The organism is Microbacterium terrae, from assembly GCF_017831975.1.
GTDB classification, from domain to species: Bacteria; Actinomycetota; Actinomycetes; order Actinomycetales; family Microbacteriaceae; genus Microbacterium; species Microbacterium terrae.
The window spans coordinates 1,645,524-2,103,603 of the sequence record NZ_JAFDSS010000001.1; the positions used below are offsets into that span (position 1 = coordinate 1,645,524).

The 458,080-nt window shown below is 70.4% G+C and carries 419 protein-coding genes, 2 tRNA genes, 3 rRNA genes and 1 riboswitch (2 of these 425 only partly in view); of the genes, 134 read left to right on the top strand and 290 right to left on the bottom strand.

What is annotated here, in order from left to right; translation table 11 throughout:
* The 5 genes from rapZ to JOD63_RS07660 all read right to left on the bottom strand — a co-directional run.
* Positions 1–259: the beginning of an RNase adapter RapZ gene (rapZ, locus tag JOD63_RS07640; RefSeq protein WP_045277066.1), read on the bottom strand. The gene continues 623 nt to the left of window position 1, outside the view; only the first 259 of its 882 coding nucleotides appear in the window; its start codon is at positions 257–259; its stop codon lies off the left edge, out of view.
* A 22-nt stretch (positions 260–281) separates the two neighbouring features.
* Positions 282–2,207, bottom strand: coding sequence for an excinuclease ABC subunit UvrC (gene uvrC / locus JOD63_RS07645; RefSeq protein WP_045277004.1), 1,926 nt, complete (start codon positions 2,205–2,207; stop codon positions 282–284).
* 11 nt (positions 2,208–2,218) lie between these two features.
* Entirely contained in the window at positions 2,219–5,131 is a 2,913-nt protein-coding gene (uvrA, locus tag JOD63_RS07650; RefSeq protein ID WP_045277005.1) for an excinuclease ABC subunit UvrA, read from the bottom strand.
* Between the two features lie 116 nt (positions 5,132–5,247).
* On the bottom strand, positions 5,248–7,491 hold the full coding sequence (locus JOD63_RS07655) for a bifunctional metallophosphatase/5'-nucleotidase (RefSeq protein ID WP_052682613.1): 2,244 nt from the start codon (positions 7,489–7,491) through the stop codon (positions 5,248–5,250).
* 125 nt (positions 7,492–7,616) lie between these two features.
* Complete coding sequence (locus JOD63_RS07660; protein WP_045277006.1) at positions 7,617–8,075, bottom strand: MarR family winged helix-turn-helix transcriptional regulator; 459 nt, start codon at positions 8,073–8,075, stop codon at positions 7,617–7,619.
* 42 nt (positions 8,076–8,117) lie between these two features.
* On the opposite strand from JOD63_RS07660, the gene JOD63_RS07665 reads away from it, so the two are divergent.
* A complete protein-coding gene (locus JOD63_RS07665) occupies positions 8,118–8,360 on the top strand; it encodes a hypothetical protein (RefSeq protein WP_211088075.1) in 243 nt (80 codons plus the stop codon).
* Between the two features lie 69 nt (positions 8,361–8,429).
* Here JOD63_RS07665 and uvrB read toward each other — a convergent pair whose 3' ends face one another.
* From uvrB to coaE, 3 genes are all read right to left on the bottom strand, one after another.
* Positions 8,430–10,511 (bottom strand): excinuclease ABC subunit UvrB, encoded by a 2,082-nt coding sequence (gene uvrB / locus JOD63_RS07670; RefSeq protein WP_045277008.1) that lies wholly within the window; start codon positions 10,509–10,511, stop codon positions 8,430–8,432.
* A 44-nt stretch (positions 10,512–10,555) separates the two neighbouring features.
* Complete coding sequence (locus JOD63_RS07675) at positions 10,556–11,194, bottom strand: hypothetical protein (RefSeq protein ID WP_045277009.1); 639 nt, start codon at positions 11,192–11,194, stop codon at positions 10,556–10,558.
* Between the two features lie 91 nt (positions 11,195–11,285).
* Positions 11,286–11,915, bottom strand: coding sequence for a dephospho-CoA kinase (gene coaE / locus JOD63_RS07680; protein ID WP_045277010.1), 630 nt, complete (start codon positions 11,913–11,915; stop codon positions 11,286–11,288).
* 564 nt (positions 11,916–12,479) lie between these two features.
* On the opposite strand from coaE, the gene JOD63_RS07685 reads away from it, so the two are divergent.
* On the top strand, positions 12,480–13,244 hold the full coding sequence (locus tag JOD63_RS07685) for a response regulator transcription factor (RefSeq protein ID WP_045277068.1): 765 nt from the start codon (positions 12,480–12,482) through the stop codon (positions 13,242–13,244).
* A gap of 67 nt (positions 13,245–13,311) precedes the next feature.
* Here JOD63_RS07685 and JOD63_RS07690 read toward each other — a convergent pair whose 3' ends face one another.
* The 6 genes from JOD63_RS07690 to JOD63_RS07715 form a co-directional block, all read right to left on the bottom strand.
* Positions 13,312–14,478 (bottom strand): hypothetical protein, encoded by a 1,167-nt coding sequence (locus JOD63_RS07690; RefSeq protein ID WP_045277011.1) that lies wholly within the window; start codon positions 14,476–14,478, stop codon positions 13,312–13,314.
* Entirely contained in the window at positions 14,475–16,160 is a 1,686-nt protein-coding gene (locus JOD63_RS07695; RefSeq protein WP_245243884.1) for a sensor histidine kinase, read from the bottom strand. The genes JOD63_RS07690 and JOD63_RS07695 overlap by 4 nt, the downstream gene beginning before the upstream one ends.
* A 151-nt stretch (positions 16,161–16,311) precedes the next feature.
* Positions 16,312–17,760 (bottom strand): 30S ribosomal protein S1, encoded by a 1,449-nt coding sequence (rpsA, locus tag JOD63_RS07700; protein ID WP_045277012.1) that lies wholly within the window; start codon positions 17,758–17,760, stop codon positions 16,312–16,314.
* Positions 17,761–18,072: 312 nt separating this feature from the next.
* Positions 18,073–18,828, bottom strand: coding sequence for a PH domain-containing protein (locus JOD63_RS07705; RefSeq protein WP_211088076.1), 756 nt, complete (start codon positions 18,826–18,828; stop codon positions 18,073–18,075).
* Positions 18,829–18,830: 2 nt separating this feature from the next.
* The gene (locus JOD63_RS07710) at positions 18,831–18,998 is read right to left on the bottom strand and encodes a hypothetical protein (RefSeq protein ID WP_157004052.1); all 168 of its coding nucleotides are present in this window, start codon (positions 18,996–18,998) and stop codon (positions 18,831–18,833) included.
* 111 nt (positions 18,999–19,109) lie between these two features.
* Entirely contained in the window at positions 19,110–20,159 is a 1,050-nt protein-coding gene (locus JOD63_RS07715) for a zinc-dependent alcohol dehydrogenase family protein (RefSeq protein ID WP_045277013.1), read from the bottom strand.
* Between the two features lie 57 nt (positions 20,160–20,216).
* Here JOD63_RS07715 and JOD63_RS07720 point away from each other — a divergent pair, with 57 nt between their 5' ends.
* Complete coding sequence (locus JOD63_RS07720; RefSeq protein WP_045277014.1) at positions 20,217–20,426, top strand: DUF1653 domain-containing protein; 210 nt, start codon at positions 20,217–20,219, stop codon at positions 20,424–20,426.
* Here JOD63_RS07720 and JOD63_RS07725 read toward each other — a convergent pair.
* On the bottom strand, positions 20,393–21,844 hold the full coding sequence (locus tag JOD63_RS07725; RefSeq protein ID WP_045277015.1) for an APC family permease: 1,452 nt from the start codon (positions 21,842–21,844) through the stop codon (positions 20,393–20,395). The genes JOD63_RS07720 and JOD63_RS07725 overlap by 34 nt on opposite strands.
* Before the next feature lie 167 nt (positions 21,845–22,011).
* Between JOD63_RS07725 and JOD63_RS07730 the strand changes: the two genes are divergently transcribed.
* Positions 22,012–23,613, top strand: coding sequence for a sodium-dependent transporter (locus JOD63_RS07730; protein WP_045277016.1), 1,602 nt, complete (start codon positions 22,012–22,014; stop codon positions 23,611–23,613).
* Positions 23,610–23,777: a MetS family NSS transporter small subunit gene (locus JOD63_RS07735; RefSeq protein WP_157004053.1), complete on the top strand. Its 168-nt coding sequence runs from the start codon at positions 23,610–23,612 to the stop codon at positions 23,775–23,777. Before JOD63_RS07730 ends, JOD63_RS07735 begins: the two co-directional genes overlap by 4 nt.
* Positions 23,778–23,805: 28 nt before the next feature.
* Here the strand turns inward: JOD63_RS07735 and JOD63_RS07740 are convergent, their stop codons facing one another.
* Positions 23,806–24,585: an isocitrate lyase/PEP mutase family protein gene (locus JOD63_RS07740; protein ID WP_045277017.1), complete on the bottom strand. Its 780-nt coding sequence runs from the start codon at positions 24,583–24,585 to the stop codon at positions 23,806–23,808.
* Positions 24,586–24,943: 358 nt separating this feature from the next.
* Here JOD63_RS07740 and JOD63_RS07745 point away from each other — a divergent pair, with 358 nt between their 5' ends.
* Positions 24,944–25,669, top strand: a complete 726-nt coding sequence (locus tag JOD63_RS07745; protein ID WP_052682614.1) for a Pr6Pr family membrane protein — start codon at positions 24,944–24,946, stop codon at positions 25,667–25,669.
* A gap of 22 nt (positions 25,670–25,691) precedes the next feature.
* Here the strand turns inward: JOD63_RS07745 and JOD63_RS07750 are convergent, their stop codons facing one another.
* The gene (locus tag JOD63_RS07750; RefSeq protein WP_045277018.1) at positions 25,692–26,114 is read right to left on the bottom strand and encodes a YchJ family protein; all 423 of its coding nucleotides are present in this window, start codon (positions 26,112–26,114) and stop codon (positions 25,692–25,694) included.
* A gap of 84 nt (positions 26,115–26,198) precedes the next feature.
* Between JOD63_RS07750 and JOD63_RS07755 the strand changes: the two genes are divergently transcribed.
* Together JOD63_RS07755 and JOD63_RS07760 are read left to right on the top strand one after the other, a co-directional pair.
* Positions 26,199–26,732, top strand: a complete 534-nt coding sequence (locus JOD63_RS07755; protein WP_157004054.1) for a hypothetical protein — start codon at positions 26,199–26,201, stop codon at positions 26,730–26,732.
* The gene (locus JOD63_RS07760; protein WP_157004055.1) at positions 26,729–27,502 is read left to right on the top strand and encodes a hypothetical protein; all 774 of its coding nucleotides are present in this window, start codon (positions 26,729–26,731) and stop codon (positions 27,500–27,502) included. The genes JOD63_RS07755 and JOD63_RS07760 overlap by 4 nt, the downstream gene beginning before the upstream one ends.
* Here JOD63_RS07760 and JOD63_RS07765 read toward each other — a convergent pair.
* From JOD63_RS07765 to JOD63_RS07780, 4 genes are read right to left on the bottom strand one after another with little or no spacing between them, the layout of a single operon-like run.
* Positions 27,421–28,776 (bottom strand): DUF6716 putative glycosyltransferase, encoded by a 1,356-nt coding sequence (locus tag JOD63_RS07765; protein ID WP_052682617.1) that lies wholly within the window; start codon positions 28,774–28,776, stop codon positions 27,421–27,423. The two genes, JOD63_RS07760 and JOD63_RS07765, sit on opposite strands and share 82 nt — an antisense overlap.
* On the bottom strand, positions 28,773–29,645 hold the full coding sequence (locus JOD63_RS07770; protein WP_045277020.1) for an N-acetylneuraminate synthase family protein: 873 nt from the start codon (positions 29,643–29,645) through the stop codon (positions 28,773–28,775). Before JOD63_RS07770 ends, JOD63_RS07765 begins: the two co-directional genes overlap by 4 nt.
* The gene (locus JOD63_RS07775; RefSeq protein WP_045277021.1) at positions 29,642–30,838 is read right to left on the bottom strand and encodes an acylneuraminate cytidylyltransferase; all 1,197 of its coding nucleotides are present in this window, start codon (positions 30,836–30,838) and stop codon (positions 29,642–29,644) included. The genes JOD63_RS07770 and JOD63_RS07775 overlap by 4 nt, the downstream gene beginning before the upstream one ends.
* On the bottom strand, positions 30,835–31,746 hold the full coding sequence (locus tag JOD63_RS07780) for a hypothetical protein (RefSeq protein WP_045277022.1): 912 nt from the start codon (positions 31,744–31,746) through the stop codon (positions 30,835–30,837). Before JOD63_RS07780 ends, JOD63_RS07775 begins: the two co-directional genes overlap by 4 nt.
* A 155-nt stretch (positions 31,747–31,901) precedes the next feature.
* Here JOD63_RS07780 and JOD63_RS07785 point away from each other — a divergent pair, with 155 nt between their 5' ends.
* A complete protein-coding gene (locus JOD63_RS07785) occupies positions 31,902–32,831 on the top strand; it encodes a 5'-3' exonuclease (protein ID WP_045277023.1) in 930 nt (309 codons plus the stop codon).
* A gap of 68 nt (positions 32,832–32,899) precedes the next feature.
* Here the strand turns inward: JOD63_RS07785 and JOD63_RS07790 are convergent, their stop codons facing one another.
* The 3 genes from JOD63_RS07790 to trpD form a co-directional block, all read right to left on the bottom strand.
* Positions 32,900–33,895, bottom strand: coding sequence for a PHP domain-containing protein (locus JOD63_RS07790; RefSeq protein ID WP_045277024.1), 996 nt, complete (start codon positions 33,893–33,895; stop codon positions 32,900–32,902).
* Positions 33,896–33,911: 16 nt separating this feature from the next.
* On the bottom strand, positions 33,912–34,409 hold the full coding sequence (locus JOD63_RS07795) for a hypothetical protein (protein WP_045277025.1): 498 nt from the start codon (positions 34,407–34,409) through the stop codon (positions 33,912–33,914).
* Between the two features lie 183 nt (positions 34,410–34,592).
* Complete coding sequence (trpD, locus tag JOD63_RS07800) at positions 34,593–35,654, bottom strand: anthranilate phosphoribosyltransferase (protein WP_045277026.1); 1,062 nt, start codon at positions 35,652–35,654, stop codon at positions 34,593–34,595.
* 176 nt (positions 35,655–35,830) lie between these two features.
* Between trpD and ctaE the strand changes: the two genes are divergently transcribed.
* The 5 genes from ctaE to JOD63_RS07825 all read left to right on the top strand — a co-directional run bounded on the left by ctaE (position 35,831) and on the right by JOD63_RS07825 (position 40,931).
* A complete protein-coding gene (ctaE, locus tag JOD63_RS07805) occupies positions 35,831–36,475 on the top strand; it encodes an aa3-type cytochrome oxidase subunit III (RefSeq protein WP_045277027.1) in 645 nt (214 codons plus the stop codon).
* A gap of 21 nt (positions 36,476–36,496) precedes the next feature.
* Positions 36,497–37,300 (top strand): cytochrome bc1 complex diheme cytochrome c subunit, encoded by an 804-nt coding sequence (gene qcrC, locus JOD63_RS07810; protein WP_045277028.1) that lies wholly within the window; start codon positions 36,497–36,499, stop codon positions 37,298–37,300.
* 40 nt (positions 37,301–37,340) lie between these two features.
* Positions 37,341–38,420 carry a cytochrome bc1 complex Rieske iron-sulfur subunit gene (gene qcrA, locus JOD63_RS07815; protein ID WP_045277029.1) on the top strand — a complete coding sequence of 360 codons (1,080 nt, stop codon included), beginning with the start codon at positions 37,341–37,343 and terminating at the stop codon, positions 38,418–38,420.
* A complete protein-coding gene (qcrB, locus tag JOD63_RS07820) occupies positions 38,417–40,252 on the top strand; it encodes a cytochrome bc1 complex cytochrome b subunit (RefSeq protein ID WP_045277030.1) in 1,836 nt (611 codons plus the stop codon). Before qcrA ends, qcrB begins: the two co-directional genes overlap by 4 nt.
* A 196-nt stretch (positions 40,253–40,448) precedes the next feature.
* Complete coding sequence (locus JOD63_RS07825; protein WP_084613735.1) at positions 40,449–40,931, top strand: rhodanese-like domain-containing protein; 483 nt, start codon at positions 40,449–40,451, stop codon at positions 40,929–40,931.
* On the opposite strand, the gene JOD63_RS07830 is transcribed toward JOD63_RS07825, so the two are convergent.
* From JOD63_RS07830 to JOD63_RS07855, 6 genes are all read right to left on the bottom strand, one after another.
* Positions 40,906–41,649: a PP2C family protein-serine/threonine phosphatase gene (locus tag JOD63_RS07830; RefSeq protein WP_271180729.1), complete on the bottom strand. Its 744-nt coding sequence runs from the start codon at positions 41,647–41,649 to the stop codon at positions 40,906–40,908. The two genes, JOD63_RS07825 and JOD63_RS07830, sit on opposite strands and share 26 nt — an antisense overlap.
* A gap of 57 nt (positions 41,650–41,706) precedes the next feature.
* Complete coding sequence (locus JOD63_RS07835; RefSeq protein ID WP_045277032.1) at positions 41,707–42,177, bottom strand: cytochrome c oxidase subunit 4; 471 nt, start codon at positions 42,175–42,177, stop codon at positions 41,707–41,709.
* Positions 42,178–43,932 carry an aa3-type cytochrome oxidase subunit I gene (gene ctaD, locus JOD63_RS07840; RefSeq protein WP_045277033.1) on the bottom strand — a complete coding sequence of 585 codons (1,755 nt, stop codon included), beginning with the start codon at positions 43,930–43,932 and terminating at the stop codon, positions 42,178–42,180.
* A 2-nt stretch (positions 43,933–43,934) separates the two neighbouring features.
* Positions 43,935–44,834, bottom strand: a complete 900-nt coding sequence (ctaC, locus tag JOD63_RS07845; protein ID WP_084613737.1) for an aa3-type cytochrome oxidase subunit II — start codon at positions 44,832–44,834, stop codon at positions 43,935–43,937.
* Positions 44,835–44,994: 160 nt separating this feature from the next.
* Entirely contained in the window at positions 44,995–45,360 is a 366-nt protein-coding gene (gene erpA, locus JOD63_RS07850; protein ID WP_045277035.1) for an iron-sulfur cluster insertion protein ErpA, read from the bottom strand.
* 145 nt (positions 45,361–45,505) lie between these two features.
* Positions 45,506–46,897, bottom strand: a complete 1,392-nt coding sequence (locus JOD63_RS07855; RefSeq protein ID WP_045277036.1) for a dipeptidase — start codon at positions 46,895–46,897, stop codon at positions 45,506–45,508.
* Between the two features lie 47 nt (positions 46,898–46,944).
* On the opposite strand from JOD63_RS07855, the gene JOD63_RS07860 reads away from it, so the two are divergent.
* Positions 46,945–47,526, top strand: coding sequence for a DUF3043 domain-containing protein (locus JOD63_RS07860; protein ID WP_045277037.1), 582 nt, complete (start codon positions 46,945–46,947; stop codon positions 47,524–47,526).
* Positions 47,527–47,634: 108 nt separating this feature from the next.
* On the opposite strand, the gene JOD63_RS07865 is transcribed toward JOD63_RS07860, so the two are convergent.
* The 7 genes from JOD63_RS07865 to JOD63_RS07895 form a co-directional block, all read right to left on the bottom strand.
* Positions 47,635–48,660, bottom strand: a complete 1,026-nt coding sequence (locus JOD63_RS07865) for a quinone-dependent dihydroorotate dehydrogenase (RefSeq protein ID WP_045277075.1) — start codon at positions 48,658–48,660, stop codon at positions 47,635–47,637.
* Between the two features lie 79 nt (positions 48,661–48,739).
* Positions 48,740–49,234: a transcriptional regulator NrdR gene (gene nrdR / locus JOD63_RS07870; protein WP_045277038.1), complete on the bottom strand. Its 495-nt coding sequence runs from the start codon at positions 49,232–49,234 to the stop codon at positions 48,740–48,742.
* A gap of 12 nt (positions 49,235–49,246) precedes the next feature.
* Positions 49,247–50,566, bottom strand: a complete 1,320-nt coding sequence (gene hisD / locus JOD63_RS07875; RefSeq protein ID WP_045277039.1) for a histidinol dehydrogenase — start codon at positions 50,564–50,566, stop codon at positions 49,247–49,249.
* 29 nt (positions 50,567–50,595) lie between these two features.
* Positions 50,596–51,771 carry a hypothetical protein gene (locus JOD63_RS07880; protein ID WP_245618056.1) on the bottom strand — a complete coding sequence of 392 codons (1,176 nt, stop codon included), beginning with the start codon at positions 51,769–51,771 and terminating at the stop codon, positions 50,596–50,598.
* A 79-nt stretch (positions 51,772–51,850) separates the two neighbouring features.
* Positions 51,851–55,321, bottom strand: a complete 3,471-nt coding sequence (gene dnaE, locus JOD63_RS07885; protein WP_245244376.1) for a DNA polymerase III subunit alpha — start codon at positions 55,319–55,321, stop codon at positions 51,851–51,853.
* Positions 55,322–55,632: 311 nt separating this feature from the next.
* On the bottom strand, positions 55,633–56,082 hold the full coding sequence (locus tag JOD63_RS07890; protein ID WP_045277041.1) for a hypothetical protein: 450 nt from the start codon (positions 56,080–56,082) through the stop codon (positions 55,633–55,635).
* Positions 56,083–56,099: 17 nt separating this feature from the next.
* Positions 56,100–56,672: a GNAT family N-acetyltransferase gene (locus JOD63_RS07895; protein ID WP_045277042.1), complete on the bottom strand. Its 573-nt coding sequence runs from the start codon at positions 56,670–56,672 to the stop codon at positions 56,100–56,102.
* A gap of 334 nt (positions 56,673–57,006) precedes the next feature.
* Here JOD63_RS07895 and JOD63_RS07900 point away from each other — a divergent pair, with 334 nt between their 5' ends.
* On the top strand, positions 57,007–57,480 hold the full coding sequence (locus JOD63_RS07900) for an NUDIX hydrolase (protein ID WP_045274047.1): 474 nt from the start codon (positions 57,007–57,009) through the stop codon (positions 57,478–57,480).
* A 17-nt stretch (positions 57,481–57,497) separates the two neighbouring features.
* On the opposite strand, the gene JOD63_RS07905 is transcribed toward JOD63_RS07900, so the two are convergent.
* From JOD63_RS07905 to murC, 9 genes are all read right to left on the bottom strand, one after another.
* Positions 57,498–58,418 (bottom strand): RluA family pseudouridine synthase, encoded by a 921-nt coding sequence (locus JOD63_RS07905; protein ID WP_045274046.1) that lies wholly within the window; start codon positions 58,416–58,418, stop codon positions 57,498–57,500.
* A gap of 1 nt (position 58,419) precedes the next feature.
* The gene (gene lspA, locus JOD63_RS07910; protein WP_045274045.1) at positions 58,420–59,094 is read right to left on the bottom strand and encodes a signal peptidase II; all 675 of its coding nucleotides are present in this window, start codon (positions 59,092–59,094) and stop codon (positions 58,420–58,422) included.
* 3 nt (positions 59,095–59,097) lie between these two features.
* A complete protein-coding gene (locus tag JOD63_RS07915; protein ID WP_045274044.1) occupies positions 59,098–59,706 on the bottom strand; it encodes a DivIVA domain-containing protein in 609 nt (202 codons plus the stop codon).
* A gap of 132 nt (positions 59,707–59,838) precedes the next feature.
* Complete coding sequence (locus JOD63_RS07920; protein WP_045274043.1) at positions 59,839–60,138, bottom strand: YggT family protein; 300 nt, start codon at positions 60,136–60,138, stop codon at positions 59,839–59,841.
* 9 nt (positions 60,139–60,147) lie between these two features.
* Positions 60,148–60,609 (bottom strand): cell division protein SepF, encoded by a 462-nt coding sequence (locus tag JOD63_RS07925; RefSeq protein ID WP_045274042.1) that lies wholly within the window; start codon positions 60,607–60,609, stop codon positions 60,148–60,150.
* 32 nt (positions 60,610–60,641) lie between these two features.
* Positions 60,642–61,322 (bottom strand): YggS family pyridoxal phosphate-dependent enzyme, encoded by a 681-nt coding sequence (locus tag JOD63_RS07930; protein ID WP_045274041.1) that lies wholly within the window; start codon positions 61,320–61,322, stop codon positions 60,642–60,644.
* The gene (ftsZ, locus tag JOD63_RS07935; protein ID WP_045274040.1) at positions 61,323–62,474 is read right to left on the bottom strand and encodes a cell division protein FtsZ; all 1,152 of its coding nucleotides are present in this window, start codon (positions 62,472–62,474) and stop codon (positions 61,323–61,325) included.
* A 164-nt stretch (positions 62,475–62,638) separates the two neighbouring features.
* A complete protein-coding gene (locus JOD63_RS07940; protein ID WP_245617916.1) occupies positions 62,639–63,580 on the bottom strand; it encodes an FtsQ-type POTRA domain-containing protein in 942 nt (313 codons plus the stop codon).
* 196 nt (positions 63,581–63,776) lie between these two features.
* Positions 63,777–65,189, bottom strand: a complete 1,413-nt coding sequence (gene murC / locus JOD63_RS07945; protein WP_045274038.1) for a UDP-N-acetylmuramate--L-alanine ligase — start codon at positions 65,187–65,189, stop codon at positions 63,777–63,779.
* A gap of 162 nt (positions 65,190–65,351) precedes the next feature.
* Here murC and JOD63_RS07950 point away from each other — a divergent pair, with 162 nt between their 5' ends.
* Both JOD63_RS07950 and JOD63_RS07955 read left to right on the top strand, forming a co-directional pair.
* Positions 65,352–66,272, top strand: coding sequence for a hypothetical protein (locus tag JOD63_RS07950; RefSeq protein WP_045275384.1), 921 nt, complete (start codon positions 65,352–65,354; stop codon positions 66,270–66,272).
* Complete coding sequence (locus JOD63_RS07955; RefSeq protein WP_045275383.1) at positions 66,269–66,640, top strand: GntR family transcriptional regulator; 372 nt, start codon at positions 66,269–66,271, stop codon at positions 66,638–66,640. The genes JOD63_RS07950 and JOD63_RS07955 overlap by 4 nt, the downstream gene beginning before the upstream one ends.
* Before the next feature lie 225 nt (positions 66,641–66,865).
* On the opposite strand, the gene JOD63_RS07960 is transcribed toward JOD63_RS07955, so the two are convergent.
* The 10 genes from JOD63_RS07960 to JOD63_RS08005 form a co-directional block, all read right to left on the bottom strand.
* Positions 66,866–67,951 carry a UDP-N-acetylglucosamine--N-acetylmuramyl-(pentapeptide) pyrophosphoryl-undecaprenol N-acetylglucosamine transferase gene (locus JOD63_RS07960; protein WP_045275382.1) on the bottom strand — a complete coding sequence of 362 codons (1,086 nt, stop codon included), beginning with the start codon at positions 67,949–67,951 and terminating at the stop codon, positions 66,866–66,868.
* Positions 67,952–68,029: 78 nt separating this feature from the next.
* Positions 68,030–69,295, bottom strand: coding sequence for a putative lipid II flippase FtsW (gene ftsW / locus JOD63_RS07965; RefSeq protein ID WP_084613476.1), 1,266 nt, complete (start codon positions 69,293–69,295; stop codon positions 68,030–68,032).
* Positions 69,246–70,793, bottom strand: a complete 1,548-nt coding sequence (gene murD, locus JOD63_RS07970; protein ID WP_045275398.1) for a UDP-N-acetylmuramoyl-L-alanine--D-glutamate ligase — start codon at positions 70,791–70,793, stop codon at positions 69,246–69,248. Before murD ends, ftsW begins: the two co-directional genes overlap by 50 nt.
* A complete protein-coding gene (gene mraY, locus JOD63_RS07975) occupies positions 70,790–71,902 on the bottom strand; it encodes a phospho-N-acetylmuramoyl-pentapeptide-transferase (RefSeq protein ID WP_045275381.1) in 1,113 nt (370 codons plus the stop codon). Before mraY ends, murD begins: the two co-directional genes overlap by 4 nt.
* A complete protein-coding gene (locus tag JOD63_RS07980; protein ID WP_045275380.1) occupies positions 71,899–73,323 on the bottom strand; it encodes a UDP-N-acetylmuramoyl-tripeptide--D-alanyl-D-alanine ligase in 1,425 nt (474 codons plus the stop codon). The genes mraY and JOD63_RS07980 overlap by 4 nt, the downstream gene beginning before the upstream one ends.
* 23 nt (positions 73,324–73,346) lie before the next feature.
* The gene (locus JOD63_RS07985) at positions 73,347–75,131 is read right to left on the bottom strand and encodes a peptidoglycan D,D-transpeptidase FtsI family protein (protein WP_045275379.1); all 1,785 of its coding nucleotides are present in this window, start codon (positions 75,129–75,131) and stop codon (positions 73,347–73,349) included.
* Between the two features lie 3 nt (positions 75,132–75,134).
* Positions 75,135–75,716, bottom strand: coding sequence for a hypothetical protein (locus JOD63_RS07990; protein ID WP_045275378.1), 582 nt, complete (start codon positions 75,714–75,716; stop codon positions 75,135–75,137).
* A complete protein-coding gene (rsmH, locus tag JOD63_RS07995) occupies positions 75,713–76,669 on the bottom strand; it encodes a 16S rRNA (cytosine(1402)-N(4))-methyltransferase RsmH (RefSeq protein WP_045275377.1) in 957 nt (318 codons plus the stop codon). The genes JOD63_RS07990 and rsmH overlap by 4 nt, the downstream gene beginning before the upstream one ends.
* 104 nt (positions 76,670–76,773) lie before the next feature.
* Positions 76,774–77,205: a division/cell wall cluster transcriptional repressor MraZ gene (mraZ, locus tag JOD63_RS08000; RefSeq protein ID WP_045275376.1), complete on the bottom strand. Its 432-nt coding sequence runs from the start codon at positions 77,203–77,205 to the stop codon at positions 76,774–76,776.
* A 254-nt stretch (positions 77,206–77,459) separates the two neighbouring features.
* Complete coding sequence (locus JOD63_RS08005; protein WP_045275375.1) at positions 77,460–77,828, bottom strand: DUF3040 domain-containing protein; 369 nt, start codon at positions 77,826–77,828, stop codon at positions 77,460–77,462.
* Between the two features lie 66 nt (positions 77,829–77,894).
* On the opposite strand from JOD63_RS08005, the gene JOD63_RS08010 reads away from it, so the two are divergent.
* The gene (locus tag JOD63_RS08010) at positions 77,895–78,986 is read left to right on the top strand and encodes a polyprenyl synthetase family protein (RefSeq protein WP_045275374.1); all 1,092 of its coding nucleotides are present in this window, start codon (positions 77,895–77,897) and stop codon (positions 78,984–78,986) included.
* A gap of 138 nt (positions 78,987–79,124) precedes the next feature.
* Here JOD63_RS08010 and JOD63_RS08015 read toward each other — a convergent pair whose 3' ends face one another.
* Complete coding sequence (locus JOD63_RS08015; protein ID WP_045275373.1) at positions 79,125–79,475, bottom strand: Rv2175c family DNA-binding protein; 351 nt, start codon at positions 79,473–79,475, stop codon at positions 79,125–79,127.
* 211 nt (positions 79,476–79,686) lie between these two features.
* Between JOD63_RS08015 and JOD63_RS08020 the strand changes: the two genes are divergently transcribed.
* Entirely contained in the window at positions 79,687–80,913 is a 1,227-nt protein-coding gene (locus tag JOD63_RS08020) for a LysM peptidoglycan-binding domain-containing protein (protein ID WP_425411920.1), read from the top strand.
* Positions 80,914–81,014: 101 nt separating this feature from the next.
* Positions 81,015–82,961: a Stk1 family PASTA domain-containing Ser/Thr kinase gene (gene pknB, locus JOD63_RS08025; protein WP_045275372.1), complete on the top strand. Its 1,947-nt coding sequence runs from the start codon at positions 81,015–81,017 to the stop codon at positions 82,959–82,961.
* A gap of 249 nt (positions 82,962–83,210) precedes the next feature.
* Here pknB and JOD63_RS08030 read toward each other — a convergent pair whose 3' ends face one another.
* Genes JOD63_RS08030 through JOD63_RS08040 form a run of 3 tightly spaced genes read right to left on the bottom strand, consistent with a single transcriptional unit; the run spans position 83,211 to position 86,226 of the window.
* Entirely contained in the window at positions 83,211–84,548 is a 1,338-nt protein-coding gene (locus tag JOD63_RS08030; RefSeq protein WP_045275371.1) for a class II 3-deoxy-7-phosphoheptulonate synthase, read from the bottom strand.
* A 51-nt stretch (positions 84,549–84,599) separates the two neighbouring features.
* Positions 84,600–85,286, bottom strand: a complete 687-nt coding sequence (locus JOD63_RS08035; protein WP_045275370.1) for a lysophospholipid acyltransferase family protein — start codon at positions 85,284–85,286, stop codon at positions 84,600–84,602.
* Between the two features lie 4 nt (positions 85,287–85,290).
* Complete coding sequence (locus JOD63_RS08040) at positions 85,291–86,226, bottom strand: ROK family glucokinase (protein WP_045275369.1); 936 nt, start codon at positions 86,224–86,226, stop codon at positions 85,291–85,293.
* 148 nt (positions 86,227–86,374) lie between these two features.
* Between JOD63_RS08040 and JOD63_RS08045 the strand changes: the two genes are divergently transcribed.
* Entirely contained in the window at positions 86,375–88,201 is a 1,827-nt protein-coding gene (locus JOD63_RS08045; RefSeq protein WP_045275368.1) for an AMP-dependent synthetase/ligase, read from the top strand.
* A gap of 67 nt (positions 88,202–88,268) precedes the next feature.
* Here the strand turns inward: JOD63_RS08045 and JOD63_RS08050 are convergent, their stop codons facing one another.
* From JOD63_RS08050 to JOD63_RS08060, 3 genes are all read right to left on the bottom strand, one after another.
* The gene (locus JOD63_RS08050) at positions 88,269–88,757 is read right to left on the bottom strand and encodes a peptide deformylase (RefSeq protein WP_045275367.1); all 489 of its coding nucleotides are present in this window, start codon (positions 88,755–88,757) and stop codon (positions 88,269–88,271) included.
* Entirely contained in the window at positions 88,757–90,460 is a 1,704-nt protein-coding gene (locus JOD63_RS18205; protein ID WP_245617964.1) for a MinD/ParA family ATP-binding protein, read from the bottom strand. The genes JOD63_RS08050 and JOD63_RS18205 overlap by 1 nt, the downstream gene beginning before the upstream one ends.
* Before the next feature lie 95 nt (positions 90,461–90,555).
* On the bottom strand, positions 90,556–93,963 hold the full coding sequence (locus JOD63_RS08060) for a pyruvate carboxylase (RefSeq protein ID WP_045275365.1): 3,408 nt from the start codon (positions 93,961–93,963) through the stop codon (positions 90,556–90,558).
* A 72-nt stretch (positions 93,964–94,035) separates the two neighbouring features.
* On the opposite strand from JOD63_RS08060, the gene JOD63_RS08065 reads away from it, so the two are divergent.
* Positions 94,036–94,845, top strand: coding sequence for a ParA family protein (locus tag JOD63_RS08065; RefSeq protein WP_045275364.1), 810 nt, complete (start codon positions 94,036–94,038; stop codon positions 94,843–94,845).
* A 109-nt stretch (positions 94,846–94,954) separates the two neighbouring features.
* Positions 94,955–96,163 carry a trans-sulfuration enzyme family protein gene (locus JOD63_RS08070; RefSeq protein ID WP_045275363.1) on the top strand — a complete coding sequence of 403 codons (1,209 nt, stop codon included), beginning with the start codon at positions 94,955–94,957 and terminating at the stop codon, positions 96,161–96,163.
* Positions 96,164–96,167: 4 nt separating this feature from the next.
* Here the strand turns inward: JOD63_RS08070 and JOD63_RS08075 are convergent, their stop codons facing one another.
* From JOD63_RS08075 to JOD63_RS08085, 3 genes are all read right to left on the bottom strand, one after another.
* The gene (locus tag JOD63_RS08075; protein ID WP_407664986.1) at positions 96,168–96,719 is read right to left on the bottom strand and encodes a MerR family transcriptional regulator; all 552 of its coding nucleotides are present in this window, start codon (positions 96,717–96,719) and stop codon (positions 96,168–96,170) included.
* A gap of 105 nt (positions 96,720–96,824) precedes the next feature.
* Positions 96,825–97,517 (bottom strand): transcriptional regulator FtsR, encoded by a 693-nt coding sequence (ftsR, locus tag JOD63_RS08080; protein WP_045275362.1) that lies wholly within the window; start codon positions 97,515–97,517, stop codon positions 96,825–96,827.
* Complete coding sequence (locus JOD63_RS08085) at positions 97,517–98,020, bottom strand: FHA domain-containing protein (RefSeq protein ID WP_045275361.1); 504 nt, start codon at positions 98,018–98,020, stop codon at positions 97,517–97,519. Before JOD63_RS08085 ends, ftsR begins: the two co-directional genes overlap by 1 nt.
* Before the next feature lie 168 nt (positions 98,021–98,188).
* On the opposite strand from JOD63_RS08085, the gene JOD63_RS08090 reads away from it, so the two are divergent.
* The gene (locus JOD63_RS08090) at positions 98,189–98,536 is read left to right on the top strand and encodes a hypothetical protein (protein WP_045275360.1); all 348 of its coding nucleotides are present in this window, start codon (positions 98,189–98,191) and stop codon (positions 98,534–98,536) included.
* A 95-nt stretch (positions 98,537–98,631) separates the two neighbouring features.
* On the opposite strand, the gene JOD63_RS08095 is transcribed toward JOD63_RS08090, so the two are convergent.
* Positions 98,632–99,033 carry a hypothetical protein gene (locus JOD63_RS08095; protein ID WP_045275359.1) on the bottom strand — a complete coding sequence of 134 codons (402 nt, stop codon included), beginning with the start codon at positions 99,031–99,033 and terminating at the stop codon, positions 98,632–98,634.
* A gap of 103 nt (positions 99,034–99,136) precedes the next feature.
* On the opposite strand from JOD63_RS08095, the gene JOD63_RS08100 reads away from it, so the two are divergent.
* Both JOD63_RS08100 and lpdA read left to right on the top strand, forming a co-directional pair.
* A complete protein-coding gene (locus JOD63_RS08100) occupies positions 99,137–99,808 on the top strand; it encodes a copper resistance CopC family protein (protein ID WP_045275395.1) in 672 nt (223 codons plus the stop codon).
* A gap of 10 nt (positions 99,809–99,818) precedes the next feature.
* Entirely contained in the window at positions 99,819–101,219 is a 1,401-nt protein-coding gene (lpdA, locus tag JOD63_RS08105; RefSeq protein ID WP_045275358.1) for a dihydrolipoyl dehydrogenase, read from the top strand.
* Positions 101,220–101,392: 173 nt separating this feature from the next.
* On the opposite strand, the gene JOD63_RS08110 is transcribed toward lpdA, so the two are convergent.
* The 4 genes from JOD63_RS08110 to JOD63_RS08125 all read right to left on the bottom strand — a co-directional run bounded on the left by JOD63_RS08110 (position 101,393) and on the right by JOD63_RS08125 (position 105,373).
* On the bottom strand, positions 101,393–101,683 hold the full coding sequence (locus JOD63_RS08110) for a GIY-YIG nuclease family protein (RefSeq protein ID WP_045275357.1): 291 nt from the start codon (positions 101,681–101,683) through the stop codon (positions 101,393–101,395).
* Positions 101,684–101,978: 295 nt separating this feature from the next.
* Complete coding sequence (locus JOD63_RS08115) at positions 101,979–102,662, bottom strand: CYTH domain-containing protein (protein ID WP_045275356.1); 684 nt, start codon at positions 102,660–102,662, stop codon at positions 101,979–101,981.
* A gap of 3 nt (positions 102,663–102,665) precedes the next feature.
* Positions 102,666–102,893: a hypothetical protein gene (locus JOD63_RS08120; RefSeq protein WP_045275394.1), complete on the bottom strand. Its 228-nt coding sequence runs from the start codon at positions 102,891–102,893 to the stop codon at positions 102,666–102,668.
* A 35-nt stretch (positions 102,894–102,928) separates the two neighbouring features.
* Positions 102,929–105,373, bottom strand: coding sequence for a glycogen/starch/alpha-glucan phosphorylase (locus JOD63_RS08125; RefSeq protein ID WP_407665033.1), 2,445 nt, complete (start codon positions 105,371–105,373; stop codon positions 102,929–102,931).
* Positions 105,374–105,698: 325 nt separating this feature from the next.
* On the opposite strand from JOD63_RS08125, the gene JOD63_RS08130 reads away from it, so the two are divergent.
* Both JOD63_RS08130 and JOD63_RS08135 read left to right on the top strand, forming a co-directional pair.
* Positions 105,699–108,239: a rhamnogalacturonan lyase gene (locus JOD63_RS08130; protein ID WP_407664987.1), complete on the top strand. Its 2,541-nt coding sequence runs from the start codon at positions 105,699–105,701 to the stop codon at positions 108,237–108,239.
* A 78-nt stretch (positions 108,240–108,317) separates the two neighbouring features.
* Complete coding sequence (locus JOD63_RS08135) at positions 108,318–109,049, top strand: glutamine amidotransferase (RefSeq protein ID WP_045275354.1); 732 nt, start codon at positions 108,318–108,320, stop codon at positions 109,047–109,049.
* Positions 109,050–109,082: 33 nt separating this feature from the next.
* On the opposite strand, the gene JOD63_RS08140 is transcribed toward JOD63_RS08135, so the two are convergent.
* The 4 genes from JOD63_RS08140 to JOD63_RS08155 form a co-directional block, all read right to left on the bottom strand.
* Positions 109,083–110,081 (bottom strand): YihY/virulence factor BrkB family protein, encoded by a 999-nt coding sequence (locus JOD63_RS08140; protein WP_045275353.1) that lies wholly within the window; start codon positions 110,079–110,081, stop codon positions 109,083–109,085.
* A 113-nt stretch (positions 110,082–110,194) separates the two neighbouring features.
* Positions 110,195–110,821, bottom strand: coding sequence for a prepilin peptidase (locus JOD63_RS17755; protein WP_245617962.1), 627 nt, complete (start codon positions 110,819–110,821; stop codon positions 110,195–110,197).
* Positions 110,822–111,122: 301 nt separating this feature from the next.
* Positions 111,123–111,422, bottom strand: a complete 300-nt coding sequence (locus JOD63_RS08150; RefSeq protein ID WP_045275352.1) for a DUF1905 domain-containing protein — start codon at positions 111,420–111,422, stop codon at positions 111,123–111,125.
* Positions 111,419–111,829: an SRPBCC family protein gene (locus JOD63_RS08155; protein ID WP_045275351.1), complete on the bottom strand. Its 411-nt coding sequence runs from the start codon at positions 111,827–111,829 to the stop codon at positions 111,419–111,421. Before JOD63_RS08155 ends, JOD63_RS08150 begins: the two co-directional genes overlap by 4 nt.
* 261 nt (positions 111,830–112,090) lie before the next feature.
* On the opposite strand from JOD63_RS08155, the gene JOD63_RS08160 reads away from it, so the two are divergent.
* The 3 genes from JOD63_RS08160 (at position 112,091) to JOD63_RS08170 (ending at position 116,282) form a co-directional block, all read left to right on the top strand.
* On the top strand, positions 112,091–113,563 hold the full coding sequence (locus JOD63_RS08160) for an HNH endonuclease (RefSeq protein WP_045275350.1): 1,473 nt from the start codon (positions 112,091–112,093) through the stop codon (positions 113,561–113,563).
* A 115-nt stretch (positions 113,564–113,678) separates the two neighbouring features.
* A complete protein-coding gene (locus JOD63_RS17760) occupies positions 113,679–114,122 on the top strand; it encodes a DUF1294 domain-containing protein (RefSeq protein ID WP_084613473.1) in 444 nt (147 codons plus the stop codon).
* 267 nt (positions 114,123–114,389) lie between these two features.
* Positions 114,390–116,282, top strand: coding sequence for a hypothetical protein (locus JOD63_RS08170; protein WP_045275349.1), 1,893 nt, complete (start codon positions 114,390–114,392; stop codon positions 116,280–116,282).
* 114 nt (positions 116,283–116,396) lie between these two features.
* Here the strand turns inward: JOD63_RS08170 and JOD63_RS08175 are convergent, their stop codons facing one another.
* Both JOD63_RS08175 and JOD63_RS08180 read right to left on the bottom strand, forming a co-directional pair.
* Positions 116,397–117,389: an aldo/keto reductase gene (locus tag JOD63_RS08175; protein ID WP_045275348.1), complete on the bottom strand. Its 993-nt coding sequence runs from the start codon at positions 117,387–117,389 to the stop codon at positions 116,397–116,399.
* Positions 117,390–117,558: 169 nt separating this feature from the next.
* Positions 117,559–118,488, bottom strand: a complete 930-nt coding sequence (locus JOD63_RS08180) for a L,D-transpeptidase (RefSeq protein WP_045275347.1) — start codon at positions 118,486–118,488, stop codon at positions 117,559–117,561.
* Between the two features lie 159 nt (positions 118,489–118,647).
* On the opposite strand from JOD63_RS08180, the gene JOD63_RS08185 reads away from it, so the two are divergent.
* Positions 118,648–119,124, top strand: coding sequence for a GyrI-like domain-containing protein (locus JOD63_RS08185; protein ID WP_052682483.1), 477 nt, complete (start codon positions 118,648–118,650; stop codon positions 119,122–119,124).
* 40 nt (positions 119,125–119,164) lie between these two features.
* Here JOD63_RS08185 and JOD63_RS08190 read toward each other — a convergent pair whose 3' ends face one another.
* From JOD63_RS08190 to JOD63_RS08245, 12 genes are all read right to left on the bottom strand, one after another.
* Positions 119,165–119,599 carry a DUF2809 domain-containing protein gene (locus JOD63_RS08190; protein WP_045275346.1) on the bottom strand — a complete coding sequence of 145 codons (435 nt, stop codon included), beginning with the start codon at positions 119,597–119,599 and terminating at the stop codon, positions 119,165–119,167.
* Between the two features lie 23 nt (positions 119,600–119,622).
* Complete coding sequence (locus JOD63_RS08195; protein ID WP_045275345.1) at positions 119,623–120,549, bottom strand: hypothetical protein; 927 nt, start codon at positions 120,547–120,549, stop codon at positions 119,623–119,625.
* A gap of 77 nt (positions 120,550–120,626) precedes the next feature.
* Positions 120,627–121,067 carry an alternative ribosome rescue aminoacyl-tRNA hydrolase ArfB gene (arfB, locus tag JOD63_RS08200; protein ID WP_045275344.1) on the bottom strand — a complete coding sequence of 147 codons (441 nt, stop codon included), beginning with the start codon at positions 121,065–121,067 and terminating at the stop codon, positions 120,627–120,629.
* 89 nt (positions 121,068–121,156) lie between these two features.
* Positions 121,157–121,960: an ABC transporter permease gene (locus JOD63_RS08205; RefSeq protein ID WP_045275343.1), complete on the bottom strand. Its 804-nt coding sequence runs from the start codon at positions 121,958–121,960 to the stop codon at positions 121,157–121,159.
* Positions 121,957–122,874 carry an ABC transporter ATP-binding protein gene (locus JOD63_RS08210; RefSeq protein ID WP_045275389.1) on the bottom strand — a complete coding sequence of 306 codons (918 nt, stop codon included), beginning with the start codon at positions 122,872–122,874 and terminating at the stop codon, positions 121,957–121,959. The genes JOD63_RS08205 and JOD63_RS08210 overlap by 4 nt, the downstream gene beginning before the upstream one ends.
* A 133-nt stretch (positions 122,875–123,007) precedes the next feature.
* Positions 123,008–123,823 (bottom strand): M23 family metallopeptidase, encoded by an 816-nt coding sequence (locus tag JOD63_RS08215; protein WP_045275342.1) that lies wholly within the window; start codon positions 123,821–123,823, stop codon positions 123,008–123,010.
* 95 nt (positions 123,824–123,918) lie between these two features.
* Positions 123,919–124,926, bottom strand: a complete 1,008-nt coding sequence (locus JOD63_RS08220; protein ID WP_045275341.1) for an SDR family NAD(P)-dependent oxidoreductase — start codon at positions 124,924–124,926, stop codon at positions 123,919–123,921.
* A 91-nt stretch (positions 124,927–125,017) separates the two neighbouring features.
* A complete protein-coding gene (locus tag JOD63_RS08225; protein WP_052682482.1) occupies positions 125,018–127,438 on the bottom strand; it encodes a hypothetical protein in 2,421 nt (806 codons plus the stop codon).
* On the bottom strand, positions 127,435–129,660 hold the full coding sequence (locus JOD63_RS08230; RefSeq protein ID WP_045275340.1) for a glycoside hydrolase family 3 C-terminal domain-containing protein: 2,226 nt from the start codon (positions 129,658–129,660) through the stop codon (positions 127,435–127,437). Before JOD63_RS08230 ends, JOD63_RS08225 begins: the two co-directional genes overlap by 4 nt.
* Positions 129,661–129,677: 17 nt before the next feature.
* Positions 129,678–132,110 (bottom strand): glycoside hydrolase family 2 TIM barrel-domain containing protein, encoded by a 2,433-nt coding sequence (locus JOD63_RS08235; RefSeq protein WP_045275339.1) that lies wholly within the window; start codon positions 132,108–132,110, stop codon positions 129,678–129,680.
* 3 nt (positions 132,111–132,113) lie between these two features.
* Positions 132,114–133,355, bottom strand: a complete 1,242-nt coding sequence (locus JOD63_RS08240; RefSeq protein WP_045275338.1) for a glycoside hydrolase family 1 protein — start codon at positions 133,353–133,355, stop codon at positions 132,114–132,116.
* A gap of 68 nt (positions 133,356–133,423) precedes the next feature.
* A complete protein-coding gene (locus JOD63_RS08245) occupies positions 133,424–134,869 on the bottom strand; it encodes an MFS transporter (RefSeq protein WP_045275337.1) in 1,446 nt (481 codons plus the stop codon).
* A gap of 134 nt (positions 134,870–135,003) precedes the next feature.
* On the opposite strand from JOD63_RS08245, the gene JOD63_RS08250 reads away from it, so the two are divergent.
* Positions 135,004–135,960 (top strand): LacI family DNA-binding transcriptional regulator, encoded by a 957-nt coding sequence (locus JOD63_RS08250; protein ID WP_052682481.1) that lies wholly within the window; start codon positions 135,004–135,006, stop codon positions 135,958–135,960.
* Positions 135,961–136,127: 167 nt separating this feature from the next.
* On the opposite strand, the gene JOD63_RS08255 is transcribed toward JOD63_RS08250, so the two are convergent.
* Both JOD63_RS08255 and JOD63_RS08260 read right to left on the bottom strand, forming a co-directional pair.
* A complete protein-coding gene (locus JOD63_RS08255) occupies positions 136,128–137,171 on the bottom strand; it encodes an alcohol dehydrogenase catalytic domain-containing protein (RefSeq protein ID WP_211088077.1) in 1,044 nt (347 codons plus the stop codon).
* Between the two features lie 49 nt (positions 137,172–137,220).
* Positions 137,221–138,141, bottom strand: coding sequence for a helix-turn-helix transcriptional regulator (locus JOD63_RS08260; protein WP_045275336.1), 921 nt, complete (start codon positions 138,139–138,141; stop codon positions 137,221–137,223).
* Between the two features lie 158 nt (positions 138,142–138,299).
* Between JOD63_RS08260 and JOD63_RS08265 the strand changes: the two genes are divergently transcribed.
* Both JOD63_RS08265 and JOD63_RS08270 read left to right on the top strand, forming a co-directional pair.
* Positions 138,300–139,547, top strand: a complete 1,248-nt coding sequence (locus tag JOD63_RS08265) for a multidrug effflux MFS transporter (protein WP_045275335.1) — start codon at positions 138,300–138,302, stop codon at positions 139,545–139,547.
* 170 nt (positions 139,548–139,717) lie between these two features.
* A complete protein-coding gene (locus tag JOD63_RS08270) occupies positions 139,718–140,080 on the top strand; it encodes a cyclophilin-like fold protein (RefSeq protein WP_045275334.1) in 363 nt (120 codons plus the stop codon).
* A gap of 220 nt (positions 140,081–140,300) precedes the next feature.
* Here the strand turns inward: JOD63_RS08270 and JOD63_RS08275 are convergent.
* Positions 140,301–140,374 (bottom strand) — tRNA-Pro (locus JOD63_RS08275).
* Positions 140,375–140,482: 108 nt separating this feature from the next.
* On the opposite strand from JOD63_RS08275, the gene JOD63_RS08280 reads away from it, so the two are divergent.
* From JOD63_RS08280 to JOD63_RS08290, 3 genes are all read left to right on the top strand, one after another.
* A complete protein-coding gene (locus JOD63_RS08280; protein WP_045275333.1) occupies positions 140,483–141,061 on the top strand; it encodes a GNAT family N-acetyltransferase in 579 nt (192 codons plus the stop codon).
* Between the two features lie 64 nt (positions 141,062–141,125).
* On the top strand, positions 141,126–141,878 hold the full coding sequence (locus JOD63_RS08285; protein WP_045275332.1) for a lysoplasmalogenase family protein: 753 nt from the start codon (positions 141,126–141,128) through the stop codon (positions 141,876–141,878).
* On the top strand, positions 141,875–142,246 hold the full coding sequence (locus JOD63_RS08290) for an RNA-binding S4 domain-containing protein (RefSeq protein WP_045275331.1): 372 nt from the start codon (positions 141,875–141,877) through the stop codon (positions 142,244–142,246). The genes JOD63_RS08285 and JOD63_RS08290 overlap by 4 nt, the downstream gene beginning before the upstream one ends.
* Before the next feature lie 57 nt (positions 142,247–142,303).
* Here the strand turns inward: JOD63_RS08290 and JOD63_RS08295 are convergent, their stop codons facing one another.
* Positions 142,304–143,206 (bottom strand): NUDIX hydrolase, encoded by a 903-nt coding sequence (locus JOD63_RS08295; RefSeq protein ID WP_045275330.1) that lies wholly within the window; start codon positions 143,204–143,206, stop codon positions 142,304–142,306.
* An 82-nt stretch (positions 143,207–143,288) separates the two neighbouring features.
* Positions 143,289–143,501, bottom strand: a complete 213-nt coding sequence (locus tag JOD63_RS08300; protein ID WP_045275329.1) for a hypothetical protein — start codon at positions 143,499–143,501, stop codon at positions 143,289–143,291.
* A gap of 132 nt (positions 143,502–143,633) precedes the next feature.
* Between JOD63_RS08300 and JOD63_RS08305 the strand changes: the two genes are divergently transcribed.
* Entirely contained in the window at positions 143,634–144,050 is a 417-nt protein-coding gene (locus JOD63_RS08305; RefSeq protein ID WP_045275328.1) for a GNAT family N-acetyltransferase, read from the top strand.
* 114 nt (positions 144,051–144,164) lie between these two features.
* On the opposite strand, the gene der is transcribed toward JOD63_RS08305, so the two are convergent.
* From der to JOD63_RS08415, 22 genes are all read right to left on the bottom strand, one after another.
* Complete coding sequence (der, locus tag JOD63_RS08310; RefSeq protein WP_045275327.1) at positions 144,165–145,697, bottom strand: ribosome biogenesis GTPase Der; 1,533 nt, start codon at positions 145,695–145,697, stop codon at positions 144,165–144,167.
* Positions 145,687–146,418, bottom strand: a complete 732-nt coding sequence (gene cmk / locus JOD63_RS08315; RefSeq protein ID WP_045275326.1) for a (d)CMP kinase — start codon at positions 146,416–146,418, stop codon at positions 145,687–145,689. Before cmk ends, der begins: the two co-directional genes overlap by 11 nt.
* On the bottom strand, positions 146,411–147,571 hold the full coding sequence (locus JOD63_RS08320) for a prephenate dehydrogenase (RefSeq protein WP_045275325.1): 1,161 nt from the start codon (positions 147,569–147,571) through the stop codon (positions 146,411–146,413). Before JOD63_RS08320 ends, cmk begins: the two co-directional genes overlap by 8 nt.
* Positions 147,572–148,381 (bottom strand): pseudouridine synthase, encoded by an 810-nt coding sequence (locus tag JOD63_RS08325; protein ID WP_045275324.1) that lies wholly within the window; start codon positions 148,379–148,381, stop codon positions 147,572–147,574.
* Positions 148,378–149,004 carry an SMC-Scp complex subunit ScpB gene (gene scpB / locus JOD63_RS08330; protein ID WP_045275323.1) on the bottom strand — a complete coding sequence of 209 codons (627 nt, stop codon included), beginning with the start codon at positions 149,002–149,004 and terminating at the stop codon, positions 148,378–148,380. The genes JOD63_RS08325 and scpB overlap by 4 nt, the downstream gene beginning before the upstream one ends.
* Positions 148,994–149,881 (bottom strand): segregation and condensation protein A, encoded by an 888-nt coding sequence (locus JOD63_RS08335; RefSeq protein WP_045275322.1) that lies wholly within the window; start codon positions 149,879–149,881, stop codon positions 148,994–148,996. Before JOD63_RS08335 ends, scpB begins: the two co-directional genes overlap by 11 nt.
* A complete protein-coding gene (locus JOD63_RS08340; protein WP_045275321.1) occupies positions 149,865–150,749 on the bottom strand; it encodes a ParA family protein in 885 nt (294 codons plus the stop codon). Before JOD63_RS08340 ends, JOD63_RS08335 begins: the two co-directional genes overlap by 17 nt.
* Before the next feature lie 81 nt (positions 150,750–150,830).
* Positions 150,831–151,754, bottom strand: coding sequence for a site-specific tyrosine recombinase XerD (gene xerD / locus JOD63_RS08345; RefSeq protein ID WP_045275320.1), 924 nt, complete (start codon positions 151,752–151,754; stop codon positions 150,831–150,833).
* Between the two features lies 1 nt (position 151,755).
* The gene (locus tag JOD63_RS08350) at positions 151,756–152,334 is read right to left on the bottom strand and encodes an NUDIX domain-containing protein (protein ID WP_045275319.1); all 579 of its coding nucleotides are present in this window, start codon (positions 152,332–152,334) and stop codon (positions 151,756–151,758) included.
* Positions 152,335–152,338: 4 nt separating this feature from the next.
* Positions 152,339–154,039, bottom strand: coding sequence for a CTP synthase (locus tag JOD63_RS08355; protein ID WP_045275318.1), 1,701 nt, complete (start codon positions 154,037–154,039; stop codon positions 152,339–152,341).
* Between the two features lie 17 nt (positions 154,040–154,056).
* Positions 154,057–155,748: a DNA repair protein RecN gene (gene recN, locus JOD63_RS08360; protein ID WP_045275317.1), complete on the bottom strand. Its 1,692-nt coding sequence runs from the start codon at positions 155,746–155,748 to the stop codon at positions 154,057–154,059.
* The gene (locus tag JOD63_RS08365) at positions 155,745–156,695 is read right to left on the bottom strand and encodes an NAD kinase (RefSeq protein ID WP_045275316.1); all 951 of its coding nucleotides are present in this window, start codon (positions 156,693–156,695) and stop codon (positions 155,745–155,747) included. Before JOD63_RS08365 ends, recN begins: the two co-directional genes overlap by 4 nt.
* Positions 156,692–157,492 (bottom strand): TlyA family RNA methyltransferase, encoded by an 801-nt coding sequence (locus JOD63_RS08370; RefSeq protein ID WP_045275315.1) that lies wholly within the window; start codon positions 157,490–157,492, stop codon positions 156,692–156,694. The genes JOD63_RS08365 and JOD63_RS08370 overlap by 4 nt, the downstream gene beginning before the upstream one ends.
* A complete protein-coding gene (locus JOD63_RS08375) occupies positions 157,489–157,650 on the bottom strand; it encodes a hypothetical protein (protein ID WP_169748398.1) in 162 nt (53 codons plus the stop codon). Before JOD63_RS08375 ends, JOD63_RS08370 begins: the two co-directional genes overlap by 4 nt.
* 69 nt (positions 157,651–157,719) lie before the next feature.
* Positions 157,720–158,757 carry an HAD-IIA family hydrolase gene (locus JOD63_RS08380; protein WP_045275314.1) on the bottom strand — a complete coding sequence of 346 codons (1,038 nt, stop codon included), beginning with the start codon at positions 158,755–158,757 and terminating at the stop codon, positions 157,720–157,722.
* Entirely contained in the window at positions 158,757–160,523 is a 1,767-nt protein-coding gene (locus JOD63_RS17765) for a primosomal protein (protein WP_245243886.1), read from the bottom strand. The genes JOD63_RS08380 and JOD63_RS17765 overlap by 1 nt, the downstream gene beginning before the upstream one ends.
* A 95-nt stretch (positions 160,524–160,618) precedes the next feature.
* Positions 160,619–160,735: ribosomal RNA gene (rrf, locus tag JOD63_RS08390) — 5S ribosomal RNA — on the bottom strand.
* 104 nt (positions 160,736–160,839) lie between these two features.
* A 23S ribosomal RNA gene (locus tag JOD63_RS08395) occupies positions 160,840–163,948 on the bottom strand.
* 430 nt (positions 163,949–164,378) lie between these two features.
* Positions 164,379–165,901 (bottom strand): 16S ribosomal RNA (locus JOD63_RS08400).
* The 16S, 23S and 5S rRNA genes sit together here, the layout of an rRNA operon.
* Positions 165,902–166,452: 551 nt before the next feature.
* The gene (locus JOD63_RS08405; RefSeq protein ID WP_045276182.1) at positions 166,453–167,256 is read right to left on the bottom strand and encodes a DUF4184 family protein; all 804 of its coding nucleotides are present in this window, start codon (positions 167,254–167,256) and stop codon (positions 166,453–166,455) included.
* A gap of 20 nt (positions 167,257–167,276) precedes the next feature.
* A complete protein-coding gene (gene tyrS, locus JOD63_RS08410) occupies positions 167,277–168,587 on the bottom strand; it encodes a tyrosine--tRNA ligase (protein ID WP_084613574.1) in 1,311 nt (436 codons plus the stop codon).
* A 42-nt stretch (positions 168,588–168,629) separates the two neighbouring features.
* Entirely contained in the window at positions 168,630–169,583 is a 954-nt protein-coding gene (locus JOD63_RS08415; RefSeq protein ID WP_045276180.1) for an aldo/keto reductase, read from the bottom strand.
* Between the two features lie 54 nt (positions 169,584–169,637).
* On the opposite strand from JOD63_RS08415, the gene JOD63_RS08420 reads away from it, so the two are divergent.
* From JOD63_RS08420 to JOD63_RS08430, 3 genes are all read left to right on the top strand, one after another.
* Positions 169,638–170,009 carry a MerR family transcriptional regulator gene (locus JOD63_RS08420; protein WP_045276179.1) on the top strand — a complete coding sequence of 124 codons (372 nt, stop codon included), beginning with the start codon at positions 169,638–169,640 and terminating at the stop codon, positions 170,007–170,009.
* A 98-nt stretch (positions 170,010–170,107) separates the two neighbouring features.
* Positions 170,108–170,698: a hypothetical protein gene (locus JOD63_RS08425; protein ID WP_045276178.1), complete on the top strand. Its 591-nt coding sequence runs from the start codon at positions 170,108–170,110 to the stop codon at positions 170,696–170,698.
* A 31-nt stretch (positions 170,699–170,729) separates the two neighbouring features.
* The gene (locus tag JOD63_RS08430) at positions 170,730–171,335 is read left to right on the top strand and encodes a hypothetical protein (protein ID WP_052682532.1); all 606 of its coding nucleotides are present in this window, start codon (positions 170,730–170,732) and stop codon (positions 171,333–171,335) included.
* A 63-nt stretch (positions 171,336–171,398) separates the two neighbouring features.
* On the opposite strand, the gene argH is transcribed toward JOD63_RS08430, so the two are convergent.
* The 7 genes from argH to argC form a co-directional block, all read right to left on the bottom strand.
* Entirely contained in the window at positions 171,399–172,829 is a 1,431-nt protein-coding gene (gene argH, locus JOD63_RS08435) for an argininosuccinate lyase (RefSeq protein WP_045276177.1), read from the bottom strand.
* A gap of 80 nt (positions 172,830–172,909) precedes the next feature.
* On the bottom strand, positions 172,910–174,067 hold the full coding sequence (locus tag JOD63_RS08440) for a heparan-alpha-glucosaminide N-acetyltransferase domain-containing protein (RefSeq protein WP_084613573.1): 1,158 nt from the start codon (positions 174,065–174,067) through the stop codon (positions 172,910–172,912).
* A gap of 113 nt (positions 174,068–174,180) precedes the next feature.
* Positions 174,181–175,104: an ornithine carbamoyltransferase gene (gene argF, locus JOD63_RS08445; protein WP_045276176.1), complete on the bottom strand. Its 924-nt coding sequence runs from the start codon at positions 175,102–175,104 to the stop codon at positions 174,181–174,183.
* A complete protein-coding gene (locus JOD63_RS08450; RefSeq protein ID WP_045276175.1) occupies positions 175,101–176,336 on the bottom strand; it encodes an acetylornithine transaminase in 1,236 nt (411 codons plus the stop codon). Before JOD63_RS08450 ends, argF begins: the two co-directional genes overlap by 4 nt.
* The gene (gene argB / locus JOD63_RS08455) at positions 176,333–177,232 is read right to left on the bottom strand and encodes an acetylglutamate kinase (RefSeq protein WP_045276174.1); all 900 of its coding nucleotides are present in this window, start codon (positions 177,230–177,232) and stop codon (positions 176,333–176,335) included. Before argB ends, JOD63_RS08450 begins: the two co-directional genes overlap by 4 nt.
* On the bottom strand, positions 177,229–178,386 hold the full coding sequence (gene argJ, locus JOD63_RS08460; RefSeq protein WP_045276173.1) for a bifunctional glutamate N-acetyltransferase/amino-acid acetyltransferase ArgJ: 1,158 nt from the start codon (positions 178,384–178,386) through the stop codon (positions 177,229–177,231). The genes argB and argJ overlap by 4 nt, the downstream gene beginning before the upstream one ends.
* The gene (gene argC / locus JOD63_RS08465; RefSeq protein WP_045276172.1) at positions 178,383–179,453 is read right to left on the bottom strand and encodes an N-acetyl-gamma-glutamyl-phosphate reductase; all 1,071 of its coding nucleotides are present in this window, start codon (positions 179,451–179,453) and stop codon (positions 178,383–178,385) included. Before argC ends, argJ begins: the two co-directional genes overlap by 4 nt.
* A 303-nt stretch (positions 179,454–179,756) precedes the next feature.
* Between argC and JOD63_RS08470 the strand changes: the two genes are divergently transcribed.
* The 4 genes from JOD63_RS08470 to JOD63_RS08485 are packed head-to-tail and all read left to right on the top strand — an operon-like array spanning position 179,757 to position 182,354.
* A complete protein-coding gene (locus tag JOD63_RS08470; RefSeq protein WP_052682531.1) occupies positions 179,757–180,419 on the top strand; it encodes a hypothetical protein in 663 nt (220 codons plus the stop codon).
* Complete coding sequence (locus tag JOD63_RS08475) at positions 180,416–180,715, top strand: transcriptional regulator (RefSeq protein ID WP_045276171.1); 300 nt, start codon at positions 180,416–180,418, stop codon at positions 180,713–180,715. Before JOD63_RS08470 ends, JOD63_RS08475 begins: the two co-directional genes overlap by 4 nt.
* Entirely contained in the window at positions 180,712–181,602 is an 891-nt protein-coding gene (locus JOD63_RS08480) for an ABC transporter ATP-binding protein (RefSeq protein WP_045276170.1), read from the top strand. The genes JOD63_RS08475 and JOD63_RS08480 overlap by 4 nt, the downstream gene beginning before the upstream one ends.
* Positions 181,602–182,354 carry an ABC transporter permease gene (locus JOD63_RS08485; protein WP_045276169.1) on the top strand — a complete coding sequence of 251 codons (753 nt, stop codon included), beginning with the start codon at positions 181,602–181,604 and terminating at the stop codon, positions 182,352–182,354. Before JOD63_RS08480 ends, JOD63_RS08485 begins: the two co-directional genes overlap by 1 nt.
* A 7-nt stretch (positions 182,355–182,361) precedes the next feature.
* On the opposite strand, the gene JOD63_RS08490 is transcribed toward JOD63_RS08485, so the two are convergent.
* The 11 genes from JOD63_RS08490 to infC form a co-directional block, all read right to left on the bottom strand.
* Positions 182,362–183,339, bottom strand: a complete 978-nt coding sequence (locus JOD63_RS08490; RefSeq protein ID WP_045276168.1) for an NAD-dependent epimerase/dehydratase family protein — start codon at positions 183,337–183,339, stop codon at positions 182,362–182,364.
* 193 nt (positions 183,340–183,532) lie between these two features.
* Positions 183,533–186,064, bottom strand: a complete 2,532-nt coding sequence (gene pheT / locus JOD63_RS08495) for a phenylalanine--tRNA ligase subunit beta (RefSeq protein ID WP_045276167.1) — start codon at positions 186,062–186,064, stop codon at positions 183,533–183,535.
* Positions 186,064–187,119, bottom strand: coding sequence for a phenylalanine--tRNA ligase subunit alpha (gene pheS / locus JOD63_RS08500; RefSeq protein ID WP_045276166.1), 1,056 nt, complete (start codon positions 187,117–187,119; stop codon positions 186,064–186,066). Before pheS ends, pheT begins: the two co-directional genes overlap by 1 nt.
* A gap of 69 nt (positions 187,120–187,188) precedes the next feature.
* A complete protein-coding gene (locus JOD63_RS08505; protein ID WP_045276165.1) occupies positions 187,189–188,118 on the bottom strand; it encodes an amino acid ABC transporter permease in 930 nt (309 codons plus the stop codon).
* On the bottom strand, positions 188,115–188,762 hold the full coding sequence (locus JOD63_RS08510) for an amino acid ABC transporter permease (RefSeq protein ID WP_407664990.1): 648 nt from the start codon (positions 188,760–188,762) through the stop codon (positions 188,115–188,117). The genes JOD63_RS08505 and JOD63_RS08510 overlap by 4 nt, the downstream gene beginning before the upstream one ends.
* A 71-nt stretch (positions 188,763–188,833) precedes the next feature.
* Positions 188,834–189,703, bottom strand: coding sequence for a glutamate ABC transporter substrate-binding protein (locus JOD63_RS08515; protein ID WP_045276164.1), 870 nt, complete (start codon positions 189,701–189,703; stop codon positions 188,834–188,836).
* 79 nt (positions 189,704–189,782) lie between these two features.
* Complete coding sequence (locus JOD63_RS08520) at positions 189,783–190,580, bottom strand: amino acid ABC transporter ATP-binding protein (protein ID WP_045276163.1); 798 nt, start codon at positions 190,578–190,580, stop codon at positions 189,783–189,785.
* A gap of 84 nt (positions 190,581–190,664) precedes the next feature.
* Positions 190,665–191,465 (bottom strand): TrmH family RNA methyltransferase, encoded by an 801-nt coding sequence (locus tag JOD63_RS08525; RefSeq protein WP_045276162.1) that lies wholly within the window; start codon positions 191,463–191,465, stop codon positions 190,665–190,667.
* A gap of 122 nt (positions 191,466–191,587) precedes the next feature.
* The gene (rplT, locus tag JOD63_RS08530) at positions 191,588–191,971 is read right to left on the bottom strand and encodes a 50S ribosomal protein L20 (protein WP_045276161.1); all 384 of its coding nucleotides are present in this window, start codon (positions 191,969–191,971) and stop codon (positions 191,588–191,590) included.
* A gap of 31 nt (positions 191,972–192,002) precedes the next feature.
* Entirely contained in the window at positions 192,003–192,197 is a 195-nt protein-coding gene (gene rpmI, locus JOD63_RS08535) for a 50S ribosomal protein L35 (protein ID WP_045276160.1), read from the bottom strand.
* 70 nt (positions 192,198–192,267) lie between these two features.
* Positions 192,268–192,885, bottom strand: coding sequence for a translation initiation factor IF-3 (infC, locus tag JOD63_RS08540; protein ID WP_084613570.1), 618 nt, complete (start codon positions 192,883–192,885; stop codon positions 192,268–192,270).
* A gap of 280 nt (positions 192,886–193,165) precedes the next feature.
* Between infC and JOD63_RS08545 the strand changes: the two genes are divergently transcribed.
* Positions 193,166–193,552, top strand: coding sequence for a DUF1844 domain-containing protein (locus JOD63_RS08545; RefSeq protein ID WP_045276159.1), 387 nt, complete (start codon positions 193,166–193,168; stop codon positions 193,550–193,552).
* A 35-nt stretch (positions 193,553–193,587) separates the two neighbouring features.
* Here JOD63_RS08545 and JOD63_RS08550 read toward each other — a convergent pair whose 3' ends face one another.
* The 7 genes from JOD63_RS08550 to JOD63_RS08580 form a co-directional block, all read right to left on the bottom strand.
* Positions 193,588–195,042, bottom strand: a complete 1,455-nt coding sequence (locus JOD63_RS08550) for a pyridoxal phosphate-dependent decarboxylase family protein (protein ID WP_211088078.1) — start codon at positions 195,040–195,042, stop codon at positions 193,588–193,590.
* A 130-nt stretch (positions 195,043–195,172) separates the two neighbouring features.
* Positions 195,173–195,970, bottom strand: a complete 798-nt coding sequence (locus tag JOD63_RS08555) for an SseB family protein (protein WP_045276158.1) — start codon at positions 195,968–195,970, stop codon at positions 195,173–195,175.
* Positions 195,954–196,700, bottom strand: a complete 747-nt coding sequence (gene priA / locus JOD63_RS08560; protein WP_045276157.1) for a bifunctional 1-(5-phosphoribosyl)-5-((5-phosphoribosylamino)methylideneamino)imidazole-4-carboxamide isomerase/phosphoribosylanthranilate isomerase PriA — start codon at positions 196,698–196,700, stop codon at positions 195,954–195,956. The genes JOD63_RS08555 and priA overlap by 17 nt, the downstream gene beginning before the upstream one ends.
* Before the next feature lie 54 nt (positions 196,701–196,754).
* Positions 196,755–197,414, bottom strand: coding sequence for an imidazole glycerol phosphate synthase subunit HisH (hisH, locus tag JOD63_RS08565; RefSeq protein WP_045276156.1), 660 nt, complete (start codon positions 197,412–197,414; stop codon positions 196,755–196,757).
* Positions 197,411–198,019 carry an imidazoleglycerol-phosphate dehydratase HisB gene (gene hisB, locus JOD63_RS08570; protein WP_045276155.1) on the bottom strand — a complete coding sequence of 203 codons (609 nt, stop codon included), beginning with the start codon at positions 198,017–198,019 and terminating at the stop codon, positions 197,411–197,413. Before hisB ends, hisH begins: the two co-directional genes overlap by 4 nt.
* On the bottom strand, positions 198,016–199,110 hold the full coding sequence (locus tag JOD63_RS08575; RefSeq protein WP_211088079.1) for a histidinol-phosphate transaminase: 1,095 nt from the start codon (positions 199,108–199,110) through the stop codon (positions 198,016–198,018). The genes hisB and JOD63_RS08575 overlap by 4 nt, the downstream gene beginning before the upstream one ends.
* A 51-nt stretch (positions 199,111–199,161) precedes the next feature.
* The gene (locus tag JOD63_RS08580) at positions 199,162–199,554 is read right to left on the bottom strand and encodes a LysM peptidoglycan-binding domain-containing protein (RefSeq protein WP_045276153.1); all 393 of its coding nucleotides are present in this window, start codon (positions 199,552–199,554) and stop codon (positions 199,162–199,164) included.
* Between the two features lie 267 nt (positions 199,555–199,821).
* Between JOD63_RS08580 and lexA the strand changes: the two genes are divergently transcribed.
* Both lexA and JOD63_RS08590 read left to right on the top strand, forming a co-directional pair.
* On the top strand, positions 199,822–200,502 hold the full coding sequence (gene lexA / locus JOD63_RS08585; protein WP_045276152.1) for a transcriptional repressor LexA: 681 nt from the start codon (positions 199,822–199,824) through the stop codon (positions 200,500–200,502).
* 47 nt (positions 200,503–200,549) lie between these two features.
* Positions 200,550–202,157, top strand: a complete 1,608-nt coding sequence (locus JOD63_RS08590; protein WP_052682530.1) for a hypothetical protein — start codon at positions 200,550–200,552, stop codon at positions 202,155–202,157.
* Positions 202,158–202,281: 124 nt separating this feature from the next.
* Here the strand turns inward: JOD63_RS08590 and JOD63_RS08595 are convergent, their stop codons facing one another.
* A complete protein-coding gene (locus tag JOD63_RS08595) occupies positions 202,282–203,235 on the bottom strand; it encodes a methylenetetrahydrofolate reductase (RefSeq protein ID WP_045276151.1) in 954 nt (317 codons plus the stop codon).
* Positions 203,236–203,552: 317 nt separating this feature from the next.
* Here JOD63_RS08595 and JOD63_RS08600 point away from each other — a divergent pair, with 317 nt between their 5' ends.
* Positions 203,553–205,466 (top strand): alpha/beta hydrolase family protein, encoded by a 1,914-nt coding sequence (locus tag JOD63_RS08600; RefSeq protein ID WP_045276150.1) that lies wholly within the window; start codon positions 203,553–203,555, stop codon positions 205,464–205,466.
* Positions 205,467–205,472: 6 nt separating this feature from the next.
* On the opposite strand, the gene hflX is transcribed toward JOD63_RS08600, so the two are convergent.
* Positions 205,473–206,990, bottom strand: a complete 1,518-nt coding sequence (gene hflX / locus JOD63_RS08605) for a GTPase HflX (RefSeq protein ID WP_045276149.1) — start codon at positions 206,988–206,990, stop codon at positions 205,473–205,475.
* A 150-nt stretch (positions 206,991–207,140) separates the two neighbouring features.
* Between hflX and JOD63_RS08610 the strand changes: the two genes are divergently transcribed.
* Complete coding sequence (locus tag JOD63_RS08610) at positions 207,141–207,782, top strand: class I SAM-dependent methyltransferase (protein ID WP_045276148.1); 642 nt, start codon at positions 207,141–207,143, stop codon at positions 207,780–207,782.
* Positions 207,783–207,836: 54 nt separating this feature from the next.
* On the opposite strand, the gene dapF is transcribed toward JOD63_RS08610, so the two are convergent.
* The 4 genes from dapF to miaB form a co-directional block, all read right to left on the bottom strand.
* On the bottom strand, positions 207,837–208,709 hold the full coding sequence (gene dapF, locus JOD63_RS08615) for a diaminopimelate epimerase (RefSeq protein WP_045276147.1): 873 nt from the start codon (positions 208,707–208,709) through the stop codon (positions 207,837–207,839).
* A 74-nt stretch (positions 208,710–208,783) separates the two neighbouring features.
* The gene (locus tag JOD63_RS08620) at positions 208,784–209,206 is read right to left on the bottom strand and encodes a GNAT family acetyltransferase (protein ID WP_045276192.1); all 423 of its coding nucleotides are present in this window, start codon (positions 209,204–209,206) and stop codon (positions 208,784–208,786) included.
* Positions 209,203–210,159 carry a tRNA (adenosine(37)-N6)-dimethylallyltransferase MiaA gene (miaA, locus tag JOD63_RS08625; RefSeq protein WP_245618012.1) on the bottom strand — a complete coding sequence of 319 codons (957 nt, stop codon included), beginning with the start codon at positions 210,157–210,159 and terminating at the stop codon, positions 209,203–209,205. Before miaA ends, JOD63_RS08620 begins: the two co-directional genes overlap by 4 nt.
* Positions 210,156–211,715: a tRNA (N6-isopentenyl adenosine(37)-C2)-methylthiotransferase MiaB gene (miaB, locus tag JOD63_RS08630; protein ID WP_045276191.1), complete on the bottom strand. Its 1,560-nt coding sequence runs from the start codon at positions 211,713–211,715 to the stop codon at positions 210,156–210,158. The genes miaA and miaB overlap by 4 nt, the downstream gene beginning before the upstream one ends.
* Positions 211,716–211,890: 175 nt before the next feature.
* Here miaB and JOD63_RS08635 point away from each other — a divergent pair, with 175 nt between their 5' ends.
* A complete protein-coding gene (locus tag JOD63_RS08635; RefSeq protein ID WP_245243887.1) occupies positions 211,891–212,430 on the top strand; it encodes a hypothetical protein in 540 nt (179 codons plus the stop codon).
* Here the strand turns inward: JOD63_RS08635 and JOD63_RS08640 are convergent.
* Both JOD63_RS08640 and JOD63_RS08645 read right to left on the bottom strand, forming a co-directional pair.
* The gene (locus JOD63_RS08640; protein ID WP_045276144.1) at positions 212,420–213,577 is read right to left on the bottom strand and encodes a nucleotidyl cyclase domain-containing protein; all 1,158 of its coding nucleotides are present in this window, start codon (positions 213,575–213,577) and stop codon (positions 212,420–212,422) included. The genes JOD63_RS08635 and JOD63_RS08640 overlap by 11 nt on opposite strands.
* A complete protein-coding gene (locus tag JOD63_RS08645; RefSeq protein ID WP_045276143.1) occupies positions 213,574–215,226 on the bottom strand; it encodes a sensor histidine kinase in 1,653 nt (550 codons plus the stop codon). The genes JOD63_RS08640 and JOD63_RS08645 overlap by 4 nt, the downstream gene beginning before the upstream one ends.
* Positions 215,227–215,410: 184 nt before the next feature.
* Here JOD63_RS08645 and JOD63_RS08650 point away from each other — a divergent pair, with 184 nt between their 5' ends.
* Positions 215,411–216,856, top strand: coding sequence for a glycosyltransferase family 2 protein (locus tag JOD63_RS08650; protein ID WP_045276142.1), 1,446 nt, complete (start codon positions 215,411–215,413; stop codon positions 216,854–216,856).
* 103 nt (positions 216,857–216,959) lie between these two features.
* Here the strand turns inward: JOD63_RS08650 and JOD63_RS08655 are convergent, their stop codons facing one another.
* From JOD63_RS08655 to JOD63_RS08730, 16 genes are all read right to left on the bottom strand, one after another.
* A complete protein-coding gene (locus JOD63_RS08655) occupies positions 216,960–217,826 on the bottom strand; it encodes a response regulator transcription factor (RefSeq protein ID WP_045276141.1) in 867 nt (288 codons plus the stop codon).
* Between the two features lie 169 nt (positions 217,827–217,995).
* A complete protein-coding gene (locus JOD63_RS08660) occupies positions 217,996–219,006 on the bottom strand; it encodes a glycoside hydrolase family 6 protein (protein WP_045276140.1) in 1,011 nt (336 codons plus the stop codon).
* Positions 219,003–220,013 (bottom strand): phosphotransferase family protein, encoded by a 1,011-nt coding sequence (locus tag JOD63_RS08665; RefSeq protein ID WP_052682529.1) that lies wholly within the window; start codon positions 220,011–220,013, stop codon positions 219,003–219,005. The genes JOD63_RS08660 and JOD63_RS08665 overlap by 4 nt, the downstream gene beginning before the upstream one ends.
* Positions 220,014–220,065: 52 nt before the next feature.
* Positions 220,066–220,791 (bottom strand): regulatory protein RecX, encoded by a 726-nt coding sequence (locus JOD63_RS08670; protein WP_045276139.1) that lies wholly within the window; start codon positions 220,789–220,791, stop codon positions 220,066–220,068.
* Complete coding sequence (gene recA / locus JOD63_RS08675; RefSeq protein WP_045276138.1) at positions 220,791–221,843, bottom strand: recombinase RecA; 1,053 nt, start codon at positions 221,841–221,843, stop codon at positions 220,791–220,793. The genes JOD63_RS08670 and recA overlap by 1 nt, the downstream gene beginning before the upstream one ends.
* A gap of 283 nt (positions 221,844–222,126) precedes the next feature.
* Positions 222,127–222,348, bottom strand: coding sequence for a DUF3046 domain-containing protein (locus tag JOD63_RS08680; RefSeq protein ID WP_045276137.1), 222 nt, complete (start codon positions 222,346–222,348; stop codon positions 222,127–222,129).
* A gap of 20 nt (positions 222,349–222,368) precedes the next feature.
* Positions 222,369–222,677: a helix-turn-helix domain-containing protein gene (locus JOD63_RS08685; RefSeq protein WP_045276136.1), complete on the bottom strand. Its 309-nt coding sequence runs from the start codon at positions 222,675–222,677 to the stop codon at positions 222,369–222,371.
* A 164-nt stretch (positions 222,678–222,841) separates the two neighbouring features.
* Positions 222,842–223,318 carry a CinA family protein gene (locus JOD63_RS08690; protein WP_045276135.1) on the bottom strand — a complete coding sequence of 159 codons (477 nt, stop codon included), beginning with the start codon at positions 223,316–223,318 and terminating at the stop codon, positions 222,842–222,844.
* The gene (gene pgsA / locus JOD63_RS08695) at positions 223,315–223,887 is read right to left on the bottom strand and encodes a CDP-diacylglycerol--glycerol-3-phosphate 3-phosphatidyltransferase (protein ID WP_045276134.1); all 573 of its coding nucleotides are present in this window, start codon (positions 223,885–223,887) and stop codon (positions 223,315–223,317) included. Before pgsA ends, JOD63_RS08690 begins: the two co-directional genes overlap by 4 nt.
* Positions 223,888–223,913: 26 nt before the next feature.
* A complete protein-coding gene (locus JOD63_RS08700; RefSeq protein ID WP_045276133.1) occupies positions 223,914–226,622 on the bottom strand; it encodes an FtsK/SpoIIIE family DNA translocase in 2,709 nt (902 codons plus the stop codon).
* A gap of 55 nt (positions 226,623–226,677) precedes the next feature.
* Positions 226,678–227,172: a GNAT family N-acetyltransferase gene (locus JOD63_RS08705; protein ID WP_045276132.1), complete on the bottom strand. Its 495-nt coding sequence runs from the start codon at positions 227,170–227,172 to the stop codon at positions 226,678–226,680.
* Between the two features lie 237 nt (positions 227,173–227,409).
* Positions 227,410–229,086 carry a ribonuclease J gene (locus JOD63_RS08710; protein WP_045276131.1) on the bottom strand — a complete coding sequence of 559 codons (1,677 nt, stop codon included), beginning with the start codon at positions 229,084–229,086 and terminating at the stop codon, positions 227,410–227,412.
* A gap of 75 nt (positions 229,087–229,161) precedes the next feature.
* Positions 229,162–230,139: a 4-hydroxy-tetrahydrodipicolinate synthase gene (gene dapA, locus JOD63_RS08715; protein ID WP_045276130.1), complete on the bottom strand. Its 978-nt coding sequence runs from the start codon at positions 230,137–230,139 to the stop codon at positions 229,162–229,164.
* A gap of 51 nt (positions 230,140–230,190) precedes the next feature.
* The gene (locus JOD63_RS08720; protein ID WP_045276129.1) at positions 230,191–230,952 is read right to left on the bottom strand and encodes an SDR family NAD(P)-dependent oxidoreductase; all 762 of its coding nucleotides are present in this window, start codon (positions 230,950–230,952) and stop codon (positions 230,191–230,193) included.
* Positions 230,953–230,992: 40 nt separating this feature from the next.
* Positions 230,993–231,502 (bottom strand): dihydrofolate reductase, encoded by a 510-nt coding sequence (locus JOD63_RS08725; protein WP_045276128.1) that lies wholly within the window; start codon positions 231,500–231,502, stop codon positions 230,993–230,995.
* On the bottom strand, positions 231,499–232,308 hold the full coding sequence (locus JOD63_RS08730; protein ID WP_045276189.1) for a thymidylate synthase: 810 nt from the start codon (positions 232,306–232,308) through the stop codon (positions 231,499–231,501). The genes JOD63_RS08725 and JOD63_RS08730 overlap by 4 nt, the downstream gene beginning before the upstream one ends.
* Positions 232,309–232,449: 141 nt before the next feature.
* Here JOD63_RS08730 and JOD63_RS08735 point away from each other — a divergent pair, with 141 nt between their 5' ends.
* The 4 genes from JOD63_RS08735 (at position 232,450) to JOD63_RS08750 (ending at position 234,901) form a co-directional block, all read left to right on the top strand.
* Positions 232,450–232,887: a TlpA family protein disulfide reductase gene (locus JOD63_RS08735; RefSeq protein WP_045276127.1), complete on the top strand. Its 438-nt coding sequence runs from the start codon at positions 232,450–232,452 to the stop codon at positions 232,885–232,887.
* Positions 232,880–233,464 (top strand): DUF4395 domain-containing protein, encoded by a 585-nt coding sequence (locus JOD63_RS08740; RefSeq protein WP_045276126.1) that lies wholly within the window; start codon positions 232,880–232,882, stop codon positions 233,462–233,464. Before JOD63_RS08735 ends, JOD63_RS08740 begins: the two co-directional genes overlap by 8 nt.
* A gap of 101 nt (positions 233,465–233,565) precedes the next feature.
* Entirely contained in the window at positions 233,566–233,991 is a 426-nt protein-coding gene (locus JOD63_RS08745) for an OsmC family peroxiredoxin (RefSeq protein WP_045276188.1), read from the top strand.
* On the top strand, positions 233,984–234,901 hold the full coding sequence (locus JOD63_RS08750) for a TIGR01777 family oxidoreductase (RefSeq protein ID WP_045276125.1): 918 nt from the start codon (positions 233,984–233,986) through the stop codon (positions 234,899–234,901). The genes JOD63_RS08745 and JOD63_RS08750 overlap by 8 nt, the downstream gene beginning before the upstream one ends.
* Positions 234,902–234,916: 15 nt before the next feature.
* On the opposite strand, the gene JOD63_RS08755 is transcribed toward JOD63_RS08750, so the two are convergent.
* Together JOD63_RS08755 and dapB are read right to left on the bottom strand one after the other, a co-directional pair.
* Complete coding sequence (locus tag JOD63_RS08755; RefSeq protein ID WP_045276124.1) at positions 234,917–235,363, bottom strand: tetratricopeptide repeat protein; 447 nt, start codon at positions 235,361–235,363, stop codon at positions 234,917–234,919.
* Complete coding sequence (dapB, locus tag JOD63_RS08760) at positions 235,360–236,172, bottom strand: 4-hydroxy-tetrahydrodipicolinate reductase (protein WP_045276123.1); 813 nt, start codon at positions 236,170–236,172, stop codon at positions 235,360–235,362. The genes JOD63_RS08755 and dapB overlap by 4 nt, the downstream gene beginning before the upstream one ends.
* A gap of 77 nt (positions 236,173–236,249) precedes the next feature.
* On the opposite strand from dapB, the gene JOD63_RS08765 reads away from it, so the two are divergent.
* Positions 236,250–236,723, top strand: a complete 474-nt coding sequence (locus tag JOD63_RS08765; RefSeq protein WP_045276122.1) for a GNAT family N-acetyltransferase — start codon at positions 236,250–236,252, stop codon at positions 236,721–236,723.
* Here JOD63_RS08765 and JOD63_RS08770 read toward each other — a convergent pair.
* A complete protein-coding gene (locus JOD63_RS08770) occupies positions 236,720–237,235 on the bottom strand; it encodes an ATP-dependent zinc protease family protein (RefSeq protein ID WP_045276121.1) in 516 nt (171 codons plus the stop codon). The two genes, JOD63_RS08765 and JOD63_RS08770, sit on opposite strands and share 4 nt — an antisense overlap.
* 26 nt (positions 237,236–237,261) lie before the next feature.
* Between JOD63_RS08770 and JOD63_RS08775 the strand changes: the two genes are divergently transcribed.
* On the top strand, positions 237,262–238,464 hold the full coding sequence (locus JOD63_RS08775; protein WP_045276120.1) for a RimK family alpha-L-glutamate ligase: 1,203 nt from the start codon (positions 237,262–237,264) through the stop codon (positions 238,462–238,464).
* A 38-nt stretch (positions 238,465–238,502) separates the two neighbouring features.
* Here JOD63_RS08775 and JOD63_RS08780 read toward each other — a convergent pair whose 3' ends face one another.
* From JOD63_RS08780 to JOD63_RS08790, 3 genes are all read right to left on the bottom strand, one after another.
* A complete protein-coding gene (locus JOD63_RS08780) occupies positions 238,503–239,105 on the bottom strand; it encodes a histidine phosphatase family protein (protein ID WP_045276119.1) in 603 nt (200 codons plus the stop codon).
* A gap of 67 nt (positions 239,106–239,172) precedes the next feature.
* Positions 239,173–240,225, bottom strand: a complete 1,053-nt coding sequence (locus tag JOD63_RS08785) for an aldo/keto reductase (protein ID WP_045276118.1) — start codon at positions 240,223–240,225, stop codon at positions 239,173–239,175.
* A 272-nt stretch (positions 240,226–240,497) separates the two neighbouring features.
* Positions 240,498–242,780 carry a polyribonucleotide nucleotidyltransferase gene (locus tag JOD63_RS08790; RefSeq protein ID WP_045276117.1) on the bottom strand — a complete coding sequence of 761 codons (2,283 nt, stop codon included), beginning with the start codon at positions 242,778–242,780 and terminating at the stop codon, positions 240,498–240,500.
* 330 nt (positions 242,781–243,110) lie between these two features.
* On the opposite strand from JOD63_RS08790, the gene JOD63_RS08795 reads away from it, so the two are divergent.
* A complete protein-coding gene (locus JOD63_RS08795) occupies positions 243,111–243,287 on the top strand; it encodes a DUF5302 domain-containing protein (protein ID WP_169748411.1) in 177 nt (58 codons plus the stop codon).
* An 8-nt stretch (positions 243,288–243,295) separates the two neighbouring features.
* On the opposite strand, the gene JOD63_RS08800 is transcribed toward JOD63_RS08795, so the two are convergent.
* A complete protein-coding gene (locus tag JOD63_RS08800) occupies positions 243,296–245,329 on the bottom strand; it encodes a glycosyltransferase (protein WP_045276116.1) in 2,034 nt (677 codons plus the stop codon).
* A gap of 139 nt (positions 245,330–245,468) precedes the next feature.
* Between JOD63_RS08800 and JOD63_RS08805 the strand changes: the two genes are divergently transcribed.
* Together JOD63_RS08805 and JOD63_RS08810 are read left to right on the top strand one after the other, a co-directional pair.
* Positions 245,469–246,062 (top strand): DedA family protein, encoded by a 594-nt coding sequence (locus tag JOD63_RS08805; protein ID WP_052682533.1) that lies wholly within the window; start codon positions 245,469–245,471, stop codon positions 246,060–246,062.
* A gap of 108 nt (positions 246,063–246,170) precedes the next feature.
* Positions 246,171–247,001, top strand: a complete 831-nt coding sequence (locus JOD63_RS08810) for a DNA/RNA non-specific endonuclease (RefSeq protein WP_407664991.1) — start codon at positions 246,171–246,173, stop codon at positions 246,999–247,001.
* A gap of 7 nt (positions 247,002–247,008) precedes the next feature.
* Here the strand turns inward: JOD63_RS08810 and JOD63_RS08815 are convergent, their stop codons facing one another.
* The 3 genes from JOD63_RS08815 to JOD63_RS08825 all read right to left on the bottom strand — a co-directional run bounded on the left by JOD63_RS08815 (position 247,009) and on the right by JOD63_RS08825 (position 250,475).
* Positions 247,009–247,653: an FMN reductase gene (locus tag JOD63_RS08815; protein ID WP_045276115.1), complete on the bottom strand. Its 645-nt coding sequence runs from the start codon at positions 247,651–247,653 to the stop codon at positions 247,009–247,011.
* Position 247,654: 1 nt separating this feature from the next.
* Entirely contained in the window at positions 247,655–248,854 is a 1,200-nt protein-coding gene (locus JOD63_RS08820) for an LLM class flavin-dependent oxidoreductase (RefSeq protein WP_157004018.1), read from the bottom strand.
* A gap of 169 nt (positions 248,855–249,023) precedes the next feature.
* Positions 249,024–250,475 carry a carboxylesterase/lipase family protein gene (locus JOD63_RS08825; protein WP_045276113.1) on the bottom strand — a complete coding sequence of 484 codons (1,452 nt, stop codon included), beginning with the start codon at positions 250,473–250,475 and terminating at the stop codon, positions 249,024–249,026.
* Between the two features lie 72 nt (positions 250,476–250,547).
* On the opposite strand from JOD63_RS08825, the gene JOD63_RS08830 reads away from it, so the two are divergent.
* The 3 genes from JOD63_RS08830 (at position 250,548) to JOD63_RS08840 (ending at position 254,320) form a co-directional block, all read left to right on the top strand.
* Entirely contained in the window at positions 250,548–251,747 is a 1,200-nt protein-coding gene (locus JOD63_RS08830) for an acyltransferase family protein (RefSeq protein WP_407665034.1), read from the top strand.
* A 182-nt stretch (positions 251,748–251,929) separates the two neighbouring features.
* Positions 251,930–253,141: an oxygenase MpaB family protein gene (locus tag JOD63_RS08835; RefSeq protein WP_045276112.1), complete on the top strand. Its 1,212-nt coding sequence runs from the start codon at positions 251,930–251,932 to the stop codon at positions 253,139–253,141.
* A 165-nt stretch (positions 253,142–253,306) separates the two neighbouring features.
* Positions 253,307–254,320 (top strand): isopenicillin N synthase family dioxygenase, encoded by a 1,014-nt coding sequence (locus JOD63_RS08840; RefSeq protein ID WP_045276111.1) that lies wholly within the window; start codon positions 253,307–253,309, stop codon positions 254,318–254,320.
* 186 nt (positions 254,321–254,506) lie between these two features.
* On the opposite strand, the gene rpsO is transcribed toward JOD63_RS08840, so the two are convergent.
* Positions 254,507–254,776 carry a 30S ribosomal protein S15 gene (gene rpsO / locus JOD63_RS08845; RefSeq protein ID WP_045276110.1) on the bottom strand — a complete coding sequence of 90 codons (270 nt, stop codon included), beginning with the start codon at positions 254,774–254,776 and terminating at the stop codon, positions 254,507–254,509.
* A 230-nt stretch (positions 254,777–255,006) separates the two neighbouring features.
* Here rpsO and JOD63_RS08850 point away from each other — a divergent pair, with 230 nt between their 5' ends.
* Entirely contained in the window at positions 255,007–255,963 is a 957-nt protein-coding gene (locus tag JOD63_RS08850; RefSeq protein WP_045276109.1) for a DMT family transporter, read from the top strand.
* A gap of 57 nt (positions 255,964–256,020) precedes the next feature.
* On the opposite strand, the gene JOD63_RS08855 is transcribed toward JOD63_RS08850, so the two are convergent.
* Positions 256,021–256,389 (bottom strand): FKBP-type peptidyl-prolyl cis-trans isomerase, encoded by a 369-nt coding sequence (locus JOD63_RS08855; RefSeq protein WP_045276108.1) that lies wholly within the window; start codon positions 256,387–256,389, stop codon positions 256,021–256,023.
* A gap of 218 nt (positions 256,390–256,607) precedes the next feature.
* Positions 256,608–257,843 carry a PrsW family intramembrane metalloprotease gene (locus JOD63_RS08860; protein ID WP_045276107.1) on the bottom strand — a complete coding sequence of 412 codons (1,236 nt, stop codon included), beginning with the start codon at positions 257,841–257,843 and terminating at the stop codon, positions 256,608–256,610.
* 63 nt (positions 257,844–257,906) lie between these two features.
* On the opposite strand from JOD63_RS08860, the gene JOD63_RS08865 reads away from it, so the two are divergent.
* A complete protein-coding gene (locus JOD63_RS08865; protein WP_045276106.1) occupies positions 257,907–258,773 on the top strand; it encodes a fumarylacetoacetate hydrolase family protein in 867 nt (288 codons plus the stop codon).
* 103 nt (positions 258,774–258,876) lie between these two features.
* On the opposite strand, the gene JOD63_RS08870 is transcribed toward JOD63_RS08865, so the two are convergent.
* The 5 genes from JOD63_RS08870 to JOD63_RS08890 form a co-directional block, all read right to left on the bottom strand.
* Positions 258,877–259,428, bottom strand: coding sequence for a DUF4190 domain-containing protein (locus JOD63_RS08870; protein WP_157004015.1), 552 nt, complete (start codon positions 259,426–259,428; stop codon positions 258,877–258,879).
* Between the two features lie 79 nt (positions 259,429–259,507).
* Complete coding sequence (locus JOD63_RS08875) at positions 259,508–261,010, bottom strand: aspartate ammonia-lyase (protein WP_045276104.1); 1,503 nt, start codon at positions 261,008–261,010, stop codon at positions 259,508–259,510.
* Positions 261,011–261,135: 125 nt separating this feature from the next.
* A complete protein-coding gene (locus tag JOD63_RS08880; RefSeq protein ID WP_045276103.1) occupies positions 261,136–262,050 on the bottom strand; it encodes a phosphodiesterase in 915 nt (304 codons plus the stop codon).
* Positions 262,051–262,176: 126 nt separating this feature from the next.
* Positions 262,177–262,509: a hypothetical protein gene (locus JOD63_RS08885; protein ID WP_045276102.1), complete on the bottom strand. Its 333-nt coding sequence runs from the start codon at positions 262,507–262,509 to the stop codon at positions 262,177–262,179.
* Entirely contained in the window at positions 262,506–263,756 is a 1,251-nt protein-coding gene (locus JOD63_RS08890; RefSeq protein WP_211088081.1) for an inorganic phosphate transporter, read from the bottom strand. The genes JOD63_RS08885 and JOD63_RS08890 overlap by 4 nt, the downstream gene beginning before the upstream one ends.
* A 176-nt stretch (positions 263,757–263,932) precedes the next feature.
* Between JOD63_RS08890 and JOD63_RS08895 the strand changes: the two genes are divergently transcribed.
* Positions 263,933–266,044 (top strand): S9 family peptidase, encoded by a 2,112-nt coding sequence (locus JOD63_RS08895; RefSeq protein WP_045276100.1) that lies wholly within the window; start codon positions 263,933–263,935, stop codon positions 266,042–266,044.
* Between the two features lie 27 nt (positions 266,045–266,071).
* Here JOD63_RS08895 and JOD63_RS08900 read toward each other — a convergent pair whose 3' ends face one another.
* The 5 genes from JOD63_RS08900 to coaBC all read right to left on the bottom strand — a co-directional run bounded on the left by JOD63_RS08900 (position 266,072) and on the right by coaBC (position 272,513).
* Positions 266,072–267,100 (bottom strand): ATP-dependent 6-phosphofructokinase, encoded by a 1,029-nt coding sequence (locus JOD63_RS08900; RefSeq protein ID WP_045276099.1) that lies wholly within the window; start codon positions 267,098–267,100, stop codon positions 266,072–266,074.
* Between the two features lie 104 nt (positions 267,101–267,204).
* The gene (locus tag JOD63_RS08905; RefSeq protein WP_045276098.1) at positions 267,205–269,358 is read right to left on the bottom strand and encodes a DEAD/DEAH box helicase; all 2,154 of its coding nucleotides are present in this window, start codon (positions 269,356–269,358) and stop codon (positions 267,205–267,207) included.
* A gap of 193 nt (positions 269,359–269,551) precedes the next feature.
* On the bottom strand, positions 269,552–270,196 hold the full coding sequence (locus JOD63_RS08910; protein WP_052682528.1) for a hypothetical protein: 645 nt from the start codon (positions 270,194–270,196) through the stop codon (positions 269,552–269,554).
* Positions 270,197–270,323: 127 nt separating this feature from the next.
* Positions 270,324–271,220: a glycerophosphodiester phosphodiesterase gene (locus tag JOD63_RS08915; RefSeq protein ID WP_045276096.1), complete on the bottom strand. Its 897-nt coding sequence runs from the start codon at positions 271,218–271,220 to the stop codon at positions 270,324–270,326.
* A 78-nt stretch (positions 271,221–271,298) separates the two neighbouring features.
* Entirely contained in the window at positions 271,299–272,513 is a 1,215-nt protein-coding gene (gene coaBC, locus JOD63_RS08920) for a bifunctional phosphopantothenoylcysteine decarboxylase/phosphopantothenate--cysteine ligase CoaBC (RefSeq protein WP_045276095.1), read from the bottom strand.
* A gap of 40 nt (positions 272,514–272,553) precedes the next feature.
* Between coaBC and JOD63_RS08925 the strand changes: the two genes are divergently transcribed.
* Complete coding sequence (locus JOD63_RS08925) at positions 272,554–273,267, top strand: NRDE family protein (protein ID WP_045276094.1); 714 nt, start codon at positions 272,554–272,556, stop codon at positions 273,265–273,267.
* A 10-nt stretch (positions 273,268–273,277) separates the two neighbouring features.
* Here the strand turns inward: JOD63_RS08925 and JOD63_RS08930 are convergent, their stop codons facing one another.
* The 9 genes from JOD63_RS08930 to JOD63_RS08970 form a co-directional block, all read right to left on the bottom strand.
* The gene (locus tag JOD63_RS08930) at positions 273,278–274,141 is read right to left on the bottom strand and encodes an aldehyde dehydrogenase family protein (protein WP_045276093.1); all 864 of its coding nucleotides are present in this window, start codon (positions 274,139–274,141) and stop codon (positions 273,278–273,280) included.
* Positions 274,138–275,667 carry an aldehyde dehydrogenase family protein gene (locus tag JOD63_RS08935; protein WP_045276092.1) on the bottom strand — a complete coding sequence of 510 codons (1,530 nt, stop codon included), beginning with the start codon at positions 275,665–275,667 and terminating at the stop codon, positions 274,138–274,140. The genes JOD63_RS08930 and JOD63_RS08935 overlap by 4 nt, the downstream gene beginning before the upstream one ends.
* A 58-nt stretch (positions 275,668–275,725) precedes the next feature.
* Positions 275,726–276,733, bottom strand: coding sequence for a deoxyribose-phosphate aldolase (gene deoC, locus JOD63_RS08940; RefSeq protein ID WP_045276091.1), 1,008 nt, complete (start codon positions 276,731–276,733; stop codon positions 275,726–275,728).
* Positions 276,730–277,161, bottom strand: coding sequence for a hypothetical protein (locus tag JOD63_RS08945; protein WP_045276090.1), 432 nt, complete (start codon positions 277,159–277,161; stop codon positions 276,730–276,732). The genes deoC and JOD63_RS08945 overlap by 4 nt, the downstream gene beginning before the upstream one ends.
* Before the next feature lie 67 nt (positions 277,162–277,228).
* Positions 277,229–278,194, bottom strand: a complete 966-nt coding sequence (locus JOD63_RS08950) for a bifunctional riboflavin kinase/FAD synthetase (RefSeq protein ID WP_045276089.1) — start codon at positions 278,192–278,194, stop codon at positions 277,229–277,231.
* Positions 278,191–278,637: a hypothetical protein gene (locus JOD63_RS08955; protein WP_045276088.1), complete on the bottom strand. Its 447-nt coding sequence runs from the start codon at positions 278,635–278,637 to the stop codon at positions 278,191–278,193. Before JOD63_RS08955 ends, JOD63_RS08950 begins: the two co-directional genes overlap by 4 nt.
* 47 nt (positions 278,638–278,684) lie before the next feature.
* Positions 278,685–279,053, bottom strand: coding sequence for a hypothetical protein (locus tag JOD63_RS08960; protein WP_045276087.1), 369 nt, complete (start codon positions 279,051–279,053; stop codon positions 278,685–278,687).
* On the bottom strand, positions 279,050–279,967 hold the full coding sequence (gene truB / locus JOD63_RS08965; RefSeq protein ID WP_045276086.1) for a tRNA pseudouridine(55) synthase TruB: 918 nt from the start codon (positions 279,965–279,967) through the stop codon (positions 279,050–279,052). Before truB ends, JOD63_RS08960 begins: the two co-directional genes overlap by 4 nt.
* Positions 279,964–280,647, bottom strand: a complete 684-nt coding sequence (locus JOD63_RS08970) for a nucleoside/nucleotide kinase family protein (RefSeq protein WP_045276085.1) — start codon at positions 280,645–280,647, stop codon at positions 279,964–279,966. Before JOD63_RS08970 ends, truB begins: the two co-directional genes overlap by 4 nt.
* Positions 280,648–280,911: 264 nt before the next feature.
* Between JOD63_RS08970 and JOD63_RS08975 the strand changes: the two genes are divergently transcribed.
* Positions 280,912–281,778 carry an HhH-GPD family protein gene (locus JOD63_RS08975; protein WP_045276084.1) on the top strand — a complete coding sequence of 289 codons (867 nt, stop codon included), beginning with the start codon at positions 280,912–280,914 and terminating at the stop codon, positions 281,776–281,778.
* Positions 281,779–281,781: 3 nt separating this feature from the next.
* Here JOD63_RS08975 and JOD63_RS08980 read toward each other — a convergent pair whose 3' ends face one another.
* Entirely contained in the window at positions 281,782–282,426 is a 645-nt protein-coding gene (locus JOD63_RS08980; protein ID WP_052682527.1) for a helix-turn-helix domain-containing protein, read from the bottom strand.
* Positions 282,427–282,497: 71 nt separating this feature from the next.
* On the opposite strand from JOD63_RS08980, the gene JOD63_RS08985 reads away from it, so the two are divergent.
* Entirely contained in the window at positions 282,498–283,811 is a 1,314-nt protein-coding gene (locus JOD63_RS08985) for a glycosyltransferase (RefSeq protein ID WP_045276083.1), read from the top strand.
* Positions 283,812–283,868: 57 nt separating this feature from the next.
* Here JOD63_RS08985 and rbfA read toward each other — a convergent pair whose 3' ends face one another.
* From rbfA to JOD63_RS09010, 5 genes are all read right to left on the bottom strand, one after another.
* Positions 283,869–284,303, bottom strand: coding sequence for a 30S ribosome-binding factor RbfA (gene rbfA / locus JOD63_RS08990; RefSeq protein WP_045276082.1), 435 nt, complete (start codon positions 284,301–284,303; stop codon positions 283,869–283,871).
* A gap of 57 nt (positions 284,304–284,360) precedes the next feature.
* Positions 284,361–287,147, bottom strand: coding sequence for a translation initiation factor IF-2 (infB, locus tag JOD63_RS08995; RefSeq protein WP_211088082.1), 2,787 nt, complete (start codon positions 287,145–287,147; stop codon positions 284,361–284,363).
* A gap of 92 nt (positions 287,148–287,239) precedes the next feature.
* A complete protein-coding gene (locus JOD63_RS09000) occupies positions 287,240–287,491 on the bottom strand; it encodes a YlxR family protein (protein WP_084613372.1) in 252 nt (83 codons plus the stop codon).
* 29 nt (positions 287,492–287,520) lie between these two features.
* Positions 287,521–288,510 carry a transcription termination factor NusA gene (nusA, locus tag JOD63_RS09005; protein ID WP_045274663.1) on the bottom strand — a complete coding sequence of 330 codons (990 nt, stop codon included), beginning with the start codon at positions 288,508–288,510 and terminating at the stop codon, positions 287,521–287,523.
* A 144-nt stretch (positions 288,511–288,654) separates the two neighbouring features.
* On the bottom strand, positions 288,655–290,490 hold the full coding sequence (locus tag JOD63_RS09010) for a lipase family protein (protein WP_052682386.1): 1,836 nt from the start codon (positions 290,488–290,490) through the stop codon (positions 288,655–288,657).
* Positions 290,491–290,555: 65 nt separating this feature from the next.
* On the opposite strand from JOD63_RS09010, the gene JOD63_RS09015 reads away from it, so the two are divergent.
* Together JOD63_RS09015 and JOD63_RS09020 are read left to right on the top strand one after the other, a co-directional pair.
* Positions 290,556–292,067, top strand: coding sequence for an alanine/glycine:cation symporter family protein (locus tag JOD63_RS09015; RefSeq protein ID WP_045274662.1), 1,512 nt, complete (start codon positions 290,556–290,558; stop codon positions 292,065–292,067).
* Positions 292,064–292,885 carry a DUF1206 domain-containing protein gene (locus tag JOD63_RS09020; protein ID WP_052682384.1) on the top strand — a complete coding sequence of 274 codons (822 nt, stop codon included), beginning with the start codon at positions 292,064–292,066 and terminating at the stop codon, positions 292,883–292,885. The genes JOD63_RS09015 and JOD63_RS09020 overlap by 4 nt, the downstream gene beginning before the upstream one ends.
* Before the next feature lie 43 nt (positions 292,886–292,928).
* On the opposite strand, the gene JOD63_RS09025 is transcribed toward JOD63_RS09020, so the two are convergent.
* From JOD63_RS09025 to JOD63_RS09045, 5 genes are all read right to left on the bottom strand, one after another.
* Positions 292,929–295,016, bottom strand: coding sequence for a PhoX family protein (locus JOD63_RS09025; protein WP_157003934.1), 2,088 nt, complete (start codon positions 295,014–295,016; stop codon positions 292,929–292,931).
* A 152-nt stretch (positions 295,017–295,168) separates the two neighbouring features.
* A complete protein-coding gene (locus JOD63_RS09030) occupies positions 295,169–296,227 on the bottom strand; it encodes an LOG family protein (RefSeq protein WP_045274661.1) in 1,059 nt (352 codons plus the stop codon).
* A gap of 49 nt (positions 296,228–296,276) precedes the next feature.
* The gene (locus JOD63_RS09035; protein ID WP_045274678.1) at positions 296,277–298,076 is read right to left on the bottom strand and encodes a proline--tRNA ligase; all 1,800 of its coding nucleotides are present in this window, start codon (positions 298,074–298,076) and stop codon (positions 296,277–296,279) included.
* A 51-nt stretch (positions 298,077–298,127) separates the two neighbouring features.
* Entirely contained in the window at positions 298,128–298,667 is a 540-nt protein-coding gene (locus JOD63_RS09040; protein ID WP_045274660.1) for a pyridoxamine 5'-phosphate oxidase family protein, read from the bottom strand.
* A 41-nt stretch (positions 298,668–298,708) separates the two neighbouring features.
* Complete coding sequence (locus JOD63_RS09045) at positions 298,709–298,879, bottom strand: hypothetical protein (protein ID WP_157003933.1); 171 nt, start codon at positions 298,877–298,879, stop codon at positions 298,709–298,711.
* Positions 298,880–299,295: 416 nt separating this feature from the next.
* Here JOD63_RS09045 and JOD63_RS09050 point away from each other — a divergent pair, with 416 nt between their 5' ends.
* From JOD63_RS09050 to pcp, 11 genes are read left to right on the top strand one after another with little or no spacing between them, the layout of a single operon-like run.
* On the top strand, positions 299,296–300,156 hold the full coding sequence (locus JOD63_RS09050; protein ID WP_084613371.1) for a glycosyltransferase family 2 protein: 861 nt from the start codon (positions 299,296–299,298) through the stop codon (positions 300,154–300,156).
* Between the two features lie 2 nt (positions 300,157–300,158).
* A complete protein-coding gene (locus JOD63_RS09055) occupies positions 300,159–301,100 on the top strand; it encodes a glycosyltransferase family 2 protein (RefSeq protein ID WP_045274659.1) in 942 nt (313 codons plus the stop codon).
* Positions 301,097–302,416 carry a polysaccharide biosynthesis protein gene (locus tag JOD63_RS09060; RefSeq protein WP_211088083.1) on the top strand — a complete coding sequence of 440 codons (1,320 nt, stop codon included), beginning with the start codon at positions 301,097–301,099 and terminating at the stop codon, positions 302,414–302,416. The genes JOD63_RS09055 and JOD63_RS09060 overlap by 4 nt, the downstream gene beginning before the upstream one ends.
* Positions 302,413–304,017, top strand: coding sequence for a glycosyltransferase family 2 protein (locus tag JOD63_RS09065; RefSeq protein ID WP_052682382.1), 1,605 nt, complete (start codon positions 302,413–302,415; stop codon positions 304,015–304,017). Before JOD63_RS09060 ends, JOD63_RS09065 begins: the two co-directional genes overlap by 4 nt.
* On the top strand, positions 304,014–305,798 hold the full coding sequence (locus tag JOD63_RS09070; RefSeq protein ID WP_045274657.1) for a hypothetical protein: 1,785 nt from the start codon (positions 304,014–304,016) through the stop codon (positions 305,796–305,798). The genes JOD63_RS09065 and JOD63_RS09070 overlap by 4 nt, the downstream gene beginning before the upstream one ends.
* A 1-nt stretch (position 305,799) precedes the next feature.
* Positions 305,800–307,383: an oligosaccharide flippase family protein gene (locus tag JOD63_RS09075; protein WP_052682380.1), complete on the top strand. Its 1,584-nt coding sequence runs from the start codon at positions 305,800–305,802 to the stop codon at positions 307,381–307,383.
* Entirely contained in the window at positions 307,380–308,357 is a 978-nt protein-coding gene (locus JOD63_RS09080; RefSeq protein ID WP_045274656.1) for a polysaccharide pyruvyl transferase family protein, read from the top strand. Before JOD63_RS09075 ends, JOD63_RS09080 begins: the two co-directional genes overlap by 4 nt.
* A gap of 2 nt (positions 308,358–308,359) precedes the next feature.
* Positions 308,360–309,610, top strand: a complete 1,251-nt coding sequence (locus JOD63_RS18210) for a hypothetical protein (protein ID WP_045274655.1) — start codon at positions 308,360–308,362, stop codon at positions 309,608–309,610.
* The gene (locus tag JOD63_RS18215; RefSeq protein ID WP_052682378.1) at positions 309,607–310,545 is read left to right on the top strand and encodes a glycoside hydrolase family 16 protein; all 939 of its coding nucleotides are present in this window, start codon (positions 309,607–309,609) and stop codon (positions 310,543–310,545) included. Before JOD63_RS18210 ends, JOD63_RS18215 begins: the two co-directional genes overlap by 4 nt.
* On the top strand, positions 310,542–311,132 hold the full coding sequence (locus tag JOD63_RS18035; protein ID WP_052682377.1) for an acyltransferase: 591 nt from the start codon (positions 310,542–310,544) through the stop codon (positions 311,130–311,132). The genes JOD63_RS18215 and JOD63_RS18035 overlap by 4 nt, the downstream gene beginning before the upstream one ends.
* 41 nt (positions 311,133–311,173) lie before the next feature.
* Positions 311,174–311,809, top strand: a complete 636-nt coding sequence (gene pcp, locus JOD63_RS09100; RefSeq protein ID WP_045274654.1) for a pyroglutamyl-peptidase I — start codon at positions 311,174–311,176, stop codon at positions 311,807–311,809.
* Positions 311,810–311,946: 137 nt separating this feature from the next.
* Here pcp and JOD63_RS09105 read toward each other — a convergent pair whose 3' ends face one another.
* The 4 genes from JOD63_RS09105 to ispG all read right to left on the bottom strand — a co-directional run bounded on the left by JOD63_RS09105 (position 311,947) and on the right by ispG (position 315,482).
* Entirely contained in the window at positions 311,947–313,119 is a 1,173-nt protein-coding gene (locus JOD63_RS09105; protein ID WP_052682375.1) for a benzoate/H(+) symporter BenE family transporter, read from the bottom strand.
* An 80-nt stretch (positions 313,120–313,199) separates the two neighbouring features.
* Positions 313,200–313,406 carry a three-helix bundle dimerization domain-containing protein gene (locus JOD63_RS09110; RefSeq protein ID WP_045274653.1) on the bottom strand — a complete coding sequence of 69 codons (207 nt, stop codon included), beginning with the start codon at positions 313,404–313,406 and terminating at the stop codon, positions 313,200–313,202.
* Between the two features lie 81 nt (positions 313,407–313,487).
* A complete protein-coding gene (locus JOD63_RS09115) occupies positions 313,488–314,348 on the bottom strand; it encodes an aminoglycoside phosphotransferase family protein (protein WP_045274652.1) in 861 nt (286 codons plus the stop codon).
* Positions 314,349–314,351: 3 nt separating this feature from the next.
* Positions 314,352–315,482: a flavodoxin-dependent (E)-4-hydroxy-3-methylbut-2-enyl-diphosphate synthase gene (gene ispG, locus JOD63_RS09120; protein WP_045274651.1), complete on the bottom strand. Its 1,131-nt coding sequence runs from the start codon at positions 315,480–315,482 to the stop codon at positions 314,352–314,354.
* Positions 315,483–315,586: 104 nt separating this feature from the next.
* Here ispG and JOD63_RS09125 point away from each other — a divergent pair, with 104 nt between their 5' ends.
* Positions 315,587–316,819 carry a low temperature requirement protein A gene (locus JOD63_RS09125; protein ID WP_084613374.1) on the top strand — a complete coding sequence of 411 codons (1,233 nt, stop codon included), beginning with the start codon at positions 315,587–315,589 and terminating at the stop codon, positions 316,817–316,819.
* Positions 316,820–316,831: 12 nt separating this feature from the next.
* Here JOD63_RS09125 and nhaA read toward each other — a convergent pair whose 3' ends face one another.
* Positions 316,832–318,736, bottom strand: coding sequence for a Na+/H+ antiporter NhaA (gene nhaA, locus JOD63_RS09130; RefSeq protein ID WP_052682373.1), 1,905 nt, complete (start codon positions 318,734–318,736; stop codon positions 316,832–316,834).
* Positions 318,737–319,003: 267 nt separating this feature from the next.
* Here nhaA and JOD63_RS09135 point away from each other — a divergent pair, with 267 nt between their 5' ends.
* Positions 319,004–320,920: an anthranilate synthase family protein gene (locus tag JOD63_RS09135; protein ID WP_045274649.1), complete on the top strand. Its 1,917-nt coding sequence runs from the start codon at positions 319,004–319,006 to the stop codon at positions 320,918–320,920.
* A gap of 72 nt (positions 320,921–320,992) precedes the next feature.
* Here JOD63_RS09135 and JOD63_RS09140 read toward each other — a convergent pair whose 3' ends face one another.
* The 3 genes from JOD63_RS09140 to JOD63_RS09150 all read right to left on the bottom strand — a co-directional run bounded on the left by JOD63_RS09140 (position 320,993) and on the right by JOD63_RS09150 (position 324,043).
* A complete protein-coding gene (locus JOD63_RS09140; protein ID WP_045274648.1) occupies positions 320,993–322,264 on the bottom strand; it encodes an RNA polymerase sigma factor in 1,272 nt (423 codons plus the stop codon).
* The gene (locus JOD63_RS09145; protein WP_045274647.1) at positions 322,264–322,629 is read right to left on the bottom strand and encodes a YciI family protein; all 366 of its coding nucleotides are present in this window, start codon (positions 322,627–322,629) and stop codon (positions 322,264–322,266) included. Before JOD63_RS09145 ends, JOD63_RS09140 begins: the two co-directional genes overlap by 1 nt.
* A gap of 82 nt (positions 322,630–322,711) precedes the next feature.
* Positions 322,712–324,043, bottom strand: coding sequence for a M50 family metallopeptidase (locus JOD63_RS09150; protein ID WP_045274670.1), 1,332 nt, complete (start codon positions 324,041–324,043; stop codon positions 322,712–322,714).
* Positions 324,044–324,128: 85 nt separating this feature from the next.
* Between JOD63_RS09150 and JOD63_RS09155 the strand changes: the two genes are divergently transcribed.
* From JOD63_RS09155 to JOD63_RS09165, 3 genes are all read left to right on the top strand, one after another.
* Positions 324,129–324,722, top strand: a complete 594-nt coding sequence (locus JOD63_RS09155; RefSeq protein ID WP_052682371.1) for a hypothetical protein — start codon at positions 324,129–324,131, stop codon at positions 324,720–324,722.
* Positions 324,723–324,824: 102 nt separating this feature from the next.
* A complete protein-coding gene (locus JOD63_RS09160) occupies positions 324,825–325,529 on the top strand; it encodes a YcnI family protein (protein WP_045274646.1) in 705 nt (234 codons plus the stop codon).
* Between the two features lie 168 nt (positions 325,530–325,697).
* Positions 325,698–327,359, top strand: a complete 1,662-nt coding sequence (locus JOD63_RS09165) for a Mur ligase family protein (protein WP_045274645.1) — start codon at positions 325,698–325,700, stop codon at positions 327,357–327,359.
* A 59-nt stretch (positions 327,360–327,418) separates the two neighbouring features.
* Here JOD63_RS09165 and dxr read toward each other — a convergent pair whose 3' ends face one another.
* Positions 327,419–328,504, bottom strand: a complete 1,086-nt coding sequence (gene dxr / locus JOD63_RS09170; protein WP_045274644.1) for a 1-deoxy-D-xylulose-5-phosphate reductoisomerase — start codon at positions 328,502–328,504, stop codon at positions 327,419–327,421.
* A 55-nt stretch (positions 328,505–328,559) separates the two neighbouring features.
* Positions 328,560–329,501, bottom strand: a complete 942-nt coding sequence (locus JOD63_RS18220) for an FKBP-type peptidyl-prolyl cis-trans isomerase (protein WP_045274643.1) — start codon at positions 329,499–329,501, stop codon at positions 328,560–328,562.
* Positions 329,502–329,681: 180 nt separating this feature from the next.
* Here JOD63_RS18220 and JOD63_RS09180 point away from each other — a divergent pair, with 180 nt between their 5' ends.
* Positions 329,682–330,383: a lysophospholipid acyltransferase family protein gene (locus tag JOD63_RS09180; protein ID WP_084613373.1), complete on the top strand. Its 702-nt coding sequence runs from the start codon at positions 329,682–329,684 to the stop codon at positions 330,381–330,383.
* A 79-nt stretch (positions 330,384–330,462) separates the two neighbouring features.
* Here the strand turns inward: JOD63_RS09180 and JOD63_RS09185 are convergent, their stop codons facing one another.
* Positions 330,463–330,942 carry an OsmC family protein gene (locus tag JOD63_RS09185; protein ID WP_045274642.1) on the bottom strand — a complete coding sequence of 160 codons (480 nt, stop codon included), beginning with the start codon at positions 330,940–330,942 and terminating at the stop codon, positions 330,463–330,465.
* Positions 330,943–330,995: 53 nt separating this feature from the next.
* Between JOD63_RS09185 and JOD63_RS09190 the strand changes: the two genes are divergently transcribed.
* Together JOD63_RS09190 and ald are read left to right on the top strand one after the other, a co-directional pair.
* On the top strand, positions 330,996–331,985 hold the full coding sequence (locus JOD63_RS09190; protein ID WP_245617942.1) for an asparaginase: 990 nt from the start codon (positions 330,996–330,998) through the stop codon (positions 331,983–331,985).
* A 55-nt stretch (positions 331,986–332,040) separates the two neighbouring features.
* A complete protein-coding gene (gene ald, locus JOD63_RS09195; RefSeq protein ID WP_045274640.1) occupies positions 332,041–333,156 on the top strand; it encodes an alanine dehydrogenase in 1,116 nt (371 codons plus the stop codon).
* An 82-nt stretch (positions 333,157–333,238) separates the two neighbouring features.
* On the opposite strand, the gene JOD63_RS09200 is transcribed toward ald, so the two are convergent.
* The 7 genes from JOD63_RS09200 to JOD63_RS09230 form a co-directional block, all read right to left on the bottom strand.
* Positions 333,239–334,780, bottom strand: a complete 1,542-nt coding sequence (locus JOD63_RS09200) for an APC family permease (protein ID WP_045274639.1) — start codon at positions 334,778–334,780, stop codon at positions 333,239–333,241.
* A 22-nt stretch (positions 334,781–334,802) separates the two neighbouring features.
* Positions 334,803–337,703 carry an FtsK/SpoIIIE domain-containing protein gene (locus JOD63_RS09205; RefSeq protein ID WP_052682369.1) on the bottom strand — a complete coding sequence of 967 codons (2,901 nt, stop codon included), beginning with the start codon at positions 337,701–337,703 and terminating at the stop codon, positions 334,803–334,805.
* Between the two features lie 66 nt (positions 337,704–337,769).
* Positions 337,770–338,756, bottom strand: coding sequence for a PP2C family protein-serine/threonine phosphatase (locus tag JOD63_RS09210; RefSeq protein WP_084613368.1), 987 nt, complete (start codon positions 338,754–338,756; stop codon positions 337,770–337,772).
* A gap of 74 nt (positions 338,757–338,830) precedes the next feature.
* Positions 338,831–340,885 (bottom strand): ABC transporter ATP-binding protein, encoded by a 2,055-nt coding sequence (locus JOD63_RS09215; RefSeq protein WP_084613367.1) that lies wholly within the window; start codon positions 340,883–340,885, stop codon positions 338,831–338,833.
* Complete coding sequence (locus tag JOD63_RS09220; protein WP_045274638.1) at positions 340,882–342,615, bottom strand: ABC transporter ATP-binding protein; 1,734 nt, start codon at positions 342,613–342,615, stop codon at positions 340,882–340,884. The genes JOD63_RS09215 and JOD63_RS09220 overlap by 4 nt, the downstream gene beginning before the upstream one ends.
* A 135-nt stretch (positions 342,616–342,750) precedes the next feature.
* A complete protein-coding gene (locus JOD63_RS09225) occupies positions 342,751–343,734 on the bottom strand; it encodes an aldo/keto reductase (protein ID WP_045274637.1) in 984 nt (327 codons plus the stop codon).
* Positions 343,735–343,823: 89 nt separating this feature from the next.
* Entirely contained in the window at positions 343,824–344,654 is an 831-nt protein-coding gene (locus JOD63_RS09230) for a large exoprotein (RefSeq protein WP_211088084.1), read from the bottom strand.
* 170 nt (positions 344,655–344,824) lie between these two features.
* Between JOD63_RS09230 and JOD63_RS09235 the strand changes: the two genes are divergently transcribed.
* Complete coding sequence (locus JOD63_RS09235) at positions 344,825–345,334, top strand: DUF4282 domain-containing protein (protein ID WP_045274127.1); 510 nt, start codon at positions 344,825–344,827, stop codon at positions 345,332–345,334.
* A 21-nt stretch (positions 345,335–345,355) separates the two neighbouring features.
* Here the strand turns inward: JOD63_RS09235 and JOD63_RS09240 are convergent, their stop codons facing one another.
* The 13 genes from JOD63_RS09240 to prmC form a co-directional block, all read right to left on the bottom strand.
* Positions 345,356–346,105: a YaaA family protein gene (locus tag JOD63_RS09240; RefSeq protein ID WP_045274128.1), complete on the bottom strand. Its 750-nt coding sequence runs from the start codon at positions 346,103–346,105 to the stop codon at positions 345,356–345,358.
* Between the two features lie 98 nt (positions 346,106–346,203).
* Positions 346,204–346,464 (bottom strand): F0F1 ATP synthase subunit epsilon, encoded by a 261-nt coding sequence (locus tag JOD63_RS09245; protein WP_045274129.1) that lies wholly within the window; start codon positions 346,462–346,464, stop codon positions 346,204–346,206.
* Between the two features lie 2 nt (positions 346,465–346,466).
* On the bottom strand, positions 346,467–347,915 hold the full coding sequence (gene atpD, locus JOD63_RS09250; RefSeq protein WP_045274130.1) for a F0F1 ATP synthase subunit beta: 1,449 nt from the start codon (positions 347,913–347,915) through the stop codon (positions 346,467–346,469).
* A 40-nt stretch (positions 347,916–347,955) separates the two neighbouring features.
* Positions 347,956–348,852 (bottom strand): F0F1 ATP synthase subunit gamma, encoded by an 897-nt coding sequence (locus JOD63_RS09255; protein WP_045274131.1) that lies wholly within the window; start codon positions 348,850–348,852, stop codon positions 347,956–347,958.
* Positions 348,853–348,872: 20 nt separating this feature from the next.
* Complete coding sequence (atpA, locus tag JOD63_RS09260) at positions 348,873–350,510, bottom strand: F0F1 ATP synthase subunit alpha (RefSeq protein ID WP_045274132.1); 1,638 nt, start codon at positions 350,508–350,510, stop codon at positions 348,873–348,875.
* Between the two features lie 74 nt (positions 350,511–350,584).
* Positions 350,585–351,376, bottom strand: a complete 792-nt coding sequence (locus JOD63_RS09265) for a F0F1 ATP synthase subunit delta (protein WP_045274133.1) — start codon at positions 351,374–351,376, stop codon at positions 350,585–350,587.
* Entirely contained in the window at positions 351,376–351,930 is a 555-nt protein-coding gene (locus JOD63_RS09270; protein WP_045274134.1) for a F0F1 ATP synthase subunit B, read from the bottom strand. Before JOD63_RS09270 ends, JOD63_RS09265 begins: the two co-directional genes overlap by 1 nt.
* A gap of 28 nt (positions 351,931–351,958) precedes the next feature.
* A complete protein-coding gene (gene atpE / locus JOD63_RS09275) occupies positions 351,959–352,192 on the bottom strand; it encodes an ATP synthase F0 subunit C (RefSeq protein ID WP_045274135.1) in 234 nt (77 codons plus the stop codon).
* A 46-nt stretch (positions 352,193–352,238) separates the two neighbouring features.
* Positions 352,239–353,027, bottom strand: a complete 789-nt coding sequence (atpB, locus tag JOD63_RS09280; protein WP_211088187.1) for a F0F1 ATP synthase subunit A — start codon at positions 353,025–353,027, stop codon at positions 352,239–352,241.
* A 164-nt stretch (positions 353,028–353,191) separates the two neighbouring features.
* A complete protein-coding gene (locus JOD63_RS09285; RefSeq protein WP_045274136.1) occupies positions 353,192–353,674 on the bottom strand; it encodes a hypothetical protein in 483 nt (160 codons plus the stop codon).
* The gene (locus JOD63_RS09290; RefSeq protein WP_045274137.1) at positions 353,671–354,843 is read right to left on the bottom strand and encodes an MraY family glycosyltransferase; all 1,173 of its coding nucleotides are present in this window, start codon (positions 354,841–354,843) and stop codon (positions 353,671–353,673) included. The genes JOD63_RS09285 and JOD63_RS09290 overlap by 4 nt, the downstream gene beginning before the upstream one ends.
* A complete protein-coding gene (locus JOD63_RS09295; protein ID WP_045274138.1) occupies positions 354,840–355,526 on the bottom strand; it encodes an L-threonylcarbamoyladenylate synthase in 687 nt (228 codons plus the stop codon). The genes JOD63_RS09290 and JOD63_RS09295 overlap by 4 nt, the downstream gene beginning before the upstream one ends.
* A 33-nt stretch (positions 355,527–355,559) precedes the next feature.
* Positions 355,560–356,438 carry a peptide chain release factor N(5)-glutamine methyltransferase gene (gene prmC / locus JOD63_RS09300; protein ID WP_045274139.1) on the bottom strand — a complete coding sequence of 293 codons (879 nt, stop codon included), beginning with the start codon at positions 356,436–356,438 and terminating at the stop codon, positions 355,560–355,562.
* 215 nt (positions 356,439–356,653) lie between these two features.
* Between prmC and cysK (JOD63_RS09305) the strand changes: the two genes are divergently transcribed.
* Genes cysK (JOD63_RS09305) through epsC form a run of 3 tightly spaced genes read left to right on the top strand, consistent with a single transcriptional unit; the run spans position 356,654 to position 359,151 of the window.
* Positions 356,654–357,592 (top strand): cysteine synthase A, encoded by a 939-nt coding sequence (cysK, locus tag JOD63_RS09305; protein ID WP_045274140.1) that lies wholly within the window; start codon positions 356,654–356,656, stop codon positions 357,590–357,592.
* Positions 357,593–357,619: 27 nt separating this feature from the next.
* Positions 357,620–358,573 (top strand): cysteine synthase A, encoded by a 954-nt coding sequence (gene cysK, locus JOD63_RS09310; RefSeq protein WP_045274141.1) that lies wholly within the window; start codon positions 357,620–357,622, stop codon positions 358,571–358,573.
* Positions 358,574–358,578: 5 nt separating this feature from the next.
* The gene (epsC, locus tag JOD63_RS09315) at positions 358,579–359,151 is read left to right on the top strand and encodes a serine O-acetyltransferase EpsC (RefSeq protein ID WP_084613298.1); all 573 of its coding nucleotides are present in this window, start codon (positions 358,579–358,581) and stop codon (positions 359,149–359,151) included.
* A gap of 49 nt (positions 359,152–359,200) precedes the next feature.
* On the opposite strand, the gene JOD63_RS09320 is transcribed toward epsC, so the two are convergent.
* The 10 genes from JOD63_RS09320 to JOD63_RS09365 form a co-directional block, all read right to left on the bottom strand.
* Positions 359,201–359,608, bottom strand: a complete 408-nt coding sequence (locus JOD63_RS09320; RefSeq protein ID WP_045274142.1) for a hypothetical protein — start codon at positions 359,606–359,608, stop codon at positions 359,201–359,203.
* 105 nt (positions 359,609–359,713) lie between these two features.
* Entirely contained in the window at positions 359,714–360,793 is a 1,080-nt protein-coding gene (gene prfA / locus JOD63_RS09325) for a peptide chain release factor 1 (RefSeq protein WP_045274143.1), read from the bottom strand.
* Positions 360,794–360,820: 27 nt separating this feature from the next.
* On the bottom strand, positions 360,821–362,935 hold the full coding sequence (gene rho, locus JOD63_RS09330; RefSeq protein WP_271180735.1) for a transcription termination factor Rho: 2,115 nt from the start codon (positions 362,933–362,935) through the stop codon (positions 360,821–360,823).
* A gap of 194 nt (positions 362,936–363,129) precedes the next feature.
* Positions 363,130–364,101 (bottom strand): homoserine kinase, encoded by a 972-nt coding sequence (gene thrB / locus JOD63_RS09335; protein ID WP_245617917.1) that lies wholly within the window; start codon positions 364,099–364,101, stop codon positions 363,130–363,132.
* Complete coding sequence (thrC, locus tag JOD63_RS09340) at positions 364,098–365,186, bottom strand: threonine synthase (RefSeq protein ID WP_045274121.1); 1,089 nt, start codon at positions 365,184–365,186, stop codon at positions 364,098–364,100. Before thrC ends, thrB begins: the two co-directional genes overlap by 4 nt.
* Before the next feature lies 1 nt (position 365,187).
* The gene (locus JOD63_RS09345) at positions 365,188–366,492 is read right to left on the bottom strand and encodes a homoserine dehydrogenase (protein ID WP_045274120.1); all 1,305 of its coding nucleotides are present in this window, start codon (positions 366,490–366,492) and stop codon (positions 365,188–365,190) included.
* Positions 366,489–367,907 carry a diaminopimelate decarboxylase gene (gene lysA / locus JOD63_RS09350; protein ID WP_045274119.1) on the bottom strand — a complete coding sequence of 473 codons (1,419 nt, stop codon included), beginning with the start codon at positions 367,905–367,907 and terminating at the stop codon, positions 366,489–366,491. The genes JOD63_RS09345 and lysA overlap by 4 nt, the downstream gene beginning before the upstream one ends.
* Positions 367,908–368,081: 174 nt before the next feature.
* Positions 368,082–368,915 carry an LmeA family phospholipid-binding protein gene (locus tag JOD63_RS09355; protein WP_045274118.1) on the bottom strand — a complete coding sequence of 278 codons (834 nt, stop codon included), beginning with the start codon at positions 368,913–368,915 and terminating at the stop codon, positions 368,082–368,084.
* A gap of 4 nt (positions 368,916–368,919) precedes the next feature.
* Entirely contained in the window at positions 368,920–370,584 is a 1,665-nt protein-coding gene (gene argS, locus JOD63_RS09360; RefSeq protein ID WP_045274117.1) for an arginine--tRNA ligase, read from the bottom strand.
* A 72-nt stretch (positions 370,585–370,656) separates the two neighbouring features.
* Complete coding sequence (locus tag JOD63_RS09365) at positions 370,657–371,499, bottom strand: transglutaminase-like domain-containing protein (protein WP_045274116.1); 843 nt, start codon at positions 371,497–371,499, stop codon at positions 370,657–370,659.
* A gap of 159 nt (positions 371,500–371,658) precedes the next feature.
* Between JOD63_RS09365 and JOD63_RS09370 the strand changes: the two genes are divergently transcribed.
* Both JOD63_RS09370 and JOD63_RS09375 read left to right on the top strand, forming a co-directional pair.
* Positions 371,659–372,471, top strand: a complete 813-nt coding sequence (locus JOD63_RS09370; RefSeq protein WP_045274115.1) for an SGNH/GDSL hydrolase family protein — start codon at positions 371,659–371,661, stop codon at positions 372,469–372,471.
* 54 nt (positions 372,472–372,525) lie between these two features.
* A tRNA-Arg gene (locus JOD63_RS09375) sits at positions 372,526–372,598 on the top strand.
* A 96-nt stretch (positions 372,599–372,694) separates the two neighbouring features.
* Here JOD63_RS09375 and JOD63_RS09380 read toward each other — a convergent pair.
* The 10 genes from JOD63_RS09380 to JOD63_RS09425 all read right to left on the bottom strand — a co-directional run bounded on the left by JOD63_RS09380 (position 372,695) and on the right by JOD63_RS09425 (position 382,112).
* Positions 372,695–373,465 carry a nucleotidyl transferase AbiEii/AbiGii toxin family protein gene (locus JOD63_RS09380; protein WP_245243892.1) on the bottom strand — a complete coding sequence of 257 codons (771 nt, stop codon included), beginning with the start codon at positions 373,463–373,465 and terminating at the stop codon, positions 372,695–372,697.
* Positions 373,458–374,108, bottom strand: a complete 651-nt coding sequence (locus JOD63_RS09385) for a type IV toxin-antitoxin system AbiEi family antitoxin domain-containing protein (RefSeq protein WP_052682253.1) — start codon at positions 374,106–374,108, stop codon at positions 373,458–373,460. The genes JOD63_RS09380 and JOD63_RS09385 overlap by 8 nt, the downstream gene beginning before the upstream one ends.
* A 239-nt stretch (positions 374,109–374,347) precedes the next feature.
* Positions 374,348–375,181, bottom strand: coding sequence for a mechanosensitive ion channel domain-containing protein (locus JOD63_RS09390; protein ID WP_045274113.1), 834 nt, complete (start codon positions 375,179–375,181; stop codon positions 374,348–374,350).
* A gap of 34 nt (positions 375,182–375,215) precedes the next feature.
* Positions 375,216–375,779 carry a manganese efflux pump MntP gene (locus tag JOD63_RS09395; protein WP_045274112.1) on the bottom strand — a complete coding sequence of 188 codons (564 nt, stop codon included), beginning with the start codon at positions 375,777–375,779 and terminating at the stop codon, positions 375,216–375,218.
* Between the two features lie 158 nt (positions 375,780–375,937).
* On the bottom strand, positions 375,938–377,587 hold the full coding sequence (locus JOD63_RS09400) for a M28 family metallopeptidase (RefSeq protein WP_084613296.1): 1,650 nt from the start codon (positions 377,585–377,587) through the stop codon (positions 375,938–375,940).
* A gap of 187 nt (positions 377,588–377,774) precedes the next feature.
* Complete coding sequence (locus tag JOD63_RS09405) at positions 377,775–378,095, bottom strand: DMT family transporter (RefSeq protein WP_045274111.1); 321 nt, start codon at positions 378,093–378,095, stop codon at positions 377,775–377,777.
* A 9-nt stretch (positions 378,096–378,104) separates the two neighbouring features.
* Positions 378,105–378,170, bottom strand: a riboswitch (guanidine-III (ykkC-III) riboswitch).
* Between the two features lie 53 nt (positions 378,171–378,223).
* Positions 378,224–379,117, bottom strand: coding sequence for a CPBP family intramembrane glutamic endopeptidase (locus tag JOD63_RS09410; protein ID WP_211088086.1), 894 nt, complete (start codon positions 379,115–379,117; stop codon positions 378,224–378,226).
* Positions 379,118–379,149: 32 nt separating this feature from the next.
* Positions 379,150–380,382, bottom strand: coding sequence for an MFS transporter (locus JOD63_RS09415; RefSeq protein ID WP_407664995.1), 1,233 nt, complete (start codon positions 380,380–380,382; stop codon positions 379,150–379,152).
* A 92-nt stretch (positions 380,383–380,474) separates the two neighbouring features.
* A complete protein-coding gene (gene trmB / locus JOD63_RS09420; protein ID WP_045274834.1) occupies positions 380,475–381,200 on the bottom strand; it encodes a tRNA (guanosine(46)-N7)-methyltransferase TrmB in 726 nt (241 codons plus the stop codon).
* Between the two features lie 78 nt (positions 381,201–381,278).
* Positions 381,279–382,112, bottom strand: a complete 834-nt coding sequence (locus JOD63_RS09425) for a DUF3097 domain-containing protein (RefSeq protein ID WP_045274780.1) — start codon at positions 382,110–382,112, stop codon at positions 381,279–381,281.
* Between the two features lie 156 nt (positions 382,113–382,268).
* Between JOD63_RS09425 and JOD63_RS09430 the strand changes: the two genes are divergently transcribed.
* From JOD63_RS09430 to JOD63_RS09445, 4 genes are all read left to right on the top strand, one after another.
* Positions 382,269–384,284, top strand: a complete 2,016-nt coding sequence (locus tag JOD63_RS09430) for a TPM domain-containing protein (protein WP_045274781.1) — start codon at positions 382,269–382,271, stop codon at positions 384,282–384,284.
* Between the two features lie 99 nt (positions 384,285–384,383).
* Positions 384,384–385,142, top strand: a complete 759-nt coding sequence (locus JOD63_RS09435; RefSeq protein WP_045274782.1) for a PspA/IM30 family protein — start codon at positions 384,384–384,386, stop codon at positions 385,140–385,142.
* Positions 385,143–385,230: 88 nt separating this feature from the next.
* Positions 385,231–386,052, top strand: coding sequence for an arginase family protein (locus JOD63_RS09440; protein ID WP_045274783.1), 822 nt, complete (start codon positions 385,231–385,233; stop codon positions 386,050–386,052).
* A 58-nt stretch (positions 386,053–386,110) separates the two neighbouring features.
* Complete coding sequence (locus JOD63_RS09445; protein ID WP_045274784.1) at positions 386,111–386,569, top strand: hypothetical protein; 459 nt, start codon at positions 386,111–386,113, stop codon at positions 386,567–386,569.
* A 48-nt stretch (positions 386,570–386,617) separates the two neighbouring features.
* On the opposite strand, the gene JOD63_RS09450 is transcribed toward JOD63_RS09445, so the two are convergent.
* The 3 genes from JOD63_RS09450 to JOD63_RS09460 all read right to left on the bottom strand — a co-directional run bounded on the left by JOD63_RS09450 (position 386,618) and on the right by JOD63_RS09460 (position 388,409).
* Positions 386,618–387,076, bottom strand: coding sequence for an SIP domain-containing protein (locus JOD63_RS09450; RefSeq protein WP_045274785.1), 459 nt, complete (start codon positions 387,074–387,076; stop codon positions 386,618–386,620).
* Between the two features lie 92 nt (positions 387,077–387,168).
* Entirely contained in the window at positions 387,169–387,903 is a 735-nt protein-coding gene (locus JOD63_RS09455; protein ID WP_045274786.1) for a tyrosine-protein phosphatase, read from the bottom strand.
* On the bottom strand, positions 387,900–388,409 hold the full coding sequence (locus JOD63_RS09460; protein WP_045274787.1) for a carboxymuconolactone decarboxylase family protein: 510 nt from the start codon (positions 388,407–388,409) through the stop codon (positions 387,900–387,902). Before JOD63_RS09460 ends, JOD63_RS09455 begins: the two co-directional genes overlap by 4 nt.
* A gap of 63 nt (positions 388,410–388,472) precedes the next feature.
* Here JOD63_RS09460 and JOD63_RS09465 point away from each other — a divergent pair, with 63 nt between their 5' ends.
* The 8 genes from JOD63_RS09465 to JOD63_RS09500 all read left to right on the top strand — a co-directional run bounded on the left by JOD63_RS09465 (position 388,473) and on the right by JOD63_RS09500 (position 396,078).
* On the top strand, positions 388,473–389,414 hold the full coding sequence (locus JOD63_RS09465) for an alpha/beta fold hydrolase (protein WP_045274788.1): 942 nt from the start codon (positions 388,473–388,475) through the stop codon (positions 389,412–389,414).
* 168 nt (positions 389,415–389,582) lie between these two features.
* Entirely contained in the window at positions 389,583–391,091 is a 1,509-nt protein-coding gene (locus JOD63_RS09470) for an ABC transporter substrate-binding protein (protein WP_045274789.1), read from the top strand.
* Positions 391,088–392,038, top strand: a complete 951-nt coding sequence (locus JOD63_RS09475; RefSeq protein ID WP_045274790.1) for an ABC transporter permease — start codon at positions 391,088–391,090, stop codon at positions 392,036–392,038. The genes JOD63_RS09470 and JOD63_RS09475 overlap by 4 nt, the downstream gene beginning before the upstream one ends.
* Entirely contained in the window at positions 392,035–392,931 is an 897-nt protein-coding gene (locus JOD63_RS09480) for an ABC transporter permease (protein ID WP_045274791.1), read from the top strand. Before JOD63_RS09475 ends, JOD63_RS09480 begins: the two co-directional genes overlap by 4 nt.
* The gene (locus tag JOD63_RS09485) at positions 392,928–393,716 is read left to right on the top strand and encodes an ABC transporter ATP-binding protein (protein WP_045274792.1); all 789 of its coding nucleotides are present in this window, start codon (positions 392,928–392,930) and stop codon (positions 393,714–393,716) included. Before JOD63_RS09480 ends, JOD63_RS09485 begins: the two co-directional genes overlap by 4 nt.
* A complete protein-coding gene (locus tag JOD63_RS09490) occupies positions 393,713–394,528 on the top strand; it encodes an ABC transporter ATP-binding protein (protein ID WP_045274793.1) in 816 nt (271 codons plus the stop codon). The genes JOD63_RS09485 and JOD63_RS09490 overlap by 4 nt, the downstream gene beginning before the upstream one ends.
* 91 nt (positions 394,529–394,619) lie before the next feature.
* Complete coding sequence (locus JOD63_RS09495; protein WP_211088087.1) at positions 394,620–395,681, top strand: M4 family metallopeptidase; 1,062 nt, start codon at positions 394,620–394,622, stop codon at positions 395,679–395,681.
* The gene (locus JOD63_RS09500) at positions 395,665–396,078 is read left to right on the top strand and encodes a protealysin inhibitor emfourin (RefSeq protein ID WP_052682407.1); all 414 of its coding nucleotides are present in this window, start codon (positions 395,665–395,667) and stop codon (positions 396,076–396,078) included. Before JOD63_RS09495 ends, JOD63_RS09500 begins: the two co-directional genes overlap by 17 nt.
* 39 nt (positions 396,079–396,117) lie before the next feature.
* On the opposite strand, the gene JOD63_RS09505 is transcribed toward JOD63_RS09500, so the two are convergent.
* From JOD63_RS09505 to JOD63_RS09515, 3 genes are read right to left on the bottom strand one after another with little or no spacing between them, the layout of a single operon-like run.
* A complete protein-coding gene (locus JOD63_RS09505) occupies positions 396,118–396,735 on the bottom strand; it encodes a GNAT family N-acetyltransferase (protein WP_045274794.1) in 618 nt (205 codons plus the stop codon).
* A gap of 9 nt (positions 396,736–396,744) precedes the next feature.
* On the bottom strand, positions 396,745–397,443 hold the full coding sequence (locus JOD63_RS09510) for a uracil-DNA glycosylase (protein ID WP_045274795.1): 699 nt from the start codon (positions 397,441–397,443) through the stop codon (positions 396,745–396,747).
* On the bottom strand, positions 397,440–397,949 hold the full coding sequence (locus JOD63_RS09515) for a phosphoribosyltransferase (protein ID WP_045274796.1): 510 nt from the start codon (positions 397,947–397,949) through the stop codon (positions 397,440–397,442). Before JOD63_RS09515 ends, JOD63_RS09510 begins: the two co-directional genes overlap by 4 nt.
* Before the next feature lie 64 nt (positions 397,950–398,013).
* Between JOD63_RS09515 and JOD63_RS09520 the strand changes: the two genes are divergently transcribed.
* On the top strand, positions 398,014–399,525 hold the full coding sequence (locus tag JOD63_RS09520; RefSeq protein WP_045274797.1) for an MFS transporter: 1,512 nt from the start codon (positions 398,014–398,016) through the stop codon (positions 399,523–399,525).
* Positions 399,526–399,576: 51 nt separating this feature from the next.
* Here the strand turns inward: JOD63_RS09520 and JOD63_RS09525 are convergent, their stop codons facing one another.
* On the bottom strand, positions 399,577–400,359 hold the full coding sequence (locus tag JOD63_RS09525; RefSeq protein WP_211088088.1) for an SDR family oxidoreductase: 783 nt from the start codon (positions 400,357–400,359) through the stop codon (positions 399,577–399,579).
* 135 nt (positions 400,360–400,494) lie between these two features.
* Between JOD63_RS09525 and JOD63_RS09530 the strand changes: the two genes are divergently transcribed.
* Positions 400,495–401,817, top strand: a complete 1,323-nt coding sequence (locus tag JOD63_RS09530) for a bifunctional o-acetylhomoserine/o-acetylserine sulfhydrylase (protein ID WP_045274799.1) — start codon at positions 400,495–400,497, stop codon at positions 401,815–401,817.
* Between the two features lie 78 nt (positions 401,818–401,895).
* Here the strand turns inward: JOD63_RS09530 and JOD63_RS09535 are convergent, their stop codons facing one another.
* The gene (locus JOD63_RS09535; RefSeq protein ID WP_045274800.1) at positions 401,896–402,840 is read right to left on the bottom strand and encodes a hypothetical protein; all 945 of its coding nucleotides are present in this window, start codon (positions 402,838–402,840) and stop codon (positions 401,896–401,898) included.
* A 57-nt stretch (positions 402,841–402,897) separates the two neighbouring features.
* Here JOD63_RS09535 and JOD63_RS09540 point away from each other — a divergent pair, with 57 nt between their 5' ends.
* Positions 402,898–403,929, top strand: coding sequence for a DUF2332 domain-containing protein (locus JOD63_RS09540; protein ID WP_045274801.1), 1,032 nt, complete (start codon positions 402,898–402,900; stop codon positions 403,927–403,929).
* 63 nt (positions 403,930–403,992) lie between these two features.
* Positions 403,993–405,198: a homoserine O-acetyltransferase MetX gene (gene metX, locus JOD63_RS09545; protein WP_045274802.1), complete on the top strand. Its 1,206-nt coding sequence runs from the start codon at positions 403,993–403,995 to the stop codon at positions 405,196–405,198.
* A 68-nt stretch (positions 405,199–405,266) separates the two neighbouring features.
* Here the strand turns inward: metX and JOD63_RS09550 are convergent, their stop codons facing one another.
* The 6 genes from JOD63_RS09550 to JOD63_RS09575 form a co-directional block, all read right to left on the bottom strand.
* Positions 405,267–410,981 (bottom strand): DUF11 domain-containing protein, encoded by a 5,715-nt coding sequence (locus tag JOD63_RS09550; RefSeq protein WP_045274803.1) that lies wholly within the window; start codon positions 410,979–410,981, stop codon positions 405,267–405,269.
* Positions 410,982–411,013: 32 nt separating this feature from the next.
* Complete coding sequence (locus tag JOD63_RS09555) at positions 411,014–411,814, bottom strand: NUDIX hydrolase (protein ID WP_052682409.1); 801 nt, start codon at positions 411,812–411,814, stop codon at positions 411,014–411,016.
* Between the two features lie 74 nt (positions 411,815–411,888).
* Positions 411,889–413,106, bottom strand: coding sequence for an MFS transporter (locus JOD63_RS09560; RefSeq protein WP_045274804.1), 1,218 nt, complete (start codon positions 413,104–413,106; stop codon positions 411,889–411,891).
* A gap of 90 nt (positions 413,107–413,196) precedes the next feature.
* Positions 413,197–413,505, bottom strand: a complete 309-nt coding sequence (locus tag JOD63_RS09565; RefSeq protein WP_045274805.1) for a thiamine-binding protein — start codon at positions 413,503–413,505, stop codon at positions 413,197–413,199.
* 13 nt (positions 413,506–413,518) lie between these two features.
* Entirely contained in the window at positions 413,519–414,766 is a 1,248-nt protein-coding gene (locus JOD63_RS09570) for a glycosyltransferase 87 family protein (protein WP_045274806.1), read from the bottom strand.
* A gap of 82 nt (positions 414,767–414,848) precedes the next feature.
* Entirely contained in the window at positions 414,849–415,679 is an 831-nt protein-coding gene (locus tag JOD63_RS09575; RefSeq protein WP_045274807.1) for an ADP-dependent NAD(P)H-hydrate dehydratase, read from the bottom strand.
* Between the two features lie 29 nt (positions 415,680–415,708).
* Between JOD63_RS09575 and JOD63_RS09580 the strand changes: the two genes are divergently transcribed.
* The gene (locus tag JOD63_RS09580) at positions 415,709–416,776 is read left to right on the top strand and encodes an NADH:flavin oxidoreductase/NADH oxidase (RefSeq protein WP_045274808.1); all 1,068 of its coding nucleotides are present in this window, start codon (positions 415,709–415,711) and stop codon (positions 416,774–416,776) included.
* A gap of 54 nt (positions 416,777–416,830) precedes the next feature.
* Here JOD63_RS09580 and JOD63_RS09585 read toward each other — a convergent pair whose 3' ends face one another.
* The 3 genes from JOD63_RS09585 to guaB1 form a co-directional block, all read right to left on the bottom strand.
* Entirely contained in the window at positions 416,831–417,892 is a 1,062-nt protein-coding gene (locus tag JOD63_RS09585; RefSeq protein WP_045274809.1) for a hemolysin family protein, read from the bottom strand.
* Positions 417,889–419,220, bottom strand: a complete 1,332-nt coding sequence (locus tag JOD63_RS09590) for a hemolysin family protein (RefSeq protein ID WP_045274810.1) — start codon at positions 419,218–419,220, stop codon at positions 417,889–417,891. The genes JOD63_RS09585 and JOD63_RS09590 overlap by 4 nt, the downstream gene beginning before the upstream one ends.
* Before the next feature lie 152 nt (positions 419,221–419,372).
* On the bottom strand, positions 419,373–420,830 hold the full coding sequence (gene guaB1, locus JOD63_RS09595; protein WP_045274811.1) for a GMP reductase: 1,458 nt from the start codon (positions 420,828–420,830) through the stop codon (positions 419,373–419,375).
* Positions 420,831–421,006: 176 nt separating this feature from the next.
* Here guaB1 and JOD63_RS09600 point away from each other — a divergent pair, with 176 nt between their 5' ends.
* Positions 421,007–424,732: a multifunctional oxoglutarate decarboxylase/oxoglutarate dehydrogenase thiamine pyrophosphate-binding subunit/dihydrolipoyllysine-residue succinyltransferase subunit gene (locus tag JOD63_RS09600; protein ID WP_084613392.1), complete on the top strand. Its 3,726-nt coding sequence runs from the start codon at positions 421,007–421,009 to the stop codon at positions 424,730–424,732.
* Between the two features lie 127 nt (positions 424,733–424,859).
* Here the strand turns inward: JOD63_RS09600 and JOD63_RS09605 are convergent, their stop codons facing one another.
* Positions 424,860–426,407 (bottom strand): glycerol-3-phosphate dehydrogenase/oxidase, encoded by a 1,548-nt coding sequence (locus tag JOD63_RS09605; RefSeq protein ID WP_045274812.1) that lies wholly within the window; start codon positions 426,405–426,407, stop codon positions 424,860–424,862.
* On the bottom strand, positions 426,404–426,976 hold the full coding sequence (locus JOD63_RS09610) for a TetR/AcrR family transcriptional regulator (protein WP_052682411.1): 573 nt from the start codon (positions 426,974–426,976) through the stop codon (positions 426,404–426,406). The genes JOD63_RS09605 and JOD63_RS09610 overlap by 4 nt, the downstream gene beginning before the upstream one ends.
* 34 nt (positions 426,977–427,010) lie before the next feature.
* Here JOD63_RS09610 and JOD63_RS09615 point away from each other — a divergent pair, with 34 nt between their 5' ends.
* Positions 427,011–428,648 carry an FAD-binding oxidoreductase gene (locus tag JOD63_RS09615; protein WP_211088089.1) on the top strand — a complete coding sequence of 546 codons (1,638 nt, stop codon included), beginning with the start codon at positions 427,011–427,013 and terminating at the stop codon, positions 428,646–428,648.
* The gene (locus tag JOD63_RS09620) at positions 428,645–429,547 is read left to right on the top strand and encodes a diacylglycerol kinase (RefSeq protein ID WP_045274814.1); all 903 of its coding nucleotides are present in this window, start codon (positions 428,645–428,647) and stop codon (positions 429,545–429,547) included. Before JOD63_RS09615 ends, JOD63_RS09620 begins: the two co-directional genes overlap by 4 nt.
* 39 nt (positions 429,548–429,586) lie before the next feature.
* Here the strand turns inward: JOD63_RS09620 and JOD63_RS09625 are convergent, their stop codons facing one another.
* Entirely contained in the window at positions 429,587–429,829 is a 243-nt protein-coding gene (locus JOD63_RS09625) for a zf-HC2 domain-containing protein (RefSeq protein WP_045274815.1), read from the bottom strand.
* Entirely contained in the window at positions 429,826–430,440 is a 615-nt protein-coding gene (locus JOD63_RS09630; protein ID WP_045274816.1) for a sigma-70 family RNA polymerase sigma factor, read from the bottom strand. The genes JOD63_RS09625 and JOD63_RS09630 overlap by 4 nt, the downstream gene beginning before the upstream one ends.
* A 168-nt stretch (positions 430,441–430,608) precedes the next feature.
* Here JOD63_RS09630 and aroA point away from each other — a divergent pair, with 168 nt between their 5' ends.
* From aroA to bcp, 3 genes are read left to right on the top strand one after another with little or no spacing between them, the layout of a single operon-like run.
* Complete coding sequence (gene aroA, locus JOD63_RS09635) at positions 430,609–431,982, top strand: 3-phosphoshikimate 1-carboxyvinyltransferase (protein WP_045274817.1); 1,374 nt, start codon at positions 430,609–430,611, stop codon at positions 431,980–431,982.
* The gene (gene rsgA, locus JOD63_RS09640; protein ID WP_045274818.1) at positions 431,979–433,022 is read left to right on the top strand and encodes a ribosome small subunit-dependent GTPase A; all 1,044 of its coding nucleotides are present in this window, start codon (positions 431,979–431,981) and stop codon (positions 433,020–433,022) included. The genes aroA and rsgA overlap by 4 nt, the downstream gene beginning before the upstream one ends.
* 25 nt (positions 433,023–433,047) lie before the next feature.
* Entirely contained in the window at positions 433,048–433,512 is a 465-nt protein-coding gene (gene bcp, locus JOD63_RS09645) for a thioredoxin-dependent thiol peroxidase (protein ID WP_045274819.1), read from the top strand.
* 64 nt (positions 433,513–433,576) lie between these two features.
* Here the strand turns inward: bcp and JOD63_RS09650 are convergent, their stop codons facing one another.
* Positions 433,577–433,984: a histidine kinase gene (locus JOD63_RS09650; protein WP_045274820.1), complete on the bottom strand. Its 408-nt coding sequence runs from the start codon at positions 433,982–433,984 to the stop codon at positions 433,577–433,579.
* Positions 433,985–434,232: 248 nt separating this feature from the next.
* On the opposite strand from JOD63_RS09650, the gene JOD63_RS09655 reads away from it, so the two are divergent.
* Positions 434,233–434,481: a WhiB family transcriptional regulator gene (locus JOD63_RS09655; RefSeq protein ID WP_039397845.1), complete on the top strand. Its 249-nt coding sequence runs from the start codon at positions 434,233–434,235 to the stop codon at positions 434,479–434,481.
* 151 nt (positions 434,482–434,632) lie between these two features.
* Here JOD63_RS09655 and JOD63_RS09660 read toward each other — a convergent pair whose 3' ends face one another.
* The 3 genes from JOD63_RS09660 to JOD63_RS09670 all read right to left on the bottom strand — a co-directional run bounded on the left by JOD63_RS09660 (position 434,633) and on the right by JOD63_RS09670 (position 438,086).
* Positions 434,633–436,117 (bottom strand): sensor histidine kinase, encoded by a 1,485-nt coding sequence (locus JOD63_RS09660; protein WP_045274821.1) that lies wholly within the window; start codon positions 436,115–436,117, stop codon positions 434,633–434,635.
* 92 nt (positions 436,118–436,209) lie between these two features.
* Positions 436,210–437,454, bottom strand: coding sequence for an AAA family ATPase (locus JOD63_RS17785; protein ID WP_245617946.1), 1,245 nt, complete (start codon positions 437,452–437,454; stop codon positions 436,210–436,212).
* Between the two features lie 2 nt (positions 437,455–437,456).
* Positions 437,457–438,086: an SAF domain-containing protein gene (locus JOD63_RS09670; protein WP_045274823.1), complete on the bottom strand. Its 630-nt coding sequence runs from the start codon at positions 438,084–438,086 to the stop codon at positions 437,457–437,459.
* A 98-nt stretch (positions 438,087–438,184) separates the two neighbouring features.
* Between JOD63_RS09670 and JOD63_RS09675 the strand changes: the two genes are divergently transcribed.
* Positions 438,185–438,466, top strand: a complete 282-nt coding sequence (locus JOD63_RS09675) for a helix-turn-helix domain-containing protein (protein WP_045274824.1) — start codon at positions 438,185–438,187, stop codon at positions 438,464–438,466.
* Positions 438,467–438,473: 7 nt separating this feature from the next.
* Here the strand turns inward: JOD63_RS09675 and JOD63_RS09680 are convergent, their stop codons facing one another.
* Complete coding sequence (locus JOD63_RS09680; protein WP_045274825.1) at positions 438,474–439,061, bottom strand: hypothetical protein; 588 nt, start codon at positions 439,059–439,061, stop codon at positions 438,474–438,476.
* Between the two features lie 132 nt (positions 439,062–439,193).
* On the opposite strand from JOD63_RS09680, the gene JOD63_RS09685 reads away from it, so the two are divergent.
* The gene (locus JOD63_RS09685; RefSeq protein WP_045274826.1) at positions 439,194–439,631 is read left to right on the top strand and encodes an Rv3235 family protein; all 438 of its coding nucleotides are present in this window, start codon (positions 439,194–439,196) and stop codon (positions 439,629–439,631) included.
* Between the two features lie 104 nt (positions 439,632–439,735).
* On the opposite strand, the gene JOD63_RS09690 is transcribed toward JOD63_RS09685, so the two are convergent.
* Positions 439,736–440,962: a pyridoxal phosphate-dependent aminotransferase gene (locus JOD63_RS09690; RefSeq protein ID WP_045274827.1), complete on the bottom strand. Its 1,227-nt coding sequence runs from the start codon at positions 440,960–440,962 to the stop codon at positions 439,736–439,738.
* A 64-nt stretch (positions 440,963–441,026) separates the two neighbouring features.
* On the bottom strand, positions 441,027–443,858 hold the full coding sequence (secA, locus tag JOD63_RS09695) for a preprotein translocase subunit SecA (RefSeq protein ID WP_045274828.1): 2,832 nt from the start codon (positions 443,856–443,858) through the stop codon (positions 441,027–441,029).
* Positions 443,859–444,105: 247 nt separating this feature from the next.
* Between secA and JOD63_RS09700 the strand changes: the two genes are divergently transcribed.
* The 8 genes from JOD63_RS09700 to JOD63_RS09735 all read left to right on the top strand — a co-directional run bounded on the left by JOD63_RS09700 (position 444,106) and on the right by JOD63_RS09735 (position 453,456).
* On the top strand, positions 444,106–445,035 hold the full coding sequence (locus tag JOD63_RS09700) for an efflux RND transporter periplasmic adaptor subunit (protein ID WP_045274829.1): 930 nt from the start codon (positions 444,106–444,108) through the stop codon (positions 445,033–445,035).
* Complete coding sequence (locus JOD63_RS09705) at positions 445,032–445,778, top strand: ABC transporter ATP-binding protein (protein ID WP_045274830.1); 747 nt, start codon at positions 445,032–445,034, stop codon at positions 445,776–445,778. The genes JOD63_RS09700 and JOD63_RS09705 overlap by 4 nt, the downstream gene beginning before the upstream one ends.
* Positions 445,775–446,980: an ABC transporter permease gene (locus tag JOD63_RS09710; RefSeq protein ID WP_045274831.1), complete on the top strand. Its 1,206-nt coding sequence runs from the start codon at positions 445,775–445,777 to the stop codon at positions 446,978–446,980. Before JOD63_RS09705 ends, JOD63_RS09710 begins: the two co-directional genes overlap by 4 nt.
* An 80-nt stretch (positions 446,981–447,060) precedes the next feature.
* Positions 447,061–447,774, top strand: a complete 714-nt coding sequence (locus JOD63_RS09715) for a PadR family transcriptional regulator (protein WP_084613393.1) — start codon at positions 447,061–447,063, stop codon at positions 447,772–447,774.
* A complete protein-coding gene (locus tag JOD63_RS09720; RefSeq protein WP_045274832.1) occupies positions 447,771–448,493 on the top strand; it encodes an ABC transporter ATP-binding protein in 723 nt (240 codons plus the stop codon). Before JOD63_RS09715 ends, JOD63_RS09720 begins: the two co-directional genes overlap by 4 nt.
* Positions 448,490–451,345, top strand: coding sequence for an ABC transporter permease (locus JOD63_RS09725; protein ID WP_052682415.1), 2,856 nt, complete (start codon positions 448,490–448,492; stop codon positions 451,343–451,345). The genes JOD63_RS09720 and JOD63_RS09725 overlap by 4 nt, the downstream gene beginning before the upstream one ends.
* 62 nt (positions 451,346–451,407) lie before the next feature.
* The gene (locus JOD63_RS09730) at positions 451,408–451,545 is read left to right on the top strand and encodes a hypothetical protein (protein WP_211088090.1); all 138 of its coding nucleotides are present in this window, start codon (positions 451,408–451,410) and stop codon (positions 451,543–451,545) included.
* Positions 451,546–451,689: 144 nt separating this feature from the next.
* Positions 451,690–453,456 (top strand): DEAD/DEAH box helicase, encoded by a 1,767-nt coding sequence (locus JOD63_RS09735; protein WP_211088189.1) that lies wholly within the window; start codon positions 451,690–451,692, stop codon positions 453,454–453,456.
* An 8-nt stretch (positions 453,457–453,464) separates the two neighbouring features.
* Here the strand turns inward: JOD63_RS09735 and JOD63_RS09740 are convergent, their stop codons facing one another.
* Positions 453,465–455,162, bottom strand: coding sequence for a SulP family inorganic anion transporter (locus JOD63_RS09740; RefSeq protein ID WP_045275294.1), 1,698 nt, complete (start codon positions 455,160–455,162; stop codon positions 453,465–453,467).
* A 230-nt stretch (positions 455,163–455,392) separates the two neighbouring features.
* On the opposite strand from JOD63_RS09740, the gene JOD63_RS09745 reads away from it, so the two are divergent.
* Entirely contained in the window at positions 455,393–456,751 is a 1,359-nt protein-coding gene (locus JOD63_RS09745; RefSeq protein WP_211088091.1) for a coiled-coil domain-containing protein, read from the top strand.
* Between the two features lie 68 nt (positions 456,752–456,819).
* On the opposite strand, the gene hpf is transcribed toward JOD63_RS09745, so the two are convergent.
* Both hpf and JOD63_RS09755 read right to left on the bottom strand, forming a co-directional pair.
* Positions 456,820–457,479, bottom strand: coding sequence for a ribosome hibernation-promoting factor, HPF/YfiA family (gene hpf / locus JOD63_RS09750; protein WP_045275292.1), 660 nt, complete (start codon positions 457,477–457,479; stop codon positions 456,820–456,822).
* Between the two features lie 89 nt (positions 457,480–457,568).
* A protein-coding gene (locus JOD63_RS09755; RefSeq protein ID WP_045275291.1) for a ComF family protein crosses the window boundary here: on the bottom strand, positions 457,569–458,080 show its 3' portion. Its footprint extends 181 nt past the window's final position; only the last 512 of its 693 coding nucleotides appear in the window; its start codon lies off the right edge, out of view; it ends in the stop codon at positions 457,569–457,571.

Sequence of the window (458,080 nt, forward strand, 5' to 3'; positions counted from 1 at the left end):
CGCGGAGGGCGCGCATCGCGTCGGGCAGGTCGAAGAACAGGTCGCGGCCGCGGACATCCACGACGACGGCGACCTTGGGGAGGACTCCGCCGGCGATCTCGGTCAGGTCGAGCAGTGGTCGGAGCATCTGCGGGGGCAGATTGTCGACGACGTACCAGCCGAGGTCTTCGAGGGCGTTCGCCGCGGTCGATCTGCCCGCACCCGACATGCCTGTCACGATCAGCATCTCGCCGACGTCCAGGTTCTCCTCGTCGCTCATGACCACCCCCGTCGACAGAAGCCTATCCAGAGGACAGGTGCGCGTGGACGGCCGCGGCGAGCTTGGGACCCACTCCCGGCAGCTCGGAGATCTCGTCGGGCGTCGCCCGCTTGAGTGCGGCGACCGATCCGAAGTGGCGCAGCAGCGACTTGATCCGCGCGTCGCCGAGCCCCGGCACCTCGGCGAGCACCGACTGGATGTCGCGGCGCCGGCGCCGGCGCTGATGGGTGATCGCGAAGCGGTGGGCCTCGTCGCGCAGGCGCTGCAGGAGGTACAGCGCCTCGGAGGTGCGCGGCAGGATCACCGGGTACTCCTCCCCCGGCAGCCATACCTCCTCGAGGCGCTTGGCGATCCCGCACAGGGCGATCTCCTCGTGCCCGCTCTCGCGGAGCGCACGCGCCGCAGCCTCGACCTGCGGCCGGCCGCCGTCGACGACGAGCAGCTGCGGGCGGTAGGCGAACCGCGGTCGGCGCCTGGTGGTCACGACCTGGCCGTCGGCCGTCGGGTCGGCCGCGGCATCCGTCGGCCCCTCCGGCTCGTCGTCGCGCCCGTCGAGGTAGGCGAGGCGCCGGGTGAGCACCTGGTGCAGCGAATCGGTGTCGTCGGTCGTCTCGGCGACGCCGAACGAGCGGTACCGGTCTTTGCGCGGCAGCCCGTCCTCGAACACCACCATCGACGCCACGACGTTCGTGCCGCCGAGGTGCGACACGTCGTAGCACTCGATCCGCAGCGGCGCCTCGGCGAGATCGAGAGCCTCCTGCAGGTCGGTCAGCGCCTGGGTGCGCGAGGTGTAGTCGCTCGTCCGACGCGTCTTGTGCAGCATCAGCGCCTGCTGCGCGTTCAGCGTCGCGGTGCGCATCAGGTCGGCCTTGCGCCCCCGCTGCGCGACCTGGAGCGTGACGCCCTTGCCGCGCCGTTCGCGCAGCCACTCCTCGAGCTCGTCGGCATCGTCGGGAAGCGCCGGCACCAGCACCTGGCGCGGGATCTCGGCACCCTCCGCTCCCCCGTACGCCCGCTGCAGCACCTGGTCGACGAGGTCGCCCCCGGTGATGTCGAGCTCCTTCTCGATGGTCGTGGCGACGACACCGCGCACACGGCCCCCACGCACCACGAACCGCTGCACGGTCGCGGCCAGCTCGTCCTCGGCGATGCCGAACAGGTCGGCGTCGGTGTCGGCCGCGAGCACGAGCGCGCTCTTGCTCAGCACGGCGTCGATCGCCTGCAGCCGGTCGCGGCACAGCGCGGCGGTCTCGTAGTCCATGGCGGCGGATGCCTCGCGCATGCGCCGGGTGAGCTCCTTGGTGAACCGCTGGTCGCCGCCGGCCATGAACGCGACGAAGTCCTGCGCGATGGCCCGGTGCTCCTCGATCGTCACCTTCATCGAGCACGGGCCGCCGCAGCGCCCGATCTGGCCCGGGAAGCACGGGCGTCCGGTGGCCATCGCCTTCTTGTACGACGCGTCGCTGCAGGTGCGGATCGGGAACACCCTGATCATCAGGTCGATGGTGTCGTGCACCGCCCACACCTTCGGGTACGGGCCGAAGTACTTCGCCCCCGCGATGCGGCGGTTGCGCGTGACGATCACGCGCGGCGCCTCGTCGGCGAGGGTGATCGCGAGGAACGGGTACGACTTGTCGTCCTTGTAGCGCACGTTGAACGGCGGATCGAACTCCTTGATCCACATGTACTCGAGCTGGAGCGAGTCCACATCGCTCGCGACGACCGTCCACTCGACGGATGCCGCGGTGAGCACCATGCGACGCGTGCGCTCGTGCAGCGTGTGCAGCGGCGCGAAATAGTTCGACAGCCGGGCACGCAGGTTCTTCGCCTTGCCGACGTACAGCACGCGACCGGCCGCGTCGCGGAACCGGTACACCCCCGGGTTGGTGGGGATCTCCCCCGGCTTCGGCTTGTACGCGAGCTCGGGGCGGGCGGACTTGACAGGCATCCGGATGCCGCTCAGCCGGCCTTGCGGACCTCGGCCGGCTGGATCCCGAGGACCTCGGCGAGGAACGCGCCAGTGTGACTGCCCTCGACGCGCGCCACCTGCTCGGGTGTGCCCGTCGCGACGACCTGCCCGCCGCCCGAGCCGCCCTCGGGGCCGAGGTCGATCACCCAGTCCGACGACTTGATCACGTCGAGGTTGTGCTCGATGACGATCACCGTGTTGCCCTTGTCGACCAAGCCGTTCAGCACCTCGAGGAGCTTGCGGACGTCTTCGAAGTGCAGACCGGTCGTCGGCTCGTCGAGCACGTAGATCGAGCGGCCGTTGGTGCGCCGCTGCAGCTCGGTCGCGAGCTTGACGCGCTGCGCCTCGCCGCCTGAGAGCGTCGTCGCCGACTGCCCCAGGCGCACGTAGCCGAGACCGACGTCGACGAGCGTCTTGAGGTATCGGTGGATCGCCTGGATGGGCTCGAAGAACTCCGCCGCCTCGGCGATCGGCATCTCGAGCACCTCGGCGATGTTCTTGCCCTTGTAGTGCACCGCGAGCGTGTCGCGGTTGTACCGCTTGCCGTGGCACACCTCGCAGTCCACGTATACGTCGGGCAGGAAGTTCATCTCGATCTTGATCGTGCCGTCGCCCGAGCACGCCTCGCAGCGCCCGCCCTTCACGTTGAAGCTGAAGCGCCCCGGCTGATAGCCGCGCACCTTCGCCTCGGGCGTCTCGCTGAAGAGCGTGCGGATGCGGTCGAAGACACCCGTGTACGTGGCGGGATTCGACCGCGGAGTGCGGCCGATGGGCGCCTGGTCGACGTGCACAACCTTGTCGAGGTTGTCGAGTCCGGTGACCCGCGTGTGCTTGCCGGCGACGCGACGGGCACCGTTGAGGCGGGTCGCGAGCACCTGGTACAGGATGCCGTTCACGAGCGACGACTTGCCCGAGCCGCTCACACCGGTGACCGCCGTGAGCACACCGAGCGGGAAGTCGACGGTGACGTTCCTGAGGTTGTTCTCGCGCGCGCCGACCACGCCGACCTGACGCTTCCTGTCGATCTTGCGGCGCTTGGCCGGCGTCGGGATCGACCGCCTCCCCGACAGGTAGTCGCCGGTCATCGACCCGCGATCCTCGAGGAGCTCCTCGATCGGGCCGGAGTGCACGACGGCACCGCCGTTGACGCCCGCTCCGGGGCCGATGTCGACGACCCAGTCGGCGGCGTGGATCGTCTCCTCGTCGTGCTCGACCACGATGAGCGTGTTGCCGAGATCGCGCAGCGCGACCAGGGTCTCGATCAGGCGGCGGTTGTCGCGCTGGTGCAGTCCGATCGACGGCTCGTCGAGCACGTAGAGAACGCCGGTGAGTCCGGAGCCGATCTGCGTCGCCAGACGGATGCGCTGCGCCTCACCGCCCGACAGGGTCGCCGCCGCGCGGCTGAGACTCAGGTAGTCGAGGCCCACGCGGATGAGGAAGTCGAGGCGCAGCCGGATCTCGCGCAGCACCTGCGCGGCGATGGTCGCCTCACGGTCGGTGAGGGTCAGGTGTGCGAAGTACTCGCGCGCCTCGCCGAGGCTGAGGCGCGACGCATCCGCGATCGAGTGCCCGTGCACCTGCACGGCAAGCACCTCGGGCTTGAGACGCGCGCCGTCGCACACCGGGCAGGGCACCTCGCGGAGGTACTCCGACCAGCGCTGACGCTGCGTGTCGGACTCGGCCTGCACGTACTGGCGCTCGATGTAGGGCACCACGCCCTCGAAGCCCGACGAATAGCGCATCTCGCGGCCGTAGCGGTTCTTCCACTTGACCGTGACCTTGTAGTTCTCACCGCGGAGCACCGCCTCGCGCACCTCGGCGCGGAGCTTGCGCCACGGAGTGTCGAGCGAGAAGTCGAGGTCGACGGCGAGCCCCTCGAGGAGCCGCTCGTAGTACTGGAAGAGGCCCTTGCCCTGGGTGGTCCAGGGCAGCAGCACGCCCTCGCGGATCGAGAGCTCCTCGTCGCCGAGCATGAGCTCCACGTCGACCGACATGCGCGTGCCGAGGCCCGAGCAGGCGGGGCAGGCACCGAACGGCGCGTTGAACGAGAACGTGCGCGGCTCGATCTCGGTCAGCTGCAGCGGGTGTCCGTTGGGGCACGCGAGCTTCTCGGAGAACGACTGCCAGGCGTCGTCGCCCTCTTCATCGACGAAGTTCACCTGCATGATGCCGGCTGCCAGTCCGAGTGCGGTCTCGACCGAATCGGTCACGCGGCCGAGGATGTCGGGGCTCGCCACCAGGCGGTCGACCACCACGGCGATGTCGTGCTTGTAACTCTTCTTGAGGGTCGGCGGCTCGGCGAGCTGGATCATCTCGCCGTCGACGATGGCGCGGGCGTAGCCCTTCGCTCCGAGCTCCTTGAAGAGGTCGACGAACTCGCCCTTCTTCTGGGTGACGACCGGCGCGACGATCTGGTAGCGCGTGCGCTCGGGCAGATCCATCAGCTGGTCGGCGATCTGCTGCACGGTCTGCCGCTGGATCACTTCGCCGCAGTCCGGGCAGTGAGGCACGCCGATGCGCGCCCACAGCAGACGCATGTAGTCGTGGATCTCGGTGATCGTGCCGACGGTCGAGCGCGGATTGCGGTTCGTCGACTTCTGGTCGATCGACACGGCGGGGCTGAGGCCCTCGATGAAGTCGACGTCGGGGCGGTCGACCTGCCCGAGGAACTGGCGCGCGTACGCGCTCAGGGACTCGACGTAGCGTCGCTGCCCCTCGGCGAAGATCGTGTCGAAGGCGAGGCTGGACTTGCCGGAGCCGGACAGGCCGGTGAAGACCACGAGCGCATCGCGCGGGATCTCGAGGTCGACGTTCTTGAGGTTGTGGACGCGAGCGCCTCGGACGCTCAGTCTGCCGCTGGACAGCGACGCGGTTCCGGGCGCGGAGACAGGGACGATGGGCACCCGATCAAGTGTAGGCGGGGCCTCCGACACCGGCTCCGAGATTCGCGATCGGCGAAGCCCGGATCGACGACGACGGCCCCGAGCGCTCGCCCGGGGCCGTCGTCGATCGGCGTGGATCAGGGGGTGACGGTCAGCGTGAAGGCGCTCGTCGTACCCGTCGACGGCACGGTGACGTCGAACGCGGTCTCGCCGCTCGCTGTCGCCGGGACGACGAACGTGGCCGACGCCGTGCCCACCTCGTCGGTCGTGGGCGAGTAGCCGCCGACCACCGGTGCGCTGACGAGTTCGGTGCCGCCCGTCGAGACGACCACGGTGCCGGCGGCGGGTTCGCCGCGCGTGAACTCGAGCGACGACAGATTCACGGTGACGCTCGCGCCCGCCGCGACGGTCGTGCCGCCGACGACGCTCACCCCGACCGCGCGCTGCGCGAGATCCGGCGTCGCCGTGCCGAAGGCGTCGAACCAGTCGACCATCGACTCGAGGTCGATCTTGCCGCTGTCGGCCTTGTTCACGCCCTGACCCAGGGTGGTGAAGTTGTCACCGCCCGCGGCGAGGAACGAGTTCGCACCCACCGAGTACGTCGCGGCGGGGTCGATCTCGACGCCGTCGAGCCACATCTGCGTGATGTGCGATCCCTTCGCAGCCGCCGGGTCGTACGTGTAGGTGAACCCGGCGCTGACGCCCAGCTTGAGGAACGGACGTGAGGCGCCGGCAGGCTGCCACTGCTCCTCGAGCACGGCCTTCAGCTGTGCACCCGTGAGGTCGACCGACACGAGGGTGTTCGCGAAGGGCTGCACCGCGGCGGCCTCGGCGTACGTCACCTCGCCGGCGGCGAGGTCTGCACGCAGACCGCCCGGGTTCATGAACGCGACGTCGACGGCACGCGTGCCGTCTTCATTGAGCGCCCACTTCTGCACATCGGCGACGAAGTTGCCGAGCGTCGACTCGCCCCCGCGGTTCTCCGGGAAGGAGGTCGCTCCGGTCGGGTTCGACGCCGCAGCGCGGCCGAAGCCGGTCTCGGCCTCCCCCAGCACGACGCTTCCGAGCTCGTCGGCGACGGCCTTCGCCTCGTCGACGATCGGCACGATGGCCGGGTCGGGCTCGGCGTACCAGGCCGTGACGTTTCCGCGGTCGTCGAACGCCGTCGCCATCGAGTACACGGTGTTCTCCATCGACACGATCGCCTTCTGCTTGCGGTCGTAGACGATCTCCATGTTCGAGAAGCGCTCGCCGTACTGACCGCTCGAGATCACCGGGCGCCCGTCGATCACGTGGTTGTAGGCGAGATGCGTGTGACCGGAGACGATGGCGTCGATGTCGTCGTCGGCACCGAGCACGATCTGCCCGAAGCGCGTCGCGGGATCGGTGGCCGAGGCGATGTCGGTGGTCGCGGCGCCCTCGTGCACGAGGAGGACGACGATGTCCGCCTCGCCGTTGCGCTCGTCTCCGTCGCTCAGCTCGTCGGCGACCCGGTTGGCCGCGTCGACGGGGCTGCCCACCGAGATGTCGGCGATTCCGTCGGGGCTCACCAGCGAGGGAAGCTCATCGGTGACGGCCCCGACGAAGCCCACCCGCACCGTCTGCTTGGCGTACTTGTCCGTGATCTTCTTCTTGAGATCCGCCAGCCGGGACTCGATCTTGGCGGTCGCTGCGGCCAGCGCTGCCTCGACCTTCTTCTTGAGCACCGGGAACTTGGCGAGGAGCTTTGCCTGGAGCGCCGCGACCTTCTCGACGGCCTTCAGTTCGGCTGCGGCCTTCTTGTCGGCCGCGGCGAGTTCGGCGGCTTGTGCCGCCGCGGTGGCCGGATCCGGGGCGAGCCGCGTGATCCAGTACTCGGGGAGCGCCGGATCAGTGGTGTCCTTGTGGTAGACGTTCGCGCCGAGGTACTCCCAGTCAGCGAGCGGCATGACGCGGTCGGTCAGGTCGGCGAATCCGCGGTCGAACTCGTGGTTGCCGACAGAGCTGACGTCGAGTCCGGCGGCGTTGAGGGCCTCGATCGTCGGCTCGTCGTCCTGGATGAACGACGTGAAGGTGGACGCGCCGATCATGTCGCCGGCGGCGGCGAAGATCGTGTTCGGATTCTCCTCGCGGAACGCGTTCACCGCGGTGGAGAGGCGCGCGATGCCGCCCGCCGAACCGGACTGCTCGATCCTGCCGTGGAAGTCGTTCACCGTGAAGAGATTGAGCGAGACTTCCGTTCCCTGCCCGTAGGCGTTCCCGTTCGGGGTGCTCTCCGGCGCCGCCGACGCGGGGACGGCGCCGCCGACGGCGAGGCCGACCGCGGTGACGCCTGCGACGGCGAGGATGCCGAGACGGCGGGAGTGGTTCCTGGACTGGTCGGAGTGTGACCTGCTGCGCATGTGTGCTTCCTTGCTGAGGGGACACCGGTACCGCCGCCCGGACACGCAGGTTTCGCGACGTCGGGGCGTCGTGCCCTGAGCATAGGTTCGTGCCGGGGTATCAGACCAGAAAGATGAGAAAGTGTTCACGAAGCCGGAACATGCGCACTCCCCGCGAACGGTGCGAGCGCGTCGCGCAGCGCGAGAAGCGCCTCGGCCTGCAGGCCGACCGCGCGCATGACCTGGGGCGGCACTCCCAGCGCCCGCTCGCGCAGAGCCGCTCCGTCAGCGGTCAGCGTGAGGTCGAGCCGGCGCTCGTCGACTGGGTTTCGCTCGCGCACGACCAGGCCCTGCGCTTCGAGGCGCTTCACCAGCGGCGACAGCGTCGCCGGCTCGAGCGCGAGTTCGTCCGCGAGCCCGCGCAGGGTTCGCGGAGACGACTCCCAGAGCGCGAGCATCACGAGGTACTGCGGGTGCGTGAGCCCGAGCGGCTCGAGGATCGGCCGGTAGATCGACACGACGTTGCGCGCTGCGGTGACGATCGCGAAGCACACCTGGTTGTCGAGCTTGAGCAGGTCATCGGGGGTCGGGTTCGCGTCAGCCACGAAGGTATCGTAACGGCACAAATCATTAGTACACTAATGATCATGGCCGATTCTGCTCCGAAGCCGCCCCTCCGAGTGCGCGTGCGTGCGGCCGGCGGCTGGTACGCATGGTTCAACACCAACCTCATCCGGGTCGCCGGGCCGGCCGCGGTCGGCCCGTACGAGTCGACCCCCGCACCCACCGAGCAGGAGCGCGCTGAGCGGGCGTGCCCGCTGTGCGGCGCCGCGATCACCCGACACACGTTCGACCGCAGCGGGCCCAAACCGCTTATGCACTGCCCCTGAGTCGCGGGGGGGGGCACTCCCGGCGCCAGAGGCGCTCGGCGAGGCGTGCCCGCTCGGGCGCACCGGTCGTCAGGCGTGCCCGGCCCGCTCCATGGCCCGCAGCTCCCGCTTGAGGTCCTGCACCTCGTCGCGCAGGCGCGCGGCGAGCTCGAACTTCAGCTCCTCGGCGGCCGCGAGCATCTGCGACGACAGATCCGCGATCGTCGCCTCGAGCTGTTCGGCGCCCTCGGCGGCGATGCCCTCGCGACGCAGCTGGGGCGTCGGCGACTTGCCCTTGCCCGACTTCGTGCGCGAGGCATCCTTGCGCGAGAGCATCTGGTTCGTGTCGGACGCCTCCCGTGCCAGAACCTCGGTGATGTCGGCGATCTTCTTGCGCAGCGGCTGCGGGTCGATCCCGTTCGCGGTGTTGTACGCGACCTGCTTCTCGCGTCGGCGGTCGGTCTCCTCGATCGCCTTGGCCATCGAGTCGGTCACGGTGTCGGCGTACATGTGCACCTGGCCCGACACGTTTCGCGCCGCACGACCGATGGTCTGGATGAGCGACGTGCCCGACCGCAGGAAACCCTCCTTGTCGGCGTCGAGGATCGACACCAGCGACACCTCGGGCAGGTCGAGACCCTCGCGGAGCAGGTTGATGCCGACCAGCACGTCGTAGACGCCGGCACGCAGCTCGCTCAGCAGCTCGACACGGCGGAGCGTGTCGACGTCGGAGTGCAGGTAGCGCACCCGCACGCCGTGCTCGCCGAGGAAGTCGGTGAGCTCTTCGGCCATCTTCTTGGTGAGCGTCGTCACGAGCACGCGCTCGTCGCGCTCGGCGCGCACTCGGATCTCTTCGAGCAGATCGTCGATCTGCCCCTTCGACGGCTTGACGATGATCTCGGGATCGACGAGACCGGTCGGGCGGATGATCTGCTCGACGACGCCATCGGCGATGCCCATCTCGTAGCGACCCGGGGTGGCCGAGAGGTACACGGTCTGCCCCACGCGCTCCTTGAACTCGTCGAAGCGCAGCGGGCGGTTGTCGAGGGCGCTGGGCAGCCGGAACCCGTGCTCGACGAGGGTGCGCTTGCGCGACGCATCCCCCTCGTACATCGCGCCGATCTGCGGAACCGTCACGTGCGACTCGTCGATCACCATGAGGAAGTCGTCGGGGAAGAAGTCGAGGAGGGTGTGCGGCGGCTCGCCGGGCGAGCGGCCGTCGAGGTGTCGCGAGTAGTTCTCGATTCCCGAGCAGAACCCGAGCTGCTGCAGCATCTCGAGGTCGAAGGTGGTGCGCATGCGCAGCCGCTGCGCCTCGAGCAGCTTGTTCTGCCGCTCGAGCTCCTGCAGCCGCCCGGCCAGCTCGTCCTCGATCGTGCCGATCGCGCGCTGCACCGTGTCGGTGCCCGCGACGTAGTGCGAGGCCGGGAAGATCGGCACCGAGTCCATCTTCTGCACCACGTCGCCGGTGAGCGGATGCAGCATGTACAGCGCCTCGATCTCGTCGCCGAACATCTCGATGCGGATCGCGTACTCCTCGTAGACGGGGATGATCTCGATCGTGTCGCCGCGCACGCGGAAGTTGCCGCGCGAGAAGTCCACGTCGTTGCGGTTGTACTGCATGGCGATGAACTTGCGGATGAGCGCGTCGCGGTCGTACGCCTCGCCGACCTGGAGCGCCACCATGGCCCGCATGTACTCCTCGGGGGCGCCGAGGCCGTAGATGCACGACACCGTACTGACCACGACGACGTCGCGCCTGCTCAGCAGCGAGTTTGTCGTCGAGTGGCGCAGCCGCTCGACCTCGGCGTTGATCGACGAGTCCTTCTCGATGAAGGTATCGGTCTGCGGGACGTATGCCTCGGGCTGGTAGTAGTCGTAGTAGCTGACGAAGTACTCGACCGCGTTGTTGGGCATGAGCTCGCGGAACTCGTTCGCCAGCTGCGCCGCCAGGGTCTTGTTGTGCGCGAGCACCAGCGTCGGCCGCTGCACGGCCTCGACCAGCCACGCCGTCGTCGCGGACTTGCCGGTGCCGGTCGCGCCGAGCAGCACGATGTCGGTCTCGCCCGCTGTGACGCGCGCTGCGAGGTCGGCGATCGCCTGAGGCTGATCGCCGGACGGCGCGAATTCGCTGACGACCTCGAACGGGCGGACGGAACGGGTGGGCTGCACCCGTCCAGCGTAGGCGCGCCCACCGACATCGGGGCCGGTCGGTGTCAGAAGCTCCCGCCGCCGCCGTCGAACCCGCCGCCCATGCCGCCCTCGAATCCGCCGAGCGCACCACCGTCGAACCCGCCGCCGAAGTCCGCACCCGACATGCCGCCGTCGAAGGACGTCTCGGGGGCGTAGGTGTCGCCGACCCAGGTCGGCTCGTTCGCGATGCCGACCGATCCCCCGCCGACGGTGAAGTAGGTAGCCACCGCTGACGACACGAGGAACTGCTGGGCGACGAGGGCCATGACGCCCGCCGAGAACAGGACGCTGCGCGGATCGCCCATCGCATCCGCCGCGTCGCCGGTCAGTGTCGCCGTCTGCGTCGTCGCCGGCTGCGTCGCACGCACGCCGTCCGATTCCTCGGCCCGCGCCGCGCGGCGCTCCTCCATACGACGGAGGACCCGCGCGAGCACGACGGGATCGTCGGAAGCGGAGCGCTGCTCCGCCTCGGACATGAACGGGCGCAGCTGATCGAACATCTCGCGCCGGCGCTCCGGCGGAACCTGGGCGAACGCGGTCGCGTGCGCACTCTCGATGACCGATGCCGGCAGGGTGCCGAGCAGGTAGAGGTACCGACCGACCTGCTCCTCCTCGGTCACGGCGCGGTACGGCTTGCGGCGGAATCGTGCGAGAAAAGTCATGGCATCCTCCTCGATGATCGCCAGCGTACGCGACCGTGCGACCTGCCGGAACGGCTCGGTGCGAATCGGGCGGGCACCGGACCGCGACGGGTCACTCCGCGGTGCGCCCGCGCTCCCCGACGTCGCCGGTCACGAGCCCGTTCCAGAGGTCGTCGACCTGCCGCGCGGTCTCGTCGAGGGTGCCGGTCGTGTCGATGACCACGTCTGCCAGGGCCAGCCGCTCGTCATCCGACACCTGCGCCGAGAGACGGGCCGCGGCATCCGTCTCGGTCATGCCGCGGAGCGTCACCATCCGCTGCAGCCGCGTGTCCGCCGGCGCATGCGCCACGACGACGAGGTCCCACGGGTCCGACGCCCGCGCTTCGGCCAGCAGCGGCACGTCGTACACGACGACCGCCCGGGGATCGGCCGCGTACGCCGCCGCGAACCTGCGCGCGGACTCGGCACGCACCGCCGGATGCACGATGGCATTCAGCTGCTTCACCGCATCGTCGTCGCCGAACACCCGCGCCCCGAGTGCCGCGCGATCGAGCGAGCCGTCCGACGTCAGGACGTCGGCTCCGAACTGCGCGGCGATCTCGGCGAGCACGGACGAACCGGGCCGCTGCACGTCGCGCACGATCGCGTCGGCGTCGACGATCACCGCGCCGTGCTCGGCGAGGCGACCGGCGATGGTGGACTTGCCCGACGCGATGCCGCCGGTGAGTGCGATGAGGGGCATGTCATCGAGGATGCCACGTCCCCGCGCGAACCTCAGCGACTCCTGAGTCCGTCCTGAGGTCGGCTTGAGCCGCGGCCGCTAGCCTCGGAGCAACCCGAAGGAGACGTACCCGACCCGGTGGGTGTCTGGGGAGGTGAGGAAGACCGTGACACGGGAGATCGTGCAGGCGGTCAGGCCTCATCACAACCCGCCGGTCGACCACGCGATGCGTGGACGGATGGCACGGCTCCGCCGCGGAGGATCGGCGATCGTGGGGGCGATCGCCGGTCACCTCCGTGACGCGGACACGCGAGGAGGCAGGGCACAGGGGACGTGCTCCACCACCCGCTCGGCCGCTCGTTCCGGGGAGGTGAGCGGACGGGTCGTCGTGGGGACGACCGGTCCGCGACACGCCGGAACGAGCGGCCCCTCTCCGCGGACCGCCGCCGGTCCGCCCGCTCCCTTCCGCCGCGCACGCGGGTTGACACGAGCATGACCACCGCCCACCACGGGTTCGAGGCCGCTTTCTGGGATATCCTGACGGTCCACGAGCCGGCGGACTCCCCGACGGCGGAGGGAAGGCCGGTGGACGAATCGCGGATCGCCGTCGTCATCGAGGATGAAGACGACATCCGGTCGCTGCTGAGCACGGTGCTTGCCCAGGGCGGGTTCGTCGTGCATGGCGCAGCGACCGGCGAAGAAGGGGTCGAGCTCGTACGCCTCCACGACCCGCTTGTGACCACGCTCGACGTGAACATGCCCGGCATGGACGGGTTCGAAGCGGCCAAGCGCATCCGGGCCGTCAGCACCACGTACATCGTCATGCTCAGCGCGCGGACGGAGGAGATCGACGCTCTGCAGGGGCTCGAGGCCGGCGCCGACGACTACGTCGCCAAGCCGTTCCGTCCCCGCGAGCTGCGCGCGAGGATCGACGCGATGCTTCGACGGCCGCGGCAGCACCTCGCCGCTCCCCCGGCGGGTTCCGAGGCATCCGTCACGTCTCCTGCCGACACGCCCGCCGACGGAGAGTGGCTCGAACACGCGGGTCTGCGCCTCAACCCGGCGATGCGGGTCGCGACGGTCGACGACGCCGACCTCGACCTCACCCGCAGCGAGTTCGACATCCTCGCGGATCTGCTCGCCGCCGGCCGGCGTGTGCGGGGCAAGTCCGACCTCGCGATGATGCTCCGCGGCGATATCTACGCGGGATCGGACTTCGTGAGCGACAGCGACGCGCGCGCCATCGAGGTGCACGTCGCGAACCTGCGCCGCAAGCTCGGCGAGTCTCCTGCCGCGCCGCGGTGGATCGAGACGGTCCGCGGCGTCGGCTACAGGCTCACCGCGTCCTGACACCGACCACAGCGGGTCGCGGCCCGGGTCGCGGCCGGCAGGTCACGCCTGCGTCGACCCCGGCGGATCAGTCCGCGTCGGCGACGAGGACCGAGGACTCCAGCGTCGCCGCCGCGGTCACCGCCGCGTCGCGCGCGGCCGCGGTGAGGGCTGCCCCGTCGTACCCGGTCGAGTCGCTGAGGGCCACGCCGACCCCGATCACCGGCAGTACCCCGCCGCCGACCCGGCCGAGGTCGTCGAACAGCGCACCGTAGACCGCGGCGGCCTGCCGGCGTGCGTGCTGGGGCGAGTCGACGAGCGTCCCGACGAGGAGGCCTGTCTGGCCGTCCTCCGCGACGAAGGCGTTCGAGGGCGCATGCCGGCGCACCCCGCCGCGGAAGGCGTCCTCCGTCGCGTGCGCGACCTCGCTGCCGAAGGCGGTGGAGATCTGGTCGAGGTCGTCGATGCGCACCGCCGTGACGGCGACCGTCTCGCCCCGCAGCGCGGCGCGGTGGCACAGCTCCCCGATGGCTCCCCCGAACACGTCTGCGGAGAGGATGCCGTCGCGCGCGGTGCCCAGCCCCGCGCGTCGCACCTGTCCGCGCATGGGTGCGCGTGTCGCACGGAGCACGGAGGTGACCACCACCGCCACGATCGTCAGCGTGACGGTGAGGAAGCTCATCGGCACGGTGCCGAACGCGGCCTGGAAGAGCGCGCTCTCCGGCCCCGAGGCGAGGAACACCGTCGTGCGGGCCACGAAGAACACGGCCTCGATGATCAGAACGATCCCGAGCACCAGCGCCGAGCGCGATTCGCGCAGGTCGCCGCGGAGGCACTCGACGGCGCCGAAGGCCGAGAACAGCAGCAGCGAGACGAACATCCAGACCGCACCTGCCCAGTCGCCGCCGTCGGGGCCCGCGAGCACGACGGCCACCGCCGCGCCGATAGCGGCGCCGGCGACCAGGAGCGACGACCACAGCATCGGTCGCTCGTTGAAGCGGCGGCATCCGAGCCACATCGCCCCCGTTCCGGCGACGAAGGCCGCGTTGCCGACGGCGATCGGCCACCGCGCCGCCGCGTCCTGCGACCAGATCACATACGCGAGCGTCGTCAGCATCGCGAGGAGGTACCCGATCGCCCACACCCGCCCGGCTCCCTCGTCGCGGCGCAGCAGCGTCTCACTGATGAAGAGGATGCCGCTGATGTTGACGACGAGCGCCGTCATCACCATCACGCTCATCACGTCCAGACTCATCGTGTCGTCCCTTCCCCGTCGCCCGGACCGATCGCGGGCAGCTTGACGACGAACGTCGAGCCGACGCCGACCGAGCTGTGCAGCGCGAGCTCACCGCCGTGTGCGCGCACGATGTCACGGCTGATGGCGAGCCCGAGCCCTGTTCCGGCACGCCGCGCGGCGCCGGCCTGGTAATAGCGCTGGAACAGCCGTTCCCGGTCGGCTTCGCTGATGCCGGCTCCGGTGTCGCGCACCAGGATCCAGCTCGACGTCCCGTCGGTGGTGGTCCCCATGTAGACGGTGCCGCCGTCGCGGTTGTATGTGATCGCGTTCGAGACGAGGTTGTCGACGACCTGACGGATGCGCAGGGCATCGGCCCAGATCGGGGCGGCCTCGACGCCGTGGATGTCGAGCGTGATGGCTCGGCCCTCCGCGCGCGGCCGGAGCGCCTCGGCGCTCGCCCGCACGATGTCGCCGGCCTCGATGATCTGCGGTGTGAGCGAGGCTTCGACCGACGACGACGAGGAGCTCGATGCCGCCAGGATGTCGGCGACGATCCGCAGCAGCCGCTCGGCGTTGCGCTCCGCGATGTCGAGGTTCGCCCGCACCGCGTCCGGCACGGCCGGATCCTCGATCGCGAGGTCGAGGTAGCCCAGGATCGAGGTCAACGGCGTGCGCAGCTCGTGCGACACCGACGCGACGAGGTCGTCGCGCGCTCGCAGCGCGGTGAGCTCGGCGGTGACGTCGCGAGAGATGATCACCGCGCCGTCATCCTGGCCGGCCGCGTCGACGAGCCGTCGTGCCGTGATGCTGAGCGCCTGGCGTGGTCCGTCGGGACTGCCGTACCAGACGACCTGGCCCGCGAACGCCTCACCGCGCAGCGCCCGCTCGAGGGGACCTTCGGCCGCCGGCAGGGGGCTGACGCCGTCGTCCCGGTACGCGATCGCCGCGGCGTCGCCGTCCGCCGTGGGCACGGAGCTCTGCAGGCGGCCGTGCGCGTCGTTGGTCACGGCGATGCGCCCGTCGGCGCCGATGCGGATGACACCGAAGTCGACGGCGTCGAGCACCTCGGTGAGCTCCTGCTCCTGGCGCCGGGTGACCGCGAGCACCTGGCCGAGGAGCACCGCCTGCTTTGCCAGGAGCGTGCGCTGCGCGTCGGAGCGCCGCGCGGCGAGATGGCTGGTGACGGCGACCGCGACGAGCACGAACGGCACCAGGAGCTTCGTGTACGTCACCACCTCCTGGGCACTCACGAAGAGCAGCATCGCGATCGCGACGATCGCGGCGATGACGCCGAAGAGTCCCAGCAGCCCGAACGTCGACGCGATCCAGGTGGTGGGGAAGATCCAGAGCAGCCCCATGACCGACGTCGGCTCCGCCAGCTGCATCAGCGCGATGGCGACGATGTCGACGGCGGGCACGAGAGCCACCCAGCCCGCTGAGATCCGGTTCCACGGCACCACGAACGTGGCCGCTGTCGCGAGGAAGACGACGACCACGCCGGCGAAGAACAGTGCCGTGTCGCCGGCGAAGTCGCCGATCGCGATGAGGAGCGCGAGGGCGAAGACTACCGTGCCCAGCAGCAGCTGGTTGAGCATGGCGGTGCGCTCGCGGGTGCGGTCGACGATGCCGTCGCGCAGCCACGCCGCCCTCATGCGCGCGGTGCGGACCGCGTCGCCACTCGGTGGAGGTTCGACGGCCATACCGTGACGGTAACGGATGCCGCGACCGCGCGCGCGGTCATGCGTGCGATCCACCCCGTGCTTCCCGTGCGCGGCCGTGCCGCAGCATCCCCGGGGTACGCGAAAGGGCCGCCACCCGAAGGTGACGGCCCTCTCAGACGTTCTCAGCCGATCAGCGGCCCGAGAGCTTCTCGCGGAGCGCCGCGAGAGCCTCGTCGTCGGCCAGCGTGCCCGCGGGGCCGCTGTCGGACGAGTACGAGCTCGAACCGGTCTCGACGGGCGCAGCAGCCTCGGCCTCGAGAGCCTTGGCGACGGCGGCCTTGTGAGCCTCCCAGCGACCCTGAGCAGCGGCGTACTCGGCTTCCCATGCGAGACGCTGCTCGTCGAAGCCTTCCTTCCACTGGTTGGTCTCGGGGTCGAAGCCCTCGGGGTACTTGTACTCGCCGTTCTCGTCGTACTCGGTGACCATGCCGTACAGCGCCGGGTCGAACTCGGTGCCGTTGGGGTCGACCGACTCGTTCGCCTGCTTCAGCGAGAGCGAGATGCGGCGACGCTCGAGGTCGATGTCGATGATCTTGACGAAGACCTCTTCGCCGACCGACACGACCTGCTCGGCGAGCTCGACGTGCTTGCCCGACAGCTCCGAGATGTGCACGAGGCCCTCGATGCCGTCTGCGACGCGAACGAACGCACCGAACGGAACCAGCTTGGTGACCTTGCCGGGTGCGACCTGGCCGATGGCGTGGGTGCGGGCGAAGACCTGCCACGGGTCCTCCTGCGTCGCCTTGAGCGAGAGCGACACGCGCTCACGGTCGAGGTCGACCTCGAGGATCTCGACGGTGACTTCCTGACCGACCTCGACGACCTCGGAGGCGTGCTCGATGTGCTTCCACGACAGCTCGGAGACGTGGACGAGACCGTCGACGCCGCCCAGGTCGACGAACGCACCGAAGTTGACGATCGACGAGACCGTGCCCTTGCGGACCTGGCCCTTGTGCAGGTTGTTGAGGAACGTGGTGCGCGACTCGGACTGCGTCTGCTCGAGCAGGGCGCGGCGCGACAGCACGACGTTGTTGCGGTTCTTGTCGAGCTCGAGAATCTTCGCCTCGATCTCCTGGCCGAGGTACGGCGTCAGGTCGCGGACGCGGCGCAGCTCGATGAGCGACGCCGGCAGGAAGCCGCGCAGGCCGATGTCGACGATGAGACCACCCTTGACGACCTCGATCACGGAACCGGTGACGACACCGTCGTTCTCCTTGATCTTCTCGACGTCACCCCAGGCACGCTCGTACTGCGCGCGCTTCTTGGAGAGGATGAGGCGACCTTCCTTGTCCTCCTTCTGGAGAACGAGGGCTTCGACCTCGTCGCCGACCTTGACGACCTCGTTGGGGTCGACGTCGTGCTTGATGGAGAGCTCGCGCGAGGGGATGACGCCCTCGGTCTTGAAGCCGACGTCGAGGAGGACCTCGTCGCGGTCGACCTTCACGACGGTGCCTTCGATGAGGTCTCCGTCGTTGAAGGACTTGATGGTCAGTTCGACCGCGGCCAGGAAGTCCTCGGCAGATCCGATGTCGTTGATCGCGACCTGCTTGGTGGCCGGGGCGGTCGTTACGGTAGTCATGTAGTGGGTTGTCCTTGTTGGGTTGGGGTGTCGGGCTTCGGCTTTTCGCCGGCTCCGAACGCGCGAGGGCGAACGGATGCCTCGAGCCGAGGCGAAGCGGATTTTCTGTCGTGCGATGCCACCGGGTTCCGATTCGAACCGGACCCAGGCGTGGCTGAAGAGCCACACGAGTGACAGTCAATGGTAACAGAACGCGTCTGTCGCTCGCCATGTTCCTCGCGCACCCGGACTCCGCCGTATCGGCGGCCTCGGAACCCTGTTCCGTCGCGGCTCAGGAGCTGCCGCGCGAACGGGTTCCGGGCTTCCGCCGCGTCAGCGCGGAAGGTCGATCGGTGCGGTGGATGTGGCGTCGGGATCGAACGGCGGGATCGGCGCGGTGTAGTGCTCGCCTCGCAGCTCCGCCAGCCGCTGCGCCTCGCGCTCTTCGGCGACGTCGAGCCAGCCCCGGCGCCGCGGCGCGGGCGGTTCGGCGGCGTAGGAGACCGCGGCGACGTATGCGGGAATGGCCGGCGGCGGCACGACCGGGGGCTGCGGGGCGACCGACGCCAGGTGGGGCGACTCCGGCGTCCGCGCGGCGGCGCCGCGCAGCCCCGCCTGCTGGATGACGCGCTGGATGGTGAGGCCGCGCTCGTCGGGGTGCCCGACGTAGCGGATGTCGCGCAGCCCCTGCTCCTGCGCGGCGGACTCGAAGACGAAGTGCCCGTAGCCGAAGATGCGCCCGATCATCGGCTTGTGCACCGAGATGTCGAGGATGCGCGAGAGCGGCATGGTGGCGATGCTTTGCGAGAGGATGCCGTGCACGCGGAACACCCGCATGTTCGTGATGACGAAGCGGTCCATGTGCCGGTCGAGCAGCCGCCAGAGGGCATGACAGCAGATCGCACCGCCGATCAGCGCCGGCACCCACCATGCCTGCGCCGGCACGAAGAAGGCGAAGAGGAGCACCACGGCGCCGGCCCACAGCTCGAGGGCGGCGGAGACCATCGCGGCCCAGTGCTTGCGCACCTCGTCGATCACCACCTCGCCCTGGTCGGCGATCAGGTGACGGCCGATGCGCGGGTCGAGCACGGCTAGCCGTTCGCGAGTTCGACGAAGAACTGCGTGACAGCCACGCCTGCTCCCCAGACCGCGCCGATCGCGCCCTGCACCGCATTGGCGGCATCCTCAGGACGCGTCACCAGGTAGAACACGGCGAACGCGATGACCAGTGCCAGGGCGATCCGCTTGACGATCTTCACGGTGAGGGGGTCCTTTCGGGTCGGCGACAGCGGGCAGGGTCCCCCCACTGCACTCTGCCAGTTCTACCCCGAGGAGCACCGTTCCCCCCGCAGGCGCGGCGGCGTGGCGGCTCAGGGGCGCAGGAGCACCTTGGTCGCGCGACGCTCGTCCATCGCCGCGTACGCCTCTGCGGCATCCGTCAGCGGGAGCTCGAGGTCGAACACGAGGCCGGGGCGGATCGCCCCTGAGCGCACGTCGGGCAGCAGCTCCTCGATGTACCCGCGCACCGGGGCCACTCCCCCGTTGACGCCCACGTTCCGGTTGAACATCTGGCGGACGGGCAGCTCCGGGCCGCCGTTGGGGACGCCGACGTAGCCGACCATGCCGCCCGGGCGTGTGGACCGCAGCGCCTGGTCCATCGACTCCTTGGTTCCGACGCACTCGAGCACCCGGTCGGCCCCGATGCCGCCGGTGAGGGCGCGCACCGCCTCGACGCCGGCGTCGCCCCGCTCCTCGACGATGTGCGTCGCACCGAACTCGCGGGCGAGCGCCTGGCGCTGGGGGTGCCGCGACATCGCGATGATCGTCGTCGCGCCCAGGCGCTTGGCGGCGATGATCGCGCAGAGCCCCACCGCGCCGTCGCCGACGACCGCGACCGCGTCGCCCGCGCCGACACCCGCCGACACGGCGGCGTGGTGCCCGGTGCCCATGACGTCGCTCAGCGTGAGCAGCCCCGGGACCTCGGCATCCGCCACCGGACCGGGCACGACGGCGAGGGTGCCGTCGGCCAGCGGCACGCGCACGCGCTCTCCCTGCCCGCCGTCGGCGAATCCGCCGACCCGGTCGTCGGATCCCCACCATCCGCCCGCGAGGCACGAGGTGCTCACCCCGTTGCGGCAGTTCGCGCAGGTGCCGTCGCACACGTAGAACGGCGCGATCACGAAATCTCCTGCGGCGACCGTGGTCACCTCGGGGCCGACCGCCTCGACGACGCCGACGAACTCGTGGCCGATGCGGTGCGGTCGGTCGGTCGGCGTCACGCCGCGGTACGGCCACAGGTCCGAGCCGCAGACGCAGGCGGCGACGACGCGCACGATCGCGTCGCCGCCGGTGGACAGCACGGGGTCGGCGACCTCTTCGACGCGGATGTCACGGGGGGCGTGGATGACGGTGGCGAGCATGGTCCGAGCCTACGGCCCGCGCCCGCCGTGTGCGCGGCATCCGCCTACCCTGGTCGCATGACGATCGAACCGGGCCGCTATCGGCACTTCAAAGGTGCGGAGTACGAGGTGATCGGCGTCGCCCGCCACAGCGAGACCGAAGAGGACCACGTGGTGTACCGCTCGCTTTCCGGCGGCGGCTCGCTGTGGGTGAGGCCGCTCGCGATGTGGGCGGAGCAGGTCGAGCGCGACGGCTACCGCGGACCGCGGTTCTCGCCGGTGGACTGATCGGCAGGATGCTCGGCGTGTGCCGCGCCGAGCCGGCTGTGGCGCCTGCCCCACAGCAGATAGAACGCCAGCACGACGGCGACCCACACGGCGAACCATGCATACGTCGTCCACCCGAGACCGGTGATCAGGTACAGGCACGCGAGGATCGCCAGGATCGGTGTGACCGGGTAGCCGGGCACGCGGAAGCCGCGCGGGAGGTCGGGGCGGGTGCGTCTGAGGACGATCACCCCGAGCGACACGACGATGAACGCGACCAGTGTTCCCATCGACACCAGATCCCACAGGCTCGACAGCGGCACGAGCCCCGCGAGCGCGGCGACCGCGCCAGCGACGACGACGGTCGAGAACACGGGCGTGTGGTGCCTCGGGTCCACCCGCGCGAAGGCCGACGGGATGAGGCCGTCCCGGCCGATCGCGTAGAGGATGCGCGTCTGCCCGAACAGCGTGACGAGGGTGACCGAGAAGATCGAGATCACGGCCCCCGCCGCGAGGAGCGTCGCCGGCCAGTTCGCGCCGAGCACGTCGCCGAGGATGACGGCGAGCCCGGCGCTCTGCTGCTCGGGATCGGAGAAGTCCTGCCAGGGCTGGGCCGAGACCGCCGCCACGGCCACGAAGAGGTACACGACCACCACGGTTGCGAGGGCGATCATGATCGCCCTCGGCAGCGAGCGCTGCGGGTCCTTCACCTCGTCGCCCGCGGTCGAGACGGCGTCGAGGCCGATGAAGGTGAAGAAGATGGTGCCGGCCGCCGCCGTCACCCCGCTGACCCCGTGCGGGGCGAAGTCCGCGAAGTGGTCGGCGTTGAACGCCGTGAGCGAGATCGCCGCGAACATCACGAGCACGCCGAGCTTGATGACGACCATGATCGTGTTCACGGCCGCCGACTCGCGGGTGCCGCGCACCAGGAGCAGGGCGCACAGCGCCACCAGCACGACGGCGGGGAGGTTCACGATGCCGCCCTCCAGCGGACCCGCCAGCAGCTGAGCGGGCAGCGCGATGCCGAACAGGTCGGACAGCAGCCGGTCGAGGTATCCGCTCCAGCCCGACGCGACGGCGGCGGTCGACACGCCGTATTCGAGCATCAGACAGGCCGCCACGCCCATGGCGACGACCTCGCCGAGCGTCGCGTAGGCGTACGCGTAGGTCGAGCCCGACACGGGCACCGCCGACGCCATCTCGGCGTAGCAGACCGCGGTGAGTCCGGCGACCATCGCGGCGAGGACGAACGACACGATCACCGCAGGACCCGCGAGCGGCACCGCCTCGTGCATCACGAAGAAGACCCCCGTGCCCACCGTGGCGCCGACGCCGAGCATCGCGAGCTGGAACGTGCCGAGGCCGCGTTCGAGTCCGCCCACGGCGGGCTTGGTGATGCCGATCGGCTTCCGCCGGAACAGCTCGCGGGCGAACCCCATCGCACACCTCCCACGCTCGTCGTCCCGAGTCTAGGGACGTGGATGCCTCGCACGGGGGGCGGATGCCGCGTGGCGGGGCATCCGTCGCCGATGCCCTGGTGCACCGATCCAGCCGCTGCTAGCGTGCCAGGCACCGACGCGCCTCCCGCGACCGTGAAGGGGACGAGATGACAACCGCCGACAGCACAGCCCCAGCCGGCTCACCGGCCGGGAGGCCCCGCGAGGAGTGGACAGGGCAGCTCGGGTTCATCCTGTCGGCCATCGGATCGGCCGTCGGTCTCGGCAACATCTGGCGCTTCCCGGGCGTCGCGTACGAGAACGGCGGCGGCGCGTTCCTCATCCCCTATCTCGTCGCGCTCATCACCGCCGGCATCCCGATCCTCTTCCTCGACTACGCGATCGGCCACCGGTTCCGCGGGGCGGCCCCGACGTCGTTCCGGCGGCTCGGCGGCGCCGCCGGCCGCTGGCTCGAGTCGCTCGGCTGGTTCCAGGTGACGATCGCCTTCGTCATCGGCCTGTACTACACCGCCGTCATCGCCTGGGCGATGAGCTACTTCGTGTTCTCGTTCGATCTGCGCTGGGGTGACGACCCGGCGGGCTTCTTCACCGGCGAGTACCTGCACGTCGGCGAGCCCGGCGTGAGCCTCGAGTTCGTCCCCGGGGTGCTCGTCCCCCTCGCCCTGGTCTGGATCGCGGCGATCATCGTGCTCGCGGCCGGCGTCGCCAAGGGCCTGCAGCGCGTCAACGTCATCTTCCTGCCGCTGCTCGTCGTCGCGTTCCTCGTGCTCGTGGTGCGCGCGCTGTTCCTCGACGGCGCGGCAGACGGGCTCAATGCGCTCTTCACGCCCGACTGGGCGGCGCTCGCCGACCCGAACGTGTGGATCGCCGCCTACAGCCAGATCTTCTTCTCGCTGTCGATCGCCTTCGGCATCATGATCACGTACGCCTCGTACCGTCGGCGGCGCGCCAACCTCACCGGCCCCGGCCTCGTCGTCGCGTTCGCGAACTCGTCCTTCGAGATCCTTGCGGGCATCGGCGTGTTCGCGACGCTCGGCTTCCTCGCCTTCCAGCAGGGAGTCGAGGTGGCCGAGCTCGAGGGCATCGCCGGTGTCGGGCTCTCGTTCATCACGTTCCCGGCGATCGTCTCCCAGATGCCGGGCGGCCCGATCTTCGGCATCCTCTTCTTCGGTTCGCTCGTGATGGCCGGATTCACATCGCTGGTCTCGGTGCTGCAGGTGGTGTCGGCCGCGATCCAGGAGAAGTTCTCGCTCACGCCGCGCGGCGCGGCCGTCGGCGTCGGCGGAGTGTCGGCGGTGCTGTCGATCCTGATCTTCTCGACGACGACCGGGCTGCTCGCGCTCGACGTCACCGATCAGTGGGCGAACAACATCGGCATCGTCGCCTCGGCCGTGTTCACGACGATCCTCGTGATCTGGGTGTTCCGTCGCGGTCCTGAGCTGCGCGCGCACCTCAACGCCGTCTCGACGTTCCAGGTCGGGCGCGTGTGGGTGCTGCTGGTGGGCGTCCTCGCGCCGGTGGTGCTCGGCTACATGCTGATCTCGCGCATCACCACGCTGCTCGTCGACGGCTATGAGGGCATGCCCGGGTGGTACCTGGCGCTCTTCGGCTGGGGCACGGTGCTCGTTCTCGTGGTGGGTGCGGTGATCGGCACGGTGCTGCCGTGGCGCCGCTCGCCCGACGACTTCACCGCGTGGCCGCCGTTCCCGGCCGATGCGGGCACGACGACACAGACGGAGGCGCGCCGATGACCCCGATCGCGATCACCTTCCTGCTGCTGGCGATCGCCCTGGTGTGGGGCGGGCTCATCGCGAGCACGATCTACCTGCGCTCGCGCCCCGAGCGAGACGACTACCCGCCGGGCGCCGCCGACGACCACCGCGAAGACGTCGCGCCCATCGAGCACGACACCTGAGCGCGGCGGGCGCCAGGCTTGGCGGAACTCAGTTGAGTGCTCGGGTCTCCGCCGGGATGACGCCGCCGGCGTACAGCGCGGCAGCGGCATCCTGCAGCGCCGTCAGTGCCACCCGCTGCGTCATCGGCCCGTACGACACGCGTGCGACCCCGAGCGCCTCGTACTCGCCGGCGCTCAGCGCGCCCGGAAGGCCGATGACGCTGATCTTGCGCTCGCCGATGCCGTCGACGAGCTGTCGCGTCACGGCGGCGTCGAGGATGCCCGGCACGAACACCAGGTCGGCGCCCGCCGCGAGGTACGCACGGCCGCGCTCGATCGCGTCGGCGATCGACTCCTCCACAGGGCGCCCGCCCGCACGGACGAACGCATCGGTCCGCGCGTTCAGCACGAAGGGGACGCCCTCGGCTTCGCCGGCCGCGATCGCCGCCTCGACAACTGCGACCGACTCGTCGAGCGGACGCAGCCGGTCCTCGATGTTCGCACCCACGACGCCGACGCCGATCGCGCGGCGCACGGTGTCTCCCGCGTCGCCGAAACCGGCGTCGAGGTCGGCGGACACCGGCAGGTCGCCCACCGCGTCGACGATGCGGCCGACGAGGTCGAGCATGATCTCGAGCGGGATGTTCTCTCCGTCGGCGTAGCCGAACGTCGCGGCGATCGAGTGCCCGGCGGTCGCGATCGCGCGCGTCTCGGGAAGGGCGGCGATCGTCTTCGCCGACACCGCGTCCCACACGTTCACCACCTGGAGGATCTCCGGTGCGGCGTGGAGGCGTGCGAGGGTCTGTGCCTTGTCAGCGGTAGTCGTCATGGGTTCCACGCTAACGCGCCGGCATGGCGTGCGGGTTGCCGCGATGCGGCGACTTCGCGGCCGGCATGGGGGTTCCTGTCAACGGGGGCATAAGAACCTCCCAGCCCGGGTTGAGAGGTTGGATCCGTTCGATCGGCCCGGCGCCCGACCTGAGTGCGCCGCCGGATCGACACGCGACGGAGCGAGACCGCACCCCGTGCCGCACACCCCGCGGCAGGAGGGGCGGTCTCACCCGATACCGCCCAGAGCCGGCGTGCGCATTCCCCCCGGAGCGCCCGCCGGCTCCTTCGTTCCGGCCCGTTTTGACTTCGTCGCCGTGCGGGCACTAACGTCCCCTCGATCGGACGAGGGGATCGACATGGGCGAACCGACTGTGCGGGCCGTGCTGCGCACGCCCCAGTTCTGGTGGCGCGTCGCCATCGTCTTCGCGTGTGCGCTCGGCCTCATGAGCGGTGAGCGCCGGCTCGCGTACTTCACCACGCAGAGCAACGTGATCGTCGTCGCCTACTTCGCAGTCGCCGTGTTCTGGATGCTGCGGCGGCGACGGACGGATGCTCCGGCCCCCGTGCTCCGCGGCGGGGTGACGCTGTGGATCGTCATCACCGGGCTGGTCTCGCACGTGCTCTTGAACCAGGGGGCGAGCCCGTTCCCCGGAATGGCCGATCCCGATGCCGCGGTCGCCCTGGCCAACCAGTCGCTGTTCATCCTCCACTACGCCGTGCCGGCGATGGTGCTGCTCGACTGGGTGCTGTTCCCGCCGCACGGCATGGTCCGGTGGCGCGATGCCGGGTGGTGGATGCTCTACCCCGTCGCGTACGGCGCCATCACTCTGGTACGCGCGGCGGTGTTCCCGACGGTGAGCGACCGGTTCCCCTACCCCTTCCTCGACTACGTCGACCTCGGCGCGGGCGTCGTGGTGTCGCTGCTGCGCGTCGTCGCGGTCATGGCTGTGCTCGCGGTGGGCGTCGTCGCGCTCGACAAGCTGGCGGCCGCCTTCACGCGCCGGCGCGTCGACGAGCGCCGGTACGATGCCGACGAACGTCCGCGCGACGCCGACGAGGCGCCGGACGCGGTCTCGGTGTAACCGGCAGCCGCCGGGCGGCGGCTCAGTCGGCGACGTCGCCGTCCACATACCACCAGCGGTGCCGCTGATGCACGAAGCGGCTGCGCTCGTGCAGTTCACCGCGCTCGCCGAGCCCGCTCCACCGCGCGCGGAACTCCACGATCCCGTCCGCGTCGCCGGCCGCACCTCGGACCGTGTCGACGATCCGCAGCCCGGTCCAGCGCAGCGCCGCGTCGATCGTGAGCTCGCTCGGCCGGGTGCGCGGATGCCACGTGTCGGCGAGGTAGCGCGCGTCGCCGATCGCGAACGCGCAGTACCGCGATCGCATCAGGCGCTCGGCGGTGGGAGCCGCCTCGCCCCGGTGGAGCGGACCGCAGCACCGGTCGTAGGTCTGGCCCGACCCGCACGGGCACGGAGCGCCCGCCGCAGGCCGAGCGGTGCGAGGGGTGGGCTGGCCGAACGACATGGCCTCCACGGTAGCCGCCGCAGTGCTTCGCACCGCTGTGGATAACCGGGGTCGTGCGGCCGCCCCGCGCACTACCGTGGGGGCGTGGTCTCACGGATGCTCCCGCTCGTCGCCCTCATCGCCGTCGGCGCCGCGCTCTCGGCGTGCACCGCCACAGCGCCCGAACCGACCGAGACGGCACTGTTCTCCGACGAGGACGAGGCGTTCGCGGCGGCCGAGGCGACATATCGCGCCTACGTCGACGCGCTGAACGCGGTCGACCTGAGTGATCCGGACACCTTCGAGGACGTCTACGCGTGGACCACCGGGGATCTCAACGCGTCGGATCGCAAGGGACTCTCGGCGTATCACGCCGACGGGGTCGTTGTAGCCGGTGATTCCGTCATAACGATCTTGGAACCGTTCGACATCAGCGACAGTCTCGATGCGGTCCAACTTGCGGCTTGTGTCGACATCTCCGATGTCAATGTCTTTGACTCTGAGGGCGATTCGCTCGTTGACGCTGACCGTCCCGACTTCCAACAGACAACAGTCACGCTCGAGGAGTCCACGAACTCGGAAACAGGGCTGCTGGTCGCGAGCATCTCGCCGCGAACGGATGGAACGAAATGTGGGTGACTCCGTTCGTCATTGCCGTGACACTCGGACTGTCGGGGTCGGCGGTAGCAGGCGACAGTGACGGGGATGTCGGCGGCTGGCAGAACGCGTACACGAGCGGTGAAGAGGTGATCCTTGAAGCAGGCGCACACCAGCCCGGGGAGACGCACGCGGACTCTAGTGACCAGACAGGCCAGCCCGACGACTACATCCCCTCCACCTCGCCAGCGCCAACCCCCACGGCCGAGCCCGAAGAGGACTGCGGTCCGATGAACCGCTGCATCTCGTATGAGGTGGTGGCGCTGCCCGAGGTAACGCTCGCAGACCTCGCGTCGTTCCGTCCGGCAGAACCCACACTCACCGGTCAGCCGACCGGTTTCGGCGTGGCGGGTATGCCGACCAACGTCGTGGCCGCGGCATCCGAGCAGCATCTGTCGGGCACCCTGCTCGGCTGGGACGTCACGGTGCGCTTCGTCCCTGCCGGCTTCGTGTTCGACTACGGCGACGGCACCACCGGTCGTGCGGACTCGGGCGGGGCGACGTGGGAGTCGCTCGGCCAGGCTCAGCTCACGCCGACCGGCACGAGCCACGTGTACGCCGCCCGGGGCGCGTACCAGGCCTCGGTCGAGGTGCAGTACGCCGCATCCGTCGACTTCGGCGGCGGCTACTGGCAGCCCGTCGCAGGGTTCGTCACCGCCAGTTCGGGCGGCTACGGCGTGCGCGTCGTCGAGGCGCGGACAGCGCTCGTCGACGAGACGTGCGCCGAAGACTCCTCCGGCCCAGGCTGCTGATCGGGCACCGCCGGCTCGACGGCCGGCGCCGACAGCAGGCGGCGAGCGCGCTGCGCGGCACGGACCACGGCGCGCGACGGCACGCCGACGGCGTAGGCCACCGCTCCCCCGACCGACCTGTCGTCGGGGCCGAGCACGCTCTTGCGCTCCCAGGCATCGCGCAGCGATCCGCCGCGTCTCGCGAGCGGGGCGAGGGGCGGCAGAGCTTCGGCACGTCGCGCGAGGGCGAGCTCCGCCAGCAGCACCTCGGCGTCGTCGTCGCCCGGGTCATGGAAGTAGTTCTGCTCGAGCCATTCGGGCTCGGGGTGGCGGAAGCGGCGTTCGATCACATCGCGCTCGCCTCCGAACAGCCCACTCCCCCGGAACACCTCGTTGATGAGCTCGGGCGAGACGCCGAACGTGTCGAGGGCGATCACGGGAACGCCGAGCGCCACCGCTTCGATCGCCGCGGTCGAACTGACCGTCACCATGCCGGCGGCGCCGCGCAGCGCCTCCGTCATCGGGCCGGTCTCGACCACCAGGTTCGCGGGCACCGGACCGAGGGCAGCGACCAGGTCGTCGAACGCGTCGCGCTCGATGTGGGTCTGGTGCTCGCCGCGCGCAGCGCGCAGCTTCAGCACGACGCGCCGCGCCGGGTCCGCGAGAGCTGCGGCGACCAGCATCCGCGCGAGCCGCACCCGATCGGCGCGGTCTGCCGGCACCTTGGCCTGCGCGGCGAACACCAGGTCGGTCCCGGTTGCACGATCCGCGCCGACCCCACCCACCCGCGCGTCTTCCGATGCGACGGCGAACGGCAGGCGCGACAGGGCGAAGCGGTGCCGCATCCCGCGGTCCGACGCGAGGAGGGCGAACTCCGACCGCTCGCGGTGCGAGTGCACCACGAACAGGTCGCTCTGCGTGCGGTACAGCAGCGCCTTGCGCGTCGCCGGCACCGAGATTCCGGGCAGGCCCGTCGCGATCGCCGGACGCCGCTCCAGAGCCGCCGCGTCGCGCGCCAGCACCCGCACGAGCGGCCCGCGGGCTCCGAGCACGACGACGTCGGCGTCCGCCAGGGCACGCCCCAGCTGGTCGTGGGCGATGCGCTGCACGTGCTCGCGCGCGAGACCGCTCCCCGCGACGGCTGCCTCGAGCTGCGAGTCGCTCACGACGAGCGGCGTGCGCAGCACCAGCATCCGGGAATCCCACGCATCGCTCAGCGAACCGAGCAGCGCGGCAGTCCACTTGACGTACGAATCGGTGTCGGCGATGCCGACGATGCGCAGCCTGGACGTCACGCGGGCACTCGGCGCAGCTTCGCCATCGGGGCGAGCTCGCCCGGGTAGACGCGCTTCACACCGTCGCCGAGCGCCTGCTCGATGATGCGGATGTCGCGCACGAGGTGCGCGAGACCGGTCGGCTCGAGCGACGCGGCGTGGTCGGATCCCCACATCGTGCGGTCGAGGGTGATGTGCCGCTCGACGGCGACCGCGCCGAGCGCGACGGCGGCGACCGAGATCTGCAGGCCGCGCTCGTGGCCGGAGTATCCGACGGGCACGCCGGGGTAGCGATCGCGCAGCACCGGGATCATCTTGAGGTTCGCCTCTTCGGGCTCCATCGGGTACGTCGAGGTCGCGTGCATGAGCAGCAGGTGGTCGGTGCCGACCACCTCGATCGCGGCGTCGATCTGGTCGATCGTCGACATCCCGGTCGAGAGGATGATGGTCTTGCCGGTGTCTCGCAGCGCACGGAGCAGCCCGATGTCGGTGATGCTCGCGGAAGCGACCTTGTGGGCGTGCACGCCGAGGTCCTCGAGGAAGTCGACGCTCGGTTCGTCCCACGGCGACGCGAACCACTCCAGCCCGCGCAGCATGGCGTGGTCTGAGATCTCGATGTACTTTTCGCGGTCGAACTCGACACGACGGCGGTAATCGAGGTAGCTCATCGTGCCCCACGGCGTCTCGCGCGGCATGTCGCGCATGTGCTCGGGAGTGGCGATCTCGGGGGTCCGCTTCTGGAACTTCACCGCGTCGGCGCCTGCGTCGGCGGCCACGTCGATGAGACGCTTCGCGACGTCCACGTCGCCGTTGTGGTTCAGGCCGATCTCGGCGATCACGTAGGCGGGGCGACCGCCTCCGATGACGCGCGATCCGATGCTGACGGTCATGGTGCCTCCTGGGCTGGGGTGAGAAGGGATGCGGAGCGCTGCTCGCGCGCGGCGAGCACGCGTTCGGCGAGGTCGCGGACCGCGCCGCGCCCGCCGGGGCGGTCGAGCACGACGCGCGCAGAGGCGATCACGTCGGAGTGGGCGTCGGGGACGGCGATCGGCCAGCCCACGATCTCGAGACATCCGAGGTCGTTGACGTCGTTGCCGACGTACGCGATGCGGGAGAGCGGGATGCCGCGGCTCGCGGCCCACTCCCGCAGCACCGCGGCCTTGTCGCTCGTCCCCTGCCGCACATCGACGCCGAGCTTGTGCGCTCGGGCGGTGACGACGGGGTTCTGCTCGGTCGACAGGATGAGCAGGGGGATGCCGGCGCGTCGGAGACGCGCGACACCCATGCCGTCCTCGCGGCTCACCGTGACCGACTCGGTGCCGCGCTCGTCGACCGTGGCGGTGTCGTCGGTGTGCACGCCGTCGAAGTCGGTGACGACGGCATCGACGTCCACCTGCATGGGCTGATCGAGCAGCGGCGCGAGGGCACGCGCCATCTCGAGTTCGTCGTGGGTGTCGATCTCGACGGCGGTGCGAGGAGCGACCGGCGCGATGCCGACGCTCCCGAAGAAGCGATGCTTGGCGGCGCGGAAGCCCGCGGCCCGCATGACGTAGAAGGCGCCGGTCTCGAGGTAGTGCGGTGCGCGGTCCTGGCGGCGCGGGCGCACCGCTGCGTCGTGGTTGAGCGCCTCGGCTGCGCCGCCTGCGCCCTTTGCCCAGAGGAACCCGTACGTGGACATCGCGGCGAACACGCTGTCGCGACGACGCGACCGCACCTGCTGCACCGCGGCACCGAGGGCATCGACGTCGATGAACGGCGAGGTCGGCTGGAGGAAGGCGAGGATGCCGATCTCGGCGCCGCGCAACTCGAGCACGTCGAGGGCGTGCAGCAGCGCGGCCTCGCTCGACGCGGCGTCGCCGGCGTACTCCTCCGGCCGCTCGACGATCTCGGCGCCCCACTCGGCCGCGACGGCGGCGATGTCGGCGTCGTCGGTGGTCACCACGACGCGATCGATGTCGGGGCAGCGCTGCGCGCTCGCGACCGCACGGGCCACGAGCGGGATGCCGCCCACCCGGCGCAGGTTCTTGCGGACGATCCCCTTCGAGCCGCCTCGCGCCGGGATGATGGCGACTACCTCGCTCATGCGCTCACCTGCGCGGTGCCCCTGCTCGGCCGGGGCGCCACCGTCGATCCGGTGCCGGCGAGCACGAGCGGAAGCGTGGTCAACGTGCTCGAGGGCAGCGTGACGACCTCGAGCGGGGTGCGGGCACCGGCGAGCAGAAGCTCGACCGGAACCGCAGCGCGACGGACCGTGATGCCGGCGACGGCGGCGACGGCGGCGAGCTGCTCGGCGCTCTCGCGTCGATGCGGCAGGTACACGGCGGTGCCGCCGGCGACGGCATCCGTCACCCAGCGCACGTACTCGGCGAGCCGCATGCGCCCGTCGACGACGCGTGCGCTTCCCAGCACGATGCGCCCCTCGAGTCCGGCGGCGCCCGTCGACGACGCCCGCGTCCACTCGAACCCGTGCGTGCGCACGGCGACCCCGCGCTCACCGAGCGCGTCGAGACGCGACGCACCCAGGTCGAACGCGGTGAAGAACTCGACGCGACCGGCAGCGGCGCGACGCATCACCGTCTCGTGCGCGAGCGGGGCGACCACCGTCGTGAGCCCGCGCTCGTCGATGCCGGGGCGCGCGTACTCGCGGCGCCCGAGGAGGGCGTCGGCGAACGCCACCGCGTTCGCTCCGTCGTCGAGGAAGGTCACGCGCCGCGGCCGCAGCACCGTGGCCGCGAGACGGAACTGTCCCGAGAAGCCGTCGCCGACGACCCAGTGCCCGTTCGACGCCAGCAGTTTCCAGGGGATGCCGAGGTACGGGTCCATCGGACCGAACGAGGCCCGGCGGGCGAGGAGCTCTTCGGCGGTCGACGACATCTGCGGGCCGAGTCGACCCGCGACGGGCAGCACCGTGCGGTGGGCGTGCGCCCACTCCGCTGCGCCCAGCAGCTGCAGGGGTGATTCCACCCATGCGATGACGCCGTCTCGGCTCATGGCCCGCCCTCTCTCCGGTCTCCTCACGATGGGTGGCGAGTGTGAACGAGAAGCCCACTGACGGGCGACCGGGGCTGGACCGGAAGGTGAACGAACGGTTGCGGCGACGGCGGCGATCACCGCGCCGCGTCGGCAGCCCGTGCCAGGATGAACCCGTGACCGACCGCCTCATGCTCCTCGATTCGGCATCCCTCTATTTCCGTGCGTTCTACGGAGTGCCCGACACCGTCCGCGCGCCGGACGGCACGCCGGTGAACGCCGTCCGCGGCTTCCTCGACATCATCAGCAGGCTCGTCACGACGTACCGGCCGACCCATCTCGTCGCGTGCTGGGACGACGACTGGCGGCCGCAGTGGCGGGTCGACCTCATCCCGACGTACAAGACGCATCGCGTCGCCGAGGTGGTCGCCGGCGCACCCGACGTCGAAGAGGTGCCGGACCCGCTCGAGGTGCAGGTGCCGGTGATCCGCGAGGCGCTCGGCGTGCTGGGCATCCCGATCGTCGGAGCTGCCGAGCACGAGGCCGACGACGTCATCGGCACGCTCGCCACGACAGCCACGCTGCCCGTCGACATCGTGACCGGCGACCGCGACCTGTTCCAGCTCGTCGACGACGCGCGCGACGTGCGGGTCGTGTACACCGCCCGCGGCATGAGCAACCTCGATGTGCTCACCGATGCGTCGGTCGTCGCCAAGTACGGGGTGCTGCCGTCGCAGTACGCCGACTTCGCCACGATGCGCGGCGACTCGTCCGACGGGCTCCCCGGGGTCGCTGGAATCGGCGAGAAGACCGCCGCGACGCTCCTCGCCGCCCACGGCGACCTCGCCGGCATCCTCGCCGCCGCCGACCGGGGCGAGGGCATGTCGGCCGGGGTGCGTGCCAAGCTCGACGCCGGCCGCCCCTACCTCGCGGTCGCCCCCACGGTGGTCGAGGTCGTGCGCGACCTCGACCTGCCGACGGTCGACGCGCGGCTGCACGCCCTCTCCGACGCGCAGCGGACGGATGCCGCGGCTCTGGCCGAGCGGTGGGCGCTGGGCACTGCGATGACGCGCATCATCGACACCCTCGACGCCGTCGAGTCCTGAGGCGGCGCGCCACCGCGCGATGGTGGGCGCGGGACGCTTCCTCGTGACGAAAGGGCGGGACCGAGCGGTCAGCGCGCCCGCCCGGTCCAGTCCTGCAGCCGCTCCAGCGGCCACGTCGTCACGATCCGGTCGGCAGGAACCCCGAGTCTCTCCGCCCGCACCGCGCCGTAGTCGAGGAGCGAGAGCTGCCCGGGGGCGTGCGCGTCGGAGTCGATCGAGAACAGGCATCCGATCTCGAGTGCCAGCTCGATGAGCTCGTCGGGCGGATCCTGGCGCTCGGGTCGTGAGTTGATCTCGACGGCGACGCCGTTCGCCGCACAGGCCTCGAACACCGGCCGCGGCTCGAACTCCGAGGGCGGCCGCGTTCCGCGCGCCCCCTCGACGAGCCGGCCGGTGACGTGGCCGAGCACGTCGACGTGCGGTCCGGATGCCGCGGTCACGAGCCGCCGCGTCATGGGGGCCCGCTCCATCCGCAGCTTCGAGTGAGCCGACGCGACGACGACGTCGAGCTCGTCGAGCAGATCGGCCTCCTGATCGAGTGCTCCCGCGTCGAGGATGTCGACCTCGATCCCGCTCAGCAGGGTGAACCCGCCTCCGCTCATGCCGGCGACGACGGCCAGCTGCTCCCGGAGCCGCTCGGCCGAGAGTCCGTTTGCCACGCGCAGACGCGGCGAGTGATCGGTCAGCGCGAGGTACTCGTGGCCGAGCGCGCGCGCCGCATCGACCATGAGGTCGATGGAGGTGAGACCGTCGGACCAGTCGCTGTGCGAGTGCAGGTCTCCGCGCAGCAGCGGACGGAGCGAAGACTCCTGCTCCACTCCCGCCCGCGTCCGCAGCTCGGCGAGATACGTCGGCACCTCGCCCGCGAGCGCCTGCTGGATCACCGCGAACGACGAGTCGCCGATGCCCTTGCGGCGCCGAAGCGACGCCGTGTCGCGCAGCTGCTCGTCCGTGAGCTGTGCGATCGCGTCGGCGGCCGCGCGGAACGCCTTCGACTTGTACCGCGACGACCGCTCCCGCTCGAGCAGCGTCGCGATCTCGGCGAGGGCCTCGTGCGGGGTCACCGGCGCGGCATCCCGGTCATCCCTCTGTGAGCGACGACCGCTTCACGACCACGGGCACGCTCGCCAGGCGATGAAGCGCCCAGCCGAAGAGGATGGCGAGCACGCCCATCGCCGCCGCGAACAGCGCGACGCCGTAGGCCACCACCGAGGTGAACAGCGACGCCCGCAGGAACGACGCGTCCATCACCGTCGCGCGCACCGGGTCGTCCTGGTCGAGTTCGGCGTAGGTCTTGCCGCCCGACGCCTCGAGCGCGTGGTGGTTGATGATGTCGGCCTGGATGTACGCGCTGATGGGGCCGGCGACCTGCTGGCCCTGCATCGCGACGGCGTCGTCGGGGATGGTGATGTTCTCGGCCTTGAGCTGGCCGGTGACGGCGATCCACGCGATGACGCCCACGACGATGAGCAGGATGCCGCCGATGATGCCGAGCACGCCCACGGCTTTGACCAGACCGACCTTCTTGACCGGCGGCGCGACCGCGTCGACGGTTCCGGCGTTCGACTCTTCGCTCATTGCTCGTTCCTCCAGAGGTGGCGGGTGACACGCGTCGCGCACCGTCCGGGGCGCTCGTGAGTCACGCTAGCGCCGCCTCCGCGTGCGGGGGAAGGCCCCGGGCCGGGAATATGCGACAGGATGCGCGAGAGTCGAACGAGGCGGTCCGACCCGGATCGCGCCGCCGGTCTGCGGCGACGGCGATCAGACCGCGAGCGAGCCGGTCGCGTCGACCCAACGGCCGAGAGTCGCTTCAGCTGCCCCGTCGTCGATCGCGAGCGCGGCGGCGTCGCGGGCTTCGGCGAGGCGCTCGAGGATCGGCCGCTGCACCTGCGCGGCATCCTGGAACAGCCGGTACGAGACGATGCCCGCGGCAGCGTTCAGCAGCACGATGTCGCGCACCGGACCCTGCTCGCCCGCGAGCACCCGCCGCACGATCGCCGCATTGTGCTCGGGATCGCCACCCAGGAGATCGCCGATGTCGGCGAGCGGGATGCCCAGATCACGCGGGTCGAGGTCGTGCTCGTGGATGTCGCCGCGGCTGACCTCCCACAGCCGACTGTGACCGGTCGTGGTCAGCTCGTCGAGCCCGTCGTCACCGCGGAACACGAGTGCTGTCGCGCCACGTGTGCGGAACACGCCCGTGATGAGGGGCACGCGGTCGAGCTGGGCGACACCCACCGCGTTCGCCTCGGCGCGGGCGGGGTTGCACAGCGGGCCCAGGAAGTTGAACACCGTGGGCACACCGAGCTCGGAGCGGGTGGGGCCGGCATGGCGGAACCCGGGGTGGAAGGCCGCGGCGAACGCGAACGTGATGCCCGCCCGCTGCAGGGTCTCGGCGACCGCCTCGGGCGAAAGCGTGAGGTCGACTCCGAGCGCCTTCAGCACGTCGGACGACCCCGACGACGAGGTCGCCGCGCGGTTGCCGTGCTTGACGACGGGAACGCCCGAGGCGGCGGCCACGATCGCCGACATCGTCGAGACGTTGACGGTGCCGAAGCGGTCGCCGCCCGTGCCGACGATGTCGAGCACGGCCGCGTCGACGGGAAGGGGCACGGCGGCCTCGAGGATCGCATCGCGGAAGCCGACGATCTCGTCCACGGTCTCCCCCTTGGCGCGCAGCGCCACGAGGAATCCGGCCAGCTGCGACGGCGTGGCCTCGCCGTTCATGACCTTGCGCATCGCCCAGGTCGACTCCGAGACACTGAGGTCGTCGCCTCGGAGAAGCGTGGTGAGGACGTCCGGCCAGGTGTAGAGCTCCGCCATGGATCAAAAGCCTATCGTCGCCGCAGCGATCGCAATCGATCTGTGACACGGCCGGATCGGGACGACGAATCCCGGTTCACTCGGCATTTTCCCGGGGTTCTCTTAGGTTGCCCTAAGTCGGAGCAAGGTGAATCACCGCCCTCCGATGCGAAAATCGCGACCGGAATTCGGCCATAATGGGGAGCGTGACGACCTCCACTGCGACCTACTCCCAGGCCATGCGGTCCGTCAAGCGGCCGGATCCGGTCGCCGTCGGAACCATCGTGTGGCTCGGCAGCGAGGTGATGTTCTTCGCGGGTCTCTTCGCGATCTACTTCACGCTCCGAAGCACTTCCCCCGAACTGTGGGCGGAGCGCACCGACCTGCTGAACATCCCCTACGCGACCGTCAACACGATCATCCTCGTGCTGTCCTCCGTCACGTGCCAGATGGGTGTCTTCGCGGCCGAGCGCTTCCAGCCCTACACCGAGAAGTCGCGCAAGCTCAAGGACCGCTGGGGCATGGTGCCCTGGTTCTGGCTGACGTTCGCCCTCGGCGCGATCTTCGTCTCGGGTCAGGTGTGGGAGTACGCGCAGCTCGTCGCAGAGGGCATGCCGATCTACGCGGATGCCTACGCGTCGGCCTTCTACCTGACCACCGGCTTCCACGCCCTGCACGTGACCGGCGGCCTCATCGCCTTCCTCCTGGTCATCGGCCGCGCGTACGCCGTCAAGAACTTCGGGCGCAAGGAGGTCACCACCTCGATCGTCGTGTCTTACTACTGGCACTTCGTCGACGTGGTCTGGATCGCCCTGTTCCTCGTCATCTACTTCCTCAAGTAAGAAGCGGAGCTGATTCCAGACATGGCACGCCAGAACCCGCGCCGCTCGTCCGGCCGCCGCAGCCCCTGGGCTGCCGCGGCGCTCATCGGCGTCGGCCTGCTCATCACCGGAGGCGCCTACGCGGGCGCTTCCGCCGCGATGGCCGCGACCACCGAGACCACCACCGTCAACACCGCTCTCACGGTGGAAGACGGCGAGAAGCTGTTCCAGGCCAACTGCGCCACCTGCCACGGTCTCGACGTGCAGGGCACCGAAGACGGCCCGTCGCTGTACGGCGTCGGCGAGCTCGCGGTGCACTTCCAGATGAGCACCGGTCGCATGCCGCTCCAGATGCAGGGCCCGCAGGCTCCGCAGAAGCCGGTGCAGTTCACCGACGAGCAGATCGCCGCGATCGGCGCCTACATCCAGTCGATCGCCCCGGGGCCGACCTTCCCAGACGAAGAGGTGCTCGACGGCGAGGGAGACGCTGCCGAGGGCGGCGAGCTGTTCCGCATCAACTGCGCCATGTGCCACAACGTCGCCGGCGCCGGCGGCGCGCTCACCGAGGGCAAGTACGCTCCCGCGCTGACGCACACCACCTCGCTGAACATGTACGCGGCCATGGTCACGGGCCCGCAGAACATGCCGGTCTTCAACGACATGACGCTGACGACCGAAGAGAAGCGCGACGTCATCTCATACCTGCTGTTCCTGCAGGAGAACGAATCGGCCGGTGGCTTCTCGCTCGGCTCGCTGGGCCCCGTCTCCGAGGGCCTCTTCATCTGGATCTTCGGGATCGGTTCGCTGATCGCCATCACCGTGTGGATCACGGCGAAGTCCAACTGACACCCGACTTTCACGACACGCAACACTGACGAGGAGCAGCATGGCACACGAGGACGACCCGCTCGAGCACGAGAGGGCTTCCTGGAAGCCCTCCCCCGGGCTCGCCGTCGCGGTCACCGACCCGGTGCACACCCCGGAGCTCCCTCCGCACCGCGCACGGATGACCGACAAGGACCCGGCCGCCATGAAGGCGGCCGTCCGCACGGTCTACACGCTCTTCTACATCTCGGTCGCCGCGAGCATCTGGGCCATCGCGGCCTACATGCTCTTCCCGATCGAGAGCGGCCGGATCATCGACATCCGCCACAACAACCTCTTCATCGGCCTCGGCATCGCTCTCGCCCTGCTCGCGATCGGCATCGGCGCGATCCACTGGTCGAAGGCGATCATGTCCGACAAGGAGTTCGTCGAGCCCCGCCACGCCACGCGCGGTCGCGACACGACCCGTGAGGCCGCGATCCAGGCGTTCGCCGACGCGAACGAGGAGTCCGGCTTCGGTCGCCGCACGATGATCCGCAACTCGCTGATCGCCGCCGTCGTGGCGTCGGTCGCCCCCGGCATCGTGCTGTTCCGCGGTCTCGCGCCGCACAACAGCCCCACGAACCCGATCGCCGGCGACCCGGTGGCTCTCCTCAGCCACACCATGTGGGAAGAGGGCATGAAGCTCGCCCACGACCCCTCGGGCGAGCCGATCCGCGCCGCGGACCTCACCCTCGGCTCGGCGGTGCACGTCATCCCGCAGCCGCTCTCCGAGATGTCGCACCACGACGGGTACCTCGAAGAGAAGGCCAAGGCGCTCGTCCTCCTGGTGCGTCTGCTCCCCGAGCAGATCACCGAGCCCGAGGACCGCAAGGACTGGTCGTACAACGGCATCGTCGCCTACTCGAAGGTGTGCACGCACGTCGGCTGCCCCGTCGCTCTGTACGAGCAGCAGACCCACCACCTGCTGTGCCCCTGCCACCAGTCGCAGTTCGACGTCACAGACCAGGCGAAGGTCATCTTCGGCCCGGCCGCCCGTCCCCTGCCGCAGCTGCCGATCACCGTCGACGACGAGGGCTACCTCATCGCACGCAGCGACTTCACCGAACCCGTCGGCCCGAGCTTCTGGGAGCGTCATTGAGCACCGCAACCGTCACCGAGCAGCCTGAGGCTCCGTCGTCGGGCGACCGCGACAAGCCTCTCGGCGGCCGCTTCGTCGGCTGGGCGTCGAACTACATCGATGAGCGCACCAGCCTCTCCGGGTTCGTCAAGGAGCTCGGCCGCAAGATCTTCCCCGACCACTGGTCGTTCATGCTCGGCGAGATCGCCCTGTGGAGCTTCGTCGTCGTGCTGCTGTCCGGCACGTTCCTGACGTTCTTCTTCCAGGCCTCCATGGTCGAGACCCACTACACCGGCGCCTACATCCCGATGCGCGGCATCGAGATGTCGGCGGCCATGGCCTCGACCCTCGAGATCTCGTTCGACATCCGCGGTGGTCTCCTGGTCCGTCAGATCCACCACTGGGCCGCTCTCGTCTTCGTCGCCGGCATCGGCGTGCACATGCTGCGCGTCTTCTTCACCGGCGCGTTCCGCAAGCCGCGCGAGCTCAACTGGGTGATCGGCTTCGTGCTGTTCGTCCTCGCGATGGGTGAGGGCTTCACCGGCTACTCGCTCCCCGACGACGTGCTCTCGGGCAACGGCCTCCGCATCATCGACGGCATGGTCAAGGGCATCCCGCTCATCGGCACCTGGACCTCGTTCCTCCTCTTCGGCGGCGAGTTCCCGGGCACCGACATCGTGGGCCGCCTGTACGCGCTGCACATCCTGCTGCTCCCGGCGATCCTCGTGGGTCTGCTCGTCGTGCACCTGATGCTCATGATCATCAACAAGCACACCCAGTTCGCCGGCCCCGGCCGCACGAACAGCAACGTCGTCGGCTACCCGATGATGCCGGTGTACATGTCGAAGATGGGCGGCTTCCTGTTCATCACGTTCGGCGTGATCGTGCTGATCGCCTCGCTGTTCACGATCAACCCGATCTGGAACTACGGCCCGTACGACCCGTCGCCCGTCTCCGCCGGAACCCAGCCCGACTGGTACATCGGCTTCGCCGACGGCGCGCTGCGCCTCGTGCCGCCGGGGCTCGAGTTCGTGTTCCTCGACCGCACCTGGTCGTTCAACATCATCATCCCGCTGGTCGTGCTCGGCCTGTTCATCGTGCTCGTCGCGATCTACCCCTTCATCGAGGCGTGGGTCACCGGCGACAAGCGTGAGCACCACATCGCACAGCGTCCGCGCAACGCCGCGACGCGCACCGCCATCGGTGCCGCCGGCGTCACGTTCTACGCCGTGCTGTGGGCCGCCGCATCGTCCGACATCATCGCGACGCACTTCTGGCTCACGATGGAGGGCGTCATCCACGCCCTGCAGGCGCTGCTCATCCTGGGTCCGGTCATCGCCTACTTCGTCACGAAGCGCATCTGCATCGCGCTCCAGAAGAAGGACCGCGAGATCGCTCTCCACGGCTACGAGTCGGGTCGCATCGTTCGCCTCCCCGGCGGCGAGTACATCGAGGTGCACCAGCCCGTCGACGAGTACGAGCGCTGGAAGCTGGTCGGCTTCGAGACGTACGAGCCGCTCGTGGTTCGGCCCAACGCACAGGGTCGCATCCCGTGGCACGAGAACGTGCGTGCGTCGATCTCGCGCTGGTTCTTCGAGGATCGTCTCTCCCCCGTCACGCAGACCGAGCTCGACGCGGCGGCGCACCACCAGCACCACGAGCTGGAGCACATCGCCGCCGAGGAGGACGCCGAACTGCAGGGCGCGCACGAGCGCGCGGGTGTCCCCGACGCGCCGCACACGCCCATCGACGACGGCAAGAACTCCGAGACCGCGGTTCGCCCGTCGAACGTCATCATCCCGGAGGACGGGCAGAAGAAGCCCCGCAACCGCGAGAAGGACGGCAGCCAGTAAGTCGCGATCGGATGCCCCGGCCCGCAGCTCCTCGAGCTGTGCGCCGGGGCATCCGTCGTTTCACGGCATGATGCGACGGGCGCAGTGGAAGCCACAACGGACCTCGAGCGTCGCGCCACACGCTTCGGCAGGATTCCGACGGTCTGTGACGCCCGTGCCGGCGTCCCCCGGCCCCTGACGCCGATAGCGTTGCACCATGACCGACGCGCTCACGCACTTCGCCACCAAGCTCACCCACGAGACCGACGCCTCCGACGTGTACGCCGCTCAGCAGGCCGGCGACGGCCCGGTGCTCGTCGATGTGCGCGGTGACGAAGCGTGGGCTCAGGGGCGCATCCGTGGCGCCCTCCACATGCCCTACCGCGAGATCGCGGAGCGCGCACCGCGTGAGATCCCGCTCGATGCCGATGTCGTCGTGTACTGCTGGAGCCCCGGCTGCAACGCCGGCGCGAAGGGCGGGCTCGAGTTCGCCAAGCTCGGCTATCGCGTCCGCGAGATGATCGGCGGGTACGAGTACTGGGTGCGCGAGGGGCAGCCGGTCGAGAACGACGAAGGACCGCTCCCCCGCGTCTTCGACCCTCAGGTCATGGTGGTGCACGCGCCGGCGATCGTCTCCGCGTCTGCCGAGCGACGACGCCCGCGGCCGATCACGCTCAGGCCGATTCCAGCTCTTCGTTGAATCGGGTGGCCGCGGCGCCGTAGAACGACGCGCGTTCGCGATCGTCGGCGACCTCGTCGGAGGGCACCACGTCGCACACCACGACGGTGACGTTGTCGCGCGTCCCCGCCTCGAGGGCGAGGGCGACCAGGTCCGCGGCGGCTGCGGATGGCGATCGAGGGATGCGCAGCAGTTCCTCGATGTCGTCCGCCGGCACGTAGTCCGAGAGCCCGTCGCTGCAGAGCAGCCACCGGTCGCCGTCGAACAGGTCGTACTCGGCGACGGTCGCGGCGTCGCGCTCCGCACCGCTCAGCGAGGCGGTGATGATGTTGCGCCGCGGATGGGTGGCGGCATCCTCAGGCGCCACGAGACCGCGGTCGACGAGCGCCTGCACGTACGAGTCGTCGCGCGACTGCTGTGCGTACACGCCGCCGCGCAGCAGGTAGGCCCGCGAGTCGCCGGTGTGGGCGAGGAGCAGGCTGGCGCGATCGGAGAGGAACAGACCCGTGAAGGTCGTCGCCATGCCGTGGAGCGCGGGGTCGCGTTCGACGTGGGCTCGCAGGTCCCAGTTCGCCGCGCGTACGCTCACGGCCAGCGCCTCGGCGTCGAGCGGACTCAGCCGCCCCGCCGCGAACCGGTGGATGAACGTCGCTGAAGCCAGGTCGCCCGCCGGCCCACCGCCGACGCCGTCGGCCACGGCGGTGCCCCAGGACGCCGTGAAGGCGGCATCCTGGTTCACCGCACGGTGCTCGCCCGTCTCAGAGGCGGCACCGGCCCACAACCGGAACGGCACGGATCAGCGCGCGAAGTATCCGCGGTAGTACTCGTACACCCAGCCGACGATCGCCACGACGAAGATCGCGATGCCGATCGGCATGAGCCAGGCGCCGACCGCGAGCCCGATCATCGCGATCGAGGCTGAGAACGCGAGCACGATGGGCCACCACGACCACGGGCTGAACTCGCCGAGCTCCGGGTCACCGTCATCGATGTCACTCGTGAGCAGGTCCTCGGGCAGCTCGCCGCCCTGGGCCTGGTGCACCTTGCCGACGTAGAACGCGATCAGAGCGCCCATGAGGGCGGTGAACAGCAGCGCGATGCTGCCGACCCACTCGACCGAGCCGGTGAACAGGAACCACGCGCTCGCATCGGGGTTCGCCTCGGCGACACGGGGCCAGTGCTCGAGAAGGTTCCAGCCGGTGTAGACCACCGCCATGATCAGGAAGAAGACGGTCAGCAGCCACCAGAGTCCGGTGTTGGTGCGCACTTACTTCACCTCTCCATCGGCAAGGTCGACAACCGGGGCTTCGGGTGCATCCTTCGCAGGTCCGACACCGACCGGCAGGCTCGCCTCGGGGTGGTTCAGGTCGAACGCGGGCCGCTCGCTGCGGATGCGCGGGATCGACGTGAAGTTGTGACGCGGGGGCGGGCAGCTGGTCGCCCACTCGAGCGATGCGCCGTAGCCCCACGGGTCGTTCACGGTCACCGTCGGCGCCTTGCGTGCGGTGATCCACACGTTGAACAGGAAGGGGATCATCGAGGCGCCCAGGAGCACCGCGCCGATCGTGGAGACCTGATTCTGCCACGTCCAGCCGTCGGCCGCGGAATAGTCCGCGTAGCGGCGGACCATGCCGTCGACACCGAGCCAGTGCTGGATGAGGAACGTCATGTGGAAGCCGATGAACAGCATCCAGAAGTGCACGTACCCGAGACGCTCGTTGAGCATCTTCCCGGTCCACTTGGGCCACCAGAAGTAGAACCCGGCGAACATCGCGAACACGACGGTGCCGAAGACGACGTAGTGGAAGTGGGCGACGACGAAGTACGAGTCGCTGAGCGCGAAGTCGAGCGGCGGCGACGCGAGGATCACGCCGGTGAGACCACCGAAGACGAACGACACGAGGAAGCCGAGCGCGAACACCATCGGGGTCTCGAACGTGACCGAGCCTCGCCAGAGCGTGCCGATCCAGTTGAAGATCTTCACACCCGTCGGAACGGCGATGAGCATGGTCATGATCGCGAAGAACGGCAGAAGCACCGCGCCGGTCACGTACATGTGGTGGGCCCACACCGCGACGGAGAGCGCCGCGATGGCGATCGTCGCGTAAACGAGGGTCTTGTAGCCGAAGATCGGCTTGCGGCTGAACACCGGGAAGATCTCCGACACGATGCCGAAGAACGGCAGCGCGATGATGTACACCTCAGGGTGCCCGAAGAACCAGAACAGGTGCTGCCAGAGCAGCGCTCCGCCGTTGGCCGCATCGTAGATGTGCGCACCGAGCACGCGGTCGGCGGCGGCCGCGAGGATCGCCGCGGCCAGCACCGGGAAGGCCATCAGGATCAGGATGCTCGTGATCAGCGTGTTCCACGAGAAGATCGGCATCCGCCACATGGTCATGCCGGGGGCGCGCATCGTGATGATCGTGGTGATGAAGTTGACGGCGCCGAGGATCGTGCCGAAACCGCTCATGCCGAGGCCGAGCATCCACAGGTTCCCGCCGACACCGGGCGAGAAGCTCGCGTTGGCGAGCGGCTGATACGCGAACCAGCCGAAGGCCGCTGCGCCCTGCGGGGTGAGGAAGCCGGAGACGGCGATGGTCGAGCCGAACAGGAAGAGCCAGAAGGCGAACGCGTTCAGACGCGGGAAGGCGACGTCGGGTGCACCGATCTGCAGCGGCAGGATCGCGTTCGCGAAGCCCGCAAACAGCGGCGTCGCGAACATCAGCAGCATGATCGTGCCGTGCATCGTGAAGAGCTGGTTGTACTGCTCCTTCGTCGGGATGATCTGCATCCCGGGCTCGAAGAGCTCAGCACGGATGATCAGCGCCATCACTCCACCGAGGAGGAAGAAGATGACCGACGCGATGAGGTACATGTACCCGATCGTCTTGTGATCGGTGGAGGTGATCCACTTCACGACGATGTTGCCCTTCTGCTCGACGCGCGAAGCGCTGAGCAGTGCGGCCTGGCGGGGAGGCAGCGTCGTGGGTCGCGACTCCTGGAGCGGAAGCGTCGTCGCCATGATCAGTGATCTCCCTCTTCCTCAGCGGATCCGCCCGTTCCGGGCAGGTTCTGCTGGCGGTCCAATGCGTCGTCGATGTCGCCGGTCTGGCCTTCGGCGCGCAGCTCGTCCAGATAGTCCTGGTACTCCGCGTCGCTCACGACCTCGACGTTGAACAGCATCATCGAGTGGTACTCGCCGCACAGCTCGGCGCACTTGCCGGCGTACGTGCCCTCGCGGGTCGGGGTGAACGACCAGTAGTTGTTGTCGCGCCCGGGGACCATGTCCTTCTTGTAGAGGAAGTCGATGATCCAGAACGAGTGGATGACGTCGCGGGACTGCAGGTGGATCTTCACGGTCTTGTCGACCGGCAGCACGAGCGTCGGAAGCTCGCTGATCACGTTGCCCTGCTCGTCGGTCTGAGCCTGGACGCCCATCGTCCAGACGGCGTCGGAGTTGTCCTCTTCTTCGCCGTCGTACTGGAAGTCCCACGACCACTGCTTGCCGATCGCGGTGATCGACACGTCGGGCTCCTCGTACTGCGTCTCGAGGATCGTCTGGTCGCGCGCCGTGAAGGCGAAGAATCCGACCACGAGGATCAGCGGCACGACCGTGTAGAAGATCTCGATCGGCATGTTGTAGCGCAGCTGCACCGGCAGGCCGACCTGTCCCTTGCGGCGACGGTAGGCGATGGCCGCCCAGCCCATCAGACCCCAGGTGATGACGCCCACGACGAGCAGCACGATCCAGGAGTTCACCCAGAGGCCAGCCACCATGTCGGTGTGGTTTGTCGCAGGGGTGCCGTCTTCGACGAAGCCAGGCAGAAAACCGTGGAGCTCTGTCGGGGTGCAACCGGCAAGAACAGCTGCCGTTGCGATCCCCAGGGGAAGAACGGCCCAGCGGAGACGGCGTTTCGAGGGCACGGGTGCACCTTTCCGGATCGCATGGGAGTACTCACGCCAGTCTAGGGCAAGCGTTCAGGGTTCTCAGGCCATCCATCCAGGTTGACGACCGTGTCACGGGCAGAAAAACGCAGGCCCGGGGCACTCTCCAGAGTGCCCCGGGCCTGCAGAAATCGGTGGGTCAGTGGAAGCTGTCACCGCACGCGCAGCTGCCTGCGGCGTTGGGGTTGTCGATCGTGAAACCCTGTTCCGAGATCGTGTCCTTGAAGTCGATCGTCGCGCCGTCGAGGTACGGGACGCTCATGTCGTCGACGATGACCTCGACGCCGTCGAATTCGACGGCCTTGTCGCCGTCGAGATAGCGCTCGTCGAAGTACAGCTGGTAGATCAGGCCGCTGCATCCGCCCGGCTGGACGGCGACGCGCAGTCGCAGGTCGTCACGGCCCTCCTGCTCGAGAAGGCTCTTCACCTTGAGCGCGGCGGTGTCGGTGAGCAGGACGCCGTGTTCGCGGGCGGCCTGATCGGTCGTCAGTGCGGTGTCGGTCATGGGACTCCTCCGGACGGGCCGCTTTCGCGGCGGGATGAGCCGATTCTACGCCCGGAGCCTGGATGCGGGCTCCGGGCGCGACGGATCGGTCGAGGGCGAGCCGCTCAACGCACGCCCGCGATTGCGGCCGGGCGCGGCATCCTGGTCACTCGCGCGCGTCGAGGCGCTCCAGCAGCAGCGCCTCCGACAGCACGGCGTTGCGGAAGGTGTCGAGGTGCAGCGACTCGTTCGGGCTGTGCGCGCGGGCGTGCGGGTCTTCGACGCCGGTGACGAGGATCTGCGCCGCCGGGAACTGCTCCACCAGGTCGGCGATGAACGGAATCGACCCGCCCACGCCCATGTCGACGGCCTCGACGCCGTACCCCTCGTGCAGCGCATCGCGCGCGGCCTCGACCGCCCACCCCGACGTGTCGACGAGGAACGGATTGCCGTAGTCCTGATCGCGGAAGCTCAGCTGGGCACCGAACGGAGCGTGCGCACGCAGGTGCGCCTCGACTGCCGCGTAGGCGTCGCGCGCCTCCTGACCCGGGGCGACGCGCGCGCTGATGACGACGGTGACCTCGGGGCTCAGCGTGTTCGAGGCGTTCGCCACGCTCGGCGCGTCGATGCCGGTGACGGTGATCGACGGCTTGTTCCAGATGCGGCTGAGGATCGTCCCGCGCCCGATCGGGCTCACGCCCGCGGGGAGCCCCGCCTCGTCGCGGAGCGTCTCCTCGCTGTACTCGGGGGTGTCGGCATCCCGCTCGTGGAGCCCGTCGACGGCGACCGCGCCGTCCTCGTCCCACAGCGTCGACAGCAGCTTCACCGTCGCGAGCATCGCGTCGGGCACCGCTCCCCCGAACATTCCGGAGTGCGAGGCGTGGTCGAGCGTGCGCACCGTCATCGTGAAGCGGGTGTTCCCGCGCAGCGACACCGTGAGCGCCGGGGTGCGCGCGTCCCAGTTGCCCGAGTCGGCGACCACGATCACATCGGCGCGGAGAGCCTCGGCGTTGTCGGCCAGGAACTGGGCGAACGAACGCGAGCCCGCCTCCTCCTCGCCCTCGAAGAACAGCACGACGCCCAGGTCGAAGTCGGATCCGACGGCCTCCTTCAGCGCGCGGAGCGCGGCGACGTGCGCCATGACGCCTGCCTTGTCGTCGGCGGCACCGCGGCCGTACATGCGGCCGCCGCGCACCGTTGGCTCGAACGGCGCGGACTCCCAGAGCGACTCGTCGCCCACGGGCTGCACGTCGTGGTGCGCGTACAGCAGGATCGTCGGGCGGCCGTTGCGGGCGGCGCGGGTGGCGAGCACCGCGGGCTGCCCGATCTCGTCGGTGCCGGGGATCGCGGAGCGCTTGATCTCGACCGACTCGAAGAGGTCGAGGCCGCGCACCAGGTCGGCCACGGCCTCGGCGCTGCGCTGCACTGGCGCCGCGTCGAAGCCGGGGAACGCCACCGACGGGATGCGGACGAGACCGCCCAGATCGGCGAGAGCGGAGGGGATGCCGGATGCCGCGGCTTCACGCACGGCATTCTGTCGGGAGAGCTCAGAGGTCATGCGGGTAATCTTAAGCACACCCCTGCTCGCACTCTCGAGGATCAACCGTGGCCAACAACACCGCCCCCGCGTCGAACGACGCCCCGTCGGACGGCACCGTTCTCAACGGCGCCCCCCTCGGCAAGGGGCGTCCGACCCCTTCCCGCTCCGAGCAGGAAGCCGCCCGCAAGCGACCGCTCGTCCCCGACACCAAAGAGGCGAAGGCCCGCGCCAAGGCCGACCTCGCCGCCCAGCGCGAGAAGGCCCGCGTGGGTATGGCCAACGGCGACCAGAAGTATCTGCCGGCACGCGACCAGGGTCCGCAGCGCAAGTTCGTGCGCGACTTCGTGGATTCGGGACTGCACCTCGGCGAGGCCGTGATGCCCGCGATGGTCGTCGTCATCCTGATGACCTTCGTGCCGAACGCCGCGGTCCAGTACTTCTCGTTCGTCGGCCTGTGGATCTTCATCCTCTTCGTCATCGGCGACATGGTCATCACATCGATCCGCGTGAAGCGCGCCGCGCGCGCGAAGTTCGGCGCCGACCGCCTCGAGAAGGGTCTCGGCTGGTACGCGTCGATGCGCTCGGTGCAGATGCGGTTCCTCCGCCTGCCCAAGCCGCAGGTCAAGATCGGTCAGCGCCCGGTCTGATCCGGCGTCGTTCTCGACGAGGCCCCCGCACCGATTCGGTCGCGGGGGCTTCGTGGTTCCGCGCGCGTGGTCGAGCGAGCGCGGCGAGACGCCGATGTCCCCGCGCGGTCAGCGACCGGCGGCGAGTCCGCGGTTGATCTGGCGCGCCCAGAGCGGGCCGCGGTAGAGGAACGCGGTGTAGCCCTGCACGAGGTCGGCCCCGGCGTCGAGTCGCGCGCGCACGTCGGCTGCCGTCTCCACTCCCCCGACCGAGATGACGCAGAAGTCGGCAGGAACGGCGGCGCGCACGATCCGCAGCACCGCGAGCGAGCGCTCGGCGAGCGGCGCACCCGACAGACCGCCGGCGCCCGCCGCCTCGACCACGGTGGGATCCGTCACGAGCCCCTCGCGCGAGATCGTCGTGTTCGTCGCGATGAGCCCCGCCAGCCCGAGGTCGACGGCGAGGCCGGCGATCGCGGTCACCTCGTCGTCGGGGAGGTCGGGGGCGATCTTCACCAGGAGCGGGGTGAGGCCCGCGGCATCCTTCACCGCCTGCAGCAGCGGACGGAGGGTCTCGACGGCCTGCAGGCCGCGGAGTCCCGGCGTGTTCGGTGACGACACATTGACCACGAGGTAGTCGGCGAGCGGGGCGAGGAGCGTCGCGCTGCGGACGTAGTCGGCAGTCGCGGCATCGACGTCGACGACGCGGCTCTTGCCGATGTTGACGCCGAGCACGGTGCGCTTCGCGCGGCGGCGCAGTTTGGTCAGTCGCGCCGCGGCTGCCTCGGCGCCGTGGTTGTTGAACCCCATGCGGTTGACCACCGCGCGGTCGGGGATGAGGCGGAATAGACGCGGACGCGGGTTTCCCTCCTGCGGGATCGCCGTCAGGGTTCCGACCTCGACGTGGCCGAAGCCGAGCGCGTGGAGACCCGCCGCGCCCTTCACATCTTTGTCGAAACCGGCTGCGACACCGAAGGGCGACTCGAACGTGAGGCCGAGCGCCGTGGTCGCGAGGTGGGGCGCCGGCCGTGTGACCGCCCGCGCGACCCAGGAGAAGGGCCGCACGCCGAGGACGCGGATGACGGCCATCGCAGCGTGGTGCGCGTTCTCGGGGTCCATGCGCGACAGGACGGTGCGGAAGAGGAGGGGATACATCCCGTCCAGGGTATCGGCTCGGCGGTCGCCGCCCCGACGGGTCACCGCCTCCACGCCGGCCGCGAACGCGCCCGGCGACTCAGCTCTGGTCGACGGATGCCTCGGCGTCGGAGCCGCGCCGATCGCGCGGGTGGTCTTCACGCAGCTGGGCGATGGCGCTCTCGAAATCCTCGAGGGAGTCGAACGCCTGGTACACGCTCGCGAAGCGCAGGTAGGCGACCTCGTCGAGTTCGCGCAGGGGTCCGAGGATCGCGAGCCCGATCTCGTTGGTGTCGAGCTGCGACGCGCCGGTCTGGCGCACCGACTCCTCGACGGTCTGCGCGAGGACGGCGAGGTCGGCGTCGGTCACCGGACGCCCCTGGCACGCCTTGCGTACGCCGGAGGCGACCTTCTCGCGGCTGAACGGCTCGATCACGCCGGATCGCTTGATCACCGACAGGCTCGCCGTCTCGATGGTCGTGAACCTGCCGCTGCACTGCGGGCACTGACGGCGGCGACGGATGCTGAGACCGTCGTCGCTCGTGCGCGAGTCGATCACGCGGGAGTCGGGATGGCGGCAGAACGGGCAGTGCATGGCGGTACGAGCCTACGCCTCGGCGGATGCCTCGGCCTCGAAGCGCGCGGTGACCGCTTCTCCGTGCGCGGGCAGCGCCTCGGCGTCGGCCAGCGCCACGATGCCGTCTGCGACCACGGCGAGGGCGGCGCGGTCGTACTCGATCACCTGCTGGGGGCGCAGGAACGTCGCCGCCGACAGTCCCGGCGAGTACCGGGCCTGGCCTCCGGTGGGGAGCACGTGGTTGCTCCCGGCGAGGTAGTCGCCGAGGCTCACCGGCGTGTACGGGCCGACGAAGATCGCACCGGCGTTGGTGAAGTCGTCGACGCGCGGGGCGGCGAGGATGATCTCGAGGTGCTCCGGAGCGTACGCGTTGCTGAAGCGGATCGCCGTGTCGACGTCGTCGACGAGGACGATCGCGGACTGCTGTCCCTCGAGCGCCGCGATCGCGCGCGCGCTGTTGCGGGTGGTCGCGACGCGCGCGGCGACTTCGGCACGAACGCGCTCGGCGACCGACGACGAGGTCGTGACGAGCACGGACGAGGCCTGCTCGTCGTGCTCGGCCTGACTGATGAGGTCGGCGGCGACCAGGACCGGGTCGGCCCTGTCGTCCGCGACGACGAGGATCTCGGTGGCGCCAGCCTCGGCATCCACCCCGACGAGACCGGCCACGGCGCGCTTCGCCGCGGCGACGAAGTTGTTGCCGGGGCCCGTCACCGTGTCGACCGGCGCGAGGCCGATCGACTCGACGCCGTGTGCGAGCGCGGCCACCGCGCCCGCGCCGCCGAGCGCGTACACCTCGTCGACACCGAGGAGGCGCGCGGCGGCGAGGATGTCGGGGTGCACGCGGCCGCCGAACTCGCGCTGCGGAGGCGAGGCGATCGCGACCTGCGCGACACCGGCGACCTGCGCGGGGACGACGTTCATCACGACGGACGACGGGTACACCGCCTTGCCGCCCGGCACATAGACGCCGGCGCGGGCGACCGGGCGCCAGCGCTGCTCGATTCGTGCGCCGGGGCCGATCTCGGTGACGACCGGCGCGGGCACCTGCGCGGCGCTCCCGATCCGGACGCGGCGGATCGCCTCTTCAAGCGCTGTGCGGACAGCGGGGTCGACAGCCGCGAGCGCCTCGTCGAAGTGGGACGCCGGGACGCGGATGTCGTGCCCCGTCACACCGTCGAACTGCTCGGATTGCTCGCGCAGCGCGGCCTCGCCGCGCTCCGCGACGTCGGCGACGATGCGGGATGCCGTCGCCAGCGCATCCGCCCGCGCCGCCTGGGCACGGGGAACGGCGGCGAGCAGCTCCGGATCGGTGAGGGCGCGACCGCGCAGGTCGATGGTGCGAAGCATCCGTCTACGCTAGCGCGGCCGCGGCCGACTCAGCCGCGCGTGACGCCCGAGACGTCGTGCAGGTACCCGATGCGGCCGTCTTCGTGACGCACCACGAAACTGTCGCCGCGATCTTCGAGCACGAGAGCCCACGCGGTCGGGCCGACGCGGAAGATCGGGATGCCCACCTCGTCGACGACGTCGCGCTCCTCGGGCGCGAGCGCCCAGAAGGCCTGGTGCCGCGGGGCACCGGCGTCGGCAGCGGTCGTCGCCGCCTCGACGGGCTCGAACGTGTCGCGTGCTGCCGCCGGCTCGAGGCTGTCGTCCTCGGTGATCGTGTACGCCTGGGTCGCATCCGACACGGCGGGGTCCGGCTCCGACGGCGCGACAGAGTCGTCGATGGGAGCGGCGGTCTCAGCCGGGGCAGCGTCCGTGGCGGGTGCAGCAGCGGCGGGGGCGACCCGCTCGACGACGGGGCGGGCGGTCACGGCGCGGACGGGGCGCGCGTAGCGGTGGGCGGGAACCTCGGCGCGACCGCGGAAGTCCTGGTCGAACGGGGCGATGAAGGCGCCGAAGACGGTGAGCAGCACGCCCGCGAGCATGACGAAGAACTCGACCCAGACGACCCAGGTCGCCGCGAAGAAGCGCTGGTTGGCCAGCGTGATGAAGGAGTTCCAGATGATGCCGAGCCACACGAGCGTCGAGACCGAGAACGCGACCGAGGCGAACTGGTCGATGCCGAGCGAGCCGACGCGACGGATGCCCTGCGGCGAGAGACGACGCAGACCGATGAGGAACACTGCGACCGTCGGCACGCCGATGGTCAGCACCCAGTCGATGCCGCTGCCCCAGACCGAGAGACCCGTGCCGATCTGACCGACCACCGGGAAGAACGACACGACGAACGCGACGAGCCACAGGCCGCCGAGCACGACTTCACGAAGCGAGAACGGACCGACGCCGTACTGCGGCGCGTCCTCCGCGGAAGCGGACGACGCCGGCTCCGCGCGCGGGGGCTCGGGCGCGAACGCCGCGGGCACCTCGTCGATCGGTGCGGCCTCGGCGGGAGCATCCGCCGAGACGGGATCGCCCGCCGTCGTCGCGTCGGCGGGCACCTCGTCGATGGGCGCCGATGTCGCGTCTGCCGGCGCGGCGTTCGCCGCGGCATCCTCGCCCGGAGCACCGACGGCGGTCTCGAGGTTGTCGTCCAGCTTTCGGTCGGTCACGATCGTCCCTTCTTCTGCGGCCAGATCTCGGCTCGCATGGTCCTGAATACTACTCACGGCAGATGAGATGCCGATGAGATCAGCCGAGGCACTGCGGGCCGAGCAGGCCCTTCAGTTCGCCGTACAGATCGGCGCTCATCTGCACCGGCATCGGCACTTCGAATACCTTCGCGACCTGGCCTTTGTACAGACGCAGGGTGACCTCGGTGTCGCCACGGTGGCGACGGAGCACCTCGGCGAGCTCGCCGACGAGGCGCTCGTTCGCCCGGGCCTCGGGCATCAGCAGCACGAGCGGGCCCGTCGCATCCGTCGATCCGAGATCGGGGCTGAAGGCCGACTGCGCGTGGAGGTTCATGCCGTCGTCGCGTCGCGACACGCGGCCGCGGACCACGAGGATCGAATCGGCCACCAGCATCGACTGGAACTCGGTGTAGGTCTTGCCCATGAACATCACGGTGACCTCGCCGTTGAAGTCCTCGACGGTGATCATGCCGTACGGGTTGCCGCTCTGTTTGGCCACCCGGTGCTGCACGCTCGTCACGAGGCCCGCGACGGTGACCTGATCGCCGTCGCCGAGGTCCTCAGACGCGAGCAGGTCGTGGATGCTGATCGACGCATGCTTCGCGAGCGGCATCTCGAGCCCGGCCAGCGGGTGGTCCGAGACGTAGAGGCCGAGCATCTCGCGCTCGAAGGCCAGCTTGTCCTTCTTGGTCCACTCGGGCCGCGGCGGCACCTTGGGCGGTGCGACCTCTTCGACGGCGTCGTACAGGCTGTCGAAGTCGAACCCGATCGCCCCCTGCGCCTCGTTCCGCTTGCGGTCGACGGCGGCCTCGGTCGCATCCTCGTGCACCTCGAGCAGGGCGCGGCGGGTGTCGCCGAGCGAGTCGAACGCGCCGGCCTTGATGAGCGATTCGACCGTCCGCTTGTTCGCGACGTGCATCGGAACCTTGCCGAGGAAGTCGTGGAACGACGAGAACCTCTCGTCTTTGCGCGCGGCGACGATTCCGTCGACGACGTTCGTGCCGACGTTGCGCACGGCGCCGAGACCGAAGCGGATGTCCTCGCCGACGGCGGTGAAGTACCGGCTCGACTCCCCCACATCGGGCGGAAGAACCTTGATTCCCATACGACGGCACTCGTTGAGGTACACGGCCATCTTGTCTTTGGAGTCGCCCACGCTGGTGAGCAGCGCGGCCATGTACTCGGCCGGATAGTGCGCCTTGAGGTAGGCGGTCCAGTACGAGACCAGTCCGTACGCCGCCGAGTGCGCCTTGTTGAAGGCGTAGTCCGAGAACGGGAGCAGGATGTCCCACAGCGCCTTGATCGCGCCTTCGCCGAAGCCGCGCTCCTTCATGCCGCCCGAGAAGCCCTCGTACTGCTTGTCGAGCTCGGACTTCTTCTTCTTGCCCATCGCTCGGCGCAGGATGTCTGCTTGGCCGAGCGAGAAGCCCGCCACCTTCTGCGCGATCGCCATGACCTGCTCCTGATAGATGATCAGGCCGTAGCTGATGTCGAGGATGTCTTTGAGCGACTCGGCGAGCTCGGGGTGGATGGGGGTGACATCCTGCTGGCCGTTCTTGCGCAGCGCGTAGTTGATGTGCGAGTTCGCCCCCATCGGGCCCGGACGGTACAGCGCGATGACGGCCGAGACGTCTTCGAAGTTGTCGGGCTTCATGAGGCGCAGGAGCGAGCGCATCGGTCCGCCGTCGAGCTGGAACACGCCGAGGGTGTCGCCGCGGGTGAGCAGGTCGTAGGCGCCGCGGTCATCGAGCTCGAGGTGCTCGAGGTCGAGCTCCTCGTCGCGGTTCATGCGGATGTTGTCGAGCGCGTCGGAGATGATCGTGAGGTTCCGCAGCCCCAGGAAGTCCATCTTGATGAGACCGAGCGTCTCGCACGACGGGTAGTCGAACTGCGTGACGATCTGGCCGTCCTGCTCGCGACGCATGATCGGGATGATGTCGAGCAGCGGCTCGCTCGACATGATCACGCCGGCCGCGTGCACTCCCCACTGGCGCTTGAGCCCCTCGAGCCCGAGCGCACGGTCGAACACCGTCTTCGCGTCGGGGTCGGTGTCGACGAGCGCGCGGAACTCGCTCGCCTCCTTGTAGCGGGGGTGCTGCGAGTCGAACATGCCGGTGAGGGGCATGTCCTTGCCCATCACCGCGGGCGGCATCGCCTTGGTGAGCTTCTCCCCCATGCTGAAGGGGAAGCCGAGCACGCGCCCGGCATCCTTCAGCGCCTGCTTCGACTTGATCGTGCCGTACGTCACGATCTGGGCCACGCGCTCCGAGCCGTACTTCTCGGTGACGTAGTCGATCACCTCGCCGCGGCGCCGGTCGTCGAAGTCGACGTCGAAGTCGGGCATGGAGACGCGGTCGGGGTTGAGGAAGCGCTCGAAGATGAGGCCGTGCTCGAGCGGATCGAGGTCGGTGATGCGCATCGCGTACGCGACCATCGAGCCGGCACCCGATCCGCGGCCGGGACCGACGCGGATGCCGTTGTCCTTCGCCCAGTTGATGAAGTCCGCGACCACCAGGAAGTAGCCCGGGAACCCCATCTGAAGGATGATCCCGGTCTCGTACTCGGCCTGCTTGCGCACCTTGTCGGGGATGCCGCCGGGGTACCGGTAATGCAGGCCCGCCTCGACCTCCTTGATGAGCCAGCTGTCTTCGGTCTCGCCGGCGGGGACCGGGAAGCGCGGCATGTAGTTCGCCGAGGTGTTGAACTCGACCTCGCAGCGCTCGGCGATGAGCAGGGTGTTGTCGCACGCCTCAGGGTGGTCGCGGAAGATCTGCCGCATCTCCTGCGCGGTCTTGATGTAGTAGCCGTCGCCGTCGAACTTGAAGCGGTTCGGGTCGTCGAGCGTCGAGCCCGACTGCACGCAGAGGAGGGCCTCGTGCGCGTCGGCCTCGTGCTGGTGCGTGTAGTGCGAGTCGTTCGTCGCCACCAGCGGGATCGAGAGGTCTTTCGACAGGCGGATGAGGTCGGTCATCACCCTGCGCTCGATCGAGAGCCCGTGATCCATGATCTCGGCGAAGTAGTTCTCCTTGCCGAAGATGTCCTGGAACTCGGCCGCCGCAGCACGGGCGGCGTCGTACTGGCCGAGCCGCAGGCGCGTCTGCACCTCGCCCGACGGGCAGCCGGTCGTGGCGATGAGGCCCTGACCGTAGGTCTGCAGCAGCTCGCGGTCCATGCGCGGCTTGAAGTAGTAGCCCTCCATGCTCGACAGCGAGCTGAGCCGGAAGAGGTTGTGCATGCCCTCGGTGCTGCGGCTCCACATGGTCATGTGCGTGTACGCACCCGAGCCCGACACGTCGTCGCTCTTCTGCTCGGGGCTGCCCCACTGCACACGCGACTTGTCGCTGCGGTGCGTGCCCGGGGTGACGTACGCCTCGAGGCCGATGATCGGCTTCACACCGGCGGCCTTGGCGGCGTTGTAGAACTCGAACGCCGCGAAGGTGTTGCCGTGGTCGGTGACGGCGATCGCCGGCATCCCGTACTCGGCCGCCGCCTGCGTCATCGCGCCGATCTTGGCCGCACCGTCGAGCATCGAGTACTCGCTGTGCACGTGCAGGTGAACGAAGGAGTCGGATGCCACCAGTCGAGGCTACCCGCCCCCGCCGACGTGGAGCGGGGGCGTGCCGGGTGTCGTCGCCCTCGCGTGCGACCTTCGCCTCACCTTCGAGTTGAGGTTCAGAGTCATCCGCGGCATCCCTCGGATCCGACCCGCGGACATCCACGGCGACACCCCGTATTCAGGCGCCCCGCACCGGCGCGTCGACAGCAGGATCCGCACCAGCGGATCCGATTCTGTGCTCACCGGGATACTGCGCGATGCCGCGCGGCCGGTTCACGGAATCCTCAGAAGTCCTCGTCGAGGGCGTACTGCTGCTGCCAGGACTGCGGGCGGGCGATGCCGTTGCCGTAGAGGAACCGGATCAGCTGGCCGTGGTGCTGCGTCTCGTGCTCGAGGAGGGCGAGCACGTACGAGAAGGATGCCTCGTCGCCGGCGTCGAGCCCCGCCACCCAGTCGTCGACATCGGATGCCGTCTGCTCGAACGCCGCACGCAGGGCCGCGGCATCCGTCGTCTCGGCCGCAGTCACGGGGCTCGTGAAGCCCTGCCACTCCCCCGCACGCGCGGCCTTCGGGTAACTCTCGCGGGCGCCGAGCACGCACCACAGCTGGTGCCCGAGCGTGTCGGACGGTGTTGACGCCAGATGCGAGCCGAGCTGCTCGGCGGTGAGCGCGTCGACGAGGTCGAGGTACAGGACGTTGGCGCGGGCGAGTCGTCGGCGCAGCAGGTCGTTCACGCCTCCACGGTAGGGCGTCAGCGCAGATCGAGGCGCATCAGCACGCGCGGGAAGCCGGAGAGCACCGAGGTCGTGTCGGCCGCCTTCTCGAAGCCGGCCTGCTCGAACAGCCGGCGGGTGCCGACGTACGCCATCGTCAGATCGACCTTCGCGCCGTCGTTGTCGACCGGGTAGCCCTCGATCGCGGGCGCGCCGCGCTCGCGCGCGAAGTCGACGGCGCCGTCGACGAGGGCGTGCATGACCCCCTTCTTGCGGTGCCCCGGCCGCACCCGGAAGCACCACAGCGACCACACCTCGAGGTCGTCGATGTGCGGGATCTTGCGGAAGGTGCCGAAGTGGGTGTCTGCGCGCGGATGCACGGCTGCCCACCCGACCGGCTCGTCGCCGTCGTACGCGATGACCCCGGGAGGTGGATCCTCTGCGCACAGCGCGCGCACCCGCTCGGCGCGCTCGTCGCCCCGCAGAGTCTGATTCTCCTTCGACGGGATGCGGTAGCTCAGGCAGAAGCACACGTTCGACGCCGGATTCTTCGGCCCGACGAGCGTCGCCACGTCTGCGAACACCGTCGCCGGTCGCACCTCGATCGCCATGGCCATACTCTGCCCCCGGCATCCGACATCGTCCAGCACCGTCTCGCGCAGCATCCCTCGCCCTCCCGCCGCTCTCCTCGCTCTCCCGCCGCTCTCCTCGCCCTCCTCGCTCTCCTCGCTCTCCTCGCTCTCCTCGCTCTCCTCGCTCTCCTCGCTCTCCTCGCTTCCTCCCCCCCCACGCTCGCCTGTCGCAATCTCCCACCCCACCCGCAGGTCGCGGCAGGCGAACGACCTCCCCCCTCGCTCACCTGTCGCGAAATGCATGCGCTCCTGCAGAAAGCGACAGGCGAGCGGCGGGAACGACGGATGCGGCGCCTCGCCGTACGGTGGAGGCATGCCGACGCCCGACTTCGTCCTGGACCTCCGCCGCAAGATCGGCACCGACCCGCTCCCCCTCGTGGGGGTGACCGCCGTCGTCGTACGCGGCGACCAGGTGCTGCTCGGCCGACGCAGCGACAACGGCTGGCTGACGCCGATCACCGGCATCGTCGACCCCGGCGAGGAGCCGGCTGACGCGGCCGCGCGCGAGACGCTCGAGGAGGCGGGCGTCATCTGCCGCGTGGAGCACCTCGCGTGGGTGCACCAGATCCCCCGCATCACCTACGCCAACGGCGACCAGGCCGATTACCTCGACCTGACCTTCCGGTGCAGCTGGGTGTCGGGCGAGCCGTTCCCCGCCGACGGCGAGATGACCGAGGTGGGCTGGTACGACCTCGCGACGCTGTCAGGCGTGAACTCCGACATGCGCAGCCGCCTCGACGCCGCCCTCGCGGACTCCTCGGCGGCCCGCTTCGAGGGCGGTCGCTGAGAGTCAGCCGCTGAGCGTCAGTCGCCGCGCAGCACCTCGAGCGCGTGCGCGAGATCGGCCGGATACTCCGACCGGAACGTGACCCACTCGCCCGTCGCCGGGTGCTCGAACGACAGCTCGTGCGCGTGCAGCCACTGCCGGATGAGGCCGAGCCGGGCCGAAAGCTTCGGGTCGGCGCCGTAGAGCGGATCGCCGACGCACGGATGCCGGTGGGCAGCCATGTGCACGCGGATCTGGTGGGTGCGGCCGGTCTCGAGGTGGATCTCGAGCAGCGACGCGCCCGGGAACGCCTCGAGTGTCTCGTAGTGGGTGACCGAGTCCTTGCCGTCGGGGATGACCGCGAACTTCCACGAGTGGTTCGGATGCCGCCCGATCGGCGCGTCGATCGTGCCGGTGAGCGGATCGGGGTGGCCCTGCACGACGGCGTGGTAGATCTTCTCGACCTCGCGCTCCTTGAAGGCGCGCTTCAGCGCCGTGTAGGCGCTCTCGGTCTTCGCGACGACCATCAGGCCGCTCGTGCCCACGTCGAGACGGTGCACGACGCCCTGTCGTTCGGCGGCGCCGGTCGTGGCGATGCGGAACCCGCCGGCCGCGAGAGCGCCGAGCACGGTCGGACCCTCCCAGCCGAGTGACGGATGCGCCGCCACACCCGACGGCTTGTCGACCACGACGATGTCGTCGTCGTCGTACACGATGCGGAGGTCGGGCACCTCGACCGGGATGACGCGCGGCTCCTCCTTCGGAGCCCACGACACGTCGAGCCAGGCGCCGCCGCGCAGCTTGTCGGACTTGGCGAGCGTGCGCCCGTCCATCACCACGCCGCCGGCCTCGGCGACATCGGCCGCGAAGGTGCGCGAGAACCCCAGCATCTTCGCCAGGGCGGCATCGACACGGGTGCCGTCGAGACCGTCGGGCACGGGAAGGCTGCGCGACTCCACGTCAGTCCTTCGCGGGGCCGGACGCAGCGGTGTCCGAGGGGTCCTGGTCGGACGAGCCCGAACCGGACACGCGTCCGGATGCCGAGCCGGATTCCGCGTCATCCGCGTCACCGGCCGGCGGAGCATCCGTCGCCGACTCGTCATCGACGGCGTCGCCCACCTTCTGCTCACGGGTGCCGTCGAAGCGCAGGCCGACCAGCACCAGCAGTGCCACCCCGATCATCATCGTGACGATGAACATGTCGGCGACGTTGTAGATCGCCGGCATCATCCACGGGGTGTTGATGAAGTCGATGACGTGGCCGACCGCGAAGCCGGGCTCACGCAGGATGCGGTCGGTCAGATTGCCGAGCACGCCGCCGAGGAGCAGCCCGAGGGCGACCGCCCACAGGCGCGACTTCACCCGGGTCGCTGCGAGCCAGACGATCGCGACGGCGACGGCGGCCAGCGCGATCGTGAAGATCCACGTGACCTCTTCGCCGAGCGAGAAGGCGGCTCCCGGATTCTTCGTGAGGTAGAAGATCAGGAAGTCGCCGATGATGTGCACCGGCTGCTGGTACGGCAGGTTCTCGAGCGCGAGATGCTTCGTGAACTGGTCGGCGGCCAGCACCAGCACCGCGAGGATCGCGATGATGGTGCCGGCCGCCGCCTGACGAAGAGGAGGTCGCCCAGGCAAGGCCTAGAGACCGATGGCCGAGACCGGCGTGGCGCCCGAAGACGTCGCCGTGGTCTCGAGGTCACGCAGCTTGCCCTCGATGTAGCTGCGCAGCTGTGCGCGGTAGTCACGCTCGAAGTTGCGGAGCTCGCTGATGCGGCCCTCGAGGGTCGAGCGCTCGCGGTCGAGCTTCGCCAGCTCTTCGCGGCCGCGCGTCTCGGCCTCCGACACGATCGATGCGGCCTGCGACTTGGCGTCGGCGATGAGCTGGTCGCGCTGGGCGACGCCCTCGGCGACGTGCTCGTCGTGCAGGCGCTGAGCGAGCTCGATGATGCCCGCCGATGCGGCTGCGCCGCCTGCCTCGGCCATGAGCGGGTTCGAGGCGGCCGGCGCCGGTGCGGGAGCCGCGATCGGTGCCGCGACGGGCTCGGGGGCCGGTGCCGGAGCAGCCTGCGCCGCGCCCGACTCGTACGCCGCCAGCTTCGCCTTCAGCTCTTCGTTCTCAGCGATGGTCTTGCGCCACTCCACGACGATCTCGTCGAGGAAGTCATCGACCTCATCGGGGTCGAAGCCTTCCTTGAAGCGGACGTGCTGGAACTGCTTGGTGACGACGTCATCCGGGGTCAATGCCATGGTGTTTCCTCTTTCGAGCGCTCATGTCGCTGCCGATCGGGGCACGCACCCGCGGAGGCGGGCCGTACCAGGAAAGCATAGTCGCGGCATCCGAGAACGTCGAAGGCGAACCCACCCGCGAGTCATGCTGGGTCAGGCGGCTATCGCGCGGGTGATGCTGAGCAGGATGAAGCACGCCAGCATGGTCAGCGCGAAGCCGAAGTCGATCGCGATCGCGCCGAGCCGCAGCGGAGGGATGAACCTGCGGAAGAGCTTGATCGGGGGATCGGTGATGGTGAAGACGGCCTCGGCCGCCACCAGGCCGGCGCCCTGCGGGCGCCACTCCCGGTTGAAGAAGGGGATCCACTCGAGGATCAACCGCGCGAGCAGTACGAACACGTACAGCAGGAGCGCGAAGTTGAGGATCGAGGCGATGAGTTGAACGACTGCCACGTAGCCAGACTACGGCTGCGCGAACGGAACCGCGTCGCCGTCTGCCTGCGCGACGCCGCCGTCGCCGGAGACCGCCACGTTCTCGGGCGAGAGCAGGAACACCTTGCTGGTGACGCGCTCGATGCGACCGTAGAGACCCAGCGACAGACCGCTCGCGAAGTCGATGAGGCGGCGCGCGTCGGCATCGCTCATCTGCGAGAGGTTGATGATGACCGGGATGCCGTCGCGGAAGTTCTCAGCGATGACCTGGGCGTCACGGTACTGCTTGGGGTGCACCGTCAGGATCTCGCTCACCGGGGCCGGCGTGGGCTGACGCACCACAGCAGGGCGGTGGATCGGCGTCACCGGTGCGGCCTTCTCGACGACGGCCTCGGTCTTGCGGGCGCGCGGCTGGGGCGCCGGCTCCTCGTAGACCTCTTCCTCGTCTGCGAGACCCAGGTACACCATGGTCTTCTTGAGCGGGTTCGACATCTGATCCTCCGTACTGCTCATCTGTTCCGAGGTTAACCGCGTGTGGGCCGCGGGCCCGTGATTGCCGAACCGATGCGAAGGTGTGTCGCACCTTCTGCGATCGCTTCGGCGAAGTCTGCCGTCATGCCGGCCGAGATCCAGTCGGCGCTTGCGACGACGGTGCGGAGGCGCTCCGCGCATGCCCGCAGGCGGGCGAACGCGGGCGCGGGCGGCTCATCGAGCGGCGCCACGCCCATCACGCCGCGGACGCGCAAGGACGGCAGCGCGGCGACGTGCGCGGCGAGCTGCTCGACGTCGCCCGGAGCGACGCCGCCGCGACCCGCGTCGTCGGTGAGGTTCACCTGGAGCAGCACGTCGAGCACCGGCGCACCCTCCCCCGCGGCGTGCAGAGCGTCGGCGAGCCGTGCACGATCGACGGAGTGGACGACGGATGCCGCGCCCCGCACCGCGCGCGCCTTGTTGGTCTGCGCCTGGCCGATGAAGTGCCACGTCAGCCCGTCGCGGGGGCCGATCTCGGCGATCTTCGCCGACAGCTCCTGCTGGCGGTTCTCGCCGACGTCGCGAACGCCGAGCGCGTAGAGCTCCTCGACGAGCGAGGCGGGGTGGAACTTCGTCACCACGATGCGCGTGATCTCACCCGGATCGCGGCCCGCGCTGCGCGCGGCATCCGCGATCCGGGTGTCGACCTCCGCCAGGCGGGTGGCGAGGTCCACTTACTTGAGGAAGTCGGGGATGTCGAGGTCGTCGTCGCCGAACGCCGAGTCGAACGGCGCGTCGGGCACGACGGCGCCGACACGCACCGGCTCGGCCTCGCGCTCGGCGACAGGCTCGCTGGCGGCCTCCTCGGCGGTCGTCGTCGGCAGTGCCGGCGCAGACATCACCCGCGACGCGGTCATCGGCTCGATGCGCGACTGCGGCTCGCCGCCGTCGAAGCCCGCAGCGATCACCGTGACGCGGACCTCGTCGCCGAGGGTGTCGTCGATGACCGTTCCGAAGATGATGTTCGCCTCGGGGTGGGCTGCTTCCTTGACCAGCTGCGCGGCGTCGTTGATCTCGAAGATGCCGAGGTTCGAACCACCCTGGATCGACAGCAGCACGCCGTGCGCGCCTTCGATCGAGGCTTCGAGCAGCGGCGATTCGACGGCGAGCTCGGCGGCCTTGATCGCGCGATCCGCGCCGCGCGCGGATCCGATGCCCATGAGCGCGGATCCTGCTCCCTGCATCACCGACTTCACGTCGGCGAAGTCGAGGTTGATGAGACCGGGCGTGGTGATGAGGTCGGTGATGCCCTGCACACCGGCGAGGAGCACCTGGTCGGCCGTCGCGAAGGCCTCGATCATCGAGATGCCGCGGTCGCTGATCTCGAGGAGGCGGTCGTTCGGCACCACGATGAGGGTGTCGACCTCTTCCTTCAGCTTGGCGACGCCGGTCTCGGCCTGCTGCTGACGACGACGACCCTCGAACGAGAAGGGCTTGGTGACGACACCGATGGTGAGCGCACCGATCGACTTGGCGATCTTCGCGACGACGGGAGCACCGCCGGTGCCCGTTCCGCCGCCCTCGCCCGCGGTGACGAAGACCATGTCGGCGCCGCGCAGCGCCTCCTCGATCTCCTCCGCGTGGTCTTCGGCGGCTCGCCGCCCGACCTCGGGGTCTGCGCCCGCACCGAGGCCGCGGGTCAACTCACGACCGACGTCGAGCTTGACGTCGGCGTCGCTCATGAGCAGCGCCTGCGCGTCTGTGTTGATCGCGATGAACTCGACGCCCCGCAGGCCGAGCTCGATCATGCGGTTGACGGCGTTCACGCCGCCTCCGCCGACACCGACCACCTTGATGACGGCGAGGTAGTTCTGGTTCTGGCTCATGCCGGCCTCCGTAGCCCTGGACCTTTTAACCTTCAACCTCTACTAGAGGTATAAAGAATTGCCCGGTATGCAATTCCTGATCTCGAAAGTAAGCGGATGCAGCGCGCACCGGCGGAGCGGCATGGGCGTGTCGCGACATCCCGCGCCGAGACGGCAGGTTCTGGTCAGCGCACGACGACGGCGTCGGGCGACGAGACGTCGTACGTCGCGACGGTCTCGGGCGGGCGCGCTGCCATCATCGTCTCGAGCACGAGCGCCTTCCGCGCCGACTCCTCGGCGCTTCCCCACACGACCTCGGTGTTCGTTCCGCCGAGGGTGAGGGTGACGTCGTCGGGCGAGGATGCGCCGACCGCCGTGACGCTCGCGGCGATCGACTCGGGGAGCGATCGCATCACCTGTCCGATCGCGGCGAAGGCGTCGGAGTCGGTGCCGCCGGTCACCGTGATGAGCGGCGCACCGGCCGGCGGCTCGCTCGACGTCGACAGCACCACACCGGCTCCGTCGACGAGCGAGTATCCCGCCGCGTTCTGGATGACGCCGACCGGAGTCCGCTCCACGATCCGAACCACGAGGCCGTGCGGGGGCCGCGCCTCGAGCGAGTACGTCTCGATGAGCGGGAAGGTCACCAGCGCGGCTTTCATCGCGCTCTCGTCGACGAGCGGCAGCGGTGTGCCGATCTGGCTCGACAGCGCCGTGGCCACGGCGGTCTCATCGAGCTGCGAGGTGCCCTCGACCTGGATGTCCTCGACCGCGAACAGGGGGCTGTACGCCGCGCCGAGCGTGCCGAGCACGAGCACCAGGAACGAGGCGCCGACTCCGATCCAGATCATGCGACGGCGACGCTGGCGCGCCGTGAAGCGCCGCACCTCGGCGCGCAGCGCGCGGCGACGGGCTCGGGCGGCGCGCCAGACGTCGCGGATGCCGAGCTGCCGATCGGCATCGTCCTGCGCGTCGGGCGCCGCCGAGGTGGCATCCGTCTCCGCGTCGAACGCCGCGGTGATCGGGATCACCGTCGCGGTCGCGTCGCCGACGAGAGCCGCCGGCGAGGCCGCCGGCCCGCTGACGGGAGCGATCGGGAGGCCGCCCAGGACGTCGGTGGCGTTCACGTCGGCCGGGTTCGTCGCAGCGGCCGGTTCGTCCGAGCGGGCCGGGCGACGGGGCGGTGTCCCTCCCGTGCCGTCAGTCGCCGAGCGAGAGCCGCCCGCGCCGCCACGCGCCCCACCGGCTGACGCCTGCTCCGTGGAGCCCGCGTCAGCGCGACCGGGTGTCTGCGGCAGAGGCGACGGCCGGCGCATCCGTCTCCTACTCCCCCGCGTGCTCGGCCGTGCGCGTGAGCGCCTCGAGCACCTGCGGGATGATCTGGTACACGTTGCCGCAGCCGAGGGTGATCACGTAGTCGCCCTCGCGTGCGACCGTGGCGGTGTAGTCGGCGGCCTGCTGCCAGTCGGCGACGAAGTGCACGTTCGAGGCGTCGGCGAAGGCTCCGCTGACGAGCTCGCCGGTGACGCCCTCCACGGGATCCTCGCGCGCGCCGTAGACGTCGAGCATCACCGTGTGGTCGGCATGCGACTCGAGCACCTCGGCGAACTCGCGGTACATCTCCTGCGTCCGCGAGTAGGTGTGGGGCTGCTGGATCGCGATGATGCGCCCCTCACCCACGACGGTGCGGGCGGCCGCGAGGGCCGCCGCGACCTCGGTCGGGTGGTGCGCGTAGTCGTCGAACACGCTGACGCCGCGGGCGACGCCGTGCAGCTCGAAGCGGCGCACGGTTCCTGCGAAGCCCTCGACGGCCCGGACTGCGGGTTCGAGACCGTAGCCGAGGGTGAGGAGCACGGCGACGGCGCCTGCGGCGTTGATCGCGTTGTGCGCCCCGGGAACCGGAAGGCGGCCGTCGACGGTCACGCCGTCGTGGGTGATCGAGAACGACACCGGGCCCTCGGTGACGATGTCACCCACGCGGACGACGGCGTCGGCCGCCTCGCCGAAGGTGATCACGCGCTCGTGCGTGAGGCGTTCGGTCACGAGCCGCGCCCCGGCGTCGTCGGACGAGATCACGACCGCCTCGCGCGCCGCGTCGCCGAACCGGGCGAACGCGTCGAAGAACGCCTCGCGCGTGCCCCAGTGGTCGAGGTGGTCAGGGTCGACGTTCGTGATTAGCGCGATCGACGTGTCGTACAGCAGGAAAGTGCCGTCCGACTCGTCGGCCTCGATGACGAAGACGTCGTCGGACCCAGTGCCGCTCGAGACGCCGAGCTGAGCGATGACACCGCCGTTGACGAACGTGGGGTCGGCGTCGAGATCACGCAGCGCGGTCACGATCATGCCGGTCGAGGTGGTCTTGCCGTGTGCGCCGGCGACCGAGACGAGGCGACGCCCGCCGATGAGCCAGTGCAGCGCCTGCGAGCGGTGGATGACGTGGAGACCACGCTCCTTCGCGAGCACGAACTCGGGATTCTCGGGCCAGATCGCACCGGTGTGCACGACCGTGTCGGCATCGGTCGGCAGATTCTCGGCGGCGTGCCCGACGTGCACGGTCGCGCCCGACGCGGCGAGTTCGCGCATGACCGCGCTGTCGGCGCGGTCGGATCCCGAGACGCGGATGCCGCGCGCGAGGAACATGCGCGCGAGCCCCGACATGCCGGAGCCGCCGATGCCGATGAAGTGGGCGGCCTGGATGTCGTCGGGGATGGGGAGGGTGAGGTCGGGTCTGATCATGACCCGTCAATCCTAAGTTGGCGGGCGGATGCCGCGGCCTCGGCGCGCCCGCCGGGTGAGGCCCGCGGTGGCGGGACGGTGCCCGGGGTGGGTCCGGGGGGGCCGGGCGGGTCCGGGTTGGTTTGTATTGACACAATGCTACAAAGTCGGTACAAAGGATGCATGCTGAGCCTCGACCCGACGTTCGCTCTCGCCCTCAACATCGCTCTGACGGTGGCGGTCATCGCGATCGGAGCAGGATCCCTCATCTCCCTCACACGACCGGCGACGGTGCTCGCGCGAGCCGACCGCTACTCGATGAAGGCGCGACTCCCCTACGGCACCGACGCCATCCGCGCATCGGTCGCCCGCGGCCTGCGCGCTCGGGGACTCGCCGGAGGTGCGGCGATACTCGCCGCGGGAGTGCTCGCCGTGCCGTTCCTGTTCACCGCGCTCGGCACGGACCCGCTTTTCATCTTCTACGTGCTCGTGACCGCGCTCGTCGCCGGCGGCACGATCGCGACCGTCGCGGTGAACCTCCGCGAGCGCCTCTTCCACCCGGCGCCCGATGCTCCACGGGTCGCGCGGGCGCGGCGACTGGGCGTCGGCGACTACCTCGGAGCCGCCCGGAGCCTGCTTCCGTGGATGCTGTTCGCCGCCGCCGTCCTCGCCTTCGCCGTCCTGGTCGCGGTGCACGCGGTCGGGGCGACGACGCTCGACCGGTCGGCGGCCACCGCCGCCGTGGTCTTCGCCGTGACCGCGGTCGCATCGTTCGTCGCGCTCCCGGTGCTCGACCGGCTCATCCTCGACTCTCCCCAGCCCGCGTCGGACACGCTCGAACTCGCCTGGGACGACACGCTGCGCGCCGATGCGCTCGGCGCCCTCCGACTCTCGGCCTCGATCGCCGCGTGGTTCGCCTTCGCCTTCGCCATCGGCACCCTGTGGACTGCGGCTGACGCATCGTCGGCGTACTGGGCGACGCAGATGCCCACCTGGGGCATGATCGCGCTCCAGTTCGTCTACCCGAACAACGGACGCGCGCTTCGCGCGCCGCTCTATCCGGACTGGCTCAGCCGCCCGGTGCTCGCCGGAGGTGCAGCATGATCGTCATCGACCCCGCCTCGCACGTTCCGCCGTTCGAGCAGCTTCGCGCGGGTCTCGTCGACGCGGTCTCGACCGGTGAGCTGAGCGCCGGCGCCCGATTGCCGACCGTGCGCCGGCTGGCCGAGGACCTCGGCGTCGCGCCGGGGACCGTCGCGCGCGCCTACCGCGAGCTCGAATCGGCCGGCGTCATCGAGACGCGCGGGCGCAACGGCACCTTCGTCTCGCTCGACGCGGATCCCGCCCGCGCCCAGGCGCGGCGCGCGGCGCTGGCGTTCGCCGAGCAGATCCAGGCCCTGCGGCTCGACGCCGACGAGGCGATCGAGATGGTCGCCGACGCGCTCCGCGGAGGCGCTGCCCCGGCATCCTGACCACCCCACACCACCCCCGGCCGCCGAGGACATCCCGGATCGGGAGGACGATTCGAGCCGGAGCCCCCTCCGCATCCGGGATCACCTCCGCAGCCGGAGCCCCCTCCGCATCCGGGATCTCCTCCGCACCCGAGATCACCTCCACACCCGGGATCTCCTCCGGTCGCGGCAGGCTCGCGCTCCGCGCCCGGCTCCCCTCCGAGTCCGCGAGGACAGCAGCCCAGGTCAGGCGCCCAGGGCCCCGTCGATCAGCGCGATGACGTTCTCGGTGCCGGTGCGGGTGCCCGCGGATGCAGCGGCCGCGGTCATCGCGGCGCGGCGGGTCGCATCCGCCAGCAGCGGCACGACCTCGTCGCGCACGCGGTCTCCTGTGAAACCGGCATCCGGGATCAGGATCGCGGCGCCCGCGCGCACGGCCGATGACGCGTTCAGCGCCTGCTCGCCGTTGCCGACCGCGTACGGCACGTAGACGGCGGGGATGCCGAGGGCGCTGATCTCGCTCACGGTCGCGGCACCCGCTCGCGAGACGATGAAGTCGGCCAGGGCGAAGGCGAGGTCCATCCGGTCGACGTAGCGGCGCAGCGCGTAGCCGTTCACCTCCGGATCGACGAGCTCCGACCGCTCGCCCGTCACGTGCACGAGCTGCCAGCCGGCGTCGAGCACGTCGCGCCATGCGGCGCCGTGGCCGTCGCCGAATGCTTCGTTCAGGCGCTTCGCCCCGAGCGATCCCCCGAAGACGAGCAGCACCGGACGGTCGGCGTCGAGCCCGAAGTGCTCGGCGGCCGCGGCGCGCACGGCGGGACGGTCGAGCTCGACGATCTCGCGGCGAAGGGGCATGCCGACGACGCGCGAGCCCTTCAGCGGGGTGCCCTCGAAGGCGACGCCCACGCGCGCTGCCCGGCGGGCGCCGAGCACGTTCGCGAGGCCGGGCTTGGCGTTGGCCTCGTGCACGACGAAGGGCACGTTCTCGCGGCGCGCGGCGACGTACGCGGGGGCGGATGCGTACCCGCCGAAGCCGACCACGACGTCGACCCCGCGGGTGCGGATGTGCTCGCGCACCTGCGCGATCGCCCGGGTGAAGCGTGACGGGAAGGCGACCGCTGCGCCGTTCGGCCGGCGCGGGAACGGCACCTTGTCGACGATGAGCAGCTCGTACCCGCGCTCGGGCACGAGGCGGGCCTCCAGCCCTTCGCGGGTGCCGAGAACCAGCACTTCGGCGCCCGGCTCCCGGTCGCGCAGTCCGTCGGCGACGGCCAGCAGGGGGTTCACGTGGCCCGCGGTCCCGCCGCCGGCCAGAAGGTACGTCGTCATCGCCCCCATCCTCCCATGCGCACCGGGGCACCCCTGCCGCGAGGGCGAGCGATGGCGGCCCGGGCTCACCGACCGCGGTCAGCGCCCGGCGGCCGCCCGACGTCGACGGGCGATCTCGATGCGCTCCTGCCGGCGCGCGACGGCTCCGGGGAGCGTGCGCGCGAACGACAGCAGCACGCCCGACGCCACGAGCACCGAGACGAGCGACGTCCCACCCTGCGACATGAACGGCAGCGGAACGCCCAGCACCGGGAAGACACGCAGCACGACACCGATGTTGATGAGGGCCTGGCCGAGGATCCACACGGTGATGCCGCCCGACACGATGCGCACGAACGGGTCGTCGGTCTTGCGGATGATGTGGAACGCGCCGACGGCGAACAGGGCGAACAGCACCAGCACGACGGCGCAGCCGATCAGGCCGAGCTCTTCGCCGACGATCGCGAAGATGTAGTCGTTCGCGGCGGCCGGCAGCCAGTCGTACTTCTCGCGGGAGTTGCCGAGGCCGAGGCCGAAGATGCCGCCGCCCGCCAACGCCCACATGCCGTGCAGCGGCTGGTAGCAGTTGTTGAAGTAGTCGGCGAGGCAGTTCGGGTCGAGGAAGCTCATGAACCGGCGCATGCGGTCGGGGCTGGTCACCGCGAGCACGGCGACGGCGAGGCCGGCGCCGATCGCCGGGAGGATGAAGATGCGCAGCTTGACGCCGGAGAAGAACAGCGCCCCGAGCAGGATCAGCACGAGGATCATCGCTGTGCCGAGGTCGTGACCGGCGACGACGGTGCCGACCACGAGGATGCCGACGGGCACGAGCGGGATGTAGACGTGGCGCCACAGCCCCAGCAGCGTCTGCTTGCGGTAGAGCACATACCCCACCCACAGGGCGAGGGCGAGCTTGAGGAACTCAGACGGCTGCGCCTGCACGCCCGCGATGAGGATCCAGTTGCGGTTTCCGTCGTTCTCGATGCCGATGCCCGGAACGAACACGAGGAGCTGGAAGAGCGTCGCACCGATGAGGGCGGGCCACGCGATCCGCTTCCAGAACGAGATCGGGAACCGGCTCGCGATGAACATCAGCGGGATGCCGAGCGCGGCGAACACCAGCTGCTTGAGGACGTCCTCGTACGGCGGCTCGCCCGCGGCCGTCGCGATGGCCGACGTCGCGGAGAGGATCATGACCAGCCCGAAGACGGTCAGCGCCAGTGCGGTCGCACTGATCAGCAGGAACTCGCTGGGCACCGGCGCGAACACCTTGCCGAGCGACACCCGGGCGGCGAGACCGCGCTTGGCGGACTCGTCAGCGGTCGGGATCCGACGGATCCGCGGTTCGGTCGACGTCACCCGCATCCCCCGTCCCGATCAGTTCCTGCACGGCGGCGGCGAATCGCCGACCCCGGTCCGAGTAGGACGCGAACTGATCGAAGGAGGCCGCGGCGGGGGCGAGCAGCACGACGTCCCCGTCACGGGCGATCCCGGCCGCCAGTTCGACAACCCGCGCCATGACGTCTTCAGTCTCAGCGTGGTCGACCTCGAACACGGGGACCGCCGGCGCGTGTCGCGCGAACGCGGCGGTCACCGCGTCGCGCTCGACGCCGATCACGATCGCCGCCTTGGTGCGGACGCCCCGGTCGGCGACGAGGCTCGACAGGTCGACGCCCTTGAGCAGCCCGCCGACGATCCACACCGCGCCCGGATACGCGGTGAGCGAGGAGGCGGCGGCGTGGGGATTGGTCGCCTTGGAGTCGTCGACCCAGGTGACGCCGCGGTGGCGCCCCACGACCTCGATGCGGTGAGGGTCGAGGCGGAATCCGCGCAGGGCGTCGCGGATCGATGCCGGCTCGACACCGAGCGAGCGGGCGAGGGCGGCGGCGGCAAGGATGTTGGTGGCGATGTGCGGCGCCGACAGTCCGAGCTCGGAGAGCTCGGCGACGGTGGTCAGCTCGAGCGCGGATGTGCGCCGGTCGTCGAGGAACGCCCGGTCGACGAGGATGCCGTCGACGACGCCGAGGTCGCTCGGCCCCGGAACGCCGAGGTCGAACCCGATGGCACGGGCACCCTCCACCACGTCGGCATCCTCGACCATGCTCATCGTGGCCGCGTCGGCCTTGTTGTACACGCAGGCGACGCGGGTGTTGTCGTACACGTGCGCCTTCGCATCGCGGTACGCCTCGAACGACCCGTGCCACTCGAGGTGGTCGTCGGCGAGGTTCAGGCACACCGCCGCGTGGGGCGAAAGCGGCTCGGGTCCGCGCTGCAGGCCGAGGTACCAGAGCTGATGGCTCGAGAGTTCGACGACGAGCGCGTCGAAGCCGGCCGGGTCGCGCACGGCGTCGAGCACCGGCGTGCCGATGTTGCCGACCGGCGCGGCGCGGAGGCCGCCCGCCACGAGCATGGTCGCGGTGAGGCGGGTGGTGGTGGTCTTGCCGTTGGTGCCCGTGATGAGCACCCAGTCGGCCGGCGTGCCCTCGGCGCGCACGACCTTGTCGCGCACGCGCCATGCCAGCTCGATGTCTCCCCACAGCGCGATGTCGCCCGCGAGTGCCCACTCGACGATCGGATGCTGCGGCGAGAAGCCGGGCGATGCCACGATCACCTCGGGCGCGAAATCGACGAGCTCGCTCGGAACCGCGTCGAGCGACCCGGTCCACAGTCGTGCGCCGATGACCGGGAGGAGGCGCGCGTACTCTTCGTCGGCCTTCTCGGTGACCACGAGCACGTCGGCGCCGAGCTCGGCCAGCGTGTCGGCGACCGAGAAGCCGGTGACCGAGAGTCCGAGCACGGCGACGCGCAGACCCGTCCAGTCCGCGTGCCAGCTCGTCAGGGAATCGAGGCGGGCCGCGCTCATGCCCGGCTCAGCCACTCGACGTAGAAGAAGCCGACGCCCGAGACGGCGAGGAGGCCCGCGATGATCCACATGCGCACGACGATGGTCACCTCGGACCACCCGCGCATCTCGAGATGGTGGTGGAACGGACTCATCAGGAACAGGCGTTTGCCGCGGGTGATCTTGAAGTAGAGCCGCTGCAGGATGACCGATCCGGGGCCGATGATGAAGACGCCGGCGACGAGCACGGCGAGCAGCTCGGTGCGGGTGAGGATCGCCATGGCGGCGATGACGCCGCCGATCGCCATCGACCCGGTGTCGCCCATGAAGACCTTCGCCTTGGGTGCATTCCACCAGAGGAATCCGACGAGGGCGCCCACGAACGAGGCCGACACGATCGCGAGGTCGAACGGGTCGCGCACCGCGTAGCAGGCGGGCTGCGAGATGGTGTCGAGCGCCTCGTTGCGGTAGCACGCCTGGTTGAACTGCCAGAAGGCGATGAGGCTGTAGGCGCCGGTGACGAAGATGCCGGCGCCGGCCGCCAGGCCGTCGAGCCCGTCGGTGACGTTGACCGAGTTCGAGAACGCGACGCCGATGAAGGTGATCCAGGCGAGGTACAGGATCCAGCCGATGACGAGGCCGACCGCCATGAACGACAGCCACGGCACGTCGCGGAAGATCGAGACGAACGGCGATGCCGGCGTCTGCCCGAACTGGTTCGGGAAGTTGAGCGCGAAGATCGCGAACGGCACGGTGACGAGCACCTGACCGAGGATCTTGCGCCAGCCGCTCAGACCCATGAACCGCTGCTGGCGCACCTTCATGTAGTCGTCGATGAAACCCACGGCGCCGAAGCCGACCATCATCCAGATCACGAGGATGCCGGAGAGCGTGGGCGGGTTGTTGCCGGCGTAGCAGCCGATCAGGTAGCCGACGATCGTGCCGGCCATGAAGATCGTGCCGCCCATGGTCACCGTGCCGCGCTTGGCCTGGTGGTTGGGGTTGCGGACGTCTTCGGGGGTGCGGATGACCTGGGCCCAGCCCCATTGGCGGAACAGCCGCAGGAAGACCGGCGTGAGGAACAGGGTGAACGCGAGCGAGATCGCCGCCGCCGTCAGAAGTGACCTCACGAGAACGATTCTCCCAGACGATCGCCCAGGAACCGGAGCCCGGCCGAATTGGACGACTTCACGAGCACGCGGTCGCCGTCGCGCAGCTCGCCGAGAAGGTATTCGTACGCCTCGTCCGCCGTGGCGAAGAACACCGCCTCGCCGTCCCACGACCCCTGCGCGACGGCCTCGAGGTACATGCGACGGGCGTCCGCGCCGACGACGACGATGCGCTGCACCCCGAGACGCACGGCGAGCAGGCCGACGCGGTCGTGCTCGTCCTCGGCGTACTCCCCCAGCTCGCTCATGGCGCCGAGCACGGCGACGGAGCGCTCGTCGGGGCCGACGATCTGGGCGAGGGTGCGCAGGGCCGCGGCCATCGAGTCGGGGCTGGCGTTGTAGGCGTCGTTGATGATGCGCACCCGGTCGGAGCCGAGCGGCTGCATGCGCCAGCGCTCGGCGATCTCGACCTGCTCGAGCCGCACGATCGCGTCGTCGAGCGAGACGCCGAGCGCCGTCGCAGCGGCGACCGCGGCGAGGGCGTTCATGACGTGGTGCTCGCCGAGCACGCGCAGCCGCATCGGAGCACTGACGCCGTCGACCGTGATGACGAACGAGGTTCCGGATGCCGTCACCTCGACCTCGTCGGCGCGCACGGCGGCGGCGGCGCCGCGGCCGAACCAGCGCACGGTGAGACCGCGCTCGAGCGCGATCGGCGCCATGGCGGCGACGCGGGGATCATCGGCGTTGAGCACGGCGAGTCCCCCAGGGCGTGCGGCGCGGACGAGCTCGCTCTTCGCGTGGAACGTCGCCTCGATGCCGCCGAAACCGCCGGCGTGGGCCATGCCCACCATGAGGACGACGGCGATGTCGGGCTCGACGAGGCCCGCGAGCCGGGCGATCTCGCCGGGAGCGCTCGCCCCGAACTCGCTGACGAGGAACCGGGTGGTGTCGGTGACGCGGAGCATCGTGAGCGGTGCGCCGACCTCGTTGTTGAACGAGGCCTTCGGAGACACCGTCTCGCCGGTGGCGGCGAGGATGTGGGCGAGGAGGTTCTTGGTCGTCGTCTTGCCGTTCGAGCCGGTGATCCCCACGACCCGCAGGTCGCCGGATGCCCGCACCTGCGCGACGACGGCCCGGGCGAGATCGGCGAGGGCGTCGACGGCGTCGGCCACGACCACCTGCGTGAGGCCGGCGGCGGCATCCGTGTCGACCTCGTGCTCGACGATCGCGAGGGCCGCACCGGCGGCCACAGCGGCGTCCACGAAGAGGTGCCCGTCGGTCTCCTCACCGCGCTTGGCGACGAAGACGCCGCCCTGCTCGATGAGGCGCGAGTCGGTGTCGACGGCGCCCGACACGACGGTGTCGACGCTGTCTCCGCCTCGGAGGACGATGCGGCCGCCGACGGCGTCGGCGAGCTGGGCGATGGTCAGGGCGATCATTTCTCTCCGGCCGATCGTGGAGGCTACCCGAACTTGGGAAGCAGCTCCGGCGCCGAGGTGGCGGGCATGACGCGATAGGTCTTGAGAACCTGCGTCATGGCCCGCTGGAATGCGGTCGCGTTGGCCGCTGACGATGTTACCTTCGTCGGCTCGTCGAGGTTGACGACGACCACGTACTGGGGGTCGTCGGCGGGCGCGAATCCGATCATCGTCGTGTAGTACACGCCGGCCTTGTAGCCGCCGTTGACGAGGTCGGGCTTCTCGGCCGTACCGGTCTTGCCTGCCACCCGGTAGCCGGGGATGGCGACGGTCTTGGCATAGCTCGCGTTGAGGAACACGTTCTCGAGCATCGACTGCACGTCGGCAGCGGTGCTCTCCTTGATGACGCGCGTCGGTTCGGCGAGCTCGGGCTCGACCACGGTGCCGTCGGCGAGGGTGCACGACTCGATCAGCGACAGCGGCATCATCACGCCGTCGTTCGCGATCGCACCGTACGCACGGGCGAGCTCCGGCATCGTGGCGGTGAGACCCTGTCCGTACGAGGTGTTGAGCGCCGTCTGCGCGCCCCACTCGTCGGCGGGCCAGACCAGGCCGGTGACCTCGCCCGGGTATCCGGAGTCGGTGCCGTCGCCGATGCCGAACTTCTTGAAGTAGTCGTAGCGCACCTGGTTCGACACCTTCTGGCTGAACTTCGAGATGCCGGCGTTCGACGAGTCCTGCAGCACGCCTGCGAGCGTGTACTCGTAGGCGGGGTGTTGGAAGGCGTCGCGAACGCGCGCGCCGTCGGCGAAGAACTCCTCGCTGGAGGCGACCACGGTCGACAGCGGGGTCTGGCCGCCGGCGTCGATGACGGTGGCCGCCGTCAGTGCCTTGAACGTCGAGCCCGGCTCCCACGACTCGCGGAAGAGGCGGCTGGCGCGGTCGTCGGGGTCGGTGGCGTCGACGTCGTTGGGGTCGAGCGTCGGGTACTCCGCGGCAGCGCGCACCTTGCCGGTGGCCACCTCGTAGACGAGCACCGATCCGGCCTGCGCCCCCATGTCTTCGACCTGCTCGCCGATCAGCTGCTGCAGGTACCACTGCAGATCGCGGTTGATCGTCAGCTGCAGGGTGCCGCCGTCGACCGCCGCGGTCTCGCGCTCGGTGCCGGGGATGACGACGCCGTCCTTGCCCTTCTGGAACGTGCGGGTGCCGTCGGTGGCCGCGAGGCACGAGTTCTGAGACTGCTCGTAGCCCTCCTGTGCGCCCTCGGCGCCGACGTAGCCGACGATGTTGCCCGCGACAGCACCGTCGGGGTACGCACGGGCAGGATGCTGCAGGCACGCGATGTACGACGTGTCGAGGTCGGCCAGCGCGCGGTACTGCGCGGTGGTCACCCCCTTCGCGAGGTATGCGAACCGCGATTCGGAGTCTTCGGCGAGGGCGTCTCCGACGATCGCCTGCACCTCCTCGACGGTCTGCCCGGTGATCTCGGCCACTTCGCCCGACACCTTCGACCACGGATCGGCGTCGGACTCGCCGGCGAGGATCAGCTCGTCGATCTGCGTGATCAGCAGCGGGTCGAGCTGGCAGTCGTAGAGCAGGATGCTGCCCGCGAGCACATCGCCGTTCTCGTCGACGATGTCACCCCGCGTGCCGTACAGCGTCTGGGTGGCGCCGAAGGCGATGTCCATCGAATCCGCGATGTGGTCGTCGGCGTTCACCACCTGGATGTCGACGAGCCGCACGACGAATCCTGACAGCACGGCGAGCACGACGGCCAATGCGACCACCGTGCGCCGACGGGGACTGCGGGTGCTTTCGGTGGTCATATCTCAGTGTGTGCTCGGGGTGGGCAGTCCGTCGGTGATCGGCTGCGGTGTGTTCCCGGAGCCGTCTTCCACCGTCGTGTCGACCGGCACGCCGTCGATGGTCGCATCGGGCGCCGTCACCAGCGGGGTGTCGGCGATGAGGGCGTTGGGCACGCTCCCCCGCCCGATCGCGTCGATCGACGAGCGACCGAACGACACCTGCTCCGCGCCGAGCACTGCACCGTCGCTGAGGCGCAGATAGCTGGGCGACTCGTCGATCACCATGCCGAGCGCTGCGGCGTTGGCCGCCAGGTACTGCGGCGAGCCGAGGCCGGCGACCTCGTCGAAGAGGATCTGCTTCTCGTACGTGAGGTCGCTCTGCGTCTTGGACAGCGACGACAGCTCGTACGACCCCTGCGTCGTGAGGATCGACAGCGACATCTGTGCTGCGGCGATCAGGCACGCGCCGATAACCGCCACGATGCCGTACAGGAGGCGCGGGCGACGACCCTGTGCGGGCGCCTCGACGACGCGCAGTCGGCGCGACGGGAGCGATGTGGGCCGTGGGGCCGGTGCGTAGGAACGCGCGTTCGCGGTCGTGCTCATGACACCGCCTCACGGATCCGCTCGGCGGCGCGCAGGCGCACCGGAGTCGCGCGCGGGTTGACCGCACGCTCCTCGTCTGAGGCGAGTTCGGCGCCCTTGACCAGGAGCTTGAAGCGTGGAGCGTGCTCGGGGAGCTCGACCGGCAGTCCGCGGGGAGTCGTCGAGGCCGAGGCATCCGCGAACTCGCGCTTGACGAGCCGGTCTTCCAGCGACTGGTACGACATGACCACGATGCGCCCGCCGACGGGCAGGATGCTCAGCGCCGACGGCACCGCGCGCTCGAGCACGCTGAGCTCGCGGTTGACCTCGATGCGCAGCGCCTGGAACACCCGCTTCGCGGGGTGCCCCGCGCCCTTGACCGCGGCGGGAGTCGCCGCCTGCAAAATGTCGACAAGACGGCCCGAGCGGTCGATCGGGCCGTCGGCACGGGCGGCGATGATCGCGCGGGCGTAGCGACCGGCGAGCTTCTCCTCGCCGTAGCGCTCGAAGATGCGGCGCAGATCGCCTTCGCCGTACGTGGCGAGGATCTCGGCTGCAGTCGTGCCGGCAGTCTGGTCCATGCGCATGTCGAGCGGGGCGTCCTGCGCGTAGGCGAAGCCACGGTCGGCCTCGTCGAGCTGGAGCGACGAGACGCCGAGATCGAACAGGATGCCGTCGGCGTGGGCGAAGCCCGCGCCGGTGACCGCCTCGGCGATGCCGTCGTACACCGTGTGCACGAACGTGATGCGGTCGGCGAAGCGCGCCAGGCGCTGCCCGGCGATGCGGAGCGCGTCGGTGTCGCGGTCGAGGCCGACCAGGTGCAGACCCGGGAAGCGTTCGAGGAACGCCTCGGAGTGGCCGCCCATGCCGAGCGTGGCGTCGACGAACACGGCATCGTCGCGCTCGAGCGCGGGGGCGAGCAGCTCGACGCAGCGCTCGAGCAGCACAGGGGTGTGGATATCGCGGAGGTTCATGATTCTTCGGGGCCTTCTCCCTCGGTCCTGATCCCCATCCGCTCTGACCTGCCACCGGGGAAGTGCGGCAGGGCGTGAGCGGCTGGGAGTCAGGACCGAGGGCCTCAGAACAGGCCCGGGATCACCTCCTGCTCCAACTCGGCGTAGTTCTCTTCGTTGGCTTCGGCGTAGGTGTTCCAGGCCTCGGCGTTCCAGATCTCCGCGTGGGCTCCGACGCCGGTGACGACGAGGTCCCGCTCGAGACCCGCGTATGCACGCAGGGGCGGGGGGATCGTGATGCGGTTCTGGCTGTCGGGCTTCTCAGCGCTCGCACCCGAGAGGAACATGCGCAGGAAGTCGCGCGCCTGCTTGTTGGCGAGCGGGGCTTCACGGATGCGCTCGTGAACGCGCTCGAACTCCTCGGAGCTGAACACGTAGAGGCAGCGGTCCTGCCCGCGGGTCACCACGACGCCTCCCCCGAGGTCGTCACGGAACTTGGCCGGCAGGATGACCCGGCCTTTGTCGTCCAGCTTGGGTGTGTGGGTGCCCAAAAGCATCGGTACATCACACCCCCTTCGTTCCGGCCCCCCGGGTTGTCCGCCACATTACTCCACTTTCCTCCACTTTGTCATCAGACCCGCACGTATTGCTCCACCCGCGCTCCCCCGGCGCACCGATCGGCGCTGTCGGAGGAGGCGCCGGGCGCACGAAAAAGCACCGACCCCGAAGGGTCGGTGCTCTGTATCGGCTCTTGTGCGGCCGTTCGGTCGGGGCTAGGTGGAGGCCTGCGCCCGGACCGGGCGGCCGGCGGTCAGCGCTCCTCTTGGCGGCGGTCCCATCGATCGTTCATGCGATCCATGAACGACGACGACGTCGGCTTGGGCGCCTTGTTCTCGGACTCGACGCGCGGAGTGCCGGTGACGCCCTTGGTGGGCGTCACGGCGAGCACGACGCCGCCGAGCATGACGACGAAGCCGAGGACGCCGACGACGATGAGCTGCGCCGAGACGCCCACGATGAGCCCACCGAGGCCCAGCAGCACGAGGACCGTGCCATAGACGATGTTTCGATAGCTCAGGGTGCGGCCGTCCCGAGGCGCGCTGACGACGTCCGCGTCGTTGCGCATGAGATGGCGCTCCATCTCATCCAGCAGGCGCTGCTCCTGTTCGGAGAGTGGCATGCGTCCCCCTTGTCACTGGAAGTTCCCTTTGATTCTACGCGCGGCGTAGATCACTAGGCTAGGCCCGTGTCACCCGCCGTGGACCCCGTTCGGGTCATTTCCCAGCGAGTTGATGAGTTCGTCGACGCGCAGCGCCTCCTCACCGACTCCTACGGCGCCGAAGCGGCCCTGATCGTCGAGGCTGCGGCCGCGTCGCTCGCGGGCGGCAAGCGACTGCGCGGCCAGTTCTGCATCGCCGGGTGGAGGGCAGTGGAGGAGGCATCCGTCCGCACATCCGCACCGCCCCCCGCCGTGGTAGCCGCGGCCGCCTCGCTCGAGGTGTTCCAGGCCGCGGCACTCGTACACGACGACCTGATCGACAACTCCGACACCCGTCGCGGCCGCCCGGCCGCGCACCGCGCACTCGAGGCCGCCCACCGCGACGCCGGCTGGGTCGGCGATGCCGATGCGTTCGGGCGATCGGGTGCCGTGCTCCTCGGCGACCTGCTGGTCGCGTGGAGCGACGACCTGTTCGAAGAGGCCGTCGCCGGCGCCCCCGATCGTGCCGCCGCCGCCCGAGGCGAGTACGCCACCATGCGCCGCGAGGTGACGATCGGCCAGTTCCTCGACATCGCCGAGGAGTCCGCCTTCCGCAGCGCACCCGACGACGAGCACGCCGCGCGGGCGCTGCGCGTCGCGTCGCTGAAGTCCGCGCGCTACAGCGTGCAGCAGCCGCTCGCCATCGGCGCGGCTCTGGCGGGGGCTGATGCCGCGCAGGCCGCCGCGCTGCGCGATTTCGGGCATCCGCTCGGCATGGCCTTCCAGCTGCGCGACGACGTGCTCGGCGTCTTCGGCGATCAGGCTCAGACCGGCAAGCCAGCGGGCGACGACCTGCGCGAAGGAAAGCGCACCGTGCTGGTGGCCTACACGCGCGAGGCTCTCGCTCCCCCGGCCCGGCGCCTGGTGGATGAGCTGGTCGGCGATCCCGATCTCAACGCGCAGCAGATCGCCGCTCTGCAGCAGACGATCGTCGACAGCGGCGCCCTCGACCGGGTCGAGGCGCTCATCGCGGACTACGCGCGCGACGCCGACCGCGCACTCTCGGGTGCGCGCCTCGGCAATGCGGCTGTGGGCGAGCTGCGCGATCTCGCGCACGCGGCGACCGTCCGCAGCACCTGAGCAACAGACCCACGGACCGTTTCGCGGTCGTTCATCCCGCCGCCCGATCGATCAAGGATGCGCGGCGGTTCGGCCGCACGAACTGCCCGTGCCCTCGCGGATGATCAGGCCCGTGGTGCGATCAGGCCGACGAAGCGATCAGGCCAGTGCGGCCGCGACCCGGCGCACTTCGCTCTTGCGGCCGGCGCGCAGGGCATCGATCGGCGAGATCCCGATCGACTCCTCCGGGGTGAGGAGCCAGTCGATCGCCTCGTCGTCGGAGAATCCGGCGTCGCGGAGCACGAAGACCGTGCCGCGCAGCGACGAGAGAACGTGCCCTTCGAGGATGAACACCGACGGGACGGCGAACGCGCCGCCGCGGGTCGACCCGATCAGCTGTGCGTCGTCAAGGAAGCGCCGGACGCGTCCGAGCGGCTCGTCGAGCACCTCGACGAGTTCGGGAAGGGTGAGCCATTCGGTCTCGGTGCGCGGGGCGTCTGCATCGGTCACCCCGCAAGTCTCGCATCCGGTGCACACAAGCGCACAACCCGCGTGTTCCAGCCGCGCTCCGTCACACCAGTCACACCAGCAACAAAAACCACAGGCGTTGACACTAATCACCATTCGTGACACGGTTCTTGCAGTCTGAAGAGGGGGGAAACTCTTGCGACCCATGCACCGCACCCATGCCGCAACCGGCGCCCACACCATGTCGGCGGGCCTGCCCGCCGCCGTCGCCGGAACGATCGCCCTGGCGCTCACCGCCGCACCGGCCGCCGCGAACGCGGCGCCGCCGGCACCCGTCGACACCCGGCTCGACGACGCGCGCCGCACCGCCGGCGGGGCGACCACGCGCGCCGAGCTGCGCGCGGCCTCCGCCGCAGCGCAGCCGATGACGCTCGTCGCGCAGGCAGCTCCCGCCACGGCCACGGCGACGGCCACGCTCCGCGCCGCCGCGACGGCGGTGCCGAGCACCTACACGGTGGTGCGCGGCGACACCGTCTACGGCATCGCCGCGCGGTTCGGGCTCCGCACGGCAGACGTCCTCACCCTGAACAAGCTGACCGCGCGGTCGGTCATCTACCCGGGCCAGAAGCTCACCCTCACCGGCGGGTCGGGCGGATCCACCGGCGGCGGGTCCAGCTCGGGCTCGGCGGCATCCGGAACGTACACAGTGCAAGCCGGCGACACCGTCTCGTCGATCGCGAAGAAGCACGGCGCGACGACGAACGCCGTGCTGTCGGCCAACAAGCTCGGATGGTCGTCGATCATCTATCCCGGCCAGAAGCTGACGATCCCCGGCGCGACGTCGTCGACGGGCTCGACCGCCACCAGCGGGTCGAACAGCTCGGGGGGCGCGTCGGCGGGCGCATCGACCACCTCAGCGGTCGGCGGCTCGTACACCGTCACAGCCGGCGACACCGTCTCGTCGATCGCCGGCAGGCACGGCGTCGGGGTGGCCGCGATGCTCACCGCCAACAAGCTCGGATGGTCGTCGATCATCTACCCCGGCCAGAAGCTCACGATCCCGTCGAGCACCGGCCTCAATGCGCCGCAGACCGAGAACGCGCTGCTCATCATCCAGGTGGGCCGCGAACTCGGCGTGCCAGACCGCGGCATCGCGATCGCGCTCGGCACCGCGATGCAGGAGTCGTGGATCCGCAACCTCGACTACGGCGACCGGGACTCGCTCGGCCTCTTCCAGCAGCGCCCGAGCACGGGATGGGGAACCGCCGAGCAGGTGCGCGATCGCGTGCGGTCGATCAAGGCCTTCTTCGGCGGCCCGTCGGATCCGAACGGGTCGCGCACGCGGGGCCTCCTCGACATCCCCGGATGGCAGAACATGAGCTTCGCCGACGCCGCGCAGGCCGTGCAGATCTCCGCCTACCCGGAGCGGTATGCGCAGTGGGAGAAGCCGGCCTACGCGTGGCTCGCCGCGCTCGGGTGACCCGCCGGTGCGGCATCCGGCGCCTCGACTGTCGTCACATCGTGACTTCCACGGGTGAGCCGTTGCCCGGGCTCTCAGCTATCCGTCCCTAGACTTTCAGCGTGAGCACGAGTCAGCAGACGGATCCGCTGATCGGCCGTCTCGTCGACGGCCGATACCGCGTGCGTGCCCGCATCGCCCGTGGCGGCATGGCCACGGTGTACGTCGCCACCGACCTGCGTCTCGAGCGCCGCGTCGCCATCAAGGTGATGCACTCGCATCTGAGTGACGACACGGTGTTCCAGAGCCGGTTCATCCAGGAGGCCCGCGCCGCCGCCCGGCTCGCCGACCCGAACGTCGTGAACGTGTTCGACCAGGGTCAGGACGGCGAGATGGCGTATCTCGTCATGGAGTACCTGCCCGGCATCACGCTGCGCGAGCTGCTGCGCGAACAGCGCCGGCTCACCGTGCCGCAGGCGATCTCGATCATGGATGCCGTGCTCTCGGGCCTCGCGGCAGCCCACCGCGCCGGGATCGTGCACCGCGACGTCAAGCCCGAGAACGTGCTCCTCGCGGAGGACGGCCGAATCAAGATCGGCGACTTCGGCCTGGCGCGTGCCACGACGGCGAACACGGCGACCGGCTCGCAGCTGCTCGGCACGATCGCGTACCTCGCTCCGGAACTCGTCACCCGCGGCATGGCCGACGCCCGCAGCGACATCTACTCGCTCGGCATCATGCTCTACGAGATCCTCACCGGCGAGCAGCCGTACAAGGGCGAGCAGCCGATGCAGATCGCGTTCCAGCACGCCACCGACTCGGTGCCGCGCCCGAGCGTGAAGAACCCCGGAGTGCCCGAGCCGCTCGACGAGCTGGTGCTGTGGGCGACCGAGAAGAACCCCGACGAGCGCCCCGTCGACGCTCGCGAGATGCTCGAGCGGCTGCGCGAGATCGAGCGGCAGCTCGGCGTCACCCCGGCGGTGACCCGCACCGGTCCGATCGCGACGATCGGCGACGACGCCGCCGACTCGGGCGACCTCACCGCGGTGCTGCCCACGGCGACCGGGTCCATCGCCGTGGCCGCGGCAGCCGTCGACATCGACAACGCCGCGCAGCTGCGCAAGATCACCCGGCGACGCGCCGCCCGCGGCTGGTGGCTGCTCGCGGTGGTGCTGCTGCTCGCGGGGCTCGCCGCCGGCGCCGGCTGGTGGTTCGGCTCAGGACCCGGATCGATGGTCGCAGTGGCCGATGTCACCGGGGGCACCTACGCGGAGGCCCAGGAGCGCCTCGCCGAGGACTCGCTCGTCGCAATCGAGAAGAGCGAGACCAGTCTCGACGTCGAGGCGGGCACCGTGACCCGCACCGTACCGGGATCGGGTGCGCGGCTCGACAAGGATGCGACGGTCGACGTCTACGTCTCGCTCGGTCCAGCCGAGGCGACGTTCGAGAAGCTCAACGGTCAGTCCTCCGATGATGTGATCGCCGCGCTCGACGCCGAGCACATCGAGGTCGGCGAGATCCTTTCGTACTACACCGACTGGGCTGAAGGCACCGTGGCGTACGTCGCGGTGCAGCCTGCCGCCGGCGGCGACACGGTCGAGTGCGGCGACGGATGCACCGTGCACCAGGGCGACACGGCGACGCTGGGCGTCTCGCTCGGCACCCTCCCCGACGTGGTGGGCATGCCGGCGGACCAGGCGCGCTCGACGCTGACCGACGCCGGCCTCGTCGTCGCCGACGAGGATCAGCAGCAGGCCAGCGACACGGTCGCCGCCGGTTCCGTGATCGCCATCACCGAGCGCGAGACGAGCGGCTGGTGGCGCGAGGGCGACAAGACGACCCTGATCGTCTCGACCGGACCGCCCACCTACCCGGTGCCGAGCGTGACCGGCCTCACCCGCGACGTCGCTGCGCAGACGCTGCGCGACGCCGGATTCGAGGTCAACTACTCACTGCTGTGGAATGTGTGGCCCGACGAGCTCACCTCGGTGACCGCCCAGGACCCCGGGGCCGACACCTATCACGTGCGCGGCACGACCATCACGCTGCAGATCACCGGCACCGGCTGATTCCCGCTGGAGCTCAGCGGGTCCGGGCGTCGCGTGTCACCGCGCAGAACTCCACGGATCCGAAGCAGAGCCGCGGCGCGCCCGCAGAGTTCCGCGCTCCGCGGGCACGCGGGTGGGGAGATCCGTGGAGTTCTGCACGCCGGACCCGGAGCCACACACCGCCACGCCGTGGGCCGAGCCGCGCGTCGACCGGCCCGTCGACGACGGAGGGCGCCCGCATCGGCGGACGCCCTCCCTCGAATCGAGACCTCAGCGCTTCTCGAGCTCCTCGGCCACGAGGAAGGCGAGCTCGAGCGACTGCATGTGGTTCAGGCGCGGGTCGCACAGCGACTCGTAGCGGGTCGCGAGGGTGGCCTCGTCGATCTGCTCCGAACCGCCGAGGCACTCGGTGACGTCGTCGCCGGTGAGCTCGACGTGGATGCCTCCGGGGAAGGTGCCCACCGAGCGGTGCGCCTCGAAGAAGCCGCGCACCTCGTCGACGACGTCGTCGAAGCGACGCGTCTTGTAGCCGGTGGGCGTGGTGATGCCGTTGCCGTGCATCGGGTCGGTGACCCACAGCGGGGTCGCCCCCGAGTCCTGGACGGCTTCGAGCAGCGGCGGCAGCGCGTCGCGGATCTTTCCTGCGCCCATGCGGGTGATGAACGTGAGTCGCCCGGGCTCGCGGTTCGGGTCGAGCTTGTCGATGAGCGCGAGCGCGGTCTCGGGCGACGTGGTCGGGCCGAGCTTCACGCCGATGGGGTTGCGGATCTTCGAGAAGTAGTCGACGTGCGCGCCGTCGAGGTCGCGCGTGCGCTCACCGATCCACAGGAAGTGCGCCGACGTGTTGTACGGCGTGCTGGTGCGCGAGTCGATGCGCGTCATCGGCCGCTCGTAGTCCATCAGCAGACCCTCGTGGCCGGTGAAGAACTCGACGCGCTTGAGCTCGTCGAAGTCGGCGCCGGCGGCCTCCATGAACTTGATGGCCCGGTCGATCTCGGTGGCGAGTCGCTCGTACTGCTGGTTGGCCGGGTTCTGCGCGAAGCCCTTGTTCCACGAGTGCACCTCGCGCAGATCGGCGAAGCCGCCCTGCGTGAACGCGCGGATGAGGTTGATGGTCGAGGCGGCCGTGTGGTACCCCTTCAGCAGTCGCTGGGGGTCGGCCTGACGCGAGGCCGCGGTGAAGTCGTAGCCGTTGACGATGTCGCCGCGGTAGGCGGGCAGGGTGACGTCGCCGCGGGTCTCGGTGTCGCTCGAGCGGGGCTTGGCGAACTGGCCCGCCATGCGGCCCATCTTGACCACCGGCATCGAGGCGCCGTAGGTCAGCACAACTGCCATCTGCAGCACGGTCTTGATGCGATTGCGGATCTGCTCGGCGGTGGCCCCGGCGAACGTCTCGGCGCAGTCGCCGCCCTGCAGCAGGAACGCCTGACCGGATGCCGCGCGCGCGAGTCGATCGCGGAGGTTGTCGACCTCGCCGGCGAACACCAGCGGGGGCAGGATGGCCAGCTCGTCCGAGACTGCCGCGACGGCGTCGACGTCATACCACGAGGGCTGCTGCTTGATGGGCAGGGTCCGCCAGTGGTCGAGTCCGTCGAGGTCAGGAAGCATCCCTCGAGTCTAGCCGCGCCGCGGGCGCCCGGATCCCCGTGTGACGGGTGTTCAGCTCGCGGTGTTGAGCCGGTCCTTCACCGTCGAGGCGTAGACGTCTTCGTACTCCTGCTCGCCGAGGCGCTGGAGCGCGACCATGATCTCGTCGGTGATGGAGCGGAGGATGTAGCGATCCCCCTCCATGCCCTCGAACCTCGAGAAGTCGAGGGGTTCGCCGATCACGATCCCGACGCGGACCACGTTCGGGATGCGCCGCCCGATGGGCATCATCGTGTCGGTGTCGACCATCACGAGCGGCACGACCGGCACGCGCGCCTCGAGCGCCATGCGCGCGATTCCGGTGCGACCGCGGTACAGCTTGCCGTCGGGGCTGCGCGTGCCCTCCGGGTAGATGCCGAGGAGCTCACCGCGACCGAGCACCTGCAGACCCGTGTTGAGCGACGCCTCGGATGCCTTGCCCCCGGAGCGGTCGATCGGCAGCTGGCCGGTGGCCTTGAAGAACATGCGGGTGGCCCACCCCTTGAGGCCCTTGCCGGTGAAGTAGTCGCTCTTGGCGAGGAAGGCCACCGGCCGGTCGATCATCAGCGGCAGGAAGATCGAGTCGACGAACGAGAGGTGGTTGCTGGCGAGGATCGCGCCGCCCTCGGTGGGGATGTTGCGCCGGCCGACGATCCAGGGCCGGAAGATCGCCTTCACGATCGGTCCGATCACCACGTACTTCATCAGCCAGTAGAACATCTGCTTACGCCTCGGCTCCGGCGAGGTCGGCGACGCCGATGACTCCGGCGTCGTTGACGAGCTGCGCGATGGCGAAGTCGGCGACGGGGCGGTCGCCGTAGCCGGGCAGCGACGTCTCGTAAGCGAGGCGCACGGGGGCGAGCAGGTCGTCGCCGAGCTGGGCCACTCCCCCGCCGATGACGAAGAGCTCGGGGTCGAGCACGGCCTGGAACCCGCCGCACGACTCGCCGAGAGCAGTAGCCACGCGGCGAAGCGCCTCGGTCGCGCCCGGGTCTCCGGCGAGCACCAGTCGCGACACAGACGGTCCCGAGATCGAGCCCTTCTCGGCCCGCAGGGCTGCGAGTGCCGCGCCGATGCCGCCACCGTCGGCGATGTCGTTCGCCTCGCGCTGCAGCGCTCGACCGGATGCATACTGCTCCAGGCATCCGTTCTGTCCGCAGCCGCACGGCAGACCGTCACGGGTGAAGCGGATGTGGCCGAGCTCGCCGCCGATGCCGTGGCCGCCGCGGAAGAGCGCGCCGTCGAGCACGATGGCTCCGCCGACGCCCGTGCCCATGGTGAGCATGACCATGTTGCGCACGCCGCGACCGGCGCCGAACCGATACTCGGCCCAGCCTGCGGCGTTCGCGTCGTTCTCGATGGTGACGGGAAGGTCGATGCCCGCCTCGAGCGCGGCCTTCAGCGGCTCGTTGCGCCACGCGATGTTCGGGGCGTGGATCACGACCGCGCGATCACGGTCGATGAAGCCGGCGGCAGCGACGCCGACGGCGGCGATGTCGTGCTGAGAACGGAAGTGGCGGGCCATGTCGATGACGGCCTGCGCGAGCGCCCGGGTGTCGTGCGGCGTGTCGACGCGTACTTTCTCGAGGATGCGCCCGTCGTCGGTGACCAGGCCTCCCGCGATCTTGGTTCCGCCGATGTCGATGCCGACGTTGAGCACGCTCTCCCTCTCCGGCCGGCGCGGGCGCGACGGCGGTTGAAGTCTAGTGCGCAGTGCGGAATGCACACCCCCGTGGGGCACTGCCGGCCGTCACATTAGAATCGGATGCATCACCCGAGAAGTGTCAGCCGGTACCGAAGGAGCTGCCGTGGTCCAGTTTGAAGTCCCCCCGATCGTCCCAGCCGATCCCACAGCCAATGTGACCGACCTGCTCGTCGAGCGCGTCAAGGCCACGCCCGACCTCGCCCTGTTCGCCGTCCCCGATGGCGAAGTATGGCGCGACATCACCGCCGCCACCTTTGAGAAGCAGGTCATCGCCCTCGCGAAGGGCTTCGTCGCCGCCGGCATCGAGCCCGGCGAGAAGGTCGGGTTCATCGCCCGCACCACGTACGACTGGACGCTCGTCGACTTCGCACTCTTCTACGCGGGCGCGGTCATGGTCCCGATCTACGAGACGAGCTCCCCCGCCCAGGTGTCGTGGATCCTCTCCGACTCCGGGGCGATCGCCTGCATCGCCGAGTCGGCCGACCACTCCGCGCGCATCGCCGAGATCCGCGAGGAGGTGCCGCTCGTGCGCTCGGTGTGGGAGATGCACGCCGGCGACCTCGACCGCCTCGAGACCGAAGGCGCATCCGTTCCCGACGAGGAGATCGAGCGCCGCCGCTCGATCGCGAACGGCGCCGACATCGCGACGCTGATCTACACGTCGGGTTCGACCGGGCGCCCGAAGGGATGCGTGCTCACGCACAGCAACTTCGTCGAGCTCACCCGCAACGCGACGAAGTCCAACCGCGAGGTCTTCGAGACGCCCGGCGCCTCGACACTGCTGTTCATCACGACGGCGCACGTGTTCGCCCGGTTCATCTCGATCCTCGACATCCACGCCGGTGTGAAGACGGGCCACCAGCCCGACACCAAGCAGCTGCTGCCGGCGCTCGGCTCGTTCAAGCCGACGTTCCTCCTCGCGGTTCCGCGTGTGTTCGAGAAGGTCTACAACTCCGCGGAGCAGAAGGCTGAAGCGGGCGGCAAGGGCAAGATCTTCCGGGCCGCAGCCCACACGGCCGTCGAGCACTCGACCCTCGTGCAGGAGGGCAAGAAGGTGCCCCTCATGACGAAGATCAAGTTCTCGCTCTTCGACAAGCTCGTCTACTCGAAGCTGCGCACCGCGATGGGCGGCAACGTGGAGTACGCCGTGTCGGGCTCGGCGCCGCTCGGCCCGCGCCTGGGCCACTTCTTCCACAGCCTGGGCGTGACGATCCTCGAGGGCTACGGCCTCACCGAGACCACGGCGCCCGCGACGGTGAACCAGGCGCGCAAGTCCAAGATCGGCACGGTCGGCCCGGTGATCCCCGGTGTCGGCGTGCGTCTGGCCGACGACGGCGAGATCGAGGTCAGCGGCGTCAACGTGTTCAAGGAGTACTGGCGCAACCCCGAGGCTACCGCCGCCGCGTTCGACGGCGCGTGGTTCAAGACCGGTGACATCGGCGCGTTCGACGCCGAGGGCTTCCTCACGATCACGGGCCGCAAGAAGGAGATCCTCGTCACCGCCGGCGGCAAGAACGTCGCCCCGGCCGCCCTCGAGGACCCCATCCGCGCGAACCCGATCGTCGGCCAGGTCGTCGTCGTCGGCGACCAGAAGCCGTTCATCGCTGCGCTGGTCACCCTCGACACCGAGATGCTGCCGACGTGGCTGGCGAACAACGGCCTGTCCGCTGACATGTCGCTGGCGGATGCCGCGCAGAACGACGCCGTCCGCGCCGAGGTGCAGCGCGCCATCGACCACGCGAACACGACGGTGTCGCGCGCCGAATCGATCCGCAAGTTCACGATCCTCGCGACGGAGTGGACCGAGGCGAGCGGACACCTCACGCCGAAGATGAGCATCAAGCGCAACGTCATCCTCGACGACTTCGCGGGCGACGTCGAAGCGCTCTACGCGGTTCCCGCAGACACCACGAACGTGTCATTGAAGTAAGCGGCCCGATCGCGGCGAAGCCCCGGACCTCTTCGGAGGGCCGGGGCTTCGTGCATCCGCTTCGACGTCAGAACCAGTCGGACTCGCGGACTTCCTTCATCGCGGCCCGCCGGTCCTCCGGCGTGAGCCGCGAAAGGTACAGCATGCCGTCGAGGTGGTCGGTCTCGTGCTGCAGCGCCTGGGCCAGGAGCCCCTCGCCCTCGAGCACGACTGGCTCGCCGTCGAGGTCGATGCCCGTCACGCGCGCCCACGGATGCCGCAGCGCGTCGTGCCAGAGGCCGGGCACCGAGAGGCATCCCTCCCCCGTCGGCACCGGGTCGCCCGACACCTCGAGCACGGGATTGAGCACGTACCCGATCTCACCGTCGATGTTGTAGCTGAACGCCCGCACGCCCACGCCGATCTGCGGCGCTGCCACGCCGGCGCGGCCGGGCAGGGCGACGGTGTCGACGAGGTCCTGCACGAGGGCCCGCACGCCGTCATCGATCCGGTCGACGGGCGCGCTCGGCGCACGGAGCACCGGGTCGCCGAAGACCCGGATGGCACGGACCGCCATTACGCGGCGTTCGCGAAGACGCGCAGGCCCTCGACCACGACCGCGGCGAGCTCACGCGCCGCCTGGCGCGTCTGCGGCTGCAGGTCGCGGAACGTGATCGCGCTCCCCGCCGCGATGTGCGGGTCGTACGGCATGTGCACCACCGAGCGCACGCGGGTCTTGAAGTGGGCCTCGAGCTCTTCCGGGCGAACCAGCGGGGCGCCGGGACGCGCGTTGTTCACCACGACGATCGCGCCGCGCACCTGCTCGGCGTAGCCGTTGGTCTCGAGCCAGGTGAGGGTCTCGGAGGCGAGCTTGGCCTCGTCGACGCTCAGACCCGCCACGACCACGAGCTGGTCGGCGCGCTGGAGCGTCGCCTCCATGACGGAGTGCACGATGCCGGTTCCGGTGTCGGTGAGCACGATCGAGTAGTAATGCGCAGCGAGCGACGCGACGGTGTTGTAGTCGACGTCGTTGAACGCCTCCGACACGCGCGGGTCGGTGTCGGATGCGAGCACGTCGAGGCGCGTCTCGTCGCGGGCGACGATGTTCGACAGGTCGTTGTAGCCGGCGACGTCGCCGCTCACGCGCACGAGGTCGCGCACGGTCTTGCCGCTCGTCCGGGCGATGCGCTCGGCGAGGGTGCCGCGGTCGGGGTTCGCGTCGATGGCGATCACGCGGTCGTCGCGGGCGTCGGCGAGAGCCATGCCGAGGAGCGTGGTGACGGTGGTCTTTCCCACGCCGCCCTTGCGCGAGACGACCGGCACGAACCGGGCGACGCCGTTGAGCGGCGCGGCGATGCGGCGGTCGAGCTCCTTGCGGGCACGCGCGCGCTTGCCGTCTCCCAGGTTGATGCGGTGACCCGACATCGAGTAGACGAGCTGCTGCCAGAGCCCTTCGGGCTCGGACTTGACGACATGGTGCGGGTCGAGCAGACGATCGGGCGTCAGCAGATCTGCGGTCTCACGGTCGGCTTCGAACTCGCCGAGGCGCTTGGATGTCAAGGTGACCTCCGGGCGGGGCTGAACGCGCTCGACCGCTCGGTCGGCGACGCTGGTGGGGTGGAATGCCTCGCGACGGCTGACCGGAACGGTCCCGGTCGCCGGCGGGACGGGTGCGACCGCAGGTGCTTCGACCTCGTCGCGGGCGTCGGCGTCGATCGCGGCGGGCTCTGCCACCGCAGCCTCGTCGACGGATGCCGCGGCCTCAGCCTCGACCTGTGTCTCAGCGGCGGCAGCTTCAGCCGCTGCCGTCTTCGCCGCAGCCTCTGCCGCCTCAGCAGCCGCAGCCTCGATCTCGGCAGCGTCGGCTGCGGCCTGGTCGCGTGCCGCGGCCTCGGCGAATGCGACGGCGAGAGCGATCTCCTCGGCCTCCGCGGCCTCCGCGGCGGCGGCATCCTCGTGGGACTCGTCGGGATCGTCCGCATCGGCGGATTCGAACTCCACGACGATCTCGCCGGTCTCCGCCTCGACGACGACGGCGTCCTCGACGTCGTCGTAGCGCGAGAGCACGGCCTCGACGTCGGCCGGCTCGTCCGCGTCGGCGCCCTCAGCGTCGGCGGGGATCTCCACGACGAAGGGCACGCCCTCGTCGATCACGCCGTCATCGACGACGTCGTCGTCGGTGTCGTCCGACTCGGCGGGAAGCTCGACGTTCACCTGCGCCGTGGCGCCGCTGATGAATCCGAGTCGGGCGGTGTCGAGGTTTCCGGTGTCGGAAAGCACGCCGTTCTCGGAGTCTTTGGGCGTCTGGTCAGATCGATCGGGCGTCACAGCGGAGGTCTCCTGGCAGTTCGTCGGTCGGGTTGCCGCCCTCCAGGCTACTGCGCCGGACGGATCACGACCAAAAGATCTCCCGCATCCACCTGCTGCGTAGGCCCGATCGCGAGGCGCTCGACGACGCCGTCGACGGGTGCGGTGATGGCCGCCTCCATCTTCATCGCCTCGATCGACGCGACCGGCTGGCCGGCGCTCACGGCGTCTCCGACGCCGGCCTTGAGCGTCACGACGCCCGAGAAGGGCGCGGCGACCTGACCGGGCTTGGACGTGTCGGCCTTCTCGGCCTGTCGCGCCTCGACGGTGATGCTGCGGTCGCGCACGAACACCGGACGCAGCTGTCCGTTGAGGGTGGTCATCACGGTGCGCATGCCCTTGTCGTCGGCCTCGCCGATGGCTTCGAGCCCCACGTACAGCTGCACGCCCCGCTCGATCTCGACGACGTGCTCCGTCCCGGCGGTGAGGCCGTAGAGGTAGTCGGCGGTGTCGAGCACACTCAGGTCGCCGAACACGTCGCGCACCTGCGCGAACGCCCGGGTGGGAGCGGGGAACAGCAGCCGGTTAAGGGTGCTCCGCCGCTCGTCGGCGTCGCCCTCGAGCGCGGCTGCCTCGTCGGCGGTGAGGGGGGTGACGCCCACCTTCACGTCGCGCCCCTGCAGCACCTTGGTGCGGAAGGGCTCGGGCCAGCCGCCGGGCAGGTCGCCGAGCTCACCGGCCATGAATCCGACGACCGAGTCGGGGATGTCGTAGTTCTGCGGGTTCTCGGCGAAGTCGGCCGGGTCGGCCTTGACGGCCGCCAAGTGGAGGGCGAGATCGCCGACGACCTTCGACGACGGCGTCACCTTCGGCACGCGGCCGAGGATCTCGTTCGCCGCCGCGTACATGTCTTCGATGAGCTCGAAGTCCTCGGCGAGGCCGAGCGCGATCGCCTGCTGACGCAGGTTCGAGAGCTGACCACCCGGGATCTCGTGGTGGTACACGCGTCCGGTGGGTCCGGGAAGCCCCGACTCGAACGGCGCATAGAGGTTGCGCACCGCCTCCCAGTACGGCTCGAGATCGGTCACCGCACCGAGATCGATGCCTGTGTCGCGCTCGGTGTGCGACATCGCAGCGACGAGCGCCGACAGCGAGGGCTGGCTGGTCGTGCCCGACATGGGTGCGGCGGCCACGTCGACAGCATCCGCCCCCGCGGCCGACGCGGCGAGCAGGGTCGCGAGCTGACCGCCGGCAGTGTCGTGGGTGTGCACATGCACGGGCAGGTCGAAACGGTCGCGGAGCGCCGCGACGAGCTTCGACGCGGCCGCCGGGCGCAGGAGCCCTGCCATGTCCTTGATGGCGAGCACGTGGGCGCCGGCATCCACGATCTGCTCCGCCAGACGCAGGTAGTAGTCGAGCGTGTAGAGCTGCTCGGACGGGTTCAGGATGTCGCCGGTGTAGCAGACGGCGACCTCGGCGACCGAGGTGCCGGTGGCCAGCACCGCGTCGATGGCGGGGCGCATCTGCGACACGTCGTTGAGGGCGTCGAAGATGCGGAAGATGTCGATGCCGGATGCCGCGGCCTCACGCACGAACGCGTCGGTGACCTCGGTCGGGTACGGGGTGTACCCCACGGTGTTGCGGCCGCGCAGCAGCATCTGGATCGCGACGTTCGGCAGCGCCTCGCGCAGGCTGTCGAGCCGCTCCCACGGGTCTTCGCCGAGGAACCGCAGCGCGACGTCGTACGTGGCGCCGCCCCAGGCCTCGACCGAGAGCAGCTCGGGCGTGAGCCGCGCGACGTAAGGTGCGACGGTCGCGAGGTCCTTCGTGCGCACGCGGGTGGCGAGCAGCGACTGGTGGGCGTCGCGGAACGTCGTCTCGGTGACGGCGAGGGCGGTCTGCTCGCGCAGCGCCTTCGCGAAGCCGGCGGGGCCGAGCTCGAGCAGCCGCTGACGCGAGCCGGCGACCGGCTCGGTGGTCAGGTCGAGGGCGGGGAGCTTCGCACGCGGGTCGACGCTCAGCGGGTTCTCGCCGTTGGGGCGGTTCACCGTCGTGTCGACGAGCCAGTTGAGGATCTTCGTGCCGCGGTCCTTCGACTCGCGCCCCTTGAGCAGGCCCGGCCGCTCGTCGATGAACGCGGTGCTGACGTCGCCGGCGATGAACGACTCGTCGTCGAGCACCGCCTGCAGGAAGGGGATGTTCGTCGAGACGCCTCGGATGCGGAACTCGGCGAGGGCGCGACGGGCGCGCACCACGGCGGCGCCGAAGTCGCGGCCGCGGCAGGTCAGCTTCGCGAGCATCGAGTCGAAGTGGGGGCTGATCTGCGACCCCGCCGCGGTGGTGCCGCCGTCGAGACGGATGCCGGCGCCGCCGGGCGAGCGGTACGTGGTGATCTTGCCCGTGTCGGGGCGGAAGCCCTGCGTGGGGTCTTCGGTGGTGATGCGGCACTGCAGCGCCGCGCCGCGGAGCTGGATGCGGTCCTGCGTGAGACCGAGGGTGTCGAGGGTCTGACCCGCCGCGATGCGCATCTGCGACTGCACGAGGTCGACGTCGGTGACCTCTTCGGTCACGGTGTGCTCGACCTGGATGCGCGGATTCATCTCGATGAAGACGACCTCGCCGGTGCGAGGACCCGCGGTCTCGAGCAGGAACTCGACGGTGCCGGCGTTCTCGTAGTCGATCGACCGCGCGAACGCGATGGCGTACGCGTGCAGCGAGTCGCGCACCTCGGGGTCGAGGTTCGGCGCGGGCGCGATCTCGATCACCTTCTGGTGGCGGCGCTGCACCGAGCAGTCGCGCTCGAACAGGTGCACGGTCTCGCCCGCCTTGTCGGCGAGGATCTGCACCTCGACGTGGCGGGGGCGCTGCACGGCCTGCTCGAGGAACACACGGGCGTCGCCGAAGGCGCTGCCCGCCTCGCGCATCGCCTCGGCGAGCGAGGGGGCGAGCTCTGCGGCGGTCTCGACCCGGCGCATCCCGCGGCCGCCGCCGCCGGCGACGGCCTTGACGAAGATGGGGAACCCGATGTCGTCGGCCTGCGCGAGGAGTGCGTCGACGTCGTCGGATGCCTCGGTCGACCGCAGCACCGGAACACCCGCGGCGATCGCGTGGTGCTTCGCCGTCACCTTGTTGCCGGCCATCTCGAGCACGCGCGCCGGCGGCCCGATGAACGCGATGCCGTTGGCGGCCGCCTTCTCGGCGAGCTCGGGGTTCTCGGACAGGAACCCGTAGCCCGGGTAGATCGCGTCGGCGCCCGATTCGAGCGCCACGCGGATGATCTCGTCGACGTCGAGGTAGGCACGCACGGGGTGCCCGATCTCGCCGATGCGGTAGGCCTCGTCGGCCTTCAGCCGGTGCAGCGAATTGCGGTCCTCGTATGGGAAGACGGCCACGGTGCGGGCGCCGAGTTCGAAGGCGGCTCGGAAGGCGCGGATCGCGATCTCTCCACGATTTGCGACGAGGATCTTGCGGAACATCCGACCTCCCGGGCGGCAATGCAGGCGGGGCTGAGTGTGCTCTCAGCCTAGAGGACGGTAACGTGGTGCCTTGTGCACGTCCTATCCGTCAGCTCGCTCAAGGGTGGAGTCGGTAAGACGACCGTGACTCTCGGACTCGCGTCGGCGGCTTTCGCCCGCGGTGTCCGCACGCTCGTCGTCGACCTCGACCCGCAGTCCGACGTGTCGACGGGCATGGACATCCAGGTGGCAGGCCGCCTGAATGTCGCTGATGTCCTCGCCAACCCCAAAGAGAAGACCGTCAAGCAGGCGATCACCTCCAGCGGGTGGGCGAAGGTGCATCCCGGCACCATCGACGTGATGATCGGCAGCCCGTCTGCGATCAACTTCGACGGCCCGCACCCGAGCGTGCGCGACGTCTGGAAGCTCGAAGAGGCGCTCGCCACGATCGAGGGCGACTACGACCTCGTGCTCATCGACTGCGCGCCGTCGCTGAACGCGCTGACGCGCACCGCATGGGCGGCATCCGACCGCGTCATCGTGGTCACCGAGCCTGGGCTGTTCTCGGTCGCCGCGGCCGACCGCGCCCTGCGTGCGATCGAGGAGATCCGTCGCGGCCTCTCGCCCCGCCTCCAGCCGCTGGGCATCGTCGTCAACCGGGTGCGCCCGCAGTCGATCGAGCACCAGTTCCGCATCAAGGAGCTGCGCGACATGTTCGGGCCGCTCGTGCTCGCCCCGCAGCTGCCCGAGCGCACGTCGCTGCAGCAGGCGCAGGGCGCGGCGAAGCCGCTGCACATCTGGCCCGGCGACTCGGCGCAGGAGCTCGCTGCCGACTTCGACGTGCTGCTGGACCGCATCATGCGCACCGGCCGCATCCCGGTTCCCGGCGAAGCCCGCGCATGAACATTCGGGCGCTGATCATTTTGCGCCCGGAATGAGCAGTTTGATTCGCTTCTGCGCAGTCAGCTGATCAGGACTTGGATGCCGCGTCGTGATGACGCACCATAATGCAATGGCACCGAAGACGCTGCATCCCGACAGTCTTGCTGTGCACGCCGGCCGTGACGACCTCACCGCGCTGGGTGTGCACGCACTCCCCCTCGACTTCTCGTCGACCAATCCACTCCCCGATGTGGAGATCGGCGGTCTCTCGTACGAGGTGCTCGCCACCGGCGGGCTGCCGCTCGAAGGCGGGTCGAACGTGTACGCGCGCCTGTGGAACCCCACCGTGGCGCGGTTCGAGGAGGCGCTCGCGCGCCTCGAGCACGCCGAGGAGGCCGTCGCGTTCTCGTCCGGCATGGCCGCGCTGACGGCGGTGCTGCTGTCGCTGGCCGCCGGTCGCCACGTGGTGGCGGTGCGGCCGCTCTACGGCGGCACCGATCACCTGCTCGCCTCGGGACTCCTCGGTGCCGACGTGACCTTCTGCGGTCCCGACGAGGTGGTGGCCTCGCTGCGCGACGACACTGCGCTCGTCGTGCTCGAGACGCCCGCGAACCCGTCTCTCGACCTCGTCGACGTGCAGGCAGTGGTCGCCGCAGCCGGAGTCGTGCCGGTGCTCGTCGACAACACCTTCGCGACCCCCGTGCTGCAGCGCCCGCTCGATCTCGGCGCCGCCCTGTCGCTCCACAGTGCGACGAAATACGTCGGCGGTCACGGCGACGTCGTGGGCGGTGTCGTGGCCTGCGACGCGGCGACCGCCGCAGCGCTGCGTCGCACCCGGGCGATCACCGGGGCCGTCATGCATCCGCTGTCGGCGTACCTGCTCCACCGCGGTCTCGCGACGCTGCCGGTGCGGATGCGTGCCCAGCAGGATGCCGCGTGCCGCATCGCCGACTGGCTCGCCGGTCGTGCGGAGGTCAGTGCGGTGCACTTCCCCGGCCTGCCCGGGTGCGACCCGCACGGACTCGTCGGCACCCAGCAGGACGGGCCCGGGGCGATGATCGCGATCCGACTCGCCGGCGGCTACGAGGCTGCTGCCGCACTCACCTCGCACGTGCGCCTGTTCACGCACGCCGTGTCGCTCGGCAGCGTCGACTCGCTGATCCAGCACCCCGCGTCACTCACGCACCGGCCGGTGCAGGCGCACGCGAAGCCGTCGGATGCTCTCGTACGGCTGTCGATCGGCCTCGAGCACCCCGACGACTTGATCGCCGATCTGGCGCAGGCGCTCGATGCCGTGGGCGCGGAACGGATCGACGTCGACGCGGCGGCGCTGGCCTGACGCCTCAGGCGGAGCGTGCCGCGCGGCGCACAGCGAGCTCGTCGAGCTCGTCGGGGGTGTGCGCCTCGAACTCGACGAGTTCGGATTCGACTTCGCGCAGCACCTTGCCCACCGCGATGCCGAAGACGCCCTGGCCGCGGCTCACGAGGTCGATGACCTCGTCGTTCGAGGTGCAGAGGTAGACCGAGGCGCCGTCGCTCATGAGGGTGGTGCCGGCGAGGTCGCGGATGCCGGCGGCACGCAGCTGGTCGACGGCCACGCGGATCTGCTGCAGCGAGATGCCGGTGTCGAGGAGGCGTTTGACGAGCTTCAGCACGAGGATGTCGCGGAACCCGTAGAGACGCTGGGATCCGGATCCGCTGGCGCCGCGGACGGTGGGCTCGACGAGTTCGGTGCGAGCCCAGTAGTCGAGCTGGCGGTACGTGATGCCGGCGGCGCGGGCGGCCTGCGCTCCGCGGTACCCGACTTCGTCGTCCATCGCGGGCAGACCGTCGGTGAAGAGGAGGTCGGCGACGAACGGCTGTTCGCCCTGCACTTCGCGAGCTGACATGCTCATCCCCCTTCGCCCGAACGACGCAGTCGCATCGGATAGTTCAACGCTAGATCAGCCGTGCCCCTCGGGCAACGACATCCGCTCCGAGCGCATCGGCGTGTCGCGGACTCAGCCCAGCAGCCGGTCGATCGCGGTCTTGACGTAGATCGAGCGGAGCTCTTCGAGCCGCTTCGCGAGTTCCGGCGCGATCTCGCCCGCGCGGCCGCGAGACGCCGAGTCGGTGCGGCGCAGGTGCGGCGCGACCGCCTGCTCGACGAGCGCCACGTCGCGGTCGGCGCTCTGCCGCAGGGCCCGCAGATGCCGCGGCTCGATGCCGTGGCGATCGAGCGCCACGAGCGCCCGCAGGAGCGTCACCGTCTGGTCGGTGTACGCGTCGGATGCGACGATGACGCCGGTGCTGATCGCGTCGTTCAGCAGCTGCGGCGCGGCCCCGGCTGTGGCGAGCAGCTCCTCGCGCCGGTAGCGGCGCGGAGCGGGCACGATCGACGGCGGCGGAACGGCCACGGGCGTCGCCGGGTCGCGCCCGGCGTCGATGTCGGCGAGGTACTCGCGGATCACGACGAGGGGCAGATAGTGGTCGCGCTGCAGGGTGAGCGCGAGGCGCAGGCGCTCGAGGTCGGCCTGCGAGAACTTGCGGTAGCCCGACTCGGTGCGCACCGGCGTGACGATGCCCTGCACCTCGAGGAAGCGCAGCTTGCTCGACGTGAGCGCCGGGAACTCCGGCGATAGCCGGGCGAGCACTTGACCGATGCTCAGCAGACCCGAAGACGCTGCGCGTCCTCGGGCGTTGACGGCCGGCATCAGTTCTCGGTGGCCTGGGCCAGATCGGCGGGCGAGACGAAGAAGTTGAGGCGGAACTTTCCGATGCGCACCTCGGCGCCGTTGACGAGCGTCGCGCGGTCGACGCGCTCCCCGTTCACGTACGTGCCGTTGAGCGAGCGCTGGTCGACCAGCTCGAACGAGGTGCCTGTCCGCGTGATCTCGGAGTGCCGGCGAGAGACGGTGACGTCGTCGAAGAAGATGTCGGCCTCGGGGTGGCGCCCGACGGTGGTGACGTCGGCATCGAGCAGGTAGCGCGCACCCGCGGTGGGCCCGGAACGCACCAGAAGAAGTGCGGCGCCCGACGGCAGGGCGTCGATCGCGTCGAGCTCGGCCTCACCCAGCTCGCTCCCGAACGGGACGAACGACAGGTCTGAGTCGTGCCCGAAAGTCTGAGTGGTGTCGGTGCCGCGCTCGGACTCCTGCAGGTCGCCCCCTGCACCCGTTGCCCGTCGGATCTCGTCCGGTCGGCGGTTGTCCTCCACGGTTACCTCCCTCTGCCTGCAAAGCCTAGCCGATCGACACCGTCGGAACGGTGACGATTGCGGCGCCGAACGTGGGCGGTTTGTTTCGCCAGGTGTCGGTTCGGATGCTTCGCGGCAGGTGTGTCCTTAGCCTTACTGAGGTACGAACCTAACGAGAAGGAGACCGTCGTGTCGAGTCCGCGCAGCAACACCCCGCCCCTGCTGGTGCGTGAGGCTGCTGCGTGCATGTGCGACCACGGCGGACGCTGCTCGTCTTTCGAGCCTGGACACGCGCTCCACCTGATCCAGTCGCGACTCGCGTCGGCGACGCCGTCGGACTGGGCCGATGCCTTCGTCGACGACGCGGATGCCGCGACCGGCGTGATCCGCCTCACGGCGTTCGCGACCGGCGAGCAGATCGTCGTATGGAGCGCGTCGGGTGCCGCGATCGACCTCGCTCCGGGCACCCCCGTCGCCCTCCACGCGCGCTACGACGTGCTGGCGATCGGCGGCGTGCGCTACAACGTCGCCCGCTGACTCGGCGTCGTTTTTCGTCTCGCTCCACCCGCTCAACGCCCGAGCCCGCAGTGCGGTCGTCGAGCGAGGAGCGCAGCGACGAGACGAAACGGTCGTCAGGCGGACGCCATCATCATGTCTTTGACAGCCATGCAGGCATCCATGCACGCCTGGCACGACTGCGCGCACATCTTGCAGACCGCGCTCATCTCGGCGTGCTCCATGCACTCGTCCATGCAGGTCTGACACATCGCGATGCAGGCGTCGAGCATCGCCATCATCGATGCCGGCGTCATCCCCTGCATGCGCATCATCGAGCGCATCATCGTGTTGCACATGTCGGCGCAGTTCATGCACGCGGGGGCGCACGACATCATCTGCGTGGAGCACACCGTGCATGCCTGCTCGCAGGCCGAGCAGGCGTCCATACAGGCCTGCAGGACCGACATGTCCATCATGTCCATGCCGGGCATCGACATCATGTCCTTCGACATCATGTCCATCATCATCGAGTCCATCGTGCGCCTCGCATCCAGATCGGTGCGGGCAGTCCACCCGCCTGCCGCCCATGGTAGGCGCGTGACCCGCCCGGGTGAAGGCCCGCGTAGGCTCGATCGGGTGATGTCACAAGGAATTCACAAGCCGACCCGCACCCGACTCGCGGCCGCCCTCGCCGCAGCCGCTCTGGTGGCGGCATCCGCTCTCCTGATCGCTCCGCCCGCCTCCGCGCACGACGAGCTTCTGGGCACCGACCCCGCCGCCGACTCGACCGTCGACACGCTGCCCGAGTCGATCGCGCTCACCTACAGCAACCTGATCTCCACCGATCCCGGCGCATCGATCGTCGAGGTGACGGATGCCGCGGGCACCGCCCTCAGCGACGGCGAGCCGACCACACAGGACAACGTGCTGACGCAGCCCCTCGCCGGCGAGGCATCCGGTGTCATCACCGTGCTGTGGAAGGTCGTCTCGAGCGACGGGCACCCCATCTCGGGCGAGTTCACCTTCACCGTCGCCGCAGCGGAGCCGACGCCCACCGCGACCACGGAGCCGTCGCCGACGGCGAGCGAGTCGGCGACGGCGAGCGAGACGCCCGTCGCGACTCCCACGCCCACCGCTGCTCCCGACGAGGATTCGACGTTCGGCGACGTGTGGCCGTGGGTGATCGGCGGCATCCTCGTCGCGGGCCTCGCCGGTGCTCTGCTGTACCTGCTCGTCTCGCGTCCGCGCCCCGGCGCCCCGGGCGGTTCGCCGGGGTCCACCCCCGAATCCGACGACCCTTCGGACCATTAGGCTGGGAGTCATGCCTCACTACGACGTCGTCATCCTCGGCGCGGGCCCCGGCGGGTACGTCGCGGCCGTGCGCAGCGCACAGCTCGGACTCTCGGTCGCGATCATCGAAGAGAAGTACTGGGGCGGTGTCTGCCTCAACGTCGGCTGCATCCCCTCGAAGGCTCTGCTGAAGAACGCCGACCTCGCACACCAGGTGCTCCACAAGGCCGACCTGTTCGGCATCTCGGGCGACGTGAAGTTCGACTTCGGCGTCGCATGGGACCGCAGCCGCAAGGTCGCCGACACCCACGTGGGCGGCATCCACTACCTGATGAAGAAGAACAAGGTCACCGAGTACGAGGGTCGTGGGTCGTTCGTCGACGCCAAGACCATCACGGTGACCAAGGCCGACGGCTCCACCGAGACGGTCACGTTCGACAACGTCATCATCTCGACGGGCTCGACCGTGCGCACCCTGCCGGGCGTCGAGTTCAGCAAGAACGTCGTGAACTACGAGGAGCAGATCCTCACGCGCGACCTGCCCGAGTCCATCGTCATCGTGGGCGCCGGCGCCATCGGCATGGAGTTCGCCTTCGTGCTCACCAACTACGGCGTGAAGGTCACGATCATCGAGTTCCTCGACCGTGCCCTGCCCAACGAGGACGTCGAGGTCTCGAAGGAGATCCAGCGCCAGTACAAGAAGTACGGCGTCGACATCCTCACCTCGACCAAGGTCGAGTCGGTCGTCGACTCGGGCGACAAGGTCACCGTGTCGTACAGCGCGAACGCCGACGGCGCGAAGGGCCAGATCGAGGCCGACAAGGTGCTCATGTCGATCGGCTTCGCCCCGCGGGTCGAGGGCTTCGGCCTCGAGAACACCGGCGTGAAGCTCACCGACCGCGGCGCGATCGACATCGACGACTACATGCGCACGAACGTCGAGGGCATCTACGCCATCGGCGACGTGACCGCGAAGCTGCAGCTCGCCCACGTGGCCGAGGCGCAGGCCGTCGTCGCCGCCGAGACCATCGGCAAGGCCGAGACCCAGACCCTGGGCGACTACCGGATGATGCCGCGCGCGACGTTCTGCTCGCCGCAGGTGGCCTCGTTCGGTCTCACCGAGCAGCAGGCGCGCGACGCCGGCTACGACGTGAAGGTCGCGAAGTTCCCGTTCTCGGCCAACGGCAAGGCGAACGGGCTCGGCGAGCCCGTCGGCTTCGTCAAGCTGATCGCCGACGGCGAGCACCTCGAACTGCTCGGCGGCCACCTGATCGGCCCCGACGTGTCGGAGCTGCTGCCCGAGCTGACGCTGGCCCAGAAGTGGGACCTCACCGCGCTCGAAGCGGCACGCAACGTGCACACGCACCCGACACTGTCGGAGGCGCTCCAGGAGGGCTTCCACGGCCTGGCCGGACACATGATCAACCTCTGATCCGCTTTCACCGGAGGGGTCGGGATGCTGCGGCATCCCGGCCCCTCCGTCGTTGAGCGAGCACAGTCGAGGATCCCGGTCGTTGAGCGAGCACGGCCGAGCGTCCCGGTCGTTGAGCGAGCGCAGCGAGACGAAACGCCCGCCCCGTTGGTCCGATAGCCGCGCTTCCTCGCTCAACGCCCGGATGCGCGCTCGCGGGCACTCCACCCCTTCACTCCGTCGATCCCGTCGCGAGCGAATGCCAGCCGCTTCGCGTGGCTCCACCCCTGCAGACGCTTCTCCCAGCCGAATGCCTCATCTATGCGCTCGAACTCGGCAGACCAGATCAGGCGAATCGGCAGACGCCGTCGTGTGTATGCCGCACCCTCACCGGCCGCGTGCTGAGCCAGCCGCCGATCGAGGTCTTTGGTGCTGCCGACGTAGAGCGTGCCGTCGCAGCACTCGAGCATGTACACGTGTGCCATGCACGAACGCTACGCCGAACGATCGACCATGGACGCCGCTGTCCACAGGCACGTTTCGACTCGTCGCTGCGCTCCTCGCTCAACGACCGAGCACGTCCAACACCACGCTTCGACTCGTCGCTGCGCAGCTCGCTCAACGACCGAGCACGTCCAACACCACGCTTCGACTGCCGCTGAGCACCTCGCTCAACGACCGAGCACGTCCAACACCACGCTTCGACTGTCGCCGAGCACCTCGCTCAACGACAGAGCTCCCGGTCGTTGAGCGAGCGCAGCGAGACGAAACGCCCGCGGGTCAGTGGCCGAGGGCTCGTGCCAGCTTCGAGTCGGATGCCGCGGGCCGCGCACCGGCGGCGGTGGCGGCATCCGCGATCGCGGTGAAGAACGCCGCGCGCGCGACCGCGTCGAGGGGCGCGGCGGGGCCGAGCTCGACCTCCCACTCGTGCCACTCGCGCTCGACTCCCGAGCGCTCATCGCGCGTGCGCACACGGTCGTCGGCGAACTCGGCGACGACTCCCCCGGCGGCGTCGAGCAGGTGGTAGGCCGTGCGGGTGTTGCGGATGCGGGCGAGCGGATGCAACGGAGCATCCGTCACCGCGGCCAACTCGGCCAGCGCCGCAGCCGGCACCGCATCACCGGCACCCGCTTCGCCCGAGTCGAGCGGCCAGTGCAGCTCGACTCGGCCGCCGTCGGCGCGGCGCGGACCCTTGATGTGCCACCCGGCATCGGGGCCGCCGGTGCGGCGGCGCAGCGCGAAGCCCGCGCGCGCGAGCGCGGCGTCGTCGGTGTCGAGGTACGCGGCGTCGAGTTCGCGCACCTCGCCCGCACTCGTCGCCGCGACCCCGGGCACGGCCGACCAGTCGGGAACCGCAGTGTCGGAGTCGACGTCGAACTTCAGCTCGATCTCGACCGAACGGGTCGGCTCGACGCCGCCCGGTCGAGCACCGTCAGCGGACGCAGATGAATCAGACGATCCCACGGCTCAGTCGTCGCGACCGTCGGCGTTCGGGTCGATGTCGTCCTGCGACTCGACGAACCAGAACGCGATCTCGGTCGGCCCATCCCCCTCGCCGGTGCGGGCGGGCTCGCCTCGGCGTTCGTACACCACCTGGGTCTCGCTGTAGGGGACGATCAGTCGGTCGAGGTCGGGCTGCTCGAGGGGCAGCAGCTGCCCGTCGAGGGGACCCTGGTGCAGTCGTGCGATAGCCATGGACGCGAGCATACGCCCGGCCCGGGGCGACCGACTCAGCCGAGCGGCTCGGTGTGCCAGATGCGATCGATGTAGTCGCGCATCGACCGGTCCGACGAGAAGAAGCCGCTGCGGGCGACGTTCAGCACGGCCGAGCGCTGCCATGCGGCAGTGTCGGTGTAGGCGTCGTCGACGCGGTCCTGCGCGGCGATGTACGACGTGTAGTCGGCGAGCACCATGAAGCGGTCGTCGTTCATGAGGTTCGACACGATGGGTGCGAACACCGACGCGTCGCCTCCCGAGAACGCACCCGAGCCGATCAGGTCGAGCGCTCGGCCGAGACCCGCATCCTTCTCGGCGAACTCGGCCGGGGTGTAGCCGCGCGCCCACAGCGCTTCGACCTCGGGCTCGCTCATGCCGAACAGGAAGAAGTTGTCGTCGCCGACGAGCTCGCGGATCTCGACGTTCGCGCCGTCGTCGGTGCCGACGGTGAGCGCGCCGTTGAGTGCGAACTTCATGTTGCCGGTCCCCGATGCCTCCTTGCCGGCGAGCGAGATCTGCTCCGACAGGTCTGCCGCGGGGATGATTCGCTCGGCGAGGGTCACGTTGTAGTTCGGCGGGAACAGCACCTTCAGGCGCCCCTCGACGCGCGGGTCGTCGTTGACGACCGAGCCGACGGCGTTGATGAGGTGGATGATGCGCTTGGCCATGTCGTATCCAGGCGCCGCCTTCGCCCCGAACACGAACGTGCGCCCCGGGACCGACGACGCTTCGACCTCGCCCGACACGATGCGGTCGTAGGCCGTGACGATGTGGAGCAGCTTCAGCATCTGCCGCTTGTATTCGTGCAGTCGCTTGACCATCACGTCGAGCATGTGGTCGTCGGCGATCGTCAGCCCGTCGCGTGCCTGCAGCGTCGCCGCGAGCCGCCGCTTGTTGGCGGCCTTCATCTCGCCGAAGGCGGTGCGGAAGTCGGCATCGTCGGCGAACGGCTCGAGCTCGCGCAGCCGCTCGAGGTCGGTGAGCCAGCCGTCGCCGATGGCCTCGGTGATGAGCGCCGACAGCTCGGGGTTCGCGAGCCGCACGAAGCGCCGCGGCGTGACGCCGTTGGTGACGTTCGTGAACTTGCCGGGGAAGAACTCGTCGAACGCGGGCAGCACCTTCTCGCGCAACAGCTGCGAGTGCAGCTCGGCCACGCCGTTCACCTTCGACCCGGCGACGGTGGCGAGGAACGCCATGCGCACCGCGCCGTCGGGGCTGATGATCGACATGTCGCGGATGCGCGCCTCATCGTCGCCGAATCGCTCGCGCACCGCGAGGAGGAACTCCTCGTTGATGCGGTAGATGATCTCGAGGTGGCGCGGGAGCAGGCGACCGAGCAGGTCGATCGGCCAGACTTCGAGCGCCTCGGGCAGGAGCGTGTGGCAGGTGTACGCGAAGCACTGCTGCGTGACCGCCCACGCGGCATCCCATTCCATCTTCTTCTCGTCGACGAGGATGCGCATGAGCTCGGGCACCCCGATGACGGGGTGGGTGTCGTTGAGCTGGAAGATCGCCCGCTCGGGCAGACGCGTGAGGTCGAAGTCCTCGGGCAGCACCACGTCGATGAAGTCGCGGATCGACGCGGCGACGAAGAAGTACTGCTGCTGCAGGCGCAGCTCCTTGCCCTGCGCGGTGCTGTCCTCGGGGTAGAGCACCTTCGAGATGTTCTCGGCGAAGGTCTGGGCGCGCACCGCTTCGACGTAGTCGCCGGCGTTGAACACGCTGAGGTCGAAGGCGTGGTTGGCGCGCGAGCTCCACAGCCGCAGGGTGTTCACGCGGCCGTTCTGGTAGCCGGGCACCATGTAGTTGTAGGGCACCGCCTGCACGCTCCACGCGGGCACCCAGCGCGAACGGGTGACTCCCCCGTCGTCGTACTTCTCGGTGCTGCCGCCGAACGAGATCGTCTGCGCGGCCTCGGGGTGCGGGAACTCCCACGGCGAGCCGAGCTCGAGCCACGAGTCGGGCTGCTCGACCTGCCGGCCGTCTTCGAACGTCTGGCGGAAGATGCCGTACTCGTACCGGATGCCGTAGCCGACATTCGGCACGCTCATGGTGGCGAGCGAGTCGATGAAGCACGCGGCGAGGCGGCCGAGGCCGCCGTTGCCGAGCCCCGGCTCGACCTCCTGCGCGCGCAGCTCCTCGATGTCGACGCCGCACTGCGCGAGTGCCTCAGCGGCGATGTCGGAGAGGCCCGACGCGAGCAGGTTGTTGTCGAGCTGGCGACCCAGAAGGTACTCGGCAGAGAGGTAGCAGACCGCCTTGCGGTCGGATGCACGGTATCGCCGCACGCCTTCGAGCCAGCGCGCGACCAGGTAGTCGCGCACGGTGTAGGCCAGCGCGTAGAAACGGTCGTTCGCCGTCGAGGCAGACAGCGTGACTCCGCGGTCGAAGTTGAGGTTGCGCAGATACTGCGCGACGAATCCGTCGACGGTCGCTTCGGGCGCCCCCACGGGGCCGATCGCGAGCGGATGCGTCGCGCCAGCGGGAGCGGGGACCGGAGAGGTGGAGTTGGCTTCGGGCACGAATCGAATGTATCCGGCGACCACCGCACGACGCCGCATCGAGACGCAACCGCTTACAGGCGGTTTACACACTCGTCATGTTCCGAGCGTGCCGAGCGCCTGTCGGAAAACGTTGTAATGAATCGTGTCAATCCCATTGACCCGTCGCCGGCACCCCGACTAACGTCGCCCGTGCAGGAAAGCGCATTCCACCGGACCCCACGTCCCCAACCTCCCCACACCGGACGCGCCACCCCACCTGCACGACAGAGAAGGATCGATGATGAACCTCCGACGCACATCGACGTGCGCACTGGTCACGGGTGTCGTGACCGCCGCGCTCGTCACAGCCCTGGCGCAGCCCGCGGTCGCCCATGACCGCCCCGGCTCATCGGCGCCCCAGCTCGAGGCCCTCGACCGGGGCCTGGTCGCCGTGTCGACTGCCGAGGGCGTGTTCCTCAGCTGGCGGCTGCTCGCCACCGAGGCAGGCCCCGCCACCGACACCGGCGTCAGCGGCCCGTCGTTCGCGGTCTTCCGCGACGGCGAGCGCATCGCCACCGTCGACGACAGCACGAACTTCGCCGATGCGGCCGGCACGGCGGCATCCGTCTACACCGTCGCCCCGGCCTGGAACGACGTCACCGGCCACCAGTCGGCCGGCGTCAGCGCGTGGGAGAGCGGGTACTACGACCTGCCACTGCAGAAGCCCGCCGACGCCGTCGCGCCGCCGAGCGTCCTCTTCCCCGCCGGCGAGCCGTACACGTACTCGGCCAACGATGCCTCGGTCGCCGACGTCGACGGGGACGGCGCGTACGAGTTCATCGTGAAGTGGGATCCGTCCAACGCGAAGGACGTCTCGCAGAAGGGGTACACCGGCCCCGTCTACGTCGATACGTACGAACTCGACGGCACGCTGCTCAACCGCATCGACCTCGGCGTGAACATCCGTGCAGGCGCCCACTACACGCAGTTCATGGTCTACGACTTCGACGGCGACGGCCGCTCCGAGACCATGCTGAAGACCGCTCCGGGGACGAAGTCGATCAGCTACCGCGCAGACGGCTCGGTCGCCTCCGAAGCGAACGTCACCCTTCTGCCCGAGGACGCCGCCGCCGGGGTCACGCACGCCGACGACTATCGCATGAGCGCGGCCGACTACCGCGAGCACCTCATCGAGATGTTCCAGGGCTGGTCGGAGCATCCCGAAGTCGTCGCCGGCGCCTGGCCCGCCACGCTCGAAGAGGCGTGGGGCATCCCCGTCGCCCACGAGTACCCGCTCAGCGAAGAGGCGGCGACCGAGCTCACCGACTACTTCATCACCACCTACGCCCCCGCGCGCAGCGCCCGCAACGACCTGACGACCTTCGAAGGCTTCATCGTCGACGGTCCCGAGTACCTGACGGTGTTCGACTCGGCCACCGGCAAAGAGCTCGAGACCGTGCGCTACAAGCCCGGCCGCGACGACGACGGCCTGCTGTGGGGCGACTACGCCATGGCCCGCATCGAGCCGGGCAACCGCGTCGACCGGTTCCTCGCCGGTGTCGCCTACCTCGACGGGCAGCACCCGTCTGCGGTCTTCGCCCGCGGGTACTACACCCGCTCCACGCTCGTCGCATACGACTGGGACGGCGAGCACCTCAGCGAGCGCTGGTTCGTCGACAGCGGCCATGTGCCGATGACGAACCCGTTCAATGACGGCCCGCACGGCCGCGACGGCACCGACCCCGAGTTCGGCACCCTCACCACGCAGGGCTTCCACTCGCTGAGCTCGGCCGACGTCGACGGCGACGGCAAGCACGAGATCGTCTACGGCGCGGCGACGATCGACGACGACGGATCGCTGCTGTACAGCTCGTTCGACGTGCTGCCCGCAGGCAGCGCGGCGCCGGGCGAGAACGTGCGCCTCGGCCACGGCGACGCCATGCACGTCACGGACATCGACCCGACGCGTCCGGGCCTCGAGATCTGGACCTCGCACGAGGGCGGCACCTTCGCGCCGTACGGCTCGGTGCTCCGCGACGCGGCGACCGGCGAGGTGCTGTTCGGCGCGTACTCGGGCCGAGACACCGGTCGCAGCATGGTCGGCGACGTGCGTGCCGACGTACCCGGGGTCGAAGTCTGGGCGAGCATGCCCGGCGGGACCGAGGCGTCGGGGCTGCTGAGCTCGACCGGTGAGATCCTCGGCTCGGCGATCCCCGGAACGAACATGTCCATCCGCTGGGCCGCCGACATGACGACGCAGATCGTCAACGGCTCGGGCGACCAGGACGTCACGATAGACGACTGGACGGACGGCCGTGTGCTCACGGCCACGGGCACCCGCACCAACAACGGAACGAAGGGCAACCCGTCGCTCGTCGCCGACGTGTTCGGCGATTGGCGAGAGGAGCTGCTCGTGCGCACGACCGACTCGAGCGCGCTGCGGATCTTCACGAGCACCGAGGTGACCACGCACAAGCTGCCGACGCTCATGCACGATGTGCAGTACCGCGCCGAGGTGGCCCGCCAGAACACGACGTACAACCAGCCCTCGTACACGAGCTACTACCTCGCGAGCGACATGGACTTCGCCGGGGTGCCGGTGCGCACCGAGGCGGCGACGCCGAAGGCGCCGAAGTTCGTCGATCCGAAGGGGTCGCTGCTCGACGTCGTGCTCATCACGCCCGACAGGAAGTTCGACTACTACATCGACGGCAAGAAGGTGCGCCTGCCGGTGATCAAGGTCAAGCGCGGCGCCGAGGTGACCATCACCGCGGTGCCGGCGACGGGCTACGCGTTCGCCGCCGGCGCGACCACGACGTGGACCCACACGTTCGGCAAGTGATCGACTGAACCGCAGAGGACGGATGCTCGGGCGCTGTCTGCACCCGGGCATCCGTCCTGTCGCCCGTAGGCTTGAGCTGTGAAGCCGTTCGTCCTCCTCGCCACGCGCGCCGAAGACGTCCCCGCCGACGAGGAGTACGCGCTCTTCCTGCGCTACACCGGGCTGGCTCCCGAGCACCTCATCCGCGTGCGACTCGAGGCGGGCCCGATGCCGACGCTCGACCTCGACGCGCTGTCGGGCATCTTCGTGGGCGGCGGGCCCTTCAACGCGTCGGACCCGCCCGAGAAGAAGTCCGCCGTGCAGCAGCGGGTCGAGGCCGAGTTCGACAGCCTGCTCGACGAGGTCGTCGCGCGCGACTTCCCCTTCCTCGGCGCCTGCTACGGCATCGGCACCCTCGGCGCGCACCAGGGCGCGGTGATCGACCGCACATTCCCCGAGCCGATCAGCGTGGTGACGGTGACGGCCACCGAGGCCGGAGCATCCGATCCCCTGCTCGCCGACATGCCGACTGCGTTCGACGCGTTCGTCGGCCACAAGGAGGCGATCTCGCAGCTGCCCGGCTCAGCGACGCTCCTCGCGTCGTCTGCGACCGCGCCGGTGCAGATGTTCAAGGTCGGGCAGAACGTGTACGCGACGCAGTTCCACCCCGAGCTCGACGTCGAGGGCATCACCACCCGCATCCACGCGTACGCCGACCACGGCTACTTCGCTGCCGACGAGCTCGAACTCACCCTCGCCGCCGTCCGCCGCGTGGCGGTGTCGCATCCCAGCCGCATCCTGCGCTCGTTCGTCGAGCGCTACGCCCGCTGAGCTCGTCTCTCTCTTTTCGACCCCGGGGCGTCGTCACTGCTTCCCGCCGGGAAGATCGGCGGCCTCGCGTGCTCTGTTCAGCTCGTCGGTGGCCACCCGCACCGAGTCCTCGGCCTTGCGCACGCGGCGCAGCGGCATCGTGGGTGCGCCGTGCCGTTCGCGCACGCGGTCCGATCGCTCGCGCGTGCCGAGGATGATCCACGTCGAGGCGAGCAGGATCACCTGCGCCGACAGGTTGATCCACAGCAGCAGGGCGATGAGGGCGGCGAACGAGACGAGCAGCGGATTCGAGCTCGCCCCGCCGACGAACAGCCCCGACAGCTGCTGCAGCGCCGTCAGCCCGATGCCGCCGATGATCGCGCCCGACCACAGCGGTCCCGCAGGCGGGCGCACCCCGCTCAGGGTGATGAAGGCGAGCACGATCAGCCCCGTATCGAGCGCGAACACCGCGACGGTCGACACCGAGTTCGTCAGGAACGCGCTGAAGCCGCCCGGCGCCAAGCCGAGCCAGTCGCTCACGGTATCGACGAATGCGGTGCCGACGAAGGTGGCCGCCGCAGCCACGACGAAGCCGCCGCCGATCGCGAGCGCGAGTGCGAGGTTGCGCACGTACACCCACACCACCATGACGTCGTCGAACGGGCTGTCGCTCAGGGTGCGCATCGCGTTGCGCAGCGATCCGATCGCGCCGATCGCGGCGAGCACCAGACCGACGAGCGCGGCGATGCCGGCGAACGTCAGGCCGGCGGGCGCATCGATGTCGTCGACGTCGACGATGGTTCCGATGAGACCGGGGATCGCTGCATCGACCGCGTCGATGATCGCCTCGAGCGCCACCGGGTTGTCGGCGAGCCACAGTGCGGCGAACGAGAAGCCGAGAAGCACACCGGCGAAGAGGGAGAAAAGGGTGCGGTAGGTGATGCTGTCGGCGAGCATCGGGCCGCGGCGCTCCGAGTAGTGCAGCCACGTGCGAACGAGGCGCAGTGACAGCGCCCACGCGGTGGCCTTCGCGATGGTCTCTTTCAGGGCCATGGGTTCGACCCTAGCGAGCCGTCGATCCAACCGTGCCGGGGTGGACAGGTGCGCCGTCGTGTGGCAGGCGAATCCGTTCGGAGACGCGTGCTCCCCCGGCCTGCTCGCTCCCCTCACACACCGGCGAGCAGGATCAGGTACCAGCTTCCGACGGCTTGGCCGGCGAACACACCCGTCCAGGCGCCGAGGATCATCCACGGGCCGAACGGGATGGCAGTCGTGCGCTTGGCGCGACGGGAGAGCATCAGTGCGATGCCGAAGACCCCTCCGTACACGAATGCGGCGAACGCACCGACAGCGAGGGCGCCCCAGCCGATGAAGCCGAGGTAGATGCCGATGACACCGGCGAGCTTCACGTCGCCCCCGCCCATGCCGCCCGGCCGGATGACACGGAGCACGAAGTAGAACGCGTACATGGCGACCATGCCCACCGCCGCCCGGACGAGCGCGCTCCAGTCCTGGGTCAGCAGCGCCGCCGACGCGAGCAGCGCACCCGCGACCGCGTAGGCAGGCAGGACGATGCGATCGGGAAGTCGGTGGGTTCGCAGGTCGATCACGCTCAGCACGACGCTGATCACCGCGAAGTACGCGAACCCGGAGACCACGAAGGCCGATGCCGCCCACTCCGCCGGCGTCGCCGGAACGATGAGCGCGAACGAGAGCCTCCCGGCGGATGCGGTTGCGGCTGCGGTTGCGGCTGCGACCTGCAGCACAGCTGCTGCGGCACAGTCCACCGGCACGATGACGTCTCCCTCGACGGGTCGACGATCGTTCCCGACGACGGGTAGCCTACGGCGCAGCGCCGGCGGCGGAATCCGCCTGTGGATGGGCGTGTGCGCCGTGGCCTCGTGCGGCAGGGCTGCCCCGCTCCCACGGATCTGCTCAGGGCGTCGGCACCCCCCACCCGGCGACGAGTGCGACCGTCGGGTGTGTGGGTCATCGCGCGCTGGATGCGCTGGTCGAGGCCGTCGAGTTCGCCGAGCACGTCGATCGCGGCCCACGCGCGGTCGCGGTCGACGGGGCGAAACGCCCCCCGCGCACCTACGCGTCGAGCACCTCGAGACGCACGGCGGCGAGCGCGCCTTCGTCGAGGCCCTCGGCATCCCTCACCGACTTCTTGAGTGGGAGCACGTACGCACCCTGCGACGAATCGGGGAAGATCGACGTCTGGAACCGCGACCCGCCGATGGCCGCGCTCACTCGCACGGCACCGAACCCGCGATACGGGCGCGGAATCTCGCGGATCTCTTCGCTCAACTCGGGCGGAACCGCCACGAAGTACCACGACGAGTCTTCACGGGCGGACCAGCGGAACACCGGCGCTTCGAACTCGAAGTTCATGCCGCGTACCGGTCGACGAGCCGCTGCAGGCAGTCAACCCATCCCTCGACGTGGCTGGTGCGCTCCCCCGCCGTCGCGAACCCCGACTGGCGCACGATGACGCGGGTCGAGGCATCCGCTGCGTCTTCGAACGTGATCTCGACGTCGGTGACGCCGGGCTCGCCGTCCCACCGCCAGCCGAGGCGCAGCGCGCGCGGCGGCTCGATCGCGACGATCGTGGCGTTCACACCGATGCCGGCGACGTCGGAGCGCACGCGCCACGCACCGAGCTCCTGCGGCTCGATCGTCACCGCGGACTCGAGCCGCGGCGGCCAGAACCACTCGGCGAGGCGGGCGGCATCGGTGAAATCGGCCCACACGTCGTCGGCGGTCGCCGCGACCAGAGCACCCTCGGTCAGCTCGAGCATGCGCTCACGCTAGCGCGACCTGGCGACACGCGGCATCTGTCATCTGCGCAAAGCCGGCGCGTCGAGGACGACGCAGACGAAGACCTGCAGCCGACGCATACGGCTCGCCGGGCGCTTTTCGCCGTGGAGAAGACGATCGCTTGCTGCGACCCACACATTAATAGTTATGTACTACCTGACGATTCAAAAAGGCTCAGAAAGGCTCAAAATCATGGAGCTTCGCTCTTCACAAACATCTTCGCAGTCGCTAGAATCGAACATATGAACGATCTACTCGATGATATCGGCGAGACTCTCGCCCATCTCGGTCGTTCGTGGCGCCGCACGCCCGCAGGCGATCGGCTGGCGGTCGATGACCTCGCCGATGCCGAACTCGTCGCCCTCAATGAGTCGCTCGGCGCCGCGCGTCGCCGGTTCGATGCGGTTCACTCACGAATCGCGAGCGAGATCGCCCGCCGGTCTCGCCCCGAGCACGGCGCCGAGGGGCTCGCGAAGAAGAACGGCTACCGCACGCCCGTCACGCTGATCGCCGCGACCACGGGCACCACCGTCGGCGAGGCGGCGAAGCTCGTATCCGTCGGCGAGGCGACCGCACCGCGCCGCATGTTCTCCGGAGAAGACGCTCCCGCCCGGCATCCGTTCGTCGCAGCGGCACTCGCCGCAGGCGAGATCGGCATGCCGGCATCCTCCGCGATCATCACGATGCTCGACAGAATCGCCATGCGCGTCGATCGGCCAACGCTCGACGACGCCGAGCGCACTCTCATCGCGCAGGCGCATGGGCTCGCGCTCGACCAGCTCGCCAAGGTGATCACCCGCGCCGAGGCCTACCTCGATCCCGACGGGCTCCAGCCGCACGAGAGCGAAATGCGCCAGATGCGCAGCCTGCGATTCTTCGAACGCGACGGGATGCTGTGCATCGACGGCAAGTTCGATCCGGTCTCAGGAGCCCCGATCCGCACCGCGATCGAGGCCGTGGTCACCGCCGAATTCCGCAACGAGGCCGATCAGCGGGGCGCCGGCGGCGCCTCGGCCGACACCGACGGCGTCGACAGCGGGGCGGATGCTGCGAACCTCGACGGCACCGCCGGCCCTGTCTCCGACCGTGCCCGGGGCCCGCTCGGCGACGACTCTCGCGCGCGCACCGTCGCCCAGCGTCAAGCCGACGCCCTGCTGCAGCTCGCCGAGCATCTTCTCGGATGCGACAGCACCGACAAGCCGATCGACGGCCCCACGGTGATCGTGCGCATGACCCTCGCCGACCTCGAGTCCGGCACCGGGGTGGCGACCATCGACGGCGTCGCCCAGCCGATCTCGGTCTCGGCAGCGCGGCGTATGGCAGCGTCGGGCGGAGTCATCCCCGAAGTGCTCGGCGGCGAGAGCGAGATCCTCGATTGGGGTCGGCGGAAGCGCTTGTTCACCCGAGCGCAGAAGCTCGCGCTCGCTGAACGCGACGGCGGATGCGTCGGATGCGGCCTCGCCCCCGGGATGTGCAAAGTCCACCACCTACGCTGGTGGGCCCGAGACCTCGGACCGACCGACCTCGACAACGGAGTGCTGCTCTGCGAATCGTGCCATCACCGCGTGCATGACAACGGGTGGGAGATCCGCGTCGAAGGCACGGGGGTCGCAGCACGGGTGTGGTTCATTCCACCCGCGCACATCGATCCGCGCCGCACTCCGCGACCAGGCGGCAACCGCCGCTTCAGCTACGCGCCCGCCCACGCCGCGTGACGTCGACGCGCCCGCCCACGCCGCGTGACGTCGGCGCGCCGAGTGCCCATCGAATACCCGCCGCCGCGGGCGACATGACGACGCCGCGCACGACCGCCCATCTAGGATCGAGCCCATGCCGAAAGCCGCGACCCGCAACGCTCGAGCCCGTACAGGCGTCAGGCCCCAGAGCTCGCATCACGGCGACCGCGACCTGTCCCGCCCGCTGCCCGCGAGCTTCAGCTGGAGCGTGCTCGCGGTGTTCGCCGTCGTGTTGGCGATCGCATCCGTCATCGCCCCGCTCCCCTGGTGGATCGCTGCCGTCTACGGCGCGATGAGCCTCATCACCTTCGTCGCCTACGGACTCGACAAGCGCGCCGCTCGGCGCTCAGCGCCCCGCACGCCCGAGAACACCCTGCTCATGCTCGGCCTCCTCGCCGGCTGGCCCGGCGCCCTCGCCGCCCAGCAGTCCTTCCGCCACAAGACCCGCAAGCGCACCTTCCGCCGGGCGTTCTGGGGCACCGTGGTGCTCAACGTCGCTGCCCTCGGCGTGCTCGCCTGGTTCATCGTCGAGTCCTGACGCGACTCACCCCGTGACGCCCCGGATCGTCGCGGCGCTCCTCCCTCGATCCCGCGCGGCGCGCCTCGCTCGACCCTGCGCGCCGCGCGCACCACTTCGTCGCCCGCGACCCGGAAAGCGTGTGCCCCGATCTCACCCTTGAGACCGCTCTCACATTTGGTTACTGTCCTGTAAGCAAGTGGCACCGACGCCACCCGCGACGCCGCCGGACCGGACGCCGACTGCGACCGCAGAGCAAGACCCCCTCATCGAAGAGAGGCATCTCGCATGAACCTTCCCGTCCCCCGCGCGCGAGCGCGCCGCACCGCGATGGCCATCACGGCCGCAGCGGCGCTGGCCGCCGGCGCACTTCTCGCCACACCGGCGGTCGCGGCCCCACCGCTCGCCGTCGACCCTTACAACCCCGACTTCGGTCCCAACGTCACGATCTACTCCCCCGACACACCCGTCGACCAGATCGAATCCGAACTCGACGCCCTCGCCGACCAGCAGCGCGACGCCGAGATGAGCACCGCCCGCTCGGCGGTCTACTTCCTTCCCGGCCAATACGGGACGGCTGAGAACCCCCTGCAGTTCGACGTCGGCTACTACACCGAGGTCGCCGGCCTCGGGGCATCCCCCACCGATGTCGACATCAACGGATCGATCGAGGTCTACAACCGCTGCCTCACGAGCGACAACTGCCTCGCCCTGGTCAACTTCTGGCGCACGATCTCGAACCTGTCCATCCAGGTGAACAGCCTGGGCGACGACGGATGCCGCGGCAGCGCCAACTTCTGGGCGGTGTCGCAGGCGGTCTCGATGCGCCGCCTCGACATCTCGGGCGCCAACCTGTCGCTCATGGACTACTGCACCGCCGGGCCCCAGTACGCAAGCGGCGGCTTCATCGCCGACTCCCGCCTGCCGTACGTGGTGAGCGGATCCCAGCAGCAGTGGCTCACCCGCAACAGCGAGGTGGCCGGCTGGTCGAACGGCGTGTGGAACCAGGTGTTCTCGGGAGTCGTCGGCGCACCTGCCGACGCGAACTTCCCGACCGAGCCGTACACGACGCTCGAGACGACACCGGTCACGCGTGAGAAGCCGTACCTGTACGTCGACGACGCAGGCAAGTACAACGTGCGCGTCCCCGCGATGCAGCGCGAGACGAGCGGCGTCAGCTGGGACGAAGGCCTCACCGCTGGGCGCAGCATCCCGATCACCGACTTCTACATCGCCAAGCCGGGCGACTCGGAGCTGAAGATCAACGCGGCACTCGCGGTGGGCAAGCACCTCATCTTCACGCCGGGTGTCTACGACATCGACAAGACCCTGCTGGTGTGGCGCCCCGGCACCGTGGTGCTCGGACTCGGGCACGCCACGCTCACGGCGAAGAAGGGGGCGACGCCGCTGGCGATCGCCGACGTGCCCGGAATCGTCGTGGCCGGCATCACCGTCGACGCCGGCGAGAAGCTCTCGCCGGTGCTCATGAAGGTGGGCCTGACGAAATCGCTCAACCTCTCGAGCAAGAAGTCGAAGGACAACCCGATCACGCTGAGCGATGTGTACTTCCGCGTCGGCGGTCCGCACATCGGCAAGACGACGACGGCCCTCGAGATCAACGCCGACAACGTGCTCATCGACCACACCTGGGTGTGGCGCGGCGACCACGGCATCGAAGGGTTCGATCCGACCGACGGCGTCAACGGCGACAACGAGCGCTGGGCGACCAACACCGGAACGAACGGCGTCATCGTGAACGGTGACCACGTGACGGCGACCGGCCTGTTCGTCGAGCACTTCCAGAAGTACAACACGCTGTGGAAGGGCGAGAACGGCCGCGTCGTGCTGTACCAGAACGAGCTGCCCTACGACCCGCCCACCCAGGCCGACTGGACGCAGCCCGACGGAACGCTCGGCTACCCGGGCTACGTGGTCGACGCGAAGGTGAAGAACCACCGCCTCGACGGCGCCGGCGTGTACGTGTTCAACCAGAACAACCCGGCGATCGTCACGGAGAACGGCTTCGATGTTCCGGATGCTCCCGGCGTGCAGCTGCACCACATCATGACCGTGAACCTCTCGGCGGGCACCGTCGAGCACGTCGTGAACGGTGTGGGCGGCCAGGCCGACAACACCAACACCGGCGCCCCGCAGTACGTGGCGGACTACCCGCTGCCCTAGCGGTCGCTGGGCGTTTCGTCTCGCCGCTGCGCGACTCGCTCAACGACCGGTGGACCCGAACCCCGGTCGTTGGGCGGGCGCAGGCGAGACGCGACGCTCAGGGATGCTGCGCGGTCACCAGTGCGGGTGGATGCTCTCGCGCAGGCGCTCGTCGTACACCCGGCGGATGACGGCATCGAACGCGTCGACGTCGAACCCGCCGTCGATCAGCTCGCCGGCATCCGCATTCCTGCCCGCCTGCGACACGTTGCGCGCACCCGGGATCACGCTCGTCACACCGGGAAGCGAGGCGATCCACGCCAGCGTTGCGGCAGGCAGCGGCACGCTGATGGGCAGCGACGCCGCGAGCTCGCGCGCCGCCTCGACGCCCACCTCGAAGTCGACACCCGAGAACGTCTCGCCGCGGTCGAACGCCTCGCCCTGCCGGTTGTACGTGCGGTGGTCGTTCTCGGCGAACGTGGTGTCAGCCGTGTACCGGCCCGACAGCAGGCCCGATGCGAGCGGCACGCGCGCGAAGATCGCCGTTCCGGCGGCGCGCGCCGCGGGAAGCACCGCGTCGAGCGGCTTGAGCCGGAACGGATTGAGGATGATCTGGATGTTCGCCACGTTCGGCCGGGCGATCGCCGCGAGCGCTTGCGCGCACGTCTCGACCGATACCCCGTACGCGGCGATCGCGCCCGACGCCACCAGGTCGTCGAGGGCGTCGTATGTCGCGCCGGCGGCGATCACCTCCGACGGCGGGCAGTGCAGCTGCACCAGGTCGAGTCGGTCGACGCCGAGGTTCTTGCGGGAGCGATCGGTCCACGCGCGGAAGTTCTCGGGCGTGTAGTTCTCGGGCTCCTGCGCCATGCGCCGACCCATCTTGGTCGCCACCGTGACCGTGCGCTCGTGGCGCTCGGCCAGGAAGCGCCCGATCAGCTTCTCGCTGCGTCCGTCGCCGTACACGTCGGCGGTGTCGAACAGGGTGACGCCACGGTCGACGGATGCCGCGAGCACGGCGAGCGCCTCGTCTTCCGACACCTGCCCCCAGTCGGCACCCAACTGCCAGGTGCCGAGGCCGATAGCCGAGACGGCGCGGCCGGTTCGACCGAGAGGACGCTGCTGCATGGGGAGCCTTTCATCGCCGCGGCGAGCACGGACGCCTTCCAGCTTGCCATCCGAAGCGCGCGCGGGGCGAGAACCGGGCGCGCCGCTCCCCCGCTGCGCGCTATCGCGCCGGCTCCGAGCGGGCGCCCCGATCGTGCGCGCCGACCGGCGCGGCGCCGTCCCACCGCCGCTACGGCGCGATCGTCACCGGCGTGCCCTCGGGCAGCTCGGCGAGCGCTGCGATCGGCTCGGGGCCGAGGCGGATGCATCCGTTCGAGATCGGCCCCGTCCGGTCGTCGTGATAGTGGAACGCCGTCACGGCGACGTTCGCTCCGGCGAACCCATCGAGCGTGGGCGACTGCACCGACAGATAGACGATCGGGTTGCCGCGCGTGTACCAGTACTCGGGCACCACGCGCGTCATCATGATGAACGCCCGCCCCATCGGCGTCGGCGTGTCTTCGGTGCCCCACGCGAAGTCGGTGGCGATCCTCTCGGCCACCCCACCGCGCACGATGTCGACGGTGCGGTCCGAGATGTCGACGAGCACTTCGACATCGATCGGCGCGATCTCGACGTCGGCGACGCGCAGCCAGCCCGTCACCTGCGCCGGGTCGCCCTGCGACGGCACGGCCTGGCGGCCGGTGAGGAGCACTTCGACCCAGTCGTCCTGCTTCTCGACGATGGGCAGGGTGGTGCCGCCGTACGAGTATTCGCGGGGAACGTAGGCCACCGGCTCACCCGTCGGGTCGGCGAACACCGGCGCCCCGGCGGCGCCGGCGAGCGCGGTGAGTCCGGATGCCGCGGCGAACGGATCGTCGTCGACAGGAAGCTCGGGGATCACGGAGAACACGGTCACCCGCGGCAGCGTCGTCACGTCGTACGACGTGGTGTTCGCGGGGTAGCCGGTCGGCGTCGGGGTCGGCGTGGGCGTCGGCTCGGCAGGCGTCGCCGTCGCCGCGCCCGTCTCGGTCGGCGTGGGAGCGGATGCCGCCGGCTCGCCGCGCTCCGCGTACGAGACGGCGAGCGCGACGAACACCCCGATGACCACCGCGGCGAGGGCGCCGATCGCGATCGCCCTGCGTGGTCGCGCGCGCCCTGTGCCCCCGGCATCCGCCATTCCTCCATCGTCGGCGTCGGCCGCACGTGCCGCAACCCGCGGCATCCGTCAGCGCGGCGTCGCACGGGCTTTCTGCGCCGCCCGTCGTTCGACGAGGTGTCTTGACGGCGACGCCGGGATGGAGAAACGTGAGGGTGTCGGCGTCGAGAGGACACGCGCATGAGGCAGATCTCCTACCGCCGGGTGGAGCCCGTGACCGTGTACGCGGCCCGCATCGATGCGCCCGGACCCGGTCCCGACAACGTGGGACCGGCGATCGCGACGGTGATGCCCGCCTTCAACGAGGCCCTGATCGATGCAGGCAGGCCGCTGCTCGAGCCCGGCATCTTCTGGTACGAACCGCACGACGACTCCCCCGAGCTGACGGTGCACGTCTCGTTCCGTGCCGAAGACCCGCCCGTGCCGGGCGACGGCTACGAGGTCGTCACGCTGCCCGCGGTCGACACGATGGCGGTGCTCGTGCACGCGGGCGACATGACGGGGATCGGGGACTCGTGGGGCCGGCTCATGGAGGGCGTGGCGGCCGACGGCTACCGCATCGTCGGCCCGTGCCGCGAGGTGTACCTCGAAGCGGGTGACCCCGAGCCCGGACCGGACTGGGTGACCGAGCTGCAGGCGCCCGTCGAACGGGGCTGACCGATCCAGCGGTCAGCCGTCGAGCTTCGGTGAACGCGCGTCAGCGCCGGGAGCGGATGCGCGCGAGTGCGGTGTCGATCGCCGCGCACGCCGCCACCGCGACCACGTACACGAGCAGGTCGCGCGCGTCGAAGACCGTGCCGAGCACCAGCATCGCGGGCGGGAACACCGCGCCGAGGGCGATCGGGATGCCGGTGAGCTGGAACAGTTCCACGGCCACGCACCACGCGCCCGCCACACCAGCCACGACGAACGGCGACCAATGGGGTGCGACCAGCACCACGGCGAGATACGCCGCGGCCGCGTAGAGCGCGTCGCCCGAGATATCGGTCGCCGCGGTGTCGGCGAGAAGCGCGTGCACGCCCAGACCGCAGGCGACCACCGCTGCGAGGAGCGCGAGGGCGCGGGGTCGGCGCCGGGCTGGGCGTCGCACTGCGGACGCGGATGCCTCGTGGTCGCCGGCCTCCGCAGTCATCCTGCCAGTCTGCCCGAGGGCCCTCACTGTTCGATGAACGCCACCTCGAAGTCGGCGAAGTGCAGCCCCGATTGCGCGATCGCCTGTTCGATCCCGGCGTGCGCGCCGGGAGCCACGATGTGGATGCGCGCGACCCCGTCCGTCTGATCGCCGGGTTCGCTCACCCAGATGCTCGTCGCGTCGAAGTCCTCGGCGAGCGTCGTCAGCAGGGCGACGGTGGCGGCGCTCTCGCCCGGCTGCACCTCGACGCCGACCGCGGGCGCGTTGATCTCGACGCGGCTGTCGGGACGGAGCCCCGCCGCCGCGAGCAGCTCGTCGGAGTGCGCGATGAGCGGCAGCACCGGCGCGAGGTCGCTGGTCGGCGCCTCGAGCGCGACGAGGGCGAGCATCCCGTCCTCCCAGACGCCCGGCTGCACGTCGAGCCCCGGAGCGAGCCGATCGAGTTCAGCGACCAACGGCACCGCGTCGAACCCGAACTCGGGGCATCCGTCCGTCGTGCCGTCGCCGGCGGGAGTCGCGCCGTTCAGCGAGATGGTGGCCCCGGCATCCGTCGACGCCTGGATCGACCACATCACGGCCTCGGGATGATGTGCCTTGCATGCGAGGTCGAGCAGCCCGGGGAGCCGGTCATCGTCGACGCCGACGCCGATCCACGACGACGGCGGGGCGAACAGGGGCGCCTCGACCCACCGCGAAGAATCGACCGCGCTGACACCCGGCACCGCGGCGACCTCGGCCGTGAGGGCGTCGAACTCCGCGCTCGGTCGTTCGAAGTGCGTCTCGTCGACCATCCAGGAGAATAGCAGCGAGCCCCCGATCACGAGACCCGCGATCACGATGCCCGTCGACCACAGCACCACGCGCCGCGCGATGGGGCGGCGTGGAGGCGGACCGCCGGCCTCGTCGGGTGCAGGTGCCGCGGCCGAATCCGGTGCGTGCGTCGTCGACATCCGCTCACCTCTCCACCGGACGCGCACTCGGCGCCGATCACCCACATTCTGACGGGCGGCGACTCCACAGGCCACCCCTACGGGGCATCCGGTCGCCTCCGCAGGTTCTTCACGTCGGTCCGCTGCTTCTTCGCCTTCAGCCGACGCTCCTTCGCGCCTCGGCTCGGCTTGGTCGCGCGCCGCACCGCTGCGGGCGGTCGGAGCGCGTCGGCGAGGAGCGCCGCCAGCCGGTCGCGCGCGGCATCGCGGTTGCGCAGCTGCGCCCGATGCTCGGATGCGGTGATCGTCAGCACGCCGTCGACGAGCCGGCCCGAGAGCCTCGTGAGGATGCGGTCGCGCTGCACCGGCGAGAGGGCCGCGGAGTTCGCGGCATCCCACAGCAGTTCGACGCGCGAGTCGGCGGTGTTCACGCCCTGCCCGCCCGGCCCCGATGAGCGCGAGAAACGCCACGACAGCTCGGACTCGGGGATCGTGAGCGCCGAGCCGACCGCGAGTCCGGGGCGATGGGCGGCAGGCATGCCTCCATCATCCTCTCGGCGTCGGCCTATCGGCCCCGAGGCGGCGCAGGAGATCGCGCGCCTCGGGGCCGATCCGGTCTCGACCCGCGTCAGGCGTCGCGCGTGCGGAGCACTCCCCAGCCGAGCACGAGCGGCACGACGACCCACCCGGCGAGCGCGAGCAGCGACGGGAGGAACTCCTCCGCACCGGGTGTGGTCAAGGCGGATGCCGCGTTCATCGGCAGATACGCGCCGAGGTCGACGATCCACTGCCAGGCTTCGCCCGCCATGGAGAACAGGCTGAACACGATCGGCAGCACGAACAGCACGCCCACCGTCGCCGCGATCGCGCCGGCGCCGTTGCGGATGATGAACCCGAAGCCGAGTCCGAGCAGCGTGAACACGACCATCGACAGCACGCCGTACGCGAGCGGGACGATCGACTGGGCGCTGTCGGACCAGTCGATCCCCTCGGTGAGGAAGGGCGCCGTCGCGGCGATCGCGATCGCGTAGGTCACGATGGTGGTGACCGCCATGACCAGCGCGAGAACGACAGCCTTCGCGAGCACCACCCTGCCACGGCGCGGCTCCGCGGCGAGGGTGGAGCGGATCATGCCCGTCGAGTACTCGCCGGTGATCACGATCGCCCCGAGGATGCCCGCGACGAGCATGGTGAACTGCGTCGGCGACAGGATGGCGCTGACGGCCGGGAAGCCGGGGCCGAAGCTCGACGAGGCGCTCGCGATCATCATCGAGATGCCGACCGAGAGCAGCGCCGCGACCCCGAGCGACCACCAGGTCGAGCGCACGGTCGCGATCTTGATCGCCTCGCTGCGCAGCAGGTGGCCGAAGGTCAGCCGGTACGACGAGGCCGCTCGTGTGCGTGCGGCCGGCTGTGCGGTGAGCGTGGTCATGCGATCTCCTTCGACTTGTACTCGACCGCTTCGCCGGTGAGGGCGAGGTAGGCCTCTTCGAGCGAGCCCGTGCGCGAGGTCAGTTCGTGGACGGGGATACCCAGCGACGCGGCGAGGTCGCCGAGCGACGCGGCGGTGATGCCGGTGATCTCGGCGGCGCCCGGTTCGGTGACCGTGACGGTGAACTCGGGGCCGGGAGCGGTGATGGCCGCCACCAGCTCTGTCAGTCGCGGCGAGCGCACGGCGACGGTGTTGGTGGTCCAGCTGCGCACCAGGTGCGACAGCTCGGCGTCGGCGAGCACCTGACCTCGACCGACCACGATCACATGGTCGGCGGTCTGCGCCATCTCGCTCATCAAGTGGCTCGACAGAAGCACGGTGCGCCCCTCCGACGCGAGGTGGCGCACGAACTGGCGAACCCACCGGACGCCTTCGGGGTCGAGCCCGTTGACCGGCTCGTCGAGGATGAGCGTCTGCGGGTCGCCGAGCAGTGCGGCCGCGATGCCGAGGCGCTGCCCCATGCCGAGCGAGAACTTGCCGGCGCGCTTGCCGGCTACCGAGCCGATGCCCGTCAGCTCGATCACCTCGTCGACACGCCCGCGGCCGATGCCGTGGGTGGCGGCCATCGCACGCAGGTGGTTGCGCGCGGAGCGGCCGGTGTGCACCGCCTTCGCGTCGAGCAGCACGCCCACCTCGGTGAGCGGCGCACGCAGGTCGGCGTAGGGCCGGCCGTTCACCGTCACGGTGCCGGCCGTCGGCCGGTCGAGGCCGACGATCATGCGCATCGTGGTGGACTTGCCGGCGCCGTTGGGCCCCAGGAACCCGGTGACCTTCCCCGGCTGCACCGTGAACGAGACCTGCGAGACCGCGGTCTTGTCTCCGTAGCGCTTGGTGAGCTGTTCTGCAACGATCATGCGCTCCACGCTACGGATGCCGCGTCGCCCGCCGCATCCGTCGCAAGGATGACATTCCCTCGGCCGCGAGTACGGGTGCAGCGCCGTCCGCGCGACGCCGCGGCGTCCCTTGCCGGAGGCGACTCGCGCGCGGTCAGGGCTCGAGGTGTCTGACCAGCTCCGCGACGACGGCTGCGGCGAGCTTCGATTTCAGCGCCTGGGCGATGTCGGCGGCGCTCGCCCCGTCGTCTGCGGCGTCGGTGATCGCGGAGACGAGCGTCCGGTCGCCGCGACCGAACAGGTTCTTCCACAGGTCGAACTCGGCGGTCTCGATGTACCACTTCTCGCTCGCCCGCTTCGACGCCTCGGACAGTTCGTCGGCGTTCGCGAGCGGAATCCACTTGCCGCCGACGACGATCGCCCGCCCGCGGTTGCCTTGGGTGTCCTCGACGAAGATCATGTCGTCCTCCTGGGATGTCTCGGGTTCTTCCGGGGATAATCGCGCATCGACTCCGCCGACGTACCGCTCGATGTCGAGCGTTCCGGCGTCGGCGCCGAATCTGTAGCGATGTGTCGGCCAGAGTGTGGTGTGCACGTGCGGACCACCGGTGTTCCACGGAATGGTCTCGAGCGACGCCGCACCGAAGAACTCCGACCCGTAACCGGATGCGCCGGAGTAGGCGACGACGTCGCCACGCTGCACCCGGTCGCCGCGGTTCTTGGCCCACCGTGACAGGTGGAGATACCGCACCCGAAGGCCGTCATCGAGGTCGATGGTGAGGTAGCGTCCGGTGGCGGGCTCCGTGCACCCGCCGATCTCGACCACGAAGCCGTCGGCGGCCGCGAGGATCGGAGTGCCCATCGGGCAGTAGTAGTCGACGCCCGCCTCTTTCGACGGCGGGCGGCGCCGCGTGTGCGCATCGAACGTCGACAGGCCGGTCGGCACGACCGGCCGTTGGTATTCGGACATGGCTGCTCCTCCCATCGCACGGGTGCGGTGTCACTGAGAAGAGCGCGGCGAAGGCCACGGTGATGCAAATCGAGGATGCGGACTCCGCCGCCACCTCAGTAGACGGATTCGCCTCCGTCGCTGGGGAGCACCGCGCCGTTGATGTTCACCCCATCGCGGCTGAGCAGGAAGGTGATCGACGCGGCGAGAGCCTCGGGCAGGGCGAGAGGGGCGTCGGCGATGTGCTCATCGAGGCGGGCCTGACCGAATGGGCTCACCCTGCCGGGACGCATGCCGGTGAGCGTGCCGCCGGGGGCGACCGCGTTGACCCGGATGTTGTGCTGCTCGTACATGTATGCGGTGTTCTTGGTGACGCCGACGACGGCATTCTTCGACGCGGTGTAGGCGAGCCCTGCAGACGAACCTCGCAGTGCCGCTTCGGATGCGATGTTCACGATCGATCCTTGCTTCTGGCTGATCATGAAAGGAACCACGGCGCGAGTGAGTTTGATGAGGCCGAACACGTTGACGTTGAAAACCCGCTCGAGCGTCTCGTCGGACACCTCGTGGATGGGGCTGAAGTCGTCCAACAGCCCTGCTACGTTCGCCAGGCCGTCGATGCGTGCGCCTGCCGCGGCGATGATGCGATCGATGCTCTCGGCGGCGGTGATGTCTCCGGCGACGGGGACGATGTCGGCCTCGGGCATGCCGGCCGCGAACTCAGTCAACCGGTCCTCCGACAGATCGACCGCGACGACTCGGCCGCCTTCACGTGCGATGCGCGAGGCGACGGCGCGCCCGATCCCGGACGCCGCGCCGGTCACGATGACGGTCTGGCCATCGAATCGACCCGGGGTGACGACTTCGGTCCATGACGCGTGGGATACGCCCTGAGGTGCTGCACCCCCGTTGGCCTGTGCGACGAGATTGTCGATCATCCCCTCGGGCAGCGGGCCGCCCGCGCCGAGGAATCGGCTCAGCGGAATGTTGCGCGCGAGCCGGAGCGCGCCGTCGGAGATTCCGCCCTGAGCCGCGATGCCGGCGATGACACGCGCACCCACCGGATGCCCCATCCACTCCGCGATCGTGCTCTCAGCGTCGATCGGGTTGATCTGCTCAGTCATTTCTGTCCTTTCGGGACGTGGGAGGCACCGCGGTGGGGCGACGCCGATGGTTTGTGCGGCTGGTCGTGCGAGGTCCGGTCAGAGACCGGGCTCAGGGCGAGACTTCGACCCCGGCCCCGGCGTTCGCCGCGGCGGCCAAGCCCTCGATCACCGACTCGGGAATTGCGCCGTTGCTGATCGCGACCAGTTGCGTGAGAGGAGCTCCGCGCAGCGGAACCAGGCTCGACGAGGCGGCTCCCATTCGCGACAGCAGATCTCCGAGGATCACGGCTCCGACCGGGTGATCGAGCCATTCGCCGATCGTCGACTCAGCCGACAGCGGGAGCGGCGCCTCGGGAGCGTCGGGTTCCCGCGGAGGTTCGACGCGCGTGCGACGGGCGTCGTATCCGGATCCCTGAGCGGAGGGGACGAAGCCTTCGAGTGCGGCGTGCCAGCCAGGGGCATCGAAGCAACCTGTCTCGGCCAGCACGGCTACGGCGAGGAGCAGGCCACCGTTGCCGGGGAGGTAGAGCGGAAGCATGCTCCCCATCTGCGGGTTGTGGCCCACCGCCGTGTATCGGTTCTTGCCCTCGGGCCGCAGAAGCGCGTCGAGGGCGAGCGCCGGTTCATCCAAGCGCGCGGCCGTCATCGCCATCACCGGGAAGTCCCATCCCCACGCCGTAGGCCAGTCCCACGAGCGCCAGACGTCGGTCAACGTCTCGCGCATGATGACTGGATCGATGAGCGGAGTGGAAGGGACGACACCGTACGCCATCAGCAGGGATGGGTGGTCGTCGCGACGGAGCGGTTCCCGCGTCGCGACGGCGGCATAGCGGCCCCCATCCACGAATGGTGCGTCGAGTCCCTCCTGGACGCGGCTCCAGTCCTCGTTTCGGGCGAGGCCGGTGCGTTCGCGCCACCGCTGCGCGATCTCGAGGCCCCACCACCAGTACGCCAGCTCGAACGTCGGGTCTGTCGTCGCGCGCGGATCGTAGAACTCCTGCGCCGGCATGATGGGCGACCCGAGGTGGAAGACGCCATCGCGCTCTTCCGCGTACGCGGCCATGAACGTCGCGGTCTCAGAGACCACCTCCGAGAACTCGAGGAGCAGTCGCTGCCGGTCTGCGGCCGAGGACGCGCTCCACACCGACTCGAGCATGTGGAGGATATGGGGCTGCTGCCAGGCGAGCAGCGACCCGATGTCGCTCGGCGATTCCTCGCCTTCGGGTCCGGTCTGCTTCGGCCACCGTGCGCCGGGATAGTTCTGACGCTCGGCCGTGGCCCGCGCCTGGTCGAGGATGGTCGGATACCAGGCGAGGCTGCGTTCCAGCAGGCCGGGGCGCCCCCACGACGCGAAGTGCGCACCGTGCCAGAGGTGCATCTCGAGGTGGAACTTGCCCTGCCACGAGTTGGTGACCAGGCCGGTCTCGGCGGGAGGCAGGTGGCCGGCCGAGTGGACGCGGGTGAGGTACTGCGACAAGACGACCCGACGCTCGAGTTCGTGGGCGCGCGGGTCGGTGCTGCGCGACAGATCGATCGCCGCACCGCTGAGCCAGAACTCCTCCCAGGACGCCACGCTCGTCGCGCGGAGATCGTCGAACGACGGCAGCGGCTCAGCGTCGGCGGTGGGTGAGAAGCGGACCACGACGTCGATCCGCTCTGCCGACGTCTCGATCACGAAGTGGTGAGCGGAGTCCCCGCGGACGACCGAGCCGTCAGACACGGCGATGTCACAGACGTAACGCGTCGCGTCGAGGGTTCTGCGAATGCGGGCGGTGCCGTCAGGTTCGACGGACAGATCGCTGCGGTGCGCGTCGACGGCCGACCAGTCGTCGGTCGCGAAGAAGCCGTCGCTCGCGTACGGGAACCGGAACACGATCCTCGCTCGTCCGTTCACGAGAAGGCGGGTGTCGACACGGAACGCGACGGTCGCGCCATCGGCTGCGCTGACGGTCTCGACGTGCGCCCGCTCGCCGGCGTAGGTGAACTCGCTGCTGAGCACGCCCGTCCACAGGTCGAGTTCTTGGTGCGGCTCGCCCAGCACCCGCGGGTCGGTCTCGCAGTCCGACCCCGCCTCGCTTCGAAGTTCGACGCCGATTCGGCCGAGGTCGATACGCTGCGGATTCGCGTTCAGCCAGGCACCGGGCTTGAACTCATCGGTCACCGCTCCCGTCATCGCGCCCATCATGTCGTGCTTGTCGGGGTAGCTGACCGCGCCGCGAGCCGTCTCGTACGTCGTCATCGCGTCGCCCAGAACGTAGCCCGCAGGGTTGGGCATCGAGTGCCAGCCCCACGAGCTCATCGTCGTCGTGTTGACGACGGTGCGACCCTCGCGCTGGCCGACGACGGGGTCGTGGAACGCGGGGAAGGACTGCATGCCGGTGAGGTCGGCGTTGAACGCGAAGTCACCGTTGCCCATCGAGACGACGTTCTCGGGGTCGGCGGCGCTCAGGATCAGCTTGTGCCGGGAGACGACCCCGGCACGGTCGATCGGCGTGCCGGCACCTGTCGGCCGGGTCTGTTCGGTGGTCATTCTCCGCTCCCTCCCGCGTTGGCCATCGCAAGCAGGCCGGCGATCTGCTCCGGACCGATCTGCCCACCGCTGAACGCGACCATGCGATTCAGCGGAATCTGCGCCATCATCATCGCGGTGTCACTGCCCATCGCATCGTCATTGCTCGCCCCTTGTGTGGCCTGGCGCGCGCCCATCGAGGCGATCATCGGGCCGGCGACGGGATGTTGCATCAACTCTCCGAGCGTCGATCGCTCGGTCAGCGGGCGAGGCATGTCATCGCCGACGAGCTCCGCACCACCGGTGACGCGGATGTCGCGACTCGATGCCCCGACGGATACGTCGTAGTCGCCGCCTTCGACGACCCATGCCGAGGCAGTCTCATCCCAGTAGGCGAGGTCCGCACGCGGGATGTCGAAGACGACTGTCTCGCACGCACCGGCGGCGATCGCGATGTTCGCGAAGGCCTTCAGCTCACGAGGTGCACGGGGAACGCCGGATCCTCGCTTGCCGACGTATACCTGGATGACTTCGCGTCCGTCCTGACCACCGGTGTTGTCGACGATGACTTTGACACGCAATCCTCCGTCGATCACGTCGAGAGCGAGATCACGGTAGGCGAAGGATGTGTAGGACAGGCCGTGCCCGAAGGGGAACGTGACGTCCAGGTCGCGCGCGTCGTACCACCGGTAGCCGACGAAGACTCCTTCGGTATAGCGCACCTCGGACCCGGTCCCCGCGAAGGACAGGAATGCCGGGACGTCTTCGAGACGCTGCGGAACGGTCTCACTGGTGCGGCCCGACGGGTTCACGACGCCGAAGAGCACGTCGGCGACACCGCCGCCGAACGCCTGGCCGCTCAGCGCACCGTCGACGATCGCGGGAGCCAACCGCTCGATCTCCGCCAGGCGTATGACGCCACCATGGCTGAGAACCACCACGGTGCGAGGCTGGGCAGCCACGACAGCCCGGAGGAGTTCGACCTGGTCGCCCGGGATGTCGATGTGGGTGCGGTCGAAGCCTTCGGACTCGTCGTGCTCCGCAAGACCGAGGAAGACGATCGCCGTGTCCGAGTTGCCTGCCGCGGTGACGGCCTCGTCGCGCAGAGCGGCGGACTCGCCCGACTCGCCGAAGCCTGCGGCGAACGTGAGTTCAGCTGTGGGTGCGAGCTCCCGGATCTCATCGAGCGGGATGTCGACGCGGATCGCATTCACGTGCGAGCTGCCTCCGCCCTGGAAACGGGGGGCCTGGGCGAACTCGCCGATCACGGCGATGCGTCCCTCTCGCGCCACGGGAAGAACATCACCGTCGTTCTTGAGCAGCACCATGCTGCGCGCGGCCGTCTCACGGGCCAGGGCGTGATGAGTGTCGAACTCTACGGCTGGAACACGAGTTGCCGAGGCGTCCCGTGAACGCTCGAGCAGGCGGGTCACATTCGCAGCGGCCGTCGTGACATCTGCGGCATCCAGCACCCCGGCCTCGACCGCCGCGACCACCGCGCGGTCGGATACTCGGTGACCTCCCGGCATCTCGAGATCCATGCCGGCAGCGACTGAGGAGACGCGATCGTCGACGGCGCCCCAGTCACTGAGGACCACCCCGTCGAACCCCCACTCGGTGCGCAGAACGTCCGTCAGCAGCCAACGGTTCTCGCAGGCGTACTCGCCGTTCACCCGGTTGTACGCGGCCATCACGGTCCACGGCTTCGCCTCGCGGACGACCTTCTCGAAACCGCGAAGGTAGATCTCGCGCAGCGTGCGCTGGTCGACCACCGAGTCGGACCGCATCCGGTCGGTCTCGGAGTTGTTCGCGGCGAAGTGCTTCACGGACGCACCGACACCGCCCGACTGCAGGCCCTCGACCCACGCCGCGCCGAGCGCTCCCGTCAGATGCGGGTCCTCGGAGAAGTACTCGAAGTTGCGCCCTGCGCGCGGGTCGCGCTTGATGTTGATCCCGGGCCCGAGCAGCACACCGACGCCGTAGTGCCGCGCCTCGGCTGCCAGAGCCTGACCGACACGCGAGACGAGTTCGGGGTCCCACGACTGGGATAGTCCCGCTGCCGGCGGGAAGCAGGTAGCGGGCTGACTGGGCGCGATACCGACGTGATCGACGGCGGCGTCCTGGGCACGCACACCGTGCGGACCGTCGGAGAGCACGAGTGCCGGAAGGCCGAATGCGGCCTTCGTCTTCCAGAAGGATGCCCCGCTGCCGAGCGCCGCCTGCTCCTCGAGCGTGGTGACCATCAGAACCTCCTCCGGGCTCACTGGACTGGGGCGAATGCAGGTGAGAGAACGACCGTCGCATCGCCGTGCTGCGCGCTGCGGGCGGTCACGACGATCTCACCGGCGTCGGCGGTGCGTCGGATCGCCGCCAGCGCCCGTCCGCGGAACGTCGTGTGCGTCGCGCCTGTGAAGCTCTCCTCGGTGACGGGTCGGGCGCTTCCGAAGCCGGCGAGCTCGCCCGGCCCATCGATCGACACGGTGATCACGTCGGTCGTCGCCGAGTCGACGGTGCCCTCGGCGTCGCCGAGTGCGATCTGGACGAAGGACAGCTCGTCGACGTCGGCAGACTGCTCGGCACGCAGCTGAAGCGTCACGGCAGAAGCTGTGCGCAGGGTGGACCGGCCGATCTCGGCGCCGTCGCGGAAGGCGACGGCAGTCAGCTCGCCGGCCTCGTATGGGGTTCGGAATCGAGCGACGAACGACGTCTTCGCGCCCGCGCGCTTGCGTCCCAGCGAGCGTCCGTTGAGGAGAAGCTCGACGTGATCGCCGTGCGAATAGACCTCGATCTCGGCCGTGCCGCGCAGATTGCCCCACGACCAACTCGGCACTGCGTCGGTCGACAACCAGGGGGTTCTGTTCGCGCGCCATTGCATCTTGTCCAGTGGCCGCACCGCGATACCGGGCGAGTCGGTGATGTGCCAGACGGCCTGGGCAAGGTACAGAAGGGCGCCGGGGTTGCCGGTGATGTCGAACACGCCGGCGCCGGCGAGGATGCCGGGGTAGGGCTTGCTGATGCCGCCGACCTCGTCTCCGTAGCTCCAGTAGCCGAGGCCGACCTCTCCCAGGTAGTCCCACCCGGTCCAGTTGAAGTCGCCGATGACACCGGGAACTTTCGTGACACGCTTCCAGATCGCGGGGAGGTCAGCGGGCATGGACTCGGTGCCGACGATCACCCGATCCGGGTAGCGCTTGCGGGCGCCGGGGTAGCTGGCGTAGGCGTAGTTGTATCCGGCGATGTCGACCGCGGCGAAGGCATCCCGAGTCGCCTTGTCTGCGGCGGGGAGCAGCGAGGCGCCGACCATCAGCCGACCCAGTTTGGCGGTGATCATGTTCGCAGCCGTACTCGTCGCCTCTTTTCGCTCGGGCGGGGCGCTCTCTCCGCTCTCGTCGATTCCGCCCTTGGCTGCAGCCTTCGCCTTGGCTGCTGCCGCCTTCGTCGACATCATCGCCAGGAGCGGATTGACCGCGAGCGTGGTGGGCCTGGTCGGGTCGGCGTCGTGAACGTACGCGTGGATGTCGCGGGCCAGTGCGGCGCCTTCGGCGGTGGCGGCTTCGGCGATCTCGTTGCCGATCGAATACATGATCACCGAGGGGCGGTTGCGGTCTTTGGCGATCATCGAGTCGGCATCCTCGCGCCACTCGTCACGGAAGCGGGCAGAACCGTCGCCGGCCGTCTTGCGTGCGAACCACACGTCGGTGAGCTCATCCATGACGTAGAGGCCGAGTTCGTCGCAGGCGTCGAGGAAATGCCGCGACAGCGGGTTGTGGGCGCTGCGGATCGCGTTGTACCCGGCATCCTTCAACGCGCGAGCGCGCCGGTGTTCGGCGGTGGCATAGGTGGCGGCGCCGAGGATGCCGTTGTCATGGTGCACCGCCGCGCCGCGCAGCAGCACGGTCTGGCCGTTGATGCGCAGGCCGTGCTGCGGGTCGATGTCGATCGTCCGCAGACCGATTCGCAAGGATCGCTCATCCAATGTCACGCCATCGGACACGAGCGCCACCGTGACGTCGTACAGGGTGGGCGATTCGGCGGACCACAGTCGCGCGGCCGGCACCGTGAGCCGAAGTTCTCCGTGCCCGGTCGCGAGGATCGGCGTCTCCGCCTGCACGACGACCACGCCGTCGAGCGAGAGCACCAAGGTCGCCACCGCACCACGGTCATCGATGCCATCTGCGTCGATGAACACGTCGACCTCGGCATCCTCGCCGACTGCAGTGGTGACGATCCGGAGGCCGTCGTGGGCGATCTGCGCGGCCCCCACCGCCTCGAGCCACACCGGGCGATAGATCCCGGCGCCGCTGTACCACCGGTCGGTCGGCACATCGACCATGTCGACGAGCACGTCGATCACAGCATCTGCGCCAGGTCGGGCGCCGGTGAGGGGGGCGGCGAACTCGCGGTAGCCATTGCGGCAGGCGGCGACCTCGCGACCGTCGAGCAGGACGCGGGTGTCTCCCTGAACGCCTTCGAACAGAAGCGAATATCGAGTGGAGGCGGCATCGGCAGGAACGCGCCACGTCTTGGTGTACCGGTAGCCGCCGCCGGGGAAGAAGCCACCGTGACCCTCGGTGGCAGCATCCGCCGCCCGCTCTTCTCCGATCATCGCGTCGTGCGGGAGCGCGACCGGAACGGCGTCCCCCTCCGGCGTGCGCGTGAAAGTCCATCCCTCGTGGAATCGGGTGGTGCTCATGGTTCAGACCTGCAGTTCCTCAGCGATGGTGGGGAGTTCAGCGCCGTTGCTGCGGGCGAGAGCGCCCAGCCAGGCCAGACTCGGCTTCGGTGTGCGCACGAACGTCTCACGGTCGACGGCGATGAGACCGAACGTCGGGCCCCAGTGCCCCCACTCGTAGTTGTCGAGCAGCGACCAGTGCAGGTACCCGCGGACGTCCACCCCATCGCACATGGCGGCTTCGAGGCCTGTGAGCGCCTCTGCCGTGTAGGCGACGCGTCTCGCGTCGTCGGCAGTGGCGATGCCGTTCTCGGTCACCAGGACGGGTGCTCCGGAGACGGCTGCGGCGTGACGGACCGCGATCGCGAGAGAGTCGGGGCGATACGCCGTGCCCACCATCGTGTTGTCAGGATGGTCGGGGTGGGGCACGAGCCCGTTCTGGTCGACCCGCTGCGCCGAGTATGACTGCACCCCGACGAAGTCATCTCCGCGGGATGCTTCGAGGTAGACGTCTTCGTAGGAGTAGCGCACCTCGGTGAGCTTCTGCTCGTCTTCCGGCTCGGCATAGAACGCGCCGTTCGCGATCGACCACCCGACCTTCGCCGACGTCCGCGTGCGGAGAATGTCGCGCGCTGCGTGATGTGCGGCGATCAATGGCGCGGCATGACCGACGGTCGGCACCGGCAGCGCGGCGGCGATGCGGTCCCGGTCGGAGTCAGCCTCGACCGTCGGACTCTGCCAGTCGGGGTTGGCTCCCGATCGCATGGCCTCCATGACCATGGTCATCATCGCCAGCATGTTGGGTTCGTTGATGGTGACGATCCATTCAACGCCGTCGAGGATCTCCGTGGCCTTCTCGACGTAGGCGCTGAAACGGTCGACCGCGTGGGGCGAAGCCCAGCCGCCTTCGTGCGCGAACCATGCCGGAAGGCTGAAATGGTTCAGCGTGACGACAGGCGTGACTCCGGCCGCAAGGCAGGTGTCGATCATTCGCCGGTAGTGGGCGAGTTCAGCGCGTGAGAAGCTGCCCTGGCGAGGCTCGATCCTCGCCCATTCGATGCCGAAGCGGTAGGAGTTCAGGCCTGCTTCGGCGAGGAGGGAGATGTCTTCGGAGTACCGGTGGTAGCTGTCGACGGCATCGCCGCTGAGCTCCATGCCGGGCATCATGCCTTCGCGAGCCCACCAATCGCTGTTCGTGTTGTTGCCCTCGATCTGGTGGGGTGCGGTCGAAGCACCCCAGAGGAACCCGTCGGGGAAGGAGGTCATGCGCCACTCGCTTTCACGTATGAGAGTCAGGACGGGCGGCAGGGTGCATGCCCCTGCCGCCCGGACGGTCAGATCTTGATCGTGCTGGTGTCGGAGTGAACGCCCGCCGCGAGGTCCTCCTGAATGGCCGGCAGGTGCTTCTCGACTTTGTACAGGTAGCTGAGGGCGAACATGGCGACCGTCACGATCAACGGCATCAGCGAGTACAGGCTGACGATCGCTCCGTTGGCTTCGGCGGACTGGGCATCGAGCAGTCCGTTGTAGCCGACCACACCCATGGTGATTCCCACGATCGCCGACGCGAGGCCCTGGCCGACCTTGCTGGCGAAGCCCTGGATCGAGTTGGTGACGGCGTCCACCCGCTTGCCGGACTTCCACTCTCCGTAGGTCATCGCCTGAATCATGAAGAAGCCGACGAGCATCGTCACGACCGTGGTGAAGGAACCGAGCAGCTGGCCGATCACGACCATCGGGAGGGATGTCGGCGCAACGAGCACCATGAGGTAGCCGATCGCGGCGAGGCCGAGTCCGATGCGAACGAAGTTCATCGCGCCGATCGTGCGCACAGCGAGCGGGAACAGCAGATACACCAGCGGGATGATGATGCCGCCGAGCGACACCAGCGACAACAGGCCGAGGTCGCCGAGGATGTACTTGAAGAAGTATGCCCCGACGATCGCGTTCGCTCCGATGACGATGTTGGCGAGAAGCACGATCGCCGAGAAGATGAAGACGAACCTGTTCTCGAACACGGCCTTCACCGTGCCCTTGAAGCCGAGACGTTCCTCGGTCATGTGGTCGGTCTCGTCTTCCGGGAGCTCCTTGATGGTGAAGAAACGGATGAGGCCGACGATCATGAGCGGGATGCCGTAGACCGCGGCGATCAGGGTCCAGCCTCCGGGCTGGGTGCCCCACGATGCCATCAGCTGCGGAAGCATGATGCTCGCGATCGCGGCGACGAGGATGATGAAGACTCCCTGGCGGGACAGCACCTTGGCGTACTGCACCTCGCCACGGATCGAGCGCTTGAGGTACACCGCCTCGGACGCGTTGAGGAACGTTGCGCACACGGAGTTGATGAGCGCGTAGAGCACGAACAGGTATGTCGCCTGCCAGAACGCGTCCATGTCGGGCGTCGAGAAGATGGCGATCGTCAGCAGCCACAGTGGGATGAGGAAGAGCTCGTACGGGCGTGCCTTGCCCCAGCGGGTGTTGGTTCGGTCGATGACGAAGCCTGCGACGAGGTCGGTGATCCCGTCGAAGATCTTCGCCGCGAGGAACAGTCCCCCCACCAGCGCCGGCGCAAGCCCGACGAAGTCGGTGGCGTAGAACGTGAGCTGCAGCATCACGACCACGTTCACGGCGAGCGCGAAACCTCGGGTCGAGAACCGCAGCGAGAAGAACGGCGGAAGCTTACGGCTGGTCGGCAGCGCCGTCTGCGGGTCAGCGCCGACAGCGACGTTGACGTCGCCCGGCTGGGCGGTGCCGGCGGTGCCGGTTCGGGTGTCGGACATGTGCACTCTCCGTTGAGGGGTGGATGTTGCGTGATCGCGTTATCACGTGACAATGCTCAGTAGACCACGTAGAGTTATCACGTGTCAACCCTCGCGGACGCGAGTAGGATTTCTTCGATGGAGAGGAGCACCTGGTGAATGCGACCAGCTCCGACGTGGCCAAGCACGCCGGCGTCTCGCGCGCCACGGTGAGCCAGGTCCTCAACGGGTACGCCGAGCGCTTCGCTCCGGAGACGGCGGCGAAGGTCTTCGCGTCCGCCGCCGAGCTGGGATACGAGCCGTCGGCTGCCGGGCGCGCACTCCGTCGCGGATCGAGCGACTTCGTCGTGGCGCTCCTCCCCCACACGACCTTCGGTGGCAACCTGCAGGACCTGTTCGAGCAGATGACGGTCACCCTCGCCGACCACGGCTACACCCTCGTGCTGCGGATGGCGGGATCGGCGGCCTCCACGCTCGACAAGATGATCGCCGGGATGAAGCCCGCCGCGGTGTTCTCGCTGACCCCGTTCACCGATGACGAACGAGCCGTCCTCGACCGTCGCAACGTGCTCGCGATCGATCCCCCGAGCGTCTCCCAGGTGGACTACAACCGTGCCATCGGCCGCATGCAGGGAGCTGCGCTCGTCGAAGGCGGTCACACGAGACTCGCCTATGCACACCTGCGTGACGAGCGGCACGATCCGTTCGGATTCGCCCGCGAGGAGGGACTGCGCGAGGTTGCCCGCGAGCACGGACTTCCCGACGTTCAGGTCGTGGATGTGAGCATCGATCTGGATCGTGCAAGCGCCTCATTGGGCGAGCTGGCCGTGCCGGGTGTGGCGATCGCCTGCTACAACGACGATGTCGCCATGGCCCTGCTGGCCGCCGCCCGCGTGCGGGGCCTCGAGGTTCCTCGGGACCTCGCACTCATCGGCATGGATCGCACCGACCTCTCGCGAATTGCGGTGCCTCGTCTGACCACCATCGAGTACGACATGGTGGCTGCAGCCGGTGCCGGCACCGCGAGCCTTCTGCAGGCATTGGGCGCGGGCGCGCCTCGCCCGACGGCGGCGCCGGCGGTGCTGTCTCTGATCGCCGGCGAGACCATCTGACCGTCCCACCGGTTGCGGGTCGCACTCCGGTCGCTCGCACCGTGGACCGAGACCGCGACGTACTGCATCCGGACTTCGCAGGTCGATCAGTTCATAGTCGTCCGATCCGGCAAGCGGGCGGCGCCCGCCGAGGGTACGTGACGGGCCGACAGCAGGTGTCGCCGGCGTCAGGCGCTCACGAGAGCCTTCAGGGTCGAGCGCGCGTCCATCTCCGCGTAGGCGGTGGGCACGTCGTCGAGCGTGTAGGTGCGGTCGAACACCTTGCCGGGTTCGATCGTGCCATCGAGCACGAGCGGGATGGTCTGCTCGATGTATGCGCGCACGGGCGCCGGGCCACCCGTGAGTGTGAGGTTGCGGCCGAACAGAGACCCGAACCCGACACCGGCCTTCTCGTACTGCGGCACACCGACCCGCGAGATGACGCCGCCGGTGCGGGCGACGCGATAGGACTGCTCGTAGGCGGGCATGAGGCCCACGGCCTCGAGCACGATGTGCGAGCCGAACCCGCCCGTGAGGTCGAGGACCTTCTGGATGCCCTCCTCGCCACGCTCGGCGACGACATCGGTCGCGCCCCACTCGACACCCAGGTCGGTGCGGTCCGTGTGACGGCCCATGAGGATGATCTGCTCCGCACCCAGCTGCTTGGCGGCGAGCACGGCGGACAGACCGACGGCGCCGTCGCCGACGACGGTGACGGTCTGACCGGGCCGGATGCGGGCCATGTGCGCTGCGTGGTAGCCCGTCAGGTACACGTCGGACAACGTGAGCAGAGACGGGAGGACCGCCTCATCCTTCTCGGTGACCCCGGGCACCTCCACGAGGCTGCCGTCTGCCAGCGGGATCCGTGCGAGCTCGGCCTGAAGACCCGCTGTCTGAGGGGTGGCGTAGAAGCCGCCGTGCGGGCAGGCGGTCTGGAACCCGTCCTGGCAGATCGCGCACGTGTTGTCTGCCCACGCGAACGGCGCGATGACGAGGTCGCCCTTCTTCACGGTGGTGACGGCCGAGCCGGTCTCTTCGACGACGCCGAGCAGCTCGTGCCCCATGCTCTGGCCATGCTCACGGGTGGGCATCGAGTGGTAGGGGTGCAGGTCGGAACCGCACACGCAGGTGCGGACTGTGCGCACGATGGCGTCGGTCGGCTGCTGGATGACGGGATCTGCGACGGTCTCGACGCGGACGTCTCCCGCGCCGTACATGATGGTGGCCTTCATAGGGTCTCTCTCCAGTTCGGTATGTGATCGCTCATGATTTCGGGCAGATCTATCGGCCTCCCGCAGGTCTCCGCCCCGCCGGCGATCCGCTGCCGCTCGTGTCCACAGCTTCGGAGGGGTGCTCGGCCGCCCACGACGCCAGCAGACATAGACGCTCCGCAGACGGCGACCCGGGTTCCGCCGTGTAGATCAGCAGCACGTTGCCCGGCTCCGCCGTCAGCGCGAGCTCCTCGTATGTCAGCGTGAGTTCGCCGACGACAGGATGCTGGAAACGCTTGGTGCCGGCGCCGTGCGTGCGCACGTCGTGCGCCGCCCAGAGCCGCCGGAACGTCTCACTCCGGGTGGACAGCTCCCCCACCAGCTCCTGCAGCGCGCGGTCGTGCGGGTCGCGGCCGGCCTCGGCGCGCATGACCCCGACGCACATCCCCGCGAGGAGCTCCCAGTCGGGATAGAAGTCGCGCGCCGCGGGGTCGAGGAACTGGAACCTCGCCAGGTTCGGCGCCCGCCCGCCGTCGCCGATCACGGGTGAGTAGAACGCCCGACCGAGCTCGTTCACCGCGAGAAGATTCTGGCGGGGGTCGCGCACGAATGCGACAGCGTCCGTGATCGCCTCCAGCGCCCAGGACAGGCTCGGCCGGGGCGCCCACGCCCGCGGGGCGCGTCGCCGTGAGCGACCGCTGGTCGGGATTCCGTCCGCCGCCCGGGCGAGGTCGAGCAGGTGGGCGCGCTCGGTGTCATCGAGCTGCAAGGCGTCGGACACCGCATCCAGCACCGCCGCGGACGCACCCGCGATCGCGCCGCGCTCCAGCTTGGCGTAGTACTCGACGCTCACCCCAGCGAGAGCGGCGACCTCGCTTCGGCGCAGTCCGTCGACACGCCGGTTCGACCCCGCCGTCAGCCCGGCATCCTCGGGGGTGACGCGAGCACGACGTGTCATGAGGAACTCGCGCACCTCATCCTTGTTGTCCATGCCACCGAGGCTAGGTCGCACAGACGCGGTGAGGGAGTCCCTCCGAGTACACCCCACCACAGGGCACCCAGCTGGAACGCAGCGAGCCAGGGGTGCTGTACGGGTACACCCCTCACCAGTGACTCCCCGCCGCCAGTCATTCCCGAGATGCTGTCGTCATGACCGATTCCCGGCCCGCACTCGCCATACACCGACGCGCGCTGCCCACCCTGCTGCTCCTTCTCACGGTGTTCGGGCCGATCTCGATGGACCTGTATCTGCCCGCCCTGCCGGCGCTGACCCGTGAGCTCGGCGCGGCGACCTCCGTCGCACAGCTCACGGTGACCGCCTGCCTGTTCGGCCTCGCGGCCGGCCAGCTCATCGCCGGTCCCCTCTCGGACCGCTACGGCCGTCGCGGCATCCTTGTCGTCGGAATCATCGCGTACATCGCCACCTCCGCGCTGTGCGCGGTGAGCCCGAGCATCGAGCTGCTCATCGTGGCGCGCGTCGTGCAGGGCCTTGCGGGCGGCGTCGGCATCGTCATCGCGAACGCCGCCGGACGCGACGTCTATTCGGGGGGCGAACTGATCCGTTTCTACGGCCGTCTCACCGTGGTCGGCGGGTTCGCCGCGATCGTCGGGCCGCTGCTCGGCGGGCTCCTCAACACGACCGTCGACTGGCGCGGACTGTTCGTCTTCCTCGCTGCGGCGGGTGCCGGCATCCTGATCGCCACCCTGCTCCTGTTCACCGAGACGCTCCCCGCCTCGCGACGCACCATCGGAGGATTCGCGCACACGCTCCGCGACTTCCGCACCCTGCTCGCCGACCGCGTGTTCCTCGGCGCGGTCCTCAACCAGGGCTTCCTCTACGCGGCACTGTTCGCCTATCTCGCCGGCGCGACCTTCGTCCTGCAGGACATCTACGGGCTCACCCCGCAGTGGTACGCGGCCGCGTTCGGACTGAACTCCGCCGGATTCATGGTCTTCGGCTACCTCGCCGGCCGCACCGCCGAGAGTTGGAGCATCGCCGGCACCCTCACGACCGGCCTCGTGGTCGCCGGACTCGGCGCAGTGGGACTGCTGCTCTCCGGAATCACCCCCATGCCGCTGTGGGTGATCTTCCTCTCCTTGTTCGCCCTCGCCAGCGGAGTCGCGATCACCTCACCACCCGCGACCACCCTCGCCCTCTCCGAATACCCCGACATCGCCGGTACCGCGTCTTCCCTCCTCGGCATGTTCCGCTTCGGATTCGGCGGCATCGCCGCCCCGCTCGTCGGCATCGCCGGAGCCCTCAGCATCCTTCCCCTGGGCATCGTCACCACCGGCGCCGTCGCTCTCGGCGCGCTCAGCTTCACACGTGCACGCACCCCCGGTCGCGGTGCTGCTGCGCCGACGGCCGCGACAATCGGGCATGGAGTCCGTATATGAGCACGCGGCTCACCCGCGGACTCGCCACCGTCGCAGCCGTGGCGGTGTGCGTCGCGCTCGCAGCCTGTTCCCCGCATGCCGGGGGCTCAGCATCCCCCTCATCCGCCTCCGCGTCTTCCGCGCCAGTCGCGCCGGACGCGACCACACCGTCCAAGAACACAGGAGCGCCCATGGCATCGACGCCGATCCGCATCACCATCGACGGAACACCGCTGGAAGCGACGCTCAACGACAGTCCCGCAGCCCGCGCGCTCGCCGGCCGACTCCCCCTCAGCCTCGAGTTCTCGGACTACGGCGGCCAAGAAGTCCTCGCTCCGCTTTCCCCCGCGCTTCCGATGGAGGGAATGCCCGCCGGCGAGAGTGCAGCCGCCGGGACGATCGGCTACTACGCCCCCGACGATGCCCTCGTGCTGTACTACACGGATGTCGGCCGGTTCGACGGCATCGTCCGCCTCGGCGAGATCCACGGCGATATCGCCATTCTCCGCGACTGGGACTCCGCTCGCGAGGTCAGCCTGGAGCTCGCGGGCTAGGTCTGCACCCCTGACGAATCGCGCCGACTCGGGGCCGATGGGCGCCGGTGACACCTCTGGTGCGGAGTCGCGGCGTCTGCCCGAACGGACTCACGGCGAACATCGACCGCGGGGAACCTCGGGTTGTTTCGATTCGAAGGCGCTGCCAGTGGCAGCGCGCTCCACAGACGACGAATCCCCGGTGAGATGGTTGATATCTCACCGGGGATTTCCTGAACCGTCGGGATGACAGGATTTGAACCTGCGACCCCTTGACCCCCAGTCAAGTGCGCTACCAAGCTGCGCCACATCCCGGTTCGATGCCCGCAAGCGGACAACTCGACTATCCTACCCGCTCCCGAGACCGCTCGCGAACGCACCCGGCTCCTCGCGCGTGTCGGATGCGTGGCGTAGCGTCGGCCCATGGCTGAGATCACTGTGGAACCCGCCACCGCCGACCGCTTCGACGACGTGCAGCACGCCCTGTCGGGCGGCGGCGACGGACGCGGATGCCAGTGTCAGTGGTGGACGATCACGAACGCCGAGTTCAACCGCTCCGATGTCGACGAGAGGCGAGGGATGCTCCGCACCCAGGTCGCCGACTCCCCCGCTCCGGGACTCGTGGCCTACGTCGACGGCGAGGCTGCGGGGTGGGTGCGGGTCGGGCCGCGCACCCACCAGGTGCGACTCTCGCGAACGAGGAACTACGCCGCGAGCGACGAGCCGTGGGACGACGCATCCGTCTGGGCGGTCTCGTGCTTCGCGGTTCGGCGCGAGCACCGCGGAGCAGGACTCAACGCCCGGCTGCTCGACGCCGCGGTGGCGTTCGCGCGCGAGCACGGCGCACGCGTCGTCGAGGCCTACCCGCTCGACCCTGGCGCGAGCGGCAAGAAGTCGACGAACGATCTCTACCACGGCGTGGTCTCGACCTTCCTGACGGCGGGGTTCCGCGAGGTCGCCCGGCCCCGCCCCGACGTCGCGATCGTGACGCTCGAACTCTGAGCCGGCCGCGCGGGAACGACGTGCGACGATGGAGCGTCAGCACCCGAGCTCGACGAGGAGTCCGATGCCCCGCCCTGCCGTCACAACCGCCGTGGCGTTCGCCCCCTACGCCATCGTGTCTGCGGTCCACGTGACCGCGCAGTTCGTCGGCGCGGAGCAGGTCGGCACGCCCACGAAGGCGCTTCTCATGCCGGCGCTCGCCCTCGCGGTCGTCGCAGTGGTGTTCGTCGGCACGCGAGCGACGACGGATGCCGCACCTCAGCCTGCCGCGAAGGCCCCGGCAGCGCTCGCCTACCGCGGGCCCGTCATCGCGCTGCTCCTCACAGCGATCGCGCTGTCGTGGCTCGGCGACGAGGCCGGACTGTTCTTCCCCTTCGCGCCGACCCTGCCGCTCATGCTGCTCTTCTTCGGACTCGCCCACCTCTGCTACATCTGGCTGTTCTGGCGTCATCTCGCCGTGCGACGCGTTCCGCTGTGGGCACTCGCCTATGCGGTGTGGTGGGTGGCGATGCTCGGCGTCCTCGGCGCGCACATCGGCGGGCTGCTCATCGCGGTGGCCGTCTACGGCATCGTGCTCGGCGGCACCGCTGTCGCGGCATCCCGCTGCCACCCGGTCATCGTGTGGGGCGGCGTCTTCTTCCTCGCCTCCGACACGATCCTCGCGTTCCGCCTGTTCGTGCCCGACGCGATGCCCGCCTGGACGAGCGGCGCCGTCATGCTCACGTACTGCCTCGGTCAGGGGCTCCTCGCGGCGGGCGTGCTCGTCTCGGAGCGCACCCGCGTGGCGCGCCCTGCCTCGGAGGCGATGTCACGATGACGGGTCAGGTGCGCGTGGACTCGTGGCTCTGGGCGGTGCGTGTCTACAAGACCCGGTCGGCCGCGACCACTGCATGCCGGGCCGGGCATGTGCGCGTGAACGGCGAGAAGGCGAAGGCCGCGCAGCCGGTGCGCCCGGGTGACGAACTGCGCGTGCGCATCAACGGGTTCGACCGCATCCTGGTCGTGAAGCAGCCCATCGCCAAGCGCGTCGGGGCCGTGCCCGCCGCCGAAGCGGTCGACGATCGCACCCCGCCCCGCGATCCGCTCCCGGTGCTCGCCCAGCGCGACCGCGGGGCGGGCAGGCCCACCAAGCGGGAGCGCCGCGAGATCGACCGGTTCCGCGCCCGCGACGGCGACGACCGCTGAGTCGTGCGGGCGTCGACGGCGTCGAGGGGCCCGCCCGTCGGAATCGGCCGGCCCGCGTCAGCCGAGCAGATCGAGCAGCCAGCGCGTGCCGCGCGCCATCGTCCCGGCATCCGTCACCCGCGAAACGAGCTCGCGGTCGCTGGTGACGACGGTCACCGCATGCCCCGTCGCGACGAGGTCGGCGGCCTGCTCGACGATCGCATCGTCGCCTGAACCGGAGGCGCGCACCACGCGCACCCCGCCCTCTGGGGCATCCGCGACGCGCGCCTGCCCCTCGAGCACGGCGACCCATACCGGGAACCACCTGTCCGCCGCGAGCTCGAGCGCCGCTGCCGGCACACCGTCGCCCGCGAGCGTCGACAGCCGCTGCAGCAGTCGCTCCGCCGCTCCGCCGCGATCCTTCCACCACCCATCGGGGACCGACCCCATCACGTTGGCGACATCGACGACGATCGCGGGACGCACGTCGAGGAGCGCCCGCAGGTGCCCCCACGCGTCGGCGAAGCCCGGATGCAGCGGGTAGCTCTCGACCGCATCCACAGGCACCCACGAGAGCTCCACGCTCTCGGGATCGGCGATGACGGGCTCGAACTTCTCGGCGACATCGCCGACGAGCGTGGTGTAGCTCCAGTAGCCGAGATCGAGGATGCTGGTGAACCGCCGCCGCACGGCGCCGGCCGGCACCCCGGCCTCCTCGGCGGCTTCGCGCAGCGCCCCGTCACCCGCCGACTCGCCCTCGTGACGCGCTCCGCCGGGAAGCCCCCAGGTGCCGCCGAAATGACTCCACGACACCCGGTGCTGAAGCAGTACACCGCGCCGGGCATCGAAAGCGAGCAGGCCGGCGGCGCCGAACAAGCCCCAGTACCGCTCCCCCGTCGGCGCGACCACCCAGGCATCGCCCGGATCGCGCGGGCCGTGGGGCCGGCGGGGCTCGTCGGGCGCAGGGGGCTCGATACTCACCCCGCCAGCCTCGCACATCGGCGTGCGTCGCCCGCCCGTCCCGACGCATCCGGTCATCGGAGCCGCGCGTCGGACGGTGGCGTCACTTGCCGGACTCGACCCAGCTCACCGGAAGGTAGGGGCTGTACACGTAGACGACCTTGTCGCCCTTGTGATCGAGTTCGATGAGGCCGCGTCCGGCGTTCATCGCCGTGACGATCTGGACGCGCACACGCTCCCAGGCGATCGCATCGGCGAAGCGGTACTTCGCGATGAGCGGCTGCATGCCGATGTAGAGCGTGACGTCGGTGGCCATGCCGGAACTCTACCGTCGGATGCCCGGGCCTCGGTCCGTTCATCGGGTTCAGCTCGCCCGGATGCCACGGACAGCGGATCGGCCCGTGCCTCCGGGTGACCGCCGCCTACCGACTGGTGGCACCATGGCCCGATGGACTACGACCTCGATGACGACCCGCAGCGCGTGCAGCGCGACGCGGTGTGGGAGTGGCTCTCGACGCAGGCGTACTGGGGCCGCTGGCGCTCCCGCGCCGACGTCGAGGCCCAGATCGACGCATCCTGGCGGGTGGTCGGCGCCTACCGGCGCGACACCGGCGAACAGGTGGGCTTCGCGCGCGCGGTGTCGGATGGGGTCGGCTTCGCGTACCTCGCCGACGTGTTCGTCGTCGAGGGCCACCGCGGGCACGGGCTCGGCAAGCGCCTGGTGAAGCTCATGATCGACGACGGCCCCGGAGGCGACATGCGCTGGGTGCTGTTCACCGGCGATGCGCACGGCCTCTACCGCGGATTCGGGTTCACCGAGCCGGATCGCACCGCGATGGTGCGCCCGGCGCGCGCCGGCACCTGACCGGACGCGTTTCGTCTCGCTCCGCTCGCTCAACGACCGGGAACACCTGACGGCACCCTCCGCGAGCGGAAACGGGTGCCGTCAGGTGTTCTCGGCAGAAGTCGAGACGTCGGGTCAGCGCTTGCGGCGCTCGCGCACCCGCATGTTGACCACGATCGGAGTGCCTTCGAAGCCGTACAGCTCGCGCAGTCGGCGCTGGATGAACCGGCGGTAGCCCGGGTCGAGGAACCCGCTCGTGAACAGCACGAATGTCGGCGGACGCGTCGACGCCTGCGTGCCGAACAGGATGCGGGGCTGCTTGCCGCCTCGCACCGGGTGCGGGTGCTCGGCGACGAGCTCGGTGATGAAGGCGTTGAACTTGCCGGTCGGGATGCGCTGATCCCACGACTCGAGCGCCGTCTCGAGCGCCGGCACCAGCTTGTCGAGGTGACGGCCGGTGCGCGCCGAGATGTTCACGCGCGGAGCCCACGCGACGTGCGCGAGGTCCTGCTCGATCTCGCGCTCCAGGTAGCGACGGCGGTCCTGGCCGTCCATGTCGTCGTCGTTCAGGCGATCCCACTTGTTGTAGGCGATCACGAGGGCGCGACCCGACTCGAGCACGAGGTCGATGATGTTGAGGTCCTGCACGCTGATCGGCTGGGTGACGTCGATCACGACGACCGCGACCTCGGCCTTCTCCAGCGCTGCCGAGGTGCGCAGCGACGCGTAGAAGTCGGCGCCCTGCTGCAGGTGCACACGACGACGGATACCGGCGGTGTCGACGAAGCGCCAGAGCTTGCCGCCGAGCTCGACGATCTCGTCGACCGGGTCGCGGGTGGTGCCCGCGAGCTCGTTGACGACGACGCGCTCCTCGCCGGCGGCCTTGTTCAGCAGCGACGACTTGCCGACGTTCGGCCGACCGAGGATGGCCACGCGACGCGGCCCGCCGATCTCGGCCTGGGCGACCGCCGACACCTCGGGCAGCACCTTCATGATCTCGTCGAGCAGGTCGGCGACACCGCGACCGTGGATGGCCGAGACCGGGTGCGGCTCGCCGAGGCCGAGGTTCCACAGGGCTGCGGCCTCGGGCTCGTGGCGCGCGTCGTCGATCTTGTTGGCGACGAGGAAGACCGGCTTGCCGCTCTTGCGCAGCAGCTTCACGACCTGCTCGTCGGTCGACGTCGCGCCGACCATCGCGTCGACGACGAACATCACCACGTCGCACAGGTCGATCGCGACCTCGGCCTGCAGCGCCACCGACTTGTCGATGCCGCGGGCGTCGGGCTCCCAGCCGCCGGTGTCGACGAGCGAGAACCGGCGATCCATCCACTCGGCCTTGTACGTGACGCGGTCGCGCGTGACCCCCGGGGTGTCTTCGACGACGGCCTCACGACGACCCAGGATGCGGTTGACCAGAGCCGACTTGCCGACGTTGGGGCGACCGACGATCGCGACCACCGGCAAGGCGGGCAGGTACTCGATGCCGTCCTCGCCGCGGATGAGACCCGCGAGGAGCTCGGCGTCGTCGTCGTCGAGGTCGTAGTCCTCGAGTCCGACGCGCAGGGCGGCAGCGCGCTGGTCGGCGAGCTCGTCGTCGATGGCGGCCAGGTTCTCGGCGAGGTGGTCCTCGCCGGGTTCGTACTCTTCGGCGCTGGTGTCAGAGGACATCGGACGCTCCTGTCTGTGATGTCTGCACGGGGATGCCTGCTCGGATGACGTCGAGCACGGCGTCCACCGTCTGCTCGAAGTCGAGGGCCGTCGAATCGACGACCGTGACTCCGGGGGCTGCGGTGAGGAAGTCCACGACGGTCGAGTCCGACGCGTCGCGGCGGTGCAGGGCAGCGGCGACGGCCGCGGCATCCTGCGTGGTCAGTTCTGCGCTGCGGCGGGCGGCGCGCACCTCGGGGGCTGCGGTGAGGAGGATGCGCACCGGAGCGTCGGGCGCGACGACGGTGGTGATGTCGCGGCCCTCGACGATGACGCCGGGCCGACCCGAGCCGGCCACCAGAGCGCGGAAGAGGGCGTTGGCCGACGTGCGGATGGCGGCGACGCGGGCGACGCCCGATACAGCCTCGGTCACGCGTGGCTCGCGGATCGCCTCGGTCACGTCGACCGCGCCCACCCGCACCCAGTAGGTGTCGGGGTCGAGCGAGATCGCGAAGTCGAAGTCGCCCGCCGCCTCGATCACGGCGACGGCGTCGGACGTGTCGAGACCTCGTTCGAGCGCGTTCCACGCGAGGGCGCGGTACGCGGCCCCGGTGTCGAGATAGCCGAAGCCGAGCCGGCGCGCCGCCTGCTTCGACACGCTGGACTTGCCGCTTCCCGCGGGGCCGTCGATGGCGACGAGGACGGGACCGTCGATCCCGGTGCCTGCCGAAGGGTCAGTCATTGGTGGTGCTCGCAATCTTCCAGCCACGGGCCGCGAGGCCGTCGACGGCGCGTCGGACCGCAGCGGGTACGACGCTGATCTCGGCCAGGCCGAACTGGGCGCCCGGAGAGTGCTCCAGGCGCAGGTCCTCGACGTTGACGTCGAGTTCGCCCAGGTCGCCGAAGAGGCGCCCGAGCTGGCCGGCGGTGTCGTCGACCATCACGACGATCTGCTCGAACCGGCGGTTCTGTCCATGCTTGCCGGGGAGTCGCTCGACGCCATCGTTGCCACGGCGGATGGTGTCGGCGACGGCGCGACGGGCTCCGGGCGCATCGGGGGCGCGGAGCGCGTCTGCGACGGAGGCGAGGTCGGCAGCCAGCGCGTCGAGCACATCGACGACGGGCGCGGCGTTGGCGCCGAGGATCTGCACCCACAGCTCGGGAGCGGATGCCGCGATGCGCGTCGTGTCGCGCACACCCTGGCCGGCCAGGCGCAGCGACCCGTCGGGGGCTGTGACGAAGCGACCGGCGAGGAGGCTCGCCACGAGCTGAGGCACGTGCGAGACGAGGGCGACCGCCTGGTCGTGCTCCTCGGGCGTCATCTCGAGCGGTGTGGCGCCGAGGTCGAGCGCGAGCCCCTCCACGAGGGCGAGGTCGGCGGCGGAGGTCTCCTCGTCGCGGCACACCACCCAGGGCCGGCCGATGAAGATGTCGGCGCGGGCGGCGATCGCACCGCCGCGCTCGCGCCCCGCGAGCGGGTGCGAGCCGATGTAGCGGGTGAGGTCGACGCCGCGCTCGCGCAGCTCGCGCAGCGGCTCGAGCTTCACGCTGGCGACGTCGGTGACGACGGCGGTCGGATGCGCGGCGAGCTCGCGCTCGATGACGTCGGCGGTCACGTCGGGCGGCACAGCCACGACGACGAGAGTCGGCTCGTCGTCGGATGCCGCGACGCGACCTGCACCGTAGTCGACGGCGAGGCGCAGCTGCGCCTTCGAGCTGTCTTCGAGGGCGACGTCGACGCCGAGCGCTCGCAGCGCGTGGCCGATGCTCGATCCGAGGAGACCGGCGCCGACGATCCGCACCGTGCCGTGCACGCGCGATGCGCGCGCGGGCGCGGTGGCGCGCTCGCGCGCTCCGTCGAGCGCACGCGCGGATGTCGCGGCGGAATCGGTCACTCAGATCTCCTGGTCGGTATGCGGGTCTTCGCCGCCGTCGCGCACCACGGTGTCATCCCCCGCGGCCTGGCGCGCGAGGGTCAGCAGAGCGCCCCGCTCCACTTTAGTCAACTCGCGTGCCCGCCCGGCTGGCAACGTTCCCAGGTGGAGTGGCCCGAACTGCCGCCGAACGAGCTCCACGACCGGGTGACCGACCGCAGCCATCATGCGCCGCACGATGCGGTTGCGCCCCGCGTGCAGGGTGAGCTCGATGAGCGAGCCGCCGCCCTCGGCCGACGTGCTCAGCAGCCGCGCCTTGTCGGCGGCGATCGACCCGTCGTCGAGGTCGACTCCGCGCAGCAGTCGCTGCACCGTCTGCGGGGTCACCGCACCCTCGACCTTGGCGATGTACACCTTCGTCACACCGAACGACGGGTGCGCCAGCACGTGGGCCAGTCCCCCGTCGTTGGTCAGCACGAGCAGGCCGCTGGTCTCGGCATCCAGTCGCCCCACGTTGTACAGGCGCTCGTCCCAGTCCTTCGTGAACCGGCGCAGGTCGGGTCGCCCCCGGTCGTCCTTCATCGAGCTGACGACGCCCGTCGGCTTGTTGAGCATGACGTAGCGCTTGGACTGGTCGAGCTGCACGGCGGTGCCGTCGACGTCGACGAGATCGTTCTCGGGATCGATGCGCGATCCGAGCTCGGTGACGACCACGCCGTTGACGCGGACGCGCCCCTCGACGATCAGCTGCTCCGACACGCGTCGCGAGGCGACACCCGCGTTCGCGAGCACCTTCTGCAGACGGACACCTTCGGCCTCGGCACCGGTCATCGGCGCGCCTCCTCGTCGAATCCGGCCGCCCCGTCGTCGAGCAGCGGTGAGATGTGCGGCAGCTCGTCGAGCGAGTTGATGCCCAGGTGCACCAGCAGCGCGTCGGTCGTGCCGTAGTTGATGGCCCCGGTCTCGGGGTCGGTGAACACTTCGGTGATGAGGCCACGCGCCACGAGCGTGCGCACGACCGAGTCGACGTTCACCGCGCGGATCGAGGCGACCTGGCTGCGAGAGATCGGCTGCTTGTAGGCGATCACGGCGAGGGTCTCGAGAGCCGCCTGCGACAGCCGCGACGGCGCCTGCGTGTTCACGTACTCGGTGACGAGGTCGTCGTGCTCCTCGCGCACGTAGAGGCGCCACCCGCCGCCCACCTCGCGCAGTTCGAACCCGCGCCGCGGTCCGCCGGTCTCGCCGTCGTAGTCGGCGACGAGCGTCTCGATCGCCTGGCGCACAGCCGGCACCGGCGCCGACACCGCGGTCGCGAGGCTCACCAGGCTCTGCGGCTCATCGATGATCAGCAGGATCGCCTCGAGGCGCCGGGCGACGTCGGTCGCCGTGCTCACCGGAGGCGCGGTGTCGGGCGCGGTCGCTGCGCGCGCGGCGAAGTCGGTGTCATCGGTCATAGTCGGCTCCCAGAGTCGCAAGATTCTCGTCGGACCACCGCTGCGCGCTCCAGCGCAGGGTGAGCTCGCCCAGCGGTTCGATCTGCTCGAACGACAGGGCGGCATGGCGGTACAGCTCGAGCACCGAGAGGAATCGCGCCACCACGACGCCGGGCTGCGAGACCCCTGCCACGAGCTCGCGGAAGCTGAGCGAGCCGGCATCCTTCAGCAGCGTGACGACGATCGCCGCCTGCTCACGGATGCTGATGAGCGGGGCATGCAGGTGGTCCAGGCCCACATGCGGGATCTCCTTCGGCGTCATGGCAAGCAGCGCGAGCGCCGCGAAGTCGTCGACGCTCAGCGTCCAGACGAGCTCCGGCGTGGCGCTCCGGTACTTCGCGTCGAGCTTGACGGCGCGCACATGCCGGCGCTCCTCGCGGCGCAGGCACCGCTCGAACCACGACGACACCTCTTTGAACGCCCGGTACTGCAGCAGCCGCGCGAACAGCAGGTCGCGCGCTTCGAGCAGCGCGACCGACTCTGCATCGACGAGCTCGCCCTGCGGCAGGAGCCCGGCGACCTTCATGTCGAGCAGGGTCGCGGCGACCACGAGGAACTCCGAAGCCTCGTCGAGCTCTTCGTCGGGGCCGAGCTCGCGCAGGTAGGCGATGAACTCGTTCGTCACGAGCGACAGCGACACCTCGGTGATGTCGAGCTCGTGCTTCGAGATGAGCGTGAGGAGCAGGTCGAACGGGCCGTCGAAGTTGGTCAGCGAGACCCGGAACCCGTCGATGGGCTCGGGCCCCTCGACAGGCTCGGCGGCCGGAACAGGCTCGGGGGCTGGAGCAGAGTCGGGCGCCGAACCCGCGTGGTCTTCGTGCTCAGGCGACCGCGCCACGGGCGACCAGCTCCCTGGCCAGCCGCAGGTAGGCCTGGGCGGCAGCGTGCTCGGGTGCGAACTCCGTGATCGGCATGCCCGAGACCGAGGCATCCGGGAACTTCACCGTACGACCGATCACGGTCTCGAGAACGTCGTCGCCGAACGCGTCGACGACCCGCTCGAGCACCTCGCGCGAGTGGAGCGTGCGCGCGTCGTACATCGTGGCGAGCACGCCGTCGAGCGTGATCGTCGGGTTGAGGCGGTCGCGCACCTTGTCGATGGTCTCGATGAGCATCGCGACACCGCGCAGCGCGAAGAACTCGCACTCGAGCGGGATGACCACGCCGTGGCTCGCGGTGAGCGCATTGACGGTGAGGAGGCCGAGCGAGGGCTGGCAGTCGATGAGCACGACGTCGTAGTCGCCGGTCACCTTGCGCAGCGCCCGCGCGAGGGTCTGCTCGCGCGCGACCTCGTTGACGAGGTGCACCTCGGCCGCCGACAGGTCGATGTTGGCCGGGATCACGTCGAGGTTCTCGACGCGCGAGTGCACGATCACGTCGTGCGGGTCGCGCTTGGAGTCCAGCAGCAGGTCGTAGATCGTCGGGATCTCGTGCGTGGTGATGCCGAGCCCCGCCGACAGTGCGCCCTGCGGGTCGAAGTCGACGGCGAGCACCTTGCGCCCGTAGGACGCCAGAGATGCGGCCAGGTTGATGGTGGTCGTCGTCTTGCCGACGCCGCCCTTCTGGTTGCAGAGCGCGATGATGCGTGCGGGCCCGTGGCCGTCGAGCGGGGGCGGCGTCGGGAAGCCGTGATAGGGACGACCGGTCGGACCGATGGGGGTCTCGTCCTCAGAGGCCCTCGTCGCGCCTCGCTTGCTCCCCGCCACTGATTCTCCTGACGTCACGGCCGTACCGATTGATTCTAGCCACGGTGTGCGTCCCGACTCGGAGGCACGGCGTGCAAGAGCTCAGCGGGCGCGCGGATGCGAGGTCACGTAGACGTCGCGCAGCGCGTCGACGGACACGTGCGTGTAGATCTGCGTCGTGGCGACCGACGCGTGTCCGAGCAGCTCCTGCACCACCCGCACATCGGCGCCGCCCTGCAGCAGGTGGGTCGCGAACGAGTGCCGCAGCGTGTGCGGAGACACGTGCGCCGTCAGATGCGCCCGCTCTGCGGCGGCGCGGATCACGAGCCACGCGCTCTGCCGCGACAGCGGCGCCCCCCGCGCCCCGAGGAACAGCCGGGGCGTCGCGTGCCCCCGGCGCGACAGCTCGGGTCGCGCACGGGTGAGGTACGACGCGAGAGCCGCCTGCGCGTACGAGCCGACCGGCACGATCCGCTCCTTCGAGCCCTTGCCGCGCACGCGCAGCACGTCGCCGTGCGCGACGTCGTCGACGTCGAGCTGCACGATCTCCGACACCCGCGCGCCGGTCGCGTAGAGCAGTTCGAGCAGCGCACGATCGCGGATGCCGACGAGGTCGCCGGGCTGCGCGTCGGCGGGGGCCGGGCCCGCGGCATCCAGCAGCTGCTCGACCTGGTCGATCGTGAGCGCCTTCGGCAGGCGCTGCGGCTGCTTGGGGGGCTTCAACCGCACCGACGGGTCGTCCTGCGCCACGCCCTCGCGCGCGAGGAAGCGGTGAAGCCCCCGCACCGAGGACTGCAGACGCGCGAGCGACGAGGCGGCGGGCGCCGGATCTCCCGCAGCCTTCTCGGCGGCGAAGCGGGCGACGGTGTCGGCGGTCACCGCATCGGTGTCGTCGATGCCCGCTGCGCCGAGCCATTCGACGTAACCGGCGAGGTCGTTGCGGTACGCCGCGACGGTGTGCTCCGACAGACCGCGCTCGATCGTGATGTGCCGAAGGTAGGTGTCCACCGCACGCTCGAGTCGCATGTCATCGCCCGGCGGGCGCCTCCGGCTGCCGCAGCTTCTCGGCCGCTGCGAGGACGCCGGCGATCAGGATGCCGTTGCGCAGGCGTCCGGCGAGGATGCCGTCGACCGCATCGGCGAGCGGCAGCCATTCGGTGCGGATGTCGGCCTCCTCGTCCTCGCGCGCGTGCGCCTCGGCCACTCGCGTGAGCCCGCGGGCGAGGAAGATGTGCACGACCTCGTCGTTGCCGCCCGGAGTGGTGAAGATGCTCACCAGCGGCTCCCACGAGACGGCCTCGAGGTCGACCTCCTCGGCGAGCTCGCGACGGGCGGCCTCGAGCGGCTCCTCCCCCGGGATGTCGAGGAGCCCGGCCGGCACCTCCCAGTCGCGGTGTCGGATCGGATGCCGGTACTGCTGGATCAGCAGCACCCGGAGCTCGTCGTCGAGGGCGACCACCGCGGCGGCACCGGGGTGGTCGACGTACTGGCGCACGATCTCGCCGTCGCCGTAGCGCACGGTGTCGCTGCGGACGTCCCACACCCGCCCCTCGTAGACGAGGTCGCTCGCGACGACCTCGGCCTCGGCCGGCTCATCCCGCAGCACGGGATCAGTCGTTCTCGACGTCGTCGAACAGCTCACTGGAGCGGTGACGCTCGAGGGCCGCACCGACGAGACCGCGGAAGAGCGGGTTGGCGTCGGTCGGACGCGAGCGCAGCTCGGGGTGGGCCTGCGTGGCGACGTAGTAGGGGTGCACCTCGCGCGGCAGCTCCACGTACTCGACGAGGTCGAGGTCGGGGTTCAGCCCCGAGAAGAGCATCCCCGCTTCGGCGATGCGATCGCGGTAGCGGTTGTTGACCTCGTAGCGGTGGCGGTGACGCTCGGCCGCCGTCGTCGCGCCGTAGACCTCGGCGACGATCGACCCCTCGGCGAGGTTCGCCGGGTACAGGCCCAGGCGCATGGTGCCGCCCATGTCGCCCGCCTCGAGGATGTCGACCTGCTCCTCCATGGTGGCGATGACGGGGGCCGTCGTGTCGGGGTCGAACTCGCTCGACGAGGCGTCCTCGATGCCCGCGACGTGGCGCGCGTACTCGATCACCATGCACTGCAGGCCGAGGCAGATCCCGAGGGTCGGGATGCCCTGCTCGCGCGCGAACTTGAGGGCGCCGATCTTGCCCTCGATGCCGCGGATGCCGAAGCCGCCGGGGATCACGATGCCGTCGAGCGGGCCGAGCGCCTTCGCGGCTCCCTCGGGGGTCTCGCACTCGTCCGACGGGATCCAGCGGATGTTGACGTGCGTCTCCTGCGCGAAGCCGCCGGCCTTGAGCGCCTCGGTGACCGAGAGGTAGGCGTCGGGCAGGTCGATGTACTTGCCGACGAGACCGATCGTCACCTCGTGCTTGGGGTTGTGCACCGCGCTGAGCACACGCTGCCAGCGCGACCAGTCGACATCCGCCGCCTTGCCCAGGCCGAGGGCGCGCACGATGTACGCGTCGAGACCCTGCTCGTTGAGCATCGACGGGATGTCGTAGATGCTGGGCACGTCGACCGCGTTGACGACGGCGTCTTCGTCGACGTCGCACATCAGCGCGATCTTGCGCTTGTTCGACTCGGTGACGGGACGGTCGCTGCGCAGCACCAGGGCGTCGGGCTGGATGCCGATGGAGCGGAGGGCGGCGACCGAGTGCTGGGTGGGCTTGGTCTTCTGCTCGCCCGACGCCCCCATGAAGGGCACCAGCGAGACGTGCACGAAGAACACGTTGCCGCGGCCGAGTTCGTGACGGATCTGGCGAGCCGACTCGATGAACGGCTGCGACTCGATGTCGCCCACGGTTCCGCCGATCTCGGTGATGATCACGTCGGGCTTCGGCGACTCGTCGGCCTGCAGGCGCATGCGGCGCTTGATCTCGTCGGTGATGTGCGGGATGACCTGCACGGTGTCGCCGAGGTACTCGCCGCGGCGCTCCTTGGCGATCACCTGCGAGTAGATCTGGCCGGTGGTGACGTTGGCCGCCTGGCTCAGCTCGATGTCGAGGAAGCGCTCGTAGTGGCCGATGTCGAGGTCGGTCTCGGCGCCGTCGTCGGTCACGAAGACCTCGCCGTGCTGGAACGGGTTCATCGTGCCCGGGTCGACGTTCAGGTACGGGTCGAGCTTCTGCATCACGACGCGCAGACCTCGCGCCGTGAGGAGGTTGCCGAGGCTCGCCGCCGTCAGGCCCTTGCCCAACGAGGAAACGACACCACCGGTCACGAAGATGTGCTTGGTGGTGTCGTTCGAAGTGTCGCCGCGGAAAGAATCAGAAGTCTGCATCACGGGCTTTAATCCTATCAGTCGGCTTCGGTACCCAGACCCAGCAACTCGCGGGCGTGGGTGAGGGCGGCGTCGGAATCGGGCATCCCAGACAGCAGACGAGCCATCTCGGCCTCGCGCTCGGCGCCGTCCAGACGCCGGACATCCGACGCCGTGACCGACCCGTCGTTGGCTTTCACGACGCTGAGATGATTGGTCGCGAACGCGGCGACCTGCGCGAGATGGGTGACGGCGATCACCTGGGAAGATGCCGCGAGTCGCGCGAGACGCCGCCCGACCTCGATCGCGGCCGCTCCGCCGATGCCGGCGTCGACCTCGTCGAACACGAACGTCGGAACCGGGTCGACCGCGGCGATGACGACCTCGATCGCCAGCATCACCCGGCTGAGCTCGCCGCCCGACGCGCCCTTGGAGACCGAGCGGGGCTCGGCTCCGGGGTGCGGGGCGAGGAGGATCGCCACGTCGTCCCGTCCGTGGACGGATGCCGCGCCCGCGGCCACCTCGACGACCAGACGCGCGTCGGGCATCGCGAGCGCACGCAGCTCGACCGTCACCGCCGCGCCGAGGCGCTCGGCGGCATCGATGCGCGCCGCCGTGAGCGCCGCCGCCGCGTCGTCGAGCTCGGCCGCGACTCGGACGAGGTCGGCGGTCAGGCGCTCGATGCGATCGCCGTCGTCGTCGAGTTCGGCCAGGCGCGCCGACCCGGATTGGAGCAGCGCGATCGCCGCGTCGAGGCTGCCGTGCGAGCGGACGAGGCCTGCGAGCACCGCACGACGCTCCTCGACGGCAGCGAGCTCGTGGGGGCCGGCCTCGTCGAGGTCGGCGAGGTAGCCGGCGAGTCCCGCCGCCACGTCGGCAACGCGGTAGCCGAGATCGGCGATCTGACCGGCGAGATCCGCGAGCTGCGGGTCGTCGACGCGGTCCAGCGATCGGCGGGCGTCGGACAGCAGCATCCCGGCGTCTGGTGCGTCGCCATCGCCCGACAGCGTCTCGTGGGCCGTCGCCGCGGCCAGGCGCAGCTCCTCGGCGTTCGCGAGCCGCTCCGCACGGGCGGTGAGCTCGGCATCCTCGCCGGCGACCGGCTCGGCCTGCTCGATCTCGGCGAGCTGCACCCGCAGGTCGGCCGCCTCGCGCGCACGGTAGTCGCGATCGTGGGTGAGCTCGGCGAGCTCGCGATCGAGTGCGCGCCACTGCTCGAACTGTTCGCGGTACCTCGAGCGGGCGGCCTGCACGGGCGCACCGCCGAAGCGGTCGAGAGCGTCGCGCTGTGCCGCGGCGGAACGCAGCCGCAGCTGATCGGACTGACCGTGCACCACGACGAGCTCGTCGGCGAGGTCTGCGAGCACGCCTGCCGGAGCCGCCCGCCCGCCTACGGAGGCCCGACCGCGGCCGGCGCTCGAGACCGACCGCCCGACGAACAGCTCGGCGCGCCCGTCGCCGATCGGCTCGAGGTCGCCGCCGGCCTCACGCACGCGCTCGGCCACTGGTCCGTCATCGGGCACGATCCACACGCCGTCGACCGATGCCTCGGCCGCCCCGGCCCGCACCGCACCGGAGTCGGCGCGCTGCCCGAGGAGGAGCCCGAGACCGGTGACCACCATCGTCTTGCCGGCACCCGTCTCACCGGTGATCGCGGTGAACCCCGGACCGATGGGCAGTGTCGCCTCGGCGATGACGCCGAGGTCGCGCATCCGCATCTGCTCGATCATGCGCCGCCCTCGATCGTGGGGTGCGCGGCGGTGATCGCGGCAGGGCCGCGCCAGCCCGCGACCGGCAGCCGGAACTTGCGGACGAGCCGATCGGTGAAGGCGGCGGGATGCAGTCTGGCCAGACGCACCGGACGCTCGTCACGGCGGACCACGACGCGGGCACCCGGAGGGAGCTCGTGGGAACGCCGCCCGTCTGCCCAGAGGATTCCACTGTCGTTGGTGTGCTCGAGCACCTCGATGGCGACCGCGTGCTCGGGACCGACGACGAGCGGCTTCGCGAACAGCGCGTGGGCCGACAGCGGCACCACCGCGATCGCCTGCACCGTCGGCCAGATGACGGGTCCGCCGGCGGAGAAGTTGTAGGCGGTCGAGCCCGTCGGGGTCGAGACGACCACGCCGTCGCACCCGAACGACGACAGCGGGCGACCGTCGACCTCGATGACGACCTCGAGCATGCGCTCGCGGCTGGCCTTCTCGACCGTCGCCTCGTTCAGGGCCCAGGTCTCGTAGATGACGGCGTCACCGGCATCCTTCACCCGGACGTGGAGCGCGAGCCGCTCCTCGACGTCGTAGTCGCGGGCGATCACGCGACGCACCGCGTCGTCCATGTCGTCGCGCTCGATCTCGGCCAGGAAGCCGACGTGACCCATGTTGATGCCGAGCACCGGGGCCGTGCCGTCGCGCACGAGTTCTGCGGCGCGCAGGATCGTGCCGTCGCCGCCGAGCACGATGGCGAGCTCGATCTCGCCGATCGGCACGTCGTCGTCGAGCACCGCGACGTCGGAGAAGACGTGCCGCGCAGCCGCGAGCTCGGCCCGGTCGGAGCGCGCGAGCACCGGACGGGCGCCGGCGGCGCGCAGCGCGCTGACGACACGTTCCGCCGCCACCACGGTGTCGTCGCGCTGGGCGTGCGCCACCACCAGGATGCTGCGCTCGGGCTGTGTCATGGGCTCCCCGCCAGTCGGTTCACAGTGCTCAACCATTCTGTCGGATTGCTCCCCCGCCCGAGGGCGAGATGTGCGATGTACTCGGCATTCCCGTGGGTGCCCGCGATCGGGGAGGAGACGATGCCGCAGGTGCCGAGCCCTGCGTCCCACGCCGCCCACAGCACGCCCGCCACCGCGTCGGCCCGGAGCGTCGGGTTCGTGACGAGACCGCCCTTCACGGCGGTGCGCCCCACCTCGAACTGGGGCTTGATCAGCAGCACCAGATCGGCGCCGGGAGCCGCGACGGAGCGTGCGGCCGGCAGAACGTGCGTGAGAGAGATGAACGACAGGTCGCCGGTGATGACCGCGGGAGCGGCATCCGTCCTCGCCGCCTCGGCGAGGGATGCCGGCGTCATGTACCGCACATTGAAGCCCTCGACCGCGATCACGCCCGCGTCGGCCGCGATCGACGGCGCGAGCTGGCCGTGACCGACGTCGACCGCGATCACCGGATCGGCACCGCGCTCGCGCAGCACCTGGGTGAACCCGCCGGTCGAGGCACCCATGTCGAGGGCGACGGCCCCACGCACCTCGACGCCGAACGCGTCGAGACCGGCGATCAGCTTGTGGGCCGCTCGGCTGACGTAGTGGTCCGCACCGGCGACCTCGATCAGCGCGTCGTCGTCGACCTTCGCCGAGGCCTTCACGACGGGCCTGCCGTCGACGCTCACGAGGCCGTCGGCGATGAGCGTGGCCGCATGGGTGCGCGAGCGGGCGAGCCCCCGTTCGGCGAGGGCTGCGTCGAGGCGCGCCGTCATGCGCGCGTCGGGTTCTGGGGTCCTGATTCGAGCCGCCGAGCGAGCTCGTCGTGCAGACCTTCGTAGGCCGCCGCACGCGTGCCGAGCGGCTGCGCCTCGATGACCTCGAGGCGCGGAAGGAGGTCGCCGTGAGCATCGTCGAGGTGCGGCTGATCCATCCCCTCAGGATACGGCGTCGCCCCGCCGCGGGCGCGAGCACCCGCGGGCCGCCGCGTTCTGGGCCAGGATCAGGGGCGGTGAAACGGGTCGGCGTAGAGCCGCTCGGGCACGCGGAAGCCGAAGATCGCACGCCCCGTCGCCCAGATCGCGGCCGCGCCGGCGCGCAGCAGGTCGATCTGCTCCGCACCCTCGGAGAGGATGTGGATGTCGGCGCCGTCGACGCGCACGGATGCGCCGCGGACGGTCGTGACATCGCCCGACACCTGCACCTCGGGGTAGGGCTCGTGCAGCTGCCGGAGGTCGGCCAGGATGAAGTCCGGCTGCGATCCCGCGGGAGCGGCGAGCACGTGCTTCGGCCGGTCGATGCCGGTCAGCACCAGTGCGGACGCGATGTCAGCACGGTTCGCGCCGAGGATGTCGGTGTCGAGACGGTCGCCCAGGAAGATCGGATGCTGCGCACCGAACCGCGCGACGGCCTCTTCGAAGATCGGGGTCTCGGGCTTGCCTGCAACAGTGGCGAGGCGGCCGATGGCGGTGTGGACGGCGGAGACGAGCGTGCCGTTGCCCGGCGCGACGCCGCGGGACTGCGGGATGGTCCAGTCGGTGTTGGTGGCGATCCACGGGATACCACCGTCCTCCTCAGGGACTTTGAGCGCGAACGCCGCCTCGGCGAGGTGGGTCCAGCCCACATCGGGCGAGAACCCCTGCACGACAGCGGCCGGCGCGTCGTCTGCGCTGCGCGTCACCGTGAACCCGGCCTTCTCGACCTCGACGATGAGCCCCTCGCCGCCCACGACCATCACGACCGAGCCCGGCGCGATGAGGGTGGAGAGCAGGCGCATCGCCGCCTGCGGACTCGTGACCACATCCTGCGCGCGGGTCGCGAGACCCAGGTCGCTGAGATGCTGAGCGACGGATGCGTCGGTGCGCGACGCATTGTTCGTGATGTAGCCGAGCGCACGCCCATCGGCGGCTCGGAGCAGGTTGTCCACCGCGTGGGGAAGTGCGCCCGCCCCGGCGTACACGACTCCGTCGAGGTCGGCGAGCACCGCATCGACGCCGTCGAGCGGCGTGGCCGTGACGGAGCGCCTCGAGAACAGCCCCATCAGCGATCGGACTCGTCGTCGACGCCGGCATCGGCGAGGATCTCGGCGACCTCGTCCTCGATCGACGGTGCGGAGGCGGCTGCCGACTCTTCGGGCGCGGCATCAGCCGACGCCACATCTGCGGCAGGCTCGACGCCGTCGACGTCGTCAGCGACGTCGGCCTCGTCGACCTCGACATCGGAGGGCTCATCCTCGGGCTGGTCCACGTCAACGACATCGTCCGACGCGTCCAGATCGTCGTCATCGAAGTCGTCGTCGAAGGCCACGTCATCGTCGAGCTCGACGATGACGACCTCATCCTCGATCTCTTCGACCTCTTCGATGTACACGGTCTCGAGGTCGCCACCGCCGTTGGCGGCGTCGAGGGCCTCGGCCGCGACGATGGCGCGCTCGCTCCAGCGAGTGGCCTCGTCATGGCGGCCGAGCTCCTCGAGCACAGCGGCGCGAGCGGCGAAGAGCGCGGGGCTCCACTCGAACGCGCGGTGCGGGTCGAGCTCGGGGATCTCGAGCTCGAGCAGCGCACGGTCTGGCTGGTCGAGGTCGAGACGCGCGCCGGACATCGCGATCGCCAGCTCGACGCGCACCTCCACAGGGAGCGTCGCGCGGTCCACGGCGCGGCCGGCCTCGAGCGCGCGGTCAGGCCGTCCGATGCCCCGCTCGCTGTCGACCATGAGCGCGATCTGGTCATCGCGACCCGAGATGCGCCGGTACGTGCGCAGCTCACGGAGCGCGAGAGCGTAGTCGCCCGTCGCATAGGCCGTGATCGCGAGGGTCTCGCGAACGATGGCGATACGGCCGGCACGGTGAGACGCGGCCAGCGCGTGCCGATGAGCGAGCGCCGCATCCTCTTCGATCAGCTGCGACGCCATCACGAGATGACGTGCCACCTCTTCGGCGTTCTCCTTGCTGAGCGTCTTCAGTTCATTGCGGGCGCTCGGGTGCAGGTCGTGACCGGTGACGTCGTCGGGGATGACCGGCGCGTCGATCCGCGGTCGGATCGGGCGGATCTCGCCTTCGCGCATGGCACGGTCGGGACGCCCCGCTCCCCCGCGCGTCGGACGCGGACCACCGGAACGGTCGCCGTCGCGCCGCTCGTAGGGCCGGTCGCCGTCGCGCTTCTGGTACGGCTTCCGCTCACCATCACGCGGCGCATACGGCCGATCGCCATCGCGCTTGACGTACGGGCGATCGCCATCGCGCTTCTGGTACGGCTTCCGCTCACCATCACGGGGAGCGTGCGGCTTCTTGTCGCCATCTCGCTTCGCGTAGGAACGGTCGCCGTCGCGCTTCTGGTACGGCTTCCGCTCGCCATCACGCGGAGCGTAGGGACGGTCGCCATCGCGCTTCTGGTACGGCTTCCGCTCACCATCACGCGGAGCATACGGCCGATCGCCGTCGCGCTTCACATACGGCCGGTCGCCATCGCGCTTCTGGTAAGGCTTCCGCTCACCATCACGCGGCGCGTACGGCTTCTTATCGCCGTCACGCTTCGCGTAGGGACGGTCACCGTCGCGCTTCTGGTAAGGCTTCCGCTCACCATCACGCGCCGCATACGGCCGATCGCCATCGCGCTTCACATACGGCCGGTCGCCATCACGCTTCTGGTACGGCTTCTTCTCGCCGTCGCGCTTGGCGTACGGCTTCTTGTCGCTGCTGTGGCTCGAGGCGGGCTTGCGATCGCCGCGGGCTGCCCCGCCGGATCGCTGCTGGTCGGATCGTGATGCTCGCGCGCGATCGTTCTCGCCGGAGCGCTCGTGCTCTGCCATCTTCTGATCCTCCCGAATCGCCCACCACGGGGCAACGATGTTCTGTTAACGCAGATAGGCCACCCGGCGTTGGGTGGCCTATCTGTCTAAAGGAAGTCCGGCGGTGTCCTACTCTCCCACAGGGTCCCCCCTGCAGTACCATCGGCGCTGAGAGGCTTAGCTTCCGGGTTCGGAATGTGACCGGGCGTTTCCCTCTCGCTATGGCCGCCGAAACACTATTGATGTTTCAATCGTGCACACAACAATCAGTTTGTTGGTGCGGTTCTCGACCGTACATCGAGAACCACTCAGTGGACGCAAGCACCTAGAACGGTGTGTTATCAAGTCATCGGCTTATTAGTACCAGTCAGCTGCACGCATTGCTGCGCTTCCACATCTGGCCTATCAACCCAGTAGTCTGGCTGGGAGCCTCTCACCCGAAGGTATGGAAATCTCATCTTGAGGCCGGCTTCCCGCTTAGATGCTTTCAGCGGTTATCCATCCCGAACGTAGCTAACCAGCGGTGCTCCTGGCGGAACAACTGGCACACCAGAGGTTCGTCCAACCCGGTCCTCTCGTACTAGGGTCAGATCCTCTCAAATTTCCTACGCGCGCAGCGGATAGGGACCGAACTGTCTCACGACGTTCTAAACCCAGCTCGCGTACCGCTTTAATGGGCGAACAGCCCAACCCTTGGGACCTACTCCAGCCCCAGGATGCGACGAGCCGACATCGAGGTGCCAAACCATGCCGTCGATATGGACTCTTGGGCAAGATCAGCCTGTTATCCCCGAGGTACCTTTTATCCGTTGAGCGACAGCGCTTCCACAAGCCACTGCCGGATCACTAGTCCCGACTTTCGTCCCTGCTCGACCTGTCAGTCTCACAGTCAAGCTCCCTTGTGCACTTACACTCGCCACCTGATTGCCAACCAGGTTGAGGGAACCTTTGGGCGCCTCCGTTACTTTTTGGGAGGCAACCGCCCCAGTTAAACTACCCACCAGGCACTGTCCCTGAACCGGATTACGGTTCGAAGTTAGATATCCAGAGTGACCAGAGTGGTATTTCAACAATGACTCCACGGTAACTGGCGTCACCGCTTCAAAGTCTCCCACCTATCCTACACAAGCCACACCGAACACCAATACCAAGCTGTAGTAAAGGTCACGGGGTCTTTCCGTCCTGCTGCGCGTAACGAGCATCTTTACTCGTAATGCAATTTCGCCGAGTTCGCGGTTGAGACAGTTGGGAAGTCGTTACGCCATTCGTGCAGGTCGGAACTTACCCGACAAGGAATTTCGCTACCTTAGGATGGTTATAGTTACCACCGCCGTTTACTGGGGCTTAAATTCTCAGCTTCGCCTTGCGGCTAACCGGTCCTCTTAACCTTCCAGCACCGGGCAGGCGTCAGTCCGTATACATCGTCTTGCGACTTGGCACGGACCTGTGTTTTTAGTAAACAGTCGCTACCCACTAGTCTCTGCGGCCACCAAACGCTTTCGGAGCAAGTCCTAATACGCCGGTGGCCCCCCTTCTCCCGAAGTTACGGGGGCATTTTGCCGAGTTCCTTAACCACGATTCTCTCGATCTCCTTGGTATTCTCTACCTGACCACCTGAGTCGGTTTGGGGTACGGGCGGCTGGAACCTCGCGTCGATGCTTTTCTCGGCAGCATAGGATCACCCACTTTTTATCCGCATCGTGGCTCAGCCTGTATGAGTGACGGATTTGCCTATCACTCGGCCTACGCACTTGCACCAGGACAACCATCGCCTGGCTTGGGCTACCTTCCTGCGTCACACCTGTTAATACGCTAGCCGCACCAGCATGGGGTCGAGCGTTCGCCAAGACGGCTTCACCCCGAAGGGATCCATCCATTCCTGGTTAGGACTCTTAGCACCACTGGATTAGCTTGGGCGGTTCTTCGCCGGTACGGGAATATCAACCCGTTGTCCATCGACTACGCCTGTCGGCCTCGCCTTAGGTCCCGACTTACCCAGGGAAGATTAGCTTGACCCTGGAACCCTTGGTCTTTCGGAGGACGTGTTTCTCACACGTCTTTCGCTACTCATGCCTGCATTCTCACTCGTGTAGCCTCCACGGCTGGTTCACACCGCCGCTTCGCTGGCCACACGACGCTCTCCTACCCATCAACACGGCTGGACCACGAAGGCCTACCAATAATGTCAATGCCACAACTTCGGTGGCGTGCTTGAGCCCCGTTACATTGTCGGCGCGGAATCACTTGACCAGTGAGCTATTACGCACTCTTTCAAGGGTGGCTGCTTCTAAGCCAACCTCCTGGTTGTCAAAGCAACTCCACATCCTTTCCCACTTAGCACGCGCTTAGGGACCTTAGTTGGTGGTCTGGGTTGTTTCCCTCTCGACTATGAAGCTTATCCCCCACAGTCTCACTGCTGCGCTCTCACTTACCGGCATTCGGAGTTTGGCTGACGTCAGTAACCTTGTAGGGCCCATCGGCCATCCAGTAGCTCTACCTCCGGCAAGAAACACGCAACGCTGCACCTAAATGCATTTCGGAGAGAACCAGCTATCACGAAGTTTGATTGGCCTTTCACCCCTATCCACAGCTCATCCCCTCAGTTTTCAACCTAAGTGGGTTCGGTCCTCCACGACGTCTTACCGTCGCTTCAACCTGGCCATGGATAGATCACTTCGCTTCGGGTCTAGGACACGCGACTGAATCGCCCTATTCAGACTCGCTTTCGCTACGGCTACCCCACACGGGTTAACCTCGCCACGTATCGCTAACTCGCAGGCTCATTCTTCAAAAGGCACGCTGTCACACCTACCAGGGGTGCTCCAACGGTTTGTAAGCAAACGGTTTCAGGTACTATTTCACTCCCCTCCCGGGGTACTTTTCACCTTTCCCTCACGGTACTTGTCCGCTATCGGTCATCTGGGAGTATTTAGGCTTATCAGGTGGTCCTGACAGATTCACACGGGATTTCTCGGGCCCCGTGCTACTTGGGATACTCTCCACGCCAGAACACGCATTTCGACTACCGGGCTGGCACCGTCTATGGCCGGCCTTTCAAGACCGTTCGTCTATACGCTTCTGTCACGTCGGCTGCTCGGCAGAACAACCAGGAAAGTCCCACGACCCCTCACATGCAACCCCTGCCGGGTATCACACACATGAGGTTTAGCCTGTTCCGATTTCGCTCGCCACTACTAACGGAATCGCGGTTGCTTTCTCTTCCTGTGGGTACTGAGATGTTTCACTTCCCCACGTTCCCTCTACCCGCCCTATATATTCAGGCGGGAGTCACCAGGTCGCCTTGCAGCGCCCAGCGGGGTTTCCCCATTCGGACACCCTCGGATCAAAACTTGCTTATCAGTTCCCCGAGGCTTATCGCAGATTGCTACGTCCTTCTTCGGCTCCAGATGCCAAGGCATCCACCGTTTGCTCTTAAAGACTTGAAATCACATGAGTTGAATCAAAACTCGACCCAGGCCGAAACCTGGATCAGAAATTGACTAATGATCTTTAAGATCATCAAAACAAGAACAATCCGAAGATCATCCTTGCAAGATGCTCGCGTCCACTGTGTAGTTCTCAAAGTACGGGCGGGATCCTCCCCCACCACCAGCACACAGCCGGCAGCAGACAAGGCCCAGAAGGCCCAACAACACCACGACCCCGAAAGGCCCCGGCATCCGGTCCCTCAGGACCCAACAGCGTGCAGCCACCCCGCTCACCAACCCCCACCTTCCAACCCGACCCCGAAGGACCTGGCGTACTAGTGCGAATCAGCCGCGCTGACAGCATGTCAAATGTTCCACCCATGAGCTCCCTGCAGACACATTCGGTCTGATCAGGGTTCTGGACTCCGAAGAGTCAGATGCTCCTTAGAAAGGAGGTGATCCAGCCGCACCTTCCGGTACGGCTACCTTGTTACGACTTAGTCCTAATTACCGATCCCACCTTCGACGGCTCCCTCCACAAGGGTTGGGCCACCGGCTTCAGGTGTTACCGACTTTCATGACTTGACGGGCGGTGTGTACAAGACCCGGGAACGTATTCACCGCAGCGTTGCTGATCTGCGATTACTAGCGACTCCGACTTCATGAGGTCGAGTTGCAGACCTCAATCCGAACTGGGACCGGCTTTTTGGGATTCGCTCCACCTCACGGTATTGCAGCCCTTTGTACCGGCCATTGTAGCATGCGTGAAGCCCAAGACATAAGGGGCATGATGATTTGACGTCATCCCCACCTTCCTCCGAGTTGACCCCGGCAGTATCCCATGAGTTCCCACCATTACGTGCTGGCAACATAGAACGAGGGTTGCGCTCGTTGCGGGACTTAACCCAACATCTCACGACACGAGCTGACGACAACCATGCACCACCTGTTCACGAGTGTCCAAAGAGTTCTACATTTCTGCAGCGTTCTCGTGTATGTCAAGCCTTGGTAAGGTTCTTCGCGTTGCATCGAATTAATCCGCATGCTCCGCCGCTTGTGCGGGTCCCCGTCAATTCCTTTGAGTTTTAGCCTTGCGGCCGTACTCCCCAGGCGGGGAACTTAATGCGTTAGCTGCGTCACGGAATCCGTGGAAAGGACCCCACAACTAGTTCCCAACGTTTACGGGGTGGACTACCAGGGTATCTAAGCCTGTTTGCTCCCCACCCTTTCGCTCCTCAGCGTCAGTTACGGCCCAGAGATCTGCCTTCGCCATCGGTGTTCCTCCTGATATCTGCGCATTCCACCGCTACACCAGGAATTCCAATCTCCCCTACCGCACTCTAGTCTGCCCGTACCCACTGCAGGCCCGAGGTTGAGCCTCGGGTTTTCACAGCAGACGCGACAAACCGCCTACGAGCTCTTTACGCCCAATAATTCCGGATAACGCTTGCGCCCTACGTATTACCGCGGCTGCTGGCACGTAGTTAGCCGGCGCTTTTTCTGCAGGTACCGTCACTCTCGCTTCTTCCCTGCTAAAAGAGGTTTACAACCCGAAGGCCGTCGTCCCTCACGCGGCGTTGCTGCATCAGGCTTCCGCCCATTGTGCAATATTCCCCACTGCTGCCTCCCGTAGGAGTCTGGGCCGTGTCTCAGTCCCAGTGTGGCCGGTCACCCTCTCAGGCCGGCTACCCGTCGACGCCTTGGTGAGCCATTACCTCACCAACAAGCTGATAGGCCGCGAGCCCATCCCCAACCGAAAAATCTTTCCAACCACTCACCATGCGGTGGTAGCTCATATCCAGTATTAGACACCGTTTCCAGCGCTTATCCCAGAGTCAGGGGCAGGTTGCTCACGTGTTACTCACCCGTTCGCCACTGATCCACCCAGCAAGCTGGGCTTCACCGTTCGACTTGCATGTGTTAAGCACGCCGCCAGCGTTCATCCTGAGCCAGGATCAAACTCTCCGTAAAGAAAAAATGCATACGAACCAGGGAAAAACCGGAACGCAGCGAGTTTGAACTGACCAAAGAGATAAATCATTGCTGACTATCCGTTTGCCAACCCCCGAAAGGGCTGGACTTTGATCCAAAGGAATTCTCAACCAACCCAAAAAAGGTTGGACGAGGATAATTTGGCATTTGACAAGTGCACGCTGTTGAGTTCTCAAGGATCGGACACCCAACCAGACCAACCCACACGTGGGCGGCCCCAGAAGGGCAACTTCACTATCTTATCTCTCTCGGTCCGTCTGTCAAATCGGCAGCTCGTGATCGAAGAGGATCTGGAGCTGCGGCCGATGACCGCGGATTCCCGGAGGAGACTCCCCATCCTAGACCCGAACGCACGAAGCGATCAAGGTCTTCTGAAGGGGATTTGTTCTCCGCTTGAGGGGGTGAGGCTCTCGGCCTCTCGCTTCCCTGTGGGGCGAACGAGTAAAACTCTACGTCGCTGCGATGCATCCGTCGAATCGGGGCCGCATCCCGGGCGTGTCGCAGGCCTCCAGCCCCGGAAACACGCGGAATCAGCGCCTGCGGCGCAGCTGCACGACCACGCACAGCGCGAGGGTGAGCGCACCCCACACCGCGCACGCCGGCGGCAGGACCCGGTAGGCGAGATGTGCGACGGTGAACTCCGCGTCGAGCGGACCGAAGGCGAGCAGTCCCCCAATCCACGCCGCCACGAGCGCCGCCGGCAGCGACAGCCACCACACGAAGCGCACCCACGTGGGCAGCACGCGGGTGACGGAGGTCGCGGCCTCCTGTCTCACCACCCACACGAGCAGGAAGACGCCGATGATCGCCAGGCCGAGCACGCTCGACCCGTGCTGCAGCCACTTGTAGCCGGTCAGCGGTCCCCAGAACTCGTCGAGCACGGGGAACGCCTCTACGCCGCCGCGACCTTCGTGCGTGAACAGATCCCACACGATGTGCGTGACCACGCCGAGTGCGAGCGAGATCACGAGAAGCGCGACGCCGCGCCACGACGCACGCCAGCTGTCGCCGACGCGGCTGACCACGAAGGTCTCGCGCGCGGATGCGGCGGCGCCGGCGCCCCACTCCCCCGGCAGACGCACGGCGAGCCAGGTCGGCGCGAGCTCACGGGCGGCGGGACGCAGCACGCATCGCCACAGGAGGAGCAGCGCCAGAGCGAGGAGCACCGATGCCGGCAGCCACGCGAGATCGTGCGTGCGTCCGTAGTGCAGCGGCATGCCACGCACGAACAGTGGCAGGTCCGGTGCCATCGCGCCGACCGCGATCGCCGCGGGGACGAGCGGCGTGCGCACGAAGGGCAGCGCGACGACGGCATGGCTCGGCGTGAACGGCATCCGTGCTCCCGCGCGCCCGGTCAGCGCGCTTCGAGGAACACGCCCGCGAGCGTCTTCTTGCCGCGCCGCAGCACGGAGACCCCACCCGGGAGCAGCCCTGTCACGACTGCCGACTCGTCGTCGACCTTGACCCCGTCGAGCGACACTCCGCCCTGCGAGATCGCGCGCCGGCCCTCCGAGAGGCTCGCGACGAGGCCGGTGTCGACGAGCGCCTGCAGCACCCCGGTGTCGGCGGCGACCGTCGCGTTCGGAAGCTCGTCGAGCGCCTGCCGGAGCGTCTGCGCGTCGATCGAGGTGAGATCGCCCTGGCCGAAGAGGGCATCGGATGCCGCGATGACGGCGGCCGTGGCATCCGTCCCGTGCACGAAAGCGGTCACCTCGCGCGCCAGGCGCTTCTGCGCCTCGCGGCGGAACGGCTCGGCCTCGACGAGTCGCTCGTACTCCTCGATCTCGGCGCGCGTGAGGAAGGTGAAGACCTTGAGGCGCGTGATCACGTCGGCGTCGTCGGTGTTCAGCCAGAACTGGTACATCCGGTACGGGCTGCACATCACCGGGTCGAGCCAGATCGCGTTGCCGGCGCTCTTGCCGAACTTCGTGCCGTCGCTGTTGGTGATCAGCGGCGTGCCGATCGCGTGCACCGAGACGCCCTCGACGCGGTGGATGAGGTCGGTGCCGCTCGTGAGGTTGCCCCACTGGTCGCTGCCGCCCGTCTGCAGCACGCAGCCGTAGCGGCGGTGCAGCTCGAGGTAGTCGAGTCCCTGCAGGATCTGGTAGCTGAACTCGGTGTAGCTGATGCCCGCTTCGGAGTTCAGGCGCGCCGAGACGGCGTCCTTCTTGATCATCGTGCCAACGCGGAAGTGCTTGCCGATGCCGCGGAGGAAGTCGATCGCGCTGAGCGGCGCCGTCCAGTCGAGGTTGTTCACCATGCGTGCGGCGTTGTCGCCCTCGAAGCTCAGGAACCGCTCCACCTGCGCGCGCAGGTAGCCGACCCATTCCTCGACGGTCTCGACCGGGTTCAGCACGCGCTCGGTGTCGCGCCCTCCCGGGTCGCCGACGAGGCCGGTGGAGCCGCCGACGAGCCCGAGGGGCTTGTGGCCGGCCAGCTGCAGACGGCGCATCGTGAGCAGCTGCACCAGATTGCCGAGGTGCAGGCTCGGCGCCGTCGGGTCGAACCCGCAGTAATACGTGATCGGGTCCCCGGCGAGAAGGGCGCGCAGCGCCTCCTGATCGGTGGACACATGCACGAGGCCGCGCCAGACCAGTTCGTCCCAGACGTTCTCGAACGTCGGGTCGTTGGCGGGGGCGGTCGCGCTCACGACGGCGGTAGACACGCGTGCCAGGCTATCAGCGGCGGACCGGTGGTCCCGCCTGCGTCACGCCGGCCGATCCAGACGCGCGACCTGGTCCGCGGTGAGCCCGATGCGCACAGCATCCATCGCCGCATCGAGCTGCTCCAGTTTGCTGCCGCCGAGGATCGGCCGCACGCCGCGCGCGACGTGCCAGGCGAGCACCGTCTGACCACGGGTCGCCCCGAGCTCGGCTGCGACGGCGTCGAGTTCGGCGAGTCGACGCCGGTTCCCGGGGTGGTCGTACACCTCGGGGATCTCCTTCTCGGGGTTGTCGTACGCCCCCGACAGCAGCGGCGTGTACGCCCACACCTCGAGCCCGTGGACGTCGGCGTAGTCCCGCTGCTCGTCGCTCAGTACGCCGAAGGCGTGCTCCACGCCCGGCGGACGCGTGCCAGGGCGCACCCGGAGGTAGGTGCTGTTGAGCTGGAGCGCGTCGATCGGCGTCGACCCGATCGACGCGGCATGAGCGCGAGCGCGCTCGATCCGCCATGCCGGGTGGTTCGACGCGCCGACACGGGCGGCGCGTCCGGCGCCGGTGATCTCGGCGAGCGCGTCGACGGTCTCCTCGATCGGGATGCTGCGGTCCTCCTGATGGAGCCACAGCAGGTCCACCGACTCGATCCCCATCCGCTCGAGGCTGCCCGCGAGGGCGTCGGCGACGGCACGGCGCGAGAGCCCGGCGCGTCGGTTCGGCCACGACCCCGCCCACAGCGGCTCGGCACCGAGCTTGGTCGCGATCTTCACACGCTCGCGCATCCCGGGTCTCGCGGCCAGCCAGCGGCCGATCACCCGTTCGCTGTCGCCGCCGAGCCCGGTGTCGCTCGCCCAGAAGCTGTAGCAGTCGGCGGTGTCTATCCAGGCGCCGCCGCGCGCGACGAACTGGTCGAGCAGCGCGAAGGATGTGTCGTCGTCGATCGTCGTGCCGAACATCATGGCGCCGAGGACGAGGGCGGAGGCGGGGGGTGCGGCGTTCGTCATGCCCCCAGCCTGCAACCTGGAGTCCGCTCCAGGTCAAGCCCTAGTGTGTGGATCATGTCGACCTACACGCCGTCACAGGCTGCGCAGCTGTCGGGGTTCAGCCTCGACACCCTTCGCTACTACGAGCGCGAGGGCATCCTCCCCCGCGTCGCCCGCACCACCGGCGGGCACCGCGCGTATTCGGACGCCGACATCGGCACGCTCGGATTCCTGCGATGCCTGCGCGAGACGGGCATGCCGATCGAGAAGCTGCGCCGCTACGGCGAGCTGTGCCGGGATGACACCACGATCCCGGATCGGATCGCGATCCTCGAGGAGCACGCGGGCGCGGTGCAGCGCGACATCGACGATCTCCTCGCGCAGCAGGCGCGCTTGGCCGAGAAGCTCGACTGGTACCGCGGGGAGTTGGCGGATGCCGATTCTTAAGCCTTTCGACTTGCTTCTCTCTTGTATAAGCGTGTGGGCTTGATTATGCTCAAGCATCAGAGCTCAATCCCGCGAGACTCAAGGAAGGGGGCTTATCCGTGTTCGTCGTCACCGCAGACCAGCGCGACAGTCGCAGCACCCGCGACCTGGTCCCCGACGCCCTCGCCGCGGTCGCCGAACTGGCCGGAGACCGACTGACCGCCGCAGCGGAGCGCACCGCCGGCGACGAGATCCAGTTCGCCACGGCCGACCCGGGCGCGCTGCTCGCCCTTGCGCTCCACCTGACGCGCACCGGCACGTGGAGCGTCGGAGTGGGCATCGGTGATGCCGACTCTCCGCTGCCCACCAGCGTGCGAGCCGGCCGCGGCGAAGCGTTCATCCAGGCGCGCGATGCCGTGGAGCGGGCGAAGAAGACGCAGACCCGCGTGGCGATCTCCGGCGGCCCGGACGCCGCCGACGCCGAAGCCCTCGTACGCCTGCTGGTCGATCTGCGCGATCGACGCACCCCGGAGGGCTGGGAGGTGCACGACCTGCTCGCCGACGGCCTCACCCAGCGAGAGGCGGCGGTGCGCCTCGGCATCAGCGAGGCGGCGGTGAGTCTGCGGGCGAAGGTCGCCGCCCTGCGCGTCGAGGTGGCCGCCGTGCCCGCACTCGAACGCCTGCTCGGACGCGCCGACGGCGCCGCGTGAGCGCGTCGGAGGCCCGTGCCAGACTGACCGGGTGATCATCCCCGACGTGATCGTGGCCGCGGCGCTGTCGATCTTTTTGTTCCTCGCGCTGTGCGCGGCCCTCGTGCTCGTGGTGATCAGCGTGCGCAAGCCCACCGACGTCCCGCTCATCGCCGCCGGGTCGCTCGTCGTGCTGTGCCTGCTCACCGTCGTGGTCTCGCCGGTGAACGTCCCGCTGCTCGTGGGCCTCGCGATCGCCCTCCTCGGCACGGCGCTCGCGGTGATCGGCGGCAACCCGGTCACCCGCCGCATCCTCGACCTCTCGACCCATGGCCGGGTTCCCGAGGGGTCGAACGGCGGCATCCTGCTCCGCGGTCCGGCGGTGACCGTCGACGGCGAGGCGATCGCCGGCCAAAGCGCCCTGCGCGAAGTGCTGCGCGGCGGAACCACCATCGGCTACCTCGAGCGCATCGCCGTGGTGCTCGGCATCGTCGCGGGTTTCCCCGAGGCGATCGCCGTGATCGTCGCCCTCAAGGGCATCGGCCGGTTCTCGGAACTGGCGGCGCCCGAAGCGCGCGAACGGTTCATCATCGGCACGCTGGCGAGCCTCGTGTGGGCATGCCTGGTCGGCGCGCTGGTGCGACTCGCGATCTGGTGATCGAATCGATGACGACGGATGCCGCGCCCGCGCGGCAGCCGCCACGACCGAGGCTGAGCCGACCTAGAGACCGAGCGCGTGCGCCGCGTCCTGAACGCGGGCGATGAGCTCGGCCCGCTGTTCGGCCACCCGGTCCGGCGCCGTGCCGCCGACGCCGGTACGGCTCGCGACGGAGCCCTCGACGGTGAGCACCTCGCGCACCTCGGGAACGAGGTGCGGCGACACCGATGCGAGCAGCTCGTCCGACGCATCCTCGAGCCCGATGCCCTGCTGTTCGCAGGCACGCACCAGGGCACCCGAGATCTCGTGGGTCTCCCGGAACGGGATGCCGCGCTTCACGAGCCATTCGGCGACGTCGGTCGCCAGCGAGAAGCCCTGCGGCGCGAGCGCCGCCATGCGGTCGGTGTCGAATCGCAGCGTCGCGACCATGCCGGCGAACGCGGGCAGCACCACCTCGAGCGTGCGCACCGAGTCGAAGACCGGCTCCTTGTCTTCCTGCAGATCGCGGTTGTAGGCGAGCGGCAACGCCTTGAGGGTCGCGAGGAGCCCGGTGAGGTTGCCGATGAGACGGCCCGCCTTGCCGCGTGCGAGTTCGGCGATGTCGGGGTTCTTCTTCTGCGGCATGATGCTCGACCCTGTCGAGTAGCCGTCGTCGAGGGTGACGAAGCCGAACTCGCGGGTGTTCCAGAGGATGATCTCCTCCGCGAAGCGCGACAGGTCGATGCCGATCATCGCGGCGATGAACGCGAACTCGGCGACGACATCTCGCGCCGACGTGCCGTCGAGCGAGTTCTCGGACGGACGCGCGAGGCCCAGTTCCCGTGCGACGAGCTGCGGGTCGAGGCCGAGCGTCGAGCCCGCGAGCGCTCCCCCGCCGTACGGCGAGACGGATGCGCGCACCGACCAGTCGCGCAGGCGCTCGAGATCGCGCACCAGCGGCCACGCGTGGGCCTGGAGGTGGTGGGCGAGCAGAACCGGCTGCGCGTGCTGCAGGTGGGTGCGCCCCGGAAGGATGGCGCCCGGGTGCGCCTCCGCCTGCGCGACGATCGCGTCGACGAGACGCAGGATCTCGCGGGCGATCGTGCGCGCGTGGTCGAGCAGGTACATGCGCACGAGCGTCGCGATCTGGTCGTTGCGGCTGCGGCCGGCTCGCAGCTTGCCGCCGAGCTCGGGGCCGACGGCGCCGATCAGCGCCTGCTCGAGCGCACCGTGCACGTCCTCGTCGGACGGGCTCGGCCGAAGCGTGCCGTCGACGATGCCGCGTGCGAGCGCGTCGAGACCCGCGTGCATCGCGGTCTCCTCGTCGGCGGTGAGGTACCCCGCCGCGGCGAGAGCCTTCGCATGAGCGTGGGAGCCGGCGATGTCGTAGAGCGCGAGGTCCCAGTCGAAGTGGGTGGAGCGGCTGAGCTCGGCCAGCTCGGGCGACGGTCCCGTCGCGAAACGGGCGCCCCACAGCGCGCCCTCGTTGGTGCCGGAACCCTCTGAATCGCTCACCGCACCAGCCTACCGACGCGACGCTCACGCTTCCGCCGTGCGACGGCGCGATGCGACGGCGCGAGGTCAGCGCCGCCGCGTCAGCGGCGCGACCCGTCCGGCGCAGGCACGAGCAGCCGGCCGACACGGTCGATCAGGGATTCGAGCGGCCCCCGTCCGACCAGCAGCATCCATCCCGTGCAGAGGAGCAGCGTGCCGACGGCGAACGGCCAGAAGGGATCGAGTGCGCGGAAGCCCGACAGGTCGCCGGTGTCGCCCAGCTCCGACGACGCGACCATCGCCCACACCACGAGTTGGCCGACGTACGCTGTGAGCGGCATCGCGCCGACCGCCCGGAGCGGCAGCGTCGCGTACATCGCGGGCCGCCACGAGCACAGCAGTGCGCACAGTGCGATCACGGCCAGGGCGAACCCGCCGGAGCCGACCACCTCGAGGAGACCCGTGGAGTGGGCGCGGGCGGTCCAGACCGCGCTCCAGAGCGACTCGGCCTCGGCAGCGCGGTCGACACCGGTGAGGGCGTCCGCCCCGTAGGCGGCGACGGCGAGCACTGCGCCGGCGCACAGCATCCGCACCTGCACGATCCGACGGCGCATCCCCGCCCGGGCGCACGCGAGACCGGCGGCGACGAACGCGATCCAGGTGAGGAACGGATAGTGCCAGCCGATCAGCAGGCCGATGTCGCTGCCGTCGGGCGTCTGCCAGAAATCGCCGGCATCGATGAGCGCCTGGAGGAACGGCATGGCAAGGGCGACCACCGCGGCGAACACGACCAGCGACCGTGCCGAGAGGCCGGTCAGCGGGATCGCGAGCACGAAGAGGAACGCGTACGCCGGGAGGATAACGAACACGGGGATGCCGGTGAGGATGAGCAGGAACCCCAGCACGAGGAACGCCAGGGCGCGGACGGCGAGCCGGCCGCGCGCGACGGCCATCGCGTCGCCGCGCAGCCGGTCGCGTCCGCCGGTCATCAGTCCGATCGACACGCCCGCGAGCGTGGCGAAGAGGATCGACGACCGGCCCGCGGCGATCGCGCTCCAGGTCGCGGGCTCGGTCCAGACGAACGCCTCGGGCAGATCGATGAGGTGCGCGGCGAACATGCCGAAGACCGCGAGCCCGCGGGCGAGGTCGACACCGGCGATGCGGCGAGGCGGACCCAGCCGCTCCCACCGCGACGCGATGTGCGCCGCCACCGGGTTGGTCGGCGGTGTGGGGCGTTTCGTCTCGCTGCGCTCGCTCAACGACGGGGGTCCTGTACTCGCTCAACGACCGGGGGTCCTGTGCTCGCTCAACGACCGGGGGTCCGTGTACTCGCTCAACGACCGGGGTCCTGTGCTCGACGGCGGACGGGAGGTCAGCCCTGCCGCAGCAGCCAGACGAGCAGCGCCTTCTGGGCGTGGAGCCGGTTCTCGGCCTCATCCCAGACCACGCTCTGCGGGCCGTCGATCACCTCGGCGTCCACCTCGTAGCCGCGGTCGGCGGGAAGGCAGTGGATGAAGATCGCGTCGCTCTTCGCCAGGCCCATGGTCTCCTGCGTGACCTTGTACCCGCCGAGGTCGCGCAGTCGCGCGAGCTTCTCCTCCTCCTTGCCCATCGACACCCACGTGTCGGTGACGATCACGTCGGCTCCGGCCGCGGCCTCGTTCGCGTCGGTGTAGAGGGTCACCGAGCCGCCGGTCTCGGTCGCGCGCCGATCGGCGTCGGCGATCACGTCGTCGCGCGGCGCGTACGCCTCCGGCGACGCGACACGAACGTGCATGCCGGCGGTGACTCCCGCGAGCACATAGGAGTGCGCCATGTTCGACATGCCGTCGCCGAAGAACGCCAGAGTGAGCCCCGCGAGATCGCCCTTGTGCTCCTTGATCGTGAGCAGGTCGGCGAGCAGCTGGCAGGGGTGGAAGTCATCGCTCAGCGCATTGATGACCGGCACGCGGGTGCCGCGGGCCATCTCCTCGATGCCGGCCTGCGCATAGGTGCGCCACACGATGGCGGCCACCTGGCGCTCGAGCACCCGTGCGGTGTCGGAGGGCGTCTCCTTGCCGCCGAGCTGACTGTTCGCGGTCGAGATGATCAGCGGCGAACCGCCGAGGTCGGCGATGCCGACAGCGAACGACACGCGCGTGCGGGTCGAGGACTTGTCGAAGATCACCGCGACGGTCTGCGGCCCGGCGAGGCTCTTGTCGGCCCAGCGGTCCTTCTTCAGCTCGATCGCGAGGTCGAGGATCTCGCTCTGCTCGGCCTGGGTCAGGTCGTCGTCGCGCAGCAGGTGGCGGGTCATGCGGGCACCTCCGTGGGCGCGTCGGCGGGAGTTCCGGTCGGTTCGAGCAGGAGCGCGTCCTCGACGGTCTTGAGCGACGCGGTGAAGAGCTCGATGAACTCGTCGATCTCGACGTCGCCGATCGTGAGGGCGGGCACGAGACGGATCGTCTCGTCGTTGGGCGCATTGATCACGAGGCCGTGCTCCTGCGCGGCGGCTACGAGGGCCTTCGCGACCGGATGCGCGAGTCCGACGCCGATCAGCAGGCCGGTGCCGCGCGTGCCGGCCACGAGAGGCGAGCCGATCGCCTCGATCGCCTGGCGGATCTGCGGCCCGCGCTCGGCGGCGTTGTCGACCAGCCCGGCCCGCTCGATCTCGCCGAGCACCGCGTTCGCGACGCCGGTGCCCAGGGCGTTCCCGCCGAAGGTCGACCCGTGCGTTCCCGGGTAGAAGAGCTCGCTCGCGCGCCCGAAGGTGATGAGCGCGCCGATCGGGAAACCGCCGCCGATTCCCTTGGCGACCGTGATCGCGTCGGGCGTGATGCCGGCGTGCTGGAAGGCGAACCACTCCCCCGTGCGTCCTGCACCGGTCTGGATCTCGTCGATCACGAGCAGCACACCGTGACGCTCGGTGATCTCGCGCGCGGCCTGCAGGTAGCCCTCGGGCAGCTCGACCACACCCGCCTCGCCCTTGACCGGTTCGACGAACAGGGCGGCGACACGGTCATCGATCGCGGCCTCGAGCGCCTCGATCGTGGAGTCGATGAACTCGACACCCGGGGTCATCGGCAGGAACGGCTCCTGCATGTACGGCTTGCCCGTGAGCGCCAGCGTGCCCATCGTGCGGCCGTGGAAGGCATCGGTGAGGGCGAGGATGCGCGGGCGCTCCGCGCCGCCGTGGAGTCGCGCCAGCTTGAACGCCGCCTCGTTGGCCTCGGCGCCGGAGTTGCCGAAGTAGACGCGCCCGGTCTCGCCGGTGCCCGCGAGCCGCTTGAGCGTCGCCGCGAGGGCGAGCTGCGTGGGCGTCGCGAAGTAGTTCGACACGTGCGCGAGCGTCGCACCCTGCCCCGCGAGCGCCTCGACGAACACCGGATGGGCGTGGCCGAGGGAGTTCACCGCGATCCCGGCGAGGAAGTCGAGGTACCGCTTGCCGTCGGCATCCCACAGATATGCGCCTTCACCGCGCACGAACATCGCCATCCGGTCGCCGAAGCTGCGAACGAGGTCTCGACCCGCGTCATCCTGCCATGTCATCCGAGCACCACCTCTGTTCCGATTCCCTTACTTGTGAAGATCTCGACGAGCACCGAGTGCGGCACGCGTCCGTCGATGATGGCCGCGGTCTCGACGCCGCCCTCGACGGCCTCGAGGCACGCCGCCATCTTCGGGATCATGCCCGACTCGAGCGACGGCAGCATCGCGCGCAGCTCGGTCGACGTGAGATGCGAAACGAGCGAGTCGCGGTTCGGCCAGTCGGCGTACAGCCCCGGCACGTCGGTCAGCACGACGAGCTTCGCTGCGCCGAGCGCCTTCGCGAGAGCGGATGCGGCGGCATCGGCGTTCACGTTGAGCGAGTGTCCGGGGTGGTCGAGATCGGGGGCGATCGACGAGACCACGGGGATGCGTCCCGCGTTGATCTGGTCGAGGACCGGCTGCGGATCGACCTCGACGACATCGCCGACGCGGCCGAGGTCGTGCTCGACCCCCTCGATGACCACGCCCCGTCGGCGACCGCCGAACAGGCCCGCATCCTCGCCGCTGAGCCCCGTCGCTACCGGGCCGTGCGCATTGATCTTCGACACGAGCTGCGGGTTGATCTGGCCGGTGAGCACCATGCGCACCACCGAGATCGCCTCGGTGGAGGTGACCCGGTAGCCGCCCTTGAACTCGCTCGGGATGGCGAGGCGGTCGAGCATCGACGAGATCTGCGGTCCGCCGCCGTGCACGACGACGGGCTTGACGCCCACGTACCGGAGGTAGGCGATGTCGGCGGCGAAGGCATCCTGCAGCTCTTCGCTCACCATGGCGTTGCCGCCGTACTTGACGACGACGATCTGGTCGCGGAAGCGCTTGAGCCACGGCAGCGACTCGATGAGCGTCACGGCCCGCGTGCTCGCCTCGGTCGGATCGGTGTCCTGGATATCGGTCATGAGGAGTACGCGCTGTTCTCGTGGACGTAGTCGTGCGTCAGGTCGTTGGTGAGGATGGTCGCCGTCTCGTCGCCGACCTTGAGGTCGATGACGAGGTGGGTCGCCCGCGGGGTGAGGTCGACGTCTTCGCGGGGCGCGTCGGGGCCCCCGGCGGTGCAGACGCGCACGCCGTTCATCCAGACGTCGACGTCGTATGGGTCGAACGCGGCGTCGGTGGTGCCGATGGCGGCGAGTACGCGTCCCCAGTTGGGGTCGTTCCCGAAGATCGCGGCCTTGAAGAGGTTGTTGCGGGCGACCGAGCGGCCGACCTCCACGGCGTCCGCCTCGGATGCCGCGTGCGTGACCTCGATGGTGATGTCGTGGCTCGCGCCCTCGGCGTCGCCCTGCAGCTGCTGAGCGAGGTCCTGGCTCACCTCGGCGAGCGCCGCGGCGAAGTCATCGAGGTCGGGCGTGACCCCGCTCGCCCCGCTCACCATGAGGGTCACCTGATCGTTCGTCGACATGCAGCCGTCCGAGTCGAGGCGGTCGAACGTGCGGCCGGTCGCCTGTCGGAGGGCGGTGTCGGCCTGCGCGCTCGTCAGCACCGCGTCGGTGGTGATGACGACGAGCATCGTCGCGAGGCCGGGAGCCAGCATCCCGGCGCCCTTCGCCATGCCGCCGATCGACCAGCCGTCGCGGGTGACGACGGAGCGCTTCGGCTTCGAGTCGGTGGTCATGATCGCGAGGGATGCCGCTTCGCCGCCGTCGTCGGAGAGACCTGCAATCCCCCGCTCGGTGCCGTCGAGCACTTTGGCGCGGAACACCTCGTCGCCGGTGCCGATGAGGCCCGTCGAGCACACCACGATGTCGCCGGCGCTCACGCCGAGCAGCTCGGCGGCCTTCTCTGCGGTCTGGTGGGTCGTCTGGAAGCCGAACGACCCGGTGAAGCAGTTCGCTCCTCCGGAGTTGAGCACGATCGCCTCGACCACGCCGTCCTGCACGACCTGCTGCGACCAGATGATCGGGTTCGCCTTGGCGCGGTTGCTCGTGAAGACGGCCGCACCCACCTTGAGCGGGCCGCGGTTGACCACGACCGCCACATCGAGGTTGCCGGTCGACTTCAGGCCCGCCGCGACCCCGGCGGCTTCGAATCCCTGGGGCGCGGTGACACTCACGGCGCGACTCCGTTCACGGTGAGGCCGGTGCCTTCGGGGAGGCCCAGCGCGATGTTCATGGACTGCACGGCAGCGCCGGCGGTGCCCTTGACGAGGTTGTCGACGGCGGCGACCACCACGACCCGGTTGGCGGCGCGGTCGATCGCGAGGCCGAGGAGGGCGGTGTTCGCTCCGATGACGTCGGCGGTGCGCGGAAACTGCCCCTCGGGCAGCAGCTGCACGAAGCTCTCTCCGGCATACGCCGACTCCCACGCCGCGCGGATCTCGGCGTCGGAGACACCGGGAGCGATCGGGGCGGTGGAGGTCGCGAGGATGCCGCGGGCCATCGGCACCAGCACCGGCGTGAACGAGATGGCGATCGCCGGTGTCGTGTCGGCCCCGCTCTCGGTCGGGGCCACCGCCGCGGCGAGCGCCTGCGCGATCTCGGGGATGTGCCGGTGGGTGCCGCCGACCGCGTACGGGTTCGCCGAGCCGAGGATCTCGCTCGCGAGCAGGTTCGTCTTGAGGCTCTTGCCGGCGCCCGAGGGGCCGACGGCGAGCACGGTCACGATGTCGGACGGGTCGACGACGCCCGCTGCGACACCGGGTGCGAGCGACAGCGAGACGGTCGACGCGTTGCAGCCGGGGGCCGCGATGCGGGTCGCCCCGACCAGCTGGTCGCGCTGCTTCCCGCCGGCGACCGGAAGCTCCGGCACACCGTACGCCCACGGCTCGTGGAAGTCGCCGCCGTAGAACTGCGCCCAGGCGTCGGCGGACTCGAGCCGGTGGTCGGCACCGGCGTCGATCACGAGCGCGGCGTCGCCGAGGGCATCCGTGTACTGCCCCGACTGCCCGTGAGGGAGGGCGAGGAACACGATGTCGTGTCCGGCGAGGATCTCGGGGGTCGTGTCCTGCAGGGTCAGGTGTGCGAGCGACCGCAGGTGCGGCTGGTGCAGGATGAGCGGCTGTCCCGCGTTGGAGTGCGCGGTGACGGTGCGGATCTCGACGTCGGGATGTGCGGCGAGGATCCGGAGGATCTCACCGCCCGCATAGCCGGATGCGCCGGAGACGGCGACCGAATATGTCATGGATTCCACCTTAGAGTCTTGGGTCGTGGCGGAGTTCATCGATGACTCACTCCGCAGGGGGCCGCAGGCGGCGACACCCGCACCCTTCGACGAACTCAGGGACCGCATGATCGCGGCACGCGGGGTCGCCTAGAGTCGGCGGTCACCCAGGCGAAGGCGGCGTCGGCGCGCGGGAGCGGCGCTCGGAGCGAGCGTCGAGAGTCCCTGGGGCGCCGAAGGCATGGGCCGACGATAGCGGGCGCGGCGCGGCATCCGCAAATCTCCCTCTTGACGCAAAGTACTTTGCGATGCAAACTGCTTTGCATGGACGAAGAACTGGATGCCGCCACCGACCCGCGGCAGATGCTCGATCTGCTCGAGAAGACGCGTCGCGAGACCATCCGCCGCATGACCGGGCGCTATGCCGGCCTCGTCGTGCTCTGGGCGGTCGCCTGGGGCATCGGCTTCAGCGCCCTCTGGCTGACCACCGGGGTCGGCGGAGTGGACCTCCTCCCGACGGCGACCGGGTGGTGGATCTTCGGCGGATCGCTCGCCGTCGCGATCGTGTGGTCGGCGTTCGTCGGCATCCGCGCGGCCGGCGACGGCATCCGAGGACGCAGCCAGCTGCAAGGCGCCCTGTACGGCTGCTCGTGGACGATCGTCATGATCGCCGCGGCGCTGTTCATCTGGGCGCTGCAGCGCAACGGACTGCCGCACGACATGGAGCAGCTGATCTGGCCCGGGCTGTACATCTTCCTCGTCGGCGTGCTCTACCTCGCCGGTGGCGCACTATGGCGTGCGGTGCCGATGTACATCCTCGGCGGCGTCCTCATCGTCATCGTGATCGTCGCGACCTTCTTCGGCGCCCCCACGCACTTCCTCGTGTACGCGATCGCCGGGCCTGTCGCGATGCTCGCCGTCGCGGCGCTCATGTACTGGGGCCCTATCGAGGCGTACAGCCCCGAGACCCCGTCGGTGCAGTCGTGAGCGAACTCGACCCCGTCATCCACGCGCCCGCTCGGCTCCGGATCACGACCACCCTGGCCGAGGTGCTCGACGACGGCGACTCGATCACCTTCCCGGCGCTCCAGAAGCTCCTCGACATGACCGCGGGCAACCTCACCACGCATCTGGCGAAGCTCGCCGACGCCGGCTACGTCGAGGTGACCAAGTCGTTCGCCGGGCGCAAGCCCGTCACGCACATCGCCCTCACCCACGCCGGCCGCGGTGCGTTCCGCGCGTACCGCACCCAGCTGCTCGCGCTCCTCGGAGGAACCCCATGAACCCGCTCGTCCGCACGGAGTCGCTGCGCAAGAGCTTCGGCGACACGGTCGCCCTCGACGGCGTCACGCTCGACATCCACGCCGGCGAATGCGTCGGACTCCTCGGCCCGAACGGCGCCGGCAAGACGACGCTGCTCTCCCTCGTGGAAGGGCTCCGGATGCCGACCTCCGGCGTCGTGCAGCTCTTCGGCGGCGACCCGCGGGTTCCCGCGTACCGCACCCGCCTCGGCTCGACACCGCAGGCGACCGCTCTTCCCGAGTCGCTGAAGGTGCGCGAGGTGCTGCGGTTCGTGGCATCCCACTACCCGGCGCCCGGGTCGCTCGATCGGATCGTCGCCGAGTTCGACCTCGAGCCGCTCCTCGCGAAGCACTGCGGTGCCCTCTCAGGCGGGCAGCAGCGCCGCGTCGCCGTGGCCCTCGCGTTCGTCGGAGACCCCGAACTGGTGCTGCTCGACGAGCCGACGACCGGCCTCGACGTAGACGCACGACGGTCGCTGTGGGATGCCGTGCGCACCCGCAACCGCGAGGGCACCGCCATCGTCGTGACCAGCCACCACCTCGAAGAGATCGAGCAGCTCGCCCAGCGCGTCGTCGTGATCGACCAGGGTGCGGTTCGGGCCGACGACACGTTGGCGGCGGTCGTCGCGGGTGTCGCGCGGCGGCGCGTGACGCTGCGCGGGGTGGAGGCATCGACCGTGCTCGCGCTCGACCCCGCTGCGTCGGTGAGCGCGGATCCCGATGACGGCATCGTGACCGCGGTCGTGTCGGATTCCGACGCCCTCATCCGCGCTCTGGTGGCGAGCGGTGCACCGTTCACCGATCTGACGGTGCGCGGAGCATCCCTCGAAGAAGCCTTCCTCACGATCACGAAGGGAGCGACGGTCTGATGTCCACCATCTCCCTCGCCGCCGTGCACGCGAAGTACAACCTCATCGAGACCGTGCGCGTGCCGATCGCCGTCATCGGGTCGCTCGTCTTCCCCACCCTGGCGTTCTGCCTGTTCGTGCTGCCGCAGCGCGTCGTCGTCGACACCCCCGACTTCGCCGTCGCCGCGATCGCGTCGATGGTCGTGTTCGCGTTCATGTCGGCGAGCCTGTTCAGCATCGGACTCGACATGGCCGAGCAGCGATCGAAGCCGTGGTGGCCGTACCTGCGCACCCTCCCCGGTTCGCCGGTGGCGCGGATCGTCGGGCTCATGGCGGCGACCCTGGTCATCTCGGTCGTCGCGATGATCCCGCTGCTGACAGTCGGAGCCCTCTTCACCGCAGCCGCGATCACCCCGGGCGACCTGCTGGCGGCCATCGGCCTGGTGGTGCTCACCGCCGTTCCGTCGGCGCTGATCGGCATCGTCATCGGCACGACCTCCGGCCCGAAGGCGGCGATCGCGATCACCCAGGTCGCGATGTTCGTGCTCGCGTTCGGCGGCGGGCTCTTCCTGCCGCCGGTGATGTTCCCCGCGTGGCTCGACACCGTCTCGAAGTTCCTGCCCGTGCGGCAGGCGCGCGAGATCGTCGTCGCCGCCGCGCTCGGCGATGCGGTGCCGCTGTGGGCCGTGCTCGGAATCGTCGCGTGGACCGTGGTGCTGGGAGCGCTCGCGATCTGGCTGTACCGCAGCGACGAGGGCCGCCGGTTCCGCTGAGACTTCGCTACGCGAGAGCGCCGAGGATCGCGAGTTCGTCGGCGCGGGTGAGGCCGGCGCGACGTTCACGGTCGAGGCCGCGGGCGCGTTCGTCGGCGAGCGTGCGGTCGACGGTCTCGGCCAGCGGACGGAGGGTGCCGCCGGCCCCGCGGAACCCCTCGTTCCGCCAGGTCATGAACCCCGGCATGTCGTCGGGGAGCCAGAGCGGCAGGGACTTCGGGCCCGCCCAGTGGGCGACGCCGTGCGCGATCAGCTCATCAGCGGGTTCGACCACCACCTCGCCCGTGTGGCCCGCCGCGGTTCGAGCGAGCTCGAGCACATCGACGAGCAGGTGCACGTCGCCGACGGCGTTCACGATGCCCGACCACCTCTCGCGGCCGAGGTGCACCGCGAAGGCGGCAAGGTCGTCGACGTCGATCACCTGCGCGCTCGCGCCGGAGGCGTCGGGCACGAGCACCGGCTCATCGCCGGCGAGAGCGAACCGCGACACCCAGTACCCGAACCGGTCGGTCGGGTCGCCCGGACCGACGATGAGGCCGGGGCGGACGATCGCCGCCCGGTCGCCCGCGACGGCACGGACGGATGCCTCGGCCGCCGCCTTGTCGCGCCCGTAGTCGCTCGGTTCGCCGGGCCCGGTCGGTTCGAGGGTCTCGACCTGCTCGTCGCCGCCGACCACGTCGGCGCGCGCGTACACCGAGACGCTCGAGATGTAGGTCCAGTGCGCCGTGCGAGCGCCGACGGCCTCGAGCGCCGCCGCGACGTGCGCCGGGTTCGACGAGACGTCGACGACCTCGTCCCACTCGCGCCCAGCCACCGCGTCATAGGCGTCCGCGCTGTCGCGGTCGCCGACGACCAGTGCCGCTCCCTCGGGTGCGGGCCGCCCGCCGCGTGCGAGACAGGTGACGGATGCTCCCGCCTCGACCCAGGCGCGCGCGATGCGCCCGCTCAGCCAGCCGGTTCCTCCGAGGATCAGCACGTCGGTCATGGCTTCACCCAACCAGGAGTGCCGGGAGGCGTCATCCGGTTCCGCTCACGGCGCAACCACGACGTTTCGTCTCGTCGCTGCGCTCCTCGCTCAACGACCGGCACGGAGCGCCGCCCCCGGTCGTTGAGCGAGCGAAGCGAGACGAAACGCCCATCCCACCCGGTCGTTGAGCGAGCGAAGCGAGACGAAACGCCTACTCGCGCAGCGTTGCGCCGAACCGCTCCGCCGCCACGGCCACGCCGGCGAGCTTCGCCTCGGTGGCCTCGGCCGCGGTGAGCGTGCGGTCAGACGCGCGGAAGCGCAGCGCGAACGTGAGGCTCTTCGCTCCCTCGGGCAGTCCGGCGCCGCGGTAGTCGTCGACCAGCCGCAGCGACTCGAGCAGATCGCCCGCGCCTTCGACGAGCGCCGCGCGCAGATCGGCGGCGGCCACGTCGGCGCGGACTACCAGCGACACGTCCTGCGTCGCGGCCGGGTAGCCCGAGAGCGACGCCGCGATCACGCGCTCGCCCGCGAGCGAGAGCACGAGGTCGAGGTCGAGTTCGGCGACCAGCACGCGACCGGGGAGGTCGGCGGCCTCGGCGACGGCAGGCAGCAGTTCGCCGACGTAGCCGACTTCCGCTCCCCCGACCGACAGCACGCCGGTGCGGCCGGGGTGCAGCGCCGCGCGCTCCCCCTGGGCCACGTCGATCGTGACGCCGGCAGCCGAGCCGATCGCCCGCACCGCGTCGAGCGCGTCGACGAGGTCGGCCGCGACGGCGGCCGAGCCGGGCTGCTTGGCCACGGCGTTGCCGGCGAGCAGCACCGCGACGTGCCGGTGCTGCGGCGGGATCGACGCATCGAGCTCGGCGAGCGTCGCCGCGTCGGGACGCACCGCGAGCGGCGGCACGAATGCGGTGCCGTACTGCACGCCGGGCTTCGGCAGGAACACGACGCCGGTCTCGAAGATCGCGAGGTCGGTGAGGCCGCGCGAGACGTTGCGGTGGGCGACCTGCAGCAGACCGGGCACGAGCGAGCGCCGCAGGAACGGCGCCTGGCCGTCGAGCGGGTTCGCGAGCTTGACGCTCGGCAGGTGCGCGCCGGTCGGCGAGCCGTGCAGGTCGTTCTGCTCCTCGGTCGTGAAGCCGAACGAGGGCGTCTCGACGTAGCCGGCGGCGGCGAGCGCGTTCGCGACGCGGCGACGGCCCTGCTGCGCGGCGGTGAGCCCCCGGCCCGACGGCGGCAGCGGCAGCGCGGACGGGATGCGGTCGTACCCCTCGATGCGCGCGACCTCTTCGGCCAGCGTCCACTTGTCGGTGAGGTCGGGGCGCCAGGTCGGCGGGATGGCGATCCAGCTCTCCTCGTTCGCGCTCACCTCGCAGCCCACCATCTCGAGGGCCGACACGATCTCGTCATCGGTGTACTCCACGCCGATGAGCGCGGGCACGAAGGCGCGCGGCAGCACGATCCCGGCCGTCGAGAACGGGTTCATGAGTGCGCCGCCGGCGCGCGTGTCGGTTCCTCCGGCGTACTGCACCATCAGGTCTGCGACCCGCGCCGCCGCGACGAACGGGATCGCCGGGTCGACACCGCGCTCGAAGCGACGCGACGCCTCGGACGGCAGCTTGTGACGTCGGGCGGTGCGGGCGATCGAAACGGTGTCGAACGTCGCGGCCTCGATCAGCACGTTGCGCGTGGCATCCGTCATCTCGGTCGTGCCGCCCCCCATGACGCCGGCGAGGCCGATGGGGCCGGACTCGTCGGTGATCAGCAGGTCTTCGACGCTGAGGTCGCGCACCTTGCCGTCGAGCGTCTCGAGCTTCTCCCCCGCCGTCGCGCGCCGCACGGTGATGCCGCCGGTGAGCTTGTCGAGGTCGTACCCGTGGATCGGCTGGCCGAGCTCGATCATCACGTAGTTGGTGATGTCGATGAGGATGCCGAGGGAACGGATGCCGGCGAGCGTGAGCCGCGCGATCATCCAGGCCGGGGTGGGCTTGGTCGGGTCGACGTCGCGCACGATGCGCGCGACGAACTCCGATGCGCCGACGCGGCCGCGGATCGGCGCCTCGTCGACGACGGCGACAGCGAAGGCGCTCTCGTCGTGGAGGTTGACCTCGCCCCAGACCTTCGCGCCGGGGTCGCGGAACGCCGCACCGGTGGCGTGCGAGTACTCGCGCGCCACGCCGCGGATCGACAGGGCGTAGCCGCGGTCGGGCGTCACGTTGATGTCGACCGCGACGTCGTCGAGGCCGAGCAGCGCGATCGCATCGGTGCCGGCGGGCGCGTCGAGGCCGAGTTCGACCAGACGCAGGATGCCGTTGTGCTCGTCGCCGAGCCCGAGTTCGCGGGCGGAGGCGATCATGCCGTCCGACACGTGGCCGTACGTCTTGCGGGCGGCGATCGGGAACGGACCGGGCAGCACGGCGCCCGGGAGCGTCACTACGACCTTGTCGCCGACGAAGAAGTTGCCCGCGCCGCACACGATGCCGTGCACGGCGTCGCCGCCGTCGGCCGCGGTCTCGCCCTCGGGGGCGACGCGTACCTGGCACCAGCGGATGGTCTTGCCGTTGGACTGCGGCTCCTCGACGAACTCGAGCACCTCGCCCACGACGATCGGCCCGGTGAGCTCGAAGCGGAAGACGTCCTCCTCCTCGAACCCGACGCGCACCAGCGCCTCGAGAACATCCTCGGGCGACGCATCCTGCGGGACGTCGACGTACTCACGCAACCACGAGAGCGGGACGCGCATCAGACCACCATTCCGAACTGCTCGCTGAAGCGCACATCGCCTTCGGCCATGTCGCGCATGTCCTGCACGTCGCTGCGGAACATGAGCGTGCGCTCGATGCCCATTCCGAAAGCGAAGCCCGAGTACTCCTCGGGGTCGATGCCGGCCGCGCGCAGCACGTTGGGGTTGATCATTCCGCAGCCGCCCCACTCGATCCACCGGGCACCGCCCGTGAAGGTGGGGTGCCACAGGTCGAGCTCGGCGGACGGCTCGGTGAAGGGGAAGAAGTTGGCGCGGAACCGCGTCTTGGCCTCGGGGCCGAACAGCACCTTCGCGGCGTGGTCGAGGGTGCCCTTGAGGTGCGCCATGGTGATGCCCTTGTCGACGACGATGCCTTCGAACTGGGTGAACACCGGCAGGTGCGTCGCATCGAACTCGTCGGTGCGGTACACGCGGCCGGGGCAGAGCACGTACAGCGGAAGGTCGCGCTCGAGCATCGAGCGCACCTGCACCGGGCTCGTGTGGGTGCGCATCACGAGATGGCGGGAGGTCGGGTCGACGAAGAACGTGTCCTGCATCTGGCGCGCCGGGTGGTCGACGTCGAAGTTGAGCGCGTCGAAGTTGAACCACTCGTGCTCGAGCTCGGGCCCCTCGGCGATCTCCCATCCCATGCCGACGAAGATGTCGGCGATCTGCTCCTGCAGGAGAGAGATCGGATGCCGCGCACCCACGCGCGCCCGCGGCGCGAGTGCGGTGATGTCGACGTACTCGGCGGCGAGCTTCGCGGCGGTCTCGGCTGCGGCGAGCTCCTCCTCACGGGCTGCCAGAGCCTGGTTCACACGCCCGCGGGCCTGACCCACGAGCTTGCCGAACTCCGCCTTCTTCTCGGGCGCCACTTCGCGCATGCGCGCGTTGAGCGCCGCGAGCGGCGAGCCCTCGGCGGTGTGCGCGGAGCGTGCGGCCTTGAGCTCGGCGGTATCGGTTGCCGCGGCGATGGCCGCGAGGGCACCGTCGACGGCGGCTTGCACCGCCTCGGGCGAGATCTCTGCGGGAGTGTTCAGGGGAACGTCAGACACGAGAGACGAGTCTACCGACGACGCGCGGCACCGCCGCTCGCCTCAGCCGATCCTCGGCGGGGCCGACCGTCAGTGCCCTCCGGACTGGCGCGCGGCTGCGCTCGCCTCGGCGAGACGGATCGCCGAGGTCGGGTCGGCGAGACCAGGGGTGGCCACGGCCGGCTTCGACCGGCGCCCGCCGCCGCTCGCCGTGCGCCGTGCGAGCCAGCGCGCGAACCACGACAGCGACAGGTTGATCGCGAGGTAGATGATGAGGCAGACGAAGAACAGCGAGAACAGGTAGCGGTTGCCGTAGAACGTCGCCAGGTTGTTCATCATCGTGCGGATGAGCTCGTTGTAACCGACGATGTAGCCGAGCGAGGTGTCCTTCAGCAGCACCACGAGCTGGGCGACGATGATCGGCAGCATCTGCCGGAACGCCTGCGGGAACTCCACCAGCCGCTTGGCCTGGAACGTGCGCATCCCCACACTCAGCGCGGCCTCCCGCTGACCCCGGGGCAGAGCTGCGAGGCCGGCGCGGAGCGCCTCGCCGATGAGCGTCCCGTTGTAGAGCGCGAGCGCGATCACCACGGCCCAGAAGGCCCCCGTCGACGCCACGAGCAGGATGAACAGCATCATCAGCAGCACGGGCATGCCGCGAAGGAACTCCAGCAGCCACGCGGTCGGGATGCGCACCCACGCGATCGTCGACGAGCGCATCAGCGAGAACGCGACGCCGAGCACGAGTGCTCCGACGGCGGCGACCGCCGCCGCCTGAAGGGTCGCGACCACGCCGCGACCGATGGCGCCCCACACCTCGGGGTCGGTGAAGATCGACCAGCGCACCGGGTCGAGGATCGCCGGCACCGGCACCCCACCCGAGACGCGGGGCGTGGCCAGCGTCCAGATGAGCCAGGCGAGAGCACCGGCGATGATGACGAGCGCCACGATCGAGGCGATCAGCGAGATGCGTCGCGCGCGGGGTCCGGGCGCGTCGAAGAGGACGCTGGAACCGGTCATCGCTGCACCACCAGACGCTTCTCGAGGCGGCCCGCGAACAGCCCCAGCGGGACGGTGATCACGAGGTACAGGGCCGCGGCCGTCAGGAGGATGAGGATGACCATGTTGCCGTTCGCGTTGGCGAGCTGTCGGGTTGCCGCGAAGAGCTCGAAGACGAAGAATCCGCCGGCGACCGACGTGTTCTTCGTCAGAGCGATGAAGACGTTGATCAGCGGCGGGATCGTCATGCGGAATGCCTGCGGCAGCACGACGAGCGACACCGTCTGACCGAAGCCGAGACCGATGCTGCGCGCGGCCTCCGCCTGGCCCTGAGGAACGCCGTTGATGCCCGATCGCAGCGCCTCGGCGACGAACGGCGAGGTGTAGTACGTCAGCGCCGCGATCGCCAGCGGAATGAAGGGCGCGCGGAGTCCGAGGAAGGGCACCACGACGGCGAAGAAGAAGAAGACGAGGGTGAGCGGGGTGTTCCGGGCGATCTCGGTCCAGAACGCGGCGAACATGCGCAGCGAACCGATCGGCGAGATGCGCATCGCCGCGATCACGGTGCCGAGCACCAGCGACAGCACGCCGGCGACGACGAGCAGCAGGAGCGTCACCTGGAAGCCCTGCCAGAACATCGGGAATGTGGCGAGGTACTGGTCCACTCCCCCTCCTTCCGTAGGTCGGGTGGCGGATGCCCCGCCCGGCGCGGCGGCCGGGCGGGGCATCCGATCGATCAGTAGCGGTCGGGAGTCGGCGGGTCGACGAACGGCAGCACGGTGCCGGCCGTCGAGTTCCACGCCTCCTCGTAGGTGCCGTCCGCGTACGACTCCTCGAGCACGTCGTTGATCCACATGCGGAAGTCGGTGTCGTCGAGCGTCAGCCCGATGCCGTAGGGCTCTTCGGTGAACGGCTCGCCGACGACCTTGAACTCGCCCTCGTTCTGCGCCGCCAGGCCGGCGAGGATCACGTTGTCGGTCGAGACGGCCACGACCGCGCCGGTGCGCAGCGGCTCGAGGCAGTTCGAGTACGTGTCGGTGAGCACCGGCTCGGCACCGATCTCGGCGAGCTTCTCGGCGGGGGTCGAGCCCGTCACCGAGCAGACCGGCTGTCCGACCAGGTCGTCTTCGCTGGTGATGTCGTCGTTGTCGGCGAGCACCAGGATCGACTGACCGGCCATGTAGTACGGGCCGGCGAACGAGATGACTTCCTTGCGGGTGTCGTTGATCGTGTACGTGGCGATGACGATGTCGACCTCGCCGTTCTCGATGAACGGCTCGCGGTTGGCCGACACGGCCTCCTTCCACGTAATCTTGTCCTCGGCGATGCCCAGGTGCGAGGCGATGATCTTGCCGATCTCGACGTCGAAGCCCTCGGGGGTTCCCGACGGGCCCATGAGGCCGAACAGCGGCTGGTCGAACTTCGTGCCGATCGTGATCTCGCCGGCCTCGTTGAGGGCTGCCATCGTGGTGCCCTCTTCGAAGCTCATCTCCTCGGGCTCGGGCGCGGTCGTCGCGCCCGGATCTTCGGTTCCGCTCGCACACGCCGACAGCGCGAGGGCGCCGACGGCCGCAAGCGCGATCAAGGGGAGTCTGAATCGCTTCATGTCCTTCGTCCTTTGCTGTGTTCGAGGCCCGCTCGTGGCGGTGCCTCTGCTGTTCTCGACCGCGTGGGGCGGCCAAGCTCTAGTGGTCGAGGATCTTCGAGAGGAAGTCCTTCGCACGCCCGCTCTGCGGGTTCGTGAAGAACTCCTCCGGGGTCGCCTCCTCGACGATGGCGCCGTCGGCCATGAAGAGCACGCGGTCGGCCGCCTTGCGCGCGAAGCCCATCTCGTGGGTGACGACGATCATCGTCATGCCCTCGCTCGCGAGCCCGATCATCACGTCGAGCACCTCGTTGATCATCTCGGGGTCGAGCGCGCTCGTCGGCTCGTCCATGAGGATGAGCTTCGGGTTCATCGCGAGCGATCGCGCGATCGCGACGCGCTGCTGCTGTCCGCCCGACAGCTGGCTCGGCATCTTCTTGGCCTGGTTGGCGACGCCGACGCGGTCGAGGAGCTGCATCGCCTTCTCCTCCGCGTCCTTCTTCTTGAGCCCGCGCACCTTGATCGGCCCGAGGGTCACGTTCTCGAGCACGGTCTTGTGGGCGAAGAGGTTGAACGACTGGAACACCATGCCGACGTCGGCTCGGAGTGTCGCCAGCGCCTTGCCCTCCTCGGGGAGCGGCACGCCGTCGATCGTGATCGATCCGCCGTCGATGGTCTCGAGTCGGTTGATCGCGCGGCACAGCGTCGACTTGCCCGACCCCGAGGGGCCGATCACCACGACGACCTCGCCACGGTTGACCACCGTGTTGATGTCCTTCAAGACGTGGAGGTCGCCGTAGTGCTTGTCGACGTGGTCCACGACCACGAGAGCTTCGCCACGACGGACGTTGATGTTCGAGGTGCGCGGCGCCTCTGCCGGTGCGTCAGGTGTCGCCATTCCCCCAAACTATGGGGTGCGGGGCCCTCACCGCAGGAGGTTGACCCCGGCTTTACCGACTTGTAACAGGAGCGCCCCGGCGGATCAGCCGGCGGCGCGCTGCGCGAATGCGGTCTCGTACAGGCACACGCTCGCCGCGGTGGCGAGGTTGAGCGACTCGGCGCGGCCGAAGATCGGCAGCCGCAGCGTCGTGTCGGCCAGCGCGATCGCCGAGTCCTCGAGGCCGCGGGCCTCGTTGCCGAAGAGCCAGGCCGTCGGCTCGGCGAGGAGATGGCGTGAGGCGAGGAAGTCCCCGCCGCCCACATCTGCGGCGATCACGCGCACGCCGGCCGCGTGAGCCCGGTCGACGGCTGTCGCCAGATCGACGCCCACGGCGACGGGCAGGTGGAAGAGCGACCCGGTGGTGGCCCGGACCACCTTCGGGTTGTACGGATCGACAGTGCGTCCGGTCAGCACCACGGCGTCGGCTCCGGCTGCGTCGGCTGCGCGGATGATCGTCCCGAGGTTGCCGGGATCGCGGACCTCTTCGCAGATGGCGACCAGGCGAGGGGATGCCGCGAACACGTCGCGCAGCGAGGTCGGCGCCTGCCGGGCGACGGCCACGATCCCCTGCGGAGTGACGGTGTCGGCGAGTGCGCCGATCACGGACTCGGTCGCGTACTCGATCTCGATGCCGGCGTCGCGCGCAGCAGCCCGCACGTCGCCGTGCCGCTCCATCGCCGTCGGTGTCGCGAACATGTCGACGATCGTCTCGGGGCTGTACGCGAGCGCCTCGCGCGCCGCCTGAGGGCCCTCGAGGATGAACAGGCCTGTCTCCTGGCGCGCACTGCGCTTGTGGAGCTTTGCGACGGCGCGCACGCGGTGCGACCGGGGGTTCTCGAGCACGGGTTCAGTCTAGGGTCCGCGGCATCCGTGATTCCGCTCAGATCGCCCGGGAGACGGCGAATGCACGCGAAAAGGGGCGCCCTCCGTGAGGAGGACGCCCCTTTCGGTGCGTTGAGGCCGAATCAGGCCGTCTTGGCGGCGTTGACGTTCTCGGGGAGCGCCTTCTTCGCGGTCTCGACGAGCGAGGCGAAGGTCTTGGGCTCGTTCACCGCGAGCTCGGCGAGCATGCGACGGTCGACCTGCACACCCGCGAGGCCGAGGCCCTGGATGAAGCGGTTGTACGTGATGCCGTTCTGGCGCGCTGCGGCGTTGATGCGCTGGATCCACAGGCGACGGAAGTCACCCTTGCGCTTGCGACGGTCGCGGTACGCGTAGACGAGCGAGTGGGTGACCTGCTCCTTCGCCTTGCGGTACAGACGCGAACGCTGGCCCCGGTAACCGGAGGCGCGCTCGAGGATGACGCGACGCTTCTTGTGGGCGTTGACGGCCCGCTTGACTCTAGCCATTTCTTCTACTTCCTAACGTGTGCGTCGGCGCTCAGATGCCGAGGAGCTTCTTGGCCTGCTTGGTGTCGGCCTTCGACAGCACCTGGTCCTGGTTCAGGCGACGGGTGCGACGGCTCGACTTGCCCTCGAGGTTGTGGCGCATTCCGGCCTGCTGCTTCTTGAGCTTGCCGGTACCGGTGATCTTGAAGCGCTTCTTGGCACCCGAGTGGGTCTTCTGCTTCGGCATCTCTTCTTCCTTCGTTTCACTTCCCGCCCAGGCGGGAGTCGGGTCCCGCCGGGGCGGGAGTCTGTGGGTCCTACTCGGCGGGTGCCGGCTCGGACGACGCTGCGGCACCGGTGCGGGCCGCGCGGTTGGCTTCCTTCGTGGCAGCACGCTGCGCGTTCTGCTCGGTCTTCACCTCGGACTTGTTCTTGTGCGGGGCGATGACCATCACCATGTTGCGGCCGTCGATCGTGGGGTTGGACTCCACGGTGCCGAACTCGGCGACGTCCTCCGCGAACTTGCGGAGGAGGCGCACACCCTGCTCGGGACGCGACTGCTCGCGACCGCGGAACAGGATCATGGCCTTGACCTTGTCACCCGACTGCAGGAAGCCTTCGGCGCGCTTGAGCTTGGTGATGTAGTCGTGTGCCTCGATCTTCAGACGGAACCGGACCTCCTTGAGGACGGTGTTCGCCTGATTGCGACGCGCTTCCTTGGCCTTCTGCGCAGCCTCGTACTTGAACTTGCCGTAGTCCATGATCTTGACCACGGGGGGCTTCGAGTTCGGGGCCACCTCGACGAGATCGAGGTCGGCCTCCTGGGCCAGGCGCAGCGCCACCTCGATGCGGACGACGCCGACCTGCTCACCCGCGGGGCCCACGAGGCGGACCTCGGGAACGCGGATGCGGTCGTTGGTGCGGGGATCGCTGATGCGGAACTCCTCTACATGCGGATGAAGGCCACCACGACACCGATTGCGGGTCGCGGGCGAAAGAGATTCTCACTCCACCCGGCACGACGCGGGAGCGCCGGCTCGCACCCTTTTCCAGCCCGCCCGGTTTCCGTCGGGGGAACTACCCCGGCCGCAGGACGGTCGGGGCGGAGTGCATGACCCGGTAGCCTGGAGCGGCAAGCGCGGGTGGGATGTGATCCTCTTTCGATTCCGGCACAGAACGTACCGGAGCCCGCAGAAGTCTAGCAGAAAGAACTCCGTGAGCACGATTCCGCCCGCCGATGACCCCCGCCACACCCACTGGGAGGAGCAGGAGCGCGCCGCGGCAGCCGCCACGCGCGACATCGCCGACGTGCCCGCGGTCGAGGTCATCACGACCGCCGCCGTGCACCTCATGAGCGCCGCCGCCGTGAAGGTCGGCCTCGCCGACGACCCGGCCGCTCAGACCGACCTCGACGAAGCCCGCAAGCTCATCAACGCCCTCGCCGGCCTCATCACCGCCGGGGCGCCCGAGATCAGCGACATGCACGCGCGGTCGCTCCGCGACGGACTGCGCTCGCTGCAGCTCGCGTTCCGCGAGGGGTCGGTCATCCCCGACCCGATCGGCAAGGGGCCCGGCGAGAAGTGGACCGGCCCCGTCACCTGACCGGGTCAGTCATCTGATCGAACGCTCGGCGACGATCAGCGGATGCCGAGGGCCTCGGCCCCGCGTGCGACGGCGTCGACCGTGCGCGCCACCGCCTCGGCATCCGTCCCGCGGTTGCTCACCGCGAACCGCACCACCGCGCGGCCCTGCCAGTTCGACGACGACGCCCACACGGTTCCCTCCGCCCGCAGCCACTCCCCCAGCGCGAGCGTCTGCGCGTCGTCGCCCGACGCCAGGCACACCTGGGTGAAGGCGACGTCGTTGAGCACTTCGAGCCCCGGGATCTCGGCGAACCCGTCGGCGAGAGCGGATGCCGCATCGGCGAGCCCGTCGACGAGATCGGCCACACCTCGGCGGCCGAGCGCCCGCAGCGCCGCCCAGACGGTCACGCCGCGCGCGCGACGCGACAGCTCCGGCACCCGGTCGTACGGGTCGGACACGGCGGCGACGGCAGGCAGATAGGCGGCGTGAGCGCCGAGCGACGACGTCATCGCAGCCTCGTCGCGCACGATCGCGACCCCGCAGTCGTACGGCACGTTGAGGGTCTTGTGCGCGTCCGTGGCCCACGAGTCCGCCTCGGCGACGCCGTCGGTCAGATCCGTGTAGCGGCTGCTCGCCGCCGCCCACAGCCCGAACGCCCCATCGACGTGCACCCATGCCCCGGCGTCGCGAGCGACAGCGATCGCGATCGCGAAGTCGTCGAACGCCCCCGAGTGCACGTCGCCCGCCTGCAGCGCGACGACCGTCGCCGCATCCGGATCCGCCGCCAGGGCGCGTTCCAGCCCCGGAACGTCGATGCGGCCCTGCGCATCGGCGCCGACGGTCTCGGGAGCCCCCAGACCCGCGAGCCGCCCGGCGAGCACGACCGACGTGTGCACCGCATCGCCGGCGAGGAACCGCAGTCGCGGACCCGCCTGCAGGCCGCCGGTGGACGCGTCGTACCCGCGGTCGCGCAGCACCGCGTCGCGCGCGGTGACGAGGCACGCGAAGTTCGCACTCGACGCGCCGGTCGCGAAGCCCACGCCGCTGCCCGCCGGAAGTCCCAGCAGCTCGAGCAGCCACGCCCCCGCCACCTCTTCGAGGCCCGCGGTCGCCGGCGTCGGCTGACGCGACCCGGTGTTCTGATCCCACGCCGAGACGAGCCAGTCGGCGGCGAGCGCCGCGGGATGCGATCCCCCGATCACGAAGCCGTAGAACCGCGGCGACCCCATCGCCATCAGCCCCGGCTCCGCGATCGCAGCGAGTTCGTCCACGACGGCGGCGGCCGATCTGCTCTCGTCGTGGAGCGTCGTGTCGAGCGCGCCGAGGATGCCGTCGACATCGGTCTCGGGCCGGATCGGCCGCTCCGCCACCGAGTCGAGCCACGCGACGGCATGGCGATGGGCGGCATCGAGCGCCCGATGCAGCTCCGCCCCCGCCCGCGTCGGCAGCCCCTCGGCGGGGATCTCGTCTTCGTTGTTCGGGTGCGTCGCCCCAGTCTGATCTTCCATCGCGCACCTCCCGCGGCGATCATCCGCCCGGCGGGCACCCGCCGCAAGACCCCACGACGTGCGTCTGAGTCGACCTTCGACCGGTGCCGGCGCCTGCCACGGCGGCGGACGCGTCACAGCGTCGGTCGTGTCAGCCTCGGACGAGCTTGACCGTCAGCGAGTCGACCAGCACCGCGATGCGGTCGTCGGCGGCCCAGCGCTTGGCGAGGCGGGCGAGGACGGCGTCGAGCTCGGACTTCTCGAGGCCTTCGACGAGATGCAGGCGCACGACGAGCTCCGCGCCGCGCAGGCGCGCAGTCGGGTCACCGGGCTCGACGCCCAGGCCGAGCACTCCCAGCTCGCCGCCGATGCTCTCGTGCAGCCCGGCGTACACCTCGGGCGACACGAAGCTCGGCTCCCACGGCTGCCCCTGGGCGATCGCCCAGACGGCAGGACGGCGCACGACGAACTCGGTCGGCGACGCCGGGTCGATCACGATGAGGTCGGTGTCGTCAGCGGATGCCGCGAGCGCGGCGCGCGCGCCGTCGACCGGGATCGGACGAGCCGTCGGATCCCATCGGCTCATCGCCTCGACAGACGAGAACACCGGAAGCACCCGGCGTCCGTCGGGAGCCGCGACCGTGACGATCGACAGCTCCTGGGTCTTGTCGACGACGAGGCCGGTCGGGCCGACGCCCTCATCACCCCGCTCCGCGAGGAGCGGGATCAGCACGCGCGCAGAGCGGTAGGCATCCACGACGGCGACCTGGTCGCCCGATCCGGCGACGAACGCGGTGAGCGCCGCGAGCAGCGCCGGGTCGGCAGAGCCGTCGTCGCCCGAGTGCGGATTGGACTGGAAGCTGCGCCCTTCCCACGGGACGCCGGCCGAATCGGCCGGCGTCCCGTGGGCGTCGCCGCACGCGCCGTGGTCGTCAGTGTCCGGCGACATCCAGCGCCTCGGCGAGCGTGAACGCACCGGCGTACAGCGCCTTGCCCACGATCGCCCCTTCGACGCCGAGCGGCACGAGGTCGCGGAGCGCAGCGATGTCGTCGAGGCTCGATACGCCGCCCGAAGCGACGATCGGCTTCGGGGTGCGCGAGGTCATCTCGCGGAGGAGGTCCACATTCGGGCCCTGGAGGGTGCCGTCCTTGGTGACGTCGGTGACGACGTAGCGGCTGCAGCCCGCCGACTCGAGCCGGTCGAGCACCGTCCACAGGTCGCCGCCCTCGCGAGTCCAGCCGCGCGCGGCGAGCGTCGTGCCGCGCACGTCGAGACCGACAGCGATCACGTCGCCGTACCGGCCGATCACGTCGGCAGCCCACTCGGGGTTCTCGAGTGCGGCGGTGCCGAGGTTGATGCGCGCAGCACCGCTCTCGAGCGCCGCCTCGAGGGTGCGGTCGTCGCGGATGCCGCCCGACAGCTCGACCTGAACGCCCTTGACCTGCTTGATCACCTTGCGGAGGATGCCGGCGTTGCTGCCACGGCCGAAGGCCGCATCGAGGTCGACGAGGTGGATCCACTGCGCGCCCTGGCGTGCGAAGTCGAGGGCCGCGTCGACGGGATCGCCGTAGCTGGTCTCGGTTCCCGCCTCACCCTGGGTGAGACGCACCGCCTTGCCGTCGGCGACGTCGACGGCGGGCAGCAGGATCAGTTCGGGCGTTGACGCGAAATCGTTCATGGCTCCTCGTGCGGGCAGATCACGAGGACGATCGCCCCGTGGGATGGCACGAGTTCAGAGGGTAGCCGTGCCGAGCCCGTCGAGCCAATTCGTGAGAAGCCGTATTCCGGCGTCGCCCGACTTCTCGGGGTGGAACTGGGTCGCCGTGAGCGGACCGTTCTCGACCGCGGCGAGGAAGGGCTCGCCGTAGGTGCACCAGGTGAGCACCGGCTCGGCGAAGGGCCGCTGGGCCTCCATCGGCCACGACTGGGCGCCGTAGGAGTGGACGAAGTAGAACCGCTCATCCTCGACGCCGCGGAACAGGCGCGTGCCCTCGCCGGCGTCGACGGTGTTCCAGCCCATGTGAGGCAGCACCGGCGCATCGAGCTCGGTGACGACGCCCGGCCACTCCCCGAGTCCTTCGGTGTCGACGCCGCGTTCCACGCCGCGCTCGAAGAGCACCTGCATGCCGACGCAGATGCCGAGCACCGGCCGGCCGCCGGCGAGGCGACGGCCGATCAGCTCGTCACCGCGACTCGCTTTGAGCGCCTCTGCCACGGCACGGAACGCCCCGACGCCGGGGACGAGCAGTCCGTCGGCATCCATCACGAGTCCGCGATCCGCTGTGAGCCGGGCATCGGCGCCTGCGGCGATCAGCGCCTTCACGGCCGAGTGCACGTTGCCGGAGCCGTAGTCGAGCACGGCGACGAGCGGCTTCGAGCCGCCCGCGGTCATAGCGCGCCCTTGGTGCTCGGGATCCCCTCGACGAGCGGGTCGAGAGCCTTCGCCTGACGGAAGGCTCGCGCGAACGCCTTGTACTCGGCCTCCGCGATGTGGTGCGGATCGCGCCCCGACAGCACGCGCACGTGCACCGTGAGCGCCGCGTTGAACGAGATCGCCTCGAAGGTGTGGCGCACGAGCGACCCGGTGAAGTGGCCGCCGATGAGGTGGTGCTCGAACCCGGCCGGCTCGCCCTCATGCACGAGGTAAGGCCGCCCGCTGATGTCGACGACGGCCTGCGCGAGCGCTTCGTCGAGCGGCACCAGCGCGTCGCCGTACCGCGAGATGCCGGCCTTGTCGCCGAGGGCCTCGCGGATCGCCTGGCCGAGCACGATCGAGATGTCCTCGACGGTGTGGTGCGCATCGATGTCGGTGTCACCTGACGCGCGCACCGTGAGGTCGGTGAGCGAGTGCTTGGCGAACGCGGTGAGCATGTGGTCGAAGAAGGGCACCGTGCTGTCGATGCGACTGCGCCCGGTGCCGTCGAGGTCGAGCTCGAGCTCGACGGTGGACTCGCTCGTCGCGCGCCGGAGCGACGCGGTGCGGGGTGCGGCGGTCATGCCTGCGAGTCTATCGACGCGAGTGCCTCGAGGAACGCCGTCGACTCCGCCTCGGTGCCGGCCGTCACACGCAGGTGGTGCGGGATGCCGACATCGCGGATGAGCACTCCTCGGTCGTACAACGCGCGCCAGGTCGCCGCGGGATCGTCGACGTCGCCGAAGAGCACGAAGTTGGTCCAGGAGTCGTGCGGCGTGTACCCCAGCGCTTCGAGCGTCGCCGAGATGCGGTCACGCTGCTGCACGATGTCGTCGACCATGCGCAGCATCGTCGGAGCGTGCCGCAGCGCCGCAGAGGCCGCCGCCTGCGTGAGTGCGCTCAGGTGGTAGGGCAGGCGCACGAGGCGGAGTGCGTCGATCACGGCAGGGTCGGCGGCGAGGTAGCCCACGCGCGCCCCCGCGAACGCGAACGCCTTGCTCATGGTGCGCGACACGACAAGCCGCTCGCGCCCCGCAAGCAGGGTGAGCGCCGAGCGCTCCTCACGGGGCGCGAACTCGAAGTACGCCTCGTCGACGACCACGACACCGTCGGTTGCGTCGTACACGGCCTCGATCACGTCGAGGCCGAGCGGGGTGCCGGTCGGATTGTTCGGCGCGCAGAGGAACACCACATCGGGCGCCGCGTCGGCGACCTGCTCGGCAGCGCTCTGCGCCGACACCGTGTAGTCGGCGGCCCGGTGACCGGCGATCCAGTCCGCCCCGGTGGCGCGCGCCAGCAGCGGATACATCGAGTACGTCGGCGCGAAGCCGAAGGCCGTGCGTCCGGGGCCGGCGAAAGCCTGCAGCACGTGCTGGAGCACCTCGTTCGAGCCGTTCGCGGCCCACACCTGCTCACGGGTCAGCCCGTGGCCCAGATAGTCGGCGAACCCCTCGCGGAGTTCGGTGAACTCGCGGTCGGGGTACCGGTTCACCTCACGGAGGGCCCGCGCGATCGAGTCGACGATGTCGTCGGCCACCTCCTGCGGAACGGGGTGGGTGTTCTCGTTGACGTTGAGGGCGATCGGGAGCGGCACCTGCGGCGCGCCGTACGGCGTCATACCGCGCAGATCGTCACGAATCGGCAGGTCTTCCAGGCGGGCGGTCACCTCACCCATCGTAGAGCGAGCGGTCGCATGCGGCTCGTCGCCGAGGACGCCGTGCAGACGTCACTTCTCGGCGCTGGGCGCGTACTCGAGCGGGAGGGCGACCTGGTCGCCGACGAGAAGAGTCGCCCCGTCAAGGGCGTTCAGACGCACGATCGCGTCGACGACATCGCGGGGGTCGGCCTGAGGCGCGACCTCTTCGGCGATCGACCAGAGCGTGTCGCCCACGCCGACGGTCACCGTGGTGAACGTGCCCGCGACGGCTCCCGCGTCGCGGGTGGCGATCGCGGCGCCGCCGCTGATCACCGCGGCGCTGAGGGCGATGACCGCCGGCAGCGCGGCGAGGAGTGCGAGCACGCGGCGTCCGCGCAGCGTGAGGCGCAGCCGCGTGCGCGGGCTGCGCAGGGTCGGCGCCGTGGTGCGGAACGTGGGTGCGGTGACGGCGATCGCGGTCATGGCTCCTCCTCTGGTGGTGAGAGGTTCGCATCGGCCGCTCGGCCGGGAGTGGCCGATGCGAACTTCTCTTCCGAATGTATCTTCGAGTCTGTAGGGTGTCAAGCATCGAAACCGAGGTCGGTTGATCGAACACGACACGCGGAGCGGGTCCGCGATGCCGGCATCCGAATCGGATACGGTTTCGACACGAGAACCACACCACGGACCTCCGACATTCGAATACCGGTGCAGCCGGCCGAGGTCCGGTCCATCCGACAGGAGCGGCACATGAGCGACACCGGCGGGCGTGAGAAGCCGCAGACGCGGCGGCGCAAGAGCCTCAGCGACAAGCAGCTGGCGATCCTCGAGGTCATCCAGCGCTCGATCGCGCGGCACGGCTACCCGCCGAGCATGCGCGAGATCGGCGACGCAGTGGGCCTCAAGTCGCTCTCGAGCGTCACCCATCAGCTCAACCAGCTCGAGCTGAGCGGCTACCTGCGGCGCGACGCCGGCAAGACCCGTGCGATGGAGGTGCTCATCGACCTCCCGGGCGCCTCGGTCGAGAATCCGGCCGACACCGCCCCCGCCGTCGGCGACGCCGCGCTGGTGCCCCTCGTCGGCCGCATCGCCGCCGGCGTGCCCATCACGGCCGACCAGCACGTCGAAGAGGTGTTCCCCCTCCCCCGTCAGCTCGTCGGCAAGGGCGACCTGTTCATGCTCAAGGTGTCGGGCGAGTCGATGATCGACGCCGCGATCTGCGACGGCGACTGGGTCGTGGTCCGCTCGCAGCCCACCGCGGAGAACGGCGACATCGTCGCCGCCATGCTCGACGGCGAAGCCACCGTCAAGACGTTCCGCCAGCGCGACGGCCACACCTGGCTGCTCCCCCGCAACTCGGCTTTCGAGCCGATCCTGGGCGACGATGCGACCGTTCTCGGCAAGGTCGTCGCGATCCTGCGCGCCGTCTGACCGCGGGGCCGGTGCACGGAGCGCCCGATGTGCGCCACAATGGCGCCATGACGGATGCCGCCGCCCCTACGCAGCCCCTCGCCGACAATGCCGCCCTCGCGGCCCGCATCCGCGAACTCGAGGCTGAGAACGCCCGACTCACCGCGGGCGAGGCGTCTCCCACGGCGCCCCAGCGCGCCAAGGCCGCCGGCAGCCGCTGGCGGGCGTTCCTCTCCGCGCTGTGCATCGTCATCGCGACGATCCTCGTGCCCGTGTCGATCGTCACGGCGTGGGCCCGGCTCGAACTCGTCGACGAGACGCGCTTCGTCGAGACGTTCGCGCCCCTCGCCGACGACCCGCACGTGCAGGCGCTCGTCGCCGATCAGGTGACGACCGCGATCGACGAGTCGATCGACCTCGAGGGCGTCACCGACGACCTGTTCGACGGGCTGCAGGGGCTCGACCTCCCGCCGCGCGCCCTCGACGCGCTCGAGCTGCTCCGCGCGCCCGCGGCACAGGGACTGCAGGGGCTCGTCGACACGACTGTGACCAGGCTCGTCGAGTCCGACGCCTTCGCCGATGTGTGGGAGACGACGCTGCGTGCCAGCCACCGCGCCCTCGAGGCCGTGGCCGCCGGCGGAACGGCGAACGGGGCCGTCGTCATCGGCGACGGCGGCGAACTCGGCATCCAGCTCGCCCCCATCATCGAAGAGGTCAAGGAGCGGCTCATCGACCGCGGCATCGGCTTCGCTTCATCGATCCCGGTCATCGAGAAGACCATCGTCGTCGCGCAGAGCGACGCGCTCGCCATCGTCGGCACCGTCTACAACCTCGCCGTCGCCGCCGGCTGGTGGATGCCCGTCATCGCCCTGGTGCTCTTCCTCGCGGGCATCCTCATCGCGCGTCGCCGGTCGACGGCGCTCCTGGGCACCGGCGTGGGCATCACGGTCGGGGCGGGCGTGCTGTCGATCGCCCTGGCGATCGCGGGATCGGTGCTCGCTCTCAGCGCCCCGAACCTCGGCGTCTCGTCGGCCGCCCTCGCCTCGATCTACCAGCAGGTCACGGGCGACATGCGCGACACGGCGACCGTCTTCATCGTGCTCGGCCTGCTGCTCATCGTCATCGGCTGGCTCTCCGGCCGCTGGCGCGGCGCTCGCGCCACGCGCGACGGGGTCGCGTCTGTCAACTCGGGCCTGCGCGGCTCGGTACGCGGCCACGGCCTCGACACCGGCGGCTTCGGCGCGTGGATGTATGCGCAGCGCGTGCTCGTGCGCGTCGTGCTCGCCGTGCTCGCGGTGCTCTGGCTGATCCTGCTGCGGCCGCTGTCGCTCGCCGACGTGTTCCTCGTCGTGATCGTGTGGCTGGTCGTCTGGTGGCTGACGGAGCTCGTGCAGGTGCGCCCCGACGAGGCCGTGACGATCGTCGAGGACGCCGACGTCGCCGCCGCGGAGCCCGTAGACGCGACGGTCATCGTCACGACGCCGGGCGACGACACGGCGGGCGACACGCTGCCGCTGCCCGATGACCTTCTCGAGCCGACCGCGGCCCAGCACGCGGCTGCGGCTCCCGCTGACACGGAGTCCGGCGCCGCAGAGACGGCGGATGCCGAGGCCCCTGAGTCCCCGGCATCCGGTACAGCGAAGGGGCGCGCCCCGAAGGGCGGCGCGACGGGCTAGGCGCAGGTCGTCTCGCGCTCCGCGCGCGCGGCTGCGACGAGGGTGCTCGGCGACGGGACGATCGCGCCACAGCCGCGGGTCCTTCAGCCCGCCGTGCCGCGCGGGAAGGGAACGGCGGTGAGGGTCACCCTGTGCGCTCCTGTTCGAGGCTGAGGATGCCCGCCTCGCGGAGCACCGCGAGGACCGTGTCGTGGTTGTTGAAGGCGTAGAGGTGCACCCCGGGGGCGCCGCCGTCGACGACGGCTCGGGCGAGCGCCGCCGCGTGCGCGATGCCGATCTCGCGCTGACCGTGCGCGGTCGGCTCCACCTCGAGGGCGATCGCGAGATCGCTGGGCAGCTTCTCGCCGCTGAGTTCGAGGGTGCGGCGCAGCCGCGCAGGCGAGGTGATCGGCATGATGCCGGGGAGGATCGGGATGGTCACCCCGGCCGCACGGCACTTCGCGACGAAGCTCAGGTAGTCGTCGGCGTGGAAGAACAGCTGGGTGATCGCGAGCGTCGCCCCGGCCGCCTGCTTGGCGAGCAGCGCGTCGATGTGATCGCGCGGATGCCGCGACCGCGGGTGGCCGTTCGGGAACGCCGCGACGGCGATGTCGGCCTTGCGTCGGCCTTCCACCCGCGCGGCGCCGGGGACGCCCGGGATGTCGCGCTCGATGTACGGCGACCGCTCGGCCTGCACGCGGTCGATCAGCTGGGCGAGCTGCGCGGCGCTCTCGAGGTCGCCGAGGAAGACCTCGTCTTCGCTGACGCCTTCCGGCGGGTCGCCGCGCAGCGCGAGGAAGCTCGTGATGCCGGCGTCGAGGAACTCGCGGATGAGCGCGTTCGCCTGGGCGTAGGTGCTGCCGACGCAGGTGAGGTGCGCGAGCGGCACCGTACCGGTGGTGTCGAGGATGTGGCGCAGCAGCTCGAGAGAGCGGCCCCCGGTCGATCCGCCGGCCCCGTACGTCACGGAGATGAAGCGCGGACCCGACGCCGCCAGGTGGCGGATGGTCTCGTGCAGCGCGGGGATCCGCTCGGCGGTGCGCGGCGGGTACACCTCGAACGAGAACGGCACCGGTGGTGCGCTGAGGTCGATCGGCATGTCGTGCTCCGGGTCAGGGCGGGTCCGAGCCGGACGGCCGCGGACTGTCCGCCGCGCCGATCGGCGGGGGCGGAAGAATCGCGGGCGGGTGTCGGGCTCGGCTGCCGCTCCTGCCCGGACCGCGGATGACTCTCACGATCGGGCGACGATGCCTCCACGGTAGCGGAGCCTGCTGGGCGCGGGACACGTGTGACGGTGTGTTTCGCGGTCGGCGTCGCCGCCTCGCGCCACGCGTATCGCCGGCAGCCGGGGTCAGCCCCGCGAGTCCGGCGTTCCGGCGGATGCCGCGGACCGTCGCCGACGCGTAGCGTGGAAGCATGTCCCGGGCACTTCCCTATGGTTCCTGGCCGTCGCCGCTGTCCGCAGCCGCCGTCGCCGCCGCCGCTCCGCGCATCGAAGGCGCCCGCTTCGTCGGCGACGAGATCTGGTGGGGCGAGACCGTGCCCGGCGAGGGCGGCCGCACAGCTGTGCGGCGACGACGCTCCGACGGCTCGGTCGCCGATGTGCTCCCCGACCCGTGGAATGCCCGCTCGCGCGTGCACGAGTACGGGGGCGGCGCGTGGACGGCCACCGACGACGGCGTGCTCCTGTTCGTCGAGAAGGCGGATCAGCGCGTGTGGGCGCTGCGCCCAGGAGAGGAGCCGCGCGCACTGACCCCCGCCGATGGGATGTCGCGGTTCGGCGGGCTGGTCTTCGCGGAGGGGCTGCTCGTCGCCGTCCGCGAGCGGCACGACGGCTCGCCGGTTCCCCCGCGCGACATCGTGACGATCGCGCTGGACGGCTCGCTCGTGGTGACAGACCTCGTGGGTGATTCCGACTTCCTCGCCCAGCCCGCCCTCTCGCCGGGCGCGACGCACCTCGCGTGGGTCGCCTGGAACCACCCCGCGATGCCGTGGGATCGCGCCGAGGTGCGAGTGGGGCGCCTCGCCGAGAACACGGTCGCGGAATGGACCACCGTGGCCGGGGGCACCACCGCAGGACTCCAGCCGGAGTGGCTCGGGCCCGACGATCTCGCCTATCTCGACGACCCGACGGGGCGCTGGAACCTGCGGCGCGTGCACCTGTCGGCGTCGCTGGATCACTCCCCCGTCGTCGAGGCCGACGCCGACACCGGCGGCCCGCTGTGGTCTCTGGGCGTGAGATGGTACGCCCCGCTCGACGACGGTCGCTTCGTCGCCGTGCAGACGAACGGCGCCGACCGCATCGTCGTCATCGACCCGAGTGCGGGAACCGAGCGCGACCTCGCACTGCCGATCACGGCGGGAGCTGCCATCGAGAGCGTCCGCGGAACCCGGGTGCTCATCTCGGGCGCCGGGAGCACCGTGCCTGCGGGGCTCTGGGAGGTCGACGTCGACGCGCCGGATCGCGCGGCCGTCGTGCGCGGCGGCGAGACGCAGTGGGACGAGGGATGGATGCCGCGCCCCCGCGCCGTGTCGGTCGACGGCCCGAACGGTCCGGTGCACGCCTTCGTCTACCCGCCCACCAATCCTGACGTCGCGGCGCCGGGCGACGAGCAGCCGCCCTACCTCGTGCTCGTCCACGGCGGGCCGACGTCGCACGTGGCGGGTGCCGTCTCCCCCAAGATCGCCTACTTCACCAGCCGCGGGATCGGGGTGCTCGATGTGAACTACGGCGGGTCGAGCGGCTACGGGCGCGCGTACCGGGAGCGCCTGCTCGGCACCTGGGGCGTCGTCGACGTCGAAGACACCGTCGCCGCCGCCTCCGGCCTCGCGGCCGCGGGCATCGCCGACCCGGCGCGTCTCGCGATCGCCGGCGGATCGGCCGGCGGCTGGACGGTGCTGTGCACCCTCGCTGCATCCGATCTGTTCGCAGCAGGCATCTCACGCTACGGCGTCGCCGATCTGCGCCGCCTCGCAGCCGACACCCACGACTTCGAGGCGCGCTATCTCGACGGCCTCGTCGGGCCGCTGCCCGCGGCCGAGGACGTCTACATCGCGCGGTCCCCGCTCTCGCACCTCGATCGGATGACGACCCCGATGCTCATCGAGCAGGGTCTCGAAGACGAGGTGGTCCCGCCCTCGCAGTCCGAGGCCGTGCGAGACGCCCTCCGCAGCAACGGGGTGGCCCACGCGTACCTCGCGTTCGAGGGCGAGGGTCACGGCTTCCGGCGCGCCGAGACGGTCACCCGGCAGCTGGAGGCGGAGGTCGCCTTCCTCGGCCGCGTGCTCGGCTTCGAGCCCGACGGGCTCGCGCCGATCGCGCTCGACTGATCCGCGTCAGACCGCGAACGGGGCCAGGCGCGCCGCCAGCAGCTCGCCGACGCGCGCGTGGATGACCGTCCCGGCCTCCTCGTGCGTCTGCGAGAGCAGCATGCCGTGCTCGTGCACCGCCGAGACCAGATCACCACGGTCGTACGGCACGACGGCGCGGATCTCGACCGCCGGCACGGGGAGCGTCTCCTCGACGAGCTCACGCAGCTCGTCGATGCCCTCGCCGGTGCGCGACGATGCGAACACCGCCTTCGGCTCGAGTCCGCGCAGCAGCAGCCGCGTGTCGTCGTCGATGAGGTCGGCCTTGTTGAACACCACGATCTCGGGGATGTCGCGGGCGCCCACGTCGCCGATCACGTCGCGCACCGTGGCGAGCTGCGCCGCCGGATCGGGGTGCGAGCCGTCGACCACGTGCACGATCACGTCGGCCTGGCCGACCTCTTCGAGCGTCGAGCGGAAGGCCTCGACGAGCTGGTGCGGCAGATTGCGCACGAAGCCCACCGTGTCGGTCAGGGTGAAGATGCGGCCGTCGTCGGTCTGCGAGCGGCGCACCGTGGCATCCAGCGTCGCGAACAGCGCGTTCTCGACGAGCACTCCGGCGCTCGTGAGCCGGTTCAGCAGGCTCGACTTGCCGGCGTTCGTGTAACCGGCGATCGCCACCGACGGGATCGTGTTGCGCTTGCGCTCGGCCCGCTTCGCGTCACGCGCGGGCGCGAAGTCGCGGATCTGCTTGCGCAGCAGGGCCATCTTGGTGCGGATGCGGCGACGGTCGAGCTCGATCTTCGTCTCACCGGGACCGCGCGATCCCATTCCGGCTCCGCCGGCGCCGACCTGGCCACCGGCCTGTCGGCTCATCGAGTCACCCCAGCCGCGCAGGCGCGGGAGCAGGTATTCGAGCTGGGCGAGTTCGACCTGCGCCTTGCCCTCGCGGCTCTTCGCGTGCTGGCTGAAGATGTCGAGGATCACGGTGGTGCGATCGATGACCTTGACCTTGACCACGTCTTCGAGCGCGCGGCGCTGGCTCGGTGCGAGCTCCGTGTCGGCGATGACGGTGTCGGCGCCGACCGCCGCGACGATGTCGCGCAGCTCGTCGGCCTTGCCGCGGCCGACGTAGGTGGCGGGGTCGGGGTTCGGCCGGCGCTGCAGCACGCCGTCGAGCACGACGGCGCCCGCCGTCTCGGCGAGCGCGGCGAGCTCGCGGAGGGAGTTCTCGGCGTCTTCGGTCGCCCCCTGCGGGTGCACACCGACGAGCACCACGTTCTCGAGGCGCAGCTGGCGGTACTCGACCTCGGTGACGTCTTCGAGCTCGGTCGACAGACCGGGCACGCGCCGCAGCGCTGCGCGCTCCTCGCGGTCCCACTGCTCGCCGTCGCTGTCCGCGCGCCCGACGGTCGCCTGATCCTGCAGCGCCTGTGCGCCGCCGAACAGGCGGACCCCCGACCGCGCCTCGGCGCGCGAGAGCACCCGGTCGACCGGGTCCACCGGCGACTCGTCGGTGCTCTGGGGGGTCGTCGTATCCGTCATGTGTTCCTTTCGCGGATGCCGTTTCCGCCGCTCATCGGCCGGTTCGCGGCATCCGTGAATTCTAGCCCGCCCCGGTGCCGGTGTGCTCCGAACATCGGAATCGCGAACGCGCTCCCGTGAACGGGACCTCCTCCGCTACGCTCGACTGCCATGGGGAACGACCACTACTTCAGCGCGTCCCCTGCGAGTGCTGAGAACCTCCGCCGCGTCACCGTGACCCTCGCCGGTCAGACACTCGAGCTCACCACCGCCGGCGGCGTCTTCAGTCCCGATCACCTCGACGTCGGCACCGCGGTGCTCCTCGCGAATTCCCCGCTCCCGCCGCAGGGCGGCAATCTGCTCGACCTCGGCTGCGGCTGGGGGCCGATCTCGCTGAGCCTGGCGCTCGAGGCGCCGCACGCCACGGTGTGGGCCGTCGACGTGAACGAGCGCGCGCTCGACCTGGTGCAGCGAAACGCCGCGCAACTCGGGCTCGAGAACGTGCGCGCGGTCACCCCCGACGAGGTGCCCGACGACGTCGTGTTCCGCAGCATCCGCTCCAATCCGCCGATCCGTGTCGGGAAGAGCGAGCTGCACGGACTTCTCGAGCGCTGGATCCCGCGGCTCGACGAGCGGTCGGACGCCTGGCTCGTGGTCTCGCGCAACCTCGGGTCGGACTCGCTGCAGCGGTGGCTCGCCACCACCTTCGACAGGGGCTACAGCGTGCACCGGGCAGCGACGGCCAAGGGCTTCCGCGTGCTCAAGGTGCGTCGCCACGGGTCGCCCCCGAGCGAGGCGATCGACCTCCCCTGAGGACGCCGGTGCGGGACCGCGGCACACGCGCGTGCGAACGCGGCCAGGTCCCGATCAGGCGAGCGTGACCTCGCCGGAGTAGACGAGCGTCGCCGGGCCGGACAGCAGCACGTGCCGCTCGCCCTGCACCTCGGGCATGCGCACGCCGAGCGTTCCGCCGGGCACGTCGACACGCCAGTGGTCGGGGGCCGCCGGACCCGCCCAATGCCGTACGGCGAGCGCCGCCGCCGCGACGCCGGTGCCGCAGCTGAGCGTCTCGCCGACGCCGCGCTCGAAGACGCGCATGCGGATGCCGCCGACGCCGTCGTGCACCAGTGGGTCGCTCGGCACCACGAACTCGATGTTGGCTCCGGCGGGCGGCAGCGGGTGCAGCTGCGGCTGCACGGCGAGGTCGAGGCCCTCGAGCTCCGCCTCGTCGGGGAGCGCCACCACCACGTGCGGGTTGCCGACGTCGATGCCGAGTCCCGGACGCGGTGCGCCGCCGCCGCGTGTGCGCACGAGCGTCTCGTCGTCTTCGACGCGCCAGGGTCCGAGGTCGACCTCGAACCCGAGGTCGCTGCGGGTGACGGTCTTGACGCCCGCGCGGGTGCCGATGGCGAGGGGTCCGCCGTCGAGCGACGCCCAGGCGACGTCGGTGAGGTAGCGCACGAAGACGCGCACGCCGTTCCCGCACATCTCGGCCTTCGAGCCGTCGGCGTTGCGGTAGTCCATGAACCACTCCGCGCCGGCTGCGGCGGCATCCGCGCCCTCGTCGATCGCGGCCGCGCGGACGACACGCAGGATGCCGTCACCGCCGATCCCGAAGCGCCGGTCGCACAGCACCGCGACCTGATCGTCGGTGAGGTCGAGCACCCCGTCGGGGTCGGGGATGATCACGAAGTCGTTCCCGGTGCCGTGGCCCTTGGTGAACGAGACGGTCTGCGGCATTGCTCCAGCCTACGGCCGCTCGGGCACCGCACGCGATTGACGTCACGGGCGCGTCCGAGCGGACGCCCGCTCGCTCAGTCCGCGATGAGCCGCTTGCCGGTGTTCCAGGTCTCGAAGGGCTCGTAGCCCAGCGCGTCGTAGAACCCGCGGGCGATGCCGTTCTCGGGCCGCACCATCAGCTGCACCTTCGGGCACCCCATGCCGAGGAGCAGCTCCTCGGCATGCTCGACCAGTCGGCGCGCGACGCCCTCGCCACGGCGGGCGGGCGAGCTGGCGAGGTAGTAGAGCCATCCGCGGTGCCCGTCGTATCCGGCCATGACCGTACCGATGATGGCGCTGCCGTCCACGGCGACGAGGAACAGCTCGGGCTGCACCGTGAGCTTGCGCCGGATGTCCTGGTACGGGTCGTTCCACGCCCGCGTGAGCCCCGCCTCCTGCCAGAGCGACACGACCGACTCGGTGTCGGCGAGGGTGAAGGCCCGGATGTCGAAAGTCATGCCCACGAGTGTGCCAGCGGTGCGGCGTCCGCCCCGGCATCGACCCAGCGCGTCATCGCGTAGCGCTTGAACCACGACACCTGTCGTCGCGCATAGCGGCGGGTCAGCGCCTGCGTCTCGGCGATCGCGTCGGCTTCGGACTGCTCGCCACGCAGCTGGGCCAGCGCCTGCGCGTACCCGATCGCGCGGCGCGCCGTCACACCGTCCTCGAGCCCCACCGCCCGCAGCCGCTCCACCTCGGTCAGCAGTCCGTCCTCCCACATGCCGAGCACGCGCTCGTCGAGCCGCGCGACGAGCTGCTCGCGCGGCATGGCCACGCCGACGATCCTCGTCGGCTCATGCCAGAGCGTCGGCTCGTCGGGCAGGGCCGCGCCGTGCGTCTTCTCTCCCTGCGCGAGCACCTCGAGTGCGCGCACGATGCGCCGCCCGTTGTGCGGATCGATGCGCTCGGCGGTCGCCGGGTCGAGCTCTCGGAGCCGGGCGAACAGCATCCCTGCGCCGTGGGCGGCGAGCTCCGCCTCCAGCTCGGCGCGCAGCGCGTCGTCGTGCGGGGGGAACCGGAAGTCGAACACCACGCTCGACACGTACAGCCCCGAGCCGCCCACGAGGATCGCGTCGGCCCCCCGGGCGTGGATGCCGGCGATCGTGGTGCGCGCCGCATCCTGGTACCAGGCGACGGCCGCCTCGTCGGTGACATCCAGGGCGTCGAAGAGATGGTGCGGGATGCCCCGGCGCTCGGCTTCGGGGAGCTTCGCCGTGCCGATGTCCATGCCGCGATACAGCTGCATCGCGTCGGCGTTGACGATCTCTGCGCCGCGACCGCTCGCGGCGAGCGCCTCGGCGAGGTCGAGCGAGAAGGCGGTCTTGCCGGTTCCTGTGGCGCCGACGACGGCCCACAGGCGCGGGGTCGTGCGCTCCGCCTCCGCCCGCTCCCCCACCGGCGGTGGCGTCACTCGCCGATGCGCAGCGTCGGGATGCCGAGGCCCACCATGCGGCGTCCGTCGGCGCCGACCGCTGTCGGCGTCGGTGCCGGGACGCCGCACGACTCGGCCTGGCTGCGGTCCCACGCGTCGCCCGAACGGGTGCGGCGGATGCGCAGCGCGGCGCCGTCGGGCGCGTCGGCGAGCAGGTGGAACGGCGCGGCGTGCGTCACCACGACCGACACCACGTCGCCGGGGCGCGGAACGGGCGAACCGGCGGGCAGTTCGAAGTGCACCAGCCGGTTGTCTTCGGCGCGGCCGGTCAGGCGATGCGTCTCGGCATCCTTTTTGCCCTCGCCCGTCGAGACGAGCACCTCGAGCTCGCGTCCGAGCTGCTTCTGGTTCTCCTCCAGCGAGATGCGCTCCTGCAGCGCCACGAGGCGCTCGTAGCGCTCCTGCACGACGGCCTTCGGCACCTGGTCGGGCATGGTGGCCGCGGGTGTGCCCTCGCGGATCGAGTACTGGAAGGTGAAGGCGCTGGCGAAGCGCGCCTTCTCGACGACGCGCATCGTGTCTTCGAAGTCCTCGTCGGTCTCGCCCGGGAACCCGACGATGATGTCGGTCGAGATCGCGGCGTCGGGCATCTTCTCGCGCACCCGGTCGAGGATGCCGAGGAACTTCTCGCTGCGGTACGAACGGCGCATCGCCTTGAGGATGCGGTCGCTGCCCGACTGCAGCGGCATGTGCAGCTGCGGCATCACGGCGGGAGTCTCGGCCATCGCGTCGATCACGTCGTCGGTGAAGGCGGCCGGGTGCGGGCTCGTGAAGCGGATGCGCTCGAGGCCCGGGATCTCGCCCGCCGCGCGCAGCAGCTTGCCGAACGCCTGGCGGTCGCCGAACTCGACGCCGTACGAGTTGACGTTCTGGCCGAGGAGGGTGACCTCCATCGCGCCGTCGTCGACGAGGAGGCGGATCTCGTTCAGGATGTCGCCCGGCCGGCGATCCTTCTCCTTGCCGCGCAGGTGCGGCACGATGCAGAACGTGCAGGTGTTGTTGCAGCCGACCGAGATCGAGACCCAGCCGCTGTGGACGCTGTCGCGCTTGGTGGGCAGGGTGGACGGGAACACCTCGAGAGCCTCGAGGATCTCGAGTTCGGCCTCGCCGTTGTGACGCGCGCGCTCGAGCAGGCTCGGCAGCGACCCCATGTTGTGCGTGCCGAAGACGACGTCGACCCACGGCGCCTTCTGCTGGACGGCATCCTTGTCCATCTGCGCCAGGCATCCGCCGACGGCGATCTGCATGCCGTCGTGCTTGTCCTTGCGCGACTTGAGGTGGCCCAGCGTGCCGTAAAGCTTGCCGGCCGCGTTGTCGCGCACCGCGCAGGTGTTGATGACGACGACGTCGGCGTCGACGCCGGCCTCGGCCCGGACATAGCCGGCGCTCTCGAGCGACCCGGACAGCCGCTCGGAGTCGTGGACGTTCATCTGGCAGCCGAAGGTGCGCACCTCGTAGGTGCGGGCCCGGCCGTCGACACCCTGCGCGGCCTCGGAGGGCGCGATGAGCGTCGGGGTGCTGGACGGGGAAGTCATGATGCCCGCCATTCTACGAGCCGGGACTGGGAGCGGGCTCGCGGACTCCCCGACGCGACGAACGCACCCCATAGACTGTCCGGACCCGGCGGGGTGCCGGGTGTCGGAGCGCGGGGGTGCAATGCGAAACCGGGATCGAGTCCGCAACACGGTCATCGTCGGAATGGTGGCGGCCATGTCACTCGTCGGATGCAGCGCGCCGCCCTGGGATACAGGCGCGACGGGCACGCCGACGCCCACGTCCACCGCGGTGCCCACGCCCGTGCCGAACGACCTGTCGAGCGGCTCCACCCAGCGCGAACTCGTCGCCGGCGCGGTGACGGCGACCGTCGACTACTGGTCGACCCTGTCGATGGACCGCTGGACCGCCACCGCTGTCAAGCCGGTGAGCATCAGCATGACCACGACGGTCACCCCCGACGACGGTCAGAAGGTCTATCTGCAGAAGGCGACCATGATCGCCGTGCCGTCGTCATCCACCGGGCCGCTCGAAGCGCTCAGCCCGCAGGTCGACGCCAGCACCGTGAGTCCGGGCTACCTCGTGCTCTCGCCGTACAGCTACTCGCAGACGTTCAACGTAGGCCCCGTGCCGGAGGACGCGGAATCGGTGACGCTGCAGTTCACCTACGACTTCCTGGTGCAGACCACGCCGACGTCGACGGAGTACGCCAAGCAGACGGCCACCGACACACTGACGATCGCCATCACGGGCTGAGCAGGGCATTGGTGACGGCGACGCCGACGCGTTCCCACCGGTCGCCGCCGGCTTCCGAGGCCAGCGACGATGCCATGCGCGCCATGTAGAGCAGCACGGTGACGTCGAATCCGCCGACCCGCGTGGGCGCCCACCCGATGCTCGCCGACGGGTGGATCGGCAGCTGGATCGCGAGTTCGATCTCGGCGACGTCGTCGAGCAGGTTTCGCAGGCGCTCCCGCACCTCGGCGCTGCGCTCCGCGATGACGAACACCACGGCGCCCTCCTCCGGCGACCCGACGGGGGCGTTCTCCGGGAGGGATGCCCGCACCATCGCCTCGAACCGGCCGAGGAGACTGCGCAGCGCGGTCGATCCCACTGTCTGACGGATCTCGGCCATGTCGTCGAGCTGCACCAGCACCACCGACGCACGTTCGCCCGTCGCCTTCGCGGTGTCGAGCCGCGCCTGCGCTGCCGCGACGAACCCGTCCCAGGCGTCGTGCGACGGCAGGGCACGGCTCGCCTGCGCGTCCGCGCGGGCGAGCCCGACGGCGGCGGCGACCGCGGCGGTCACATAGGCGAGCATCCCGAGACCGGCGAGCGGACGCAGGAGGGCGAACTGATCTGCGCCGGCCGTCGAGTCGATGACGAGGCCCGATGCAGAAGCGACGCCGAGCATGAGGAAGAGCGCCGACGCCACAGCGAGCGGCACCGCGACGGCGTCACGATGATGCCGGCTGCGCAGGATGTCGACGGCGAGGAGACCGGCGGTGAGCGATGACACCAGGAAGCCCGCACGATAGGCGATGCCGAAGCCGTCGCCGTCGCCGACGGCGACGAAGGCGACCGCGGCACCGATCGACACGACGGGACCGAGCCAGGGCAGCGCCGCCTCACCCCACCGGAAGCGGAAGCCGCTCCACAGGAGCGCGGGCGCGCCCATCAGCGCCCCGAGCGCGGCACGACGGAGGATCTCGTTCTCGGTGACGGTTCCAGCGGTCAGGCAGAACGACGCCGCCATCGCCAGCACGAACGACAGCGACCAGAACAGGGTGGCGCGGCTCGGCCGCGCGAGGAACGCCAGCCCGATGGTGAGGAGCGTCGCGAGCGTCGTCACCGCCGTCTGCGCGGCCCCGAGCCACTCCTCCGTCGAATCGAGGGTGATCATGAGATCGCCTCCCGCGTGCGTGCCTCTGCCCGAGCGCGCGGCAGCCGAACCGTCGCCGTGGTGCCTTCGCCCGGTTCGCTGTCGAACACGATCGTGCCGCCGTGCTCCGAGATGATCGTGTGGGTGATGCCGAGACCGAGGCCGGTTCCCCCGGCCGTCTCCTTCGCGTCTTCGGCACGGAAGTACGGCGTCATGATCTTCGGCAGGTCCTCGGCCGAGATCCCGATCCCCGTGTCCGACACGGTCACCGCCACGCTGTCGCCCTCGATCCCGGCCTCCACGCTCACCGTTCCACCGCCGGGCGTGTACTTCACCGCGTTGCTGACCAGGTTGTCGATCACCTGCCGGATGCGGAATTCGTCGACGACGGCGCGTATCTCGGTCTCGATCAGCAGATCGATGGTGATGTCGCGGGCACGCGCGGTCGGGCGGAACGAGGCGACCGATTCGCTGATCACGTTGCGCAGGTCGACGTCGTCGTACGTCTCCCGCCCGGAGAACGCGGGACGGGAGCCCGTGAGCATGTTGTCGGCCATCTCGAGCATCCGCTCGCTTGCCCGCAGGATCGCCTCGAACCTCTCCTGCAGGCGAGGCGTCAGCTCGTCGACCTCGAGCGCGAGCTCAGCGTGCCCGATCATGGTCGTGAGCGGATGCCGCAGCTCATGGCTCGCGATCGCCGAGAGCCGCTCCCGCTCGCGTTCGGCGTGGGTGATGACGGTGACGTCCTGCGCGATGAGGAGCATTCCCGACTCCTCGCGGTCGGCGGTGCTCAGCGCCTTCGCGCTCACCGACAGCACCCGCCACGCACCGTCGGCAGTGTAGAGCCACACGCGGGCATCCGAGAACGTCTCGCCGCGGGCGGCGCGGGAGAACGGGCGCTCGGACGGCGGCATCGGCATGCCGCGCAGCGCCGTGTACTCGATCGAGCGGGCGGGGAGACTCGTGTCGAGCGGATCCAGGCCGTACAGCTTCACGTACGCCTCGTTGACCGTGCGCGCCTGCCCGTCGCGGGAGATGCGCATCACGCCGACGTCGACGGCATTGAGGATCTCGGTGGTGCGCCGCTCCTGCGCCGATCGGCGCGCCAGCGTGCGATTGAGCCGCCCGGCCTCGCGCCTCAGCAGCCGCCGCAGGGCCCGCGTCTGGCGCATCACCGACCGTGCGGTGATGCCGGTGAACAGCAGCGAGATGCCGACGACGAACACCCTGAGGCCCGTCATGCCCTCCGGCTTGAGCGTGAAATCGAGGAAGAGGATCGCGCCGATCAAGGCGAGGATGCCGATCAGCGCGCGGTAGTCGAAGTACAGCGCCACCCACGTGACCGGGAGGATCCACAGGTAGCTCAGGCGCAGCTCGGTGTTGCTCGCGACGAAGCCGATTGCGAGGGCGTCGAGGAACGGCACGGCGAGCACGGCGGACTGGCTGCGACGCGCCCACGGGATGGCGAGCACGGCCATCGTGATCGCGACGATCGCGACAACTCCGACAGTGAAGTGCCAGATCCCGAACATCCACGGCGAGATCACCGTCGCCAACGCGGCGACCGTGACCGTCGCGGCGCCGAGCACGAGCTGCATCAGCCAGATGGATCGCGTGCGCGAATCGGGCGTCTCGAACGCCTGCAACTTCTCTCGCCCCCCGGCCGTCACCCCGCGAGTCTATCGAGGCGGCTCTGCTGCAACGGGCCCGCGCCGCGGTGCGGCGCCGATGCCGCATTGTGCAGTTCTTGCGGAAACCTTGCGGATGCGGCGATTGAGAACGGAGCATCCGTTGCGATCGGTCGGGCATTGTTGTTGATGTCCCCACGACGACCCCACACGAACGGACACGCACATGACCAACCCGGCCTCGCGCTCCACCGACCTCGCGGTCGCCTCGGTCGACCCCGGCTTCGCCTCGGACTTCGAGGCCGTGCTCGAAGACGGCGTCTCCGGCCACCGCGCGACGATCGGCTGCGTGATCCCCGCCTACAACGAGGCCGAGTCCATCGCCGCGGTCATCGAGGGTCTGCTCAGCCAGACGCGGCTGCCCGATGTGATCCACGTCGTGGTGAACAACACCTCCGACGCCACGGTGAAGATCGCGTCACAGTACGCCGGCCCGCACGAGGTCACGACCGAGATGGGCGAGCAGTTCACCGAGGTCTTCGTGCACGACATCGGCAAGAACCCCGACAAGAAGGTCGGCGCCCTCAACTACGGCTATTCGCTCGTCGAGGGCTACGACTACCTCCTCGGCGTCGACGGCGACACCATCGCCGACGAGCGTGCCGTGGAGTACCTCGAGTCCGAGGCCGTCTCCGACACCCGCATCGGCGGCATCTCGGCGATCTACTCGATCGACGACCGGCCGATCAAGGGACCGATCGCGAAGTTCCTCATCTCGGGGCAGCGCTCGCAGTTCGCGGCGTTCAACATGCACAACCTGCTGCGCGGACGCAACATGGCCGTGCTCGGCGGACAGTTCTCGATCTTCTCGACGCAGGCCCTGCGCGACGTCATGAAGCAGAACCACCAGTCGACCCCTTGGGTCAAGGACAGCGAGGTCGAGGACTCGCTGCTGTCGCTCCAGATCAAGAGCGCGGGCTACCTCACCAAGATCAGCCCCGTCGCGCGGGCCGACGTGGGCGGCATGACCACCCTGCGGTCGCTCGACGCGCAGCAGGTGAAGTGGACGTACGGCGCGATCGAGCTGATGTGGCCGGGCCAGCGAGGCGACACGAAGGGCCAGCCGTTCCACCCGAACCTCCGCGTGCGCTGGTTCGAGAACTTCGCGATGCTCGTCAACATCTTCGTCCGCGTCGCGTTCCTCACGCTGCTCGCGGGGTCGCTCTCGATCGGCGCGTTCGTCTTCTCTGCCTGGTGGCTGGTGCCCGTCGCGGTCGCGATGCTGCTGAACCTGCGCATGGCCCTCGCCCTCGACAAGCGCAATGCGCGTGACATCCTGTTCGCCCTCACCTTCCTCCCCGCTGAGGCCTACATGTGGGTGCGGATGAGCCACTTCCTGCGGTCGTGGACCCGATTCCTCTCGCGCAAGAAGGTCGACAACTGGGCCATGCAGGCCAAGGCGGAGCGCGGTGCGGGGCTCGGGCACTGGACGCCGCTCATCGTGGTGGTCGCGGTGGCGATCGCGGTCGCCGTCATCTGGTCGATGCTGGGCGCATCGGTGCAGTCGGCGATCCTGTGGGTGGGCTGGCCGATCGTCGGCGTGGTCACGGTGCTGCAGACCCTCGGCATGTTCTTCAAGCTCATCCGCCGTCAGCACGGCTACAAGGTCTGAACCGAACCGAATCGGTCACACGAGACGCGTCGGGTCCTGTACCCGGCGCGTCTCGCTTTCGTTTTCGCGTGGGCGTCTGCGGAACGCCTCGACGCGGCTCGCGTCAGACGGCGGACGTGAGCCGATAGCCGACGCCGCGCACGGTTTCGATGTAGCGCGGGTTCGCGGCGCTGTCGCCGAGCTTGCGGCGCAGATTCGTCATGTGCGCCTCGACGGCACGCTTGTCGGCATCGCCGACGAAGTAGCTGGTCACGTAGGACTCGCCGCGGAGCACGAGGGTGAGATCCGCCTTGCTCCGAACGCGCCGCTTCGATTCGAGCAGCGTGGCGAGCAGGTCGAACTCGGTGCGGGTGAGCTCCAGCTCGTCGCCGTCGATCAGCACGATGCGGTTCTCGAGGTGCAGTCGCAGGTCACGGTGGCCGAGCCACTCCGCTTCGCTGCCGTCGATGAGCTCCGCCTCGATCACCTCGTCGCGCGCAGGCTCCGCGGTCGCGGCCGGCTCAAGGCTCTGCGGAACCTGTGCGGTAACGGGACGGGCGCCGGGGAACGACGGGCCGACACTGCCCGCGCTCGGCGCGGGAGGCGCGATGGCGGCGGCGGCCGGCTCCGTCTGCGCGCGACGCAGCATGGCCTCGACGCGCGCGCGGAGCTCCCGCGGCCGGAACGGCTTCAGCAGGTAGTCGTCGGCACCGGCGCCGAGGCCGGCGATCACGTCCGCCTCGTCAGCCAGGCCGGTGAGCATGATGAGGTACGTCGAGGAGACCGCCCGGATGCGCCGCGCCGCCTCGATGCCGTCGATACCGGGCATGTGCACGTCGACGGTCGTGAGCATGGGCTGGTACGTCTGAACCGCCCGAACCCCGTCGATGCCGTTGCCGACCGACACGGTCGAGAACCCCGCCGCCTCCAGGACCTCCGCCAGAAGGTGCCGTGTCTCGGCGTCGTCCTCGATGATGACTGCGGTCTTCATTGCATCCGTGGAAGTGCTCACCAGGGCCTCATCCCTCCGGTCGTCTCGACGCCGCCGACGCCCACAGCTCATCGGCGGGCACGGAGGACTCAGCGGTCAGGTGTGTTCGATGCTACACAGCCCGACAGCTTCGGGACGGGATGCGGTGCTCGGGTGAGTCCCGGCGTTCTCAGTCCGCGTCGACCTCGCGCGTGAGCGATGTCGCGCCATCCGGCCACCATCGCCCGGCCGCCGGCCCGCCGTTGCAGAGGCCGTCACTCTCGCCGGGCGGCTTGATCCAGAGGTTGGTGTCGACGACGTCGTCGCCGATCGTGCCGCCCGGCTCCCCGATGAGCGCGCCAGGCGGATTGCACCACTCGCCGCCGGCGTCGGCGCCGTTGCGGCCGGTGTCGATCAGCGCGTGGCGCTCTCCTCCGAGTTCGGCGGCGAGGGTGTGCGCATAGGCGACCTCGTCGCCGGTGAGGTTGTAGTTCGAGACGTTGAGGGCGAATCCGCGCACACGGTCGAGATCGCCCACCTGTTCGATAAGGCCGGCCATCTCGGCGGCGGGATGCCAGTTCGAGTGCCCGCCGTCGAGATACAGCCAGGTCGAGGGCCCGACGAGCGCATCGACGGCCGTCGACAGCAGCGCTGCACGCTCCCCCACGTCGACGCACTCCGAGGCGAGGGCGAGGCTGTCGGGTTCGAGCACGACGATCGGGGCCACATCTGCGGCGGCCCGCAGCGCGTCGCCGATCTCCGCCGTCCACTCCTCGTAGCCGGCCGCGTCGAGGCCGCCTCCGGAGTGGTTTCCGCAGTCGCGGTCGGGAAGCCCGTACACCACGACCGCCAGGCGAGCGGACTGCGAGCGAGCCTCGGTCGCCAATTCGTCGATCCGCTGCGCGACCTGCCCGAGAGGATCGCTCTCCGGCACCAGCCACACCGCGGTCGGCTGCTCGGCGAGGTACTCGGCGGCGCGCAGGCCGTCTGCTCCCCCGCCCGCGGCCGCCGCCTCCGCGGCGCTCGAGGTGCCGGACGCAAGGACGCGGATGCCCGGCCCGGGCGCGGCGGCGGCGCGCGGCCAGACCAGCGCGATGATGATGATCACCGCGACCAGGGCCGCCACCACGCCGACGGCGGCGATGAGCCAGGCGCGCCGGCGTGAGCGCGGACGAACTGCGGACGTCGGAACGGATGTCATGCGGTGCACCGTGAGCCGTTCCCGGGCGCAAGTTCCTCGAGCCGCGCCAGGGCGATCTCGAGGTTCGCCCGCCCGGCGCTCTCGTACGAGAGGGCGAACTCGCCGTCGTAGCCGCGGATGGTCACCTCGGTGACGTAGAGCAGGGCCATGTACATGCGGCAGAGGTTCAGTCGTGCCTCGCCTGCCGGGCTTCCGAGGATCGCCGCGAGCTCGCCGCCGGCCGCGCCGTCGCCGGCCAGCAGGTCGGCGTCGGGCGGCTCGGTCGAGAGCGGCTCCGCTCCGACGAGATCGATGAGCGGATCTCCCCAGACGGTGCGCTCGGTGTCGATGATGCCGACGATGCGCATCTCGTCGGCGTCGACGAACACGTTCCCCGGCCACAGGTCGGTGTGGACGACGCTCGCGCGTTTCACGGTGGTGAGCGCGATCTGATGGTCGTGCAGGGCGCGCCGCACTCGATCGACGGGAAGCGCGACGCCCCAGGTCTCGGCATCCGTCAGCGCCGCCTCGACCATGAGCCCGAACGCCGCCGGCCAGGTCGGCGCGGCGAGTGCGGACGCGGCCGCCGGATACCCGAAGTGCGGGCCCTCGACCCGGTGCGCCGCCGCCATGGCTGCGCCGAGACCGCGGCGCAGCGCGGCCGCATCGGCGTCGGCGATGTCGAGCCCGTTCCAGACGACGCCGGGGAGGTGTGAGGTGACCAGCACGTCGGCGGGCACGAGAGTTCGCGTGAAATCGGCGAGCTGCACGGTCGGCACCGGCACCTCCGTGTCGGCGAGCATCTCGAACACCCGTGCCTCGGTGCCCAGGATGCCGTGTTCGTACCGGCTCAGCCGAGACGTGTCGGCCGACACCGCTTTCATCACCGAGCGCGTGCCGTCGGCGAAGGTGAGGCGCAGCGCGGTCGCGAAGAAGCCGCCGTCGATCGGCTCGGCGACGACGACCTCGCCGAGGGAGGAGACGAGATCGCGCACCTGATCGAGGGAGATGTCGACTCTGCCGGTCACGGGCTCATCGTAGTGACTCGGCGGGATGCGTCGGCGCCGCGCCCGCGGCGCCTCACCGGAAACGAACCCCGGACGACGGCTTCGAGACTTCGTCGAGCGCGCGACGCGCGGCGTCGAGGGCCACCGACCCGCCATACCCGCGGCGGGCCAGCTGCCCCGACAGTCGGCGCAGCGCAGCGTCGTGGTCGAGCGATGCCATCGAACGGGCCTTGGTGCGCGCGAACTCCAGCGCCCGCTCGGCGTCGTCGTCGGGCATCTGCTCCAGCGCCGCGTCGGCCACCTCGCGCGGCACGCCGCGCTTCGCCAGCGTCTGCCCGATCGCGCGACGCCCCTGGCCCTTGCGGTCGGCGCCCGTGTGGACGAGCTGCTCGGCGAGAGCTGCATCGTCGAGGTAGCCGTAGTCGAGCATGCGCGCGATGATCCGCTCGCTCGCCTCGGCGGAGACCTCGTGCCCGCGCAGCACGTCGTGCGACTCCCGAACCGAGAGCGATCGGGTGCGCAGGCGCTTCAGGAGCGCCTGCTCGGCTGCCTCCTCCGCAGCTTCGGGAGACAGCGGCTCCGGCTCGACACGGGAACGGCTCGCACGACTCTCACGCGCACCGCGCCCCTCACGCACCCCGCGGCCTGCGCCGGCGTCGGGGAGCCGGTCGTCACCGTCGCTGCCACCCTGCCCGGCACCGCCACTGCCTCCGAAGAGCGGGATCACCGGGGCGAGCCCGACGCCCTCGGCGCCCGGCTCGCCCTCGGTGAGCGACTCTCTGTCGACGAAGCGGACCATCACGCCGGGCGGCGCGCCGCCAGCTCGTCGGACGGGGCCTCTGCCGCGCCCTTCGGCACCCCGATGCCGAGCTTCGTCTTGATCTTCGACTCGATCTCGGCGGCGATGTCGGGGTTCTTGAGCAGGAAGTTGCGGGCGTTCTCCTTGCCCTGGCCGAGCTGCTCGCCGTCGTACGTGTACCAGGCGCCCGACTTCTTGACGATCGCGTGCTCGACGCCGAAGTCGATCAGGCTGCCCTCGCGCGAGATGCCGACGCCGTACAGGATGTCGAACTCGGCCTGCTTGAACGGCGGCGCCATCTTGTTCTTGACGACCTTGACGCGGGTGCGGTTTCCGACAGCGTCGGAGCCGTCCTTCAGAGTCTCGATGCGACGGATGTCGAGACGCACCGACGCGTAGAACTTCAGCGCCTTTCCACCGGCGGTGGTCTCGGGCGAGCCGAAGAACACGCCGATCTTCTCGCGCAGCTGGTTGATGAAGATCATCGTGGTGTTGGTCTGGTTGAGGCCACCGGTGAGCTTGCGCAGTGCCTGCGACATGAGGCGGGCCTGGAGACCGACGTGGGAGTCGCCCATCTCACCTTCGATCTCGGCCTTGGGCACGAGCGCGGCGACCGAGTCGATGACGACCAGGTCGATGGCACCGGAGCGCACCAGCATGTCGGCGATCTCGAGCGCCTGCTCACCGGTGTCGGGCTGCGACACCAGGAGCGAGTCGATGTCGACGCCGAGCTTCTGCGCGTAGTCGGGGTCGAGTGCGTGCTCGGCGTCGATGAAGGCGGCGATGCCGCCGGCGCGCTGCACGTTGGCGATCGCGTGGAGGGTCAGGGTCGTCTTACCCGACGACTCCGGCCCGTAGATCTCGATGATGCGGCCGCGCGGGAGTCCACCGATGCCGAGTGCGACGTCGAGTGCGATCGAGCCGGTGGGGACGACCTCGACCGGAGCGCGCTCGTCGCTGCCGAGGCGCATCACCGAGCCCTTTCCGAACTGGCGGTCGATCTGTGCGAGGGCCGATTCGAGGGCCTTCTCGCGGTCAGCGGGTGAGGGCATGGTGTTCTCCTGATGCTCGCGGTTCCGTCGCCTGTAGGCTGTCGCGCTCCGCCCCGGTGGGGCGGATGCTGCGACAAGGCGTGTGGTGTCGTTCGACGCTGCTCACGCTAGGGAGGGGCTCCGACATCGGCGGTGATCCCTTCCGCGCTGTGGACAGAAACGTCCTCGACACCTGCTGTGCAGGAGCCTACGCGGGTATCGAACGGATCTTCGACGCCACGCCGGTGCGAGACACGCGGCGAGCGACCGGATCCGAGCTCACGCAGCGCGCGTTGGGCGCCAGTCAGGAACGGGGCTCGAGCCGCCCGACGCCGAACCGTCGCTGCGCGGGGACGTCGGTCTCATCGCAGAGGGCGAGCCAGATCTCGCGGGGTGGCACGCCGTCGGAGAGGGCCCGTTCAGCGGTGCGACCGCCGACCGCGGGAAGAACCAGGTCGAACACGAGCGACGGGCCGCGCGCACCGAACTCATCTTCGACGGCGCGCAGGAACTCACTGCGTCGCATGGATCAGGAAGCGGCTGTTCTCACCGCAGCGACAGCTCGGCGTCGACGGCGGCGACGAGCTCGTCGGGGACGACATCGGGGAAGGTCTGCAGGCCCTCGAGGACCGAGAGACGATCTCCGACCTCGCGCATGATGGTGGAGATGGGAACATCGAGTGCTTCGGCGACCGAAGCGAGGATCTCGCTCGACGCCTCCTTCTGGCCTCGTTCGACCTCGCTCAGGTACCCGAGTGCGACGCTGGCGCGGCTGGCCACCTGACGGAGGGTGCGCCCCTTCTGCTGACGGAAATCACGAAGCACTTCGCCGATCTCTTGACGAACCAGGATCATGTCGGCCCCCTCCTCCACTTCTGATTCCCCTGCTGTCCGGGTGGACAACAGTACAGCACCGGATGATGCCAATCTAAACCCGTGTTCTGAGCAATGGGTGGGAATCGCGGAATGTAACCCAGAAGAAACACGATCTGTTCCCGGTCATCCGCGATCGCCCCGCGCTACCCGCCCGCGGGTCGGACGGCGCCCAGTCCGGCCTCGAGAGCCGCGTCCACAGCCGCGGTCCGGATCTGCGCGCGGGTGCCGGTCAGCGCCAGCTGTGTGACGGTGGCGCCCTCCGGCGTCGACACCGCGACGAACACGGTGCCGACGGGCTGCCCGTCCTGCGGGTCGGGTCCGGCCACCCCCGTGGTGGCGAGCCCCACGTCGGCTCCGGTCACCCGTCGTGCTCCGAGCGCCATCTGCCGGGCCACCTCGGAATCGACTGCGCCCACGCGGGCGAGCAGACCGGCATCGACGCCGAGCACCGACGCCTTGAGGTCGGTCGCGTACGCGACCACGCCGCCGCGGACGGTCGCCGACGCCCCCGGCACATCGACGAGCCGCGCGACGACCAGTCCCCCGGTCAACGACTCCGCCGTGCCGACGGTCCACCCGCGGCTGTGCAGCGCCGCGAGCAGGGCCGCGGCATCCGTCACTGCGCCGCCCGCTTCGCGCGGGCCGCACGCATCTCGGTGACGATGTAGTCGATGCCGCTCGCGATCGTGAGCACGACGGCGATCGTCATCGTCACGCCGTTGACCCAGAAGATCCAGTCGCCGACGAGCGTCCACAGCGGCAGCAGCGCGAGCGACAGCGCGACGCCCTGCGCGAGGGTCTTGAGCTTGCCCATCCATGCTGCGGCGAGTACGTGATCGCTCACGACCAGGAAGCGGTACACGGTGATGCCGATCTCGCGGATGAGGACGACGATCGTGATCCACCACGGAAGCTCGCCGAGGATCGACAGGCCGATGAAGGCGAACCCGGTCAGCACCTTGTCGGCGATCGGGTCGAGGAGCTTGCCGAGATCGGTGACGATCTCGTACCGGCGAGCGAGCCAGCCGTCGATCCCGTCCGTCGCGATCGCGACGATGAACAGCACCGCCGCCCACCAGCGCAGGGCTCCGTCGGCGCCGCCGTCGGCCAGCAGCATCCACAGGAAGACGGGGGCGCACAGGATGCGCACGATGGTGATCGCGTTGGGCAGCTGCCGCGGAATGGCCATGTCGTGAGCCTACCGAGCAGATGCCGTCAGTCGCGGCCGGTGAGGCCCCAGGCATCCTCGGAGTCGTCGTCGACCACGACTTCGGGAAGACCCTCGAACTGCGACGCGACGGCGTCGGGACCGTACTGATCGGATGCCGCCGCAGCGGGCGCCGTGGGCGCCGGAGCCGGGACGTCCTCACCGCGGAGCCGGGCCAGCACCTCGGGGAGCTGCTCCGCCGTGACGAGCACGTCACGCGCCTTCGACCCCTCGGACGGGCCGACGATCTCGCGGGACTCCAGCAGATCCATGAGGCGGCCGGCCTTGGCGAAGCCGACCCGCAGCTTGCGCTGCAGCATCGACGTCGACCCGAACTGCGTCGAGACGATCTGTTCGGCGGCGGCGAGCAGCAGCTCGAGGTCGTCTCCGATGTCGGCGTCGACCTCCTTCTTCTCGGCCACGGCGGCGACGTCGTTGCGGTACTCGGGGCGGGCCTGCGCGGTGACGTGCTTGACGACCGTCTCGATCTCCTGCTCGCTCACCCACGCACCTTGGACGCGCAGCGCCTTGGAGGCGCCCATCGGGAGGAACAGACCGTCGCCCTGGCCGATCAGGCGGTCGGCGCCGGGCTGGTCGAGGATGACGCGCGAGTCGGTGACGCTGGTCACGGCGAAGGCGAGGCGCGACGGGACGTTCGCCTTGATCAGGCCGGTGACGACGTCGACCGAGGGCCGCTGCGTGGCGAGCACGAGGTGGATGCCGCTCGCGCGAGCGAGCTGGGTGATGCGCACGATCGAGTCCTCGACGTCGCGCGGTGCGACCATCATGAGGTCGGCGAGCTCATCGACCACCACGAGCAGGTACGGGTACGGCTTGAGCACGCGCTCGCTGCCCGGCGGCACCTGCACCTCGCCCGCCACCACGGCCTTGTTGAAGTCGTCGATGTGGCGGAAGCCGAACGACGCGAGGTCGTCGTACCGCATGTCCATCTCCTTCACGACCCACTGCAGCGCCTCGGCGGCCTTCTTGGGGTTCGTGATGATGGGCGTGATGAGGTGCGGCACACCGGCGTACGAGGTGAGCTCGACCCGCTTCGGGTCGATGAGCACCATGCGCACGTCCGCGGGCTTCGCCCGCATGAGCAGGCTCGTGATCATCGAGTTGACGAAGCTGGACTTTCCCGAGCCGGTGGAGCCGGCGACGAGGAGGTGCGGCATCTTCGCGAGGTTCGCGACGACGTAGCCGCCGCCGACGTCCTTGCCGACGCCGATGGTCATCGGATGGGTCGACTGCTGCGCCGTCTGGGAGCGCAGCACGTCGCCGAGTGTGACGATCTCGCGGTCGGCGTTGGGGATCTCGACGCCGATGGCGCTCTTGCCGGGGATGGGGGCGAGGATGCGCACCTCGTTCGAGGCGACGGCGTAGGCGATGTTGTTCGTCAGCGCTGTGATGCGCTCCACCTTGACGCCCGGTCCGAGCGAGATCTCGTACTGCGTGACTGTCGGACCGCGGGAGAAGCCGGTGACGCGCGCGTCGACGGAGAACTGGTCGAGGACGCTCGTGATCGCCTTGACGACGTCGTCGTTCGCCTGCGAGCGCGCGACGTGCGGCGTGCCTGCGGCGAGTGCGTTCACCCCGGGGAGGCGGTAGGGCGCGGACGGGGTGTGCGTCGTGTCGGTGCCGATGCCGTCGAGACCGGGGAGAAGCCCGTCGTCGACCTGCTCGACCGCGCCGGTGTCGTCGCGCAGCGAGGTGCCGGCCGCCCCTGCGGCCTTGCGCGCCCCGGCGAGCACGGCCGGGTCGATGACCTCGGTGAGCGCATCGGGAGCCGGGGCCGCGGGCTCCGGCGGAGCGACAGCCTGCGCGAACGCCCCCTGCGATGTTCCGGCCGTGAGCAGCTCGGTGAGGTCCTGCGAGCCGAGTTCGCCCTCGGGGTCCTTCTCGCGGCCCGTCTTGTTCCGCCGCCACCACGGCAGGGCGGGGTCGCCGTCGTCGTCCCCCGTCGTGGCCGCGGCATCCTTCTCGGGCTTGCTCTCGAGGGCCTCGGCGCCGAACATCCAGGCGTAGAGCTCACCCAGGCGGCGCCCGATGCGGTTCGGGGGCGTCTTGGTGACGATGAGGATGCTGAGCACCGCCAGCAGCGACAGGGCGATGTACGCGCCGATGTCGCTGAGCACGAAGGCGAGGGGCTCCCCGAGCATCCAGCCGAACAGGCCGCCGGCCGTGCTGAGTGCCGGGAGCCCTTCGCTCGGCTGCGGTCGTCCGCCGGCGACATGGCAGAAGCCCGCGACCGTGAGGATGAGGAGGCCGAAGCCGATGCCGACACGGCCGTTGTCGTGCACCGATGCCGGATGGCGGAACATCCAGCCCGCGAGCACGAGCAGGAGCACCGGCAGCACGAACGCCTCGCGGCCGAGGAGCCCGCCGACCGTGTAGGCGCTGATGTTCGCGGCGACGTCGCTGCCGATGAAGAACCATTCGTTGACGGCGCCCGCGATCGCGATCAGGACCAGCAGGAACGGGAACCCGTCGCGGCGCTGCTCCTTCTCGAGGTTCTCGGGGCCGAACGCGCGGAACAGCGCGCCGGTGGCATGCGCGAGACCCAGCCACGCCCGCACGATGACGGGTGGGCGGTCGACCTCGTCGACGTACTTCTTGGGCGCAGGCGCCGGCTTGCGCGCGCGGGAGGGCGTCGCGCTGGGCGTCGTGTTCGACGACGCGCGGGAACCCTTGGTCGGGGTGGTGCTCCTGGCCATTGCTCCACGGTACGGCGAACCGCCGACTTTCCGCGGAACCACGCGGTGCTTCGCGTCAGTGCAGGCGCTTGACCATCGTGTCGCGCCCGATGCCGCTCTGCGTGACGGCGAACCCCTCGGAGCGGTAGAGCGTCGCTGCGAAGTTGTCGCGCTCGACACTGAGGCTGATGCGCGCGAAGCCCTGCGACCGCGCGTGCTCGCACAATCGCTGCAGGAGCGCCCGCCCCACCCCGTGGGCCCGCCAGATCGGCCGGACGCCGATCGTCAGCTCGGGCACGCCCGTGCCGACGTAGCCGAAGCCGGGATCGCTGCGCGGCAGCATCCGGTACCACGCGGCCCCGACCGGCGCCCCGTTCGCGTCGACCGCGACGAATCCGGCATCGCTCGGCCGCATCCACCCGGTGACGTAGCGGCTGTGGTGCGAGTCCGTCACCACCTGGTGCTTCGGCTGCGCCCCGCCGGCACGCCAGTTCACCGCCTCGACGACCATGTCGCCGAGGAAGGCGCCGTCAGCCTGTGTCGCAGGACGGATGCTGTACGGCGCGGGCATGGCGCGATCCTATCGCCGGGTTCGACGGTGTTCGTGACGGGGCTGTTACACCTTCGCGCCCGCTACGGCTCGGTACTCCGCCGGCGGGTGATTTCGGCTACGCCCCGATACTCCGCCGACGGGTGATCTCGGCTACGCCCCGATACTCCGCCGACGGGTGATCTCGGCTACGCCCCGATACTCCGCCGACGGGTGATCTCGGCTACGCCCCGATACTCCGCCGACGGGTGATCTCGGCTACGCCTCGATCACGAGCGGCACGATCATCGGACGGCGGCGCAGCGACTGGTTCACCCAGCGGCCGATCGTTCGGCGGACGATCTGCGACAGCGCGTGCGAGTCGCGGACGCCCGACTTCGCCGCCTCCGCGAGGGCTGCGGCGATCTTGGGCTTGACGCTCTCGAACACCGCATCGTCCTCGGCGAAGCCGCGTGCGTGGATCTCGGGTCCAGAGATGACCTTGCCGGTCGAGGCATCCACCACGACGATCACCGAGATGAAGCCCTCTTCGCCGAGGATGCGTCGATCCTTCAGATCGGCGTCGGTGATCTCGCCCACGGTCGACCCGTCGACGTAGACGAAGCCGAGGTCGAGCTGGCCGACCACACGCGCGTCCCCATCCTTGAGGTCGATGACCGTGCCGTTCTCGCCGAGGATGGTGCGCTCGGGGGCGATCCCGGTGTCCTGCGCGAGCTTCGCGTTGGCCATGAGGTGGCGGTATTCGCCGTGGATCGGCAGCACGTTCTTGGGCTTGAGGATGTTGTAGCAGTACAGCAGCTCACCCGCGGCGGCGTGGCCCGAGACGTGCACCTTCGCGTTGCCCTTGTGCACGACGTGGGCTCCGAGCTTGGTCAGCCCGTCGATCACGCGGTACACCGCGTTCTCGTTGCCCGGGATGAGGCTCGACGCGAGGATGACCGTGTCGCCCGGACCCGGCTCGATCGCGTGGTCGAGGTTGGCCATGCGGCTGAGCACCGCCATCGGCTCGCCCTGCGACCCGGTCGACATGTAGACGATCTTGTCGTCGGGCAGATCGCGCGCCTTGCGGTAGTCGATCAGCACGCCGTCGGGCACGTTCAGGTAGCCGAGGTCTTCGGCGATGGTCATGTTGCGCACCATGCTGCGGCCGAGGAGCGCCACGCGGCGACCATGGGCGGCTGCGGCGTCGAGCACCTGCTGCACGCGGTGCACGTGGCTCGAGAAGCTCGCCACGATGACCCGTCGCGGCGACTTGCCGATCACCTGGTCGAGCACGGGGCCGATCTCGCGCTCGAGCGGCGTGAAGCCGGGCACGTCGGCGTTGGTCGAGTCGACCATGAACAGGTCGACCCCCTCCTCCCCCAGCCGCGCGAACGCGCGCAGGTCGGTGAGCCGGCCGTCGAGCGGCAGCTGGTCCATCTTGAAGTCGCCGGTGGCGAGCACCGTGCCCGCGGGCGTGCGGATCGAGACGGCGAGGGCGTCGGGGATCGAGTGGTTGACCGCGATGAACTCGAGGTCGAACGGGCCGAGCCGCTCGTGCTGCCCCTCGGCCACGGTGAGGCTGAAGGGGCGGATGCGGTGCTCCTTGAGCTTCGCCTCGGTGAGGGCGAGCGTGAGCCCCGACCCGACGATCGGGATGTCCTGCTTCAGCTTGAGGAGGTACGGCACCGCGCCGATGTGGTCCTCGTGACCGTGGGTGAGCACGACGCCGACGATATCGTCGAGGCGTCCCTTGATCGGCTCGAAGTCGGGCAGGATCAGGTCGACGCCGGGCTGGTGCTCCTCGGGGAACAGCACGCCGCAGTCGACGACGAGGAGCTTGCCCTCGTACTCGAAGACGGTCATGTTGCGACCGACCTCGCCGAGGCCGCCGAGCGGGAGGACGCGGAGCGTGCCCGGCTCGAGAGCGGGCGGGTCGAACGGTGTGGTGGGCATGGAGACTCCTCCGGATGCCGCTCACGCGGCAGTAGTTCGATCAGCGGTGCGCGCGCGGGAGCAGCACCGTTCTGTTCATCTCGTGGTGCCCGACACCTTCGGCAACGCACCCCCGGCGGCGGCGTTGCGGTCGGGGCGGAAGTTGGAGAAGTCTGCGCCGGGGACGCCCTTGACGAGAGCCAGCTCGTCTTCGATCATCGCGGCCTCCCATTCTTCGGGGCCGACCAGCGGCAGACGGACACGGGGGCTCGTGATGCGGCCGAGCCCGTGCAGGATGTACTTGGCCGAGACGGTGCCCGGAACGTGCGTCATCACGGCGCGCACGAGCGGCTCGAGCTGCTTGTGCGCGGCGGTGGCCGCGGCGAGGTCGCCACGGTTCACGGCATCCACGATCACGCGGTACGGGGCGGCGGCGATGTTCGCCGTGACGCCGATGAGGCCGGTGGCGCCGATCGACAGGTGCGGGAGCACGTTCGCGTCGTCGCCGGAGAAGTACATCAGACCGGTCTGGTTGAGCACGCGGCTCACCTCGCTAAAGTCGCCCTTGGCGTCTTTGATGGCGAGGATGTTCGGGTGCTTGGCCAGGCGCAGGATCGTCTCGTACTTGATCGGCACGCCGGTGCGACCTGGGATGTCGTAGAGGATCACCGGCAGGTCGGTGGCGTCGGCGACGAGGCGGAAGTGGGTGAGGATGCCCGCCTGGGTGGGCTTGTTGTAGTACGGCGTGACGATCATGATGGCGTCGGCGCCGGCCTTCTCGCTGGCCTTGTAGAGCTCGATCGCGTGGGCGGTCTCGTTCGAGCCGCCGCCGGTGATGATCTTGGCGCGGCCCGCGGCGACGTCCTTTCCGACCTCGACGAGGCGGATCTTCTCGGCGTCGGTGAGGGTCGAGGTCTCACCGGTGGTGCCGGTGACCACGATGCCGTCGGCACCGGCGGTGATGACGTCGTCGATGTGCTTCTCGACGGCGGGCCAGTCGACCTCGCCGTCGGCCGTCATCGGGGTGACGAGCGCGACGAGAACCTGTCCGAAGGGGTTGCTCGCATGCGTCATGGCTTCAGGCTATCGGTTGGCCGGGCGCCGCGACGACCGGTTCGGCGGCGATCAGCGGCCGCGGGCGGCGGCGCGCGCCACGAGCGCGGGCGGCGCCAGACGGGCGAGGGCGACGAGCACCCGGTACTTCAGCGACGGCACCGACACGGCCTTGCGTCGCGCCACGTCGCGCAGCGACTGCGACACCACCGTGCGGGCGTCGAGCCACATCCACGCCGGCACGCCCTCCTGCCCCGGCGGCAGACCCGCCCGCTCGTGGAAGTTGGTGTGGGTGAACCCGGGGCAGACGGCGGTCACCGTGACGCCGCGCGAGGCGTAGACGCCGTTCGCCCACTGGCTGAAGCTGATGAGCCACCCCTTGCACGCCCCGTACGTGGAGCGCGGGGTGAACCCGGCGACGGATGCCACGTTGATCACGCGACCGTGCCCGCGGGCGAGCATCGGCCCGAGGGCGGCGTGGGTCAGACGCATCGGCACTTCGACGTGCAGGTCGAGGTGGGCGACCTCGTCGTCGATGTCGTTGCGCTCGAACGCCAGCGGAAGCCCGAACCCGGCATTGTTCACCAGGATGTCGACGGGATGCTCGCGGTTCGCGAGACGCTCCTCGACCTGCGCGCGCTTGCGGGGCTTCAGCAGGTCGGCGACGAGCACCTCGACCGCGACGCCGTAGCGGCGGCGCAGCGTGCGGGCGTGCTCCTCGAGCGCGTCGCGGTCGCGTGCGACGAGCACGAGGTCGGCGCCGCGCAGGGCGAGCTGACGGGCGTACTCGGCGCCGAGCCCGGAGCTCGCGCCGGTGATCAATGCGATGGCCACGACGCACACGCTACCGGCTCGGGAGAACTCGGCGCGCGCCTCAGGCTCCGCGTTCCGCCGTGACCATGCGGAAGCGGATGCCGGTGCGCGAGGTGTGCCATCCTTCGGGCGGATCCACGGCGACCGCGTGCCATCCTGCGCGGTCGGGAGCCAGGGTGTCGCCCGCGACGTCCAGGTCGAGCTCGGTGATCTCGAGCCGGTCGGCGAAGGTGATCGCCTCGCGGTAGAGCGAGCCGCCGCCGATGACCCACACCCGATCCGGATCATCCGCGCCCGCCAGAGCCAGGGCGTCTTCGAGCGACGCGGCGCGCTCGGCCCCGGCATCCGTCCACGCGCTGTTGCGGGTGACCACGATGTTCCGGCGCCCCGGAAGCGGACGGAACCGCGCGGGGAACGACTCCCACGTGCGCCGCCCCATGACGACCGGCGCTCCGAGCGTCTTCGCCTTGAAGTGCGCGAGGTCTTCGGGCACATGCCAGGGCATGCCGCCGTCGGCGCCGATCACCCCACCGCGGGCCTCGGCCCAGATGAGGCCGACGGGAGCGGTCATACCGCGACCGCTCCGCGGATGGCGGGGTGGTGCCGGTAGTCCTCGACGACGAAGTCCTCGAAGGTGTAATCGAAGATCGACGCGGGCGTGCGCGCGAGGCGCAGCGTCGGGTACGGGTACGGCTCGCGGGTCAGCTGCTCGCGCACCTGCTCGACGTGGTTGTCGTAGATGTGGCAGTCGCCGCCGGTCCACACGAAGTCGCCGGGCTCGAGACCGGTCTGCTGGGCGATCATCAGCGTGAGCAGGGCGTACGAGGCCACGTTGAAGGGCACTCCGAGGAAGAGGTCGGCGCTGCGCTGGTAGAGCTGGCACGACAGCCTGCCGTCGGCGACGTAGAACTGGAACATCGCGTGGCAGGGAGCGAGCGCCATGTCGGGGATGTCGGCCGGGTTCCACGCCGAGACGATCAGCCGCCGAGAGTCGGGGTTCGCGCGGATCTGCTCGATCACCTGGGAGATCTGGTCGATCTGACCGCCCGACGGGGTGGGCCACGACCGCCACTGCACGCCGTACACCGGGCCGAGCTCGCCCGAGGCGTCGGCCCACTCGTCCCAGATCGTGACGCCGTGCTCCTGCAGCCAGCCGACGTTCGACTCACCGCGCAGGAACCAGAGCAGCTCGTACGCGATCGACTTGAAGTGCACGCGCTTGGTGGTGATGAGCGGGAACCCCTGCGACAGGTCGAACCGGATCTGCCTGCCGAACGCCGAGGTCGTGCCGGTGCCGGTGCGGTCGTCCTTGTGCACGCCGTGCTCGAGCACATCGCGCAGCAGGTCCTCGTAGGGGGTCGGGATCGTCGTCGTCACGGCCGCCACGATACCCGCGTGTGGATCGACCAGGGCGATCACGCGCTGGCGCGCGCCCGACGGTGCGCACCCCGCAGCCCTCACCCGTCACATTGCGTCATCCGGCCTTCACCCAGGTGGGAGCGGTTACAGTGGTCGGTTGTGAACATCGTCGGAGCCCTCCTCGCCATCGCGGCACTTCTCGCGGTGACGATCGGCGTCGGCGTCTTCCTGCAGATGCGCCAGTCGCGGCCGCAGCGCCACATCCCCCACGAGGTCGTCGAACCGCACCGCCTCGGCGCTGAGAAGCTCGGCGAAGTGGCCACCCTGCTGCAGTTCTCGACCGAGCTCTGCGCCCGCTGCCCCGGCGTGCACCGCACGCTCTCGTCGATCGCCGACGCGCACGAGGGGGTCCGCCACCTCGACATCGACCTCACGCACCGGCCCGACATCGCCAAGCACTTCCGCGTGCTGCAGACCCCGACCACCCTCGTGCTCGACCGCGACGGCGCGATCCAGACCCGCTTCGGCGGCGCCCCGGGCCGCGACGTGCTCGAGCTCGAGCTGAACCGACTCGCCGCGGAGAGCACGAGTGTCTGAGGCACCGTCAGTCCGCGGCGGGATCGACCCGCGCGGACCGCGCTTCGTCGCCGGGATCACCGCCGTGCTGCTCCTGGTCGACGTCTTCCTCGGGCTGACCGGCCTGTCGACCAGCCGGGCGTTCGGGTGGTTCGCCTACCAGCCCCTCGCCGAGGCGACGCTCACCGCAGGCGGCGGCTGGGCGATCACCGCGGCCACCGTCGGCGAGCGCATCCTCGACCCGGCGTTCCTGCTGCTCCTCGTCATCGCACTGCTCTTCCTGTGGGGAGTGCTGTCGCCGCGCACCGCACCGTGGGGCGCGCTCTACCGGTCGTTGATCGCGCCGCGGCTCTCGCCGCCCGTCGACCTCGAAGACCCCCGTCCTCCGCGGTTCGCGCAGGGCGTCGGCCTGTTCGTGACGACACTCGGCCTCGTGCTCCACCTGTTCGGGGTGCCGTGGGCGCTCGTCGTCGCAGCCGCTCTCGCGTTCGTCGCGGCATTCCTCAACGCGGTGTTCGGGCTGTGCCTCGGGTGCCAGCTGTACCTCCTGCTCCAGCGCGCCGGCATCGTCGGCCGCGAGCGCCCCGCCGCGGCCTGACCGGCGCCGAGCCGGTACGCACCCATCGCGCCGCGCGCGCGGTCGCGGATAGGCTGACCGGGATGCGCCCGGCACGCGGGCGTGCCGACAGGGAGGCCGACATGACCGTCACCAGCGAAGCAAGCACCGCCTGGAAGGGCGGTCTCACCGACGGCTCCGGTGAGGTCACGTTCGTCTCTTCGGGCACCGGCACCTTCGCGGTGAACTGGAAGGCCCGCAGCGAGGGCTCGACGTCGGTGACGACGCCGGAGGAGCTCATCGCCGCCGCGCACTCCTCGTGCTTCAGCATGGCGCTCTCGAACGCCCTGGCCGAGAACGGCACCCCACCCGAGTCGATCGACACGACCGCCTCGGTGACGTTCAAGCCCGGCACCGGCATCACCGGCAGCCATCTGAACGTCAACGCCGTCGTGCCGGGGCTCTCGCCCGAGGACTTCGAGCGCATCGCTCAGGCGGCCAAGAGCGGATGCCCGGTCTCTCAGGCCCTCGCGGGCATCGAGATCACCCTCGAGGCGACGCTTGCCTGAACTCCCCGAGCCCGGCCGCGTCGTCGTCGCCGGATCGTCGGGCCTCATCGGCACCGCGCTGGTGGAGAGCCTGCGCGCTGACGGGATCACCGTCTCGCGGCTCGTGCGCCGCGCGCCCGCCGCCCCCGATGAGATCGAATGGAGCCCGGGCGACCGGCCGCTCGATCCGGCCGTGCTCGACGGCGCTCGCGCGGTCGTGTGCCTGAGCGGCGCGAGCATCGGCCGACTCCCCTGGACGAAGGCCTACCGGCGCACGCTGCTGTGGTCGCGCGTCGCGCCGACCCGCACGATCGCGGGCGCAGTCGCGGCGCTGGGGGACGCCGCGCCGGCGTTCGTCTCGGCCTCCGCCGTCGGGTTCTACGGCTCCGCCCCCGGCGAACGACTGACGGAGGCGTCGCCGCGCGGCGAGACCTTCCTCGCCGACGTGTGCGGCGAGTGGGAGTCCGCGGCACTCGGCGCCGGCGACCGCGCGCGGGTGACCCTGCTGCGCACCGCTCCGATCGTGCACCCCGAGGGCGTGCTCAAGCCCCTGATGCTGCTCACGCGGCTGGGCCTCGGCGGCCCGATCGGCCGGGGCACCCAGGTATGGCCGTGGATCTCGCTCGCCGACGAGGTGCGCGGCATCCGTCATGTGATCGACGGCTCCGTCACCGGGCCCGTCAACCTCACCGGGCCGCAGCGCGCCACCGCGAACGACCTCGGCTTCGCCCTGGCGGTGCGGATGAACCGGCCGTTCCTGGTCCCGGCTCCGGAGTGGGCGCTGCGCGTCGCGCTCAGCGCCGACGCCACGCAGTCGCTGCTGACCTCCGACGCCCATGTCGTGCCCGAGGTTCTCGAGCGGACCGGGTTCGTGTTCGAGCATCCCACCGTCGAAGACGCGGTCTCCGCGGCCGTCGACGCACCCGCGTGACCGGCCGCGTCGCCGTCAGCGACGGTCGGCGCGCTCGAGCCTGATGGCCGTGCGCACGGCTTCGCGCGCTCGCCGGCGATCTCCGGAGGCGTCGTAGGCGAGGCCCAGGCGGTACCAGGCCGCCCAGTCGTCGGGGTGCGCCTCGACATCCGCTCGATAGGCCGGGAACAGCGCATCCGCGTCCTCGCGCACCGGCTGTCCGCTGGGTCGCACCGCCACGTCGTCGGTCGGGAGGGCGCCCTCCGCCTCGAGGCGCGCGCCGAGCTGCTGAGCGCGCACGCCGAACCACAGCTCGCGCCCGAGCGCCCACGCGGCGATGAGCGGGAGCACCACCAACGCGGCTCCGAACGCGATCGCGACCGGGTCGGGCGTCGTCAGCAGCAGCCAGGCGCGCTGCCCCACGAGCACGATGTACACCGCGAGCATCACCGCCATCACGGCGACGCCGATGCGGGCGCTCATGCTCCGGTGGCGCGCGCGACCTGGCCGGGCACGCCGCCCTCGTCGACGGGGCGCGTCTCGCGCGGACCGCGCGGACGGATGCCGATGTCGACGAGGCTGTCGAGCCCGACTGTCACACCACGGCCGTCGCGCGCGGCGACGAGGGCGAGACGGATGCCGGGGGCGTAGGCCGCCGCGGGCTCGACGGTGTCGTGGGTGATGGTGAGCGACTCCCCCGGCCCCGAGAGGATGGTCTCCTGACGCGCGACGACGCCCGGCCGGCGGAGCGAGTGGATGGGCACGCTCGCGACCTGCTGGCCGCGCGCGCGCTGGTCGACATGGGGCGACTCGACCGGACCGACGTCGGACCGGGCGGCCGCGATGAGCTCGGCGGTGCGCACCGCCGTCCCGCTCGGCGAGTCGATCTTGGTCTCGCGGTGGGCCTCGACGATCTCGACCGAGCCGAAGAACGGCGCCGCCGCGGCCGCGAGGGCCGAGCCGAGCACCGAGCCGAGCGAGAAGTTCGGCACGAACAGCGCGCCGGTGCCGGCGGCGTCGACGAGCGGTCGCACGAGCGCGATGCGCTCCGCCGACCATCCCGACGTGCCGACGAGCACGTTCACGCCCCGCTCGACTGCGGCGCGCACGACGTCGATCGACACGGCGGGCACGGATGCGTCGACGACGAGGTCTGCGCCGTCGAGCTCCGACATCCCCGAGCGGGAGGTGAGCACCGCCACGACCTCGAATCCGGGTTCGTCGTCGATCACCTGGTGGATGATCCCCCCGAGCTTGCCGGTGCCGCCCACGAGGGCCACGCGCGTCGTCATGCCTCAATCCTAGGCGCGGGCCCGCCGCACTCCGCCGAACGGGCGGGCACCGCCGGTTCGGCGCCTACGCTGGAATCGTGGTCACCTTCCGCCCCTCCGCCGCCGACGCGGCCGACGCCCACGAGCTGCTCGCCGAGTACTTCGCGTCGCGGGTCGTCGGCTTCGCCGAGCAGAGCGTCGTGTACACGACGAAGTTCCCCGACCCGGCGGTGTTCGAGCCGCCTGCGGGCGTGTTCGTCATCGCCGAGGACGACGACGGTCCTGTCGGCTGCGGCGGCATCCGTGCGGTGCCTGACGGGCCTCGCGGCGTGCGCTACGAGGTGAAGCACCTCTACCTGCGTCCGCGCACGCGCGGGCGCGGCTGGGGGCGGCTGCTGCTCGACGACCTGATCGCCCGTGCACGGGAGCTCGGCGCGCGCGAGCTCGTGCTCGACACCCACCACTCGCTCGAGGCCGCGGCCGCGCTCTACGCCCGCACCGGCTTCGCCGAGATCGCGCCCTACAACGACAACCCGAACGCCTCGCGCTGGTACGCGCTCGCCCTCGACTAGGCAGCCGACGCGTCGTCGGTGTCCGCGCCCTCGGCGGGACGACCCCGGTTGCGGCGCCGCACCTCCTTCGGGGCACGCCCGCCCAGGAACGACCGGCCCGAGTCGACGACGAAGCCATGACGGAGCGCCTGCCGCCCGATCAGCATGCGGAAGCCCATCTGGTCGCGGTTGGTGAGGGTGACCTCGGCGGTGAACTCGCGACCGAGCATCTTCACCGCCATCAGCACGACATAGCGCTGCTGCGTGTGCCCCGACGAACTGCGGATGAGGCGTCGGTCGTGGACGGGCATCTCGACGATCACGGTGTCGTCGGCCGACCGCTGCCAGGGGTGGATACCGAAGCGCACCCACGCGTCGCCGTCGCGGTCGAACTCCTCGATGTCGAACGCATGCAGAGCGGACGTGCGCGCACCGGTGTCGAGCTTCGCCTTGAGCCACGGAACATCGCTCTGCGGAAGGCTCACCCACTCGCGCCACCCGGCGATGGTGTTTGAATGGACGGGTTGCTTCACCCCCACATCATCTCAGGGACCCACGAATGAAACTCGCAGTCCTCTCGCGTGCCCCGAGAGCGTATTCGACCCAGCGTCTCCGTGCTGCAGCGCTGCAGCGGGGCCACACGGTCAAGGTTCTCGACACGCTCCGCTTCGGAATCGACCTCACCGGCGGCGAGCCCGACCTCGTCTATCGCGGCCGGCCGCTGTCGGACTACGACGCGATCCTCCCCCGCATCGGCAATTCGATCACCTACTTCGGCACGGCCGTGGTGCGCCAGTTCGAGCAGATGGACGTCTACACGCCCAACACCGCCAACGGCATCTCGAACGCGCGCGACAAGCTGCGGGCCACCCAGATCCTCTCGCGCCACAACATCGGCATCCCGGGCACCGCCTTCGTCCGCAACCGGGCCGATGTGCGCCCCGCCATCGAGCGGGTCGGCGGCGCACCCGTCGTCATCAAGCTCCTCGAAGGCACTCAGGGCATCGGCGTCATCCTCGCCCCGCAGGTGAAGGTCGCCGAGGCGATCATCGAGACGCTCCACTCCACCAAGCAGAACGTGCTCATCCAGCGCTTCATCGCCGAGAGCCGTGGTCGCGACATCCGCGCACTCGTCATCGGCGACCGGGTCGTCGCCGCGATGCGGCGCGTCGCGAACGGCGACGAGTTCCGCTCGAACGTGCACCGCGGCGGCAGCGTCGAACCGGTCGAGCTGACGCCCGCCTACGAGGAGGCGGCCGTGCGCTCGGCGCAGATCATGGGGCTGAAGGTCGCCGGCGTCGACATGCTCGAAGGCGACGAGGGGCCGCTGGTGATGGAGGTCAACTCCTCCCCCGGCCTTCAGGGAATCGAGTCGGCGACGAACCTCGACGTCGCCGGCGCCATCATCGACTTCATCGCCAACCAGGTCGCCTTCCCCGAGATCGACGTGCGCCAGCGGCTCACCGTGTCGACCGGCTACGGGGTGGCCGAGCTGCTCGTGCACGGCGACGCCGACCTGATCGGCAAGAGCCTGGGCGAGTCGGGCCTGTGGGAGCGCGACATCACGGTGCTGACCCTGCACCGGGGCACCTCGGTCATCCCCAACCCGCGCAAGGGCGTCGTGCTCGAAGCGGATGACCGCCTGCTGTGCTTCGGCAAGCTCGAGGAGATGCGCTCGATGATCCCCGAGCGGCGCCGCCGCCGGGCGAAGATGCGAAAGCTCCCGAAGGACCCGATCCCGCTCGAGGGCGAGAACGGCTGACCGGCCGGCAGCACCCGCTCGGTCGGCTGCGCCGCGCGTCAGACCGGGTAGATCTCCGGCAGACCGGTGCGCAGCTCGACCGGCAGGTGCGCCATGTCGTTGTGCGAGAGCAGCGTCCACGGACGCCCCTGCTTCTGCGCGAAGACCGTCAGCCCGCAATGCGCCTGATTGAGGGTCATCCAGCGCCACTCCGGTGCCTGGAGGACTTCGCGCACGAACCACGCGATGACGAAGTTGTGCGTGATGATCAGGTCGTGCACCTCGCCGCGCTTGCGCACCAGGAACTCGCTCACCGCATCCGACATCTGCGCCCGTCCGGCATCGATCTCCGCCTCGGTGACCGAGTTGAAGAACGGCTCGAACGCCGAGGGCGTGTCGGGGGTCATGCCGGTCGGAACGCAGTCGAACAGGAGCGCCGAGGGTTCGGGCGACACCGACGGCATCCGCTCGGCCACCGCCTGCGCCGTCTGAGCGGCCCGCTCGAGGGGCGAGTGCCGCACCGAGTCGAACGGAACGCCGGACAAGCGGTCGGCCAGCAGAGAGGCCTGGCGGCGCCCACGCGGTGAGAGCGGTCCGTCGACCATTCCGTGCTCCGCGTCCTGATGCTCGCCATGCCGCACGAGATAGATGTAGTGCGTCACGCAGCTCACTCCGTCGGGGGGTTGCGCACCCCCGTCGGAGGCACCCCTCCACCCTACGACAGCAGGGTCACTGAGCGGCGCGGGCGATCTCGGCCAGTTGCGCCCGATTCAGCTGCACCCCGACGCCCTGCACCATCTCTTCGACGTGATGAGGGGCGAACGCGTTCACGATCGGGGCGACTACCTGCTTCTGGGCGAGCAACCAGGCCACGGCCACCGCCGCATCGGGAACGCCGAGCTCGGCTCCGACGGCGTCGAGGGCGCGCAGCGTCCGGCTGCCGCGGCGGTTGATGTTCGCCGCGAGCTGGGCGCCGCGCACCGAGAAGCCGCTGCGGCCCTTCGTGCGGTGACGACCCGAGAGGAATCCGTGCTCCAGCGCATGCGACGGCGTCACCGCCATGCCCTGCGCCCCGGCGACGAGTTTGAGGTCGGCGTCGAACTCGTGACGGCGCAGCACGTTGTACGGCACGTCGAGCACCGTGATCCGGGGGTAGCCGGCGGAGGCGAAGATGCGCGCCTCGACGAGCTGGGCGGCGGTGTAGCCGGCGGCGCCGACGATGCGGACCTTGCCGGCCTCGACCAGCCACTCGGCAGTCGCGAGGGTGTCTTCGAGCGCGGTCGTGGAGTCGGCGACGGCATCGAGGTAGAGCACGTCGATCCGGTCGGTGCGCAGTCGCGTCAGCGAGGCCTCGACGGCGCGCACGAGGTTCACCGGTCCGAGCCCGGGGTTGTCGGGGTTCGCGCCGATGCGGTCGGCGAGCACGACGTCGTCGCGGAGCCCGCGCGAGTGCAGCCACTGGCCGATGATGTGCTCGCTGCGCCCGCCGGCATAGCCGTCGGACGAATGCACCATGTTGCCGCCGAGCTCGACATACGTGTCGAGGATGTCGTGGCTCGACTCGAGATCGACGTTCCAGCCGAACTCGCCGCCGCCGAGGACGAGCGGGAACACCGGCGGCCCGCCCTCGCCGAGCGTGACGCGGACGTCGTTGCCGACCCCCGGACCCTGCACCGGAATGGGGGCCGAGGGGTGCGGAGTCCCCGGGGCCGGAGCGGCTGGAGCGGCGGCATCCGCGCGCGTCTCGTGCTGCGTCAGTGTCGCATCTGCGTCGAAAGCCATCTCACCCCCCTCACTCGATACCCTGCGGGAATCTCGTGGGTCCACGTCTTGCGCCCCCCGGCGCGGTACTTCGAGGGTAGGGCAGACCGGACATGGCTGAGTTCGCCACGACGTCGCAGTGGTGAATATTGCATAACGCTTTCATCACATCCCGGCCGCGATGCCGCCGACGTCCGCCATCCGGTGGACATGCGGGCATTCATGGAGGGGAACGACGGATGCCCGCCATCCTCCACCAGGGAGGACGACGGGCATCCGGACAGGGCTTCGGCTCACGCCTCGGCGGGCGCCTCCACGGCCTCTGCCGCCGGAGCGGCGTCAGCGGCCTCTTCGACCACGGGCTCGAGCGAGAGCTTGCCGCGGTCGTCGATCTTGGTGATGCGCACCAGGAGCTTCTGGCCGACACCGAGAACGTCCTCGACGTTCTCGACGCGCTTGCCGCCGGCGAGCTTGCGGACCTCGCTGACGTGCAGCAGTCCGTCCTTGCCGGGCAGGAGCGAGATGAACGCACCGAACGTGGCGATCTTGACGACAGTTCCGAGGAACTGCTCGCCGACCTCCGGGTTGGTGGGGTTCGCGATCGCGTTGACCTGGGCACGGGCGGCCTCGGCCGACGGGCCGTCGGTCGCGCCGATGTAGACGGTACCGTCCTCCTCGATGGAGATCTGCGCGCCGGTCTCGTCCTGGATCGCGTTGATCGTCTTGCCCTTCGGGCCGATCAGCTCGCCGATCTTGTCGACCGGGATCTGCACGCTGATCACGCGCGGCGCGGTCGGCGCCATCTCGTCGGGGCTGTCGATCGCGGCGTTCAGCACGTTGAGGATCGTCAGACGCGCGTCGCGCGCCTGCTGCAGCGCGGCGGTCAGCACCGACGACGGGATGCCGTCGAGCTTCGTGTCGAGCTGGATCGCGGTGACGAACTCGCTGGTTCCCGCGACCTTGAAGTCCATGTCGCCGAGCGCGTCCTCCGCGCCCAGGATGTCGGTCAGCGCCGCGTAGCGGGTCTGACCGTCGACCTCGTCGGACACGAGACCCATCGCGATGCCCGCGACGGGTGCGCGCAGCGGCACACCGGCGTTGAGCAGCGACAGGGTCGACGCGCACACCGAGCCCATCGACGTGGAGCCGTTGGAACCGAGCGCCTCGGAGACCTGACGGATCGCGTACGGGAACTCCTCGCGGCTGGGCAGCACCGGCACGAGCGCGCGCTCGGCGAGGAAGCCGTGCCCGATCTCGCGACGCTTCGGCGAACCGACACGGCCGGTCTCACCGGTCGAGTACGGCGGGAAGTTGTAGTGGTGCATGTAGCGCTTGCTCGTGACGGGCGACAGCGAGTCGATCTGCTGCTCCATCTTGAGCATGTTCAGCGTGGTGACGCCCAGGATCTGGGTCTCGCCGCGCTGGAAGATCGCCGAGCCGTGCACGCGCGGGATGACCTGCACCTCTGCGTCGAGCGGACGGATGTCGGCGAGGCCACGGCCGTCCATGCGCACACCCTCGCTGAGGATGCGACCGCGGACGATGAGCTTGGTGACCGACTTGTACGCCGCACCGAACTCGCTCGCCGCGACGGCGGGCAGCTCACCCGACTCGATCGCCGCAGCGAGCTCCGCCTTGACGGCGTCCTTGAGCTCGTCGTCGGCGTTCTGACGGGCCTGCTTGTCGGCGATCTGGTAGATCGGGACGAGCTTGTCGTAGGCGCGGCCGGCGACGAAGTCGTAGGTCTGCTGGCTGTAGGGAAGGAAGACCGGGAACTCCTTGATCTCCTTCGCAGCGGTGTTCGCGACGACGTTCTGAGCGGCGACGAGCTGCTTGATGAACGGCTTCGAGGCCTCGAGGCCCTCGGCGACGACCTGCTCGTTCGGCTTGGTGGCGCCGCCCTTGATGAGGTTCCACGAGCCCTCGGTGGCCTCGGCCTCGACCATCATGATCGCGACGTCCTCGTTGCCGTCGGCGTCGGTGATGACGCGACCGGCGACGATGAGGTCGAAGACGGCGTCTTCGAGCTGGCTGACGGTCGGGAACGCGATCCACTGGTCAGCGACGTCGCCGTGACCGGGGATGAGCGCGAGGCGGACGCCGGCGATCGGGCCCGAGAACGGCAGACCCGAGATCTGGGTCGAGAGCGACGCCGCGTTGATCGCGAGCGCGTCGTAGAACTCGCCCGGGGCGATCGAGAGCACGGTGACGACGATCTGCACCTCGTTGCGGAGACCGTCGACGAACGACGGACGCAGCGGGCGGTCGATGAGACGGCAGACGAGGATCGCCTCGGTCGAGGGGCGACCCTCACGACGGAAGAACGAACCGGGGATCTTGCCGGCGGCGTACGAGCGCTCCTCGACGTCGACGGTCAGCGGGAAGAAGTCGAAGCCTTCGCGCGGGTGCTTGCCGGCGCTGGTGGCCGAGAGGAGCATCGTCTCCTCGTCGAGGTACGCGGCGACGGCACCCTGTGCCTGCTGCGCGAGTCGTCCGGTCTCGAAGCGGACGGTGCGGGTGCCGAAGCGGCCGTTGTCGAGAACGGCTTCAGCGGCGGTGATTTCAGGACCTTCCAAGAGGTCTCTCCTTCTTTGTTTCATCTCGCGGGCCCGTGTGGCTCGCGAGTGCATGCGAAGGAGCAGGAACAGACAGATCTCGGCGCGCGGCGATGCCGCGGTGTTCACCAGCACTGGCCACCAGTAGAAATCCACCCGGCGCTGACGACGGGGAGACCACCACAGGGGACCAGCTTCCTGCCGGCCTGCTCCGTGAGCTCATATGGAGTTGAGCGATCGCCACAAGGGCAACCTGACCCAGCCTATCAGTGAGGGCCGAATCCGCACCCTTCGGCGACCGGCCCGATTCGCGGCCTGGTGCGGCGGAGCGCGCCTGCCTAGGGTGGGGGGATGAGCACCGACACACCCAGCGCCGCGTCCGACGAGATGAAGCGCAAGTTCAAGGAAGCGCTCGAGAAGAAGAACGCCCACCACCGCGAGGGCGAATCGCACCTGGACGGCGACTCCGCCATCCACGGCACCCACGGCGCGGTGACCAAGCGGGAGTTCCGCCGCAAGAGCGGCTGACCCGCCCGTCACCCCGTCTCGGCCCGCGATCGAGCACGGCCGGGGCCGCCCACCGTCACGTACCCCGCGTGCTTCGCGGCGAGTCCGTCGCCGGCGGTGCGGCCCCGCACCCGGCGCCATACCCACGGCAGCACGTCGCGACCGAGCCACGTGCCCGTGACCGCCGGATCGTGTTCGTGCAGTGCGGCATCGAGCCCGGCGAGCGCCTCGGCGTCGGGGACTCCCAGCGCGTCCGCCGCGCGATATGCGACGAACCGGTGCCCGCTCGAGCCCAGATGCACGCGGTCGGCGGCCCAGAGGTCGAGCTCTCCGATCCGACGCTTCGCCTGCAGGTCGAGCAGGATCGACCCGGTCTCGGCGGCGACGCGGCGGAGGTGTTCCGCGTAGACGGCGAAGCGTCGCTCGAGGAAGAGGTGCGCCGCCACACGGTGCGGCAGGAACGGCGTCACCAGCAGCACGTCCGCGCCGGTGTCGCGCAGCCGACGCACGACGGCTTCGACGTCGCGTGCGAGCGCCGCCGGGTCGCAGTGCCGTCCGACGAGGTCGTTCGCCCCGATGAGCACCGACACGAGATCCGGTCGCAGCACCAGGGCCGCCCCGAGCTGCTCCGTCACGACGTCGCCCACCTTGCGGCTGCGCACGGCGAGGTTCGCGTAGCGCAGCGCGCTGCCCGGGTCGGCGTGCGCGATCAGCTCGGCGAGGCGGTCGGCCCATCCGCGGAAGTGCCCGTCGGGCATGCGCGAGGCATCGCAGAGGCCCTCGGTGAGCGAGTCCCCCAGGGCGACGTAGCGGCGCCAGGTGCGGGCGCCGACCGCGTCGGAGGTGCGCGTCGGGGCAGCCTCCCCGCCGTCTGCGGGAGCGACGGGCTCCACCGACGCGCCGGCCGGTGACGCGCCGGCCGGGCGCGCCGCGCGCGCCGGAAGACGGTCGTCGATGGGGCGCAGCACCCGCGCCTCCTCGTAGTGGCCGACGAGCTCGCGGCACACCGCATCCCACGACCGGTTCCGCATCCCCTCGCGGGCCGCCTCGCCGAACGCGCGACGCTTGCCCTCGTCGCCGACGAGATCGGCGACGCGCGCCCGCAGGTCGCGGAGGTCACCGGGGCGGTAGAGCCAGCCGTCGACGCTGGAGCGCACGAGGTCCACCGGTCCGCCGGTGCCGGTCGCCACGACGGGCACGCCGCTCGCGAGCGCCTCCTGGATCGTCTGGCCGAACGTCTCGCTCTCGCCCGGGTGCACGAAGACGTCGAAGCCCGCCATCGCCTCGGCGAGGTCGGCGCCGCCCAGGTGCCCGGTGAACACCGCCGACGGCAGGGCGGCCTCGAGCCCCGCGCGCGAGGGCCCCTCGCCCACCACGACCAGCCGTGCGCCGTCGATGTCGGCGAGCGCCGCGAGGTCGGCCACCTGCTTCTCCGGCGCGAGCCGGCCGACGTAGCCGATCACGGTCCGGCCTCCGGCGACCGAGCTGCGCCACGCGGCCGTGCGGCGCTCGGGGGCGAAGCGGTCGGTGTCGACTCCCCTGCCCCAGCGGCGCAGGCGATCGACGCCCAGGTCTTCGAGCTGGGCGATCGACGCCGTCGAGGGCGCGAGGGTGAGCGTGGCGCGCCGGTGCAGGCGCGCGATGTGCGCCCCCACCAGCGCCTGTGCGTGCGGCAGGCCGTAGCGCTCCGCGTACGAGACCACATCGGTCTGGTACACCGCGACCGATGGCACGCGCAGCGCGTCGGCCGCGGCCACGCCCTGCCAGCCGAGCACGAAGGGCGAGGCGAGGTGCACGACGTCGGGGTCGAAGCTCCGGAGGATGGTCGCCAGGCGGGCCGCGCGTGCGAACACGACGCGCACCTCGGGGTAGCTCGGCAGCGGCACGGAGCGCAGCAGCTCGGTGCGGGCGCCGTGCAGGTCGGCAGACACCTCGCCCGACCGCGGGGCGATCACCAGGGTCTCGTGACCGGCTTCGGCGAGGTGCCGGAGCACCTGGAGCACGGAGCCCGTCACCCCGTTCATGTGGGGCAGGAAGGATTCGGCGAGGAGTGCGACTCTCACGACTCCAGGGTGGGCGCTGACGACACGCCGGATGCTCCGAATCGGCGCCTGCCGACGAGTGTTCACCCGATGCACGATGAGCGGCCACCGGTCGTCCTCCGTTCGGTCGCAGTTCACCCCGGCGCGGTACTCATGGAGCGTGGTCGACGACGTGCTGATGGGCATCGCGGCGAGTCCGTGGGCGCTGCCCGTGCTGTTCGCGCTGGTGCTCGGCGATGCGTTCCTCGTCGTCGTGCCGGGCGAGGCTGCGGTGACCGCATTCGGCGCCCTCGCCGTCACGCAGGGCGAGCCCGCGCTCTTCTGGGTGATCGCGATCGCCACGGTCGCCGCGGTCGCGGGCGACGCGGCATGCTACGCGGTGGGTCGGGTGATCGGGCTCGAGCGGTGGCGATGGATGCGCGGACCACGGGCTCGGGCGGCGTTCGCGTGGGCGCGGGCCCGGCTCGAGCATCGCGCAGCGCTCGTGCTGTTCACCGCCCGCTTCATCCCGTTCGCCCGCCTCGCGGTGAACCTCAGCGCCGGGGCGACCCGGCTCCCCGCCGGCCGCTTCCTGCTCATCGCGGGAGCTGCCGCGCTCGCCTGGGCGTCGTACCAGGCGGTGATCGGCGCCGTCGTGGCAGCGCTCCTGCCCGGCGGCCCGGCGGTCGCCGTCGTGGTCTCGGTCGTGCTCGCCGTCGGTATCGGCCTCGCCGTCGACGCGGTGCTCGCGCGGCGCCTGCGGGCCCGTGGCTGACGCGGTGGCGCCGCTCCGCCGCGGCGCCGGTCGCGGCGCCCCTCGCGCGCGGGTGCCCCACCCGGCACCCGGGCCGGGGATGTCTGCGCCGCGCGCCAGGATGGGGGCGTGACGATCTCAGCAGACACTGCCGACGCCGGCTACGACCCCGCGTTCCTCGGCCCCGAGGTGCCGCTGCCGGTGCCGGCCGACGGACGCGGCATCCGGGAGCTCCGCTACCCGAGATTCACGGTGGTGCTCGACCCGGTGCGCCGACTCGCCGTCACCACGGCGGTCAACATCGACGGGTCCGCCCTGCGCGACGTACCCCGCACCGGCGATTGGCGGCTCGACGAGCGGATCCCCGCCTCGGAGCAGGCCGGTCCCGAGATCTATGCGCGCAACGACCTCGATCGCGGTCACCTGGTGCGGCGCCGCGATCCGGGCTGGGGCGAGCCGGTGACGGCGCGGGTCGCCACCGAGGCGACGTTCCGCTACCCGAACGCCGCGCCGCAGGTGAACGTCTTCAACCAGTCGAAGGACCTGTGGCTGGGTCTCGAGGATCACGTGCTCGCGTACGCCGAGGCGACGGACGCACGGGTGAGCGTGTTCACCGCGCCGGTGCTCGACGCCGACGACCCGCGCTATCGGGGCCTGCAGGTTCCGCGACGGTTCTACAAGATCGCCGCGTGGGCGGACGATGGCGTGGGCACGCTGCAGCTGCGGTCCGCCGGGTTCGTGCTCGACCAGTCCGACGTGCTTCGCCTCGAGGCCGAGGCCCTCGCCGTGCCGCCGCTCGCGGCGTTCCGCACGTTCCAGGCGCCGGTGGCCGACATCGCTGCGCTCGCGGGGGTCGACCTCGGCCCTCTCGCGTCGGCTGATGTGCTGGCGACGACGACCGCGCGCGGAGGAGGCGACTGGCGCCCCCTCCGCGCGGCGGAGGACATCTCGCTCGGGTGAGGCCGGCTCACTCCCCCGCGAGACCGCCCAGCAGGTGGCCGAACGAGCGGCCCTCGCCGAGGTAGTTCGCCGGGTCGAACGGATCGGCCTCGGTCACCGGCTCCCGACGGGCGACCGCGTCGGCGAGCTCGCGCGCGCCGCGCTCGATCCGCTCGCCCAGCGGCGCCACCTGGTCTCCGGAGGTTCCCCAGTCCGACGACGCCGCGAACACGCCCGTCGAGACGGGCTCGGCGTGCAGGTAGGTGAAAAGCGGCCGGATCGCGTAGTCGATCGCCAGCGAGTGGCGGGCGGTGCCGGCGTTCGCGCCGATCAGCACCGGCTTGCCGGTGAGCGCGTCGGGGTCGAGCACGTCGATGAACGACTTGAAGAGGCCCGAGTAGCTCGTCGAGAAGATCGGGGTGACCGCGATCACGGCATCGGCCGAGACGACGGCGTTGATCATCGACTCGAGAGCCGGGGGCGCGAAGCCGGTGAGCAGGTTGTTCGTGATGTCGTGCGCGTAGTCGCGCAGCTCGAACACGTCGACCTCGACCGAGATGTCGCGCTCGGAGAGCCGGGCGGCGGTCGCACCGGCGAGCCGGTCGGCGAGCATGCGCGTCGACGAGGGGTTCGACAGGCCGGCGGAGATCACCGCGATGCGGCGCGTGGTCATCTCACGCCTCCTTCCGGCCGAGACCGAACGCGGCGCCGGCGGGGGCGGGCGTGTCGCGGTACGGGCTGTCACCCACGAGGTTGTCGCCGCGGTTCGCGCCGGGGACCGCCTGGCGCGGAGCGTCGTCGCCGTAGGCGGCGGCCACGCGGTTCGCGTGGGTCGGGGCATCCGGAACGTTCTCCGGGCGGTTCTTCTGGAGCTCCTTGCGCAGCACCGGCACGACCTCGCCGCCCAGGATGTCGAGCTGCTCGAGCACCGTCTTGAGCGGAAGACCCGCGTGATCCATGAGGAACAGCTGACGCTGGTAGTCGCCGTACAGCTCGCGCATGCCCGCGTAGCGGTCGATCACCTGCTGCGGCGAGCCGACGGTGAGAGGAGTCATCTCGCTGAAGTCCTCCAGCGACGGCCCGTGGCCGTAGACCGGCGCGTTGTCGAAGTACGGACGGAACCGGCGCACCGCCTCCTGCGAGCTGGCATTCATGAACACCTGACCGCCGAGGCCCACGATCGCCTGCTCGGGCGTGCCGTGACCGTAGTGGGCGTAGCGCTGGCGGTACAGCGTGATGAGGCGCTGGTAGTGCTCGGCGGGCCAGAAGATGTTGTTGGCGAAGAAGCCGTCGCCGTAGTACGCGGCCTGCTCGGCGATCTCGGGCGTGCGGATCGAGCCGTGCCACACGAACGGCGCGACGCCGTCGAGCGGACGCGGGGTCGAGGTGAAGCCCTGCAGGGGCGTGCGGAACTGGCCCTCCCAGTCCACGACATCCTCGCGCCACAGACGGTGGAGCAGGTTGTAGTTCTCGATGGCGAGCGGCAGGCCCTGGCGGATGTCCTTGCCGAACCACGGGTAGACGGGCCCGGTGTTGCCGCGGCCGAGCATCAGGTCGGTGCGGCCGCCCGACACGTGCTGCAGCATCGCGTAGTCCTCGGCGATCTTCACCGGGTCGTTCGTGGTGATGAGCGTCGTCGCGGTCGACAGCACCAGGCGCTCGGTCTGCGCGGCGATGTACGCGAGGGTCGTGGTGGGCGACGACGACCAGAACGGCGGGTTGTGGTGCTCCCCCAGCGCGAAGACGTCGAGCCCGACCTCCTCGGCGTGCTTGGCCATGGTGATGGTGTTGCGGATCTTCTCCGCCTCACTCGGGGTGTGGCCGTCGGTCGGGTCCTGGGTGATGTCGCTCACCGTGAAGATGCCGAACTGCATTCCCGACCACGTGGTGCTCTCGCTCACGATCGCTCTCTCCGCTCTCGTCGTCCGGGATCTCCGTCGCCGACGAATCTATGCAAATGAATGTATATCGTGAAACGTCCTGAGACCCAAGTTATTCCCGAGCGGATGCCGCGGGGCGAGAGCCGCCCTTCTGCACGGCTCGTCACCCCGTCGGGAGCCCCTCGAGCTCGTCCTGTCGCGGAGCACGATCGATGCGGCCCCCGGCGGCGTCGAACGCCTGCACCGGACGGGCGGCCGACCACGGCTCCCACCCGGGGTCGCCGTCGACGACGAACGACACCCACGCCCGATGCATCGCGTCGGCGAGCGCCTGCGGAGCCCCGCGACCGGCCATCAGCACCGAGTCGTCCGCGTCGACCCGGTCGAACACGAAGCCGAGCTCCATCGCGTGGGCCGCCCCCAGCCCGTCGACCGGGCTCTGCCAGCGGAACTCGTACACCCAGGTGGGCGCAGAGCCGATCCGGCTGTCGGCCAGCCGGGTGAGCGGGGCACGCACGAGCAGATCGCCCGTCACCTCCCCGAGGATCTCTCCCGGCGATGCGTCGGGACGACGACGCGCGTGGGCGGCGACCACCGCCTTCGGCACCCGGGCCACGAGCCGCGCGAGCGTGAGCGTCGCGCGCGAGATCCTCTCGACCGCCCCGCCGGGGACGAGCCACAGCCGGTACTCCTCGCTCGTCGACCCGATCAGCAGCGGGATGCCGGCGCCCGCACCCTCGAGGAGCGCGTCGACGGGGTTGCGCGGAATCGCCGCGCCGCCGATCGCGAGGGCGACCGCCGGCCCGCGCCCGAGCGGCGATGCACCCGCGGAGACTGCGGTCTGGGTCGCGACCAGGTCTGCCGCCGGTACGGAGGCGAACCCCGCGCGAGTGGGGGCGACCCCGCGCTTGCGGCCGATGGCCCGCGTCATGCGCGCAGCCTTCTCGACCGGCTGCGCGGTCAGCGGACCACTCTGCAGGATGAGCCGGTCGAACAGCTCCGCCGCATCGGGGAGCGCGAACAGGGCCGCCAGCGTGTTCGCCCCGGCGGAGTGCCCCATCGCGGTCACCCGTGCCGGGTCGCCGCCGAACGCGGCGATCTCGCGTCGCACCCAGCGCAGCGCCGCCTGCTGATCGAGCACGCCGAGGTTGCGCGGCACGTCGTCGAGCACCGCGAACCCCTCCTGCCCGACCCGGTACTGCACCGAGACGAAGACGATGCCGTGCCGCGCGAATCGCGCGCCGTCGTACGCGGCGAGCGCCGCACTGCCGCGCGTGAGGGCGCCGCCGTGCACGAAGACGAGCACCGGAAGCTTCGCGTCGGGCACTCGACCGGCCGGCGCCCACACATTCACGGTGAGGAAGTCGTCGCCGGGGATCTCGACGGTGGGGAGGTAGCGTCCGATCACCGGCGGGTACGGCGCCTGCGGCGCGGTCGCACCGAAGCGCGACGCATCCCTCTCCCCCTCCCACACCACGGGTGGCTCGGGCTCGCGGAACCGGCGCTCACCCACGGGAGGGGCGGCGTACGGAATGCCGAGGTAGCGGTCGACGCCCCCGTCGCTCACTCCCCGAAGCCTGCCGGTGGACACGGCGACGACCGGGGCGTCGGGCATGCGGATCTCCTTCGTTCCGGGGGCGCGGGCGGGACGCGCGAGGACTCTCAGGATAGGGTGGGCGACGCCGTGATGATGACCGAAAACTCCCGCGCGGCCGAGGCCGCGGCATCCGTTCCCCCGACCGCCACCGGCTCGGTGCGAGTCGCACGTCCCAAGAAGCGGACGCCCTTCTGGGACAACGCCCGGTTCGCGTGCATCGTGCTGGTCGTGCTCGGCCACGCCGTGCAGCGACTCACGTACGACTCTGACATCGCGCTCGGGCTGTACCTGCTCGTCTACGCGTTCCACATGCCGGCGTTCGCGATCATCTCGGGCTACTTCTCCAAGTCCGAGTCGCCCAACCGACGCCAGATGGCCCGCGTCATCACCGACATCATCGTGCCGTACGTGATCTTCGAGGGGCTGTGGCTCCTGACGAAGTTCCTCGTCGAGGGCCAGGCCGACCCGAATCTCACACGCCCATCGTGGACGCTCTGGTTCCTGCTCGCCCTCGGCACCTTCCGGCTGGTGCTCCCCTACCTCGCACTCCTGCGCTGGCCGCTGCTGTGGACGGTCGTCATCAGCATCAGCGTCGGCTACCTCCCGAACATCGACTCGACCTTCTCGCTGTCGCGAACCCTCGGCCTGCTGCCGTTCTTCGCCCTGGGGTGGTGGCTGCACGAGCACGACGTGGTCGCTCGGCTCGACCTGCTGCGGCGCCGGGCGTGGTGGGTGATCCCGACCGCTGTGGCGCTGTTCGCCGTCGCGGGATGGGCGGCGTGGTTCTTCGTCGACACGTGGCGCGCGATCGAGCTGCGGGAGTGGCTCTTCTACGACGAGAACTATTCCGCGATCGGCGGCACGCAGTGGTGGGCCGGCGGCTTCCGGCTCGTCCTGATGGTCGTCGCCCTGATCCTGAGCGCCGCCTTCTTCGCACTCGTCCCGCGTCGCACCCATCGCTGGACGCAGTTCGGTCAGTACACGATGTACGTCTACCTGCTCCACTCGTTCGTGCTCTATCCGTTCCGCGAGTCCGGGGTGCTGCGCGATCTCGACCCGACGTGGCTATGGCTGCCGATCGTCGTGGTGCTCTCGGTGCTCATCGCCCTCGGGCTCGCGACGCGCCCGGTGCGGCGGGTCTTCCGCCCGCTGGTCGAGCCGCGGCCGAGCTGGCTGTTCCGCGACCGCACCCTCGCTGCGAGCGAGGGACGCCGCAGCGACCCGACGGGCTCCCGCCGGCCGCGGGAGACCCCCGCGCCTCGCCACGCCGACCCCCGGCAGAACGGCTGACGCCGGCCGTTGCGCACCGACGCTCCCCCGCTGTCCACTTCGGACACGGGGCTTGTGCGATGCCCCCTGCGCCTCGTATGTTAACCGCGAATCACATATTCGCCGGACGGATCGCAGGTTCACGCCCACGTCGAAGACGACGCCCGGGCGCGGTTCGTCGTCACCGGAAAGGCAGGTCCCCCATGCCCGAGATGAACAGACGCGCCGTGCTCACCGTCGGAGCCGCGCTCGGACTCGCCGGAGCCGTCGCTCCGAGCGCCGCCTGGTCGTGGTCGCCCGCCGGCTCCGTCGCGGGCGCCGGAGCCGGAGTGGATCCGCAGTGGGTCTGGGACGACGAGATCGACCGCATCATCGCGACCATGATCCAGAACGGCCAGACCGCGCAGGTCAACGCCGCGATGGACGGCTGGGTGAACAACTGGCAGCCCGTGCCGAGCGGACTGCCGCCCGAGCTGTCGGGGTGGCTCGACACCCACATGAAGATGCCGGCGTGGGCAGACATGTCGAAGCTCCGCCGCGCCGCCGACTTCAACCGCCGCAAGGACACGTACCTGTTCATGATCTACGGCGTCGGCGGCGGCATCATGTCGACGGTCATCCCCCGCGAGGCACGCTCGGTCTACCACTCCAAGGGCGGCGCCGACATGCAGGACCGTGCGGCGAAGACGTTCTCGTTCGGGTACGACCTCAGCGACATCAACGCCTTCGAGACGACGGGCGAGTTCCGGGTGACCGCGAACCGCACCCGACTCGTGCACGCGGCCGTGCGGCACCTGCTCCCCCAGTCCCCGCACTGGCAGGCCAGCGGCCACGACGAGCAGATCCCCATCAGCAACCACGACATCCTCGTCACCTTCCACAGCACCGGCACGTTCGCGCACAAGAAGCTCAAAGAGTGGCGCGTGCCGATGTCGAGGGCCGACGAAGAGGCGTTCCTGCACTCGTGGCAAGTCGCGCTGCACTTCCTCGGCGTGAAGGACGAGTACATCCCGGCGAGCTGGGATGCCGCGCACGCGCAGGCCGCGCAGATCCTCACGCCCGTGCTCAGCCCCACGAACGAGGGCAAGGTGCTCGCCGAGGTGCTCCTCGGCCTGATCGCCCAGATCGACCTGGGGCTGACCCGCGGCTTCCTCAACGAGTTCGTCCGCTACCAGCTCGGCAACGAGGTGGGCGACTGGCTCGGCCTCAAGCGCGACTACGTTTCGGCGGCGACGATCCGCGTCGGCTGGCCGACCTACATCGCGTTCCGAGAGGGGCTGCTCCCGGTGATGCCGGCGAATTTCTACCTGTTCGACCAGCTGCTGCGCGCGATCGCCATGGCCTTCCTCAACCGCGGCACGTCGGGCACGACGACGGCGATCACGATCCCCGACATGAACCGCCCCACGCCCTGACCCAGCGGGTGAGCGGACGCACCACATCGACGCCCGGTTCGCCCGATCGCACACGACGTGCGGACCGGTCGGGCCGGGCGCCGGTGCGACCGCCGGTCGGCGCGGCGGCGGTAACGCCGCGAAACAGACCGACGGATGCCGCGGCGGCGGCTCTACCCTCGGCTCATGACCGACCTGAACCTGCCGATCCTCGACCTCTCGCAGCTCGACGAAGGCCCCGAGGCCGCCGAGCGCTTCCGCGACGACCTGCGCGCCGCGACGCACGACGTCGGGTTCTTCTATCTCACCGGCACGGGCGTGACGCCCGCCCTCGAGTCGCGCCTGCACCGCGCCGCGCGCGACTTCTTCGCCCTCCCCGAGGCCGACAAGCTGGCCATCGAGAACATCACGAGCCCGCACTTCCGCGGGTACACGCGCGTGGGCGGAGAGCGCACGCAGGGTGCGGTGGACTGGCGCGAGCAGATCGACATCGGTCCGGAGCGCGCCGCCGTCACCGACCCCGCCGCGCCGGACTTCGCCCGGCTCATCGGTCCGAACCTCTGGCCCGCAGCCCAGCCCGAGCTGCGGGAGGTCGTCTCGGAGTGGCACGACCACCTGTCGGGCGTCGCCCGCAAGCTCCTGCGGGCCTGGGCGCTGTCGCTGGGCGCGCCGGAGGACTACTTCGACGAGCACTTCGGCGAACCCTCGACGCTCATCAAGATCGTGCGCTACCCCGGCAAGGAAGACGTCGCGCAGGGGGTCGGCGCCCACAAGGACTCCGGCGTGCTCACTCTGCTGTGGGTCGAGCCGGGCAAGGGCGGCCTCCAGGTCGAGCGCGACGGCGAGTGGGTCGACGCACCGCCCGTGCCCGGTGCGTTCGTGGTCAACATCGGCGAGCTGCTCGAATACGCGACCCAGGGATACCTCATCGCGACGAAGCATCGGGTGATCTCCCCGCGGCTCCCCGACGACCGCATCTCGGTGCCGTTCTTCTTCAACCCCGCGCTCGACAAGCGGCTGCCGCTGATCGAGCTGCCGGCCGACCTCGCGGCGCAGGCGCGCGGCGTGACCCAGGACCCGGCCAACCCCATCCACTCGCTGTACGGCGAGAATGCGCTCAAGTCGCGCCTGCGCGCGCACCCCGACGTCGCCGGGATCCACCACGCCGACCTGGTCGCCGTCCGAGCAGCAGCATCCTGATCACGGGCGGCACCGGGCACGGCGACGCCCGCCCGGTCCGCTGCGGCACCCGGGAATGACGAAGGCCGCCCCACACCGTGGGGCGGCCTTCTCAAGAATGTTTCGCGCGATTGAACGCTGGTGCGAATGCCTTATCGACACTTCGGCTCGTCCGCTGGCGCGGACTCGCTCAGTGTGAACTGCGCCTTATCGGCGCAGGCCGAGGCGCTCGATGAGCGAGCGGTAACGGCTGATGTCGATGTCCTGGAGGTAGCCCAGGAGACGGCGGCGCTGACCGACGAGCAGGAACAGACCACGACGCGAGTGGTGGTCGTGCTTGTGCTCCTTCAGGTGCTCGGTCAGGTCCTTGATGCGCTGCGTCAGCATCGCGACCTGCACCTCGGGGGATCCGGTGTCACCGGGGTGCGTCGCGTACTCTTCGATGATCGCCTTCTTGACGTCTGCTTCCAGTGCCATAGGTGATCCCCTTTCTCGTCGTTGCGCGGTGCCCGACGCCTGATGCGTGAGCTCTCTTTATCCGCGGCCGATCAAACGGCAACCTCAAGAGTCTACCAGCCCCCGTTCGCCGCGGCGAACGCCCGTTCCCGGCGCCGGCGGGCGTAGCCGGACGGACGCGCACCGGCGGATTCCGGACGTCGCATCCGGCATCCCGCGCCCCCGCGGAGGGACGCGGCTACAGTCGCACCGTGACCACCGCTCCCCTCCGAACGACCGCCGCGCGCACCGGCTCGGGCCTCATCGCCGTGCAGTTCGCCCTCGCCGGGATCGTGTGGGGCTCCAGCTTCCTGTTCATGAAGGTCGCGCTGACCGGCATCTCGCCGACCCAGGTGGCGTGGTCGCGGCTCACCCTGGGCGCGCTCGCGCTCGGGCTCTTCGTGCTCATCCGGCGCGAGCCGTTCCCGCGGTCGCTGCGCATATGGGGCCACATGACGGTGCTGGCGGTGACCTTCTGCGTGATCCCGTTCCTGCTCTTCTCCTGGGCTCAGCAGCACGTGACGTCGGGCCTCGCGAGCATCTACAACGCCACGACCCCGATCATGACCGCGATCATGGCGGCGGTGGTGCTGCGCGTCGAGAAGCTCAAGCCCACGCAGATCATCGGCATCGCGATCGGCATCCTCGGCGTCGGCGTGATCATCGCGCCCTGGCAGGGCCTCGACCTCAGCCAGAGCGTCGTGGCGCAGCTCGCGATCCTCGGCGCCACCGCCTGCTACGGCTTCAGCCTGGCGTACATGCGTCGCTTCACCGCAGACACCGGCATGAGCGCGCTGATGTTCTCGTTCCTCAACATCGGCATCGCTGCGGCGATCATGACCCTGCTCGCACCCGCGATCGCACTCCAGCCGGTCGACCTCGACCTGTGGGTGATCGGCAGCGTCGTGCTGCTCGGCTGCCTGGGCACGGGCGTGGCCTACGTCTGGAACCAGAACACGGTGCGGGCCTGGGGTCCGACGCGCGCCTCGACCGTGACCTACCTCACCCCGCTCGTCGGCGTCGTGCTCGGTGTGGTCGTGCTCGGCGAGCACCTGTCGTGGAACGAACCGGTCGGCGGCCTCATCGTGCTCGCCGGCATCCTGCTCGCCCAGGACCGGCTGCGTCGGGCGCGTCGAACGCGCTCAGCCTCATCCGCTGCCGCGCGGTGAACGACGAAGGGACGGATGCCGAAGCATCCGTCCCTTCCCGTTCAGCCTGTGGCGGGCTCAGCCGACCTTGATCAGGTCGATGATGAAGACGAGGGTCTTGCCGCCGAGGAAGTGTCCGCCGGCGGGGCCGTATGCCAGGTGCGGCGGGATCACGAGCTCGCGGCGTCCGCCGACCTTCATGCCCGGGATGCCGTCCTGCCAGCCCTGGATGAGGCCGCGGAGCGGGAACTGGATGCTCTCGCCGCGGTTCCACGACGAGTCGAACTCCTCGCCGGATTCGTACTCGACGCCGGCGTAGTGCACGGTGACGGTGTCACCGGGCTTCGCTTCGGCGCCGTCGCCGACGATGATGTCGCGGATGACGAGGTCGGCGGGAGCGGGGCCGACGGGGGCGTCGAACTCGGGCTTTGTGCGATCGTTGGTCATGGATCCATCCAAGCACGATGCGCCCGCGATGTGCGGGGATGTTCGCTGAGCGCGGCATCCGTCGCCCGCCGGATCACCGTCCGAGACAGACTCAGCGCCCGGTGCAGCGGCTGTGCCTGCGTGTCTACCGGGCGCTGAGTTGATCTGCCTTCAGGATGCCGAGAGCCCCCGACGGTGTCAACCCCTCACGGCGTGTCACGACACTCGTCGATCGGCCGTCAGAGGGCGAACAGCGCCTGGCGCGCCCGCGCTGTGCTCTCGAGGAGCGCTCGTTCGTCGGCTGCGGCGTGCGGGTCGCGACCGGTGATGACGCGCTGCCGGGCGGCGGCGAGCGCGGTCGCGTCGGCGATGAACTGCTTCATGATCGCGGTGCGGTCGCCACGGAGGGTCCGCGCCCACGCGAGGCCCGTCTTCCGCCCCGCGGGGGTGGCGAGCATGTCGGCCTCCTGGGGCGTGAACCAGCCGGCGGCCGCGTACTCCCCCAGCCTGTTGCGCGTGAGACGCGCCTCCTCGCGGCGCAGCGCCACGATGCCCAGGATGAACACCACGAAGAGCGGGATCTGCAGCACGACGTACAGCGCGAAGAAGTCGCCGAACACCGCCGAGCCGTTCCACAGCGCGTGGAGGGCGATGGCGCCCGCGAGACCGGCGAGCCAGGGTCCGACGGCGGCACCTGCCGATGCTCCCCGTCGCGCGGCGAGGCCGAGCGCGAAGCCGGTGACGCTGGTGAACATCACGTGGGCGAAGGGCGAGAGGATGCCGCGCACGAAGAACGTGGCGCCGGCCTCGGTGGCCCCGCCCTGGATCGCGCTGATGGCGAAGTACTGGATGTTCTCGGTGAAGGCGAATCCGGCGCCGACCAGCGCGCCGTAGACGATGCCGTCGACCGGACCGTCGAACGAGCGCCGAGCCGCGGCGAAGATGAGGAAGACGCCGATGCCCTTGGCGACCTCTTCGACGATGGGCGCCTGCACCACCGCAGCCATCGCCTCGCGCGTCGGCGACCCGTCGTTGCCGATCGCGATCGTGAGGAGCAGGTCGACGCCGAGGGCGATGCCGACGGCGGCGATCGCTCCCCACGCGACCGCGAACGCGCGCAGCGAGAACGGCTCGGGCTCCCACCGATCGATGATCCGCACGGCGAAGAGCACGCCCGCGAGCGGGACGAGGGCGAGGAGCATGCCGATGACGGATGCGCCGGCGCCGAGCGCGTTGAGGAAGTAGGCGACGAGCACGACGAGCACCAGCACGAGTGCACCGGCCGCCCACAGCGCAGCCGACCGGACACGGGTCCCCGTGACGGGGACCGCGCCCCCGGCGACCGCGGCGACGGGCTGCGTGCCGGGTGCGACCGCGGGGATCTGCGTGGCCGGCGCCACACTCGGCTGGGCGAGCGAAGAGGCGAACTGCGGCGGGGTGAGCGAAGGCCGGGGGCGCCCGTCGTCAAGCGTCATGAGCACAGCCTATGGGTGCAGGCTCTGTCGGCTTTCGCGGGCGGGGCCGGGTAGTTTGGAAGGATGCGCTTCGCCCACGTCTTCCACGACGGCTCGGATCGACCGCGACTGGTCCTCGTCGAGGGCGAGCAGGCTGTGCTGGTGGACGAGCTCTTCCCCGGCGCGCCGCGTGTGCTCGAGGATCTGATCGCCGGCGGCGACGATCTGCTGGCCCGGGTGCGCGAGGCGGCTGCGGCCGGCGGCACGCGGCATCCGATCGCCGGCGCGGTCTTCGCCTCGGCGGTGCTGACCCCTCCCGTGATCCTGGCGATCGGCCTGAACTACGCCGCGCACTCCATCGAGCTGGGACTCAAGACCGACTCGACGCCCACCGTGTTCGTGCTGTGGCCGAACTCGCTCGCCGGCCACGACGGCACCACGAGCTGGCCGCGCTCGCTCAGCGAGTCGATCGACTACGAGGCCGAGCTCGGCGTCATCATCGGGCGCCCGGCGAAGGACGTCGCCCCCGAGGACGCACTCGACCACGTGTGGGGCTACACCGTGGTCAACGACATCACCGCTCGCGACATCCAGTACTCCGAGGCCCAGTGGTCGCGGTGCAAGTCGTTCGACGGCTTCACGCCCACCGGCCCGTTCGTCGTCACAGCCGACGAGATCGCCGACCCGCAGGACCTGCACATCTGGACGGTGCTCGACGGCCGCGTCATGCAGGACGCGAGCACGGACCAGATGGTCCGGCCCGTCTCGAAGCTCATCGCGCACCTGTCGCAGTCGGTGACGCTGCTGCCGGGCACCCTGATCTCGACCGGGTCGCCCGGCGGCGCCGGCTACTCGCGCGACCCGCAGGTGTTCATCCGCGACCGCTCGACCGTGACCGTCGGCATCGACGGCATCGGCGAGCTCACCACGCACTGCCGCATCCTCGACTGAGCGCCGCGCACGCGGCATCCGTCCGTGCACGCTGCGCGGCCGCCTCGACGACGAAGGCGGCGCGGTGCCGGAGCACCACGCCGCCTCACGAGACCGAGCTGTCTCAGTAGTCGAGCACCTCGGTGCAGTCGATCGGCACACCGTTGACCTCGACGATGCCGCCGCCTGCAGCGATGCACGCGTCGATGACCTGCTCCGTGCCCTGCACGGCCAGCGGGATGACGATCGCGAAGATCACGATGAGGGCGATGATGCCGAGCACCAGCAGCACCGAGCTGATGATGATCGCCGCGAGCGCGAAGCCGTTCTTGTGCCCGGCCTTGCGGCTCTGCACCAGCGCGACGACGCCGAGGATGAGGGCGATCAGCTGCGCGAAGAACGAGAGCACGAAGGCGACGATCCCCATCGTCTTGCCCGGGATCGGGCCGTCGGCGGGTGCACCGTATGCCGGGGGTGCCGCCGCGTACGACGGCGCCGCGCCGTAGGGTGCGGCGGGCGGGGCCGCGTCGTAGGCCGGCGGAGCGGTCGGCGCCGAGCCGTACGCGGGCGGCGCAGGCTGGTCGGCCGGAGCACCGTAGGCCGGGGCAGCGGGCGGCTCGTTCGCCGCCGGCGGCTGCGTGCCCTCGGGGCCTGCGGGATTCTGGGGGTCGGTCACGGGGCTTCCTTTCGCCGGGTGGTCGCTCCGACGGTATCGGGAGCGGGCGGGTCGGGGCAATCCGGTGATGCGACAGGCGTCAGGCCCCGCTCGGATGCGCCGCGTCGACGCGCTCTGCGACCTGCTCCCCGACCGGCTCGTCGGCGCCCACGATCGGGATGGCCGTGGTGATGGCCTCGAGGCCCGACAGTCGCGCCGGCGAGAGCTGCTTGGCGACCTCGTCGGCCGACATGAGGCCGGCCTCGATCACGAGGTCGGCGACGCTGCGCCCGGTGAGCAGTGCCGTCTTCGCGAGGGCCGCCGCCGCGGCGTAGCCGATGAAGGGTGTGAGTGCGGTGATCACGCCGACGCTCGAGCCCACCATCGCACCGAGGCGCTCGCGGTTGGCCGTGATGCCGTCGACGCAGTTGATCCGCAGCGTGTTCATGCCCCGGCGCATCCAGGTGATCGACTGGAAGATCGAGTGCGCGATCACCGGCTCGAACGCGTTCAGCTGCAGCTGCCCGCCCTCGACCGCCATCGTCACGGTGAGGTCGGCGCCGGCGACCGCGAACGCGATCTGGTTGACGACCTCGGGGATCACCGGGTTCACCTTGCCGGGCATGATGCTCGATCCCGCCTGGCGCGGAGGGAGGTTGATCTCCCCCAGGCCCGCCTGGGGGCCCGACGAGAGCAGGCGCAGGTCGTTGCAGATCTTCGACAGCTTGATCGCGTTGCGCTTGAGCGACGCGGAGAACGACATGAACGAGCCGGTGTCGCTCGTGGACTCGACGAGGTCGCCCGCGAGCGCGAGGTCGAGCCCCGAGATCTCGCGGAGGTGGCGCACGACGGCGGGCGAGTAGTCGCGGTTCGCGGTGATCCCGGTGCCGATCGCGGTCGCTCCGAGGTTGATCTCGTAGAGAAGGTAGGCGTTCTCGGTGAGGCGCTGGTGGTCGTAGCCGAGGGTGGTCGCGAAGCCGTGGAACTCCTGTCCGAGAGTCATCGGCACCGCATCCTGCAACTGGGTGCGGCCGACCTTCAGCACGTCGTGGAACTCGACCGCCTTCGCGAGGAACGCCTGGCGGAGGAGATCCAGCTCATCGAGGAGGCTCAGCAGATCCAGCCCGAGACCGACCTTGATCGCCGTGGGATACACGTCATTGGTCGACTGGCTGCGGTTGGTGTGGTCGATCGGCGACAGGAAGTCGTAGTCGCCCTTCTCGCGACCGGCGAGCTCGAGCGCGATGTTGGTGATGACCTCGTTCGCGTTCATGTTCGTCGAGGTGCCGGCACCGCCCTGTATCACCCCCACGATGAACTGGTCGTGGTACTCGCCGTCGATGACGAGCTGCGCCGCGCGGTCGATGAGGTCGGCCTTCTCCTCCGACAGGACGCCGATCTCCTTGTTGGCGCGGGCAGCCGCCTGCTTGACCATCGCGAGACCGTTCACGAGGTCCTTGTAGACCGAGATCGGCCGCTTGGAGATCGCGAAGTTCTCGAGCGCACGGGCGGTGTGGATCCCCCAATACGCGTCGGCGGGGATCTCCATCGATCCCAGGGAGTCGGTCTCGGTGCGGGTGCGCATCGTTGCGTCCAGAGCCATTTTCGTGGTGTCCTCGTGGGTTGTTCACGGCGGTGTGTGGGTGCCTCGAGCCTACCCGCGAGGCATCCGCCCTCACCTGTACGGAACGTACGCGACACCCGGTGCGGGTGTACACGGCGGCGAGATCAGGATGCCGTCGGTTTGCGCGAGAACGCCTCGAGCCGCTCCTGCGGCGAGAGCGCGGCCATCTGCGCCACCCATGCGGGCGAGAAGAAGTCGGAGGTCTCGGCGTCGACGACCGGGACGACGGCGTGCGTGATCGTGTCGTCGTAGACGTGGACGAGGTGGAACGACTGACCGGCATCCATCCCGTTCACCGACGCGGCAGGCCGCGCGAGATCCATCGTGTAGCACGTGGCCGCGGCCACGCTCACCGGAACACCGGCGAACGTGCCGCTCGTGGAGTGGTGGAGGTGGCCCGCGATGATCGCGCGCACGTCGGTTCCGGCGATCGCATCCGCCAGCCGGGACTGGTCGCGCAGCTCGAGGATGTCGAACAGCGGGATGTGGCTCGGCAGCGGGGGGTGATGCATCGCGAGGATCGTGCCGAGCGGCGCCGGGTCGGCGAGTTCGGCCCGCAGCCACGCGAGCTGCGCGTCGTCGAGGTCGCCGTGGTGCCAGCCGGGCACGGTGGTGTCGAGGGCGATGAGCCGGAGTCCGCCGAGATCGTGCACGCTCGTCACGGGCTCCTCGCTCGGCGCGAGGTCGAGCAGGTCGCGGCGCAGCGCGGTGCGCTCGTCGTGGTTGCCGGCGACCCACACCACGGGAGCGCCGAGGCGCGCTGCCACAGGCTCCACCGCCGCGCGCAGCGCCCGGTAGGCATCGGGCTCGCCGAGGTCGGTGAGGTCGCCGGTGAAGACGATCGCATCGGGGCGGATGCCGAGACCTTCGACCGCTTCGAGCGCCCGGAGCAGGTTCTGCTCGGTGTCGAACCGGCCGCCGAGGGGCCGGTTTCCGCCGAGGAGGTGGGTGTCGCTCAGGTGCACGATCGTGCGCCGGGCGGGCGGGTACTGGCCGAACTGCACGGATGCTGCATCCATGCTGCGAGTCTAGGGCGGGGTCACCCCGCGGCTCCGGAGCCGCCGCCGTCGCGGGCGCATCCGTCCGGTGAGTCGCCGGCGCGCGGCATCCGTCTCGTCAACCGCCGGCGCGCGGCATCCGCCTCGTCAGTGGTTGAAGACGATGAGCAGCAGGCCGCCGAGCACCGACAGCCCGCACACGCCGAAGCACGCGTACGCCCCGATGAGCGCGACGTTCTTCTGCCCGTCGGTCAGCGGGCTCTTGCGTGCGGCCTTCGCCGCCGCCTTCTCGGCGCGGCGGGCCTCCTTCTCGGAGATCACGGTGATGGCGTCGGTGAACTCGGCAGGGGCGACCACCGGCGCGCGGCCCGAACGCACGAGCAGGCGCAGACCGAGTGCGTAGAAGCCGACCACGAGCACCGCGGCGATGAGCGCCGCGATGAAGACCTGCACGAATGCGAGCCAGTCGATGACGATCATCGGCGGTCACCGTTCTTTCCAGCCTTGGCCGACTTCGCGGCGGCGCGAGCCTCTTCGCGGGCGATCGCGCGCTGACGACGCGTGGGCGGCGGGTTGCGCTTGACCTTGACCGCGGCGCCGGAGTCGGCGACCTCGCTCATGGCGTTGCTCGCGTTGACCTCGTTGCGACGCGAGCGCCAGAACAGGAACAGCACGATCGCGACGGCGAGGACGAAGTCGATGACGATTCCCCACGTCGGGAGCGCGACGACGACGAAAGCGGCGAGGGCCCCGACTGCACCGGCGGCCGGGAGCGTCAGCACCCACCCGATGAAGATCCGCCCCACCGTGCGCCAGCGCACCGTCGACCCGCGGCGGCCGAGACCGGAGCCGATCACGGACCCCGACGCGACCTGGGTCGTCGAGAGCGCGAATCCGAGGGCGCTCGAGGCGAGGATCGTCGACGCCGTGGATGCCTCGGCGGCGAACCCCTGCGCGGGCTTGACCTCGGTCAGCCCCTTGCCGAGCGTGCGGATGATGCGCCACCCGCCCATGTAGGTGCCGAGGGCGATGGTGAACGCACAGGCGAACACGACCCACAGTTCGGGCTCCGGGTGGTCCTGGAGCCCCACTGTGATGAGCAGGAGGGTGATGATGCCCATCGTCTTCTGCGCGTCGTTGGTGCCGTGGGCGAGGGCGACGAGCGACGAGGTGAAGATCTGCCCGACGCGGAACCCGTCGCGGCCGTCGGGCTTGCTGTCGTAGCGACGGGTCAGCGCGTACGCGAGCTTCGTCGCCGTGAAGGCGATGATCCCCGCAGTCAGCGGCGCGATGATCGCGGGCAGGATGACCTTCGACATCACCACGCCGAAGTTGATCGCGGTCGCGCTCACCCCGACGATGGTCGCGCCGATGAGTCCGCCGAACAGGGCATGCGACGACGACGACGGCAGGCCGAGCAGCCACGTCAGCATGTTCCAGGTGATCGCGCCGATGAGTCCGGCGAGGATGATCGCAGGGAAGACCGACGAGGATATCTGGTCCTCGTTGATGATCCCGCCCGAGATGGTCTTGGCCACCTCGGTCGACAGGAACGCGCCGACCAGGTTGAGGACGGCAGCGAGCAGGACCGCGGTCTTGGGCTTGAGGGCGCCGGTGGCGATGGGCGTCGCCATCGCATTCGCGGTGTCGTGGAAGCCGTTCGTGAAATCGAAGAACAGGGCCAGAGCGATGACCAGCACCACGGTGAGGAGGGTTGCGGTTTCCACCGTTCGCTTTCCGAGTGAAGACGTGAATGTGGTGCCGACGGAATCGGCGTGACGAACGAAGAGTTCACCGTTAGTTCAGGAACCGGCAACCGGCCAGCAAGAATCTTACATCGGCGGTCTGGGCGGTCAACTCGGCTGAGACCCCGCACGCGTGCGAACGCGGCTAGCGTTGACCTGTGACCGCTCACGAATCCGCAGCCGCGCCCGTCGCCGACTCCCGCCCGATCGTCCGCAGCCACCACGGCGACGACGTCGAGGACCGCTACGAGTGGTTCCGTGCGAAGGAGGACGCCGAGGTCATCGCGCACCTCGAAGCCGAGAACTCCTACACCGAGTCCCGCACCGCGCACCTCGAAGCGCTGCGCGGACGCATCTTCGACGAGATCAAGGGACGCACGCTCGAGACCGACCTGTCCGTCCCGGCACGCCGGGGCGACTGGTGGTACTACGGCCGCACCGTCGAGGGCAAGCAGTACGGCATCCAGTGCCGGGCGCCGCTCGCCTCTCCCGACGACTGGACGCCGCCCGTCCTCTCCCCCGACACCGAGGTGCCCGGCGAGCAGATCCTGCTCGACGGCAACATCGAGGCCGAAGGACACGAGTTCTTCTCGCTCGGCAGCTTCGAGGTGACCACCGACGGGTCGCTCATGCTCTACGGGGTCGACGTCGCCGGCGACGAGCGCTACACCGTGCGGGTGCGCGACCTGACGACGGGCGAGCAGCTCGCAGACGAGATCCCCGGCACGTTCGCCGGAGCGACCTTCTCCCCCGACGGGCGCTTCATCGTCTACTCCACCGTCGACGACGCGTGGCGCCCCGACACCGTGTGGCTGCACGAGCTCGGCACAGCCGTCGACACCGACGCCAAGCTCTTCCACGAGCCCGACGAGCGCTACTGGGTCGGCGCGGGCTTCACCCGCAGCGACCGCTACCTCGTCATCGGGCTCGGATCGTCGATCACCTCCGAGGAGTGGCTGCTCGACGCCGACGACCTCCGCGGCGAGCCGCGCGTGGTGTGGCCTCGCCGCGAGGGAATCGAGTACGACTCGTCGCATGCCGTCGTCGACGGCGAGGACGTGCTCTACGTGCTCCACAACGACGGCGCCCTCGACTTCGAGCTGATCCGGGTGTCGGCATCCGACCCCGCCGGCGCGAGCGAGGTCGTCATCCCCCACCGCCCTGGTCAGCGACTGCTCGGAGTCTCCACGTTCCGCGACTGGGGCGTCGTGGGGTACCGCCGCGGCGGCCTCGCCCGCCTCGGCATGCTCGACTACGCAACCGGCGCCGTCGACGAGCTCGACTTCGACGAACCGCTGTACGCCGTCGGCTCCGGGGGCAACCCAGAGTGGGCGCCGCCGCTGCTGCGGCTCGGCTACGGCTCGTTCGTGACGCCCGGAACGGTCTACGACCTCGACGTCGCGACCCGCGAGCTGCACCTGCGCAAGCGTCAGCCGGTGCTCGGCGGCTACGACCCCGAGGACTACGCCCAGGCGCGGCTCTGGGTGACGGCGACCGACGGCGCCCAGATCCCGGTGTCGCTGGTGTGGAAGCGCTCGTTCGGCGAGGCGGGGGCGGCCCCACGCCCCCTGCACCTGTACGGCTACGGCTCGTACGAGCACTCGATCGAGCCCGGGTTCTCGGTTCCCCGGCTGTCCGAGCTCGACCGCGGCGTCGTCTTCGCGGTCGCGCACGTGCGCGGCGGCGGCGAGATGGGCCGCCAGTGGTACGAGGACGGCAAGCTGCTGGCCAAGCGCAACACCTTCACCGACTTCGTCGACTGCGCCCGCCACCTCGTCGACGCCGGCTACACCACCCCGGCGCAGATGGTGGCCGAGGGCGGCTCGGCGGGCGGGCTGCTGATGGGCGCGGTCGCGAACCTCGCGCCGGAGCTGTTCGCCGGCATCCTCGCCGACGTCCCCTTCGTCGACGCGCTCACCACGATCCTCGACCCGTCGCTGCCGCTGACCGTGATCGAGTGGGACGAGTGGGGCGACCCGCTCCACAACGCCGACGTGTACGCGTACATGAAGTCGTACACCCCGTACGAGAACGTGCGAACGGATGCCGCGTACCCGCGCATCCTCGCCGTCACCTCGCTCAACGACACCCGCGTGCTCTACGTCGAACCCGCCAAGTGGGTGGCGCGACTGCGTGAGGTGGGCGCCGACGCGCTGCTCAAGTGCGAGATGGTCGCCGGTCACGGCGGCGTGTCGGGTCGGTACAACGCCTGGAAGGAGCGCGCCTTCGAGCTCGCCTGGCTCTTCGACGTGCTCGGCGTCGCCGACTGACCCCGGCGCGCGTCTGACCCGCGCGGGTCAGCCGAAGAGCGCGGCTGCCTCGTCGTAGCGGTAGCGCGGCACCGTGTTCAGTTCGCCGAGTGCCTCGGCGAACGGGACGCGCACGATGTCGGTGCCCTTGAGCGCCACCATCTGACCCCACGCCTCGGCGACCACGGCGTCGGCCGCGGCGAGGCCGAGGCGCGTCGCGAGCACGCGGTCGAAGCCCGACGGCGAGCCGCCGCGCTGGATGTGGCCGAGCACGGTGGCGCGCGTCTCGATGCCGGTGAGCCGCTCGATCTCGGGGGCGAGCACTTCGCTGATGCCGCCCAGGCGCGGGCGGTTGAAGGCGTCCATGCCCTTGTCGCTGAAGGCCTCGTCCATGCCGGTGAGGGTGAAGCCCTCCGACACGACCACGAGCGGCGCACGCCCGCGGTCGTGCGCGCGCGACACGAGTTCGGCGATCTCGGTGATCGACTGCGGAACCTCGGGGATGCAGATCGCGTGCGCTCCGGCGGCCATGCCGGCGTGCAGGGCGATCCAGCCCACGTGGCGGCCCATGACCTCAGCGACCATGCAGCGCTGGTGCGAGTCGCCGGTGGTGCGGAGGCGATCCATCGCATCGGTCGCGATGTTGACGGCGGTGTCGAAGCCGAACGAGTAGTCGGTGGCCCGCAGGTCGTTGTCGATGGTCTTCGGCACGCCGAGCACGTTGATGCCGTCGTTGGCGAGACGGTTCGCCGCGGCGAGGGTCCCCTCGCCGCCGATGGCGATGATGCCGTCGAGGCGGTGTCCGTACATCGTCTTGGCGATGTTCTCCGCGCCGCCGCGGGGCCCCTCGTAGGGGTTCGTGCGGCTGGTGCCGAGGATCGTGCCGCCGACCTTCGAAAGGCCCTTGACCTCGTGGCGGGTCAGCGGGAAGAAGTCGCCGTCGACGACGCCGCGCCAGCCGTCGCGGATGCCGACGAACTCGAGGTCGTACGTGGTGGTGCCCTTGAGCACGACACCGCGGATGACCGCGTTCAGGCCGGGGCAGTCGCCACCACTCGTCAGGATGCCGATCTTCATGCTGTGTTCCTCGCTGTCGGGTGAAGAGGGTCGGCGACGCTGCCTCACCCGACATTAGTGCCGGATGCCGCCCCCTGCCACACCGGCGGCGGGGGCGGCTCCGATCACTGCGCGCCGAGCGCCTGCCGCAGAAGGTGCATGAGCGCCGACAGCTGCACCGAATCACTCGACTGCGGGTCGACGGCCTCGCCGTCGAGCGCCCGGGCCGCGAGACCCTGCTTCGAGTCGATCAGCTCGGCGATCTTCGTGTCGATCGTGTGCGCGGCGATGATGCGCCATGCGGTGACGGGCTCGTCCTGGCCGATGCGGTGCACACGGTCGATCGCCTGCGTCTGCTCGGCGGCCGTCCACGACAGCTCCGCGAGCACGACGTTGGACGAGGCCTGCATGTTGACGCCGACGCCCGCCGCGGTGAGCGAGCAGACCGCGATGCCCACGGTGGGGTCGCTGTTGAACGCGTCGATCGCCTGCTGCCGTGCGGCGCTGGTCTGGTCGCCGCGCAGCGACACCGTCTTGACCCCGGCGCCGGCGAAGTGAGCCTCCGCGGCATCCATCACGTCGATGTGCTTCGCGAAGAACACGACCTTGCCGACCGAGCGCTGCAGCTGCACGGCGTAGTCGGCGGCGAGCACCGCCTTGGCCTGGCCGATCTTGCGCACCATGGTGAAGACGTTGTCGCCGCCGGTGCCCGCAGCCTTCGACTCCTCGAGCTCGTTGTGGGCGACCAGGCGCACGATGTCGTCGTCGATCTCGCCCGGGGCGAGTCCTCGGTCGCCGCGCGCTTCGAGGATGCGACGGTACTTCGCCGCGAGCCGTGCGCCGAGTTCGCGCTCGGCCTGACGGATCGACCGTCCGAATTCGTCGTCGAGCTCGACGGGGAGGTCGGCGATGAGCTTGTCGGGCAGGTCGTGCGCGACATCCTTCTTCTTGCGACGGACGATGCCGAGCGAGATGACCGCGTCGCGCGCCTCCGGATAGAAGGCCTTGTCGGCCGGGGTCAGCCCGGTCTCGTCGAGCTTCTCCATCAGCTGCGCGCCGGGCTTCTCGCCCGTCGTCCAGCCGAGGAACCGCCAGATCGCGTCGAAGTCCTCGACGTCGTTGATGAGCGGCGTTCCGGTGAGGGCGAGCAGCAGCGGGTCGCGCACCTGCTCGCGGATGCGCGAGGCCAGGGCCAGCACGTTCTGCGAGCGCTGCGACGTGAGGTTCTTGATGAAGTGCGCCTCGTCGACGACCATCCCCTTGAGGCCCAGTTCACCGAGCCACGACAGGTGCCGGTCGAGGATCTCGTAGTTGACGATGAAGACGTCGGCGAATGCATCGATGTCTTCGCCGTCACCGGTGATCACCGTGGCGCGGCGCTGCGGCGTCCAGCGCTCGACCTCGCGCGCCCAGTTCATCTTGACGACGTTGGGGACGACCGCCAGGAGCGGGTACGCGTCGGCGACGGATGCTGCGAGCACCGACTCCGCGGTCTTGCCGAGGCCCGGCTCGTCGGCGAGCAGGAACGTACGGTGACCGGCTCGGACCGCCTCGAGGAAGCGCGACTGGTGCGGCATGACCTCGAGGCCCTTGGGCGAGAGGCGGTCGAACTCGGGCACCTCGGGCAGCTCCATCGTGGCCGAACCGCCGCCGGCGCCGGTCTCGAAGGCCTTGTAGAGCGGACCCATGAGCTCCCAGCCGTCGAGGCGGCGGCGCGGGGTCTCCTTGACGACGCGCATGGTCAGATCGGGGGCGAGGAACGGGTTCGAGTCGCGGCGCGCCTCGACCTGGGTCGGCACGACCTGGCGCTCGGCGAGCGCCGCAGGCACGACGGCGGTCTTGACGGGGGCGACGTCGGTGATGATCAGCTCGTCGGGGGCGAGTTCGGCGCCCGATTCGAGCAGCCAGTCTCGGCGCATCCGCTTGGCTACCGGCGACGTGGCCTGGTCGACCTCGAGAAGCTGGATGAGCGAGGTGTCGCGTGCCGCGGTCTTCGCGAGGATCGTCGCCACGCCGTCGAGCCGCTTGAGCAGCTCGGCGCGCGCGCCGTCGGCGAGGGTGGTGTCGCCCTTCACGCGTGCGCGCTCCTCGCGCACGAGGAAGGCGATCACCTGGAACTTGACGCGATTGGTGGGGCCCAGCTTGCCGCGCTGGGCCTTCGCCTCGACCTCGCGCACCTTGCGGGCGAGGATCGGGATGATGGGTGCCTCGTCGTCGCGGCGCGAAGACGAGGGCTTGCGACGTCGCGAGGACGTCTGGGCAGGTGCCGTGGTCGGCATGCTCCTCCTGAGCGTTGGTGCCGCCGAAGCCCGGGAATCGGGTCGGCCGGCGATGGCGTGCTCCCGCGGGCGGCGCGTACGCCGTCACGAACGCGGGACGGGATGCCTCCGGCTTCGGCCGCGGGCACTCGCTTCAGCGAGCTGCGACGTCGACGACGGGGTCCCCGAGGTGATTCTAGCGGATCGGCGCCGCTCAGCCCCAGAGGCTCGCGACGATGTCTTCCGTGTACCCGGTGATGTCGGTGTTCAGCCAGTTGGTCGTGACCCATCCGCCGTCGCCGACGAAGTGCGACTCGCCGAAGGCGTATTCGAGGTCGTCCTGGGTGATCCCGCGCTCTTCCATGGTGCAGATCGTCCCTCCGGCGAGGACCTGGCATGCGAATCCGGCGGACTCGAGCGTGGCGAGGATGTCTGCCCCCTGCGCGGTGTCGACCGCGGTGATGTTGGTCGAGATGCCCGTCTCACTCGGTGAACCCCACGTGCAGCGCAGCGTCGTGGCCCCGTCGAGCATCTCGAGCAGATCGACGTTCTGCGTGGACACCATGGTGATCCCGGGGTCGTTCAGCGGGGGGATCGCGCCATTGAGCTGCGCGAGCATCGCCGCAGAGTACGCGTCCTCGCAGGCCCCGGGCACGATCGACGCGGCAGGCTGCTCCGTCGGCTCGGGCGACGGGCTCGGCGCCTCGGTGGTCGCCGACGGCGTGGCCGACGTCGTCGCGGACGGCATCGGCGTGGGCGTCGCCGCGCCACCGGGGCTCGGCTCGGGCTGACATCCGACGAGCGCGACGGATGCGGCGAGCACGATCGCCGCCGTCGCTGCCGCTGTTGCGATGCGCATGGTCCACCTCCGGCTCAGTGCACTTCGACCCTAGCCCGCTCATCACCGCGGCGACCGAACCGTGGCCGACTCGATGCGACATCGTCGCCGAGTCGAGATCCGCCCCGCCGGAGGCTCACCGGACGCGTCAGCGGTCGGCGTTCCCGCGCTGCCAGTCCGACAGCGTGCGCGGATCGTCCGTGACGATGCCGTCGACGCCCAGCGCGGTCACGGCATCCCACTGCGTGTCGCTGTTGAGCGTGTAGACCACGATGCGCACCTCGGCCGCGTGCACCTCGTCGATCACCTCGGGTCGCGCGAGCACGGCCTTGCGGTCGGCGATGATCCCGCGCACGCCCGCTTCCGCTGCGGCGCTGACCACGTCGTCGGGCAGGTTCTTGAGGATCAGCATGCGCGGGATGACTTCGGATGCCGCGGCGAACAGGGCGAGCGGGCGTGCGTCGAAGCTCGCGACAGCCACCCGCCGCTCGAGGCGGCGGTCATCGATCTCGGCGACGGCGGAGGTCACGGCATCCGCGTCCCACTCCCCCTTCAGCTCGATGATCGCGCGCTGACCGCTGCGCGCGAGTTCGTCGAGGAACTCGGCGAGAGTCGGCACCGGGGTTCCGGTGAACTCCTCGTGGAACCACGAGCCGGCGTCGAGCGCACGCACCTGATCGAGCGTGAGGTCGGCGACGCGCCCGGAGCCGTCGGTGGTGCGGTCCACCGTCGAGTCGTGCATGAGCACCGGGCGGCGGTCGCGGGTGAGCACGACATCGACCTCGACGTAGTCGTAGCCGCGCGCGAGCGCGGCTCGGATCGCCGGCAGCGTGTTCTCGGGCGCTGCGGCTCCCCCGCCGCGGTGGCTCGCGATGAACGCGTCGTCGCCGGGCGTGCGCACGTCGCCGAGCAGTTCGCTCGAGCTCACCCGCACGGGGGTCGCCCCGAGGAAGGCGATGACGATGCTCGCGACGGCGAGCACGCACACGACGACGAGGGCGTGGAGCGGTTCGCGGGCGCGCTCGGGTACGGCGGGGTGGGGCATCGGGCATGTCCTCCGGGTCCTGCTTCCCCGTCACCGTCGACGGGGTGCGACCACTTTACATGCGTCGTTACCTTTTCGTTACTGTTTGTTCAGAATGCCGTTCACCTCGTCCCAGAGCGCGTCAGCGACAGCTCGCTTCGAGCCCGCGACCTCGGCCACGACGTCGCCGTCGGCGGTGAGCAGCGACACCGCGTTGTCGGTCGACTCGAAGCCGACCGACCAGCCGACCTCGTTGACGGCGAGGAGGTCCGCGCCCTTGCGCGCCGCCTTGCGGCGGCCCCGCTCGAGGAGAGTCTCCCCCTCGCCCGGGGTCTCTGCGGCGAAGCCGACGATCACCTGTCCGGGCCGGCGCCCACGGACGAGGCCCGCGAGGATGTCGTCGTTCTGCACGAGGTGCAGCGTCAGTCCGCCGTCGGCATCCTCCTTCGCGAGCTTCCGCGGTGCGACCTCCGCGACCCGGTAGTCGGCGACCGCGGCCGCCATCACGACGACATCGGCAGCGGCCGCGGCATCCGTCATCGCCTCTGCCAACTCCCCCGCCGTGCCGACGTGCGCGATGCGCACCCGCGGGTGCGCCTGCGCGTCGCCCAGCACGCCCGCGTCGAGGTGGGCCGCGACGAGCGTCACCTCGGCTCCGCGCTCGGCTGCGGCGAGCGCGACGGCCACCCCCTGCCGCCCGCTCGAGCGGTTGCCGATGAAGCGCACCGGGTCGATCGGCTCTCGGGTGCCGCCGGCGCTCACCACCACCGAGACGCCCGCGAGGTCCGCCGAGGGAGCGGCGGCGAGCGCGACCCGCAGGATCTCCTCCGGCTCGGTCATGCGTCCGGGGCCGCTGTCGCCGCCGGTGAGCTCCCCCTCAGCGGGCCCGACGATCGTGACGCCGCGGGAGCTGAGGGTCGCGATGTTCGCCTGGGTGGAGGGGTGTCGCCACATCTCGGTGTGCATGGCCGGAGCCACGACGACCGGTGCTGTCGTGGCGAGTAGGGTCGTACCGAGAAGGTCGTCGGCGAGACCCGCGGCCATCTTCGCCAGGCTGTTCGCGGTCGCCGGCGCCACGATCACGAGGTCGGCCGACTGGCCGAGCGAGACGTGCCGCACACGGGCGACGTCGTCATGGACGGAGGTCGTGACGGGATGCCGGCTGATCGACTCCCAGGTCGGCAGGCCGACGAAGCGCACGGCGTCCTCGGTCGGCACGACGTGGACCTCATGACCCCCCTTCACCAGAAGGCGCACGAGGTGCACCGTCTTGTAGGCGGCGATCCCGCCCGTGACTCCGACGACGACGAACACCCTCCGATCTTGGCATGAGCCCCACACAGACAGGACCGCCATGTGCACCGTGGTCATCCACGTCCCCGATGACGAGACCGAGCCGACACGACTGCTCGCCGTGCGCGATGAGGATCCGGCGCGCCCGTGGAACCCGCTGGGGCGCTGGTGGCCGGAGGCGGATGCCGGCGTCGTCGGGGTGCGCGACGTGCGCGCCGGCGGCGCGTGGCTGGCGGCCGAACCGGCCGCCGGGCGCCTCGCGGTGCTGCTCAATCGCGCCGACGTCACAGGGAGGCCCGAGTCGCAGATCCGCTCGCGCGGCGGCATCGTCCTCGACGCCGTCGCCGGCCGCTCGCCCGCCGACGACCCGGCTACCCACGGGTTCAACCTCGTCTCGGTCGACGGCCCGCGCACCGTCGTCACGACGTGGGACGGGACGCAGGTGCGCAGGATCGGCCTCGCTCCGGGCACGCACATGATTGCGCACGGTGACCCCGACGATCCGTCGACGCCGAGGATCGCGCGCTGGCTTCCGGCCTTCCGCGATACGCCGCCCGCCCCCGGCCCGCACTGGTACGGGCCGTGGATCGATCTCCTGGCCGCATCCGCGGCGCTCGAGAGCACCGACGACGCAGCCATCATCCGCGACAACCGTCCGTACGGCTATCCCACGCTGTCGCTCCTCGCGTGCGTCGCCGCGGTGTCGGAGGGCGACGTCGATGTCCACTACGGCGAGCTGTCCGAGCCCGGTCACTGGGGCGGACTCGACCTCTGACCCTCGGCGGTCAGACGAGGCTCTTGGGGTGCCAGACCGTCTTCGTCTCGGTGAACGCCGCGATGCGGGCGAGACTCGGAGCCGCGGCATCCGCCCCGCTCTCGGGCGGGAGCACCCGGGTGAGCGTCTCGGCTGCGGCGATCTCGTACTCGACCCAGTCGAACTCGCCCGCTCCGACCAGGTCGAGCGCGTGCACGTCGGGGTGCGATGCCAGCCACGGCGTGATCTCCGCCGGCGAGCCCGTGAGCACGTTCACCACGCCGCCCGGCACATCCGAGGTCGCGAGCACCTCGGCGAGGCTGATCGCCGAGAGGGGATGCCGCTGCGCGGCGACCACGACCACGGCGTTGCCAGTGACGAGCGCGGGGGCGATCGCCGAGACGAGGCCGACCAGCGCCGTGTCCTGCGGCGCGACGACGCCGACGACGCCGGTCGGCTCGGGCACCGAGATGTTGAAGTAGGGACCCGCGACCGGGTTGCCGTTGCCGGCGATCTGCGCGAACTTGTCGCACCACCCGGCGTACCAGACCCAGCGATCGGTCGCCTCGTCGACCTCGGCGCCGGCGACCGCCGCCGAGACGCCGGTCTGTGCAACGATCTCGTCGACGAACTGGGCGCGGCGGCCCTCGAGGATCTCCGCCACCCGGTACAGCACCTGGCCGCGGTTGTACGGGGTAGCGCCCGACCACGGCGACACCGCCGCCCGCGCGGCCACGACCGCCTCGCGGGCATCCTTGCGCGAGGCGAGTGCGGCGTTCGCGAGGAACTCCCCCGCCGGCGAGGCGACCTCGTACGTGCGACCCGACTCGCTGCGCGGGAACGCGCCGCCGATGTACAGCTTGTAGGTCTTGGGCACGGCCAGCCGCTTGCTCATGCGCGGATCCCCTTCTTCGACTCGGCGCGTTTCGTCGCGGCGCGTCTCGTCCCGCCGCCGTCACTCAGCGCTCGGGAGCGCGACGGGGAGGACGCGCCCTTCAGGTACGCCGCGAGCCCGTGCTTGCCGCCCTCGCGGCCGTAGCCCGACTCCTTGTAGCCGCCGAACGGCGACGACGGGTCGAACCGGTTGAACGTGTTGGCCCACACGACGCCCGCGCGCAGCTTGTCGGCGACGGCGAGGATGCGCGACCCCTTCTCGGTCCAGATCCCCGCCGACAGTCCGTACGGCGTGTTGTTCGCCTTGGCGATGGCCTCGGCGGGCGTGCGGAAGGTGAGCACCGAGAGCACCGGACCGAAGATCTCGTCGCGGGCGATGCGGTGGCTCGCCTGCACGCCCGTGAAGATCGTCGGCGCGAACCAGAACCCCCGGTCGGGGATCGGGCAGTCGGCGGTCCACCGCTCGGCACCCTCTTCCTCGCCGATGCGGCTGAGCTCGCGCACGCGCGCGAGCTGCTCCGCCGAGTTGATCGCCCCGATGTCGGTGTTCTTGTCGAGCGGGTCGCCCAGGCGCAGTGTCGAGAGGCGGCGCTTCAGCCGGTCGACCACCTCGTCGTGGATCGACTCCTGCACCACCAGTCTGCTGCCGGCGCAGCACACCTGACCCTGGTTGAAGAAGATGCCGGTCACGATGCCGTCGACAGCCTGGTCGATCGGCGCATCGTCGAAGATGATGTTCGCGGCCTTGCCGCCGAGCTCGAGGGTGACCTTCTTGCCCGTGCCCGCGACCGCCTTCGCGATCTCGCGCCCGACGGCGGTCGAACCGGTGAAGGCGACCTTGTCGACGTCGGGATGCCGCACCAGCGCCGCGCCGGTCGCCCCGGCACCGGTGATGATGTTGACGACCCCCGGAGGCAGGTCGGCCTGCTGCAGGATCTCGGCGAACAGCAGCGCGGTCAGGGGCGTGGTCTCGGCGGGCTTGAGGACGACCGTGTTGCCCGCCGCGAGAGCGGGCGCGACCTTCCACGCCAGCATCAGCAGCGGGAAGTTCCACGGGATCACCTGCGCGGCGACGCCCAGGGCCTGCGGATCAGGGCCGAGGCCGGCGTAGTCGAGCTTGTCGGCCCACCCTGCGTAGTAGAAGAACCAGGCGGCCACGAGCGGCACATCGACGTCGCGGCTCTCCTTGATCGGCTTGCCGTTGTCGAGGCTCTCGGCGACCGCGAGCTCACGCGCCCGCTCCTGCACGAGGCGCGCGATGCGGAACAGGTACTTCCCGCGATCGCGTCCGCTCATCTTCGACCAGGTGCGCTCGTACGCGCGCCGCGCCGCCGCGACCGCGGCGTCGACGTCGTCGTCGGAGGCCGAGGCGATGGTCGCGATGTGCTGCTCGTCGGCGGGCGAGATCGTCGCGAAGGGCGACCCGCCGCCGGCGCGGAACCCGCCGTTGATGAAGAGACCGTAGTCGTCGCGAAGATTCAGGATGCCGCGCGACTCGGGTGCGGGGGCGTACTCGAGGAAACTCATTCCAGACCTTTCGGTTGCCGCCGGGCGACGGGCTCGGGGACCGCTGCGAGGGTGGGCATCAGTCGATCGTCACGTAGTCGGCGCCGGTGTAGTGACCGGTCCGCAGCTTCTGCCGCTGCAGCAGCACGTCGTTGAGGAGGCTCGACGCCCCGAAGCGGAAGAGGTGGGGCTGCAGCCACTCCTCGCCGACGGTCTCGGCGACCGTGACGAGGTATTTGATCGCGTCTTTGGAGGTGCGGATGCCGCCGGCGGGCTTCACACCGATCTTCTCGCCGGTCGCCGCGTGCCAGTCGCGCACGACCTCGAGCATGAGCAGCGTGACGGGCAAGGTCGCCGCGGGCTGCACCTTGCCGGTCGATGTCTTGATGAAGTCGCCGCCCGCCAGGATCGCGAGCCACGAGGCGCGCTTGACGTTGTCGTAGGTGGTCAGCTCGCCCGTCTCGAGGATCACCTTCAGCGACGCGTACGACCCGTCGGCGCGCCGGCACGCCTGCTTCACCTGGGCGATCTGGTCGAACACCTGTCCGTAGCGCCCGGCGAGGAACGCCCCACGGTCGATCACCATGTCGATCTCGTCGGCGCCGGCGGCCACGGCCTCGGCGGTGTCGGCCAGCTTGATCGCGAGCGACGCCCGGCCGCTCGGGAACGCCGTCGCCACGGCCGCCACGCTGACTCCCCCGTCGTCGGGGTCGCCGTGCGCGGCGCCGAGCGCCGCCACGGCGTGCGGCACCATGTCGCCGTACACGCACACCGCCGCAACTCGCGGACACGTCGGGTCCGACGCATCCGGATTCAACGCCTTCGCGACCAGCGACCGCACCTTGCCAGGGGTGTCGGCCCCCTCGAGGGTGGTGAGGTCGATCAGCTCGATGATCCGATCGAGGGCCCAGGCCTTGGAGGTGGTCTTGATCGAGCGCGTGCCGAGGTCGGCCGCCCGCTGCCCCAGCCCGACGGCGTCGACGCCCGCCAGGCCGTGCAGGTAGCGGCGGAGCGTCGTGTCGTCGGGCTCGCCGCCGAGCAGCTCCACCGCCCGCTCCGGGAGCGTCTGCAGTTCGGTCCGGGTCATCGGTCCTCCTCGATCGGGGGCGCCGCTGCCTGCTGGGCGTAGCGGGCGGGTACGGATGCGGGAGCGGCGACGGATGCCGCGAGCCCGTGCGAGTGCCGCAGGAGCACGATCACGCCGATGCCGACGATCACGAGGAATGCCACCGTCAGCGAGCCGAAGGCGAACCAGTTGCCGTCGAGGGCGAGCACGATGCCGGCGGCGACCACGGCGATCGCCGCGGCGGCCAGCTTCGACGCGAACTTGAGTCCGACGCCGGCGGTGAGCCGCCCGGCGGGCGAGTCGCCTCGGGCGAGGATCAGGTCGGCGAAGGCGTCGAGGGTGGCCAGGAGCGAAGCCGAGTACGCGACGGCGCAGCCGAGCGCACCCCAGAGGTTCACGGTGTCGGCAGCGGCCGACGCCGCGGCGACGAGCATGACGTCGACGTCCACGCCTCGATCGTAGAGCGGGTGTCTCCGACGGTCTACGGTCGGCGGCGACCTCGACGGCGGCGGATGATCAGGTGAGCGTCGACCGCACGTGCGCGACGTCGTCGGTCATCTGCGCGATGAGCGCGTCGATCCCCTCGAAGGCGACCATGCCGCGGACGCGGTCGGCGAACTGCACCTCCACGCGGTGACCGTAGAGATCGAGGTCGGTCTCGTCGAGCACGTACGCCTCGACCTGGCGCGTGGCGACGTCGTCGAACGTCGGGTTGGTGCCGATGCTGATCGCGGCGGGGTAGCGGATGCTGGAGCGGAGGTCACCGGCATCCGTCGACATCCCCTCGTCGACCAGCCATCCGGCGTACACGCCCTCGCCGGGCACGAAGCCCTCGAGCTCCGCTGACAGGTTCGCCGTCGGGAAGCCGAGTTCGCGACCCCGCTTGAGTCCGTGCACCACCTCGCCGCGAACGGCGTGCGGTCGTCCGAGCACCTTCGCGGCCGTCGCGACGTCGCCCGCCGCGAGGAGCTCGCGCACCCACGTCGACGAGGCGCGACGCCCCTCGACGGCACGCACGTCTTCGACCACGTCGACCTCGAAGCCGAACTCGCGTCCGAGTTCGCGCAGCATGGCCGGATCGCCCGCCCCGCCGTGGCCGAACCGGAAGTCGTTCCCGACGAGCACCACCTGCACGTCGAGCGCCCCGACGAGGACGTGCTCCACGAACTCGCGCGCCGGCAGATCGGCGAGCGCGCGGTCGAAGGTGAGCATCAGCGTCGCATCCACGCCCGATGCCGCGAGCAGGCGCAGCTTCTGCTGCACACCGACGAGGCTGTCGGGGCAGATCTCGGGTCGCAGCAGCGCGAGCGGGTTGCGGTCGAAGGTGATGGCGACCATCTTCGCGCCGATCGCCGCGGCATCCACGCGTGCCCGATCGATGACCGCACGGTGTCCGGTGTGCACCCCGTCGAACTTGCCGATCGCGACGACCGACGGCCCGAAGCCGGCGGGCACCTCCGACGGCGAGCGGAAGACGATCACGACGCCACCGCGGCCGGATCGCCGGTGTGCTCGCCCACGGCGGGGCGATGGGTGATCAGCCACCACAGGCCGAAGAACGGCAGCACGAGCGGGATGAACAGGTAGCCCATGCCGAACCACGACCACACGCTCGGGTGCGCGAACAGGTCGGGCGCGACGAGGCTCAGGGTGCCGACGACGATCACGCCGACGAGTTCGAACACGATGGCCACCCACGCCACGATGTACCACCGGCGGGAGCCCGCGAACACGAGGGCGAGCGTGGCCAGGATGTACACCAGCGCCGACACGACAGAGAGCGAGTACGCGAGCGGAGCCTGGTCGAACTTCTCGACGACCTGGACGAAGGACCGACCGGTGGCGGCGAGCGCCATGATCGCGTAGACGACGACGAGGACGCGACCGATACCGGTCATGCGGGGGCGGGCGGCGGGCGACGACATGACCTGTCAATCCTAGTTCGCGTCCGAGCCGACCGGCGCCGCGGGGCTCAGGCGACCTGGATGGTCCAGATCGCCCACATCCGCCACACCATGACCGCGACCGCGAGGGCCGCGACTCCCATGATCACCGTGCTCCACCGGCTCCGCTCGAGGAGGGCCCACGCCACCCCCGCGATCGGCAGCAGGGCCGCCGAGACCAGGTACACCCAGAACTCCAGGGCGCTTCCGGTCGGAGTGTTGCCGGTGAACGGCGCGACGATCGCCATCACGACCTGCACGATGAGCAGCACCTCGACCAGGGCGAGGGCCCCGACGGTGAGGTCGCTCGGGCGCCGGCCCGCGAGTCCGAGCACGACGCACAGCACACCGGCGACGGATGCCGCCACCACGACGACGAGGGTGAACCACAGGATCATCGTGCCGCCTCCCCGGGCATGTTGAGGGCGCTCTTCACGTCGTCGCCGCGGCGCTCGACGATGCCGACCAGCACGCCGCCCGGGTCGACCGCGGCGGACGGCACGGCGACGAGGCGGGCGCCGGCACCGGTGAGCCGCTTGCCGTGGCGCAGGTCGCGCGCCTCGTCGGCCGTGACGTCGAACCGCGCGAGCACGGCGGTCGCGGCGTCTGCCGGAGCCATCCGCGGGGCATCCGCGATGTCGGCGACGAGGGTGGCTTCTGCGACGTCGAACGATCCGATGCGCGTGCGGCGCAGCGCCGTGAGGTGGCCGCCCACGCCGAGCGCCGCGCCGAGGTCGCGCGCCAGGGAGCGGATGTAGGTGCCGCTCGAGCAGTCGACGACGACGTCGAGGTCGATCACGGCGGCATCGTCCGGTCGGCGCTCGGCGAGCACGTCGAAGCGCGATACGGTCACCTCGCGCGCCTTCAGCTGCACCTCTTCGCCGGCGCGCGCCAGGTCGTACGCGCGGCGACCGTCGACCTTGATGGCCGAGAAGGTGCTCGGCACCTGCGAGATCCGGCCGGTGAGGGCGGCGATGCCGGCATCGACGGCGGCGCGGGTGACGCCGGCGGCATCCGTCGTCGCCACCGTCTCGCCCTCGGCGTCGTCGGTGTCGGTCGCGACGCCGAGGCGGATCGTCGCCTCGTACGTCTTGTCGAGGCCGACGACGTAGGTGAGCAGTCGCGTCGCCCCCTCGACGCCGAGCACGAGCAGGCCGGTGGCCATCGGGTCGAGCGTTCCGGCGTGGCCGATCTTGCGGGTGCCGAGGGCACGTCGGGCGCGCGCGACCACGTCGTGGCTCGTGATGCCCTGCGGCTTGTCGACGAGCAGCACGCACGCCTCGGGCTTCGGTGCATCTCTTCGGGGGGTCATCGGCGGGTCTCCTCGATGCGCGGATGCGCGGGGTCGGTGTTGTCGACGACGACGTCTGCTCGCTCGCGAGGGTGAGCCTCGTCGAGGTAGAGCTGCTGGCCGAGGCGGTATCGCGCGTTCGCGGGCGCGTCGGGATCGGCGTCGGATCCGTCGCGCCGGGCCATGCGCGCGTACGTGGTCGCGAAGGGCGCGTCGAGCCAGAGCGACCAGTCCCAGAGATCGCGCAGCTCGGGGCGGTGGAGGAAGATGCCCTCGACCACCAGCACGGCATCGAGCGGTGCGGTCACCCACTCCGACTCGACCGGCGCGTCGCGCGAGACATCGAAGGCCGACAGCTGGAAGCCGGTCGTGCCCGCCGTCTGCGCGCCGTCGCGGAACGGATCGAAGAGCACTCGGCGGAACGTGGCGTAGTCGTACGAGTCGCGGTAGAAGCCCTCGGGGCTGCGCCGGCCGCGCTGGTAGCGCTCGATGCGCGGGCGGTGGAAGCCGTCGATGCTCGCGCAGAACGCAGCGACCCCGATCTCGCCGAACACGTCGGCGAGCCCGGTCGCGAAGGCGCTCTTGCCCGCGCCGTCGACCCCGTCGACAGCCACGACGACCCGGCCGCCCGGGTACCGGCGCTGCACGTCGTCGCGCAGTCGCCTCCAGACCGTGGTGACAGGGGTGACGGGCAGGCGCATGGCTTCCAGCCTACGGCGGGTCGGTGGCACCCGTTCGTGCCCCCGGCACGCCACCGCTCCCAACGGGGGCCGAAGCACCATATCCGCGCGGAGATGGCGCGGCGGTGGCCAGCGCGGCGGTGAAAGCCGCGGAGATGGAAGCCACGGAGGTGAAAGCGGCGAACGTGGCCGGCGGTGAGCGCAGCGAGGGAGGCGGGGAGCGCAGCGAGGGAGGCGGGGAGCGCAGCGAGGGAGGCGGTCGTCCCCTCCGCGTACGCTGGACGGATGCCCGACCTCGCCACGCCGCTGAACGCGTGGTACCGGAGCACCGCACGGGATCTGCCGTGGCGGCGACCGGGGTTCGGGGCCTGGGGAACGCTCGTGAGCGAGTTCATGCTGCAGCAGACGCCGGTGAACCGCGTCGTGCCGCACCTCGAGGCGTGGCTGGAGCGCTGGCCGACCCCTGCGGCGCTGGCAGACGCTCCGCCCGCGGCCGCGGTGGCGCAATGGGCGAACCTCGGCTACCCCCGCCGAGCGCTGTGGCTCCACCGCGCTGCGATCGAGATCTGCGACCGGCATGGCGGCGTCGTGCCGCGCGAGGTCGATGCACTCCTGGCGTTGACCGGAATCGGCGACTACACCGCGCGGGCCGTGGCGGTGTTCGCCTACGGCGACAGGCATCCGGTCGTCGACACGAATACGCGTCGCGTGATCGCGCGCGCCGTCGACGCACGCAGCCAGCCGGGGCCGGCGGCGAAGGGCGACCTCGCGGCGATGGAGGCACTGCTCCCCCGGGCCGACGCGGAGGCTGCGACGTTCAACGCAGCCGCCATGGAGCTCGGCGCGACGGTGTGCACGGCGCGCTCACCGCGATGCGACTCGTGCCCGATCGCGCACGCCTGCGCATGGCGTGCGGCGGGCTATCCCGACACGGGCGACTCACGACGGCGACAGGCGCGTTACGAGGGCAGTGACCGCCAGGCGCGCGGTGCTGTGCTCAAGGCGCTGCGGGAGGGGGCGGGCCACGAACTGCCCGCGAAGCTGGTCGCGGCGGACTGGGCAGACCCTCGACAGCGCGACCGCGCCGTCGACTCGCTCATCGTCGACGGCCTCGTCGAGGCGACCGACGGGATGCTGCGCCTGCCGCGCTGAGTCTCACCGCGGCAGCACCAGATCCGCCAGCAGGCCTTCGAGGGTCGCGGTGTACTCATCGACGGACTGCCCGCCGATGCGGACCGCGCGGTCGTAGAGCTCGACCGATCCGACGAGCACGGTGCGATCGACGACCGCGTCGAAGGGGATGTCCTGTCGGATGTATCCGCGGGCCTCCCACACGCTCATCATCGACGTGTTCTGCTCCCGGATGCGGGCCGCGTATCCGCGGAGATCGGCCGCCATGCCCTCGTCGTGCCGCGCGGCCTCGGCGTACGACAGCCACAGGCCGTGGACCGAGGCGTTGATCCCGCTGAGGACCGCAGCGCAGACCGCCACGGCCTCCGCGCCGGATGACACGGCGAGCATCCTGGCTCCCAGCTCCGTCGAGCGGGCGTCGGTGTCGTCATCGCCGCCGAACGTCGACGCGTTGATGGCGGCGCGCAGGAGCGCCTGCTTCGGCCCATTGGCCTGGACGGTCTCTGTCGAGACCCCGGCTCGGCGAGCGATCTCGGGCATGGTCGTGGCCGCGTACCCGCGCTCGGCGAACAGCGCCGACGCCGCGTCGACGACTCTCTCGCGGGTCGCCGCAGCCTGCTCGGAACGCAGCTGGGAGGTATACCGGCGTGCGCCGTCCTGTGAAACCATATTGACTACTGTACTCCTGTAGTGAATACTCGATGCCTGCATCCGATTCTACTAGCGAAAGATCCGCGCCGATGTCCGACATCCTGTTCGCGGCGGTCCCGATCCACGGGCACGTCGCACCCCTCCTCCCCCTCGTCCGCCACTTCGTCGACCGCGGCGATCGCGTCCGATTCCTGACCGGGTCGCGATTCGCTGATGCGGTCCTCCGCGCCGGTGCGGAGCACGTGCCCCTCCCCGCCGCAGTGGACTTCGACGACCGCGGCGTCACCGCCGCCTTCCCTGAACGCGCGGCGATGTCGCCTGCGAAGGCGATCGCCTTCGACTTCGAGCACATCTTCGTGCGACCCGGCGAGCATCAGCACGCGGCCCTCCGCGACCTCATCGACGCCGGCGACGTGGATGCGGTCGTGTGCGACCCGCTGTTCGTCGGCGCCGCGCTCCTCGTCGAGTCCGACCCGAAGCAGCGCGTCCCCGTCGTCGTCGCCGGTGTCGTCCCCCTGAGCTACCCGGGCCCCGGGCTCGCACCCTTCGGGCTCGGGCTCGCGCCGCTGGGCGGTGCTGTCGGCCGGATCCGAAACGGAATCCTCCGCATGGCGACGCAGCGCATGTTCCGTCCTGTCGAAGCCGCGGCCGACGAGATCGCGGTCCGGGCGCTCGGCGCCGCACTGTCGGGACCCGTCCTCGACTGGCTCCCGCGTGCCGACGCCGTGTGCCAGCTGACCGTGCCGCGATTCGAGTACCCGCGACCCGACGCCCCCGCGAGCCTCGTGTTCACCGGACCTGTCGGCGCTGCCGCACCCGCCGCTGCGCACCCCTCGTGGTGGGGCGACCTGACGGGTGAGCGTCCCGTCGTCCACGTCACCCAGGGGACCATCGCGAACGACGACCCGAACGAGCTGATCCTTCCGACCATCCGCGCCCTGGCCGGTGCGGACGTGCTCGTGGTGGTCTCGACCGGCGGCACCCCGGTGGAGGAGCTCGGACCCCTTCCCTCCAACGTGCGCGCCGCCGAGTTCCTCCCGTATGCCGACCTCTTCCCGAAGACCGACGTCTTCGTGACCAACGGCGGGTACGGCGGCACCCAGTTCGCGCTCGCCCACGGCGTTCCTCTCGTCGTCGCTCCCGGGAAGGAGGACAAGGTCGAGGTCGCGGCACGCATCGCGTGGTCGGGCACCGGGGTGAACCTCAAGACGCAGCGGCCCACGGCGCGGCAGATCGAGAAGGCGGTGCGCATGGTGCTCGCCGATCCTCGCTATCGCACGGCGGCGCGAGAGATCGGCGCCGACATCCGCGCCGCATCGCACGCCGTCGGATTCGCCTCGGTCGTCGACGCCTCGATCGCCGCGCACCGGGCACCGCGTGCCACCGCTCCGCGTCCGGAGTGACCACGAAGACGCACTGAGGGCCGGGGACCCTCATGATCCCCGGCCCTCTGTACGGACTCAGTCCTCGTCGTCGAGCTCGCGCGGCTTGACGTACGGGTCGGCGTCGCCGGCGTACGCCGCGCTCGAGGCGATCCCCGCCACGTCGGCATCGCGCTGACGCGCTTCGCGGAGCAGATCCTCGATGTGCCCGGCGTTGTCGGGCAGCGCGTCGGGGATGAACTCGAGCGTCGGGGTGAGCCGCACGCCGAGCTTGCGCCCGACCTCGCTGCGCAGCATCCCGGTCGCCGAGCGCAGCGCCTCGCCCGAGGCGAGACGCTCCTCCTCGGTGCCGAGCACCGTGTAGAAGACCGACGCGTGCTGCAGGTCTCCGGTCACCCGCACATCGGTGATGGTGACGAAGCCCAGTCGCGGGTCGCGCAGCCCCTTCTCGAGCCGCTCCGCGATGAGCACGCGGATGCGGTCGGCGAGGCGCGCCTGACGTTCTGAAGACATGATGAACTCCCTGGGGATCGTGAGGGACGCCCGCAGGCGCCCCTCACGGTCGATCGATCAGCCGCGCGGCTTCTCGACCATCTCTGTGGTCTCGATCTCGTCGCCGATCTGGATGTCGTTGTACTTGCCGAGGCCGATACCGCACTCGAAGTCCGTGCGGACCTCGGTGACGTCGTCCTTGAAGCGGCGCAGCGACTCGATGGCGAGGCCATCGGCGAGCACGACGCCGTCGCGGATGACGCGCGCCTTGGCGTTGCGCGTGATCGTGCCCGAGCGGACGATGACACCGGCGATGTTGCCGAACTTCGAGGAGCGGAACACCTCGCGGATCTCGGCGACACCCGACTGGACCTCTTCGAACTCCGGCTTGAGCAGGCCCTTGAGCGACTGCTCGACATCGTCGATCGCGTTGTAGATGACCGAGTAGAAGCGGACATCGACACCTTCACGGGCGGCGCGCTCGCGCGCCTTCGTGTCGGGACGGACGTTGAAGCCGATGACGATCGCGTTGTCGATCGTCGCCAGGTTGATGTCGGACTCGGTGATCGCACCCACACCGCGGTGGATGATCCGCAGCTGGACCGACTCGTCGACCTCGATCTTGAGGAGCGACTCCTCGAGCGCCTCGACGGCACCCGAGACGTCACCCTTGATGATGAGGTTGAGCGACTCGACCTTGCCCTCTTCGAGAGCACGGGTGAAGTCCTCGAGCGAGATGCGCTTGCGGGCCTTGGCCAGCTGCGCGTTGCGCTCGGCCGCTTCACGCTTCTCGGCGATCTGGCGGGCGGTGCGGTCCTCTTCGGTCACGATGAAGGTGTCACCGGCGCGCGGCACGGAGTTCAGACCCTGCACCTGCACGGGACGCGACGGGTAGGCCTCCTCGACCGGGTCGCCGTTCTCGTCGGCCATCGCACGGACGCGTCCGTATGCGGTGCCGGCGACGATCGCGTCACCGACGCGGAGCGTTCCGGACTGGATGAGCACCGTGGCCACCGAGCCGCGGCCCTTGTCGAGCTTCGCCTCGATCGCAACACCACGGGCTGCCTTGTTCGGGTTGGCCGTGAGGTCGAGACCGGCGTCAGCCGTGAGCAGGAGGGCATCGAGGAGTTCCTGGATGCCGGTTCCCTGACGGGCCGACACGTCGACGAACATGACGTCGCCGCCGTACTCCTCGGCGACCAGACCGTACTCGGTGAGCTGCTGGCGCACCTTGGCCGGGTTGGCGTCGGGCTTGTCGACCTTGTTGACAGCGACCACGATCGGCACGTTCGCCGCCTGGGCGTGGTTGAGCGCCTCCACCGTCTGCGGCATGATGCCGTCGTCGGCGGCGACCACGAGGATCGCGAGGTCGGTCACCTGCGCACCACGGGCACGCATGGCGGTGAACGCCTCGTGACCCGGGGTGTCGATGAAGGTGATCGCACGCTCGATGCCCTCGTGCTCGGTCCACACCTGGTATGCACCGATGTGCTGGGTGATGCCACCGGCCTCACCCGCGACCACGTTGGTCTGGCGGATCGCGTCGAGGAGGCGCGTCTTACCGTGGTCGACGTGACCCATGACGGTCACGACCGGAGGCCGGATCTCGAGGTCTTCCTCGTTCTCCGCCTCCAGCTCGGCCTCGAGGTCGAGACCGAAGCCCTCGAGGAGCTCCTTGTCCTCGTCCTCGGGCGAGACCATCTGGATCTTGTAGCCGAGCTCGGCGCCGAGCACCTCGAACGTCGCCTCGTCCAGCGACTCGGTGGCCGTGGCCATCTCGCCGAGGTTGAAGAGGATCGTCACGAGCGTGCCGGGCTGCACGGTGTAGCCGCGCAGAGCCTCGAGCTTGTCGGCGAAGTCGGCGATGGATGCGCCGCGACGCAGGCGGATGATCTCGCCGTTGCCCTTCGAGACGTTGACGCCACCGACGACCGGTGCCGACCGCATCTCGAACTCTTGGCGCTTCGCCCGACGCGACTTGCGCTGCTTCGACTTGCCGCCGCCCTTGCCGAACGCACCGGCGGTGCCACCGCCGGGGCCACGGCCACGACCGCCGCCACCACCGGGACGACCGGCGAAGCCGCCGCCTCCGGGTGCACCGGCACCGGGAGCGCCACCGGGACGCTGGAAGCCGCCGGCACCGCCGGGACGACCGGGACCGCCGGGACGCTGCTGGAACGGGGCTCCGGGACGACCGCCGCCACCGGGACGACCGGCACCGCCGGGACGCGGAGCGCCGGGACGCGGGGCGCCCGGGCGCGGAGCCTGCGGACGCGGGATGTTGCCGGGCGTGGGACGCTGGCCCATGCCCTGGGCCGAGGCGAACGGGTTGTTGCCCGGGCGGGGACCCGCCGGACGCTGACCCATACCCTGCGCCGAAGCGAACGGGTTGTTGCCCGGGCGCGGCGATCCGCCGCCGGGGCGGGGGGCCGCGGGAGCGGGTCCGCCGGGCTTCGGGCCGTCGCCGGCAGGGGCTGCGGCCGGCGCAGCCGGAGCAGCAGCCGCGGGCGCCTCAGCAGCCGGAGCCGGTGCGGCGGGGGCCGGAGCCGGAGCCGCCGGAGCCTCGGGCTCGGCGGGCTTGGTCGGACCGGGCTTGGGACCGGGGGTCGGGCGACCGCCGGCGGCCGGAGCCGCGGGACGCGCCGGACCGGGGCGACCGGCCGGGCGACCGGCGGGTGCCGCAGCGGCGCCGCCGGTGCTCACACCGTCTGCCTCGAGGGCGGCGCGGAGCTTACGGGCGACCGGGGGTTCGATGGTCGAGGAGGGGCTCTTGACGAATTCGCCGAGCTCCTTCAGCTTCGCAAGGGCGACCTTGCTGTCGACGCCGAGTTCGGAAGCGATCTCGTGCACGCGTGGTTTTGCCACAATTCTCCTGTCTGGGGCCTACCCCGGACAGGGCAGACCGTTACTCGCGGACGGGTCTCATTTCGAGCCGTTCACTTTGTTTCCATAGCCGTTCAGCCTTTTCGCTGTAGGAACTGTTCGATGGTCTGCGTGTCAAGCGGGCCTGACACACGCAATGCCCGCACGAAAGCGCGGCGCTTGACTGCAGCATCCACGCATTCGGGCGTCTCGTGCACCCACGCGCCTCGCCCGGGCAACGACGCGCGCTCGTCGGGGACGAGGACGGAATCGATGGACACCACCCTGAGAAGGGAGGATCGGGGAGCACGCGTGCGGCATCCGACGCACGTTCGTACGGCAATCATCTTACACCTCGACGCTGGAGCGTCGCGCGTCAGGCGTCTTCGAGGATGCTGTCGGGCTGGATGTCGATCTTGGCTCCGGTCAGCTTCGCGGCGAGACGCGCGTTCTGACCTTCCTTGCCGATCGCGAGCGACAGCTGGTAGTCGGGGACGAGCGCGCGCACGGCCTTGATGTTCGCATCGAGCACGAAGCTCGACGTCACCTTGGCCGGCGACAGCGCGTTGGCGACGAACTTCGCGAGCTCGGGGTCGTAGTCGACGATGTCGATCTTCTCGCCGCCGAGCTCCTCGGTGACGGCGCGCACGCGGCGGCCGAGCTCGCCGATGCAGGCGCCCTTGGCGTTGATCGACGGGTCGTTGCCCTTGACGGCGATCTTGGTGCGGTGGCCGGCCTCGCGGGCGAGCGACACGATCTCGACGAGACCAGCCGCGATCTCGGGCACCTCGAGGGCGAACAGCTTGCGGACGAGACCCGGGTGGGTGCGCGAGACCGTGATCTGCGGCCCCTTGGTGCCCTTGGCGACGCTCGTCACGTAAACGCGCAGGCGTGACCCGTGGGCGTACTCCTCACCGGGAACCTGCTCCTCGGGCGGGAGGATCGCCTCGACGGTGCCGAGGTCGACGTGCACCATGCGCGGGTTCGGGCCCTGCTGCACGACGCCGGCGACGATGTCGCCCTCCTTGCCGCGGAACTCTCCGAGCACGGCGTCGTCGGCGATGTCGCGCAGACGCTGGCTGATGACCTGCTTGGCCGCGAAGGCGGCGATGCGACCGAAGTCCTCGGGGGTCGACTCCTCTTCGCCGATGACGGCGCCCTCCTCGTCGAGCAGGGGGATGAAGACGGCGACGTGACCGGTCTTGCGGTCGAGCTCCGCGCGGGCGCCTTCGGGCAGCTCGCCGGTGGGTGAGGTGTGCTTCGCGTACGCGGTCAGGATGGCCTGTTCGATGATCCGGACGAGTTCGTCGAAGGGGATCTCCTTCTCACGCTCGACCGTGCGCAGCAGTCCGAGATCGATGTCCATATCAGGCCTCCGTATTCAGCTCTCACCGGCGCTACCTGCCGCCGGAACCCTACAACGTTACCCGATGCCGGGAGCGCCGGTGCTGGGAAGGGCCTGGAGGGCGGGCCTGACGACGACCAGAGGATGCACCGCCCGGATCGCCGGTCAGCGGTTGCAGTCGTCGACGGGCGCGTCGGTGCCCGAGAACCGCGCCTGCGTCCAGCGGGTGAGCACGGGGAGGAACCGCGACCGCGGAAGCAGCGTGGCGAGGTGATCGTACCCCTGGAAGATCACCCACCGGGCCTGGACGCCGTCGGCGCACAGCCGTTCGACGAACTCCTGCTGCAGATGCGGCGGGATCACCTCGTCGGCGTCGCCCCAGGTCACGAGCACCGGCGTCTCCCACGGCCCGGTCGCGGCGTTGTCGGCGAGCCGCTCCCCCAGTGCTCCGGCGGTGAGGTCCTCGACGTAGAGGGGGCGGTCCTCCGAGACTCCGAGTCCCGTCGCGATCGACACGACCACCCCCGGCTCGCTCGGGCATCGCTGCGTCATCTCGCGCACGATCGTCTCGCCGCCCGAGGCGACGTAGTCGGAGACGTCGACGTTCGGATACGTGTCGGCGTACGGGACGAGCACCCACGAGATGAGGATCGTGAGGAGGATGTCGTCGTCCCGGGCCGTCGCCTCCTCCGCGAGCGCCAGCGGATCGGTGACCGGCGCGAGCACCGCCGTGCCGAGCATCTCGATGCCGGGCGCGTAGTCCGCGGCGATCTGCGACATCCACAGCGCCGCGTGCCCGCCCTGCGAATGACCCCAGGCGACGGTGCGCTCCGACAGCGCCAGCCCGGGCAGCTGACGCGCGGCGAGCACCGCGTCGAGCGACGAGCGCGCTTCGCCTCGCCCGATGAGGTAGGGGAAGACGCCGGGGGCGCCCTGGCCGGAGTAGTCGGATGCCACCACCACCCAGCCGCGGTCGATCGCGTCGTCGAGCGCCGGGATCGCCCACTTCGTCGCCGACGCATCGCGCAGACTCGGCGCGCACCCGCGCGCCACGCCCGTCGTCCCGTGGTTCCACGCGATCACCGGCCGGGCGCCGGCCCGTCGCTCCTCGGGCACGATCACGAGCGCGCTCGCGACAGCGGGATCGCCCAGCGCGTCACGGGTGGTGTACAGGATGCGGGTGACGTCGGCGCCTTCGGGATGCTGGCCGGCGAACGCGTCGGCGCGGATGAGCTCGCCGTGCGCATACGGCACCGTCGCGGGCGGGTCGTAGAACGCGTCGACGACCGGGGCCCCGTCAGCGAGCCACGAGCTGAGCCCCCAGACGCCGACCGCGAGTGCGACGAGCACCGCCGACAGCCCGTACCGACCCGCGGCGAGCAGCCCGGCGACGCGCCGGGAGGGCGCCGGCGGCGCGGCATCCGCTCCCCCGTCCACCGCGCGGGGGCCCGCGAACGCGCGGATGGCCCGGAAGAGGAGCGTGGCGCCGAACACGAGGCACCGGATGCCGAAGACCACGGCGGCGACGAGCACGGTGACGTCGGGCCAGGCGAAGGCCAGGACGCCGAACGTGAGCTGCGCGGCCGACCAGCAGATCGCGAGCACGCGCTCGCTCACGGTCCCGCCTGCGATCGCGTCGAACGCCGACGCGAGTCCGCCGACGATGAGGAGCACGGCGAGGATGTCGGGAAGCAGCTCGAGCGTGCGCCCGAAGCCCACCAGCACGGCGACACCCAGGACGATCCAGATCAGCGCGAACACCAGTCGCGACCACCGCGACGCGCGGCGGGCGGCGACGAGCTGGGCGATCCCCGTGACGATCGCGCTCAGGCCGATGTAGACGGTCAGAAGCAGCAGCGAGGTGAGCGGGCGGGCCACGATGAGCACTCCGAGCAGCACCGCCGCCGCTCCGATCACCGCCAGCACCCAGGTCGGCGCAGCATCGGTCAGACGCGGAAGAGCACTCCACGCAGTGCCGGTTCGACGTCGGGCCTCGCGCATCGGCCCATGATAGGCACGGCCGGCCGGGGGTATCCCTCGGCACGCCCCCTCGCCATACTGGGGCGATGGATGCGCTGATCAGCTGGATGGGAACGTGGGGCGACAACCTGTGGACGTGGATCGTCCTGCCCGTGGTGGTGGTCCTCGGGCTCTACTTCACGATCAGGTCGGGGGTCGTGCAGTTCCGCCTCATCCCCGAGATGTTCCGCACCCTCACCGACAAGACGCCGCGTGACGCGTCGGGCGAGCCGCAGTCGGTGTCGTCGTTCCAGGCGTTCACGATCTCGGCGGCGTCCCGCGTGGGGGTCGGCAACATCGCCGGCGTCGGAACGGCGATCGCGCTCGGCGGTCCGGGCGCGGTGTTCTGGATGTGGCTCATGGCGTTCGTCGGCGGCGCATCCGCCTTCATCGAGTCCTCGCTCGCGCAGCTCTACAAGACGCGCGACCGCGACGGCTTCCGCGGGGGTCCGGCCTACTACATGGAGCGCGGACTCGGCGCCCGCTGGATGGGCATCGTCTTCGCGATCATCCTCATCATCTGCTTCCCGCTCGCGTTCTCGTCGCTGCAGGCCAACACGATCCAGGCGACCGTCGCCGGCAGCCTCGACGAGTCGGCTCAGTCCTGGCTCCCCTGGGTGACCGGCATCACCCTCTCGGTGCTCACGACGCTCGTCGTCTTCGGCGGTGTGCGCCGCATCGCCTCGGTGACGCAGGCCCTCGTCCCGGCGATGGCGCTGCTGTACCTCCTCGTCGGCCTCGTGATCGTGGTCATCCACGCCGACCAGCTGCCCGCCGCGTTCGCCTCGATCTTCACCTCGGCGTTCGGCTACAACGAGGTGGTCGGCGCGGCCCTCGGCTACATCATCCTCACCGGCGCCCGGCGCGGCATGTTCTCGAACGAGGCTGGGCTCGGCTCGGCACCCAACGCCGGGGCCTCGGCCGCGGTGACGCATCCGGTGAAGCAGGGCCTCGTGCAGACGCTCGGCGTGTACTTCGACACGTTCCTGGTGTGCTCGATCACCGCGTTCATCATCCTCGTGTCTGTGCCCGACCTCGCGAACGCCGAGCAGGGCATCGGGCTCACGCAGGGGGCGGTCACCTCGGCCCTCGGCGACTGGTCGAACATCCTGCTGAGCGTCATCATCTTCCTGCTCGCGTTCAGCTCGATCCTCGGCAACTACTACTACGGCGAGTCGAACATCGAGTTCATCACCCAGAGCCGAAGCGTGCTCACCGGGTACCGCATCCTCGCCGTCGTCGCCGTCTTCGTCGGGTCGGTGCTGTCGGCCGGAGCCATCTGGACCTTCGCCGACGGAGTCATGGGGTTCATGGCGCTCACGAACCTCATCGCGATCGGCCTGCTGTCGGGTGTCGGCTTCCGGCTGCTCAAGGACTACACGCAGCAGCGGCGCGAGGGCCTCGATCCGGTCTTCACGCGCGACCGCATGCCCGACGTGCGCGGCGTCGAGGTGTGGGAGGACGCCCTGTCGGTCACCGGCCCGATCGACCTGCCCACCAAGCGCCACCAGGCCGAGAAGCACCGCGACCACCTGCACGGCGCGCCGCACGCCGAGTGACGGCCCGCCACGAGGGGTCGACCCGGCCGAGACGGGTCGCGCGCGAGGCCCAGGACTCCGCTGCGCTGCGTTTCGCCGCGCGCGGCGGGTACGTCGCGAGCGGGGTGGTGCACCTCATCGTCGGGGTGCTCGTGATCGCGGTGGCGTTCGGCGGCGACGGCGTGGCGGATCAGACCGGCGCGTTCCGGGCGATCGCCGGGGCGCCGCTCGGATTCGTCCTGCTGTGGATCGCGGCGATCGCGCTGCTCGCGCTCGCGGTCTGGCAGGTGCTCGACGGCGTGCTCGTGCGCAGAGGCGGCGAGGTGAAGAAGTGGGGCGCGCGCCTGGTCGAGTGGGGGAAGGCCCTGGTCTTCCTCGCGCTCGGCGTTGTGGCCGCCGCCGTGGCGGTCGGGGCACGACCCGACCCCGACGGCAGCGTCGCAGACGCCTCGCGGGGGCTGATCGCCCTGCCCGGCGGACCCGTGCTGCTGGGCGCGATCGGGATCGGCATCCTCGCGTCGGGCATCGGCTTCGCCGTCGCCGGGGTGCGCCGTCGCTACCTCGAACAGCTGGACCTGCCGTCGGGCGTCGCCGGCACGGCGGTGACCTGGCTCGCCGTGATCGGGTTCGTGGCCAAGGGGCTCGCCCTCGTCACGGTCGGAGTACTCCTCCTCGTCGCCGCGATCAGGCTCAGCCCGGAGGATGCGGGCGGCCTGGACGCCGCGATCGACGGTCTCGTCGCCCTCCCGGCCGGACCCGCGCTGTGCCTCGTCATCGGCATCGGGCTGATCGCCTACGGCGTGTTCCTCGTGTGCCGCTCGAAGCTGCAGCGACTGTGAGGACGGATTCAGCGGCATCCGCCCTCACAGTCCTCTCGCCGGATCAGGCCCGATAGACCTGCACCACCGACGGACGCGGCGCGTCGGGCACGGCACCCTTCGCGGTCGAGCCGTAGTCGGGGAACAGCGAGTGCTGCGCGCCCACGGCGCCGTCCTCGCCCGGGTGCTGAACCGAGACGAACACGAGGCCGTCACGGTCGTGGATGACCGGGCCGCACGTCTCGGCCTCACGCGGAACGGCCAGGAACTGCTGGACCTTCCCACGCTCCGCGCCTTCGAGCGGCACGAGGAACAGACCGTCGTTGTAGCCGATCGTGCTGGGGGCGCCGTCGGTCGAGATCCAGAGGTTGCCCTTCGAATCGAAAGCGACGTTGTCGGGGCACGAGATCGGCGACACCTTGTCTGCGGGGAATCCGGCGAAGTACGTGTTCGCGTTGGTCGCGGGATCGCCGCAGAGGAGCAGGATGCTCCACCCGAAGGTGGTGCCCGACTGACCCCGGGTCTCGGTGAGTTCGATCACGTGCCCGTAGCGGTTGCCGGTGACGGGGTTTGCCTCGTCGAGCGCCGAAGCGGTGCCGCGCTGCGAGTTGTTCGTGAGCGCCACGTAGACCTTGCCGGTCTTCGGGTTGGGCTCGACGTCTTCGGGGCGGTCCATCTTGGTCGCACCCACGGCGTCCGCGGCCAGGCGCGTGTAGACGAGAACCTCGTCGATGGACATCCCGGGCACGGCGCTGCGGCCGCCGCGGGTGAGCGGGATCCAGGTGCCCGAGCCGTCGAACGCGCCGTCCGAGGGCAGCGCCCCGGTGCCGGTGATCTCGGCGGCCGGCGAGTCGCCGGTGAACTTCGCGACGAAGAGGTCGCCCTCTTCGAGCAGGCGCATGTTGTGCTTGCGCGCCGAGTTCCCCTTGCGCCCGTCGTAGCGGTTCTTCGAGACGAACTTGTAGAGGTAGTCGTTGCGCTCGTCGTCGCCCATGTAGGCGACGACGTGGCCGTCGCGCCCGACGATCACGTTGGCGCCCTCGTGCTTCATGCGCCCCATGGCGGTGTGCTTGCGGGGCGTCGACTTCGGGTCCTGCGGGTCGATCTCGACGATCCAGCCGAAGCGGTTCGGCTCGTTGACGTAGTCGGCGCTGTGGGCGTCGAAGCGGGGGTCGTAGGTCTCCCACCCGGTCGACGTCGACGTCGAGGCGCTCGCCTGGTAGCGCTTCTGGCCGGCGGTGTCGGCGGCCCAGGCGAAGTAGCCGTTGAAGTTCTCCTCACCCGAGAGCACGGTCCCCCACGGAGTGGTGCCGCCGGCGCAGTTGCCGAGGGTGCCCTTGACGTGGCGACCCTTGCGATCGGCCTTCGTCTTGACGAGGTCGGAGCCCGCCGCAGGTCCGGTCAGCTCGAACGTCGTCTCGACCGTGATCCGGCGGTTGCGCCGCCCGCCCTGGACGTACTTCCACCGTCCGCCGTCGCGCTTGCGCGCGAGTTCGACGACCGCCATGCCCTGGGCCATCTTGTAGATGTCTCCGCGGCGGCGGAGCTCAGCGGCATCGGTCGTCGGCGTGAACATGATGCCCGGGTTGACGTACTCGTGGTTGGTGACGAGCACCCCCGAGCGCCGGTTGCCGTCGGCGATGATGTCGAGGTAGTCGCAGTTGTACCCGAACTGCTGCGCCTGCGCCTCGGGCGACTGCGCGGCGAAGTCGAACGCCGGCGACTTCTTGAACAGCGGGTCGCCCCAGCGCACGAGCGGCTCCCAGGCGAAGCCCTGCGGAACGGTGAAGGCGTCGACCAGACGGTCGACGGGCGCGATGGCGTCGAAGGCGAGCCCGCGGCCCGCCGCACCGCCGCCGCCACCGCCGAACGACGCTCCGGCACCGCCGACACCGGCGGCGACGGGCGACGAGGTCGGCGCGCCGGACTCGAGCCCGATGCCGACGGCGACGGCTGCAGCGGCGCCCATGCCGAGCAGAGCGCGCCGCGAGAAGGCAGCCGAGGCGATGTCACGGAAGTGCTCGTTGCCGGACTGGTTGCACTCCGGTCCGATGCAGGCGTTCGCGCACTTGAACTGGCAGGTCACCGCGGAGCGCTTGCCGCGCACGTGGTCGGCCATCGGCAGCGCGCGCCGGTCTTCGATCATGGTCATGAGGATCCCTCTCGGTCGTCACGACCGAACATGGCCCTCGTGCTCGAACACCGACGGTCCGGCGTCTGAACGCCAGGCGACCGAGCGATGAGAACGCCCTCATCCAGGCCGCGCCCGCACCGACGCGAAGGCACACCCAGCGCGGTCGGGGATCAGTCCGGCAGCGTGCCGTCGGCGGGCGCGCTCGCGAGGCCGTTGACCGCACGGATGATCCGGTAGAGCGAGCCCACCCGGTACTGGTCGAGACGCATCACGAGCCGGGGCAGCGACAGCCGGTCGTCGTCGGCGACCTCCGCGTCCAGCGGAGCGGAGCGCTCGATGCGCCCGCCCGCGAGCAGATCGCCGAACAGCTCGTTCAGCACGTCGATCTCGGTGTCGGTGGGTGCGGCACGCAGCCGGAGCACGAGACGCCCGCCCACCCAGCGCAGCGAGTCGTAGTTGCGCCAGAACGCGGTGATGGCCGCGGCGGCGGCATCCGTCGAGTCGGTCACGAGCACCCGGTCGAAGTCGCCGGGCGAGATCACCCCGGCCGGCGACAGCGTCTCGTGCACGAACCGTTCGAGGGCCGACCAGAACGTGCCTCCGGGGCGGTCGAGCAGCACGATCGGCGTGGGGTCGGCCTTGCCCGTCTGCTGCAGTGTCAGCAGCTCGAACATCTCGTCGAGCGTTCCGAAGCCGCCCGGCAGGCAGACGAATCCGCGGGACTCCTTCACCAGCATGAGCTTGCGCGTGAAGAAGTACTTCATCGCGACGTTCCGCTCGGCCACGATCGCATTGGGCTTGGATTCGAAGGGCAGGCGGATGCTGACGCCGATCGACTGCGCGGCGCCCGCGCCCTCGGCCGCGGCCTGCATGATCCCGGGGCCCGCGCCGGTGACGACCATCCAGCCGCGCCGTGCCAGCTCGGCTGCGACGTCGACGGTGAGCCGGTACAGCGCGTCGTCCTGGTGCGTGCGCGCCGAGCCGAACACGGTCACCTTGGGCACGTCGGAGTACGGGGCGAACAGCTGGAACGCCGCGCGCATCTCGGAGAGCGCCGACGAGGTGATCTTGAGGTCGAGCCGGTCGGCGTCATCGAGCCCGAGGCCGACTCCGGTGGCGAGGATGCGCGCGACCAGGTCTGCGTTGTGATCGATCCCCGCCTCGGCGATGACCTCGCGCAGCGCCTCGGTCACCGCGTGCGGAATGGTCGACGACGTGTTCTCGGGCATGCCTCCACAGTAGGCCCGGTGCGGTCGACGTCAGCGCGCGCGGGCGCCCTCAGCGGCGGGCGAGCCGGGCCAGGGCGTCCTCGACCGACACCGCTTCGCGGTCGCCGGTGCGGCGGTCCCACAGCTCCACCTGGCCGTCGGCCGCACCGCGGCCGACGATCACGATCTTCGGCACGCCGACGAGTTCCGCGTCGCCGAACTTCACGCCGGGCGACACCTTGGGCCGGTCGTCGTAGAGCACGTCGACACCGGCTGCCTCGAGGTCTGCCGACAGCTTCTCGGCCACCTCGAACGCGACGGCGTCACGGCCGGCGGCGACCACGTGCACGTCGAACGGGGCGACCGACTCCGGCCAGATGAGACCCTTGGCGTCGTTGTTGAGCTCGGCCATGTTCGCGAGGATGCGGGTGACGCCGATGCCGTACGAGCCCATGGTCACGGTGACGAGCTTGCCGTTCTCGTCGAGCACCTTGAGCCCCAGCGTCTCGGCGAAGAACCGGCCGAGCTGGAACACGTGGCCGATCTCCATGCCGCGAGCGAGCTCGACCGGGCCGGAGCCGTCGGGCGCCGCATCGCCGGGTCGCACGTTCGCGACCTCGACGAACCCGTCGCCGGTGAAGTCGCGCCCAGCGACGAGGGTGTGCACGTGCTTCTCGTCGATGTTCGCTCCGGTCACCCAGGCGGTGCCGTCGACGACGCGGGGATCGAGCAGATAGCGGATGCCGGTGGCCGACTCCTCGCCGAGGATCGCGCCCTGCTCCGACCACGGGCCGATGTAGCCCTTGACCAGCAGCGGGTTCTTCTCGAAGTCGTCGGTCGTCGCCGCCTCGACCGCAGCGGGGGCGAAGGCGACCTCCGCGCGCTTGTCGTCGATCTCCCGATCGCCGGGGATGCCGACGATGACCAGCTCGCGCGTGCCGTCAAGGTGCGTGAGCGCGAGCACCACGTTCTTGAGGGTGTGCGCGGCGGTCCATTCGGTGGCGGCATCCGTCGCAGGTCCGGCCGCTCCCGCGGCCGGCGCGTCGAGATGCGCGTTCGCGTGATCGACGAGCGTCTGGATGGTGGGGGTGTTCGGCGAGTCGAAGATCACCGGGGCGCCGAGACCGTCGAATGCGATGGCGTCGGGCACGACGGTGGTGAACGCCTCGACGTTCGCCGCATAGCCGCCGTTCGAGCGCACGAACGTGTCTTCGCCGACGGGCGTCGGGTGCAGGAACTCCTCGCTGCGGGCGCCGCCCATGAGGCCGTTGTCGGCCGCCACGATCACGTACTCGAGGCCGAGGCGCTGGAAGATGCGCTCGTAGGCGTCGCGCTGCGCCTGGTACGAGGCATCCTGGCCCTCGTCGGTGTAGTCGAAGGAGTAGGCGTCCTTCATGGTGAACTCGCGACCGCGGAGGAGCCCCGCACGGGGCCGCGCCTCGTCGCGGTACTTGTCCTGGATCTGGTAGATCGTCAGGGGCAGGTCCTTGTACGACGAGTACAGGTCCTTGACGAGGAGGGTGAACATCTCCTCGTGCGTGGGAGCGAGCAGGTAGTCGGCGCCGCGGCGGTCCTGGAGGCGGAAGATGCCGTCGCCGTACGACGTCCAGCGGCCGGACGCCTCGTAGGGCTCGCGCGGCAGCAGCGCCGGGAAGTGCACCTCGAACGCACCGGCCGCGGCCATCTCGTCGCGGATGATGCGCTCGATCTTCGCCTTGACCTTCAGGCCCAGCGGCAGCCACGTGAAGATGCCCGGGGCGGCGCGGCGGATGTAGCCGGCGCGCACGAGCAGTCGGTGGCTCGTGACCTCGGCATCAGCCGGGTCTTCGCGGAGCGTGCGGAGGAAGAAGTTCGACAGACGTGTGACCACGAAGATCAAGTCTAGGGCGAGCGGATGCCGCGCCCCGGTCGGGATGCCGGATCAGAGACCGGGCAGTCCGTCGAGCGACACGGCGTTCTTCTGGGCGCGGTACGCCTCGAGGCCGTCGGCGCCCTTCTTCTCGGCCCAGGGGCGCATGATGTCTCGGTCGGCGACGAAGTCCATCTGCGGCACGCCCCATCCGCACGAGTCCGAGCTGCGCTCGACGTCGACGACGATCACCGCGCGCGCTCCGACATGACCGGGATGCTCCGCCTCGACCCGCGCGAACAGCTCGTCGCCGGGGAGCACGACTCGGCCGCGCCCGTGGAGACGCACGATGCGCGGCCGCGCGTCGAACGAGCAGAACATGAGGGTGATGCGGCCGTTCTCGCGCAGGTGCGCGATCGTCTCGGCACCGCTCCCGGTGAGGTCGAGCCACGCGACCGTGTGCCGGTCGAGGATGCTCAGCGAGTCGAGGCCTCGCGGCGAGACGTTGACATGCCCGTCGCCGGAGAGCGGAGCTGTCGCCACGAAGAAGAGGTGCTGGTCGCCGATCCAGGTGGCGAGTGACTCATCGATGCCGTCGAAGACCTTGCCCATGGCGCGAGTCTACGCACCCGGCCGCCGCCGGGCGCTCGCCGTCACTGGGCGCTCGAGTACTCCGCGACGGTCGCTGCGGAGAAGGCGGAGCACGCCCTCACATCGCAGATCGAGCACTCGGTGCCCTTGCGGTAGTGCTCATGCGCTTCGTATGCGTGTCCGCACGCGCACATGTCGGTCGCCTGCGGAACCGTCTTCTTCGAGATCCCCACGTGTCCTTGCCTCTGGTTCGAAATGACCCGAGGCATTGGCACCCGGGAGTGTGACCGTCGTCAATTCTGAACGCCGATCCTGAGATGACGCTCCATGGTGCCCGTGCGCCGCTCTTGTCCACCTAACGGGGGACATTTTACCCCATTATCTGCGGAATGTCCTCCGAAGAGGGGACAGGGAATGCGCCTCAATTAACCCGAATCTGGTGCCGCGTTCACGCAATGGAAACACCCCGTGGCCACGCTCGAAGAAGAAGGAAATCGGGAAACCGAGCCCCACTGGATCCGCTTCCCCCACGAGCGGATCCGCATCACACGGGGTGTGCTGGACCGCATCGACGCGACGGGTGCGACCAGCCCGTCGACGTCGGACAGACAACCCACCGCTCCCACCGCTCCCCATGGAAGGGCGTCACATGTCCAACGTTTCGAACATCTCATCCCCGCGCGTCTCGATCATCGTTCCCGTGCGCAACGAGGCGAAGAACCTCGAGATCGTCCTCCCCCTCCTCCCCGACGTGCACGAGATCATCGTCGTCGACGGCCACTCGGTCGACGGCTCGGCCGAGGTCGCGCGCCGCGTCCGGCCCTCGGTCGACGTCATCACCCAGACCCGCAAGGGCAAGGGCAACGCGCTCGTCTGCGGGTTCGAGCGCGCGACCGGAGACATCATCGTCATGTTCGACGCCGACGGATCGGCCGATGCCGACGAGATCCCGCGCTTCGTCGACGCCCTGATCGCGGGTGCGGACGTCGCCAAGGGGAGCCGGTTCACGGCCGGTGGCGGCAGCGAGGACATCACGTTCCACCGTCAGCTGGGCAACAAGTTCCTCAACGTGCTGACCAACGTGCTGCTCGGCACCAAGTACTCCGACCTCTGCTACGGCTACAACGCGTTCTGGCGCCGTATCGTGCCCGCGCTCGATCTGCCGTCTCCCGACATCGCCGGGGCCCAGGGCGAGATGCTGTGGGGCGACGGGTTCGAGATCGAGACGCTCCTCAACTGCCGCTTCGCCGAGAACCGCCTCACCGTCGTCGAGGTTCCGAGCGTCGAGCTGCTGCGCATTCACGGCGAGAGCAACCTCAACGCCGTCAGCGACGGACTGCGCGTGCTGCGCACCGTCCTCGACGAGCGCCTCAACCGCTGGGGTCGCAAGCGCCGCCCCGCCACGACGCCCGTGTTCCCCGCTCCCGCGCACGACGCGGCGACCCGCGGCGCGAACCGCTCCGTCGCCGCCGCCCCCGTGCTCGAAGAATCGGTCAAGACGGCCGGCTAGTCATGTCGGTCAGCGTCGTCGTCTGCGCATACACGCTCGACCGCTGGGATCAGCTCGTGCTCGCGATGGACTCGCTGTCCTCGCAGACCCCGTCGCACGAGACGATCCTCGTCGTCGACCACAACGAAGAGCTGCTGGAGCGAGCCCGCTCGCGCTGGCCGGACTCGATCGTCCTGTCCAACACCGCTCGCCGCGGACTCTCCGGCGGGCGCAACACCGCCCTCCAGGTGGCCACCGGCGAGGTCGTCGCGTTCCTCGACGACGACGCCGCCGCGGAGCCTGGCTGGCTGGAGGCGCTCGTGACGCCGTTCACCGATGAAGCGGTCGTCGCCGTGGGCGGCAGCGCCAGCCCGATCTGGCCAGGCGAAGCGCCTGCAGTGCTCCCGGAGGAGCTGCTGTGGATCGTCGGATGCAGCTACCGCGGCCTCCCCGATGCGGGTCCCATCCGCAACGTGATGGGCTGCTCGATGGCGTTCCGGCGGGAGCCCCTCCTCGCGATCGGCGGCTTCAACCCCGACACCGGCCGCGTCGGAGCCCTGCCGATCGGCTGCGAGGAGACCGAGGCGTGCATCCTGCTCCGCCAGGTCGATCCGACGCGCAGCATCCTCTATGCGCCTTCGGCGAACGTGCGCCATCACGTGAGCGCCAACCGCGTGCGGCTCGCGTACGTCGCCCATCGCAGCTGGTGCGAAGGACTGTCGAAGGCGGGGATCGCGCGGACGGTGGGCCGCCAGGACGCGCTCGCCGCGGAGTCGGCGTACGCGACGCGCGTGCTCCCCGCGGGAGTGTGGCGCGAGCTGCGGCGCGGTCGCGCGGGCCTGGTCCCCGCGTTCGCGATCGCCCTGTCGCTCGGGCTGGCCGGGTTCGGGTACGTGTGGGGCAGCTTCGCCGCGGTGCGACCGGGTGCGGCGCGATCGCCGCTCACCGACGGGGCGCGGGTATGACCAGCGCCACGCACGAAGCCGCGCCCGCCGTGGCGGTCCGCGCACGCGTCTCGCGGGATTCGCTGTGGCTCGCGTCGGGGTACGCCGCGACGGCGGGTTCGGGCTTCGTGTTCTGGCTGCTCGCGGCGGTGTGGATCCCGCAGTCCCAGCTGGGGATCGAGGCATCCGTGCTCGCCGCCGTCATGGCAGCCTCGGCGCTGGCGTCGAACGGCCCCGGCAGCGCGCTGGTGGTGATGCTCCCACTCGGCGGCCCGGCCGCGCGCGAGACGCTCCGCCGGGCGCTCACCGCGACTGCCGCCATCGCCCTGGTGGCGGGCGTCATCGCGGGGGTGCTGGTCGCGGTCCTCCTCCCGTCGATGCTGCCGCCGGTCGTCACCGTCGGCGTGGTCGCCGCGTGCTCCGTCGCGTGGGCGCTGTTCAACGTGCAGGCTCAGGCGCTCGCCGGCGCCTCCGACGCGCGCGGGACGCTCATCGTGAACGGATCGGCGAACGTCCTCAAGCTCGGCCTCCTCGCCCTGCTCGCCTTCGGCGTCCCCGCGGCGCCCCTCATCCTGGTGCTCGCCACCATCGCGCCGGCGATCGCGATGACGACGCTGAGCCTCACTATGCTGGTTCCGCGGGCGCTGCGTCGTGACGACCGGCGCTCCGGGTCGGTGCGCGGATGGGACGACGATCTCGCACGGGCCTTCCGCCGCTTCTCGCTCCAGAACGCCGTCGCGGTCGGCATCGTGATGTGCGCCGGGCTGTCGCTCTCGTTCCTCGTGACGACGCTCGCCTCCCCGTCCGAGGGCGCGATCTTCGCCATCGCCTTCCAGTTCAGCGTCGCCCTCGACCTCGTGGGCGTGGCGGTGGCCACCGCCCTGGCCCGGAGCGCAGTGGGCGCCTTCTCGCACACCGCCGAACTCGCCCACGGCTACGCGCTGAGGGTGTCGCTCGCCGTGGGTGCGCTCGGCGCGGCGGCGGCGATCGCCACTCCCCTCATGTTCCTGCTTCTCGGCCGCGGATACCCGCCCCTGTACGGCATGGCCGTCGTCGGCATCCTCGCCACGGCGAGCGCGCTGCGTCCCGGCTACGACGTGTGGTCCGCGCTCTCCCGTGCGCGCCACCGCGTGCGTCCGGTCCTCGTCGGCAACGCGCTCTGGGTGCTCGCGCTGTCCGGTCTCGTCCTCCTCCTCGTCCCCCGCTGGGGGGCACTCGGCGCGTCGATCGCCGTCGCGTGCGCCGCGCTCGTCCTCACGCTCATCGGCGTCGTCGGCCTCCGCCGCGCCCACCCGCACCGCAGTGCTCTCCTCCCCTCGAAAGGTGCACCCGCATGACGACTCTCACGCTCCCCCTGGCCATGCCGCTCCACGGCGCGGTCGACAGGGACGTCGCCACCTGGGTGGGTCTCGTCGAGGCTTCCGACCTCGCGGGCGCACCCGAGCGAATCGTGCTCGAATCGGGCGACCTGTTCGATCGCGCCAGGCTCCTGGTGCGCGATCACGGCTCGGTCCGCGGATACATCGCCGTGCCCGTCGTCGGGGGCGAGGCGGATGCCGCGGCGGTGGCGACCGCCGCAGAGGGCCTTCCCGCCATCCCTCCCGCTGCGCGGCCCGCCCCGGTGCCCATCACCGTTGTGGTCTGCACGCGCGATCGCGGCGCGCTCCTGCGCGAGTCGCTCGACGCGATCCGCGCGATCGACTATCCGCTCCTGGAGGTCGTCGTGGTCGACAACGCCCCCTCCGACGAGGAGACCCACGATCTGCTGGCAGACGAGTTCCCCGGGTTCCGCTACGTGCGGGAGGACAAGGCAGGACTGTCGCACGCCCGCAACGCCGGCCTGAACGCGGCGACGTCGAGCATCGTCGCCTACACCGACGACGACGTGATCGTCGACCCGCAGTGGCTGTGGGCGATCGCGGCGGGGTTCGCGCGCGCCGACGACGTCGGCTGCGTGACCGGCGTCGTGCCGAGCGGCGAACTGCGAAACGCGGTGCAGGCGTGGTTCGACGCCCGCGTCAGCTGGTCGAAGCTCACCGCAGCGCGCACGTTCCGGCTGAGCGATCCGCCGGACGACCTTCCCATGTTCCCGTTCTGCGTCGGCGAGTTCGGCACGGGTGCGAACTTCGCGGTTCGGCGCGATCACATGCTCGCCCTCGGCGGCTTCGACACCGCACTCGGCGCCGGCACGCGCACGAAGGGCGGGGAGGACCTCGACATGTTCCTCCGCATGCTCTACGACGGGCAGGCGATCGTGGTCAACCCGGCCGCCGTCGTGTGGCACCGGCACCGCGACGACCTGGCCGCACTCGAGGCGCAGGCGGTCGGCTACGGCCGCGGATTCGGCGCCTGGGCCGCCACCGTCGCGCTCGATCCCCGCACGGTCGGTGCTGCCATCGCGCGGTCGCCGCGAGCCTTCGCACGGCTGGTCAACAAGCCGATGGCGTCGGTCGACGAGTCCACGGTGGCCTCGACGCTGTCGAAGGAGTCCCGCGGGATCGGACGCGTGGAGCTCGCCAGCGTCATCGGCGGCCCCGCCGCGTACTTCGCCGAGCGGCGGGCGCAGCGCGCGGCCGGCACGTTCTCCGGTCCGTCCTCGCGCGGCATCGCCCTCGATCGGCGGCTGTGGTCGGTGCCCGCCGCCCTCGGCGGACTCTTCGGTCTGCTCGCGCTGCTGCCCGCGGCGGCGGGCGTGTCGTTCGCGTTCCTCGCGATCTTCATCCTCATCGGCCCGGGGTCGCTGGTGCGTGCGTGGGTGCCGCTTCCCCCGCACTTCGCACCGATAGTCGTGCCCGCGCTCGGGCTGTCGGCGGTGATTCTGCTCACGACCGCGATCGTCAATCTGCAGTGGTGGACGCCCGCGCTCTGGCTGCTCGCGGCTGCGGCGGCGACGTGCATCGGCGCCGTGGCGTCGTTCGCGACGAGGAGGGCCGTATGACCGTCACCGAACCCCGTCTCGCCTCGCCCGCGGCGACGAACCCGGCGCTGGTCCGTCGCGCCGGCTGGAAGCCTGCCGCGATCGTGCTCCTCGTCGCCGTCGTCGCCTGGGCGATCGCCCTCCCCACCCTCCACGACGCACCGTGGCACCTGTTCGGCCTCATCCCGGCCGCCAGCCCGCTGTTCCCGATCTCGATCGCGCTCGTGACCATCGCGTTCTGCGTCGCCATCGCGTGCGGCGCGACCCGGACGGCCGGGGTGGCGCTCGTGGCGACCGTCCTCATGATGCGCCTGCCCACGGCGGTGTCGACCGATGCGCCGCTCTACTCGTGGACATTCAAGCACTTCGGCCCGATCGACTACATCCAGCGCTTCGGCAGCGTCGACGTGACAGCCGACATCTACCACAACTGGCCGGGCGCGTTCTCGCTCATCGCCTGGATCAACACGATCACCGGGTCGGAGACCATCGTCATCGCGCAGTGGTTCGCCGTCGGTGCTCAGCTCGCGTTCACCGGAGCGGTGTTCTTCCTCGCCCGCACGTACGGGTACTCCGCGGCGACCGCTCTGGTCGCCGCATTCGGAGCGCACCTCGTGAACTGGGTCGGGCAGGACTACCTCTCCCCGCAGGCCATCGGCTTCGCCCTCGGGATCGTGGTGATCGCGCTGGTGCTGGCGTCGACCCGCACGCGAGCCGCCTCGTGGGTGGCGGTGCCGATCTTCACCGCGATCGTGGTGACCCATCAGCTCACGCCGTACTGGTTGCTCGCCGCGATCCTGCTGCTCACGCTGCTGGGCCGCGTCAGGCCCCGGTACGTCGTCGCGGTGTTCGCCGCGATCGCCATCGGCTACCTGCTTCTGCACTTCGAGGTCGTGATGAAGTTCGGAGACCTCATCAACCTCGACTTCCTCAGCAACATCCTGACGCCCTCGGCGCGCAACGAGGTGCTCGGCGCCCCGAGCATCGGGCAGGTGATGAACTCGTGGATCGCACGCGGCATCACGGGGCTCGTCTGGGTGTCCGCCGGCGCGGTCGTCGTCGTGCACCTCATCCGCCATCGCGACACGTGGCGCGACATCGCCGTGCCGGCGGTGGTCGCCTTCTCCCCCGGCCTGATCCTGCTCGGCCAGGGGTACGGCGGCGAGGCGATGTTCCGCGTGTTCCTCTACTCGATCCCCGGGTGCATGCTCATCCTCGCCCCCGTCCTCACGCGCATGCTCACCGGCGGACTCGCGCTCGGCCGGCGCGCGACGCAGGTCGCCGCCACAGCCGTCCTCACGGTCGTCGCGCTGGGATCGATCCAGACGTCGTACGGCGGATGGTTCGCCAACCTCGTCACGCCCGAGTCCGTGCGGCTGACCACCCAGGTGCTCACCGAGGAGGACCCGTCCACCCTCACGATCGGCGTCGCCCCCGGGGCACCCGGCCGGATCGTCGCGGAATACGTCGACTTCGTCCGCGCCAACCAGCTCTTCGACAGCGGCATCGACATGTGGCTGACCTCGTGGCCGGGCTGGGAGGACGAGGAGTTCGCCGACCCGCGTCGCGTGAAGCGCCTCACCGACAGCCTGGTGTGGGAGCAGCGCCCCGCCCTGGTCGTCATCACCGAGCAGATGCGCGCCTACAGCGCGTACTACGGCACGCTCCCCGACGGCGCCCTCGAGCGCTTCCAGGGCTTCCTCGACGACGACTCCCGCTGGGACCTCGTCTACGAGTCGGACGAGACGCTGGTCTACCGCCTCGACCTCACCCTCCGCGCCGACTCGGCAGGGCAGGACTGACATGCGCACCGCGGCCGACGCCGTGACGCGGCGCACCCCCCGGCCCCAGCCCGACCTGGCGGCCGGGGCGGGGGGCATGACGGGGGCGGTCATCACCACCTACGCGGCGCGGTTCGCGTCGATGATCGCGTACGTGGCGCTTCTCCCGGTGGTGCTCACCGCCTTCGGCGCCGAGGCGTACGGCCTCTACATGCTCACCGTGGCCGTGGGTGCGCTGTTCCAGCAGGATCTCGGCGTGGGCGGAGCCACGACGCGGTTCATCGGCGTCGCGGCGCCCTCGGGCGACTTCGCACGGATGCGCCGGGTCGCTGCGGCGAGCAACATGTTCTTCCTCGCCGCGGCGGTCATCCTCTCCAGCATCACCGCGCTGGTGTTCGCCCTCACCATCCCCCGCACCCAGTTCGGCGCGGAGCTGTCCGACACCGCGTGGATCCTCGCGATCCTCGGCGTCGCCAACGTGTTCATCCTGCTGTCGTTCTCCTCCAACCGGCAGATCCTCACAGGCATCGGGCGCCTCAAGGACGTGAACTACCTCCTCATCGGCCTCGCACTGTTCCGCATCGCCCTCACCTTGGTGGTGTGCTGGGCGGGCATCGGCATCGTCGCCGTCGCGGCGGTCGACGTGCTCGGCATCCTCGCGTTCGGCATCGCGACGTACGTCCTGCGGCGCACCCGCGCGCCGCAGATCACCGCCCGTCCGCGCGACTTCCGCTGGAGCGTGTTCCGCGAGCTGTTCGCGGTGTCGGCGCAGCTCATGATCCTCGGCCTCGCCGGCGTGGTGATCATGCAGGTGGGCGGCATCCTCACCGCCCTCATGCTCCCGATCGCTTACACCGCCCTCTACGCGGCGGGCCAGCGCATCTACCTCCTGGTGAAGGAGGTGACGAACTCGCTCGCCACCGCGGTGCTGCCGACCGCGTCGATGCGCGAAGGCGGAGCCGAAGGCGCACCGATCGGCGAGATGTACCTGCGCGGCACCAGCTACGCGAACATGCTGATGATGGTCGTGCTCGTGCCGGTGGTCGTCTTCATGCCGCAGATCATGGCGGTGTGGCTCGGGCCGTCGGGCGCCGGCGCCGCTGTCGTCGCGCAGATCCTCGTGCTGTCGATGTTCGCGAACAACAACCATCTGCTCGCCGTCCCCATCCTCACCGCGCAGGGGTCGGTGCGCGGCTATGCGGTGCTGCACACCATCTGGGCGGTCACCGGCACGGCACTTGCGGTCCTCCTCGGCGAGCCGCTCGGGCTCACCGGCATCGCGCTCGGTCTCACCCTGCCGATCCTGCTGCTCGAGCCGTTCTACATCGCGATCGCACTGCGCCGTCTCGACCTCACCGTCAAGGACTTCGCGATCCGCTGCCTGCTGCTGCCGTTCGGAACCGTCGCGCCGCTGGCCGCCGCGCTGTTCGTCGTGAGCCTGCTCGACCCGCCGATCGCGCTGATCCTGGTGATCTGCGCGATCTGGGCGATCGCCGCGATCGCCCTCTACTACTTCATCGCCTTCGATCCGGCGACGCGTGCGTCGCTGCGATCCACCCTCACCCGCCGCCTGCGCGGCGGCCGCACCGTGGAGGACACCCCATGACTCTGCCCATCGAGAACACCGGCTCGCTCCTGCCGCACACCGGCGACGCGATCACCGAGATGCAGCGCCGCTCCCACATCGCGCTGTCGGCCCTGCACCGCGGGGTCGACCGGCTCGTGCTCACCGACTTCCCCGACTACGAGAACATCGGCGACTCGGTGATCGCCCTCGGCCAGGCCGAGTTCTGGCGGCAGGCGGGCATCGGCGTCGAGGCGACCTACTCGTGGCGCACGATCTCGCCGAAGGTCTACGAGTCGCCCGTCCCCGTCGCGATCCAGGGCGGCGGCAACTTCGGCGGCCTCTACCCCCAGCACAGCGAGCACCGCTATCGCCTCGCCGAACGGCTCGATCCCCTGATCGAGCTCATCCAGGAGCCGCAGTCGGTGCATTTCGAGACGGATGCCGATCGCCGCGCGTTCGCGCGACGCATGGCTCCGCGCCGCCGTCTGCGCATGGCGGTGCGCGACCGGGTCTCGTTCGCCACGGTCAGCGCACACGTGCCGAACGTGATCCTCGCGCCCGACAGCGTGCACATGCTCGGTCACCTGGAGTCGGCGGCGCCGTCGACCGCGGTGGTGCATCTGCTGCGCCGCGACGACGAGAGCGCCGGCCCCGGGAGCATCGCGACGGCCGTCGACTGGCCCGCGATGACCTTCGCCGACCGGCTGCGGCAGCGACTGAGCCGCACGTTCGCCGAGGGCGCGGTGACCCGCACGATGAACCGCTCGACCGACCGCTGGTTCGCCGACGCGGCGAAGCGGCTCGCGACCGGCGTCGCACTCCTCTCCCCGGGCGAGACGATCATCACCGATCGACTCCACGCGATGCTGATCGCCCTGCAGATGGGCAGGCGCGTCATCGCGATCGACAACGCGAACGGCAAGCTCAGCAGCTATGCGGCGACCTGGTTCGAGGACCTCGACCTGCCGCTCGAGTTCGCGCCCGACCTCGCCGCAGCGACGGACATGGTGTAGCCGTGGTCATCGCACGCGAGCCGAGGGCGACGGCGTCCACGCCGCGCGACGACAGCGTCGCGCGGCCGCACGCCGCCGTCTCCTCGGGCAGGATCCCCGGCAGGGACCTGCTCTCGGACGGCGTGCGGATCAGTGTCGAGCTCGCGCCGCTGATCGTGCCCGAGCGCGAGACCGTGGTGCGCGCCGTGCGCGCACTCATCGGGATGGGCGCCGACGCGCGGGCGGGACGCACGTTCGACGGCGCCCGCTGGCGCTACGACGGCGACCTCCTCGACGCGCAGGCCGAGCGCATGGTGCAGCCCCTCCGCGCCGAGCACACCGGCGACGCCGGGCTGCCGCGGCTGCGCGAGGCCGTGGCATCCGACCTGCCCTTCATGGTGTTCCTGGGCGACGACCGGGCGTCTCTGTGCATCGATCACCGGCTCGGCGACGGCTTCCTCAGCGTGATGCTCACCGCGGGCGCCCTCGCCGGGCGCGGCGCCCCGGCGGTCTTCGCGAATGCGGACGACCGCGACCCGCTGCCCGCCGCGCTGTCTGCGACCTACGGCCGTCACGCGGACCGCCTCGGTGCGCTGCTGCACGACCGATGGGGCGATCACCGGCCGGCGTACTCGGGACCGACGGTGCCCGGCGGTCGGGGGCGCCTCGACCTGGTGACGGGGGCGATGGATGCCGCCACGTTCCGTGCCCTCGCCGACTGGAGCCGTGGGCGGGTGCCGCCGACCCTCGCGATGATGTTCGCGCTGCACGAGGCGCTGCGCCGCACCGGCATCCCCGTGACCGACGAGGGCGCGATCCTCGTCGACCTGCGTCGCTATCTGCCCTCCGGAAGGTCGACTCTCGCGAACTTCGTCGTCGGCCACCCCGTCTCGGTGCGGGACGGCATCGACGTCGCCGGAGCCCGATTCCACCGGGATCTCCACGTCGGCCGCCCGCTCGCCGCCCTCACCTCGGGTCTCCTGACGCGCGCCTGGCGGCGTCCTGCTCCGGCCGTGGTGCCCGCGGCGGCGAGTCCGATCGTCAGCGACATGGGCTTCCTCCGGGCGCTCGAGCCGCTTCCGTGGGCGTCGGACGATGCGGTCGTGCGGGTGTCGGTGGACCCCGCGGGCCGCAACGGCATCACCGCCCTCACCGCCGTGCTGCGCCGGCGCCTCAACATCTCGGTGAGCTTCGACAGCTCGCTGTGGGAGCGCGATGCGGTCACCGCCGCGTGCGACCTCCTCCGCCACGATCCGAAGGGACTGCTGCCGTGACCACGACCGCACCCGCCCCCCTGACCGACTCCGGCAGCACGCCGCCCGTGGACACCCGGCGACGCCGGAGACGCCGCCTCACCCTCGGCATCTCCGCCGGCATCCTCACGATCGTGCTGGTGCTCGGCGGTGTCTGGTGGTTCACCGGCTTCTCGTTCCTCGGCGCGCGCTACGGCGACGACTCGGTGCTGTTCGACGACTTCGACGGCGCGGCCGGCGACAAGCCGAACCCCGACGTCTGGAGCATCCAGACCGGCGGCGGCGGCTGGGGCAACGAGGAGCTGCAGGAGTACACCGAGGATGCCGTGGCGCTCGACGGCGACGGCAATCTGGTGATCACCGCCACCGTTCCCGAAGACGGCACCCAGCCGACCTCGGGGCGCATCACGAGCCACGGCAAGTGGTCGTTCAGCTTCGGGCGGCTGTCGGCGCGCATCAAGCTGCCGGAAGGCCAGGGGCTCCTCCCCGCCTTCTGGCTGCTGGGCGACAACATCGACCGCGTCGGCTGGCCGGCCGCCGGAGAGGTCGACATCATCGAGACCCCGAACACCACGAGCCGCAGCACCCACCACCTCCACGGCCCGACGGGGATCACCAACAAGTGGTCGCTCAACGAGGGCTACGACATGCCGGTGCCCCTCGCCGACGGCTTCCACGTCTACACGGTCGAGAAGCAGGAGGGCCGGATCATCATGGCCATCGACGACCAGATCGTGATGGACGTCGAGGAGTGGGATGTGCCCGTCCCCGGTCGCTGGGTCTTCGACGCACCGACCCACGCGCTGTTCAGCCTCGCCGTCGGCGGCAACTGGCCGGGCGACCCCGACGCATCGACCCCCGTGGTCAACGAGATGGTGATCGACTGGATGTCGTTCACCCCGGCGGATCAGCTCGGCGACACCCCGATCGGCTCGCTCGGAGAGGTGACCCGGTGACCGGCGCCAACACGATGGCGGAGGGGGCGACCGCCCGCGACCTCGTCCGCAGCGTCGCACAGGATCTGACGTGGGGATGGAAGTCGTTCATCACGAACAGCGTCGCCGGGTCGCCGCTGTGCCCGCGTGCTCTGCGCTACGCGATCCTGCGCCTGCGCGGCTTCGACGTGCAGACCCCCAAGCTCCAGTCCCGCTGCACCTTCACCGGCGGGCGCGACATCCGGATCGGGGCGCGCACCTCGGTGAACGTGTGGTGCTACTTCGAGGCCGTGGCCCCGATCCGCATCGGCGAGGACTGCCACATCGCGATGTTCACCACGATCATCACCAGCTCCCACGACGTCGGCCCCGCCGGGGTGATCCACCGTCGCAGCAGCGCCCCGGTGACGATCGGCGACCGGGTGTGGCTCGGCGCGCACGTGACCGTGCTCCCGGGCGTGACCATCGGAGACGACGTGGTCGTCGCCGCGGGCGCGGTCGTGCACCGCGACCTCGCCGCGGGTGGCGTGTACGGAGGGGTGCCCGCGCGCCTCATCCGCACGCTCGACGAGGCCCCTTCCGTTCTGGCGGCGGCGAACGCCGGGTGAACCCGGTCGGCCTGCCGGCGCAGCGTGCCTACGCTGGAGGCATGACCACCGTGCTACTCACCGGCTTCGAGCCGTTCGGCGGCGATCCGTCGAACCCGAGCGGAGAGGCGGTGCACCTGGTCGCCTCGCGCTGGAGCGGGCCGGAGACGCTCGTGACCGCGGTGCTCCCGGTGACCTTCGGCGGCGGCGCCGCGGCGATGCGCGAGCTGATCGCCGAGCACCGACCCGACGTCGTGGTCGCCGCGGGGCTCGCGGGAGGCCGCGCCGCCGTCGGCGTCGAGCGGATCGCGGTGAACCTCGTCGACGCCCGCATCCCCGACAACGCCGGGGCGCAGCCCGTCGACGCGCCGAGTGTCGCCGGCGCTCCCCCGGCGGCGTTCGCCACGCTGCCGGTCAAGGCGATCACCGGCGCGCTGTCCGCCGCCGGCATCCCGGCCGAGCTGTCGCACTCCGCCGGCACCTTCGTCTGCAACCACGTCTTCTTCACCGCGATGGATACCGCGCCCGCAGGCGTGCGCGCCGGGTTCGTGCACGTGCCGTGGTCGGCCGAGCACGCGCCGTCCGCCGATGCCCCGACCCTCCCCCTGCACGACATCGCGCGCGCACTCGAGATCACGGTGCGCACCTCGCTCGACACGGGCGTGGATGCCGCGGTCCCGGGCGGCGCCATCCACTGAGGCAGCCCTCGGGCCGCAGGGCGCGGAGTGGAGGTCTGCGCACGGGAGGATACCCCGGCCCCAGGCATCCTCCGCATCCGGAATCACCTCCGCTTCGAGGCGGCGCCGCAAGCCCGCAAGCCCCGCAAGCCCGCGCGTCAGCGCCGGCCGGCGTGGAGCACCTCACGCACGACCAGCCCGGCCACGAGTGCCCAGAAGGCGGCGCTCACGCCCGCGATCGCGACGCCCGACGCGGCGACGAGGAACGTGACGACCGCGGGCATCCGCTCGCCGGGGTCGTCGATCGCCTGCTGCACCGCCGACCCGAACGCGGCGAACAGCGCGATTCCGGCCACCGCGGGGATCACTGCCGCGGGCGCCACGACGACGAGCGCCACGAGCGCGGCCGACAGCCCGCCGAGCACGATTCCCGACACGCCGGTCGACACGCCGGCGACCCAGCGCCGCTTCGGATCCGCGTCGGCCTCGGGCGCAGCGGCGAGCGCCGCGCTGATCGCCGCGAGGTTGATCGCGTGACCCCCGGCGACGGCGCCGACCGCGGTGCCGAGCCCGGTGACCGCCATCGCCGGGCGCCACGGCACCTCGTACCCGAAGCTGCGCATGATCGCGACGCCGGGCACGTTCTGCGAGGCCATCGTCACGAGGAACAGCGGCAGGGCGAGCCCCACGACGGCCCCGAAGGTCAGCGTCGGCGCGGTGAACTCCAGCCGCGGCACCAGCGTCGCCGGGTCGATCACGGCGCCGGTGGTGGCGACGTGCACCCCGATGACGACGGATGCCGCGACGAACGCGAGCGGCACCGCCCAGCGCGGCGCGAGACGCAGGCACACGAGCCACGTGAGGAGCACCGGCACCACGCCCCACGGGTTCTCGACCAGCCCGGTGAGCGGGGCGATGCACAGCGGCAGCAGCACACCCGCGAGCATCGCCTGGGCGACGGAGGGCGGGATGCGCGCGATCAGGCGCCCCAGCTGCGGCCACAGCGCCGTCAGCAGGATGAGGGCGGAGCACAGCAGGAACGCGCCGACCGCCGCCGGCCACCCGCCCTCGACCGCACCGGTCGCGGCGAGCACGGCGGCGCCGGGGGTCGACCACGCCACCGTGATCGGCATCCGGTACCGCCACGCGAGCACGATCGACGCGACACCCATGGTGAGGCACAGCACGAACAGCCCACTCGCCGCCTGCGCGTCGTCCGCTCCGACCGCATGGAGCCCGGTGAGCACCACCGCGAACGTCGACGTCACTCCGACGAGCGCCGTGACGATCCCGGCGACGATCGGGCGGGCGAGGCCGTGCACTTCGGTCATCTGCCCGACGCTAGTCGAGCCCGCCCGCTCCCACCGCACGGCGATCCGGTCCACCGGGCCGCGGGTGGCCCGGCCGCACCCTACGGCCGCTCGGCCTTGATGCGCTTCTTCGCCTCGCGCTCGGCGAGCACGGGCACGAAGTCGCGCACCTTCGCGGTCGACATCTCGCCCCGGACCTCGCCGACGATCTGCGCGACCCGGTCGGCGGGCACCTCCGAGTACTTCGCGGTCAGCCGTTCCACGATCTCGCGGAACGAGCCGTCTTCGTCGATGCTCTTGTCAGCCACGGGACTCCTTCTCCACAGCGTATGCAAGCGAATGGTACGCCCTCGAAGCGAACGATCGACGACGCCCGGAGACAGCGGCGATCAGGCGGAATCCTCGACGTCGGCGAGAACGTCGGCGAGCATCCGGTGCCCCTGCGCCTCGAACGGGGCGTCGCCGACCTGGTGGGCCCACACCGCGGTGCCGATGGCCTCGCGCAGGCGCATCAGGAGCCAGTGCGACGGATGCCGCGGGTCGCGCCCGTACCCCTCGAGGAACGCGGTCTCGCACTCCGGGGCGCACAGCCATTCCTGCGCGGCGAGCCGGGCGAGATCCGTGGCGGCCGGGCGGAACGCGAACCGCCCGAAGTCGATCACGCGCACCGCGCGGCCGTCGACCAGCCAGTTGCGCGGCTGCCAGTCCCCGTGCGTCGGGACGAGCGGGGCTTCGACCGGCGGCAGGGCCGCCAGCGCTGCGCGCAGCCGCTGCTCGACATCGGGCGCGATCGCATGGTCGGAGTCGAGCCACGCGAGCGCGCGACGACTGGCAGCGGCATCCGTCCCCTCCGAGGCGCGTGTCGCCTGCCCGTGGAACCGGCGGAGCAGCTCGCCGGCCCGGCGATGCACATCGGGAGCCGTGGCCGCGGGCGTGCCGAACGCGAGCACTCCCGGGAGGCGGTCGAGCACGAGCACGCGGGCCCCCCGATCGGCATGACGCAGTCGGGCCGCGCAGCCCTCGTCGGCCCAGACGCCGACGTAGCCGGAGCCGTCGTGCGCGTCGAGCTCCCGCCCGATGTGGTGGTTCGCCGGCGCGCCGGCCTTCACGATGAGGTCGCGCCCGCCGTGGCGCACGTGCAGCACGACGGTGTCGACCTGGTTCCAGCTGAGGTCGGCGACCACTCGCGCGCCCGGCAGCCAGACGTCCACCAGGGCGCGCTGCTCGGGCGACAGCCGGTCGAGGCCCACGTGTCAGACGGTGACGACCTGCGCGGTGCCGGTCGGAGCGCCCGGGCCCATCTCGGCGGCGATGCGGTTCGCCTCCTCGATCAGGGTGGCGACGATCGCCGACTCGGGGACGGTCTTGATGACCTGGCCCTTGACGAAGATCTGCCCCTTGCCGTTGCCCGAGGCGACGCCGAGGTCGGCCTCGCGGGCCTCGCCCGGGCCGTTCACGACGCAGCCCATGACGGCGACGCGCAGCGGCACGGTCATGTCCTTGAGCCCCTCGGTGACGTCTTCGGCGAGCGTGTACACGTCGACCTGGGCACGCCCGCAGGACGGGCACGACACGATCTCGAGCTTGCGCTCGCGCAGGTTCAGCGACTGGAGGATCTGGTGGCCGACCTTGACCTCTTCCGCCGGCGGAGCCGACAGCGAGACGCGGATCGTGTCGCCGATGCCCTCGGAGAGGAGGATGCCGAACGCGGTGGCCGACTTGATCGTCCCCTGGAAAGCCGGACCCGCCTCGGTGACGCCGAGGTGCAGCGGCCAGTCGCCCCGCTCGGAGAGCTGGCGGTACGCCTTCACCATCACGATCGGGTCGTTGTGCTTGACCGAGATCTTGAAGTCGTGGAAGTCGTGCTCCTCGAACAGCGACGCCTCCCACACGGCGCTCTCGACGAGCGCCTCGGCGGTGGCCTTGCCGTACTTGGCGAGGATGCGCTTGTCGAGCGAGCCGGCGTTCACGCCGATGCGCAGCGACACCCCCGCAGCCTTCGCTGCGGCGGCGATCTGACCGACGTTGCCGTCGAACTCGCGGATGTTGCCGGGGTTCACGCGCACCGCGCCGCAGCCGGCGTCGATGGCGGTGTAGATGTACCGCGGCTGGAAGTGGATGTCTGCGATCACCGGGATCTGGCTCTTGGCGGCGATGATCTTGAGCGCGTCGGCGTCGTCCTGGTGGGGAACGGCGACACGCACGATCTCGCAGCCCGATGCTGTGAGCTCGGCGATCTGCTGCAGCGTGGCGTTGATGTTCGTCGTCTGAGTGGTCGTCATCGACTGGACGCTGACGGGCGCGTCACCGCCGACGAGGACCTTCCCGACCTTGATCTGTCGGGTCTTGCGTCGCGGGGCGAGGGTTTCGGGGACCGTGGGCATCCCGAGATTCACAGCAGGCACGCCCCCAGCCTACGCGCGCCCGGCGGGCCGGGGCTGTGAAACGGATGCTCGCCGGTGCGGTCCGCCTGTGTATCGTCCCCCTCATGACGGTCAACCACGTGTACGCGCGCATGACGGGTCGCGATCCCCACCAGGCCCATCGCGCCGCGACACCCCTGGAGCTCCTGTTCGATCTCGTCTTCGTCGTCGCGTTCAGCCAGATCGGCACGCAGATGGCGCACTACCTCGAGCTCGGCCATGTCGGCACCGCCACCCTCGGCTGGTGGTTCGGCACGTTCGCCGTCGCCTGGGCGTGGATCAACTACTCGTGGCTCGCCTCGGCGTACGACACCGACGACATCTTCTTCCGCCTCGCGACGATGGTGGTGATGATCGGCGTGATCGTCGTGGCGCTCGGCGTGCCGAGCGTGTTCGCCTCCATCGAGGAGGGCGTGTACCTCGACAACGGCGTGCTGGTCGCGGGCTACGTGATCATGCGCGTGGCGACGATCGCGGTCTGGCTGCGTGTCGCGGCGCACGATCCCGAGCGCCGCCGCACCGCCTTGGCCTACGCGACGAACATCGGGATCGCCCAGGTCGGCTGGGTCGCGCTGATCTTCCTGAACTTGCCGATCGGCACCACGTTCGTCTTCACGAGCCTGCTCACCCTCTTCGAACTCGCGGGGCCGCTGTTCGCCGAGCTGCGCTTCGGCCGCACCCCGTGGCACGCGCACCACATCGCCGAGCGGTACGGCCTCCTGGTGATCATCACGCTCGGCGAGGTGATCCTCGGCACAGTGTTGGCCATCTCTGCGGTCGTCGAGGAGCAGGGATGGTCGCTCGAGGCGGCATCCGTCGCCTTCGGCGGCGTGGCGCTCGTCTTCGCCATGTGGTGGGTCTACTTCGCGATCCCGTGGGGCGAAGTGCTCGCCCGCCACCCCGGAAGGGCATTCGCGTGGGGCTATCTGCAGATCGCGCTGTTCGGCTCGCTCGTCGCCGTCGGCGCGGGGCTCCACGTCGCCGCGTACGTGATCGCCCACGAGGCGCACGTCAGCGCGGTGTTCGCGGCGTACGCGATCGCGATCCCGGTGCTCGCCTTCGAGACGCTGCTGTTCGTGCTGTACGCGCTGCTGGTGAAGCAGTTCGACCTGTTCCACCTGTGGCTCTACCTGGGCGTGATCGCCGTTCTCGTCGTCGCGATCGCCGCAGTCGCCGCCGGTGCGTCACTGGGGCTCGGCATCCTGCTCATCGCCTGCTCACCGGTGGTCGTGGTCGTCGGGTACGAGACGGTCGGCTGGCGGCACGGGCAGGAGATGGTGGCGCGAGCGACGCGCTGATGGCCAGCGGCGTCAGGCGGGCTGCTCGGTGAGCGCGCGGATGAGGCTCTGCGCGTCGTAGGGCCCCACGTGGCGCACGCCGTTCACGTAGAACGTCGGCACCGAGGTGATGTCCATGGCCTCCGCGTCGAGCATGTCGTCGCGCACGCGGCCGGTGACCTGGGCCGACTCGAGGTCGCGCTCGAACCGGTCGATGTCGAGATCGAGCTCGCGAGCCCGGCGGATGATGTCGCTCGGCAGCTGGTGCTGCTGATCGGCGAACAGGCTTCGTGAGAACTCGGCCCCCTTGCCCTGCAGCGTCGCGGCCTCGAACGCCTCGGCTCCGGCGAGCGCGTTGGGATGGAAGCGCTCGAGCGGCGCGTGGCGCCACACATAGCGCAGCCGGTCGCCGAGCTCGCGCCGCACCTCCTCGATCGACCCGGAGGCCTTCAGGCAGAACTCGCACTGGAAGTCGCCGTACTCCACGATCGTGAGCGGCGCGTCGACCGGCCCGTAGATCCGGTCGCGCGCAGGGTCGACGGCGCGCACGAGGGTGCGCCCGCCGTCGTCGTCGGGGCGCCGTGCGTCGGAGATGCGGAACATCGCCCACGACAGCACGAAGGCGATGACGGATGCCGCGAGCACGCCCACGCGCGCCTCGTTCTGCGCCGCCTCGTCGGTGATCGCCAGGTCGACGATGAACAGCGAGATCGTGAACCCGATGCCACAGAGCGCGGCACCGCCCGCGATCCGGTCGAGGGTGAGTCCGAGACCGAACTCCCCGAGTCTGAACACCTTCATGATCGCTGCCGCGCCGAAGACGCCGAGGAACTTGCCCACGACGAGTCCGACGACGATGGCCCAGGTGATCGGCGAGCGCACCGCCGCCGCGAGGATCGGTCCGCTGAGCTCGACCCCGGCGTTGGCGAGGGCGAACAGCGGCAGGATGACGTAGGCGACGTACGGCGCGTACGCCGACTGCAGTCGCTCGTTGATCGAGATCGACTCCCGCAGGCTGTTCGCGGCCTGGCGGGCGTATTCGCTGTTGGGCGACTGGCGGAACGTGCGGGCGAGTTCGAGCGCCTGCTCGACGTCGCGTCGGTTGGGGCGGTACACCGGAATCAGCAGCGCGATCGCGACGCCGGCGAGAGTCGGATGCACACCCGACGCCAGGAACGCCAGCCACACGATGATCGCGAGCGTCGCGTAGATGGGGCCGCGTCCGCGCCGCAGGAAGCGGGTGGCGTAGATGCCCGCGAGCCCGACCGCTGCCACGAGCAGCGGCATCGGCGAGAAGTTCTGCGTGTAGAACAGCGCGATGATGCTGAGCGCGCCGATGTCGTCGACCACGGCGAGCGCGAGCAGGAACACCCGGAGCCGGCCCGACGCCTTCGGGCCGATGAGGGCGAGCGCGCCGACGAGGAACGCCGTGTCGGTGGAGATCACGACGCCCCACGCATGCTCCTGGCCGCTGCCCGCGGAGATGAGGAGGAAGAGCACCGCCGGCACGATGAGGCCCGCGATCGCCGCCATCACCGGGATCATGGCGCGTCGCCAGCTGGTGAGCTCGCCGATCGCGAACTCGCGCCGCACCTCGAGCCCGACGGTGAAGAAGAAGATCGCCATGAGCGCGTCGTTCACCAGGGCGTGCAGGGTGAACGCAAGCTGCAGGTCGCCGAGGCCGATCGTCATCTGGGTCTCCCAGAAGCCGTGGTACGACTCGGCCGAGATGTTCGCCCAGGCGATCGCGGCGGCCGTGGCGATCAGCAGCAGCAGGGCGCCCTTGCGCGCTTCGCCGAGGTCGCGGATGCGCGCGGCGATCGACGGACGCCGATTCTCCCGCGGATCGGCGGCCTCGGGGTCGGGCGAGTGCTCGATGATCGTGAGCGGATGGATGCCGTCACGCGGCGGAGTCGTCGAGGTGTCGTTGTCGCTCATCGGACGGCGTCGCCTTCCTGCCGGGGCACACGGGCACGCCCAGTATCGTGCCGATCGGGACTCGGCGGGCGCTTTCTCGTGCAACGCCGGTCGGCGCGTTCGTCATCCCCGCGAGGGCGACGGATGCCGTGTGGTAGGTTCGGCGCATGTTCGCGCGACTCACCTGGTGGCTCACCGCATAGGCGGTGGGTTCGTGCGACCACAGACCGCCTTCTGGGCGGTCTTCTTCGTCAGGGAAGCCACCGCCCCACGACGAAAGACTTTGAGATGAGCCCGACCTCCTCCCCCTCGCTGACCGAGCTCGCGGCGAGCGGCACCCCCTTCGCCCTCATCTCGCGCGACTCCCGCACGGTCGAGATCCTCACCGGCGACGTCGTCGACGTCGACCTGCTCGCCGACATCCCGCTGACCGACGCCGCGGGCGCCGCCCGCGAAGTGCTCGCGCTGGTGCCCTATCGCCAGGTCGTCGAACGGGGCTTCGTCTGCCACGACGACCGCGCCCCGCTGCGATGCCTCGTCGTCGGCGAGCACCGCACGGTGTCGCTCGACGACGCGTTCGCGCAGCTGCCCACGGCATCCGTCCCCCTCGGCGACCCCGGTTTCGACATCGCCGACGAGGACTACGCCGACATCGTGCGCACCGTGATCGCCGACGAGATCGGCCGCGGCGAGGGGGCGAACTTCGTCATCCGGCGCGACTTCACCGCGACGGTCGGGACGGATGCCGCCACCGCTGCACTCACGTGGTTCCGGGCTCTCCTCGCACACGAGCGCGGCGCGTACTGGACGTTCGCGGTGGTGACCCCGGGGCACGTCGCCGTGGGTGCGAGCCCCGAGGCGCACGTGAGCGCGGTCGACGGCGTCGTGACGATGAACCCGATCTCGGGCACCTTCCGCCACCCGGCGGGGGGCGCCACCGCGGCCACGCTCAGCGAGTTCCTCGAGTCGACGAAGGAGACCGAGGAGCTCTTCATGGTCGTCGACGAGGAGCTCAAGATGATGAGCGCCGTGTGCAGCGACGGCGGCCGGATCACCGGTCCGCACCTCAAGGAGATGTCGCGGCTCACCCACACCGAGTACGTGCTGCGGGGGCGCAGCCGGCTCGACCCCCGCGACATCCTCCGTGAGACGATGTTCGCCCCGACCGTCACCGGGTCGCCCATGCAGAACGCGTGCACCGTCATCGCGCGGCACGAGGCCGAGCCGCGCGGCTACTACTCGGGCGTGGCCGCCCTCTTCACCCCGCGCGAGACCCTCACGGCGAACGAGCCCACCCACGACCTCGACGCCCCCATCCTCATCCGCACCGCGTACCTCGCCGACGGCACGCTGCGCGTGCCCGTGGGCGCGACGCTCGTGCGGCACTCCGACCCGTATGGCGAGGTCAGCGAGACCCACGGCAAGGCCGCCGGCGTGCTCGGAGCGATCGGCGCGGTCCCCCGCGACCAGGTCGCCGAGGCGAGCATCGACGAGGATGCGCCGACCCCCGAGCCCCGTCGCCTCGCCGACGACCCCGACATCGCCGCGCTGCTGCGCTCGCGCAACGAGCGGCTGGCGTCGTTCTGGCTGAACCCGCAGGGCTCGGGCGAGACTGCGCCGTTCGCCGGGCGCAGCGCGCTGGTGGTCGACGCGGAGGACCGCTTCACCACGATGCTCGCCCACCAGCTGCGCCACCACGGCCTCGCGGTCGAGATCGTGCCGTGGAGCGAGGTCACCGATGCGCAGGTCGACGCGGCGGAGCTGCTCGTCTCGGGCCCCGGGCCCGGCGACCCGCGCGACCTGTCGAGCCCGCGCATCCGGCGCATGCGCGAGGTGGTGGCCCGTCGTCGTGCGGCGGGGGCACCGCTTCTCGCGGTGTGCCTCAGCCACCAGATCCTCGCCGACACCCTCGGAATCGAGCTCGCGCCGCTCGCCGCCCCGCATCAGGGCCTGCAGAAGGAGGTGGACGTGTTCGGCGTGCCGGCATCCATCGGCTTCTACAACACGTTCACCGCCCGCGTGCCCGCGGGGACCGACCGTGCGGGCGAGGCCGAGGTGTCGGCCGACGCGTCCGGCGACGTGTACGCGCTGCGCGGGCCCGCGTTCGCGTCGGTGCAGGGACACCTGGAGTCGATCCTCTCGCGCGACGGCATGACGACGCTCGAGCGCCTCGTCGGCCACGCGCTGGGCACGGGCGCGGCGTAGCCCACCTCGCCGGCGGGCTCACGCGCCCGAACCGGGGGTGTGAGCTCACCTGCCCGGGTCAAGGGCGCGAGCTCACCTGCCCGGGTCAGGGGCGTGCGCTTCACCTGGGGCGCGCGCCGCGCGCTCGGCGAGAAGGCGCTGCTCCGCTCGGTTCGCGGTGAGTTCGAGGGCGCGGAGGTCGGAGATCACCGCGAGGTCGTCGCGACCGAGTTCGCGAAGCGCCTCGGCCCGCACCGCGTGCCACAGGTGCGCGCCGTCGAGCTGGGGCGCGATCTCGTCGAGCTCGGCGAGCGCGCGCCCCGCTCCGTCGGCCTTCAGCACGGCGACCGCGCGGTTGAGCCGCACGATCGGCGACGGGTCGTGCGTGAGCAGCATGTCGTACAGCACGCGCACCTGGTGCCAGTCGGTGTCTGCCGCCGACGCGGCATCGGCGTGACAGGCGGCGATCGCCGCGTGGAGCTGCCATCGCCGGGGCGCGCGCAGCGCAGCGGCCCGCTCGAGCTCGGTCCGCGCCTCGGTGAGGAGGCCGGCATCCCAGCGGCCGCGGTCCTGCTCGCCGAGGAGTACGAGATCGCCGTCGACCGCCCGCGCGTCCTCGCGCGCGCGGTGGAACAGGAGGAGTGCGAGGAGCCCGTGCGCCTCGGCGTCGCGCGGGAATGCCGCAGCGATCACCCGCGCGAGCCACACCGCGTCGTCGGCGAGGTCACGGTCGGCCGCCGCGTCGCGCTCGGCGCCCAGGTGCGCCTCGCTGTACATCACCGACACCACGGTGAGCACGAGGTCGAGCCGGTCGCGCCGCTCGTCGGGTTCCGGCACGCGCAGCGGGATGCCGGCGACGGCGATCTTGCGCTTCGCCCGCGAGATGCGCTGCCCGGTCGCGGAGTCGGTCGACAGGGTGGCGTGCGCGATCTGCCGCGTCGTCAGTCCGCACACCGCGCGCAGTGTGAGGGCGAGCTGCGCATCGGGCGAGAGCGCCGGGTGACAGCATCCGAACAGCAGCGGCATCCGCTCGTCGGGCTCGGCGTCGCCCGCGGATGCCGGTTCGGGAAGCAGCGCGAGCTTGTCGCGATACCGTCGCTCGCGCCGCAGCCGGTCGAGCGCGTTGTGGCGCGCGGCCTGGGTGAGCCACGCCGCCGGCCGCGGCGGGATGCCGCGCACGCGCCACTCGCGCAGCGCCTCCTCGACCGCGTCGGCGACCGCCTCCTCGGCGACGTCGAAGCTGCCCAGGGCCGCGGTGAGCGCGCCGACTATGCGCCCCACCTCGGCGCGCATCACGCCGGCGAGGGCGGCGTCGGATGCCGCGGCGCGGCCGGTGCCGCCCGCGTCCGCGGCATCCGTCGCCATCACTCGAACTGGCTGTAGTCGGTCACCATCGGGCGGATCTCGATCGCGGTACCGGGGAACCGCATCGACGGCCAGGTCTTCACCAGGGCGACCGCGGCATCCATGTCGGCGACGTCGATGACGCTGAATCCGCCGATCACCTCCCGGGCCTCCGAGAACGGTCCGTCGGCGACCACCGGGCCGGACTCACCGTACTTGACCGTCGTCGCCGTCTCGACGGGTTCGAGTTCGGCACCGCCGTCGGCGATCGCCGATCCGTGGTCCTGGAACCACTGGTAGATCTGGGCGTAGTCCTCCTGCCGCGTCTCTTCCGACAGCTGCCGGTCGAGCACGGGCACAGAGGTGAACATGATCACGTACTTCACGGTCGTGGTCCTTTCGTCAGGGGAACCGTTTCATCCCCACAGCGAACGGACAAGACCGTTTTCGACACGTTCTCCGAAAAACTCAGAACAGCGACACCGGATTGATGATGTCGGCCAGGATCAGCACGCCGCCCATCACCACGAGCGCGATGACGACCACGAACGTCACCGGCACGAGCCTGGTCGCATCGACCGGCTTCGGCGGCGGGCGGTTCGTCATCTTCGCCCACGCCCGCTTGAGCCCGTCCCAGAGCGCCACCGCGACATGCCCGCCGTCGAGCGGGAGGAGCGGGATGAGGTTGAACACGAACAGCGCGATGTTCAGCGATGCCAGGAGTGAGAGGAGACCCGCCACCCGGTTCAGCACCGGTGCATCGGCCGCGGCGACCTCGCCCGCCAGCACGCCGGCGCCCACGACGCTGAGCGGACCGTTCGGATCGCGCTCCTCGCCCGTGACGAGGGTGACACCGGTCTCGTATACCTTCACCGGCAGCTGCCAGATGATGCCTGCGACGGCGCCGACGTTCTGCGCCGCCGTCTGCGCGCCGGTCCAAATCGGCTGCCGGAGGTACGCGACCTCTTGACGGATGCCGGCGATGCCGACCTCCTCGGTGACCGGGTCGCCGTTCTCGTCGAGCACCGGCTGCCCGGTCTCGTCGGTGACGGCGCGCTCGACGGCGACCGGCGTCACCTGCAGCGTCAGCGTCTCGCCGTCGCGCTCGACGACGACCTCGATCTGCTGCCCGGGCGAGGCCTGAATGATCTCGGATGCATCGGCGAACGTCGTGATGGGAGTGCCCTCGACCTCGACGAGCACATCGCCCGGCTCGATGCCGGCCGCCACCGCCGGCGCCTGCGGATCGGATGCCGCGCACTCGGTGCGATCGGTGTCGGCGGGGATGATGCACTCGCTGACCGACGAGACCGTCGTCGTAGCGGAGAGCACGCCGATCCCGCTCAGCAGCACGGTGAAGAGCACGATCGCGAACGCGAGGTTCATGAACGGCCCGCCGAGCATGATCACCACGCGCTTCCACACCGGGAGCTTGTAGAAGACCCGGTCGTCGTCGTGTCCGTCGAGGGTCTCGTCGTTCGCGGCACGGGCGTCCTGCACCATCGTGGCGAAGAATCCGCCCCCCGCACGCCCGTCGCGGCCCGCGGCGAGCTCCTTCGGGGAGGGCGGGTACATGCCCGCCATCGAGATGTAGCCGCCGACCGGCAGAGCCTTGAAGCCGTACTCCGTCTCGCCGCGCCGGCGCGACCACAGCGTCGGGCCGAAGCCGATCATGTACTGGCCGACACGCACGCCGAACTTCTTGGCCGGCCAGAGGTGCCCGAGCTCGTGCAGCGCGATCGACACCGCGAGGCCCACGACGAGCAGCACGACGCCGATGACGAATGCGATGACTTCCACGATGCACACGCTACCCGCGTGACGCTTTGAGTTGGCCGTGACGAGGTGCCGCAGGCGGTCGACTACCCTCGTCCAGGGAGGAATCGTGACGCCACGGAATGTCCGCGCACTGCGCGGCGGCCTCGCGGCGTCGGTCGCGAGCCTCCTCGGCGCGACGGCCCACACGCTCGCCGGCGGCGGCGCACCGGCCCCCTCTGTCGTGGCGGCAGTCGCGATCCTCGCCTGGCCGGCTGCCGTGGCCTTCGCGGGGCGCCGGCTCTCGGTCTGGCGCACCGGTGCCACCGTCGCGGTGAGTCAGATCCTGCTCCACTTCGCGTTCGTGCTCACGGCGGGGGCCGACCCGACGCTGTCGATCGGGCACGACCACCACGGATCCGCCGCGCTCGATCCGGTGATGGCCGCGTCGATGAGCGGCCTCCTGCCGGCGCCGTCCATGCTCGCCGCCCACCTCGCGGCGGCCGCCGTCACGGTAACCGTCCTCTGGTGGGGCGAACGGATGCTCACCGCCCTCGCGGGCGGGATCCGCACCCTCTTCTCCCGCATGCGCGAGGTGGTCCCGCCCGCGCGTGCCGCCCTCCCCCGCGTCTCGTTCCGGCGCCCGGCCGGCCGCCGCGCCGGCGTCGCCCTCTCGTCCCTGTCTCGGCGCGGCCCGCCCGCGCTCGTCATCGCGGCTTCCTGACGCCGCGGCATCCGCACGCGCCGGCGTCCTGCCGTCGCGCAGTTCCCGCATGCATGCGCAGCGCCCGCCGGGCCGCTGCGGACCGATGACGAAAGACACCTCATGAACACCTCTTCCCACCGCCCCACCCGCATCCGCACCATCGCCCTCGGCGCCGCCGCCGGCGTCGCCCTCGCCGTCGGGGTTCCCCTCGCGGCCTCGGCGCACGTGCACGTCGACCCGGGCACCGCCTCGGCGGGATCGACGCAGACGCTCACCTTCGCGTTCTCGCACGGGTGCGACGGATCACCCACCACGGCGCTCGCGATCGACGTCCCCGAGGGCGTGGCGAACGTCACGCCGATCGTCCAGGGCGGGTGGAGCATCGCCCGCGACCTCGGATCCGACGGCATCGCCACGCGCGTCGTCTTCACCGCCGATACCCCCGTCGAGGACGGGCTGAAGGCGACGGTCTCGATGGACGCCCTCTTCGCCGAGGACGCTGCCGACACCGACATCGCCTTCCCGGTGACCCAGCTCTGCGCCGAGGGCGAGACCGCCTGGACGCAGATCGCCGAGGAGGGCGAAGACCCCCACGACCTCGACAGCCCGGCTCCCGTCGTCGCGGTCGGCGCGGCGGTGGCGGAGGACGAGCACGGTCACGGCGACGCGGCTGCGGAGACGGCTGCCGCCGACGCGGACCACGACGAGGCTGCGGCCGCGGCGCCGGAGGCCGACCCGGTGGCGCGCTGGCTCGCCGCCGGCGGCCTCGTCGCCGGCGTCGCGGCCCTCGCCGTGGTGCTGCTGCGCGGACGCCGCAAGGCCTGACACACCGCCGGCCGGGTGGGCGGACGTGCCTCGGCACGGACCGCTCACCCGGCGACAGGCCTGTTTCGACGCGCCGGTGTCATGCCCGGCACGCCCGCAGACGAGCACGGCTCCCGGGTCCACAGCGGGCGGTGCGTCGCCCCCTCGGGGTGAGAGGATGGACCTGCCATGCCGACCGATGCGCCCTCGAACCTGCCCCCCGTCCTCCGACCCGAGCGTCCTCCCGTGCACGCCCTCGCGGATCTCGCGGCGCGGTTCGCCGTGGAGGTGCGCGGCGATGTCGCCGACGCCACGCTGACGGGGATCACCCTGGCCACCGCCGACCTCCGCCCGGGCGACGTCTTCGTCGCGGTTCGCGGCGTGAACCGCCACGGCGCCGAGTTCGCCGCCGCGGCCGCCGAGAAGGGTGCGGTCGCCGTCATCACCGACGCCGAAGGCGCGTCGCTCGCCGCTGCGAGCGGACTGCCCGTGGTGGTCGTCGACGACCCGCGCGGCGTGCTCGGAGACCTGTCGGCATGGGTGTACAGCACCGGCCCCGACGACGACCTGCCGCTGCTGCTCGGCACCACCGGCACGAACGGCAAGACCAGCGTCTCGCACATCCTCGAAGGCATCCTCGCGCAGCTGGGCGCGACGACCGGCCTGTCGTCGACCGCCGAACGCCACATCGCGGGGCAGGTCATCGTGTCGCGGCTGACGACGCCGGAGGCGTACGAGATGCACGCCCTCCTCGCTCTCATGCGCGAGCGCGGCGTCGAGGCGGTCGCCGTCGAGGTGAGCGCGCAGGCCCTCAGCCGCCGCCGCGTCGACGGCATCATGTTCGACGTCGCCGGGTTCACGAACCTCACGCACGACCACCTCGACGACTACGCCGACATGCGCGAGTACTTCGAGGCGAAGCTCCCGCTCTTCCGCCCCGACCGCTCCCGCCGCGCCGTCGTGTGCATCGACGCCGAGACCGGCGCCGAGGTGGTGCGCCGGAGCGAGGTTCCGACCGTCACCGTCGGCACGCCCGCCCTCGCGGCCGACCCCGCGGCCGCCGCCGACGCGGACTGGACGGTCGAGATCCTCGACGAGCGTCAGATCGGCACTGAGTTCCGGCTGACGGCGCGCGACGGCCGCACGCTCACCACCCTCGTCCCAGTCATCGGGCGCCACATGGCGGCCAACGCCGGCCTCGCCATCGTCATGATCCTCGAGGCCGGCTACACCTGGGAGCGCCTCGTCGCGGCCCTCGACGGCGGACGCATCGAGGCCTACCTCCCGGGCCGCACCGAGCTCGTCTCAGGAGAGACCGGTCCGGCGGTGTACGTCGACTTCGGGCACTCGCCCGATGCGTTCGAGAAGACCCTCGCAGCCGTCCGCCGCGTCACGCCGGGCCGTGTGCTGATGCTGTTCGGGGCCGACGGCGACCGCGACGCGACCAAGCGGCACGACATGGGCCGCACGGCGGTGCAGGGCAGCGACATCCTCGTGATCACCGACCACCACCCGCGCAACGAGGAACCCGACTCCATCCGGGCGACGCTCCTCGAGGGTGCTCGGCGCGCGCGCCCCGACGCCGAGGTGCACGAGTTCTCACCGCCCGAGCGTGCGATCGTCGAGGCGATCGCCCTGGTGGGCGACGGCGACGCCATCCTGTGGGCAGGCCCGGGGCACCAGGACTACCGCGACATCCGCGGGGTGCGCACACCGTACTCGGCGCGCGAGCTGTCGCGCCGCGCGCTGCGGGCCGCCGGCTGGCCGGTGCCCGAGCCGCACTGGCCGGTGCCCTACCCCGCCGACTCCACGCCGTCGTCCGACCCGCTGCGGCAGTTCGACTCCCCCTGATCGAGCGCGGTGCGCCCGGCGCCGCCGTGCGCCGGGCCCGTTCGCCCGACTGACGCGCGTCAGCCCGCGGCGGCGATCAGGCGATCGGCGGTGTCGCGCGCCCAGCGCTCTGCCTCGGCGAGGCTCTCGCGGCTCAGCGCTTCAGGCGCCTCGTGCTCATCGACGACGCGGTCGATCGTGTCGACGATGCCGAGGAATCCGATGCGACCCTCGTGGAAGGCATCCACCGCCTGCTCGTTCGCCGCATTGAAGACGGCGGGGAACGTGCCGCCGGCCCGGCCGACCTGCTTGGCGAGGCGAACGGCGGGGAAGGCGTCGTCATCGAGCGGCTCGAACGTCCATGCGGTCGCCGTGGTCCAATCGAGCGGCCGCCCCACCCCCGCGACACGGCTCGGCCAGTCGAGCCCGAGCGAGATCGGCAGCCGCATGTCGGGCGGCGAGGCCTGGGCGATGGTGGAGCCGTCGATGAACTCGACCATCGAGTGCACGATCGACTGCGGATGCACCACGACGTCGATCTCGGCGTAGGGCACGCCGAAGAGCAGGTGCGCCTCGATGACCTCGAGCCCCTTGTTCACGAGCGTCGCCGAGTTGGTGGTCACGACGCGTCCCATGTCCCACGTCGGGTGCGCGAGCGCCTCGGCAGGGGTGACCGAGTCGAGCGATGCGCGGTCGCGTCCGCGGAACGGGCCGCCCGACGCGGTCAGAACCAGCCGCCGGACCTCGGATCGCTGCCCCGAGCGCAGCGCCTGAGCGATCGCGGAGTGCTCCGAGTCGACCGGCACGATCTGCCCCGGCTTCGCGATCCGGGTGACGAGGTCGCCGCCGACGATCAGCGACTCCTTGTTGGCGAGCGCGAGCGTGCGCCCCGTCTCGAGCGCGGCGAGCGTGGGACCGAGGCCCACCGAACCGGTGATGCCGTTGAGCACCACATCAGCGTCGACGTCGCGCACCAGCTGCTCTGCTTCGACGGCGCCGAGCGCCGTGTACTCGACCTCGAACTCATCGGCCTGCCGGGCGAGCGTCTCGCGGTCCGTACCCGCGGCGAGGCCGACGACCTCGAACCGCCGGGGGTTGGCCCGGATGACCTCGAGGGCCTGGGTTCCGATGGATCCGGTCGAGCCCAGAATGAGGATGCGGCGCATCCGGTCAGCCTACCGACCGGATGCGCCGCATCCCTGGATCACTCCGCGAGCGCGGTCACTCCGCGGGCGTGGTCTCGATGATCTCGACGACGAACACGAGCGTCTCGCCCGCGAGCTCGTGCGTGCTCGAGCCTTCCTCGCCGTAGCCGCAGCCGGGCGACATCGAGACGACGAGCTTCGTGCCGACGGTCTGACCCTCGAGCGCACGCTGGAAGCCGGTGACGACGCCGGTCGTGGCGAAGGTCGCGGGCTCGCCGCGCTCGTAGCTGGAGTCGAAGACGCTGCCGTCGCTCCACTTCACGCCCTGGTAGTCGACGGTGACGCTGTCGCCGGCCTCGACCGTTGCTCCGTCGCCCTCTTCGAGCACCTCGAGCTGCACGTCTGCCGGAGCCTCGGCGTCGGGGATCGTGACGGTCGGGTTGCCGTCGGCGTCGAACTCGACGCTCGGGAACTCGCCGGTCGGCTCGCTCACGGCGCACCACGCGTCGGCGGGCACGATGTCGAGCACGTCGATGACGTACACCTGCGCGCCGCTGCCGGCATCGGGGACGGTCATGACGATGCGCGACCCCTCGGTCGCGCATCCGAAGAACACGTCGGGGCCGGAGCCCACGCTGATCGGCATCGCCGGGAGCGCGGTGCCGTCGAACCCGGCCTCCTGCAGCGGCTCGCCGGTCGTCGCGTCGTAGATGCCGAGCGCGTACGAGACGTAGTCGCCGTCGGAGATCGCGTCGCCGTCGCCCTCGACCGCGACGGCTCGCTCCGACGTGGTGATCTCGAGCGGGGTCTCGAACTCGACGGTCGGGACCGCGCCGACCTCGCCCGACACGGTGATCGACGAGGCGACGTCGCCCTCCGGCGCGGCGACCGAGCACAGGTCGGCGCCGGCCGTGTCGGTCGGGGTGGGAGTCGACTCGGGTGACGACGACGAGCAGCCGACGAGCAGAAGCGCGGACACTGCTGCGACGGACAGGGCGGCAAGCGGGCGGAAGCGCACGATGAAGACCTCGGATTTGCAGGGGATGGAACCTCCATCCTCCCCTATCGGCGGAGCATCCGCGCTGTGAAAGGGCTATGCCCGACCAGGAATGGAATCGGGGGTACCCTCGATCGGGTGACTTCCGACCAGATCCCCGACGCGGACGACACCCCGGACGATGCCGCCCCGGCGCGCTCCATGACCGGTGTGTACGCGTTGGGCCGCGGCCTCATCACCCCGCTCGCGCGCGTCATCTACCGTCCGCGCATCGAGGGCAAGGCGGGCGTCCCCCGCACCGGCCCGGTGATCTTCGCCAGCAACCACCTGTCGTTCATCGACTCCATCGCGATCCCGGTCGCCGCTCCCCGTCCCGTGCACTTCCTGGCGAAGTCGAGCTACTTCGACAAGCCCGTGTCGCGATGGTTCTTCACCGCCATCGGCGCGATCCCGGTGAACCGCGGCGCCGGGCAGGCGGCACTCGACGCCCTCGACCAGCAGCGCGTGCTCCTCGACGAGGGCAGCGCCGTCGCGCTCTACCCCGAGGGCACCCGCTCCCTCGACGGCCGCCTCTACAAGGGACGCACCGGCGTCGCGTTCCTCGCCCTGCAGACCGGCGCCCCCGTGGTGCCGGTTGGTCTCGTCGGCACCGACAAGGTCATGCCCGTCGGGGCGAAGATGCCGTCGCTGCGTCACCGCATCACGGTGAAGTTCGGTGCACCGCTCGATCTGTCGCACCACGGCCCCGCCGAGTCCGGCCGCGCGCGCCGCCACGCGACCGACGAGATCATGGCCGCGATCCACGCCCTCTCCGGGCAGGAGCTCGCGAACGCCTACAACGAGGTGCCGGCGCAGAACCCGATCGACCGCATCAAACAGGTCATGCCGCACGAGCGCCGCTGACCGCGCACGCCGTTCGACTCGCTCCGACCGGACTTCCCGGACGTTGAGCGAGGGAGCGAAGCGGACGAGACGAAACGCGTCAGGATGCGCCGGCGACGAGGATCGTCGGCTCGTGGCGCACCGGGAAGTTCACGGAGTTCGCGATGAAGCACCACTCGTTCGCCTGCGCGTGCGCCGCGGTCGCGGCTTCCGTCATCGACGCATCGGCGACGGTCACGCGGGGCCGCAGCACGACCTCCCGGAACGCGCCCCCGCCCCGACCGTCCTCGACCATCACGCCTGCGGCGTCGTCCTCGTAGCCGACGACCACGACGCCTGCCTGCACGCATGCGTGCAGGTACGACAGCAGATGGCACTCGCTGAGCGACGCCAGGAGCAGGTCCTCGGGGTTCCAGCGCGACGGATCGCCGCGGAACGGCTTGTCGCTGGAGGCGAGGAGAGCGGGCTTGCCGTCGATCTCGATCGTCACGGCGCGGTCGTAGTCGCGGTAGCCCGACGTGCCGCTGCCGCGGTCGCCCGTCCAGGTGGTGCGGACGGAGTATCGATGCTCACCGAACATGCGCACAGTCTGTCATGCGGGCACGCCCGCGCCCCGACGGTAGGCTGGTGGCCGTGCCGCAGACCTTCGCCGTGTCCGATGCCGTGGAGCTCGCCGTCGTCGAGCGCAGCGGATTCATCGAGTCGCGGCACGGCGGGATCGCCGTCGTGCTCGCGCCGGACGGAACGCTTCTGGAGCGCCTCGGCGACGTGTCGGCGTTCATCCTCCCCCGCTCGAGCCTCAAGCCCCTGCAGGCGCTCGCGTGCCTGTCTGCGGGGGCGCCCCTCGAGGGCGAGCACCTCGGACTCGCCACCGCGAGTCACTCGGGCACCGATCGCCACGTGTCGGTCGTGCGCGAGATCCTCGCGTCGGCCGGCGTCGGCGAAGACGATCTGGCCTGCCCTCCTGCGTGGCCCGGCGACACCGCCACCCGCGACGACATGGTGCGAGAGCTCGGCTCGCCGGCTCGCGTGCGCATGAACTGCTCGGGCAAGCACGCGGCGATGCTGCTCACCTGCACCACGAACGGCTGGGCGACCGACGGGTACCTCGACCCCGAGCATCCCCTGCAGGTGCACCTGCGCGACGTGATCGAGCGCCTCGTCGGCGAGAAGACGTCCGTGACGGCGATCGACGGATGCGGCGCCCCGATCTACGCGATGAGCCTGTTCGGCCTCGCCCGCGCGGTGCACCGGATCGGCAACTCCTCGACCACCTCGCCGTTCGCGCTCCACCGCAGCGCCGGCGCCCTCGTGCAGGCCGTGCGCCAGAACCCGTGGACGATCGACGGCCCCGGCCGCGCCGACACCGTCGTGATCGAGCGCCTGGGGGTGTTCGCCAAGGGCGGCGCCGAGGGCGTCATGGTCATGGTCGCCCCCGACGGCACGACGGTCGCACTCAAGATGCTCGACGGCAGCGGGCGGGCGGCCACCGCCGTCGCCTTGCGGCTGCTCGAACGCGCCGGGGCGCTCGCCTCGGCCGACGTCGCCGATGCGATGACGAGGCTTTCGCTGACCATCACCGGCGGCGGACAGGATGTCGGGGCCATCCGCCCCGCTTTCTAGAGGCGCTCCCACCAGGAGCCCGAGCGCTCCAACGGCGGAGCGGAAAGGACACGCGATGAGGATCAGCGTCCCCACCGAGGTCAAGAACAACGAGTACCGGGTGGCTCTGACCCCCGCCGGCGTCCACGACCTGGTCGTCCAGGGGCACGAGGTGTTCGTGCAGACAGGCGCCGGAGCGGGCTCGTCGATGCCCGATGAGGAGTACCTCGCCGCCGGCGCGACGCTGCTCGACAGCGCCGCGGATGTATGGGCCCGCGCCGAGCTGCTGCTGAAGGTCAAGGAGCCGATCGCGAGCGAGTACGGGCACTTCCGCGACGACCTCGTGCTGTTCACGTACCTGCACCTCGCCGCGGATCGCCCGCTCACCGAGCGGCTCGTCGCAGACGGCGTCACCGCGATCGCATACGAGACGGTGCAGGCGATCTCCGGCGGCCTGCCGCTGCTCGCTCCGATGAGCGAGGTCGCGGGGCGCCTCGCACCCATCGTGGGCGCGTCGACGCTGATGCGGTCCGCAGGCGGGCTCGGGCTGCTCATGTCGGGAGTGCCGGGCACGCGTCCCGCGCAGGTGACCGTGATCGGCGGCGGCGTCGCCGGCGCCAACGCCGCGGTGATCGCGGTCGGGATGGGCGCCGACGTCACCGTCTTCGACACGAACGTGCAGCGACTGCGCTACCTCGACGACCACTTCCAGGGCCGTGTGAAGACCGCCGCCTCGAACCCGCTCGATCTCGATCGCGCGGTCACCGGCTCGGACCTCGTCATCGGCTCGGTGCTCATCCCCGGCGCGAAGGCGCCGAAGCTCGTCACCAACGACATGGTCTCGCGCATGCGCGCGGGCTCGGTGCTCGTCGACATCGCGGTCGACCAGGGCGGATGCTTCGAGGACACGCATCCGACCACCCATGACGACCCGACGTTCGCCGTGCACGACACGGTGTTCTACTGCGTCGCGAACATGCCCGGGGCTGTGCCGAACACGTCGACCTCCGCGCTGACGAATGCGACCCTCCCCTACATCCGTCAGATCGCCCGGCGCGGCTGGACGGATGCGCTGCGGGCCGACATCGGGCTCGCCGCAGGGCTCAACACCTTCGGCGGCGGCATCGTGAACGCCGGCGTCGCCACGGCCCACGACCTGCCGCTCGCCTCGCTCGAGGCAGCGCTGGTCTGAGACGCGGCATCCGTCCGCACAGACGACCGCCCCGACGGCAGGAGCCCGTCGGGGCGGTCGTCTTCGCACGGGAGGCTGCCGGTCAGATGCCGCCGTCGACCGAGCGGGTGTACTCCGCCGGGTCTTCGGGCACGAGCACCTCGGTGTCGCGGTTGAGGCTCTCGCCGCGGAAGAACGGCTTCGCCGCCGGGTACGCCCACCACAGGAACATCAGCAGCACGCCGACGGCGAGCGAGCCGATGCCGAGCACGAAGGTGCCGCCGATGCCGAACAGCACCGTGTAGCCGTAGTCGACGTCCCACATGTCGACCGCCGACTGCACGAACGCGAACGTGAGCATGAGGGCACCGAGCAGAGGCAGGATGCCCTTGTAGAGCAGATTGCGCCAGGTGCTGAACAGCTCGCGGCGGAAGTACCAGACGCACGCGTAGCCGGTGATGGCGTAGTAGAACGCGATTGCGAGACCGAGCGAGAGGATCGAATCCTGCAGGATGTTGTCGCTGATCAGCGTCATGCCGATGTAGTACAGGCTGGCGACGACGCCCATCACGATCGTCGAGAACGACGGCGTCTTGTACTGCGGGTGCACGGTCAGGAACCGGCGCGGCAGGGCACGGTACGCAGCCATGGCGAGCGTCCCTCGCGCGGTGGGGAGGATCGTGGTCTGCGTCGACGAGACCGCCGAGATGAGCACGGCGACCACGAGCATCCAGCCGAACGGGCCGAGCAGCCCGTCTTTGATCGCGAGGAAGAAGTCGTCGGCGATGGCCTCGTTGCCGAGACCGGTCGCGTCGTCGCCGAGCCCCGAGTACATCATCGCGGCGACCGTGACCGTCACGTACGTGAACAGCAGGATGACGCAGGTGAGCAGCGCCGCCCGCCCCGGGATGCGCTTGGGGTCCTTCGTCTCCTCGTTGAGCGCCAGGCAGGTGTCCCAGCCCCAGTAGATGAACAGGGCGAGGAGGATCGCCTCGGTGAATCCGCTCCAGTCGGTGAAGGCGGCCGGGTTGAACCATTCCCAGCTGAACGGCGTCGGATTCGGGGCGGTGCCGGTGAAGAACTGCCAGAGCGCAGCGACGACGAAGATCGCGAGGGCGAGGTACTGGATGCCGAGCAGCACGTTCTGGATGCGTTCGCCGATCTCGACTCCGCGCCAGCTCACCCACGTCATCGAGGCGATGAACACGACGCCGGTCGCCGTGACCAGCGGCACATTCTCGGCGAGCGAGCCGTCTCCGAACAGCGACCAGAAGTAGATGCCGGCGATCTGGGCGAGGTTGGCGAGCACGACCATGCCGGCCACCGCGACACCCCACCCGCCCATCCACCCGACCCACGGGCCGAACGCCTTCGTGCCCCAGGTGAAGGTCGTGCCGCAGTCGGGCACCGCGTTGTTGAGCTCGCGATAGGCGAAGGCGATGAACAGCATCGGGATGAAGGCGAGCACGAAGGCGATGGGCGCCTGCCCGCCGACAGCGAGGACGACCCAGCCGAGGGTCGCCACGAGAGAGTAGACCGGTGCGGTCGAAGCGAGGCCGATGACGGTGGAGCCCCAGAGCCCGAGCGTCCCTGCTGCGAGCCCCTTCCCATCGGTTCGGTCCAGATTGATCGGGGATGTAGCCACGATCCTGACGTTAGGCGCTCGGTCACGGTGCGACAAGGCGCTCGCCCGCACGCTCCGACCGGACCTCGGGCGACGGGAGGACGATGCGGACGGGGTCGGCACCGGCGTCGAGCAGCCACGCGCGACGGCGGCCGGGCTCGCAGTACGGCGGAGCGTCGCGCACGCCGGCGAGCGTGCGCAATTCGGAGGCGCATCCGGCGTCGACCACCAGAGCATGATCGCCGCGGAGTTCGGCCAGCAGGCGCCAGTGGCGCTGCCATTCGTCGGGCTCCGCCCAGACCACCGACCGGCCGGCGGCGGCCGTCGCTGCGCTGTGCTCGTCGGGGGTGAGGACGCGGCATCCGCCCGCCTGCCAGGACTCCAGCGCGGCGCGCGTGATCGGCGAACGCCGGGCGACCAGCCCGGTGAGGGTCGCGGTCGGCGCCCACGGACGGTCGTCGACGCCGCGCACGGCGGGACGACGCGGGGCGAGCGCCACCTGCACGGCGACGCCGTCGATGCGGCCGCGCCCCGGAGGCGCCTGCGGCAGGTAGTGGGCGCCGTCTCCCCCGGCGGCGATGTGGTCGGTGCGCGTCGGCAGGCCGAGGATCAGCCGGCGCGGGAAGAGGTCGGCCATGCGCGCGACGGGGCCGGTGAGCCGGCGAGCGGATGCCGCGACCAGCGCCCCGGTCGAACCGGCCGAGCGGATCACCGACTCGATCCGCTCGACGAGGATGGCGGCGTGGTCGGGCGGGAAGCGGGCGATGAGGGCGTCGAGATCGTCGAAGACCACGAGGCTCCCCCGTGCGGGAGGCTCGTGCCAGAGCCGCGTGATCGCGTCCCACGCGGCCTCGGGGTCGGCGGGGATGTCGAGAAGCACGTCGGCACCGGCGCCGACCGCGTCGAGTGCGGCGGAGCGGCCCGACCCGGGCCCTCCGAGGACGAGCAGGGCGCGGTCCGCGGGCGCGAGCGCCACCGTCGGCTGCTGCTGTCGCTCGGGCTCGTCGGTGAGACCCCACGGCAGTGCGCCCGGGCGCGGATCATCGCCCGGCTCGAGCGCACTCAGAGCGATCCGCTCCGGTAGCGGCGGCAGCCACGGGCGGCTCGCCGCCGACGCCTCCACCCCCGTCGATGCGTGTCGCTGCGCGACGGCGGCGATGTCGGCGGGCGCCGTCAGCGCGACGCGCACCCGCACGGCCCGCGCATCGCCCGCGCGTCGCAGGAAGGCCTGACCGCGACCGGCGACGCCGCCGGGAAGGCCGGCCGCCTCGTCGCCGCCGATCACGAAGCGGCTGTCGGCAGGATCGGCGACCCGCAGGCTGATCCGGAGGGGGCAGTTGGCGAGCAGCCCCTCGCGGATCACGCCGGCCGCACGCTGCGTGCCGAGCACAAGATGCACTCCGAGGGCACGCCCGCGCGCGGCGACGTCGCCGAAGACGGCCGCAAGCTCGGGGTGATCCCCCACGAGGGCGGCGAACTCGTCGACGACCACGACCAGTCGCGGCACCGCGACGCGCGGGTCGGAGACCTCCCGCGCCCCGACGCGGGCGATCGCCGCCTCCCGGCGCCGGATCTCGGCGCGCAGGCTCTCGATCGCCCGGCGCGCACCGTCGCCGTCGAGGTCGGTGATCACCCCGGTCACATGCGGGAGCGCTGCCAGCGAGTCGAACGCGGTTCCCCCCTTGAAGTCCGCGAGGAGGAAGGCCACCTCGTCGGGCGACCGTTCAGCGCACATCGCCGTGATCCACGTAATGAGCAGTTCGCTCTTGCCGCTTCCGGTTACACCGGCGACGATCGCGTGCGGTCCGTCGGCAACGAGATCGACGACAGCCGCCGCGGCGCCGATCCGTCCGATGACGGCGGCGAGGCCCGCCCCCGTGCCGGGCCCCTCGGCAAGGAGTTCGCCGAGGCTGATCGCCCCCTGTTCCGGCGCGGTCCAGCCCAGCAGCCTCTCAGCACGGTCGACCAGGTGGTCGGCGAGGTGGCGCGCCTGGTCGCGCGAGATCGCCTCGGGCGTGATCCGCACGGCCCCGCCGCGACGGTGCAGGATCGCCGCGTCCGGGTCGGCCACGTCGAGCACCGCCGCACAGCGGGGCGGTGGGGACTCACCGACGCCGCGCAGGGCAAGCACGATGTCGGCGCCGTCCGGCACCGCTTCACCGCGCCCGATCACGACGGCCCGCGCGCCCGACGCGGTCTGCGCGTGCGGCAGCCCGTGGACCCAGTCGATGTCGCCGCCGACCGCCTCGACGCGCATCTCACCGGGAGCGTGCGCCAGACACAGCTGCAGCACCAGCGCACGATGCACCGCTGCGGCCACGGGTCCGTCGCCGGTGACCGCGACGCCCTCGGCAGCCGACACGGTGATGGGCGATCCGGTGAGGCGAGCCGCCGCCGCGCGAACCGCTGCCGAGTCGGTGTCACCCTCGCCGCCGCGTACGCGCACTGCGCTCGCCCCCTCGCCCGACCCGACGACGAGAGTCCAGTCACCGTCGGGCACGCGCCAGATCGCATCGGGGTCTGCGGCGAGCGCGCGCACGTCGGGGTGCTGCCGCCAGAGGCCGGCGCGCTCGGCGTCATGGCGCCGCTCCACCGCCGCGCGCACGGCCTCACGCTCGCGGCGGGCCCGCGTCTGCGCCGCCCGTCGATCGCGCCGCGCGGCGCGGCGTGCGTCGACCGTCGTCGCGACCACCAGCAGCGGAGCCAGCGCCGCGAGCCACAGCGCGATCATCGAGCCGGTCACCAGCCACAGCACGACGGCACCGACGATCGGCACCACGCTCGCGAGGAGCGGGAGCGGCGCCCGGGGCGCGGGCTCCCAGGCAGCCGGCAGCACCAGCGGCTCGTCGTCGGGACCGCCCCCGACCGCCCAGACCGGGGCGAAGGGATCGTCTGCGGCGCGGGCTGCGGCGCGAGCGGGAGCGCGGTCGGCGGTGAACGTCATGCGCCGATCACACTACGCGCGCGGTTGCGGTCACCGCCCGGGGACGATTCTTGGGGGCTGTCGCCGTCAGCGACCGGCTGTGGAGGAGTCGGTGCCGGCTGCCGACTCGTCGTCGTCGCCCGGCTCGGCCGCGCTCACGGACTCCGAGGTCTCGTCGTCGTCATCCGCGTCGCCGGTATCGGCATCCGCGTCCTCGTCGTCGCCGACCGCGGCGGTGCCTGCTCCCACGGTGGGGATCTCGGCGGTGTCGTCGTCGACCTCGTCGCCCGAGCCTGCGGCGACCGCGCTCGGGTCGGCGACGTCGAGCACGATGATGCTGATGTTGTCGCGTCCGCCGTTCTCGAGCGCGGCGTCGAGCATCGCGTTCACGGCGTCGGCCGGGTCGGCGTTCTCGTCGAGGAAGTGACGGATGCCGTAGTCGGTGAGCTCCTTGGTGAGACCGTCCGAGCAGATGACGAACCGGTCGCCGGCCACCACGTCGAGGCGCACGTAGTCGGGCGTCACGCTGTCGGACGGGCCGACCGCGCGCGTGATGACGTTGCCGTACGGGTGGTTCTCGGCCTCTTCCGGGCTGAGGCGTCCCGCCGCGATTAGCTCCTGCACGACCGAGTGGTCGGTGGTGATCTGCACGATCGCGCCGTCTCGCACGACGTACACGCGGGAGTCGCCGATGTTGAAGGTCACCCAGTGCGCGGCTTCGCCGGCGGTGTCGAGGTAGACACCGGTCACCGTGGTGCCGGTGCCGTCGTCGGTCGTCTCGGGGTGCGCGCCGATGTCTTTGACGGCCTTCGCGAGCGCCTTCTCGATGGTCTTCGGAGTGACGGGCCCGTCGTCGACGACGCCGCGCAGCCGCGCGATCGCGCTGGCGCTGGCGATCTCGCCGCCGATGTGCCCGCCCATGCCGTCCGCGACGACGAAGAGGGGGTACGCCGTGAACAGCGCGTCCTGGTTGACCTCGCGCCGGCGCCCGGTGTGCGTGACCTCGGCCCAGGCGAGGTCGATGGCTCCGCCAGGAACTTCGACCCGGCGCGTGTGGGTGGATACGTCGGGCACGCCCTGTTCCTCCCCGTCCGCAGGTGGTCACGCGGCACCCGTTCGGTCGGGCGGCGTCCTCACATTCTAGGGGGTCAGTCCCCCGCCGATTCGGAAGCACCCGCCTGCGACGCGCCAGCCCGTGCCGCGAATCCCGCATCCGCAGGCCCCTCGATGGCTGACTCCGGCACATCCGCGTCGTCGATCGGCGCCTCGAACTGCGCGTTGTAGAGCCGCGCGTAGGCGCCCTTCATGGCCAACAGCTCGTCGTGCGAGCCCTGCTCGACGATCGCGCCGTTCTCCATGACGAGGATCAGGTCGGCGTCGCGGATCGTGGAGAGCCGGTGAGCGATGACGAATGCCGTACGGTCCTCGCGCAGTCGGGACATCGCGCGCTGGATCAGCAGCTCGGTGCGGGTGTCGACCGAGCTCGTCGCCTCGTCGAGGATCAGGATACGGGGGTCCGCGAGGAACGCGCGCGCGATGGTGACGAGCTGCCGCTCGCCCACCGACAGGTTCGTCGCCTCGTCGTCGAGCATGGTGTCGTAGCCGTCGGGCAGTGCGTGCACGAAGCGGTCGACGTACGCCGCGGTCGCGGCATCCACGATCTCGTCCTCGCCGGCGTCGGGGCGACCGTAGGCGATGTTCTCGCGGATCGTTCCGGAGAAGAGCCACGTGTCCTGCAGCACCATTCCGGTGCGGGCGCGCAGGTCATCGCGGGTCATGCGACGGGTGTCGACGCCGTCGAGGGTGATGCGGCCGCCGTCGACGTCGTAAAACCGCATGATGAGGTTGACGAGGGTGGTCTTGCCCGCGCCGGTCGGACCGACGATCGCGACGGTGCTTCCCGGCTGCGCAGCCAGCGACAGTCCGTCGATGAGCGGCTTGTCGGGCGAGTAGCTGAACGACACGTCCTCGAAGTCGAGGTGGCTCGCCGACTCGGGCGCGGTCTCTGCGGGCTCGTCATCGGCGGTCTGCTCCGCCTCGTCGAGGAGTTCGAAGACTCGCTCGGCGCTCGCCACGCCCGACTGGAGCAGGTTCACCATCGACCCCAGCTGGCTGAGCGGCTGGGTGAACTGACGCGAGTACTGGATGAACGCCTGCACATCGCCGATCGACATGACGCCCGCGGCGACCTGGAGACCGCCCACGACGGCGATCGCCACGTAGACGAGGTTGCCGACGAACATCATCGCCGGCATGATCACGCCCGAGATGAACTGGGCGCCGAAGCTCGCCCGGTACAGCTGCTCGTTCTCGGTGCGGAACGCCGCCTCGGCCTCGGCCTGGTGGCCGAACACCTTGACGACGGAGTGCCCCGAGAACGTCTCCTCGACGCGGGCGTTGAGGATGCCGGTCGTCTTCCACTGCTCCACGAAGAGCTTCTGCGAGCGCCGCGCGACGAGAACCGTGATGACGATGGTCAGCGGGATCGTCACGAGCGCGATCACCGCGAGGAGCGGCGAGATCACGAACATCATCACGAGCACGCCGACGACCGTCAGCAGCGACGTGACGACCTGCGAGAGCGTCTGCTGCATCGTCTGGCCGATGTTGTCGACGTCGTTCGTCACGCGGCTGAGCAGCTCGCCGCGCTGCACCCGGTCGAAGTACGACAGCGGCAGCCGATGGATCTTGTCCTCCACCTGCATGCGCAGCCGGTGCATCGCGCGCTGCACGACCCCGTTGAGGATGCGCGCCTGCAGCCAGCCGAAGATGCTCGCGAAGACGTACACCGCGAGCACCAGGCTCAACAGCATCCCCAACTGTCCGAAGTCGATGCCGGCGCCCGGCACGAAGTCGACGTTCGAGATCATGTCGGCGACCTGCTGCTGCCCGTCGGCGTTCAGCGCGTCGAGGATGTCCTGCTTCGTCGTGCCCGCGGGCACGTCGGAGAACTGCAGCGAGACCGCACCGGCGAAGACGATGTTCGTCCCCTCGCCGAGGAGCTTGGGGCCGATCACGGTGAGCGCCACCGAGATGACGCCGAACACGAGCACCGCGATGATCTGCGGCATATCGGTGCGGAGCGTGCCGAGCAGCCGCTTCGCGCTCGGGAGGAAGTCCTGCGCCTTCTCGCCGGGGCCCGCCTGGCCCATCGGGCCGCGGGCCATCGGCTGCCGGCGCGGTGCCTGCTGCTGCCCGCTCATGCCGCCGCCTCCGCCGCGAGCTGCGATTCGACGATCTCGCGATAGGTCTCGCACGTCTCGACGAGATCGTCGTGCGTGCCGATCCCCACGGCGCGGCCGTGGTCGAGGACGACGATCTGGTCGGCATGCTGGATCGTCGAGACGCGCTGCGCGACGACGAGCTTGGTGGCGTCGGGCAGGTGCGTGTCGAGCGCCTGGCGGAGCGCGGCATCCGTCCGCAGATCGAGCGCCGAGAACGAGTCGTCGAAGATGTACACCTCGGGCCGCTTCGCCAGAGCCCGGGCGATCGCGAGGCGCTGACGCTGCCCGCCCGACACGTTCGTGCCGCCCTGAGCGATCGGCGCGTCGAGTCCCTCGGGCATCGCCTCGACGAAGTCCCGGCCCTGGGCGAGCTCGAGCGAGCGCCAGAGCTCCTCGTCGGTGGCGTCGGCGTCTCCGTAGCGGAGGTTCGAGGCGACGGTGCCCGAGAAGAGGAACGCCCGCTGCGGCACGAGCCCGATGCGGCTCCACAGGTCGTCGGGGTCGTACGCGCGCACGTCGACGCCGTCGAGGCGGACAGCTCCCCCGGTGACGTCGAACAGTCGGGGCACGAGCCCGATGAGGGTCGTCTTCCCCGCGCCGGTCGAGCCGATGACGGCCGTCGTGGTTCCCGGCTCGACCGTGAAGGTGAGGTCGTGGATGACGGCGTCGTCGGCACCCGGGTAGGCGAAGTCGACGTGGTCGAACTCGATGCGGCCCGCGGGGACGGGAAGGGCGGATGCCTCGGCCGGCGCCGTCACGCTCGGGTCGGTGTCGAGCACCTCGCCGATGCGGTTGGCGCACACCGCGGCGCGCGGGATCATCACGAACATGAAGGTCGCCATCATGACGCCCATGAGGATCTGCATGAGGTAGGTGAGGAAGGCGAAGAGCGTGCCGATCTGCACCCCGTTCTCCTGCACCTGGAACGCGCCGAACCAGATGACCGCGACGCTCGAGACGTTCATCACGAGCATGACGGCGGGGAACATCAGCGCCATGAGGTTGCCCGCGCGCAGCGCCGTGTCCATCACGTCGTCACTGGCCTGCGAGAACCGCGCCCGCTCCTCGCGCTCGCGAACGAACGCGCGGACGACGCGGATGCCGGTGAGCTGCTCCCGCAGGATCTGGTTCACGCGGTCGATGCGCTTCTGCATCTGCGTGAACGCAGGCACCATACGCACGACGATGAGGCTCACGATGATCAGCAGCACCGGGATCGACACGGCCATCAGCCACGACAGCCCGGCATCCTGCTGCACGGCCATGATGACGCCGCCGATCGCGAGCATCGGCGCCGAGATCATGAGCGTCGCCGACACCTGCACCAGCATCTGCACCTGCTGCACGTCGTTCGTGTTGCGGGTGATCAGCGACGGCGCGCCGAACTGCCCCACCTCGCGCTGCGAGAACGCCACCACGCGGTGGAAGACGTCGCCGCGCAGGTCGCGGCCCATCCCCATCGCGAGCCGCGAGCCGAAGTACACCGCGACGATCGAGCACACCACCTGCACCAGGCTCACGATGAGCATGACGCCGCCGGTCTGCCAGATGTACGGGATGTCGCCGGTGACGACGCCCTCGTCGATGATGTCGGCGTTCAGGGTCGGCAGCCACAGCGACGCGATGGACTGCGCCAGCTGAAAGACGACCACCCCGACGATGAGCAGCCATGCGGGACTCAGATACCGCACGAGGAGCTTCCAGAGCACGGGAGCCTTCCTGTGCGCGGATGCCGTCCGCCGAGCGGGCCGCGCACGAGATCCGACGCTACGCCCCTCGACGCACCCGCGACAACACCCCGCGTACGCCCACGGCGAACCGGGCGCCGGGCGACGGGTCGGCGATCAGGGCGCGGTCTCGGGCGGCGGGAACAGCCCGTCGATGAGCGCGAGGTCGGCCGCATCCGGGGTCCATGCCGTGGCGGCTGCCGCGTTCGCCTGCACCTGCTCGGGGCGCGTCGCCCCCGCGATCACGCTCGACAGCGCCGGGCGCGACAGCAGCCACCCGAAGGTCGCCTCGAGCATCGTGATCCCCCGCTCGTCGCAGAACGCCTGGTACGCCTCGAGCGCGTCCCATGGGGCGTCCTCGTACAGGTGGGGTCGCTGGCGCATGATGCGGCTGTCGGCCGGCGCGGCGTCGCGGGTGAACTTGCCCGTGAGCAGACCGTTCTGCAGCGGGAAGTACGGGAAGAAGCCGAGCCCGTACCGCTCCACGGCGCGCAGCGTGTTCCGCTCGGCGCCGCGCGAGAGCAGGCTGTAGTCGTTCTGCGACGACACGAACGGGATGCCGTGGCGCATCAGCGCGGTGAAGTGCGCCTCGGCGATCTGCCAGCCCGAGAAGTTGGAATGCCCGATGTAGCGCACCTTGCCCTCGCGGACGAGATCGCCGAGGGCGTCGAGGGTCTCATCGATCGGGGTGTCGTTGTCGGGGACGTGCAGCTGGTACAGGTCGATCCAGTCGGTCCGCAACCGCCGGAGCGACCCCTCCACCGCCCGGCGGATGTACGCGCGCGAGGCCTTCGCGCCCGACGTCGGGTACCCCATGTCGCGGCCCGGGTGACCGAACTTCGTCGCGAGCACGACCTGGTCGCGACGCCCCTCCAGCGCCTCGCCCATGAGCGTCTCGGACAGGCCGGGATCGCCGCCGTACATGTCGGCGGTGTCGAGGAACGTCACTCCCGCCTCGATCGCGGCGTCCAGCACGTCGCGGGTGCCGGCGACCGTTTCGGTGCGGGTGCCGGGGCGTCCGAAGTTGTTGCAGCCGAGGCCGGTGGCGGAGACGAGCAGACCGGATGCGCCGACCCGGCGCAGGGGAACAGTGGAGGTCACCCGCCCCACGTTACCGGTGGCGGTTCGGGGCGGACGCTGCCGCAACGAGGAAGACCCCGCCGAGGCGGGGGTCTTCCTGTGCGCCGGATCTACGGCTTGGGCGGCTCAGGAGCAGCGGGCGGCTCAGGAGCTGCGGGCGGCTCAGGTGCGGCCGGCGGCTGCGGTGCAGCGGGCGGTTCGGGGGCCACCGGAGGCTCAGGAGCCGCGGGGGCCGCCGTGGGCGCAGCCGGAGGCGCTGCCGGCGGAGCGGGCGGCGCGGCAGGCGGAGGAGTCGGCGCTGCAGGCGGCGGAGTCGGCGCTGCAGGCGGAGGAGTCGGCGCGGCGGGCGCGCCCGGAGCCGCGTAGCCGGCGGGCGGCTGGTAGCCGGCCGGCGGCGGGTAGGCGCCGGGGGCGGGGGCTGCCGGGGCGGCACCCGGCTGCACGGGGATGCCCTGCCACACGGTCGTGTCCTTGAGGAACGAGTTCGCCCACGGTGCGGGGGCGATGTTCGGGTTCCACGGCGCCTTGTCGAAGGCGAGGATGCCGACCCAGATGAGCGTGCCGACGCCGGGGATGAGCCAGAGCAGCAGCAGCGGCCAGTCCTTGCCGAGCTTCAGCCCGATGCGCCAGCCCGAGAGCACCCAAGCGGCGAGACCGACGAGCGAGAAGATCCAGCCGATGCCGGGGATCTGGCCGAGCAGCGCTGATGCGACGATGGCACCGAGCATGACCCAGGGCGAGAGGTCGCCGAGTTTCGCGGCGACCAGGGAGTTGTACACGGGCACCCACGCGCGCCACTTGCCCTGCACGCCGGCCTTCTCGAAGACCTTCATGAGGAAGAACGCGCCGATCACGTACCCGGCGATGGCGAGGATGAGAAGTATGGGGGCGAGAATGAGCCAGAAGGCCACCATCGCTCCGTAGCCGTAGTCGTAATCCATATCGATCTCCAGGGTCGATGTGAGACGCGCGGGCACACGCCTGCGGAGCCTCCGCTCCGCTCGACACATGGTAGCGACGATCAGTGCGCGCTGTCAGCATTCTTTCAGGTTCGCGATGGCGCGTGTCGGCCCGGGTGGGTAGCCTGACCGCAGACCCGGAAGGACTCCCGATGAGCGACACCACTCCCCCCGTCCCGCCGTTGCCCGAGCAGCCCGCTGCGGACGCGGCACGGGCGACACCGGCGGGAGCCTCAGCGACCGCTGCAGGGCCGTCGTCGGGCGCCGCCGGGGCGGACCCCGACGACACCGGCGTTCCCACCACACTGGGCGGCGACCCGGCAGACATCGGGCGCGGCTTCTTCTCCGCGCTGTTCGACCTGTCGTTCCGCACGTTCATCACGCGGCGGCTCGCGAGCGTCTTCTACCTCGTGGGCCTCATCGCGATCGGCATCGGGGTGATCTTCTACTTCGTCGGCGGTCTCGTCAACGGCATCGGGGCGCTGTGGTTCAACCCCGGCGCGGGCATCAGCCTGATCGTCGCGACGATCGTGCTCGTGCCGATCCTCGGACTCCTCGCGATCATCACCCTCAGGTTCATCATCGAGGGGATCGTCGCCCTCATCGCCATCGCCGAGAACACCGAGCGCACGGCGGAGAACACGCGCGGCTCGTCCGCCTAGCTGCTCCCTCGTGGTGCCCGGTCAGGCGAACAGCTCGATCTCGCCCGACGCGCTTTCAGCGACACGCAGGCCCGCAGCACCCGCCCACCGCAGGAACCCCGCACGCGTCGACACCCTTGGTCGCGCCTCGGCCAGGCGCCGCACGAGCGCGCCCTTCGCGTGCTTGTTGAAGTGGTTGAGCGCGCGCACCGCTCCGTCGGGTCCTTCCGACACGACACGGACGTACGCGGACGCGACGCCCGCCGGAACCGGTCCGAGCGCGACGTACGCCTCAGAACGGAGGTCGAGCACGAAGCGCGGCGCCGATGCGGCGAGTGCCGCCGTCACCGGCTGCGCCCAATGCCGCTTGAGAGCGGGCACGCCGGGCAGTGCCACTCCGGCGCCGAGGCGGTACGCGGGGATCGCGTCGAGGGCGCCGACCGGGCCGAACGGCGCGGAGTGGATCATCGCGTGGCCGCGCAGCCAGCCGCGCGCCGTCGCGTCGAGCGACGCCGCATCCAGAGCGTCGAACAGCACGCCGGTGTAGCGGTCGATCGCCGGCATCGTCGGAGCGGTGCGCAGCACCGCATTCACCGCGACCTCGTCGCGCTGCGTGGCGCCGAGCTTGAGCACGCGGGCCGCGGCATCCTCATCGGCAGAGAGTGCGACGAGCGCCTCGATCACAGCGTCGCGCTGCGACGCGAGCGACGGCAGGGCGAGCGCGCCGACGTCGAGCGCACGGCGGCGGCCGCCCGCGCGCTTCGTCTCGGACGGCGGCAGCAGGATCAGCATGGAGAACCCATCGGAGCGAGACGAAACGCCCCGGACACAGTGAGATGCCGGGGCGTTTCGTGGCGGAGCGGACTCCGCCGTGGACTACTGCGTGTGCGTCAGGAGATGAGCGCGGCGTTGCCCGCCACGATCGTCAGCACGTCGGCCTCCATCGAGAGGAAGCCGTCCTGCGCGTTGGCGATGATCTTCCCGCCCGAGGTCTCGGTGATGCGCACCTGACCCTCGGCGAGGATCGCGAGCACGGGCTCGTGACCGGGCATGAAGCCGATCTCGCCCAGCACGGTCTTGGCGACGACGAGCGACGCCTCTCCCGACCAGACCTCCGCATCCGCGGAGACGAGACTCACCTTGAGCGGCATGATCAGCCGTTCTCCTTCTGGATCTGGGCCCACTTCTCCTCGACGTCGGAGATGCCGCCGACGTTGAAGAACGCCTGCTCGGCGACGTGGTCGAAGTCACCCTTGACGATCGCGTCGAACGACTCGATCGTCTCCTTGATCGGGACCGTGGAGCCCTCGACGCCGGTGAACTTCTTGGCCATATAGGTGTTCTGCGAGAGGAACTGCTGGATGCGGCGTGCACGCGACACGACGATCTTGTCCTCTTCGGAGAGCTCGTCGACACCGAGGATCGCGATGATCTCCTGCAGTTCCTTGTTCTTCTGGAGGATCTGCTTCACGGCGGTGGCCACACGGTAGTGGTCCTCGCCGATGTAGCGAGGGTCGAGGATGCGGCTCGTCGAGGTGAGCGGGTCGATGGCCGGGTACAGGCCCTTCGACGCGATCTCACGCGAGAGCTCGGTGGTGGCGTCGAGGTGCGCGAACGTCGTCGCCGGAGCCGGGTCGGTGTAGTCGTCGGCCGGCACGTAGATCGCCTGCAGCGAGGTGATCGAGTGACCACGCGTCGAGGTGATGCGCTCCTGGAGCACACCCATCTCGTCGGCGAGGTTCGGCTGGTAACCCACCGCGGACGGCATGCGGCCGAGCAGCGTCGAGACCTCGGAACCGGCCTGCGTGAAGCGGAAGATGTTGTCGATGAACAGCAGCACGTCCTGCTTCTGCACGTCGCGGAAGTACTCCGCCATCGTCAGCGCCGACAGGGCGACACGCAGACGCGTTCCCGGCGGCTCGTCCATCTGGCCGAAGACGAGGGCGGTCTTGTCGAAGACTCCCGCCTCCTCCATCTCGCCGATGAGGTCGTTGCCCTCACGGGTGCGCTCGCCGACACCGGCGAACACCGACACACCACCGTGGTCCTGCGCGACGCGCTGGATCATCTCCTGGATGAGGACCGTCTTGCCGACGCCCGCTCCACCGAAGAGACCGATCTTCCCACCCTGCACGTACGGGGTGAGCAGGTCGATGCTCTTGATGCCGGTCTCGAACATCTCGGTCTTCGACTCGAGCTGGTCGAACGAGGGCGCCTGACGGTGGATGCCCCAGCGCTCGGTGATCTCGATCGTCTCGCCCGGCTCGGCGTTGAGGATCTCGCCGGTCACGTTGAAGACGCGGCCCTTGGTCACGTCGCCGACGGGGACCGAGATCGGGCCACCGGTGTCCTGCACCTCCTGGCCGCGGACCATGCCGTCCGTCGGCTTCAGCGAGATGGCGCGGACGAGGTCGTCGCCGAGGTGCTGGGCGACCTCGAGCGTGATGGCCGAGGTGACGCCTTCGACCGTGACGGTCGTGGTGAGCGCGTTGTAGATGTCGGGGATCGAGTCGTGCGGGAACTCGATGTCGACGACGGGGCCCGTCACGCGGGCCACGCGGCCGACGACGGTGGCTTCCGTCTTGTCAGCGGTGAGGCTCATGGCTTCTTCTCTTTCGTATGGTCTGGTTGCGCGACGTCGATCACTTGCGGGACGACAGGGCGTCGGCGCCGCCGACGATCTCTGCGATCTGCTGGGTGATCTCGGCCTGACGCGCGTTGTTGCGCAGGCGCGTGTAGTCGGTGATGAGGTTGTCGGCGTTGTCGCTGGCGGACTTCATCGCCTTCTGCGTCGCGGCGTGCTTCGCCGCCGACGACTGCAGGAGGGCGTTGAAGACGCGGCTCTGGATGTACACCGGCAGCACGGCGTCGAGGACGACGGACGCGTCGGGCTCGAACTCGTACAGCGGGTACACCGATGCCGACGACTCCTCTTCGGCCTCGACGACCTCGAGGGGCAGCAGGCGCACCGTCTCGGGCGACTGCGTCATCATGCTGACGAAGCGGTTGTAGACGAGGTGGATCTCGTCGACGCCCGCGTGGTCGCCGCCGCGGTCGTACGCGTCGAGCAGGGTGGCCGCAATCTCTTCAGCCGTGCTGAAGTGAGGGGTGTCGGTGTCGCCGACCCACTCGGCCGCCGACTCGATGCGACGGAACTGGAAGTACCCGACGGCCTTGCGACCGACCAGGTAGAACACCGGCTCCTTGCCCTGCTCACGGAGCAGCTGCGCGAGCTCGAGACCCTCACGGAGGATCTGCGAGTTGAACGCGCCGGCGAGTCCGCGGTCGGACGTGAAGATGACCACCGCCGAACGGCGGATCGTCTCACGCTCGACCGTCAGCGGGTGGTCGATGTTGGAGTGCGTCGCCACGGCGGAGACGGCCCGCGTCACGGCCTGCGCGAAGGGCGAGGACGCGCGCACGCGCGCCATCGCCTTCTGGATGCGCGAAGCCGCGATGAGTTCCATCGCCTTCGTGATCTTCTTGGTCGTCTGCGCAGAAGCGATCTTCTGCTTGTAGACCCGGAGTTGTGCGCCCATGGTTCTCGCCCCAGCGCGCCTTAGCGGCGGCCCTTGACGATCTTCTCCTGGTTGACGTCTTCGGCCTCGGCAGCTGCGACCTCTTCGTGACCGGGCTTCGAGATCGCCTGGCCCTTGCCGGCCTGGAACTCGAGGATGAACGCGTCGGTCTTCGCCGTGAGCTCGGCCACGGTCGCGTCGTCGAGGACGTTCGTGTCACGCAGCGTGTCGAGGATCGACGTGTTGCGGCGCAGGTAGTCGATGAGCTCCCGCTCGAAGGCGAGCACGTCCTCGACCTCGATCGTGTCGAGCTTGCCGTTGGTGCCGGCCCAGATCGAGACGACCTGCTCCTCGACGGGGTACGGGTCGTACTGCGGCTGCTTGAGCAGCTCGGTCAGACGCGCGCCACGGGCGAGCTGACGACGCGATGCGGCGTCGAGGTCGGACGCGAACATCGCGAACGCCTCGAGCGAGCGGTACTGGGCGAGCTCGAGCTTGAGCGTTCCCGAGACCTTCTTGATCGACTTGACCTGAGCGTCACCGCCGACTCGCGAGACCGAGATGCCCACGTCGACAGCAGGACGCTGGTTGGCGTTGAACAGGTCGGACTGCAGGAAGATCTGGCCGTCGGTGATCGAGATGACGTTGGTCGGGATGTACGCCGAGACGTCGTTGGCCTTCGTCTCGATGATCGGAAGACCGGTCATCGAGCCCGCGCCCAGCTCGTCCGAGAGCTTCGCGCAGCGCTCGAGCAGACGCGAGTGCAGGTAGAAGACGTCACCGGGGTACGCCTCGCGGCCCGGCGGGCGACGGAGCAGGAGCGACACGGCGCGGTACGCCTCAGCCTGCTTCGACAGGTCGTCGAAGATGATGAGGACGTGCTTCGAGTCGTACATCCAGTGCTGGCCGATGGCCGAGCCGGTGTACGGCGCGAGGTACTTGAAGCCGGCGGGGTCGGAGGCGGGAGCGGCGACGATCGTCGTGTACTCCATGGCTCCGGCGTCCTCGAGCGCGCCCTTCACCGAAGCGATGGTCGAGCCCTTCTGGCCGATGGCGACGTAGATGCAGCGGACCTGCTTCTCGGGGTCGCCCGACTCCCAGTTGGACTTCTGGTTGATGATCGTGTCGATCGCGATCGCGGTCTTGCCGGTCTGGCGGTCGCCGATGATGAGCTGACGCTGGCCGCGGCCGACGGGGATCATGGCGTCGATCGCCTTGATGCCGGTCTGCAGGGGCTCGTGCACCGACTTGCGCTGCATGACGCCCGGAGCCTGGAGCTCCAGCGCGCGGCGGCCGACGGTGGCGATCTCGCCGAGGCCGTCGATCGGGTTGCCGAGCGGGTCGACCACACGGCCGAGGTAGCCGTCGCCGACGGCGACCGAGAGCACCTCACCGGTGCGGGTCACCTGCTGGCCGGCCTCGACACCGGAGAAGTCGCCCAGGACGACCACACCGATCTGATGCTCGTCCAGGTTCAGCGCGAGGCCCTGCGTGCCGTCGGCGAACACGACGAGTTCGTTCGCCATGACACCCGGCAGGCCCTCGACGTGGGCGATGCCGTCGGCCGCGTCGACGACGGTGCCGACCTCGGTCGCCGCAGCGCCCGTCGGCTCGTACGCGGCGACGAAGTCCTTCAGCGCGTCACGGATGACGTCGGGGCTGATAGAGAGATCTGCCATTGTTTTCCTTCGTTCATGGGGCCTCGGCCCCGAAATCTCCGCCGCGTCCGTGTATGGCGCAGACGGGAAGTTCTCTAGCCGGCGAGTCGCTGGCGGAGGTCCGCCAGTCGGGTCGACACGCTCGCGTCGATCACGTCATCGGCGATCTGCACGCGCAGTCCGCCGACGACGCTCGGGTCGACGACCGTGTTCAGCGACACCGGGGTGCCGTAGCGCTGGGACAGGGCCGCGGACAGGCGCTCGCTCTGCGCGGCGCTGAGCGGCGCCGCGGCGATGACCGTCGCGACGGCACGGCCGCGCTGGTCAGCGACGACGCGCATCGCACGCGAGAGGAGCTGGCGCACGCGCCGCTCACGCGGGTGACGGACGAGGGATGCCACGATCAGCGTGGTGGCCGTGCTTGCGCGTCCCTTCAGGAGGGTCTCGACGAGCGAGCCCTTCGCCGCCGAGCCACCCAGGCGGCTGCCCAGTGCGAGCTCGAGCTCCGGGTTGTCGGCGACCGTGCGCGAGAAGCGGAACAGCTCCGACTCGACGTCGACCGTGGGCTCGGCGATCGCGGCTGCCCGCACCGCGAGCTCCTCGATCGCGTCGACCAGGTCGGACGCCGAGGACCAGCGCTGCTCGACGGCGGTCGTCAGCAGCGACACCGTCGCGGGCTTCACGGACCGGCCGAACACGTCGGCCACGACCTTCACGCGGGCTTCCGGCGCCGCCGCGGAGTCGGCAAGCGCGCCGCTCAGCTGCGACGAGTCGCCCACGGCGCGTGCCACGGCGAAGAGTTCACCGGCCACGTCGAGGTCGACGCCCGACCCGGCGCCGAGCGCCGTCGTCGTCGCCGCGAGGGCCTGAGTGGTCGCGCTGCCCATTACGCCTTGGCTCCTTCGGAGGCCTCGAGGTCTGCGAGGAAGCGGTCGACAACGGCCTGAGCCTTCTTGTCGTCGGAGAGCGTCTCGCCGATCACACCGCCGGCCAGGTCGAGCGCCAGCGTGCCAACCTCGCTGCGCAGCGACACCAGAGCAGTCTGACGCTCGGCCTCGATCTGCGCGTGCGCGGTCGAGGTGAGGCGTGCAGCCTCGGTCGACGCGGTCTCCTTGGCTTCGGCGACGATCTTCTTGCCGTCCTCGCGGGCGGCGTCGCGGATCTCACCGGCTTCCCTGCGGGCGTCGGCGAGCTGCGCGGTGTACTCCTCGAGCGCCGCCTCGGCCTTGCGCTGGGCCTCGTCGGCCTTCGCGATGTTGCCTTCGATGGCGGCCGAGCGCTCGTCGAGCAGCGTCTTCATCTTCGGGAGTGCAATCTTCCAGAAGAGGAAGAGGATGATGATGAAGCAGACCGACGACCAGATGATGTCGTACCAGGCGGGGATGAGGGGATTCTGGACCTCCCCCTCCTCCGCCGCGTACGCGACAAGAGCGTTCAGCATCCTGTCTCCTTTGGACTGAGTTCGACGATCAGACGAAGATGAAGTAGGTGGCGATGCCGATGAAGGCGAGCGCCTCGGTGAAGGCGATACCGATCCACATCAGCACCTGCAGGCGGCCGGCCAGCTCGGGCTGGCGGGCGACGCCCTCGATCGTCTTGCCGACGACGATGCCCACGCCGATGGCCGGGCCGATGGCGGCGAGGCCGTAGCCCATCGTCGCGACGTTGCCGCTGAGCTCTGCGAGAACCGTAGTTGCGTCCACGGGGGTGTTTCCTTTCAGTTGTGGGCGGCCTTCCGGCCGTCCCGTATCAGTGCTCTTCAGCGACCGCGAGCTGGATGTAGACCGCGGTGAGAAGGGCGAAGACGTAAGCCTGGAGGACGGCCACCAGGATCTCGAACAGGGTGAAGACGAAGCCGAACGCGAGGGTTCCGGCGCCGAGCACCGTCCACCAGCCGCCGAGCTGCACGACGAAGAACTGCGTGGCCGCGAAGAACAGCACGAGCAGCAGGTGGCCGACCATCATGTTCATCAGGAGTCGCAGCGTCAGCGTGACGGGACGGATGATGAAGGTCGAGATCAGCTCGATCGGCGTGACGATGATGTAGATCGGCCACGGCACGCCCGACGGGAAGAGCGAGTTCTTGAAGAAGTTCTTCGGGCTCTTCTTGATGCCGGCGTAGATGAACGTCACGTAGCTGATGATCGCGAGCGTGAGAGGCACCGCGACGATGCTCGTACCGGCGATGTTCAGGAACGGGATGATTCCCGTGATGTTCATGAACAGGATCATGAAGAACATCGTCGTGAGGATCGGAAGGAAGCGCTGGGCGTCCTTCTTGCCGAGGAGGTCTTCGCCGATGTTGACGCGCACGAAGTCCAGGCCCATCTCGACCAGGCTCTGGAACCGGCCGGGGACGACCGTCATGCGGCGGGTGCCGAGCCAGAAGATCAGGACGATGGCGGCCGTCGCGAGGAACTGGATCAGATGGATCCGGTTGATCTCGAGGGCGCCGATCTGGAAGAGCGTCTCCGGGAAGAACTCATCGATCGAGGGGCCGTGGAACTCGGGGGCATCCGCGGCAATGGGGGCGATCAGGGTCGCAGCTTGAGTAAACAGCGCTGGCTCCAGCTTCGGGGCAACCGGAATGAACCGTTGCGACGATGGTCGATGAGCGTCACTCCGCAAATGCTCGCAAGGCGAGCGGCGGGCGCGAGATCAGCCTATCAAACTCGCGGGGCTCCTGAGTCCGCGCTGTGAGGCTAGCCTTCCTCGGCGCGCTTGTCGCCCGCATCCGGGTCTGTCGGAAGCTCGACATCGCTCACGTGCGGCACGCGCATGCGCATCAGCACGACCACGTCGACGATGAGCGAGGCCAGCACGCTCGCCACGATCGCGAGGAAGAACACGGTCGGCTCGATCCACGGCTGGTCGCGCAGCAGCAGCAGGGCGACCAGGAAGATCACGAACTTCAGGATCCAGCCGCCGAGCACGATCGCGAAGAACAGCGGCACGTAGAGCGCATCGCCGTACCAGCGGTTGGCGATCAGGATGCTGGCGCCCGTGATCGCGAGGAACACCGCGGCCACCAGCACGCCGAGAAGCGCGCTCCACAGGCCCTCGGTGCCGGCGACCAGGAATCCGACGACGCCGCCGACGACGGCGAGCACCGCGGTGACGGCGCCGGACCACACCAGGACGGTGCGCAGGATCGGTGTGCTCGAGACGGGGCTTGCGGGACTCATCGGGCGGGCTCCAGACGGGGGCTGTGTGCGGACGGCGACGCCGTGCGCACGCGGGAGGGGGTGAGGGTGACGACGAGGCACGCGGCGGCGCCGACGACGCCGAAGGCGACCCCGAGCAGGTAGTCACCCGGCCATTCCTCGGTGGTGCCGATGTACATCAGCAGGAACGCGAGGCTCACGATGGCGGTCCACGCGTAGAAGATCAGCACGGCGTCACGGTCGGAGTGCCCCATGTCGAGCATCCGGTGGTGCAGGTGCTTGCGGTCGGGTGAGAAGGGCGACTTGCCCTTGCTCATGCGGCGCACGACGGCGAGGCCGAAGTCGAGCAGGGGCAGCATGACCACGACGACCGGCAGCAGGATCGGGATGAAGGCACCGAGCAGCTGCGACCGGCCGAACTCGTCGTTGTCGCCGACGACCGCGGGGTTGAGGTTGCCGGTCACGGCGATCGCCGAGCACGCCATGAGGAGGCCGAGCATGAGGGCGCCGGAGTCGCCCATGAAGAGCTTCGCGGGGCTCCAGTTCAGGGGCAGGAAGCCGATGCACGCGCCGATGAGCACGGCGGCGATGAGCGAGGCGAGGTTGAAGTAGGTGCTCGCCCCCTGGTCGCGCCAGAGCAGGTACGAGTAGGCGAAGAACACGCTGTTGGCGATGAGGCAGACGCCGGCGACGAGGCCGTCGAGCCCGTCGATGAAGTTCACCGCGTTCATCACGACGACGATCGAGAACACCGTGAGGGTGAAGCTCACCCAGCTCGATCCGACCGCCAGCCCGCCGATGGGGAGCGAATAGATCTGCAGCTCGCCGAACCACGCGATCACCCCGGCTGCGAGGAACTGCGCGCCGAGCTTGATCATCCAGTCGAGGTCCCACAGGTCGTCGGCGACGCCGACGAGCACGATGAGGGTGGTGGCGCCGAGGATCGCCCAGATCTGCTGCGGGTTGGTCCACACGATCGCGAAGAACGGATGCTGCGCCGATACCGCGAACATCGCCAGCACCCCGAGGTACATCGCGAGGCCGCCGAGGCGCGGCGTGGGGTTCTTGTGCACGTCCCGTTCGCGGATGCCCGGGTAGAGCTTGTACTTCAGTGCGAGCCGCCAGACCGCCCACGCCAGGACGAAGGTGACCGTGGCGGTGAAGATGATCGTGAAGACGTACTGCTTCACGTGCTTTCCGCGTCTTCGGGGTCTGCCTCGAGCAGATCGCCGAGCACGCCACGGAGCCGCTCGCGGCTGATCGCGCCGTCGCGCAGCACCCGCACCACCGGCTCGTCCGAGGCGATGAGCCCCGTGGCGTCGATGATCGTCGAGGCGATGCCGTCGGCCGAGGGCCCGTCGCCGAGGTAGACAGCCACGCTCTCCCCCAGCATCCCCTCCGCATCCTCGGCGGTCACCGCTGCGGCCTTGCCGCTGAGGTTGGCGCTCGAGACGGCGAGCGGCCCGGTCTCTTCGAGCAGCTCGAGCGCGATGCGGTGCGCGGGCATGCGCACGGCGACGGTTCCGCGCGTCTCGCCGAGATCCCACGACAGCGTCGGCAGCGCCGGGAGCACGATCGTGAGGCCGCCCGGCCAGAACGCCTCGACGAGTCGCTCCACCGCCTCGGGCACCTCGGCGACGAGGGCGCGGAGCGTGTTGGCACCGGCGACGAGCACCGGCGGCGGCATGTCGCGTCCGCGCCCCTTGGCGTCGAGCAGGCGCTGGACGGCGGCGGCGTCGAACGCATCGGCGGCCACGCCGTACACGGTGTCGGTGGGCAGCACGACCAGCTCACCGCGGGCGATGGCCTGGCGCGCCTGGCGCATGCCGGCGAGGACCTGAGCCTCGTCGCGGCAGTCGAAGATGGGGGACATGGCATCCCGATTCTAGGTGCTGACCCTGGACGATCACGGCCGGATGGCAGTGGTGGCGCGGTCGCGCATGGTGAGATCGGGATGCGTCGCCGTCGCGAGCCACCCATCGGCCTCGAGGATCGCGCGGATCGGGGCGCCCTGCCATTCGCCGTGCTCGATCACGAGCATGCCGCCCGGGTGCGCGAGGCGCAGACCCACTCCGCTGAGCACGCGGACGACGTCGAGTCCGTCCGCTCCCCCGTACAGCGCCGCGGGCGGGTCGAACAGCCGCACTTCGGGGTCGCGCGGGATCGCCTCGTCGGGCACGTAGGGCGGATTCGAGGCGACGACCGAGACGGTGCCGTCGAGCTCGGGGAACGCGTGGGCCAGATCGACGAACGCCAGACGCGCGTTCGGCGCGGCGACCCGGGCGAAGTTCTCCTTCGTCCACACGAACGCGTCGACGGAGTTCTCGGCGGCGTGCACCTGCGCGTGCGGCACCTCGGTCGCCATCGCCAGGGCGATCGCGCCGCTCCCGGTGCCGAGATCGACGGCGACGGGCGAATCGGATGCCGCGGCCAGCAGCGCGTCGATGGCGAGCTGGGCGACCATCTCGGTCTCGGGCCGGGGCACGAACACCCCGGGGCCGACGCGCAGCTCGAGGTGACGGAACGGCGCGGTGCCCGTGATGTGCTGCAGCGGCTCGCGCGTCGCGCGCCGGGTGACGGCGCGCTCGAACTCCGCTGCGGGGTCGGGGTCGAGCGCGTCGCCACGGATCGCGGCAGCCTGAACGCCGCCGCGGCTGAGGCCGAGCACGTGGGCGAGCAGCAGCTCGGCGTCGACCTGGGCATCGGGGACGCCGGTGCGCGCGAGCACGTCGACGGCGCGGCGGAGCGCGGCGTCGACACGGAGGGGGGATGCGGGTGAGGCCATGAGCTCGAACCACCCTAAGCCCCGGCGGGCGCGCCGTATCATCGCATCCGCGGGCGTCGACGGCGCGTCCGCACCGAACGCCCGCCGCATCCACCGCATCCGCGCCGCCATATGCCGAAACACAAGGACTCGGGCCGACGCCGCCGCCCTAGAGTTGTGCTCGCGCGGCTCACCCGCCCCGCACGCAGAGACGCCGCCGACTCGAAAGGCCCGACATGACCGGCATCCTTCCCGACATCACCGCCGCATTCGGAAACACGCCGCTGGTGCGGCTCAACCACGTGACCGAGGGTGTGGGCGCGAACGTGCTCGCCAAGCTCGAGTTCTACAACCCCGCGTCGAGCGTGAAAGACCGCCTCGGCATCGCGATCGTCGACGCCGCCGAGGCATCGGGCGACCTGCAGCCCGGCGGCACAATCGTCGAGGCCACGAGCGGCAACACCGGCATCGCACTGGCCATGGTCGGCGCGGCGCGCGGCTACCGCGTCGTGCTCGCCATGCCCTCCTCGATGTCGATCGAGCGTCGCCTGCTGCTCAAGGCGTACGGAGCCGAGCTCGTGCTCACCGACCCCGCCGGCGGCATGAAGGGCGCCGTCGCGAAGGCGGAGGAGCTCGTCGCCGAGATCCCCGGAGCCGTCCTCGCGCGTCAGTTCGAGAATGAGGCCAACCCCGCGATCCACCGCAAGACGACCGCCGAGGAGATCATCCGCGACACCGACGGCCAGGTCGACTACTTCGTCGCCGGCATCGGCACCGGCGGCACGATCACCGGCGTCGGACAGGTGCTCAAGGAGCGCGTCCCTGGCGCGAAGGTGATCGCGGTCGAGCCGGCCGACTCGCCGCTGCTCACCAAGGGCACCCCCGGCCCCCACAAGATCCAGGGCATCGGGCCCAACTTCATCCCGGCGATCCTCGACCAGGGCGTCATCGACGAGGTCATCGACGTCGAGTTCCCCGACGCGATCTCGACCGCGCGCGCCGTGGGCGCCAAGGACGGCATCCTCGTCGGCATCTCCTCCGGCGCCGCCATCTGGGCCGCACTGCAGATCGCAGCCCGCCCCGAAGCCGCGGGGAAGAACATCGTCGTGGTGATCCCCTCGTTCGGCGAGCGCTACCTGTCGACGGCCCTCTTCGAGGATCTGCGAGAGGATTGAGCGACTTCCGCTTCTGAAAGGCGCTTCGTGACCGGCATCCATTCCGACATCACCACCGCCTTCGGCGACACCCCCTTGGTTCGGCTCAACAGCCTGACCGAGGGGGTTTCGGCCGAGGTGCTGGCGAAGCTCGAGTTCTACAACCCCGGATCCTCCGTGAAGGATCGACTGGGCTACGCGCTGATCGAGGCGGCCGAGGAGGCGGGCGAACTGCTCCCCGGCGGCACCATCGTCGAGTCCACGAGCGGCAACACCGGCATCGCGCTCGCCCTCATCGGCGCGGCGCGCGGCTACCGCGTCATCCTCACGATGCCGGCATCCATGTCGAAGGAGCGCCGCACGCTGCTCAAGGCGTACGGGGCGGAGCTCATCCTCACCGACCCGTACAAGGGCATGACTGAAGCAGTCGCCACCGCCGAGCGGATCGTGGCCGAGACCCCCGGCGCGGTGCTCGCCAAGCAGTTCGAGTCGGCCGCGAACGCGGCGATCCACCGCCGCACCACCGCCGAGGAGATCTGGCGCGACACCGACGGCCGGGTCGACTGGTTCGTCGCCGGCTCGGGAACCGGAGGCACGATCACCGGCGTCGGCCAGGTGCTCAAGGAGCGCAATCCCGACGTGAAGATCGTGCTGGTCGAGCCCAAGGACTCCCCCATGCTCACCGAGGGGCGTGCCGGCGGGCACCGCATCCAGGGCATCGGGCCGAACTTCATCCCGCCCGTGCTCGACCGCTCGGTGATCGACGAGGTGTACGACGTCGAGTTCGACGACGCCATCACCGTGGCGCGCGACCTCGCGACCCGCGAGGGCATCCTCGCCGGCATGTCGGCGGGCGCCGCCGTCTGGGCCGCCCTCGACATCGCGCGGCGCCCGGAGGCCGCCGGGCAGCGGATCGTCGTCATCGTGCCCGACTCGGGCGAGCGGTACCTGTCGACGGCGCTCTACGAGCACCTGCGCGAGCCTGACAAGGCCGCCTCGTGAACGCGCTGACCCGCACGATCGCGCACGTGCGCGAAGACCTCGTCGCGGCGCGGCTGCGCGACCCCGCGGCGCGCTCCTCCATCGAGATCGCGCTGCTCTATCCGGGGTTGCACGCCATCTGGGCGCACCGCGTCTGGCACGCCCTGTGGGTGCGACGCATCCGCTTCATCGCGCGCGCCGGCTCGCAGATTACCCGCTGGCTCACCGGCATCGAGATCCACCCGGGCGCCACGATCGGCCGCCGCTTCTTCATCGACCACGGCATGGGCGTCGTGATCGGCGAGACCGCCGAGGTCGGCGACGACGTGATGCTCTACCACGGCGTCACCCTCGGGGGCCGTCAGCGCGAGGCCGGCAAGCGCCACCCGACGATCCAGGACGGCGTGGCGATCGGCGCCGGCGCCAAGGTGCTCGGGCCGATCACCATCGGCGAGCACTCCGTGATCGGCGCGAACGCCGTCGTCACGAAGGATGCCCCGGCCGACAGCGTGCTCGTCGGAGTCCCCGCCAAGCACCGGTCGCGCCGCGTCGGCGAGGACACCCGCGCGCTGCTGAGCGCGCCCGAGTACGTGATCTGACGCGCGCGTCCCCGTCCCCGTCCGCGGCGCGCGCCAAGCGTGCCCGGGGCTAGCTGCCGTCGCGGCGCTCCTGGATCTTCTTCTTGATGAAGATCGCCGGGAGGAGCCAGGTCGCGAGGGCCGTGAAGATCCAGACGATGACGGGCGCTGCGAGCCAGGTCCACCACGGGGCGCCGATCGTGAGGCCCGCGCCCGGGATGAGCACGACGACGAGCAGCGCGATGAAGGTCGAGACGATGCCGATGCCGCCCACCAGGAACGAGGCGCGACGCTCGGCCGAGCGCTGCAGCCACGGCGTCAGCAGGCTCTGCAGCACGGCGAAGATGAGGATCGCGAGCACGAAGCCCCACCAGTCGCTCCAGTCGATCGTGAAGCCGGCGAGGATCAGATCGGCTGCGATGAGACCGATGGCCGACGACGCGATGAAGATCAGCGTGCGGAGGAGGAACATGATCATGGCGCGAGCGTAGCGCCGCGCCCGCCCTCAGCGCGAGAATGTCGCCCTGTGTCGGCGGGGGCGCACCGCGACCCCGTGAAGCTCAGTCCGCGGAGGAGACCGCTCTCAAGCCTCGGAGCCGAGCGCCGCCAGCCGTGCCTCTTCGTCGGTCGTGATCGCCGACTCGATGATCGGCTCGAGTGCGCCGTCCATCACCTGGTCGAGGTTGTACGCCTTGTACCCGGTGCGGTGGTCGGCGATGCGGTTCTCGGGGAAGTTGTACGTGCGGATGCGCTCGGAGCGGTCCATCCCGCGGATCTGCGAGCGACGGGCGTCGGATGCCGCGGCATCCAGCTCCTCCTGCTGCTTGGCGAGCAGGCGCGCACGCAGCACGCGCATGCCGGCCTCGCGGTTCTGCAGCTGCGACTTCTCGTTCTGCATCGACACGACGATCCCGGTGGGAACGTGCGTGATCCGCACGGCGGAGTCGGTGGTGTTCACCGACTGGCCGCCGGGACCCGACGAGCGGAAGACGTCGATCTTCAGGTCGTTCTGGTCGATGTGGATCTCTTCGGGCTCGTCGACCTCGGGGAAGACGAGCACCCCGGTCGTCGAGGTGTGGATGCGCCCGGCAGACTCGGTCGCCGGCACCCGCTGCACGCGGTGCACGCCGCCCTCGTACTTGAGATGCGCCCACACGCCCTGCGCGGGATCGCTCGAGGAGCCCTTGATGGCGACCTGCACGTCTTTGTAGCCGCCGAGGTCGGACTCGTTGCGCTCGAGGAGCTCGGTCTTCCAGCCTTTCGAGGCTGCGTACTGCACGTACATGCGCAGGAGGTCGGCCGCGAACAGCGCCGACTCGGCGCCGCCCTCGCCCTGCTTGATCTCCATGATCACGTCGCGCGCGTCGTCGGGGTCGCGCGGGATGAGCAGACGCCGCAGGCGCTCCTGCGCCTCGGCGAGTCGCTCCTCGAGCGCCGGCACCTCTTCGGCGAACGCGTCGTCTTCGCGAGCGAGCTCGCGGGCGGCATCCAGATCTTCGGATGCCGCCAGCCAGTCCTCGTGCGCCTTGACGATGCGTGACAGCTCGGCGTAGCGCCGATTGACCTTCTTCGCGCGCGCCGCATCGGCGTGGACGGCGGGATCGGAGAGCTCGACCTGAACTGCGGCGTGCTCTTCGATCAGCGCCTTCACGGATTCGAACACGTGGTTCTCCCCCAGCTGATCAGCAGATCAGCGGATGCTGTTGTCGTGCGCGTGGCTGTGCCCGCCGCCGGTCTGCGGCGTCGGGATCGACTTCTGCATCTGCACGAGGAACTCGACGTTCGACTGGGTCTCCTTGAGCTTGCCCAGCACGACCTCGAGCGCCTGCTGCGGGTCGAGGCCCGCGAGGGCGCGCCGCAGCTTCCACGTGATCTTGACCTCGTCGGCCGACAGCAGCATCTCTTCGCGACGGGTGCTCGACGCGTTCACGTCGACCGCCGGGAAGATCCGCTTGTCGGCGAGCTGACGCGACAGACGCAGCTCGCTGTTGCCGGTGCCCTTGAACTCCTCGAAGATGACGTCGTCCATCTTGGAGCCGGTCTCGACGAGCGCCGTGGCGAGGATCGTGAGCGATCCGCCGTTCTCGATGTTGCGTGCGGCGCCGAAGAAGCGCTTGGGCGGGTACAGCGCCGATGCGTCGACACCGCCGGTGAGCACGCGACCCGAGGTCGGCGCCGAGATGTTGTACGCGCGACCGAGGCGGGTGATCGAGTCGAGGAGCACGACCACGTCGCGACCGAGCTCGACGAGGCGCTTGGCGCGCTCGATCGCGAGCTCGGCGACCGTGGTGTGGTCCTCGGCAGGGCGGTCGAAGGTCGAGGCGATGACCTCGCCCTTCACCGTGCGCTGCATGTCGGTGACCTCTTCGGGGCGCTCGTCGACGAGGACGACCATGAGGTGGACCTCGGGGTTGTTCGTCGCGATGGCGTTGGCGATCTGCTGCAGCACGATCGTCTTGCCGGCCTTGGGCGGCGCGACGATGAGGCCGCGCTGACCCTTGCCGATGGGCGCGACCAGGTCGATGATGCGCTGCGTCAGCTTCTCGGGCGCGGTCTCGAGGCGCAGGCGCTCCTGCGGGTACAGCGGCGTCAGCTTGCCGAACTCCACGCGGTTCGCGGCGTCGTCGACCGACAGGCCGTTGATCGCGTCGACCTTGACCAGCGCGTTGTACTTCTGGCGGCTGGACTGCTCGCCCTCGCGCGGCTGCTTGATGGCGCCCACGACGGCGTCACCCTTGCGCAGGTTGTACTTCTTCACCTGGCCGAGCGAGACGTACACGTCGCTCGTACCGGGGAGGTAGCCGCTGGTGCGCACGAACGCGTAGTTGTCGAGCACATCGAGGATGCCGGCGATCGGGATGAGGACGTCGTCCTCGCCGATCTCGGTCTCGAACTCGTCGCCGGTGGCGGGGCCACGGCGCTTGTTGCGCTGGCGGCCGCGGCCGCCGCCCTGCTGGTCGTCGTCGTCGCTCTTCGGCGCCTCGGACGGGCCGTTCTGGGCGTTCTGGCCACCCTGCGCGTTCTGGCCGTTCTGGCCACCCTGCGCGTTCTGGCCGTTCTGGCCGTTCTGGCCGCCCTGGGCGTTGCGGCCACGGCTGCGGCTGCGGCTGCGGCTGCGGCTGCGCGACGAGGTCTCGTCGCCCGCGCCCTGGTCAGCGGCATCGGTCGATGCGTCGGCGGCGGCATCTGCGGCCGGCTCGGCGGCGTCAGCCTCGGCGGGCGCTGCGTCAGCGGCAGCCTCGGCCGGAGCCTCGGCGGGCTTGGCTGCGGCGCGGCCTCGGCCACGACCGCGTCCGGTCGTCTTGGGTGCGGCGGCCGGTGCGGCCTCGGCCGCAGCGTCCGCCGATGCCTCGTCGGCGGCGGGCTCGACGACCGCCTCGGCGGGCGCGTCGGCAGCCGGGGCCTCGGCCACAGTTTCGGCGGGTGCGGCGTCGGCGGCCGGCACGTCGGTGCTCTTGGCGCGGCGCGGCGCGCGCTTGCGCGGCGCCTTCACGGGCGGGGCGGCCTCTTCGGCGACGGGCTCGTCGGCCGCGGCGGGCGCTTCGGCGACAGCATCCGCGGTCGCCTCCTCGACGACCTCGGCGACGGGCTCCGCTGCGGGAGCCTCCTCAGGCGGCGCGTCGGCGGCAGCAGCCTCGACCTCGGCGTCAGCCTCAGCCTCGGCCTCCGGGGCCGTCTCGGCCTCGGGTGCGGTGGTGGCGGCGGCCTCTTCGGCCGGCGCCTCGGTCACGATCTCGGCCTGCTCGGGCGCATCGGTGCGCTCGTCGGTGTCGGAATCGGTGTGGATCTCGGAGATGGACTCCACGAGTTCTCCCTTGTGAAACGAATGGAATATGCACGACCGCACGGCGAATGCTGCGTGGCAGCTATCTGCCCGACCCTTCGGCGGACTCGATGCCCTGGATGGGGCTCGCGAACCGCTACGGCTCTCAGAGACCGCCTGCGGGATGGGGGGCTGTGCGGGGGATTCGCAGAATTGCGACGGAGGCCAGATTCACGCTAGGTGGCACCCTCCGCGTACTCCCTCACTGTACCACCCTTGAAGTCGACGGCGAGCATGTGCGCCTCCCACGGGGTGTCGGAGACGGATGCCGCGAGCTCGGCGGCCTCGAGTCGGCGGCCGGGACCGTCGGCGAGGACCAGCACGCTGGGCCCCGCCCCCGACACGACGGCCGCGAACCCCGCGGCGCGCAGCGCCCGCACCAGACGGTCGGTGCCGGGCATCGCCTGAGCGCGGTAGTTCTGATGCAGCTTGTCTTCGGTCGCCGCCATCAGCAGCTCGGGGCTCTGCGTGAGTGCGGCGATGAGCAGCGCCGATCGCGACACGTTGAAGACCGCGTCCTCGCGCGGCACCTGCAGCGGCTGCAGGCTGCGCGCGACCTCGGTCGACATCGTGAAGTCGGGCACGAACACGAGCGGCGAGACGCCGCGGTGCACGAGCAGCTTCTTGTGCTGCGGCCCGGTCTCGTCGACCCAGGCGATCGTCAGACCGCCGAAGAGCGCGGGTGCGACGTTGTCGGGGTGGCCCTCGAGCTCGGTCGCGAGCCGCAGCAGCGTCTCGTCGCCGATCTCGACGTCACCGGCGAGGAGCCCCTGGGCGGCGAGGATGCCCGACACCACGGCAGCGCCCGACGAGCCGAGTCCTCGCCCGTGCGGGATCACGTTGCGCGCCTGCAGTCGCAGGCCCGGCATCCGTCGCCCTGTCGCCGCGAACGCGTGAGCGATCGAGCGGACCACGAGGTTCGAGCCGTCGCGCGGCACATCGCCCATGCCCTCGCCCTCGACGTCGATCTCGAGCTCGCCCTCCGGGAGCGCGGTGACGATCAGTTCGTCGTAGACGCTCAGCGCGAGTCCGAGCGTGTCGAAGCCGGGGCCGAGGTTGGCGCTCGTGGCCGGCACCCGGACGACGACCGAGCGGCCGGGGGCCACCGTCGCCTCACCGGGCTGCACGCCGGTCACGGCTGCGCTCACGCGGTCGCCTCCACGGGCGCCAGATCGAGCACCGAGGCCACTTCGCTCGTCTCGGCGTCGACCACCGTCGGCTGCACGTCGGAGCCGTCGGCGTTGCGCAGGGCCCACTGCGGGTCCTTGAGTCCGTGGCCGGTGACGGTGAGCACGACGCGGGCGCCCTGCGGCACGATGCCCGCCTCGACGCGGTCGAGCAGACCCGCGACGCTGATCGCCGAAGCCGGCTCGACGAAGATGCCCACCTCGCCCGCCAGCAGCTTCTGGGCTGCGAGGATGCGGGTGTCGTCGATGGCGCCGAACCAGCCGTCGGTGGCGTCGCGCGCCTCGAGGGCGAGCTCCCACGATGCAGGATTGCCGATGCGGATCGCGCTCGCGACCGTCTCGGGGTTCTTCACGACCTCGCCGCGCACGAGCGGCGCAGAGCCCTCGGCCTGGAAGCCGAACATGCGCGGCACGCGGGTCGAGACGCCGGCCTCGGCCTCTTCGCGGTACCCGCGGGTGTATGCGGTGTAGTTGCCCGCGTTGCCCACCGGGATGAAGTGGAAGTCGGGCGCATCGCCGAGCTGCTCGACGACCTCGTATGCGGCGGTCTTCTGACCGTCGATGCGGTCGGGGTTGACCGAGTTGACGAGGTGCACCGGGTAGTGGTCGGCGAGCTCGCGCGCGATCTCGAGGCAGTCGTCGAAGTTGCCGCGCACCTGGATGAGGCGGCCGTTGTGGGCCACCGCCTGGCTGAGCTTGCCCATCGCGATCTTGCCCTCGGGCACGAGCACCGCGGCGGTGATGCCGGCGTGCGCGGCGTACGCCGCGGCCGACGCCGACGTGTTGCCCGTCGACGCGCAGATGACGGCCTTCGCCCCGTGCTCGATCGCCCGCGAGACGGCGACGGTCATGCCGCGGTCCTTGAACGAGCCCGTCGGGTTCATGCCCTCGAACTTCACCCACACGTCGGTGCCGGTCAGGCGCGACAGTGCCGGTGCCGGGAGCAGCGGCGTGCCGCCCTCGCCGAGGGTGACGACCGTCGAGGCGTCGGTGACGCCCAGCCGATCTGCGTATTCGCGGAGCACTCCGCGCCAAACATGTGCCATGTCAGTCTCCTTCCACGCGCAGGACCGAGACGACGCGCTCCACGACGCCGCTCGCTGCGAGCCGTTCGACGGTCTCGCTGAGGTCCTGCTCCAGTGCCTTGTGCGTTCCGATGACCAGTCGCGCTGTTGCGGCGTCCTCGCCGGCGACGGTCTGCTCCAGGGTCGCGATCGATACGCGACCGTCGCTGAGGGTGCCCGCGACGGTGGCGAGCACGCCCGGACGGTCGTCGACCTCGACGGTGATCTGGTAGCGGGTGGTCACCCGCCCGATGTCGACGATCGGCAGGTTCGCGAGCGTGGACTCCCCCACGCCGACGCCGCCCGCGATGTGGCGGCGGGCAGCCGAGACGACATCGCCGAGGACCGCCGACGCGGTCTGCACGCCGCCGGCGCCGGCGCCGTAGAACATGAGGTTGCCCGCGGCCTCGGCCTGCACGAAGACGGCGTTGTTCGCGCCGTGCACGCTCGCGAGCGGGTGCGACCGGTCGACCAGCGCCGGGTACACCCGCACCGAGATCGACTCCTCGCTCTCATCGCCGAGTCGCTCGCACACGGCGAGCAGCTTGACGACGTAGCCCGCGTGGCGGGCGGCATCCATCATCGTCTTGTCGATCGAGGTGATGCCCTCACGGTGCACCGACTCGAGCGGAACAGTCGTGTGGAAGGCGAGGCTCGCGAGGATCGCCGCCTTCTGCGCCGCGTCGAAGCCCTCGACGTCGGCGGTCGGGTCGGCCTCGGCGTACCCGAGGCGCTGAGCGTCGGCCAGCACGTCGGCGAACTCGGCGCCCTCGGTGTCCATACGGTCGAGGATGTAGTTCGTGGTGCCGTTGACGATTCCCATGATGCGCTGCACCCGGTCGCCGGCGAGCGAGTCGCGCAGCGGTCGGATGATCGGGATCGCACCCGCGGCGGCAGCCTCGTAGTACACCTCGGCGCCCACCTGGTCTGCGGCGTCGAAGATCTCGGGACCGTGGGTGGCCAGCAGCGCCTTGTTGGCGGTGACGACGTCGGCGCCCGAGTTGATCGCCTGCAGCAGGTAGGTGCGCGCCGGCTCGATCCCGCCCATGAGTTCGATCACGATGTCGGCACCGACGATCAGCGACTCGGCATCGGTCGTGAACAGCTCCCGCGGCAGATCGCCCTCGCGCGGCGCATCGAGGTTGCGCACCGCGATGCCGGCGAGCTCGAGCGTCGCTCCTGCGCGGTCGGCCAGTTCGCCGGAGTGCTTCAGCAGCAGGCGGGCGACCTGCGAGCCCACGGCTCCGGCACCCAGCAGCGCTACCCGGAGGCGGCGGTAGTCGGTCATGCGTTCCCTTCCCTGGCGGCGGTGAGACCCGCGTCGCGCGCGAGTAGGTCGTCGACCGTCTCGCCGCGCACGATGACGCGCGCCTCTCCCCCGCGCAGCGCCACGACGGGCGGGCGGGGGACGTAGTTGTAGTTGCTGGCGAGCGAGAAGCAGTAGGCGCCGGTCGCGGGCACCGCGAGCAGATCGCCGGGCGTGACATCGGCCGGCAGGTACTCGGCGTCGACGACGATGTCGCCCGACTCGCAGTGCTTGCCGACGACGCGAGCGAGGACCGGTTCAGCGGTCGACGCCCGCGAGACGATGCGCGCCGAGAAGGCGGCGCCGTAGAGCGAGGGGCGCGCGTTGTCGCTCATGCCGCCGTCGACGCTCACATACAGGCGCGTGGCGCCGCCTTCGAGGTCGACGCGCTTGGTGGTGCCGACCTCGTAGAGGGTGACGCCGGCGCGGCCCACGATCGCGCGACCCGGCTCGAACGCCAGGTTCGGAACGGGGATGCCGCGCACGGCGCACTCCTGCGCGACTGCCTCGACGATCCCGGTCGCGAGCTCCTCGATCGGCGTCGGGTCGTCGGCGGACGTGTAGGCGATGCCGAAGCCGCCGCCGAGGTTGAGCACCGGAAGCGGCCCGCCCTCGAGGAGCGTCGCATGCAGCTCCACGATGCGTGCGGCAGCCTCGCGGAAGCCCGCGCTGCCGAAGATCTGCGAGCCGATGTGGCTGTGGATTCCCACGAGCTCCAGGCCCGACAGCTCGCGGATGCGCGCGGCGGCGGTCACGGCGTCGGTCAGGGTGAAGCCGAACTTCTGGTCCTCGTGCGCGGTGGCGAGGAAATCGTGGGTCTCGGCGTGCACGCCGCTGTTGACGCGGACGAGCACCGCCTGCGTCGCGCCGTGGCGCTGCACGATCGCGGCGAGGCGCTCGATCTCGATCGCACTGTCGACGACGATCGACCCGACGCCTGCTTCGACGGCGCGCTCGAGTTCGGCGACGCTCTTGTTGTTGCCGTGGAACCCGAGCCGCGCCGGGTCGGCGCCGGCCGCGAGGGCGAGCGCGAGCTCGCCGCCGGTGCACACGTCGACCGCCAGCCCCTCGTCGGTGACCCAGCGCACCACCTCGGCGCTCAGGAACGCCTTGCCCGCGTAGTACACGCGGGCCTGTGCGCTCTGCAGCGCGGCGGCGGCACGGAAGGCGTCGAGCGTGCGCCGCGCGGTCGCGCGGACCTCGTCTTCGTCGAGCACCCACAGCGGAGTGCCGAACCGCGTGGCGAGCTCGGCGGCGGCGACGCCACCGAACGACACCTCGCCTCCGGCGCCGCGCTCGGCGGCGACCGGCCACACCTTCTCGACCAGGCCGTTCACGTCGGCGGGCTCATCGAGCCATGCCGGGGCCGGGGTGCGAAGGTGCGAGGAGGCGGACACGGGTGGAACCAATCGGTATGTGCTTCGGCGCGGGGGCGGCCGCGATGCGGCGGGATGCCGCGGCCGGTGGACTCACGTGCCGGGCAGTCCTTGCAGTCTAGGGCACCGCGCCCGCGCTCCCCGTGCCGTGTGACACACGGTGTCGAGGTCGCCTCGCGGTGCCACCGCGCCGCGTCAGGCGCAGGTGCCCGAGGCCTGCAGCGCGGGGTCGCTGACGATCGCGCCGTCGACGTCAAGGTCGGCGACGAGCTGCTCCCCCACCACCTCCACGCCGGTCACGGTGATCGCCGCCGGCATGTACTCGGCGAGGCAGACCGTCCAGTCCTTCAGCACCACGTCGGCCACCACGCCGAACTGCTCGCGCAGCCGGTCGGCGGTGATCTCGGCACCTGCCACCTCGATGCCGGCGGGCGAGAGCACCAGGTCTCCGTCTGCCGCCGTCGGCGTGAGCGAGACGGCCACGGGAACCTGCACGCCGAAGAACGACAGCTCGGTGGTGAACGCCACGTCGGGCTCGTCGAGGATGAGCGTGTCGGCCGGGAACCCGTCGACGGATGCCATGAGCGTGCGCAGCTCCTCCTCGTCGACGGTGACCGTCGCCGAGGCCTGACCGATCGGCGCGTCGCCGCGCACGGGCACATCGTGCGCGACCACCGTCACGTCGCCGGTGAGCCCCTTCAGCGGCACGTCGTCGGACGAGACGGTGATCTCGCCGATCGTTCCGCCGATGAGCTGCGGAAGCACGGCACCGGCCACCTCGACGTCGATCTGCTGGTCGGCGGGCAGCGACAGCCGGGTGACGACCTGCTCGCGGACCGTCTTCGTCACGAGGTCGCGCGCGATCGCCTCGCCGGCGAACCATGCCACCACCGCGAGCACGACGACGATCGCGAACCCGATGATCCAGGCGATCCAGCCGCGCCGGCGACGCGGCGCGGCCGCCGGCGCGGCGGCGTGCACGGCGTCTTCGGGAATGGGCAGCGTCGGCTGCGTGTCGGCGCTGCTCATGTCGTCACATCCGCTCTGGCGCGCTCACGCCGAGGAGTCCGAGGCCGTTGCGCAGCACCTGGCCGGTGGCGTCATTGAGCCACAGGCGCGTGCGGTGCACGGACTCGACGGGCCCGTCGCCGAGCGGGATCACCCGGCAGTTGTCGTACCACTTGTGGTAGAGACCCGCCAGCTCCTCGAGGTAGCGGGCGACCCGGTGCGGCTCGCGCACCTCGGCGGCGTACGCGATGACGCGCGGGAACTCCTGCAGCGCGCCGAGGAGAGCGGACTCGGTCTCGTGGGTGAGGAGTTCCGGTGCGAACTCGGAGCGGTCGACCCCGGATGCCGCGGCGTTGCGCCCGACGTTGTGGGTGCGGGCGTGCGCGTACTGCACGTAGAACACGGGGTTGTCGTTCGTGCGCTTCTGCAGCACGTCGAGATCGATATCGAGGTTGGAGTCGGCCGAGCTGCGCACCAAGGCGTAGCGCGCTGCATCCACCCCGACGATCTCGACGAGGTCCTCGAGGGTGACCACCGTGCCTGCGCGCTTGGACATGCGCATCGGCTGGCCGTCCTTGACGAGGTTGACCATCTGCCCGATGAGGATCTGCAGGTTCACGTACGGCTCGTCGCCGAAGGCCGCCGTCATCGCCATCAATCGCTGCACGTAGCCGTGGTGGTCGGCACCGAGCATGATGATGCAGCGGTTGAACCCGCGCTCGCGCTTGTCGAGGTAGTACGCCAGGTCGCCCGAGATGTATGCGGGGGTGCCGTTGGAGCGGATCACGACGCGGTCGCGGTCATCACCGAACGTCGTGGAGCGCAGCCAGGTGGCACCGTCGGCCTCGAAGATGTGGCCGAGCTCGCGCAGCCGGGCCACGGCGCGCTCGACGGCGCCCGACTCGTGCAGGTCGTTCTCGTGGAAGTACACATCGAAGTCGACGCCGAACTCGTGCAGCGACGTCTTGATCTCGTCGAACATGAAGCCGACGCCGATCTCGCGGAACGCCTCCTGCTTCGCGGCGTCGTCGAGAGCGTCGATGTCGCCCTCGTACGCGAGCGCCACACGGCGCGCGATGTCGATGATGTAGCCGCCGCCGTAGCCGTCCTCCGGCGTCGGCAGCCCGTCGTGGGCTGCGAGGAGGCTGCGCGCGAAGCGGTCGATCTGCGCACCGTGGTCGTTGAAGTAGTACTCGCGCGTCACGCTCGCGCCCTGAGCGGAGAGGATGCGCGCGAGCGAGTCGCCGAGCGCGGCCCAGCGCGTTCCGCCCAGGTGGATCGGACCGGTCGGGTTCGCCGAGACGAACTCGAGGTTGATGACTTCGCCGTCGAGCGCGGTCGACGTGCCGAAGGAGGCCCCGGCATCGACGATGGTCTTCGCGAGGGCTCCGGCGGCTGCGGCATCCAGCCGGATGTTGATGAACCCGGGCCCGGCGACCTCGACGCTGGCGACGCCGTCGACGGCGGCCAGTGCGTCGGCGATCTCGGCCGCGAACTCGCGCGGGTTGGCGCCGATCTGCTTCGACAGCTTGAGCGCGGCGTTCGACGCCCAGTCGCCGTGGTCGCGGTTCTTGGGCCGCTCGAGAACGAGGTCGGCGGCGGTGAGACCCTCGCTCGCGCCGGCGCGTCGGGCCTCGGCGAGCGGGGCGATCACGGCGAGCAGGGCAGCGGAGAGGGCTTCAGGGTTCATAACCCGTCGATTCTAGTTCGTCGCCCTGCCCGCTCCCGCGCCGTGGCGCCGATCTCACGGGCGACCCGGAGGTCAGGCCAGCTGCACGAGCGACGCGAAGTCGTCGGCCGCGGGATCGGCGTCGACCGGAAGCGCGTCGAGGCCGTCGAGCGTCGGCGCATCCGGCACGACCCAGGCGTCGACGCGGAGCCGCTCGAGGCCGACGAAGCCGCCGTGGTAGCTGAGGAACGCGCAGTCTGCGGCATCCCGCCCTGTCGCGATGCGCACGAGCGACCGGCGATTCGCGAGCCGGGTGCCGTCGATGACGTACCACGCGCCGTCGAGGTAGGCCTCGGCGACCGCGTGGAAGTCCATCGGCTGGAGCCCGGGGGCGAAGCAGGCGGCGTAGCGGGCGGGCATGTCCATCGCCCGCAGCAGCGCGATGACGACGTGCGCGTAGTCGCGGCATACGCCCTGACCCGTCATCAGCGTCGTGACGGCGCTGTCGGTCCCCTGGCTGAGCCCCGGCGTATAGGTGGTGCTCGTCGCGACGAAGTCGGAGACCGCCGCGATGAGCTCGTGCCCGTGGATGCCCTTGAACTGACGGCGCGCCTGCTGGAACACCTCGTCGGACTGGCAGTAGCGGCTGGGCCGCAGGTACGTGATCGCCTCGAGGTCGCTGGTGGCGCGGGTCGAGGAGTGCCCCTCGACGGTCGCCTCGTAGCGCACCTCGAGCCGGCCCTGCTCGCCGGTGAGGCGGTGCAGACGACTGCCCGACTGGTCGACGATCTCGGTCGGCGTGTACACGCGATCGCCCTGCGTGAAGGTGAGCTGCTCGCTCGAGACCGGCACACCCTGGGCCGCGGAGATCTGGAAGATGAGGTCGATGGAGGCCCCCAGATCCAGGTCCATCTCAGCGGTCACGACGCGTTGCACCGAAGTATCCTCGCATGCGCTCGGCACCCGTTCCTGCGCGCGTCCACAGCCCCGGTCGAGCAGGCTCCCAGGCTCGGTTCGCGCACCCCGTCCACGCGGCACGGAAACCCTGATCGGAGCGGATGCGGACATCTGGGAAACGTGACGTATCCTTCCTGCATGCACGAGCACGGACGCCTCCGCGTACGGCGTCCGTGGCTCCCCCTCGCGGGTGTCGCCCTCGCCGTCGCGCTGGTGTGTGCGGTCGCCGCCTGGCGCCCGTGGACCCAGACCTCGGCGCCGGTCGCCGCGGTCGACGAGCCCGTCGCCGCAGCCGCGCCCGCCGCTCTCGACGTGCCCGACGACGCCAGCGTGCTGATCTTCGGCGACTCGTGGGTGTACGGATCGGCGGCCGAGGTGCCGACGCTCGGCTTCGCGTACCGCATCGCCGAGAACCTCGGCTGGGATGCCACGGTCGACGGCGTGCGCGGCAGCGGGTATCTCAAGGCGGGCATCGACGGGCCCGACTACGGCACCCGCATCGCCGCGCTCGACCCGTCGCTCGACCTCGACCTGATCATCGTCGAAGGCTCGATCAACGATCGCCGCCTCTACCCCGCCGGCTACCGCGACGCCGTCGTCTCCGCGTGGGACGCGCTCGCGGCCCTCTACCCCGACGCGCAGATCGTCATCCTCGGACCCGCACCGCAGGTGCTGCCGGTGGAGAAGGCGACGGCCCGGATCGACGCCGACCTCGCCGCGCTCGCGGCCGCCCGCAGCTGGTGGTACATCTCGCCGATCGAGCAGGAGTGGATCACCGAGGCGAACTACCTCGACGTGATCGACACCGGCGAGATCGGCCGGGACCACCCGTCGACCGACGGTCACGCCTACCTGGCTGAGCGGCTGGCCGAAGCGCTGGACGGCCTGTCGGGAGCCGCCGAGGTGGTCGCCGATGCGCCCACGATCGACGAGGCCGACCTCACACCCTGACCCGGCCACGACGTCACGGAGCGGCCCTCGCCGGGTGGTAACCTCGATCGGTACGCCTCCGTAGCTCAGGGGATAGAGCGTTGGTTTCCGGTACCAAAGGTCGCAGGTTCGATTCCTGTCGGGGGCACAAACGCTGAAAGGCCGTCCGTCAGGGCGGCCTTTCAGCGTTTCCGACCACGAAAGCAATCGAACAGCCGGCGCAGCCGGCGTGTGACCATCGTCGTCATGACGAGAGCGCTGTGATCGCTTCTCTCACGACGTTCGCTGCGTGCTGTGGCGTCGTCGAGATGACGCACTGATGTGCGAGCGACGCCTCCCAATCACGCTCGCTTGGCACTTCGGTGAAGGAGATTCCCGAGAGGGTCGTGTGTTGGCCGTAGCGGCAATAGAGCTCCGCGGCAGCCTCGTTGATCCAGCCCCTCTCGGCCAGAGCCCAGAGGTCGTACAGGTCGCGCGGTGCGTGCCGGTCCTCCCAGGCGGTGAGCTTGGACGCGACGAACGCTGGCGGAGTGAGCACCTGCAGCCTTGCGGGCGGGGCGTCGCTGTACCGCTGCTCGAGGTCGACGAGCTGCTGCGGCCAGGGCGGGTAACCCTCCGAGGTCAGCAGCTGCACCTGGATGCGCGTGCCCTTGACCTCAAGGATCGACGGCTGCGAGTGCGGCGCTTCGCCGAGGGGCGGGATGAACGTCACAGCACCCAGGGTGCGCCGGAACCGGCGCTGGAACTCCGCCTGGATGCGCGCGCCAACCTCACGCCGGTTACCGAGCGCGATCAGGTCGATATCCTCAGACAGCCGCAGCCCCGGCAGCAGCGTTCGAGAGAGCGCTGTCCCTCCGAAGAAGACGACGTCGCCCTGCGCGGCCGCCGCGATCGCGGCCAGCCCATGGGAGATGACGTGGTCGCGGACGACCTGCCGGGCGCCGACGCCGAACTGCCCCTCGACCGCGCGGCGCTCCTCCGGGTCGAGCACGCCGGGGATCGTCCGGTCAGGCAACGAAAGGTCCATACCTGAGGTCGCGGACCATGTCTCGCACGGCGTCGTTAGCCCGGCCGTACCACTCGCAGATCTCTGCTAGATCATCGCCGCTTACCTGCCCGCGGAAATTCCGCGCGGCATCACGAGCCGCATCCGGCAGCTTGCCCTGGTTCGGCCTCATCAGCAGGTCGTACATCGTCTGACGCGGCGTGGTGACCAGGCCCTCGCCGAGCTCGGTGTCCTCGAGCTGCGCCTCCACCCGGTCGAGGTCGCGAGGAATCATATGCACGGTGCCTCCGCCGTCGAGCCTCACCGGCTGTCGGAGCTCCGGCACCGCAACGGTCGTGACCGCGATCGCGCGTGGGATCGCGGTCCAGTGGCGCGCAGCGCCGAGGCCCATAAGGATGGCGTTGCGCTCTCCGAACCGAGCGGTTGCTACCGCCAGGCCAGCCGCCTCGATCGTCGGCTTCCAGGTGCGACCGTCCTCACCGGCGGGCGGCACGGTGTACACACCCTTGGTGATCCGTGCGACCGCGCCCTGCTCGGCGAGCCGGTCCAGGGCGCGCCAGACGTTGCTGCCAAGCTCCTCGAGGTCCGCATAGCGCGCCGTCCGCAGCGGAGCGCGCTCCATTCTGCGGAGCAGTTCAACGTCGGTCAGCATTCCACCACCTACTTTGTTTATCCCAGTATACGCGAGCGGTATACCCAGATAAAGTAAGTCACCAAAGTTGTCGGTACAGTGCCACAGCTCGGTTCAGTCACTAGTGAGGCCGCGGCCGCGGCCGCGTCTGACCCGCGAGGCTGGTCATCTGAGCTCCGGACCGAGCAGCTACCGCGAGCGGCGGCAACGCTGAAAGGCCGTCCGTCAGGGCGGCCTTTCAGCGTTCGCACGCGTCGCAGTCAGACCGCGCCCGGGCCGACCACCAGCGGCTGGCTCGTGTCGGTCGACACCGCACCCTGCCAGCCGCGCTCGTCGAACAGGTCGCCGATCGCGCGGACGACCGCGCTGGATGCGCTCACGGCATCGGTCGGATCGAACCAGAACTGCACGCGTGCGCGGACGCGCTCGGGCGAGACGGCGACGAACAGCAGCTGCGGGGCGGGCTCGGCCAGCACCGGCCCGACAGCGCGCACGGCGTCGGTCACGGCATCCGTCACCGTGTCGACGAGCACCTCGGTGCGCTCCCACCGCACCTGCACCTCGGCGCGACGCATGCCGTGACGCGTGTGGTTCATGACCGTCGAGCCGAGGAACGCGCTGTTCGGCACGTGCGCGACCCGGCCGTCGAAGGTCGTGACGACGACGGATCGCGAATTGAGGTCGGTGACGGTTCCCGAGAGCCGCTCGCCATCGATGCCCTCGACCATCACCTCTTCGCCGACCTCGACGGGCTTGCGCGTCTGGATCAGCACGCCGGCGGCGAAGTTGTCGGCGACGCCGCGCAGCACCAGCACGGCGACGACGCCCACGACGAGGAAGATCGCCAGAAGCGGCTGCACGTTCGCGCCGAGGAACGCCAGTGCGATGCCGAAGCCGAGGAGGAGCAGGGTGTACTGCGCGGCCCGCGCGACGACCTGAGCCGCCGCGGGGGTCGTGCCGGGCACGCGCCGCATGAGCCGCAGCGCCGTGCGCTTGGCGATGCGCGACCCGATCCAGCCGGCGATCAGCGCGATCAGTGCGAGCGCGGCATCCCACCACGTGATCGTGCCGGTGAAGAACTGGCTGAAGTCCATGCCGCCCAGGATATGGGGAGCGCCCGCCGCCCCGTCAGGCCGAGAGGTGCTCGACGAGGACCTTGACGCCGATGCCGATCAGCACGAGTCCGCCGACGATCTCAGCCGGCTTCTGGAATCGCGTGCCGACGCGGTGGCCGAGCACCACGCCGATATAGGTGAGCGCCCCGGTCACGAGTCCGATCACGGCGACCGCGGGCAGGATGTCGACGTCGAGGAATGCGAAGGTGATGCCGACGGCGAGCGCGTCGATGCTGGTGGCGACGGCGAGCACGAGCAGCTCACGCGCGCGGATGCGGCCCGCCGCGTCGGCATCCGCCTCCCCCGGGCGAAGCGCCTCCCAGATCATCTTCGCGCCCACCAGGAGCAGGAGCGCGAAGGCGACCCAGTGGTCCACCGGAGCGATCAGCGTGCTGAACTGCGCTCCGAGCAGCCACCCGAGAAGAGGCATGAGCGCCTGGAAGAGCCCGAACGTGACAGCGACCAGCAGCGCGTCGCGATGGATGTGGCGCCTCACGCGCACACCCTGCGCGAGCGACACCGCGAACGCGTCGGCCGAGACGCCGACGGCGACGATGAGCAGATTGACGAACGACACACGGCCTCCCCGAGCGGGGGACCGTTCCCTCACGCGGGACCCATCGTGCACGATTCGGCGCGCCGAATGAGGTTCGGTGCGCCGAAACGGCAAACGGGCGGATGCCGGAACTCCCGGCATCCGCCCGTCGCGTGGTGCGCGCCGTCAGCGCGCCGCCGTCACCGGCTGAACCGGTCCTTCATGTCGTGCTCATGGCCGCGGTCGCGGTCGCCCCACTTTCCGTGCCCCTTCCCGTGGCCCTTGCCCGGCTTGCCAGGCTTGGGCGGCTCGACGCCGTTGACCGCGGAGGTGTCGGTCGCGAGCGCGCCGACGGCCGTCGCGAGCGCGTCGGCGTTCACGTCGAGCGCTCCGACGTTGACGTTCCCCTTCAATGCGTAGACCGCATCGAGCTGGTCGTAGAGAGCGGCATCCTGCCCCTCACCCGTGAGGTTGTCGCACGCCGCGTGGTAACACGGGTCGTACGCGGCCCCCGCGACCCCGCCGTACAGGGCGGCCTCGTCGGCGGTCTTCACCCCCTCAGCTCCGGTGAACAGGCCACCGGCGGGGATGCCGATCGCGATGAACGGTCCGTAGTCACTGCGCCCCGAGAACTCGGTGTCCTGGAACGGCTCGCCGCGGCGCTCGTAGAAGGCCTCGAACACGTCCTCGATCTGCGCCGACCCCTCGGGGATGAAACCCTCATCCGCGGTGCCGCTCGAGTTGTCGCCGTCGTACACGCCGTTGATGTAGTTCGGCGAGCCGATCATGTCGAAGTTCAGGTAGAGGGCGATGTCGTCGGCCTCCTCCTGAGCGAGGTTCGCGACGTAGTGCTCCGATCCGAGCAGGCCGCTCTCCTCCGCGCCCCACCATGCGAAGCGCACGGCGTTGTTGGGCTTCGACTTCTTCATCTGGATCGCGGTCTCCAGCAGCGCGGCGCTGCCGGTTCCGTTGTCGTTGATGCCCGCGCCGTCCTGCACGCTGTCGAGGTGCGCCCCGGCCATCACGACGTTGTCATCTCGGCCCGACCTCGTCTCGGCGAGCACGTTGTACGCGGTCCGGACTTCCTCGTCATAGTCCACGGTGACGGTCACCGTCGCACCGGGGGTCGAATAGAGGTCCTCGCCGGTGTCGCTCGTGGCGAACACTGCGGGGATGGTGAGGCCGGTCGCGTCGCCGATCATGCCGACCAGGCCCGTGCGTCCCGGCTGGCCTTCGTTCATGATGACGACACCCGCCGCTCCCGCGGCCTGGGCATTGAGCGCCTTGACGGCGAAACCGCACGTCCCGCGCTGCATGAGCGCGATCGAGCCCGCGGCGAACCCGGCGAAGTCCTCGGCCTCGCACCCGCTCGAGTTGCTGTTCGCCGGGTCGGTGTCTTCGACGATCACCACCCCGACGGGGACGAGTGCGCCCGTGGCGGTCCCTTCGGGACTGCCCGTGTCGAAGGTGTTGCGGAGGAAGTCCGACTCATCGACGTACGAGGTCGGCTGGGGCGAGACGCGCTCGAGGGCGTTGTTCTCGTCGAAGTAGTCGAACTCGAACTCCTGCACCTCGGGGCGATAACCGGCTTTCTTGAGCTCGCGGACGACGTAGTCCACGGAGGCCTGGTAACCCGGGCGGCCGGCGGCGCGGTCGCCGTACTTGTCGGAGACGCGCTGGAGCGCCTCGAGGTGCTTCATGACCGCCTTCACCTTGACGCCCTTCGCGAGCGACGAGCCGAGGTCATCGCGATGCGGCGGGTGGGCGCTCGCCGGTGCGGCGAGCGCCAGAGTGATCGTGAGGGCCGCGGCGGTGGCCCCGGCCAGGACGTGCCTTGCTTTCAACGGCATGATCTTGCCCTTCCGCGACGGCGGGGTCGCCATCGCTCCCAGGCGGATGCTCCCATAGGAACCCCACAGGGAGCGAGGCCCCGACGCGGACCCTCACCGAGCCCTCATCTGCGACGGACTCACGTCGGGCGGTCAGAGGAGGATCCCCGCACGAGGCGGATGCCGGTGTCGCGGCATCCGTCGCCCGTCACTCGTGGCCGACCACCTTCAGCCCCACGACGCAGCCGACGAGGCCGAGGATGAGAAGCATCTTGACGATCGAGAACGCCTCGTCGCCGGTGATCATGGCGTAGGCGACGGTGAGCGAGGCGCCGATGCCGACCCAGACCGCGTAGGCCGTGCCGGTCGAGATGTCGCGCATCGCCCAGGCGAGACCGCCCATGCTGGCGACCAGCGCCACGGCGAACACGACGCTCGGCCAGAGCTTGGTGAAGCCCTCGGACTTGCCGAGCGCGGTCGCCCAGACCGCCTCGAGGACGCCGGACAGGATGAGGATGACCCACGACATGACTGTGCTCCTGGCCAGTCTTGTCGCTCACCGGGTACTGATCCGTCGTCCGGGGATCCGGGTGGGGGATCCGTGGCCGAGCCTATCCCCTCCCGCTGGGCAGCCCCTGGGCAGTCCCCGGCCAGCGGTCAGACGAGGAAGAGTCCGTCCAGGACGCCCGGGTTGTGCGCGTGGACGAGCACGAGGAACACGACGGCGTCGAACAGCAGATGCACGGTCACGACGTACGTGAGCGAGCGCGTCTTCATGAAGATGAAGCCCTGGAGGAGTGCGAACGGGATGGTGAGCAGCGGGCCCCAGGCCTTGTAGCCGAGCTCCCACAGGAACGACACGAACACGACCGCCTGGAGCGTGTTCGCCTGCCAGAACCGGAAGTGGCGCCGCAGCAGCGCGAAGCACGTGCAGATGAAGAACAGCTCGTCCCAGATGCCGACGGCGCCGACGCCCACGAACAGCCGCGCGATGAGCTCCGGCGTGTCGACGACGGGCCAGTTGAGGTAGACACCCGAGGTGATGAAGTAGAACGGCAGGATCAGCCAGCCGAGCCCGAGCACGGCGACCAGCCACGTCCACTGGAAGGCGCTCCACCGACCGCCGCCGCGCCACGGGAAGCGGATGGCACGGTCGCGGTACACCCAGCGCGAGATCACGTAGGGCACGGCTACCGCGCCGCCGAGCGCCAGGGTGAACCGCAGCATCGACAGGTTGTCGAGCTCGGCCTTCAGATCGATGACGCTGACGATCAGCAGCCCCACCGCGATCAGCGACAGGTCCCGCACCAGCGACGGTCGACGGATGCCCCCTGCCGCCGGGTCGTCGTCCGGGGCGCTGGGCCCGTCGGCGTCCCGCCGCTCGATCAGCCAGGCGACGACGAGTCCACCGGCCAGCAGCACCCAGCCGAGCCACGGGATGCGGGCGACGAAGAACGCGGGCGCCGCGAGGCACACGAGGAGTGCCGGCGCGAGGCGCCACGACCATGCCGGGAGCGTCACGACGCGGGCGGGGGCGGGGTGGGCGGGCATGTGCGCGCGGACTCCTTGCAGGTCGGTGCGGGTCAATCGTGCAGCGGGTGCTCGATCTCATCCTGCGGCATCCGCGCCCACACGATGGCGACGATGCCGAAGACGAGGGGGAGGATGCCGGCCACGATGAAGATCGTGGACAGCGGCACGACCTCGGCGATCGGGCCGGCGAGCGCCATCGAGAGGGGCATCAGGGCGAGCGAGACGAAGAAGTCGAGACTCGACACGCGGCCGAGCATGTGGCGCGGCACGCGGCGCTGCAGGAGCGTGCCCCAGATGACGTTGCCGTAGCTGAACCCGAATCCGATGGCGAACATCGAGACGAGCATCAGCCAGTACTGGTCGGTGAGGCCGATGATCACGAAGGGCAGTGTGCTGACGCCCCACACGAGGTTCATCACCGTGAGGTAGCGGCGCGGCAGCTTCATCGACGAGACGACGATCGAGCCGACGACCCCGCCGGCGCCGTACACCGCGAGGAGGAAACCGAACAGGCGGGGGTCCTCCCCCACGCGCTCCCGGAGCACGAAGGGCAGCAGCACCTCCTCGGGCCCGAGCGAGACGAGCACCCACCCCGTGGCGTACAGCAGGGTCGCGAACAGCCAGGGCGTGCGCACCGTGAAGACCACCGCCTCGGCGAGGTCGTGGAACACCGACTTCGCCCGCGCTGCCTCATCGTGAGGAGCCACCGGCTCGGGTCGGAGGAGCAGCAGTCCGACGAACGCCAGGGCGTACGCGACGCAGATGACGATCGCCGCCTGACTCGGGATGAGCGCGGCCAGAAGCATCCCCGCCGTCGCCGGTCCTGCCGCCTGCTGCAGCGCGGGGCGGATCGCGCCCTCGAGGCCGTTCGCGGCGAGCAGCTGCCCCGCCGGGAGGACGCGGGGCAGCATCGCGCTGTACGCCGGGAAGAAGAAGCCCGAGCCCGCGCCGAGGATCAGGGCGACGACCGTCAGGTGGGGAATGGTCACGGTCGCGACGGACCCCGCCACGACGATCGAGGTGATCGCGACGAGGTTCGCCCCTTCAACCGTCCGCATGATCGTGCGGCGCGAGATGCGGTCGGCCACGATGCCGCCCGGGATCGCGCACGCGAGCAGGCCGGTCGCGTTCGCTGCGGCGACGAGCGAGAGCTCGAGGGGTCCGCCGCCCGCGGCGATGACCGAGTACACCATGACGACCGCCCACATGCCGGCGGCGAAGACCGACAGCACGACGGCACCGAACAGCACCCGGAAGTCGCGGTGCCCGAGGGGGCGCAGCACCCGGAGACTGTCGCGTCCCGCGCGCTGCGGATCGGTCTCCGGTTCCGGATCCGGCGGGACCGGGTTCGGGCCCGTCGGATCGACGGGGTGGGTCATGGCCGCGGTCGTCGACGGTAGGCGAGGTCGCGGATGTCGCGGCCCTTCGCGGCGCCCTTGCGCTCGAACGCCGTGACCACGCGTCCGTCGAAGCGCGGCGCCCACTCCCCCTCGAACGCCGGCGTGAAGTCGGCGGCGCCCCCGAGCACCTCGCGCATCTGCAGCGCGTAGTCCTCCCAGTCGGTCGCCAGACGCAGGATGCCGCCGTCGCGGAGCGCCCGCGCCGCGATCTCGGGGAACCCGGTCGCGATCAGACGGCGCTTCGTGTGCTTGTTCTTGTGCCACGGATCGGGGAAGAAGATCCAGATCTCGTCGACGGATGCCTCGGGCAGCAGATGCTGCAGCACCTCGGGCGCGTTCGCCTCGACCAGACGCAGGTTGTCGGCCTCGGCGCGATCTGCGTCGAGCATCGTGCGCGCGAGGCCGGCGCGGAACACCTCGACGGCGAGGTAGTCGGTGTCGGGGTTCGCGGATGCGGCGTGCACGATCGCGTGCCCCTGCCCCGAGCCGATCTCCACGACGAGCGGCGCATCGCGCCCCCACACCGCGGCGGGGTCGATCGCCGATCCGGGGAGCACGCTCGTCGAGGCGACGTCGCGCGGCGGATCCAGCAGGTACCGGGGCGACAGGTCGGTCCACGCCCGCTCCTGCCCGTCCGACATCCGTCCGCCGCGCCGGACGAACGACACCGGCTCCTCGCGGAACGTGCGGGGTGCGGGCATCTGCGCGGCAGGATCGGACACCCCTCCAGGCTACCGATCGCCGGCGACAGCCCCACCCGCCGATTGCTCGACCAGCGGTCAGACGGTGACGAAGTCGATCAGCTCCTCGACCCGGCCGAGGAAGGCCGGTTCGAGGTCGCGGTATGTCTTCACGCGGGCGAGGATGCGCTGCCAGGCCCGCGCGATGTCGGCCTGGTCGCGCGCGGGCCAGCCGAGCGCGCGGCACACGCCCACCTTGTACTCGATGCCGCGCGGGATGTCGGGCCAGCGTTCGATGCCCATGGCGCGCGGGGTGACGCACTGCCAGACGTCGACCCACGGGTGCCCGACGATGAGCAGGTGCGCGCCGTGCCGTCCGCGCATGATCGTGTCGGCGATGCGCGACTCCTTCGACCCTGGCACGAGGTGGTCGACGAGCACGCCGTAGCGGCGCTGCGCCGACGGCGGCTCCTGCTCGAGCAGATCGGCGAGCAGGTCGACTCCCTGCAGGTACTCGACCACCACGCCCTCGGCGCGCAGGTCGTCGCCCCACACCTTCTCGACGAGCTCCGCATCGTGGCGGCCCTCGACGAGGATCCGGCTCGGACGCGCGACGCGGGCACGGCCATCCGGCGCGGCGAACGATCCCGACGCGGTGCGCTGCGGGCCCTTCGGCGCGGTCGCCGTCGGTGCGGTGAGCACGACGTCGGCGCCGTCGACGAGGAAGCCGGGGCCGAGCGGGAAGAGACGGCGCCGACCGTGGCGGTCCTCGAGCTCGACCATGCCCGATGCGAACCCGACCACCGCCCCGCAGTAGCCGTCGGCTGCGACCTCGACGACGAGGTCGTGCGCGGCCTCCACGCGCGGAAGCGTCTTCGCGCTCCGCTCGCGCCAGCCGGCAGCGAGCACATCGGTTCCGTAGCGATCTTCCATGTCTCCTCCGAATCGCACAGGCTACCCGTCGTGCACGTCGCCCCGGTGCAGCGACCCGCGTCGCTGTGCGTCTGCCCAGGCGGGCTACCGGGCCGCGGGCTCCCCTGCATAGACTCGCGGAGGGAGAGCCGCGACGGCGGCTTCGGAGGGGGTTCGATGCTGGCGCGAGGGGCAGCGGCGCTCACGGCAGCGGTCGCGCTCGTGCTCGTGGCGGTGGCGGGCCCGGCGTCCGCGACGGAGCCGGTGAGCCTCGGGTCGAGCTTCGTGCTCGACGACGCCGGAGTGCTCTCGTCGAGCGACACGGCCGAGGCCGAGGCACGCCTGGAGCAGCTGTCGGACGAGACCGACGTCGACATGTGGGTGGTGTTCGTCGACGAGTTCACCGATCCGTCCGACGCGGCGGGCTGGGCGAATGCCACCGCCGACCAGAACAACCTCGGCCCGAATCAATACCTCCTCGCGGTGGCCACCGAAGGCCGCGCGTACTACCTCTCGGGCGACTCCAGCGGTCCGGTGACCGAGGACCAGCTCATCGCGATCGAGCAGGAGCGCATTCAGCCGGCGCTGCGTCAGGACGACTGGGTCGGCGCCGTCGACGCGGCAGCGGACGGCCTCGAAGACGCTGTGGGCGGCGGCACCGGCGGTGCCGCGGGCGACAGCGGCGGGGGCGGCGGATTCCTCACGACGATCCTGGTCATCGCGGCCATCGCGGTGGCGGTCATCCTCATCGTCGTGCTGGTGCGGCGGCGCAAGAAGGGCGGTGCGACGGGCACGACGTCGTCGCCCGCGGCCGAGCAGATCCCGACGGAGGAGCTCGCCCGGCAGGCGGCATCCGCTCTCGTCGACACCGACGACGCGGTGAAGACGAGCGTTCAGGAGCTCGGGTTCGCGAAGGCGCAGTTCGGCGACACCGCGACGGCCGGGTTCGAGGAGGCGATCGCGCTCGCGACCAATCGGCTCGACGAGGCCTTCTCGCTCAAGCAGCAGCTCGACGACGCGACCCCCGACGCACCAGCGGACACGCGAGCCTGGAACTCGCGGATCATCGCGCTGTGCGCGGAAGCCAACGAGGCGCTCGATGCGAAGGCCGCCGAGTTCGACGAGCTGCGCAAGCTCGAGCAGAACGCGCCCGAGGCGCTCGCCCGCGTGCAGCAGGCCCGCGCCGCCGCGGCAGCCGCGATCGAGGCATCCGACGCACGTCTCGCCGAGCTCGGCGGCTCGTACGCACCCGAGGCGCTCGCGACCATCGTCGACAATCCCGACCAGGCGCGTGCGCGCCTCGCGTTCGCCGAGACCCAGCTGACCGAGGCGCAGACGGCGATCGGCGCCGGGGACGGCGGCGCTGCGGCCGTGGGCATCCGTGCGGCCGAAGAGGCGGTCGGTCAGGCCGTGCTCCTCGAGGACGCCGTGGACAAGCTCGCCGCCGACCTCGCCGAGGGCGAGCGGAGCGCCGCGGCGCTCGTGACCGAGCTCGAAGCCGACATCGCCGTTGCCGGCGCCCTCCCCGACTCCGACGGGCAGGTCGCTGCTGCCGTCGCCGCCGCACGCAGCCAGATCGACGCCGCGCGCCCGCACCTGGCCGGCACGGCCAAGCGCCCGCTGATCGCGCTGCAGGGGCTCCAGGCGGCCGACGACCGCATCGACGCCGTCATGAAATCGGTGCGCGACGCGCAGGCGCAGGCCGAGCACGCACGTCAGGCGGTGGGCCGGGCCATCATGCAGGCCCAGTCGCAGGTGTCGGCGGCCGAGGACTACATCACCGCGCGCCGGGGCGCCGTCGGCGCCGACGCCCGCACCCGGCTCGCCGAAGCCGGCGCGTCGCTGGTGCGCGCCCAGCAGCTGCAGCAGGACGATCCGCAGCAGGCGCTCCAGCACGCCCAGCGCGCCGAGCAGCTCGCGGGCCACGCGATCCAGCTCGCGCAGAACGACGTCGGCGCGTTCGGCGGCACCGGCGGCGGCGGCATGGGCGGAGGCGGCGGAGGCGACATGCTCGGCGCGGTCCTCGGCGGCGTGCTGATCAACTCGATGCTCGGCGGCGGAGGCTCCTCCCGCTCGTCGGGCGGCCTCGGCGGCATGTTCGGCGGCGGCGGCGGCTCCTCCCGCGGCGGCATGCGCCCCGGCAGCTTCGGCGGAGGTGGCACCCGCGCCCGCCGGGGGGGTGGTCGCTTCTGACGCACACCGCGCGCAGGGTCGCGGCATCCGACGCCCCGCCCACGCTTACGATCTCCCGACCCACAACCGAACGATCTGTCCGATAGGAAGGAACCCCCGATGGCGAAGCAGTCCATCTTCGGTCGCATCTCGACCCTCGTGAAGGCGAACATCAACGCACTCCTCGACTCCGCCGAGGACCCGCAGAAGATGCTCGACCAGCTCGTGCGCGACTACACCAACTCGATCGCCGACGCCGAGTCGGCCATCGCCGAGACGATCGGCAACCTGCGCCTGCTCGAGCGCGACCACCAGGAGGACGTCCAGGCGGCCGCCGAGTGGGGCAACAAGGCGCTCGCGGCCAGCCGCAAGGCCGACCAGCTGCGCGGGGTCGGCAACACGACCGATGCCGACAAGTTCGACAACCTCGCCAAGATCGCGCTGCAGCGCCAGATCAGCGAGGAGAACGAGGCCAAGGCGATCGCCCCGGCCATCGCCGCGCAGACCGAGGTCGTCGACAAGCTCAAGGACGGCCTCAACGGCATGAAGCAGAAGCTGGACCAGCTGCGGTCCAAGCGCACTGAGCTCCTGTCGCGCGCGAAGGTCGCCGAGGCCCAGAACAAGGTGCACGACGCCGTCAAGTCGATCGACGTGCTCGACCCGACCAGCGAGCTCGGCCGGTTCGAAGACAAGGTGCGTCGTCAGGAGGCGCTGGCTGCCGGCAAGCAGGAGCTCGCGGCATCGAGCCTGGACGCCCAGTTCAACCAGCTCGAAGACGTCGGTGAGCTCACCGAGGTCGAGGCGCGCCTGGCCGCGCTCAAGGGCGGAGCCCCGTCGCAGGCGGCGATCGACGCGCCGAGCGCGCCGTACACGCCGTAACCCGCGCGTGCGCACCGTCGGGCGCCGCATCCCTCGCCGGATGCGGCGCCCGACGCCGTTTCCGCCCGTGGTGCGGGATGATGAGAGGATGACGCGCTATCTCGTCGTCCCGCAGTGGCAGGGCAGTCCCTCGTCGCGCGCGATGCAGCTCATCGACGGCGCCGAGGCGATCGCCGGCGACCTGCCGAGGTCGGCGACCACCGTGCTCGATGTGCCGATGGAAGCCGGCGAAGCGCTCGAGACCGGCGTCAGCCGGCTGTCGTCGCTGCGGCGCGTGCGCGAGCAGCTCGCCGCAACCCTCGCCGGGCACACCGAACCCGTGCTCACCGTCGGTGGCGACTGCGGCATCGCGCTCGAGCCGATCGCCCACGCAGCCCGGAGCACCGCAGACCTCGCCGTCGTGTGGCTCGACGCGCACCCCGATCTCAACACGCCCGAGTCCTCCCCGTCGGGCGCCTTCTCGGGCATGGTGCTGCGCGCGGTGCTCGGCCACGGCGTCGACGGGCTCTCGCTCGACGCCGGCACCGTGCGACCCGAGCGCGTGGTCGTCGCCGGCGCCCGGTCGTTCGACGAACCCGAGCTCTCGGCGACCGCTGAACTCGGCATCACCGTCCTGACGGTCGACGCCCTCCGCCGCGCCGACGCCCTGGCCGACGCGGTCGCCGCGACCGGCGCGTCGGGCGTGTTCATCCACGTCGACATCGACGTGCTCGATCCCGCCGAGCTCGCGGGCAATGCCCACCCCGAGCCGTTCGGCGCGACAGTCGCCGAGATCACCGCCGCGATCACCGCGGTGCGCGCGCGGATGCCACTCGTCGGCGCATCCCTCGCCGGATACTCCCCTGCCTCGCTCGCCGCCGCGACCGACGACCTGGGTGCGATCCTGCGCGTCGTCTCGGTGCTCGCATGACGGGAGACCGCCTGAGGGGTGTCTGCGCGACGGGTTTCGGCGCGACGGGCGTGGGCGCATGAGTCCGATCCCGACCCCACCCGCGGGGTGGCGCGCCGTAGCGGATCGCGCGCTCGAACGCGGCCGGCGTCTCGACCGCCTCATCCCCGGGTTCCTGCTGGACTCGCCGATCAGCGCTCTCGGCTACGCGTACGGATGCGCGGTCGGGTGGGTGTGGGGGTCGCTCTGGAGCACCGGACGCGTCGAGCGCCGCGGGGGCCTCTGGGTGTTCCGCGGCATGCCGAACTGGACGTTCGGGCGGGGCGGCGTCTGCGTCGGCGGATGCTTCCTCACGGGTGACGCCCCGGTGAGCGACCGGCTGCTGCGGCACGAGGCGGTGCACATGCGGCAGTGGCGGCGCTACGGCCTGCTGATGCCGCTGCTGTACCTCGCGGCGGGGAGGAACCCGCTGCGGAACCGGTTCGAGATCGAGGCAGGCCTCGAGGACGGCAACTACGTGCCGCGCGGATCGGTCTGACAGGCGGCGATCGACCCGGAGGCGTCAGCCCCTCGGATCAGGTGTCGCTCAGCGGGCGACGGCGATCCCGTACTGCTCGGGGGCGTGGATGCGCGCCGCGTCGACGCCGAGCGCGATGAGGTGGTCGACGATGTCGGCGGTGCCGAGGTAGCCGCCGAGCAGGTTCACGCGGGTCTGGTCGTCGTCGATGCAGAGCATCTCGTCGGCCCAGCCGGTCACCGCGCGCGCCAGCGCCTCGCCGGCGGCGCAGCCGCGGCTCGTGCCCGGTGCTCCCGATCGCCGCGAGCGGTCGAGCCACGTGACGACCATGCGGCTCGGTGCCACGATCTCGGACTGCCAGGTGGCGTCGGGAACCTCGATGAACACGCGACCGGTCGAGCAGATGGGCAGCGTCGCGAGGAGCGCCTCGAGGTCGGCGAGCGAATGCTCGTCGGCCGTGATGAGGTGCTGCACCCGCGTGTGCCGCGACGCGCGGCAGGCGGCTGCGCTGTGCTCGGTGGTGGTCATGATGACCCCATCATACCCCGGGCGAAGGGTTGCCTTACCTCACTCGCGTCGATTCGTCACATGACGACGCATCGAGCCGGTGATACCGCGGGTCAGCGCACGATGAGCGTGCGGGCCAGCTCATCGACCTCGTCATCTGCCAGCCCGTGGGCGAGGAGATAGCCGCGGGGCGATCCGAACCGGGCGCGGAGGTCGCCGAGGAGTCCGCGCATCACGGGCGCCGGCGACCGCGTCGCGAGCTCCTCGATGTTGCGCGCTCGGGGGTGCATGGCGCTCAGGATCTCGACGACCCGCGCGTTGCGACGCGCGGGCAGCAGCGACTCGGTGCGCGCGTAGTCGGCGATCACCGCCTCTTCGTCGACACCCGCCGCGGCGAGTGCCAGGGCGACGGTCACCCCGGTGCGGTCCTTGCCCACCGTGCAGTGTACCAGCACCGGCTGCTCCTCGACGATGCCGCGCACGACGTCGACGACGCGGTCGGCCGCATCGTCGACGAGTCGGCGGTACATCTCGCTGAGCGGCACGTCCTCGGTGAAGAACGAGGCCACGGATCCGAGGAAGAGCGGGGTGCGCTGGGTCGTGGCGGCGAGACCCGCCGGCGTCGGCTCGTGCTCGACCTCGTCATCGGCTCGCAGGTCGATGATGCGGCGCAGGCCCAGAGAGCGGACGGCGTCTATGCCGGCGGGCGCCAGCCGCGCGAGGTTGCCCGAGCGGAACAGCACGCCGCCCCGTGTCGACCCCCCGGCCGCCGGGAGCCCGCCGACGTCACGGAAGTTGATCGCCCCGGCGATGTCGAGGGCGCCCGCTGCCGTGCCGTGTGCGTTCACCAGGCCTTGCCCGCAGCGGCGTCGCTGTCTTCGTCGGCCAGGTCGTCGCGCGGCGGCACCGCGTAGCGCCCCGCGATCGCGACGCGGTTGAACGCGTTGATCGACACCAGGATCCAGCTGAGTGCGACATACTCCTGCTCACTCAGGATGCCGCCGACATGGTTGTAGACATCGTCGGGAACGCCGTCCTCGTGGATGAAGACGTGCGCCTCGGCGAGCTCGAAGCTCGCCCGCTCACGGTCGCTGAACACCCCCGAGTCCCGCCACACCGGCAGCTGAGCGATCACATCGGCAGAGACCCCGGCTGCCACCGCACGCTCGACGTGCACGCGCACGCAGTAGGAGCATCCGTTGAGCTGCGACGCATGGATCTGCACCAGCTCCTTCAGGCGGGGCTCGATCCCCGCGGCGTCGGCGACCGCACCCACCGACTTCGAGAACTCGGCGAGCGCCTGGTACGCCGGGCGGGCCGATCTCGACAGGTGCACACGACGCTCTTCGCTCATGCCCGCCAGCCTACCGACGACCACCCGGAGCCGGGCGGTGCACGACTGGGCCAGAATGGGCTCGTGAGCGAACCCGTCGATGAGTTCTCCTTCCTGCCCGAACAAGCCGCAGACGCCGGCATCGCCGGCCCCGTGCCGACGGGCGAGCGTCTGACTCTCACCCTCGACGGCGGGCGCACGCTGAGCGCCCTGCGGTACGGAGACGCTCCCCCGCTCGTGACCTTCCTGCACGGCGCGGGACTCAATGCGCACACCTGGGACACCACGATCCTCGCGCTCGGCCTCGCGGCACTCGCCATCGACCTGCCCGGCCACGGCGACTCGTCGTGGCGCGACGACATGGCCTACACGGCGCGACCGCTCGCCGCGGATGTCGCCGAGGGCATCGCCGCGTGGACGGATCGCCCGCAGCTGCTCGTCGGCCAATCGCTGGGCGGCCTCACCGCCGCCGCCCTGGCGGCTGCGCGGCCCGACCTGGTGCGCGAGCTCGTCGTCGTCGACATCACCCCGGGGGTCGATCCGAACGCCGGGCCGACCCAGATCCGCGACTTCTTCGCCGGTCCCACCGACTGGGCGACCCGCGATGAGCTCGTCGACCGCGCCCTCGCGTTCGGACTCGGCGGAGGGACGCGCCGGAAGGCTGCGCGCGGGGTGTACTTCAACTCGCGCGTGCGGCCCGACGGTCGCGTCGAGTGGAAGCACCACTTCGCGCACCTCGCGAACACGACGGCGTCGAACCCCGCGGCGGCGGAGGCGACGGCGGCTCAGCAGGACGCGGTGGCCTCCGTGCTCGGCGAGTCCGGCTGGGACGACCTGGCGGCGGTCACGGCACCGACCACGCTGATCCGGGGCGAGCGGGGCTACGTCACCGAGGCGGATGCGGCCGAGTTCACCCGGCGCCTGCCGACGGCATCCGTCCTCACCCTGCCCGCCGGACACAACGTTCAGGAAGACGCACCGCTCGATCTGGGGGCACTCCTCGCCCGACGCGCCGACGGCGAATGAGTGCCCTCCGGCGGGGCCCGAGGAAGGATTAACGCTTGTGTTTCGTTCCGGGTAGCTGGCTGCGCCCGGCACGCACGCGTTGCCTAGAGTTGTCCCGCACCGGTTCGCCGCCTGCACAGAGCCCCGGCTGATCGCCCGACCCCGGCGCTCCGCCTCGAAAGGACCCCCATGCTCCGCCGCACCTCCCTCACCGCCGCCGCGCTGCTCGCCGCGGGCGCGCTGCTGCTGACCGCCTGCACCGGAGGCGGCGACACGGCGCCGACCGAGACGGGCGAGCCCGACCCGTCGGCGCAGCTGACGGTGGGCCTCGTGCTGGAGCCGACGAACCTCGACATCCGCCACACCAGCGGCGCCGCCCTCGAGCAGATCCTGATCGACAACATCTACCAGGGCCTTGTCACCCGCACCGAGGACAACGAGATCGAGCCGGCGCTCGCGTCGGAGTACGAGATCTCGACGGACGGCCTCACGTACACGTTCACGCTGAACCCCGACATCACCTTCCACAGCGGCGACGCTCTCTCGGTCGACGACGTGGTGACCAGCTACACCGAGGTGAAAGACGACGAGTCCCTCATCGGCCACGGCGACTTCGCCGGTGTGGCATCGATCGCCGCGGACGGCGACAGCACTGTCGTGATCACCCTCACAGAGCCCAACCAGAACTTCCTGTTCGCCCTCACCGGGCCCGCGGGCCTGGTGTTCAAGGCCGGCGACGAGACCGATCTGAAGACCGGCGCGAACGGCACAGGCCCGTTCCTCCTCGCGAACTGGATCCAGGGCGACAGCATCGAGCTGACCCGCAACGACGCCTACTGGGCAGACCCGGCCGGGGTCGCCGGGGTCGTGCTGCAGTACATCCCCGACTTCACGGCGGGTGTGAACGCGGCCCTCGACGGCAGCCTCGACGTGCTCACCGCCGTCGACCCGAACCTCGCCCCGCAGCTCGACGGCGAGTCCGGGTTCACACTCACCACGGGAAAGACCACCGACAAGGGCACGCTCGCGTTCAACAACGCGAAGGCGCCCCTCGACGACGTGCGCGTGCGCGAGGCGCTGCGCCTCGCCATCAACCACGACGAGCTGGTCGCAGCGATCGGCGCGGGCCAGCCGATGTACGGTCCCATCCCCGAGCTCGACCCCGGCTACGAAGACCTCTCTGACGTGGTCGGCTACGACCCCGACCGGGCGCGCGAGCTGCTCGACGAGGCCGGCGTCGACGACCTCGACCTCACCCTCACGATCCCCTCGTTCTACGGCACGACTGTCGCGCAGGTGCTCGTCTCGGACTTCAACGAGGTCGGCGTCACCCTGGAGGTCAACCAGGTCGAGTTCGCCACCTGGCTGCAGGACGTGTACACCAACAAGGACTACGACCTGAGCTTCGTGCTGCACGTCGAGCCGCGCGACTTCGGCAACTTCGCGAACCCCGACTACTACTTCCAGTACGACAACACCGAGGTTCAAGAGCTGTACGCCGAGGCTCTGGCGACGGTGGATGCCGACGAGTCGGCGGCGCTGCTCGCGGAGGCCGCGCGCATCGTGTCGGAGGACCACGCCGCCGACTGGCTGTACAACGGTGCGACCCTCACCGCCGTCGGCACCGGAGTCGCGGGCTTCCCGGTCGACTCGATCAATTCGCGACTCGACCTGTCGGGTGTGACGGTCGCGGAGTGATCCGCGACACGCTGGCGCGACTGGCCCTGCTGCTGGTGGGGCTGATCGTCGCCAGCGTGCTCATCTTCCTCACCCTGCGGGTGCTGCCCGGCGACGTCGCCCAGCTGATCGCCGGCACCGACGGAACCCCCGCACAGGTCGCAGCGATCCGGGAGCGCCTCGGTCTCGACGAGCCGCTCCCGGCGCAGTACCTCGACTGGATCGGCGGAGTGCTGCGCGGTGACTTCGGCACGTCGCTGCTCACCGGCACGCCGGTGATGGACGAGCTGCTCCAGAAGGCCGCGGTCACCGTGCCGCTGGGTGTCATGGCGATGGTCGTCGCCCTGCTGATCGCCTTCCCGTTCGGCGTGCTCTCGGCGATGGCGCGCGGGCGCGCGTCGGGGACCGCCCTGAACGTCGGCGCGCAGGCCCTGGCCGCCGTTCCCGTCGTGTGGGCGGGGATGATGCTGATCGTCGTCTTCGCGGTGTGGCTCGGGTGGCTGCCGGCGCAGGGGTTCCCGCGGTCGGGCTGGGACGACCCCGCGGCGGCCGTCCGCGCCCTCCTCCTCCCCGCCCTCACGATCGGCATCGTCGAGGGCGCGATGCTGCTCCGGTTCGTCCGCAGCGCGACGCTTCAGGCGGTGGGCGAGGACTTCGTCCGCACCGCGGCAGCCAAAGGACTCACCCGGAACGCGGCGCTCGTGCGCCACGGCCTGCCGACCGTGGGACTCTCGGTGATCACCGTGCTCGGCCTGCAGGTCGCGGGGATCGTCGTGGGCGCGGTGGTGATCGAACAGCTGTTCACCCTCCCCGGGATCGGACGGATGCTCGTCACCGACGTGGGCGCCCGCGATCTGCCGAAGGTGCAGGGCGAGCTCCTCGCGCTGACCGGGTTCGTGCTGATCGTCGGGTTCGTCGTCGACCTGGTCCACCGCGTTCTCGACCCTCGCCAGCGGGAGGCGACATGAGCACCCCGGAGCCCGGCACGCGCCCCGGCTGGCTGCCGCGCCTGTGGTCGCTGTCGACCGGGCGATTCGGCATCGTCGTCGTCATCGTGATCGTCGCCACCGCGCTCGTGTCGCTCGTCTGGACCCCCTTCGACCCCCGGCAGGTCGATATCGCCAACCGGTGGGGCTCACCGGGCTGGCCGCACCTGCTCGGCACCGACGGGTCGGGCCGCGACATGCTGAGCCTCATCATGGCCGGCGCTCGCACCACCGTCGTGGTCGCCGTCGGCGCGAGCGTCGTGGCGACGACCATCGGCATCGCCCTCGCCGCCCTCGGCGCCCTCACCACGCGCTGGGTGCGCGAGTCGGTCGCCGTGCTCGTCGACATCCTCATCGCGTTCCCGGTGCTCATCATCGCGATGATGCTCTCGGCCGTCTGGGGCGGGTCGCTGTGGGTGGTGATCTGGTCGGTCGGGATCGGCTTCGGCGTGAACATCGCCCGTGTCACGCGCCCGGAGCTGCGCCGGGTCCTGCACAGCGACTTCGTGCTCGCCGGGCGCGCGTCGGGGCTCACCCCCGGGCAGAACCTGGTGCACCACCTGCTCCCGAACGTCGCGCCCGTGTTCATCGTGCAGCTGTCGTGGGCGATGGCGGTCGCCGTGCTCGCCGAGGCTGGGCTGTCGTACCTCGGCTTCGGCGCACCGGTGACCGAGCCGTCGTGGGGGGTGCTCCTCGCCGACGTGCAGCGCTACATCACCCTGCATCCGCTCTCGGTCCTCTGGCCGGGCCTGGCCATCACGATCACGGTCCTGGGGCTCAACCTGCTGGGCGACGGTCTGCGCGAAGCGACCGACCCGACGCTGACGGGCCGCCGCGGCGCGGCGCGCTCGCACGTTCCGGAGGTGGTCGCGTGAGTCTCGCCGTCGAGGGGCTCGTCGTCGAGATCGACGGCCGACGCGTGGTGGACGGGGTTTCGTTCGCCGTGCCCGACGGTGCACGGGTGGGCATCATCGGCGAGTCCGGCTCCGGCAAGTCGATGACGGCACTCGCGATCCTCGGCCTCCTCCCCGCCGCGGCGACTGCGAGCGGCAGCATCCGCTGGAACGGGCGCGAGCTGATCGGGCTGCCCGACCGCGAGCTCGCCGGGCTCCGCGGCGACGACATCGGGATCGTCTTCCAGGAGCCGCGTACCGCGCTCAACCCGATCCGCACCGTCGGACGGCAGATCGCCGAGTCGGTCCGCATCCACGAGCGACTGTCGAGGAGGGATGCCGCGGCCCGGGCGGTCGACGAGGCTCGGCGTGTCGCGCTGCCCGACCCCGACCGCATCGTCGCGCGCTACCCGCATCAGCTCTCGGGCGGTCAGCGCCAACGCGTCGCGATAGCCATGGCGCTCGCCTGCCGGCCGCGACTGCTGCTGGCCGACGAGCCGACCACCGCCCTCGACGTGACGATCCAGGCGGAGATCCTCGAGCTGCTGCTGTCGCTCGCGGAGGACGACGGGATGTCGCTGGTGTTCATCACCCACGACCTCGCCGTGCTCTCGCAGATCGCCACCCACGGCGTGGTGCTCGAAGCCGGGCGGGTGGTCGAGGACGCCCCGGTGTCGACCCTGCTGACCGCCCCGGCGTCGCCGGTCACGCAGGGCCTGCTGCGCGACGCGACAGCGACGCTGTGGCGACCGGGAGGCATCGCATGAGCGACATCCTGCTGAGCGCCCGCGGCCTCTCACGCCGCTACCCCGCGCCGCGGACGCGCCTGTTCGACAAGCGGCAGTTCACCGTCGGCCTCGAAGACGCCGACATCGACGTGCGCGCGGGCAGCGCCGTGGGGATCATCGGCGAATCGGGCTCGGGCAAGTCGACGCTGGTGCGGCTGCTCCTCGCACTCGACTCCCCCACGTCCGGCACAGTGGAGTTCGACGGGCGGCCCGTCGACGCCTCGGCCTCGGCGCGGTCGCTGCACTGGCTCCGCCGCCAGACCGGCATCGTGTTCCAGGACCCGTATGCGTCGCTCGACCCGCGGATGAGCGTCGGCCGCATCGTCGCCGAGCCGCTGCGGGCCCTCGGCATCGACGGAGACCGCCGCGCGCGCGTGCGCGAGGTGCTCGAAGACGTGGGCCTCGAACCCGAGATGGCTGCGAGGTTCCCCCACGAGTTCTCGGGCGGGCAGCGTCAGCGCATCGCGATCGCCCGGGCCGTCGCGCACCGGCCCCGCCTGCTCATCGGCGACGAGCCGCTCTCGGCGCTCGACGTCACCGTCCGCGCCCAGATCCTCGAGCTGCTCGCCGAGCTGCGCGTGCGCGACGGACTCACCCTCGTGATGGTCTCGCACGACATCGGCGTCGTGCAGAACCTGTGCGACGAGGTGGTCGTCATGAAGGACGGACGCATCGTCGAGGAAGGCCCGACCGAGAAGGTGCTGCTGCAGCCGCAGGTGTCGTACACGCGACGCCTCCTCGCCTCGATCCCGGTCATCGACCGCGGCGGCTCCGCAGCCGACGGCGCCTGATTCCGCGGCGCCGGATCAGGCGCCGCCGCGGCACCGCGCCGGTCGGCGGCGCGTCGGCGCTCACGTCGGCGGGTGCCGCTAGCCTCGGAGCATGGTGCACGCGATCGTCCCCCCGTATCTGCTCGCCCGCATCGCCGCCGCGCAGGAGCCGCACCTGGCGCGCGCCGCCGAGGCCGCGCGGCAGACCCTGGCCGCCCCGCGCGAGTACCGCCCGGAGCGTTCACGGCTGCGCCTCTCGATCGAAGACGGAGGCACGCTCGTCGTCGAGGCGACGCCCGCACCCGATCGCGAGATCAGCGACGCCGAGCGTCGCGAGGTGCTTCCCGGCACGCGGGTGCGGGGTGAAGACGACCCCGCGACCGGCGACGACGCGGTCGACGAGGCGTTCGACGGGCTGGGTGCGACCTTCGACTTCCTCTGGGACGCCTTCGACCGCAACTCCCTCGACGGGGTCGGCGGCACGCTCCACGCCACGGTCCACTACGGCCGCGACTACGACAACGCGTTCTGGAACGGCGAGCGCATGGTGTTCGGCGACGGCGACGGCGAGATCTTCACGGGCTTCACGGGATCGCTCACCGTGATCGCGCACGAACTCGCCCACGGCGTCATCGAAGACGAGGGCGGCCTGGTCTACCGCGACCAGTCCGGTGCGCTCAACGAGTCGATCGCCGACGTGTTCGGCGTGCTGGCCGAGCAGCACCACCTGGGGCAGACCGCCGACCAGGCGTCGTGGCTGGTCGGCGCCGGCATCTTCACCGACCAGGTGCAGGGCACGGCACTGCGCTCGCTCAGCGCACCGGGAACCGCGTACGACGACGACGTGCTCGGCCGCGACCCGCAGCCGGCGCACATGCGCGACTTCGTGGCGACCCGCAGCGACAACGGCGGAGTGCACATCAACTCGGGCATCCCGAACAAGGCCTTCCACCTCGTGGCGACCGCTCTCGGCGGTCATGCGTGGGAGCGGGCCGGGCTCATCTGGTACCGGGCGATCACCGGAGATCTGTCCCCCACCGCGGACTTCGCGGCGTTCGCGGCGGCCACCCTGGCCGCTGCGGCGGCGGAGTACGGTGAGGAGTCGGAGGAGGTCGCCGCCGTCCGCGCCGGTTGGACGGGCGTCGGCGTCATCGACGATGGACCCACTGCCTGACCCCGCCCGCCCCGGCGACGCATCGGCGATCGCCGGATCAGGTGCGCACGAAGACCGGAGCGCTTCGACCTACGACGAGATCGTCGTCGTCGTGGTGCGCTCGGGCGGAATCGCCGGGCTCACCCGTGAGTGGCGAGCCGAGCCCCCGCCCGCGCAGGCCCCCGACTGGGCGAGCCTCATCGAGCAGTGCCCGTGGGATGCGGCAGCCGCCCCGCGCTCGGGCGCGGCCTCACCGGGGGCGGACCGGTTCGTCTGGGACGTGCAGGCCCGGTGCGGCGGCGACGAGCGGGGCGCCGAACTCGGCGACGCCGACGTGGTCGGTCCGTGGGAGCGTCTCATCGACGCGGTGCGCGACTTCGGGCGCGCACCGGAGTCTCTGCCGCCGCGCCCGCATTGAGCGACCGCAGGATCGACTCCCGCGGAGAGGCCGCGGAGGCTATCGCGAGAACAGCCCGCGCTTGGCGGCCTTCTTCGGCTTCAGGGACTTCTGCAGGTAGACGGTGCCGAGCCAGCGGCCGAACTTGAAGCCGACCCGTCCCATGCGGCCGACCTCGACGAACCCGAGCTTCTCGTGCAGGGCGATCGACGCCTCGGCTCCCTTGTCGCTGATGACGGCGACCATCTCGCGGATGCCCTGCGCCTCGCACGCCGCGATCAGCGCCTCCAGGAGCGCCCGCCCGAGTCCCTTGCCCGTGGCCGCCTGGCCGAGGTAGATCGAGTTCTCGACGGTGTAGCGGTACGACGACTTGCCCGACCACGGCGACACGTACGCGTAGCCGAGGATCTGCCCCGACGGCGACTCAGCCACGATCATCGGCAGGCCGAGACCCCGCAGGTGCACGACCTTCTCGCGCCACTGCTTGATCGACCACTTCTTCTCGTCGAAGGTCACGACCGAGTTGGTGACGTAGTAGTTGTAGATCTCGCGGATGTCGGGGATGTCGCGGTCTTCGACCGGACGGATGCTGAAAGAGAACGCGCGCTCCGGCTCGGCCTGGCGTCGCAGATGGCGCGGCAGTCGGCGCCGGTCGCGGTCGTATTCCTCCTCGAGCATGCCGACAGCCTACGCGGGGAGCGCCCAGTCGACCGGCGCTGCCCCCTGCTCGGCGAGGAGCGCGTTCGTGCGCGAGAACGGGCGGGATCCGAAGAAGCCCCGGCGCGCGGAGAGCGGCGACGGATGCGCCGACTCGACGACGGGCGTCTGACCGAGAAGGGGTCGCAGGCCCGCGGCATCCTTCCCCCACAGGATGGCGACCAGCGGGCGATCCCGCTCGACGAGCACCCGGATCGCGTGCTCGGTCACCTTCTCCCAGCCCCAGCCGCGATGGGAGCCCGCCGCCCCCGGCGCGACGGTGAGCACGCGGTTGAGCAGCATGACACCCTGGTCGCTCCAGGCCGACAGGTCGCCGTGCGGCGCGGGCGCGATCCCCACGTCGTCGTCGAGCTCGCGGTAGATGTTGCCGAGACTGCGCGGCAGCGGGCGCACGTGCGCGTCGACCGCGAACGACAGACCGATCGGATGCCCCGGCGTCGGGTACGGATCCTGGCCGACGATGAGCACCCTGACGTCGTCGAGCGGACGCTGGAACGCGCGCAGCACGCGATCGCCCGCAGGCAGGTACCCCCGGCCCGCGGCGGTCTCGGCCCGCAGGCGATCCCCGATCGCGGCGATGTCGGCGCCGACGGGGGCGAGCGCCTGCGCCCAGCCCTCGTCGATCAGCCCGGCGGCGGCGAGTTCGGGGAGAGACCGGGCAGCCGTCACGCGCTCGCCTCGAGCCCCGCGTCCTCTTCGATGACCGATCCCTGTGCCGACCAGGGGAAGTCGATCCACAGGTCGGTGTCCTTGAAGGAGTAGTCGGGCTGCACGATCGTGGTCGGCTTCGTGTAGATCACCACCGAGCGCACGTCTGCGCCCTTGTCGGCGAGCAGCTTCACGGCCAGCGCGAGGGTGCGCCCGGAGTCGGCGACGTCGTCGACCAGCAGCACCTTCCTGCCGTCGAGGTACGACATGTCGAGCTCGGGCGGCAGCACCGCGGGGGCGTCGAGCACCGTGCCGATGCCGGTGTAGAACTCGACGTTGATGGCGCCGCAGTTCTTCGCGCCGAGTCCGTAGGCGATGGCGCCGGCCGGCAGCAGTCCGCCGCGCGCGATCGCCACGACCACCTCGGGCACGAAGCCGTCGTCGACGATGGCGCGCGCGAGGCTGCGCGTGGCCTCGCCGAAGCCGTCCCAGGTGAGCGTCTCCCGCTCGATCGCCGTGCTCTCCACAGGTTCCGCCTTCCCGGATCAGGTCAGTCAAGACTAGGTGCACAGCGGTGTTACGCTCGCCGTCGTGTCCCGCGCCTCCTCCGCCGCCGACAGGCTCCGCGGCTCCGCCCTCGGCATCACCGCGGGCCTCATCGGCTGGTTCGTCCTCGTCGAGGTGACCAGCGGCATCCTGCAGGGGTTCTACGTGCCCCTGTTCAGCGACATCGTCACCGAGCTCGGCATCCACGACTCCGACGTGAACTGGTTCGAGGCGGCGCAGCTGCTGCTGTCGGCGCTCGTGGTGCCGGTGCTCGCCAAGCTCGGCGACATGTACGGCCACAAGAAGATCCTGCTGATCGCGGCGGTCCTCACGGCGGCGGCCAGCTGGTGGCTCGCGTTCGCGGGCGACTTCTGGAGCTTCCTCATCGCCTGGGCGCTGCAGGGCTTCTACGTGGTGTGGCTCCCGCTCGAGATCGCGCTGATCTTCGAGCGCGGCCGTCGCCAGAATCGGGGCGTGTCGATGACGCGGCGGGCGGCCGGCCTCCTCGTGGTCGGCCTCGAAGCCGGCGCCATCATCGGCGCCCTCGCCGCCGGGCGCATCTTCGCCGCGACGGGCGGCGACCTCACGGTCACGATGATGATCCCCGCGATCGCCGTCTCTCTCGTGGCGATCGTGATCTGGCTCGGCGTGCCCGAGTCCGAGCCGACGCCGGGGCGCCGCCTGGACACCTGGGGCTTCGTGATCCTCGCGTGGGGCCTGCTGCTCATCACCGGGGCGCTCGTCTACATGCGCATGATCAACGAGCTCGACCTCGGTGACGGCGCGTGGTGGTGGGTGGTCGCCCTGCTCGCGCTCGGTGTCGCGGTGTTCGTCTGGTTCGTGCGGTACGAGCTGCGCCAGGACGACCCCGCGATCGACATCCGGGTGCTCCGGCGGCCCGAGATGTGGCCCGTGCAGATCACCGCGTTCCTCGTCGGCATCAGCCTGCTGGGCGCTCAGGGTCCGCTGTCGACCTACGCGGGCACCGACTCCTCGCTCGGCTACGGGCTCGGCCTCGACGCCACCGGCCGGTCGAACGTCATCGGCGTCTACCTCGTCTCGCTCATCGTCGGCGCGGTGATCTTCGCCGTCACCTCGCGGCGCGCCAACCCGCGGCTCATCCTGATCGGCGCGTCGGCTCTCGTCGGCATCGGCTACACGCTGTTCCTGCCGTTCCACACCGAGCTGTGGCAGGTGCTGCTCAACCTGTCGATCGCGGGCGTCGGCTCGGGCGCCCTCGTCGGCGCCCTGCCCGCCGCTGCCGCCGCGGCGGCCCCGCACGGCCAGACCGGCATCGCGTCGGCTCTCACCAACACGACGAAGACGATCGGCGGAACCTTCGCCTCGGCGGTCTTCGGCGTGGTGCTCGCCGCCGGCGCGGGCGCCGTCGCGAGCCAGACCGCCGCGTCGCTCGGCGGCTACCTCGCGGTCTGGGCGATCTGCGCCGGCGGCGGCTTCCTCGCGGCGGTGCTGCTGTTCTTCGTGCCCAAGGTGGCCTTCGCCGACGAGGTCCCCGGCGAGGTCGCCCCCTCGTCCGTCGCCGGCGAGGTCATCTGACCTCAGGGCCGACGGTGAGGGATGCCGCGTGGCGCAGCATCCGTCACCGACTCAGCCGGCCGTGCGCGGACGCAGCGGCCCGCGCGCGAGCAGGTGCTGCGCGGACTGCGCGACCGGGCGCATCGTCACCAGGTCGAGGTTGACGTGGCCGGGGGCATTCAGGGCGTAGGCGATCACATCGGCGACGTCGTCGGCCGTGAGCGGTGCCTCGACGCCCTCGTAGACCTTCTCTGCGGCGGTGCTGTCGCCGCCCAGCCGGTTGAGGGTGAACTCGGGGGTGTGCACCATGCCGGGCGCGATCTCGACGACGCGGATGGGCTCGCCGTTGAGCTCGAGACGCAGGGCGTGAGCGAGCATCGCCTCTCCGGCTTTGGCGGCGTTGTAGCCGCCGCCTCCGGCGTACGCGGTCTGCGCAGCGGTCGAGGTGACGAAGAGCAGATCGGCGTGGCCGCCGTCGGTCGCCGCGGCACGCAGCTGCGGCAGGAGCGCGGCCACCAGGCGCTGCGCCGACAGCACGTTGACGTCGAACATCCACTGCCAGTCCTCGCTGCGCGCATCGGCGACGTGATCGGTGCCGCGTGCGCCGCCGGCGACGTTCACCACGGCGTGCACGGGGCCGCTCTGCCGGGCGAACTCGGCGAGCGCCTCGACGTCTGCAGCGTCCGTGAGGTCGGCGGCGTACGCCACCGCCCCGGTGCTCGCCTCGAGTCGTGCCAGGCGATCGGCGCGGCGCGCGACGGCGACCACGTCCCATCCGGTCGCCCGGAGCGCGCGCACCGCCGCCTCGCCGATTCCGCTGCTCGCCCCGGTCACCACTGCTCGTCGTGTCGTCATGCCTCCACGCTACGACGCCGGGCGGCCGGTGAGGTTACGTCGCGTGTCCCGGCCGTTGTCGCCCGCCCGCGCACATCCGTAATGTCTAACGCGTCGGGGGCGCTCCCCGGCCCCACGAACCCGCAGGAGCCTTCGATGACCGCAACCGAGAACTGGCGTTTCGAGACCAAGCAGATCCACTCCGGCGCCCAGCCCGACCCCGTGACCAAGGCGCGTGCCACGCCGATCTACCAGACGACCTCGTACGTGTTCGACAACGCCGACCACGCCGCGAACCTCTTCGCCCTGGCCGAGTTCGGCAATATCTACACGCGAATCCAGAACCCCACGCAGGACGTCCTCGAACAGCGCATCGCGGCGCTCGAGGGCGGCACCGGCGCGCTGGTCCTGGCGAGCGGTCAGGCCGCGGCGACGTTCGCGGTGCTGAACATCGCCGAAGCGGGCGACCACATCGTCTCGTCGAGCTCCATCTACGGCGGCACCTACAACCTCTTCAAGTACACCCTCGCCAAGCTCGGCATCGAGGTCACCTTCGTCGAGAACCAGGATGACGTCGAGGAGTGGCGCGCCGCGGTGCGCCCGAACACGAAGCTGTTCTTCGCCGAGACGATCGGCAACCCCAAGATCAACGTGCTCGACATCCGCGCGGTCGCCGACGTGGCGCACGAGTCCGGTGTGCCGCTGATCGTCGACAACACGATCGCGACGCCGTTCCTCATCAAGCCGTTCGAGCACGGCGCCGACATCGTCGTGCACTCGGCCACCAAGTTCCTCGGCGGCCACGGCACCACCATCGGCGGCGTCATCGTCGACGGCGGCACGTTCGCGTGGTCGCAGCACGTCGACCGCTTCCCGGGACTCACCGTGCCCGACCCGTCGTACCACGGCGCCTCGTACACCGCCGCCGTGGGCGACGGCCTGGCGTACATCATCAAGGCCCGCGTGCAGCTGCTGCGCGACCTCGGCTCGGCCATCGCTCCCAACAGCGCGTGGCTGCTCATCCAGGGCGTCGAGACCCTGTCGCTGCGCGTCGAACGCCACGTGCAGAACGCGCAGGAGATCGCGGAGTGGCTCGAGAGCCGCGACGACGTCGCCTCGGTCAACTACTCGGGCCTGCCCACGTCGCCCTGGTACGCGGCCGCCAACAAGTACGCCCCGAAGGGCGTCGGCGCGGTGCTGTCGTTCGAGCTCAAGGGCGGCGTCGAGGCCGGCCGCACGTTCGTCAACTCGCTGACCCTGTTCAGCCACCTGGCGAACATCGGCGACGTGCGCTCGCTCGTCATCCACCCCGCGTCGACGACCCACTCGCAGCTCACCCCCGAGCAGCAGCTCACAACGGGTGTGACGCCGGGCCTGGTGCGTCTGTCGGTCGGACTCGAGAACATCGACGACCTCACGGCCGACCTCGAGCAGGCGCTCGCAGCGGCCCGCCGGGTGTCCGAGGCCGCACGCGCGTAAGCCTCCTCCGCACGAACGGCCGATGCCCTGCCCCTCCGGGGGCGGGGCATCCGCCGTCTCCGGAGGGGTCTGGACGCCTCAGGCCGCGTCCCACCAGCGCAGCACGCGCAGTGCGCGCAGCGTCGCCCACCGACTGGGGAAGCCCTCGCGCTCCCGCTCCATATCGAACAGCGTCGCGCCCTGGTGGTCGTTCTCGGAGGGGAACAGCCCGTTCGCCAGCCGCTTGCCGCGGAGGAGGTCGATCGCGTCGGCGCACCGAGGGTCGCGCTCGGGGCGGGCGACGCGCAGGTAGTCGAGCGCGCGCAGCACGTCGTAGAACCACCGCGTCGGCACCGAGATCATCGTCATGCGGGGATCGATGAGCGCGCCGTCGGTGCGCCGCCACAGCAGGCGTCGCTCGAGCAGGTACTCCTCACCCGCCCGCCGGGCGGCGGTCGCCGCATCCGTCCCCCCGGTCGCCGCGTGCCAGGCCCACAGCCCCTCGAGGGCGCAGATCGTCGAATGCATCGACGATGGGGCCGCCGGGTCGTCGCTCCAGCAGTTCCATCCGCCGTCGCCGTGCTGCGTGGCGAGGACCGTCGTGAGGATCGCCGACGCGTCGCGCTCGAAGTACGCCCCCACCGCGAGGGCGATGCCGTTGATGCACGGCTCCACCTCTCCCGTGAAGTACGACTCGCCGTTGTATTCCCACCGCGCCGAGGACGCGACGCGATCGATGGCGTGACGCACCGCCGGGGCGCCGGGTTCGACGCCGTATTCGCGCAGCGACTGCAGCGAGAAGTGGGTGGCCGTCCAGGCGTCGAAGAACGGCCGCTCGTCGTCGACCCAGCCCGGGCGGTAGGTGCCGCCGTCCCACAGGCCGTCGGCGCCCTGCTCCCCCAGCAGCCGCGCTCCCCACCCCTCGGTGAGGGTGCGTCGCCGTTCGGCCGCCACGGCCTCGGGCGCGGCATCCGTGAGATCCCTCATGACCTGCCATCGGATCGCCGGATCGCCCGCCAGCAGATACTCGATCACGTCGTCCATGCGAGGCATCGTAGACCCGCTCCCCGACACGGCCCGCCTCCGCCGTATCGTGGGCGCATGTCAGCATCCGCCGTCGAGTCCGTCGCCACCGTCTACGCGGACTTCGGCAGACGCTGGGCGCACGGAACCTCGCCGCTGTACGAGTACTGGGCGATCGGCATCGCCACCGACCCCGACATGACCCGGCGGATCGCGGCGCTCGAGCCCCGCATGCGCCAGCCCAACATCGTGTTCGCCGCCGCCCGGTGGGAGGGCTGCCCGCTCGCACCCTGGCCGCAGGCGCGCTCGTGGTTCGCCGCGAACTGGCACCGCGTGGTCGCGACCGCCGCCGTCCGCTCCACCCAGACGAACGAGCCCAATCGCTGCGCGACGCTCCTGCCGCCGCTGTCGCGCATCACCGGGCCGGTCGCGCTGCTCGAGGTGGGCACGGCTGCAGGACTGTGTCTCTTCCCCGACCGGTACAGCGTGGACTACGCGACGCCGTCCGGCCCTCGGCGGGTCGATCCCGTCGACGGCGAGAGCGCGGTGACTCTCGCCTGCCGCCTCGACGCCGACGCTTCACTGCCGGCCCGCATGCCCGATGTCGTGTGGCGCCGGGGCATCGACCTCTCCCCGGTCGACGCCGGCGACCTCGACGCGGTCGACTGGCTGGCGAACCTCGTCTGGCCCGGCCCCGACCACGACGCGCGCGTCGCGCGCCTGCGCGCAGCCGCCGCCGTGGTGGCGCAGGAGCGGCCCGAGATCATCGCGGGCGATCTGCTCGAGACGGTGACGGATGCCGCGGCCGCAGCGCCCGCCGACGCCACGCTCGTCGTCTTCCACAGCGCCGTGCTCCTCTACCTCGACGCCGCCGGCCGCGAGCGCTTCGCGGGGATCATGGCGGGGCTGGGCGCCGCGATCGGCCGCCGCGTGGTGTGGATCTCGAACGAGACCGCGGGAACCCTCGCCCGCGTCGACGCACAGCTGCCGCCCGGCCTCGATGCGCACCACCGATTCGTGCAGACCGTCGACGGAGCACCCGTCGCCCTCGCCGGCCAGCACGGCGCGGTCTACGAGACGCGACCTCTCGCTCTCCGACACCGCGTGTAACACGCACCTTCCGGGCGATCCGCACCCGTAGCCTGGAGGTTCGCGTGAAAGGCATCCGCTGACATGGACTGGCAGACCTCCGAAGACACCGTGCCGTCGGCACCGGTGACCGAGGCCGACGCCCGCCGACTGCTCGGCCGCCCGCCCGCGACCGGAGCCTGGCGCGACGGTGATCCCGTCGGCGATCGCCGGTTCGCCGCCTTCGGCGCCTTCACCACCGAGAACGGCCGCGAGCTGCCGAGCTACCGGCTGGCCTACGAGTCGTGGGGCGAGCTGAACGCCGCCCGCGACAACGCCGTGCTCGTGCTGCATGCGCTCACCGGCGACAGCCATGTGCGCGGCGCCGCGACACCCGGGCATCCGACGTCCGGGTGGTGGGACGAGATCGTCGGCCCCGGCGCCCCGATCGACACCGACCGCTGGTTCGTCGTCGCGCCCAACATGCTGGGCGGCTGCCAGGGGTCGACCGGTCCCGCCAGCATCGCACCGGACGGCTACGAGTGGGCCTCGCGCTTCCCCTACCTCACGATCCGCGACCAGGTCGCCGCCCAGGTGCGCCTGGCCGACGCCCTCGGCATCGACACGTGGGCGGCGGTCGTCGGCGGATCCATGGGCGGGATGCACGCCCTCGAGTGGGCGGTGTCGACCCCCGACCGCGTCGAGCGACTCGGCATCCTGTCGTCGCCGCCGGTGAACACGGCCGACCAGATCGCCCTCAATTCGGTGCAGCTCGAGGCGATCCGCATCGACCCGCGCTTCGCGGCCGGCGAGTACTACGACGCGGGCGACGGCAACGGACCGACTCGCGGGCTCGCGCTCGCGCGGCGCATGGCGCTGCTCAACTATCGCTCGCCCACCGAGCTCAACCAGCGCTTCCAGCGCTCGTGGCAGTCCGACGTCAGCCCGCTCGGCCGCGGCGGCCGCTTCGCGGTGGAGTCGTACCTCGACTTCCACGGCAACAAGTTCACCCGCCGGTTCGACGCGAACTCGTACATCACCCTCGTCGAGGCCATGAACTCCCACGACGCGGGGCGCGATCGCGGCGGTGTGGAGGACGCCCTCGACCGGGTGACGGCGACCACGCTCGTGCTCGGGATCGACTCCGACCGGCTGTTCCCCATCGACGGGCAGCATCGCATCGCCCGCGGCATCCGCACCACACTCGACGGCGAGCGCGCGGTGGTGCTCGCCAGCGACTTCGGCCACGACGGCTTCCTCATCGAGACGGCTGCCGTCGGCGCGCACCTGCGGCGCCTGTTCGACGCCTGATCGGGTTCACCCCAAGACGCGAACGCCTGCGCATGCCAGGCGTTCGCGGTCCGAGGCGAGGCGCGTCGTCAGTCGCGCAGTTCGCCGCGGCGACGCATGCCGTGGAGCCCTCGCAGCACCGAGACCGTCGCGCCCGCGATCACCAGCGCCGCGCCCCACAGCGCGGCCTCCAGTGGCCACGGCGCTCCGGTGGGCGGGAGGTCACCCGCGGCTGCGGGGTCGGGTGACGGGGAGCCTGGCCCGGGAGCCGGCCCCGACGTCGGCGACGGCTCCGGTGACGGCTCGGGCTCGGTCGTCGGCGTCGGCGTCGGCGTCGTCGTCGGCGTCGGCGTCGTCGTCGGCGTCGGCGTCGGTGTCGGCGCCGCGACCGAGAACAGGATCTCGTCGTAGTTGTCGTCACCGACGGCGTCCTGGGCCGCCGATCCGACGAGCGCGCCATTGACGATCTCCCGCACCGCGGCTGCGGGAACTGCGGTGACGATGACCCGTGCGGTCGCCCCGACCGCGAGGGCGCCCAGCTCGCAGGTGACGATCTCGATTCCCTCCGGGGCGCTGACCTGGCAGGTGCCGCCGCCGGGCGCCTGCGCCGACTCGAATGCGAACCCGTCGGGGAGGGAGTCGCTCACGACGATGCGAGGCGCGGACTGGGGGCCGGAGTTGACGACGTCGATGGCGAACGACACCGGGCTGCCCACGACGGGCCGCGCGGTGAGGACGGACTTCGTCACCGCGATGTCTGCGAGCACGAACACGTCGACCGTGGCGCTCGCGCTGTTCGACGCGGAGTCGGGGTCGGGGGTCGCCGACGACACGCTCGCGGTGTTGGTGATCGGACCGGGCTCGAGCCCCTCGGGCAGATCGACGACGATGGTCGCCGAGGCCGACGCGCCCGCGGCCAGCGTCGGCTGCGTGCAGGTGACGACTCCGTCCACTGAACCGCAGGCGAGTCCCGCCGAAGCCTCGACCGAACGCAGCGTCGTGCCGTCCGGCAGCACGTCCTCGAGCACCATCTCGGTCGCGTCGGACGGGCCGGCGTTCACGACGCTCAGGGTGTAGGTCACCGCCTCCCCCGCCGCCTGGGAAGGGGCATCGGCCGTCTTCGTGAGCACGAGGTCGGCGGACGAGACGATCCGGACGGGGATCTCGGCGCGGTTGTCGGAGAAGTCGTACTCACCGGTCGTCGGCGACGAGGCAGCCGCGATGTTGACGACCTCGGCCGCCGGCTGCGAGGGGTCGATCGAGGCTCCGATGCGCACCGTCCGGGTCTCCCCGGCCGCGAGGGTGCCGATGCCGCACGAGACGAACACGTTCCCCTCGAACACGGCGGGCACACAGGATGCGTCCGACGAGGCGGGGTCGAAGGTCAGCTCGGCCGGGAAGAGGTCGCCGACCTCGGTCCCGACCGCATCGGACGGGCCGGCATTGGTGACCACCAGGCTGAACCCCGCGAGGCCGCCCGCGGCGAACTCCGGGGCATCGGCCACCTTGGTGATCGACAGGTCGCCGACGGCGACCACGTCGTTCGCCGCGTCGGCGCTGACGGTCGACGAGACGGGCGATGTCACCGTGGCGGTGTTCACGACGTTCGCGGTGCCCGCGAGGCTCGGCAGCGTGCGGCCGGCCAGCGTGATGCGCACCGGCGGCGGCTCGATGACGCGTCCGGGTCCGAGGACGGTGCCGAGCTCGCAGGTGACGGTGCGCGGAGGCGTGATCGAGCACGATCCCTGCGTGGCAGACGCCGACTCGACCACGAACCCCTCGGGGAGGGTGTCGGTGACCACGACGTCCGGCGCGTCGGCTGCGCCCTCCCTCGTCGTGTCGAGCACGTTGGCGACGACGATCTCGTACCCGAATGCGCCGCCGGGCACCACGTCGGCATCGCCGTCGCCGTCGACGTCGGTCAGCCCGGTCACGGACTTGGACACCGTCAGTGTCGCCACAGGATCGGTGACCGTCAGCGGTGCTTCCGACACGTTGTCGGCTGGATCGTCGTCGGGGGTGGCCGAGGTCACGGTCGCGGTGTTGACGTACTCGCCCGCCTCGGCGTCGGAGAGGGTGACGCCGTCGACCTGCACCACCCACGCCGGGTCGCCCGCGGCGAAGGGCGGGATGTCGCCGAGGGGGCACTGCAGGTCGCCGCCGCTCCACGAGCACTGATCGGTGATGTCCTCCGCCTCGCCCCCGCGCACGATCCGCACCTGGTTGACGAAGAAGCGGGTCATGGTCGACGAGTCCACGAGCACGACGTCGCGCGCCACCGATGGTCCGTCGTTGCGCACGTCGATGAGATAGCCCGACGGCGTTCCAGCCGGGGCTGCGGAGGGGACGGTGAACGAGAAGTCGTCGAACTCGAGCGAGTAGGTGCGCTTGGAGACCGAGAGGTCGGCGAGGGCGCCGACCGGATTGGTCACCGACGCGACGTTGTTGTCGGTCGTGGGGTCCACACGATCCGGATCGGTGAGTTCGACGGATGCGGTGTTGGTGAGCAGGGCCCCGGGCTCGAGATCGGCATCGAGTCGCACCACGATCGGGAAGACGGCCGCGAATCCCGCGGGCACGTCCGGGAGTGCGCAGCTGACGGTCGAGGGCGGCGTGAACACGCACTCGTCGATCGACGACACGAAGGTCACCCCGTCGGGGAGCACATCGGTGAGCACGGCGGTGGACGCGTCGGAGGGCCCGGCGTTGCCCGCCGCGACGTAGTACGTGATCTCCTCGCCCGCGGTGAAGGTGCGCGGCGGCTCGTTGGTCGGACCGGGTGTCGTGTCCCACTTCAGCGCGATCAGATCCGAGATCGCGCGCGAGGTGATCGTCGCCGACGCGGTGTTGTTCGCCGGCGCCGGATCGGTCGCGTCCGACGATGCCGTCACGGTGTTCACCGCGCCGGTGTCGAGGTCGAAGTCGGCCGGCACATCCATCAGCACGTCGACGGAGACGCTCTCGCCCACGCCGAGGACCTCGGCATCACAGGCGATCACCCCGTCGTCGACGTCGCACGCGGGTCCTCCGGCGGTCGGCACGACGTCGACGAGGACCAGGCCGGGTGGGAGCGTGTCGGAGATCGCGACCCCGGTCGCAGCCGACGGACCGCGGTTTGTCACCGTCAGCGAGAAGGTCACGCGCGTGCCTGCCGCCGGCTGAACGGGGTCGGCGCTCTTGGTGACCGCGAGGTCCGCGATCGTCTGGACCACGACGGCGGCGGTCGCCGCGTTGTCCGTCGGATCGGGGTCGGCTGTGGCGGCCGACGCCGTCGCGGTGTTCTCCACCGAGACGGCGGCCTGGTCCGGTGCGACGTCGGCCACGATCGTGATCGTCGCGGACGACGTCGCGCCCGAGGCATCCGGGCCGGGAAGCGCGCCCAGGTCGCAGGTCACCACCGATGCGGCGTCGCAGGTGCCGCGGCTGGGGGTCGCGCTGACGACGGTCAGGCCCGCGGGGAGCACGTCTTCGAGGATGACCTCCGACGCGGTGGACGGACCGTGGTTGACGACCTGCACCGTGTAGGTCGCCTGTCCCCCGGCGATCACCGCGCCGACCTGCTTGGCCACGGACACGTCCGCCGACGGGGCTGCGGTGGTCAGGCCCACCTCCGCGGTGCTGTTCTGCGCGGCGGGGTCCGGCGTCGTCGACGTCGCGGCGGCGGAGTTGAGCACGGCGAGACCCTCCGGCGCGTCGGGCGAGAGCCGCGCCTGGATCGTCATCGTCGCCGTCGCGCCCGGGGCGAGCGAGGGCAGGTCGCAGGTCGCGGTGGCGCCGGCGACCGTGCAGGTCGCGCCCGGAGCGGCGGCCGAGGTGAGCACCAGCCGTGCGTCGCCGACGGCGTCGGCGATCACCACGTCTCGCGCGGTGGAGGGACCGTCGTTGCGGACGCTCACGGTGTAGGTGGTCGATTCTCCGGGGATGAGCACGGCGTCGGCGACGGTCTTGTCGACCACGAGGTCGGCGCTGCGGACGAGGGCGACCGACGCAGCAGAGGTGTTGTCCGCGAGATCGGGGTCCGCCGTGCTCGACGACACCGACGCGACGTTCACGAGGGACCCCGCGCCGGAGTCGGGCGGTGTGGTGAGCACCACCGACACGGTGGCGTCGGAGTCCGAGGCGATCGTGCCGAGGGCGCACGCCAGTTCACCGTCCGCTGCGGTGCACGTGCCCTGACCGGGCGTCGCCGACACGAGAGTCGCGCCGGCGGGGAGGGCGTCGACGAGGGCGACCTGCGCGGCGGCGTTCGGCCCGTCGTTCGAGACCACGATGGTCGCGGTGACCGCCCCGCCGATCACCCCGGGGTCAGGCCCCATCGTTTTCACGACCGAGACGTCGGCCTGCGCGGCGATGGGGATCTCCGCCGGGGCGACGACGTACGACAGGTCGCGGCCGAGCGTCGCCGCGGTGTAGTCGAGCACCGCGGCGTTTCGCAGCGTGGTGCCGGCCGCCTCGGTCTCGACGGTCGCGCGGATCCGCGCCTGCCACTGGCCGTTCACCGGGATCGTGCCGATCGCGCACTCCACCTCCTGCCCGGTCGCGGTGCACGACCCGCTCGACGCCGTCGCCGACACGAACGTCACTCCGGGCGGGAGCGTGTCGGTCATCACGACGTCCACCGCGGCATCCTGCCCCGTGTTCGGGTAGGTGAGGGTGTACTCCAGTTCGTCGCCCGGCTCGCCGGGAGTGCGGCCCGCCAGGTTGGCCACGGTCTTGGAACTGCTGGTGAAATCAGGGGCGAACAGCCGGATGGCGGTCGTGGCCACGCCGGGGAAGTAGCGGTCGCCGGTGCTCTCGAACGACAGCGTGGCGCTCGTCGCCCCATTGGCGATGCCGCCGGCCGCGAGGTTCTTGACGTCGTAGCCGAACATGTTCACGTGCGCCGGCGTGCGGGTGGAGACGCTCGTGCCGTTGTCGTCGTTGGTCCCGTTGAAGAAGTTGCTGCCGCGGGAGAGAGGCGTCGTCGACAGGAGCGTGTCGTTCAGGCGCGCGTTGTCGCCCGATGTCGCGAAGTCCCCCTCGTAGGCGACCATGCCCAGCTGCGTGTCGACGGGGCCGCTCAACGGCGCACGGAACCCCGACAGCACGACCTGCTGCGGCTCGTCGCGGCCGACATCGGCGAACCCGTCGAACACCGTGAGATTGCGCAGCGGCAGCCCCGGCGCGCGGAACACCACCACGAGCGACCAGCCGGCGTAGCGGTCGGCGCCGGTGCCGGTGGCGACATCCGCTCCCCAGTAGGTGCCGGTTCCGGCGCCCTGCACGAGCGCGGTGACATCGGCGAACTGCTGATACGCCTGATCGCCCGCCGTGGGGCCGAATCCGGCCTGAGCCGTCACCGTGCGGTACGCGCCCTCGCCCGGAAGCCGAAGACGCATCTGCTGACGTGTGCCGGTCGCGGCGATGCCGCCGTCTCCTCGCGAGAGCCGCGCACCCCAGTACAGTCCGGCCCAGATCACGTCGGAGCCGACGGGCCCGGAGACGACCGAAGAGGAGGAATTGACGGTGCTCGCATCGGCGTCGGCGTCGAGGTGCGCCATGGTGAAGCCGTTGTTGTTCACACTCGCCGTCCCCGCCCGCGCCGCCGCGCACCGGGCGTCGCTCGTGGGGCAGGACAGCAGGTTGTTGCCGAAGATCAGGATGGTGCCGTTGTCATCCGTGCTGAACCTCGCCGCGAACGGCACGATCGACTCCGCGCTCGAAGCGACCGGGAAGAGGGCCACCACCAGGAGCAGGCTGATGAGACCTGCGACGGCGACCTTCAGTCGGTCCCGCCGCCGTCCACGCTGCTTCCCCCCGCGCACGCGGCCAACCTAGCAGGTGGGTGCCGCGCGCATCAGGTGCGCGTGAACCGCCACGGCAGCGCGCCGATCTCGAGCCGGTGGCGCCCGCGCGGGTCACGCGCGGCGGCGTCTTCGTAGTCGGCGTCGCCCTGCCAGAGCAGCACCGGACCGGATGCGGTGCGCTGGGCGACGGTCTCGAACCGGGTGGGACCGCCGATGCGCAGCGCCGCGATCAGCGTGGCCGCATCCGGCTGATGCTGCAGGTCGTGGAGGGTCACCCACGTCGGCGGGTACAGGGTCAGAGCTCCGCGCGCGTGGCGCGCGAGGGCGTCGGACGGGCGCAGCCACTGCGCCGCGACGGCCTCGGCGGGCGAGAGCGTCAGTTCTCCGGGCGGCGCCGCGACGGCGAAGAACCAGGTGCGGATCCGCAGCGCGATGCCGGGCGGAGGATCCCACACCGACACGGGCACGAGATCGTCGGCCCCGACCACCAGCCCGGTCTCCTCCTGCGTCTCGCGCACGGCGGCACGCACCGCCGCGGCGCCCTCGACCGCGGCATCCGCTCCCACCTGCCGGCCGTCGCCCGCGTCCGCGCCCTCCTCCGCCTCCGCACGGCGATCCGCCGCATCGACCTTGCCGCCGGGGAACACCCACGCACCGGCGAACGAGCCGCGGTCGGGCCGCTCGAGCAGGAGCACCTCGGGGCCCGCGGCGCCGTCACGCACCAGGACGACGGTCGCCGCGATCGGGATGCCCGGATCGGCCGCATCCTCGGGTCTGCGCGGGCGGGAGCCATCGAGCGTGTCGCCGAGCGCGCGCGTCACCGGGTCTGCGGGCGGCGTCGGGTCCGGCATCCGGCAACTCTAGTCCGTGCCTGAGCCGCCGCTCCGGCGGCGCGGACCGTGCCCGCACGACGCCCGGCGCGACCTCACGCCGCGATGAATGCGCGGCGACGCTCCCCCGCGAGACTCGCCAGAGCCAGCACGAGTCCGCCGAGCGCGAGCGCGACGCCGACCCAGGCGGGCGCGATGTACCCCCAGCCCGCGGCGATCACCAGGCCGCCGAGGAGCGCACCGAGGCTGTTGCCGATGTTCAGCGCCGAATGGTTGAGCGCCGCGGCGATCGACTGGTTGTCCTGCGCGACGTCCATCAGGCGGGTCTGGATCGTCGGGCTCAGTACCGACGAGACGAATCCGGTGCAGAAGACGAAGAAGGCCAGCGCCCAGATCCAGGTCGCGGTCACCGCCAGGAGAGCCAGCACCACGGCGAGCGCGATGAGCCCGCCGACGAGCGTGCGCTTGAGGTCGCGGTCCGCGAGGTGCCCGCCGACCAGGTTGCCGATCGTCATGCCGAGTCCCATGAGCACCAGCACGATCGGCACGACCCACGCGGGCGATCCCGCGACGTCGGTGACCATCGGTGCGATGTAGCTGTACACGGCGAAGAATCCGCCGAACCCGATCGCGCCGACGCCGAGCGCGAGCCACACCTGGCCGATGCGGAACACCTTGAGCTCTGCTCTCAGGGTGCGTCCGGGGTCGCCCGGATGCTCGGGCACGAAGATCGCGATGAGCACCGTCGCGGCGAGGAAGATGGCCGCGACCACCATGAACGCCGACCGCCAGCCCGTCTGCTGACCGAGGTACGTGCCGAGGGGCACGCCGACGACGTTCGCGACGGTGAGTCCGGTGAGCACGAACGCGACGCCCTGGGCGCGCTTGCCGGGCCCGAGGACGTCGGCCGCGACGAGTGCGCCGATGCCGAAGTACGCGCCGTGCGGGAGTCCGGCGAGCAGGCGCGACACGGCGACCCACTCGAAGGTGGGGGCGAGGAAGGTGAGCGCGTTGAAGACCGTGAGCGCCAGGGCGAGGCCGATCATCACGCGATGACGCGGGTACTTCGCGACCGAGCCGGCGATGGTCGGCGCCCCGATCACCACGCCGAGCGCGTACAGCGAGATCAGCCAGCCGGCCTGGGCGATCGCGTCTTCCGGGCTGGACGCCCAGACGCCGGGCAGCAGGTCGGCGGCGATGTCAGGCAGCAGGCCCATGACGACGAACTCGGTCATGCCGATGCCGAAGCTGCCGACGGCGAGGGAAAGGAGCGCCCACGTCGCCGCCCCCCTCGTGAGAGTCGAGGAGGTCACCGCGCCATGCTAGCGGCGCCGCGTGCCGGCTGTCGAATCGATTCGGAGGATGCGTCGAACGCGCATCGCCCGATGACGGATGCGCCCGCCTCAGCCGAGGTCGTCGATCGCCGACTCGAGTCGGTCGATCTTCGCGTCGAGCTCACCGGTGTATCCGGGACGGATGTCGGCCTTCAGTACGAGCGACACGCGCGACCCGAACGGCAGGACCGCTTCGGTGGCGCGCTTGACGACGTCGAAGACCTCGTCCCACTCCCCCTCGATCTCGGTGAACATCGAGGTGGTGCGGTGCGGCAGCCCGCTCTCGCGGACGACGCGCACCGCAGCGGCGACGGCATCGTGCACCGAGCCGTCGGCGCGGCCGGTGCCGCTGGGGGCGACGGAGAAGGCGATGAGCATGGGAGACCTCCGGTCAGGTGGGGGACGGTTCCGAGGCGGATGCGTCGTCGGCGGCCGCCGGACACAGCCGCACGCGGCGATGCGCGGGCACGCGGGCGACGAGCACGACGCTCCAGACGAAGAGGGCGACGAGGAGGATGTTCCGCACCACGAGCAGCGCGACGGCCGGCGGCTGGAGCACGAGGATCTCGTCGTACCACGTCGGGAAGATCCCCTGGGTGAGGGCCAGCGTGACGATCGCGAGGGCCGCGGGCGCGATCCAGCGGTGCCGGTCGAGCACGAGGCCGATCACGAGCGGCGGGATCAGCCAGGTCATGTACTGCGGCGAGCCCACCTTGTTGAGCACGATGAAGCCGAGCACGAGCGCCAGCGCGAGCGGAGCGAACAGCCGTGCGAAGGTCGCGCCCCGCCAGGCCTGCAGCGCGCCGAGCCCGGCGATCGCGAGCATCCCGATCATGAGCACCGGCGTCATCGTCGCGATCACCGGGTCGATGCCGGGACCGGTGACCTGGAACGTGATGAGGTCGGCGTCGTAGTACAGCCAGGCACCGGGCACCCCCGTCGCCGCCATGAGCACGTACACCGAGCTGATCGGCGCCTCGATCTGCAGCCCGCGCGTCGTCTGGTCGCCGATGAACGAGAACAGGTGCGCCGCTCCCCCGGCCGTCACCACGACCAGCACCGCGATGGCCGACACGGCGGCGGCGCCGCAGATCACGGCCAGCCTCCTTCGCACGGCGATGAGCCCAGCGGCGAGGAGGGCCGCCGGCCAGACCTTGACCCACGTCGCGGCCGCCAGGAGCACCGACGCCACCCACGGGCGTCCGACCAGCCAGAGGCAGCCGAGCACGGCCAGCGGCACCGTGAATCCGTCGAGGCGGAACATGCCCACTCCCCCGAGGGCGAGGATCGCGGCGAGCCAGAACCAAGCGGCGAACACGCGTCCACGCGAGCGACCGCGCCCGACGAGGATCGCGAAGGCGACCGCATCGGCGGCGGTGACCACGAGCCCCCACGCGAGGGTGTACTCGAGCGCCGGGGTCAGCGCGTGGGCGAGGAGGATCGGCCCCCACGCGAGGATCGGATACACCCAGCCTTCGGTGAGCCCAGGCACCGTCGTGCCGCCGGTCGCGAGCGACGCCCACCACCGGTAGAGCTGGTCGACATCCCACGACGCCGCGTGGTCGTCGGTGAAGCCGAGCCAGATCGTCACGGCGTGCACGAGCACGAACCCGATCCACAACGCCGCCCGCCTCGACACCTGACCATCCTAGGGAGCGTCGTCGCGGCACCCGCACCCGAGGCCGCCGTCCACGCCTCGCAGCATCCGCGCCCACCCGCGATCAGACCGAGGAGAGCACCTCGGCGACGGCGCGCGGCAGCGCCTCTGCCACGTCGAGCGCGGTGACCGGACCGCCTCCGACGGCGGAGCTCGCGATCGCGCCGGCGCGCCCGTGGAGCCACGCGCCCGAGGCGGCGAGCGCCGCGAGCCCGTCGGCACCGGGAACGCGGTCGGCAGCGGCGACGGCGACCAGCGCGCCGATCGTCCCGGCGAGCACGTCGCCCGTGCCCGCCGTCGCGAGCCACGGCGTGCCCTCCGACACCGTCACCGGTTCCGCGCCCGGCGCCGCGACGACGGTCTCCGACCCCTTCAGCAGCACGACGGCCCCCGTCGCATCCGCCGTCTCTCGCGCCGCGTCCGACCGCGGCCCGCGCGGGGGCGGGAGGCCGAGCGCCGTGCGCAGGCGCGCATGCTCGCGGTCGTGCGGGGTCAGGATGCGCGGAGCTGTGCCGTGCGCCGCGATGTCGAGCGCACCGGCATCCGCCACCACCGGATCGGTGTCGGAGAGCACCGCGCGCAGGATCTCGGTCTCGGCGGCACCGCGGGCCGCGGCATCCGTCCCCGACCCCAGCACCCAGGCCTGCACCCGCCCGTCCGCGACGACCGTCTCGGGTCGGCGTCCGAGCACGAGCGCCGTCGGCCGCGGCGGACCGAGGTAGCGGACCATGCCCACGCCGGTGCGCCAGGCCGCCTCGACGCCGAGCACGGCCGCGCCCGGGTAGAGCTCCGAACCGGTCCGCACCCCCAGCACGCCGCGGGAATACTTGTCGTCGAGCGCCGTTGGTGCACGGAGGGCGCGCACGACGTCCTCCCTCGTCCACACCCGTGCCATGGCGCCACGATACCCCCGGAGCTCCACCGATGAGTCTGCTGTTCACCCCCCTGACCCTGCGCGAGACCACGGTGCGCAACCGCCTCTGGGTGTCGCCGATGTGCCAGTACAGCGCCGTCGACGGGGTGCCGCAGGAGTGGCACCACACGCACCTCGCGCAGTTCGCCTCGGGCGGCGCCGGCATGGTGGTGGCGGAAGCCACCGCTGTCGTTCCCGAGGGGCGCATCTCGCCCGAGGACGCGGGCCTGTGGACCGACGAGCAGCGCGACGCCTGGGCGCCGATCACTGCCGCCATCCGCAGCCGCGGCGCTGTGCCGGGGGTGCAGCTCGCGCACGCCGGCCGCAAGGCGTCGACGTGGTCGCCGTTCTCGGGTCGCCGCGGGAGCGTCCCCGCCGCCGACGGCGGGTGGCAGACCGTCGCCCCGTCGGCCCTCGCCTACGACGGCTTCGCCGAGCCCGTGGCACTCGACGCCGCCGGCATCGACGCGGTCGTGGCGGCGTTCGGCGCGGCTGCCGCCCGCGCGATCGAGGCGGGCTTCGAGGTGCTCGAGGTGCACGCCGCCCACGGCTACCTGCTGCACCAGTTCCTCTCGCCGCTCACCAACGTGCGAGACGACGAGTACGGCGGATCGATCGAGAACCGCGCCCGGCTGCTGCTGCGCGTGCTCGACGCCGTGCGCGCCGCAGCGCCCGCAGCTCCCCTGCTCGTGCGGTTCTCGGCATCCGACGCCGCCCCCGGCGGATGGGATGCCGACGACACGTCGACCGTCGCCCGGTGGGCGGCCGACCGCGGCGCGGACTTCTTCGACATCTCCAGCGGCGGGCTCGTCGCCCACCAGCAGATCACCACCGGCCCCGGCTACCAGGTCGACCTCGCCGAGCACGTACGCAGGGTCGCCGGCGTGCCCGTCAACGCGGTCGGAATGATCGACGACGCTGCGCACGCCGAGAGCATCCTCGCCGCCGGGCGCGCCGACGCGATCATGTCGGGCCGCCAGTGGCTGCGCGATCCGCACTTCGCCCTGACGGCGGCCGGCGAGCTGGGCATCGACATCGGGTACTGGCCCCCGCAGTACGTGCGGGCGCGCCGGGGCTGACGACGAACAGGCCCCGCTCCGCCGGGTGGCGGTGCGGGGCCCGAACGTCTGCGATCAGCGGATACCGCGGCGGGTGGCGTCCTGCACCTCGCCGACGAGCTCCTCGATGATGTCCTCGAGGAACAGCACCGCGGTGATGCGGCCCGTCTCGTCGCGCACCTGCGCGAGGTGTCGACCGGCCCGGCGCATGACCGCGAGGGCGTCCTCGAGGTCGGTGGTCTCGAGGACCGGCACCATGTGGTGGATCCGCTTCGCCTCGATCGGGCGCGTCACCTTCGCCTCGGCGACCTCCGGTCCCTCCGCGGCGCGGAGGATGTCCTTCAGGTGCACGTACCCGACGGGGATGCCCGCGTCGTCGACGATCACGTAGCGCGAGAACCCGTGCTTGGCGACGGCGCGCTCGATGGCGGCCGGCGTCGTGCGCTCGGGCAGCGTCACCAGATCGGCGAGCGGCACCGCGACATCCATCGCCTTCTTGTCGGTGAACTCCACGACGGCCGCGACCGTACCGGCCGAGTCGTCGAGGACCCCCTCGATGCGCGACTGGTTGACGATCGTCGCGACCTCCTCGAGGGTGAACGTCGATGCCGCCTCGTCCTTGGGCTCGACGCGGAACAGGCGCACGATGTGGTTGGCGATCCAGTTGAGGGTGACGATCACCGGGTGGAACACCTTCGACACCCACACCAGCGGGGTCGCGAGCATGAGCACCGCACGATCGGGCACCGAGAACGCCAGGTTCTTCGGCACCATCTCGCCGAACACGACGTGCAGGTACGACACCACGAGCAGCGCGATCACGAACGCGATGCCGTCGACGACGGCCTCCGACCAGCCCGTGAGGCCCAGCGGCTCGTAGAGCAGGTGGTGGATCGCCGGCTCCGACACGTTCAGGATCAGCAGCGAGCAGATCGTGATGCCGAGCTGGCTGGTCGCGAGCATGAGCGTCGCGTGCTCCATGGCGTACAGCGCGGTCTTGGCCGAGCGCGAGCCCTTCTCGGCGAGCGGCTCGATCTGCGATCGTCGCGCCGAGATGACGGCGAACTCGGCGCCGACGAAGAAGGCGTTGGCGATCAGCAGCACAACGAGCCAGGCGATTCCTGCCCAATCGCTCATCGCTGATCACCTCCTTCCGTCGTGTCTTCGTCTTCTCGGACCGGATGCGGGGTGAACCGCACGCGGTCGACGCGGCGGCCCTCCATGCGCTGCACCTCGAGGGTGCCGTCCTCGATCTCGACGGTGTCGCCCACCACCGGGATGCGCTCGAGCACGCTCATGACGAATCCGCCGACGGTGTCGTAGACGTCGTCCTCAGGAACCCGGATGCCGGTGCGGTCGAGCACCTCGTCGGGGCGGAGCTCGGCGGGGAACAGCACCGCGCCCTTCACGCGCACCACCCCGGCCCGGCGGCGGTCGTGCTCGTCGAGCACCTCGCCCACGATCTCCTCGACCAGGTCCTCGAGCGTCACGACACCGGCGGTGCCGCCGTACTCGTCGACCACGACGGCCATCTGATAGCCCTTGGCCCGCAGCTCCGCGACGAGGGCGTCGAGATGCACGGCTTCGGGCACGCGCAGCGGCTCGCTGGCGAGGGCGGCTGCGGGCACGTCGCCGCGCCGCTTGCGCGGCACGCTGACGGCGGCCTTCAGGTGCACGATGCCGGTGATGTCGTCCATCGACTCGTCGTAGACGGGGAAGCGGCTGTGCCCGGTGCGCCGAGCGAGCTGGATGACGTCTTCGGCCGATTCGTCGGCGGCGAGGGCGTGGATGCTCGGCCTCGGCGTCATGACGTCGGCCGCGGTCAGCCGAGCGAACGTGAGGCTGCGATTGAGGAGCGACGCGGTGTCCTCCTCGAGCACGCCCGCACTCGCCGAGCGGCGAACCAGGCTCGACAGCTCCTCGGCCGTGCGCGCACCCGAGAGCTCCTCCTTGGGCTCGATGCCCATGGAGCGCAGCACCCCGTTGGCGCTGCCGTTGAGCACGACGATCGCCGGACGGAAGACGGTGGTGAACGCGACCTGGAACGGGATCACGAGCTTCGCCGTCTGCCGCGGCACGGCCAGGGCGAAGTTCTTCGGCACGAGCTCGCCGATGATCATCGAGAAGATCGTCGCTGTCGTGATCGCGATGACCACCGCGAGCGGGCTGACGAGCCCCTCGGGCAGGCCCCACGCCGTGAACACGGGGCGCAGCAGGTTCGAGATCGCCGGCTCCATCGTGTAACCGGTGAGGAGCGTGGTCAGCGTGATCCCGAGCTGCGCACTCGAGAGATGCGTCGAGGTGATCCGGAGCGCGCCGATCGTCATCGACAGCCGGGTCTCGCCCGCCTCGCGGCGGGCTTCGAGGTCGGCACGGTCGAGGTTGACGAGAGCGAACTCGCTGGCGACGAACAGACCGGTGCCGATTGTGAGCAGGAGCCCCACGCCCAACATGACGTAATCCATCACGCATCACCCCCGATCGAACGGGAGGAGGGTCGGTGGGGCGAGCGTCTGCAACTAGGAGGGTCGTCCATCGTGCCGACAAGTCTACGACAGGCTGCCGGGTGCCCCGGCATCCACCCCTCCCGTGCGCATCCGGGCCCGAGCCGGCGGACCTACCAGCTGACGGGGAGCGCCTTGCCCTCTTCGTAGCCTGCGGCCGACTGCAGGCCGACCCGCGCGCGCTCGTGGAACTCGGCGACGGTGGCGGCGCCGGCATAGGTGAACGAGGAGCGCACGCCCGAGGTGATCATGTCGATGAGGTCCTCGAGACCCGGTCGCAGCGGGTCGAGGTAGATCTTCGACGACGAGATGCCCTCGGCGAACAGCTCCTTGCGGGCGAGCTCGTACGGGTCGAGCCGGCCGAACCGCTCGTGCACGGCCTTGGTCGAGGCCATGCCCCACGACTCCTTGTAGACCCGGCCGGAGGCGTCGGTCTGCAGCTCGCCGGGCGCCTCGATGGTCCCGGCGAACCACGATCCGATCATGACGGATGCCGCGCCCGCGGCCAGGGCGAGGGCGACGTCGCGCGGGTAGCGCACCCCGCCGTCGGCCCAGACGTGGGCGCCCGCGGCGCGGGCCGCCTCCGCGGTCTCGAGCACAGCCGAGAACTGCGGCCGGCCGACGGCGGTCATCATGCGGGTGGTGCACATCGCGCCGGGACCCACTCCGACCTTGAGGATCGACGCGCCGGCGTCGACCAGGTCGGCCACGCCGTCGCCGGTGACGATGTTGCCCGCCGCGATCGGGATGCCGAGACCGAGGTCGGCGACGGTGCGGAGCGCCCGCAGCATCCCCTCCTGGTGTCCGTGTGCGGTGTCGACGACCAGCACGTCGACGCCCGCGCCGGCGAGCGCCCGGGCCTTGGCTGCGACGTCGCCGTTGATCCCGACCGCCGCCGCCACGATGAGGCGCCCCGCGTCGTCGACGGCCGGGCGGTAGAGCGTCGAGCGCAGGGCGCTGCGGCGCGAGAGCGTGCCGACCAGGTAGCCGTGATCGACGACGCACACGGTCTCGGCGTCGGCGGCCACGATCACGTCGAAGGCGTGGCGCGCCGATTCGATGTCGACTGCGTCGACGGATGCCGCCCGCCCGCGCGCGAGGTCGCCCAGGCGCGCATCCGGGAGGGCGGTCCCCAGCCGCGTGCCCGGCACGATGCCGAGGATGTCGTCGATGTGCACACGACCGTCGCGCGACTCCGCGACGACGATGCCGTGCCCCTCGGTCGCCGGCAGCAGCCGCGCCGCGTCGGCGACTGTCGCGTCGGGCGAGAGCACGAGGGGGGTGTCCCATACGACGGGCTGCGACTTCGTCCAGCGGATCGCGGCGTCGAGGTCCTGCAGCGGCATGTCCTGCGGAAGCACGGCGAGCCCGCCGCGGCGGGCGAGCGTGGCGGCCAGACGCGGACCGGTCACGGAGTTCATGTTGGCCGAGACGAGCGGGATGGTGGCCGTCGAGCCGTCGCCCGGGGAGAGGTTCACATCGAGGCGGCTGGTCACCCCTGACCGGCGCGGAACGAGGAAGACATCGGAATAGGTCAGGTCGACCTCGGGCTTCTCACCGTAGAACTCCATGAGCGCCAGGGTAGTGACTCTTTCTGTGGACGAAAGGATGCCGATTCCTGCGCAGAATCACAGCCGCGCCCGCGAATCGTCCGGTTCGTCTGGGATACGCTTAACAACCGTGTGCGCGCGCATCTGAAGCGTCGCACGTCCGGAAGATCTTCACCGAAGAAAGCAGGCGATCCAGCGTGTCGAGCCAGGTGACGGGCCTCGGGGTTTCGAACGAAGGAGAGTTCGGAGCTAACGAGTGGCTCGTCGAGGAGCTGTACGAGCAGTTCACAGTCGACAAGAACTCCGTCGACAAGGCATGGTGGCCGGTCCTCGAGGCCTACCACCCCGTCGAGTCCCGAGTGACGGATGGAGCGCCCGCGACCGCGGCGCCTGCAGCGGCGGCGCCCGCGGCGGCCACGCCCGCAGCAGCGGCGCCGAATGCGGCTGCGCACCCCGTGACCGCTCCGGTGCCGGTCATCGGAGCACAGCCGGTCGCCCGGACGACCACGCGCCCTGCCGCCCCGCAGCCGATCCCGGCGCAGGCCCCGAAGGCGGAGCCCGCCACCGCCGATGCGGTCGCCGAAGACAAGGTCACCGTGCTGCGCGGCATGCCGAAGACTCTCGCCGCGAACATGGACGAGTCGCTGACCGTCCCCACCGCGACGAGCGTGCGCACGGTGCCGGCCAAGCTGATGATCGACAACCGCATCGTCATCAACAACCACATGGCCCGCACCCGCGGCGGCAAGGTGAGCTTCACCCACCTCATCGGCTGGGCGATGATCCAGGCGCTCAAGGAGTTCCCGAGCCAGAACGTCTTCTACGCCGAGGTCGACGGCAAGCCGTCGGTCGTGGCCCCCGCCCACATCAACCTGGGCATCGCGATCGACGTGCCCAAGCCCGACGGCACGCGGGCACTGCTCGTCCCGAGCATCAAGCGCGCCGACACTCTCACGTTCAGCGAGTTCCTCGCCTCGTATGAAGACCTGATCTCGCGCGCCCGGGGCAACAAGCTCGGCGCCGGCGACTTCCAGGGCACGACGATCTCGCTCACTAACCCGGGCGGCATCGGCACGGTCCACTCGGTCCCGCGTCTCATGAAGGGCCAGGGCTGCATCGTCGGCGCCGGTGCGCTCGAGTACCCGGCCGAGTTCCAGGGTGCCAGCGAGAAGACGCTGAACGAGCTGGCCATCGGCAAGACGATCACCCTCACGAGCACCTACGACCACCGCGTCATCCAGGGCGCCGGCTCCGGCGAGTTCCTCAAGAAGGTGCACGAGCTGCTCATCGGGCAGCGGGGCTTCTACGACGACATCTTCGCCGCGCTGCGCATCCCGTACGCCCCCATCCACTGGGCACCCGACATCAACGTCGATCTCGCCGAGCGCGTCGACAAGCAGTCGCGCGTGCAGGAGCTGATCAACTCCTTCCGCGTCCGCGGACACCTGATGGCCGACATCGACCCGCTGCAGTACATGCAGCGCACGCACCCCGACCTCGAGATCGAGAACCACGGACTGACGTTCTGGGACCTCGACCGCGAGTTCGTCACGGGCGGCTTCGGCGGCAAGCGCACGATGAAGCTGCGCGACATCCTCGGGGTGCTCCGCGACTCGTACTGCCGCACCATCGGCCTCGAGTACATGCACATCCAGGACCCCGGCCAGCGCGCGTGGTTCCAGGAGAACGTCGAAGTCAAGTACCAGAAGCCCGGCCACGACGAGCAGCTGCGCATCCTCGACAAGCTGCAGCAGGCCGAGGCCTTCGAGACGTTCCTGCAGACCAAGTACGTCGGCCAGAAGCGCTTCAGCCTCGAGGGCGGCGAGTCGCTCATCCCCCTCCTCGACGAGATCCTCCAGGGTGCCGCCGAGGCGGGCCTCGACGGCGCGGCGATCGGCATGGCCCACCGCGGCCGCCTCAACGTGCTGACCAACATCGCCGGCAAGACGTACGGCCAGGTGTTCCGCGAGTTCGAGGGCTCGGTCGCGATCGGCTCGAAGTCCGGCTCCGGCGACGTCAAGTACCACCTCGGAACCGAGGGCACCTTCGTCGCCGACGGCGGCGAGGAGCTGCCGGTGTACCTCGCCGCGAACCCGTCGCACCTCGAGACCGTCGACGGCGTGCTCGAGGGCATCGTCCGCGCGAAGCAGGACCGCAAGCCCATCGGCACGTTCTCGTGGCTGCCCATCCTCGTGCACGGCGACGCCGCGTTCGCCGGCCAGGGCGTCGTCGTCGAGACGCTGCAGATGTCGCAGCTGCGCGGCTACCGCACCGGCGGCACCGTGCACGTCGTGGTGAACAACCAGGTCGGCTTCACGACGACACCGCAGGATGCCCGCTCCTCCGTCTACGCCACGGATGTCGCGAAGACGATCCAGGCGCCGATCTTCCACGTGAACGGCGATGACCCCGAGGCCGTCACCCGCGTCGCACAGGTCGCCTTCGCCTACCGCGAGAAGTTCCACCGCGACGTCGTGATCGACCTGGTCTGCTACCGCCGCCGTGGCCACAACGAGGGCGACGACCCCTCGATGACGCAGCCGCTGATGACGAACCTCATCGAGGCGAAGCGCTCGGTCCGCCGCCTGTACACCGAGGCTCTCGTCGGCCGCGGTGACATCACCGAGGAGGAGTACGACAAGGCGAAGCAGGACTTCCAGAACCGCCTCGAGATCGCCTTCGCCGAGACGCACGCCGCCGAGACCGGCACGTCGACCGTCGTCGACGCCGCCCAGCTGGCGGAGGCGCCCGTCAGCGGCGAGCCGGAGACCACCGGTGTGCAGCGCGAGGTCGTCGAGCTCATCGGCGACGCGTTCGTGAACAAGCCCGAGGGCTTCACGGTGCACGCCAAGCTGCAGCAGCTGCTCGACAAGCGCCACGACATGAGCCGCAAGGGCGGCATCGATTGGGCGTTCGGCGAGCTCCTGGCGTTCGGTTCGCTCCTGATCGAGAAGACCAACGTGCGCCTCGCTGGGCAGGACTCGCGTCGAGGCACGTTCGTGCAGCGCCACGCGATGCTCCACGACCGCGCGAACGGGCAGGAATGGCTGCCGCTGGGCAACCTCGGCGCCGACCAGGGCCGCTTCTGGGTCTACGACTCGCTCCTGAGCGAGTACGCGGCGATGGCGTTCGAGTACGGCTACTCGGTCGAGCGCGCAGATGCCCTCGTGCTGTGGGAGGCCCAGTTCGGCGACTTCGGCAACGGAGCACAGTCGGTCGTCGACGAGTTCATCTCGTCGGCCGAGCAGAAGTGGGGCCAGCAGTCGAGCGTCGTGCTGCTCCTCCCCCATGGCTACGAGGGTCAGGGCCCCGACCACTCGTCGGCGCGCATCGAGCGGTACCTGCAGATGTGCGCGCAGGACAACATGACCGTGGCGCGCCCGTCGACGCCGGCGTCGTACTTCCACCTGCTCCGTCGCCAGGCCTACCAGCGGCCGCGTCGCCCGCTCATCGTCTTCACGCCGAAGGCGATGCTGCGACTGCGCGGCGCGACCAGCCCCGTCGAGGACTTCACGACCGGCCGCTTCGAGCCGGTGCTCGACGACGACCGCGGTCTCGACGCGTCGGCCGTCAAGCGCGTGCTGCTGCACGCCGGCAAGATCCACTGGGATCTCCGCGCCGAGCTCGAGAAGAACCCCAACCCCGAGATCGCGCTGGTGCGGGTGGAGCAGTACTACCCCGCTCCGATCGACGAGCTCAACGCGGTCGTCGCCAAGTACCCCGGCGCCGAGCTGGTGTGGGTGCAGGACGAGCCCGAGAACCAGGGCGCCTGGCCGTTCATCGCCCTCGAGGTCGCCGATCAGCTCAACGGGCGCGGCATCCGTCGCATCTCGCGTGCGTCGGCCGCGTCGACGGCGACCGGGTCGCCGAAGGTGCACGCCGCCGAGCAGGCCACGATCATGCGGGACGCCCTCACGCTGTAGGTCATGTCGCCTCGCGCGGCGGCCCCGGATGCTTCGGCGTCCGGGGCCGCCGCCGTCCGGGGCGCCACCGTCGAAGGAGCGGATGCAGGGGCGTCGAAGGAGCGGATGCCGGGGCGTGGACGCGCGGTCAGCGGGGCGAGACGCCGGCGCGGGCGAATGCCGCGACCGCGGCATCCGTCGACGCCTCCGCGTCCGCCGCGACGAGCCCCAGCCGCGTGCGCCGGTGCAGCAGGTCGTCGACGCTCAGCGCGCCTTCGACGCGCACGCCCCACTCGAGCTCCTGCGCGGTGACGCCGTACACGGCGCCGGGTCCGTCGGCGAGCGACGCCGCGTACGGCGCCTCCGCCCCGTACCGCCGCACCAGGCGCGACGGAGCCGCGATCTCGTCGAGCCGCTCGCGCGGCCAGGCGCCGACGAGCGGCACGTGCCGGGTGCTCGAGGGCGGCGTGCCGCGCGGGGCGAGCCGCTCGCGCACGACGACGTCGACCGTGTCCTCCGCCATGCGGCGATAGGTCGTGAGCTTTCCGCCGATGATGCTCACCAGGCCCGAGTCCGCGACGGTGACGATGTGGCGGCGCGACAGGTCGCTCGATTCGGCGTCGTCACCCGCTCCGAGCGGGCGCAGCCCCGCGTACGTCGCGAGCACGTCGTCGCGGGTCAGGGCGCGCCCGAGCGCGGTGTTGACGACGGCGAGCAGCTCGTCGATCTCGGCGTCCGAGGCCAGCGGCACGTCGGGGATCGCGGCGCCCGCGTCGACGTCGGTGAGGCCGATGTAGGTGCGCCCGTGCATCGCCGGCAGCGTGAAGACGAAGCGGCTCGTGGTGCCGGGCACCGGCACCGTGAGCGAGACGTCGGATCCGCCCAGCACGCCGGATGAGACGACGAGGTGGGTGCCGCGACTCGGGCGCAGCCGCACCTCCCGGTCGAGTCCCCCCGCCCACACGCCGGTGGCGTTCACAACGGCGCGGGCGCGGACCACGAACTCCTCGCCGGTGATGCGGTCGCGCAGCCGCGCCCGGTCGCCGGCCGCGGACACCGCTTCGACGCGGGTGAGGACGGACGCCCCGTACCCGGCCGCCGTGCGCGCCACCGCCAGCACGAGCCTGGCGTCGTCGATGAGCTGGCCGTCCCAGCCGCGGACGGCCGAGCGGAGCCCCGCGCGGCGCAGCGCCGGCGCGAGGCGCAGCGCCTCCGTCGCCGAGATCACCGCCGGGGAAGGCAGGAGTGCGCCCGGTGTGCCGACGACGCGCCGCAGTCCGTCGCCGAGCGCGTAGCCCGCGCCGGTCACCGCACCCTGTGCACGGTGGTCGGGTTCGAACAGCGGCACGATCTGGGCGAGCGGGCGGATGAGGTGCGGTGCGAGCCGGGTCATGAGCAAGTGCCGCTCGGCCGCGCTCTCGTGCGCGATCGCGAACTGCCCCGAGGCGAGATACCGCAGCCCGCCGTGGACGAGCTTCGAGCTCCACCGGCTGGTGCCGTGTGCGAGGTCGTGACGCTCGACGAGAGCCGTGCGCAGTCCCCGGCTCGCGGCATCCAGCGCCGTGCCGACGCCCGTGATCCCGCCGCCGATGACGAGCACGTCGATCTCGGATGCCTCGGCGAGCTGTTCGAGCTCGCGCTCGCGCCTCCTCGCCGACAGGGCCGTGGGGTGGGGCGTGCGCCCGCGCTCGATCATGCCGGCATCGCCAGGTAGCCGTGCAGTGCGCGGCCGAGCTCGGCACGCCAGGCTCCGTCGTCCAGCCACTCCGCGACAAGCGGCGCCGACTGCACAGCCGATTGGGCGATCAGGAGCACCATGGCCGCGATCTGCGCGGGGTCGCCCTGCCGGATCCACCCGCCGCGCTGCCCCGCCGCGACATCGCCGGCGAGGAGGGCGAGCATGGTGCGCTGACTCGTGCCGAGCCGATCGAGGATGTACCGCGAGAACAGCTCGGGATCGGTGTCGCGGAGGCGCTCGACGAGGGGCATGCGCCGGATGCCGTCGGCGGTGGCGACGAGGACGCCGACGATGCCGTCGAGGTCGACGGCATCCGCCGGTCGCGGCACGACCGCGAGGAGCTCGCGGGTCACCAGTGCAGCGAACACCGCCTGCACGTCGGGCCAGTACCGGTACAGCGTCTGGCGGGCGATCCCGGCGTGGCGCGCGATGTCGGCGGCTGTCGTCCGTCGGATCCCGTGCGCGACCACCTCGGCGAGAGCCGCGTCGAGGATCGCTGTCTCGGTGTCGGTCACTCCGTCGGCCATGTGACAAACATACATACCGTGTCATACTGTCGCCATGCCTGAGACGACGCCGTCCGCAGCGGCCGCTCCCGCGACCCCGACGGCCCGTCCCCGCTCGGACTGGGATGCCTGGGGCACGGAGCCCGCGCACCTGCCCGCCGCGGCGAAGATGATCGCCGCCACGCTGCTCCCGGGCAAGGCGCATCCCGTGACTCGGCGCGCGAAGCCCGTGCTGACCGCATCACGGCTCCCCGACGACGTCCACGCCCGCCTCGGCGCGATCGTCGGCGCATCCCGCGTCACGCGCGACGACGAGGTGCGGCTGCTCCATCTCGGCGGCAAGAGCACTCCCGATCTGCTGCGGCGCCGTCTCGACGAGGTGCAGGCGGCACCCGACGCCGTGGTGGCGCCCGCCGATCACGACGAGGTCGGCGCAGTCCTCGCAGCGTGCGACGAGGCATCCGTCGCCGTCGTCCCCTTCGGCGGGGGCACCTCGGTCGTCGGCGGGGTCGACCCGGAGTCGGGCCCGCACATCGCGGTGGTCGCACTCGACCTGTCGCGCACCGCGGCTCTCCTCGACCTCGACGCCGACTCGCTGCTCGCCACCTTCGGCGCCGGAACCACCGGGCCCCAGGCGGAAGAGCTGCTCGGCCGCCACGGACTCACGCTCGGGCACTTCCCGCAGAGCTTCCTGTTCGCCTCGCTGGGCGGCTTCGCCGCGACGCGCTCGAGCGGTCAAGCCTCGCGCGGGTACGGGCGCTTCGACGACCTCGTCCACGCGATGCGGGTCGCGACCCCGGTCGGCGATCTCGCCCTCGGGCGTGCACCCGCGAGCGCCGCCGGGCCCGATCTGCGCCAGCTCTTCCTGGGCTCGGAGGGCGCATTCGGCGTCATCACCGAGGTGACCGTGCGGGTGCGGCCTGCCCCCGCGGCGACCGCCTACGGCGCGTGGACGTTCCGCGACTTCGCCGCGGGCACCGCTGCGCTGCGAGAGGCGACGCAGCGCGGCATCCGTCCGACGGTCCTGCGCCTGTCGGACGCCGCGGAGACGAAGGTGAACGCCACCCTGGGCGGGCACGTCAGCCGGCTGCGCGGATGCCTCGCTATCGCCACCTTCGACGGCGCGACGCCCGCGGAGACGGCGGCCGCGCGCGCCGCCCTCGACGCCGTTTTCGCGACGCACGGCGCCACCTCGCGCGGCGAGGAGCCCGCACAGTCGTGGGAGCGCGGGCGGTACGCCTCCCCCGCCCTGCGCGATTCGCTGATGGATGCCGGCATCCTCGCCGAGACCCTCGAGACCGCCACGACGTGGTCGAACCTCGACGCCCTCAAGCACGCCGTCTCCGACGCGGTCACCGCCGCGCTCGCCCGGGCAGGCACCAAGCCGATCGTGATGTGCCACATCTCGCACGTGTACCCCGCGGGCGCGTCGCTCTACTTCACCGTCATCGCCGCCCTCACGGCGGATCCGCAGGGCCAGTGGGCGCAGGCGAAGGATGCCGCGTCCCGGGCGATCGCGGCGGCGGGGGGCACGATCACGCACCACCACGCCGTCGGCCGCGACCACCGTCCGTATCTCGAAGACGAGATCGGCCCGCTGGGGGTCGAGATCCTGCGCGCCGTCAAGCGCACGGTCGACCCGCGCGGCATCATGAACCCGGGGGTGCTCGTGATCCCCGAGGAGAACGCATGAGACTCGCCCTCCTGGCGAACCCCGCCGCGCGTGCCGGATCGGGCACCGGCGCCGCGGAGCGGGCGGCGGAGGCGCTGCGCGCCCACGGCGTGGAGACCACACTCGTCAGCGGCGGATCCGCCGACGAATCACGGCGGCTCCTGCGCACCGCGCTCGACCTCGGGGTCGACGCGGTGGCGGTCGCGGGGGGCGACGGCACCGTCGGTCTGGCGATCGCCGAGGTGGCGGGCACGGGCACCCCGCTCGGGATCATCCCCTGCGGCACGGGCAACGACTTCGCCACGACGCTCGGCATCCGCGAGCTCGACGCCGAGGCTGCTGCATCGGCGATCGTCGGCGGACGCACCCGCGATGTCGACCTGGCGCGCGTGGTGCGCGACGACGGCACGACCGCGCACTTCGCCACCGTGCTCGCGAGCGGCTTCGACTCGAAGGTCAACGATCGCGCGAACGCGATGCGGTGGCCGCGCGGCGGCTCACGCTACAACATCGCCATCCTGATCGAGTTCCTGACCCTGGCCCGCATCCCGTACTCGGTCGAGGCGGTGCTCGAAGACGGCACGGTCGAGCGGTTCGACGGCGACCTCGTGATGGCCACCGTCGGCAACGGCCGCACGTACGGCGGCGGCATCCCGATCGCGCCCGACGCCGACGTCGCCGACGGGCTGCTCGACCTCGTCCTCGTCCGGCCGGCGGGCCGCATCCGTCTGCTCCGACTTCTCCCCCGCGTCTACCGCGGCACGCATCGCGGCGTCGCCCAGGTGACGATGCGCCGCGTGCGCTCGGTGCGGCTCGACTCCCGCGGGGTCACCGCGTACGCCGACGGAGACCCGATCGGTGCGCTGCCGCTGACCGTCGAAGTCGTGCCCGCAGCCCTCACGGTGTTCGTACCGGACTGAGTCGGCCGCGGGCATCCGGCACGCGGTCGGCGCGTCGGGTCAGTGCGTGGCCTGGACGGCGCGGAGCTTCGCCAGCACCTGGTCGCGCAGCTCCTCCGGGGCCGACTCCTTGCACGCCCGCGCGACGACGTCGGTCAGGGTGCGGGCGACGAGAGCCTCGTCGCGGCACTCGGGGCAGTTCTCGAGGTGCTCGGCGATGTCGGAGTGCTGGGTCTTGCAGACCTCGTTGCGCAGGTACTCTTCCAGGTCGCGCCGCGCCTTGTCACAGCCGCAGTCGGTCATTTCTTGCTCCTTGTGGCGGCAACGGTCATGCCGCGCTCTTTCGCGTAGTCGGCGAGCAGCTCACGCAGCATCCGTCTGCCACGATGCAGACGGCTCATGACCGTGCCGATGGGGGTCTTCATGATGTCGGCGATCTCCTGGTAGGCGAAGCCCTCGACGTCTGCGAGGTACACCGCCAGTCGGAAGTCCTCCGGGATGGACTGCAGCGCATCCTTGACGATCGATGCCGGCATGTGGTCGATCGCCTCGGCTTCGGCCGACCGCGAACTGGTCGCGGTGGTCGACTCGGCGCCGCCCAGCTGCCAGTCCTCGAGCTCGTCGATCGTGCCCTGGTACGGCTCGCGCTGCTTCTTGCGGTAGGTGTTGATGTACGTATTCGTGAGAATCCGGTACAGCCATGCCTTCAGGTTCGTGCCCTGGGTGAAGGTCTTCCACGAGGCGAACGCCTTGACGAAGGTCTCCTGCACGAGATCTGCGGCATCGGCGGGGTTGCGGGTCATCCGCATCGCCGCCGCGTACAGCTGGTCCATGTAGGGAAGCGCCTGCGCCTCGAACTGGCCGCGCGCGTCCTGGGGCTCGCTCACGAGCACGTCGTCATCGTTTCCGCTCATCACCCGCCAGTGTACGGCGGAGGGGCTGTGGTCCCCCCGTGAGACGGCGGGCACAGCGTCTGCGCGTTCGAGTGTCGCGAACATTCGACTCCTGGACTGTTGCGAACCGCATACGCGCCCGCTCGGATTTGCCGGGCTGTCGGACGAGGTTCAGTAGGGTAGAACCCGATGACAGCCGAAGGGTATTCCCCGCGAACCGCGCGATCGCAGCGCGGCGCCTGGCGTGCGCCGATGGCCGGGGGTCCGCTCCACGCCACCGTCACCGTTCCCGGGTCGAAATCGCTGACCAACCGCGAGCTGATCCTCGCCGCTCTCGCCGACGGACCGAGCCGCCTCCGGGCGCCGCTGCACTCCGACGACTCGGCCCGCATGGTCGAGGCGCTGCGCGCCCTCGGCGTGGGTCTGGAGTTCGAGGAGGGCGCCGGCGAGTACGGCGACGACATCGTCGTGACGCCGGTCTCGCCGCTGCGCGGCGACGCGATCGTCGACTGCGGCCAGGCCGGAACGGTCATGCGCTTCGTCGCCGCCCTCGCCGGCTTCGCGCAGGGCGACGTCACGATCACCGCGCACGAGACCGCGCTGCACCGGCCCATGGGCGCGATGATCTCGGGCCTGCGCGAAATCGGCGTCGACATCGACGACGGCGGCCGCTGGGCGCTCCCGTTCATCGTGCGCGGCCACGGCCACGTGCGCGGCGGCGAGGTGACCATCGACGCGAGCGCGTCCAGCCAGTTCGTCTCGGGCCTCCTGCTCGCGGCCCCTCGGTTCGACGTGGGCCTCCACCTCATCCATGCCGGCGAGCGTCTGCCGAGCATCCCGCACATCGACATGACCGTCGAGGCGCTCGCGCACCGCGGCATCCACGTCGAACGACCCGCCCAGGGCGAATGGATCGTGCCTCCCGGGCCTCTGCGCGGCAAAGACATCGCGATCGAGCCCGACCTCTCGAACGCGGCGCCGTTCCTGGCTGCGGCGATGATCGCGGGCGGCTCGGTGTCGGTGCCGGGGTGGCCTGCGCACTCCACCCAGCCGGGCGCGATGCTCAGCGAGATCCTGCCGATCATGGGCGCGCGCGTCGTGCGACGCGGCGGCGCCCTCACCGTGACCGCCGGCCCCGCCATCCACGGCGTCGACCTCGACCTGTCGGCCGCGGGCGAGCTGACCCCGACGATCTTCGCGCTGGCGGCATTCGCCGACGCGCCCTCGACCCTCCACGGCATCGGGCACATCCGCGGCCACGAGACCGACCGCATCGCCGCCCTCGTGGGCGAGCTGCGCGCGCTCGGCGGCGAGGCTGAGGAGCTCGAGGACGGCATCCGCATCGTCCCCCGTCCCCTGCACGGCGGACGCTGGCGCGCGCACCACGACCACCGCATGGCGACGACCGGCGCGCTGGTCGGACTCGCGGTCGACGGCGTGGAGGTCGACGACATCGGCACCACCGCGAAGACCATGCCCGAGTTCCCGCAGCTGTGGCAGCGCATGATCGACGGCGGCGACACCCCGGGGTCCCTCCCGGCGGAGGCCATGCAGGCATCGTGAGCTGGCTCGACGATCTCGACGACGACGAACCCGCGTTCGACGAGGCTGACATCCGCGTCCGGCCGAACCCGAAGGCGAATCGGCCGCGCACCAAGAGACGCCCCGCGCACGCCGACGCGCGCATCGCGCGCGTGCTCGGCGTCGACCGCGGACGCTACACCGTGCTCGTCGACGAGGATCTGCCCGACGAGCACCAGGTGCTCGCCGTGCGCGCCCGCGAGCTGCGGAAGATGCCGATCGTCACCGGCGACCGCGCACGCGTCGTCGGCGACGTCTCCGGCGACGAGGGAACCCTCTCGCGCATCGTCGGGATCGAGGAGCGCTCATCGCTGCTGCGGCGCAGCGCCGACGACACCGACCAGGTCGAGCGCGTCGTCGTCGCCAACGCCGACCAGATGCTCGTCGTGGTGGCCGCCGCCGACCCCGAGCCGCGGGCGCGGCTGGTCGACCGCTACCTGGTGGCGGCGCTGGATGCCGGCATCCGTCCCCTCCTCGTCGTGACCAAGACCGACCTGGCCGACCCGACCGTCTTCCTCGAGCACTTCACGGGTCTCGACCTGCGCGTCTTCACGAGCGCTCGCGGCGAAATGCCGCTGGAGCAGATCGGCGCCGCTCTCGAGGGTCACTCGACGGTCTTCGTCGGGCACTCGGGGGTGGGCAAGTCCACGCTGGTGAACGCCCTCGTGCCCGAAGCGGGGCGCGCGACCGGTCACGTCAACGAGGTCACGGGCCGCGGCAGGCACACGTCGAGCTCCACCGTGTCGCTGCGCTATCGCGGCGCGGGCGGCTCGGGCTGGGTCATCGACACGCCCGGAGTGCGCTCGTTCGGGCTCGGTCACGTCGACACCGCCAACATCCTGAAGGCCTTCACCGACCTCGACGAGGTCGCCAAGGAGTGCCCGCGCGGATGCACGCATCTTCCGGATGCTCCGGACTGCGCGATCATCGAGGCCGTCGAGTCCGGCCGTCTCGGCGCGAACGCCGCCGCACGGCTCGACTCGCTGCAGCGCCTGCTCGAGACCTTCGCCGCCCGCCCCTGACCAGGCGGGAGCCTAGGCTGGAAGCATGACGCAGCTCGAGATCGGCTCCCCCGCCCCCGACTTCACCCTGACCGACCAGGACGAGCAGGAGGTCTCGCTCGCGAGCCTGCGCGGTGGCCGCGTCGTGCTGTTCTTCTACCCGGCCGCGATGACCCCGGGGTGCACCACCGAGGCGTGCGACTTCCGCGACAGCATCGCGCCGCTCCAGGCCGCGGGCTACACCGTGCTCGGCATCTCCCGCGACGACGCCGCGACGCAGCGGAAGTTCCGCGAGCGCGACGCGCTCCCCTACGACCTGCTCTCCGACCCCGACCACGCCGTCCACGAGGCGTACGGCGCGTGGGGCGAGAAGATGAACTACGGCAAGGTGGTCGAGGGCGTGATCCGCTCGACATTCGTGGTGGATGCCGACGGCACGATCCTCCACGCGCTGTACAACATCAAGGCCACCGGCCACGTCGCGCGGCTGCGCAAACTGCTCGAGGTCTGATCCCCGGGCCACGCCCCCGGAATCCACGGGTGCGGGTCTGTCGAGGCGGATCCGCGGACGCGGATCAGGGCTGGGTGCCGGCCTGCGCGTTCGCGCGATCGCGCCGAGCGGCGTCGCGCACCGCGAGGAGGAGAAGTACGAGCCCGGCGACGGCGGGCACTGCGAGCACCAGCCCGATGAGCGGCTCGGCGTAGGCGCCGGTCGCCGCGCCGCCGGCGACGGCGAGGATGAGCGCCTGGGTCACGATCCCGCCCGAGCGACCCCAGGAGCGATCGGCGAGGATGGCGACCGCGAATGCGAGCACCGCGACGGCGCCGATCACCGTGAGCACGAGGAGCGCGATCGCGCTCTCGACCGAGCCGGTGTCGCCGGCCGAGAGGGCGAAGAGCTCCCGCACCGCGAGCACCGCGATCCCGATGCCTTCGAGTGCGACGATCGCCGCCGCAGCCGTACCGGACGCGTTTGTCCGCATCCTCGATCCACCTCTCAGAATGATTGCCCCGCGCTTGTGCGATTCCTCCATACAGTGGAGCGGATACTCAGCAAACCCGTCACAAAGAGGGCGATCAACCCTTGATTTCAGGTAAACCGCTATGGGACGATTGGTGAAGCCGTGTGCTCCCACAGCGAAGTGGGGCGAGCATCGCCTCGCACTCCCACAGGGTACCGGACCCGAAACCGGGCCCATGCATTTCCGACTACGCCGCAAGGAGCATCACCATGGATTGGCGCGACAAAGCCGCCTGCCTGACCGTCGACCCCGAACTGTTCTTCCCCGTGGGGAACACCGGTCCGGCCGTCGATCAGATCGAGAAGGCGAAGGCTGTCTGCGCCCGCTGCACGGTCACCGAGATCTGCCTGCAGTACGCCCTCGAGACCGGTCAGGACTCGGGCGTGTGGGGCGGTCTCTCCGAAGACGAGCGTCGCGCCCTCAAGCGCCGCGCCGCTCGCGCACGTCGCGCCAGCTGACGCCAGCTCGACGCATCCCGCACTTCCCGGAACCGGGGACTCCCCGAGACACAGGCTTCACGCCCTCGTCTCGGAACGGGTCCCCGGTTTCGGCGTTCCGGGTATCCAGCATCCGACGACCGCCCGACCGGGACCGGCCGGCTCACAGCCCTCAGGACTTGGGTCGGTCGATGTAGCGGAGCGGGATCTCGATCGTCACCTCGGTGCCGCTGCCCATGATCGTGTGCCAGTCGATGGTTCCGCCGAGCTCGCCCTGGATGAGCGTGCGCACGATCTGCGTGCCGAGGCCGCGACCGACCTGCCCCTCGGGCAGACCCGACCCGGTGTCGCGGACGCGCACCTCGAGATGCTCGTCGGCGCGCTCGGCGATGATCTCGACGTCGCCCTCCTGGCCCGCGAGACCGTGCTCGACGGCGTTGGTCACGAGCTCGGTGAGCGCGAGCGCGAGCGGCGTCGCGTACTCGCTCGGAAGCGTGCCGAACCGGCCGGTCGAGTGCGTCCGCGCGCGGGTGTTCGGGGCTGCGGCGACCTCGGCCACGAGCTTGAGCACACGGGCGAAGACCTCGTCGAAGTCGACGTTCTGCGCGAGCCCCTCAGACAGCGTGTCGTGCACGACGGCGATCGCCGACACGCGCCGCATCGCCTGGGTGAGGGCATCCCGCGCCTCGTCGGAGTGGGTGCGCCGCGCCTGGATGCGCAGCAGCGACGCCACCGTCTGCAGGTTGTTCTTCACGCGGTGGTGGATCTCGCGGATCGTGGCGTCCTTGGTGATGAGCTCCTGCTCCTGGTGGCGGATCTCGGTCACGTCGCGGCAGAGCAGGATGGCGCCGATGCGGGTGCCGCGGTCGCGCAGCGGGATGGTGCGCAGCGACACGGTCACGCCGCGCGCATCCATGTCGGCCCGCCACGGCGCCCGGCCGGTGACGACGACGGGGAGCGACTCGTCGAACTGCCGCTTGGAGGGGAGGATGCCGGTGACCACGGTCACCAGCGACTCGCCCTCGAGCTCGTCGTCGAAGCCCAGGCGGTTGAACGCCGACAGGGCATTGGGGCTCGCGAACGTCGTGATGCCGTCGACGTCGAGGCGGATGAGGCCGTCGGATGCGCGCGGAGCGCCGCGACGCGGCGAGGTGGGAGCCGAGAGGTCGGGGAAGTCTCCCGAGGCGACCATGCCGAAGAGGTCGTCGGCGCAGTCGTTGAAGGTGATCTGCTGCCGCGACGGCGTGCGGGTCTCACCGAGGTTGGTGTGGCGGGTCAGCACCGCGATGGTCTGCGCGCTCTCGCCGTGGCCGCGCACGACGGGCACGGCGCGCACGCGCGTCGGCGTCTCCTCGAACCAGTCGGGCGAGGCGGAGTCGACGATGCGCGCGGTCTGGAAGGCCTCGCGCACCTGCGTGCGCCACTGCGGGCGAACCAGATCGCCGACGATGTCGCGGTAGAACAGCGTCGCGGCGCCACCCGGTCGGGTGTGCGCGACGGCGACGAACGAGTCGTCGGCGGTCGGCACCCAGAGCACGATGTCGGCGAACGCGAGATCGGCGAGCAGCTGACCGTCGCCGGCGAGACGGTGGAGCCACTCCACGTCGGCCTCGCTCGAGCGGCCTTGGGAGTACACGAGATCGCTGAGGGTCGACACCCGTCCAGCCTAGAGGCGGAGAGCGCGGATGCCGTGAGCGTGACGCACGGCGTCGCTTGCGCGGCATCCGCCCGATGCTCCCGACGGAGTGGTCACGCCGCCGTCGCCACGCGGCCGCGACGCGGGCGTTTCGGCGCGCGCACAGGCGGTGCCGCCACGGCCTCGCCCACGAATCGGCGCACCGCGTGCACGAGGGGCGACTTCGGCGCGACCTCGGCGATCGGCCGCGCCGCCAGGAGCGCCGCGTCGGCGGAGCGGGGATCCTGCGGCACGAACCACACGTCGTCGATCCCGCCGAACCGGTCGAGTGTGCGCCGAACCTGTCCGCGGGCGTCGATGCCGAGCGACCCCGGCCGCAGTCGGTTGGCGACGATCGCGATCGGCGTCGCACCGACCGTGGCGCGCAGATCGGGGTAGGCGCGGAGGAATCGCGACACCCCGAGCGGGTCGGCGCCGACGACCGCGACCACCATGTCGGCCGCAGCCAGGGCCGACAGCGTGGCGGCGTTGCGCCGCGGGCCGTCGATGTCGCTCACGATCTCCTCGTCGCGCTCGAGCGGTGCTGCGACGTCGACCACCGTGTGGTCGGCCCAGTCACGGCACGCGGCGAGCGCGGCGCCGACGCGCGCGTCGCTGAGCTCGGGCCAGCGCGACGGCCGGTTGAGCCCGGTGAGCACGTCGACCCCGGTCGCACCGAGCGGGATACTGACGCGTGCGAGCTCCCGGGCGTCGAGCGACCCGAGCGCGGCCTGCCGGCAGGCCGCCGCGAACCCGGGACCTTCGTCGGCGAGGCCGAGTGCGAGGGCGATCGACGGCGCGTGCACGTCGGCATCGACGAGACCGACCCGCCGGTCGCCGCGGGCGAGTTCGACCGCCAGCTCGATCGCGAGCGTCGAGCGACCGGGCGACCCGGCGGCTCCCCAGACCGTGATCACGCGCGGCGCCGCGGATGCTTTGCGGTGGGGCGCAGCGACCCCCGGCGCACCCGCGAGAGCATCGGCGATGCGCCAGGGGTCGGAATCGAGGGCGAGAGCGGTCTCCAGCCCGTGCGCGGCGGCATGGCGGGCGTCGGCGTCCCCCGCGCAGAGCGGAACGACCCGGGTTCCGGCACGGTCGCACAGGGCCACCACGCCGGCGTCGAGCGTCGTGCGCGCGACCTCGAGCACCACGGCGTCGGCGTCGGCCACGGCCCGCAGCACCCGGGCGCCGTCGTCGCCGAGCGCGGCATCACCGGCAGCGAGTGCGAGCGCCGTCGCCGGGACGACGTCGACGACCTCGTGACCGGCGCGTCGGAGCCCCTCGGCGATGGTGTCGCCCGCATCGACGGCGACGAGCACCCTCACGAGCCTGCGCCCACCGTCGGCACGACGGACAGGGCCGAGTCGTCGGCCTGTGCGGCGAGCATGGCGGCGACGTCTGCGCGTGGGATCACGAGTTCGAGGGCTGCGGCACCCCCGCCGAGCATCGAGTCGTCGCGGGTGACCGACACCACGGTGGCGTCGGGGACGAGGATTCGGGGCGCGTCGTATCCGCCGCCCTTCAGCAGCGGTGCCGCCCAGAGCTCGACGACCGTTCCCGCTTCGACGGATGCGGGCACGTCGACGGCGCTGCGGACCACGACGCTGGTCGTGCGCGAAGCCGCCGCGTCGCCGACGGCGTCAGCGGGGACGAGCTCGCCCTCGGCGATCGTGCGCGTGGCGACGAGGCCGTCCGCGAGCTCGTCCTGCGTGAAGTACCGCTCCTCGAGCTGCCCCAGGGCGACCTCGACCGGGCGCAGCGTGTCGGCCGACAGCGGCTCGCCCGGAACGATCGTGCGGGCCGCGGTGTAGACCGGAACCGTCGCGCGTGCGGCGCCGACGACGAGCCAGACGCCCGCGACGGAGACGATCACGAGGGCGATGCCGAGGAAGAATCGGGCGTCGCCCCAGAACCCGCGGCGGGGCGGACGAGCGGTCGCGAGTGCGGTCATCGCCCCATCGTCGCGCACTCGGCCGAACAGCCCCGATCGTTATCCACAGCGCCCCGCGCGCCGGCCCCGCCGTATGGGGCCGGGTGAATAATGGGGGCATGCCCGAGAGCCCGACGTCTGCCGTGCGCCTGCTCGCACCCGCCCAGGTGGCGGAGCTTCTGGGCGTGTCGGTCGACGAGGTGATGACGCTCGTCATGGAGCGGCGTCTGCGCGGGGTTCGCGTCGGTTCGCCGGCACGCTGGCGGGTCGACGAGCAGAGCGTGACCGACTATCTCGACGACGAGGCGGAGAATGCCCGGCGCATGGCGCTGTGGCGGGAGTCGCAGAACGCGAGCTTCCCCGAGCTGTGGGGCACCGGCCCGATCCGCAACGGCGACTGACGACGGCTCACACGTAGCCGTCGGATTCCTCGATCTGCACGAGCGACACCGCCGCCAGGGGCACGATCCGAAAGCCGGTCACGGCGTCGGCGCGACGCGGAGCACCGTGCTCGTGCACCGCGAGGTCCAGATGATCGGCCCCCGCGCGGTCGATGGTGCCGGTGACGACGGCGCCGTCGGCGAGCCGGATCATGACGCCGGCGCGACGGCGCACCAGGTCGCGCAGCACGAAGCCGAAAGTCATCCGCTCCGTGAGCGTCGAGCGGGCAGGCACGGCCCGCGCCGTGCGCAGCAGCTCGGCGTGCGGCATCCCGATCCCGAGGAGCGCGGAGAGGGGGACGAGACCGCGGCGCCGGCCGAGCGCGAGCGCCGCCCAATCGGCCCCGACCGCGCCGACCTCGGCTCGCAGGGAGTGGCCGCCTGCCAGGTCGAATGAGACCTCGGTCGCGCCGACGGCGAGCGCCGCGAGGCGGTCGCGCAGCTCGAGTCGCGACAGCCGCAGTCGTTCGGCCTCGGTGTCGAGCGAGGCCCGCTCGGCCTCCCACTCGGAGGCGAGCTGGTCCTCCAGATCGTCGAAGAAGCGGTCCCAGCGCACTCCGTGAGGCTAGAGCACGCGTCACGATGTGGTCACGAGTTATCCACAGCCGGTGAATCCTTCTTCACCTGAGAGTTGTCTGTGTGTTCTACTGGCGGCAAGACATCCCCCACTGTCGAGATAGGCACACCCATGGCGACGCTGCCCGCGGGCCCCGCCCGCGTCATACGGGCGCGCGATGACGAAGACCTCACCGAGTTCTTCGCACCGCAGCGCACGTCTCATACTGCTCTGCCCGACCACGATCCGTTCGTGCGCAATCTCACGCGCGGCGTCCTCGAAGTGCTCTCCGGAGCGCGCGAGGTCGACCAGCTCGCTCGATGGCTCACCGAGGATCCGTTCCGGAAGCTGGTCACGCGGGCGAACCTCGCGGCCCGGGCGCGAAGCGCGCGCGGTGTGCCGGCCCGGCGACCCGTGCATGCGATCGTGTCGGTGCGGCACCAGTCGCCCGCCGACGGCGTGGTCGAGTCCGTGGTGATCGTGCGCGGCGCCGCCCGCACGCGCGCCGTGGCTCTGCGCCTCGAAGGCGTCGACGGCCGTTGGCGCGCCACCTCACTCGCGGTGCTCTGAGCGCACCGCCCCCGAGCGGGCGAACGGACCGGCTCCGATGATGCAGCCGGCCCGCTCGTCGTCATGCGATCGATCGTGCGGGGCACCCGACTCCGCTCGAGCCGTCACTGCCGGTACGACGACAGGAAGTTGCCGAGACGCTCGATCGCCTCGGTGAGCACGCGCGCCTCGGGCAGGGTGACGATGCGCAGGTGATCGGGAGTCGGCCAGTTGAAGCCGGTCCCCTGCACGAGCAGCACGTGCTCCGCGACGAGGAAGTCGTAGACGAGCTTGGCGTCGTCGTGGATCTCGTGCACCTCGGGATCGAGCCGCGGGAAGGCGTAGAGCGCGCCCATCGGCTTGGCGCAGGAGACGCCCGGGATCGCCTCGAGGGCGCTCCACGCCGCATCGCGCTGCTCGTGAAGCCGGCCGCTCGGGGCGATGAGCGCGTCGATCGACTGCACGCCCGAGAGCGCCGCCTGCACCGCGTGCTGCGCCGGCACGTTCGGGCAGAGGCGGGTCGACGCGAGCAGCTGGATGCCCTCGAGGAAGCCCGCGGCATGGTTCTTCGGGCCGGTGATGACGAGCCACCCCGACCGGTAGCCCGCGACGCGGTAGGTCTTGGAGAGGCCGTTGAACGTGAGGCACAGCAGGTCGGGCGCCAGCGTCGCCAGCGGGATGTGCTGGGCGTCGTCGAAGAGGATGCGGTCGTAGATCTCGTCCGACAGCAGCAGCAGGGAGTGCTCGCGTGCGATCTGGACGATGCCCTCGAGCACCTCCTTCGAGTACACCGCGCCCGTCGGGTTGTTCGGGTTGATCACGACGATCGCCTTGGTGCGCGGCGTGATCTTCTCGCGGATGTCTTCGAGGTCGGGCTGCCAGCCGTTCTCGTTGTCGCACCGGTAGTGCACCGGGGTGCCGCCGGAGAGGCTCGTCATCGCCGTCCACAGCGGGTAGTCCGGCGCGGGGATGAGCACCTCGTCGCCCTCGTCGAGGAGCGCCTGCATCGTCATCGTGATGAGCTCCGACACGCCGTTGCCGAGGTAGACGTGGTCAGGGTCGAACTGCGGGAAGCCCGCGACCTCCTCGTAGCGCGACACGATCGCGCGCCGCGCCGACATGATGCCTCGACTGTCGCTGTAGCCGTGCGCCTGCGGAACCGCCTCGATCATGTCGCGCACGATCTGGAACGGCGCCTCGAAGCCGAACACCGCCGGATTGCCGGTGTTGAGCTTGAGGATCGTGTGGCCGTCGGCTTCGAGCCGGTCCGCCTCGACGAGCGCCTGTCCACGGATCTCGTACAGGACGTTCTTCAGCTTGCTCGACTGGTCGAGGGTGCGCAGCGGACTCATCGGAACAGGATATCGACGGGATGCCCGTGCCAATGGCCGGGCAGTGGCCTGGCGTCGACTGGACCTACTTCTTGTTCTGCTCGGCGGCGCGGCGCTGGGCGCGGTTCAGCGGTGCCTGCGGCGCAGCCTCGGCGGGAGCATCCGTCCGCTGGCCGAAGGCCCCACGCTGCGGCTCGGCTGCGGGAGCCTGGGCCGGAGTCTGGGCTGCGGCGGCAGCAGCGGCCTGACGCAGACGCGTCGTCTCGGCCTGCTGCACCTGCCCGCGGTCGTTGCGCACCTCGACCTCGCCGGCGTCGTTGGCCGCCGAGTACTGCAGGCGCTGGCCCTCGACGGGCTGACCGCCGAGACCCTTGGCCTCGACCTCGGTCACCTGCTCGGCACCGGCGTCGCCCTGGCGGCGCACCTCGACTTCGAGGTTGTAGAGGTAGCCGACCGACTCCTCCTTGATCTGCCCCATCATCGACTGGAACATCTGGTAGCCCTCGCGCTGGTACTCGATGAGCGGGTCGCGCTGGGCCATCGCGCGCAGGCCGATGCCGTCCTTGAGGTAGTCCATCTCGTACAGGTGATCGCGCCAGCGGCGGTCGAGCACCTGCAGCACGACGCGTCGCTCGAGCTCGCGCGTCGCGGGCGTGCCGAGCGTCTGCTCGCGGGAGTCGTAGGCGATGCGGGCGTCGGAGAGGATCTCGCGCTTGAGCCCCTCGGCCGTGATCCCGCGCCGGCCTGCGGCCTCGGCGACGACCTCGTCGATGGTGACGTTGACCGGGTAGAGCGTCTTCAGCTCGGTCCAGAGCGCGTCGAAGTCCCAGTTCTCGCTGTGTCCCGAGCCGGTGTGGTCGTCGATGACGGCGTCGATCGCGTCTTCGATGAAGTGCTGCACGCGGTCGGCGATGTCGTCGCCCTTGAGCATGTGGCGGCGGTCCGAGTAGATCGCCTCGCGCTGACGGTTGAGGACGTCGTCGTACTTGAGCACGTTCTTGCGGATCTCGGCGTTGCGGGCCTCGACCTGGCTCTGCGCGCTCTTGATCGCGCGCGAGACCATGCCCGACTCGATCGCGACGTCGTCGGGGAAGTTGGTGCGCGCGAGGATCGCCTCGGCGGCGCCCGACTGAAACAGGCGCATGAGGTCGTCGGTCAGCGACAGGTAGAAGCGGCTCTCGCCGGGGTCTCCCTGACGGCCCGAGCGACCGCGCAGCTGGTTGTCGATGCGGCGCGACTCGTGGCGCTCGGTGCCGAGCACGTACAGACCGCCGGCTGCGACGACCTTCTCGCTCTCCTCCGACACGCGGGCGCGGACGGCCTCGTAGACACCGTCCCACTCGGCCTCGTACTCGTCGGGGGTCTCGACCGTGTCGAGCCCCTTGGCCTTCATCTCCTGGACGGCCAGGAACTCGGCGTTGCCGCCGAGCATGATGTCGGTTCCGCGACCGGCCATGTTGGTCGCGACGGTGACCGCGCCCAGGCGGCCGGCGCGCGCGACGATCTCGGCCTCGCGCGCGTGGTTCTTGGCGTTGAGCACCTCGTGCTTGACGCCCTTCTTCGCGAGCAGACGCGACAGGTACTCGCTCTTCTCGACGCTCACCGTGCCCACGAGCACCGGCTGCCCGGCTTCGTGGCGACCCGCGATGTCTTCGACGACCTGCGCGAACTTGGCCGCCTCGTTCTTGTAGACGAGGTCGGGCATGTCCTTGCGGACCATCGGCTTGTTGGTCGGGATCGGGACGACGCCGAGCTTGTAGGTCGACATGAACTCGGCAGCCTCGGTCTCGGCGGTACCGGTCATGCCCGCGAGCTTGTCGTACAGGCGGAAGTAGTTCTGCAGCGTGACTGTGGCGAGTGTCTGGTTCTCGGCCTTGACGGGCACGGCCTCCTTGGCCTCGATGGCCTGGTGGATGCCCTCGTTGTAGCGGCGACCGACCAGGATGCGGCCGGTGTGCTCGTCGACGATCATCACCTCGTCGTTCATGACGACGTAGTCGCTGTCGCGCTTGAACAGCGAGAGAGCCTTGATCGAGTTGTTGAGGAACGAGATGAGCGGGGTGTTCGCCGACTCGTACAGGTTGTCGATGCCGAGGTAGTCCTCGACCTTCTCGATGCCGGGCTCGAGCACGCCGATGGTGCGCTTCTTCTCGTCGACCTCGTAGTCGACACCGGCCTCGAGGGTCTTCGCGATCTTCGCGAACTCGACGAACCAGCGGTTCGCCTCGCCCGACGACGGGCCCGAGATGATGAGCGGGGTGCGCGCCTCGTCGATCAGGATCGAGTCGACCTCGTCGACGATCGCGAAGAAGTGACCGCGCTGCACGAGGTCCTCCTTGCGCCAGGCCATGTTGTCGCGCAGGTAGTCGAAGCCGAACTCGTTGTTCGTGCCGTAGGTGATGTCGGCGTTGTACTGCTCACGGCGCACCTCGGGCGTCTGGCCGGCCACGATGGTGCCGGTCGTCATGCCGAGGGTGCGGTAGATGCGGCCCATGAGGTCGGCCTGGTACGACGCGAGGAAGTCGTTGACGGTGATGACGTGCACGCCCTCACCGGCGATCGCGTTCAGGTAGACCGGGAACGCGCCGGTGAGCGTCTTGCCCTCACCGGTCTTCATCTCGGCGATGTTGCCCAGGTGGAGGGCTGCGCCGCCCATGAGCTGGACGTCGTAGGCGCGCTGTCCGAGCGTGCGCTTCGCGGCTTCGCGAACGGCGGCGAACGCCTCGGGCATGAGCTGGTCGAGCGTCTCACCGGCCTGATAGCGGGCGCGCAGCTCGGCGGTCTCGCCTCGCAGTTCCTCATCGGTGAGGTGCGAGTAGTCCTCTTCGAGGGCGTTGACGGCCTTCACGACCTGCTGGAGGCGCCGGAGGATGCGACCCTCGCCGGCGCGAAGCAGTTTCTCGAGGGGGTTGGCCACGGAGTGTCTCCATCTGTCGGGAATCGGCGCACTCGGCGCCACTGCCGCCCGGCGCGTCGCGCGCAGGCATACCTGCCTATGTTATCCACCCGTGACCTTGGGATGCGCTGGACAGCGGGCCGCCGCGCGGCCGCTGCGATCCGCCTGTGGATAATCCACACGGAGTATTCCCGGTATGCATATACTCGGCATTTAATTGTGGTGCTTCCGCGCACCCGGCAGGCGCCCCGGCGCCGGAGAGGATGTCATGGTCGTCTGGCGCCGTTGGATCTTCCCGATCCTCATGATCGTGGTTCTGGGGGCGGTTGCCGCCGCACTCGTGAAGATCGCGTTCTTCCCCGATGAGACGAGCACGGCGGTCGAGCCGTCCGCCGGCATCGCCGACACCGTCGTGCCGGTCGAGCGCGGCGACGTGGTCAACGCGATGAGCCTGCCGGGAACCATCGCGCGCGACGAGGCGGTGACCGTCAGGTCCGAGATCGACGGCACCGTCACCGCGGTGCACGTGAAGCCCGGGCAGTCCGTCTCGAACGGCCAGGTGCTCTTCACCGTCAAGCAGACCTACCCCGTGCTGACCTTCGACGTCCGCGCCCCCGAGGCCGGCGAGATCGCGACACTGACGGTCGTGAAGGGCCAGGGCGCCTCGGTCGGCGTCGAGCTCGCGACCCTCAACCCGTCCCGCTACCACGTGATGAGCACCGTCGAGCCGGTGCAGCTGTACCGCCTGCTCGAGGCGCCGAGCGAAGCATCCGTCGCCATCCAGGGCGGCCCCGCGCCGTTCACGTGCACCGGGCTCGACGTGCAGGTCGCCGAGGACTCGACCACGAGCGTGCGCTGCGCCGTGCCGAAGGACCAGGTGGTGTTCGCTGGACTGCAGGCAGACGTCGAGATCAGCATCGGCACCGTCACCGATGCGCTCGTCGTGCCGACCACCGCGGTCAAGGGCGGCGCCGGATCGGGCGTCGTCTGGATCGACGCGGGCGACGGCTCCGACCCCGAGGAGCGTGAGATCGCACTCGGCGTGAGCGACGGGACGATCGTCGAGGTGACCGAAGGCCTCGAGGAGGGCGAGATGATCCGCCAGTTCGTGCCCGGCCTCGCCGCGACCACGGAACCGGTCTGCTACGACGACGGCTTCGGCGGCGAGTACTGCGAAGAGCAGGGCTGGAACTGGTGAGCCTCGTCGCGCTCGAGGGTGTCACCAAGCACGTCCTGCTCCCCGATGACACCCGCCTCGACATCCTCCGCGGCATCGATCTCGAGATCGGCGCCGGCGACCACGTATCCATCGTCGGACGCAGCGGCTCGGGGAAGTCGACGCTGCTGAACCTGCTCGGGATGCTCGACTCCCCCTCCGAGGGGACCGTCTCGTTCCGCGGCGACGCGGTCGGCCGCATGGGCCAGGCCAAGCTCGACCGGCTGCGGGGACGCAACGTCGGGTACGTGTTCCAGCAGTTCAACCTGCTCCCCGGCCGCTCGGCGCTCGAGAACGTCGCGATGCCCCTCAGCTACGCGAAGGGACGGGAGTTCTGGGCGCGCAAGACCATCGCCGCCGACATGCTCGACCGCGTCGGGCTGTCGCACCGCCTCGAGTCGCCGCCCGAGCAGCTGTCGGGGGGTGAGCAGCAGCGCGTCGCGATCGCACGGGCGCTCGTCCGTCGTCCCGCCCTGATCCTCGCCGACGAGCCGACCGGCGCCCTCGACGTCGAGACGGGCGGCGCGGTGATGACGCTCCTCGACGACATCGCCTCCGAGGCCGAGGCCGCCCTCGTGACGATCACGCACGACGTGCACGTCGCCGCACGCGCCCGACGGCACTACCGGCTCGAAGCGGGCGTGCTGGCCCCGGTCGAACTCGACCTCGCGTTCCGCGAGACGGCGCTCGGCGCCATCGCCGAAGCACCGGCGGGTGTGCAGTGAGCGGGTTCGTCGGAGCGCTCGGCGACGCGTGGGCCGAGCTGCGCCACCACAAGCTGCGGGTGCTGCTGAGCCTCATCGGCATCGCGGTGTCGGTCGCGGCGATCACCGCGGTGGTCGCGCTCGGCGAGTATCAGCGGCAGTCCATGGCCGAGCAGTCCGACCGCTACGGTGGCCGGCAGGCGACGGTGACCGTCTCGGCGATGTCGACCGATACCGCACCGTTCGACGCCGCAGCCTTCGATGAGCGAGTCGACGCCGTGTCGGAGCGCTACGAGTTCTCGCACCGCACCCGCGTCGTCGACGGACTGCAGCTCGAGGTGCAGACGCCCGACCAGGTGCAGCCCGTCACGGCGAAGCTCGTCGACGAGGCGTGGCCGGTGATGCATCGCACCGCGCTCGCGGAGGGCCGCTGGTTCCGCAGCGGCGACGGGGACCTGCTCGCTCCCCCGGTGGTGATCTCGGAGGCGCTGTGGGATGCGTTCGGGCGCCCCGCTCTCGGCGCATTCGCGCTTCCGCTGGCTGGCGAGCTCGCCGGCTCGTACCCCGTGATCGGGATCACGCCCCGGCAGTACCCGGGCGACGAGGAGAAGTCGATCGTGCTCCTGGGCGACAGCTACTCGGCGCGGGTCGACGTGCTGCCGCCCGAGGCGGGCGTGATGTGGGAGTTCTGGGTGTCGGACGACCTGGTCGCCGACGTGGGCCCCGTGCTCGCGATGGATCTGCGCGCCGGCCTCGAGGGCACCGAGGTGATGGTCTCGCGCAGCGACTGGGGCTCGCGTCCCGAGAACGCCGACCAGGCAGCGGTCTTCGAGGCGATCACGGGCGGCATCGCCGGCCTCGTGCTGCTCCTGGGCGGCCTGGGGCTCGTGAACATCCAGCTGGTCGCGATGCGCCAGCGCATCCGCGAGATCGGCGTGAGGCGCAGCTTCGGCGCCACGGGCGGGCGCGTGTTCTTCTCGGTGCTGCTGGAGTCGGTGGTGGCGACGGCGGTCGCCGGGGTCGTCGGAATCGCCCTCGCGGTCGCGATCCTCAAGGCGCCGTTCGTCGAGTCGCTGTTCGTCGGGATGCAGGACATCCCCGCGTTCCCGTTCAGGGCCGCGGTGATCGGACTGACGGCGGCGGTCGCCATCGGCGCGCTGGCGGGGTTCATCCCGGCCCTCGCCGCGGTGAGGGCGAAGGTGATCGATGCGCTGCGCTTCTGATCGCTTGAAATGATTCCCGGTATGCATATACTCGGTAACTAGATACTCGGTATACAGCCGAGGCGGCAAGGGAGACACTCATGTCGGTTCGCCAGAGTCTGCTCGCGATCCTCGATCAGGGGCCGTGCTACGGCTACCAGCTGCGCGCGGAGTTCGACCGCCGCACCGGCTCGACCTGGCCGCTGAACGTCGGCCAGATCTACAACACCCTCGACCGCCTCGAGCGCGACGGCCTCGTCGCGAAGGGCGAGGTCGACGAGCAGGGCCACGTGTACTGGGAGATCACGGATGCCGGTTCGGCCGAGGTCGCCGCCTGGCTCGGATCGCCGGTCGAGCGGTCGGGCGGCACGCGCGACGAGCTCGCGATCAAGCTCGCCGTCGCCGCCACCCTCCCCGGCGTTGACGTGACCGAGGTGATCCAGACCCAGCGCCGGGCGTCGCTCTCGCAGCTGCAGTCGCTGCAGCGGGCGAAGTACGCCGGCGCCGACCCGAACGGGCCGGAGGAGCTCGCCTGGGCTCTCGTCATCGACTCGATGATCTTCGCGGCCGAAGCCGAGGTGCGCTGGCTCGACCACACCGAGCAGCGCCTGGCCCTGCACCCGCAGCACGCGATGACGCTCGAGCTGTCGACCGAGCGCCCCAAGCGCGGGCGACCCGCCCTTCGACAGGCTCAGGGATCGGATGCGGCGGCTCAGGGATCGGACGTGGCGGCTCAGGGATCGGCATCCGACGCCTCGGACGTCGAGCGAGCGAGGCGAGACGAAACGCCGTCGCACTCCGGAGCCGCGCGATGAGCGCACCGGTGCTGCGCCTCATCGGCGTGACCCAGCAGTACGGCTCGGGTCCGACGGCGGTCTCGGCGCTGTCGGGGGTCGACCTCGAGGTGCACGAGGGCGAGCTCGTCGCCGTGATGGGGGCATCCGGATCGGGCAAGTCGACTCTGCTGTCGATCGCGGGCGGTCTCGCGACGCCGACGACCGGCGAAGTGGTCATCGAGGGCGAGCACCTGAGCGTGCAGGCACCGCAGCAGCTCGCGGCGCTGCGGCGCCGGTCGCTCGGGTTCGTCTTCCAGGACTTCAATCTCATCCCGACCCTCACGGCGCTCGAGAACGTGACGCTGCCGCTCGAGCTCGACGGCTTCCGAGCCCGGGGGGCGCGCCGTGCGGGTCGGGATGCGCTCGAATCGGTGGGTCTCGCCGACAAGCTGCACGCGTACCCCGACGATCTGTCGGGCGGGCAGCAGCAGCGCGTCGCGATCGCGCGCGCCGTCGTCGGCGGCCGTCGGCTGATCCTCGCCGACGAGCCGACGGGTGCGCTGGACTCGGTGACGGGCGAGATGGTGCTGCGGATGCTGCGCACCCGGGTGGATGCCGGCGCCGCCGGCATCCTCGTCACCCACGAGGCCCGCCACGCGGCCTTCGCCGACCGCATCGTGTTCCTGCGCGACGGCCGCATCATCGACGAGTCGCGCCGGGAGGGCGCCGAGACCCTCCTCGCGGGCGGCCCGCGGTGACCGGGGTCCTCGAGGCGCCGACGCAGCCGCCTGAGGAAGTGCCCGAGCCGGATGCCGCGACCCCGCGCCGCAGCATCTGGCCGCGTCTGCGGGCCGACCTCCGGCTCGCCGCGCGGCAGGTGCGCCGCACGACGGGCTCGAGCGCCCTCGTGATGATGCTCGTGATGCTCCCGGTCGCGGGGCTCGCCGGCGGCGCCATCTTCTGGCAGAGCCACATCCCGACGCGCGAGCAGTCGGCGACCCTCGAGCTCGGCGCCAACGAGTCGCGGATCGACGTGGTCGGCGGCGCCGACCCGAGCCGCCGGCAGGCGGTCGACGACCCGTGGAACAACACGATCGACACCGATGACCAGGGCCGCCCCGTCAACCCCGAGCAGCCGATGCCCGAGGATCCGTACGCGCTTATCCCCGCCGACGCGACGGTCGCGGAGGTGGTGGAGTGGGCGCAGGTCTTCGTCGAGACCGCCGCGGGCGTCGGCAACGTCGCGGCCACCGCCGGCGATGTGTGGGACCCGGTGTTCGACGGGCGCTTCCTGCTGCTGGAGGGCGAGGCGCCGGCCTCCGCCGACCAGGTCCTCGTCTCGCCGGGCATCCTCGAGCGGCTCGACGCGCGGGTGGGCGATGAGATCGTGCTCGTCGACAGCGACCGAACCTTCGAGATCACGGGCACGATGCGCCGCGCCGACGCGCGGCCGGCCGATCCCGAAGTGTTCCTCCCGGCGTCGGCATCCGACCTGGTGGTCGGCCAGACCCGCTGGTACGTCGCGGACTGGCAGCCCGGACTCGACGAACTCGCGAAGCTCAACCACGCCGGATTCGTCGCCTTCGCCCACGACCTGCTGGTGCACCCGCCGGCCGGCGCGTACACCTCGCAGTGGCGCAACGACACGGCGCAGGCGAGCTCGATGCTGATGGTCGCCCTCATCGTGGTCGCCTTCAGCGGCTACCTCATCGTGCTCCTCGCCGGTGCCGCCTTCGCGGTGTCGGCCCGCCGCCAGCAGCGATCGCTCGCCGTGGCCGCGAGCGTCGGCGCCTCGAACACCGACGTGTTCCGCGTCGTCGTGCTGCAGGGCACGGTGCTCGGCACCGTCGCGGGCGTCACGGGCGTCGTCCTCGGCGCGGCCGGCGCCTGGCTCGCCCTCGAGCTCACCGACAGCGGGGCCGTGGGCTCGTTCTGGGGCAACTGGGGTTACAACGTGCCCTGGGCGCTGACGGCCGGCATCCTCGTCTTCGCCGTCGTCGTCGGCAGCATCTCGGCGATCGCCCCCGCGCGCGCCGCCACCCGCGGCGACGTGATCGGAGCCCTGCGCGGCTCACGGCGCCCGCCGCGGGAGCCGGCCAAGCTCCCACTGGGCGGTGTGCTCGTGATGTCGGTCGGGCTCGGCGCGGCGATCGCAAGCGGTCTCGCGATCGCCGCACTGAACTCCGCGGACCGGATCGACTACGCGCATCCGCTGCGCATCGCAGCGATGTTCGGCATCGTCCTCGGCCCGATCGTCTTCCAGATCGGGTTCCTGATCGCCGGGCGCTGGGTGCTCGAGGTGGTCGCACGACCGGTCGCCCGCATCGGGATCGCACCGCGGATCGCCGCGCGGGATGCCGCGGCCAACCCGTCGCGCGTCGTTCCGGCGTTCGCCGCGATCACGGTGTGCGTCTTCATCGCCTCGTTCGCGCTCGCCAGCACGGCGCTGCAGGGCAACGCGAACGCGCGTAGCTACTGGTACGCGGGGCCCCTCCACAGCGTGTCCGCCTTCATCTACTCCCCCACCGCCGACGACGACGCCGCGCTGGTCGACGCCGCCGACGAGCTGCTCGCTGCGACCGACCCGACGGCGACGGTGGTCGTATCGACGGCCCGCGGCACCGAGTACGACCTCGAGACCGGCGTCGCACTCGACCCCGACGCTCCCGTGTACGGCGTCGCCGGGCAGCCGACCGAGACCTGCCCCGACTGCGGCGGCGACGAGGCAGCGCTCAACGGCGGGCTCACGATCGTCGCGCCGGGCGACGTTGCGGCCCTGCTCGACATGCCGGTCTCCGCCGCCACGCTCGAGGCCTACCGCGAAGGGGCGATGATCATCACCGACGCGCAGTTCGTCACGTCGAGCGGCATGGCGGTGATCACCGAGTGGACCGAGACGAGCCGCGAGCAGTACTACGCAGCCATGAACACGGTCGACTGGGCGGACGCCGACGCGCTCGCGGCGCTGCCCGACCCCGATGCCGAGCACGAACTCCCGGCCGAGCTCATCGAACCGCCGTTCATCTCGTCGAACACGCAGGCGATGGTGAGCCCCGAGACCGCCGAGAGGCTCGGGATCGTGACGATGCCGTCCACCGTGGTCGCCCTGCGCGACGAGCCCCTCGAGACTGCCACGCTCGACCGGATCACCGCCGACGCCGCTGCGACGCGCGTCAGCGAGGGCGCCTACATCGGGGTGAACTACGAAGACGGTCCCGACCCGCAGGAGCCCTGGCTCTGGCTCATCACCGGTGCCGCCATGGTGCTCGTCATCGCGGCGAGCGCGGTGTGCCTCGGCCTCACCCGCTTCGAACGCCGCCCCGACGACGCCACGCTCACCGCGGTCGGCGGGTCGCGGATGCTGCGCCGAGCCATCAACCTCTGGCAGGCGGTGATCGTGGTCGGCATCGGCTCGGTGGTCGGCACGGCCGCCGGGCTCATCCCGGTGTGGGGCACGACGCAGACCTCCGACGGCTATCTGAAGTTCGAGGATGCCCCGTGGCTGCTCCTCTGCCTCCTCGCCGTCGCACTCCCGATTGCGATCGCGCTGGCCGCGTGGCTCGTGCCCCCGCGGCATCCCGACCTCACCCGACGCAACGCGATCGCCTGATCTGAGACGAACCGGCCCCTGCCGGACACACCCTGTATACGAACGTCAGAGAGGACTCCCCCATGACCCCTGCCTCCGCCCCCGCCGACCGCATCTCGCTCCACCCCGTCACCGTCGACCCCGCGGCCCTCGCGCTCCCGCCGACAGAGCCCATAGACATCAGCGAGCTGATCGCCCTCGAAGCATCCCGCACCCGCTGACCCCTTCCCTCGCGAGAATGAGGAGGCGGGGGCGAGGGGCGGCGGCGGGGCATGCTGTCGCCTCCCAGGCGGCACCCACTACCCTTAAGCGTGATCGAAACCGAATCCCCGATCGAGGACGCGGCTGCCGAGCAGCCCGCCGCGATGACATTCGCAGACCTCGGATTGGGCGAAGCGGCGCTGAAGGCGCTGCGCGACGTCGGCTACGAGACCCCCTCCGCCATCCAGGCGGCCACCATTCCGACCCTGCTCGCCGGCCGCGACGTGGTCGGCATGGCGCAGACCGGCACCGGCAAGACGGCGGCGTTCGCCCTGCCGATCATCGACCGCCTCGACGTGTCGCAGAAGAACCCGCAGGCGCTCGTGCTCGCCCCGACGCGCGAGCTCGCGCTGCAGGTGTGCGAGGCGTTCGAGAAGTACGCGTCGCACCTGCGCAACGTCCACGTGCTGCCCGTCTACGGCGGTCAGGGCTACGGCGTGCAGCTGTCGGCGCTCCGCCGCGGCGTGCACATCGTCGTCGGCACCCCCGGCCGCATCATCGATCACCTCGAGAAGGGCACGCTCGACCTCTCCGAGCTGAAGTACCTCGTGCTCGACGAGGCCGACGAGATGCTCAAGATGGGCTTCGCCGAAGACGTCGAGACGATCCTCGCCGAGACCCCCGAGACCAAGCAGGTCGCACTGTTCTCGGCCACCATGCCGGCCACGATCCGCCGCATGTCGAAGCAGTACCTGCACGACCCCGAAGAGATCACGGTCAAGTCGAAGACCACGACGTCGTCGACGATCGCCCAGCGCTACCTGATCACGGCGTGGCAGCAGAAGATGGACGTGCTCACCCGCATCCTCGAAGTCGAGAACTTCGACGGCATGATCATCTTCGGCCGCACCCGCAGCGTCACCGAGGAGATCGCAGAGAAGCTCCGTGCCCGCGGGTACTCCGCCGCGGCCATCAACGGCGACATCGCCCAGGCCCAGCGCGAGAAGACGGTCAACCAGCTCAAGTCGGGCAAGCTCGACATCCTGGTCGCCACCGATGTCGCCGCCCGCGGCCTCGACGTCGAGCGCATCTCACACGTCGTCAACTACGACATCCCCACCGACACCGAGTCGTACGTGCACCGCATCGGTCGCACCGGTCGCGCCGGCCGCTCGGGCGACGCGATCTCGTTCGTGACCCCGAAGGAGCGCTGGCTCGTCAAGGCGATCGAGAAGGCGACCCGCCAGGAGCTCACCGAGATGGCGCTGCCGAGCGTCGACGAGGTGAACGTCACGCGGCTCGCGCGCTTCGACGACCGCATCACCGCGGCCCTCGCCGAGACCGAGCGCGTCGACCGCTTCCGCGACATCGTCGCCCACTACGTGCGTCACCACGATGTGCCCGAGATGGATGTCGCCGCGGCGCTCGCGATCGTGTCGCAGGGCGAGACCCCCCTGCTGCTCGAGCCCGACCCCGAGCCGCAGCGCCGCGAGCGCCCCGACCGCGATCGCGGCGAGCGCAGCGACCGCGACGGCTTCGACCGCGGCCCCAAGCGCGAGCAGCGCACGCCGCGCGAGGGCTTCTCGACCTACCGCATCGCGGTCGGCCGCCGCCAGCGTGTCGAGCCGCGCCAGATCGTCGGCGCCCTCGCGAACGAGGGCGGCCTGCGCCGCGACGACTTCGGCGCGATCCAGATCCGCCCCGACTTCTCGCTCGTCGAGCTGCCCAGCGATCTGCCCCGCGACACGCTCGACCGCCTCGCCGACACCCGCATCTCGGGGCAGCTGATCGAGCTGCGCCTCGACACGGGTCGGCCGCAGCGCCGCGACGGCGACCGCAAGCCCTTCCGCAAGAGCTACGACGACGACCGCCCGCGGCGCGACTTCGGCGACCGGCCCGAGCGCAAGCCGCGCCACAAGCGCGAGGACTGACGCCGCGCCTACGCGGTCGGCGGGGGCTCCTCTCCGGGGAAGGCCCGCACCGCCGCGTCGAGGTCGGAGTAGATGCGGTCGGGAGGGATGCGGGCGCCCAGCCCGTAGCTGTCGAGCGCCGAGAGCACGTCGGTGTCCACCCGCGCGAGGACGAGAGCGATCTGCCGTGCGTCGAGCCAATCGAGGAGCGCGGCGAGGTTCATCCCCGCGGAGTAGTCGACATCGGAGATGCCGGCTCCGTCGAGGATCAGCCACCGCACCCGGTCGGGCGCGGCGTCGACGACCGTCTCCACCTCGTCGGCGAACCGCGTCGCGTTCGCGTAGAACAGGTCGGCGCCGTAGCGGAAGACCACGAGCCCCGGTGCGGTCTGCGCCCCGGGCACGGCCGGGTCGTAGTCGTACCCCTGCTCGCCCCGCACGCGCAGCACGAAGTCGCGCGCGCGGTACTGGCGCTCGACGACGTCGAGCAGCGAGAGCGCGATCGCGAGAACGACTCCCGCGCCGACCCCGACGATGAAGACGGTGAGCGCGGTCGCGAGCGCGATGAGGAACTCGCGCCGGCGGATGCGTGAGATGCGCACGAGCCCGCGGATGTCGATGAGCTCGATGCCGATGACGAACACGACGCCGCCGAGCACCGCCTTCGGCAGATCGGTCAGCAGGTCGGTGAGGAACAGCAGCACCAGCAGGGTCACGACGACGACGGTGAGGTTCGCGACCTGCGTGCGCCCCTTCTGTCCGTCGAGGATCTGGGTCTTCGTCGGCGACCCGTTCACCACGAACGTGCCGCTGATGCCGGCTGCCAGGTTCGCCGCGGCGAGGCCGACGATGTCGCGGTTCACGTCGGCCCGGTCGCCGTGCTTCGCCGCGAAGCTGCGCGACGTCGCGGCGCTCTGGGCGATGATGATGACGAAGCAGGCGAAGGCGGTGGAGAGCACCGCCGGGATGTCGCTCCACCCGACGCCCGCCGGCAGTCCGATCGGCGGCAGGCCGCCCTGGATCGCCCCGACCACCTCGACACCGTAGCCGGAGGCATCCGTCACCGTTGCAAGGGTGAGGAGCCCTACGACCGCGATGATCGCGCCGGGGATCTTCGGCACGAAGAGCTTGAAGGCGTAGATGATCGCGATCGTCGCCGCGCCGTACGCGAGCGTCGGCCACGAGACGGCGCCGAGCGACGTGAGCCACGACCACTGCTGCTCGAACCATCCGCCGGAGCCCTTCGGGACGCCGAGGATGTCGGGGATCTGCCCGGTCGCGACCTGGATGCCGACCCCGGTGAGGAAGCCGATGAGGACGGATGCCGAGAGGAAGTCGCCGATGAAGCCCAGGCGCAGAAGCCGCGCGAGCACGAGCAGCACGCCGCACACCAGCGCGGTGAGACCGCACAGCGCCACCCACTGCGGCGATCCGGGCGTCGCCCCCGAGATGCCCGCGCTGATGAGCCCCGAGGCGAGGATCGCCGCGGTGGCGGAGTCACCGCCGACGACGAGGAGCTTCGACGACCCGAGCAGCGCGAACGCGAGCAGCGGCAGCAGGATCGTGTAGAGGCCGGTGACGATGGGCATCTGCGCGATCGAGGTGTACCCCATCACCTCGGGGATCGCCACGGCGGCGAGCGTGACGCCCGCCAGCACGTCGCGGGCGAGCCACGACGCCTGGTAGCCGCGGAGCGAGACGGGCACGAGGGCTTTCGGCAGTGCCATGGTGGGCGCTCCTCCGGGCTGCGGCGCCCGAGGCCGCCTGGACCCCGGCCACGACCGCGAGCGCACGTGTACGAGATCGTGCGCTCAGTCTGGGGCCTACCCGTGGGTGCGCGCCAGAGGAGCGTGCCCGCGGCTGCATCCGCAGCGCGCACGACGCTGTGGGCGAAACTCCGTGCCCCGCCGTCCACAGCCCACAGCCCGCTCACATCGCGGCCCATAGGATCGATTGCATGGCAGGTTTCTGGGGCAAGCGCAAACGCGAACAAGAAGAACTCGCCGCACAGGACGCCGATCTGGCGCGCCGTGCGAAGACGGCGCTCGTCGCCGCCGACGAGCGCGTGCGCCTCACCTCCGATGAGCTGGTGTTCGCCGATGCCGAACTCGGCAGCGACGCCACGAAAGAGCTGCGCGACGCCGTCGAAGCGGTGCGCACGCACCTGCAGGAGGCCTTCCAGCTGCACCAGCTGAACCACGACGAGATCCCCGACACCCCGCTCGAGCTGCGCACCCGCAACGCCCGCATCGTGCAGCTGTGCGAGTGGGCGGAGGAACTGCTCGACGACCGCACCGAGGCCCTCGCCGAGCGCATCGCCCGCGCGCGCCGCGCACCCGAGATCATCGCGAAGGTGCGGGCGGATGCCGCGCGCCTGCGCACCCACGTGCCGGGTGCCCGCGAGACCGTGCAGCGCCTCGCCGCCCGCTACTCCCCCCATGCTCTCGCGCAGGTGGAGAACAACCCCGCCGAGGCGGAGCAGCTGCTCGGCTTCGCCGAGCACAGCGCATCCGTCGCCGAGCGCCGCCGTGAGGCCGGCCAGCGCGAGCAGGCGAACATGGCGCTCGAGGCCGCGACCGAGGCGGCCCGTCGCGCCGACACGCTCCTCGAAGCGGTCGAGACGTTCGAGGTCGAGGCGCTGCGGGCCGAGTCGACGCTCGCCGCGATCGTCGACGACTCGCGCGAAGATCTGGTCGCCGCGCGAACCGCGCCGCAGGTCCCTGCCGTGACCGCTGCGGTCGCGGCGCTCGACGCCGCGCTGCGCGCCCTGCCGGCAGCCGGGGTGAACACCGACCCGTTCGAGCAGCTCTCGCGCCTGCGCGAGGCGAACAGCGCGCTCGACGCGGCGATCGCGAAGGCGCGGGAGCGCGAGGCACGCCCGATCCCGCCGCTCGAGCACGTCCGCCACGCGATCGACGACGCCGACCGTCAGCTCGCCGTCGCCCGCGACGTGATCGCCGGGCATCGCGGCTGGATCGGAGCCGACGCCCGCACCCGCATCGCCGAGGCCGAGCGCATCCGGGTCGACCTCGACCGCCTCATCGGCACGTCGGCGGCCGCCGCCACGGTCATCGACGAGGACCACCGCGAGCAGGCCTTCGCGATGGCGCGGCGCACCGCCTTCCTCGCGAGCGAGGCGCTGCAGCTCGCCCAGCGCGACATCGACTCGTCCCGGCCGCAGGACGGCTGGGGGCAGCCCGGCTACGGCCAGCAGGGCTACGGCGGCGGCCGCCGCGGCGGCGGCGGGAACGACCTCATGGGCGGCATCCTCGGCGGTCTCGTCATCGGCAGCCTGCTCGACGGCATGTTCGACTGACACCGCGACACGAGAAGACGGATGCCGCGACCTCGAGGCCGCGGCATCCGTCTTCTTCGCTTCTCGCGCTACGAGGCGACAGCCTCGGGCGCCGTCTGCGTCGTCAGTGAGATGACGCCGTAGTCCCAGCCCTTGCGCCGGTAGACGACGCTCGGCTGATCGGTGCGCGCGTCGACGAACAGGAAGAAGTCGTGGCCGACCAGCTCCATGCGGTCGACGGCCTCTTCGACCGACATCCACTCCGCGTCGAACTCCTTCGTGCGGATCACGACGGGGGTGTAGTCGGCTTCGTCCTCGTTGCCGGTGATGATCGGGATCTCTCCGGTCGCGACGGCCCGGATGACGTCGACGGATGCCGGTTGCAGATCGATCCCCTGAATGGAACCGCTTTCCTTCTTGAACTTCGCGCCGCGCGGGTGCTGGCGGGCGTCGACCCGCTTGTCCTTCGCACGACGCAGCTGTTCGCACAGCTTGTCGACCGCGAGGTCGAGCGCGGCGAACTTGTCGCCGTCGGTCGCCTCGGCCCGGACGATCGGGCCCTTGCCGTTGAGCGTCAGCTCCACCGTGTCGTCCTCGACACGGCCGTTGTGATACGCGCGATGCGTGACCTTGACATCCACGCGTTGCGCGCGCGGGGCGAGGTGTTCGATGCGGGCGGACTTCTCTTCAACGACGGAGCGGAATCGATCTGTGATTCCCACTCCCACGCCGACGATGCTGGTTTCCATCCCCTGACCTCCTTGTTCCGGTCCACCCGGCCAAGGGCGGACCTTCAGTCGCCTTGTCTCCCCCACGGTAGCCCGCGGTTCGGACTCTGTCACCTGTGAGTTTCGAATGCGTCGCTATGCTCCGCTCCTCCTCCTCGGCGGCGCGGTGTGGCGGCCACCGCGGCGATCCCCGCGATCTCCGCTCCCGCCTCGCGCAGCGCGCGGCACGCCTCGGCGAGGGTCGCTCCGGTGGTCACGACGTCGTCGACGACCACCACCCGACGCCCGTGCACGCCGCGCGCACGCAGACTCCCCGCGACGTTGTCGCGTCGCTCGGCGCGCCCGAGGCCGCGCTGGTCGGATGCCTGGCGCACGGGCACCAGCGCGCGGGTCACGCGGAGTCCGGCGCGCCGCGCGATCAGATCGGGGACGCGGAATCCGCGCCTGCGGAACGATGCCCGCGTGGTCGGCACCGGCACGACGAGGACCTCGATTGCCTCCCAGCCGAGGCAGCGACCGACGCCTGCGGCGAGAGCCGGTGCGAGTGCCCGCGCCAGCCCCACTCGTCCGTCCTCCTTCACCGCACGCAGCACGCGCGCCGGCTCGGCGTCGAAGGTCAGTC

Excerpts from the sequence above, each read along its gene's own strand:
- JOD63_RS08235 (WP_045275339.1), bottom strand. The coding sequence starts at position 132,110 with ATGAGCACCACCCGATTCCACGAGGGATGGACTTTCACGCGCACGCCG.
- JOD63_RS08905 (WP_045276098.1), bottom strand. The coding sequence starts at position 269,358 with ATGCCGACCACGGCACCTGCCCAGACGTCCTCGCGACGTCGCAAGCCC.
- JOD63_RS08175 (WP_045275348.1), bottom strand. The coding sequence starts at position 117,389 with ATGCAGCAGCGTCCTCTCGGTCGAACCGGCCGCGCCGTCTCGGCTATC.
- JOD63_RS09435 (WP_045274782.1), top strand. The coding sequence starts at position 384,384 with ATGGCGAAGCAGTCCATCTTCGGTCGCATCTCGACCCTCGTGAAGGCG.
- JOD63_RS09690 (WP_045274827.1), bottom strand. The coding sequence starts at position 440,962 with ATGAGTCCGCTGCGCACCCTCGACCAGTCGAGCAAGCTGAAGAACGTC.
- JOD63_RS08550 (WP_211088078.1), bottom strand. The coding sequence starts at position 195,042 with ATGGAAGATCAGACTGGGGCGACGCACCCGAACAACGAAGACGAGATC.
- JOD63_RS09425 (WP_045274780.1), bottom strand. The coding sequence starts at position 382,112 with ATGGAAGATCGCTACGGAACCGATGTGCTCGCTGCCGGCTGGCGCGAG.
- JOD63_RS08515 (WP_045276164.1), bottom strand. The coding sequence starts at position 189,703 with ATGAAGCGATTCAGACTCCCCTTGATCGCGCTTGCGGCCGTCGGCGCC.
- JOD63_RS08060 (WP_045275365.1), bottom strand. The coding sequence starts at position 93,963 with ATGTTCCGCAAGATCCTCGTCGCAAATCGTGGAGAGATCGCGATCCGC.
- hisB (WP_045276155.1), bottom strand. The coding sequence starts at position 198,019 with ATGACCGCCGCACCCCGCACCGCGTCGCTCCGGCGCGCGACGAGCGAG.
- JOD63_RS08415 (WP_045276180.1), bottom strand. The coding sequence starts at position 169,583 with ATGACGAACGCCGCACCCCCCGCCTCCGCCCTCGTCCTCGGCGCCATG.
- JOD63_RS09670 (WP_045274823.1), bottom strand. The coding sequence starts at position 438,086 with ATGACCGCACTCGCGACCGCTCGTCCGCCCCGCCGCGGGTTCTGGGGC.
- JOD63_RS09320 (WP_045274142.1), bottom strand. The coding sequence starts at position 359,608 with ATGATCATGTTCCTCCTCCGCACGCTGATCTTCATCGCGTCGTCGGCC.
- JOD63_RS08640 (WP_045276144.1), bottom strand. The coding sequence starts at position 213,577 with ATGATCACCCTCGATTCGACGGAGGAGTGGCTCGGGGCCGCGCAGACG.
- JOD63_RS08095 (WP_045275359.1), bottom strand. The coding sequence starts at position 99,033 with ATGGACTCGATGATGATGGACATGATGTCGAAGGACATGATGTCGATG.
- JOD63_RS09675 (WP_045274824.1), top strand. The coding sequence starts at position 438,185 with ATGCCCGAGAGCCCGACGTCTGCCGTGCGCCTGCTCGCACCCGCCCAG.
- ftsZ (WP_045274040.1), bottom strand. The coding sequence starts at position 62,474 with ATGAGCCAGAACCAGAACTACCTCGCCGTCATCAAGGTGGTCGGTGTC.
- JOD63_RS09075 (WP_052682380.1), top strand. The coding sequence starts at position 305,800 with ATGCGCACCGCGGCCGACGCCGTGACGCGGCGCACCCCCCGGCCCCAG.
- JOD63_RS08900 (WP_045276099.1), bottom strand. The coding sequence starts at position 267,100 with ATGAAGATCGGCATCCTGACGAGTGGTGGCGACTGCCCCGGCCTGAAC.
- JOD63_RS08970 (WP_045276085.1), bottom strand. The coding sequence starts at position 280,647 with ATGCGCCTGCCCGTCACCCCTGTCACCACGGTCTGGAGGCGACTGCGC.
- JOD63_RS07715 (WP_045277013.1), bottom strand. The coding sequence starts at position 20,159 with ATGCTCGCCACCGTCATCCACGCCCCCCGTGACATCCGCGTCGAAGAG.
- pheT (WP_045276167.1), bottom strand. The coding sequence starts at position 186,064 with ATGCGCGTCCCGCTCTCGTGGTTGCGTGAGTACGTCGACGTCCCGCAG.
- JOD63_RS08230 (WP_045275340.1), bottom strand. The coding sequence starts at position 129,660 with ATGGTCACCACGCTCGAGGAGCAGGCGGCGCTCGGCAGCGGGGCATCC.
- qcrA (WP_045277029.1), top strand. The coding sequence starts at position 37,341 with ATGGCACACGAGGACGACCCGCTCGAGCACGAGAGGGCTTCCTGGAAG.
- JOD63_RS09715 (WP_084613393.1), top strand. The coding sequence starts at position 447,061 with ATGTCGGTTCGCCAGAGTCTGCTCGCGATCCTCGATCAGGGGCCGTGC.
- JOD63_RS09585 (WP_045274809.1), bottom strand. The coding sequence starts at position 417,892 with ATGAGCGATTGGGCAGGAATCGCCTGGCTCGTTGTGCTGCTGATCGCC.
- coaE (WP_045277010.1), bottom strand. The coding sequence starts at position 11,915 with ATGCCCCTCATCGCACTCACCGGCGGCATCGCGTCGGGCAAGTCCACC.
- JOD63_RS08305 (WP_045275328.1), top strand. The coding sequence starts at position 143,634 with ATGGACTACGACCTCGATGACGACCCGCAGCGCGTGCAGCGCGACGCG.
- JOD63_RS09620 (WP_045274814.1), top strand. The coding sequence starts at position 428,645 with ATGAGACTCGCCCTCCTGGCGAACCCCGCCGCGCGTGCCGGATCGGGC.
- JOD63_RS08325 (WP_045275324.1), bottom strand. The coding sequence starts at position 148,381 with ATGACCGGTGCCGAGGCCGAAGGTGTCCGTCTGCAGAAGGTGCTCGCG.
- JOD63_RS09730 (WP_211088090.1), top strand. The coding sequence starts at position 451,408 with ATGACCCCTGCCTCCGCCCCCGCCGACCGCATCTCGCTCCACCCCGTC.
- murD (WP_045275398.1), bottom strand. The coding sequence starts at position 70,793 with ATGAGCGCGGCCCGCCTCGATTCCCTGACGAGCTGGCACGCGGACTGG.
- JOD63_RS09740 (WP_045275294.1), bottom strand. The coding sequence starts at position 455,162 with ATGGCACTGCCGAAAGCCCTCGTGCCCGTCTCGCTCCGCGGCTACCAG.
- atpA (WP_045274132.1), bottom strand. The coding sequence starts at position 350,510 with ATGGCAGATCTCTCTATCAGCCCCGACGTCATCCGTGACGCGCTGAAG.
- JOD63_RS08450 (WP_045276175.1), bottom strand. The coding sequence starts at position 176,336 with ATGACATGGCAGGATGACGCGGGTCGAGACCTCGTTCGCAGCTTCGGC.
- rbfA (WP_045276082.1), bottom strand. The coding sequence starts at position 284,303 with ATGTCTTCAGAACGTCAGGCGCGCCTCGCCGACCGCATCCGCGTGCTC.
- JOD63_RS09245 (WP_045274129.1), bottom strand. The coding sequence starts at position 346,464 with ATGCCGCTCAAGGTGAGTCTCGTCTCCGCGGATGCGGAGGTCTGGTCG.
- JOD63_RS08365 (WP_045275316.1), bottom strand. The coding sequence starts at position 156,695 with ATGACACAGCCCGAGCGCAGCATCCTGGTGGTGGCGCACGCCCAGCGC.
- JOD63_RS08795 (WP_169748411.1), top strand. The coding sequence starts at position 243,111 with ATGAGCACCGACACACCCAGCGCCGCGTCCGACGAGATGAAGCGCAAG.
- JOD63_RS09615 (WP_211088089.1), top strand. The coding sequence starts at position 427,011 with ATGCCTGAGACGACGCCGTCCGCAGCGGCCGCTCCCGCGACCCCGACG.
- JOD63_RS08355 (WP_045275318.1), bottom strand. The coding sequence starts at position 154,039 with ATGCAGACTTCTGATTCTTTCCGCGGCGACACTTCGAACGACACCACC.
- pcp (WP_045274654.1), top strand. The coding sequence starts at position 311,174 with ATGACCACCGTGCTACTCACCGGCTTCGAGCCGTTCGGCGGCGATCCG.
- JOD63_RS09580 (WP_045274808.1), top strand. The coding sequence starts at position 415,709 with ATGAGTCTGCTGTTCACCCCCCTGACCCTGCGCGAGACCACGGTGCGC.
- JOD63_RS07720 (WP_045277014.1), top strand. The coding sequence starts at position 20,217 with ATGACGATCGAACCGGGCCGCTATCGGCACTTCAAAGGTGCGGAGTAC.
- JOD63_RS08660 (WP_045276140.1), bottom strand. The coding sequence starts at position 219,006 with ATGACATCCGTTCCGACGTCCGCAGTTCGTCCGCGCTCACGCCGGCGC.
- JOD63_RS09500 (WP_052682407.1), top strand. The coding sequence starts at position 395,665 with ATGGACCCACTGCCTGACCCCGCCCGCCCCGGCGACGCATCGGCGATC.
- ftsW (WP_084613476.1), bottom strand. The coding sequence starts at position 69,295 with ATGCGGGTGACGTCGACCGAACCGCGGATCCGTCGGATCCCGACCGCT.
- JOD63_RS08555 (WP_045276158.1), bottom strand. The coding sequence starts at position 195,970 with ATGTCGCCGGACACTGACGACCACGGCGCGTGCGGCGACGCCCACGGG.
- JOD63_RS08260 (WP_045275336.1), bottom strand. The coding sequence starts at position 138,141 with ATGGACAACAAGGATGAGGTGCGCGAGTTCCTCATGACACGTCGTGCT.
- JOD63_RS08725 (WP_045276128.1), bottom strand. The coding sequence starts at position 231,502 with ATGACCGCTCCCGTCGGCCTCATCTGGGCCGAGGCCCGCGGTGGGGTG.
- thrC (WP_045274121.1), bottom strand. The coding sequence starts at position 365,186 with ATGGCACATGTTTGGCGCGGAGTGCTCCGCGAATACGCAGATCGGCTG.
- JOD63_RS09575 (WP_045274807.1), bottom strand. The coding sequence starts at position 415,679 with ATGGCACGGGTGTGGACGAGGGAGGACGTCGTGCGCGCCCTCCGTGCA.
- JOD63_RS09530 (WP_045274799.1), top strand. The coding sequence starts at position 400,495 with ATGACCGCAACCGAGAACTGGCGTTTCGAGACCAAGCAGATCCACTCC.
- JOD63_RS07655 (WP_052682613.1), bottom strand. The coding sequence starts at position 7,491 with ATGCGCAGCAGGTCACACTCCGACCAGTCCAGGAACCACTCCCGCCGT.
- JOD63_RS09205 (WP_052682369.1), bottom strand. The coding sequence starts at position 337,703 with ATGACGTTCACCGCCGACCGCGCTCCCGCTCGCGCCGCAGCCCGCGCC.
- JOD63_RS08255 (WP_211088077.1), bottom strand. The coding sequence starts at position 137,171 with ATGAAGGCCACCATCATGTACGGCGCGGGAGACGTCCGCGTCGAGACC.
- nhaA (WP_052682373.1), bottom strand. The coding sequence starts at position 318,736 with ATGAGCGACAACGACACCTCGACGACTCCGCCGCGTGACGGCATCCAT.
- JOD63_RS07730 (WP_045277016.1), top strand. The coding sequence starts at position 22,012 with ATGACAACCGCCGACAGCACAGCCCCAGCCGGCTCACCGGCCGGGAGG.
- JOD63_RS09295 (WP_045274138.1), bottom strand. The coding sequence starts at position 355,526 with ATGTCCCCCATCTTCGACTGCCGCGACGAGGCTCAGGTCCTCGCCGGC.
- JOD63_RS09135 (WP_045274649.1), top strand. The coding sequence starts at position 319,004 with ATGAGCCCGACCTCCTCCCCCTCGCTGACCGAGCTCGCGGCGAGCGGC.
- JOD63_RS08150 (WP_045275352.1), bottom strand. The coding sequence starts at position 111,422 with ATGAACTTCGAGTTCGAAGCGCCGGTGTTCCGCTGGTCCGCCCGTGAA.
- JOD63_RS07665 (WP_211088075.1), top strand. The coding sequence starts at position 8,118 with ATGGCCGATTCTGCTCCGAAGCCGCCCCTCCGAGTGCGCGTGCGTGCG.
- truB (WP_045276086.1), bottom strand. The coding sequence starts at position 279,967 with ATGACCCCCCGAAGAGATGCACCGAAGCCCGAGGCGTGCGTGCTGCTC.
- uvrC (WP_045277004.1), bottom strand. The coding sequence starts at position 2,207 with ATGCCTGTCAAGTCCGCCCGCCCCGAGCTCGCGTACAAGCCGAAGCCG.
- JOD63_RS08205 (WP_045275343.1), bottom strand. The coding sequence starts at position 121,960 with ATGACCACGCTCACCGCACAGCCGGCCGCACGCACACGAGCGGCCTCG.
- JOD63_RS09270 (WP_045274134.1), bottom strand. The coding sequence starts at position 351,930 with ATGCTGAACGCTCTTGTCGCGTACGCGGCGGAGGAGGGGGAGGTCCAG.
- trmB (WP_045274834.1), bottom strand. The coding sequence starts at position 381,200 with ATGCCCGCACCCCGCACGTTCCGCGAGGAGCCGGTGTCGTTCGTCCGG.
- JOD63_RS08480 (WP_045276170.1), top strand. The coding sequence starts at position 180,712 with ATGAACCCGCTCGTCCGCACGGAGTCGCTGCGCAAGAGCTTCGGCGAC.
- argB (WP_045276174.1), bottom strand. The coding sequence starts at position 177,232 with ATGACCGATATCCAGGACACCGATCCGACCGAGGCGAGCACGCGGGCC.
- JOD63_RS08865 (WP_045276106.1), top strand. The coding sequence starts at position 257,907 with ATGCGCTTCGCCCACGTCTTCCACGACGGCTCGGATCGACCGCGACTG.
- JOD63_RS07690 (WP_045277011.1), bottom strand. The coding sequence starts at position 14,478 with ATGAGTCTGGACGTGATGAGCGTGATGGTGATGACGGCGCTCGTCGTC.
- pgsA (WP_045276134.1), bottom strand. The coding sequence starts at position 223,887 with ATGGCCATTCCGCGGCAGCTGCCCAACGCGATCACCATCGTGCGCATC.
- JOD63_RS07980 (WP_045275380.1), bottom strand. The coding sequence starts at position 73,323 with ATGATCGCCCTGACCATCGCCCAGCTCGCCGACGCCGTCGGCGGCCGC.
- JOD63_RS08280 (WP_045275333.1), top strand. The coding sequence starts at position 140,483 with ATGGCTGAGATCACTGTGGAACCCGCCACCGCCGACCGCTTCGACGAC.
- xerD (WP_045275320.1), bottom strand. The coding sequence starts at position 151,754 with ATGCGACTCGAGCGTGCGGTGGACACCTACCTTCGGCACATCACGATC.
- JOD63_RS08220 (WP_045275341.1), bottom strand. The coding sequence starts at position 124,926 with ATGACTGAGCAGATCAACCCGATCGACGCTGAGAGCACGATCGCGGAG.
- JOD63_RS07775 (WP_045277021.1), bottom strand. The coding sequence starts at position 30,838 with ATGAGCGAGGTAGTCGCCATCATCCCGGCGCGAGGCGGCTCGAAGGGG.
- JOD63_RS08140 (WP_045275353.1), bottom strand. The coding sequence starts at position 110,081 with ATGGCCCTGAAAGAGACCATCGCGAAGGCCACCGCGTGGGCGCTGTCA.
- JOD63_RS08685 (WP_045276136.1), bottom strand. The coding sequence starts at position 222,677 with ATGATCCTGGTTCGTCAAGAGATCGGCGAAGTGCTTCGTGATTTCCGT.
- JOD63_RS09050 (WP_084613371.1), top strand. The coding sequence starts at position 299,296 with ATGTCCAACGTTTCGAACATCTCATCCCCGCGCGTCTCGATCATCGTT.
- nusA (WP_045274663.1), bottom strand. The coding sequence starts at position 288,510 with ATGGACATCGATCTCGGACTGCTGCGCACGGTCGAGCGTGAGAAGGAG.
- dapF (WP_045276147.1), bottom strand. The coding sequence starts at position 208,709 with ATGCCGCAGACCGTCTCGTTCACCAAGGGCCACGGCACCGGGAACGAC.
- JOD63_RS08470 (WP_052682531.1), top strand. The coding sequence starts at position 179,757 with ATGGACGAAGAACTGGATGCCGCCACCGACCCGCGGCAGATGCTCGAT.
- JOD63_RS07990 (WP_045275378.1), bottom strand. The coding sequence starts at position 75,716 with ATGAGCACGACCGCGAACGCGCGTTCCTACGCACCGGCCCCACGGCCC.
- JOD63_RS08655 (WP_045276141.1), bottom strand. The coding sequence starts at position 217,826 with ATGAAGACCGCAGTCATCATCGAGGACGACGCCGAGACACGGCACCTT.
- JOD63_RS08915 (WP_045276096.1), bottom strand. The coding sequence starts at position 271,220 with ATGCCCCACCCCGCCGTACCCGAGCGCGCCCGCGAACCGCTCCACGCC.
- JOD63_RS09235 (WP_045274127.1), top strand. The coding sequence starts at position 344,825 with ATGAGCGACACCACTCCCCCCGTCCCGCCGTTGCCCGAGCAGCCCGCT.
- JOD63_RS08860 (WP_045276107.1), bottom strand. The coding sequence starts at position 257,843 with ATGACGCTTGACGACGGGCGCCCCCGGCCTTCGCTCACCCCGCCGCAG.
- JOD63_RS09735 (WP_211088189.1), top strand. The coding sequence starts at position 451,690 with ATGACATTCGCAGACCTCGGATTGGGCGAAGCGGCGCTGAAGGCGCTG.
- JOD63_RS07795 (WP_045277025.1), bottom strand. The coding sequence starts at position 34,409 with ATGAGCGAAGAGTCGAACGCCGGAACCGTCGACGCGGTCGCGCCGCCG.
- JOD63_RS08820 (WP_157004018.1), bottom strand. The coding sequence starts at position 248,854 with ATGCAGTTCGGCATCTTCACGGTGAGCGACATCACCCAGGACCCGACC.
- JOD63_RS08035 (WP_045275370.1), bottom strand. The coding sequence starts at position 85,286 with ATGTTCTACTGGCTGATGAAGTACGTGGTGATCGGACCGATCGTGAAG.
- JOD63_RS09285 (WP_045274136.1), bottom strand. The coding sequence starts at position 353,674 with ATGAGTCCCGCAAGCCCCGTCTCGAGCACACCGATCCTGCGCACCGTC.
- JOD63_RS08650 (WP_045276142.1), top strand. The coding sequence starts at position 215,411 with ATGACCAACCCGGCCTCGCGCTCCACCGACCTCGCGGTCGCCTCGGTC.
- JOD63_RS08270 (WP_045275334.1), top strand. The coding sequence starts at position 139,718 with ATGGCATCGACGCCGATCCGCATCACCATCGACGGAACACCGCTGGAA.
- JOD63_RS08680 (WP_045276137.1), bottom strand. The coding sequence starts at position 222,348 with ATGCGACGCAGTGAGTTCCTGCGCGCCGTCGAAGATGAGTTCGGTGCG.
- qcrC (WP_045277028.1), top strand. The coding sequence starts at position 36,497 with ATGGCACGCCAGAACCCGCGCCGCTCGTCCGGCCGCCGCAGCCCCTGG.
- JOD63_RS09160 (WP_045274646.1), top strand. The coding sequence starts at position 324,825 with ATGAACACCTCTTCCCACCGCCCCACCCGCATCCGCACCATCGCCCTC.
- JOD63_RS09065 (WP_052682382.1), top strand. The coding sequence starts at position 302,413 with ATGACGACTCTCACGCTCCCCCTGGCCATGCCGCTCCACGGCGCGGTC.
- JOD63_RS09480 (WP_045274791.1), top strand. The coding sequence starts at position 392,035 with ATGAGCACCCCGGAGCCCGGCACGCGCCCCGGCTGGCTGCCGCGCCTG.
- argF (WP_045276176.1), bottom strand. The coding sequence starts at position 175,104 with ATGACCCGCCACCTGCTGCGCGACGACGACCTGACCCAGGCCGAGCAG.
- JOD63_RS07780 (WP_045277022.1), bottom strand. The coding sequence starts at position 31,746 with ATGAGCCGAGACGGCGTCATCGCATGGGTGGAATCACCCCTGCAGCTG.
- JOD63_RS08030 (WP_045275371.1), bottom strand. The coding sequence starts at position 84,548 with ATGCTTCCTGACCTCGACGGACTCGACCACTGGCGGACCCTGCCCATC.
- JOD63_RS08635 (WP_245243887.1), top strand. The coding sequence starts at position 211,891 with ATGTCACTCGTCGGATGCAGCGCGCCGCCCTGGGATACAGGCGCGACG.
- JOD63_RS09345 (WP_045274120.1), bottom strand. The coding sequence starts at position 366,492 with ATGACCGACTACCGCCGCCTCCGGGTAGCGCTGCTGGGTGCCGGAGCC.
- dapA (WP_045276130.1), bottom strand. The coding sequence starts at position 230,139 with ATGACGCATGCGAGCAACCCCTTCGGACAGGTTCTCGTCGCGCTCGTC.
- JOD63_RS08700 (WP_045276133.1), bottom strand. The coding sequence starts at position 226,622 with ATGGCCAGGAGCACCACCCCGACCAAGGGTTCCCGCGCGTCGTCGAAC.
- JOD63_RS08005 (WP_045275375.1), bottom strand. The coding sequence starts at position 77,828 with ATGCCACTCTCCGAACAGGAGCAGCGCCTGCTGGATGAGATGGAGCGC.
- JOD63_RS09385 (WP_052682253.1), bottom strand. The coding sequence starts at position 374,108 with ATGCTGACCGACGTTGAACTGCTCCGCAGAATGGAGCGCGCTCCGCTG.
- JOD63_RS07750 (WP_045277018.1), bottom strand. The coding sequence starts at position 26,114 with ATGTCGTTCGGCCAGCCCACCCCTCGCACCGCTCGGCCTGCGGCGGGC.
- JOD63_RS09055 (WP_045274659.1), top strand. The coding sequence starts at position 300,159 with ATGTCGGTCAGCGTCGTCGTCTGCGCATACACGCTCGACCGCTGGGAT.
- JOD63_RS09605 (WP_045274812.1), bottom strand. The coding sequence starts at position 426,407 with ATGATCGAGCGCGGGCGCACGCCCCACCCCACGGCCCTGTCGGCGAGG.
- metX (WP_045274802.1), top strand. The coding sequence starts at position 403,993 with ATGGACTGGCAGACCTCCGAAGACACCGTGCCGTCGGCACCGGTGACC.
- JOD63_RS09000 (WP_084613372.1), bottom strand. The coding sequence starts at position 287,491 with ATGATTGCCGTACGAACGTGCGTCGGATGCCGCACGCGTGCTCCCCGA.
- lpdA (WP_045275358.1), top strand. The coding sequence starts at position 99,819 with ATGCCTCACTACGACGTCGTCATCCTCGGCGCGGGCCCCGGCGGGTAC.
- JOD63_RS08610 (WP_045276148.1), top strand. The coding sequence starts at position 207,141 with ATGGGGAACGACCACTACTTCAGCGCGTCCCCTGCGAGTGCTGAGAAC.
- JOD63_RS07770 (WP_045277020.1), bottom strand. The coding sequence starts at position 29,645 with ATGACCGTCAGCATCGGATCGCGCGTCATCGGAGGCGGTCGCCCCGCC.
- nrdR (WP_045277038.1), bottom strand. The coding sequence starts at position 49,234 with ATGCACTGCCCGTTCTGCCGCCATCCCGACTCCCGCGTGATCGACTCG.
- ctaE (WP_045277027.1), top strand. The coding sequence starts at position 35,831 with ATGGGGAGCGTGACGACCTCCACTGCGACCTACTCCCAGGCCATGCGG.
- JOD63_RS07865 (WP_045277075.1), bottom strand. The coding sequence starts at position 48,660 with ATGTATCCCCTCCTCTTCCGCACCGTCCTGTCGCGCATGGACCCCGAG.
- aroA (WP_045274817.1), top strand. The coding sequence starts at position 430,609 with ATGACAGCCGAAGGGTATTCCCCGCGAACCGCGCGATCGCAGCGCGGC.
- JOD63_RS09125 (WP_084613374.1), top strand. The coding sequence starts at position 315,587 with ATGACGGTCAACCACGTGTACGCGCGCATGACGGGTCGCGATCCCCAC.
- JOD63_RS08840 (WP_045276111.1), top strand. The coding sequence starts at position 253,307 with ATGACCGACCTGAACCTGCCGATCCTCGACCTCTCGCAGCTCGACGAA.
- JOD63_RS08930 (WP_045276093.1), bottom strand. The coding sequence starts at position 274,141 with ATGAGCAAGCGGCTGGCCGTGCCCAAGACCTACAAGCTGTACATCGGC.
- JOD63_RS08575 (WP_211088079.1), bottom strand. The coding sequence starts at position 199,110 with ATGGGTGAGGTGACCGCCCGCCTGGAAGACCTGCCGATTCGTGACGAT.
- ispG (WP_045274651.1), bottom strand. The coding sequence starts at position 315,482 with ATGCCCACGGTCCCCGAAACCCTCGCCCCGCGACGCAAGACCCGACAG.
- JOD63_RS08745 (WP_045276188.1), top strand. The coding sequence starts at position 233,566 with ATGACCGTCACCAGCGAAGCAAGCACCGCCTGGAAGGGCGGTCTCACC.
- JOD63_RS07960 (WP_045275382.1), bottom strand. The coding sequence starts at position 67,951 with ATGACGACGTACCTTCTGGCCGGCGGCGGGACCGCGGGCCACGTGAAC.
- priA (WP_045276157.1), bottom strand. The coding sequence starts at position 196,700 with ATGAACGATTTCGCGTCAACGCCCGAACTGATCCTGCTGCCCGCCGTC.
- JOD63_RS09720 (WP_045274832.1), top strand. The coding sequence starts at position 447,771 with ATGAGCGCACCGGTGCTGCGCCTCATCGGCGTGACCCAGCAGTACGGC.
- JOD63_RS07825 (WP_084613735.1), top strand. The coding sequence starts at position 40,449 with ATGACCGACGCGCTCACGCACTTCGCCACCAAGCTCACCCACGAGACC.
- bcp (WP_045274819.1), top strand. The coding sequence starts at position 433,048 with ATGACGCAGCTCGAGATCGGCTCCCCCGCCCCCGACTTCACCCTGACC.
- JOD63_RS09565 (WP_045274805.1), bottom strand. The coding sequence starts at position 413,505 with ATGCTCATCGCCTTCTCCGTCGCCCCCAGCGGCACCGGCCGCGCCGAC.
- JOD63_RS09410 (WP_211088086.1), bottom strand. The coding sequence starts at position 379,117 with ATGCCCGCCCACCCCGCCCCCGCCCGCGTCGTGACGCTCCCGGCATGG.
- JOD63_RS09185 (WP_045274642.1), bottom strand. The coding sequence starts at position 330,942 with ATGTTCGGTGAGCATCGATACTCCGTCCGCACCACCTGGACGGGCGAC.
- JOD63_RS09040 (WP_045274660.1), bottom strand. The coding sequence starts at position 298,667 with ATGGGCAAGGTCTTCGACGGCATCGATGAGTCACTCGCCACCTGGATC.
- JOD63_RS09080 (WP_045274656.1), top strand. The coding sequence starts at position 307,380 with ATGACTCTGCCCATCGAGAACACCGGCTCGCTCCTGCCGCACACCGGC.
- JOD63_RS08190 (WP_045275346.1), bottom strand. The coding sequence starts at position 119,599 with ATGACTGCGGAGGCCGGCGACCACGAGGCATCCGCGTCCGCAGTGCGA.
- JOD63_RS08405 (WP_045276182.1), bottom strand. The coding sequence starts at position 167,256 with ATGCCGTTCACGCCGAGCCATGCCGTCGTCGCGCTGCCCTTCGTGCGC.
- hisH (WP_045276156.1), bottom strand. The coding sequence starts at position 197,414 with ATGACCGCGGGCGGCTCGAAGCCGCTCGTCGCCGTGCTCGACTACGGC.
- JOD63_RS08300 (WP_045275329.1), bottom strand. The coding sequence starts at position 143,501 with ATGGCCACCGACGTCACGCTCTACATCGGCATGCAGCCGCTCATCGCG.
- JOD63_RS08170 (WP_045275349.1), top strand. The coding sequence starts at position 114,390 with ATGAACCTTCCCGTCCCCCGCGCGCGAGCGCGCCGCACCGCGATGGCC.
- JOD63_RS09535 (WP_045274800.1), bottom strand. The coding sequence starts at position 402,840 with ATGGACGACGTGATCGAGTATCTGCTGGCGGGCGATCCGGCGATCCGA.
- guaB1 (WP_045274811.1), bottom strand. The coding sequence starts at position 420,830 with ATGGAGTTCTACGGTGAGAAGCCCGAGGTCGACCTGACCTATTCCGAT.
- JOD63_RS08050 (WP_045275367.1), bottom strand. The coding sequence starts at position 88,757 with ATGGCGGTCCGTGCCATCCGGGTCTTCGGCGACCCGGTGCTCCGTGCG.
- JOD63_RS08955 (WP_045276088.1), bottom strand. The coding sequence starts at position 278,637 with ATGTCGTCGCCCGCCGCCCGCCCCCGCATGACCGGTATCGGTCGCGTC.
- JOD63_RS08755 (WP_045276124.1), bottom strand. The coding sequence starts at position 235,363 with ATGAGCGCCCGCATCGGCGTCGCCGTGATGGCGGTGATGCTCGCGGTG.
- arfB (WP_045275344.1), bottom strand. The coding sequence starts at position 121,067 with ATGCCTGCCGCCCATCGCCCCGGACTCGCGGTCGGCTCGGCGCTCACG.
- JOD63_RS08070 (WP_045275363.1), top strand. The coding sequence starts at position 94,955 with ATGGCACCGAAGACGCTGCATCCCGACAGTCTTGCTGTGCACGCCGGC.
- JOD63_RS08825 (WP_045276113.1), bottom strand. The coding sequence starts at position 250,475 with ATGCCCGACGCCCCGGTCGTCGCCGTGTCCACCGGCAGGCTTCGGGGA.
- JOD63_RS08595 (WP_045276151.1), bottom strand. The coding sequence starts at position 203,235 with ATGCCGATCGACCTCAGCGCACCACCGGTGCCGTTCTCGTTCGAGGTG.
- JOD63_RS08600 (WP_045276150.1), top strand. The coding sequence starts at position 203,553 with ATGTCCCGGGCACTTCCCTATGGTTCCTGGCCGTCGCCGCTGTCCGCA.
- JOD63_RS07895 (WP_045277042.1), bottom strand. The coding sequence starts at position 56,672 with ATGGCGATCGAGGTGCGACCGGCGACGGTGTTCGCAGACGTGGCGACG.
- JOD63_RS08420 (WP_045276179.1), top strand. The coding sequence starts at position 169,638 with ATGTCGACCTACACGCCGTCACAGGCTGCGCAGCTGTCGGGGTTCAGC.
- JOD63_RS08375 (WP_169748398.1), bottom strand. The coding sequence starts at position 157,650 with ATGGATCAGCCGCACCTCGACGATGCTCACGGCGACCTCCTTCCGCGC.
- miaB (WP_045276191.1), bottom strand. The coding sequence starts at position 211,715 with ATGACTTCCCCGTCCAGCACCCCGACGCTCATCGCGCCCTCCGAGGCC.
- ald (WP_045274640.1), top strand. The coding sequence starts at position 332,041 with ATGAGGATCAGCGTCCCCACCGAGGTCAAGAACAACGAGTACCGGGTG.
- JOD63_RS09070 (WP_045274657.1), top strand. The coding sequence starts at position 304,014 with ATGACCGTCACCGAACCCCGTCTCGCCTCGCCCGCGGCGACGAACCCG.
- JOD63_RS07900 (WP_045274047.1), top strand. The coding sequence starts at position 57,007 with ATGCCGACGCCCGACTTCGTCCTGGACCTCCGCCGCAAGATCGGCACC.
- JOD63_RS07950 (WP_045275384.1), top strand. The coding sequence starts at position 65,352 with ATGCTGAGCCTCGACCCGACGTTCGCTCTCGCCCTCAACATCGCTCTG.
- JOD63_RS09555 (WP_052682409.1), bottom strand. The coding sequence starts at position 411,814 with ATGCCGGACCCGACGCCGCCCGCAGACCCGGTGACGCGCGCGCTCGGC.
- recN (WP_045275317.1), bottom strand. The coding sequence starts at position 155,748 with ATGATCGAGCAGATGCGGATGCGCGACCTCGGCGTCATCGCCGAGGCG.
- JOD63_RS09445 (WP_045274784.1), top strand. The coding sequence starts at position 386,111 with ATGAGTCCGATCCCGACCCCACCCGCGGGGTGGCGCGCCGTAGCGGAT.
- JOD63_RS09495 (WP_211088087.1), top strand. The coding sequence starts at position 394,620 with ATGGTGCACGCGATCGTCCCCCCGTATCTGCTCGCCCGCATCGCCGCC.
- JOD63_RS09140 (WP_045274648.1), bottom strand. The coding sequence starts at position 322,264 with ATGGCGACGGATGCCGCGGACGCGGGCGGCACCGGCCGCGCCGCGGCA.
- JOD63_RS08075 (WP_407664986.1), bottom strand. The coding sequence starts at position 96,719 with ATGAGCATGTCAGCTCGCGAAGTGCAGGGCGAACAGCCGTTCGTCGCC.
- JOD63_RS07855 (WP_045277036.1), bottom strand. The coding sequence starts at position 46,897 with ATGACCTCTGAGCTCTCCCGACAGAATGCCGTGCGTGAAGCCGCGGCA.
- JOD63_RS09060 (WP_211088083.1), top strand. The coding sequence starts at position 301,097 with ATGACCAGCGCCACGCACGAAGCCGCGCCCGCCGTGGCGGTCCGCGCA.
- rsmH (WP_045275377.1), bottom strand. The coding sequence starts at position 76,669 with ATGAACCTCCGCGATATCCACACCCCTGTGCTGCTCGAGCGCTGCGTC.
- JOD63_RS07725 (WP_045277015.1), bottom strand. The coding sequence starts at position 21,844 with ATGGGGTTCGCCCGCGAGCTGTTCCGGCGGAAGCCGATCGGCATCACC.
- JOD63_RS08975 (WP_045276084.1), top strand. The coding sequence starts at position 280,912 with ATGCCCGACCTCGCCACGCCGCTGAACGCGTGGTACCGGAGCACCGCA.
- erpA (WP_045277035.1), bottom strand. The coding sequence starts at position 45,360 with ATGACCGACACCGCACTGACGACCGATCAGGCCGCCCGCGAACACGGC.
- JOD63_RS08835 (WP_045276112.1), top strand. The coding sequence starts at position 251,930 with ATGCCCGAGATGAACAGACGCGCCGTGCTCACCGTCGGAGCCGCGCTC.
- JOD63_RS08370 (WP_045275315.1), bottom strand. The coding sequence starts at position 157,492 with ATGACGGCGCGCCTCGACGCAGCCCTCGCCGAACGGGGGCTCGCCCGC.
- dnaE (WP_245244376.1), bottom strand. The coding sequence starts at position 55,321 with ATGCTCGACGGTGCGGCCAAGATCGGCGCGATGACGCAGGCGGCGGCC.
- JOD63_RS09650 (WP_045274820.1), bottom strand. The coding sequence starts at position 433,984 with ATGCGGACAAACGCGTCCGGTACGGCTGCGGCGGCGATCGTCGCACTC.
- rplT (WP_045276161.1), bottom strand. The coding sequence starts at position 191,971 with ATGGCTAGAGTCAAGCGGGCCGTCAACGCCCACAAGAAGCGTCGCGTC.
- JOD63_RS09525 (WP_211088088.1), bottom strand. The coding sequence starts at position 400,359 with ATGACGACACGACGAGCAGTGGTGACCGGGGCGAGCAGCGGAATCGGC.
- JOD63_RS08590 (WP_052682530.1), top strand. The coding sequence starts at position 200,550 with ATGACGGATGCCGCCGCCCCTACGCAGCCCCTCGCCGACAATGCCGCC.
- JOD63_RS07985 (WP_045275379.1), bottom strand. The coding sequence starts at position 75,131 with ATGACCACCGAAAGCACCCGCAGTCCCCGTCGGCGCACGGTGGTCGCA.
- JOD63_RS08925 (WP_045276094.1), top strand. The coding sequence starts at position 272,554 with ATGTGCACCGTGGTCATCCACGTCCCCGATGACGAGACCGAGCCGACA.
- JOD63_RS09230 (WP_211088084.1), bottom strand. The coding sequence starts at position 344,654 with ATGGATTACGACTACGGCTACGGAGCGATGGTGGCCTTCTGGCTCATT.
- JOD63_RS09655 (WP_039397845.1), top strand. The coding sequence starts at position 434,233 with ATGGATTGGCGCGACAAAGCCGCCTGCCTGACCGTCGACCCCGAACTG.
- JOD63_RS08380 (WP_045275314.1), bottom strand. The coding sequence starts at position 158,757 with ATGGGGCTGTTCTCGAGGCGCTCCGTCACGGCCACGCCGCTCGACGGC.
- JOD63_RS09630 (WP_045274816.1), bottom strand. The coding sequence starts at position 430,440 with ATGAGCGGAAACGATGACGACGTGCTCGTGAGCGAGCCCCAGGACGCG.
- JOD63_RS07695 (WP_245243884.1), bottom strand. The coding sequence starts at position 16,160 with ATGGCCGTCGAACCTCCACCGAGTGGCGACGCGGTCCGCACCGCGCGC.
- JOD63_RS08670 (WP_045276139.1), bottom strand. The coding sequence starts at position 220,791 with ATGGTCCGCTTCGTCGACAGAGAGTCGCTCACCGAGGGCGAGCCGGGC.
- JOD63_RS09430 (WP_045274781.1), top strand. The coding sequence starts at position 382,269 with ATGCTGGCGCGAGGGGCAGCGGCGCTCACGGCAGCGGTCGCGCTCGTG.
- JOD63_RS09010 (WP_052682386.1), bottom strand. The coding sequence starts at position 290,490 with ATGCGCGAGGCCCGACGTCGAACCGGCACTGCGTGGAGTGCTCTTCCG.
- cmk (WP_045275326.1), bottom strand. The coding sequence starts at position 146,418 with ATGACTGACCCTTCGGCAGGCACCGGGATCGACGGTCCCGTCCTCGTC.
- JOD63_RS09240 (WP_045274128.1), bottom strand. The coding sequence starts at position 346,105 with ATGCTGATCCTGCTGCCGCCGTCCGAGACGAAGCGCGCGGGCGGCCGC.
- JOD63_RS09700 (WP_045274829.1), top strand. The coding sequence starts at position 444,106 with ATGGTCGTCTGGCGCCGTTGGATCTTCCCGATCCTCATGATCGTGGTT.
- JOD63_RS09355 (WP_045274118.1), bottom strand. The coding sequence starts at position 368,915 with ATGAGCAGCGCCGACACGCAGCCGACGCTGCCCATTCCCGAAGACGCC.
- trpD (WP_045277026.1), bottom strand. The coding sequence starts at position 35,654 with ATGGCGGAGCTCTACACCTGGCCGGACGTCCTCACCACGCTTCTCCGA.
- JOD63_RS08960 (WP_045276087.1), bottom strand. The coding sequence starts at position 279,053 with ATGATCCTGTGGTTCACCCTCGTCGTCGTGGTGGCGGCATCCGTCGCC.
- JOD63_RS08110 (WP_045275357.1), bottom strand. The coding sequence starts at position 101,683 with ATGGCACACGTGTACATGCTCGAGTGCTGCGACGGCACGCTCTACGTC.
- JOD63_RS07915 (WP_045274044.1), bottom strand. The coding sequence starts at position 59,706 with ATGGCATTGACCCCGGATGACGTCGTCACCAAGCAGTTCCAGCACGTC.
- JOD63_RS08245 (WP_045275337.1), bottom strand. The coding sequence starts at position 134,869 with ATGTCCGACACCCGAACCGGCACCGCCGGCACCGCCCAGCCGGGCGAC.
- JOD63_RS09255 (WP_045274131.1), bottom strand. The coding sequence starts at position 348,852 with ATGGGCGCACAACTCCGGGTCTACAAGCAGAAGATCGCTTCTGCGCAG.
- JOD63_RS09440 (WP_045274783.1), top strand. The coding sequence starts at position 385,231 with ATGACGCGCTATCTCGTCGTCCCGCAGTGGCAGGGCAGTCCCTCGTCG.
- recA (WP_045276138.1), bottom strand. The coding sequence starts at position 221,843 with ATGCCCTCACCCGCTGACCGCGAGAAGGCCCTCGAATCGGCCCTCGCA.
- JOD63_RS08620 (WP_045276192.1), bottom strand. The coding sequence starts at position 209,206 with ATGACTTTCGACATCCGGGCCTTCACCCTCGCCGACACCGAGTCGGTC.
- JOD63_RS08490 (WP_045276168.1), bottom strand. The coding sequence starts at position 183,339 with ATGACCGACGTGCTGATCCTCGGAGGAACCGGCTGGCTGAGCGGGCGC.
- dxr (WP_045274644.1), bottom strand. The coding sequence starts at position 328,504 with ATGCGCCGCATCCTCATTCTGGGCTCGACCGGATCCATCGGAACCCAG.
- JOD63_RS09015 (WP_045274662.1), top strand. The coding sequence starts at position 290,556 with ATGGATGCGCTGATCAGCTGGATGGGAACGTGGGGCGACAACCTGTGG.
- JOD63_RS09490 (WP_045274793.1), top strand. The coding sequence starts at position 393,713 with ATGAGCGACATCCTGCTGAGCGCCCGCGGCCTCTCACGCCGCTACCCC.
- JOD63_RS08290 (WP_045275331.1), top strand. The coding sequence starts at position 141,875 with ATGACGGGTCAGGTGCGCGTGGACTCGTGGCTCTGGGCGGTGCGTGTC.
- JOD63_RS07925 (WP_045274042.1), bottom strand. The coding sequence starts at position 60,609 with ATGTCGAACCCGCTCAAGAAGACCATGGTGTACCTGGGTCTCGCAGAC.
- JOD63_RS08505 (WP_045276165.1), bottom strand. The coding sequence starts at position 188,118 with ATGACCGGTTCCAGCGTCCTCTTCGACGCGCCCGGACCCCGCGCGCGA.
- JOD63_RS09450 (WP_045274785.1), bottom strand. The coding sequence starts at position 387,076 with ATGACCACCACCGAGCACAGCGCAGCCGCCTGCCGCGCGTCGCGGCAC.
- JOD63_RS09460 (WP_045274787.1), bottom strand. The coding sequence starts at position 388,409 with ATGAGCGAAGAGCGTCGTGTGCACCTGTCGAGATCGGCCCGCCCGGCG.
- JOD63_RS09105 (WP_052682375.1), bottom strand. The coding sequence starts at position 313,119 with ATGACCGAAGTGCACGGCCTCGCCCGCCCGATCGTCGCCGGGATCGTC.
- JOD63_RS08225 (WP_052682482.1), bottom strand. The coding sequence starts at position 127,438 with ATGACCACCGAACAGACCCGGCCGACAGGTGCCGGCACGCCGATCGAC.
- JOD63_RS08875 (WP_045276104.1), bottom strand. The coding sequence starts at position 261,010 with ATGGCTCTGGACGCAACGATGCGCACCCGCACCGAGACCGACTCCCTG.
- mraZ (WP_045275376.1), bottom strand. The coding sequence starts at position 77,205 with ATGCTTTTGGGCACCCACACACCCAAGCTGGACGACAAAGGCCGGGTC.
- JOD63_RS09470 (WP_045274789.1), top strand. The coding sequence starts at position 389,583 with ATGCTCCGCCGCACCTCCCTCACCGCCGCCGCGCTGCTCGCCGCGGGC.
- JOD63_RS08120 (WP_045275394.1), bottom strand. The coding sequence starts at position 102,893 with ATGGCTATCGCACGACTGCACCAGGGTCCCCTCGACGGGCAGCTGCTG.
- ctaD (WP_045277033.1), bottom strand. The coding sequence starts at position 43,932 with ATGGCGACGACGCTTCCGCTCCAGGAGTCGCGACCCACGACGCTGCCT.
- JOD63_RS08935 (WP_045276092.1), bottom strand. The coding sequence starts at position 275,667 with ATGAGTTTCCTCGAGTACGCCCCCGCACCCGAGTCGCGCGGCATCCTG.
- JOD63_RS08885 (WP_045276102.1), bottom strand. The coding sequence starts at position 262,509 with ATGATCGTCATCGACTGGCTCGCATTCGTGCAGGTCTTCATCGCGGCG.
- JOD63_RS08185 (WP_052682483.1), top strand. The coding sequence starts at position 118,648 with ATGAGGCAGATCTCCTACCGCCGGGTGGAGCCCGTGACCGTGTACGCG.
- JOD63_RS09405 (WP_045274111.1), bottom strand. The coding sequence starts at position 378,095 with ATGTCGTGGGTCATCCTCATCCTGTCCGGCGTCCTCGAGGCGGTCTGG.
- JOD63_RS08830 (WP_407665034.1), top strand. The coding sequence starts at position 250,548 with ATGATGACCGAAAACTCCCGCGCGGCCGAGGCCGCGGCATCCGTTCCC.
- scpB (WP_045275323.1), bottom strand. The coding sequence starts at position 149,004 with ATGACCGATGACACCGACTTCGCCGCGCGCGCAGCGACCGCGCCCGAC.
- JOD63_RS09745 (WP_211088091.1), top strand. The coding sequence starts at position 455,393 with ATGGCAGGTTTCTGGGGCAAGCGCAAACGCGAACAAGAAGAACTCGCC.
- JOD63_RS09400 (WP_084613296.1), bottom strand. The coding sequence starts at position 377,587 with ATGCCGTTGAAAGCAAGGCACGTCCTGGCCGGGGCCACCGCCGCGGCC.
- JOD63_RS08100 (WP_045275395.1), top strand. The coding sequence starts at position 99,137 with ATGTCACAAGGAATTCACAAGCCGACCCGCACCCGACTCGCGGCCGCC.
- JOD63_RS09540 (WP_045274801.1), top strand. The coding sequence starts at position 402,898 with ATGTCAGCATCCGCCGTCGAGTCCGTCGCCACCGTCTACGCGGACTTC.
- JOD63_RS09025 (WP_157003934.1), bottom strand. The coding sequence starts at position 295,016 with ATGACCATGATCGAAGACCGGCGCGCGCTGCCGATGGCCGACCACGTG.
- JOD63_RS08880 (WP_045276103.1), bottom strand. The coding sequence starts at position 262,050 with ATGGATGCAGCATCCGTGCAGTTCGGCCAGTACCCGCCCGCCCGGCGC.
- JOD63_RS09165 (WP_045274645.1), top strand. The coding sequence starts at position 325,698 with ATGCCGACCGATGCGCCCTCGAACCTGCCCCCCGTCCTCCGACCCGAG.
- deoC (WP_045276091.1), bottom strand. The coding sequence starts at position 276,733 with ATGACCCGGACCGAACTGCAGACGCTCCCGGAGCGGGCGGTGGAGCTG.
- rpsA (WP_045277012.1), bottom strand. The coding sequence starts at position 17,760 with ATGACTACCGTAACGACCGCCCCGGCCACCAAGCAGGTCGCGATCAAC.
- JOD63_RS09370 (WP_045274115.1), top strand. The coding sequence starts at position 371,659 with ATGCACGAGCACGGACGCCTCCGCGTACGGCGTCCGTGGCTCCCCCTC.
- JOD63_RS08520 (WP_045276163.1), bottom strand. The coding sequence starts at position 190,580 with ATGGCGACACCTGACGCACCGGCAGAGGCGCCGCGCACCTCGAACATC.
- lexA (WP_045276152.1), top strand. The coding sequence starts at position 199,822 with ATGAGCGACACCGGCGGGCGTGAGAAGCCGCAGACGCGGCGGCGCAAG.
- JOD63_RS09180 (WP_084613373.1), top strand. The coding sequence starts at position 329,682 with ATGACCGGTGTGTACGCGTTGGGCCGCGGCCTCATCACCCCGCTCGCG.
- JOD63_RS08265 (WP_045275335.1), top strand. The coding sequence starts at position 138,300 with ATGACCGATTCCCGGCCCGCACTCGCCATACACCGACGCGCGCTGCCC.
- JOD63_RS09590 (WP_045274810.1), bottom strand. The coding sequence starts at position 419,220 with ATGGATTACGTCATGTTGGGCGTGGGGCTCCTGCTCACAATCGGCACC.
- JOD63_RS07675 (WP_045277009.1), bottom strand. The coding sequence starts at position 11,194 with ATGACTTTTCTCGCACGATTCCGCCGCAAGCCGTACCGCGCCGTGACC.
- JOD63_RS08195 (WP_045275345.1), bottom strand. The coding sequence starts at position 120,549 with ATGTCGACGACGCACGCACCGGATTCGGCCGCGGCACCTGCACCCGAC.
- JOD63_RS08985 (WP_045276083.1), top strand. The coding sequence starts at position 282,498 with ATGTCCGACATCCTGTTCGCGGCGGTCCCGATCCACGGGCACGTCGCA.
- ftsR (WP_045275362.1), bottom strand. The coding sequence starts at position 97,517 with ATGCCGGCCGTCAACGCCCGAGGACGCGCAGCGTCTTCGGGTCTGCTG.
- JOD63_RS08705 (WP_045276132.1), bottom strand. The coding sequence starts at position 227,172 with ATGCCCGCGCCGTACAGCATCCGTCCTGCGACACAGGCTGACGGCGCC.
- JOD63_RS09610 (WP_052682411.1), bottom strand. The coding sequence starts at position 426,976 with ATGGCCGACGGAGTGACCGACACCGAGACAGCGATCCTCGACGCGGCT.
- JOD63_RS08485 (WP_045276169.1), top strand. The coding sequence starts at position 181,602 with ATGTCCACCATCTCCCTCGCCGCCGTGCACGCGAAGTACAACCTCATC.
- JOD63_RS09625 (WP_045274815.1), bottom strand. The coding sequence starts at position 429,829 with ATGACCGACTGCGGCTGTGACAAGGCGCGGCGCGACCTGGAAGAGTAC.
- JOD63_RS08910 (WP_052682528.1), bottom strand. The coding sequence starts at position 270,196 with ATGCGCATCGCAACAGCGGCAGCGACGGCGGCGATCGTGCTCGCCGCA.
- hflX (WP_045276149.1), bottom strand. The coding sequence starts at position 206,990 with ATGACGGATACGACGACCCCCCAGAGCACCGACGAGTCGCCGGTGGAC.
- JOD63_RS08180 (WP_045275347.1), bottom strand. The coding sequence starts at position 118,488 with ATGGCGGATGCCGGGGGCACAGGGCGCGCGCGACCACGCAGGGCGATC.
- JOD63_RS08155 (WP_045275351.1), bottom strand. The coding sequence starts at position 111,829 with ATGCTCGAGCTGACCGAGGGTGCTCTGGTCGCGGCGACCGCCGACGAC.
- JOD63_RS17765 (WP_245243886.1), bottom strand. The coding sequence starts at position 160,523 with ATGGCAGAGCACGAGCGCTCCGGCGAGAACGATCGCGCGCGAGCATCA.
- atpD (WP_045274130.1), bottom strand. The coding sequence starts at position 347,915 with ATGAGCCTCACCGCTGACAAGACGGAAGCCACCGTCGTCGGCCGCGTG.
- JOD63_RS08240 (WP_045275338.1), bottom strand. The coding sequence starts at position 133,355 with ATGACCTCCTTCCCCGACGGGTTCCTCTGGGGTGCTTCGACCGCACCC.
- JOD63_RS17760 (WP_084613473.1), top strand. The coding sequence starts at position 113,679 with ATGCCGAAAGCCGCGACCCGCAACGCTCGAGCCCGTACAGGCGTCAGG.
- JOD63_RS08710 (WP_045276131.1), bottom strand. The coding sequence starts at position 229,086 with ATGCCCACCACACCGTTCGACCCGCCCGCTCTCGAGCCGGGCACGCTC.
- argC (WP_045276172.1), bottom strand. The coding sequence starts at position 179,453 with ATGACATATTCGGTCGCCGTCTCCGGCGCATCCGGCTATGCGGGCGGT.
- JOD63_RS08285 (WP_045275332.1), top strand. The coding sequence starts at position 141,126 with ATGCCCCGCCCTGCCGTCACAACCGCCGTGGCGTTCGCCCCCTACGCC.
- rpsO (WP_045276110.1), bottom strand. The coding sequence starts at position 254,776 with ATGGCACTGGAAGCAGACGTCAAGAAGGCGATCATCGAAGAGTACGCG.
- JOD63_RS09685 (WP_045274826.1), top strand. The coding sequence starts at position 439,194 with ATGGCGACGCTGCCCGCGGGCCCCGCCCGCGTCATACGGGCGCGCGAT.
- JOD63_RS08130 (WP_407664987.1), top strand. The coding sequence starts at position 105,699 with ATGAACCTCCGACGCACATCGACGTGCGCACTGGTCACGGGTGTCGTG.
- murC (WP_045274038.1), bottom strand. The coding sequence starts at position 65,189 with ATGATCAGACCCGACCTCACCCTCCCCATCCCCGACGACATCCAGGCC.
- JOD63_RS09505 (WP_045274794.1), bottom strand. The coding sequence starts at position 396,735 with ATGCTCGAGGAGGAATACGACCGCGACCGGCGCCGACTGCCGCGCCAT.
- JOD63_RS07740 (WP_045277017.1), bottom strand. The coding sequence starts at position 24,585 with ATGACGACTACCGCTGACAAGGCACAGACCCTCGCACGCCTCCACGCC.
- JOD63_RS08855 (WP_045276108.1), bottom strand. The coding sequence starts at position 256,389 with ATGACCAACGATCGCACAAAGCCCGAGTTCGACGCCCCCGTCGGCCCC.
- prmC (WP_045274139.1), bottom strand. The coding sequence starts at position 356,438 with ATGGCCTCACCCGCATCCCCCCTCCGTGTCGACGCCGCGCTCCGCCGC.
- JOD63_RS09265 (WP_045274133.1), bottom strand. The coding sequence starts at position 351,376 with ATGGGCAGCGCGACCACTCAGGCCCTCGCGGCGACGACGACGGCGCTC.
- JOD63_RS07745 (WP_052682614.1), top strand. The coding sequence starts at position 24,944 with ATGGGCGAACCGACTGTGCGGGCCGTGCTGCGCACGCCCCAGTTCTGG.
- JOD63_RS08785 (WP_045276118.1), bottom strand. The coding sequence starts at position 240,225 with ATGGCTTTCGACGCAGATGCGACACTGACGCAGCACGAGACGCGCGCG.
- JOD63_RS09215 (WP_084613367.1), bottom strand. The coding sequence starts at position 340,885 with ATGAGCGGGCAGCAGCAGGCACCGCGCCGGCAGCCGATGGCCCGCGGC.
- JOD63_RS07955 (WP_045275383.1), top strand. The coding sequence starts at position 66,269 with ATGATCGTCATCGACCCCGCCTCGCACGTTCCGCCGTTCGAGCAGCTT.
- JOD63_RS08775 (WP_045276120.1), top strand. The coding sequence starts at position 237,262 with ATGAAACTCGCAGTCCTCTCGCGTGCCCCGAGAGCGTATTCGACCCAG.
- JOD63_RS09390 (WP_045274113.1), bottom strand. The coding sequence starts at position 375,181 with ATGGACTTCAGCCAGTTCTTCACCGGCACGATCACGTGGTGGGATGCC.
- argS (WP_045274117.1), bottom strand. The coding sequence starts at position 370,584 with ATGAACCCTGAAGCCCTCTCCGCTGCCCTGCTCGCCGTGATCGCCCCG.
- JOD63_RS08160 (WP_045275350.1), top strand. The coding sequence starts at position 112,091 with ATGAACGATCTACTCGATGATATCGGCGAGACTCTCGCCCATCTCGGT.
- JOD63_RS07735 (WP_157004053.1), top strand. The coding sequence starts at position 23,610 with ATGACCCCGATCGCGATCACCTTCCTGCTGCTGGCGATCGCCCTGGTG.
- JOD63_RS08980 (WP_052682527.1), bottom strand. The coding sequence starts at position 282,426 with ATGGTTTCACAGGACGGCGCACGCCGGTATACCTCCCAGCTGCGTTCC.
- der (WP_045275327.1), bottom strand. The coding sequence starts at position 145,697 with ATGTCCTCTGACACCAGCGCCGAAGAGTACGAACCCGGCGAGGACCAC.
- rpmI (WP_045276160.1), bottom strand. The coding sequence starts at position 192,197 with ATGCCGAAGCAGAAGACCCACTCGGGTGCCAAGAAGCGCTTCAAGATC.
- hpf (WP_045275292.1), bottom strand. The coding sequence starts at position 457,479 with ATGGAAACCAGCATCGTCGGCGTGGGAGTGGGAATCACAGATCGATTC.
- hisD (WP_045277039.1), bottom strand. The coding sequence starts at position 50,566 with ATGCTTCGCACCATCGACCTGCGCGGTCGCGCCCTCACCGATCCGGAG.
- JOD63_RS08580 (WP_045276153.1), bottom strand. The coding sequence starts at position 199,554 with ATGACCGCGATCGCCGTCACCGCACCCACGTTCCGCACCACGGCGCCG.
- dapB (WP_045276123.1), bottom strand. The coding sequence starts at position 236,172 with ATGACGACGCGCGTGGCCCTCGTGGGCGGCACCGGCAAGCTCGGGGGG.
- JOD63_RS08815 (WP_045276115.1), bottom strand. The coding sequence starts at position 247,653 with ATGACCACGCGCCGCATCGCGGTGATCTCCGCCGGCCTGTCGAACCCC.
- cysK (WP_045274140.1), top strand. The coding sequence starts at position 356,654 with ATGACCGGCATCCTTCCCGACATCACCGCCGCATTCGGAAACACGCCG.
- JOD63_RS08210 (WP_045275389.1), bottom strand. The coding sequence starts at position 122,874 with ATGATCGTTGCAGAACAGCTCACCAAGCGCTACGGAGACAAGACCGCG.
- JOD63_RS09030 (WP_045274661.1), bottom strand. The coding sequence starts at position 296,227 with ATGCCCGAGAACACGTCGTCGACCATTCCGCACGCGGTGACCGAGGCG.
- JOD63_RS08215 (WP_045275342.1), bottom strand. The coding sequence starts at position 123,823 with ATGTCCGAATACCAACGGCCGGTCGTGCCGACCGGCCTGTCGACGTTC.